Annotated in this window: 379 protein-coding genes, 5 tRNA genes, 3 rRNA genes, 1 other RNA gene, 54 pseudogenes and 1 riboswitch (1 of these 443 running past the window's edge); of the genes and pseudogenes, 252 read left to right on the top strand and 190 right to left on the bottom strand. The window is 56.9% G+C overall.

Features of this window, described 5'->3' with window-relative positions; translation table 11 throughout:
* Window positions 1-27 precede the first annotated feature (27 nt).
* The 5 genes and pseudogenes from coxB to CAter10_RS02450 all read left to right on the top strand — a co-directional run bounded on the left by coxB (window position 28) and on the right by CAter10_RS02450 (window position 4,744).
* On the top strand, window positions 28-1,200 hold the full coding sequence (gene coxB, locus CAter10_RS02430) for a cytochrome c oxidase subunit II (RefSeq protein WP_061532143.1): 1,173 nt from the start codon (window positions 28-30) through the stop codon (window positions 1,198-1,200).
* Between the two features lie 16 nt (window positions 1,201-1,216).
* Window positions 1,217-2,827, top strand: coding sequence for a cytochrome c oxidase subunit I (gene ctaD / locus CAter10_RS02435; RefSeq protein WP_061532144.1), 1,611 nt, complete (start codon window positions 1,217-1,219; stop codon window positions 2,825-2,827).
* 159 nt (window positions 2,828-2,986) lie between these two features.
* Complete coding sequence (locus tag CAter10_RS02440; protein WP_061532145.1) at window positions 2,987-3,571, top strand: cytochrome c oxidase assembly protein; 585 nt, start codon at window positions 2,987-2,989, stop codon at window positions 3,569-3,571.
* Window positions 3,572-3,604: 33 nt separating this feature from the next.
* Window positions 3,605-3,820 (top strand): DUF2970 domain-containing protein, encoded by a 216-nt coding sequence (locus CAter10_RS02445; RefSeq protein ID WP_061532146.1) that lies wholly within the window; start codon window positions 3,605-3,607, stop codon window positions 3,818-3,820.
* A gap of 64 nt (window positions 3,821-3,884) precedes the next feature.
* Window positions 3,885-4,744: pseudogene (locus tag CAter10_RS02450) on the top strand (cytochrome c oxidase subunit 3).
* 95 nt (window positions 4,745-4,839) lie between these two features.
* Here CAter10_RS02450 and CAter10_RS02455 read toward each other — a convergent pair.
* A complete protein-coding gene (locus tag CAter10_RS02455; RefSeq protein ID WP_061532147.1) occupies window positions 4,840-5,040 on the bottom strand; it encodes a twin transmembrane helix small protein in 201 nt (66 codons plus the stop codon).
* 43 nt (window positions 5,041-5,083) lie between these two features.
* On the opposite strand from CAter10_RS02455, the gene CAter10_RS02460 reads away from it, so the two are divergent.
* The 5 genes and pseudogenes from CAter10_RS02460 (at window position 5,084) to CAter10_RS02485 (ending at window position 9,251) form a co-directional block, all read left to right on the top strand.
* On the top strand, window positions 5,084-5,845 hold the full coding sequence (locus CAter10_RS02460) for an SURF1 family protein (protein ID WP_061532148.1): 762 nt from the start codon (window positions 5,084-5,086) through the stop codon (window positions 5,843-5,845).
* Entirely contained in the window at window positions 5,799-6,458 is a 660-nt protein-coding gene (locus CAter10_RS02465) for an SCO family protein (protein WP_417924702.1), read from the top strand. The genes CAter10_RS02460 and CAter10_RS02465 overlap by 47 nt, the downstream gene beginning before the upstream one ends.
* A 40-nt stretch (window positions 6,459-6,498) precedes the next feature.
* Window positions 6,499-7,730: pseudogene (locus CAter10_RS24450) on the top strand (COX15/CtaA family protein).
* Complete coding sequence (gene cyoE, locus CAter10_RS02480; protein WP_061532149.1) at window positions 7,727-8,611, top strand: heme o synthase; 885 nt, start codon at window positions 7,727-7,729, stop codon at window positions 8,609-8,611. The pseudogene CAter10_RS24450 and the gene cyoE overlap by 4 nt, the downstream one beginning before the upstream one ends.
* Before the next feature lie 8 nt (window positions 8,612-8,619).
* Window positions 8,620-9,251 (top strand): annotated as a pseudogene (locus tag CAter10_RS02485) (SCO family protein).
* 110 nt (window positions 9,252-9,361) lie between these two features.
* Here the strand turns inward: CAter10_RS02485 and rpoH are convergent.
* From rpoH to ftsY, 15 genes and pseudogenes are all read right to left on the bottom strand, one after another.
* Window positions 9,362-10,261, bottom strand: a complete 900-nt coding sequence (rpoH, locus tag CAter10_RS02490) for an RNA polymerase sigma factor RpoH (RefSeq protein WP_061532150.1) — start codon at window positions 10,259-10,261, stop codon at window positions 9,362-9,364.
* A gap of 267 nt (window positions 10,262-10,528) precedes the next feature.
* The gene (locus CAter10_RS02495; RefSeq protein ID WP_335340184.1) at window positions 10,529-10,879 is read right to left on the bottom strand and encodes a GTPase; all 351 of its coding nucleotides are present in this window, start codon (window positions 10,877-10,879) and stop codon (window positions 10,529-10,531) included.
* Window positions 10,876-11,598: a response regulator gene (locus CAter10_RS02500; protein WP_061532151.1), complete on the bottom strand. Its 723-nt coding sequence runs from the start codon at window positions 11,596-11,598 to the stop codon at window positions 10,876-10,878. The genes CAter10_RS02495 and CAter10_RS02500 overlap by 4 nt, the downstream gene beginning before the upstream one ends.
* A gap of 281 nt (window positions 11,599-11,879) precedes the next feature.
* A complete protein-coding gene (locus CAter10_RS02505; protein ID WP_061532152.1) occupies window positions 11,880-14,177 on the bottom strand; it encodes a sensor histidine kinase in 2,298 nt (765 codons plus the stop codon).
* A 2-nt stretch (window positions 14,178-14,179) separates the two neighbouring features.
* The gene (locus tag CAter10_RS02510) at window positions 14,180-14,758 is read right to left on the bottom strand and encodes a DUF4390 domain-containing protein (RefSeq protein WP_082797766.1); all 579 of its coding nucleotides are present in this window, start codon (window positions 14,756-14,758) and stop codon (window positions 14,180-14,182) included.
* Window positions 14,759-14,798: 40 nt separating this feature from the next.
* A pseudogene (gene rsmB, locus CAter10_RS02515) lies at window positions 14,799-16,111 on the bottom strand (16S rRNA (cytosine(967)-C(5))-methyltransferase RsmB).
* 48 nt (window positions 16,112-16,159) lie between these two features.
* Complete coding sequence (locus CAter10_RS02520) at window positions 16,160-16,798, bottom strand: LysE family translocator (protein WP_061532153.1); 639 nt, start codon at window positions 16,796-16,798, stop codon at window positions 16,160-16,162.
* A 185-nt stretch (window positions 16,799-16,983) separates the two neighbouring features.
* Complete coding sequence (locus CAter10_RS02525) at window positions 16,984-17,889, bottom strand: alpha/beta hydrolase (protein WP_061532154.1); 906 nt, start codon at window positions 17,887-17,889, stop codon at window positions 16,984-16,986.
* A 2-nt stretch (window positions 17,890-17,891) separates the two neighbouring features.
* Window positions 17,892-18,236: a DUF1840 domain-containing protein gene (locus CAter10_RS02530; protein WP_061532155.1), complete on the bottom strand. Its 345-nt coding sequence runs from the start codon at window positions 18,234-18,236 to the stop codon at window positions 17,892-17,894.
* A gap of 227 nt (window positions 18,237-18,463) precedes the next feature.
* On the bottom strand, window positions 18,464-18,928 hold the full coding sequence (locus tag CAter10_RS21745; protein WP_335340185.1) for a hypothetical protein: 465 nt from the start codon (window positions 18,926-18,928) through the stop codon (window positions 18,464-18,466).
* A 37-nt stretch (window positions 18,929-18,965) separates the two neighbouring features.
* Window positions 18,966-19,931: a DMT family transporter gene (locus CAter10_RS02540; RefSeq protein WP_061532157.1), complete on the bottom strand. Its 966-nt coding sequence runs from the start codon at window positions 19,929-19,931 to the stop codon at window positions 18,966-18,968.
* 171 nt (window positions 19,932-20,102) lie between these two features.
* Window positions 20,103-20,939 carry an AraC family transcriptional regulator gene (locus CAter10_RS02545; RefSeq protein WP_061532158.1) on the bottom strand — a complete coding sequence of 279 codons (837 nt, stop codon included), beginning with the start codon at window positions 20,937-20,939 and terminating at the stop codon, window positions 20,103-20,105.
* 28 nt (window positions 20,940-20,967) lie between these two features.
* Window positions 20,968-21,894 (bottom strand): permease-like cell division protein FtsX, encoded by a 927-nt coding sequence (gene ftsX / locus CAter10_RS02550; protein ID WP_061532159.1) that lies wholly within the window; start codon window positions 21,892-21,894, stop codon window positions 20,968-20,970.
* On the bottom strand, window positions 21,891-22,583 hold the full coding sequence (locus CAter10_RS02555) for a cell division ATP-binding protein FtsE (RefSeq protein WP_061532160.1): 693 nt from the start codon (window positions 22,581-22,583) through the stop codon (window positions 21,891-21,893). Before CAter10_RS02555 ends, ftsX begins: the two co-directional genes overlap by 4 nt.
* 67 nt (window positions 22,584-22,650) lie before the next feature.
* Window positions 22,651-23,772, bottom strand: a complete 1,122-nt coding sequence (gene ftsY / locus CAter10_RS02560) for a signal recognition particle-docking protein FtsY (protein WP_061532161.1) — start codon at window positions 23,770-23,772, stop codon at window positions 22,651-22,653.
* A 214-nt stretch (window positions 23,773-23,986) separates the two neighbouring features.
* On the opposite strand from ftsY, the gene rsmD reads away from it, so the two are divergent.
* From rsmD to CAter10_RS02575, 3 genes are all read left to right on the top strand, one after another.
* The gene (gene rsmD, locus CAter10_RS02565; protein ID WP_061532162.1) at window positions 23,987-24,613 is read left to right on the top strand and encodes a 16S rRNA (guanine(966)-N(2))-methyltransferase RsmD; all 627 of its coding nucleotides are present in this window, start codon (window positions 23,987-23,989) and stop codon (window positions 24,611-24,613) included.
* Between the two features lie 77 nt (window positions 24,614-24,690).
* Window positions 24,691-25,179, top strand: coding sequence for a pantetheine-phosphate adenylyltransferase (gene coaD, locus CAter10_RS02570; RefSeq protein ID WP_061535139.1), 489 nt, complete (start codon window positions 24,691-24,693; stop codon window positions 25,177-25,179).
* 85 nt (window positions 25,180-25,264) lie between these two features.
* Window positions 25,265-25,543, top strand: a complete 279-nt coding sequence (locus CAter10_RS02575) for a YfhL family 4Fe-4S dicluster ferredoxin (RefSeq protein ID WP_061532163.1) — start codon at window positions 25,265-25,267, stop codon at window positions 25,541-25,543.
* A 1-nt stretch (window position 25,544) separates the two neighbouring features.
* On the opposite strand, the gene CAter10_RS02580 is transcribed toward CAter10_RS02575, so the two are convergent.
* Together CAter10_RS02580 and gcvA are read right to left on the bottom strand one after the other, a co-directional pair.
* Complete coding sequence (locus CAter10_RS02580) at window positions 25,545-26,393, bottom strand: MOSC domain-containing protein (RefSeq protein WP_061535140.1); 849 nt, start codon at window positions 26,391-26,393, stop codon at window positions 25,545-25,547.
* Between the two features lie 5 nt (window positions 26,394-26,398).
* On the bottom strand, window positions 26,399-27,307 hold the full coding sequence (gene gcvA, locus CAter10_RS02585) for a transcriptional regulator GcvA (RefSeq protein WP_061532164.1): 909 nt from the start codon (window positions 27,305-27,307) through the stop codon (window positions 26,399-26,401).
* A gap of 123 nt (window positions 27,308-27,430) precedes the next feature.
* Here gcvA and CAter10_RS02590 point away from each other — a divergent pair, with 123 nt between their 5' ends.
* Window positions 27,431-28,666, top strand: a complete 1,236-nt coding sequence (locus tag CAter10_RS02590) for an MFS transporter (RefSeq protein WP_061532165.1) — start codon at window positions 27,431-27,433, stop codon at window positions 28,664-28,666.
* Here the strand turns inward: CAter10_RS02590 and CAter10_RS02595 are convergent.
* From CAter10_RS02595 to CAter10_RS02630, 9 genes are all read right to left on the bottom strand, one after another.
* Window positions 28,653-29,471: a M55 family metallopeptidase gene (locus tag CAter10_RS02595; protein ID WP_061532166.1), complete on the bottom strand. Its 819-nt coding sequence runs from the start codon at window positions 29,469-29,471 to the stop codon at window positions 28,653-28,655. The two genes, CAter10_RS02590 and CAter10_RS02595, sit on opposite strands and share 14 nt — an antisense overlap.
* A gap of 20 nt (window positions 29,472-29,491) precedes the next feature.
* Window positions 29,492-30,526, bottom strand: coding sequence for a DmpA family aminopeptidase (locus CAter10_RS02600; protein WP_061532167.1), 1,035 nt, complete (start codon window positions 30,524-30,526; stop codon window positions 29,492-29,494).
* On the bottom strand, window positions 30,526-31,443 hold the full coding sequence (gene gsiD, locus CAter10_RS02605; RefSeq protein ID WP_231879144.1) for a glutathione ABC transporter permease GsiD: 918 nt from the start codon (window positions 31,441-31,443) through the stop codon (window positions 30,526-30,528). Before gsiD ends, CAter10_RS02600 begins: the two co-directional genes overlap by 1 nt.
* Before the next feature lie 8 nt (window positions 31,444-31,451).
* Window positions 31,452-32,372: a glutathione ABC transporter permease GsiC gene (gene gsiC / locus CAter10_RS02610; protein ID WP_061532169.1), complete on the bottom strand. Its 921-nt coding sequence runs from the start codon at window positions 32,370-32,372 to the stop codon at window positions 31,452-31,454.
* A 204-nt stretch (window positions 32,373-32,576) separates the two neighbouring features.
* Window positions 32,577-34,130: a glutathione ABC transporter substrate-binding protein GsiB gene (gene gsiB / locus CAter10_RS02615; protein WP_061532170.1), complete on the bottom strand. Its 1,554-nt coding sequence runs from the start codon at window positions 34,128-34,130 to the stop codon at window positions 32,577-32,579.
* A gap of 64 nt (window positions 34,131-34,194) precedes the next feature.
* Window positions 34,195-34,368, bottom strand: a complete 174-nt coding sequence (locus CAter10_RS24455) for a hypothetical protein (RefSeq protein WP_417924703.1) — start codon at window positions 34,366-34,368, stop codon at window positions 34,195-34,197.
* Window positions 34,368-36,062: a dipeptide ABC transporter ATP-binding protein gene (locus CAter10_RS02620; protein WP_417924704.1), complete on the bottom strand. Its 1,695-nt coding sequence runs from the start codon at window positions 36,060-36,062 to the stop codon at window positions 34,368-34,370. The genes CAter10_RS24455 and CAter10_RS02620 overlap by 1 nt, the downstream gene beginning before the upstream one ends.
* Window positions 36,063-36,112: 50 nt before the next feature.
* Window positions 36,113-37,102, bottom strand: a complete 990-nt coding sequence (locus CAter10_RS02625) for an isoaspartyl peptidase/L-asparaginase family protein (RefSeq protein ID WP_061532171.1) — start codon at window positions 37,100-37,102, stop codon at window positions 36,113-36,115.
* A gap of 1 nt (window position 37,103) precedes the next feature.
* Complete coding sequence (locus CAter10_RS02630; RefSeq protein ID WP_061532172.1) at window positions 37,104-38,108, bottom strand: MurR/RpiR family transcriptional regulator; 1,005 nt, start codon at window positions 38,106-38,108, stop codon at window positions 37,104-37,106.
* Window positions 38,109-38,462: 354 nt separating this feature from the next.
* Between CAter10_RS02630 and CAter10_RS23035 the strand changes: the two genes are divergently transcribed.
* Together CAter10_RS23035 and CAter10_RS23040 are read left to right on the top strand one after the other, a co-directional pair.
* Window positions 38,463-38,732 carry a cupin domain-containing protein gene (locus CAter10_RS23035; RefSeq protein WP_197467176.1) on the top strand — a complete coding sequence of 90 codons (270 nt, stop codon included), beginning with the start codon at window positions 38,463-38,465 and terminating at the stop codon, window positions 38,730-38,732.
* On the top strand, window positions 38,720-38,965 hold the full coding sequence (locus CAter10_RS23040; RefSeq protein WP_205630282.1) for a cupin domain-containing protein: 246 nt from the start codon (window positions 38,720-38,722) through the stop codon (window positions 38,963-38,965). Before CAter10_RS23035 ends, CAter10_RS23040 begins: the two co-directional genes overlap by 13 nt.
* 49 nt (window positions 38,966-39,014) lie before the next feature.
* Here CAter10_RS23040 and CAter10_RS02640 read toward each other — a convergent pair whose 3' ends face one another.
* From CAter10_RS02640 to CAter10_RS02650, 3 genes are all read right to left on the bottom strand, one after another.
* Window positions 39,015-40,292: a dicarboxylate/amino acid:cation symporter gene (locus CAter10_RS02640; protein ID WP_061532173.1), complete on the bottom strand. Its 1,278-nt coding sequence runs from the start codon at window positions 40,290-40,292 to the stop codon at window positions 39,015-39,017.
* Window positions 40,293-40,573: 281 nt separating this feature from the next.
* Entirely contained in the window at window positions 40,574-41,662 is a 1,089-nt protein-coding gene (locus CAter10_RS02645) for a WD40/YVTN/BNR-like repeat-containing protein (protein WP_061532174.1), read from the bottom strand.
* A 2-nt stretch (window positions 41,663-41,664) separates the two neighbouring features.
* Window positions 41,665-41,934: a MoaD/ThiS family protein gene (locus CAter10_RS02650; RefSeq protein WP_061532175.1), complete on the bottom strand. Its 270-nt coding sequence runs from the start codon at window positions 41,932-41,934 to the stop codon at window positions 41,665-41,667.
* 188 nt (window positions 41,935-42,122) lie between these two features.
* Here CAter10_RS02650 and CAter10_RS02655 point away from each other — a divergent pair, with 188 nt between their 5' ends.
* Window positions 42,123-43,598, top strand: a complete 1,476-nt coding sequence (locus tag CAter10_RS02655; protein WP_061532176.1) for an aminotransferase-like domain-containing protein — start codon at window positions 42,123-42,125, stop codon at window positions 43,596-43,598.
* A 27-nt stretch (window positions 43,599-43,625) separates the two neighbouring features.
* Here the strand turns inward: CAter10_RS02655 and CAter10_RS02660 are convergent, their stop codons facing one another.
* From CAter10_RS02660 to pcaH, 7 genes are all read right to left on the bottom strand, one after another.
* Window positions 43,626-43,919 carry a helix-turn-helix domain-containing protein gene (locus tag CAter10_RS02660; protein ID WP_197467178.1) on the bottom strand — a complete coding sequence of 98 codons (294 nt, stop codon included), beginning with the start codon at window positions 43,917-43,919 and terminating at the stop codon, window positions 43,626-43,628.
* A 13-nt stretch (window positions 43,920-43,932) separates the two neighbouring features.
* Window positions 43,933-46,236, bottom strand: coding sequence for an FdhF/YdeP family oxidoreductase (locus tag CAter10_RS02665; protein WP_061532177.1), 2,304 nt, complete (start codon window positions 46,234-46,236; stop codon window positions 43,933-43,935).
* Between the two features lie 154 nt (window positions 46,237-46,390).
* Entirely contained in the window at window positions 46,391-46,831 is a 441-nt protein-coding gene (locus tag CAter10_RS02670) for a CzcE family metal-binding protein (RefSeq protein WP_082797768.1), read from the bottom strand.
* Between the two features lie 157 nt (window positions 46,832-46,988).
* Window positions 46,989-48,251, bottom strand: a complete 1,263-nt coding sequence (gene pcaCD, locus CAter10_RS02675; protein WP_061532178.1) for a bifunctional 4-carboxymuconolactone decarboxylase/3-oxoadipate enol-lactonase PcaCD — start codon at window positions 48,249-48,251, stop codon at window positions 46,989-46,991.
* 55 nt (window positions 48,252-48,306) lie between these two features.
* Window positions 48,307-49,698: a lyase family protein gene (locus CAter10_RS02680; protein ID WP_061532179.1), complete on the bottom strand. Its 1,392-nt coding sequence runs from the start codon at window positions 49,696-49,698 to the stop codon at window positions 48,307-48,309.
* A gap of 47 nt (window positions 49,699-49,745) precedes the next feature.
* Entirely contained in the window at window positions 49,746-50,264 is a 519-nt protein-coding gene (locus CAter10_RS02685; protein ID WP_061532180.1) for a peptidase associated/transthyretin-like domain-containing protein, read from the bottom strand.
* A 37-nt stretch (window positions 50,265-50,301) separates the two neighbouring features.
* Window positions 50,302-50,994: a protocatechuate 3,4-dioxygenase subunit beta gene (gene pcaH / locus CAter10_RS02690; protein WP_061532181.1), complete on the bottom strand. Its 693-nt coding sequence runs from the start codon at window positions 50,992-50,994 to the stop codon at window positions 50,302-50,304.
* Window positions 50,995-51,247: 253 nt separating this feature from the next.
* Here pcaH and CAter10_RS02695 point away from each other — a divergent pair, with 253 nt between their 5' ends.
* Entirely contained in the window at window positions 51,248-52,084 is an 837-nt protein-coding gene (locus tag CAter10_RS02695; protein WP_082797769.1) for an IclR family transcriptional regulator domain-containing protein, read from the top strand.
* 58 nt (window positions 52,085-52,142) lie between these two features.
* Here the strand turns inward: CAter10_RS02695 and CAter10_RS02700 are convergent, their stop codons facing one another.
* The gene (locus CAter10_RS02700) at window positions 52,143-52,925 is read right to left on the bottom strand and encodes an IclR family transcriptional regulator domain-containing protein (RefSeq protein WP_061532182.1); all 783 of its coding nucleotides are present in this window, start codon (window positions 52,923-52,925) and stop codon (window positions 52,143-52,145) included.
* Window positions 52,926-53,055: 130 nt separating this feature from the next.
* On the opposite strand from CAter10_RS02700, the gene CAter10_RS02705 reads away from it, so the two are divergent.
* The 7 genes and pseudogenes from CAter10_RS02705 to shiA all read left to right on the top strand — a co-directional run bounded on the left by CAter10_RS02705 (window position 53,056) and on the right by shiA (window position 60,352).
* On the top strand, window positions 53,056-53,940 hold the full coding sequence (locus CAter10_RS02705) for a 4-hydroxyphenylpyruvate dioxygenase (RefSeq protein WP_061532183.1): 885 nt from the start codon (window positions 53,056-53,058) through the stop codon (window positions 53,938-53,940).
* Window positions 53,933-54,781, top strand: a complete 849-nt coding sequence (locus tag CAter10_RS02710; protein WP_061532184.1) for a shikimate dehydrogenase family protein — start codon at window positions 53,933-53,935, stop codon at window positions 54,779-54,781. Before CAter10_RS02705 ends, CAter10_RS02710 begins: the two co-directional genes overlap by 8 nt.
* Complete coding sequence (locus CAter10_RS02715) at window positions 54,778-55,665, top strand: sugar phosphate isomerase/epimerase family protein (RefSeq protein ID WP_061532185.1); 888 nt, start codon at window positions 54,778-54,780, stop codon at window positions 55,663-55,665. The genes CAter10_RS02710 and CAter10_RS02715 overlap by 4 nt, the downstream gene beginning before the upstream one ends.
* Window positions 55,666-55,742: 77 nt before the next feature.
* Window positions 55,743-56,216 (top strand): type II 3-dehydroquinate dehydratase, encoded by a 474-nt coding sequence (gene aroQ / locus CAter10_RS02720; RefSeq protein ID WP_061532186.1) that lies wholly within the window; start codon window positions 55,743-55,745, stop codon window positions 56,214-56,216.
* A 103-nt stretch (window positions 56,217-56,319) separates the two neighbouring features.
* The gene (locus CAter10_RS02725; protein ID WP_061532187.1) at window positions 56,320-57,441 is read left to right on the top strand and encodes a porin; all 1,122 of its coding nucleotides are present in this window, start codon (window positions 56,320-56,322) and stop codon (window positions 57,439-57,441) included.
* A gap of 94 nt (window positions 57,442-57,535) precedes the next feature.
* Window positions 57,536-58,879, top strand: coding sequence for an MFS transporter (locus CAter10_RS02730; protein WP_082797770.1), 1,344 nt, complete (start codon window positions 57,536-57,538; stop codon window positions 58,877-58,879).
* Window positions 58,880-58,991: 112 nt separating this feature from the next.
* Window positions 58,992-60,352, top strand: a pseudogene (gene shiA / locus CAter10_RS02735) (shikimate transporter).
* Window positions 60,353-60,437: 85 nt separating this feature from the next.
* Here the strand turns inward: shiA and ychF are convergent.
* Both ychF and CAter10_RS02745 read right to left on the bottom strand, forming a co-directional pair.
* Window positions 60,438-61,529 carry a redox-regulated ATPase YchF gene (ychF, locus tag CAter10_RS02740; RefSeq protein ID WP_061532189.1) on the bottom strand — a complete coding sequence of 364 codons (1,092 nt, stop codon included), beginning with the start codon at window positions 61,527-61,529 and terminating at the stop codon, window positions 60,438-60,440.
* Window positions 61,530-61,792: 263 nt separating this feature from the next.
* The gene (locus CAter10_RS02745; protein ID WP_128082969.1) at window positions 61,793-63,397 is read right to left on the bottom strand and encodes a DUF6056 family protein; all 1,605 of its coding nucleotides are present in this window, start codon (window positions 63,395-63,397) and stop codon (window positions 61,793-61,795) included.
* Between the two features lie 74 nt (window positions 63,398-63,471).
* Here CAter10_RS02745 and CAter10_RS02750 point away from each other — a divergent pair, with 74 nt between their 5' ends.
* Both CAter10_RS02750 and CAter10_RS02755 read left to right on the top strand, forming a co-directional pair.
* Window positions 63,472-64,461, top strand: a complete 990-nt coding sequence (locus tag CAter10_RS02750) for a glycosyltransferase family 2 protein (RefSeq protein WP_061532191.1) — start codon at window positions 63,472-63,474, stop codon at window positions 64,459-64,461.
* Window positions 64,442-64,882: a GtrA family protein gene (locus CAter10_RS02755; RefSeq protein ID WP_164840406.1), complete on the top strand. Its 441-nt coding sequence runs from the start codon at window positions 64,442-64,444 to the stop codon at window positions 64,880-64,882. The genes CAter10_RS02750 and CAter10_RS02755 overlap by 20 nt, the downstream gene beginning before the upstream one ends.
* 73 nt (window positions 64,883-64,955) lie before the next feature.
* Here CAter10_RS02755 and pth read toward each other — a convergent pair.
* Window positions 64,956-65,542: pseudogene (gene pth / locus CAter10_RS02760) on the bottom strand (aminoacyl-tRNA hydrolase).
* On the opposite strand from pth, the gene CAter10_RS02765 reads away from it, so the two are divergent.
* Window positions 65,541-65,747: a hypothetical protein gene (locus CAter10_RS02765; protein WP_061532193.1), complete on the top strand. Its 207-nt coding sequence runs from the start codon at window positions 65,541-65,543 to the stop codon at window positions 65,745-65,747. The pseudogene pth and the gene CAter10_RS02765 sit on opposite strands and share 2 nt — an antisense overlap.
* 1 nt (window position 65,748) lies before the next feature.
* Here CAter10_RS02765 and CAter10_RS02770 read toward each other — a convergent pair whose 3' ends face one another.
* From CAter10_RS02770 to CAter10_RS02795, 6 genes are all read right to left on the bottom strand, one after another.
* Complete coding sequence (locus CAter10_RS02770) at window positions 65,749-66,369, bottom strand: 50S ribosomal protein L25/general stress protein Ctc (RefSeq protein WP_061532194.1); 621 nt, start codon at window positions 66,367-66,369, stop codon at window positions 65,749-65,751.
* A 126-nt stretch (window positions 66,370-66,495) separates the two neighbouring features.
* A complete protein-coding gene (locus tag CAter10_RS02775) occupies window positions 66,496-67,446 on the bottom strand; it encodes a ribose-phosphate pyrophosphokinase (protein ID WP_061532195.1) in 951 nt (316 codons plus the stop codon).
* A gap of 173 nt (window positions 67,447-67,619) precedes the next feature.
* Window positions 67,620-67,696, bottom strand: a tRNA-Gln gene (locus CAter10_RS02780).
* 81 nt (window positions 67,697-67,777) lie between these two features.
* On the bottom strand, window positions 67,778-68,656 hold the full coding sequence (gene ispE, locus CAter10_RS02785) for a 4-(cytidine 5'-diphospho)-2-C-methyl-D-erythritol kinase (protein WP_061532196.1): 879 nt from the start codon (window positions 68,654-68,656) through the stop codon (window positions 67,778-67,780).
* Window positions 68,657-68,662: 6 nt separating this feature from the next.
* Complete coding sequence (locus tag CAter10_RS02790) at window positions 68,663-69,316, bottom strand: outer membrane lipoprotein LolB (protein ID WP_236905480.1); 654 nt, start codon at window positions 69,314-69,316, stop codon at window positions 68,663-68,665.
* Window positions 69,316-71,166 carry a tetratricopeptide repeat protein gene (locus tag CAter10_RS02795; protein WP_061532198.1) on the bottom strand — a complete coding sequence of 617 codons (1,851 nt, stop codon included), beginning with the start codon at window positions 71,164-71,166 and terminating at the stop codon, window positions 69,316-69,318. Before CAter10_RS02795 ends, CAter10_RS02790 begins: the two co-directional genes overlap by 1 nt.
* 419 nt (window positions 71,167-71,585) lie before the next feature.
* Between CAter10_RS02795 and mutM the strand changes: the two genes are divergently transcribed.
* The 3 genes from mutM to mutY are packed head-to-tail and all read left to right on the top strand — an operon-like array spanning window position 71,586 to window position 75,541.
* Window positions 71,586-72,407, top strand: coding sequence for a bifunctional DNA-formamidopyrimidine glycosylase/DNA-(apurinic or apyrimidinic site) lyase (gene mutM / locus CAter10_RS02800; protein ID WP_061532199.1), 822 nt, complete (start codon window positions 71,586-71,588; stop codon window positions 72,405-72,407).
* A 28-nt stretch (window positions 72,408-72,435) separates the two neighbouring features.
* Entirely contained in the window at window positions 72,436-74,370 is a 1,935-nt protein-coding gene (locus CAter10_RS02805) for a dynamin family protein (RefSeq protein WP_061532200.1), read from the top strand.
* Between the two features lie 58 nt (window positions 74,371-74,428).
* Complete coding sequence (mutY, locus tag CAter10_RS02810) at window positions 74,429-75,541, top strand: A/G-specific adenine glycosylase (protein ID WP_061532201.1); 1,113 nt, start codon at window positions 74,429-74,431, stop codon at window positions 75,539-75,541.
* Between the two features lie 20 nt (window positions 75,542-75,561).
* On the opposite strand, the gene CAter10_RS02815 is transcribed toward mutY, so the two are convergent.
* The 7 genes and pseudogenes from CAter10_RS02815 to ilvA all read right to left on the bottom strand — a co-directional run bounded on the left by CAter10_RS02815 (window position 75,562) and on the right by ilvA (window position 82,578).
* The gene (locus CAter10_RS02815) at window positions 75,562-76,188 is read right to left on the bottom strand and encodes an LON peptidase substrate-binding domain-containing protein (protein WP_061532202.1); all 627 of its coding nucleotides are present in this window, start codon (window positions 76,186-76,188) and stop codon (window positions 75,562-75,564) included.
* 59 nt (window positions 76,189-76,247) lie between these two features.
* Complete coding sequence (gene rapZ, locus CAter10_RS02820; protein WP_061532203.1) at window positions 76,248-77,111, bottom strand: RNase adapter RapZ; 864 nt, start codon at window positions 77,109-77,111, stop codon at window positions 76,248-76,250.
* 338 nt (window positions 77,112-77,449) lie between these two features.
* Window positions 77,450-78,396 (bottom strand): annotated as a pseudogene (hprK, locus tag CAter10_RS02825) (HPr(Ser) kinase/phosphatase).
* A 90-nt stretch (window positions 78,397-78,486) separates the two neighbouring features.
* Entirely contained in the window at window positions 78,487-78,963 is a 477-nt protein-coding gene (locus tag CAter10_RS02830; RefSeq protein ID WP_061532204.1) for a PTS sugar transporter subunit IIA, read from the bottom strand.
* 354 nt (window positions 78,964-79,317) lie between these two features.
* A complete protein-coding gene (locus CAter10_RS02835) occupies window positions 79,318-79,929 on the bottom strand; it encodes a hypothetical protein (RefSeq protein ID WP_061532205.1) in 612 nt (203 codons plus the stop codon).
* A gap of 137 nt (window positions 79,930-80,066) precedes the next feature.
* Window positions 80,067-80,906, bottom strand: a complete 840-nt coding sequence (gene queF, locus CAter10_RS02840; protein ID WP_061532206.1) for an NADPH-dependent 7-cyano-7-deazaguanine reductase QueF — start codon at window positions 80,904-80,906, stop codon at window positions 80,067-80,069.
* 145 nt (window positions 80,907-81,051) lie between these two features.
* Window positions 81,052-82,578, bottom strand: a complete 1,527-nt coding sequence (gene ilvA / locus CAter10_RS02845) for a threonine ammonia-lyase, biosynthetic (protein ID WP_061532207.1) — start codon at window positions 82,576-82,578, stop codon at window positions 81,052-81,054.
* Window positions 82,579-82,777: 199 nt separating this feature from the next.
* On the opposite strand from ilvA, the gene CAter10_RS02850 reads away from it, so the two are divergent.
* Entirely contained in the window at window positions 82,778-83,269 is a 492-nt protein-coding gene (locus CAter10_RS02850; protein WP_061532208.1) for a YqaA family protein, read from the top strand.
* Window positions 83,270-83,420: 151 nt separating this feature from the next.
* Window positions 83,421-84,284, top strand: a complete 864-nt coding sequence (locus tag CAter10_RS02855) for a hypothetical protein (protein WP_061532209.1) — start codon at window positions 83,421-83,423, stop codon at window positions 84,282-84,284.
* Between the two features lie 4 nt (window positions 84,285-84,288).
* On the opposite strand, the gene CAter10_RS22705 is transcribed toward CAter10_RS02855, so the two are convergent.
* Entirely contained in the window at window positions 84,289-84,426 is a 138-nt protein-coding gene (locus CAter10_RS22705) for a hypothetical protein (protein ID WP_156477042.1), read from the bottom strand.
* 347 nt (window positions 84,427-84,773) lie between these two features.
* On the opposite strand from CAter10_RS22705, the pseudogene CAter10_RS02865 reads away from it, so the two are divergent.
* From CAter10_RS02865 to CAter10_RS02875, 3 genes and pseudogenes are all read left to right on the top strand, one after another.
* A pseudogene (locus CAter10_RS02865) lies at window positions 84,774-88,789 on the top strand (DUF3683 domain-containing protein).
* 2 nt (window positions 88,790-88,791) lie between these two features.
* The gene (locus CAter10_RS02870) at window positions 88,792-89,220 is read left to right on the top strand and encodes an HIT family protein (protein WP_061532211.1); all 429 of its coding nucleotides are present in this window, start codon (window positions 88,792-88,794) and stop codon (window positions 89,218-89,220) included.
* A 21-nt stretch (window positions 89,221-89,241) separates the two neighbouring features.
* Window positions 89,242-89,667 (top strand): gamma-butyrobetaine hydroxylase family protein, encoded by a 426-nt coding sequence (locus CAter10_RS02875; protein ID WP_061532212.1) that lies wholly within the window; start codon window positions 89,242-89,244, stop codon window positions 89,665-89,667.
* Here the strand turns inward: CAter10_RS02875 and CAter10_RS02880 are convergent.
* The 4 genes from CAter10_RS02880 to CAter10_RS02895 are packed head-to-tail and all read right to left on the bottom strand — an operon-like array spanning window position 89,657 to window position 94,834.
* The gene (locus CAter10_RS02880) at window positions 89,657-90,787 is read right to left on the bottom strand and encodes a 2-aminoethylphosphonate--pyruvate transaminase (RefSeq protein WP_061532213.1); all 1,131 of its coding nucleotides are present in this window, start codon (window positions 90,785-90,787) and stop codon (window positions 89,657-89,659) included. The two genes, CAter10_RS02875 and CAter10_RS02880, sit on opposite strands and share 11 nt — an antisense overlap.
* Window positions 90,788-90,846: 59 nt before the next feature.
* Window positions 90,847-92,598 carry a putative 2-aminoethylphosphonate ABC transporter permease subunit gene (locus CAter10_RS02885; protein ID WP_231879147.1) on the bottom strand — a complete coding sequence of 584 codons (1,752 nt, stop codon included), beginning with the start codon at window positions 92,596-92,598 and terminating at the stop codon, window positions 90,847-90,849.
* Entirely contained in the window at window positions 92,577-93,734 is a 1,158-nt protein-coding gene (locus CAter10_RS02890; protein ID WP_231879149.1) for a putative 2-aminoethylphosphonate ABC transporter ATP-binding protein, read from the bottom strand. Before CAter10_RS02890 ends, CAter10_RS02885 begins: the two co-directional genes overlap by 22 nt.
* Window positions 93,735-93,769: 35 nt before the next feature.
* Entirely contained in the window at window positions 93,770-94,834 is a 1,065-nt protein-coding gene (locus CAter10_RS02895; protein WP_417924705.1) for a putative 2-aminoethylphosphonate ABC transporter substrate-binding protein, read from the bottom strand.
* 290 nt (window positions 94,835-95,124) lie between these two features.
* On the opposite strand from CAter10_RS02895, the gene CAter10_RS02900 reads away from it, so the two are divergent.
* The 17 genes and pseudogenes from CAter10_RS02900 to aspS all read left to right on the top strand — a co-directional run bounded on the left by CAter10_RS02900 (window position 95,125) and on the right by aspS (window position 112,498).
* A complete protein-coding gene (locus CAter10_RS02900; protein ID WP_061532214.1) occupies window positions 95,125-95,832 on the top strand; it encodes a phosphonate utilization associated transcriptional regulator in 708 nt (235 codons plus the stop codon).
* Between the two features lie 60 nt (window positions 95,833-95,892).
* On the top strand, window positions 95,893-97,119 hold the full coding sequence (gene phnA / locus CAter10_RS02905) for a phosphonoacetate hydrolase (protein ID WP_061532215.1): 1,227 nt from the start codon (window positions 95,893-95,895) through the stop codon (window positions 97,117-97,119).
* 45 nt (window positions 97,120-97,164) lie between these two features.
* Window positions 97,165-98,622, top strand: coding sequence for a phosphonoacetaldehyde dehydrogenase (gene phnY, locus CAter10_RS02910; RefSeq protein WP_061535145.1), 1,458 nt, complete (start codon window positions 97,165-97,167; stop codon window positions 98,620-98,622).
* Between the two features lie 13 nt (window positions 98,623-98,635).
* A pseudogene (locus CAter10_RS02915) lies at window positions 98,636-99,186 on the top strand (phosphonate degradation HD-domain oxygenase).
* A 168-nt stretch (window positions 99,187-99,354) separates the two neighbouring features.
* Window positions 99,355-100,743 carry an FAD-dependent oxidoreductase gene (locus CAter10_RS02920; RefSeq protein WP_061532216.1) on the top strand — a complete coding sequence of 463 codons (1,389 nt, stop codon included), beginning with the start codon at window positions 99,355-99,357 and terminating at the stop codon, window positions 100,741-100,743.
* A 92-nt stretch (window positions 100,744-100,835) separates the two neighbouring features.
* Entirely contained in the window at window positions 100,836-101,570 is a 735-nt protein-coding gene (gene ubiE, locus CAter10_RS02925; protein ID WP_061532217.1) for a bifunctional demethylmenaquinone methyltransferase/2-methoxy-6-polyprenyl-1,4-benzoquinol methylase UbiE, read from the top strand.
* Between the two features lie 8 nt (window positions 101,571-101,578).
* Window positions 101,579-102,519: pseudogene (locus CAter10_RS02930) on the top strand (Tim44 domain-containing protein).
* A gap of 111 nt (window positions 102,520-102,630) precedes the next feature.
* Complete coding sequence (locus CAter10_RS02935; RefSeq protein ID WP_417924706.1) at window positions 102,631-103,221, top strand: ubiquinone biosynthesis accessory factor UbiJ; 591 nt, start codon at window positions 102,631-102,633, stop codon at window positions 103,219-103,221.
* Window positions 103,218-104,793, top strand: a pseudogene (gene ubiB, locus CAter10_RS02940) (ubiquinone biosynthesis regulatory protein kinase UbiB). Before CAter10_RS02935 ends, ubiB begins: the two are co-directional and overlap by 4 nt.
* 3 nt (window positions 104,794-104,796) lie before the next feature.
* Window positions 104,797-105,411, top strand: coding sequence for a methyltransferase domain-containing protein (locus tag CAter10_RS02945; RefSeq protein ID WP_061532218.1), 615 nt, complete (start codon window positions 104,797-104,799; stop codon window positions 105,409-105,411).
* 135 nt (window positions 105,412-105,546) lie between these two features.
* Complete coding sequence (locus tag CAter10_RS02950; RefSeq protein ID WP_061532219.1) at window positions 105,547-106,632, top strand: ABC transporter ATP-binding protein; 1,086 nt, start codon at window positions 105,547-105,549, stop codon at window positions 106,630-106,632.
* A complete protein-coding gene (locus tag CAter10_RS02955; RefSeq protein ID WP_061532220.1) occupies window positions 106,625-107,536 on the top strand; it encodes an ABC transporter permease in 912 nt (303 codons plus the stop codon). Before CAter10_RS02950 ends, CAter10_RS02955 begins: the two co-directional genes overlap by 8 nt.
* Window positions 107,529-108,311, top strand: coding sequence for an ABC transporter permease (locus tag CAter10_RS02960; protein ID WP_128082970.1), 783 nt, complete (start codon window positions 107,529-107,531; stop codon window positions 108,309-108,311). The genes CAter10_RS02955 and CAter10_RS02960 overlap by 8 nt, the downstream gene beginning before the upstream one ends.
* Before the next feature lie 16 nt (window positions 108,312-108,327).
* Window positions 108,328-109,389, top strand: coding sequence for an ABC transporter substrate-binding protein (locus CAter10_RS02965; protein WP_061532221.1), 1,062 nt, complete (start codon window positions 108,328-108,330; stop codon window positions 109,387-109,389).
* A 151-nt stretch (window positions 109,390-109,540) separates the two neighbouring features.
* Window positions 109,541-109,891, top strand: coding sequence for an FmdB family zinc ribbon protein (locus CAter10_RS02970; RefSeq protein WP_061532222.1), 351 nt, complete (start codon window positions 109,541-109,543; stop codon window positions 109,889-109,891).
* Window positions 109,892-109,960: 69 nt separating this feature from the next.
* Window positions 109,961-110,599 carry a DUF502 domain-containing protein gene (locus tag CAter10_RS02975; protein WP_061532223.1) on the top strand — a complete coding sequence of 213 codons (639 nt, stop codon included), beginning with the start codon at window positions 109,961-109,963 and terminating at the stop codon, window positions 110,597-110,599.
* Between the two features lie 96 nt (window positions 110,600-110,695).
* Window positions 110,696-112,498, top strand: a complete 1,803-nt coding sequence (gene aspS / locus CAter10_RS02980; protein ID WP_061532224.1) for an aspartate--tRNA ligase — start codon at window positions 110,696-110,698, stop codon at window positions 112,496-112,498.
* Window positions 112,499-112,519: 21 nt separating this feature from the next.
* On the opposite strand, the gene CAter10_RS22270 is transcribed toward aspS, so the two are convergent.
* Window positions 112,520-112,702: a hypothetical protein gene (locus tag CAter10_RS22270; protein WP_128082971.1), complete on the bottom strand. Its 183-nt coding sequence runs from the start codon at window positions 112,700-112,702 to the stop codon at window positions 112,520-112,522.
* Between CAter10_RS22270 and nudB the strand changes: the two genes are divergently transcribed.
* From nudB to CAter10_RS02995, 3 genes are all read left to right on the top strand, one after another.
* Complete coding sequence (gene nudB / locus CAter10_RS02985) at window positions 112,701-113,165, top strand: dihydroneopterin triphosphate diphosphatase (RefSeq protein ID WP_061532225.1); 465 nt, start codon at window positions 112,701-112,703, stop codon at window positions 113,163-113,165. The genes CAter10_RS22270 and nudB overlap by 2 nt on opposite strands.
* A 12-nt stretch (window positions 113,166-113,177) precedes the next feature.
* A complete protein-coding gene (locus CAter10_RS02990) occupies window positions 113,178-113,984 on the top strand; it encodes an endonuclease/exonuclease/phosphatase family protein (RefSeq protein WP_061532226.1) in 807 nt (268 codons plus the stop codon).
* Window positions 113,985-114,075: 91 nt separating this feature from the next.
* A complete protein-coding gene (locus tag CAter10_RS02995; protein ID WP_061532227.1) occupies window positions 114,076-115,239 on the top strand; it encodes a phospholipase D-like domain-containing protein in 1,164 nt (387 codons plus the stop codon).
* A 66-nt stretch (window positions 115,240-115,305) separates the two neighbouring features.
* Here CAter10_RS02995 and CAter10_RS03000 read toward each other — a convergent pair whose 3' ends face one another.
* The 3 genes from CAter10_RS03000 to mscL form a co-directional block, all read right to left on the bottom strand.
* On the bottom strand, window positions 115,306-116,022 hold the full coding sequence (locus tag CAter10_RS03000) for an anti-sigma factor (RefSeq protein ID WP_061532228.1): 717 nt from the start codon (window positions 116,020-116,022) through the stop codon (window positions 115,306-115,308).
* On the bottom strand, window positions 116,022-116,606 hold the full coding sequence (locus CAter10_RS03005) for an RNA polymerase sigma factor (RefSeq protein WP_061532229.1): 585 nt from the start codon (window positions 116,604-116,606) through the stop codon (window positions 116,022-116,024). Before CAter10_RS03005 ends, CAter10_RS03000 begins: the two co-directional genes overlap by 1 nt.
* A gap of 222 nt (window positions 116,607-116,828) precedes the next feature.
* The gene (mscL, locus tag CAter10_RS03010) at window positions 116,829-117,239 is read right to left on the bottom strand and encodes a large conductance mechanosensitive channel protein MscL (RefSeq protein ID WP_061532230.1); all 411 of its coding nucleotides are present in this window, start codon (window positions 117,237-117,239) and stop codon (window positions 116,829-116,831) included.
* 294 nt (window positions 117,240-117,533) lie between these two features.
* Between mscL and petA the strand changes: the two genes are divergently transcribed.
* The 6 genes and pseudogenes from petA to CAter10_RS03040 all read left to right on the top strand — a co-directional run bounded on the left by petA (window position 117,534) and on the right by CAter10_RS03040 (window position 121,733).
* Window positions 117,534-118,154, top strand: a complete 621-nt coding sequence (gene petA / locus CAter10_RS03015) for a ubiquinol-cytochrome c reductase iron-sulfur subunit (RefSeq protein ID WP_061532231.1) — start codon at window positions 117,534-117,536, stop codon at window positions 118,152-118,154.
* A complete protein-coding gene (locus CAter10_RS03020; RefSeq protein ID WP_061532232.1) occupies window positions 118,154-119,560 on the top strand; it encodes a cytochrome b in 1,407 nt (468 codons plus the stop codon). The genes petA and CAter10_RS03020 overlap by 1 nt, the downstream gene beginning before the upstream one ends.
* A 16-nt stretch (window positions 119,561-119,576) precedes the next feature.
* Window positions 119,577-120,341: a cytochrome c1 gene (locus CAter10_RS03025; protein WP_061532233.1), complete on the top strand. Its 765-nt coding sequence runs from the start codon at window positions 119,577-119,579 to the stop codon at window positions 120,339-120,341.
* Window positions 120,342-120,425: 84 nt separating this feature from the next.
* Window positions 120,426-121,036, top strand: a pseudogene (locus CAter10_RS03030) (glutathione S-transferase N-terminal domain-containing protein).
* Between the two features lie 86 nt (window positions 121,037-121,122).
* Window positions 121,123-121,632 (top strand): ClpXP protease specificity-enhancing factor, encoded by a 510-nt coding sequence (locus tag CAter10_RS03035; protein ID WP_061532234.1) that lies wholly within the window; start codon window positions 121,123-121,125, stop codon window positions 121,630-121,632.
* A gap of 25 nt (window positions 121,633-121,657) precedes the next feature.
* A tRNA-Thr gene (locus CAter10_RS03040) sits at window positions 121,658-121,733 on the top strand.
* Window positions 121,734-122,272: 539 nt separating this feature from the next.
* Here the strand turns inward: CAter10_RS03040 and CAter10_RS23910 are convergent.
* From CAter10_RS23910 to CAter10_RS23055, 3 genes are read right to left on the bottom strand one after another with little or no spacing between them, the layout of a single operon-like run.
* Window positions 122,273-122,875, bottom strand: a complete 603-nt coding sequence (locus CAter10_RS23910; RefSeq protein WP_205630283.1) for an ABC transporter substrate-binding protein — start codon at window positions 122,873-122,875, stop codon at window positions 122,273-122,275.
* Window positions 122,842-123,345 carry an ABC transporter substrate-binding protein gene (locus CAter10_RS23915; RefSeq protein ID WP_061532236.1) on the bottom strand — a complete coding sequence of 168 codons (504 nt, stop codon included), beginning with the start codon at window positions 123,343-123,345 and terminating at the stop codon, window positions 122,842-122,844. Before CAter10_RS23915 ends, CAter10_RS23910 begins: the two co-directional genes overlap by 34 nt.
* Complete coding sequence (locus tag CAter10_RS23055) at window positions 123,342-123,485, bottom strand: hypothetical protein (protein ID WP_205630284.1); 144 nt, start codon at window positions 123,483-123,485, stop codon at window positions 123,342-123,344. Before CAter10_RS23055 ends, CAter10_RS23915 begins: the two co-directional genes overlap by 4 nt.
* A 660-nt stretch (window positions 123,486-124,145) precedes the next feature.
* On the opposite strand from CAter10_RS23055, the pseudogene CAter10_RS03060 reads away from it, so the two are divergent.
* The 6 genes and pseudogenes from CAter10_RS03060 (at window position 124,146) to CAter10_RS03080 (ending at window position 129,340) form a co-directional block, all read left to right on the top strand.
* Window positions 124,146-125,410: pseudogene (locus CAter10_RS03060) on the top strand (dicarboxylate/amino acid:cation symporter).
* A gap of 356 nt (window positions 125,411-125,766) precedes the next feature.
* Window positions 125,767-126,198 carry a GNAT family N-acetyltransferase gene (locus tag CAter10_RS03065; RefSeq protein WP_061532238.1) on the top strand — a complete coding sequence of 144 codons (432 nt, stop codon included), beginning with the start codon at window positions 125,767-125,769 and terminating at the stop codon, window positions 126,196-126,198.
* 92 nt (window positions 126,199-126,290) lie between these two features.
* Window positions 126,291-126,932: an FMN-binding negative transcriptional regulator gene (locus CAter10_RS03070; protein ID WP_061532239.1), complete on the top strand. Its 642-nt coding sequence runs from the start codon at window positions 126,291-126,293 to the stop codon at window positions 126,930-126,932.
* A 450-nt stretch (window positions 126,933-127,382) separates the two neighbouring features.
* A pseudogene (locus CAter10_RS24460) lies at window positions 127,383-127,772 on the top strand (carbohydrate porin); the annotation flags it as partial.
* 134 nt (window positions 127,773-127,906) lie between these two features.
* Window positions 127,907-128,419 (top strand): carbohydrate porin, encoded by a 513-nt coding sequence (locus CAter10_RS23925; RefSeq protein ID WP_250637115.1) that lies wholly within the window; start codon window positions 127,907-127,909, stop codon window positions 128,417-128,419.
* Between the two features lie 117 nt (window positions 128,420-128,536).
* Window positions 128,537-129,340 (top strand): MetQ/NlpA family ABC transporter substrate-binding protein, encoded by an 804-nt coding sequence (locus CAter10_RS03080; RefSeq protein ID WP_061532240.1) that lies wholly within the window; start codon window positions 128,537-128,539, stop codon window positions 129,338-129,340.
* 87 nt (window positions 129,341-129,427) lie between these two features.
* Here CAter10_RS03080 and trpC read toward each other — a convergent pair whose 3' ends face one another.
* The 6 genes from trpC to rpe form a co-directional block, all read right to left on the bottom strand.
* A complete protein-coding gene (gene trpC, locus CAter10_RS03085) occupies window positions 129,428-130,231 on the bottom strand; it encodes an indole-3-glycerol phosphate synthase TrpC (protein WP_061532241.1) in 804 nt (267 codons plus the stop codon).
* Between the two features lie 30 nt (window positions 130,232-130,261).
* Window positions 130,262-131,296, bottom strand: coding sequence for an anthranilate phosphoribosyltransferase (trpD, locus tag CAter10_RS03090; RefSeq protein ID WP_061532242.1), 1,035 nt, complete (start codon window positions 131,294-131,296; stop codon window positions 130,262-130,264).
* A 68-nt stretch (window positions 131,297-131,364) separates the two neighbouring features.
* Complete coding sequence (locus tag CAter10_RS03095; RefSeq protein ID WP_061532243.1) at window positions 131,365-131,934, bottom strand: aminodeoxychorismate/anthranilate synthase component II; 570 nt, start codon at window positions 131,932-131,934, stop codon at window positions 131,365-131,367.
* Entirely contained in the window at window positions 131,934-133,451 is a 1,518-nt protein-coding gene (gene trpE / locus CAter10_RS03100; RefSeq protein ID WP_061532244.1) for an anthranilate synthase component I, read from the bottom strand. The genes CAter10_RS03095 and trpE overlap by 1 nt, the downstream gene beginning before the upstream one ends.
* A gap of 219 nt (window positions 133,452-133,670) precedes the next feature.
* The gene (locus tag CAter10_RS03105; RefSeq protein WP_061532245.1) at window positions 133,671-134,372 is read right to left on the bottom strand and encodes a phosphoglycolate phosphatase; all 702 of its coding nucleotides are present in this window, start codon (window positions 134,370-134,372) and stop codon (window positions 133,671-133,673) included.
* A complete protein-coding gene (gene rpe / locus CAter10_RS03110) occupies window positions 134,369-135,034 on the bottom strand; it encodes a ribulose-phosphate 3-epimerase (RefSeq protein WP_061532246.1) in 666 nt (221 codons plus the stop codon). The genes CAter10_RS03105 and rpe overlap by 4 nt, the downstream gene beginning before the upstream one ends.
* Before the next feature lie 157 nt (window positions 135,035-135,191).
* Here rpe and apaG point away from each other — a divergent pair, with 157 nt between their 5' ends.
* A complete protein-coding gene (apaG, locus tag CAter10_RS03115) occupies window positions 135,192-135,566 on the top strand; it encodes a Co2+/Mg2+ efflux protein ApaG (RefSeq protein WP_061532247.1) in 375 nt (124 codons plus the stop codon).
* A gap of 2 nt (window positions 135,567-135,568) precedes the next feature.
* On the opposite strand, the gene CAter10_RS22710 is transcribed toward apaG, so the two are convergent.
* A complete protein-coding gene (locus tag CAter10_RS22710; protein ID WP_164840407.1) occupies window positions 135,569-135,712 on the bottom strand; it encodes a hypothetical protein in 144 nt (47 codons plus the stop codon).
* 12 nt (window positions 135,713-135,724) lie between these two features.
* On the opposite strand from CAter10_RS22710, the gene mltA reads away from it, so the two are divergent.
* Window positions 135,725-136,924: a murein transglycosylase A gene (gene mltA, locus CAter10_RS03120; RefSeq protein WP_061532248.1), complete on the top strand. Its 1,200-nt coding sequence runs from the start codon at window positions 135,725-135,727 to the stop codon at window positions 136,922-136,924.
* A gap of 44 nt (window positions 136,925-136,968) precedes the next feature.
* Here the strand turns inward: mltA and CAter10_RS03125 are convergent, their stop codons facing one another.
* Window positions 136,969-137,406, bottom strand: a complete 438-nt coding sequence (locus CAter10_RS03125) for a universal stress protein (RefSeq protein WP_061532249.1) — start codon at window positions 137,404-137,406, stop codon at window positions 136,969-136,971.
* Window positions 137,407-137,611: 205 nt separating this feature from the next.
* Here CAter10_RS03125 and CAter10_RS03130 point away from each other — a divergent pair, with 205 nt between their 5' ends.
* The 9 genes and pseudogenes from CAter10_RS03130 to CAter10_RS03175 all read left to right on the top strand — a co-directional run bounded on the left by CAter10_RS03130 (window position 137,612) and on the right by CAter10_RS03175 (window position 147,568).
* Complete coding sequence (locus CAter10_RS03130; RefSeq protein ID WP_061532250.1) at window positions 137,612-138,388, top strand: enoyl-CoA hydratase; 777 nt, start codon at window positions 137,612-137,614, stop codon at window positions 138,386-138,388.
* A 490-nt stretch (window positions 138,389-138,878) separates the two neighbouring features.
* A 16S ribosomal RNA gene (locus tag CAter10_RS03135) occupies window positions 138,879-140,408 on the top strand.
* Window positions 140,409-140,531: 123 nt separating this feature from the next.
* Window positions 140,532-140,608, top strand: a tRNA-Ile gene (locus CAter10_RS03140).
* Between the two features lie 425 nt (window positions 140,609-141,033).
* Window positions 141,034-143,903, top strand: a 23S ribosomal RNA gene (locus CAter10_RS03150).
* A 166-nt stretch (window positions 143,904-144,069) separates the two neighbouring features.
* Window positions 144,070-144,182: ribosomal RNA gene (rrf, locus tag CAter10_RS03155) — 5S ribosomal RNA — on the top strand.
* The 16S, 23S and 5S rRNA genes sit together here with 1 tRNA gene alongside, the layout of an rRNA operon.
* A gap of 170 nt (window positions 144,183-144,352) precedes the next feature.
* Window positions 144,353-144,930: pseudogene (ruvA, locus tag CAter10_RS03160) on the top strand (Holliday junction branch migration protein RuvA).
* A gap of 91 nt (window positions 144,931-145,021) precedes the next feature.
* Complete coding sequence (ruvB, locus tag CAter10_RS03165; protein ID WP_061532251.1) at window positions 145,022-146,080, top strand: Holliday junction branch migration DNA helicase RuvB; 1,059 nt, start codon at window positions 145,022-145,024, stop codon at window positions 146,078-146,080.
* A gap of 151 nt (window positions 146,081-146,231) precedes the next feature.
* Window positions 146,232-146,575: pseudogene (locus CAter10_RS03170) on the top strand (YaiI/YqxD family protein).
* Window positions 146,576-146,725: 150 nt separating this feature from the next.
* A complete protein-coding gene (locus tag CAter10_RS03175; RefSeq protein ID WP_061532252.1) occupies window positions 146,726-147,568 on the top strand; it encodes a 2-keto-4-pentenoate hydratase in 843 nt (280 codons plus the stop codon).
* Between the two features lie 112 nt (window positions 147,569-147,680).
* Here the strand turns inward: CAter10_RS03175 and CAter10_RS03180 are convergent, their stop codons facing one another.
* Both CAter10_RS03180 and CAter10_RS03185 read right to left on the bottom strand, forming a co-directional pair.
* Entirely contained in the window at window positions 147,681-148,115 is a 435-nt protein-coding gene (locus tag CAter10_RS03180; protein WP_417924717.1) for a DUF2147 domain-containing protein, read from the bottom strand.
* A gap of 97 nt (window positions 148,116-148,212) precedes the next feature.
* Window positions 148,213-151,047, bottom strand: a complete 2,835-nt coding sequence (locus CAter10_RS03185) for a valine--tRNA ligase (RefSeq protein WP_061532254.1) — start codon at window positions 151,045-151,047, stop codon at window positions 148,213-148,215.
* Window positions 151,048-151,281: 234 nt separating this feature from the next.
* A riboswitch (TPP riboswitch) is annotated at window positions 151,282-151,388 on the top strand.
* A gap of 97 nt (window positions 151,389-151,485) precedes the next feature.
* Between CAter10_RS03185 and thiC the strand changes: the two genes are divergently transcribed.
* From thiC to thiE, 5 genes and pseudogenes are all read left to right on the top strand, one after another.
* Window positions 151,486-153,399 carry a phosphomethylpyrimidine synthase ThiC gene (gene thiC, locus CAter10_RS03190; RefSeq protein WP_061532255.1) on the top strand — a complete coding sequence of 638 codons (1,914 nt, stop codon included), beginning with the start codon at window positions 151,486-151,488 and terminating at the stop codon, window positions 153,397-153,399.
* An 8-nt stretch (window positions 153,400-153,407) separates the two neighbouring features.
* Window positions 153,408-153,608 carry a sulfur carrier protein ThiS gene (gene thiS, locus CAter10_RS03195; RefSeq protein ID WP_082798033.1) on the top strand — a complete coding sequence of 67 codons (201 nt, stop codon included), beginning with the start codon at window positions 153,408-153,410 and terminating at the stop codon, window positions 153,606-153,608.
* A gap of 175 nt (window positions 153,609-153,783) precedes the next feature.
* Window positions 153,784-154,577, top strand: a pseudogene (locus tag CAter10_RS03200) (thiazole synthase); the annotation flags it as partial.
* An 82-nt stretch (window positions 154,578-154,659) separates the two neighbouring features.
* On the top strand, window positions 154,660-155,424 hold the full coding sequence (gene thiD / locus CAter10_RS03205; RefSeq protein WP_231879278.1) for a bifunctional hydroxymethylpyrimidine kinase/phosphomethylpyrimidine kinase: 765 nt from the start codon (window positions 154,660-154,662) through the stop codon (window positions 155,422-155,424).
* Window positions 155,425-155,428: 4 nt separating this feature from the next.
* Window positions 155,429-156,043 (top strand): thiamine phosphate synthase, encoded by a 615-nt coding sequence (thiE, locus tag CAter10_RS03210; protein ID WP_061532258.1) that lies wholly within the window; start codon window positions 155,429-155,431, stop codon window positions 156,041-156,043.
* A gap of 8 nt (window positions 156,044-156,051) precedes the next feature.
* On the opposite strand, the gene CAter10_RS03215 is transcribed toward thiE, so the two are convergent.
* Together CAter10_RS03215 and CAter10_RS03220 are read right to left on the bottom strand one after the other, a co-directional pair.
* Window positions 156,052-156,540, bottom strand: coding sequence for a Dps family protein (locus CAter10_RS03215; protein ID WP_061532259.1), 489 nt, complete (start codon window positions 156,538-156,540; stop codon window positions 156,052-156,054).
* A 124-nt stretch (window positions 156,541-156,664) separates the two neighbouring features.
* Window positions 156,665-157,891 carry an MFS transporter gene (locus CAter10_RS03220; protein WP_061532260.1) on the bottom strand — a complete coding sequence of 409 codons (1,227 nt, stop codon included), beginning with the start codon at window positions 157,889-157,891 and terminating at the stop codon, window positions 156,665-156,667.
* 179 nt (window positions 157,892-158,070) lie between these two features.
* Between CAter10_RS03220 and CAter10_RS03225 the strand changes: the two are divergent.
* Window positions 158,071-160,349, top strand: a pseudogene (locus tag CAter10_RS03225) (UvrD-helicase domain-containing protein).
* An 88-nt stretch (window positions 160,350-160,437) separates the two neighbouring features.
* Here CAter10_RS03225 and CAter10_RS03230 read toward each other — a convergent pair.
* The 4 genes and pseudogenes from CAter10_RS03230 to CAter10_RS03245 all read right to left on the bottom strand — a co-directional run bounded on the left by CAter10_RS03230 (window position 160,438) and on the right by CAter10_RS03245 (window position 163,676).
* Window positions 160,438-161,234 (bottom strand): annotated as a pseudogene (locus tag CAter10_RS03230) (BPSS1780 family membrane protein).
* A gap of 15 nt (window positions 161,235-161,249) precedes the next feature.
* Window positions 161,250-162,206, bottom strand: coding sequence for a homoserine kinase (locus CAter10_RS03235; RefSeq protein ID WP_061532261.1), 957 nt, complete (start codon window positions 162,204-162,206; stop codon window positions 161,250-161,252).
* Window positions 162,207-162,324: 118 nt separating this feature from the next.
* Window positions 162,325-162,753: a DUF2782 domain-containing protein gene (locus CAter10_RS03240; protein ID WP_061532262.1), complete on the bottom strand. Its 429-nt coding sequence runs from the start codon at window positions 162,751-162,753 to the stop codon at window positions 162,325-162,327.
* A gap of 185 nt (window positions 162,754-162,938) precedes the next feature.
* On the bottom strand, window positions 162,939-163,676 hold the full coding sequence (locus CAter10_RS03245) for an LOG family protein (protein ID WP_061532263.1): 738 nt from the start codon (window positions 163,674-163,676) through the stop codon (window positions 162,939-162,941).
* Between CAter10_RS03245 and polA the strand changes: the two genes are divergently transcribed.
* The 3 genes from polA (at window position 163,677) to CAter10_RS03260 (ending at window position 168,344) form a co-directional block, all read left to right on the top strand.
* Window positions 163,677-166,457 carry a DNA polymerase I gene (gene polA / locus CAter10_RS03250; protein WP_061532264.1) on the top strand — a complete coding sequence of 927 codons (2,781 nt, stop codon included), beginning with the start codon at window positions 163,677-163,679 and terminating at the stop codon, window positions 166,455-166,457. It begins immediately after the preceding gene.
* Window positions 166,458-166,507: 50 nt separating this feature from the next.
* Window positions 166,508-167,392 (top strand): dienelactone hydrolase family protein, encoded by an 885-nt coding sequence (locus CAter10_RS03255; protein WP_061532265.1) that lies wholly within the window; start codon window positions 166,508-166,510, stop codon window positions 167,390-167,392.
* A gap of 157 nt (window positions 167,393-167,549) precedes the next feature.
* A complete protein-coding gene (locus CAter10_RS03260) occupies window positions 167,550-168,344 on the top strand; it encodes a ZIP family metal transporter (protein ID WP_061535148.1) in 795 nt (264 codons plus the stop codon).
* Between the two features lie 74 nt (window positions 168,345-168,418).
* Here CAter10_RS03260 and CAter10_RS03265 read toward each other — a convergent pair.
* The 3 genes and pseudogenes from CAter10_RS03265 to CAter10_RS03275 all read right to left on the bottom strand — a co-directional run bounded on the left by CAter10_RS03265 (window position 168,419) and on the right by CAter10_RS03275 (window position 171,512).
* Window positions 168,419-169,284, bottom strand: a pseudogene (locus CAter10_RS03265) (sulfurtransferase).
* Between the two features lie 55 nt (window positions 169,285-169,339).
* Entirely contained in the window at window positions 169,340-170,251 is a 912-nt protein-coding gene (locus CAter10_RS03270; protein ID WP_061532266.1) for a DMT family transporter, read from the bottom strand.
* Between the two features lie 157 nt (window positions 170,252-170,408).
* The gene (locus tag CAter10_RS03275; protein ID WP_061532267.1) at window positions 170,409-171,512 is read right to left on the bottom strand and encodes an aromatic ring-hydroxylating oxygenase subunit alpha; all 1,104 of its coding nucleotides are present in this window, start codon (window positions 171,510-171,512) and stop codon (window positions 170,409-170,411) included.
* A gap of 234 nt (window positions 171,513-171,746) precedes the next feature.
* Here CAter10_RS03275 and CAter10_RS03280 point away from each other — a divergent pair, with 234 nt between their 5' ends.
* The 4 genes from CAter10_RS03280 (at window position 171,747) to folE2 (ending at window position 175,746) form a co-directional block, all read left to right on the top strand.
* A complete protein-coding gene (locus CAter10_RS03280; RefSeq protein ID WP_061532268.1) occupies window positions 171,747-172,013 on the top strand; it encodes an exodeoxyribonuclease VII small subunit in 267 nt (88 codons plus the stop codon).
* Entirely contained in the window at window positions 172,010-172,942 is a 933-nt protein-coding gene (locus CAter10_RS03285) for a polyprenyl synthetase family protein (RefSeq protein ID WP_061532269.1), read from the top strand. Before CAter10_RS03280 ends, CAter10_RS03285 begins: the two co-directional genes overlap by 4 nt.
* An 8-nt stretch (window positions 172,943-172,950) precedes the next feature.
* Complete coding sequence (gene dxs, locus CAter10_RS03290) at window positions 172,951-174,822, top strand: 1-deoxy-D-xylulose-5-phosphate synthase (RefSeq protein WP_061532270.1); 1,872 nt, start codon at window positions 172,951-172,953, stop codon at window positions 174,820-174,822.
* A 120-nt stretch (window positions 174,823-174,942) separates the two neighbouring features.
* Entirely contained in the window at window positions 174,943-175,746 is an 804-nt protein-coding gene (gene folE2 / locus CAter10_RS03295) for a GTP cyclohydrolase FolE2 (RefSeq protein WP_061532271.1), read from the top strand.
* Between the two features lie 78 nt (window positions 175,747-175,824).
* On the opposite strand, the pseudogene CAter10_RS03300 reads toward folE2, so the two are convergent.
* Window positions 175,825-176,381, bottom strand: a pseudogene (locus CAter10_RS03300) (cob(I)yrinic acid a,c-diamide adenosyltransferase).
* A 94-nt stretch (window positions 176,382-176,475) separates the two neighbouring features.
* Between CAter10_RS03300 and CAter10_RS03305 the strand changes: the two are divergent.
* A pseudogene (locus CAter10_RS03305) lies at window positions 176,476-177,884 on the top strand (FAD-binding oxidoreductase).
* 51 nt (window positions 177,885-177,935) lie between these two features.
* Window positions 177,936-178,823: a LysR substrate-binding domain-containing protein gene (locus CAter10_RS03310; protein ID WP_128083179.1), complete on the top strand. Its 888-nt coding sequence runs from the start codon at window positions 177,936-177,938 to the stop codon at window positions 178,821-178,823.
* Here CAter10_RS03310 and CAter10_RS23060 read toward each other — a convergent pair.
* Window positions 178,810-178,992 carry a hypothetical protein gene (locus CAter10_RS23060; RefSeq protein ID WP_061532273.1) on the bottom strand — a complete coding sequence of 61 codons (183 nt, stop codon included), beginning with the start codon at window positions 178,990-178,992 and terminating at the stop codon, window positions 178,810-178,812. The genes CAter10_RS03310 and CAter10_RS23060 overlap by 14 nt on opposite strands.
* Here CAter10_RS23060 and CAter10_RS03320 point away from each other — a divergent pair.
* The 3 genes and pseudogenes from CAter10_RS03320 to glcF all read left to right on the top strand — a co-directional run bounded on the left by CAter10_RS03320 (window position 178,991) and on the right by glcF (window position 182,843).
* Window positions 178,991-180,487, top strand: coding sequence for an FAD-linked oxidase C-terminal domain-containing protein (locus CAter10_RS03320; RefSeq protein WP_061532274.1), 1,497 nt, complete (start codon window positions 178,991-178,993; stop codon window positions 180,485-180,487). The two genes, CAter10_RS23060 and CAter10_RS03320, sit on opposite strands and share 2 nt — an antisense overlap.
* A gap of 17 nt (window positions 180,488-180,504) precedes the next feature.
* Window positions 180,505-181,583, top strand: a pseudogene (glcE, locus tag CAter10_RS03325) (glycolate oxidase subunit GlcE).
* 22 nt (window positions 181,584-181,605) lie between these two features.
* A pseudogene (glcF, locus tag CAter10_RS03330) lies at window positions 181,606-182,843 on the top strand (glycolate oxidase subunit GlcF).
* A gap of 24 nt (window positions 182,844-182,867) precedes the next feature.
* Here glcF and CAter10_RS03335 read toward each other — a convergent pair.
* From CAter10_RS03335 to CAter10_RS03370, 8 genes and pseudogenes are all read right to left on the bottom strand, one after another.
* Window positions 182,868-184,048, bottom strand: a pseudogene (locus CAter10_RS03335) (porin).
* A 16-nt stretch (window positions 184,049-184,064) separates the two neighbouring features.
* Window positions 184,065-186,535 (bottom strand): annotated as a pseudogene (locus CAter10_RS03340) (glycoside hydrolase family 31 protein).
* A gap of 22 nt (window positions 186,536-186,557) precedes the next feature.
* Complete coding sequence (locus CAter10_RS03345; protein ID WP_061532275.1) at window positions 186,558-187,835, bottom strand: MFS transporter; 1,278 nt, start codon at window positions 187,833-187,835, stop codon at window positions 186,558-186,560.
* Window positions 187,836-187,884: 49 nt separating this feature from the next.
* A complete protein-coding gene (locus CAter10_RS03350; protein ID WP_082797774.1) occupies window positions 187,885-188,685 on the bottom strand; it encodes an aldose epimerase family protein in 801 nt (266 codons plus the stop codon).
* 145 nt (window positions 188,686-188,830) lie between these two features.
* Window positions 188,831-189,616 carry an NAD-dependent epimerase/dehydratase family protein gene (locus CAter10_RS03355; protein ID WP_061532277.1) on the bottom strand — a complete coding sequence of 262 codons (786 nt, stop codon included), beginning with the start codon at window positions 189,614-189,616 and terminating at the stop codon, window positions 188,831-188,833.
* Window positions 189,613-190,502: pseudogene (locus CAter10_RS03360) on the bottom strand (SMP-30/gluconolactonase/LRE family protein). The gene CAter10_RS03355 and the pseudogene CAter10_RS03360 overlap by 4 nt, the downstream one beginning before the upstream one ends.
* A gap of 91 nt (window positions 190,503-190,593) precedes the next feature.
* On the bottom strand, window positions 190,594-191,949 hold the full coding sequence (gene gudD, locus CAter10_RS03365) for a glucarate dehydratase (RefSeq protein ID WP_061532279.1): 1,356 nt from the start codon (window positions 191,947-191,949) through the stop codon (window positions 190,594-190,596).
* Window positions 191,950-192,147: 198 nt separating this feature from the next.
* Window positions 192,148-193,230 carry a LacI family DNA-binding transcriptional regulator gene (locus CAter10_RS03370; RefSeq protein ID WP_061532280.1) on the bottom strand — a complete coding sequence of 361 codons (1,083 nt, stop codon included), beginning with the start codon at window positions 193,228-193,230 and terminating at the stop codon, window positions 192,148-192,150.
* Window positions 193,231-193,399: 169 nt separating this feature from the next.
* Between CAter10_RS03370 and CAter10_RS03375 the strand changes: the two genes are divergently transcribed.
* The 4 genes and pseudogenes from CAter10_RS03375 to CAter10_RS03390 all read left to right on the top strand — a co-directional run bounded on the left by CAter10_RS03375 (window position 193,400) and on the right by CAter10_RS03390 (window position 198,588).
* The gene (locus CAter10_RS03375) at window positions 193,400-194,194 is read left to right on the top strand and encodes a DeoR/GlpR family DNA-binding transcription regulator (protein ID WP_061532281.1); all 795 of its coding nucleotides are present in this window, start codon (window positions 193,400-193,402) and stop codon (window positions 194,192-194,194) included.
* Window positions 194,195-194,610: 416 nt separating this feature from the next.
* Window positions 194,611-196,154 (top strand): annotated as a pseudogene (gene glpD / locus CAter10_RS03380) (glycerol-3-phosphate dehydrogenase).
* 120 nt (window positions 196,155-196,274) lie between these two features.
* Window positions 196,275-197,771 carry a glycerol kinase GlpK gene (glpK, locus tag CAter10_RS03385; protein WP_061532282.1) on the top strand — a complete coding sequence of 499 codons (1,497 nt, stop codon included), beginning with the start codon at window positions 196,275-196,277 and terminating at the stop codon, window positions 197,769-197,771.
* Window positions 197,772-197,874: 103 nt separating this feature from the next.
* The gene (locus tag CAter10_RS03390; RefSeq protein ID WP_061532283.1) at window positions 197,875-198,588 is read left to right on the top strand and encodes an MIP/aquaporin family protein; all 714 of its coding nucleotides are present in this window, start codon (window positions 197,875-197,877) and stop codon (window positions 198,586-198,588) included.
* A gap of 85 nt (window positions 198,589-198,673) precedes the next feature.
* Here the strand turns inward: CAter10_RS03390 and CAter10_RS03395 are convergent, their stop codons facing one another.
* The 3 genes from CAter10_RS03395 to CAter10_RS03405 all read right to left on the bottom strand — a co-directional run bounded on the left by CAter10_RS03395 (window position 198,674) and on the right by CAter10_RS03405 (window position 201,422).
* Complete coding sequence (locus CAter10_RS03395) at window positions 198,674-199,171, bottom strand: glutathione peroxidase (RefSeq protein WP_061532284.1); 498 nt, start codon at window positions 199,169-199,171, stop codon at window positions 198,674-198,676.
* Entirely contained in the window at window positions 199,168-200,304 is a 1,137-nt protein-coding gene (locus tag CAter10_RS03400) for a PilT/PilU family type 4a pilus ATPase (protein ID WP_061532285.1), read from the bottom strand. The genes CAter10_RS03395 and CAter10_RS03400 overlap by 4 nt, the downstream gene beginning before the upstream one ends.
* Before the next feature lie 74 nt (window positions 200,305-200,378).
* Complete coding sequence (locus CAter10_RS03405; protein WP_061532286.1) at window positions 200,379-201,422, bottom strand: type IV pilus twitching motility protein PilT; 1,044 nt, start codon at window positions 201,420-201,422, stop codon at window positions 200,379-200,381.
* Window positions 201,423-201,601: 179 nt separating this feature from the next.
* On the opposite strand from CAter10_RS03405, the gene CAter10_RS03410 reads away from it, so the two are divergent.
* Together CAter10_RS03410 and proC are read left to right on the top strand one after the other, a co-directional pair.
* Window positions 201,602-202,345 carry a YggS family pyridoxal phosphate-dependent enzyme gene (locus CAter10_RS03410; RefSeq protein WP_061532287.1) on the top strand — a complete coding sequence of 248 codons (744 nt, stop codon included), beginning with the start codon at window positions 201,602-201,604 and terminating at the stop codon, window positions 202,343-202,345.
* Window positions 202,346-202,358: 13 nt separating this feature from the next.
* Complete coding sequence (gene proC, locus CAter10_RS03415; protein WP_061532288.1) at window positions 202,359-203,183, top strand: pyrroline-5-carboxylate reductase; 825 nt, start codon at window positions 202,359-202,361, stop codon at window positions 203,181-203,183.
* Between the two features lie 138 nt (window positions 203,184-203,321).
* Here proC and CAter10_RS03420 read toward each other — a convergent pair whose 3' ends face one another.
* The 4 genes and pseudogenes from CAter10_RS03420 to recG form a co-directional block, all read right to left on the bottom strand.
* Window positions 203,322-203,642, bottom strand: coding sequence for an ElaB/YgaM/YqjD family protein (locus CAter10_RS03420; RefSeq protein WP_061532289.1), 321 nt, complete (start codon window positions 203,640-203,642; stop codon window positions 203,322-203,324).
* A 71-nt stretch (window positions 203,643-203,713) separates the two neighbouring features.
* Entirely contained in the window at window positions 203,714-204,568 is an 855-nt protein-coding gene (ubiA, locus tag CAter10_RS03425) for a 4-hydroxybenzoate octaprenyltransferase (protein ID WP_061532290.1), read from the bottom strand.
* 134 nt (window positions 204,569-204,702) lie between these two features.
* Window positions 204,703-205,649 (bottom strand): annotated as a pseudogene (locus tag CAter10_RS03430) (LysR substrate-binding domain-containing protein).
* A 131-nt stretch (window positions 205,650-205,780) separates the two neighbouring features.
* Window positions 205,781-207,910 (bottom strand): ATP-dependent DNA helicase RecG, encoded by a 2,130-nt coding sequence (recG, locus tag CAter10_RS03435; RefSeq protein WP_082797776.1) that lies wholly within the window; start codon window positions 207,908-207,910, stop codon window positions 205,781-205,783.
* A 184-nt stretch (window positions 207,911-208,094) separates the two neighbouring features.
* Here recG and queA point away from each other — a divergent pair, with 184 nt between their 5' ends.
* The 5 genes and pseudogenes from queA to secF all read left to right on the top strand — a co-directional run bounded on the left by queA (window position 208,095) and on the right by secF (window position 213,927).
* Complete coding sequence (gene queA / locus CAter10_RS03440; protein WP_061532291.1) at window positions 208,095-209,114, top strand: tRNA preQ1(34) S-adenosylmethionine ribosyltransferase-isomerase QueA; 1,020 nt, start codon at window positions 208,095-208,097, stop codon at window positions 209,112-209,114.
* Between the two features lie 28 nt (window positions 209,115-209,142).
* Window positions 209,143-210,269: pseudogene (tgt, locus tag CAter10_RS03445) on the top strand (tRNA guanosine(34) transglycosylase Tgt).
* A 222-nt stretch (window positions 210,270-210,491) separates the two neighbouring features.
* Entirely contained in the window at window positions 210,492-210,845 is a 354-nt protein-coding gene (gene yajC, locus CAter10_RS03450) for a preprotein translocase subunit YajC (protein ID WP_061535150.1), read from the top strand.
* Between the two features lie 169 nt (window positions 210,846-211,014).
* Window positions 211,015-212,880: a protein translocase subunit SecD gene (gene secD, locus CAter10_RS03455; protein ID WP_061532292.1), complete on the top strand. Its 1,866-nt coding sequence runs from the start codon at window positions 211,015-211,017 to the stop codon at window positions 212,878-212,880.
* 102 nt (window positions 212,881-212,982) lie between these two features.
* Window positions 212,983-213,927: a protein translocase subunit SecF gene (secF, locus tag CAter10_RS03460; RefSeq protein WP_061532293.1), complete on the top strand. Its 945-nt coding sequence runs from the start codon at window positions 212,983-212,985 to the stop codon at window positions 213,925-213,927.
* 221 nt (window positions 213,928-214,148) lie between these two features.
* Here secF and purB read toward each other — a convergent pair whose 3' ends face one another.
* Window positions 214,149-215,516 carry an adenylosuccinate lyase gene (purB, locus tag CAter10_RS03465; RefSeq protein ID WP_061532294.1) on the bottom strand — a complete coding sequence of 456 codons (1,368 nt, stop codon included), beginning with the start codon at window positions 215,514-215,516 and terminating at the stop codon, window positions 214,149-214,151.
* Window positions 215,517-215,754: 238 nt separating this feature from the next.
* On the opposite strand from purB, the gene CAter10_RS03470 reads away from it, so the two are divergent.
* A complete protein-coding gene (locus tag CAter10_RS03470) occupies window positions 215,755-216,363 on the top strand; it encodes a glutathione S-transferase C-terminal domain-containing protein (protein WP_061532295.1) in 609 nt (202 codons plus the stop codon).
* Window positions 216,364-216,591: 228 nt separating this feature from the next.
* On the opposite strand, the gene CAter10_RS03475 is transcribed toward CAter10_RS03470, so the two are convergent.
* Entirely contained in the window at window positions 216,592-217,383 is a 792-nt protein-coding gene (locus CAter10_RS03475) for an AraC family transcriptional regulator (RefSeq protein WP_061532296.1), read from the bottom strand.
* Window positions 217,384-217,625: 242 nt separating this feature from the next.
* Here CAter10_RS03475 and CAter10_RS03480 point away from each other — a divergent pair.
* A pseudogene (locus CAter10_RS03480) lies at window positions 217,626-218,866 on the top strand (MFS transporter).
* A gap of 79 nt (window positions 218,867-218,945) precedes the next feature.
* Here CAter10_RS03480 and CAter10_RS03485 read toward each other — a convergent pair.
* The 11 genes and pseudogenes from CAter10_RS03485 to CAter10_RS03540 form a co-directional block, all read right to left on the bottom strand.
* Window positions 218,946-219,485: a peroxiredoxin gene (locus CAter10_RS03485; protein WP_061532297.1), complete on the bottom strand. Its 540-nt coding sequence runs from the start codon at window positions 219,483-219,485 to the stop codon at window positions 218,946-218,948.
* 133 nt (window positions 219,486-219,618) lie between these two features.
* Window positions 219,619-219,861, bottom strand: a complete 243-nt coding sequence (locus tag CAter10_RS03490) for a hypothetical protein (protein ID WP_082797777.1) — start codon at window positions 219,859-219,861, stop codon at window positions 219,619-219,621.
* Between the two features lie 207 nt (window positions 219,862-220,068).
* A pseudogene (locus CAter10_RS03495) lies at window positions 220,069-220,999 on the bottom strand (carbohydrate kinase family protein).
* Between the two features lie 143 nt (window positions 221,000-221,142).
* A pseudogene (locus CAter10_RS24465) lies at window positions 221,143-221,600 on the bottom strand (DUF3426 domain-containing protein).
* Window positions 221,576-222,592 (bottom strand): MJ0042-type zinc finger domain-containing protein, encoded by a 1,017-nt coding sequence (locus tag CAter10_RS23370; RefSeq protein WP_061532301.1) that lies wholly within the window; start codon window positions 222,590-222,592, stop codon window positions 221,576-221,578. Before CAter10_RS23370 ends, CAter10_RS24465 begins: the two are co-directional and overlap by 25 nt.
* A gap of 10 nt (window positions 222,593-222,602) precedes the next feature.
* The gene (prmA, locus tag CAter10_RS03515) at window positions 222,603-223,514 is read right to left on the bottom strand and encodes a 50S ribosomal protein L11 methyltransferase (RefSeq protein ID WP_061532302.1); all 912 of its coding nucleotides are present in this window, start codon (window positions 223,512-223,514) and stop codon (window positions 222,603-222,605) included.
* Between the two features lie 68 nt (window positions 223,515-223,582).
* Window positions 223,583-224,964 (bottom strand): annotated as a pseudogene (accC, locus tag CAter10_RS03520) (acetyl-CoA carboxylase biotin carboxylase subunit).
* A gap of 165 nt (window positions 224,965-225,129) precedes the next feature.
* Window positions 225,130-225,600 carry an acetyl-CoA carboxylase biotin carboxyl carrier protein gene (accB, locus tag CAter10_RS03525; RefSeq protein ID WP_061532303.1) on the bottom strand — a complete coding sequence of 157 codons (471 nt, stop codon included), beginning with the start codon at window positions 225,598-225,600 and terminating at the stop codon, window positions 225,130-225,132.
* Window positions 225,601-225,750: 150 nt separating this feature from the next.
* Entirely contained in the window at window positions 225,751-226,188 is a 438-nt protein-coding gene (gene aroQ, locus CAter10_RS03530) for a type II 3-dehydroquinate dehydratase (RefSeq protein ID WP_061532304.1), read from the bottom strand.
* A gap of 138 nt (window positions 226,189-226,326) precedes the next feature.
* Window positions 226,327-226,848, bottom strand: a complete 522-nt coding sequence (locus CAter10_RS03535) for a TlpA disulfide reductase family protein (protein ID WP_061532305.1) — start codon at window positions 226,846-226,848, stop codon at window positions 226,327-226,329.
* Window positions 226,848-227,467 (bottom strand): annotated as a pseudogene (locus CAter10_RS03540) (hypothetical protein). The gene CAter10_RS03535 and the pseudogene CAter10_RS03540 overlap by 1 nt, the downstream one beginning before the upstream one ends.
* A 157-nt stretch (window positions 227,468-227,624) precedes the next feature.
* Here CAter10_RS03540 and mpl point away from each other — a divergent pair.
* From mpl to corA, 8 genes and pseudogenes are all read left to right on the top strand, one after another.
* Window positions 227,625-229,013 (top strand): UDP-N-acetylmuramate:L-alanyl-gamma-D-glutamyl-meso-diaminopimelate ligase, encoded by a 1,389-nt coding sequence (gene mpl, locus CAter10_RS03545; RefSeq protein WP_082797780.1) that lies wholly within the window; start codon window positions 227,625-227,627, stop codon window positions 229,011-229,013.
* The gene (locus CAter10_RS03550; protein WP_061532307.1) at window positions 229,010-229,609 is read left to right on the top strand and encodes a YqiA/YcfP family alpha/beta fold hydrolase; all 600 of its coding nucleotides are present in this window, start codon (window positions 229,010-229,012) and stop codon (window positions 229,607-229,609) included. The genes mpl and CAter10_RS03550 overlap by 4 nt, the downstream gene beginning before the upstream one ends.
* Complete coding sequence (locus CAter10_RS03555) at window positions 229,609-230,271, top strand: chorismate--pyruvate lyase family protein (RefSeq protein ID WP_082797781.1); 663 nt, start codon at window positions 229,609-229,611, stop codon at window positions 230,269-230,271. The genes CAter10_RS03550 and CAter10_RS03555 overlap by 1 nt, the downstream gene beginning before the upstream one ends.
* A gap of 90 nt (window positions 230,272-230,361) precedes the next feature.
* Window positions 230,362-232,461 (top strand): ribonuclease catalytic domain-containing protein, encoded by a 2,100-nt coding sequence (locus CAter10_RS03560; protein ID WP_061532308.1) that lies wholly within the window; start codon window positions 230,362-230,364, stop codon window positions 232,459-232,461.
* Window positions 232,462-232,557: 96 nt separating this feature from the next.
* The gene (locus CAter10_RS03565; protein WP_061532309.1) at window positions 232,558-233,457 is read left to right on the top strand and encodes a TonB C-terminal domain-containing protein; all 900 of its coding nucleotides are present in this window, start codon (window positions 232,558-232,560) and stop codon (window positions 233,455-233,457) included.
* Window positions 233,454-234,293, top strand: a complete 840-nt coding sequence (gene aroE, locus CAter10_RS03570) for a shikimate dehydrogenase (protein ID WP_061532310.1) — start codon at window positions 233,454-233,456, stop codon at window positions 234,291-234,293. Before CAter10_RS03565 ends, aroE begins: the two co-directional genes overlap by 4 nt.
* Before the next feature lie 86 nt (window positions 234,294-234,379).
* Window positions 234,380-235,075: a monofunctional biosynthetic peptidoglycan transglycosylase gene (mtgA, locus tag CAter10_RS03575; protein WP_061532311.1), complete on the top strand. Its 696-nt coding sequence runs from the start codon at window positions 234,380-234,382 to the stop codon at window positions 235,073-235,075.
* Window positions 235,076-235,178: 103 nt separating this feature from the next.
* Window positions 235,179-236,143, top strand: a pseudogene (corA, locus tag CAter10_RS03580) (magnesium/cobalt transporter CorA).
* A gap of 143 nt (window positions 236,144-236,286) precedes the next feature.
* Here the strand turns inward: corA and hemL are convergent.
* Window positions 236,287-237,570: a glutamate-1-semialdehyde 2,1-aminomutase gene (gene hemL, locus CAter10_RS03585; RefSeq protein ID WP_061532312.1), complete on the bottom strand. Its 1,284-nt coding sequence runs from the start codon at window positions 237,568-237,570 to the stop codon at window positions 236,287-236,289.
* Between the two features lie 81 nt (window positions 237,571-237,651).
* On the bottom strand, window positions 237,652-238,476 hold the full coding sequence (gene thiD / locus CAter10_RS03590) for a bifunctional hydroxymethylpyrimidine kinase/phosphomethylpyrimidine kinase (protein WP_236905487.1): 825 nt from the start codon (window positions 238,474-238,476) through the stop codon (window positions 237,652-237,654).
* Between the two features lie 124 nt (window positions 238,477-238,600).
* Between thiD (CAter10_RS03590) and CAter10_RS21760 the strand changes: the two are divergent.
* The 7 genes and pseudogenes from CAter10_RS21760 to CAter10_RS03615 all read left to right on the top strand — a co-directional run bounded on the left by CAter10_RS21760 (window position 238,601) and on the right by CAter10_RS03615 (window position 249,002).
* A pseudogene (locus CAter10_RS21760) lies at window positions 238,601-238,752 on the top strand (rubredoxin).
* A gap of 162 nt (window positions 238,753-238,914) precedes the next feature.
* Window positions 238,915-239,330 (top strand): annotated as a pseudogene (locus CAter10_RS03595) (response regulator).
* Window positions 239,331-239,388: 58 nt separating this feature from the next.
* Window positions 239,389-239,754, top strand: a complete 366-nt coding sequence (locus tag CAter10_RS03600) for a response regulator (protein WP_061532314.1) — start codon at window positions 239,389-239,391, stop codon at window positions 239,752-239,754.
* A 72-nt stretch (window positions 239,755-239,826) separates the two neighbouring features.
* Window positions 239,827-240,180: a chemotaxis protein CheW gene (locus tag CAter10_RS23375; RefSeq protein ID WP_236905489.1), complete on the top strand. Its 354-nt coding sequence runs from the start codon at window positions 239,827-239,829 to the stop codon at window positions 240,178-240,180.
* Window positions 240,177-240,410 (top strand): hypothetical protein, encoded by a 234-nt coding sequence (locus CAter10_RS23380; protein WP_236905490.1) that lies wholly within the window; start codon window positions 240,177-240,179, stop codon window positions 240,408-240,410. Before CAter10_RS23375 ends, CAter10_RS23380 begins: the two co-directional genes overlap by 4 nt.
* Window positions 240,411-240,641: 231 nt before the next feature.
* Window positions 240,642-242,890 (top strand): annotated as a pseudogene (locus CAter10_RS03610) (methyl-accepting chemotaxis protein).
* 181 nt (window positions 242,891-243,071) lie between these two features.
* On the top strand, window positions 243,072-249,002 hold the full coding sequence (locus CAter10_RS03615) for an Hpt domain-containing protein (protein WP_061532315.1): 5,931 nt from the start codon (window positions 243,072-243,074) through the stop codon (window positions 249,000-249,002).
* A gap of 60 nt (window positions 249,003-249,062) precedes the next feature.
* Here the strand turns inward: CAter10_RS03615 and CAter10_RS03620 are convergent, their stop codons facing one another.
* Complete coding sequence (locus tag CAter10_RS03620) at window positions 249,063-250,553, bottom strand: cryptochrome/photolyase family protein (RefSeq protein ID WP_061532316.1); 1,491 nt, start codon at window positions 250,551-250,553, stop codon at window positions 249,063-249,065.
* Window positions 250,554-250,804: 251 nt separating this feature from the next.
* Here CAter10_RS03620 and CAter10_RS24470 point away from each other — a divergent pair, with 251 nt between their 5' ends.
* From CAter10_RS24470 to CAter10_RS03650, 7 genes are all read left to right on the top strand, one after another.
* Window positions 250,805-251,071 (top strand): YqgE/AlgH family protein, encoded by a 267-nt coding sequence (locus CAter10_RS24470; protein ID WP_417924718.1) that lies wholly within the window; start codon window positions 250,805-250,807, stop codon window positions 251,069-251,071.
* The gene (locus CAter10_RS24475) at window positions 250,990-251,337 is read left to right on the top strand and encodes a YqgE/AlgH family protein (RefSeq protein WP_417924707.1); all 348 of its coding nucleotides are present in this window, start codon (window positions 250,990-250,992) and stop codon (window positions 251,335-251,337) included. Before CAter10_RS24470 ends, CAter10_RS24475 begins: the two co-directional genes overlap by 82 nt.
* 42 nt (window positions 251,338-251,379) lie before the next feature.
* Entirely contained in the window at window positions 251,380-251,766 is a 387-nt protein-coding gene (ruvX, locus tag CAter10_RS03630; RefSeq protein ID WP_061532317.1) for a Holliday junction resolvase RuvX, read from the top strand.
* A 33-nt stretch (window positions 251,767-251,799) separates the two neighbouring features.
* Window positions 251,800-252,321 carry a bifunctional pyr operon transcriptional regulator/uracil phosphoribosyltransferase PyrR gene (pyrR, locus tag CAter10_RS03635; RefSeq protein ID WP_061532318.1) on the top strand — a complete coding sequence of 174 codons (522 nt, stop codon included), beginning with the start codon at window positions 251,800-251,802 and terminating at the stop codon, window positions 252,319-252,321.
* Entirely contained in the window at window positions 252,314-253,273 is a 960-nt protein-coding gene (locus CAter10_RS03640) for an aspartate carbamoyltransferase catalytic subunit (protein ID WP_061532319.1), read from the top strand. The genes pyrR and CAter10_RS03640 overlap by 8 nt, the downstream gene beginning before the upstream one ends.
* A 182-nt stretch (window positions 253,274-253,455) precedes the next feature.
* A complete protein-coding gene (locus tag CAter10_RS03645; RefSeq protein WP_061532320.1) occupies window positions 253,456-254,745 on the top strand; it encodes a dihydroorotase in 1,290 nt (429 codons plus the stop codon).
* A complete protein-coding gene (locus tag CAter10_RS03650) occupies window positions 254,742-255,497 on the top strand; it encodes a lysophospholipid acyltransferase family protein (protein WP_335339725.1) in 756 nt (251 codons plus the stop codon). The genes CAter10_RS03645 and CAter10_RS03650 overlap by 4 nt, the downstream gene beginning before the upstream one ends.
* An 8-nt stretch (window positions 255,498-255,505) precedes the next feature.
* On the opposite strand, the gene CAter10_RS03655 is transcribed toward CAter10_RS03650, so the two are convergent.
* Window positions 255,506-256,339 (bottom strand): symmetrical bis(5'-nucleosyl)-tetraphosphatase, encoded by an 834-nt coding sequence (locus CAter10_RS03655; RefSeq protein ID WP_061532321.1) that lies wholly within the window; start codon window positions 256,337-256,339, stop codon window positions 255,506-255,508.
* 395 nt (window positions 256,340-256,734) lie between these two features.
* On the opposite strand from CAter10_RS03655, the gene rfbB reads away from it, so the two are divergent.
* The 27 genes and pseudogenes from rfbB to waaC all read left to right on the top strand — a co-directional run bounded on the left by rfbB (window position 256,735) and on the right by waaC (window position 284,413).
* The gene (rfbB, locus tag CAter10_RS03660) at window positions 256,735-257,814 is read left to right on the top strand and encodes a dTDP-glucose 4,6-dehydratase (RefSeq protein ID WP_061532322.1); all 1,080 of its coding nucleotides are present in this window, start codon (window positions 256,735-256,737) and stop codon (window positions 257,812-257,814) included.
* Complete coding sequence (gene rfbA / locus CAter10_RS03665) at window positions 257,814-258,713, top strand: glucose-1-phosphate thymidylyltransferase RfbA (protein ID WP_061532323.1); 900 nt, start codon at window positions 257,814-257,816, stop codon at window positions 258,711-258,713. Before rfbB ends, rfbA begins: the two co-directional genes overlap by 1 nt.
* 2 nt (window positions 258,714-258,715) lie before the next feature.
* A complete protein-coding gene (gene rfbC, locus CAter10_RS03670; protein WP_061532324.1) occupies window positions 258,716-259,261 on the top strand; it encodes a dTDP-4-dehydrorhamnose 3,5-epimerase in 546 nt (181 codons plus the stop codon).
* Window positions 259,258-260,150, top strand: a pseudogene (gene rfbD / locus CAter10_RS03675) (dTDP-4-dehydrorhamnose reductase). The gene rfbC and the pseudogene rfbD overlap by 4 nt, the downstream one beginning before the upstream one ends.
* Entirely contained in the window at window positions 260,147-260,974 is an 828-nt protein-coding gene (locus CAter10_RS03680) for an ABC transporter permease (protein ID WP_061532325.1), read from the top strand. The pseudogene rfbD and the gene CAter10_RS03680 overlap by 4 nt, the downstream one beginning before the upstream one ends.
* A gap of 10 nt (window positions 260,975-260,984) precedes the next feature.
* Window positions 260,985-262,388 (top strand): ABC transporter ATP-binding protein, encoded by a 1,404-nt coding sequence (locus CAter10_RS03685; RefSeq protein ID WP_061532326.1) that lies wholly within the window; start codon window positions 260,985-260,987, stop codon window positions 262,386-262,388.
* Window positions 262,385-265,690, top strand: coding sequence for a glycoside hydrolase family 99-like domain-containing protein (locus CAter10_RS03690; protein WP_061532327.1), 3,306 nt, complete (start codon window positions 262,385-262,387; stop codon window positions 265,688-265,690). The genes CAter10_RS03685 and CAter10_RS03690 overlap by 4 nt, the downstream gene beginning before the upstream one ends.
* Window positions 265,691-265,713: 23 nt before the next feature.
* The gene (locus tag CAter10_RS03695) at window positions 265,714-266,850 is read left to right on the top strand and encodes a glycosyltransferase family 4 protein (RefSeq protein WP_061532328.1); all 1,137 of its coding nucleotides are present in this window, start codon (window positions 265,714-265,716) and stop codon (window positions 266,848-266,850) included.
* A 470-nt stretch (window positions 266,851-267,320) separates the two neighbouring features.
* A complete protein-coding gene (locus CAter10_RS03700) occupies window positions 267,321-268,013 on the top strand; it encodes a hypothetical protein (RefSeq protein ID WP_061532329.1) in 693 nt (230 codons plus the stop codon).
* Window positions 268,014-268,047: 34 nt separating this feature from the next.
* Window positions 268,048-268,674: a hypothetical protein gene (locus tag CAter10_RS03705; RefSeq protein ID WP_061532330.1), complete on the top strand. Its 627-nt coding sequence runs from the start codon at window positions 268,048-268,050 to the stop codon at window positions 268,672-268,674.
* On the top strand, window positions 268,671-269,057 hold the full coding sequence (locus tag CAter10_RS03710; RefSeq protein WP_061532331.1) for a DUF7024 domain-containing protein: 387 nt from the start codon (window positions 268,671-268,673) through the stop codon (window positions 269,055-269,057). The genes CAter10_RS03705 and CAter10_RS03710 overlap by 4 nt, the downstream gene beginning before the upstream one ends.
* Window positions 269,058-269,105: 48 nt before the next feature.
* Window positions 269,106-270,107 (top strand): glycosyltransferase family 2 protein, encoded by a 1,002-nt coding sequence (locus CAter10_RS03715; RefSeq protein ID WP_061532332.1) that lies wholly within the window; start codon window positions 269,106-269,108, stop codon window positions 270,105-270,107.
* Window positions 270,100-270,465, top strand: coding sequence for a GtrA family protein (locus CAter10_RS03720; protein WP_061532333.1), 366 nt, complete (start codon window positions 270,100-270,102; stop codon window positions 270,463-270,465). The genes CAter10_RS03715 and CAter10_RS03720 overlap by 8 nt, the downstream gene beginning before the upstream one ends.
* Entirely contained in the window at window positions 270,462-271,319 is an 858-nt protein-coding gene (locus tag CAter10_RS21765) for a GNAT family N-acetyltransferase (RefSeq protein WP_061536981.1), read from the top strand. The genes CAter10_RS03720 and CAter10_RS21765 overlap by 4 nt, the downstream gene beginning before the upstream one ends.
* On the top strand, window positions 271,309-272,106 hold the full coding sequence (locus CAter10_RS03725) for a PIG-L deacetylase family protein (protein ID WP_061535152.1): 798 nt from the start codon (window positions 271,309-271,311) through the stop codon (window positions 272,104-272,106). The genes CAter10_RS21765 and CAter10_RS03725 overlap by 11 nt, the downstream gene beginning before the upstream one ends.
* A gap of 39 nt (window positions 272,107-272,145) precedes the next feature.
* Entirely contained in the window at window positions 272,146-273,183 is a 1,038-nt protein-coding gene (gmd, locus tag CAter10_RS03730; protein WP_061532334.1) for a GDP-mannose 4,6-dehydratase, read from the top strand.
* Window positions 273,180-274,031 carry a GDP-mannose 4,6-dehydratase gene (locus CAter10_RS03735; RefSeq protein ID WP_061532335.1) on the top strand — a complete coding sequence of 284 codons (852 nt, stop codon included), beginning with the start codon at window positions 273,180-273,182 and terminating at the stop codon, window positions 274,029-274,031. The genes gmd and CAter10_RS03735 overlap by 4 nt, the downstream gene beginning before the upstream one ends.
* A 7-nt stretch (window positions 274,032-274,038) precedes the next feature.
* Window positions 274,039-275,463 carry a mannose-1-phosphate guanylyltransferase/mannose-6-phosphate isomerase gene (locus CAter10_RS03740; protein WP_061532336.1) on the top strand — a complete coding sequence of 475 codons (1,425 nt, stop codon included), beginning with the start codon at window positions 274,039-274,041 and terminating at the stop codon, window positions 275,461-275,463.
* Between the two features lie 164 nt (window positions 275,464-275,627).
* Window positions 275,628-276,572: a glycosyltransferase family 2 protein gene (locus CAter10_RS03745; protein ID WP_061532337.1), complete on the top strand. Its 945-nt coding sequence runs from the start codon at window positions 275,628-275,630 to the stop codon at window positions 276,570-276,572.
* The gene (locus CAter10_RS03750; protein ID WP_061532338.1) at window positions 276,569-277,552 is read left to right on the top strand and encodes a glycosyltransferase family 2 protein; all 984 of its coding nucleotides are present in this window, start codon (window positions 276,569-276,571) and stop codon (window positions 277,550-277,552) included. The genes CAter10_RS03745 and CAter10_RS03750 overlap by 4 nt, the downstream gene beginning before the upstream one ends.
* Window positions 277,553-277,643: 91 nt before the next feature.
* Window positions 277,644-278,435: a glycosyltransferase gene (locus tag CAter10_RS03755; protein WP_061532339.1), complete on the top strand. Its 792-nt coding sequence runs from the start codon at window positions 277,644-277,646 to the stop codon at window positions 278,433-278,435.
* Between the two features lie 298 nt (window positions 278,436-278,733).
* Window positions 278,734-279,702, top strand: coding sequence for an MraY family glycosyltransferase (locus CAter10_RS03760; protein WP_335340186.1), 969 nt, complete (start codon window positions 278,734-278,736; stop codon window positions 279,700-279,702).
* Window positions 279,703-279,862: 160 nt separating this feature from the next.
* Entirely contained in the window at window positions 279,863-280,774 is a 912-nt protein-coding gene (locus CAter10_RS03765; RefSeq protein ID WP_061532341.1) for an oligosaccharide flippase family protein, read from the top strand.
* Between the two features lie 11 nt (window positions 280,775-280,785).
* Window positions 280,786-281,280, top strand: coding sequence for a hypothetical protein (locus tag CAter10_RS03770; RefSeq protein ID WP_061532342.1), 495 nt, complete (start codon window positions 280,786-280,788; stop codon window positions 281,278-281,280).
* A gap of 182 nt (window positions 281,281-281,462) precedes the next feature.
* Window positions 281,463-281,783, top strand: a complete 321-nt coding sequence (locus tag CAter10_RS03775) for an H-NS histone family protein (RefSeq protein WP_061532343.1) — start codon at window positions 281,463-281,465, stop codon at window positions 281,781-281,783.
* Between the two features lie 231 nt (window positions 281,784-282,014).
* A complete protein-coding gene (locus CAter10_RS03780) occupies window positions 282,015-283,403 on the top strand; it encodes a phosphomannomutase/phosphoglucomutase (protein ID WP_061532344.1) in 1,389 nt (462 codons plus the stop codon).
* A 23-nt stretch (window positions 283,404-283,426) separates the two neighbouring features.
* The gene (waaC, locus tag CAter10_RS03785) at window positions 283,427-284,413 is read left to right on the top strand and encodes a lipopolysaccharide heptosyltransferase I (protein WP_061532345.1); all 987 of its coding nucleotides are present in this window, start codon (window positions 283,427-283,429) and stop codon (window positions 284,411-284,413) included.
* A 6-nt stretch (window positions 284,414-284,419) separates the two neighbouring features.
* On the opposite strand, the gene CAter10_RS03790 is transcribed toward waaC, so the two are convergent.
* The 7 genes and pseudogenes from CAter10_RS03790 to fdnG all read right to left on the bottom strand — a co-directional run bounded on the left by CAter10_RS03790 (window position 284,420) and on the right by fdnG (window position 293,835).
* Window positions 284,420-284,515, bottom strand: a tRNA-Sec gene (locus tag CAter10_RS03790).
* A 167-nt stretch (window positions 284,516-284,682) separates the two neighbouring features.
* A complete protein-coding gene (selB, locus tag CAter10_RS03795) occupies window positions 284,683-286,623 on the bottom strand; it encodes a selenocysteine-specific translation elongation factor (protein WP_061532346.1) in 1,941 nt (646 codons plus the stop codon).
* The gene (gene selA / locus CAter10_RS03800; protein ID WP_061532347.1) at window positions 286,620-288,077 is read right to left on the bottom strand and encodes an L-seryl-tRNA(Sec) selenium transferase; all 1,458 of its coding nucleotides are present in this window, start codon (window positions 288,075-288,077) and stop codon (window positions 286,620-286,622) included. The genes selB and selA overlap by 4 nt, the downstream gene beginning before the upstream one ends.
* Entirely contained in the window at window positions 288,078-289,022 is a 945-nt protein-coding gene (gene fdhE, locus CAter10_RS03805) for a formate dehydrogenase accessory protein FdhE (protein WP_061532348.1), read from the bottom strand.
* Window positions 289,023-289,158: 136 nt separating this feature from the next.
* Window positions 289,159-289,800, bottom strand: coding sequence for a formate dehydrogenase subunit gamma (locus tag CAter10_RS03810; protein WP_061532349.1), 642 nt, complete (start codon window positions 289,798-289,800; stop codon window positions 289,159-289,161).
* Window positions 289,797-290,758, bottom strand: a pseudogene (gene fdxH / locus CAter10_RS03815) (formate dehydrogenase subunit beta). Before fdxH ends, CAter10_RS03810 begins: the two are co-directional and overlap by 4 nt.
* Before the next feature lie 8 nt (window positions 290,759-290,766).
* A complete protein-coding gene (gene fdnG / locus CAter10_RS03820; protein WP_156477046.1) occupies window positions 290,767-293,835 on the bottom strand; it encodes a formate dehydrogenase-N subunit alpha in 3,069 nt (1,022 codons plus the stop codon).
* A gap of 230 nt (window positions 293,836-294,065) precedes the next feature.
* On the opposite strand from fdnG, the gene CAter10_RS03830 reads away from it, so the two are divergent.
* The 5 genes from CAter10_RS03830 (at window position 294,066) to CAter10_RS03850 (ending at window position 299,698) form a co-directional block, all read left to right on the top strand.
* On the top strand, window positions 294,066-294,947 hold the full coding sequence (locus CAter10_RS03830) for a Kdo hydroxylase family protein (protein WP_061532352.1): 882 nt from the start codon (window positions 294,066-294,068) through the stop codon (window positions 294,945-294,947).
* Between the two features lie 37 nt (window positions 294,948-294,984).
* Window positions 294,985-296,274 carry a lipid IV(A) 3-deoxy-D-manno-octulosonic acid transferase gene (gene waaA / locus CAter10_RS03835; protein WP_061532353.1) on the top strand — a complete coding sequence of 430 codons (1,290 nt, stop codon included), beginning with the start codon at window positions 294,985-294,987 and terminating at the stop codon, window positions 296,272-296,274.
* Between the two features lie 2 nt (window positions 296,275-296,276).
* Entirely contained in the window at window positions 296,277-297,047 is a 771-nt protein-coding gene (locus CAter10_RS03840) for a YdcF family protein (protein WP_061532354.1), read from the top strand.
* 267 nt (window positions 297,048-297,314) lie between these two features.
* Window positions 297,315-298,316: a glycosyltransferase family 8 protein gene (locus tag CAter10_RS03845; RefSeq protein WP_061532355.1), complete on the top strand. Its 1,002-nt coding sequence runs from the start codon at window positions 297,315-297,317 to the stop codon at window positions 298,314-298,316.
* Window positions 298,317-298,462: 146 nt separating this feature from the next.
* Window positions 298,463-299,698, top strand: a complete 1,236-nt coding sequence (locus CAter10_RS03850) for an O-antigen ligase family protein (RefSeq protein WP_231879281.1) — start codon at window positions 298,463-298,465, stop codon at window positions 299,696-299,698.
* A gap of 66 nt (window positions 299,699-299,764) precedes the next feature.
* Here the strand turns inward: CAter10_RS03850 and galE are convergent.
* The 4 genes and pseudogenes from galE to CAter10_RS03870 all read right to left on the bottom strand — a co-directional run bounded on the left by galE (window position 299,765) and on the right by CAter10_RS03870 (window position 306,742).
* Window positions 299,765-300,798: pseudogene (gene galE, locus CAter10_RS03855) on the bottom strand (UDP-glucose 4-epimerase GalE).
* A 136-nt stretch (window positions 300,799-300,934) separates the two neighbouring features.
* Window positions 300,935-302,377, bottom strand: a complete 1,443-nt coding sequence (locus tag CAter10_RS03860) for an efflux transporter outer membrane subunit (protein ID WP_417924708.1) — start codon at window positions 302,375-302,377, stop codon at window positions 300,935-300,937.
* Entirely contained in the window at window positions 302,370-305,522 is a 3,153-nt protein-coding gene (locus CAter10_RS03865; RefSeq protein WP_061532357.1) for an efflux RND transporter permease subunit, read from the bottom strand. The genes CAter10_RS03860 and CAter10_RS03865 overlap by 8 nt, the downstream gene beginning before the upstream one ends.
* Before the next feature lie 11 nt (window positions 305,523-305,533).
* The gene (locus CAter10_RS03870) at window positions 305,534-306,742 is read right to left on the bottom strand and encodes an efflux RND transporter periplasmic adaptor subunit (RefSeq protein WP_061532358.1); all 1,209 of its coding nucleotides are present in this window, start codon (window positions 306,740-306,742) and stop codon (window positions 305,534-305,536) included.
* 241 nt (window positions 306,743-306,983) lie between these two features.
* On the opposite strand from CAter10_RS03870, the gene CAter10_RS03875 reads away from it, so the two are divergent.
* Window positions 306,984-307,628: a TetR family transcriptional regulator gene (locus tag CAter10_RS03875; protein WP_061532359.1), complete on the top strand. Its 645-nt coding sequence runs from the start codon at window positions 306,984-306,986 to the stop codon at window positions 307,626-307,628.
* A 229-nt stretch (window positions 307,629-307,857) separates the two neighbouring features.
* Here CAter10_RS03875 and CAter10_RS03880 read toward each other — a convergent pair.
* The 7 genes and pseudogenes from CAter10_RS03880 to CAter10_RS03905 all read right to left on the bottom strand — a co-directional run bounded on the left by CAter10_RS03880 (window position 307,858) and on the right by CAter10_RS03905 (window position 315,537).
* Window positions 307,858-309,158: pseudogene (locus CAter10_RS03880) on the bottom strand (TolC family outer membrane protein).
* A 214-nt stretch (window positions 309,159-309,372) separates the two neighbouring features.
* Entirely contained in the window at window positions 309,373-309,696 is a 324-nt protein-coding gene (locus CAter10_RS03885) for a rhodanese-like domain-containing protein (protein ID WP_061532360.1), read from the bottom strand.
* Between the two features lie 8 nt (window positions 309,697-309,704).
* The gene (locus CAter10_RS03890) at window positions 309,705-310,364 is read right to left on the bottom strand and encodes a protein-L-isoaspartate O-methyltransferase family protein (RefSeq protein ID WP_061532361.1); all 660 of its coding nucleotides are present in this window, start codon (window positions 310,362-310,364) and stop codon (window positions 309,705-309,707) included.
* A 106-nt stretch (window positions 310,365-310,470) separates the two neighbouring features.
* The gene (locus CAter10_RS03895; RefSeq protein ID WP_061532362.1) at window positions 310,471-313,704 is read right to left on the bottom strand and encodes an efflux RND transporter permease subunit; all 3,234 of its coding nucleotides are present in this window, start codon (window positions 313,702-313,704) and stop codon (window positions 310,471-310,473) included.
* A gap of 4 nt (window positions 313,705-313,708) precedes the next feature.
* Window positions 313,709-314,875 (bottom strand): efflux RND transporter periplasmic adaptor subunit, encoded by a 1,167-nt coding sequence (locus tag CAter10_RS03900; protein ID WP_061532363.1) that lies wholly within the window; start codon window positions 314,873-314,875, stop codon window positions 313,709-313,711.
* A gap of 9 nt (window positions 314,876-314,884) precedes the next feature.
* Entirely contained in the window at window positions 314,885-315,127 is a 243-nt protein-coding gene (locus CAter10_RS24130) for a hypothetical protein (protein ID WP_335340187.1), read from the bottom strand.
* Window positions 315,109-315,537 (bottom strand): TetR/AcrR family transcriptional regulator, encoded by a 429-nt coding sequence (locus CAter10_RS03905; RefSeq protein ID WP_335340188.1) that lies wholly within the window; start codon window positions 315,535-315,537, stop codon window positions 315,109-315,111. Before CAter10_RS03905 ends, CAter10_RS24130 begins: the two co-directional genes overlap by 19 nt.
* Before the next feature lie 179 nt (window positions 315,538-315,716).
* Here CAter10_RS03905 and CAter10_RS03910 point away from each other — a divergent pair.
* From CAter10_RS03910 to recQ, 5 genes and pseudogenes are all read left to right on the top strand, one after another.
* Window positions 315,717-316,054 (top strand): annotated as a pseudogene (locus CAter10_RS03910) (YkgJ family cysteine cluster protein).
* A 41-nt stretch (window positions 316,055-316,095) separates the two neighbouring features.
* Complete coding sequence (locus CAter10_RS03915; protein WP_061536988.1) at window positions 316,096-316,668, top strand: DUF1439 domain-containing protein; 573 nt, start codon at window positions 316,096-316,098, stop codon at window positions 316,666-316,668.
* A 109-nt stretch (window positions 316,669-316,777) separates the two neighbouring features.
* The gene (locus CAter10_RS03920; protein ID WP_061532365.1) at window positions 316,778-317,623 is read left to right on the top strand and encodes an undecaprenyl-diphosphate phosphatase; all 846 of its coding nucleotides are present in this window, start codon (window positions 316,778-316,780) and stop codon (window positions 317,621-317,623) included.
* A 70-nt stretch (window positions 317,624-317,693) separates the two neighbouring features.
* Window positions 317,694-318,566: an undecaprenyl-diphosphate phosphatase gene (locus tag CAter10_RS03925; RefSeq protein ID WP_061532366.1), complete on the top strand. Its 873-nt coding sequence runs from the start codon at window positions 317,694-317,696 to the stop codon at window positions 318,564-318,566.
* 51 nt (window positions 318,567-318,617) lie between these two features.
* Window positions 318,618-320,462 (top strand): DNA helicase RecQ, encoded by a 1,845-nt coding sequence (gene recQ, locus CAter10_RS03930; protein WP_061532367.1) that lies wholly within the window; start codon window positions 318,618-318,620, stop codon window positions 320,460-320,462.
* A 142-nt stretch (window positions 320,463-320,604) separates the two neighbouring features.
* Here recQ and CAter10_RS03935 read toward each other — a convergent pair whose 3' ends face one another.
* The 3 genes from CAter10_RS03935 to CAter10_RS03945 form a co-directional block, all read right to left on the bottom strand.
* Window positions 320,605-321,783 (bottom strand): FAD-dependent oxidoreductase, encoded by a 1,179-nt coding sequence (locus CAter10_RS03935; RefSeq protein ID WP_061532368.1) that lies wholly within the window; start codon window positions 321,781-321,783, stop codon window positions 320,605-320,607.
* A 149-nt stretch (window positions 321,784-321,932) separates the two neighbouring features.
* Window positions 321,933-322,097 carry a rubredoxin gene (locus CAter10_RS03940; protein ID WP_061532369.1) on the bottom strand — a complete coding sequence of 55 codons (165 nt, stop codon included), beginning with the start codon at window positions 322,095-322,097 and terminating at the stop codon, window positions 321,933-321,935.
* Between the two features lie 97 nt (window positions 322,098-322,194).
* The gene (locus CAter10_RS03945; protein WP_061532370.1) at window positions 322,195-322,683 is read right to left on the bottom strand and encodes a rubrerythrin family protein; all 489 of its coding nucleotides are present in this window, start codon (window positions 322,681-322,683) and stop codon (window positions 322,195-322,197) included.
* Window positions 322,684-322,947: 264 nt separating this feature from the next.
* On the opposite strand from CAter10_RS03945, the gene CAter10_RS03950 reads away from it, so the two are divergent.
* Together CAter10_RS03950 and CAter10_RS03955 are read left to right on the top strand one after the other, a co-directional pair.
* The gene (locus CAter10_RS03950; protein WP_061532371.1) at window positions 322,948-325,260 is read left to right on the top strand and encodes an NADP-dependent malic enzyme; all 2,313 of its coding nucleotides are present in this window, start codon (window positions 322,948-322,950) and stop codon (window positions 325,258-325,260) included.
* A 203-nt stretch (window positions 325,261-325,463) separates the two neighbouring features.
* Complete coding sequence (locus CAter10_RS03955; protein ID WP_061532372.1) at window positions 325,464-327,116, top strand: 3-(methylthio)propionyl-CoA ligase; 1,653 nt, start codon at window positions 325,464-325,466, stop codon at window positions 327,114-327,116.
* Between the two features lie 18 nt (window positions 327,117-327,134).
* Here the strand turns inward: CAter10_RS03955 and CAter10_RS03960 are convergent, their stop codons facing one another.
* Window positions 327,135-328,052: a 5'-nucleotidase gene (locus CAter10_RS03960; RefSeq protein WP_061532373.1), complete on the bottom strand. Its 918-nt coding sequence runs from the start codon at window positions 328,050-328,052 to the stop codon at window positions 327,135-327,137.
* A gap of 430 nt (window positions 328,053-328,482) precedes the next feature.
* On the opposite strand from CAter10_RS03960, the gene CAter10_RS03965 reads away from it, so the two are divergent.
* From CAter10_RS03965 to CAter10_RS04045, 17 genes are all read left to right on the top strand, one after another.
* Window positions 328,483-329,862, top strand: coding sequence for a collagen-like triple helix repeat-containing protein (locus CAter10_RS03965; protein ID WP_082797784.1), 1,380 nt, complete (start codon window positions 328,483-328,485; stop codon window positions 329,860-329,862).
* Window positions 329,863-330,176: 314 nt separating this feature from the next.
* Complete coding sequence (locus CAter10_RS03970; protein WP_236905534.1) at window positions 330,177-331,820, top strand: ShlB/FhaC/HecB family hemolysin secretion/activation protein; 1,644 nt, start codon at window positions 330,177-330,179, stop codon at window positions 331,818-331,820.
* Window positions 331,821-332,342: 522 nt separating this feature from the next.
* On the top strand, window positions 332,343-332,546 hold the full coding sequence (locus tag CAter10_RS03975) for a Flp family type IVb pilin (protein ID WP_061535154.1): 204 nt from the start codon (window positions 332,343-332,345) through the stop codon (window positions 332,544-332,546).
* Entirely contained in the window at window positions 332,524-333,162 is a 639-nt protein-coding gene (locus CAter10_RS03980) for an A24 family peptidase (RefSeq protein WP_205630286.1), read from the top strand. The genes CAter10_RS03975 and CAter10_RS03980 overlap by 23 nt, the downstream gene beginning before the upstream one ends.
* 80 nt (window positions 333,163-333,242) lie before the next feature.
* Window positions 333,243-333,761, top strand: coding sequence for a TadE/TadG family type IV pilus assembly protein (locus tag CAter10_RS03985; RefSeq protein ID WP_061532377.1), 519 nt, complete (start codon window positions 333,243-333,245; stop codon window positions 333,759-333,761).
* Window positions 333,762-333,935: 174 nt separating this feature from the next.
* Window positions 333,936-334,937: a Flp pilus assembly protein CpaB gene (gene cpaB, locus CAter10_RS03990; RefSeq protein WP_061532378.1), complete on the top strand. Its 1,002-nt coding sequence runs from the start codon at window positions 333,936-333,938 to the stop codon at window positions 334,935-334,937.
* An 81-nt stretch (window positions 334,938-335,018) separates the two neighbouring features.
* Window positions 335,019-336,326 (top strand): type II and III secretion system protein family protein, encoded by a 1,308-nt coding sequence (locus CAter10_RS03995; RefSeq protein WP_061532379.1) that lies wholly within the window; start codon window positions 335,019-335,021, stop codon window positions 336,324-336,326.
* A 24-nt stretch (window positions 336,327-336,350) separates the two neighbouring features.
* Window positions 336,351-337,655, top strand: a complete 1,305-nt coding sequence (locus tag CAter10_RS04000) for a CpaE/TadZ family protein (RefSeq protein ID WP_128082973.1) — start codon at window positions 336,351-336,353, stop codon at window positions 337,653-337,655.
* A 66-nt stretch (window positions 337,656-337,721) separates the two neighbouring features.
* Window positions 337,722-339,077: a TadA family conjugal transfer-associated ATPase gene (locus CAter10_RS04005; protein WP_061532381.1), complete on the top strand. Its 1,356-nt coding sequence runs from the start codon at window positions 337,722-337,724 to the stop codon at window positions 339,075-339,077.
* Window positions 339,078-339,079: 2 nt separating this feature from the next.
* Window positions 339,080-340,009 carry a type II secretion system F family protein gene (locus tag CAter10_RS04010; protein WP_061532382.1) on the top strand — a complete coding sequence of 310 codons (930 nt, stop codon included), beginning with the start codon at window positions 339,080-339,082 and terminating at the stop codon, window positions 340,007-340,009.
* Between the two features lie 31 nt (window positions 340,010-340,040).
* Entirely contained in the window at window positions 340,041-340,994 is a 954-nt protein-coding gene (locus tag CAter10_RS04015) for a type II secretion system F family protein (RefSeq protein ID WP_061532383.1), read from the top strand.
* Between the two features lie 23 nt (window positions 340,995-341,017).
* Complete coding sequence (locus tag CAter10_RS04020; protein ID WP_231879157.1) at window positions 341,018-341,851, top strand: tetratricopeptide repeat protein; 834 nt, start codon at window positions 341,018-341,020, stop codon at window positions 341,849-341,851.
* A gap of 54 nt (window positions 341,852-341,905) precedes the next feature.
* Window positions 341,906-342,334: a DUF3613 domain-containing protein gene (locus CAter10_RS04025; RefSeq protein ID WP_231879158.1), complete on the top strand. Its 429-nt coding sequence runs from the start codon at window positions 341,906-341,908 to the stop codon at window positions 342,332-342,334.
* A gap of 48 nt (window positions 342,335-342,382) precedes the next feature.
* Window positions 342,383-344,491, top strand: coding sequence for a pilus assembly protein TadG-related protein (locus CAter10_RS04030; RefSeq protein WP_061532385.1), 2,109 nt, complete (start codon window positions 342,383-342,385; stop codon window positions 344,489-344,491).
* Between the two features lie 28 nt (window positions 344,492-344,519).
* On the top strand, window positions 344,520-344,855 hold the full coding sequence (locus CAter10_RS04035) for a DUF4282 domain-containing protein (protein WP_164840410.1): 336 nt from the start codon (window positions 344,520-344,522) through the stop codon (window positions 344,853-344,855).
* Window positions 344,856-344,867: 12 nt separating this feature from the next.
* Window positions 344,868-346,235: a sigma 54-interacting transcriptional regulator gene (locus tag CAter10_RS04040; protein ID WP_061532387.1), complete on the top strand. Its 1,368-nt coding sequence runs from the start codon at window positions 344,868-344,870 to the stop codon at window positions 346,233-346,235.
* A 165-nt stretch (window positions 346,236-346,400) separates the two neighbouring features.
* Window positions 346,401-347,114, top strand: coding sequence for a DUF2968 domain-containing protein (locus tag CAter10_RS04045; protein WP_061532388.1), 714 nt, complete (start codon window positions 346,401-346,403; stop codon window positions 347,112-347,114).
* Window positions 347,115-347,341: 227 nt separating this feature from the next.
* On the opposite strand, the gene CAter10_RS04050 is transcribed toward CAter10_RS04045, so the two are convergent.
* The 6 genes from CAter10_RS04050 to trxA form a co-directional block, all read right to left on the bottom strand.
* Window positions 347,342-347,425 (bottom strand) — tRNA-Leu (locus tag CAter10_RS04050).
* 183 nt (window positions 347,426-347,608) lie between these two features.
* Window positions 347,609-349,339 carry an ArnT family glycosyltransferase gene (locus tag CAter10_RS04055; RefSeq protein WP_061532389.1) on the bottom strand — a complete coding sequence of 577 codons (1,731 nt, stop codon included), beginning with the start codon at window positions 349,337-349,339 and terminating at the stop codon, window positions 347,609-347,611.
* A gap of 377 nt (window positions 349,340-349,716) precedes the next feature.
* Window positions 349,717-349,986, bottom strand: a complete 270-nt coding sequence (locus CAter10_RS04060; protein ID WP_061532390.1) for a type B 50S ribosomal protein L31 — start codon at window positions 349,984-349,986, stop codon at window positions 349,717-349,719.
* A gap of 230 nt (window positions 349,987-350,216) precedes the next feature.
* The gene (gene tcuC / locus CAter10_RS04065) at window positions 350,217-351,509 is read right to left on the bottom strand and encodes an MFS transporter (protein WP_061535156.1); all 1,293 of its coding nucleotides are present in this window, start codon (window positions 351,507-351,509) and stop codon (window positions 350,217-350,219) included.
* Window positions 351,510-351,756: 247 nt separating this feature from the next.
* Window positions 351,757-353,019, bottom strand: a complete 1,263-nt coding sequence (gene rho, locus CAter10_RS04070) for a transcription termination factor Rho (RefSeq protein WP_061532391.1) — start codon at window positions 353,017-353,019, stop codon at window positions 351,757-351,759.
* 104 nt (window positions 353,020-353,123) lie between these two features.
* Complete coding sequence (gene trxA / locus CAter10_RS04075; protein ID WP_061532392.1) at window positions 353,124-353,450, bottom strand: thioredoxin TrxA; 327 nt, start codon at window positions 353,448-353,450, stop codon at window positions 353,124-353,126.
* A gap of 332 nt (window positions 353,451-353,782) precedes the next feature.
* Here trxA and CAter10_RS04080 point away from each other — a divergent pair, with 332 nt between their 5' ends.
* Both CAter10_RS04080 and CAter10_RS04085 read left to right on the top strand, forming a co-directional pair.
* Window positions 353,783-356,548 (top strand): PD-(D/E)XK nuclease family protein, encoded by a 2,766-nt coding sequence (locus CAter10_RS04080; RefSeq protein WP_061532393.1) that lies wholly within the window; start codon window positions 353,783-353,785, stop codon window positions 356,546-356,548.
* Window positions 356,548-359,901, top strand: a complete 3,354-nt coding sequence (locus tag CAter10_RS04085; RefSeq protein WP_205630287.1) for a UvrD-helicase domain-containing protein — start codon at window positions 356,548-356,550, stop codon at window positions 359,899-359,901. The genes CAter10_RS04080 and CAter10_RS04085 overlap by 1 nt, the downstream gene beginning before the upstream one ends.
* A gap of 61 nt (window positions 359,902-359,962) precedes the next feature.
* On the opposite strand, the gene CAter10_RS04090 is transcribed toward CAter10_RS04085, so the two are convergent.
* The 5 genes from CAter10_RS04090 to CAter10_RS04110 form a co-directional block, all read right to left on the bottom strand.
* Entirely contained in the window at window positions 359,963-360,706 is a 744-nt protein-coding gene (locus CAter10_RS04090; RefSeq protein ID WP_061532395.1) for an amino acid ABC transporter permease, read from the bottom strand.
* A gap of 160 nt (window positions 360,707-360,866) precedes the next feature.
* Window positions 360,867-361,661, bottom strand: coding sequence for a basic amino acid ABC transporter substrate-binding protein (locus CAter10_RS04095; protein WP_061532396.1), 795 nt, complete (start codon window positions 361,659-361,661; stop codon window positions 360,867-360,869).
* A 91-nt stretch (window positions 361,662-361,752) separates the two neighbouring features.
* A complete protein-coding gene (locus tag CAter10_RS04100) occupies window positions 361,753-362,541 on the bottom strand; it encodes a basic amino acid ABC transporter substrate-binding protein (RefSeq protein WP_061532397.1) in 789 nt (262 codons plus the stop codon).
* Between the two features lie 13 nt (window positions 362,542-362,554).
* Complete coding sequence (locus tag CAter10_RS04105) at window positions 362,555-363,340, bottom strand: basic amino acid ABC transporter substrate-binding protein (protein WP_061532398.1); 786 nt, start codon at window positions 363,338-363,340, stop codon at window positions 362,555-362,557.
* Between the two features lie 203 nt (window positions 363,341-363,543).
* Window positions 363,544-364,620, bottom strand: a complete 1,077-nt coding sequence (locus CAter10_RS04110; protein WP_061532399.1) for a substrate-binding domain-containing protein — start codon at window positions 364,618-364,620, stop codon at window positions 363,544-363,546.
* Window positions 364,621-364,776: 156 nt separating this feature from the next.
* Here CAter10_RS04110 and CAter10_RS04115 point away from each other — a divergent pair, with 156 nt between their 5' ends.
* The 6 genes from CAter10_RS04115 to CAter10_RS04140 all read left to right on the top strand — a co-directional run bounded on the left by CAter10_RS04115 (window position 364,777) and on the right by CAter10_RS04140 (window position 372,669).
* On the top strand, window positions 364,777-366,414 hold the full coding sequence (locus CAter10_RS04115) for an OFA family MFS transporter (RefSeq protein WP_061532400.1): 1,638 nt from the start codon (window positions 364,777-364,779) through the stop codon (window positions 366,412-366,414).
* A gap of 163 nt (window positions 366,415-366,577) precedes the next feature.
* Complete coding sequence (locus CAter10_RS04120; protein WP_061532401.1) at window positions 366,578-367,090, top strand: formate dehydrogenase subunit gamma; 513 nt, start codon at window positions 366,578-366,580, stop codon at window positions 367,088-367,090.
* Window positions 367,087-368,667, top strand: coding sequence for a formate dehydrogenase beta subunit (locus CAter10_RS04125; RefSeq protein WP_061532402.1), 1,581 nt, complete (start codon window positions 367,087-367,089; stop codon window positions 368,665-368,667). The genes CAter10_RS04120 and CAter10_RS04125 overlap by 4 nt, the downstream gene beginning before the upstream one ends.
* A 63-nt stretch (window positions 368,668-368,730) precedes the next feature.
* Entirely contained in the window at window positions 368,731-371,586 is a 2,856-nt protein-coding gene (gene fdhF / locus CAter10_RS04130; protein ID WP_061532403.1) for a formate dehydrogenase subunit alpha, read from the top strand.
* A 28-nt stretch (window positions 371,587-371,614) separates the two neighbouring features.
* Window positions 371,615-372,445: a formate dehydrogenase accessory sulfurtransferase FdhD gene (gene fdhD, locus CAter10_RS04135; protein ID WP_061532404.1), complete on the top strand. Its 831-nt coding sequence runs from the start codon at window positions 371,615-371,617 to the stop codon at window positions 372,443-372,445.
* Window positions 372,445-372,669: a formate dehydrogenase subunit delta gene (locus CAter10_RS04140; RefSeq protein ID WP_061532405.1), complete on the top strand. Its 225-nt coding sequence runs from the start codon at window positions 372,445-372,447 to the stop codon at window positions 372,667-372,669. The genes fdhD and CAter10_RS04140 overlap by 1 nt, the downstream gene beginning before the upstream one ends.
* Window positions 372,670-372,703: 34 nt before the next feature.
* On the opposite strand, the pseudogene CAter10_RS24480 reads toward CAter10_RS04140, so the two are convergent.
* Window positions 372,704-373,995, bottom strand: a pseudogene (locus tag CAter10_RS24480) (lactonase family protein).
* 200 nt (window positions 373,996-374,195) lie between these two features.
* Between CAter10_RS24480 and CAter10_RS04150 the strand changes: the two are divergent.
* From CAter10_RS04150 to CAter10_RS21770, 5 genes and pseudogenes are all read left to right on the top strand, one after another.
* A pseudogene (locus CAter10_RS04150) lies at window positions 374,196-374,700 on the top strand (FUSC family protein).
* 72 nt (window positions 374,701-374,772) lie between these two features.
* A complete protein-coding gene (locus CAter10_RS04155; protein WP_061532406.1) occupies window positions 374,773-374,988 on the top strand; it encodes a calponin homology domain-containing protein in 216 nt (71 codons plus the stop codon).
* A complete protein-coding gene (locus CAter10_RS04160; protein ID WP_061532407.1) occupies window positions 374,985-375,296 on the top strand; it encodes a cell division protein ZapA in 312 nt (103 codons plus the stop codon). Before CAter10_RS04155 ends, CAter10_RS04160 begins: the two co-directional genes overlap by 4 nt.
* Before the next feature lie 110 nt (window positions 375,297-375,406).
* Window positions 375,407-375,586, top strand: a non-coding RNA gene (ssrS, locus tag CAter10_RS04165) — 6S RNA.
* An 89-nt stretch (window positions 375,587-375,675) separates the two neighbouring features.
* Window positions 375,676-376,140, top strand: a complete 465-nt coding sequence (locus CAter10_RS21770) for an EVE domain-containing protein (RefSeq protein WP_061536995.1) — start codon at window positions 375,676-375,678, stop codon at window positions 376,138-376,140.
* A gap of 30 nt (window positions 376,141-376,170) precedes the next feature.
* Here CAter10_RS21770 and CAter10_RS04170 read toward each other — a convergent pair.
* From CAter10_RS04170 to CAter10_RS21775, 4 genes and pseudogenes are all read right to left on the bottom strand, one after another.
* A pseudogene (locus CAter10_RS04170) lies at window positions 376,171-377,703 on the bottom strand (malonate--CoA ligase); the annotation flags it as partial.
* A gap of 78 nt (window positions 377,704-377,781) precedes the next feature.
* Complete coding sequence (gene lgt / locus CAter10_RS04175) at window positions 377,782-378,621, bottom strand: prolipoprotein diacylglyceryl transferase (protein ID WP_061532408.1); 840 nt, start codon at window positions 378,619-378,621, stop codon at window positions 377,782-377,784.
* 3 nt (window positions 378,622-378,624) lie between these two features.
* Window positions 378,625-379,517 (bottom strand): annotated as a pseudogene (locus tag CAter10_RS04180) (LysR family transcriptional regulator).
* A 75-nt stretch (window positions 379,518-379,592) separates the two neighbouring features.
* Window positions 379,593-379,829, bottom strand: a complete 237-nt coding sequence (locus tag CAter10_RS21775) for a TIGR04438 family Trp-rich protein (RefSeq protein WP_061536998.1) — start codon at window positions 379,827-379,829, stop codon at window positions 379,593-379,595.
* A gap of 199 nt (window positions 379,830-380,028) precedes the next feature.
* Between CAter10_RS21775 and CAter10_RS04185 the strand changes: the two genes are divergently transcribed.
* Window positions 380,029-380,343, top strand: coding sequence for a c-type cytochrome (locus CAter10_RS04185; protein ID WP_061532409.1), 315 nt, complete (start codon window positions 380,029-380,031; stop codon window positions 380,341-380,343).
* 198 nt (window positions 380,344-380,541) lie between these two features.
* Here CAter10_RS04185 and CAter10_RS04190 read toward each other — a convergent pair whose 3' ends face one another.
* The 3 genes from CAter10_RS04190 to CAter10_RS04200 all read right to left on the bottom strand — a co-directional run bounded on the left by CAter10_RS04190 (window position 380,542) and on the right by CAter10_RS04200 (window position 384,675).
* Window positions 380,542-381,684, bottom strand: coding sequence for a branched-chain amino acid ABC transporter substrate-binding protein (locus CAter10_RS04190; protein WP_061532410.1), 1,143 nt, complete (start codon window positions 381,682-381,684; stop codon window positions 380,542-380,544).
* 307 nt (window positions 381,685-381,991) lie between these two features.
* Window positions 381,992-383,125 (bottom strand): branched-chain amino acid ABC transporter substrate-binding protein, encoded by a 1,134-nt coding sequence (locus CAter10_RS04195; RefSeq protein WP_417924709.1) that lies wholly within the window; start codon window positions 383,123-383,125, stop codon window positions 381,992-381,994.
* Window positions 383,126-383,526: 401 nt separating this feature from the next.
* On the bottom strand, window positions 383,527-384,675 hold the full coding sequence (locus CAter10_RS04200) for a branched-chain amino acid ABC transporter substrate-binding protein (protein ID WP_061532412.1): 1,149 nt from the start codon (window positions 384,673-384,675) through the stop codon (window positions 383,527-383,529).
* 175 nt (window positions 384,676-384,850) lie between these two features.
* On the opposite strand from CAter10_RS04200, the gene CAter10_RS04205 reads away from it, so the two are divergent.
* Entirely contained in the window at window positions 384,851-385,360 is a 510-nt protein-coding gene (locus CAter10_RS04205) for an Lrp/AsnC family transcriptional regulator (protein WP_061532413.1), read from the top strand.
* Window positions 385,361-385,542: 182 nt separating this feature from the next.
* Here CAter10_RS04205 and CAter10_RS04210 read toward each other — a convergent pair whose 3' ends face one another.
* From CAter10_RS04210 to folD, 6 genes are all read right to left on the bottom strand, one after another.
* Window positions 385,543-386,859, bottom strand: coding sequence for a D-amino acid dehydrogenase (locus CAter10_RS04210; RefSeq protein WP_061532414.1), 1,317 nt, complete (start codon window positions 386,857-386,859; stop codon window positions 385,543-385,545).
* 137 nt (window positions 386,860-386,996) lie between these two features.
* Window positions 386,997-387,401 carry a hypothetical protein gene (locus tag CAter10_RS04215; RefSeq protein ID WP_061532415.1) on the bottom strand — a complete coding sequence of 135 codons (405 nt, stop codon included), beginning with the start codon at window positions 387,399-387,401 and terminating at the stop codon, window positions 386,997-386,999.
* 10 nt (window positions 387,402-387,411) lie between these two features.
* Window positions 387,412-387,837 carry a DNA polymerase III subunit chi gene (locus CAter10_RS04220; RefSeq protein WP_061532416.1) on the bottom strand — a complete coding sequence of 142 codons (426 nt, stop codon included), beginning with the start codon at window positions 387,835-387,837 and terminating at the stop codon, window positions 387,412-387,414.
* Window positions 387,838-387,922: 85 nt separating this feature from the next.
* Window positions 387,923-388,528 carry a glutaredoxin family protein gene (locus tag CAter10_RS04225; RefSeq protein WP_061532417.1) on the bottom strand — a complete coding sequence of 202 codons (606 nt, stop codon included), beginning with the start codon at window positions 388,526-388,528 and terminating at the stop codon, window positions 387,923-387,925.
* Between the two features lie 75 nt (window positions 388,529-388,603).
* Window positions 388,604-390,688, bottom strand: a complete 2,085-nt coding sequence (locus tag CAter10_RS04230; protein WP_061532418.1) for a M3 family metallopeptidase — start codon at window positions 390,686-390,688, stop codon at window positions 388,604-388,606.
* Between the two features lie 5 nt (window positions 390,689-390,693).
* The gene (gene folD / locus CAter10_RS04235) at window positions 390,694-391,539 is read right to left on the bottom strand and encodes a bifunctional methylenetetrahydrofolate dehydrogenase/methenyltetrahydrofolate cyclohydrolase FolD (protein WP_061532419.1); all 846 of its coding nucleotides are present in this window, start codon (window positions 391,537-391,539) and stop codon (window positions 390,694-390,696) included.
* Between the two features lie 286 nt (window positions 391,540-391,825).
* Here folD and gshA point away from each other — a divergent pair, with 286 nt between their 5' ends.
* From gshA to CAter10_RS04250, 3 genes are all read left to right on the top strand, one after another.
* A complete protein-coding gene (gene gshA, locus CAter10_RS04240) occupies window positions 391,826-393,412 on the top strand; it encodes a glutamate--cysteine ligase (protein ID WP_061532420.1) in 1,587 nt (528 codons plus the stop codon).
* Window positions 393,413-393,670: 258 nt separating this feature from the next.
* Complete coding sequence (locus tag CAter10_RS04245) at window positions 393,671-394,045, top strand: MarR family winged helix-turn-helix transcriptional regulator (RefSeq protein WP_269465491.1); 375 nt, start codon at window positions 393,671-393,673, stop codon at window positions 394,043-394,045.
* A gap of 240 nt (window positions 394,046-394,285) precedes the next feature.
* On the top strand, window positions 394,286-394,711 hold the full coding sequence (locus CAter10_RS04250) for an organic hydroperoxide resistance protein (protein ID WP_061532422.1): 426 nt from the start codon (window positions 394,286-394,288) through the stop codon (window positions 394,709-394,711).
* A 68-nt stretch (window positions 394,712-394,779) separates the two neighbouring features.
* On the opposite strand, the gene CAter10_RS04255 is transcribed toward CAter10_RS04250, so the two are convergent.
* Both CAter10_RS04255 and CAter10_RS04260 read right to left on the bottom strand, forming a co-directional pair.
* On the bottom strand, window positions 394,780-396,750 hold the full coding sequence (locus tag CAter10_RS04255) for a methyl-accepting chemotaxis protein (protein ID WP_061532423.1): 1,971 nt from the start codon (window positions 396,748-396,750) through the stop codon (window positions 394,780-394,782).
* Between the two features lie 41 nt (window positions 396,751-396,791).
* Entirely contained in the window at window positions 396,792-397,061 is a 270-nt protein-coding gene (locus tag CAter10_RS04260) for a hypothetical protein (protein ID WP_061532424.1), read from the bottom strand.
* Window positions 397,062-397,088: 27 nt separating this feature from the next.
* Between CAter10_RS04260 and CAter10_RS04265 the strand changes: the two genes are divergently transcribed.
* The 7 genes and pseudogenes from CAter10_RS04265 (at window position 397,089) to cheZ (ending at window position 404,576) form a co-directional block, all read left to right on the top strand.
* Window positions 397,089-398,711: a methyl-accepting chemotaxis protein gene (locus CAter10_RS04265; RefSeq protein ID WP_061532425.1), complete on the top strand. Its 1,623-nt coding sequence runs from the start codon at window positions 397,089-397,091 to the stop codon at window positions 398,709-398,711.
* 216 nt (window positions 398,712-398,927) lie between these two features.
* On the top strand, window positions 398,928-400,751 hold the full coding sequence (locus CAter10_RS04270) for a methyl-accepting chemotaxis protein (RefSeq protein ID WP_061532426.1): 1,824 nt from the start codon (window positions 398,928-398,930) through the stop codon (window positions 400,749-400,751).
* Between the two features lie 37 nt (window positions 400,752-400,788).
* Window positions 400,789-401,658 carry a CheR family methyltransferase gene (locus tag CAter10_RS04275; protein ID WP_061532427.1) on the top strand — a complete coding sequence of 290 codons (870 nt, stop codon included), beginning with the start codon at window positions 400,789-400,791 and terminating at the stop codon, window positions 401,656-401,658.
* Window positions 401,655-402,325 (top strand): annotated as a pseudogene (cheD, locus tag CAter10_RS04280) (chemoreceptor glutamine deamidase CheD). Before CAter10_RS04275 ends, cheD begins: the two are co-directional and overlap by 4 nt.
* A pseudogene (locus CAter10_RS04285) lies at window positions 402,322-403,409 on the top strand (protein-glutamate methylesterase/protein-glutamine glutaminase). The pseudogenes cheD and CAter10_RS04285 overlap by 4 nt, the downstream one beginning before the upstream one ends.
* 128 nt (window positions 403,410-403,537) lie before the next feature.
* Window positions 403,538-403,936 (top strand): chemotaxis response regulator CheY, encoded by a 399-nt coding sequence (cheY, locus tag CAter10_RS04290; RefSeq protein WP_061532428.1) that lies wholly within the window; start codon window positions 403,538-403,540, stop codon window positions 403,934-403,936.
* 1 nt (window position 403,937) lies between these two features.
* Complete coding sequence (gene cheZ, locus CAter10_RS04295) at window positions 403,938-404,576, top strand: protein phosphatase CheZ (protein WP_061532429.1); 639 nt, start codon at window positions 403,938-403,940, stop codon at window positions 404,574-404,576.
* Window positions 404,577-404,588: 12 nt separating this feature from the next.
* On the opposite strand, the gene CAter10_RS23070 is transcribed toward cheZ, so the two are convergent.
* Entirely contained in the window at window positions 404,589-404,843 is a 255-nt protein-coding gene (locus tag CAter10_RS23070) for a hypothetical protein (RefSeq protein ID WP_061532430.1), read from the bottom strand.
* Between the two features lie 958 nt (window positions 404,844-405,801).
* Here CAter10_RS23070 and flhB point away from each other — a divergent pair.
* The 6 genes from flhB to CAter10_RS04330 all read left to right on the top strand — a co-directional run bounded on the left by flhB (window position 405,802) and on the right by CAter10_RS04330 (window position 413,800).
* Window positions 405,802-406,944: a flagellar biosynthesis protein FlhB gene (gene flhB / locus CAter10_RS04305; protein ID WP_061532431.1), complete on the top strand. Its 1,143-nt coding sequence runs from the start codon at window positions 405,802-405,804 to the stop codon at window positions 406,942-406,944.
* A gap of 50 nt (window positions 406,945-406,994) precedes the next feature.
* Window positions 406,995-409,049, top strand: coding sequence for a flagellar biosynthesis protein FlhA (gene flhA, locus CAter10_RS04310; RefSeq protein WP_061535157.1), 2,055 nt, complete (start codon window positions 406,995-406,997; stop codon window positions 409,047-409,049).
* A 2-nt stretch (window positions 409,050-409,051) separates the two neighbouring features.
* Window positions 409,052-411,607, top strand: coding sequence for a flagellar biosynthesis protein FlhF (gene flhF, locus CAter10_RS04315; protein WP_061532432.1), 2,556 nt, complete (start codon window positions 409,052-409,054; stop codon window positions 411,605-411,607).
* Window positions 411,608-411,617: 10 nt separating this feature from the next.
* A complete protein-coding gene (locus CAter10_RS04320) occupies window positions 411,618-412,460 on the top strand; it encodes a MinD/ParA family ATP-binding protein (RefSeq protein ID WP_061532433.1) in 843 nt (280 codons plus the stop codon).
* Between the two features lie 67 nt (window positions 412,461-412,527).
* Window positions 412,528-413,271: an RNA polymerase sigma factor FliA gene (locus tag CAter10_RS04325; RefSeq protein ID WP_061532434.1), complete on the top strand. Its 744-nt coding sequence runs from the start codon at window positions 412,528-412,530 to the stop codon at window positions 413,269-413,271.
* Window positions 413,272-413,278: 7 nt separating this feature from the next.
* Window positions 413,279-413,800, top strand: a complete 522-nt coding sequence (locus CAter10_RS04330; RefSeq protein WP_128082974.1) for a flagellar protein FlhE — start codon at window positions 413,279-413,281, stop codon at window positions 413,798-413,800.
* Between the two features lie 63 nt (window positions 413,801-413,863).
* On the opposite strand, the gene CAter10_RS04335 is transcribed toward CAter10_RS04330, so the two are convergent.
* From CAter10_RS04335 to flgA, 8 genes are all read right to left on the bottom strand, one after another.
* Window positions 413,864-414,676, bottom strand: coding sequence for a hypothetical protein (locus CAter10_RS04335; protein ID WP_061532436.1), 813 nt, complete (start codon window positions 414,674-414,676; stop codon window positions 413,864-413,866).
* A 22-nt stretch (window positions 414,677-414,698) separates the two neighbouring features.
* Entirely contained in the window at window positions 414,699-415,043 is a 345-nt protein-coding gene (locus CAter10_RS22285; protein ID WP_128082975.1) for a hypothetical protein, read from the bottom strand.
* Window positions 415,040-415,855: a hypothetical protein gene (locus tag CAter10_RS04345; protein WP_128082976.1), complete on the bottom strand. Its 816-nt coding sequence runs from the start codon at window positions 415,853-415,855 to the stop codon at window positions 415,040-415,042. Before CAter10_RS04345 ends, CAter10_RS22285 begins: the two co-directional genes overlap by 4 nt.
* Window positions 415,856-415,877: 22 nt before the next feature.
* Complete coding sequence (locus tag CAter10_RS04350) at window positions 415,878-416,909, bottom strand: hypothetical protein (RefSeq protein ID WP_061532439.1); 1,032 nt, start codon at window positions 416,907-416,909, stop codon at window positions 415,878-415,880.
* A 2-nt stretch (window positions 416,910-416,911) separates the two neighbouring features.
* Complete coding sequence (locus CAter10_RS04355; RefSeq protein ID WP_061532440.1) at window positions 416,912-419,650, bottom strand: type VI secretion system Vgr family protein; 2,739 nt, start codon at window positions 419,648-419,650, stop codon at window positions 416,912-416,914.
* A 261-nt stretch (window positions 419,651-419,911) separates the two neighbouring features.
* Window positions 419,912-420,367, bottom strand: coding sequence for a flagella synthesis protein FlgN (locus CAter10_RS04360; RefSeq protein ID WP_061532441.1), 456 nt, complete (start codon window positions 420,365-420,367; stop codon window positions 419,912-419,914).
* Window positions 420,364-420,708, bottom strand: coding sequence for a flagellar biosynthesis anti-sigma factor FlgM (flgM, locus tag CAter10_RS22290; RefSeq protein ID WP_164840411.1), 345 nt, complete (start codon window positions 420,706-420,708; stop codon window positions 420,364-420,366). Before flgM ends, CAter10_RS04360 begins: the two co-directional genes overlap by 4 nt.
* A 127-nt stretch (window positions 420,709-420,835) precedes the next feature.
* Window positions 420,836-421,576 (bottom strand): flagellar basal body P-ring formation chaperone FlgA, encoded by a 741-nt coding sequence (gene flgA / locus CAter10_RS04370; protein ID WP_061532442.1) that lies wholly within the window; start codon window positions 421,574-421,576, stop codon window positions 420,836-420,838.
* 257 nt (window positions 421,577-421,833) lie between these two features.
* Here flgA and CAter10_RS04375 point away from each other — a divergent pair, with 257 nt between their 5' ends.
* From CAter10_RS04375 to flgL, 12 genes and pseudogenes are all read left to right on the top strand, one after another.
* Window positions 421,834-422,115 carry a helix-turn-helix domain-containing protein gene (locus tag CAter10_RS04375; protein WP_061532443.1) on the top strand — a complete coding sequence of 94 codons (282 nt, stop codon included), beginning with the start codon at window positions 421,834-421,836 and terminating at the stop codon, window positions 422,113-422,115.
* Between the two features lie 148 nt (window positions 422,116-422,263).
* Entirely contained in the window at window positions 422,264-422,671 is a 408-nt protein-coding gene (gene flgB / locus CAter10_RS04380; RefSeq protein WP_061532444.1) for a flagellar basal body rod protein FlgB, read from the top strand.
* Window positions 422,672-422,720: 49 nt separating this feature from the next.
* Window positions 422,721-423,131: a flagellar basal body rod protein FlgC gene (gene flgC / locus CAter10_RS04385; protein ID WP_061535159.1), complete on the top strand. Its 411-nt coding sequence runs from the start codon at window positions 422,721-422,723 to the stop codon at window positions 423,129-423,131.
* Window positions 423,132-423,217: 86 nt separating this feature from the next.
* On the top strand, window positions 423,218-423,880 hold the full coding sequence (flgD, locus tag CAter10_RS04390) for a flagellar hook assembly protein FlgD (protein WP_061532445.1): 663 nt from the start codon (window positions 423,218-423,220) through the stop codon (window positions 423,878-423,880).
* 96 nt (window positions 423,881-423,976) lie between these two features.
* A complete protein-coding gene (flgE, locus tag CAter10_RS04395; protein ID WP_061532446.1) occupies window positions 423,977-425,179 on the top strand; it encodes a flagellar hook protein FlgE in 1,203 nt (400 codons plus the stop codon).
* A gap of 58 nt (window positions 425,180-425,237) precedes the next feature.
* Window positions 425,238-425,984: a flagellar basal body rod protein FlgF gene (locus tag CAter10_RS04400; protein ID WP_061532447.1), complete on the top strand. Its 747-nt coding sequence runs from the start codon at window positions 425,238-425,240 to the stop codon at window positions 425,982-425,984.
* A 91-nt stretch (window positions 425,985-426,075) separates the two neighbouring features.
* A complete protein-coding gene (gene flgG, locus CAter10_RS04405) occupies window positions 426,076-426,858 on the top strand; it encodes a flagellar basal-body rod protein FlgG (protein WP_061532448.1) in 783 nt (260 codons plus the stop codon).
* Between the two features lie 11 nt (window positions 426,859-426,869).
* Window positions 426,870-427,541, top strand: a complete 672-nt coding sequence (locus CAter10_RS04410) for a flagellar basal body L-ring protein FlgH (RefSeq protein ID WP_128082978.1) — start codon at window positions 426,870-426,872, stop codon at window positions 427,539-427,541.
* 2 nt (window positions 427,542-427,543) lie between these two features.
* Window positions 427,544-428,694, top strand: a pseudogene (locus tag CAter10_RS04415) (flagellar basal body P-ring protein FlgI).
* A gap of 7 nt (window positions 428,695-428,701) precedes the next feature.
* Window positions 428,702-429,640, top strand: coding sequence for a flagellar assembly peptidoglycan hydrolase FlgJ (flgJ, locus tag CAter10_RS04420; RefSeq protein ID WP_061532450.1), 939 nt, complete (start codon window positions 428,702-428,704; stop codon window positions 429,638-429,640).
* Between the two features lie 182 nt (window positions 429,641-429,822).
* Complete coding sequence (gene flgK / locus CAter10_RS04425; RefSeq protein ID WP_061535160.1) at window positions 429,823-431,796, top strand: flagellar hook-associated protein FlgK; 1,974 nt, start codon at window positions 429,823-429,825, stop codon at window positions 431,794-431,796.
* Between the two features lie 71 nt (window positions 431,797-431,867).
* On the top strand, window positions 431,868-433,079 hold the full coding sequence (gene flgL, locus CAter10_RS04430; protein ID WP_061532451.1) for a flagellar hook-associated protein FlgL: 1,212 nt from the start codon (window positions 431,868-431,870) through the stop codon (window positions 433,077-433,079).
* A 58-nt stretch (window positions 433,080-433,137) separates the two neighbouring features.
* Here flgL and fliR read toward each other — a convergent pair whose 3' ends face one another.
* The 13 genes from fliR to fliF all read right to left on the bottom strand — a co-directional run bounded on the left by fliR (window position 433,138) and on the right by fliF (window position 444,410).
* Entirely contained in the window at window positions 433,138-433,932 is a 795-nt protein-coding gene (gene fliR, locus CAter10_RS04435; RefSeq protein ID WP_061532452.1) for a flagellar biosynthetic protein FliR, read from the bottom strand.
* Complete coding sequence (gene fliQ / locus CAter10_RS04440) at window positions 433,932-434,201, bottom strand: flagellar biosynthesis protein FliQ (protein WP_061532453.1); 270 nt, start codon at window positions 434,199-434,201, stop codon at window positions 433,932-433,934. The genes fliR and fliQ overlap by 1 nt, the downstream gene beginning before the upstream one ends.
* Before the next feature lie 18 nt (window positions 434,202-434,219).
* Window positions 434,220-434,996 carry a flagellar type III secretion system pore protein FliP gene (fliP, locus tag CAter10_RS04445; protein ID WP_082797788.1) on the bottom strand — a complete coding sequence of 259 codons (777 nt, stop codon included), beginning with the start codon at window positions 434,994-434,996 and terminating at the stop codon, window positions 434,220-434,222.
* A 74-nt stretch (window positions 434,997-435,070) separates the two neighbouring features.
* On the bottom strand, window positions 435,071-435,553 hold the full coding sequence (gene fliO, locus CAter10_RS04450; protein WP_061532455.1) for a flagellar biosynthetic protein FliO: 483 nt from the start codon (window positions 435,551-435,553) through the stop codon (window positions 435,071-435,073).
* Complete coding sequence (fliN, locus tag CAter10_RS04455; RefSeq protein ID WP_061532456.1) at window positions 435,550-435,972, bottom strand: flagellar motor switch protein FliN; 423 nt, start codon at window positions 435,970-435,972, stop codon at window positions 435,550-435,552. The genes fliO and fliN overlap by 4 nt, the downstream gene beginning before the upstream one ends.
* Window positions 435,965-436,966 carry a flagellar motor switch protein FliM gene (gene fliM / locus CAter10_RS04460; RefSeq protein ID WP_061532457.1) on the bottom strand — a complete coding sequence of 334 codons (1,002 nt, stop codon included), beginning with the start codon at window positions 436,964-436,966 and terminating at the stop codon, window positions 435,965-435,967. Before fliM ends, fliN begins: the two co-directional genes overlap by 8 nt.
* 19 nt (window positions 436,967-436,985) lie before the next feature.
* The gene (gene fliL / locus CAter10_RS04465) at window positions 436,986-437,462 is read right to left on the bottom strand and encodes a flagellar basal body-associated protein FliL (protein ID WP_061532458.1); all 477 of its coding nucleotides are present in this window, start codon (window positions 437,460-437,462) and stop codon (window positions 436,986-436,988) included.
* Between the two features lie 127 nt (window positions 437,463-437,589).
* A complete protein-coding gene (locus CAter10_RS04470; RefSeq protein WP_061532459.1) occupies window positions 437,590-438,969 on the bottom strand; it encodes a flagellar hook-length control protein FliK in 1,380 nt (459 codons plus the stop codon).
* A 17-nt stretch (window positions 438,970-438,986) separates the two neighbouring features.
* Window positions 438,987-439,439, bottom strand: coding sequence for a flagellar export protein FliJ (gene fliJ / locus CAter10_RS04475; protein ID WP_061532460.1), 453 nt, complete (start codon window positions 439,437-439,439; stop codon window positions 438,987-438,989).
* A gap of 99 nt (window positions 439,440-439,538) precedes the next feature.
* Complete coding sequence (gene fliI, locus CAter10_RS04480) at window positions 439,539-440,981, bottom strand: flagellar protein export ATPase FliI (RefSeq protein WP_061532461.1); 1,443 nt, start codon at window positions 440,979-440,981, stop codon at window positions 439,539-439,541.
* The gene (gene fliH, locus CAter10_RS04485; protein ID WP_061532462.1) at window positions 440,974-441,720 is read right to left on the bottom strand and encodes a flagellar assembly protein FliH; all 747 of its coding nucleotides are present in this window, start codon (window positions 441,718-441,720) and stop codon (window positions 440,974-440,976) included. Before fliH ends, fliI begins: the two co-directional genes overlap by 8 nt.
* Complete coding sequence (gene fliG, locus CAter10_RS04490) at window positions 441,713-442,711, bottom strand: flagellar motor switch protein FliG (RefSeq protein WP_061532463.1); 999 nt, start codon at window positions 442,709-442,711, stop codon at window positions 441,713-441,715. The genes fliH and fliG overlap by 8 nt, the downstream gene beginning before the upstream one ends.
* Window positions 442,704-444,410: a flagellar basal-body MS-ring/collar protein FliF gene (fliF, locus tag CAter10_RS04495; RefSeq protein WP_061532464.1), complete on the bottom strand. Its 1,707-nt coding sequence runs from the start codon at window positions 444,408-444,410 to the stop codon at window positions 442,704-442,706. The genes fliG and fliF overlap by 8 nt, the downstream gene beginning before the upstream one ends.
* Before the next feature lie 348 nt (window positions 444,411-444,758).
* On the opposite strand from fliF, the gene fliE reads away from it, so the two are divergent.
* The 20 genes and pseudogenes from fliE to CAter10_RS04595 form a co-directional block, all read left to right on the top strand.
* Window positions 444,759-445,076 (top strand): flagellar hook-basal body complex protein FliE, encoded by a 318-nt coding sequence (gene fliE, locus CAter10_RS04500; RefSeq protein WP_061532465.1) that lies wholly within the window; start codon window positions 444,759-444,761, stop codon window positions 445,074-445,076.
* Window positions 445,077-445,201: 125 nt separating this feature from the next.
* The gene (locus tag CAter10_RS04505; RefSeq protein WP_082797789.1) at window positions 445,202-445,927 is read left to right on the top strand and encodes a flagellar regulator YcgR PilZN domain-containing protein; all 726 of its coding nucleotides are present in this window, start codon (window positions 445,202-445,204) and stop codon (window positions 445,925-445,927) included.
* A 164-nt stretch (window positions 445,928-446,091) separates the two neighbouring features.
* Window positions 446,092-447,179, top strand: a pseudogene (locus CAter10_RS04510) (FliC/FljB family flagellin).
* A 150-nt stretch (window positions 447,180-447,329) separates the two neighbouring features.
* Window positions 447,330-447,707 carry a flagellar protein FlaG gene (locus tag CAter10_RS04515; protein ID WP_061532467.1) on the top strand — a complete coding sequence of 126 codons (378 nt, stop codon included), beginning with the start codon at window positions 447,330-447,332 and terminating at the stop codon, window positions 447,705-447,707.
* Between the two features lie 54 nt (window positions 447,708-447,761).
* On the top strand, window positions 447,762-449,219 hold the full coding sequence (fliD, locus tag CAter10_RS04520) for a flagellar filament capping protein FliD (RefSeq protein ID WP_061532468.1): 1,458 nt from the start codon (window positions 447,762-447,764) through the stop codon (window positions 449,217-449,219).
* 11 nt (window positions 449,220-449,230) lie between these two features.
* Window positions 449,231-449,706, top strand: a pseudogene (fliS, locus tag CAter10_RS04525) (flagellar export chaperone FliS).
* Between the two features lie 2 nt (window positions 449,707-449,708).
* The gene (locus CAter10_RS04530) at window positions 449,709-450,035 is read left to right on the top strand and encodes a flagellar protein FliT (protein ID WP_164840412.1); all 327 of its coding nucleotides are present in this window, start codon (window positions 449,709-449,711) and stop codon (window positions 450,033-450,035) included.
* Between the two features lie 11 nt (window positions 450,036-450,046).
* Window positions 450,047-450,298: a hypothetical protein gene (locus CAter10_RS04535; RefSeq protein ID WP_061532470.1), complete on the top strand. Its 252-nt coding sequence runs from the start codon at window positions 450,047-450,049 to the stop codon at window positions 450,296-450,298.
* Between the two features lie 101 nt (window positions 450,299-450,399).
* Window positions 450,400-451,407, top strand: coding sequence for a flagellar hook-length control protein FliK (fliK, locus tag CAter10_RS04540; protein ID WP_128082979.1), 1,008 nt, complete (start codon window positions 450,400-450,402; stop codon window positions 451,405-451,407).
* A gap of 126 nt (window positions 451,408-451,533) precedes the next feature.
* Window positions 451,534-451,791, top strand: a complete 258-nt coding sequence (locus CAter10_RS04545) for an EscU/YscU/HrcU family type III secretion system export apparatus switch protein (RefSeq protein ID WP_236905492.1) — start codon at window positions 451,534-451,536, stop codon at window positions 451,789-451,791.
* Window positions 451,792-451,962: 171 nt separating this feature from the next.
* Window positions 451,963-452,610: a response regulator gene (locus tag CAter10_RS04550; protein ID WP_061535161.1), complete on the top strand. Its 648-nt coding sequence runs from the start codon at window positions 451,963-451,965 to the stop codon at window positions 452,608-452,610.
* 400 nt (window positions 452,611-453,010) lie between these two features.
* A complete protein-coding gene (locus CAter10_RS04555; protein WP_061535162.1) occupies window positions 453,011-453,523 on the top strand; it encodes a chemotaxis protein CheW in 513 nt (170 codons plus the stop codon).
* An 83-nt stretch (window positions 453,524-453,606) separates the two neighbouring features.
* Window positions 453,607-455,277: a methyl-accepting chemotaxis protein gene (locus CAter10_RS04560; protein ID WP_082797792.1), complete on the top strand. Its 1,671-nt coding sequence runs from the start codon at window positions 453,607-453,609 to the stop codon at window positions 455,275-455,277.
* A gap of 1,053 nt (window positions 455,278-456,330) precedes the next feature.
* Window positions 456,331-457,136, top strand: a pseudogene (locus CAter10_RS24485) (sensor histidine kinase).
* A 229-nt stretch (window positions 457,137-457,365) separates the two neighbouring features.
* Window positions 457,366-458,067, top strand: coding sequence for an Hpt domain-containing response regulator (locus CAter10_RS04570; protein ID WP_061537008.1), 702 nt, complete (start codon window positions 457,366-457,368; stop codon window positions 458,065-458,067).
* 335 nt (window positions 458,068-458,402) lie between these two features.
* On the top strand, window positions 458,403-458,720 hold the full coding sequence (gene flhD, locus CAter10_RS04575; protein WP_061532475.1) for a flagellar transcriptional regulator FlhD: 318 nt from the start codon (window positions 458,403-458,405) through the stop codon (window positions 458,718-458,720).
* A 57-nt stretch (window positions 458,721-458,777) separates the two neighbouring features.
* Window positions 458,778-459,401 (top strand): flagellar transcriptional regulator FlhC, encoded by a 624-nt coding sequence (gene flhC, locus CAter10_RS04580; RefSeq protein WP_061535163.1) that lies wholly within the window; start codon window positions 458,778-458,780, stop codon window positions 459,399-459,401.
* Window positions 459,402-459,489: 88 nt separating this feature from the next.
* Complete coding sequence (gene motA, locus CAter10_RS04585; RefSeq protein WP_061532476.1) at window positions 459,490-460,350, top strand: flagellar motor stator protein MotA; 861 nt, start codon at window positions 459,490-459,492, stop codon at window positions 460,348-460,350.
* A gap of 27 nt (window positions 460,351-460,377) precedes the next feature.
* Window positions 460,378-461,307: a flagellar motor protein MotB gene (gene motB, locus CAter10_RS04590; protein ID WP_061532477.1), complete on the top strand. Its 930-nt coding sequence runs from the start codon at window positions 460,378-460,380 to the stop codon at window positions 461,305-461,307.
* A gap of 13 nt (window positions 461,308-461,320) precedes the next feature.
* Window positions 461,321-461,373, top strand: the 5' end (the start) of a protein-coding gene (locus tag CAter10_RS04595) for a response regulator (protein WP_061532478.1). 322 nt of this gene lie beyond the right edge of the window; 53 of the gene's 375 nt are visible here — the first part of the coding sequence; it begins with the start codon at window positions 461,321-461,323; the stop codon falls past the right edge of the window.

A 461,373-nucleotide genomic window follows, 5' to 3' on the forward strand; every position in this document is an offset into this window, starting at 1 on the left:
TTATAATTTTGGGCTTTTGAGGAAAACATGGAATATGCGAAGCGCCTTATATCGTTGACGCTCGGTGCGTCGCTCCTGTCGGCAGCCATGCCTTCATGGGCGGTAGTCGATAGTCCGGGTGGCCCTAAAGTACTAGGGATGAACTTTCAACCGCCAGTGACGCAGATTGCGCAGCAAATTTATGATCTGCATAACCTGATGCTGATTATTTGCCTGGTGATCTTCCTCGCTGTTTTTGGCGTGATGTTTTATTCGATCCTCAAGCATCGCAAGTCGCTGGGCCACAAATCGGCCAGCTTCCACGAAAGCACCGGCGTTGAAATCGCCTGGACCGTGATTCCATTCCTCATCGTTATCGGCATGGCGCTGCCGGCCACCAAGACCGTGGTGGCGATGAAGGACACCTCCAATGCCGATATCACGATCAAGGTCACCGGCATGCAATGGAAGTGGGGTTACGATTACCTCAACGGCGCCGGCGCCGGCATTTCCTTCCTCTCCAACCTTGCAACACCGCACGAGCAAGTCGTTGACTCGACCAAGGTCAAGAACGACAACTACCTGATCGAAGTCGATAATCCGATGGTGGTGCCGGTCAACAAGAAGATCCGCATCATCACCACCGCCAACGACGTCATTCACTCCTGGACTATCCAGGCGTTCGGCGTCAAGCAGGATGCGATTCCCGGTTTCGTGCGCGATACCTGGTTCAAGGCTGAAAAAGTCGGCACCTACCGCGGCCAATGCGTTGAGCTGTGTGGCAAGGACCATGCGTTCATGCCGATCGTGGTCAACGTCCTGAGCGAAGCCGACTACAAGACCTGGGTCGACGGCAAGAAAAAGGAAATGGCTGCGCAAGCGGATGATCCGAACAAGACCTGGACCATCGATGAGTTGAAGCAACGCGGCGAAAAAGTCTACACGGCAAATTGCGCCGCCTGCCATCAGGCGACCGGCAAGGGCGTGCCTGGCGCGTTCCCCGCGCTTGACGGCGATCCGGTCGTGAACGGCCCGCGTGCGGCCCAGATCAATGTTGTGTTGAACGGTAAAACCGACGGCGCCATGCAGATGCCGGCCTGGAAAGCCGTATTGTCGGATACCGAAATTGCTGCGGTGATTACCTACACCCGCAACAACTGGTCCAACAAGGCACAAGAAAATATTGTTCAACCAGCTGAAGTGCTGGCTGCGCGTAAGTAATTCCTAGGAGATTGAGATGAGCACTACCGCAGTCGATCACCCACACGATCATTCTCACGACGACCACGCGCACGGTCACGAACACGACCATCCACACGGTTGGCGGCGCTGGTTGTTCGCAACCAATCACAAGGACATCGGTACCCTGTACCTGTGGTTCTCCTTCACCATGCTGCTGTCAGGCGGCGTGCTGGCATTGCTGATCCGCGCCGAGTTGTTCCAGCCGGGCCTGCAATTCTTCAAGCCGGAATTCTTCAACCAGCTGACCACGATGCACGGCCTGATCATGGTCTTCGGCGCGATCATGCCGGCCTTCGTCGGCTTCGCCAACTGGATGATCCCGCTGCAGATCGGCGCATCCGACATGGCCTTTGCGCGGATGAACAATTTTTCGTTCTGGCTGATGCCGCCTGCGGCCTTGTTGCTGGCGACATCGTTCCTGGTGCCAGGTGGCGCTACTGCTGCCGGCTGGACCCTGTACGCGCCGCTGTCGACGCAAATGGGGCCAGGCATGGACATGGCGATTTTCGCGATCCACATCATGGGTGCGTCGTCGATCATGGGTTCGATCAACATCATCACCACCATCCTCAACATGCGCGCGCCTGGCATGACGCTGATGAAAATGCCGATGTTCTGCTGGACCTGGCTGATCACCGCCTACCTGCTGATTGCCGTGATGCCAGTGTTGGCCGGTGCAATCACCATGACCCTGACCGACCGTCATTTCGGCACATCGTTCTTTAACGCTGCCGGCGGCGGCGATCCGGTCATGTATCAGCACATCTTCTGGTTCTTCGGCCATCCTGAGGTGTACATCATGATTTTGCCGGCGTTCGGTATCGTCTCGCAGATCATCCCGGCATTCGCCCGCAAGCAATTGTTCGGCTATGCATCGATGGTGTACGCAACTGCATCGATTGCGATCCTGTCGTTCATCGTCTGGGCCCACCACATGTTCACCACCGGCATGCCGGTGACAGCGCAGCTGTTCTTCATGTACGCAACCATGCTGATCGCGGTGCCGACCGGCGTCAAGATCTTCAACTGGATCGCGACCATGTGGCGCGGTTCGATGACTTTCGAAACCCCGATGCTGTTCGCCATCGGCTTCATCTTCGTGTTCACCATGGGCGGCTTTACTGGCCTGATCCTGGCAGTGACGCCAATCGACATCCAGATGCAGGACACCTACTACGTGGTGGCGCACTTTCACTACGTGCTGGTGGCCGGTTCCTTGTTCGCCCTGTTCGCCGGTTACTACTACTGGGGTCCGAAGTGGACCGGCTTCATGTACAACGAAACCCGCGGCAAGATCCACTTCTGGAATTCGCTGGTCTGGTTCAACGTGACATTCTTCCCGATGCACTTCCTGGGCCTGGCCGGCATGCCGCGCCGCTACGCCGACTATCCGGCGCAGTTCACCGATTTCAACATGGTGGCATCGATCGGTGCGCTGGGCTTTGGCCTGACCCAGGTCTACTTCCTGTTCTTCGTCATCATTCCATCGATCAAGGGTGGCAAGAAGGCAGCCGACAAGCCATGGGAAGGCGCCGAGGGTCTGGAATGGACTGTTCCTAGTCCAGCACCTTTCCATACGTTCGAAACACCGCCGGTCTTTAAATAATGGAAGCGGCGGGGGGGAGTACCGCCCGCCAATTCCGCATAGGTGTCCAACATGAATCAGCAGAAAAAACCGAATAACTTGCGCACCGGCTTGCTGGTGGGCTTGCTGGCCTTGAGTTTCTTCATTGCGATCTTCGTCAAGATGTTGTGGTTCAAATAGATGACTACTCCTGCGGGCAGCGATAACGATGGCGTCAAGGCTCAATCAAGAAAACTGAATTGGCAGATGCTGGGCAAATTGATGGTGATTGCCGTCATGATGTTCGGTTTCGGTTACGGTCTGGTACCGGTGTATAAAAAGATTTGCGAAATAACCGGCGTCAATTATCTGACGCCCAAGGACGGTACGGTGGCAGCGCCGGCCAATACGCAGGTCGACAAGAGCCGCACCATTACGGTTGAGTTTGATGCCAATTCGCAAGGCCCGTGGCGCTTCAGGCCAACCGTCAGCAGCGTGCAGGTGCATCCGGGCGAGATGACCACGGTGGTGTATGAAGTGGTGAACAAGCAGGCGCGCAAGATGGATGCCCAGGCGATTCCGAGCTATGCGCCGATGCAGGCGGCAGAATTTTTCAAGAAGGTCGAATGTTTCTGTTTCACCCAGCAGACCTTAGGCCCGAACCAGGCCAAGGAAATGCCGGTGGTGTTTTACATAGATCCTGCTATACCTAAGGATGTGAAGCTGATTACGCTGTCGTACACTTTTTTTGAAATTGCAGGCCAGCCGGACAAGCCGACAAGTTAATCTGGTTGGGTATCCGTAGAGCAGGGGAGTCGCATGTCGGATCTGAGAGAAGCAAGTCGCCGCAAAGCTTCATTTGGCGCGACCATGAAAGCGGTATTCTGGTCGTTCTTCGGCGTGCGGAAAAGGAAGGATTATGAAAGCGACGCAGCGGGTTTGAACCCGGTGCATGTCATCATCGCCGGGATACTGGGCGCCCTGATTTTTATTGCGATCCTGATCACGATAGTGAAACTGGTGGTCGCCAAGTAACTTGCAACACAGAATGCAGTGATGAATTAAAAATTGTATCTAAAAATTGTATCGGGAGATGGAAATGAGTTCTCAACAAGGCAATGCACCTTACTATTTCGTCCCTGGCCCGTCCAGATGGCCAGTGCTCGGGGGCGTTGCGCTATTGGCGACGATGGCCGGCGCCGCGGCGTGGGTCAACAGCGTGGTGTGGGGCCGGAACTGTGCGTGATCGGCATCCTGTCGTTCCTGACCGTGCTCTACAAATGGTTCGGCGACGCCATCCGCGAATCGGAAGGCGGCCTGTACAGCGCCCGCATCGACACCTCGTTCCGCTGGAGCATGAGCTGGTTCATCTTCTCCGAAGTCATGTTTTTCGCTGCATTTTTCGGCGCCTTGTTCTATGCGCGCAGCATCTCCATGCCTTGGTTGGGCGATCTCGATAACAAGATCCTGTGGCCTGATTTCTCTGCCCATTGGGGCAATGCCGGTCCGGCAGGCACGGTTGAGTCATTCAGCACCATGGGTCCGTTCCCGATTCCAACAATCAACACGGCCTTGCTGCTGACTTCCGGCGTGACCCTGACGATTTCCCACCACGCGCTGCGTGCAGGCCATCGCGCCAAGACAGCGTTCTGGCTGTTTGCAACGATACTGCTCGGCGCCACTTTCATGGGTTTCCAGGCGGCCGAATATATCGAAGCGTATACCGATTTCAACCTGAAACTGACTTCCGGCGTCTACGGCTCAACCTTCTTCCTGCTGACCGGCTTCCACGGTTTCCACGTGACGATCGGCGCCATCATGCTGTCCGTGGTGTTGTACCGCGTGCTGAAGGGACATTTCACGCCAGACCATCATTTCGCCTTTGAAGGCGCCGCTTGGTACTGGCACTTTGTCGACGTCGTCTGGCTCGCTCTGTACGTCGTCGTATACTGGCTATAGTCAAGAAAGAGGATTTTGGCGCGTAAAAAAGGCCACACTTCGGTGCGGCCTTTTTTACTGCTACAAGTGAATGGTGTGCAGCACCAAGTCGGCGCTCAGTGCAGTCCGGTTGGCTGGATATATCCTAGTTTGTACAGGACCAGCAACAGGATGAACAGGGCAACCGAAAAGCCGACGCGTAGGGTCAGTGCTTGCACGGTGCGGTCACTCTTGCCCTTGTCGCGCATCAGGAACAGCAGCGCTGAAAACAGGCTGCCAATGATCAGGATGAAAGCAACGGCGACGACGATTTTCATTTTATGGCCGGCATGAGCGCTAACTAAGTAAGGTTGTATTGTAATGCCAATCAGATTCCGTTTTCGCCTGATTCCGTTCGTCGTGACCGTGTTGCTGGTCGCGCTCGGCATTGCGCTTGCGCAATGGCAAACCAGGCGCGGCGATCAGAAGCAACTGATCGAAACCACGTTGCTGCAACGGCAAGTCGAACCAACACTCGATTTCAACGCGGCCATACGCGCAGCGCCGGCACCAGACGTCGATCAGCTGGAATATCGGCGTCTTGCCGTTCGCGGTGAATTTATTCCTGCATGGCCGGTCTATCTCGACAATCGTCCGTTGAATGGTGTCGCCGGGTTCTATGTGCTGATGCCATTTAAAATAGCGGCGTCGGACGATTACGTGCTGGTCGCGCGCGGCTGGTTGCCGCGCGATCCGGCCGACCGCACCAGGTTGCCGTCATATCCGACGCCGGCCGGGACGGTCGAGATGGAAGGGCTGGCCAGGCGCGATTTCGGGCATGTCCTGCAGTTGGGAGATGCCGGCCCGTTGCGGCCAGGTGCGATTCTGCAGAATCTGAGCGTTAACGACTTCGCCGCTGCCAGCAAGCTCAAGCTGCAGCCGTTCGTCATTGAGCAGACCAGCAACGCGGAAGACCATCTGCTGCGCGATTGGCCCAGGCCTTCGCTTGGCATCGAAAGACATCGCGGCTACGCATTCCAGTGGTATGCGCTGGCCGTCATGGCCCTTATTTTTTTTGTTGTGACAGGATTCAGACGTGGAACAAAAAACAGCAACAAGCCGGCCGGCCAGCAATCTGGTTGACAGCACGAACAGCAACACTGCCCAGGTGGACACCCAGCAGCGCCGCTCAGGCCGCTGGAAGCTGTTTGCCGTCATCGCGGTATGCGCGGCGCCGATGATCGCCTCCTATTTCACCTATTACGTGATCAAGCCGCAAAGCCGAACCAACTACGGCACGTTGATCGATCCGCGCAATTATCCGATTCCCGATCTCGGCAGCACCGCGCTGGACGGCAAGCCGCTTGCGCTCGATGCCTATAAGGGCAAATGGCTGATGGTGCAGGTCGACGGTGGCGATTGTCAGAAGGCTTGCCAGGAAAAACTGCTCGACATGCGCCAGCTGCGCTTGATGCAGGGCAAGGAGATGGAGCGCATCGAACGCGTCTGGCTGATCACCGATGACCAGCCTTTGCAGACCATGGTGATGCGCGAATACGACGGCACGCGCTTGCTGCGGGTCAAGCCGGAACTGCTGAAAGCCTGGCTACCAACCGAGGCCGGCACCACCGCGGCCGATCATATCTACCTGATCGACCCGCGCGGCAATCTGATGATGCGCTTCCCCAAGGACGCCGACCCCAACCTGGTCAAGAAAGACCTGTCCAAGCTGCTGCGCGCTTCGGCTATTGGATGAGACAGTCATGACGACACCGATGTTGATTCAACTGGGTAGCATGGGCGTGCTGGTCGCCGTGCTGGCGTTCTGCGTGGTCTGGGTTTCCAGCGATACCAACAAGTATCGCAAACTGGTCTGGGTGACGTTGTTCCTGACCTTCGACCTGATCATGTTTGGCGCGTTCACCCGGCTGACCGATTCCGGCCTCGGTTGCCCCGACTGGCCGGGATGCTATGGTCATTCCAATCCTTTGCAGGCGCATGAACACATCAGCGCTGCGCAAGACGCAATGCCGACCGGCCCGGTCACTGTGATGAAAGCCTGGATCGAGATGACCCATCGTTATTTTGCGATGGGGGTAGGGGTGCTGATCATTGCCCTGATGGTGATTGCGTGGATTAGCTGGTTCAAGCGAACCTCGGGTAAGCCTGCTGGGTCATTGGCGACCCCGTCTTCGGCGACCCGTCATTCCCGCGCACGCGGGAATCCCATTTACGCAGCAATCTGGATTCCCGCGTACGCGGGAATGACGATGGGTTGAAGGGAAGGTATTCGCCGTGGCCGCCGACGTTTCTGTTTTTGTTGGTCTGCGTGCAAGGCGCTTTCGGGGCTTGGACAGTGACTCAGAAATTACAGCCGGTAATCGTCACCACCCATCTCTTGCTTGGCCTGACCTTGCTGGCGACGATGGCCTGGCTTGGTGCACGCCAGAATGATCATGCGCCGGTAGCTCCGGCCGGAGCCAGCCTGGTGAAGCCGGCCATGATCGGATTGGCGCTGCTAATCGTTCAGATCGCGCTCGGCGGTTGGGTGAGCACTAACTACGCCGCTCTGGCTTGCACCGATTTTCCTCTGTGCCATGGCGCCTTGGTGCCGCAGATGGACTTCGCCAACGGTTTTACGCTGTGGCGGCACTTGGGCATGACTGCCGACGGCGATTTCCTGACTTTCCAGGCGCTGACAGCTATCCATTGGACGCATCGCAGCTTTGCCTTCGTGGTGATCGCCGTCATTGCGTGGCTTGCATGGAAAGCGCTGCATATAGCAGGCCTGAAAAATACCGGGCGCTGGCTGCTGATTATTGTTGGATTGCAATTGCTGACTGGCTTGTCTACCATCTACTTTAACTGGCCGTTGGCGATAGCGGTCGTCCACAATGGTGGGGCGGCGCTGCTGCTGGTTTTGCTGGTCATGTTAAACTATAAGGCTAGACTTGCCCCGAGACCGCATGCGGTTCCGGCAGTGGCAAGCCAACCAGTAACTGCTGATCGCCTCAACCCGCGCCCATGACCGCTTTGACCGCACCACCCAATAGAATTGCCCAGTACTGGGCCCTGACCAAGCCGCGCGTCACGCAGCTTGCGGTGTTTTGCGCGGTGATCGGCATGTTCCTGTCAACTTCAGGATTGCCGGATTGGCAACGTGTAGTGTCCGCCACGATCGGTATCTGGTTGCTGGCCGGCGCTGCTTTTGCCGTCAATTGCCTGGTCGAGCGGGAAATCGATTCGCGCATGGCGCGTACCGCGCGGCGGCCGATGGCGCGCGGCGAAATCACCGTCAGCCAGACCCTGGTTTTTTCCGGCGTCATTGGCGGCCTCGGCATGTGGGTGCTGTATAACTTCGTCAATCCGCTGACCATGTGGCTGACTTTCGCCACCTTTGTCGGCTATGCCATCATCTACACCATCATCCTGAAGCCGGCGACGCCGCAGAATATCGTTATCGGTGGCCTGGCCGGCGCCATGCCGCCGGCGTTGGGCTGGGCCGCGATCGCCAATGATGTGCCGATGCAGGCCTGGATCCTGGTGCTGATCATCTTTGTCTGGACGCCGCCGCATTTCTGGGCGCTGGCCATGTACCGTCGCGACGATTACGCAAAATCGGGCCTGCCGATGCTGCCGATCACGCACGGCATGGCATTCACACAGTTCCAGGTCTGGCTGTATACGATTGCGCTGGTCGCCACCACCATGCTGCCGTTTGCAGTCGGCATGAGCGGATTGATCTACCTGGCCAGTGCGGTGGTTCTCGGCGTGATCTTCCTGTGGTACGCCTGGCAGATCTATCGTCACTATACCGATCTGATTGCGCGCAAAACGTTTGCTTACTCGATCATCTACCTGTCACTGTTATTTGCCGCACTGCTGGTCGATCACTATCTCAAATTCTGAAAGCAAAAATGAAGCGAGTCAAACCAGTCATCTCCGTTCTCGCCGGCTTGCTGCTGACCGTGTCCCTGACTGCTTGCGGCGACAAATCTGGCGGCGGCAGCCAGGAAATCATCCTGTCGCCGGCCAAGAGCGCGTTCATCAATACCGATGTCACCGGCCTTGGCTACGCCCGCGATTTTGCACTGACCGACCATACTGGCAAGCCGCGTACGCTGGCCGATTACAAGGGCAAGGCAGTCGTGGTGTTTTTCGGCTATACCCAATGCCCGACGTTTGCCCGACCACCATGGTGGAGATGGCGAATGTCATGAAGGAGCTGGGGCCGTTGGCAAGCAAGGTCCAGGTGTTGTTTATTACTGTCGATCCGGAACGCGATACGCAGGAGTTGTTGTCCAAGTATGTGCCAGCCTTCGATCCGAGCTTCGTCGGCCTGTATGGCGACCAGGCGGCGACCGAAAAGGTGGCCAAGGAATTCCGCGTGTTCTACCAGAAAGTACCCGGCAAGACACCCGGCAGTTATAGCATGGACCATACTGCAGGCAGCTATGTGTTCGATCCGGAAGGCCACATCCGCTTGTTCGTGCGACATGGTCAGGGGCCAGATCCGATTGCCCACGACTTGAAATTGCTGCTGTCGTGATCACCGGCGATCAGTTGGAGAAAAGTTGAGGGAGAGGTCCGATATGTATATCGGACCATAATGAAAAAAGGCAGCCGAGGCTGCCTTTTTTGTTACCGTAACGCGGGCGGTCAGGTGAATGCGACCAGCGACCCCTTCATTTTCTTCAGGGCAACTGCTTCGATTTGCCGGATGCGTTCGGCGGAGACGCCGAATTCATCTGCCAGCTCGTGCAAGGTGGCGCCGGAGCCGTCATCGTTAGCCAGCCAACGAGCCTCGACGATACGGCGTGAGCGATCATCCAGCTTGCTCAGTGCCGATTCCAGGCCTTCCGACTGCATGCGGTCGTATTGCTGGGCTTCCAGCACCTTGGTTGGCTCTTGCGACTCCGATGACAGGTAGGCGATCGGCGCAAACTTATCATCATCATCGTCGGTCGGCGCGTCCAGCGCAATGTCGCGGCCGGTCAGGCGGGTTTCCATCTCGATGACTTCTTCACGCTTGACGTTGAGGGTCTTGGCCAATGCCTCGACTTGGGTCGGCGTCATCGCGTCCAGGCCTTCCTTGTGGCTGCGCAGGTTGAAGAACAGTTTGCGTTGCGCCTTGGTGGTGGCTACTTTCACCAGGCGCCAGTTCTTCAGGATGTATTCGTGCATTTCTGCCTTGATCCAGTGCATCGCGTACGACACCAGTCGGACACCCTGGTCCGGATCGAAGCGTTTGACTGCTTTCATCAGGCCGATATTGCCTTCCTGGATCAGGTCGGCATGCGGCAAGCCGTAACCCAGATAGCCGCGGGCAATCGATACCACCAGGCGCAGATGCGACAGCACCAGCTTTTGGGCGGCGCCGAGGTCGTTCTTGTCGCGCAGTTGTTTTGCGAGGGAAATTTCTTCATCGTGCGTCAACATAGGCAACCGGTTAACGGCCGAGATATAGGCGTCAATATTCCCCAGTGTGCCGGAAAAGCCGAGCGCCAAAGCATTTGATTCTGTTGGCATTAAAGCGGTGCTGACTGACGGATTTTTCATTCTTTCTCCTTGCTGTCCGGCTGCTTGTTGCAGCCAGTGGATCAACGATCAGACGTTTGACCTACAATATATTAGCACTCTCTATTATAGAGTGCTAATAGGATTTATTAAACGCCGGATATAGTTTGTTACTATTGTTATTCTTTTTTTGATTGTTTGTAACAGACTTATTAGACGGGGAAAACCTGCGAAAGTTGCGTCCTAACGAAACGAAATGCTGCACAGCCGCAGGGAACAACAACTACGCGGCGCAGCCCAAGTCGGGAGTCAGTTCGAGCAGGGTGTCGTAGGGGCGCTGCTGAGGAAAGCGCTGATTTGCGGCAAATGTGTGCTGTCGGCAATGCTGATGTAGAGCCGGGCCGGCGGTTTGCGCAGAATGCGATTCAGTGTCACGCGCAGCGTCAGGTTGCCAATGCAGCAAAAACAGCCGGGGGCGATGCGTTTGATGTCGAGGCCGGGTGGCATGGTCGATTCAAACTTGCCGTCCGACAAGCCTTCCAGGATCAGTGCGGTGCTTTGCAGGCTACCTTGGGCGGCAAGATCGGCCTCGATTGCAGCGTGGATTGCGGCTTCGCGAGTGCTGGCCCGCGCGCCGCTAACCAGGGTGGTCAGTGTCATCCGCCCTTTTTGGACAACTTTCCAGGATCGACGCCGAGCTGTTTGAGCTTACGGTACAGATGGGTTCGTTCCAATCCGGTTTTTTCCGCCACTCGTGTCATGCTGCCGCTTTCACGGATCAGGTGATATTCGAAGTACGCGCGCTCGAACGCGTCGCGCGCTTCGCGCAGCGGCAGGCCGAAGGACGATGAGAACAGGTTCTCGGAACTCGCGGCGACCGACGGCATGGCCGCCAGATGGGTTGGTTCCGACATCGAGGGATTGCTGAACACGCCAGCTGTCACTACGGCTTCATTCAAGTCGTTCGATGTCGTGGCAGGTTGCGGGTACAGCGTTGGTGCGCGGCCGCCTTTTGGTCCCTGTGACAGGCCTTGCTGGACTGCTTTCAACAATTTTTGCAGGGCAATTGGTTTTTCCAGGAAATTCAAGGCGCCGATGCGCGTGGCTTCCACTGCAGTGTCAATGGTGGCGTGACCGGACATCATAATGACGGGCATGGTCAGCAAGCCGTCGCGTTGCCATTCCTTCAGCAGCGTTACGCCATCAGTGTCGGGCATCCAGATATCGAGCAGCACCAGGTCGGGTACGCCGCCCTGGCGAAATTCGCGAGCTTGTTGTGCATTCTCGGCGGCGGTCACGACGTGTCCTTCGTCACCTAAAATTTCCGAGAGCAATTCCCGAATTCCCATTTCGTCATCAACGACTAGGATGTTAGCCATGCGGTAGCCTTCCCATTTCCTGTTGCCTTAAATCCCACTGTGTGGACTGTTCGGATAGTCCAGTTAACTTATAGGAATCTCGACAAACCTATGCATGCTGCAATCTCGGCACTGCCATGCTCGTCGTACTCTCGTACGGCTGCGCTTCTCCTGCCGACCTTGCAACGTTCGCTACGGTTTTCGAGGTCCCTTTATCAATGCCTGTTGGTTTTTTGTCGGAACCCAGATATATGCTATATCAGCCGACTGTCAATTTGCATCTGTTCCAAGTCAAAATCATGTCAAATAATTGACGAATCATGATTCGAGGCTAACTTTAACAGCAAAATCAGGATTTTTGCGCCCTTTGTATCGCTTCGATTCTGCAGATCGATGCGGCCGCCGTGCTCATCGATAATTTTTTTTACCATCGGCAGCCCCAGTCCGGTGCCGCGGGGTTTCGATGTGATGTACGGCTCGAAGGCCCGCGCCAGGATTTTCGGTGCGAATCCTGAGCCGTTATCGGTAATGGAAAGGCGCACTGCGGTGCGTGACAGGCCGTCCGAGCTCTGGAAGCTGACGCGCTCGGTGACCACGTCAATGCGTGGCGGCGTCGGATCGTCGCTGCGGTCCAACACGGCGTCTTGCGCGTTTTGCAGAAGGTTGTGGATGACCTGGCGTAGCTGGGTGGCGTCGCCCATGATCTTTGGCAAATCTGGCGCAAGCGATGCATGGATCATGTCGCGCTCGTCGCCGGCCAGGTAGAGATGCAGGATTTCCGCCACGAGTACGTTCAAGTCCAGCTCAGCCAGTACTGCCGGCGGCGTCTTGGCGTAGTCGCGAAAATCGTCAACCATGCGCTTCATCGCCGCCACCTGATTGACGATGGTGTCCGTGCTCTTCTTCAGGATGGCGGCGTCCTGAGTCATCAGCTTGTCTTCCAGTTTCATCTGCAGGCGCTCGGCCGACAGCTGGATCGGGGTCAATGGATTCTTGATCTCGTGGGCCAGGCGGCGCGCCACCTCGCCCCAAGCGATCGAACGCTGGCCAGAGATGACATCGGAAATGTCATCGAACACCACGACGTAGCCAGCGCGGTTTTCCACTGGGAGTCGCGAGCCGCGGGCCAACAGAGTGATGTCATCGGCGTCGCCGCTCGCACCACTGTCGACCCGCCGTGGAATCTCGATCTGTTGCTGCCAGTGCAGCAGCTCGGGGCCGATCTTGCCGGTGGCGAACTGTGCATTCTGTTCCGAGAATGCGTTGGTGATGACTTCGGCAAAGTGGGCCAGGCCGTCAATGATGTTGAGAGGCTGGCCGATATGCGGGGAAAAATCATACTGCAGGATGCGCGCCACCGATTGGTTGCTGGTGACTAGCCGGAAATCGCCGTCAAGCACCATCACGCCGGCCGACATGTTGGCCAGCACCGATTCCAGGTAGGCCTTGGCATTTTCCAGTTCGTTGCGGTTTTTTTCGACCGAGGCGCGTGCTTCGTACAACTGGCGCGTCATGAGATTGAAGGATTGTGTCAGCGTGCCCAGTTCGTCCGAGGTGGCGACGATCGGACGCGGCGAAAGATTGCCTTCGGCCACTGCCTTGGTTCCTTCAGCCAGCAGCAGCAGGGGCTTGGCGAGGTCAGTGGCGATCAGGAAGGCGCTGGCGATTGCGCCGAACACCGCCAGCAGCAAGGTCAGTGTCAGCGTCACCAGATAAATCTTGCGCAACCCTGAGCGTCCCAGCGAGCGCTCCTGGTATTCGCTATAGGCCGATCCGAGTGCATCGGCGTTGGTAGCGAGGTAGGTCGGTACCGGCTGGATCATTTGCAGGAAATGCGTTTCATTTTGCAGCGAGGCGCTTTTCAGCGGCGGTGGGATCTCGACCACCACGTGCAGCCGCAAGTCGGTGCCGTCGCTGGCGGAAGCTTGCGACGCTCGGCTTGAGTCGGGATTGTCGAGATCGCTCTCGATGGCGGAAAAACCGCGCGGCAGCCGTGCCTGTTGCAGCATGCTGGCGGTGGGCAAATTGGGGATCAGCGTGCCCAAGTGGCCACCTACCGAGGCGATCACCTGGCCGTTAGCGGTGACGATCGATGCTTCCAGGTTCTGCTCGCTGAGCCGGCCAAGCTGGGTTGCCTGTGCTGAATTTGACAGTTCGGACCATTCGGCCGCCAGCGTGCGGGCCCTCGAGGTCAGGTCGTTGAGCGAGGAGTCGAGTGCCGCATGGCTAAGGTTGAGGCCGGACTGCAGCGCCGCTTCAACGTGGACGTCGAACCAGGATTCGATGGAGCGTGAGACGAACTGCACCGACACCAGATAGATCACCACTCCCGGCAGGATGCCGATCAGCGCAAACATCAGCACCAGCTTGGCCATCAGACGCGATCCGAATTTGCCGCGCTTGTAGCGACTGTAGAGCCGTCCCAGCAACAGGCAGACCAGGCCCAGCAGAGCGACGGCCATCAGCGCGTTCAGTCCGAGTAGCCATGAATAGTGCTTATCGAAAAAATCCGAGTTGGCCGAGGCCGATGCAAGTACGAACAGCAGGATGCTGACGATGGCGCCGCCAACCACCAGCAGATACCGGAGTGCGCGCGACACGGTTATTCAGCCTTGTAATTGAAGCGCTTCCAGTCGGAAGAAAAACGCCAGTCGCTGTTATTCAGCGCGTTGACCTGGAACGGTTTCGACAGCAAGCCCAGGTCCAGCCCCATGCGTACCGCGACTTGATATACCTCGCCGCTCTTCAGCGCACCCTTTTCGGCAATCAGCCAGCGATTGGGGCGGCGGATCAGCGCTAGCGCGTCGTCGAGCGTATTGAAGCTCTGCTGCAGGCTGCCGTTGATGGCGACGTTATAGCGCCGTGTCACCACGTTGTATTGCAGGCGGATGGTTTGGGTGGCGGTGATGGCTTTCTCGTCAAACCAGTACCAGCGCGGACGGGTCAACTCGACATCGGTCGTGAAATACAGGGACACGCCGCGGTTGATGACTTCTTCCAGGCCGCGGTTGAGATCGAAAGAGAAGGTTGCCGACAGACGGTAGCCGTCATCGTCGGCTTCGATATGTGCCTGACTCAATTCAACGCCATCCGATGCAAAGCTCGAAGCATGGCTAAAAGACAGCGCCAGCATCAGGGCCAGCAGCCAGTATTTGATGAATTGAGGCAATGGTTGTGTCACTGGTTTCGGGTACGGTAAAAGTTAGTTGTGAAACAAGGGCTTAGCACTTCTGGAACAGCGCGTAGAACAAGCCATCGTGGTCGTGTTCGGTGTCGGCGGTCGGCAGCAGTTGTCCGGGGGCCGGTAGCCTGCGCGCATTAGCATTCCGTGCTGCAAAGGCCACTGCCTGGGCTTCCGATTCCTGTGGCCAAACGGAACATGTTACAAGTAACAATTTACCATCCGGGCGCAGCATCTGCCAAAGATTGTCCAGAATCTTTGCCGAAAGTGTTGCAAGTTGCTCGGTGTCGGTCTTGCGGCGCAACCAGCGAATATCGGGGTGGCGGCGCACGATGCCGGAGGCAGTACAGGGGACGTCGGCCAGGATCCGGTCGAACGGCAGACCGTCCACCAGCCGCCGCCGGCGCTGCCCGTGCTAGCGTCGCCTTGCAGTAGCGTGGCCTGCAATTGCAAGCGCTCCAGGTTTTGGGTAATGCGTTGCAAACGTTTGGCATTGTTGTCCAATGCGGTCAGATCGACATCGGCGATCTCCAGTATATGGCCGGTCTTGCCGCCCGGCGCGGCGCAGGCGTCGAGCACCCGCATGCCGTCCTGTACGTCGAGCAGTGGCGCAGCCAGTTGCGCGCCCGCATCCTGCACCGATGCCAGGCCGTCTTCGAAACCGGGAATCTGGGCTACCGGCAGCGCGTTGTCGAGGCGAATTGCATCGGCGCCGATCTGCCTGGCGCCAATGCCGTGCGTCGACAGGCTTTGCAGGTAATCGGCAACGCCGGTTTTGCGGCGGTTGACGCGCAAGGTCAGCGGCGGCGGCGCATTGCCGGCCGTCAGGATAGCTTGCCATTGTTGCGGGTAGGCCGCCTTCATGCGATCGATCCACCAGACCGGATAATTCCACATGCCGAGCGGCGTCTTGACAGCGCTGGCCATCAGCGCTTCGCGCTCACGCAGGAAACGGCGCAGCACGGCATTGACCATGCCCTTGGCGTGCGCCATCTGCGGATCAGAATCGACCGCCGTCACCGCCTGGTTGACCACCGTGAAATTTTCGTAGGCGGGGTCGTCAACATCGGCCAGCAAGCACAGCGCCACGCATAGCAGACAATGCAGCAGTGTCGGTTCCGGCGGTCGGCTGGCCAGATTGTTCAATAAGGTTTCGGCGCGACCGACGCCACGCATGGTGCGATAGGCAATGTCCTGTATCGCGCCGCGAGTTGGCGCTGGCGCGGCCGATTGGGCAAACACCTGGGTCAATGCTTGCGGTAGCGCCGCACCGTCGCGCACCAAGGCAACGGCTTGGGCGGCGCCCAGCAGGCTAAAGGCGAGAGAATCTTTTTTGAGAGTTGAATAGGTCACAAGTTGTTCAGGTCGGTGATGCGTAAGCAGCTTTGGTAAATTGTCCGGTCAGTTCCTGGTCGTCGCCAGTTTGATGCCCAGTGCGATAAAGGCGGCGCCGACGGTGCGCTCCAGCCATTGTTTGACGTGGGGATTGTTGCTTGCGTGCCGGGTCAGGGTTCCTGCCAGCATTGCCGTGCCACTGTTCCAACATAGCGACATGGTAGCAAACACAGCACCCAGAAACAAAAAAGCGACGATCTTGTGCGGCGAATCGTGGTTGACGAATTGCGGGAAAAATGACAGGAAGAACAGGATCACTTTTGGATTCAGTACGTTGGTGATCAAGGCCTGCACGAAAATTGTCTTATGCGAGCGCAGGTCAAGCGCCTCGCGGTTTTCGGTAGATGGCGCTTGCTTGCTGAATAACATTTTGATGCCGAGATAGACCAGATAGGCGCCACCGGCCAGCTTGACCGCCATGAAGGCGGTGGCTGAGGCGGCCAGCAGGGCAGTCAGGCCGAACGCCGACAATGTCGCGTGGATGCAGCAGCCAACGGTAATGCCAAGTGCGGACATGAGGCCGGCGCGGCGCCCTTGCGCCACGCTGCGGCCGACGATATAGGCGGTATCTGGGCCAGGAGTGGCGTTCAGTAGCAGTACGGCCATCAGGAACAGGCCAAAATTGGTGATGCCGAACGATGTCATGGCGGCTTAGCTCGACAGGTTGGTCAGGATGGTGAGATTGTAACGGGGATAGGGGGCAAGTGTGACCGGAAAAACGTCGGGTTTGTTCAATATCACCGGCAGCAACCCGGATTCTTGTCAAAATGACTCATCAGGCGCCGATTTCCTTTGCGCAACTTCTGTAGTCCGCGTTGATGCAGCGTGTTTTATGCAGTCGAAACCAGGGTCGGGACAGGCGCTTGCAATGCTTTCAGCATTTGCTGCGCCTCCAGCCAGCGCCGCAGATCGGCAAATACCCGTTCCGAGCCAATTTCATTAAATAGCTCGTGATACATGCCTTCGTAGTGTTGAAAGGTGCCGATAGCTGGTTGCAGCGCGTCGAAGAAGCGTTGACTGCCTTGCGGATCGACCAGGCGGTCATCGCCGGCTACCAGCAGCAGCGTTGGGATAGCCAGCGTCGGCGCATGGGCCAGCGAAAACTCGCCGGCTTTCAGCATGCTGGTCAGCAGGCGTGCACTGATTTTGTCGTGCACCAGTGGATCGTTACTGTAGGCGGGAGCGACCGCAGGATCGTGCGACAGGTGATTGGTCGAGAGACCGTTCGGTACTGCGACACCGGGAGCCAGCGTCGACATCACCTTGAGCAGGCCCAGCTGGATCGCGCTCAATGGCAGGGCCAGGCCCGGGGAAGACAGGATCAAGCCACGCAGCGGCGACATCTGCGCTGTGGCGAAGCGGGCCGCGAACAGGCCGCCCATGCTGTGGCCGAACAGCAGAGGCGCGGTCGACGGCAAATCGGGATAGTCCAGGGTTTGCTGCTGCGCGAGGTCATCCAGTACGACCTTGGCGTCGCGCAATATGGCGGTGCTGTCAGGCACATCGCCGCGCTTGCCGCCGGAGCGGCCGTGGCCGCGGTGATCGTAACTGCGAACCGCGAGGCCGCAGCGATTGAAGAAGCGCACCACATGGGCATAACGCCCTGAGTGTTCGCCCAGTCCGTGCAACAGCAGGATACTGCCGGCAACCGGCACGCCGGGAGCCAGCGGCCAATCGGTGACGAAGAGAGAAACGCCGTCGTCGGTCGTAAGCTGCTGCTCACGAACTGAGGCCATTATCAGACGCCCCAGAGTACGTCGTTATTGTGCTTGTGCGCTTCGCGCAGCATTTCCAGGAGCGGGTGAATGCGGCTGGCGAAATTGACAGTCTGCACCGGCTCGTGGCCGCTGTCATCGCCGGCTTCATTGTGATGGGCGGCGATGTCGTGCTGGACGCTGTCGGATGCCGGGTGGGCGCGGCTTTCCGATGTCTCGGCTTCCAGTTTGGCGATAGCGGCTGCGCCTTCGGCTGCCGTGATAACGCCGATCTTGACGTCTTTATTCAGCAGGTCGAGGATGCGCTTGGCGTCTTGTTCAAACATGATCACTTCGGCCGACGCTTTGGATTTGAAAGTAACTAACATAAAACCTCAAGATATTGTTTTTGATAAAAAGGACATTGTACAGAATACTTCTTTGTCGGGCGGTTTGCCACCGCTGTCACTGCTGGTTACAGTGCTTGCTGTAAGGATCCTGCATTGACCGGAATGTGGCTGTAATGATAACGCTTGCGGACACTAATTGTGCTTGAAAGACGCGATGAAGGTTTCGGCATTTTCGCGCGAAACTGCCTTTTCCGGGCCCATCACGATTACCTGGTAGATTTCTCTGTCCTGGCTGACAAAGTGTCCGAACAGAACTTCCGCCTTGCCGTCGCGGGTGCTGCCGACCGCCTCGACGTCGACACTGGCCGAGGAGCCTTGTGCGTTTGCGACTGCGCTGGTTTTCTCCGCCTTGACGGTACCGTTGATGTTTTTACAAGTGCGGTTTTCATCGCGCCCAGCGCCGCCTGCGCCTTGGCGGCGTCCGGCAGGGTGGCGCTGCCGACGGCAAAGACCATGTCGTCGACCTTGGCGGCAGTCATTGTCATCGTGACTTGGGTGCCGTCGAGATCGATCTGGCGCGCAAATGTCGCCGGCTTGGCCGGCAGCAGGACGCTGTAGGAAGCGTCCTTGCCGCGCACTTCGCGCCAGTTGAATTTGGGAGAGCAGGCACCGAGCAGCAGCACGGCGCACAGCAACAGGGAGCGGACAGGAAAGGTCGGTGCTGATTTCACGAGATTGAGCAGCGGGCTGCAAAAATGGAAGCAGCCGCTATGGTATCTGATGCTGGAAGGTGCGCACACCAAAAACGATGCCGATGCACAGCAGCACGATCCCCGCCACTACCTGCAGGCTGGGCGCGGCGCCGCGGAAAATAAATGCATACAGCAGCGCGGACAAGGTTTCGAACACGATCAACTGCGCCAGCAGCGCGGTCGGCAGATGCTGGCTGGCCTTGTTCCACAGCAGGATGCCGATCCATGAGGCGCACAGACCGATGACCAGCATCAGGCCGACGAATTGCAGCGGCCGCGGGCCGAACGGGAATGCGTAGACGCCGCCCGCCAGTTTCAGATAGGCGCCGTAGCCGAACAGGCCAACCAGGGCCAAGGGCAAGGTTGCCAAGCCTTGCGCGGTGGCCCAGGTCGATGAACTGATATGCGGATTGGCGCGCAGGTAACGGGCATTGACGATCGGGTACCAGGTCCATGCCGCGACGCCGCCCAGCGCCAGCAGGCAGCCTAGTACATAATCGAACATGGTGCGGGTGTTGCCTGGCTCGCTGGCCGCGGCGCGCATGTGCGCCAGCTCGGCGGCGTTGACGCACAGGATGCCGACCAGGATGATGATCAGCGACGGCGCCAACCGGCGCCAGGCTACGCTCTCTGCGGCATGCCCTGGCGACCAATTGGAAAATACCGAAATCACCACCGGCAAGGTGCCGATCAACATGGTCGGCAGCGGCGCGTCGGCCAGCTGGATCGCCGTCGCCAGCGCGGCGTAGTACAGCAGATTGCCGATCAGCGACAGTTTAAGTGCGGCGCGCCAGTCGGCCTTGGTCAGCACGGCGACGCGCTTGCGGTCAAGCAGGGCCGGCACCAGCGCGATCAGGCCGAAGGCGACATAGCGCCCGAACGACAGCATGATGCCGGGATAGTCGGGCAGCATCAGCGGCGCAATGAACACCAGTCCCCACATCAGGCCGGCGCCGAGCGCGCACAACAGGCCGGTCAGCATGGCGAGATGCTCTTAGTGGACAGATGACGTTGCGCATGATCCGGTGTACGGCAGGCGGGTAATGCGGTAATGATTAGGAATGGCATGGACATTTTGCAGGGCAATCGATCTCGTCGTCCGGCAAACAGTCACAACGACCGCCGACTACGACAAACGCTATCATGCCCGGCCTCAGCTCAGCGGTCTTGTACCAATTTGCTGTTGATACTGCGCCGGCGTGACGCCATAGGCGCGCTTGAACCAGCGCGTCAGGTGGCTTTGATCGGTCAGGCCAACCGCCGCGGCGGCATCAGTCGGGGTGCTGCGCTGGGACAGCAAGGTCTTGGCGCGGGTGGCGCGGCGCGCTTGCAGGTACTGATGCGGTGTCGCGTGGAACTGTGCCGAGAATGCCCTGACGAAGTGAAATACCGACATGCCGGCTTCCGACGCCAGCGTGTCGATATGCAGGGTCTGGTCGAGATTGGCTTCGATGCAATCGAGCACGCGGCGCATCGCCAGCATGCGTTGCGGACGACTGCCTGTTGCGCTGGCGAGCGGGCGCAGGTTCTTGCCGTAGCGTTGCGTAACGGCGTCGATCAGCTGCGTGAAGTGCGAGATGAAGGCGAGGTCGTCCGGCGCTTGCCACATGCGCCGGAACAGCAACTGGAAACTGTCGGCCAGTTGTGGATCATGGGCGGTGGCGTCGGTGAAATAGGCTTCGCTGCCGGTCAGTTCGCGCAGGACCTGCGGCTCGATGAACAGCATCTGGTAAGTCCAGCCGGCGGCGACTTCAGCATGGCCGTCGTGCAATTCGTCGGGATTCAGCAGCACCAGCGTACCGGCCGGCGCTACGTGTTCGGAACCTTTGTGACGAAAGCGCTCGACCCCGGTTTCAATCGCGCCCAGCGAATAGGCGTCGTGCACATGCGGCGCAAACGCGTGGTCGACCAGGCGCGCCGAATACAATTCCACGCCCGGCAGGTGCGGGCTGGTTTTGAAGGTGACGAATTCGGACGGATGATGGAACACGCTGGCGCACCTGGTTAGTCAGGATGGCTCAGGCCAGGCGCGCCAGATGGCGACGCACCGACAGCACGGCGCCGACCAGGCCGAGGCCGGCGCTGATCGCCAGCAACGCCAGAGTTGCCGTCCAGTTCAGCGGCAGCAGACGGAATTCCGACGCATACAGGCGGGCGAATTCGGCAATCGCCTGGTTCAGCGGCTGCATGCCGAGCGCCACCGCGCCCAGCGCCAGGCCGCCGGCACACAGGCCGAGCAATGCGCCAGTGTAATAGAACGGGCGATGGATGAAGGCGTCGGTCGCGCCGACCAGCTTGGCAACGGCAATTTCTTCGCGCTGCGTCAGCACCTGCAGTCGCACGGTATTGAATACCACCGCCACCACCACAACCGCCAGCGTCGCCGCCAGGAACAGCAATACCAGCCGCAGGATCGCCAGCAGGGCGGCCAGGCGCTTGACCCATTCCGAGTCGACCTGCACGGTATCGACACCCGGCAGGGCTTTGAGATCGGCGGCAATCACGTCGATGCGCCCGGCGTCAGGGGCATCGTGGAAACCGGCCAGCTTCAGCACGTAGGCGTCCGGCAGAGGATTCTGGCCCAGCGTGGTCAGCGCATCGTCCATGCCGGTCTTGTTTTTCAGGCTGATTAGCGCGTCTTCACGCGGCATGAACAGGACCTTGGCGGTGCTATGGTGTTTCTGCAACACGGCATCGATCGGTTTGGCCAGCGCCGTGGCTTTGTCGCGCGCGGTGTCGAGCGCCATGAAGATGCTGATCTCCGGCTCCACCGCGAGCTGTTCCGATATCGGGCGCACGTTTTCCATTAGCGTCAAGCCGCCGAACGGCAACGCCAGCGCAATCGCCACCACCAGCACATTCAGTGCAAAGCCGCCGGGCGACTTGAGCAGGTGGGTGAAGGCGTCAGTGAGGGCAAACCAATGTTGTCGCAACCAGATATTCATGCTGCACCTCCGTTCGAGCGCAGCGCTGAATTCTGCCAGTGGTCGACGATCTGTCCCTGGTCGAGAAACACGACGCGATTGGCGCTGTTGAGGAATTGCTCGTCATGGGTTGAGATCAGGCAGGTCACACCGACCGCGTGAAACGACCTGAGCGCATCGAGTACCTTGTTGGCGTTGTCGCGATCGAGGTTGGCGGTGGGTTCGTCGGCCAGGATGATTTGCGGGCGATTGACGATGGCGCGCGCAATCGAAACGCGCTGCTGCTCGCCGCCCGACAGCGCTTGCGGATCGCTGGCGGCCTTGTCCAGCAGGCCGACCTTGTCAAGCGCGGCCTGCGCGCGCTTTTCAGCTTCGCTGCGCGTGGCACCGGTGACCAGCAGCGGCAGCATCACATTGGCCAGCACGGTGCGGTCCTGCAGCAGTTTCTGCTGTTGCAGGATCAGACCCAGGTTGCGCCGCAGGTAAGGCAGGCCGGAAGATTTCAGCTTGCCGACATTGGCGCCGCTGACAGTCAGGGTGCCGCTGCTGGGGCGCTCGATGGCGGCAATCAGATTGAGCAAGGTCGACTTGCCGGCGCCGGATGGGCCGGCCAGAAAAATCAGGTCGCCCTTGTTGACCGTCAGCGTGATATCGCGCAGCGCGACCACGTCACGCGCGTATTTCTTGGATACCTGGTTGAATTCAATCATTGCACGAAGTGGTTAGGGTGAGATGGCACGCTTCATCGGCGGCAGAGGAGCCGCCGGCCGGACTGGATCAGGTCAAAAGTGCGTCTACAAATTCGGTCGCATCGAACGGCTGCAAATCTTCAATCTGTTCGCCGACGCCGATGAAATATACCGGGATTGCGCGGTTGGTGGCAATTGCCGCCAGCACGCCGCCCTTGGCGGTGCCGTCCAGCTTGGTGATGACCAGGCCGGTCAGGCCGAGCGCATCGTCGAAAACCTTGACCTGGGTCAGCGCGTTCTGGCCGGTGTTGCCGTCGATGACCAGCAGCACTTCGTGCGGCGCAGTCGCCATGCCTTTGCCGATCACGCGCTTGATTTTCTTGAGTTCGTCCATCAGATGCAATTGCGTCGGCAGGCGGCCCGCGGTATCGACCATGACCACGTTGATGCCGCGCGCCTGTGCCGAATGCACGGCATCGAAGGCCACTGCGGCTGGATCGCCGGATTCCTGGGCGATGACGGTGACGTTGTTGCGCTCACCCCAGATCGTCAATTGTTCGCGTGCAGCAGCGCGGAAAGTATCGCCCGCCGCCAGCAGCACCGATTGGTTGTGCGCCTGCAGGTGCTTGGCCAGTTTGCCGATGGTGGTGGTCTTGCCGGCGCCGTTGACGCCGGCGATCATCATCACCAGCGGTTGATGCTGATCCAGCACCAGCGGCTTTTGCAAGGGCGTCAACAAATCGATCAGCAAGGTGCGCAGCGCCGCCTTGACCTGCGGTGCCTCAGTGAGTTTGTCTTCCTTGACCTTCTTTTTCAGGGCATTGAGCAGGAAATGCGTGGCTTCGACACCGGCGTCGGATACCAGCAGCGCCGATTCCAGCTCTTCATACAAGTCTTCGTCGATCTTGGCGCCGACGAACAAGGTGGTCAGGTTGGATGAGGTCTTCGACAGTCCGGTTCTCAGGCGCGACAGCCAAGAGCGCTTTTGCTCGGCGGCGACCGGCGCGGCGACGATCTCGGCTTCGGTTTCGGCGGTAGCTGTGGGCGCAACCTCCACGGCCGCAGTCGGTGTGACCGTCGGCGGGGCAACCACGGCGGTCACCGGTGCTGCTGCTGGCGGCAATGCGGCAGGGGTAGCAGGTGCGGCCACTGGTGTTTCTGGCAACGGCGCGGGTTCGACTTTTGGTTTTTTCTTGAAGAAACTAAACATCTGAGGCCTGGTCTGGAAGGCAATGAAATAGGGGGTTACAGCGACCCGCTTTGGGCTGCCGGACAAGAGGTACAATCACCGGCATTCTATCAGAGCGACGCGCTTCGAATTCGGGAACGTCTTGCCGTTTGTGCCAGTATCCGGGTATCTTCGGCGGTCAAATGCGATCGGATGCTCGAAATCCGAGCAAAGCTCCCCATTTTTATTAAGATTAATGAAAAAGCAAAGTTCCAACAAAACGCCGGTACATGCCGGCAAAGCGCCATTGGCGCGGCAGGTCAGGATTATCGGCGGCGCCTGGAAGCGCACACCGCTGGCAGTATTGGATAGCGAAGGTTTGCGGCCGACGCCGGACCGGGTGCGCGAGACGGTATTTAATTGGCTTACGCACTTGCTTGATGGCAACTGGAGTGAAGTGCGTTGCCTGGATTTGTTTGCGGGCACCGGCGCGCTCGGTTTCGAATCTGCTAGTCGAGGCGCTGCGTCAGTGACGATGATCGAACATAACACCCCTGCGGTGCGTCAGCTGGAAGCCACCAAGGCCAAGCTGGACGCGGCCCAGGTGCAAGTGCTGCGCAGCGACGCGGCGACCTGGCTGAGCAAGGCGGCCGGCGATGCGGCGCGCTATGACCTGATTTTCCTGGACCCGCCTTACAACCTGGGCTGGCTGGAAAAGACCGTGCCGTTATGCCGTGGTCTGCTGAGTGATTATGGGTTGTTGTATCTTGAATCCGAATTTGCGCTGTTGCCGGAAGATTTGCCGGCATGGCTGGCAGGGTGGGAGTTGCTGCGAGCCGACAAAGCTGGCATGGTGTTTTATCACTTGCTTAGAAAGCAATAAAATTCTGTCCGATGCGAATTGTGCCTGATGTAAATTCAGGCATAATGCGCGATCTGATTGGGTGCAAGGGGAAGAAGATGGTCACTGCAGTTTATCCGGGAACGTTCGATCCGCTCACGCGTGGTCATGAAGATCTGGTGCGTCGCGCATCCGGCCTGTTCGACAAGCTGGTGGTGGGGGTTGCTGACAGCAAGAACAAGAAACCGTTTTTCTCCCTTGAAGAGCGCCTGTCGATTGCCAACGAAGTGTTGGGACATTATCCGAATGTGCAGGTCGAGAGTTTTTCCGGTTTGCTCAAGGATTTCGTGCGACAGCATGATGCCAACGTGATTGTGCGCGGCTTGCGCGCGGTATCCGACTTCGAATTCGAGTTCCAGATGGCCGGCATGAACCGTTATCTGCTGCCGGATGTGGAAACCCTGTTCCTGACGCCGTCGGATCAGTATCAGTTCATCTCCGGCACCATCGTCCGTGAAATCGCGACGCTCGGCGGCGATGTCTCCAAATTCGTTTTCCCTTCGGTCGAAAAATGGCTGAAAGAAAAACTCGACGCCCAGCAGTCCTGAGCGGCAAGTCGCCAATCGGCATAGAATGATGCAGTAAAGCGGGATCGCCTGATCCCGCGGCAACCTGATTTAAAAGAGTAGTGCAATGGCTTTATTGATCACCGACGACTGTATTAATTGCGACGTATGCGAGCCTGAGTGCCCGAACGGTGCGATCTACATGGGGCCGCTGATTTACGAAATCGATCCGCATAAATGCACCGAATGCGTAGGCCATTTCAATGAACCGCAGTGTCAGCAGGTGTGTCCGGTCAGTTGCATTCCGCTGGACCCGGCCTGGCACGAATCCAAGGAACAGCTGCAGGCCAAGTATGAGCGCCTGCAAGCCGAACTGGCTGCGGCAGCTGCCGCCAAGGCGCAGTAAGCTAGAACGCCAATTCCAGTTCGACTTCCTGGCCTACGCGCAGGATTTTTCCCTCTCCCTCCAGCAAAATCACGTTGACGCCGAAGGTGATGCCGTCATTGACGCGCGGATTGATGCGATAGGTCATCAAGATGTCCAGCGGGTCGGGACCGTATTCGCCGGTGGCCTGGTCGATCGACGGCATCGGGCAGCGCGCACATGGCTTGACCGGTTGCAGGCTGATGTTGCCCGCCTGGATAGTCGCCACGAAATCCTCTTCAAATGCGTCCACGCCATCGATCGCGATATTCGGCCTGAAACGATTCATTGGCAAGGCGGCGCGGCCCTGCGTCTGTAGCTTGTGGTTCAGGTCGTCCAGCGATCCTTGCGAGATCAGCAGCATTGGATAGCCGTCGGGAAAGTGCGTCGGCACATCGATATCGTTGGTCCATTTCTTACTCGCCAAGCGTTGTGCGCCGGGATTGAAACGCACCAGCCGGCACGCCATACCGAGTACTTGTGAAAACCAGGTTGCGGCTTGGTCACCGCAATCGTGCGCCGCGACCGTATCGTCCCAGATGGTGACGGCAAGCGTTGGCGTGTCCGGCGCCAGTTGGGCGGTCGAGACGGTCAGCGGCGCCATGCCCGGCGCTTGCACCTGCATCGCGTCCGCATGCAAGGCCGGCACGATCAACGCCATCGCGGGATGCGTGCGCTGCGACAGGAATTGCCCGGCGCTGTCGACGACCATCCATTCACGATCATGGATTTGCCGATGGCTGAGGCCGAAGGCCGTGACGGTTGCTTCCTGCAGGTCAATGCCGCGGCAGGATTTGATCGGATAGAGTGTCAGGGTGGTGATGGTCGACATCGTATTCATTCTTCCTTTTGCAATAACGGTTGAGCCAGGATATGGCCCAGCCAGTCCTGAAATTCGGTGATCGCAGCTTCCTTCCGGGTATCAAATGGCGATACCGAAAAATAGCTGCCACGCGCCGGCGCCGTGATGTCGAACAGGCGCACCAGGCGGCCGCTGGCCAAATGGTTGTGCACCAGGCAGCCGCGCGCTAGCGCGATGCCCTGGTCGGCTGCTGCAGCATCAAGCAGATGCATCGGATCGTCATACAGCCCGCCGGTTTGCGGTTCACCGTGTTTGATCCCGGCGGCAGAAAACCATTGCTCCCAACCGCGATGATGGGCGAAGCGCAGCAAGGGATGGCGTGGCAGATCTTGCGGCGTGACGTCCGGATGAGCGGCCAAAAAGGCCGGGCTGCATACCGGGAAAATCACTTCTTTGAGCAGGCGCTGGTAGCGGAAATTTTTGTGGCCGACGCGGCCGTACCAGATGGCGACATCGACGTCGTTGAAAGCGAGTTCGCTCAATTCATGTGCGCTGCGCAGGCTGATGTTGATGTGCGGATGCAAGCTCTGAAACGCCGCCAACCGCGGCACCAGCCAAGCGCTGGCGAACGATGGCGAGACGCCGACGCGCAGCGTCTGTCCGCTACGCTTGCGCTCGGTCTGCCCGAGTTGCAGCGCCAGATCCAGTGCCGTCAGGGCTTGTCGTACTTCTTCCGCCAGCAGCCGGCCGCTGTCGGTTAGCACCATTTGCCGGCCTTCACGCTGGAACAGCTTGCGCCCGATGCGCTGTTCCAGCGCACGGATCTGGTGGCTGACGGCGCTGTGTGTCAGGTGCAGTTCTTCTCCGGCCCGGGTGTAATTACCCAGTCGCGCGGCGGCTTCAAAGGCGCGCAGGGTCTGGGTTGGCGGCAAGCGTTCGAACATGTTGGCGTGGATTAAGTATTAATCGGTTAATTTCATTCACATATAAGGATAAAACACTTCGTTGGCTTTCGTGCGCATTGCTTCTTAATATCAACATATTCCGTTCTAATTGTGCGACCGATCATGAAGCTTGCCACCCGTGTGTTCCTGATATTTTCTTCAAGCTATTTCATTTCCTACCTGGCGCGCGGCATCAACTTGCCGCTGGCGCCTCTGCTGAGCAGCGAACTCGGCTTGTCGCCGGCCCAGCTGGGTTTGCTCACCAGCCTGTATTTCTTCGCCTTCGCGGCTTGCCAGCTGCCGCTGGGCATCCTGCTCGATCGCTTCGGCCCACGCCGGGTGCTGGCCTGTTTACTGTTGCTGGCCGCAGCCGGGGCGGCGGTCTCAGCCAATGCGCACGGATTCGGCATGCTGATGCTTGGTCGTCTGTTGCTGGGAGTTGGCACTTCGGCATGCCTGATGGCGGGTCTCAAGGCCATCGTCGCCTGGTTTCCGCAAGATCACTTGCCGTTGATGAATGGCGCCATCTACGCGATTGGCGGGCTGGGCGCCGTAGCGACCGGTACACCGATTGCATGGGCGCTAGGCTGGACCAGTTGGCGCGTGTTGTTTGTGGTGGTGGCGGTGCTGATTCTGCTGATAGTGCTGGCGCTATTTACGCTGGTCCCGGAAAAGGACGAACAGCATCCGAAGAGCAACCTGGTGGCGCAACTGCGCGATATCGGTGGGATATTCAGGAGTCGCTTGTTCTGGCGAACAGCGCCATTGGTGATGGCCAGCCAGGGCGTATTTCTCGGCGTTCAAGGTTTGTGGGCCGGGCCATATCTGCGCGATGTCAGCCAGCTGTCCGCTTCAGCCGCAGCGAATATCGTGGCGCTGGTCGGTTTGGCGATGGTGTTGGGGGCGGTCGGTTCCGGTTGGCTGGCGCGTCGTTTGCAACAACGTGGGATTTCATTGCATATCACGGCGGGCAGCGGGATGTTTCTGTTCATGCTGGTGCAGTTGCTGATCATGCTCGGCGCGCCGCTGCCGAATTGGCTGCTGTGGGGATTGTATGGTTTGTGCGGTACTGCCGGCGTATTGTCGTATGCGGCGCTGGTACGCGAATTTCCGTCGCATCTGGCGGGGCGCGTCAGCACCGGCCTGACGCTAGTGATTTTTGCCGGCGCATTTATCGTGCAGTATGGATTTGGCGTGCTGCTCAATCTCTGGCCGCAGGATGGCGGGCGTTATGCAGTTGCCGCGCATCGGACTGCGTGGCTGATTGCCTTACTGGTGCAGTTGGTTGCGGGTATCTGGTTTTGCCGGCCGCTGCGGAAAACCACAACGCCGGTAACAGATCCGCTTAGCGCAACATGAACGACATGGCTGACAGGCTGTTCAAGATGCGCACCGCATATTGCACCGATGGCGCGGCAAATTCGACATTAACGCCGTCGATCCGCTGCAACAGCGGCAGTTGGCAGAACAGGTCGGCCAAAGCCGGGCTCTGGATTTGCAGGCGGCAGGTAAGCGGCGTTTGCAGGACGAACGGCTTGGCTTGACCGATGGCGGCGATTGCCGCTGTGGCATTTTCGCCCAGTAATGCGTTTGCTCGTTGCGGCGACAGTGACACGCCGCTGGTATTGCCATCGGCAGTTTTGATCGCTACCAATTTGGCGTGCGGGAACAGCGCCTGATTTTCGGCAACGAACACATCGTCGCCGCTGCCGAAAATTACCGGCACACCGAATTCTCCGGCGAGCGCACCGTAGATGCCGGCTTCGCCGAGCTCCATGTCGTTCAGCCAGACGCGTGAAAATGCGAAGCTGTTGATGGTGTGAGCGAGGATGCCGCGGCTTTGCGAGCGGCCGTGGTAGCCGACCATCATGACAGCATCCACACCGCTTTCCACGCCGCTCATCATGCCCAGCAGGCGTGGCTTGCCGAGGATGGCGCTGGCGGCTGGATGTAGCAGGTCCGGCAGCAGGTTGCGGAAGCCGCCGTGCGAATCGTTGACCAGGATTTCACTGGCGCCGCTGGCCAGCGCACCTTCGATGACGGCGTTGGCTTCTGCCGTCATCAGGCGCCGTGCACGCTCGTACTCGGGATTGCCGGCGCGGGTTTGCTCTGGATGGAAGACACCGGCGATGCCTTCGATATCAACGGAAATCAATATTTTCATGAGGTGCTTTTGAGAGGGAACTAAGCCGGAAGATTGGCCGAGGCGTCGCGCAGCGACTGGCGTTGATGACCGTCGCGACCGGTTACGGTTTCGGCCGCAAACAAGGCGTTGACGATTGCCTGCTCGGTGCTGTCAACCACTGCTTCGAACAAGGGATCGAGAAAACTGTCGTGCAAGGATGCGCTTTGATGCATCGCCTGATCCGGGCGATACGGCAGGGTTTGTGCAGTGGAAAAGGCCAGCGCCAGGTCGCCGCTGCCGTGGCCGTAAATCGAACCGGTGCGGCCAAGGCCGACGCCGCAGCGGGTTGCCAATCGGCCCAGCTGGCGCGCATCGAGCGGCGCATCGGTAGCGATGATCATGATGATCGAACCCATTTCAGGGACATCTTCCAGCGGCTGCCGCAAGCGCAGCAATTCTTCGCCGACGCGACGTCCCGCCAGCGTCAGCGCCGCCAGCTTGCCGAAATTCGATAGCACCAGTGCACCAACGCAATACTGCTTGCCGCCGACTTGCGCCAAGCGTGAGGCCGAACCGATGCCGCCCTTGAGTTCGAAGCTCGACATGCCGCGTCCGGCGCCGACTGCACCCTGTGCAAAATCGGCGGCGGCAGCGGACAAGGCTTGCCGGTAATGATCGGCAGTGATCGCCAGCGCCTGGATATCGTTCAGGTAGCCGTCATTGCATTCGAATACCAGCGGATTGACGGTTGGATCGCTGCGGCCGATTTCCGGGTTGTCGCCGATGGCAGAAACGATCTGGGCGGTGGCGACGCTGCCGACCGACAGGGTATTGGTCAGCGCAATCGGCGTCTCCAGTACGCCCAGTTCCTGCACCTGCACCAGGCCGATGCTTTTGCCGAAACCGTTGAATACGGTAGCGGCTGCCGGCACCTTGTCGCGGAACGGATCGCCGCCATGCGGACGGATCACGGTGACTCCGGTCTGGATCGATCCTTGCGCCAGTGTCGCGTGGCCTACCGTTACGCCGGCCACATCGCTGATGGCGTTGAGCGGGCCGGCAGGCAACGCGCCGATATGAGGGATGTTCAGCATCAGCGACGGTCGATCTTCGGGTCCAGTGCGTCGCGCAAGCCATCACCCAACAGATTGAAGGCCAGCACCGTCAGGAAAATCGCCAGGCTAGGGAACACGGCGATATGCGGCGCCGTCATCATGTCGGCGCGCGCTTCGTTGAGCATCGCGCCCCATTCCGGCATTGGCGGCTGCGCGCCCATGCCGAGGAACGACAGGCTGGCGGCGGTGATGATCGAAGTGCCGATACGCATCGTGAAGTACACCACCACGGCCGACACTGTGCCAGGGAAAATATGGCGCAGGATGATGGTGCGGTCATTGGCGCCGATACTGCGCACCGCTTCGATAAAGGTCAGATGCTTCAGCGCCAGCGTGTTGCCGCGCACCAGGCGGGCGAAGGTCGGGATGCTGAAGATGGCGACCGCGACGATCACGTTAGACATGCCGTTACCGAGGATCGCGACGATGCCGATCGCCAGCAGGATGCCTGGGAAGGCGAACAGCACGTCGCAGATGCGCATGATGATGCGATCGGCCCAGCCTTCGTAATAACCGGCGATCAGGCCCATCAAGGTCCCGATCACGGCACCGACGGCGACCGAGGAGAAGCCGGCGGTCAGCGAAATGCGGGTGCCCATCAGGATGCGGCTGAAGATGTCGCGTCCGAGCGAGTCGACGCCGAACCAATGCGCCAGCGACGGCCCAGCATTCAAGGCGTCATAATCGAAATAATTTTCGGGATCGTAAGGCACTAACCAGGGCGCGGCAATCGCGACCACGATTAGCAACAGTACGAAACAGCCGGCGGCCACCGCTAGATGCTGTTTCTTGAATTTGCGCCAGAATTCGCTCCAAGGCGTGCGGATGGAATTTGGCAGCGGCGCAGCAGCGACAGCGCTGGTGACTGGAGAGAGAGGGCTTGATGGAGTAGTCACGGGCGGCCTCATTTGTAACGGATGCTCGGATTGATGACGGCGTACAGCACGTCGACAATCAGATTGATAAAGATGAATTCCAGCGAGAACAGCAGGATCTCGGCCTGGATGATTGGATAGTCGCGCATCTCGACGGCGTCGATCAGCAAACGCCCCATGCCGGGCCAGTTGAACACTTTCTCGACCACGATCGAACCGCCCAGCAGGAAGCCGAATTGCAGCCCCATCATCGTGACGACTGGAATCAGCGAGTTGCGCAGGCAGTGCTTGAGCACCACGACCATTTCCGACAAGCCCTTGGCGCGGGCGGTGCGGACAAAATCTTCCTGCAGGATTTCAACGAACGAGGAACGGGTAAAACGCGCCATCACTGCTGCTACCGCGGCGCCGAGTGTCAGCGACGGCAGGATGTAATGGCGCCAGCTGTCGGCGCCGATAGTCGGCAGCCAGCCCAGCTTCACGGAAAACAGTTCCATCAGCAGCATGCCGAGCGCAAACGATGGAAACGAAATACCTGATACGGCGAGTGTCATGCCAAGCCGGTCCGGCCATTCATTGCGCCACACCGCCGAGACGATGCCGATGAACAGACCGAACAATACCGCCCACACCATACTGGTCACGGTCAGCCAGAAGGTTGGCCAGAAGCGTTCGGCAATCTCGGCGCTGACCGGGCGCTTGGTGCGCAGCGAGGTGCCGAAGTCGCCACGCACGGCGTTGCTAAAGTAGCTGATGAATTGTTCATGCATCGGTTTGTCCAGACCGAGGTCGTGCCGGATCAGCTCCACGGTCTGGGAGTCTGCTTCAGGTCCGGCGACCAGCCGCGCCGGATCGCCCGGCAGCAGGTGGACAAACAGGAATACCATGACTGCCACAATCAGCAAGGTCGGTATCAGGCCCATCAGGCGTTTTAGTACGTAAGGAAACATGGGGCGCTCGGGTAATTGGCCAAACTGCGGCGATAGAATCTATTTGCTGGAAATTTCTACTGCATCTCAACGACACCGTCATTCCCGCGAACGCGGGAATCCATTTTTTGCAATCGCCAGGGCAATCTCAATGCGAGTCCTGGTGTTAAACCAATGCAGTAACCTGGATCCCCGCGTTCGCGGGGATGACGGGTTTGACTAAAATTACTTCAGTTCAATTTCATCGAAATTAAACGATCCGTCAGGCATGACATAAATGCCCTTCAGGCTCTTGCTGCGTGCATATAACAACTTCTCGGTAACCAGGAAAGCCCACGGTGCATCTTTCCAGATTTCCGTTTGCGCATCCTTGTAGAGCGCGGTCTTTTCGGTGCGATCGGTGGTGGTCAGCGCCTTGGCGATATCTGCATCAACCTTGTCGTTCTTGTAGTAAGCAGTATTGAAAAGCTTAGGCGGGAACGATTCGGATGCCAGCAAAGGACGCAGGCCCCAATCGGCTTCACCGGTCGAGGACGACCAGCCGGTGTAGTACATGCGTACCGGGGCAGTTGCCGGATTCGGTGCGCTTTCCACTTTCTCCACGCGTTGGCCAGCTTCCAGCGCCATTACCTTGGCCTTGATGCCGACCTGCGCCAGTTGCTGCTGCACGAACTGGATGACTTTCTGTGCAGTGGTGTGGTTGTAGGCCGACCACAACTCAGTTTCGAAACCGTTCGGATAACCGGCTTCAGCCAGCAATTGCTTTGCCTTCTTCGGGTCGTAAGGCCATGGCCCGGTCTTCAGTGCATAGTCGACGCCTTGTGGCAGCACGCCATCCTGCGGCATCGCGTAACCGGAGAACGCAACCTTGACCAGCGCATCCTTGTTGATCGCGTAGTTGATCGCTTGTCGTACCTTCGGATTGTCGAAAGGCTTTTGCAGCACATTCATCGAGAGGTAACGCTGGATGATGGATGGCGAAGTGATCAGGTCCAGGTTCGGCTTGCCCTTCAGCAGTTCGGCTTGCTCGTACGGCAGCGGGAAGGCGAATTGCGCTTCGCCGGTCTGCATGATGGCGCTGCGGGTATTGTTGTCGACCACCGGTTTCCAGGTAATGCTGTCGATCTTCGGATAACCCTTCTTCCAGTAGCCGTCGAACTTGCTGACCTTCAGATAGTCGGTCTGCTTCCATTCTTCAAATTTGAACGGGCCGGTGCCGACCGGATGGAAAGCGATATCCTTGTTGCCGTATTTCTTGAGCGCAGTTGGCGAAATCATCGCAGCCGAGGAGTGCGCCAGCGTGTTGATGAACGGCGAGAACGGTTCTTTCAGCGTGATCTTGACTTCGTAATCGTTGACGATGTCGACCTTGGAAATGCGGTTGAACAGATTGAAACGCTTGAGCTTGTTGTCCGGATTGATGACCCGTTCCAGCGACATCTTCACTGCATCAGCCTTGAAATCGGTGCCGTCCTGGAACTTCACGCCCTTGCGCAGGCGGATGGTGTAGACCAGGCCGTCCTTGCTGACTTCATAGCTTTCGGCCAGCACATTGACCAGTTTCAAATCCTTGTCGAAGCCGAACAGGCCCTGGTAGAAAGACTTGATCGCCGCTTGCGACAGTGTGTCGTTGCTGTCGTAGGGATCCAGTGTGGTGAAGGTCGAGGCGACCGCCAGCGTGACGTCCTTGGCAGCAAAGACCTGGCCGGCCGTGAATTGGGCGGTCAGTGCAACGGCAGTGGTAGCGAGGACCTTGCCGACATATCGAGTAGTGCGCATGTGTTACTCCCCTGGTTCAAAGATCAATGAAGGTAGACAAACAAAGCAAAAAAACACTTACAAATTAAAAAGCGCCGGAAATCCGGTGGGTTGCTACAAAGTGTCCGGGGCCGACCTGTTTCAACGGTTCGACTACGGGCAGGTCATCTATATTGCGGATCGGGCTGGGTATCTCTTCCGGCAGCATCTCGCGCTTGCGATGACGCTGGTTCGGATCGGCAACCGGCACCGCCGCCATCAGCTTCTTGGTATATGGGTGTTGCGGGTTTTCAAAGATCGCACGGCGCGGCCGATCTCGACAATCTGGCCGAGATACATCACCGCCACCCGGTGGCTGATGCGTTCCACCACGGCCATGTCGTGCGAAATGAAGATGAATGAAATGCCCAGTTCCTGCTGCAGGTCCAGCATCAGGTTGACGATCTGCGCCTGGATCGAAACGTCGAGTGCCGATACCGATTCATCGGCGATGACGATCTTCGGATTCAACGCCAAGGCGCGAGCGATACAGATGCGCTGCCGCTGGCCGCCCGAGAATTCGTGCGGATAACGTTGCGCGTGTTCCGGCAGCAGGCCGACGCGCTGCAGCAGCGCCGCCACTTTTTCTTGCGCGCCTTCGGCCATGCCGTGCACCAGCAGCGGTTCCATGATGGAGTAGCCGACGGTCAGGCGCGGATCGAGCGAGGCAAACGGGTCCTGGAAAATGAACTGGATTTCGCGGCGCAGCGAGCGCAATTCCGAACGCGGCAACTTGGCCAGATCACGGCCGCCGAATTCGACGCTGCCGCTGGTGATGTCGACCAGTCGCAATAGTGAACGGCCGGTGGTCGATTTACCGCAACCGGATTCGCCAACCAGCGCCAGCGTCTCGCCCGGATACAGATCGAAATTGATTTGTTCAACCGCATGCACGCGTTGTTTGACACGGCTGAAGATGCCGCTCTTGACGTCGAAACGCGTGGTCAGGTTGCGCACTTTCAGCAATGGCTGCTGTTGCGGATCTGCGCCTGGAATAGTGCGGATGATCTTGGCTTCTTCGGCAAGGTCGGGATTGATGGTTGCAGTGTCACCGACAATCGCGATGCGCTCCGGCAGATCGGTGCCGTGCATTGCTCCCAGGCGCGGCACCGCTGCCAGCAAGGCGCGTGTGTAAGGATGCTGTGGCGCTTCGAAAATCGCATGGACATTGTTTTCCTCGACCTTCTCACCGCGGCACATGACCACCACGCGATCGGCAATCTCGGCCACCACGCCCATATCGTGCGTGATGAAGATCACCGCCATCTGCATCTCATCCTGCAACGCCCGGATCAGTTGCAGGATCTGCGCCTGGATCGTGACGTCGAGTGCGGTAGTCGGTTCGTCGGCGATCAGCAGCGACGGTTTGCACGACAGCGCCATCGCAATCATCACCCGTTGCCGCATGCCGCCGGAGAGTTGGTGCGGATGACGATCCAGGATGCGCCTTGCTTCCGGGATGCGCACAATTTCCAGCATGCGCAAGGCTTCGGCGCGCGCCTCGGCCATGCTCTTGCCCTGATGCAGGCGGATCGATTCGGCAATTTGCTCGCCGACCGTGAACACTGGGTTGAGCGAGGTCATCGGCTCCTGGAAAATCATGGCGATTTCCGAGCCGCGGATGTGGCGCATGGTGCTCTGGTCGGCGTTGGCCAGATCGATAGTGCTGCCATCTCGGCGTTGGAAATTCATGGTGGAGCCGCTGATCTTGCCGCCGCCGTAGTCGATCAGGCGCATGATCGATTGCGAAGACACCGATTTGCCCGAGCCGGATTCGCCGACGATCGCCAGCGTTTCACCGGCATCGATATGGAAGGACAGGTTGCGTACCGCATCCACCCGGCGTTCGGAGGTGGTGAAACTGACGTTCATCTGATCTACTGTCAGTATCCGGCGTGCTGTTTGATTGTTCATGTAATCACTTCCTTCTGCGGCTGTGTCGTTTCGCGCATCATCTGTGCTTGTTACTTGTAAATTGCCGTCACCGGAGCTGCGCCAACCTTGGCGTAACCGCGATACATGCCTTCGGTATTGAACGGCAGCGTGACGTTGCCCTGGGCATCGATGGCGATCAGGCCGCCGCGTCCGTTGTAACGCGGCAGCAGTTCCATGACCACTTGATCGGCTGCGTCCTGCAACGATGCACCGGCATATTCCATGCGTGCCGAAATATCGTAGGCGGCAACAGTGCGCATGAATGCTTCGCCGGTGCCGGTGGTGGAAATGGCAGCAGTGCGGTTGTTGGCATAGCAGCCGGCGCCGATCAGCGGCGAATCGCCGACGCGGCCGACACGCTTGTTGGTGATGCCGCCGGTCGAGGTGGCGGCCGCCAGGTTGCCGTGCATATCGAGCGCAACGGCGCCAACGGTGCCGAATTTGTTATCGGGATCGATTGGTGCAATTTCTGCCGCTGTCTTTGCTGCGGCCTGGCTGGCAGCGTCATGATCGAGCAGTAGCATGCCGCCTTTTTCCTGAGCGCGCAGCCATTGCGCGTGGCGCGCTTCGGTATGAAAGTATTCCGGCTCTACCAATGCCACGCCATGTTCGGCGACGAAGCTTTCAGCGCCGGCGCCGACCAGCAGGATGTGTTCGCTATGTTCCATGACAGCACGCGCCGCCCGTATCGGGTTGCGCACGTGCGCCACGTTGGCAACGGCGCCAGCAGCCAGTGTTGCGCCATCCATGATCGCCGCATCCAGTTCGTGCGTGCCGGCGTGTGTGTAGACCGCGCCTTTGCCGGCGTTGAACAGCGGGCAGTCTTCCAGCATGCTGACTGCGCTGGAGACGGCGTCGAGCGCGCTGCCGCCGCCAGCCAGGATCGCCTGGGCGGTGCTGAGAATGTCTGTCAGTGCCGCGTGATAGGCCTTTTCCTGTTCGCTATTCATGGCGCTACGCAGGATGGTGCCGGCGCCGCCGTGGATGGCGATGGTGGCGATGCTGTTTGGTGTACTCACTTTATTTCGCTTTCGATACGGATTTGGTGATTGTCGCTGTGGTTGCCACGCCGGTTGCCTTCTTGACGCCGACAGCCTTGGCTGCCGCTCTGGCAGGACGCGCATTGGATTTGTTTTTGCCGTCCGGATAATGCAGCCAGGGCAAAACGAATTCAGTCATTTGCGATGCTGCATGCACTGAGCGATTGGCGCGATGCGCCACGGCGTCGCATACCGCCTGGATCAGCGCCAGCGCGGCGGCATCCGAGGTGGGCGACAACTGTCGTTCGGTCTGTGCGTATAACGTGATGTCGGCCAGCGGCACCAATGGCGATGTCGGCGCATCGGTGATTGCCAGCACTTGCGCCTGGCGTTCCTTGGCGCGTGTGGTCAACGTCAGCGTATCGGTGACATAGCGCGGAAACGCCAGCGCAATGACCAGGTCGCGCTGGTCGATCTTGAAGAATTGACGTCCGGCCTGCGATGGACCGCCAGGGCCTGCCACAGACATCACGGTGCGGCAATACGGTTCTAGCGCGTGCGCCATGATGCCAGCCAGATGGCCGCTGGCGCCGAAGCCGAGGATGTAGATGCGCTCGGCGTTGAGGATCATGTTGACCGCCTGGTCGCATTGGGCTGGCGACAGTGCGCGACAGGTAGCTTCCAGGTTCTGGATATCGGCAGTCAGGGCGGCGGCGATGATTTCGGCGCTGGTGGCGGGACGCTGCACTTGGTCGCGCAATTTTTCGACCGGCGCCAGCGAAGACGCGAAACCTTGCACCAGCGCCGCCCGGAACGCCGGATAGCCATCGAAGCCGAGGGCGTGGGCAAAGCGATTGGCCGTCGCTAGCGATACGCCGACGGCGTCTGCCAGTTCATCGATGGTCATGGTGGCGGCACGGAATACATTGGCCAGCACATAATCGGCAGCCTTGCGATGCGCTTTGGATAACTCGGGATACACCTTGCCGATGCCGGCAGCGACGGCGCTTTCACGTTGCCATGTTGTTATTGCGGAGTGTTGCACCGTCTGTCCCTCAGTTTGATTTTTATAATTTGTGTAAATATATTTTCATTTTTGTCGCAAGTAAAGGAAATTAATTTTCTTTTTTTGGCGTGTACTTTGCTGGTGCGAAGATGTTGCGGAAATGCGGCTGCGCACCATTCTTGTAGATGGTTTGTCCGCAAATGGTGCGTGTAAGAAGGCGGGAATAACAGGGGTTACGGCAATCGTGATGTCGAGCTGCTACGCTTTATTGTGCGTTGCGACCCCTCGCGATTGGGGAGCAGCACCACGGCAGGAAGAAGAAAATCGGGGTGTGGTTGTTGGCATAGCCATGTATGCTAGTGCGTTCCTGTAGGGCAATTTACGGAGAGAAGAATGAGCGGAAAAGCTGAAGAGTTAAGGCAACGCCTGATTCGGAATTTCAACACTGTACCCACCAAGCACGACCTGCGCGAGCCTCTGTACGACGCGCTCAGCGCTCGTCTAGCGCCCGGCACGGCAGCCAGCAAGCTGGGCGCCAGCATCGATATTGTCGCGCCCGGAAAAATAACCTGTCCCTATCATTTCCATTACGCGCAGGAGGAAATGTTTGTCATCCTGGAAGGCGATGGGACGTTGCGAGTCGCGGGGAAATGTTGCCGCTGACGGCGGGGGACGTGATCTTCATTCCACCGGGACCGGAGTATCCGCATCAGATATTGAATACGTCGGAGAAGCCGTTGAAGTACCTGTCGATCAGCACCCGGGAGCAACCGGAGGTGTGCGAATATCCAGATTCCGGAAAATTCCTGGCGACCGCCTCTGCTGGCGGCGAACGGGTTTTCGATGTGGTGCAGCGCAGATCGAATGATCTGGATTATTGGGATGGTGAACCTTAACGAAGCGTAGGGTGGCACATCGTGCTCACCCTACCTCATCGGCTGCGGGTCAGACAGCCGCGCTACCGTTCTGATCCAGGCCGACATCGCTATTGGCCGCATTGTAGATGTCCAGGTCGAGTAAGCCTTCCTCTTTGGCCACCAGCACCGGCACCAGCATCTGGCCGGTGACGTTGGTCATGGTGCGCATCATGTCGAGGATGCGGTCGATCGCGACCAGATAGCCGATGCCTTCCAGCGGCAGGCCGGCCGAACTCAGCACCAGCGTCACCATCACGATCGCCGTGCCGGGCACGCCGGCGGTGCCGAATGAGCCGAGCACCGAGGCCAGCATGATGATGAAGTATTGCGACATGTCCAGGTGCAGGCCAAAATACTGCGCCACGAAAATCGAAGCGATTGCCGGGTAGATCGCGCCGCAGCCGTCCATCTTGATGCTGGCGCCTAGCGGCACTGCGAACGCCGCGTATTCCTGTTTGACGCCGAGGTTATGCACCACGCTGCGCAATGCGATCGGCATCGATGCAAAGCTCGATGAGCTGGTAAACGCCACCTGCATCGCCGGGAAAGCGCCGCGGAAAAAGCGGATCGGATTCAGGCGATGCGTCAGCAGCAAGCCGCCGTACACCACCACGATATGCAGCGCGCAAGCCAAGTACAAGGTAAACACGAAATTCCCCAGCGGCAGCAGGCGTTCAAAACCGTAAGAACCGACCAGAGCGGCGATCAGGCCGAAGGTGCCGAGCGGTGTCATTTCCAGCACGAAGCGGGTAATCTGGATCATCGCGCTGCTGGCTTCGCCCATCAGTTCACGCACTTGCTTGACCTTGTCGCCCAGTTTTACCAGCGCCATGCCAAGCAGACCAGCGAAGAAAATTACCTGCAGGATCTTGCCTTCGGATAATGCCTTGAACGGATTCGACGGCACCACGTCCAGCAGCACCTGGATCGGCGTCGGCACTTCGCGTACGGTGTAATCGGCGGCGATAGCCAGTTGGCCGAGATTCTGGCCGGGATTGGTGAAACTGGCGACTGCCAGGCCGACGCCAACCGCCAGCACGGCGGTGATGGCAAACCAGAGGAAGGTTTTGCCGCCCAGCGCCGCAACACTCTTCATGCCATGCAGGCTGGAAATGCTGTTGGTGACCGCAAAGAACACCAGCGGTACGGCGATCATCTTGATCAGCGTAACGTACAGCTTGCCGAGCGGGCCAAACCAGGTTTCGGCCGGTGCGCCGACCAGCCAGCCCGCCAGGGCGCCGAGTACGAAACCGCCCAACACGCGTTGCCAAAAGGGGATACGGAACCACAAGGAAAAAATGTTCATAGGGTAATCAATGGAATATCGGGATGCGCGTATGTTACCGCAGCGAAAGAAAAGCCGGCTGCGGACAAGGCCGCAAATAGGCCTTTTGGAAACGACCCGCGAGTATCGTGGAAATCGCCTGGCCGCGTCCAATACATTTTGGCTCTATCTATATGCTTCGATGCTCTATTGATAATTTTGTGTGTTAAGGCAAGCTCTAAAACGCTGTCATCTCGGCGTTCGCGAGAATGACGGGGCGCAGAGACGAGGACAATGATCTAACAGAAATATGCGCGCTGCTCTTAACCGAAGCAGACTGCGTAAGCCGGCGGCAGGTTGCCGCTTAGTGTCTGCCAGGTATCGCCACCATTGTCGGACAGCCAGGCGCCACCGGTGGTCGACGCCATCAGCAGCGTGCGGCCATCATCTGCAACCGCCAGGCCGTGCCGATATATCAGGTCATAGCAATGCTGCTGGGGCAGGCCGTTGCGCAGCACGCTGAACGATCTGCCGCCGTCAACGGTGCGAGTGACCGCAAGGGCGGCGTCCACCGGAATGCGGCGCTGATCTGCCACGGCGGGCACGAACCACGCGGTGTCGCCATCGTTCGGATGAACCGCCACTGCGAAACCGAAATTCGACAACGGCACCTCGTTGATTTCCTGCCAGTCGACGCCGTCATTGGCCGAGCGCCAGATGCCATTGTGATGCTGGCACCACAATTTATCCGGCGAACCGTTGGCCCGCACGATCCGATGCGGATCCTGGATCCGCTGGTCGTCGGCCCGCTCCGGCGGCATGTAGGTGGCGCGCATGCCCTTGGCGCTGGGTGACCAGCTGGCGCCGCCATCATGCGTGACCCAAGCGCCGCCGCAAGAGACGCCGACCAGAACATGACGGCTGTCGCGCGGATCGACGCAAATACTGTGCAACCCCGGCACGTCGTAGCCGCCGCCGAACCATTCGCTGCGCTCGGGCGCATCCCACAAGGACTCTACCAAGGCCCATGAAGCGCCGCGGTCAGGCGAGCGGAACAAGCCGCCCGGCAGGGTTCCCGCCCAGAGTACCCCAGGCTCGTCGGCGCCGCCGCACGCCAGCGACCAGATGAACCTGAGCGTCCAGTCAACCGGGTCCGCACTGTCTGCCTGCTTGATTGGATAGCTGGGAGCGGTAATTTCCGTCCATTGCTCGGAGCCGGCATCGCGGCGATGCAGTTTTGCGCCGAAGTGTCCGAGACTGAGCGCTGCGTAGATCGCGCCGTCGCGGGGATCCGGCAGCACCATCGTGACCGGCTCGCCGAGAAATGCGGTGGCCGCGAAGTCCCATTTTCCTGCGCGGCGAACCAGTTCGAATAATCCCTTGCGAGTGGCAATCCAGGCGCGGTCGCTCATGATCAACCTCCAGAAAGTGCTTGTAGAACGTGAACTGTACTGCCGACCCCAAGCGGGACGTCGAGATGGACACGGTCACGTACCGTATGACCATCAATGAAAATCGCGACATTCGGGCGCAGGCTACCCTGGTCATCGAGTAAATAACTGCGCAGGCGCGGATTGACTGAGAACGCAGTCTCCAGCCCGGCACGCAGCGTGGTCGCATCGGTCTGAATCTCCGGCACATCGGTAAAACGCGCCAGTTGCCGGGTAAAAATGAGAGTCGCCATGGCGTCTCCGGAATTGTTGGCCGGGCCGCGTCAATACCGCGGTCACAAGGCTTCAGTATAGATTGAAACGACATTTTTGCCGTGCTGTCAGGATGGCAAGAAATGCAGGTTTTCCAGTCCCGTTTGTTTTTTTTGAGAGGAGGATTGTCATTATAATTGGGCGTCATCGATCCCTGCGAGCGCCCCGCTTGAAAACCTCCCGCCGCCAACCGCTATACCAACGCCTGGCCGAGCAGGTGACTGCTTCCGTGCGCAGCGGCGTATTGCGACCTGGCGACCGTGTCAGTTCGGTACGGCAGGCCAGCCAGCAACATGGAATGAGCATCACGACTGTGGTGCGTGCCTATGAGTTGTTGGAGAGTAGCGGGGTCATCGAAAGCCATCCGCAGTCGGGTTATTTTGTGCGGCCGCAGTTTGGGCGGGCCGGCGTCGCTGTGGCGCGGACGTTGTTATCCGAGCAGGATTCTCCGGCGGAACCAGGGCGGTCGGAGCCGCTACCGGTGTCGGCGGAAGTGGATGTCAGCCGACACGTCTTGGCGACGCTTAAATCGATACATCAGAACGACGCGATTCCGCTCGGCTCACCGTACCCTGATCCGGCCTTGTTTCCGGCGCGTCGCATCAGTCAATATAACGGCGCCATCCTGCGCAGCGGCGGCCCGCTTGGGGTGCTGGACGATTTGCCGCCGGGCCATCCGGATCTGATCCGGCAGATCGTCAGACGCCATCTGGAAACAGGGTTGAGCATCGATCCCGGCGATGTGGTGATCACCGTTGGCGCTACCGAAGCCATCAATCTGTGCCTGCAGGCGGTGGCCAAGGCTGGCGATACGATTGCGGTGGAATCGCCGACCTTCTATGCGATGCTGCATGCGATCGAACGGCTCGGTATGCGCGCCATCGAAATACCGACCGATCCGCGCCTGGGAATGGATATTGGGGCCTTGAAAGCCATCATGCAGACGCAGCCGATTGCTGCCTGCATGGTGATGCCGAATTTCCAGAATCCGCTGGGCTTCGAAATGCCTGAGGAAAACAAGCGGCAACTGGTTGAGCTGGGTGCGCGCTACGACATGCCGATCATCGAAAACGGCGTCTACAATGAGCTGTATTTCGGCACCGCCCATCCGAGCGTGCTGAAGGCCTATGACAAGCGCGGCATGGTGCTGTACTGCTCGTCATTTTCCAAGAGCCTGACCTCAGCCTATCGTATCGGCTGGACCTTGCCGGGACGTTATCGGGAGCAGGTCGAAAAACTGAAATTTCTCAACACGCTCAGCACCTCCACGCTGCCGCAACGTGCGATTGCCGCCTATCTGACTGCCGGCGGCTATGATCGCCACCTGCGCCGGGTGCGTAGCACATTGTTGCAGCGTTGTGACATCATGAGCGCTTTTGTCGGCCGTTTCTTCCCGGCCGGCACACGCATCACGCGGCCGGCCGGAGGTTACGTGCTGTGGATAGAATTGCCGGCGAAGATCGATTCGATGGCCTTGTACCGGCAGGCGCTGGCGGAAGGCATCACGATTGCGCCGGGGCGGCTGTTCTCGACTTCAGATGCATATCGCAGTTTCATCCGCATGAATTACAGCTATAGCTGGACGCCGGAAATTGAGCGAGCGATACGCCGCCTGGCTGAGATGCTGGCGACAATGCTGGAGTAGTGGGCCGGAGAGCCTCACGGCGATCGATCAGGTGCTTTCTGTCGCAGTTGTCCGGCTCTCGTCCAATGCATCGAAAATCGCCATTCCTAGCGGCGTCAGGGTGACTCGGCCGGTGCCATCGTCGTTGACGATCACGCTCACAATTTCTGCATCCTCCAGCGCACTGAGCTGTCGCCGCAAGGTGCTCATGCGCAGTTCAACCCGTTTGCTGAGTTTTGCCAGCGACAAGCCGGGCTCGTTGCGGCCGGTCCGATCGCCGGTGGCTTCGGCATGCAGTGCGGCCAGAATCGTCAACACTGCATCATCGATTTCCCGTTCCATGTTCAATGCGGGTTCAGGCTTCGAGCGCCGCCGAGCGACGCAGCAGCACGGGAATCGACTTTGAAGTCGGTGTGCGAGCCTTGTCGGCAAAGCTGTTGAGCGGCACCAGTGGGTTGGTTTCCGGATAGTAGCTGCTGATGCAACCACGCGGGATGTCGAATTCAACCAGCAGGAAACGGTCGGCGCGGCGTTCGATGCCGTCGTCCCAAACGCCGATCAGGTCAACCCAGTCGCCCGGCGCAAAGCCCAGCATCTGGATATCCAGCAGATTGGCAAATACCACGCGGCGCTGGCCGAACACGCCGCGATAGCGGTCGTCCATCCCATAGATGGTGGTGTTGTACTGATCGTGCGAGCGCGTCGTCATCAGCGTCATCAACTCAGGGCCGTATTTGCGACGCGCCTGGTGGATCGGTGTGTCCTTGGGAATCTGCAACACTTTGAATTGGGCGCGGCCGCTGGCGGTTTTCCAGATCCGGTTGCGTGAGGCGACGCCGAGGTGGAAGCCGCCGGGTTGCTGGATGCGTGCGTTGTAACCTTTGAAGGCGTCGTACACTTTTTCGATATCGTCTCGGATCAGCGCGTAATTCTTCACATATTCCAGCCAGTCGATACGGCTGTGCGGCAGCGTTGCATGCGCCAGACGCGCAACGATATCGATTTCCGAGAGACAGGTTTTGGCGACAGGCTTGTTGATGCCGTACGACACGTGCACCATGCTCATCGAATCCTCGACCGTCACGCCTTGCGGGCCGCTTTCCTGCATGTCGATTTCAGTACGGCCGATGGTCGGCAGGATCAACGCATCCTTGCCGTGGATCAGGTGACTGCGGTTGAGCTTGGTGGTGATGTGCACGGTCAGCGCACAGGATTGCAGCGCCTGCCAGGTGCGCGGCGTATCGGGTGTGGCCATCGCAAAATTGCCGCCGAGTCCGATGAATACCTTGACCTGTCCCTGCAACATCGCTTCGATGGTGCCTATCACATCGAGCCCATGCTCGCGCGGCGGCTTGAAGCCGTAGACTTGTTCGATGCGGTCGAGGAAGGCGGCTGTCGGTTTTTCGTCAATGCCGACGGTGCGGTCGCCCTGCACGTTGGAGTGGCCGCGCACCGGACACAGGCCGGCGCCAGGGCGGCCGATGTTGCCGCGCAAGAGCATCAGGTTGGATACCATCTGAATCGTGTCGACGCCGTGCTTGTGTTGGGTCAGGCCCATGCCCCAAGTGGCGATGACGTTCTTGCCGCGCACGTACACTTGCGTCAGGCGCTCGATATCGTCGCGGCTGACGCCGGATTCGGTAACGATGTCGTCCCAGTTTTCGGCGCGGATGTCGGCGGCGAATTCGTCGAAATAGGCGGTGTGCTTGGCAATGAACTGGACATCGATGACGCGATCAGTGCCGTCCCGTAGCGCCAGATCGTCCAGCTCCAGCACACGCTTGATGACGCCCTTCACCAGCGCCAGGTCGCCGCACAGAGTAGGGCGGATGAACATGCTGCTGATCGTGGTGCCGGCGCGCGACAACATGTCCGACGGATGCTGCGGGCTGGAGAAGCGCTCCAGGCCGCGCTCGCGCAACGGGTTGATGGAGACGATGGTGGCGCCGCGTTTGGCGCATTCGCGCAGCTCACCCATCATGCGCGGATGATTGGTAGCCGGATTCTGGCCGAAGATCAGCAAGGTGTCGGCCAGGTCGAAATCGTCCAGTGTCACCGTGCCTTTGCCGACACCCACCGTTTCCGGCAAGCCGACGCTGGTCGGCTCATGGCACATGTTGGAGCAATCGGGGAAATTGTTGGTGCCGTATTCGCGCACGAACAACTGGTAGAGAAATGCCGCTTCGTTGCTGGTGCGGCCTGAGGTATAGAACGAGGCCTGGTTCGGATCGTCGAGCGTGTTCAGATGCGTAGCCATCAGGGAAAACGCATCCTGCCAGGAAATCGGTTGGTATTTGTCGCTCTCGGCGTTATATACCATCGGCTCGGTCAGGCGGCCGTGTTCTTCCAATTCGTAATCCGATTGCTGTAGCAGTGTGCTGACGCTGTGTTGTGCAAAGAATGCCGCAGTGACGCGCTTGGAGGTGGCTTCCGCAGCGACTGCCTTGACGCCGTTTTCGCAGAACTCGAAAGTCGAGGCGTGATCGCGATCCGGCCAGGCGCAGCCTGGACAGTCGAAGCCATCTGGCTGGTTTTGCGCCAGCAGCGTACGCAGGCCGCCACCCGGCACTTTTTCCTTCAGCAGGTGCAAAGCCACATACTTCAGCGCGCCCCAGCCGCCGGCCGGGTGGTTGTATTGCTCAATTTTCTGGTCGCTCAATTTTCATTCCCGGGCAGTGACGCATCTCGCGCAAACTGCGCGGAGTCCGTGGAAGTCTAATTGGCCGCCAGTTGCAGCAGCATGTACAGTCGTTATGGTAGTTTTAGAGCACAGTTACAATTTATGTATGTTCTGTGCTTGTTGTCGTTCTTACTTATGTGTTTCCGGCATGTTGCCGAACCGTGATGCCGGATTTGTCATTTGCGGCCGCCGCCGTGGCCCCGCTCGTAAAGTCACCCCCATGGCCTCCGCCGTGCCGACCGCCGTCGCCTCCCCCCGAGTACAGCGGATTGGCGCTGACATAGGCGGTCACTGCGTGGTCAAGCACGCCGGGCGGTGCTGTTTGGCTCAGGTCGAAGTGCTCGATGTATTCCTCACCGTCGAAATTCCAGGCGAATGATTTGTCGCCCACCACGAATTTCACGATTTCCCCACCGGTAACGTTGACATACGTGGTGTCGGGGGCAATCACGATGGTACGAGTGGCTGCCATCACCGGTGCCGGATCGCCCCACAGATCCGGCCGGGGAGGCAGCGAGCAGGCGCTGCAAAGCATGACGGCGAGGACGTTCGGGACAAGCAATTTGATGTTCATGGTTCCCTCCTGCACTGATATATGGCGAGAGGGCAATATGCGCACATCGGCCACACCTCATTAGAGTGCGGCGCATGATGTTTTGTTCAGCGAGCCTCCTGGCGGAACAGGCTCGCCGCCATCGCTACGGCAGGCCGGATGGGCCGACTGCGGGGCGTTACAAGGCCTGCAAGAATTCCTGAACGGCATCGGCAAACGCTTGCGGTTGTTCCGTGGCGCTCAGGTGCGAAGCGTCTTTCAGCACGACCAGGTGTGCCTGTGGAATCTGCTCGGCCAGCGTTTGCGACATGGCCAACGGCGTGCCCTGATCCAGTTCGCCGGCAATCACCAGTGTCGGCGCGGCAATTTGCGGCAGGCGCGCGATGGTATCCACCGTGCCGACCGCATGGCAGCAGCCGATATAGCCATCCGCAACGGTGCTGGTCAGGCGCTGCCGGAAGCGCGCCACTGTGGCGCTGTGTTCAGTACGGAAACGATCATGGAAGTAGCGCCCCATGACGGCATCGGCAATCGTCTCGATACCATGCGCGCGCACGGTTTCGATGCGCTGTTGCCAGGCATCGCGCGCGGCTGCCGGATATCCGGACGTGGTGTTGGCGATCGCCAGTGCCGCTACCAGGGATGGATGGCGCAACGCCAGTTCCTGGCCCACCATGCCGCCCATCGACAAGCCGATCCACACCACCGGGCCGGAATCTAGTTCGCGCAACAGCGCGGCAGCATCATCAGCCATCTCGGCAATACTGTACAAGCCTGGCGGCGCATCGGAGGCGCCATGGCCTCGATGATCATAGGCGATCACGCGGCAGTCGGCGGCGAGCCGGTTGGCCAGTTCGTCCCACATCGTCAGATCGCAACCCAATGCGTGGCTGAGCACAATGGTATGGCGCGGCGTCTTGCCGTTGCGGGGCGCGCGCACGCTGTAATGGAGCGCCGGCTTGCTGCGGCTGGCGGCTTCCTTGCCGATGCCGGGATGGGGGCAAGCCGCAGGCGTTGACGGCGCCAGCGTGTAGCCGATCTGCTCGCCGATTTCGCGCAGGATTTTCTGTGCGTGCGTGAAAGCAGTGTTGGCCGCCGGTACGCCCGCATAGATGGCCGACTGCATCAGCACCTCTTTCATTTCGTCCGGCGTGAGGCGGGTCTCTGTATCGCCCAGCAATGCGGCGCGCACATGCAATTCGAATTCTTCCCAGCGGCCGAGCGCGATGGTCGTCGCGAGCACAATCACGCGGCGGGTTTTGGCATCGAGTCCTGGACGCCCCCAGATTTCATTCCATGCGAATCGAGAAATCAGATTCTGGAACTCCGCGTTGAAGCTGGTGGCGTTGGCAACCGAGCGGTTAACCCAGTCGTCGCCAAGTATGCGGCGACGGTTCTGCATGCCGCGTTCGAAGTCATGGTCAATTGGATCGTAGCTCATTATTTGTTCACCTATTCATGTCTATGGTTGTGGCGGCGAATACCTTGCCGCGGCTTCACGCCAGTGCTGTCGGTGGTTGCATTGTCTTCATCATGGCGCGCAAGGTCTGTAACTGGCGGCGCGCAAGCGTCTCTGCCGGCGTCGTCGCAGCGACCGCATCAAACAGCACCAGCAATTGCGCGGTGTCGATTTTTTCGCGCAGGCAGGTATCAGCTTTTACCGCATCGGTAACGATTTCTGCCAGTTGCTTGCCGCTGGCGACGGCCTGTTGGGTCAATTGCTCTATCAAGGCGTGCGCCTGCGGCCGGCCAATTGCGCCGGCCAGGTGGATCGATACGGCTTCTGCAAACACCAATCCTTGCAGAGCATCGATATTGCGGCGCATCCGCGCAGTATCGACATGTAGTCCCGCCACGGCTTCAGCCAATGCAGTCAGTGCACCATGCGCGCTAAGAAACAGCCCCGGCCATTCTGCCAATTCGGCTTGCCAGTTACCTAGGCCGCGCTCATGTTGCTGGCCCATCACGGCCAGCAGCGCTGCTGCGTGTTGCGGCGTGCGCGCGGCGGCGGCCAGCGCGATCATGGCCGACACGGGATTGCGTTTGTGCGGCATGGCCGACGAGCCGCCGCGGCCGTTGCCGGACGGCTCTGCCAGCTCGGCGATTTCGCCTTGCGCCATTAGGCTGAGATCGGTCGCGATCTTGCCAAGGCTACCGACCAGAACCGCCACTTCCAGGCCGAGCCGTACCCATTCGTCGCGCTGGGTGTGCCAGGCGGCGTCGGCGACTGCCAGTCCCAGCGCGTCTGCCATACGATGTGCGACAGCGCCACCTTTGTCTCCCATCACTGCCAGCGTACCGACTGCGCCACCGAGCTGCAATTGCAGTGCGCGTTGTGCAGTTTCGCGCAACTGCAGGCGGGCGCGTACAAGCGGCGCCGCCCAGCCAGCCAGCTTGAAACCGAAGCTGGTCACCTGCGCCGGTTGCATCAGCGTGCGCGCCAGTATCGGCGTTGCCAGATGCTGTTCTGCCAGATCCAGCAAACTCTCAATCAGCGTCTGCAGGCCGGTATCGATCAGGCCAAGTGCATGGCGGGTGACCAGCACCATCGCGGTGTCGAGAACATCCTGACTGGTGCTGCCCCAGTGCACATGGGTTGCCGATTCCTGGTTGTACAGCGCCACAGTCTTGGTCAACTCTTTCACCAGCGGAATCGCCAGGCTGCCGGCCCGGCGGCCGGCATGGACGAGCGCCGGAATGTCGTATAGCTGGGCGTTGCAGACGCCGGCGATGGCTTTGGCTGCAGTTTCGGGGATGATGCCTTCGGCCGCTTGGGCACCTGCTAGCGTTTCCTCGAAACGGAACATTGCTTGCACCACGGCGCTGTCGTCGAATACCGCGATCATGTCCGGGGTGGTGAGAAAACTGTCAAATAGGGAAACGCTCACTGGTGCTCCGTTCGGTTAATGACGATAGATGCGGTTTGTGGATGCGTTTAAACGTAATCGAAAAATACGGTTTCCTTGTCGCTCTGCATCCAGATATCCCAATGGTATTGCGCATCGCCCAGCTTCCGTGCAATCAGCGTGGCACGCCGATCAGCAAGGACTTGGGCGAGAATCTCGGATTGTGCCAAGCCGCTGTCATCTTCCAGGAAGACGGCAGTGAACTGGTGTTTGACCAGGCCACGTGCAAAGATGGTTGCAAACAGCACCGGCTTGCCGGCGGTGGCTGGCGTCGGCAACGATACTTCGATGCAGAAGGCGCCGTCGTCGTTGCTGGGGATGCGCCGAAAACCGGGTATCGCCTGTGCGGATTCAGCGGCGACTGCATCAGGCAACCAGGCCTCAATCCAGCCATCGCTGATCGGCGCACCGTTGCCGTCGCGGATCACGCCGCTGATGGTGACGGTCGGCGCGCCGCTGATCAGCGCGTTGCTGGCGTCGACGCCCCAGCGCCAGGCTTCATGCGGGAATGGGCCGATGGTCTGTGAAGTGGTGATGTTGGAAGCCATTTTTTCTCCGTTTTAAAGGTCCGTTCTTGAGGTCTGTTTAAAGACCCATTGGTGTGGCATCGCGGCCGCGCAACACAATATCGAACTCGTATCCCAGCATTTTGTCGTCGACTGTTTGTTCCAGGCTGAAGCGGGCGATCAGCCGTTGCCGCGCAGCCAGATCAGGGATGCTTTGAAAGATCGGGTCGTAATCGAACAGTGGATCGCTTGGGAAATACATTTGCGTAACCAGGCGTTGTGCGTAGACGTTGCCGAACAGCGAAAAATGGATATGTGCCGGACGCCATGCCTTGTGGTGGTTGCCCCAGGGATAAGGGCCAGGTTTGATCGTGACAAAACGGTAGCGGCCCTCGTCGTCGGTCAGCATCTTGCCGAAGCCGTAGAAGTTCGGATCGAGCGGTGCATCATGCTGGTCGCGCTTGTGCCAATAGCGGCCGGCGGAATTGCACTGCCAGACTTCGAGCAGCGAGTTGCGCACTGGCTTGCCGTCTTCATCGAGGACGCGCCCGGTGATGACGATCTTTTCGCCGAGCGGCTCACCCTGGCCGTGGCTGGTCAGGTCGGTATCGTGCGGCAGGATCAGGTTGCGTGATACCGCAATGTTGGTCTGCACCGGCTCGGCGGCGCGTATTCGCAGCGGTGCCTGAGTCGGACCGCGTTTGGCGGTGGAAGCATACGGTGGATAAACCAGGGTGGGGTAGACGCCGGTTTCTACGGAATCGAATCTCACGTCAGTGTTCCTTATCGGTTGGGTGGTGCGTTGCATTACCTAACTTGTTGTTTCGTCTTTTATCGTCTGGCATTAACGAGGAAAAATCTGTTTTCCGCCGTTCAATGAGAGTTGTGCGAATGTCGCGCAAGCGAGCTGGTTTTGATGAAGCGATTGCATGATAGGTCTCGCCAATTTGGCTAACAAGACGATTTTGTGCTGTAGTATTCGCATATCGCCCATATTGTGCGATATGCGCCCAAAGAGGGATGTAATGTCTGAAAACTCAAAAAATCAACATGTAAAGCCAGGCGTGGAACCGGCTGCGCCCGCTGTTTCCGGGACCGCGGGAGAGGAGCCGTTGAAGCGCGATCTGGTCGCGGGCCTGGAAAAGGGCTTGCAGGTTATTGAAGCCTTCGACCAGGAGCGCTCGCGGCTGACGATCAGCGAGGTCGCGCAGCGCGCCAATCTCACGCGTGCGGCGGCCAGGCGTTATCTGATTACATTGACCCATCTGGGATATGTCCGGCATGAACAGAAAGTGTTTTCGCTGACGCCAAAAGTATTGCGACTGGGACAGTCTTATCTCCATTCGGCGCGTTTGCCGCGCATTGTTCAACCCATGCTTTATCGCCTGGCGTACTCGCTGGAAGAGGCCGCATCGGCTGGCGTACTGGATCACGATGACCTGGTTTGCGTGGCCGCCGTCAGTGCTGGCCGCCTGGTGTCGACGACGCTGCAGCCGGGAACCCGGGTGCCGGCGTTTTGCACCGCCAACGGTCGCGTGTTGCTGGCCAGCTTGCCACCGCAGCAGGTTGAGGAGATCCTGGCGCGATTGTCGCTGGAGCCGATCACCGAGCACACCATCGTTAGCAAAGAACGGCTACTGCTGGAAATTGCGCGGACCCGAGCTCAAGGCTATGCGGTGGTGGATCAGGAGCTTGAACTGGGCCTGCGGACGATTGCCGTGCCGCTCAAGAACTTTCGAGGACTCACGGTCGCCGCGATGAACGTCAGCGTGCATGCCGCGCGGATACCAGTCGAAGATATCGTCGAGCGCTGCCTGCCGGCGCTGCTGAAAGCGCAGGTTGAACTGACTGCGTTGCTGTAGTTTTCTGTGGTTTGTTGTTCAGATGCCGCGACAGATGTTGCGTCAGATGTTGCGCCGATTACACCCACAGCATCAGGGTATTGGCGGTGGCCTGCAACGCGGGTACGCAGCGCGCAGCCGCTTCGGCTTTGGAGCAGCTCGATGTCATCATCGATACGCTCAAGGCGCCGATCAGTGCGCCGCGCCGGCTCTTGATCGGCACTGAAATGCCGCGGAAGCCGATTTCATACTGGTTTTCGGTGATGCTAAAACCATCCTCGCGGATCGCCACCAGTTCGCGAAATAGTTGCTCCTTGTCGACCACGGTCAGGTGCGTGTAGGCGATCAGCTCGACTCCATCCAGATAGGCCCGCAACTCATCGTCCGGCAACGCCGACAGCAACACTCGGCCGGCGGTCGAAGTGTAGGCCGGCAAGCGTGTGCCGGGCTCGAAGCCGGTGGTCAACTGCTGCGGCGCATTGACGCGGCTGACATAGACCACGTCATGGCCTTCCAGTACCGAGTAATTGGTGGATTCGTGCAGTTGCAGGGTCAGCCGTTGCAGGAATGGCACGATCGCACGCGGCAGCCGCGCCGAATCCAGATACGAACGCCCCAGATTGAGCACCTTGGGCGTCAGCCAGAAGCTGCGGCCGTCAGTCGCCGCCAGGCCGATATGCACCAGCGTCAATAAGTAACGGCGTGCCGCGCTGCGGCTGAGCGCGACCTTTTCCGCCAGTTCGCTGGCGGTAAGGCGCACGGTATCGTCATTGAACGCGGTGATGACATCGATGCCTTTGATCAAGCCATCGATCAGATCGCGTTTGGCCACTTCCACTTCGTGCAATTCAGGCTTTTTCATCGCAAATAATCTCAAAAATGCGCGTTAATCGCGCCATTTGCGCGATTAACGCAGTATGACAGGTTTTTCACCCTATTTTTCTCCGTATCGCGTTCCTATACTTGCCCTGACTCATTAGCCAAGGACCAGCATGACTGTGCAAGAACACAACCCGGAACCGAACAATCCGCTCGGCATCGACGGCATCGAATTTGTCGAATATGCAACCGCGCAGCCGCTGGCGCTTGGCGCCTTGCTTGAACAGATGGGATTTGTCGCCACCGCCCGCCATCGCTCACGCGAAGTGACCTTGTACCGCCAGGGCACGATGAATGTGATCGTCAATGCCGATCCATCGTCCTTGCCGCAATCCGACATCGACCCGCAAGCAACCGTCATCAGCGCCATCGCGTTGCGGGTGCGCGATGCTGACGCAGCGTATCGCCATGCAATCGAGATGGGCGCCTGGGGCATTCAGACTCGCGCCGGCGTGATGGAACTGAATATTCCCGGCGTACACGGAGTCGGCGATTCGATCCTGTACTTTGTCGATCGCTTCCGCGATTTCTCGATCTACGACGTCGACTTCAAGCCGATCTTGAACGCTCCGGTGAATCCACCTGCATTAGCCGGCCTGCACTTTTTCGGTGTGGTGCAAACCATAGGCCGTGACCGCTCGCCGGAGTGGATCGATTTTTATCAGCAACTGATGGATTTTCGGCCGTTGCCGCAAGGCCGTTATTTTGGCGTGTTGCCAAAAGGGGTACTGCTGGAAAGCCCTTGTCATCGTTTTTACCTGCAACTGGTAGAGCCGCCGGAGGGCGCCGCAGGTCTGCAATGGGACGAACAATTGATCCGGGTCGGCCTGGGGGCGCCCGATGTGTTGGAAGCGGTACGGCAACTGAAGCAGCGCGGCATCGTCTTCATCGACCGTGAACCGGCGCAAGCCAGTGAAAAGGGTGCATTGACGCAGTTGTACAAGAGCGGCATCAGTTTCGAGTTGGTGGTCAGCCGTCAGGGGAGCCAACATGCTTGAGATTTCCGGCACTACGCGCATTTTTCCTGTCATCGGTTGGCCGGTCGAGCAAGTCAAGGCGCCGGCATTGTTCAACGCCTACTTCAAACGTCACGATATCGACGCCCGCGTCGTGCCGTTGAAGATCGCCCCGGCTTCCTACATTGCGGCGGTGCGCCTCTTGATGGCGGCAGAAAACGTGGGCGGCATCCTAGTGTCGATTCCGCACAAGCCGATGAGCGTTGAAGCTGTCGACCAGCCGACTTCCCGCGCAGTGCTGGCCGGCGCCTGCAACGCGATTTACAAAGGCGCGGATGGACATACCTTGATCGGCGATCTGATCGACGGCGAAGGATTCATCCGTGCATTCGATCGCACCTGCGCCGGCACGCGCTTCGATTGGCCGCACGCCAGAGCTTTGGTGGTCGGCAGCGGCGGCGTCGGTTGCGCAGTGGCGGCAGCGTTGGCGGCGCGCGGCATCGGCCATGTGGCGATTTACGACACGCGCATCGAGCAGGCTGAAGCATTGCGTCAGCGCCTGCAAAAAACTTTTTCGACAACGGAAGTGAGCATCGGCACGCCAAGCGCCGAAGGCTACGATCTGGTGGTCAACTCGACCCCGCTCGGTATGGCAGAGGACGATCCGCTGCCGTTTGACTTGAACGGTATCAAGTCGTCCTGCATCGTTGCCGACTGCGGCATGAAAATCGAAATGACCCGCTTGCTGGTGGAAGCGCAGCGGCAAGGCTGCCGTATCCAGAAGGGCCGTGAAATGATGATCGAGCAGGCGCCCTTATATCTCGAACTGTTCGGTTGGCCCGGTGTGTCGTCGGATGCATTCCGTGCGCTGGAGGCGATATGAACCTGAGCAACTTTGGCATGGACAGCATTACCCTGGCCGGGCCACTGGAGTCGAAGCTGAGTGCTTCCAAGGCTGCCGGATTTTCGCAGATCATGTTGTGGGCCAAGGATTTGGCAGGTCATCCCGGCGGTCTGGAGCAGGCTGTGCGCCTGGTCAAAGCGAGTGGGATACGCGTAACCGGCATTCAGGTCATGCGCGACTTCGAAGGTTTGTCCGGCGCCTTGCACGAATACAAGCTCGACATTGCCAAGAACATGCTGCAGGTGTGCAAGGCCGTCGGCGCGCCGTTGCTGATGGTCTGTTCAAGCACATCCAGCCACGCCAGCGGCGACATGCCGGTGATCGCGCAGCACCTCGCCAAACTGGCGACCCTGGCGGTGCCGCTTGGCGTGCGCGTCGGTTACGAAGCGTTGTCCTGGGGCCGTCACGTCAATCAATATACGCAGTCGTGGGAGGCGGTGGAAATGGCCGACCACGCCAACCTGGGGGTGGTGATCGACTCCTTCCACATGCTCGCTAACCAAGCTGATCTGGATGGTTTGGAAGACATCCCAAGCCACAAGATCGCAATGGTGCAGCTGTCCGATTTCATGTGGCGCGATATCCGCAGTGCCGAAGAACGGCTGGAAACGGCGCGCCATCTGCGTGTGTTTCCAGGTGAAGGCGCGCACTCGAAGGAATTGTCCGAATTGCTGCGGCGCCTGGATCGAGGCGGCTATCGCGGCGATTACAGTTTCGAAGTATTCAATGACGATTACCTGCAACTGTCGCCGGACATCGTCGCGCGCCGCGCGCACCGCGCCGCCAAATGGGTCACCGATCAGGTCCTGAGGCGCAGCTTGCAGGTGCGTCAACCGACGGCGGGGCATCCGACAATGGCATAGACGCCAGACATTCATGAAAGCAGCTGCCAATAACAAAAAAAATGCAGCGCCATAGAGCTAAAAAATCAGGAGACAGCATGACCCCGCACCCAAAATCCGTTCTGGTTCTGAACGGACCTAATCTCAACCTGCTCGGCCGCCGCGAACCGGCCGTATACGGTGCGCAGACACTGGCCGACGTCGAAACCATATGTCGCGAGGCATGCCGGACGCATGGCTTCACGCTTGATTTCCGCCAGTCCAACCATGAAGGCGTGTTGATCGACTGGATCCACGAAGCTGGCGCCGCTCAGGCTGCCGGTACGTTGGCAGGCGTAGTGTGCAATGCCGGCGCGTACACCCACACGTCGGTAGCACTGCATGACGCGATCAAGGGCGCCGCGGTACACCTCATCGAATTACATATATCGAATGTCCATGCGCGCGAAGCGTTCCGCCAGCACTCATGGCTGTCGCCGGTAGCGCAGGGAGTGCTAGCCGGTTTCGGCGCCAACGGTTATGCGTTGGCGATTGCTGCACTGGCCATGCTGCCGACCGGATCAAAGCAGTAGGTAATACGGAGGCCCTCGCTTCGTGGTCCCGGGGGGAAACCGCTGCACGCGTCTTGCAGTGCATCGGAAGATCAAACATAAAAATAAATCATACGGAGATGTCATGAAGAGAAAGTTAGTCGTTGCCGGCTGCCTCGCCGGTTGTTCCGCGGTTGCGCAGGCCGATTCCAACGTTACGTTGTATGGCGATATCGACCAATACATAGGCTACATCCACAGTAGCAGCGGCAACAGTGTCACCGGGCTGAACGATGGAGGCATCCTGCGCAGCCGCCTTGGCTTGCGTGGTGTGGAAGATCTGGGCAGCGGTTACCAGACCAAGTTCACGCTGGAACAGGGATTGAGCGCCAACACTGGTGCGGCGGCCGATTCCAGCCGTCTGTTTGACCGCCAGGCATGGATCGGCATGAATACGCCAGTCGGTGAATTTCGTATCGGGCGGCAGAACACCATCATTTTCTTCATCGGCGGCGCCATCGATTACACCGAACGCACCACCTACGGTTCAGTCATTAATACTTTCGGCGTGCCATCGCGCTATGACAATGACATCTCTTACAAGTCGCCGCGCATTACCGGTTTTCAGGCTGATGCACACTACGCGCTCACCGAAACTGCGGGCGAAAGTGTCGGCACGCGCGGCGTGTACCAACTGGGGCTTGACTATACCAACGGCCCGTATCGCGCCGGTTACGCCGGATTGTGGGCCAAGCCGGCAGCGAATGCTACGTACTCGCAGATGGTGGTCTATCACAATGTCTACGCCGACTACGATTACGGCCACGGCAAACTGTACTTCGCCTATGTCCGCAGCAACAACGTGACAGCCAGCGCTAGCGGCAATACCGCGGCAGCCATCCTCAACAATGTCAGCATCCCGAATAATGCATTTCCTGGCACCAACGCCAGTGTGCAACGGATGTTTAACATCTATCAGGTATCGGCCGACTACCGCATCAATCCGCAACTGCGTATCGGCGCCTTGTACGGCGTGATTAAGGATTCATCCGGAGGCAATGCCGGTGCGCAGGGAGGCAACGTCGGCGCGTATTACGACTTGTCGAAGCGGACCACCTTGTATGGTTTCGGCAATTACATGAAGAACGATGCCAATGCCGGTTTCCGTTTCAGCGGCTCCGCCGGCCCTACGGCCAACCTGACCGGCGCCGATATCAACGGCAAGAGCCTGGTCGGTTTGCAAGCTGGCATTCTGCATCGCTTCTAGGCGGATTGCTCAGTGGATTAGTTTCATGCAGGCATGACGAAAATCACTATTCGGCATGCCAAGAAAATATACTTACAGTTTACAGAAGGTCGTTATGCCTACCTCTACACTATCGCAAGAAATGCCCGCCAAGGCTGCTGCCGACGCAACGCAGCCGACAACGGCACACTCTCCGCGCAAGGCGGCGCTGGCCAGCTGGATCGGCAGCGCCGTCGAATATTACGATTTTTTTATCTACGGCACCGCTGCAGCGCTGGTGTTCGGCAAGATCTTTTTCCCATCGTTCGATCCGGTGGCTGCCACCGTCGCTGCGTTTGCCACGTTCGGCGTCGGTTATGTGACGCGTCCGATCGGTGCCGTGTTGCTGGGCCATATCGGCGACCGCTATGGCCGCAAGAAAGTACTGACCTTTACCTTGCTGCTGATGGGGGTTTCCACTTTCACGGTCGGCTTGTTGCCAACCTATGGCCAGGTCGGCATTGCCGCGCCGATCATGCTGGTCATCCTGCGTATGCTGCAAGGTGTGTCGGCTGCGGGTGAGCAGGCCGGCGCCAATTCGATGACGCTCGAACATGCGCCTGCGCATCGGCGCGCTTTTTTCACAAGTTTCACCTTGAGCGGCACCCAGGCCGGGCTGATTCTGGCAACCCTGGTGTTCCTGCCGATTTCAGCGCTGCCCGAAGAGCAGTTGCTGTCTTGGGGCTGGCGCATTCCATTTTTCCTGAGTGCGATCGTGGTGTTGGTCGGTATCTGGGTGCGCCGCACCTTGCCGGAGACACCTGCCTTCGAACAGGAAAAATCGCATAAGAAGGCCAAACTACCGCTTGCGGTGCTGTTGCGCGATCATAAGAAGAATCTGGCGCGGGTCATCTTCGCCGCCCAGATATCAGTGGTAAGCACCATCTTCAGCGTGTTCACGCTGTCATATGCGGTCAATACCATGCATATTGCTCGCGCAACGATGCTGACGGTATTGATCCTGGCAAACGTTGTGGCGCTGGCCGCAATCCCGGCCTTTGCTGCCCTGTCGGACCGCATCGGCCGCAAGCCGGTATTCATTTTTGGCGCGCTCGGCTCGGCCTGCTTGATCTGGCCGTATCTGTGGTGCATCAGCCAGGCGAATATTCCGCTCATCTTTGTGTTCGGCCTGCTGCTGTCGGGTGTGGTCTACAGTGCGGCGAACGGCATCTGGCCATCCTTGTATGGCGAAATGTTCAACACTCAAGTACGGTTGTCAGGTATGGCGATCGGCACCCAGATCGGCTTTGCGCTGGGCGGCTTTGCACCGACGATCAGCGCGGCGATCCTGGGGCAGGGCGTGAACGGCTGGATGCCGGTGGCGATATTCGTGAGCGCCACTTCGATCATCTCCGCCATCTCGGTGGCCACGGCGCGCGAAACCTATCGCACACCGATGAGCGAACTGGGGAAAAGCTAAGCATCCGGGAAATCATCGGTGTTCCGTTGTTGGGATTGCGTACGTGATGCGTCGCTATTCCAGCGATAATGATGTTAATGGTGCATGATTCCGCATGCATGGAGACGCAGCAATGAAAACAAAAAATATGACCGCCGAACAAATCAGCGCGAATCGAAAATCCCGCAAGGCGGCGTTCGGCAGCTTCGTCGGTGCAGTAGTCGACTGGTACGATTTCCTGCTTTACGGCATTACCGCAGCACTCGTATTCAACACGCAGTTCTTTCCCAATACCAGCCCGACGATAGGCACGCTCGCCGCGTTTGCCACGTTCGGCGTCGGCTTTCTGTTCCGGCCGCTGGGCGGCATTGTTTTCGGACATTTCGGCGACAAGCTGGGTAGAAAACGGATGCTGGTGATCACGGTGATGATGATGGGTGTCTCCACGGCGCTGATCGGATTGCTGCCGACCTACGCTAGCATCGGCTGGTATGCGCCGCTGGCGCTGGTCGTGTTGCGGGCGTTGCAAGGTTTCGCGGTGGGCGGAGAATGGGGTGGGGCGGCGCTGATGGCGGTTGAAAGTGCGCCGGAGGGGAAGAAGGCGTTTTACAGCAGCGGCGTGCAGGTTGGCTATGGCGTTGGCCTGGTTCTAGCAACAGGCATTGTGTCGATTCTCACCCATACGCTTGGCAACGATGCATTCATGTCGTGGGGCTGGCGCATTCCTTTCCTGATCAGTATTGTCCTGGTGCTGGTTGCGGCATGGATTCGTTCGACGATGGAAGAGTCCGAGGAGTTTGTCAAAAAGGTTGGGATTCATGGCGAGCGTACCGAGAAAATACCGGTGTTGACTGCTCTGCGTAATCACCCTGAGAGCTTCTTGCTGATCATCGCGCTGCGTATGGCGGAAATGTTCACGATGTATATCGTGACTGCCTTCGCATTGGCTTATTCGACCAAGAATCTGGGCATGTCGCGCGATCTGTTCCTCAACATCAGCCTGCTGGTTGGCGCAGTGAGTTGCGTGACTATCCCTGTCTTTGCGATGCTGGCCGACCGTATCGGCTTGAAACGCGTGTATGTCACCGGCGCCATCATCGGGCTGCTTTCTTCGGTGCCATTTTTCATCGCGATGGAAGCTCGCTCGATAGTCTGGATCGTGATTTTTCCGTGTTGCTCGCCAATATTGCGCACGACATGGTGGTGAGCGTGCAGCAACCCCTGTTCACCGAGTTGTTTGGCGCCGAATATCGTTACAGTGGCGCCGGCGTCGGTTATCAATTCGCTAGCGTGGTCTGCGGTGGTTTCACACCGTTCATTGCCACCGCACTGCTTGGTGTCGACGGCACATGGCATGCGGTAGCTGCGTATCTTGCTGGCGGGTGCCTGCTATCGGTGATCGTCTCCTGGCGCATGAAGGTGGGCGGTTCCAAGCCGCAAGCCAATGCGGCCCGACCTTACCCACATCCGGCCGGATCGAAATCGGTGATCTGATCCACGCGGCTCAAATAAAAAAAGCCCGCTGCGCGCCCCCTGTTTCCAGGGGGGGGGCGCAGCGGGCTTTTGTGAATGTGCTTGCTTAAACGTTGAACAGGAAGTTCAGCACGTCGCCATCCTTGACCACGTATTCCTTGCCTTCGGCGCGCATCTTTCCCGCTTCCTTGGCGCCTTGTTCGCCCTTGTGGCTGATGAAGTCTTCATAGGCGATGGTTTGCGCGCGGATGAAACCGCGTTCGAAGTCAGTATGGATTACGCCAGCTGCTTGCGGAGCAGTGTCGCCGACATGGATGGTCCATGCGCGCACTTCCTTGACGCCCGCGGTGAAATAGGTTTGCAGGCCTAGCAGCTTGAAGGCGGCGCGAATCAGGCGATCCAGGCCCGGCTCTTCCATGCCCATGTCAGCCAGGAACTCCTGCTTGTCGGCGTCGTCCAGATCGGCGATTTCCGATTCGATCGCAGCGCAGATGGCGACGATAGGCGCATTCTGCGAAGCCGCGTAAACGGTCAACTGGTCCAGCAGCGGGTTGTTGGTGAAACCGTGATCGGAAACGTTGGCGACATACATGGCCGGCTTGGCGGTGATCAGGCACAGCGGCTTGATCAGAGCCATTTCTTCAGCGTCGAGGCCGCAAGCGCGGACCGGCTTGGCCTGGTCCAGTTCCGGCATCAGGCGTTCCAGCAGGGCTACCAGCTTGGCGGCGTCCTTGTCGCCGGAGCGGGCTTTCTTGTTTTCGCGATGAATGGCTTTTTCCACCGTGCCCATGTCGGCCAGTGCCAGTTCGGTCTGGATGACGTCGATGTCGTCGAGCGGATTGATCTTGCCGGCGACGTGGATCACGTTGTCGTCTTCAAAGCAGCGCACGACGTTGACGATGGCGTCGGTTTCCCGGATGTGCGCCAGGAACTGGTTGCCCAGGCCTTCGCCCTTGGAGGCGCCGGCCACCAAGCCGGCGATGTCGACAAATTCCACGGTTGCCGGCAGGATGCGCTCAGGCTTGACGATCTCGGCCAACGCTTTGAGGCGCGGATCCGGCACTTCGACCATGCCGACATTCGGCTCGATGGTACAGAACGGATAGTTTTCTGCCGGAATGCCTGCTTTGGTCAGGGCATTGAAGAGGGTCGATTTACCGACGTTGGGGAGGCCGACGATGCCGCATTTGAGACTCATGGAAAAACTTTCTAAATCAATAGGTTAGCTGTGTTTTATATTCGTTTTGCGAGCCAACTGCGGTTGAGTTCGGCTGAATTCTGAAATTGCACAGTGGAAATTAATGTGGAGGCAGTATCCGATAATGATATCGGATGGCGATACAGCTACTTTCGCCGCTTTCGCGCCCATCCGCTCCCAAAACCTCAATTGTAACTCTCCCGGACCCGCTTATCCAAAGGCAGGCGGCAAACCGCTGTTGTATATTGGGCCATGTAGCCGGTTTATTCAGGTTTTGCCTTGAGGCGTACCTCGGTCAATCCGAAATATTGTGAAAAACAAACGTTTTCCCATTCTGCCGGATTTGCTTTGATCTCATTGAAAAAAGTGATCGGCTTAGGTTCGTGAACGTAGCCTGCAACTTCCAGCGCGCCGCCCTTTGCCCGTTTGGCAGCATCAAAACGCGCCAACATCAGCGACTGCAAATCGGCGGATGCGGTCAAGCCCTCGACAACCGGCCTCCAGGTGTGATTTGGATAGAGTGCGAAACTCGCCACAACAGCGATGATGCCGACCACCAGACCGCCGGCCATCAGGGATTTACGTTTGGTTGTCTTGGCAGGACGCGGCCTGGCGTGAAGGTATGCCGCAACCAGGAAGCCCAGCACGTTCACCAGCATGAAGTCGATGGTTCGCGCACGTTCAGGGCCCAGGTCGTTCATTACAAATGTTCTGGCAAAAATGCTGGCCCACAGAGCAAAAAACAGGAATACCGAGAAGCCGACTACGAAGCGCCGCGAGAATGCGATTTCTTTGCGCGGGCGGGTGATTGCGAAGACGCAGTAAAACAGCAGCAAGCTCACTAAAAACGAAGCAACGTATTTCAGCAGGATCAGCTTGAGCGCAACGGCGGCCGCCAACAGCACATTGATATGTTGCGGCATTGTCGCCGCGCGCAAAAAATTGCCGGGAGCTGCCCCGGAAATGATCGCACCAGCGATAGCGGCTGCGAGCACGAACGCGACAGCACGGTGTGTTTTTCGGACGAAGCAGCAGATCATCAGAGGAAACAGCAGTGCGATATGTGCAAGCATGACTGTTTCGTTGAAGCTAGCCAGCAGCACGCTCGCCAATGACAATATTGCGACGCGCTTTGTTGAAAGCACGGAATTGCCTCTGAATATCTGCAACTCTTCGGCAATGAGCGTCAGGAATAGTGCGCATGCAATGCCGTAAGTGGCGCCGCCTGCCAGCCAGAACAGGGATTCTCGCATGCGAAACGTTACCATCAGCAGAACGAAGAACAGTAGGGTGAACGCCGCATTTTTAATACCGACCACAGACAAAAAATGCCGCGCCGCCAGGAAGTTGAGCGTCAGGATAAGCAACGGAACGATGTAGTAGTAGTGCAGCAGCACCTTGTCCGAAACGGCAAATGCGCCGATCAGGAAAGCCGGTGTATAACGGCCTCCCCAAGTCAGATATTCCGTCACCACGTTTTGAAAGACACCTCGGGTACGCGCGCCAAAGCCGTAGCAGAAATCGTCAGCGGCCGGAATTGCGTGAAACGCATTCCAGAGAATCCATAGCAGGAATATGACTCCGATTACCAGCACACCGTTGCGGATGAAAATGGTCAGCCGATCACCGGGAGTATCAAATGCATCGTTCGCCTGAACGCCAAAAAATCGTACCTCGTCGGTCTTTGATTTCATCTTTTTTCTTGGTTGTATTGCATCATATTGAATTTGCGTTTGCCGAATTGTATTCGGCAAACAGTCGGCAGGGCAATTCGGCATTGGTTTGCCGGGGTTTGGCGACAGCCTGAATCGGGAAATCGGCGAATATCCATGGATTTGCAGGAAATAAGGTTCGGAAATGTTAGTCAACCCTCTTTTTTCAGTAGAATGCGCTGGATTAACCGATGGATTGCGGCCGCGTGCGGTATTGGAAAAGTAAATTAATGACAACGAAAAAACGAATCGTATCGATAGTGGCGCCTTTCTATAATGAAAGCGACGGCATCGATCATTTTCATCAGGCGATTCGTGAAATCATTAATGCGATTCCTGAATTCGACTTTGAAATCATTTGCGTGGACGATGGCAGCAGCGACGATACATTGAAGAAACTGGTGGCGCTCGTTGCCAGGGACAGTTGTTTCCGCGCGGTCGAGTTGTCACGAAATTTTGGCAAGGAAGCGGCCCTGACCGCCGGGATAGACTCTGCCATCGGCCATGCGGTGATTCCCATCGATGCCGATCTTCAAGATCCACCGGAACTCATACACCTGCTTATCGCGGAGTGGGAAAAGGGCGCAGAGATCGTACTGGCAAGACGCGTTGATCGTAGCTCCGACACATTCCTGAAGCGCAAGACGGCCGAGTTGTTCTATCGCATCCACAATCGCCTGACGCATATCAAGATCCCGGAAAACGTCGGCGACTTCCGCCTGATGGATCGCGTTGCGGTTGATGTTCTTAAAGCCCTGCCGGAACGCCAGCGCTTCATGAAAGGCCTGTTTGCCTGGGTGGGATTCAAGACTGCAGTGGTCGACTATACGCGGAACCCGCGCACCGTCGGCAACACCAAGTTCTCGGGATGGAAACTCTGGAATTTTGCACTTGAAGGAATAACCAGTTTCAGTACTGCGCCGCTCAAGTTGATGACCTACGTCGGCGCCGGCGGCACGGCGATCACGCTTTGCTACGCCTTATATATCGTTTTCCGGACGCTCATCCACGGCATTGATGTTCCGGGCTATGCTTCCCTGCTCGTCGCGATTTTATTTTTCGGCAGCCTGCAATTGCTCGGCATCGGCATCCTGGGAGAGTATATCGGCCGCATCTACATGGAAAGCAAGCAAAGGCCGATCTATGTGATTCGCAAACATCATGGCCACGCCGAAGATGTGGCAGGCGAAACCAGCCTGGATGCGCAAGCTTATGGGTGATATGCGCGACGCCGAGTCCGTGGCTGCCGCCAGCCGTCTGTCCCTATTGCAATTCGTCGTATTCGCCGTCGTCGGTGCGACGGGGACGCTGATTCATTATGCGATTCTGTTGTCGTTGGTCGAACTGCTTGGCCGGAGCGCCATGGTCGGCACCATCGCCGGATCGATCGCTGGCGCGGTATGGAATTTTTTCCTCAATCACCGGTTGACCTTCAAAAGCCAGCAGCAATTTCATCAGACCGCGCCGCGTTTCTTTCTGATCGCCGCAGTCAGCCTCGCACTCAATGCAGGACTGATGTATCTACTGGTAGAGCGCTTTCGCGTGAACTACCTGATCGCCCAGCTGGCGGTGACGGTTTTCATCCTGTGCGTCAACTACATTTCCAACGCACTCTGGACGTTCAACCGGTCGGCCAAGTAGGCTACGCCAGATGGGATAACCGGCCGAACGGCGCCGTGACGAACTCCCGGGGCAACCGATTTCTACAGCGATACTATTTGGCAGCCGTGTGCAACTGCATTGTCGCCGCTTCGAATTTACCTTCGCACAGCATGGGAATGATTTTCAGGCTGGCGACTATCGCATCCTCGATCAGCGGCTGCTCATCCTTGCGCGGGCGATGCAACACGAAATCCGCGACGACCTGTTGCAAGTTCAATGTGCGCGGATGGCCGATGCCCAGTCGCAGGCGCCAGTAATCCTGGGTGCCGAGTGCGGCCGTGATGTCCTTCAAGCCGTTGTGGCCGCCGGATGAACCGCCCTTTTTGAGCTTGGCGCTGCCGGGCGGAAGGTCGAGCTCGTCGTGCACCACCAGGATTTCGTCGGCGGCGATCTTGTAAAAGCGAGCGATGGCGCCTACTGATTGGCCGGAGCGGTTCATGAAGGTTGCGGTTCCAGCAGCCACACTTCCTGTCCGGCGATACTGGCTTTGGCGGCGAACGCGTTGAAGCGGGATTCGCGCGCCAGGTTGCGGCCGAGATCGTTGGCCAGGTTGTCGACCAGCCAGAAGCCGGCATTGTGGCGGGTTTGCTCGTATTCCGGGCCGGGGTTGCCGAGGCCGACGATGAGACGAATAGGCATGGTGTTTTCTCTTTTTTTTCTGGAGCGACAGGACAGGGCGCAGGGCTTGCTTCAAACTGCGGCAGCAACAGCGCCGATTATCGCGGATATTGGATGGTCCCGTCCAATCGGCTGCATTCCTGTCAGGCGCGCTGCCGGCAATAAAAAACCCGCCACGAAGGGCGGGTTTTTCGGCCAGGATAAGCTCTGGCAAATACGACGATGAATTACTTCTTGTCAGCGGCGTCAGCAGCTGGTGCAGCTTCAGCGGCTGGCGCGTCAGCTTCAACTTTACCAGCTGGGATCGATGCAGTAGCGATCGTCAGGTTTTCTTGCGATACAGCGGAAACGCCCTTCGGCAGCTTCAGGTCAGCCAAGTGGATCGAGTGACCGACTTCGATGTTGGTCAGGTCGACTTCAACGAACTCTGGCAGGTCGCCTGGCAGGCAGGAGATGTCCAGTTCGGTCAAGACGTGGCTGATGATCGCGCCGGACAGTTTCACTGCAGGAGCGATTTCTGCATTGATGAAGTGCAGAGGCACTTTAACGTGGATAGCTTGTTTAGCGTCGACGCGCTGGAAGTCAGCGTGCAGGACCAGTTGCTTGTATGCGTGGACTTGGAAGTCGCGCAGCAGAACTTTCTGTACCTTGCCGTCGATTTCGAGATCGAGGATCGAGGAGTGGAAAGTTTCTTTTTTCAGCGCGTGGTACAGCGCATTGTGGTCCAGCGAGATATTGACCGGCGCGTCGGAACCACCATAAACGATACCTGGTGTTTGGCCAGCATTGCGCAGGCGGCGGCTCGCTCCGGTCCCCTGCTCTTTGCGTACAAATGCGATTACTTTCATTTTGAAGCTCCATTGTGTGCCGGACTATTTACGATGGTCCGGCGGTAAAAATCCCCCGCGACCAGGGGATTTAAGGTCATCTCTGCACCTGTTGCCAGATACAAAGACAATAAAACCTATAAAAACTTATTCTGCAAACAGCGACATCACCGAGTCGCCCTTGGTAATACGCTTGAACGTTTCAGCCAGCAACTCTGCACACGACAACTGGCGAATCTTGCCGCAGGCCTTGGCTTCTGCCGACAGCGGAATCGTATCGACCACCACCAGTTCGTCCAGCGGCGAATTAACGATGCGCTCAAGGGCAGGGCCGGACAAGACCGGGTGCGTACAGTAAGCAACCACTTTCTTGGCGCCGCGCTCTTTCAATACTTCGGCTGCCTTGGTCAGGGTGCCGGCGGTATCGACCATGTCATCCATGATCACGCAGTTACGGCCATCGACTTCACCGATGATGTTCATGACTTCCGACACATTCGCCTTCGGACGGCGCTTGTCGATGATCGCCAGGTCGCAGTTCAGGCGTTTGGCCAGCGCGCGGGCGCGAACCACGCCGCCTACGTCCGGCGATACGACCAGCAGGTCGTCGTAGTTCTTGCTTACCAGGTCGCCCAGCAAAATCGGCGACGCGTAGATGTTGTCGACTGGAATATCAAAGAAACCTTGAATCTGGTCAGCGTGCAAATCCATGATGATGACGCGTTCGACGCCTGCTTCCTGCAGCATGTTGGCGACGACTTTGGCTGAAATCGCAACCCGTGCTGAGCGTGGGCGGCGGTCTTGCCGCGCGTAGCCATAATAAGGAATCGCAGCGGTAATCCGGCCTGCCGAAGCACGCTTCAGGGCATCGACCATCAACATGATTTCCATCAAGTTGTCATTGGTCGGCGCGCAAGTCGATTGCAGCACGAATACGTCTTTGCCACGTACGTTCTCGTTGATCTCGACCATTACTTCACCGTCGGAGAATTTGGTAACGTTGGCCTTGCCTAGCGGGATACCGAGTTGCTTGGCAACTCCAATAGCTAGTTCCGGGTTTGCGTTGCCGGTAAAAACCATCAGGTTTTCGTTTGCCATGGAGATCCCTGGATACAGTCGTTAAAAAGTTGAAAAGCCGACAATGCCAGACTATTCTAGTCTTGCGTTGGCGGCTTATGTGTTCGCTATGAGCTGTTTTTGTATTTTGATGCGGCCTAACCAATCTGCCGCTGTGATGCTACTTGCTGCTGGGCATTATTGCCCTTGTTTAATGGCAGGGGAACAAGGATTCGAACCTTGGAATGCTGGAATCAAAATCCAGTGCCTTAACCAGCTTGGCGATTCCCCTACGCAACTTGTTGTCTACCATAAATCCGCGCTGATACTGCCTGATGCGCTTGAATCTGATGCTAAACCGAATTCTGTACAACTAATTTTTTAACAATCCAGCGAGCGGATGTTCCTGCATCGCCTTGGCTTTCCATGCTTTCCACTGGGTCGGCACTAATTTCAGTACCTTGTCAGCTTCGTGTTCTTCGGTAAACGCACAAAAAACACATGCACCTGAGCCGGTCATCCTGGCTTCTCCAAAATTGCCTAGCCAGTTGATGGCCTCTGCAACTTCTGGAAATTTACTGACAGCCACGACTTCCAGATCGTTTTTTCCGAAAAGTTTTTTAGTACCTATCGAAAAGTCCGTCATTTTGACGGGTTTCGTATTCCTTGTCAATTCCGAAGATGAAAAAATTATTGCTGTCGGAATTGTTACGCCGGGCTGAATTATAACGAACCATAGGGCAGGGGTGTCAAGCTTTTGCAGCGATTCACCGATTCCTTCTGCAAATGCATTCCTTCCGAACAGGAAAAACGGGACATCGGCGCCTAGTTGCAGGCCCAAAGCCATCAGTTCCTCACGCGACAATCCGCCTTGCCAGAGGTGATTCAGCGCCATCAGTGTGGTTGCCGCATCGGACGATCCTCCACCCAATCCGCCGCCCATCGGCAATTTCTTTTCGATGCCGATATTCGCGCCCAATGCGGTTGGGGCGGACGTACCCTTGGCCCGGATCGCGGATTGCAGCAGTTTGGCGGCGCGCACGATCAGGTCGCTCTCCTCCGGCACTCCCGGAATGTCGGTATGACGCCGGATCTGGTCGTCGTCGCGCATTTCGAAATGCAGGAGGTCGTTGAAATCGACCAGCTGAAATACGGTTTGCAGCAGATGATAGCCATCCGGACGGCGCCCGGTGACGTGCAGGAATAGATTCAGTTTGGCCGGGGCCGGGCAATTGTTCAGCGTGCGAGTCATTGCAAATTAACGTGGTTGGCGGCTGTCGATGACGATGCGAATCGCAACGTCGCCGGCTTGCGTGGCGTTGCGCGCCAGGTCTATCCGTTTCGGATAGCTTTCGGCGGCGTTGTCCTGATCTTGCCAGTTGGTATATTGGAGGCGCCAGTTGTCGGCGGTGGTGACGTTATACGTGTCGCTCGCAGGCGTGGCGATAAAGCGCTGGCCTGCGGCGTTCTGGCCGAAGCCTTGTAGCCAGTCGCGCAAACCGGCGATTGGCAGCGGCCAGCCCAGTGCCTGTACCGTCAATGCGTCAACATCACTGGCGCTGCGCAGCGGCTGGCCGGCTTGCGTCAGGGTTGCCTGGTCGGCGCCGATATTGATCGTGGCCAGAGTTTGCCCGAGCGGCGACAGCAGGGTTACAACGGTGTCCGCACCGTTTTGCGACCAGGTGAAGCTGCCGTGTAGCGCCTGCTCCTTGCCATCCTGTTCATAGCGCACCGACAAGCGGCCGCTGACATCAATCAGCTGGTGATACTGGCGCGCGACACCGCTCACGGCATTCGCTGCCGTGGTGCCGGTATTCGGCTGCTGAAAAGTGCTGCAGCCGCTGATCATGACGGCCAACGCCATCATGGACGCCAGCCCGAGCCGGCTTGCCGTATTGCTTAAGCGGCGCATCATAGGTTGGCGCGCAGCCGTGTCAGTGTGCTTTTCAAGGTGTCGTTCTGCGGATCCTTGCGCTGTACCTCTCGCCAGAATTTCTGCGCGTCGGTCTTTTGTCCCTTGACCCACAGGACTTCGCCCAGATGCACGCCGATTTCAGGATCCGGCAGCAAGGTATAGGCATTGCGCAATTGCGATTCCGCTTCGCCCAGGTTGCCCAACCGATACTGGACCCAACCCATGCTGTCGACGATGAACGGATCATGCGGTGCCAGCGCCAGCGCTTTCTGGATCAGCGTCAGAGCCTCGGGCAGGCGGATATTGCGGTCGGCCAGCGAGTAGCCAAGTGCATTGTAGGCTTGCTGGTTTTCCGGCGCCAGGGCGATCAGCTTGCGCAGTGCGCTTTCCATGGTGCTCAGATTGTCGAGCTTTTCCGCTGTCATGGCGTAGTCGTACAGCAGGTCGGGATTGTTAGGGTCGGTCTTGAGCGCGGTTTCCAGGACCTTGAAGGCTTCCTGCGGATGATTGGCGTCGCGTAGCAATTGGGCTTCCACTTGGGTTACCTGGGTTTTTTCGCGATCGCCATTGGTTTCGATTTCAGCCAGCACCTTACGCGCCGCAGCCAGGTCGCCACGTTTGGAGAGCAGCTGCGCACGGCGCAACTGAGCATCCAGGTAGGCGTCGCCCGGTTCTACTTGCGACAGCCATTTCAGTGCGGCGTCGGTATCGTTGCGGTCGGCGGCGATCTGCGACAGGATCAGCAGCGCCTGAGTGGTATCGCGCGACTCATCCGGACGTCGGCTCAACTGATCAAGGTAGGTTGTCAGGTAATGTTCGGCAGCCTTGGTGTCGCCAATCTGCGCATTCAGCAGGCCGAGCGCGAGCAGCGTGGTGGCATCCTGCTTGTCGCTTTTCAGCAGGATTTCAAATTGGCTGCGGGCTCTTTCGTACTGCTTCTGATCGATCAGCGTGCGTGCATAAGCCACGCGCACCTCGCGCGAGCCGGGATATTTTTTCAGGAAGTCGGTCAGGATGCGTTCGACTTCGCCATTGTCGGCGGCGACCTGCGCAGTGGTCAGGATTGCCAGTTCGGAATCGGGCTTCAAATTCAGTGCGATTTGCGCTTCCTCGCGCGCCCGGATGCTGTTGCCGGTGCTGAACGCTTCCTGCGCCAGCGCCAGATGGGCTTCCGACATCGACATGTACGGCCCCACCAGTTGCTCCAGCAAGGTGAGGGCGCCGGCTTTGTCCTGCGCCCGCGCCAGCAGGCGCTGGATTTGCAGCATCATGACGCCGCGCGCCTGCGGTAGCGCATCCTTCAGACGTTGTTCAAGGATCGGCCGGGCCTCTGCCAGATTGTTGCTGAGCATGATGAAGCCGAGATAGTACTGGGTGGCTTCTTCCGATTCCGGCGCCAGTTCGCGCCAGAGCCGGATCGCGACCAGCGCTTCATTGGCCTGCTTGGCGCTCAACGCCATTTCGGCGGCACGCCGCGCCAGGCGTGGGTCGCGGGTCTGTTGCGCCGCGCCCAGCAGCGTCACATAGGCCGATTGCCAGTTGCCGCGCTGGAAAGCGATTTCCGAACTGAGTACCTTGAACAGCAATTCCTTGGTCAGTGGGACTGCCGGCAACTGTTCTTCCGGCGGCTTGACCGGCATCGCTCGCGGTGCAAGTTTACGCGCTGCCAGTTGATCGGAACTGGCCGTCGGTGCAGGCGTCGCCTCGGGTGTTGCGGTTGCCGTCTTGGCGGAAGCGGTATCTTCGGTGTCGCTGCCTGGCGTTACGCCGGCGCATGCCGACAACAAGGAAGAGAGCGTTACAATGGCAAGGGCTTTTTTCAAGAGATATCCTGGCTTGGCAAGCATTTGTATGGATCTGGAAACAGATCCCTGGTCATTTCCCCCAACTCGCTCCCACTTTTTGATAGTGTGAAAGCCGGTTGCGAATTTTTTGGGCTAACCCTGATTTTACGCCCAACCAGAGTGCAATGCGCAGCGGAGGACTCGGGATTTGTTTCAAGAAGTATATGGAATATATAGACAGAAGGCCGAATGCGCTCGGCGTAAAGCGATTTGACGGCATTGCTGCTATGTTTAAAATTTTCTGCATTTTATTTTTCCTGGCAATTTGACCGTTTTAAGTAGGGCCACCTGTGAGGGCACTTGTGTCCACGCGCAATCCCAATGGCGTAGCTGCCTCACGCATCGGCACCGCGTGAGCAAAAAGACTTGTCCACCCTAAGGTGGCTTTTAAACTCTGACCCGTAGTTATTTATTTTTGAACCATGCCAGAACTACCCGAAGTAGAAGTCACCCGGCGCGGCGTTGCGCCGCATCTTGAAGGACGCGCCGTAACGGCGGTCACTTTTCGTCATGCCGGATTGCGCTGGCCTTTTCCGCTGGACCTGCCGACCCTGCTCGCCGGCCGCACGATTCGCGGTATCGGCCGACGCGGCAAGTATCTGCTGTTGCGTTTCGACCATGGCACCGTGATCATCCATCTCGGCATGTCCGGCCATTTGCGGATTCTCGACGCCGGCACCGCGCCCAAAAAGCATGACCATTTTGACCTGGCTGTCGGCAGCCAGTTGCTGCGCCTGTCCGACCCGCGCCGGTTTGGCGCAGTGCTCTGGCATGCGGCCGAAGATGGACCGGTAGAGCAGCATGTCTTGCTGGCGGGCTTGGGACTGGAGCCGCTGGAAGACGTGTTTTCCGCGCAAATCCTGTACCAAAAGACCCGCAATCGAGCGGCGCCGATCAAGCAAGTGCTGCTGGCCGGGGATATCGTGGTCGGGGTCGGCAACATTTATGCATCGGAAAGCCTGTTCCGGGCCGGCATCAATCCGAAAACGGCTGCCCATCGCATCAGTCTGGCGCGTTATGAACTGCTGGCTGATGCCATTCGGATAATTCTTGCAGCTGCAATTGACAAGGGCGGCAGCACTTTGCGCGATTTTATTGGTGTAGATGGTCAATCTGGCTATTTCCAACAGAGTTATTTCGTCTATGATCGTGCTGGGTTGCCGTGTAGAAATTGCGGCACATTGATTACGCAGATAAAGCAGGGGCAGCGCTCCACGTTTTATTGTAAAAAATGTCAGAAGTAAGTATTGAAAAGAATAGGCGAGTGAGATAGTGAGCAATCTAGTTCAAAAATTCCAGGAATACAGTGAATGGCGTACTGCCGTGGCCAGCGCGTTGCGGCGTTACCAGACGTGGGCCAGCGCCTCGAAGCTGTCCGATGTCGCCAGCGACCAACGCATCAGCCGGGCGCTGGCGCGACTGACTGACGATAAATTGTCGATTGCTTTCGTCGCCGAATTCTCTCGCGGAAAATCGGAACTGATCAACGCCATCTTCTTCGCCGATTACGGCCAGCGCATCCTGCCGTCGGCGGCCGGCCGCACCACCATGTGTCCGACCGAGCTGCTGTATGACGAAACCTTCCCGCCCTGCATCCGCCTGCTGCCGATAGAAACCCGGGCCGAATCGCAATCGACCAGCGATTACAAGGGCGCGCATCACGTTTGGACTGTGCTGCCGCTGGATACCTCGTCGACCGACGGCATGCTGGAAGCCTTCAAGCAGGTCAGCCTGACCAAGTGGGTGCCGCTGGAAGATGCCAAGCGCTACGGCCTGTATGATGAAGACGATCCCGACGCCGCAGTCGCGATTGACGTGTTGGGCAGAGTCGAGATTTCACAATGGCGTCATGCCATCGTCAACTTCCCGCATCCGCTGCTGAAGGAAGGGCTGGTGATTATCGACACCCCCGGCCTGAACGCGATCGGTACAGAGCCGGAACTGACGCTCAACCTGATCCCGAACGCGCACGCGGTGTTGTTCATCCTGGCTGCCGATACCGGCGTCACCAAGAGCGATATCGATGTCTGGCGTCATCACATCGGCAACGGCGCCGGCCGCATGGTGGTGCTTAACAAGATCGATAGCATGTGGGACGAGCTGCGCTCGCCGTTCGAAGTCGAACAGCAGATCAGCAAGCAGGTGTCCAGTGTGGCGAATACGCTGGGATTGTCTGAAGGTCAGGTGTATCCGGTCTCGGCCCAGAAGGGGCTGGTCGGCAAGATCAACGGCGAGCCGGCCCTGCTGCAGCGGAGCCGCCTGCCGGCGCTGGAAAACGCGCTGTCACACGAACTGATCCCTGGCAAGCGCGAAATCATCCGCGCACAGCTGATCGGCGATATCCACGACCTGACAGTGTCCAAGCAGGCATTGATGTCGGCGCACATCCGTAGCGTGGTCGAGCAGTTGCTGGAACTGAAGAGCCTGCGCGGCAAGAACACCTCGATTATCAGCCACATGATGAAGCGCATCGATATCGAGAAAAAGGAATTCGATGAAAGCCTGCTGAAGTTGCAGGGAACGCGCATGGTGTTTGCGCGTTTGTCGGCTGGCGTATTCACTACGCTCGGCATGGGGCTGCTGAAGGAGGAAATCCGCAAGACGCGGGAAGCGATGGAAGGCAGCATGTTCACCGCCGGCTTCCGTCACGCGGTGAAGGATTTCTTCGACAAGGCCCAGGAAAATCTGGCCCTGTCGGGACAGAAGACCGACGAAATTTCGGAAATGATGACCATCATGTACCGCAAGTTCTCGACCGAACACGGCCTTGCGCTGTCGACGCCGATGCCATTTTCGCTCGACAAGTATCGCAACGAGATCAAGGTCATCGAAACCGCTTATCATCGCCAGTTCGGCACCGTGACGCTGGTCAAGACCAGCCAGGTGGTGCTGATGCAGAAATTCTTTGACTCGATCGCCTCGCGCGTCAAACAAAGTTTCCTGCAAGCCAATCGCGATGTCGACGCCTGGCTCAAGGTGGTAATGGCGCCGCTGGAAGAACAAATTCGCGCGCACAAGTCGCAGCTCAAGCAACGCACCGATTCGATCGAGCGCGTGCATGTGGCGATCGACAGCCTGGAAGAAAAGATTCATGCGGTAGAGATGCTGCAAAGCGAACTGATCGCGCAAAGAAATACGCTGACGACGCTGGAGACCGATTTGAAGAACGTACTTGATTCCGAGCTGGCGACGATGAAAGTGGCTTGAACCATCGCGGGACGGCCGCTGGCGAGCCGTATCGCCTGACATATTTTGTGAGAAAGCATTGAAGATTCTTAGTAGTACGGCGAGTGAACTTGCAGCAAATGAATTTGCCGATCCGTCCTTTTCCGCGACGGTGATCGCATGGCAGAAGAAGCACGGCCGCCATGCGCTGCCTTGGCAGCAGACGCGTGACGCCTATCGCGTCTGGCTGTCGGAAATCATGTTGCAGCAGACTCAGGTTGCAGCCGTCATTCCCTATTACCAGCGCTTTTTATCGCGCTTCCCTGATGTGCAATCGTTGGCCGCGGCGCCGAGCGAAGAGGTGATGGCGCATTGGAGCGGTCTCGGGTATTACACCCGTGCCCGCAATCTGCATCGCTGCGCGCAACGGGTGGTAGCGGAACACGGCGGCGTGTTTCCACGCGATCCGGCCCTGCTGCAAGACTTGCCCGGTATCGGCCGTTCCACCGCAGCGGCCATCGCAGCATTTTCATATGGCGTGCGGGCAGCGATCCTCGACGGTAACGTCAAGCGTGTGTTCGCACGGGTGTTCGGCATCGATGGCTTCCCCGGTTCCAAGCCGATCGAAGACGCGATGTGGCGGCGTGCGGTAGCGTTGCTGCCGGAGCAAGGCGTGGAATCGTATACGCAGGGATTGATGGATCTTGGTGCGACGCTGTGTGTGCGTGGCAAGCCATCCTGCAATACTTGCCCGCTGGCGCAGCGCTGCGTCGCGCTCGCCACCGACCGGGTCGGCCAACTGCCGGAGCGCAAACCGAAGAAGGCAATTCCTGAAAGACAGACCGGCATGCTGGTGATTGTCGATCAACGCCATGTCTTGCTGGAACAGCGTCCCGACAGCGGCATCTGGGGTGGCTTGCTGTCGCTGCCGGAAATTTCAACCAGCGACAATGTAGGCGCAGCGGTCGCGCGGGCGACAGCAACTATCGGCGAAGTCGCTTCATGCGAAGCGCTACAGCCGTTCACCCATGTTTTCACGCATTTCAAATTGCAGATATCGCCATTCCAGGTCGCGTTGGCACGACGTGCCGACGGCGTCGCTGAAGCCGGCCAGGTCTGGTATCCGGCCGAGCGCTTGGCCGACGCGCCGTTACCGGCGCCGGTCAAGAAATTGTTGCTGGAAGTATTTCGCGAGGCCGATCTGTTTGCCTGAAACAGGCTTGCCGGCAAGGCTTAGATGATGTTGTGCTGCAGAAGATATTGATGCACGATGTCCAGCCGCTCACTACCGTCGTTCAGTTCAAGCAGAGCCTGGCGGGCTTTCAACGGGATTGGCAGGATTTCGCACCAGCGGTTGGCTACCCAACCCGCGTTGTCGAATTGCAGCGGTAGCGCAAATGGACTGGCGTAGTTGGGGCCATGCGCGGCGCGGCCCTTGTTGTTGATGTCATCGATTACCAGCTTCAGGGTGCTGGCGCATTGCAGATGCGCCTGATCCGGTGTGCCAGGCTGGTCGGCCGGGATCAATTCTATCTGTGCTTCCAGCCGCTGGTCGGGTAATACTCGCTGTTGCATGATGCGGAAGCGCTGGCCGCCCACCGTGCGCAGCATCATCACGCCCAGGTCTTGCATGTCCCATTCGGTGATCTGCGTCAGGCAGCCGATGCTTTCAGGTTCGGCCGCGATGCCCACTTCCTGCCCCGATTTGATCAATACGACGCCGAACTGCTGTTGCTTCTTCATGCACTCGCGCAGCATGTCGAGGTAGCGCGTTTCGAATACTTTGAGTGGCAGCACGCCGCCGGGGAACAGGACCGTATTAAGCGGGAACAGCGGAATCCAGGAATGATTGTCGGGCATGGCAAAGAAATCGTATCGACGACGCGGCGTAATTGAGGGCGGGGGAGTTATCGCTGGTGCTAGCCGAGTTCGCGATGGCGGCGGACTACGCGTTCGGAAACCTGGAAATATTCCGCCAGTTGTTCCACCATGTAGACAGAGCGATGCTGGCCGCCGGTGCAGCCAATTGCCACCGTCAGGTAACTGCGGTTATCGTCCTTGAACGACGGCAGCCATTTCTCGACAAAATTGCGGATGTCATCGAGCAGATCGGTCACCTTGGGCAAAGCCGCCAGGAAGGCGATCACTTCCGGATCGCGCCCGGTCAGCGGGCGCAGTTTGGCGTCGTAATGGGGATTTGGCAGCATGCGGACATCGAATACCAGATCGGCATCCAGAGGTACGCCGCGCTTGAAGGCAAACGATTCGAACAGCAGTGTCAGCGGCGCCGGTTCAGTATCGACCAGCTCCTTGATCCAGCTGCGCAACCGATTGGCACTGACGTCGGAAGTGTCGATCGCATGGCCGAGGCCTTCGATCTCGACCAGCATCTCGCGTTCATTCAGTATGCATTCGGTGAGCGTCAGGCGGTCGCCCGGATTCTGTCCAGGGAGCAGGCGATGCGACAGCGGATGGCTGCGCCGGGTTTCGGAAAACCGGGCGATCAGGGATTCGGTCTGGGCGGTCAGGAAGAATACCTTGACGTCGTGTCCTTCTGCTTTCAATTGCTGGATGTCTGATGGCAGGCCTGCCAGCGAGTCGGCGCTGCGGGCGTCGGTAGCGACTGCCAGCATTTGCGCGCCTTCATGCTGACGTGCCGCGACCAGTGCCCGCAACAGCGTCGGCGGCAGGTTGTCGACGCAGAAATAGCCCGCGTCTTCAAGTACGCGGAGAGCGACCGATTTGCCGGAGCCGGAGATCCCGGTGATAAGAATTATGCGCATCGCTCAATGATACCGTAACTACGGTGCACAGTAGTGCGGGATACAGGGGCGAATGTCGGGCCGGCAGATTTTCCTACTCACGCGTGACCTCTATCCGGCTACTTTTCTTTGCAATTTAACCGTTTTACCTAGGGCCTGTTAATCGTTAATTTGTGAGTGCGAGCGCGCGGCATGCGACGCCTGCAGCCGTTCCCGTCGCAAGCTTTGAATTGAACGCATTTCCCAAATTAACGATTAACAGGCCTTGGTCAGTTGGAGATAGAGTCGCACCGATAGCGTAATTCGTCATGCTGCGGCAGCTTTTAAACCCTTCCCGGACGGCTTTGTCCCGCAATGGGTTACAAATCGCTATCGCTGTCCATTGCCAGGCGCTGGCGCGCAATGAAATCCTTGAGCGTATCGATGCCGCGCAATTGCAGGATGGTGTTGCGCACTGCGGCTTCCAGCAGCACCGCGATGTTGCGGCCGGCGGCGACCGGGATGATGACTTTGCGGATCGGCAGCCCAGCACTTCCTGGGTGTGGGCGTCGAGCGGGAGGCGTTCGTAATTTTCTTCCAGCGTCGCGCGCCGTACCAGATGCACGATCAGCTTCAGGCGCATCTTGCGGCGCACTGCGGTTTCACCGAAGATGGTCTTGATATCGAGCAGGCCCAGGCCGCGGACTTCCAGCAGGTTTTGCAGCAGATGCGGGCAGCGGCCCTCGATCATGTTCGGCGCAATCCGCGCGAATTCGACGGCATCGTCGGCCACCAGTCCGTGGCTGCGCGAAATCAGTTCCAGCCCTAGTTCGCTTTTGCCCAGTCCGGATTCACCGGTAATCAGCACGCCGACACCTAGCACGTCCATGAATACGCCATGCATGGTGATCCGTTGCGCCAGCTTTTTCGACAGGTAGACGCGCAGGTAGTCAATCACCTGCGCCGCCGGCAGCGGCGTGGAAAACAACGGGATATTCTTTTCGTCGCAGACTTCCAGGATGTTCGGCGGTGTGGCCAGGCCCTGCGCAATGATGAACGCCGGCGGCGCGCCGGCCACCAGTTCGGCGGTCTGGTAAGTACGTGAAGTGGCAGACAGGCGTTTGTAGTATTCCGTCTCTTGGTGGCCGAACACCTGGATTCGCCCCGGATGGATCAGATTCAAGTGGCCGACCTGGTCGGCTGCTGATGCGGCGTCACCCGAAATCAGGCGCTCGCCGCCGGGAAATCCCGCAAACCAGCCTAGCTGCAGCGATTCGCGGTTTTCGTCGTACAGTTGCTGAATCGATAGAGGCGTGGATGAGGGCATGGTGTGCGTCTGACGTGGTTAAGTGTGACGAGGCAAGGTCGCCGGCCGGCGCTTGGCGGTTGCGGGCACTATCCGGTGTCTTACATCAAATTATGTCGCATTTTCCGTGCCCATGGGCTGCCAGGCGACGATGTGGGAGTGTACTGACGCCGGATCGGGATCGGTTGCGAGGATGGCGCGGAAGGTGTCGCTGGAAAACATCTCGGCGATTTCCGACAGGATTTCCAGGTGCTGCTGGGTGACGTTGTCCGGGATCAGCAGGAATACCAGCAGATTGACCGGCTGGCCATCCGGCGATTCGAATGGAATCGGTTCGGCCAGGCGCACAAAGGCTGCCAGCGGCGCTTTCAATCCCTTGACACGGCCATGCGGCACGGCAACACCATGGCCGAGACCGGTCGAACCCAGCCGCTCGCGCGCAAACAGATTGTCGGAGACGGTGGAGCGGGCAATGCCGCAGTTGTTTTCGAAGAGTAGGCCAGCTTGTTCGAATGCGCGTTTTTTACTGGAGACTTCCAGATCCAGCGCCACATTTTGTGCGGGCAGGATTTTTGCAAGATTAGTCATAATACAAATTGGTATGCGGCACAATATGGGTGGTTGTGTCTAACGGATTGCTCCAAAACGAGCTTGGCGGCAGTGTACCTCCCAGCCATCGTGTTTTTGGAGCAATCTCCGGGTTATTGTAAGCCACCACTAAAAACTGCCACGGCGTTTCAAAAAAAACACCAATTTCAAGGCTACGCTGCCTGTCGTCATGAACATGATCGCAGTTGCTGCTACAACGTCTCCCTCGATTTTGGCCCAAGTCAGCATCGCTGAGGCTACGGTGTTGATTGCACCTATCCCCGAATTATAGACTTGATTCCGGCCAACAACACCAACTTGCAGCCATGGTCATGTGTACCGGCAACCCAGTAATTATTTGACTTCGACGCGGAAAAACATCAGCAGCACATCGCCGTTGCCCTTGTTGGAGGACAAGCGCGGTACATAAGAAGCCATGAGTTTGGCGCCTTTGACGCCAATCGACGCTACCGGCAGCGCGATCGGGAAAGGGACGCCGCCGAAGTAATCCTGACGGCTCATCAGCATGGCGGTATAGCCCGCACTGACTTCGACCGGTGTTTTGGGAACGTTCCACACCCATTCATAGGCATAACCGGCCATGATTTGCGGTTTGAAATGGGAGTCGCGGATGGCGAACAAGTAGAGCGATTCGTCGTTACCGCTTTCGTTACGGATGGTGCGGCCGCCGCCGAGACCCCAGGCTTTTTCGTTTAATTCCCGGATGCGTTCCTCTGTATAAGTATGGCGGCCGTGATAGGCGTAACCGGACAGGTAGACTTCCTGATCGCCGTTTTCAACAATGTTGTCGAGACGGTCCTTGGTCTGGGAGATGGTTTTGCTGAACCAGCCGGTGGTGTCCGGGGTTTCCTGAGCTTGCGCAGTTGCGCTCAGTGCGACAGCTGCGCTCAGGCCGGAAAAAAACAGGGCCCGTTTGACGGAGTTGAAACGAAAAAAATTGATCATGGAAATTTAAATCCTTTGCGGCGAGGTCATACGACAGTGGTTGAACCGCGACGCATCAGTGTAGAGCGATAGAAAAAATTGATATTTTGCCACCTTTGTGGCGCCTAATTTGCAAAGATTTGTTTCAAGTTGTGAATTTACTGCCTGGCTTGGCGGCAGTTCGATGGGGGCTGTGCAGTCGAGAAGTTGCTGCGCCACGGATTGATATCGAGACCACCGCGCCGGGTGTAGCGCGCATACACAGACAACTTTTGTGGCGCACAGTTGCGCATGATGTCCATAAAAATGCGTTCGACGCATTGTTCGTGGAATTCATTGTGGTCGCGGAAGCTGATCAGGTACTTGAGCAGGCTCTCCTGGTCGATGGCTGCGCCGACATAATGGATCTGTACGCTGCCCCAGTCCGGCTGCCCAGTCACCAGGCAATTCGACTTCAGCAGATGAGACACCAGGGTTTCTTCAATGACAACCTGATTGGGATCGGCTTTCAATAGCGCCGGGTTTGGCTGGTACTGATCGACTTCGATGTCGAGCCGGTCCAGCAGCAAGCCTTGCGGCTCTTGCAACTTCAGACCGGAAAATCCCTCGGCGGTGGTCAGCGTCACATGTACCGGCGCGCCGAAACCGGCTGACAGATCCTGGCGCAACAGCTGCAGCAAGGCATCGGCATCGGCAAGCTTGGTCTGATTGAACGAGTTCAGGTACAGCTTGAACGATTTCGACTCAACGATATTCGGCGAATCGGCTGGCACCGTGAATGTGGCGATGGCGACCTGCGGTTTGCCGCGCAGGTTCAGCCATGAGACCTCATACGCATTCCAGATGTCGACGCCGAAAAACGGCAGCGTGCCGCTGATGCCGATTTCTTCGCGCTTGCCGAGGCGGGCAATCGGAAACAGCAGCGACGGCTGGTATTGGGTCTGGTAAGTGGATGGTTTGCCGAGCGGCGAAGCCTCAGGCGTAGTAGGTGTGGACATAGCTATTGATTCTGCTTAAAACCGACATTTTGCCAGATAAGCATCGCCAGCCTGATATTTGCCGCCTGATGCGGGTCATATCGAAGCGCTGTCGGGGTACTGAAAAACGGGGAGGGATGGCGCCGCGACGCCATCCGCAAGACGGTCAGCCGAGGAACAGCTTGTAGACCGGGTTGTCGCTTTCGTCCCAATAACGATAGCCGAGGCTGTTCAAAAAGCTGCGGAACGCCTTCATTTCCTTTTTCGGCACTTGGAGGCCGACCAGGATGCGGCCGACATCGCCGCCTTGGCTACGGTAATGGAACAGGCTGATGTTCCAGTTCGGCGCCATTGAATTGAGGAAGCGCATCAGGGCGCCCGGGCGTTCCGGGAACTCGAAGCGATACAGCAGTTCGTCCTGCGCCAACGGACTCTTGCCGCCGACCAGGTGTCGTACGTGGACCTTGGCCAGTTCATCATGCGTCAGGTCGAGCGTACTGAAACCGTGTTTTTCGAAATTTTTGGCGATCTGGGTCGCCTCATCGCGGCTCGATGTCTGCACGCCGACGAATACGTGGGCGGTTTTCTCATCGCTGATGCGGTAATTGAATTCGGTAACATTGCGCGGCCCGACCAGCTCGCAGAAGCGGCGGAAGCTGCCGCGTTGTTCCGGGATGGTGACGGCGAACACGGCTTCGCGCAGTTGGCCGATATCGGCCATCTCAGCGACGAAGCGCAGGCGGTCAAAATTCATGTTGGCGCCGGAGGCAATGGTGATCAGGGTCTGGTTCTTGATCGCCTTGCGCGTGCCCTTGACGCGTTCCACATACGCCTTGGCACCCGCCACGGCGAGCGCGCCGGAGGGTTCCAGGATGCTGCGCGTGTCCTGGAATACGTCCTTGATGGCGGTGCAAACTGCATCGGTGTCGACCAGGATCACTTCATCGACATACAGACGCGCCAGGCGGAAGGTTTCCTCGCCGACCAGCTTGACCGCGGTGCCGTCGGCGAACAGGCCGACGTCCGGCAGCGTCACGCGGCGGCCGGTTGCCAGGCTGCGCGCCATGGCGTCGGAATCGGTGGTCTGGACACCGATGATCTTGATCTCCGGGCGTACCGCCTTGACATAGGCGGCGATGCCGGCGATCAGTCCGCCGCCGCCGATGGGCACGAAAATGGCATGGATCGGTCCGGCGTGCTGACGCAGGATTTCCATGCCGATGGTGCCTTGGCCGGCGATCACATGCGGATCATCGAACGGATGCACGAATGTCAGTTTCAGTTTCTTTTCCAGCGTCAGCGCATGGTTATACGCATCAGTGTAGGAGTCGCCGAACAGCACCACTTCGCCGCCGCGGCCGCGCACGGCGTCGACTTTCACTTGCGGCGTGGTGGTCGGCATTACGATCACCGCGCGGCAGCCGAGCTTGGCCGCCGACAGCGCCAGGCCTTGCGCATGGTTGCCGGCCGAGGCGCAGATCACGCCGCGCTTGAGCTGCGCCGGTGTCAGGCTGGCCATCTTGTTGTAGGCGCCACGCAATTTGAAGCTGAACACACTTTGCACATCTTCACGCTTGAAATAAATCTGGTTCTCAATTCGCTGCGACAGCGTCGGCGCCAGTTCAAGCGGGGATTCGACCGCGACATCGTAGACGCGGGCGGTGAGGATTTTTTGCAAATAGTCTGTGGTCATGTTGGTGTCAAATTAGCGTGTCGAACGCCGCGCCAGGGAAGCCGGCGAAGCGTCCGGCAACAGGATCAGGCCGGAACAAGCAGCCGGTCATTATAATGGACAGCTTTTTAACCGCCACCTGCTTTTCTCGGCCACGGCCAATAATGCTTATCAGCATTAACCACCCATACCGAATCTGCCGTCCTGCTAAGTTGCCCCTATGATCGAATCTGCTGTTTTATGGTTGCTCAAGACGCTTGCCGTGCCCGCGGTCGGCCTGACTTCGGTCTTTTTCATCAGTTTTGTCGCCGCCACCCTGTTGCCGATGGGTTCCGAGCCGGCCGTGTTTGCCGTCATCAAGGCCAACGGCGCACTGTTCTGGCCGGTGATATTCGTGGCGACAGCGGGCAATACGCTGGGAGGCGTGGTCGATTACTGGATGGGTTATGGCGCCAAGCAGGCGTTTGCACGCGAGCGTGACAGCCGCTGGTTCGGCTGGTTGCGGCGCTACGGTGCGAAAACCATGTTGCTGGCCTGGCTGCCGGGTATCGGCGATCCGATCTGCACTTTGGCCGGCTGGCTCAAGCTGCCGTTCTGGCCATCTGTCATGTATATGGCGATTGGTAAGTTCCTGCGCTACATCTTCGTGGTCTGGTTGCTGTTGAATGTGCCGGACGGATTTTGGCGGAAGGTTGCCAGCTGGCTGGCGTGAAATCGGAAGAGTCGGAATGCCGCAGAAATTGCTGGTTTGACTGGATTTTTGCACTGCAATGCAATATTATTGCACTGCGGCAATATTGAATTGTAGTTTGTACGTTTCCTTGAAATCTGAAGTATTTCCAACTTTGGGAGGATAGAACGCTATGAACAAGCTGGATATCAGTGAGATTTGCGAGCGCATTGCAGTGCAAGCGCCGTATTTTGCATTTACTGAACTATGCGGGTTGCCTGATCGCATGGTACAAGGCACCTTTTCTTCGGAACAGCCCCTCGGTTTTGAAAACGGCCCGGTGGCTTCGGCGGAAATCGGGCGCCACCTGGCAATTCTTGGCTCCTGCGCTGCCGTTGCTTGGCAGCCGGCGCCACAAATTTACTATTTGGCAACCAAGGCGCGCTACAGCAAACTGCACGACGTTGCGCCACGCGAGCCAGGTGCCGTGTTTCAGGCCAGTGCGGAAGTCTTGCAGCAAGACCGACGTTCACTGACCGCGCAAGCCATCGTCTCGGCGGAAAAGCCGTTTGCCCATCTTTACTGCGAATACCAGGCTTTGTCGGAATCGGTATTCCTGCGCCTGTTCAAGGATTACCATGTGCCGTCGACGCCGTCGCCGGCACCTTTTCCCGAGGACTCGCCGTACCGCCAATCGATACAGCTGGATTTCGATGCGCCCGTAGGCCACTCCCTCGTCGCACACAGTCAGCCATTAGCGCCCACGCGCTGTGCCGGCCATTTCCTCGACTATCCGGCCTGGCCGGTGGCGATCATGGTGCATACGGTGGCGCAGACCACCAGTCGATTACTGCATCATATTGTCGAGCGCGAAGCCAGTTATACCGTGGTCAAATGCGACCTGTCCGCCTACCAATTGGTGCCGGCGTCTGAGCCACTGTCGTTCCATACCCGATGTGTTTCAGCGTCAGCCTATCTTTCGCACTACGTGTTTGAAACCGACGTGATGCGCAATGGCGAGATCGTTTCCAGCGTCGCTACTGAATTGCAGATCTGAACCATTAGACCGCGCGCAGCATGGCCGGCGTGATCAGCAGCAGGATCGCGTACGGCAACATGCGCAGCGGCCAGGACTGGTTGCGCAGCAGATGGGACAGGCCGAAATACGGATTTCTGGTGGATAACGAAACTGGCGTCATGATGATCTCCCGGATAACGTGGATGTCGATCGATTGAGGGATCAGCCTTTGCACTGACCGTAGTCGGCCAGCGTAACGGCGAGGTTTTCCATGATTTCTGTGATGATTTGGCTGAACATGTCGGCTCCTTGGTTGATGAAAGGCATGGGGTGATTGTAGTTATAATCTATTGATTAATAAAAATTGATTGTTTTTATTAATTTAATTGTGTTTGACTATCACCCGTCTCATGTCTTGCACTGCACAAATTTGGCATCTCGCCATCGTGAAATGGCTTGATAAGCTAAAATGCTGATTCAGCGGCAATAGCCACGCAGCAGCCTAGCAGTCATCACTCCAATAGACCAATGAACGCCCCCGTAAAAATCCAGGCATTATTGTCAGACGCGCCGCACGGCGCCACCCCTACGCGTTTGCGCGAAATTCCCTACAACTACACTTCGTTTTCCGATCGCGAAATCGTGATCCGCCTGCTTGGTGAAGAGTCGTGGCGCTTACTGGACGAGCTGCGCGGCAAGCGCCAGACCGGCCGTTCTGCCGCATGCTGTATGAGGTGCTGGGCGATATCTGGGTAGTGCGTCGCAATCCGTATTTGCAAGACGACATGCTGGACAATCCGAAGCGTCGCCAGGCGTTGATTGATGCGTTGCATCATCGCCTCAGCGAAGTCGACAAGCGCCGTATCGTCACCGATCAGGCCGACAGCAGCGACGCCGTCAGCGATGAAGAAGCCAAAAAGCGCAGCGAGAATGTCGAAAAATTGCTGGCAGCGGCGCGCAAGGCGATTGCCTCCTTCGCCGATGAATTCCGCAAGACCTACGACCTGCGCAAGCGCGCCAACAAGATTCTCGGTCGCTACACCGCCAAGGACAACATCAAGTTCGACGGCCTGTCGCGCGTCTCGCATGTGACCGACGCCACCGACTGGCGCGTCGAGTATCCGTTCGTGGTGCTGACCCCGGACGGCGAAGACGAGATGGCCGGGCTGGTCAAGGGCTGTATCGAACTCGGCCTGACCATCATCCCGCGCGGCGGCGGCACCGGATATACCGGCGGCGCGATTCCGCTGACGCCGTTGTCGGCTGTCATCAACACTGAAAAACTGGAGCAGCTGGGTGCAGTCGAGATGGCTGTACTGCCAGGCCTGGATAAAGAATATGCGACGATTTACTCTGGCGCCGGGGTAGTCACCAAGCGCGTTTCCGATGCCGCTGAAAAAGCCGGTTTCGTGTTCGCGGTCGACCCGACTTCGGCTGAAGCGTCCTGCGTCGGCGGCAATATCGCCATGAACGCCGGCGGCAAGAAAGCCGTGCTGTGGGGCACCGCGTTGGATAACCTGGCCAGCTGGCGCATGGTTGATCCGAACGGCGACTGGCTCGACGTTACCCGTCTGGATCACAACCTCGGCAAGATTCATGACACGCCGCTGGCGCGCTTCCAGCTGGAATGGCGTCACCCGGCTGAAAAGGGACGGCCAAGCGAAAAGCCGTTCAAGACCGAAATCCTGGAAATCGCCGGCCGCGTATTCCGCAAGGAGGGCCTGGGCAAGGACGTCACCGACAAATTCCTGGCGGGTTTGCCGGGGATTCAAAAAGAAGGTTGCGACGGCCTGATTACTTCCGGACGCTGGATTCTGCACAAGATGCCGAAGCACACGCGTACCGTCTGCCTGGAATTCTTCGGCCAGGCGCGCGATGCGATTCCATCGATCGTCGAGATCAAGGATTTCCTCGACGCTGAAACCAAAAAGGGCGGCGCGATCCTGGCCGGCCTGGAACATCTGGATGAGCGCTATCTGCGTGCGGTCGGCTACACCACCAAATCCAAGCGCGGCGTGCTGCCGAAGATGGCACTGTTCGGCGATATCGTCGGCGACGATGAGAACGCGGTAGCGCAAGCGGCGTCGGAAGTGGTGCGCATGGCCAACAACCGTGTCGGCGAAGGTTTCGTCGCGGTCAGTCCGGAAGCGCGCAAGAAATTCTGGCTGGATCGCGCTCGCACTGCTGCCATCGCCAAGCACACCAACGCCTTCAAGATCAACGAAGACGTGGTGATTCCGCTCAACCGCATGGGCGAATACACCGACGGCATCGAGCGCATCAATATCGAACTGTCGGCCAAGAACAAGTTGCAACTGCTGGATGAATTGCGCGAATTCCTGCTCAAGGGCAATCTGCCGCTGGGTAAAGGTGACGACGCCGACGGCGACGATATTCCCGCTACCGAAATCCTGGAAGACCGCGTGCACCAGGCCGAACAGCTGCTTGATAACGTGCAGGCGCGCTGGACTTATCTGCTGGCGCATCTGGACATGCCGTTGAAGGATGCCAAACCTCAGCTGTCGGCGCTTGGCCTGGAAAAACTCGACCTGGTGTTCGACCAGCGCCTGTTGCAGCAACCAGATGCAACTGTGTTCGACGTAGTGCAGGACCGCACCATCCGCGTCTCCTGGAAACAGGAAGTACGGGCGCTGCTGCGCCAGATTTTCAACGGCGCCTCGTTCAAGCTGATCCTCGACGAATGCAGCGCGATCCACAAGCGTGTGCTGCGCGGCCGCGTGTTCGTCGCCTTGCATATGCACGCCGGCGACGGTAACGTCCACACCAATTTGCCGGTCAATTCCGATCACTACGAAATGCTGCAGGATGCACACGCCGCCGTGGCGCGCATCATGACTTTGGCGCGTTCGCTCGACGGCGTGATTTCGGGCGAACACGGCATCGGCATCACCAAGCTGGAATTCCTGACCGAAGACGAGATCAAGGATTTCCGCAGCTACAAGCTGCGCGTCGATCCGGAAGGCCGCTTCAACAAGGGCAAGCTGCTGAACCTGCCGGGCTTCGAAGCCGACTTGAGCAATGCCTATACGCCGTCGTTCGGTCTGATGGGACACGAATCGCTGATCATGCAGCAAAGCGATATCGGTGCCATCGCCAACAGCGTCAAGGACTGTCTGCGTTGCGGCAAGTGCAAACCGGTGTGCGCTACTCACGTGCCGCGCGCCAACCTGCTGTACTCGCCGCGCAACAAGATTCTTGCTACCTCGCTGCTGGTGGAAGCCTTCCTGTATGAAGAGCAGACCCGGCGCGGTATCTCGATCAAGCACTGGGAAGAATTCGAGGATGTGGCCGACCACTGTACCGTCTGCCACAAGTGCGTGACGCCATGCCCGGTCGATATCGATTTTGGCGACGTCTCGATGAACATGCGCAATCTGCTGCGCAAGATGAACAAGAAATCGTTCAATCCCGGCACTACCGCAGCCATGTTCTTCCTGAATGCGACCGACCCGGCCACCATCAACATGACCCGCAAGGTTATGACCGATTGGGGTTTCAAGGCGCAGCGCCTGGGTAACGACATACTGAAGAAATTCGCCAAGAAGCAGACCAAGAAACCGCCAGCAACAGTCGGCAAGGCGCCGATCAAAGAGCAGGTGATCCACTTCATCAACAAGAAGATGCCGGGCAACCTGCCGAAGAAGACTGCGCGCGCGCTGCTGGATATCGAAGACGACAAGATCGTGCCGATCATCCGCAATCCGAAGAACACCACTGCCGATACCGAAGCCGTGTTTTACTTCCCGGGCTGCGGTTCGGAGCGCTTGTTCTCGCAGGTCGGTTTGGCGACGCAAGCCATGCTGTGGGAAGTCGGCGTGCAAACGGTGCTGCCGCCGGGTTACCTGTGCTGCGGCTATCCGCAACGCGGCTCCGGCGATTTCGACAAGGCCGAGAAGATCATCACCGACAACCGCGTGCTGTTCCATCGCATGGCGAATACCCTGAACTATCTCGATATCAAGACCGTCATCGTTTCCTGCGGCACTTGCTACGATCAGTTGCAGGGCTACCAGTTCGACAAGATATTCCCGGGTTGCCGCATCATGGACATCCACGAATACCTGTTGGAAAAGAACTTGAAACTGGAAGGCGTCAGCGGCACCCGTTACATGTACCACGACCCTTGCCACAGCCCGATGAAGCTGCAGGATCCGATGAAGACGGTGAACGCGCTGATCACGACCGACAATGGCGCCAAGATCGAGAAGAATGAGCGCTGCTGCGGCGAGTCCGGGACTTTCGGCGTGAGCCGTCCGGATGTGTCGACTCAGGTGCGTTTCCGCAAGGAAGAAGAGATGAACAAGGGCGCCGACAAGTTGCGTGCCGATGGCTTTGCTGGTGACGTCAAGATCCTCACTTCCTGCCCATCCTGCCTGCAGGGTTTGTCGCGCTATAACGACGATTCCGGCACCACTGCCGATTACATCGTGGTCGAGATGGCGCGTCATATCCTCGGTGAGAACTGGTTGCCGGATTATGTGGCGCGCGCCAACAGCGGTGGCATCGAACGGATCCTGGTGTAACCATGGCTGATCACTCCGTAGATTGCGAACTATGCAGCGGCGACGGTGGAGAAGTTCTCCATCGCGCCGAAAAATTCCGTGTGGTGCTGGTTGACGATCCCTCGTATCCAGGTTTTTGCCGTGTCATCTGGAACGATCACATCAAGGAAATGACCGATCTGCCGGTGGCCGATCGCAGCACCTTGATGGCCGCCGTGTGCAAGGTCGAATCGGTCGTGCGCGCCGTCATGCAGCCGGAAAAAATCAATCTGGCCAGCCTCGGCAACATGACGCCGCACCTGCACTGGCATGTGATTCCGCGTTATGCAGACGACGCCCATTTCCCCAGCCCGGTATGGGCTGAGGCGCAACGGCAGCCATCGCCATCCACGCTTGAGCAACGGCAGGCCTTGCTGGGCGCATTGCGCTCCGCCATTTCCGAGCAGTTTTAATCATCTAATCAGGCAATCTCAATGACCGGTTCCAAACAATCCGCGCCGGCGCCCGTCCCGGTGTCGCTCGTAGTGCATAAACAATCGTGCAAGCTGGAAGTCGCCTTCGATGACGGCGCGGTGTTCCTGCTGCCGTTTGAACTGATGCGCGTGTATTCGCCGTCGGCAGAGGTGAGCGGCCATGGTCCGGGGCAGGAAGTGCTGCAAACCGGCAAGCGCAAGGTTGAGATGAGCGGACTAGAGCCGGTTGGCAATTACGCGGTCAAGCCGATTTTTTCCGATGGCCACGTCAGCGGCATTTATACCTGGGCATATCTGTACAAGCTGGGCCGCGACGAAGCCGCGATGTGGGAAGATTACCTGCAACGCCTGGACGCCGCCGGCCACGGCCGTGAAGCTGGCCGTGATTTGTCGATGACCGCCAAGACGGAGCCCATCAAGAATTGACCGCATTCCTGGTCTTGATCCCCATCTCCCGCAATGCATCCCCAATCGCATGCACGGCCTGCCGCATTTCGTCTGGACCGATGGCGCCGATGCAGCCGACGCGGAATGTCTCGGCCTGGGTCAACTTGCCGGGATAAAGGATGAATCCTTTGTCGCGAACCAGGTTGTAAAAGGCCTTGAACTCGTAGCTGCTGCTGTTCGGCGCATGCATGGTGACAATGATCGGCGCCTGGATCTTGGCCGGTAAAAATTGAATCAGTCCCAGCTCACGCATGCCGGCCATCAGTGTTTCATAATTGGCAGCGTAGCGCGCCAGTCTCGCCGGTTGGCCGCCTTCCGCAAAAAATTGATTCAACGCCTGATGGAATGCAACCACGATATGGGTCGGCGGCGTGAAACGCCATTGCGTGGTTTTTTCCATGTAGGCCCACTGGTCGTGCAGGTCCAGCGAGAGCGAGCGCGAGTTGCCGGCGGATTTTTCCAGTACAGACTTGCGCACGATGACAAAGCCCATCCCCGGTGGGCCTTCGATACATTTGCCGCTAGCGGCGATCAGCGCGTCGAATGCAATCTTGTCGGCATCGATTTCCAGCGCGCCGAATGAACTCATGGCGTCGATGATCAGACTCTTCTTGTGCTGCGCCACCACTTCGGCGATTTCCTGCAACGGATTGAGGATGCCGGTGCTGGTTTCGCAATGGATTACGCCGACGTGGGTGATGCTGCGGTCATTACTCAGGATGCGTTCCACATCGGCGGCGGTGGTCGGCACATCTTCGGCGGTTTCGAACACCGATACCTGGCGACCCATCATTTCAACAATCTTCGCCATGCGTTTGCCATAGGCGCCATTGATCAGCACCAGCATGTGGCCGTTGCGCGGCAGCAGCGTGTTGATGGCAGCTTCAATCGAGAATGTGCCGCTGCCTTGCATCGGTACGCACACGTGGCTTTCGTGGGCATTTGCGATGTCCAGCAATTGCCCGCGCACCTTGGCGGTGATGGCGTTGAAAGCGGCGTCCCAGGAACCCCAATCCTGCAGCATGGCGCTTTTGGTGGCGAGGGAAGTGGTCAGGGGACCGGGTGTCAGAAGAATCGGATCGCGGCTATGCAGGCTCATGATATTTCCTTTGGTCTGGGCGGGTGTAAGTTGAATGGTGAAATTGATCTGCGGTTTGGTCAGGCTTGCCGCCAGCTTTGCGCTTTTTTCAGCAGCACGCGGGTGGTCACGGCATACAACAGGCAGACGATGGTCGAGGTCAGGACGATCAACGTTCCCATTGCCGCCGCCGGGCCGATTTTGCCCTCGGCTTCCAGATTCAGCAGCGCTACCGAAGCCAGCGTAGTGTCAGGCGAATACAGGAATACTACGGCGGAGATGGTGGTCATGGCGTTGATGAACAGATAGCGGCCGATATCCAGGATCGCCGGCAGGCACACCGGCACCGTGACCCGGAAGAAGGTTTTGTAGAAGGGCACCTTGAGCGAAGCCGATACTGCTTCGAACTCATTGTCGATGGCCTTCAGCGCGGTGACGGCGGTCAGGAAACTGGAGGTGAAGTAATGCACTACGGTCGACAGCACCAGGATCGCCATGGTGCGATACAGGAAGTTCAGCGGGTTATCCGGATGATTGAAGAACATGATGTAGCCCAACCCAAGCACCAGCCCCGGCACACCCATCGGCAGCATCGCCAGCAAGCGGATGATCGGACGTGCCGCGGCCATGCCCCGGGTTTTTTCGACCAGGTAGGCGCTGCCGAAAATCAGCACGATGCCGCTGCAGACCACGTAGGCCGCCAGTTTCAGGCTGTTGAAATACGATTCCAGGATGCCGTCCTGAATCAGTCCGAAATAATAATGATCCAGGACGAGCGTCAGGTTATACGGCCAGAGCTTGATGAATGAGGTGTACACCGCCATGCCCAGCACCGCCAGCAATAATAGAGCGACCACGCTGCAATAACAGAACATCAGGCTGTCGAAAATGCGATGCCGCTTCGGCACAAACGGCACCGCGCGCGCCGATAGTTGTGACTGAAGTTTGCGCCGGATCGTGAAGTCGATGGCAAATGCCATCAGCGCCGGCAACAGCAGCAGCAAGCTTACGACTGCACCCTTGTTGAAATTCTGCTGGCCGATCACTTGTTGGTAAACATCCATGGCCAGCACGTTGTAATCACCGCCGATGACTTTCGGTACGCCGAAATCGTTGACCGTGAACGTGAACACCACCAGTGCCGCGCTGATCAGGCCGTACTTGGCGCCGGGCAGGGTGATGGTCCAGAATTTCCGCAGGCGGCTGGTGCCGAGCGATTCCGCCACTTCGTACAAGCGGCCGTCGGCCAGTGTCAACGCAGTAATCAGGATCATCAAGGCATGCGGGAATACGGCATAGCATTCACTGATGATGATGCCGATCGGACCGTAGATGGAGGCGCCACCCAGCAGGCCTTTGAGCGCCCCCTGGGTGCCGAACCACTGCACGAATGAAATTGCCGCGAGCAATGACGGCGCCAGGATCGGGATCAGCGACAATGTCCTGAACACGCGCTTGAGCGGCATCATGCTGCGCGTCAGCGCATAGGCGAAGGTGAAGGCGGCGGGTATCACCAGTACGGTGACAGAGATCGCGATGGTCAGTGTGTTGAACACGGACTGCCGCAACGCCGGCGTCGACATGTACTCGGTGAACTGGCGCAGTCCGACGAATGTGCCGTCACGGTCTTGTACGCTGTGTATCAGGATCATCATCACCGGCATCAGCAGGAATATCGCTAACCCGGCGCATACGACCAGCAGCAGGCCGTGTGCAATGCGATCGTGCCAATGGCTCTGCTGATGGCCGCTGCCTGCAGAAACCGTCGCGGACGACGACGGCATCATGGGTAGGGCGCTGGCTGGCCTGCTCATGCCGCCACCGTCTGGCATTGTTCCCGATCCCGATATACACGGATACGCTCCGGCAGCAATCCGTAGCGCAGCTTGCTGCCGACGACAAGTCCCAATTCCTTCAGCAGATTGAGCGACATTGACGCCACCACCGGCTGTTGTTCCATGCCTTCCAAAACCACGGTCAGATAACTGAATGCGCCCAGGAATTCTATTTTTTTGACCTCCGCCATGGCGTGGTTGTGAGTCCGCTGTTCAACTGCGCGGGCGACAAAATCCTCGGGCCGCAGGTAGACCTTGACCGGTTGCCCGGCCGGGATATGGTCGACCTTGGTTTCGCAGCGGAACTCCATCAGGCCAACCCGGAAGCGGCCATCGCCAAGAGAAACGCCGCGCAGGATATTTACCTTGCCGACGAACGAGGCAACGAAGGGCGATCCGGGTTGCAGGTAGATATCCTGCGGGCTGCCGCATTGTTCGATGACGCCGTGGTTCATGACGATGATGCGATCGGCCATGGTCAGCGCTTCTTCCTGGTCGTGGGTGACCATGATGGTGGTCACCCCCAGGCGTTGCTGCAGCTGCCGGATTTCGCTGCGCAATCGCACCCGCTCTAGCGCGTCCAGCGCCGACAGCGGTTCATCCAGCAACAGCAAGCCAGGCGAGGTTGCCAGCGCGCGAACCAGTGCGATCCGTTGCTGCTGGCCACCCGATAGCTGTCCCGGGAATTTCTTGCCGCTGTCGGGCAAGCCGGCCAGCGCCAGCAGTTCCTGCACCCGTGCCGCCGTGGCGCTGCGGCTCTGGCCGCGGTTGACCAGACCGTAGGCGACATTGTCGGCGATGGTCAGATTGGGAAACAGCGCATACGACTGGAACACGATGCCGTAGTCGCGCCTGATCGGCGGCAGCCAGGAGATATCCTTGCCGGCCTGCGTGATGCGGCCCTGATTCTGGCTTTCAAGGCCGGCAATGATACGCAGCAGGGTCGTTTTGCCGCAGCCGGACGGGCCCAGGAAACAGACGAACTCGCCTTCTCCGACGCTCAGGTTGATGTCACGCAGCGCGTGGAAATTGCCGAACGACTTCGAGATGTTTTCAAGCGTCAGATAGGGCTTGAAATAGGGCGCATTCGGCGGCGTATCCGACGGCGCAAGACAAGGATTCTGCTGTGACATGATTGCGATTCTCCAGGCTGATCTATGGCTACGGCTTACTTCTTTTCCGCCTTGGCGTTGTAGCGTGTGCTCCACTCGGCGAGGATCCGTTCGCGATTCTTGGCCGACCAGTTGAAATCGTTTTGCGTGATCAACAGCTTTTCGTAATTGTCGGGAATCCCTTCGACTTTCTTGGCGATGCCGGGATAGGCGACGATTGCCCACCAGTTGGAACTGATCTGGTTGGCATCCTTGCTGGCCATCCAGTCAACCAGTTTCTTTGCCGCTTCCAGATTCTTCGTGCCTTTCATGATGCCGCTGGCCTCGATATCCCAGCCCAGGCCTTCTTTCGGGAAAATCAATTCAATCGGCGCGCCGCTGCGTTTGACCTGGTGGCCACGAAATTCGAATGAAATGCCGATCGGGAATTCGCCGGTGCCGGCCATGGTGCAAGGTTTGGAGCCGGAATGCGTGTATTGGGCGATGTTCTGGTGCAAGGCATCCATGTATTTCCAGCCGTTGGTTTCGCCGAACATTTGCAGCCAGGCGGTCACGTCCAGATAGCCGGTGCCGCTGGAGGCAGGGTGCGGCATGACGATCTGTCCTTTATAGATCGGTTTGGCGAGATCTTGCCAACTGGTCGGCGTGGGCAAGTTCAGTTTCTTGGCTTCTATCGTGTTGAAACAGACCGTAGCGCCCCAGACGTCCATGCCAACCCAGTTCGGCGGCCTTGCGCTGTCGACATAAGCCGGGTTCAACTCTTTCATCCCTTTTGGCTCATACGGCAGCAACATGCCTTCCTGGCCCAATAGCGCCAGGCTGGTGGCGGCCAGGCCGACCACTACATCGGCTTGCGGATTGTTCTTTTCGGCCAGCAATTTGGCGGTCACGACACCGGTCGAATCGCGCACCCAACGGATCTCGATGTTGGGATTGGCTTTTTCGAAACCGTCCTTGTACAGCTTCATTGCATCGGTTTCCAGCGCCGTGTAGACCAGTAACTGGGTCTTCGATTGTGCGTGGCTGCTGGATGTTGCCAGGGTAAAGCTCGTGCCAAGTACTGCTGCGACTACGCTTGCCATTGCCCCGGCGCGCAGGAATCGTGCAAATTGCTGTTGCATTGTCATCTCCTCAGATGTTGAACAACCAAGCGGCAGGTCTTCCCGTGCAAGCTGCCACGGGGAGTCAAGCCGTCCAACCGTCAGTCGGCAATACCGGATTGGCTGACGTGCAGCCGGCGGCATGTTGCCAAACCGAAACCCACATTTCAAACCTGTCGCTTCTTATGAGCAGCATTTGTGCGTGTTGTTGTGCTGTTGCTTTTTTATTGCATCATGTCTTATGTATTTTGTTGACAATCTACACGCTGTTAAATTAAAGTGCAATCACCAACTCGAAAAAAAGATTAGCCATGACTAATAACCGCAACATGAACAACATCGCCCTGGTCCAGAAAAACTCGCTGCCCTCATTGGTGCAGAAAGAATTGGAGCGCATGATCCTGGCCGGCGACCTGCAGGCCGGCGATAAGCTTAATGAGGTTTCGCTGGCGGAAATGCTGGGCGTGTCGCGCGGCCCGGTACGTGAGGCGTTTCGCGCGCTGGAAGAGGCGGGGCTGGTGCAGCAGGAAAAAAACTGCGGCGTCTTTGTCCGGCAGATCTCGGTCGAGGAAGCGGATGAAATTTATGAGGTGCGGGCCGCATTGGACGAGCTGATCGGCCGCAAACTGGCCGCCACCATCAAGCCGGCCCAGGTGCAGCAACTGCGCAACCTGTTGGAACGGATGGATGAGATGGTCGCGCTGGGCGATGTCGATGGTTACTTGAAACTGAACCTGAGTTTCCATGACTTGCTGGTCGAGCTGACAGCCAACAAGAAACTGCTGCACACCTATCGCCGCCTGGTCAACGAGCTCAGTCTGTTCCGCCGCTCGGCGCTGGCGCAAAAAGGCAGCATGCCGACCTCGACAGGCGAGCATCACAAGATTGTCGACGCCATCGCCGCCGGCGATGCGCAGGCAGCTGGCGACATCATGCGCGAACACGCGGTCGCCGGGCGCAATCGCATGCACAAGGCGCAGGCGCAGCGCGCGCTTTTGGAAGAACAGAACACGCAATAACTGTAGTCAGCCGTCCGCGTTAAAGAGAAATTCCAGCAAAATCACAGCGAAAGTTACCTCATGTCCAATACCAAAACCCTCAGTGTCAATGGCCGTAGCTATCAATGGACCAAGCAACCGGTGGTCGTGGTCTGCGTCGACGGCTGCGAACAGGAATACATCAACCAGGCGATCCAGGCTGGCGTTGCGCCGTTCCTGAAAAAGATGGTGGAGCAGGGAACGGTACTCAGCGCAGACTGCGTGGTGCCGAGCTTCACCAATCCCAACAATCTGTCGATCGTGACTGGTGTGCCGCCGTCGGTGCATGGCATTTGTGGCAACTATTTCTACGACCTCGAAACCAAACAAGAAGTCATGATGAACGACGCCAAGTATCTGCGCGCCGGCACCATCCTGGCTGCTTTCGCCGATGCCGGCGCCAAGGTCGCGGTGGTCACCGCCAAGGACAAATTGCGCGGCTTGCTGGGTCATAAAATGCGTGGCATCTGCTTTTCGGCCGAGAAAGCAGATCAGGCCACTGTCGAGCAGAACGGCATCGACAACCTGTTGGAATTGGTCGGCATGCCCCTGCCGTCAGTGTATAGCGCGGATCTGTCCGAGTTCGTGTTTGCCGCCGGCGTCAAATTGCTGGCCAGCCAGCGGCCGGACATCATGTACCTGTCCACCACCGACTATATCCAGCATAAATATGCGCCGGGCACACCAGGAGCGAATGCCTTCTACGCCATGATGGATCACTACCTGACCCAACTCGATACGCTCGGTGCGGTGATCGGCCTGACCGCCGACCACGGCATGAACGCCAAGACCGACAGCGCGGGCAAGCCCAATGTGATTTATCTGCAGGACGTGCTGGATGCCAAGATCGGCGTCGAGAAAACCCGCGTCATCTTGCCGATTACCGATCCATACGTGGTGCACCACGGCGCCCTCGGCTCCTACGCGACCGTGTATCTGGGCGCGTCGCAAAACGCCGCAGAAGTTGCCGAACAAATTCGCACAATCCCGGGTATTGAATTGGTGCTGACACGCGAGCAGGCTGCGCAACGCTTCGAGCTGCCGCCGGATCGCATTGGCGATCTAGTGGTGGTCAGCGAACGTTTGACCGTAATCGGTACTGCCGCCAGTCGGCACGACCTGACCGAACTGAAACTGCCGCTGCGTTCGCATGGCGGCATATCCGAACAACGCGTGCCGCTGATGTTCAACCGCAAGCTGGGCGCAATTCCGACCGATCACCGGCTGCGCAATTTCGATGTGTTCTTCCTGGCTTTGAATAACGCGTAGCAGCTTTCTGATCCTGACACATACCGAACTGGAGACATGATGTCGATGCTGACTGAACTGGGCAAGCTGAAGCAGGGCGAGCCGTTACATCAAAACATGCGTATCGCCGGCAAGCTGGTCGGCAATGAGCGTCGCATAGAAATCCGCCATCCGTTCAATAATGCGCTGATCGGCTCCGTGCCGAAAGCCACGGTCGACGATATCCGTCATGCGTTCCAGATAGCGCGTGCATTCCGCTCGCCACTGACGCGCTACGAACGTTCGCGCATCATGTTGCGCACCGCCGAACTGTTGCGCGCCAACGCCGATGCGATTTCCGATTTGATCACGGCCGAAGCCGGATTGTGCAAGAAAGACACGCTGTATGAAGTCGGCCGCGCCTGCGATGTGTTCGTGTTCGCCGCCAACCAGGCGCTGGTCGACGACGGCCAGGTGTTTTCTTGCGACCTGACGCCGCATGGCAAGCAGCGCAAGGTCTATACGCTGAAGGAGCCGCTGCTCGGTGCCATTTCGGCCATCACGCCATTCAATCATCCGCTCAACCAGGTTGCCCACAAGGTCGCGCCATCAATTGCGACGAATAACCGGATGGTGCTCAAGCCGACGGAAAAGACACCGCTGTCGGCGCTGCTACTGGCCGATATCCTGTACGAAGCCGGCTTGCCGCCGGAAATGTTTTCAGTGGTTACCGGCGATCCTGCCGAAATCGCCGATGAGATGCTGACCAATCCCGATGTCGACCTGGTGACTTTCACCGGCGGCGTGCCGATCGGAAAATACATCGCCGCCAAGGCCGTGTACAAGCGGCAGATCCTGGAGCTGGGCGGTAACGATCCGATCATCGTGATGGAAGATGCAGACCTGGAAGAAGCGGCGACGCTAGCGGTGTCCGGTTCTTACAAGAATTCCGGGCAGCGCTGCACCGCGATCAAACGCATGATCGTGCATCAGACAGTGGCGGACGAGTTCGTCGAACTGCTGCTCAATAAGACCAAGGCGATCAAGTATGGCGATCCGATGGACCCGCACAACGACATGGGCACCGTGATCGACGCCCGTTCCGCCTGCGCGTTCGAGGCTAAGGTGATAGATGCCCAGCAGCGCGGCGCCAAGCTCCTGTATGGCAATCTGCGCGACGGCGCGCTGTATTCGCCAACCGTGCTGGACCACGTGCCGGCCGATTGCCAACTGGTGGCCGAGGAGACTTTCGGCCCGGTGTCGCCGGTGATTCGTTGCAACGACATCGCCGATGCGATCCGCATCTCGAACTCGACTCCCTACGGCTTGTCGTCATCGGTCTGCACCAACCGCCTCGATTACATCACGCGCTTTATCCGCGAGTTGCAGGTCGGTAGCGTCAACGTACGCGAAGTCCCGGGTTATCGTCTGGAACTGACACCGTTCGGCGGCATCAAGGATTCCGGCCTGGGCTACAAGGAAGGTGTGCAGGAAGCGATGAAGAGCTTCTGCAACACCAAAACCTATTCGCTGCCTTGGAACTGATCGGGGATTCAATATGCTGACCATTGCGCAAATTTGCGATTTGTTCGATCAAGGCGGCCATCAGATGTATAGCGGCGAGCCGGTCAATCAGCTGGAGCATGCGCTGCAATCGGCGGCCCTGGCCGAGCAGGCCGGCGCCGCGCCGGAACTGGTGTGCGCGGCGTTGCTGCACGATCTTGGTCACTTGCTCAATCCGCAAGGCGAGACGCCGTCGGCGCGCGGCGTCGACGATACCCATCAGTATTTTGCGATACCGTATCTGCGTGGGCTGTTCAGCGCCGCAGTGCTGGAGCCGATCCGTCTGCACGTCGACGCCAAGCGCTATCTGTGCGCCACCGATACCGCTTATTGGGGGCGCTTGTCCGAGGACTCCAAACGCAGCCTGGAATTGCAGGGTGGCGTGTTTTCCGCTGCCGATGCCGCGGAGTTCATTGCTCGCCCTTACGCCCCGATGCTGTCAGGTTGCGTCTGTGGGACGACCAGGCCAAGGTCGAGGGGATGGCGACACCCGGGTTGCCGCACTTCGCCAAATTGATGTCTGTCTGTTCGTTGGCACTTGTCTAGGTTCTTCTACAATCTCAGTCATTCCCGCGAACGCGGGAATCCATTCTTATCTGTGTCTGCAACTTGGGTTCACGCGTTCGCGGGAACGACGCAGCTGAAAATGAGATAAGGTCTGAGCGCGTTCCAGGCATAGTTTTCCATTTTTTTATTATTTAGGATCGATACCCCATGCGCCCATTCTGGCTGGAAGACGCCCTGTTCGCCGACGGTGAGTTGGCTCCTGCATTGCAAGGCCAGCAGAAGGCCGATGTCGGTATCGTCGGTGGCGGCTTCACCGGCCTGTGGACCGCAATCCAGCTAAAGCAGCAGAACCCGACGCTCGATATCGCCATCATCGAAAGTGATTTGTGCGGCGCCGGCGCCAGCGGGCGTAATGGCGGCTGCCTGCTGACCTGGTCGACCAAATTCTTCACCTTGCGCAGATTATTTGGCGAGGACGAAGCGGTACGCTTGGTGAAAGCCTCGGAAGAGGTAGTCAACCATATTGGCGATTTCTGCCGCGAGCACCGGATCAACGCCGAGTTCCGCCAGGACGGCACCTTGTACACCGCGACTACCAAGGCGCAACTAGGCGTGCTGGATCCGGTGCTGGACGAGTTGAAGCGGCGCGGCATCAGTTCCTATCATGCATTGCCGGACGTTGAAGTACGGCGCCGCTCCGGTTCAATGCGCAATTTGTCTGGCGTGTTTTCGCCGATGGCGGCCACCGTGCATCCCGGCAAGCTGGTGCGCGGATTGCGCCGCGTGGCAATTGAAATGGGTATCCGGATTTACGAACGCACGCCGATGCTGTCGTTTACTCCGGGAACGACGGTCACCCTGCACACGCCGGCCGGCAGTCTGCAAGTTGGCAAGATGGTACTGGCGATCAATGCCTGGATGGCGAGCCGCTTTCCGCAGTTTGAACGCACGCTGGCGGTGGTGTCGAGCGACATGGTGATTACCGAGAAATGCCCGGAATTGTTGCAACAGATTGGCCTTACCGACGGCGTCTCGGTGCTTGATTCACGTACTTTCGTATTTTATTACCGCACCACGGAAGACGGCCGCCTGATGTTGGGCAAGGGCGGCAATACCTTCGCCTGGCGCGGTCGCATCTTGCCCGTATTCGATCAGCGTTCACCCTACGAGCAGCAACTCAAGCAAAGCCTGCACGAATTTTTCCCGGCGCTGGCCGACGTGCCAATCACCGCCAGCTGGAACGGCCCGTCCGACCGCTCGGTGACGGGCTTCCCGTTCTTTGGGCGGCTCAACGACATGCCGAACGTGTTCTATGGCTTCGGCTACTCTGGCAACGGCGTCGGCCCAAGCTACATGGGAGGGCAACTGCTGTCGTCGCTGGTGCTCGGCCTCGACAACGCCTGGAGCCGCAGCCCGCTGGCTGCCGGCCCGCGCGGCCATTTCCCGCCGGAGCCGTTGCGTTACATCGGTTCCCTGGTTGTACGCAATGCGATCCGTCGCAAAGAGTTGGCAGAAGATCAGGATCGCAAACCGTGGATGCTGGACCAGATGCTGAGCAAACTGGCCAATGCCGCCGGCAAGGCCGATAAAGCCTAGTTACCGCTCGTCACGAAAAACACCGTGTAGCTTGTTAAGCAACCCTGTCCCGGACTTGTATAATGCAGGTCTGCCCAACAAGGTTGCCAACAATGACCAACACCACGCATTTCGGTTATAAAACCGTCTCCGAGGACGATAAAGTCCACAAAGTCGCCGAAGTTTTCCACTCGGTTGCCGGCAAATACGATGTCATGAACGATCTGATGTCGGCCGGCCTGCACCGCATCTGGAAGACCTTCACTATTGCCCAAGCGGCAATTCGCCCGGGTTTCAAGGTGCTCGATATTGCAGGCGGCACTGGTGATCTGGCCAAGGCATTCGCCAAGCGCGCCGGCCCCAGCGGCGAAGTCTGGTTGACCGATATCAATGAGTCGATGCTGCGCGTCGGCCGCGACCGTCTCTTGAATAATGGCTTGTCCACCCCCACTTTGTTATGCGATGCGGAGAAACTGCCGTTTCCGGATAACTACTTCGACCGGGTATCGGTCGCGTTCGGCTTGCGCAACATGACTCACAAGGACTTGGCGCTGGCAGAAATGCGCCGCGTGTTGAAGCCGGGCGGCAAGCTGCTGGTGCTGGAATTCTCAAAAGTCTGGGAGCCGCTGAAGAAACCTTACGACGTCTATTCGTTTTCCGTATTGCCATGGCTCGGCAAGAAAATTGCCAATGATTCTGAAAGCTACCGCTACCTGGCGGAGTCGATCCGCATGCATCCAGATCAGGACACCCTGAAGCAGATGATGACCGATGCCGGCCTGGAACGCGTCGAGTATTTCAATTTAACTGCCGGTGTGGCGGCCTTGCATACCGGTATCAAACTGTAGGAGGTTGCATGAAGAGATTTCTGGTGATGCTGCTGATGGTGGCAGCTACCTTGTCGATGGCGATATCCAACGCAGATGCGCGTCGCCTGGGCGGCGGCGGGTCGTTCGGCAAGCAATCGTCCGGCATTTCACGGCAGGCGCCAAGCCAGCCGACGCAAAATTTCGGCAATGCGAATCAAGCCCGTCCGGCAACGCCTGCCGCCACTCCACAGTCGATTCCGCCTAAGCCAGCCAGCCCATGGAAGGGTATTCTGGGTGGCGCCTTGCTGGGTCTTGGCCTGGGCGCATTGATGTCGCACTTCGGCATGGGCGGCGCGTTTGGCTCGTTGCTGATGATGGCTTTGCTGGCCGTTGCGGTCATTTTCGTTGTGCGAATGGTAATGCGCAAGGGCGCGGGTAATACGCCAGCGCCAGCCACATACTCCGGAGCGAGCCCGGCGACTTCAAATTTTGACAGCAACTCCTCGGGCTTCACGCCGGAAATCGGCTCCCGCATCAACGGCGCGTCATCGTTCCAGCCGTCAGCCTTGCAAGGTGAGCAAGCCGCGGCAAGCGGCGGCGCACCGTGGGGTATCCCGGCCGATTTCGACGTGCCTGGCTTCGTACGCAGCGCCAAGACGTACTTCATTCGCCTGCAAGCTGCGTGGGACAAGGCCGACATCAACGATATTCGTGAATTCACGACGCCGGAAATGTTCGGTGAATTGCGTCTGCAATTGCAGGAGCGCGGCGCCTCCCCAAACAATACCGACGTGGTGCAACTGGACGGCGAGTTGATGGGCATCGAAACCATCGCAGCGATTATCTGGCCAGTGTCAAATTCACCGGGCTGATCAAGGAAGTGCCAGAAGCCTCGGCTGAACCATTCACCGAAGTCTGGAACTTGTCCAAACCCATGTCGGGACAAGGCGGCTGGGTGTTGGCTGGTATTCAGCAAGTCGCAGCGTAATAGGGTTCAGCGGGCCGAGAGTAGCAGGGAGTATAAATAGGCTCTCAGCCTGACAAACTGATAAACTTGGACCGCCCGTGAATAATCACGGGCGGTTTTGTTTTGTAAATCTTGGATGATGACTCCTCCCTGAATTTCACGCCGATCACGGCATCCATCAATCACTTATTGGCGCAAGAGCCATGGGCGCAGCGCATGCTGGCCGCGCACGCCGGCAAGGTCGCCTGTATCGATGGCGCGGCCGTCAAGCTGACCTGGCAAGTCAGCCAGGATGGTTTCCTGCAAGCGCCGCCGTCAGACACGGCGGTGAACGTGACGATCCGCTTCAAGCTTTCCGACCTGCCGCTGATTGCGCAGAATCGCGAGCGTGCCTTTTCCTATGTGAAGATTGACGGCGACGCTGATTTCGCCAACACGATTTCGCAAGTCAGCCAGGATTTGCGCTGGGACGCCGAACACGATCTAAGCAAGCTGGTCGGCGATATCGCCGCGGTACGCATCGTCGCCGGCGGCAACGCACTGGTGGCCGGCGTCCAGGCCACGCATAAAAAATTGACGGAAAACCTGGCCGAATATTTCCTGGAGGAGCAACCGATGCTGGTGCGTCCGCAGGCGGTAAGCGATTTTACGAACGATGTCACCAAGCTGCGCGACGATCTGGAACGGCTCGCCAAGCGCATCAATAAACTAAAGAATCCATGATCCTGAAATTCCTGCGTCTGTTTAAAATCGTTCGGGTGGCTGTGCGTTACGGCCTGGACGACATCGCCATGTCGGGCTTCGATACGCCGCGTATTTCCAAATTGATCGACACCCTGATTTTCTGGCGCGACATTTCGGCGCCGCGTGGCGAACGTCTGCGCATGGCGTTGGAAGAGTTGGGGCCAATCTTCGTCAAGTTCGGCCAGGTACTGTCGACCCGCCGCGACCTGCTGCCGGAAGACATGGTGGACGAACTGGCGCGCCTGCAGGACCGGGTGCCGCCATTCAGTACTGAACTGGCGATTGCGCAGATCGAAAAATCGCTGAAAGGCCACCCGATGAATTGTTCGCCAGTTTCGACCGAGTGCCGGTAGCGTCGGCCTCGATCGCCCAGGTGCACTTTGCGACGCTCAAGGATGGCAAGGAAGTGGCGGTCAAGGTGCTGCGTCCCGGCATGAAAAAATCGATCGATGAAGACGTCGCTTTGATGCACATCGCCGCCGGCCTGGTCGAGAAACTGTGGGCCGACGGCCGCCGCCTGAAGGCGCGCGAAGTGGTCGGCGAGTTCGATAAATACCTGCACGACGAGCTGGATCTGATGCGCGAGGCCGCCAACGGCAGCCAGCTGCGCCGCAATTTCGCCGACTCCCATTTGCTGGTCGTACCCGAGATGTATTGGGATTACTGTTCACCCTCGGTGATCGTGATGGAGCGCATGCACGGCATCCCGATTTCGCAACTGGATCGTTTGCGCGAGGCCGGCGTCGATCTGAGCAAGCTATCGCGCGATGGCGTCGAGATTTTTTCACACAGGTTTTCCGCGACGGATTTTTCCATGCCGACATGCATCCGGGGAACATCCTGGTGTCGGTGGCACCGGCCACTTTCGGCCGCTATATCGCACTCGATTTTGGTATCGTCGGCACGCTCAACGATTTCGATAAAGACTACTTGTCGCAGAATTTCCTGGCGTTCTTCCAGCGTGATTACAAGCGTGTAGCCGAGGCGCATATTGAGTCCGGCTGGGCGCCCAAGGAAACCCGGGTGGACGAACTGGAATCCGCCGTGCGCGCCTGCTGCGAACCGATCTTCGACCGGCCGTTGAAAGATATCTCCTTCGGTCAGGTGTTGCTGCGCCTGTTCCAGACCTCGCGTCGTTTCAATGTCGAAGTGCAGCCGCAACTGGTGCTGCTGCAAAAGACCTTGCTCAACGTCGAAGGCTTGGGGCGTCAGCTGGACCCTGAGCTCGATCTGTGGAAAACCGCCAAACCATATCTGGAGCGCTGGATGAGCGAGCAGTTAGGCTGGCGCGGGCTGATCCAGCAACTGAAAATCGAGATGCCGCGCTACAGCAAGCTGTTGCCGCAGTTGCCGCGCCTGGCGCATCAGGCATTGACCCAAGCGGTGGAGCCGAAGACCGAGGAAAGCAATGCATTGATGTGGCAGTTGATTGCAGAGCAGCGCCAGACCAATCGTTTCCTCGGCATGCTGGTGTATGTCGGCGGCGGCCTGGCAGCAGGCGTGTTGTTGACGCTGTTGTATTTGCGCTTCGCCCACATGATCTGGTGGTGAGCGATGGCGAAGCCTGACCGCATTCCCAAGTTTGCCAGCCGCGATCCGTCACAGCCGGATTTCTGGAGCGAGCGCTTCGAGCAGGATTTCATGCCCTGGGACAGCGGCGGCGTGCCGCAGGCGTTGCAGCAATACCTGGCGCGCAGTGCACCGGTACCGACCCTGATCCCTGGCTGCGGCAGCGGCTACGAAGTCGCCTGCCTGTCGGCGGCTGGCTGGGATGTCGCCGCGATCGATTTTTCTGAGGCAGCGGTCAGCGCCGCGCGCAAGGTGCTGGGGCCATGGTCCGGGCGCGTGTTACAAGCCGATTTCTTTACTTATCAACCACCGCAGCCGCTCGGCCTGATCTACGAGCGCGCCTTCCTGTGCGCCTTGCCGCCGGCCAGGCGTGCCGAGATCGCCAGCCGTTGGGCTGAACTGCTGCCGCCCGGCGCCGCCCTGGCCGGCTTCTTCTTTTTCGACGATGCGCCCAAGGGTCCGCCGTTCGGCATCAGCCGGCCGGAACTGGAACGTTTATTGCATGCCGATTTCGAGCTGGTCGACGAGCGGGAGGTCAGCGATTCGATCCCCGTGTTCGCCGGAAAAGAGCGTTGGCTAGAATGGCGCCGACGCCCTTAGGGCGCGGCTGACGGGCTCTTTTGGCTGAAAGCTGGCCGGTGTATGTTCAACGGCACATACACCGGCTTTTTTCACATATTTTGCAGGCACCTTGCTACAATTGGCGGTTTTTCGCCCCACTGGACCTGAAGGCTTATGGCGCTGCTAGAAATCCGTAATGTCAGTCGTCGCTTTGGCGACTTTGCCGCTGTCGACAACATCAGCTTGTCGATTGAAGCCGGCGAATTCTTTACTTTGCTGGGCCCGTCCGGCTGCGGCAAGACTACCTTGTTGCGCATGATTGCCGGCTTTGACCTGCCGGATTCCGGCCAGATCCTGCTGGACGGCGTCGACCTGGTCGGCAGCCCGCCGGAGAAACGCCCGGTCTGTACCGTCTTCCAGAACTACGCGCTGTTTCCGCACATGACGGTCGGCGCCAATATCGCTTTCCCGCTGAAAATGGCCAAGGTGTCGCCGGAGCAGATCCGTGCCCGGGTTGATGAAGCATTGGAAGACGTGCGCCTGACCGGCTTTGCGACGCGCTTCCCGCACGAGTTGTCAGGCGGGCAACGCCAACGTGTGGCGGTGGCGCGGGCGCTGGTGTCGCGTCCCAAGCTGTTGCTGCTGGACGAGCCGCTGTCGGCGCTGGACGCCAAGCTGCGCGAGCAGATGCAGATCGAACTGATTAATCTGCAAAAGGAAGTCGATATCACCTTCGTCTACGTCACCCACGATCAGGGTGAAGCGCTGGCGCTGTCGCACCGGATCGCCGTCATGAATCGTGGCAATGTCGAACAGTTGGACGAGCCATCGCGTATCTACAGTTATCCGCGCACCCGTTTCGTCGCCGATTTCATCGGTACCTGCAACCTGTTCGATGGCGCGATTGCCAGCATCGATGGTGCTTCGATGCAGCTCGACGTGCCGGGCCTGGGTTTGGTCAAGAGCGCATTGCCGACCGATGCCGCGGCAGGCCGCAAGGGCACGCTGGCGCTGCGTCCCGAGAAAATCCATATCAGCGCCGAGATCGGCGCCGATACCGCCGAGAATCACTTCAAGGGTTTCGTCAAGGAGCTGCTGTACCTGGGCGACGTCACCGTCTATATCGTGCAGACTGAAGGCGGCGCCAAAATTGAAGCATTGCTGGCCAATTCGGCGGCAGGTCGCGCCAAGTTCTTTGAAGTAGGCGATACGGTCGATGTCGCCTGGCAATTCGACGCGGGGCATTTCCTGTATGAGTAAGCCGGGCAAATCCACTGCCGCCTCGCGCGGCCGCCTGGCGCGCTGGCTGATCAGCGGCCCGCCGCTGGTTTACCTGTTGTTGTTCTTCGCCATCCCGAGCCTGATCATGGTGTTCGCCTCGGTGCGCTACGCCGGCGATTACGGCGGCCTGGCGCCGATCTTCGACGAAGCCGGCAAGCTGGACCTGACGCTGGAAAGCTACCAGCGCTTCGCCTCCGATTTCATCTACACCGCGATCTTCCTGAAATCGCTGATGTATGCGCTGATCACCACTGTGTGCTGCCTGCTGATGGCGTATCCGTTGGCCTTGCTGATTGCACGCAGCCCGAAGAAATACCGCGATTTGCTGATCTTGCTGGTGATTCTGCCGTTCTGGAGCAACTTCCTGATCCGCGTGTACGCCTGGATGATCATCCTTGGTCCGCAGTCAGGCCTCACGCAAGCCGTCAATTACATACTTGGCCTGGCCGGAATCGAGCCGGTGCGCCTGCTGTTCACGGCGTTTTCGGTGATCGTCGGCCTGGTCTACGTGCATCTCCCATTCATGGTGCTGCCGCTCTACGCCAACCTGGAAAAGCATGATCCGGCACTGGTCGATGCGGCGCAGGATCTTGGCGCTTCGGCATGGCAGCGTTTCTGGCGCATCACGTTTCCGTTGTCGTTGCCCGGCGTCTATGCCGGCGCAGCGCTGGTGTTCATCCCCGCATTGGGCATCTTTGCGGTGTCCGATATCCTGGGTGGTACCGGTAGCGACATGATCGGTAACGTCATCAAGCAACAATTTCTGGAAACCCGCGATTGGCCTTTCGGTAGTGTGCTGTCGATCGTGCTGACGGTAGCGGCGCTGCTTGCTGCCGGACTTGCTGTGCTGGTGGCAAAGCCAAGGAGGGGAGCGCATGGCTAAGGTAATCAGACGTCCTCTCGGACTATGGCTCGTGGCGCTGGCCGTATATGCATTCCTGTATGTGCCGCTGATCATCGTGGTGGTGTATTCATTCAACGACTCGCAGCTCAATGCCGAGTGGGTTGGCTTTACGCTCGACTGGTATCGCAAGCTGTTCCACAACGACGAGATGTTGCGCGCCGCCGGCAATTCGCTGATCATCGCACTGGTCGCCAGCGCGGCTGCCACCACGCTGGGCACCATGGCTGGCTTTGCGATGCATCGCTACAAGCTCAAGCTGCTGCCGCTGCTGGTGCTGACGCCGATTGCGATTCCGGAAATCCTGGTTGGCGTGTCGCTGCTGATCTTCTTCGTGATGCTTAACATCACCTTGGGCCTGGTCTCGATCGCCTTGGCGCACATCGCGTTTTGCATCGGTTTTGTAGCGATCGTGGTGCGCTCGCGCCTCTCCGGCATGGACGAAAGCTTGACCGAAGCGGCGCGCGATTGCGGCGCCACGCCATGGCAGGCATTCCGCCTGGTGACGCTGCCGCTGATCATGCCGGGCGTGGTGGCAGGCGCATTGATGGCGTTCACCTTGTCGATCGATGACTTTGTGATCACCTTCTTTACCGCCGGCGCCAATGCATCCACCTTGCCGCTGCAGATTTATTCGATGATCAAGATTGCCGTCACACCGGAAGTGAATGCCGTGTCGACCTTGTTGATGGGGCTGACCCTGGTGCTTATAATCATTGCGTCCAAGCTGGCGCCTAATGCCATTCGTTCCTCCTAATTCAAATAGGATTTTCATGAAAAAACTGCTTGCCATCGCGACACTGCTATTCGCCAGCTTCACTGCACACGCCGCCGACGAACTGCACTTGTACAATTGGAACAACTACATAGCGCCGGAAACCGTGCAGCGCTTTGAGACGTTCTGCAAATGCAAGGTAGTGCAGACTTATTATGGCGACAACGAGGAAATGCTGGCCAAGCTGGCGGCGGGCGCCAAAGGCTACGACATCATCATCCCGACCGGTAACGCCCTCGATGCATTGATCAAGCAGCAAGCCTTGCTGCCGCTCGACAAGGCGCAGCTGCCGAATCTGAAGAACATCAATCCGGCCTACCTGAATACCGACTTCGACAAGGGCAACAAGTATTCCGTGCCTTACGCCTACACCGTGACGCTGCTCGGCTATAACGACCAGAAGATGAAGGAGCTGGGCATTCCGGTGGATAGTTGGGCGGCGATCTTCGATCCGAAGATCCTGGCCAAGATCAAGGGTAAGGTCACCGTGCTGGATTCGGCCAACGAACTGATGGCCGCCGCGCTCAAGTATCTTGGCTATTCCGCCAACGATACCGACGAACAGCACTGGCAGCAGGCCAAGGACGTGATCCTCAAGGCCAAGCCGTACTGGGCAGCGTTCAATGGCAGCAGCTACATCAAGGAATTGACGGTCGGTAATATCTGGCTGGTGCATGGTTATTCGAATGATATTTTCCAGGCCGATGTCGATGCGCAAAAGGCTGGCCGTAAATTCCGCATTCGCCACGCATTGCCGAAAGAGGGCGCAGTGCTGGCGCTCGACAGCATGGTGATCCATAAGGCGGCGCCGCGTCCCGACCTGGCGCTGAAGTTCATCAATTTCATGCTGGATGGCAAGAATGCTGCGGAACTGAGCAACCTGATCGGCTCCGGTAATCCGAATGCCGATGCCGCCAAATACATCAAGCCGGAAATCGCCAACAACCCCGCGATTTTCCCGGACAAGGCGGGCTTCGCCAAACTGGAGATGCTGAAGGACCTGAACGGCAAGCAACGCCGCGCCATTAACCGCATCTGGACCGAAATCCGCGCACGTTGATCGCATGAGGTGGCTGTTTTTTTTTGATGCCATACTGATAATGTCGGCGCCGATTCATGGCGCCGTCGCCACAAGCTGCCGCCGAAGCCCGTATATACTGTAAAAAACCTTTATAATTCAGGGTTTTGTAAGATATTTGCGGAGTTTCACCATGCCGATTTATGCGTATCGCTGCGAAGCCTGTGGTTTTGCCAAAGATGTGCTGCAAAAGATGTCCGACGAGCCGCTGACGGTTTGCCCGTCCTGCAGCAAAGCCGCGTTCAAGAAGCAAGTGACTGCAGCTGGTTTCCAGCTGAAGGGCACGGGCTGGTATGTCACCGATTTTCGTGGCGGCGCAGGAGCGACAGTGCCGCCGGCAACGGCCGCCGAACCGACCCCGAGCAGCAGCGCAACGTCAGCAGCACCGTCTGCACCCGTTGCATCGACGCCAGCCGCAGCGCCAGCGGCCAGTACAGCGGCGCCGGCAGCGACCAGCGGCACACCAGCTGCATCGGCAACGTAATGTCATTCATGTAGTTCCTGCAAGTTGAACCAGGCGGCATGCCAGACGTGTCGCCCGACAAAGAAAGCCATGCGTAAATACTTCATCACCGGTCTGCTGGTCCTTGTGCCCCTCGCAATTACGCTATGGGTGCTGAACCTGATCATTGGCACGATGGACCAGTCGCTGCTCCTGTTGCCGGAACAATGGCGGCCGAAGGCTTTGCTTGGGCATGACATTCCCGGCCTGGGCACGATCCTGACCCTGCTGGTGATTTTCCTGACTGGCCTGGCGACACGTAATTTCATCGGCCGCCAGATCGTCGCGCTGTGGGAAGCGGTACTGACCCGGATTCCGGTCGTCAGTTCAATTTATTCCAGCGTCAAGCAAGTGTCGGATACCTTGTTTTCGTCGTCCGGTAACGCCTTCCGCAAGGCTTTGCTGGTGCAGTATCCGCGCGAAGGTTCGTGGACCATCGCCTTCCTCACCGGCGTGCCCGGTGGCGACGTCAAGAATCACCTGGACGGCGATTACGTCAGCGTCTACGTGCCGACCACGCCGAATCCGACCTCCGGGTTCTTCCTGATGCTGCCGCGCGCCGATACCATTGAACTCGACATGAGCGTTGATGAAGCATTGAAGTACATTGTGTCGATGGGTGTCGTGGCGCCAGAGCAGCAGTCTGGCAGAAAACTGGTCATCGACACCCCGCTGGGAAGCGGCGAATAAGAAACAGGCGGCAATAGCGCGCAAGCCCACGCCGGTAAAGCGACAACAAGCATCAACATTTAACATCTACAACATCTGAACTGCGAAAAACTGAATATGTCCATGCGAACCCAATACTGCGGCCTCACCACTGAGGCACTTCTCGGCCAAACCGTTAGCCTGTGCGGCTGGGTGCATCGTCGTCGCGATCATGGCGGCGTCATTTTCATCGACTTGCGCGACCGCGAAGGCCTGGTGCAGGTGGTGTGCGATCCGGATCGCGCCGAAGTATTCAAGAATGCCGAAGCGGTGCGCAACGAATTCTGCCTGCGCATCACCGGCGTAGTGCGCCTGCGTCCTGATGGTACCGGCAACGCCAATCTGAAATCCGGCAAGATCGAAGTATTGGCGCATGACCTGGAAGTGTTGAACCCATCGGTCACCCCACCGTTCCAACTGGATGACGACAACCTGTCGGAAACGACCCGCCTGACACATCGCGTACTGGACCTGCGTCGTCCACAGATGCAAAGCAACCTGCGCCTGCGTTACAAGGTGACGATGGAAGTGCGTAAATTCCTGGACGCCAACGGCTTCATCGATATCGAAACACCGATGCTGACCAAGTCGACGCCGGAAGGCGCACGCGACTATCTGGTGCCGTCGCGCGTCAACGCCGGTCAGTTCTTCGCATTGCCGCAATCGCCACAGCTGTTCAAACAGTTGCTGATGGTGGCCAACTTCGATCGCTATTACCAGATCGTCAAATGCTTCCGCGACGAAGATTTGCGTGCTGACCGCCAGCCGGAATTCACCCAGATCGATTGCGAAACCTCGTTCATGTCGGAACAGGAAATCCGCGACATGTTTGAAGGGATGATCCGCCTGGTATTCAAGAATGCGCTGGATATCGATCTGCCTAACCCGTTCCCGGTCATGGACTTCGCCACTGCGATGGCCAAGTACGGTTCGGACAAACCAGACATGCGCGTCAAGCTCGAATTCACCGATCTGACTGCGGTCATGAAAGACGTCGACTTCAAGGTCTTCGCCGGTGCCGCCAACATGGACAACGGCCGCGTGGTCGGTCTACGCGTACCTGGCGGCGCCGCCATGCCGCGTTCCGAAATCGACGCCTACACCCAATTCGTCGCCATCTACGGTGCCAAGGGCCTGGCGTACATCAAGATCAATGAAAAGGCCAAGGGTCGCGACGGCCTGCAATCGCCGATCGTCAAGAACCTGCACGACGCAGCGCTGGCGCAGATCATTGAACAGACCGGTGCAGAAGACGGCGACCTGATTTTCTTTGGTGCTGACAAGGCCAAGGTCGTCAACGACGCGATCGGCGCGTTGCGCGTGAAGATCGGTCACAGCGAATTCGGCAAGAAGGTTGGCCTGTTCGACGACACATGGCGTCCGCTGTGGGTGGTCGATTTCCCGATGTTCGAATATGACGAAGACAGCGACCGCTGGAACGCCTTGCATCATCCGTTCACTTCGCCGAAAGACGGCCACGAAGACTTCATCGAAACCGATCCGGGCAAGGCAATCGCCAAGGCCTATGACATGGTGCTGAACGGCTGGGAACTGGGCGGCGGTTCGATCCGTATTCACCGTGCTGATGTGCAGAGCAAGGTGTTCCGTGCATTGAAGATCGATGCCGAAGAAGCACAGCTGAAGTTCGGCTTCCTGCTCGATGCCCTGCAATACGGCGCACCTCCGCATGGCGGCCTGGCATTCGGCCTGGATCGTATCGTCACGATGATGTGCGGCGCAGAATCGATTCGCGACGTGATCGCCTTCCCGAAGACCCAGCGCGCGCAATGTCTGCTGACGCAAGCGCCTTCGGCTGTCGACGAAAAGCAATTGAAGGAACTGCATATCCGCTTGCGTCTGCCGGAAGCGAAAGTGGTCTGATTTCGCATAAAAAAGAAGCAATTAAAAAGCGCGGTTTTCCGCGCTTTTTTTATGGATATTCAAAACAGGTTTATAGTGATGTTTTCTGAAATGGGGCAGGGTGGGCAGGTTTTTTTCCGCGCGGAAGCTGACGATTAATGCTGTTTTCCGGCAACCTGCAGGCACGATATGCCCTCCCCACGCGCAATGATAAAAGATACGCATGTATAAAATTCCTGAATCGGTTTTGGTTGTCATTTATACGGAAGATATGCAGGTCCTGATGATGGAGCGGGCCGATAAGGCGGACTACTGGCAATCGGTGACCGGCTCCAAGGATTTCCCTGACGAAGCGCTGCAAGTCACGGCGATGCGTGAAGTTCAGGAAGAAACCGGGATCGTGGTCGCCGACCAGCCCGGCGCTGTGCCACTGTCGCACCTGAGCGACTGGCGTGTCGCCAACGTGTACGAGATTTACCCGGTTTGGCGTCATCGCTATGCGCCGGGCGTGACAAAAAATACCGAGCATGTGTTCGGCCTGCTGGTGCCGAATGCAATTTCGGTCACGCTGGCGCCACGCGAGCATGTGCAATATCGCTGGCTGCCGTATCGCGAGGCGGCTGATTTATGTTTTTCGCCGTCGAATGCGGAAGCCATCCTGCAGTTGCCACACCATCTTGCCGGGTAGCCGGATCAATCTATGAAACTGCGCATCGCCACCTACAACATTCACAAGGGCGTTTCATCGCTGGGCAATCGGCCTCGCGTGCATGCGTTGAAACAGGCATTGACACAAATGGAAGCGGACGTCTTCTTCCTGCAGGAAGTGCAAGGCCGGCACGACCTGCTGGCCGCGCGCCATGCAGCGCACTGGCCGGATCAGCCGCAGCACGATTTCCTCGCGGGCGATTCGCATCATGCGGCCTATGGCATGAATGCGGTGTATGACCACGGCCATCACGGCAACGCGTTGCTGAGCCGCTTCGAAATCGCCTCGCAAAGCAACCAGGATGTTTCGGACCATGCCTATGAGGCACGCGGTATTCTGCATTGCGTGCTGAAAACCGGCAGCGCCGATATTCATTGCTATGTGGTGCACCTGGGCCTGTTTGGTGGTGGCCGGCGGCGTCAGACAGCAGCCTTGATCGAGGCAGTGCGCAGCTCTTCGCCACCGGATGCGCCGCTGATCATCGCCGGTGATTTCAACGATTGGGGCAATCGCCTGAGCGACCTGTTACGCATGCGTCTCAACGTCGCTGAAATATTCGACGAGCGCATAGCCGCAACCGGTGTCATGCGTGGCGTCGGTTCCTACTTGCAGCAACTGATGGGGCGCACGCCCAAGCTGAAGCCCGCTCGCACTTTTCCTGCCGCGTTTCCGTGGCTGCGTCTCGACCGCATTTATTTGCGCGGCTTTACGGTAGAATCCGCTGAAGTCCTGCACGGTGCGGAGTGGGCGAAATTGTCGGATCACGCACCGATCGTGGCAACGCTGAAATTATTGTAGCGATCCGTTTTCGTTTGATGGATCGCCGCATGGATCACTTGACGAAAACTGACCAGATGCCGCTTAGTCTCAATCCCCTCAGTCTCTTTCCATGCGCCCGGTAAGTTTCAGCGCAAGCAATCACATCACGCTGTTGCATAGCGGCGCAGCGTTCTTTCCGGCGCTGATTGCTGCCATTGATGCCGCTCGCTTTGAGATCTACCTGGAAACGTATATCTTCGCCGCCGATGAGACGGCAGCGCAGGTGCAACTGGCGCTTGAGCGCGCCGCGCAGCGCGGCGTCAAGGTCCGGGTCATTACGGACTGGTTAGGCACCGGACGTCAGCGTTCGCTCACCTTAAGTCAGGAATTCCAGGCCGCTGCGGTCATGCATCGCGCCTTCAATCCATGGTTCCGCCGCGGCGTGGCGCGCATGCATCGCAAGATGTGCGTGGTGGATCGCCAGACCGGCTTCGTCGGCGGCTTGAATATCATCGACGACATGGTGTCCGACGATGACCGGCGATTGCCGTTGCCGGCGCCGCGTTGGGATTTTGCGATAAGCATCGGCGGTCCGCTGGTGACGGTCATTCATGTCGAGCTGGAGGCGCAATGGCTGCGTATCGGTGAGATGAAACTGCTGGAACGCTTTCAGCAATTCAAGCGCAGCCGTATCAGCACGGCCGGTGCGACGCAGGGCGCTGCGCTGGCCGGGCTGGTGCTGCGCGATAACCTGCGCAATCGCCGCACCATCCAGCGCGCGTACTTGCAGGCGCTTGGCCGCGCCAGGCAGAGCGCACTGCTGACCAGTCCTTATTTCGCGCCTGGTCGCAAGTTGCGGCGCGCTTTGGAAATGGCTGCCAAGCGTGGCGTCGAAGTGACCTTGTTGCTTGGTGTTGGGCATTATCGCCTGCAGGATGCAGTAAGCCATTCTTATTATCCCAAGCTGTTGAAGGCCGGAGTCAGGATTGTTGAATACCGGAAGACAGCGTTGCACGCGAAGGTAGCGGTCGTAGACGACAACTGGGCAACAGTAGGGTCCAGCAATTTCGACGGCCTGAGCCTGCTGGTGAATCAAGAGGCGAACGTGGTGATCAACGACGCCGAATTTTCACGCACCTTGCGGCGGCAGATAGAGGAAGGTATCGCCGACGGGGTGGAAGTGGAGGCCAAGGCCTTTGCCAATCTTTCCTGGTTTTCACGCGCGCGTTACGGCACGGCTTTCTTTTTGTACCGGATGTTGATGCGGATCATCGCCATCGATTATCGCGAATAAATACGGATTGACGCAGGCACATGTCGTTACCGGATACTGCACCAACGGCGCAACATCCGGTAACGGCTAGATTTGTACCCAGGCACCCTTGAAGACGACCGGTCCGGTCGGGCCGTCAGCCTTCGGCGATCCACCCTTCGGCTCCAACGTGACTGCCAACAACGGGACAGTCTGCGGCGTGGTACCGGCAGGCAGCGCCAGCGTCGCGCTGCCGTTTGCCGCCAGCAGGCCAAGCGAACGCGGATGGCCTTCTTTTGGTACCGCCCACAATTCCAAACTCTTGTCGGCGGCAATTGCCTGCGGCGCGACGACCTTGACTACCAGATGGCCGCCTTGGACGTCGCCGGTGACGACGGCAATCGGCTGTGCCTGTTCGTTGCTCAGCATGGCGACATAGGAAGTGACCGGCGCGACCGGCTCCAGCTGCTTGGTCAGCAATAACGAGGTCAGGATCAGGGCGGCAGTGGTTGACACCAGCCCCAGCCCGCGCCAGAAACTCAGGTCTTCGCGCAGCTCCAGCCAGAATGACTGCTTGCGTTGCGGCTTGGTTTTCAGGCCAAGCCGGGTTTCAATTGCCGGCCATACCGAGGCCGACGGTTCTGCGGCAGGCGCCAGTTCAGCCATTGGCTGTAGACGATCCTGCCACTCGGCGACAGCTTTGCGCAACACTGCCTGCTGCCGCAGTAGGCTTTCAAAGCGCCGGCGCGCTCCGCCACGCAACGTGCCCAGCACGTATTCGGCTGCCAGTTTATCGACCAGGGCCGTATTCAGATGAATATCCATCAAATACTCCCGAGCTTGCCGAGGCAGGTTTTCAGACGCTCCAGCCCGCGTCGAATCCAGGTCTTGACCGTGCCGATCGGCAATTTCATTTGTTCCGCTACCTCGCTGTGCGACAGGTCATGATAGAAGGACAGCGCAATGGCTTGACGATGCAATCCCTCCAGGCGCCCCAGGCAATTCGCCAGTGCCTTTGCATCATCGGTAAGTTGCAGCGCATCCAACGGTGTCGGATCGGCGCTTTCCATTGCATTCATGACGTCCTTGTCAAATGTGTCTGCATCGATTTCAACGTCGTGATCGACACGCCGCAAATAATCGAATGCCTTGTTGCGCACGATGGTTGTCATCCAGGTCATCGGCGCCGCCAGGCTGCTTTGGTAGCTACTGGCGTTGTTCCAGATGCTGACGAAACTTTCCTGCAAGACTTCTTCGGCCCACTCGCGCTTAACTAGTATACGCAGGGCAAAGCCAAACAGTTTCGGCGACGTTGCGTCGTAGAGCGAGCGAAAAGCAGGGGCGTCCTTGCGCACGACTGCGGCAAGCCAGATTTTCAGCTGCTCCGGTTGCAGGTCTTTAGATGGCAATTCCGTTTCCTTTACGCACACTGACCGAGTTGCTGGCGGTTAGTCGCTCAATATTTTTGTTGTTGGGGAGCCAAGTTGACTACTTCGCAGATTACCGCATGGGAACTTGCCGCGCAACTTACGAAAGCTGCCAGAAACGGATCTGCCCGCGCTGCCTTGCGTCAAACAAAAAAAGCCCGCTGCGGCGCAACGGGCTCTTTGGCTGCCGGAGGGCAGTAAATGCTATTTTTTCAGCGAATCACGGATTTCGCGCAATAGTACGGTGTTTTCCGGATCGGCTGGCGGCGCTGGCGGAACCGCACCGCGCAATTTGTTGATGACGCGTACCATCTGGAAAATCACGAATGCCAGAATGACAAAATTCAATGCGATGGTAATGAAGTTGCCGTATGCCAGTACGGCGCCGGCTTTCTTCGCTTCAGCCAGGGTCAGTTGGGTGCCTTGGCCGTTTAGCGGGAAGTAATGATTGGCAAAATCCAGCCCACCGAAAATCTTGCCGATGACCGGCATGATAATGTCCTGCACCAGGGAATCAACGATTTTGCCGAACGCGCCGCCGATAATGACGCCAACCGCCAGATCCATCACGTTGCCTTTGAGTGCAAAGGTCTTGAATTCTTCCATCATGCTCATGTTGCGAGTTCTCCATATCAATGTTGATCAGTGTGACGATACTTGGATCGCGGCAAGATTGAAAGGGTAAATTTGTCAAATTTAGTCATAAAAAAGCCTGTTGCAGGCATGTGACAGCGATGAGATAGATGTTTCTATGAGGAATTATGCGTAATTTGCAGTAAAGTTCCCCGAAGTTGGCTTATTTTATATATCGGTATATGTATTTCCTTTAAAACAGTCTTCAGCTTCGATATAATCTAGGGTTGCTAGAAGTTCCGTCCAGGTTTCGTTTTTTGACTGATTGGGGTTGGTATGAGTAACGAAAAGCAGGTCGATTCCGGTCGACGTGGTTTGCTCGTCGCAACATGTGCGGCGGGAGGCGTGGCTGGATTGGCCACGGCGGGGGCTTTTGTCTCCACCTTCCAGCCGTCGGAACGTGCAAAAGCCGCGGGGGCCCCAGTAGAAGTAGACATTTCCGGCATCAAACCCGGAGAGATGCAAGTTTTCGAATGGCGTGGCAAGCCTGTATGGATCATGAAACGTACCCCGGAGCAACTGAAAGGCCTGGAGCATACGGCTTCTGAAGTTGCCGATCCGGAATCGCTCAAACCTTACACCATGGACTTGCCGGATTACTGCAAGAACAAGTCAAACAACCGTGGCCACGCCGGCCATGAAGAAACCTTGGTGGTCGTCGGGATCTGCCCGCATCTAGGCTGCTCCCCGTCGCAAAAGTTCACTCCTGGCGCCCAACCCTCGTTGCCGGACGACTGGCAAGGTGGCTTTTTGTGCCCATGCCACGGTTCCACTTTCGACCTGGCCGGCCGCGTCTTCAAGAACAAGCCAGCGCCAAACAATCTTGACGTGCCGCGCTACATGTATCTGTCGGACAGCAAGATCCTGATCGGTAAAGACGAGAAAGGCGAGGCTTAATCATGGCATTCCACGAAAAGCAACTGCCGGCCGATGCGCCCATCGCCGACAAGGCGTTGAACTGGGTCGATGCGCGCTTCCCGCTGACTTCCACCTGGAAGGCGCATCTGTCTGAATACTACGCGCCAAAGAATTTCAATTTCTGGTATGCCTTCGGCTCTCTGGCGCTGCTGGTCCTGGTGATCCAGATCGTCACCGGTATCTTCCTGGTCATGCATTACAAACCGGACGCCGCCCTGGCATTCGCTTCGGTCGAGTACATCATGCGTGATGTGCCGTGGGGCTGGCTGGTGCGCTACATGCACTCGACCGGTGCTTCGGCTTTCTTCATCGTGGTTTACCTGCACATGGTGCGCGGCCTGCTGTACGGCTCGTACCGCAAACCACGCGAGCTGGTGTGGCTGTTCGGCGTCGGCATTTTCCTGTGCCTGATGGGCGAAGCGTTCATGGGCTATCTGCTGCCTTGGGGCCAGATGTCGTATTGGGGCGCCCAGGTGATCGTCAACCTGTTTGGTGCGATTCCTTTCATCGGCCCTGACCTGTCGTTGTGGATCCGTGGCGACTACGTGGTGTCGGACGCCACCTTGAACCGCTTCTTCTCGTTCCACGTGATCGCGATTCCGCTGGTCCTGATCGGCCTGGTTGTGGCGCACATCGTCGCCCTGCACGAAGTCGGCTCGAACAACCCGGACGGCATCGAAATCAAGGACAAGCTGGACGAAAAGGGCGTACCGCTGGACGGCGTGCCTTTCCATCCTTTCTACTCAGTGCATGACGTGATGGCAGTTGCCGTGTTCCTGATCGTGTTCAGTGCCGTGGTGTTCTTTGGCCCTGAAATGGGCGGTTACTTCCTCGAGTACAACAACTTCATCCCGGCCGATTCGCTGAAGACGCCGCCGCATATCGCCCCAGTCTGGTATTTCACGCCTTACTATTCGATCCTGCGCGCGATTACTTCGGACTTCATCATTTATCTGCAAGCTGGTGTGGCAGCGTTCGTGGCATTGCTGTGGTTCAAATCGAAACTCAGCAGCGTCATCAAGATCGCCGCCACCGTCATCGGCGCAGCGATTATCGCGGCGATGTTCATATTCGACGCCAAATTCTTCGGCGTGGTGTTGATGGGCGTTTCGGTCATGATCCTGGCAGGCTTGCCTTGGCTGGATCATTCCAAGGTCAAATCGATCCGCTATCGTCCGAGCTGGCACAAGTACATCTACATCCTGTTCGGCATCACGTTTGTGACCCTCGGCTACCTCGGTGTTCAACCACCGTCGGTAATCGGCAGCTATGTCTCGCAAGTCTGCACGTTCATTTACTTCGGCTTCTTCCTGTTGATGCCGTGGTGGAGTGCCGCTGGCACATTCAAGCCAGTGCCGGACCGTGTTGTTTATCACCCGCACTAAGCCAGAGGATAAGAACATGACATTGCTGAAAAGATTGATTGCGACTCTTGTGCTGCTGCCGGCCCTGGCTTTTGCCGAAGAGGGCGGCTACCCGCTGGATCGTGCTCCGGAGCAGGGGAATAACCTGTCCGCGCTGCAGAATGGCGCCAAGTTGTTCGTCAACTATTGCCTGAACTGCCACTCTGCATCGTCGATGCGTTACAACCGTCTGCGCGATATCGGCCTGACCGAAGAACAGATCAAGAACAATCTGTTGTTCACCACTGACAAAGTCGGTGGCTTGATGACGATCGCAATGGCGCCAAAAGACGGAAAAGAATGGTTCGGCGCGACACCGCCGGATCTGTCGGTGATCGCCCGCGCCAAGGCTTCCGGCGCCGGTAGCGGTCCGGACTGGCTGTACACCTATCTGCGTACTTTCTACAAAGATGACAGCCGTCCAACCGGCTGGAACAACATGGTCTTCCCTAACGTCGGCATGCCGCACGTTTTGTGGGAACTTGAAGGTATTCGTACTGCCAAATACGAAGACGTGAAAGATCCGCACGAAGAGGGCAAGACCGAACACAAGTTTGTGGGTTTCGAGCAAGTTAAGCCCGGCAAGATGAACAAGGTCGAATACGACGTTGCTGTCGCCGACCTGGTTTCCTATCTTGAATGGATGGGCGAACCTGCTCAGAATACCCGCAAGCGCCTTGGCGTCTGGGTGTTGCTGTACCTCGGCATGTTCTTCGTTCTGGCATGGCGTTTGAACGCGTCATACTGGAAAGACGTCAAGTAGCATTTCATACCCGCGATTTTGCGGGTATGCGTTTTGGGGTGAGCCGTATGGGTCTCACCCTTTTGTTTCTAAGGAACTATAAAAATGATGGTTCTCTATTCGGGTACAACCTGCCCATTTTCACAACGCTGCCGTCTCGTTCTGTTCGAGAAAGGCATGGACTTCGAAATTCGCGATGTCGACCTGTTCAACAAGCCGGAAGATATTTCGACGATGAATCCGTACGGCCAAGTGCCGATCCTGGTCGAGCGCGACCTGATTCTGTACGAGTCCAACATCATCAATGAATACATCGATGAGCGCTTCCCGCATCCGCAACTGATGCCGGCTGATCCGCTGATGCGCGCACGTGCACGCCTGATGCTGTTCAACTTTGAGAAAGAGCTGTTCATCCACGTGCACACGCTGGAGAACGAAAAGCCAAAGGCGCGGAAAAGAGCCACGAGAAGGCGCGTTCGGAAATTCGCGATCGCCTGACCACGCTGGCGCCATTGTTCTTGAAGAACAAGTACATGCTGGGTGATGAGTTCTCGATGCTGGATGTCGCCATCGCACCTTTGCTGTGGCGTCTGGATCACTACGGTATCGAGCTGTCGAAGACAGCTGCGCCGCTGATGAAGTATGCTGAACGCATTTTCTCGCGTCCGGCTTATATCGAAGCGCTGACACCATCCGAAAAGGTCATGCGTCGTTAATTACCGATGCAGACAACTGGCGCGTATCGCTTTCCGGGTGCGCGCCAGTCCTTGCTTAATCATTTGTAAAAGTACAGTTTCCGCTCATGTCCGAGATTTCTACCAAACCCTATTTGTTGCGCGCCATCTATGAATGGTGCACCGACAATGGTTACACACCGTACCTTGCGGCCAGGGTAGATGCACACACGCGGGTGCCGATGCAGTTCGTCAAGAACGGCGAAATCGTATTGAACATCAGTTTCGAGGCCACCAGCGGTTTGAAAATGGACAACGAGTTTGTCAATTTCAGCGCACGCTTCGGTGGTGTATCGCGTGATATTTCGGTGCCTGTGAATAATGTCATCGCCATTTATGCACGTGAAAATGGTCAGGGAATGGCGTTCGAAGCAACAGCGCCATCCGAATCGGATACCGACGCTGTCGTCGAACAAGAGGTCAATATTGAGCCGCCAGCACCAGCAACACCGATTTTGACCTCGGTTCCATCACCGGCCGGCGACGTAAAACCGGGCTCATCCGCCACGGATCCAGAAAAAGATCCGGAACCACCGAAAAAAGGTGGTGGAAGACCTACCCTAACTCGAATTAAATAGGTATAATTCTCGACTTCGCAGTTTAGCTGGCTTAGCTCATCTGGTAGAGCACCTGACTTGTAATCAGGGGGTGGCGGGTTCAAGTCCTGCAGCCAGCACCAATATCTAAAAGGCCCACCGTCCGGTGGGCCTTTTTCTTTTGCGCGCGACTTTCCCATTTGGCAATCTGTGTCGTCACAGTGGATTAGCCTCTTGCAGGCTGCTTGACCAGTCGTGCTTTATAGCATCTCCCATATCAATTTCGGACCCCTTTGGTCGACCATACTGAACAGGCAGGCACATTGGCATGTGCGCCGGAAAATCTGTCGCGCGACTATCTTAGAATCAGAAATAAAATAAGGATGATAACAACTGTACCCAGGCCGATATACATGTGAATCTCCTGTTGTTGATGGCTTAGAGTGCATATCTGACCATGGAAACAGGAACGGGTCGGTACGTTAGAGAACATAGCGAGCGAGTTGACCGTTGGCGAAAATCGTCTGTCGCGTACTTTGAATGGTCTGGAGGCGTGCCATTACGTCATGAACAGAAATGCCACAGTAGCGTGGGCATTTTTCATTATCACTCCTGATTTTGGTAGAACGCTGCGACTATCCTCAGCCTGCCATCCTGAGTGCTGGCAGGCAGTCCCAGCCCGCTAGTTTTTCTTGGTGCGCGCAATCGATCCGCTGCTCGCATCTTCCCTATATGCATACGCCACCTTGCCGTTGCGGATTTCGCCCATGACGATCATGTTGAGGGCAATCGCTTCATGGTCGGTCGGCGAGAACGGTTTGAAGTAACGCGAGACAATGGTCGACGTGGTGTGTACCTGCAGGTTTTCCAGGGCATCCTTGATCTTCGGCCCCTCCACCGAATTGGCTTGGAAGATCGCCAGCGTAATCAGGCGCAACGCATCATAGGTTTGGGCCGCGGCCACGGCGGATGGAATGTGATTGGTCTTGTTGACGTTGCGATAGGTCAGAGAGAATTGATTGCTAACCGAACTCAATTCATTTTCGATGAACGTCACCGAACTGCGCACACCTTCCGCGCCCTGGCCGGCCTTGTCGATGAAGGTTTGTTGCGACATGCCCCATGGGCCGACTATCGGCAGTTTCAGTTTCAGTTTTTCTGCACTTTTGACCACCATCGCGCCTTCAGGAGCAAGGCAATACATCACGATCGCCTGGGCGCCGTTGTCTTTGGCGTGTTGCAACTGCGCCGTCATGTCCTGGTCGCCGACCTTGAAGCTTTCCACCAGCACCGGCTTGATTTGCGGCGCTCCAGCTCGGTCAGCATGCTTTGCTTGCCGAACATGCCGTAGGGGCTGTCGTCATGCAGTACGGCGATTTTGTCGATTTTACGGCGGTCGATTACGTCGTTGAGAATCACGATCGGTTGCAACGCGTCGCTGGCGGACGTGCGGAATACGTAGCTGACCGGATAGGCAGGCGGCAAGAATGACTTGGTGATGGTGGCGCCGGTGGCGCCTGTCACGATCAATGGGATTTTGGCGTCCTGAAAGATTTTCGCCGCCGGCAGTGCCACGCCGGTATTGCCAAAGCCGACCACCGCAACCACGTGTTCTTTTTCGATCATCTCTTTTGCCATGGCAACCCCGACCTCGGGTTTGGCGAGGTCGTCGCGTTCGACCAATTCGATCTTGCGCCCAAGGACACCGCCTACCTGGTTGATGTCGGCCAGGAATACCCGGGCCCCGCCGATCATGCTTTGCCCATATCGGACGACGGCCCAGTGATGGGGCCGATCACGCCGATCTTGATGGGGGGCAGTTCGGCCAATGCGCTTGCGCTAAACCCTAGTGCTGAAAGACAAAAAATGAAGCCCAACATACTGCGTTTTTGCATCGTTATCTCCTTGGGGGTAATTTTTATAATTTCTTTCGGGAAATATACAGCAGGCCGATGCGAATGCGTGATTTTCAGGTGCGGAAATTGGAAATTGAGCAAATGACCGCAACAGCTGGATGGATTGCCGTCCGACGGTTGTTGGAGACTGGGGCCCAGATTGACTGGGTATTCCGACGCTCGCTGTCCATGAATTAACGGCAGTAGAGAGGACTGTCGCGTGGTTGCCAATCCGCAGCCTTTTTTGTTGATCGCGGCAGGTCTTCTCATGTACCATGCTGATCCGCTTGAGATTTGGCGCGGGTTTGCAGCCGACCGCTGTTTTCCAAGCCCGCGGGAATGAGATTTTATTATTTTGTCCGGCCCGCCATTTGTCGACTTTGCAAGTTTTCTTGACGCAGCCGGATAGTGACGCATTAACAATGAGTCCGTTGTTTATTCTCAAGATGGGCCGGCAACGGCACACTTCCATTTGCAAAAGCCACTACATGTTTCCACTCAGGGCATGTCGGCACAATGAAACAGCACAGAACAGCAAAATAAATAACCAGCACGCCAGAACAGAGCGGCAAGGATAAAACAACCTCGTGCGGTTCCCTTCGGGAAATCGCACCTGAGAATATTTTTGAATCGATTTTTTGTATATCGGTAGGGACACAAATGAAGAAGATTAAAGGTACGACTTGGATTCTGGTCGGCATGCTGTTGGGAATAGTGGTCGGCTATGTGTGCCACAACATGGCGCCGGACGAAGCCGCAGCAAAGGAAATCGCCGGTTACTTCTCGATCATCACCGACGTGTTCCTGCGGCTCATCAAGATGATCATCGCACCGCTGGTGTTCGGCACGCTGGTATCGGGTATCGCCGGTATGAAGGACAGCAATTCGGTCGGCCGCATCGGCTTCCGGGCGCTGGCCTGGTTTATCATCGCTTCGCTGCTGTCGCTGGCGCTGGGCATGTTGTTCGTCAACGTGCTTCAGGTTGGCCATTCGCTCAATCTGCCTTTGCCGGCTGTTGGCGCCGATACCAAACTGAACACTAGCGGCTTCAACCTGAAAGACTTCGTCTCGCACGTGTTCCCGAGCAGCTTCGTCGATGCGCTGGCAAAAAATGAAATCCTGCAGATCCTGGTGTTTTCGCTGTTCTTCGGCTTCGGCCTGGCGTCGATCAAAGGCGAAGCCGCGAAGACGCTGACTACCGCAATCGACGGCCTGGTGCACGTCATGTTGAAGGTCACCGATTACGTAATGCGCTTCGCGCCGATCGGCGTATTTGCCGCAATCGCAGCGGTCATTACCGTGCAAGGCTTCGGCGTGCTGACCACCTATGCAAATTCCTCGGCGGTTTCTACGCAGGCCTGGCCGCGCTCTGGTTGCTGTTGATCGGCATCGGCTATCTGTTCCTGCAAGGCTCGATCTTCACCATGCTGCGCTTGCTCAAGGAGCCGATCATGCTGGCATTCTCGACCGCCAGCAGCGAAGCCGCCTATCCGAAGACCATGGAGCAGTTGGAAAAATTCGGCGTCAACAACAAGATCACCGGCTTCGTGCTGCCGCTCGGCTACTCATTCAATCTCGACGGCTCGATGATGTATCAAGCCTTCGCCGCGTTGTTCGTGGCGCAGGCTTACAACATTGAAATGTCGTTCGCCCAGCAGCTCACCATGTTGCTAGTCCTGATGATCAGTAGCAAAGGCATGGCCGGCGTGCCGCGCGGTTCACTGGTGGTGGTCGCCGCCATCCTGCCGATGTTCCACTTGCCAGAAGCCGGCATCCTGCTCATCATCGGTATCGATCAGTTCCTCGACATGGGCCGCACCGCCACCAATGTGATCGGTAACGGCATCGCGACATCCGTGATCGCGAAATGGGAAGGAGAGCTGGATCCAGAAGCTGGCGCGCTGGCTCTCAAAAACGAGGCGTAATACCGGCACAATCGGTCTCTGGCGCCCGACGCCGGAGACCGACCATCGTTCAACATATTGAGCAGCATTCTCGCTGCTCATTCATCACTGTTTGGCCCGGTTGTCGTAACGGCGACACACTTAGTCCAGCGATCTGCAATTCGCAATTCTTTCGTGTTTTTTTCAACGCGTATCTAAAGCAATCTCCCAAACCTTCCGGAAATCAATGGAGCCAAGCGTTGGGATGCTGATTTTCCTGATGTTCCATTGCGCAGAGAACAGGAGCATGACCTCGTGATGTGAGGCAATATTTTTCATTCGCGGGTATGCTAATCGACTGGCATCAATTCTTCAGTTGTTAACGATAAGGACCACGAATGGAGACGTTGCGTATCACCACAGAGTCGGCCGACCTGGACATTCCCCTGATTCACCGGTTTTTGTCGCAGGAGTCGGCATGGGCGCGCGGTATTCCGCTGTCGACAGTCGAGGAGGCGATCCGCAATTCATTGAATTTCGGATTGCTGCTGGATGGCGCGCAAGTTGGTTATGCGCGCGTCATTACCGATTATGCGACGTTCGCCTATCTGGTTGATGTGTTTGTGCTTGAGGAACATCGGGGCAACGGCTACAGCGCGACTCTGATGGCTGCCGTGATGGAGCATCCCCGTTTGCAAGGTTTGCGGCGCTTCATGCTGGCGACAAGTACGGCGCATGGTTTGTACGCCAAGTTCGGTTTTACTGCGCCGCTCAAGCCGCAATCGCTGATGGAGCGTTTTGCGCCAAATGTATACGCCGCCACTTTTTAGCTTGGGCGGTATATTCTATGAGCGGTTCCAGTTTGTACTGTGTACGCAGCTGATTTATTCCGATCCACTCCTTCAAAGCAGCATTGACCGTCATGTATATTCCCAAGCAATTCGATGAACCGCGCCTGGAAGTTTTGCACGACTTGATTCGCGCGCGCCCCTTGTCCACACTTGTCACACTTGCATCAAGCGGACTCAACGCCAATCACATCCCGTTGTTGCTGTCTCCGGAACTTGGGTCATTTGGCACGCTGCACGGGCACGTGGCGCGTGCCAATCCACTGTGGAGCGACTATCAGAAAGATGTCGAAGTGCTGGCGATATTCCAGGGACCGGATGCCTACATCACACCATCCTGGTATGCGACCAAGGCGGAAACCGGCAAGGTTGTGCCGACCTGGAATTATGCAGTCGCGCATGCCTACGGGACGTTGCGCATCATCGACGATACAACATGGTTGCGGGCGCACCTGACGGCGCTGACTGCGCACAACGAAGCGGCGTTTCCGGCGCCATGGCAAGTATCCGATGCGCCGCATGACTACACCGAGAAATTGATGGGCGCCATCGTCGGTATCGAGATTGTCATCACCCGGTTGTCCGGCAAGTGGAAAGTCAGCCAGAACCAGCCGCCCCAGAATCAGGCGGGAGTCATCGACGGCTTGCGCGCGCGTGGCGGCGATGAGTTTCGGGCAATGGCGGCGTTGGTCGAGGCGGGCAAGACATCGGGTTGATGCGTTGTTGCAACAGCCGGGGTAAGTTACGCCCGGCCTGTTGTACTATCGAAGCTTTGCCGTCATGTCCCGTTACGCGGCTCCTTCCCGTATTCAAATTCCATGCCGCACATACATTTAGTTACGTCGTGCCGAGTCTTAGATCACGGCGCCGGTTTTAGATCGACTTCCGCCGGTCGTCTCATTTTTGGCGCCCTGCTGACGGCTGCTATGACGTTTCCGTTGTTCTCGCATGCAGATGAAGTCGAGGAAGAGAGCTGGGGTATCAAGGGCCAGGCAACCTATATCTGGCAAAAGAAGCCTTCTTTCGACGCTGCATACTCTGGGCCGAACAGTCTGGGTATCCAAGCCGAAAAGGGCTATTCGTTTTCCGGTACGCTGTTTTTCGGTGCGCGCTTGTGGCACGGCGCCGAGTTTTACTTCGATCCTGAAGTCGTGCAAGCCGTGCCGATGTCCAATCTCACCGGGCTGGGCGGCATGGTCAATTCAGAGCAGCAAAAATCCAGCGGGCCCAATCCGACGTTTTATCGCGCCAGGCTTTTTCTGCGCCAAACCTGGGGGCTTGGAGGGGAGCGGGAAGCGGTTGAGTCGGCACAAAATCAGTTGGCAGGAATGGTCGACAAGCGACGCCTGGTTCTAACCGTGGGCAACGTGAGCATTCTCGATATCTTCGACAACAACGCCTACGCCCACGACGGCCGCACACAGTTCATGAACTGGGCGCTGTCGACCTATGGCGCCTACGATTATGCCGGCGATACGCGCGGTTATACCTGGGGTGCGGCGGCTGAATATTATTACGATGACTGGGTCTTGCGCGCCGGCCGTTTCATGGTGCCGCTTGAGTCGAACGGCCAGCGTCTGGACACCCGCATTACCAAGTTCCACGCCGACCAGATCGAACTTGAACATGATCACACGATCAGCGGCCAGCCGGGAAAATCCGAGTGCTGGCATTCCGCAACAAGGAATTCATGGGGAGTTTCTCGGATGCCCTTGCGTATGCTGCCGCCCAAGGCGGTACGCCCGATGTGGCGCAGGTGCGCAAGGCCAGCGTCAAGCAAGGCTACGGCATCAATCTCGAGCAAAGCTTGAGCAGCGATCTCGGCTTCTTTACCCGCGCCAGCTGGAACGACGGCAAAACCGAAACGTTCTCCTTTACTGAAATCGAACGTTCGGTGAGTACCGGCCTGGCGCTCAAGGGCAGCAGCTGGCATCGCGACAACGATACGGTCGGCGTCTCCTTCATCCAGAATGGCTTGAGCAAGGCGCATCAGGATTACCTGGCGGCCGGCGGACTTGGCGTGTTCATCGGCGATGGCCGCTTGAACTACCAGCCGGAACGGATACTGGAGGCGTATTACAACTTCAGTTTGCGCAAGGGCATATCGCTGACAGCAGACCTGCAGCGTATTTGCAATCCCGCCTACAACGCCGATCGCGGGCCGGTGCTGATCGGTTCGCTGCGGCTGCATGCAGAATTCTAGCTTGCCGATCGGCAGGGCCGCACCGCATATCGACATGCAAATTTCTTCGTTAGCGCTTGCCGAGGGATGTGTGAATATCGCGATTTATCGCTTTCAGCACATCATCACGGAGAAAAAATGCGTCGCCTCATCCTCAAGACATTACCCATTCTGTTATTGGCGACCGCTGTTGCCGGCGCTCATGGGCAGGATAAAACCAAGATCAAGGTCGGCGTCTCGGTAGGTAACGCCGAGCAGACCTTCGCGGTAGTCAAGAAAGTGGCGGCGCGCGACGGCCTCGACATCCAGATCATCACCTTCAGCGATTACCTGCAGCCGAATGAAGCTTTGGCCGCCGGCGACCTGGACGCCAACGCGTTCCAGCACAAACCTTTCCTCGACAGCCAGATCAAGGCGCGCGGCTACAAGATCGTGCCGGTCGGGTTGACGCTGACGGCGCCGCTGGGTATCTATTCGAAGAAATATAAAAACGTCGATCAGTTACCGATAGGCGCCAGCATCGGCATCCAGAACGATCCGTCGAACGGCAATCGGGCCTTGCTGTTGTTGCAGAAAGCCGGCTTGATCAAGCTGAAACCTGGTGTCGGTGAAAACGGTGTCAATGCAACGCCGCTGGATGTGATCGAGAATCCGAAGAAACTCAAGCTGATCGAACTGGACGCCGCACAACTGCCGCGTTCGCTGGACGATCTGGCGGCGGCATCGATCAACAACGATTACGCATTCAAGGCGGGTTTGTCATTGCAACGCGATACGATTGCGGTGGAAGATGCCCGAGGGCCTTATGCCAATCTGATTGCCACGCGGGCGGAAGACAAGGATAAGCCGTGGGTGAAGAAACTGGTCAAGGCGTATCAGTCGGAAGAGGTGCGGAAATTCATCGAGACCGAATTCAAAGGCTCGCTGATTCCAGCCTTTTAATTGATTCTAGCTCAATTGATTCTAGCTCTTTAGTCATTCGCTGGCCCATCAGGGTTGATGGGCCAGCAGCTGAGAAACTTGTCGTTTTCAGTTATCGAACAGGCGACCAAGTTCGACACCCGGCTGCGCAGCGCGCATGAATGCTTCGCCAACCAGGAAGGCATTGACGTTGGCATCGCGCATGCGTTTGACGTCGTCCCGCGTATGAATGCCCGATTCGGTCACCACCAACTTGTCTGGCGAAATATTCGGCAACAGATCCAACGTGGTTTGCAGCGACGTTTCAAAAGTGCGCAGATTGCGGTTGTTGATGCCGAGCAGCTTGGTCTTCAGCTTCAACGCAGCGTTCAGTTCTTCGGCATTATGCACTTCCACCAACACGCTCATGCCGAGCTCATGGGCGACAGCTTCCATTTCCGCCATCAAACCGTGATCCAGCGCGGCGACGATCAGCAGGATCGCATCGGCGCCCCATGAACGTGCCTGGTACACCTGATACGGATCGATCATGAAATCCTTACGCAGCGCCGGCAGCGTGCAGGCGGCACGCGCCTGCTGCAGATATTCTGGCGCGCCCTGGAAAAATTGAACGTCGGTAAGCACTGACAAGCAGGCAGCGCCATGTGCAGCGTAATCGATGGCAATCTCGGCAGGACGGAAGTCGGCGCGGATCACGCCTTTGGAAGGTGACGCCTTTTTGACTTCGGCGATAACGCCAGCGTGGCCCGCCGCGACCTTGGCGCGCAGCGCGGCTTCGTAACCGCGCAAACCGGCGCGTGCTTCGGCATCGGATTCCACTTCGCGACGCAGGCTGGCAAAGTCCTGGTGTTTCTTCGCCGCAGCCACTTCGTCGGCTTTGACGTCGAGGATTTTATTCAAGATATCGGACATGGGTATTTCCTTTGCGACAGATGAAGACGATCAGCCAGCGCCGATGGTTTGCGTGACCTGCACGAACTGATCGAGCTTGGCTCGTGCCGCGCCCGAGGCGATGGCTGCCCGCGCTTTGTCCAGTCCATCGGCGATCGAGCTGGCAACGCCAGCGGCATACAAGGCAGTACCGGCATTGATGGCGACGATGTCGCGCGCCGGTCCCGGCCGATCTTCCAAGGCTTCCAGCACTTTTTGCTTGGATTCGGTTGAGTTGGATACTTTCAGGTTACGGCTGGCGATCATCTGCAAGCCGAAATCTTCCGGATGAATTTCATACTCACGGATTTCGCCGTTGACCAACTCGCCCACCATGGTGCCGGCGCCGAGCGAAACTTCATCCATATTGTCGCGCCCCCACACCACAATAGCGTGTTGCGCACCGAGCCGCTGCAATACCCGCACCTGGATACCGACCAGGTCGGCGTGGAATACGCCCATCAGGATATTCGGCGCACCGGCCGGATTGGTCAACGGTCCCAGGATGTTGAAAATCGTGCGCACGCCCAGTTCCTTGCGCACCGGCGCCGCATGTTTCATCGCCGCGTGATGATTCGGCGCAAACATGAAGCCGATGCCGGTTTGCTCGATCGATTGCGCGACTTGCGCTGGCGTCAGGTTGATATTGGCGCCAAACGATTCCAATACATCTGCGCTGCCGGACGAGGAAGACACGCTGCGGCCGCCATGCTTGGCGACACGGGCGCCTGCTGCGGCGGCGACGAACATCGAGGCCGTCGAAATATTGAAGGTCTGTGCACCATCGCCGCCGGTGCCGACGATATCCACCAGATTGGCGGTGTCGCGGCACGGAACCGGGGTGGCAAATTCGCGCATGACTTGCGCGGCTGCGGCGATTTCGCCGATGGTTTCTTTCTTTACGCGCAGGCCCATGGTCAGCGCGGCGATCATCAGCGGCGACATTTCGCCACGCATGATGCGACGGAACAGCGACAACATTTCGTCGTGGAAGATTTCGCGGTGCTCAATGCAACGCAACAGGGCTTCTTGTTCGGAGATTGGCATGATTTCCTTGCTACGAATGAGGAGGGCGGCGCGCCGTGTCGGGCAGCGGGCGCGCCGGTGCTACGAATTCAAGCGGTTCTTTGCACGAAGTTACGCAGCAGCGCATGGCCGTGTTCCGACAGGATCGATTCAGGGTGGAACTGCACGCCCTCGATATCATAATCCTTGTGCCGCACGCCCATGATTTCACCGTCATCGGTCCATGCCGTGATTTCCAGGCAGTCTGGAATCGAGGAACGCTCGATTGCCAGCGAGTGATAGCGAATTACTGTGAACGGGCTAGGTAAATCCTTGAATACGCCGACGCCGGTGTGGGTAATCGGCGAGGTCTTGCCATGCATGACCTGTTGCGCACGAACCACCTTGCCGCCGAATGCTTCGCCGATGGCCTGGTGGCCCAGGCAAACGCCGAGTATCGGCAGCTTGCCGGCAAACTGCTGCAGCAATGCAACGCAAATCCCGGCTTCCTTCGGGCTACACGGTCCTGGCGACAGGCAGATGCGGTCCGGCTTCAGGGCCTGGATTTCTTCAAGCGTGATTTCGTCGTTGCGGAATGTACGCACATCTTCACCCAGTTCGCCGAAGTATTGCACCAGGTTGTAGGTGAAGGAATCGTAGTTGTCGATCATTAGCAGCATCAGATTTCTCCATCCAGTCCGTCTTGCACCTGTTCAGCCGCGCGCAGTACCGCGCGTGCCTTGTTTTCGGTTTCCTGCCATTCCATCTCGGGCACCGAATCGGCGACGATGCCGGCTGCGGCCTGCACATACAGCATGCCATCCTTGATGACGCCGGTGCGGATCGCGATGGCGACATCCATTTCGCCGCCGAACGACAGGTAGCCGCACGCGCCGCCGTAGATGCCGCGCTTGGTCAGTTCCAGTTCATCAATGATTTCCATGGCGCGCACTTTCGGCGCACCGGACAAGGTGCCGGCCGGGAACGTAGCTTTCAGGACATCCAGGTTGGACAGGCCGGATTTGAGTTCGCCTTCGACATTCGAGACGATGTGCTGCACATGCGAATATTTTTCGATCACCATCTGATCGGTGACCTTGACGCTGCCGGTTTCGGCGATGCGGCCGATGTCGTTACGGGCCAGGTCGATCAGCATCACGTGTTCGGCGATTTCCTTCGGATCGGCAAGCAACTCGGTTGCCAGTTGCTCATCTTGCTCGGGAGTCGAACCGCGCGGCCGGGTGCCAGCCAATGGACGAATCGTGACCTTGCGCTTGCTTTCGCCGCTGCCAGCTTTAGGCGCAGAGGTTTGTTCGTTGCGCACCAGGATTTCCGGCGAGGCGCCGACGATTTGCATGTCGCCGAAATTGTAGAAGTACATGTACGGCGACGGATTCAGCGAGCGCAGCGCGCGATACAGCATCAGCGGCGAATCGACATACGGTTTCTTGATGCGCTGGCCGATCTGGACCTGCATCAGGTCGCCCGCCATCACATATTCCTTGGCCTTGGCGACTGCCTTCAGGTAATCGTCCTTCTTGAATTCGCGAATGGTTTCGGTACGCACCGAAGCCGAAGTCACCGGCGCATCGGCCGGGCGGCGCAGCATGTTGCGCAAGTCTTTCAGGCGTTGGCGGCCTTTGGAGAAGGCTTCCGGCTGGGTCGGATCGGCATAGACGATCAAGTACAACTTGCCGGACAGATTATCGATGACGGCCAGTTCTTCGGTCAGCAGCAATTGGATATCGGGCAGGCCGAGATCGTCTTTTGGCGTCGAGTCAGCCAGGCGTTTTTCGATATGGCGCACCGTGTCGTAACCGAAATAACCGGCCAGGCCACCGCAAAAGCGCGGCAGGCCAGGGCGCAGCGCGACTTTGTAGCGCGACTGGAATTCGGCGATGAAATCGAGCGGATTGCCTTCGCGGGTTTCGATGACCTTGTCGTCCTTGACCACTTCGATCCGTGTGCCATAGCTGCGCAACAGCGTCGAGGCCGGCAAGCCGATGAACGAGTAGCGTCCGAAACGCTCGCCGCCGACTACCGATTCCAGCAGGAAGGTGTTTTTCCCGGTGTGCTGGGTTTGCGCCAGTTTCAGGTACAGCGTCAACGGGGTTTCGAGATCGGCAAAGGCTTCTGCGATCAGCGGAATGCGGTTGTAGCCTTGCGTGGCCAGCGATTTGAATTCGAGTTCGGTCATGTTTCTCTCCAGACCGCTATTGTAAAACAGCGGTGGTTCATTACAAAAAACGTTGCCAGGATTTCTATTGTTTAAGAAATGGACAGGCAGCGGCGATCAGTGGGTTCAGTTAGCCCAGGATTGCCAGCGTCGCCATAGCCAGGCCCCGGGGGCGGCTAGGAGGACATGAAGTTTTTTGTTGACGAACATGAGAGATCGGGAGGTGTTAAATAAAGCGAATCAGGTTGAAATATGATGTGCTGCAACGAGCAGTGAAGCGACTATACCATCGGAATCGACATCTTGTATAGATTCGCCGTGATTGTAGCCATACGGCACGTTGAACACCCGGCAACCGGCTGCGCGCGCCGCCTGGGCGTCGTTGCTGGAATCGCCGATGGCGACTACCTGCGCCGGTTCCAGCTCAAAATCGGCGCAAACCGCCAGCAGCGGCATCGGGTCCGGCTTCTTGCGCGGGAACGAATCGCCGCCGTAAACCAGTTCGAAATAATCGCGCAGCCCGGCTTTCTCCAGCAGTGCCAAAGCGAACACCAACGGCTTGTTGGTGACGCACGCCAGCCGCAAGCCCTTGTCGCGCATCGCCTGCAAGCCTTCGACCACGCCGGGATACAGGCTGGCATGGGTGCCGTTGACGACTTCGTAATGGCGTTGGTAGGAGTTGAGCGCCGCGTCGAAATGCTGCTCGACTTGCTGCGCTGGAAAATCGACCGCAAGCACACGGCGAATCAGGTTTTCGCTGCCTTTGCCGACGAAGTCAACAATGGTTTTTTGTTCCAGCGGCGCCAGATCCATCTCGTCGCGCATGCGATTCACTGCAACCTGGAAATCCGGCGCGGTGTCGAGCATGGTGCCATCGAGGTCAATGATGGCGGCCGCGATGCCGCTCAGGGCAATCACTTCTGACGCTGCTGCTGTACTCATACTTTGGCCAGTTCCGCGCGCATGTTGTCGATCACGGACTTGTAATCGGGTTTGCCGAAGATGGCCGAACCGGCGACAAAGGTGTCCGCACCGGCCTTGGCGGCTGCCGCGATGTTGTCGATCTTGATGCCGCCGTCGACTTCCAGCATGATGTCGCGCCCCGAGGCGTCGATCCGTCGGCGCGCTTCGGCAATCTTCTTGAGCGCTTCCGGGATGAACGACTGGCCGCCGAAGCCTGGGTTGACCGACATGATCAGGATGATGTCGATCTTGTCCATCACGTAATCAAGGTAATCCAATGATGTTGCTGGATTGAAAACCAGGCCAGCCTTGCAGCCATGATCGCGGATCAGCTGCAGCGAACGATCAATGTGTTCCGATGCTTCCGGGTGGAAAGTAATGATGTTGGCGCCGGCCTTGGCGAAGTCCGGAATGATGCGGTCGACCGGTTTGACCATCAAGTGGACATCGATCGGCACCTGCACGTGCGGGCGGATCGCTTCACACACCAGCGGGCCGATGGTCAGGTTGGGAACGTAATGGTTGTCCATCACGTCGAAGTGGATCATGTCGGCGCCGTCGCGGACAACGTTGCGTACTTCTTCACCCAGGCGGGCGAAGTCGGCGGAAAGAATGCTGGGGGCGATACGATAGGTTGGCATGAAGGCTATCCAGGGAAGGCGCAAAAAAGAGAGCTATTTTACCCTTTAGGGCGGCATCTGGCTTCCTTGCTGCTTGCGCCCTGGGGTAAATTCGTGTGCAATGGCTCGCTAGTCGCAATCATTTTGAAAGTAATCAGTGCCAATCGAGGAACCCAGCATGGCCGCCTATGAATTTACCGTTTCTGTCAGGACACAGTATCTGGAAGAGCAATCCGATCCCGACAGTTCGCACTTTGTATTCGCCTACGCGATTACGATCCGCAATACCGGACAGGTCGCTGCGCAATTGATCTCGCGTCACTGGGTGATTACCGATGCCAACAATCATGTCGAGGAAGTGCGCGGCTTGGGTGTGGTCGGTCATCAGCCGCTGCTGCAGCCGGGCGAGCAATTCGAATACACCAGCGGCACCTCGATGGCGACGCCGCAGGGTTCGATGTCCGGCGAATATTTCTGTGTTGCCGAAGATGGCGAGCAATTCGAGGCGCGGATTCCCGAGTTCGTCCTGTCGCTGCCGCGCACCCTGCACTGAATTTATTTGGCGTTGCTGTCGTCTTTAGGCGGCAACGGCTTGGCCGGCGGCTTTTGGTCCGGCTTGCGACCGGAAAACATCGTCCACCAGACAATGAATGCGAACACAAAGAAGGCGAAGCACGCTTCAAGAGCCACTAACCACATAAAGAATCCTAAATGCTATTTAAACGTATCAGTCTACCCGTTTCTGCCCTGATTATTGGTTTCAGTTTAGCTGCCTGCACCACCACTCCCCTGACCACGCCACCGTCCAAGGAAACGCCGCGGCCGACTGAAGCGGCGCCGCTGCCGTCAACGCCGCCCGGCGCCACCCTGCGCGCAACCACGTTTTCGGCGTTGCCCGGCTGGGCCAGTGACGATTTGCGCCAGGCGCTGCCGGCTTTCCTGACTTCCTGCACGACTCAGGCGCGCAAGGTTGACTGGAAAGAGCCGTGCGCGATTGCGGCCGACCTGGATGGTAATAACGAAAAAGCAATTCGCACGTTTTTCCAGTCTTTTTTCACGCCTTATCAAGTTGTCAATGCCGATGGCACGGATAACGGACTGGTCACCGGCTACTACGAACCGTTGTTGAAAGGCGCGCGCAAACGCGGTGGCCCTTACCAGACGCCGATCTACCGGGCGCCGGACGATCTGATCACGGTCGACCTGGCCAGTATTTATCCGGAATTGAAGGGGCTGCGACTGCGTGGCCGCCTGGTTGGCAACAAGGTGGTGCCTTACGCAAACCGTGCCGAGCTGGACAAGTCCGGCGCCCTGGTCGGCAAGGAGCTGCTGTGGGTGGATGACCCGATCGATGCATTTTTCCTGCAGGTGCAAGGTTCCGGTCGGGTTCAGTTGAATGACACCGGCGGCGTCGTGCGTGTAGCTTATGCCGACCAGAATGGTTATCCGTACAAATCGATCGGCCGCTATCTGGTCGATAAAGGCGAATTGACGTTGGCCCAGGCGTCCGCACAAGGCATCAAGGCCTGGCTGGCGGCGAATCCGGGGCGGCAGCAGGAATTATTGAATGCCAATCCAAGCTACGTCTTTTTCAAGGAAGAGATCGTCACCGATCCGAGCAAAGGGCCGAAAGGCGCGCAGGGTGTGCCGCTGACGCCGCAACGCTCGATTGCGGTCGATCCGCAGTTCGTGCCGCTCGGTACCCCGGTGTTTCTGTCGACGACCCAGCCCAACAGCGGTGCTCTGCTGCAGCAGCTGGTGGTGGCGCAAGACACCGGCGGCGCCATCAAGGGCGCGGTCCGGGCCGATTTCTTCTGGGGGTTTGGCAATGAAGCCGGCGATAAGGCCGGCAAGATGAAGCAGCGCGGCATGATGTGGCTGCTACTGCCGAAGTTGGCCGCTGTCCGATAACAGGGGCCAAGTTCGATGTAGGGCGCGCGAAATTTGATGAAACCTCAACGCAGCACCAGTACCGGAATCGTCGAGTGGGCCAATACCCTCTGTGTTTTGCTGCCCAGGAACAGACGGCTGAGTCCGCTGCGGCCGTGCGACGCCATGAAAATCGCGTCGCAGTGATATTTCTCGGCGGCGTTGATGATCTCTTCGTCGGGATTGAATGCCTGGGCGGTCAGCCTTTCACAAGGTACGCCCGCATCTCTGGCGGCATCGGCGACTTTTTTTACGTTCAACTGCGCCAGCGCCAGCATGTTCTCTTCATAGGTGCCGGGGTCGGTGGCCATGGTGCTTTCTGCCATCGGTGAGAACGGGTAGGGCTCGGCAACGGAAAGGGCAATGATCTTGCCGCTGCTGAACTTGGCAAACTCGATGGCGGTGGCGATTGCTTTATCGGATAGATGCGATCCGTCGGTAGGGACTAGAATGGTCTTGAACATGGTTAGCCTCCTTCTAGTTGGGGAAAAGCGGGTATCGGTCGAAATCTCGGAATCTTCTCGGTAATATAGATACCTTCAATAGAGACAATCTGAAACCTGATAAATTCCTCGTGAGGTGGTGCGCTGCTATATATAGAGTCATCCTATCCCTTATCCAGCGGCGCTACAATTAACATCAAACGATTTACATGAAATGGAAGATCCAATGACATACGAAAATATCCTGGTCGAGACACAAGGCAAAGTCGGGCTGATCCATCTGAATCGCCCGAAGGCCTTGAATGCCCTGAATGATCAATTGATGAGCGAGCTGGGTAAGGCGCTTCTCCAGTTTGACGCCGATCCGGAAATCGGATGCATAGTCTTGACCGGCAGCGACAAGGCCTTTGCCGCCGGCGCCGATATCGGCGGCATGGCGGCCCTCTCTTATATGGATGTATTCAAGGGTGACTACATCACTCGCAACTGGGAAGCGATCCGCAGCGTACGCAAACCTGTGATCGCCGCCGTGGCGGGTTTTGCCTTGGGGGGCGGTTGCGAGTTGGCAATGATGTGCGATTTCATCATTGCAGCCGACAACGCCAAGTTCGGCCAGCCGGAAATCAAACTGGGCATCATTCCGGGTGCCGGCGGCACGCAGCGCTTGCCCCGCGCGGTATCGAAGTCAAAAGCCATGGACATGTGCCTGACCGCACGCATGATGGATGCCGCCGAAGCGGAGCGCGCGGGCTTGGTGTCGCGCGTGGTGCCGCTGGAGCGTCTGCTGCAGGAGGCCATGGAAGCGGCCATCGTGATTTCCTCAATGTCGCTGCCGGCGGTCATGATGATCAAGGAATCGGTCAATCGCGCCTATGAAACGACTTTGGCCGAAGGCATTCAATATGAGCGCCGCATGTTCCACAGCACCTTCGCCACCGAGGATCAGAAAGAAGGCATGCATGCCTTCCTGGAAAAACGTTTACCTGTTTTCAAAAATATTTAACAAACCACTTGCCATAGGGGGAAATGGTTTGTTATAGTTCGGCTCCCGTTGAGAACGACGCGAAATAAAACGAATGAGCAGCGAGTAATTGGTGCTGATTTGAGTGCGAAGTGGGAACGGGAAGATGGGCAAGAAGTTGGTGTGGTTAGTAAAAAGTTTTTCGGTGGTTAGTAAAAAAGTAGTTGACGAAAAACTGGAAACGCTACATAATCTCATCTCTCTGCTGCTGACAAACAAAACGATTTGTTGGTAACGCGAACCGGGTGGTTGGGTGACGCGCAGTAGAAGGTTCTTTAACAATTAACAGTCGATAAGTGTGGGCGTTTGATGGAAGTGCAGCGTTGCTGATGTAAATCGGTGGCGTATAACTTAAAACATTAAATGTTCACAAAAGAAGAAAATAGGCGTTTAAATTTATTTAAACGGCCTGTCAGTATTTTGAGTGAGCGATAGCAGAGATGCTAGGCAGCAATGCCACAAAACAGAGATTGAACTGAAGAGTTTGATCCTGGCTCAGATTGAACGCTGGCGGCATGCCTTACACATGCAAGTCGAACGGTAACAGGGAGCTTGCTCCGCTGACGAGTGGCGAACGGGTGAGTAATATATCGGAACGTACCTTTGAGTGGGGGATAACTAGTCGAAAGATTAGCTAATACCGCATACGATCTACGGATGAAAGTGGGGGCTCGCAAGACCTCATGCTCATAGAGCGGCCGATATCTGATTAGCTAGTTGGTGAGGTAAAGGCTCACCAAGGCATCGATCAGTAGCTGGTCTGAGAGGACGACCAGCCACACTGGGACTGAGACACGGCCCAGACTCCTACGGGAGGCAGCAGTGGGGAATTTTGGACAATGGGGGCAACCCTGATCCAGCAATGCCGCGTGAGTGAAGAAGGCCTTCGGGTTGTAAAGCTCTTTTGTCAGGGAAGAAACGGTGAGAGCTAATATCTCTTGCTAATGACGGTACCTGAAGAATAAGCACCGGCTAACTACGTGCCAGCAGCCGCGGTAATACGTAGGGTGCAAGCGTTAATCGGAATTACTGGGCGTAAAGCGTGCGCAGGCGGTTATGTAAGACAGGTGTGAAATCCCCGGGCTTAACCTGGGAATGGCATTTGTGACTGCATAGCTAGAGTGTGTCAGAGGGGGTAGAATTCCACGTGTAGCAGTGAAATGCGTAGAGATGTGGAGGAATACCGATGGCGAAGGCAGCCCCCTGGGATAACACTGACGCTCATGCACGAAAGCGTGGGGAGCAAACAGGATTAGATACCCTGGTAGTCCACGCCCTAAACGATGTCTACTAGTTGTCGGGTCTTAATTGACTTGGTAACGCAGCTAACGCGTGAAGTAGACCGCCTGGGGAGTACGGTCGCAAGATTAAAACTCAAAGGAATTGACGGGGACCCGCACAAGCGGTGGATGATGTGGATTAATTCGATGCAACGCGAAAAACCTTACCTACCCTTGACATGTACAGAATCCCGAAGAGATTTGGGAGTGTTCGAAAGAAAACTGTAACACAGGTGCTGCATGGCTGTCGTCAGCTCGTGTCGTGAGATGTTGGGTTAAGTCCCGCAACGAGCGCAACCCTTGTCATTAGTTGCTACGAAAGGGCACTCTAATGAGACTGCCGGTGACAAACCGGAGGAAGGTGGGGATGACGTCAAGTCCTCATGGCCCTTATGGGTAGGGCTTCACACGTCATACAATGGTACATACAGAGGGCCGCCAACCCGCGAGGGGGAGCTAATCCCAGAAAGTGTATCGTAGTCCGGATTGTAGTCTGCAACTCGACTACATGAAGTTGGAATCGCTAGTAATCGCGGATCAGCATGTCGCGGTGAATACGTTCCCGGGTCTTGTACACACCGCCCGTCACACCATGGGAGCGGGTTTTACCAGAAGTAGGTAGCCTAACCGCAAGGGGGGCGCTTACCACGGTAGGATTCGTGACTGGGGTGAAGTCGTAACAAGGTAGCCGTATCGGAAGGTGCGGCTGGATCACCTCCTTTCTAGAGTTTGCATGAAAGTTAAGCGTCCACACTTATCGTCTGTTAATCAAGAAGAACAGGTATCGGTCAAAGGCTGCGGCATGAGAGTGCTGAAGTTGATGGTAGGCTCGTACTGATCCAAGCGGGTCTGTAGCTCAGTTGGTTAGAGCACCGTGTTGATAACGCGGGGGTCGTTGGTTCGAGCCCAACCAGACCCACCAAAGAATTTCGGGGTTTAGCTCAGCTGGGAGAGCACCTGCTTTGCAAGCAGGGGGTCGTCGGTTCGATCCCGTCAACCTCCACCAGTTACTGGTGGTACTGAAATGTCAAACCTAAGTCGGTGCGGGAAGTCGGCACTGAGATTTAGGTTTGGTCTTTTTAAGATCAAAAGCAATAACTGTTCTTTAACAATCTAGAAGAAGTAAAGATTCGTCAATTGTCGTGAAGATGCGAAAGCGTGGACATGGTGATTGATGGGTATGATTGTATCAAATCAAAAAGTATGTAAAGAGTTCTCAAAAGACTCTATGGGCGCAAGCTGCATAGAGAATGCGATAACACTTTGGATACGGCAAACGCTAAACTCATAGAAATACCTCTATAACCGCTCTTTGTCTGTGAACGCAGGCAGAGGCTAAAGTTATAGGGACAAGTGAATAAGTGCATATGGTGGATGCCTTGGCGATATCAGGCGATGAAGGACGTAGTAGCTTGCGATAAGCTGCGGGGAGCTAGCAAACAAGCTTTGATCCGCAGATTTCCGAATGGGGAAACCCGGCCGTAAGGTCATTGCACACTGAATACATAGGTGTGCAAAGCGAACGTGGCGAACTGAAACATCTAAGTAGCTGCAGGAAAGAATCAACCGAGATTCCCAAAGTAGTGGCGAGCGAAATGGGAACAGCCGCAAGTTTTAGCAGTGGACATAGTAGAACGACTTGGAAACGTCGGCCATAGAGGGTGATAGCCCCTTATACGAAATGATCATTGTGGAACTAAGCTTGCAACAAGTAGGGCGGGACACGTGTAATCCTGTCTGAACATGGGGGGACCATCCTCCAAGGCTAAATACTCGATATCGACCGATAGTGAACCAGTACCGTGAGGGAAAGGCGAAAAGAACCCCGGAAGGGGAGTGAAATAGATCCTGAAACCGTATGCATACAAACAGTAGGAGCGGACTTGTTCCGTGACTGCGTACCTTTTGTATAATGGGTCAGCGACTTACATTCAGTGGCAAGCTTAACCGTATAGGGAAGGCGTAGAGAAATCGAGTCCGAATAGGGCGTTCAGTCGCTGGGTGTAGACCCGAAACCAAGTGATCTACTCATGGCCAGGATGAAGGTGCGGTAACACGCACTGGAGGTCCGAACCCACTAATGTTGAAAAATTAGGGGATGAGCTGTGGGTAGGGGTGAAAGGCTAAACAAACTTGGAAATAGCTGGTTCTCTCCGAAAACTATTTAGGTAGTGCCTCAAGTATCACCATCGGGGGTAGAGCACTGTTATGGCTAGGGGGTCATCGCGACTTACCAAACCATTGCAAACTCCGAATACCGATGAGTGCGAGCTTGGGAGACAGACGCCGGGTGCTAACGTCCGACGTCAAGAGGGAAACAACCCAGACCGCCAGCTAAGGTCCCAAAGATTGGCTAAGTGGCAAACGAAGTGGGAAGGCTAAAACAGTCAGGAGGTTGGCTTAGAAGCAGCCATCCTTTAAAGAAAGCGTAATAGCTCACTGATCGAGTCGTCCTGCGCGGAAGATGTAACGGGGCTAAGCCAGTCACCGAAGCTGCGGATATCCGTAAGGATATGGTAGGAGAGCGTTCTGTAAGCCTGCGAAGGTGTCTTGTAAAGGATGCTGGAGGTATCAGAAGTGCGAATGCTGACATGAGTAGCGATAATGGGGGTGAAAAGCCCCCACGCCGTAAGCCCAAGGTTTCCTGTTCAACGTTCATCGGAGCAGGGTGAGTCGGCCCCTAAGGCGAGGCAGAGATGCGTAGCTGATGGGAAGCAGGTTAATATTCCTGCACCGTCGTTAGATGCGATGGGGGGACGGATCGCGGAAGGTTGTCCGGGTGTTGGAAGTCCCGGTTCCTATATCAGAGAAGGCTGTTAGGCAAATCCGGCAGCGTAATTCAAGGGTATGGGACGAGCAAACTTGTTTGCGAAGCAATCGGAAGTGGTTCCAAGAAAAGCCTCTAAGCTTCAGTCTAACGAGACCGTACCGCAAACCGACACAGGTGGGCGAGATGAGTATTCTAAGGCGCTTGAGAGAACTCGGGAGAAGGAACTCGGCAAATTTGTACCGTAACTTCGGGATAAGGTACGCCCCGGTAGTTTGACTGGCCTGCGCCAGAAGGACGAAAGGGCTGCAATAAAAAGGTGGCTGCGACTGTTTAATAAAAACACAGCACTCTGCAAACACGAAAGTGGACGTATAGGGTGTGACGCCTGCCCGGTGCTGGAAGATTAAATGATGGGGTGCAAGCTCTTGATTGAAGTCCCAGTAAACGGCGGCCGTAACTATAACGGTCCTAAGGTAGCGAAATTCCTTGTCGGGTAAGTTCCGACCTGCACGAATGGCGTAACGATGGCCACACTGTCTCCTCCCGAGACTCAGCGAAGTTGAAATGTTTGTGATGATGCAATCTACCCGCGGCTAGACGGAAAGACCCCATGAACCTTTACTGTAGCTTTGCATTGGACTTTGAACCAATCTGTGTAGGATAGGTGGGAGGCTTTGAAGCGGGGACGCTAGTTCTCGTGGAGCCAACCTTGAAATACCACCCTGGTTTGTTTGAGGTTCTAACCTTGGTCCGTTATCCGGATCGGGGACAGTGCATGGTAGGCAGTTTGACTGGGGCGGTCTCCTCCCAAAGTGTAACGGAGGAGTTCGAAGGTACGCTAGGTACGGTCGGACATCGTGCTAATAGTGCAATGGCATAAGCGTGCTTAACTGCGAGACTGACAAGTCGAGCAGGTACGAAAGTAGGACATAGTGATCCGGTGGTTCTGTATGGAAGGGCCATCGCTCAACGGATAAAAGGTACTCTGGGGATAACAGGCTGATTCCTCCCAAGAGTTCATATCGACGGGGGAGTTTGGCACCTCGATGTCGGCTCATCACATCCTGGGGCTGTAGCCGGTCCCAAGGGTATGGCTGTTCGCCATTTAAAGTGGTACGTGAGCTGGGTTTAAAACGTCGTGAGACAGTTTGGTCCCTATCTGCCGTGGGCGTTGGAAATTTGAAGGGGGCTGCTCCTAGTACGAGAGGACCGGAGTGGACGAACCTCTGGTGTACCGGTTGTCACGCCAGTGGCATTGCCGGGTAGCTAAGTTCGGAAGAGATAACCGCTGAAAGCATCTAAGCGGGAAACTTGCCTTAAGATGATATTTCCCGGGAACTAGATTCCCCTAAAGGGTCGTTCGAGACCAGGACGTTGATAGGTCAGGTGTGGAAGCGTAGTAATACGTTAAGCTAACTGATACTAATTGCCCGTGAGGCTTGTCCCTATAACCTTAGCAGGTTATATGATGAGCTTTTATTGTTTGCCAGATAATGTGCATTCATACCCAACCGGGTTCACTTACCCTCGTGAACCCGGTATAAAAAACTACTTCTTCTAGATTGCGTTAGTTGTTGCTCCAACTGGAGAACAACTAACGGTTACAAGTTATGCCTGATGACCATAGCGAGTTGGTACCACCCCTTCCCATCCCGAACAGGACCGTGAAACGACTTTGCGCCGATGATAGTGCTGCAACCAGTGTGAAAGTAGGTCATCGTCAGGCTTTTATTAAAAAACCCTCTGCATCTTAGCGTGCAGAGGGTTTTTGCTTTGCGCAGAAAATTTAATCTTTCTGTTCACTTCGCTCAATTTCAGCATTCTCGCAAGAAAACTACTGTGTTTTTAACCAGTTGTCCTGTATGATTCATTGATTCACATTAAGGCCATACCGCGATGATAGGTCGTCTTTCAGGCATTCTGCTCGAGAAAAATCCTCCTCAACTACTGATCGATTGCAATGGCGTCGGTTACGAAGTCGGGGTGCCGATGAGTACTTTCTATAATCTGCCGGGACTCGGTGAAAAAGTCGCCTTGCTGACACATCTGGCGATACGCGAAGATGCGCACGTGTTGTATGGTTTTGGCAGCGCAGAAGAGCGAAATGTCTTCAAGCAGCTGATCAAGATCAGCGGCGTGGGCGCCCGCACTGCACTTTCTATCCTGTCCGGCATGTCGGTGCAGGATCTGGCCCAGGCTGTTACTTTGCAGGAAGCTGGGCGGTTGACCAAAGTGCCTGGCATTGGCAAAAAACAGCGGAGCGCCTGCTCCTGGAGCTGAAAGGCAAGCTGGGCGCAGATTTGGGGCCGGTCGGTAGCCCGCACGGCAGCGATGCCAGCGGCGATATTTTGAATGCGCTGATTGCGCTTGGTTATTCCGACAAAGAGGCGATACTTGCGTTGAAGCAATTGCCGGCGGATACGACCGTGTCAGAAGGTATCAAGCTCGCATTGAAAGTGCTGTCGAAGCTTTAAGTCAGCGGTACAAAGCAGGAAGATTTGTCTTTTATTGGCGTCGCGAATTTTTTTCTATATTTAATCGCCGCACACTGGCTACAATCCGATCATGAGTATCCAAACCGACGATTTCACCGAACAACGCATCATTGCCGCTACACCGGCTTCGCCGAACGAAGAGGCGATCGAGCGGGCGTTGCGGCCCAAGCAGCTGGACGAGTACGTCGGTCAGGAAAAGATACGTGATCAGTTGCAAATATTTATCACCGCTGCGCGGCAACGGCGCGAAGCGCTGGATCACACCTTGCTGTTCGGTCCGCCTGGCTTGGGAAAAACCACCTTGGCGCATATTATTGCGCGTGAAATGGGTGTCAATTTGCGCCAGACTTCGGGACCGGTACTTGAACGTGCTGGCGACTTGGCAGCGCTGCTGACCAATCTTGAGGCAAACGACGTTCTGTTTATTGATGAAATTCACCGTTTGTCGCCGGTTGTAGAGGAAATCCTGTACCCGGCATTGGAAGACTATCAAATTGACATTATGATCGGTGAAGGGCCTGCAGCCAGATCCGTGCGACTCGATTTGCAGCCATTTACCCTGGTTGGCGCCACTACGCGTGCCGGCATGCTGACCAATCCGCTACGCGATCGTTTCGGTATTGTCGCCAGGCTTGAGTTCTATACACCATTGCAGCTTAGCAAGATTGTCACTCGTAGCGCGTCATTGCTGGGCGCGCCGATTGTAGATGATGGCGCATTCGAAATTGCCAAGCGTAGTCGCGGTACGCCGCGTATCGCCAATCGCCTGTTGCGGCGCGTGCGCGATTATGCAGAAGTCAAAGGTAATGGTGAAATCACCAAGGCGATGGCTGATGCTGCGCTGGTGATGCTGGATGTCGACCCGGTTGGTTTCGACATCATGGACAGGAAGTTGCTGGAAGCGGTGCTGTTCAAATTTGGTGGTGGGCCGGTGGGGCTGGATAATCTTGCGGCAGCCATTGGGGAAGAGCGCGACACCATCGAGGATGTCCTTGAGCCGTATCTGATTCAGCAGGGATATTTGCAACGGACTCCGCGTGGTCGTATTGCTACCCCGGCCGCATACAGTCATTTTGGTGTTGCGGCGCCGCGAACCGGACCTAACGGTGAGTTGTGGGGGCAAAATTAATTCGCAGCCGTCATCGGTTGAAGCACCGGCTCAACCTACAGGCATGCAAATCTGGGTGGATGCAGATGCCTGCCCCAACGTAATCAAAGAGATTCTGTACCGGGTTGCCGATCGATTGCAGATACAGCTGATCCTGGTTGCCAACAAATTGTTGAGGGTGCCGCCGTCCCGTTTCGTCAGGGCGGTGCAAGTGCCGTCAGGTTTTGATGTTGCAGACCGTGAGATCGTGCGCTTGTTGCAAGTTGGCGACCTGGTGATCACTGGCGATATTCCGCTGGCGGCGGATGTACTGGAAAAGGGTGGCCACGCATTGAATCCACGCGGGAGTTTTATACCAAGGACAATATCCAGCAGCAATTGACGATGCGCAATTTCATGGATGAGTTACGTTCCAGTGGAGTCGAAACAGGCGGTCCTGCCGCATTCAGTCAGGGCGATCGCCATTTGTTTGCATCACAGCTTGACCGGTTTTTACAAAAACATCGCAGTCGATGAATTTTTTCAATACCCCCACTATCTATATGTGATGGCAGGTATGACGTTTCTTTTTGTGTGAGTATCGAAAAGGCAATCATTCGATGCTTGTATAAAAATTAAACGTCACAGACAATACGATAGTGTTCACTAATAGTGTACAAATCAACCATGCTCATGTCCACCAAAGCTAACCGTTATGCCCATCAGCTTCTCGATGCGCGGGCGTGCGCCAAACTGATGCCCCTGCTGTCGAATGCGGATGTCCTTTCACCGATGGATGGCTACGATATCGGCAAGCGTATACTTGATGCGAGCATCGGCCAGGGGGCAACTCCGGTCGGTCGCAAGCTTGGGTTCAGTAACCGCACCATATGGAAAAAATATGGCGTTACCAAAGCCATCGATGAACCTTTTTGGGCCCACGTATTTGATACGACGGTGCGCTATGCGGAAGATAACCGTGGGATTCAAAGTCTGGACGGCGCGTTGCAGCCGCGCATTGAACCGGAAGTGGTATTCAGTCTTGGCACGACACCATCGCCGGATGCCGGTATCGAAGAGTTGGCCGATTGCATCGAATGGATGGCGCACGCATTTGAAATCGCGGTTTGCCCATTTCCGGATTGGAAATTCGATGCGGTTGATGCGATTGCCGCATTCGGCTTGCACGGCACGCTGATTATTGGCGAGCCACATGTGTTGTCGTCTGCGACCCGGCGCAATCTGGCCAGCATGTTGGCCAATGCCAGCGTTTCGCTGTCATGCTGCACAGAAGATTCGGTGACATTGTGTGGTGCCGGTTTTGGTAGCGATGTGCTGGATAGTCCGGTGCACGCGTTGTGGCATTTGCATCAGCAGCTCAATGCACAATCGCAGTTCGCGCCGTTGCAAGCGGGTGAGATCATCACTACCGGCACTTGGACCGATGCGTATCCGGTGCAAGCTGGGCAAACCTGGGTGACCGCTTTTTCAGGGATTGCGCTGCCGGGCTTGACCGTCTCTTTTGTCTGAGCCAGGCCGGCAACGCTGTTATTCCTGCCGTATATGAAAAATGCCGTTCGAGCTTTCAGCTGAACGGCATTTTTTTTGCCTGAATACATTAAAGTGACGGCGCTGCGCTACTTTATTCTTCGCGTAGCCAGGTTTGTGTTCGGCCGAGCAGTGGTACGCCGATGTAGCCACGCACATTCAATTTCTTGCCGCCATCGGTCAGCGACATCTTGCTCTTGTAGACCTTGCCGTTGTCCGGATCGAGAATCTGGCCACCGTTGTATTCGTCGCCGTCATGCTTCATTCCGGTGATGATGGTCATGCCGAGGATGGGCTGGTCTTTCAGCGCACCTTCGCATTTGACGCATTTCGGATTCTGGTCTTCGCTCGGATCGCGCAGCAGTTTTTCGATCTTGCCGCGCAGTTCGCCGTTGGATTCGGTAATACGGATCAGCGCTTTTGGTTTGCCGCTGTGATCATCGATATTTTTCCAGAGTCCCACCGGTGAGTTGATGTCCTGAGCGAAAGCGCCAAAAGCCAGCAGGGCGCTGCTGGCGATTGTGGCCATCAAAAGTCGCGTTGAAAGTTTGTGCATGCTTTGTCTCCTGTATTTGTGGCTCCGACTACGTAGCTGTAGCCGGAGCGCACACATTATTGGTAAGGAATCAAGATACTTTTAACTTTGCAAACTGTTCGCGTAACTTCTCCAGCGTACCCGAAAAATTGGCAAGACGCTCTTGCTCTTGCGCCACAACCTGGGCTGGCGCACGAGCGACAAAGCTTTCGTTGCCCAACTTGGCCTGAGCTTTGACGATTTCACCCTCGATGCGGGTGATTTCCTTGCCAAGCCGTTCGCGTTCAGCTGCAACATCAATTTCTACTTTGAGCAGCAGCTTAGCATCACCGACTATCGAGACCGGCGCCGGGGATTCGGGTAGAGTCTCTACTACTTGCACTTCTGCCAACTTGGCCAGGGCCTGCAGATAGGGGGCGAAGGATTGCAACACTGTCTGCTGTTCCGCTGAGCCGGCAATAATCAGCGGCACCCGCTGCGCCGGCGACAATTGCATTTCGCCACGCAGATTGCGGCATGCATCGGTCAGCGATTTCAACTGCGTCATCCAGGCTTCTGCGCTTTCGTCGATCTTTTCCAGATTTGCTTCCGGATACGACTGGCGCATGATGGAGTCGCCGGCCGGATCCAGTGTCTTGCCGGTCAGCGGCGCGACGCTTTGCCACAAGGCTTCGGTGACGAATGGAATGATCGGATGCGCCAGGCGCAGCACCACTTCCAACACGCGCAACAAGGTGCGGCGGGTAGCGCGCTGCTGCGCTTCATTGCCTTGCTGGATCTGCACCTTGGCGACTTCCAGATACCAGTCGCAATATTCATCCCAGACAAATTTGTAGATGGCCGAGGCGATATTGTCGAAACGGTAGTCGGCGAAACCCTTGGCGACTTCTGCTTCGGTACGCTGCAGCAGCGACACGATCCAGCGGTCGGCCTGCGAGAACTGCAGCTTCTCCTTGTCGCAGACGCCCGGCGTATGACCATCGAAACCGCAGTCCTTGCCTTCGGTATTCATCAGCACGAAACGGGTGGCGTTCCACAGCTTGTTGCAGAAATTGCGATAGCCGTCGCAGCGGCCGAGGTCGAAGTTGATGTTGCGGCCGAGCGTCGCCAGCGAGGCGAAGGTAAAGCGCAGCGCATCGGTGCCGAAGGCCGGGATGCCGTCTGCGAATTCCTTGCGGGTTGCCTTGGCAATGCTGTCAGCCTGCTTCGGATTCATCAGGCCAACGGTACGCTTGGCCACCAGATCATCAAGGCTGATGCCGTCGATCAGATCGATCGGATCGAGCGTATTGCCCTTCGACTTCGACATTTTCTGGCCATTACCGTCACGCACCAGGCCGTGTACATACACGGTCTTGAATGGCACCTTGCCGGTGAAGTGGGTGGTCATGATGACCATCCGCGCGACCCAGAAGAAGATGATGTCGAAACCGGTGACAAGCACCGATGACGGCAAGAACATCTTGTAGTCAGGCGTTTCTTCCGGCCAGCCGAGGGTCGAGAACGGTACCAGCGCGGACGAGAACCAGGTGTCGAGCACATCGTCGTCGCGGCGTAGCGGACCGGTATAGCCGGCTGCCGCAGCTTGTGCCTTGGCGTCCGCTTCATTGCGGGCGACATAGATCTTGCCGTCGTCGGCATACCAGGCCGGGATCTGGTGGCCCCACCACAGTTGGCGGGAGATGCACCAGTCCTGGATGTTGTTGAGCCACTGGTTGTAGGTGTTATTCCAGTTTTCCGGAATCATCTGGATTTCGCCGTTGGCGACTTTTTCCAGCGCGACCTCGGTAATCGATTTGCCCGGGAAATGCGTGCCTTCCGGCGCCGGCTTGCTCATCGCCACGAACCATTGGTCGGTCAGCATCGGTTCGATGACGACGCCGGTGCGGTCGCCGCGCGGCACCATCAGCTTGTGCGGCTTGACGGATTCGAGCAGGCCTGCGGCGTCCAGATCGGCAACGATCTGTTTGCGGGCGACGAAACGATCGAGGCCTTGATATTTGGCCGGGCCGTTTTCGTTGATCTTGGCGTCCAGCGTCAGTATGGTGATTTGCGCCAGCTTGTGCCGTTGTCCCACCGCATAGTCGTTGAAGTCGTGCGCGGGGGTGATCTTCACACAGCCGGTGCCGAATTCCTTGTCGACATAGCTGTCGGCGATGATCGGGATTTCGCGATCGGTCAGCGGCAGCTTCAGCATCTTGCCGACCAGGTGGATATAACGCTCGTCAGTCGGATCGACTGCCACCGCGACGTCGCCCAGCAGGGTTTCCGGACGGGTAGTCGCTACCGTCAAATGGCCGCTGCCGTCGGCGAACGGATAGCGGATGTGCCACATCGAGCCATCTTCTTCTTCCGACACCACTTCAAGGTCCGACACCGCGGTGCCCAGCACCGGATCCCAGTTGACCAGCCGTTTGCCGCGGTAGATCAGGCCTTGCTCGAACAGGCGCACGAACACTTCAGTGACGGTGCCGGACAGCTTGTCGTCCATCGTGAAATATTCACGGCTCCAGTCAGCGGAGGCGCCCAGACGGCGCATCTGGCCAGTGATGGTCGAACCGGATTTTTCTTTCCACTCCCAGACTTTTTCGATGAATTTCTCGCGTCCCAAGTCATGGCGCGAGACTTTCTGTGCATCGAGTTGTCGTTCGACCACGATCTGCGTCGCGATACCGGCGTGATCGGTGCCGGGAATCCATGCCGTGTTGAAACCGCGCATGCGATGGTAACGCGTCAGGCCATCCATGATGGTCTGATTGAAGGCGTGCCCCATGTGTAGCGTGCCAGTCACGTTGGGCGGCGGCAACTGAATGCTGAAGGATGGTTTGTCGGCGTCGGCGGTGGCGGTGTAATACCCGCGCTTTTCCCACTCGCTACGCCAGAATTGTTCAATCTCGGCAGGGTCGAAAGACTTGGCTAATTCCATGATTATTGGTGTTTTTCCTAAAACGATGATTATAAAGTACGCAGCCGACTGGCTCCTAGCATTGCAGGCCGGGAGGCGGTTTTTTTGACGTAATGACAAGCGCGCCGCCGAATTTGTTGCCTATGCACGCCTTCTATACTTGACCTGAGATAAGGAAGCCCGCATTTTTGATATACCGCGGGCGGATTGCGGGTGTAGAATTCTCTCCGCTGTCTTGGTATTGAACCCAAGGCGGCAAAACGCTAGGGGTCCTGATTGCTGAAATGTAATGCAATCGGGTGAGAAATACCCTCGAACCTGATCTGGGTAATGCCAGCGAAGGGAAGCTGTCGAGATTGTTGTCGGCCGATTCACCACGCATCACAGTGATCCCGCGCCGCTAGACTCGAAAACTCCTTTGCTGGCTCCAAGCCATGAATGACAAGCAAAGGAGCCAAAATGAATGCCAACCCAAAATTCTTATCCGCCACTGCCACGGTGGATGAAGCTGCAATCCATCCGTTACCGAATTCCCGCAAGATCTATGTGACCGGTTCGCGCCCCGACATCCGTGTGCCGATGCGCCAGATCAGCCAGTCGGATACGCCGGCTTCGTTCGGCGCCGAAAAAAATCCGCCTATTTATGTCTATGACACCTCGGGCCCGTACACCGATCCAGAAGTCAAGATTGATATCCGTTCCGGCCTGGCGACTCCACGTCTGCCGTGGATCATGGAGCGCGACGATACCGAAGAACTACCTGGTCCAAGCTCGGAGTACGGCATCGAACGCCTGAACGATCCGAAACTGGCGGAACTGCGCTTCAACCTGCACCGCAAGCCGCGCCGCGCCAAGGCCGGCAAGAATGTCTCGCAAATGCATTATGCGCGCCAGGGCATCATCACGCCGGAAATGGAATTCGTGGCGATCCGCGAAAACATGCGCCGCAAGGAATACCTGGAAGAGCTGAAAGCCTCCGGCCCGATGGGCAACAAACTGGCCGACCTGATGGGCCGCCAGCATCCGGGTCAATCGTTCGGTGCATCGCTGCCGGCTGAAATCACGCCGGAATTCGTGCGCGATGAAATCGCCCGCGGTCGCGCCATCATTCCGGCCAACATCAACCACCCGGAAATCGAACCGATGATCATTGGCCGTAATTTCCTGGTCAAGATCAACGCCAATATCGGTAATTCTGCAGTGACTTCGTCGATCGGCGAAGAAGTCGAAAAAATGACCTGGGCGATCCGCTGGGGCGGCGACAACGTGATGGATTTGTCGACCGGCAAGCACATTCACGAAACACGCGAATGGATCATCCGCAATTCGCCGGTGCCTATCGGTACTGTGCCGATTTATCAGGCACTGGAAAAGGTCAATGGCAAAGCCGAAGACCTGACCTGGGAAATTTTCCGCGACACGCTGATCGAGCAAGCCGAGCAGGGCGTCGACTATTTCACCATCCACGCCGGCGTGCGTTTGCAATACGTGCCGATGACCGCCAAGCGCCTGACCGGCATCGTCAGCCGCGGCGGTTCCATCATGGCCAAGTGGTGCCTGGCACATCATCGCGAATCCTTCCTGTATGACCACTTCGAAGAGATTTGCGAAATCATGAAAGCCTATGACGTCAGTTTCAGTCTCGGCGATGGCCTGCGCCCTGGCTCGATCTACGACGCCAACGACGAAGCGCAACTCGGTGAACTGAAGACCCTGGGTGAACTGACCCAGATCGCCTGGAAGCACGACGTGCAGGTGATGATCGAAGGTCCGGGCCACGTGCCGATGCACCTGATCAAGGAAAACATGGACCTGCAGCTGGAGCAGTGCCACGAAGCGCCGTTCTATACACTGGGACCGTTGACTACCGACATCGCACCGGGCTACGACCACATTACCTCCGGCATCGGTGCCGCCACCATCGGCTGGTACGGCACGGCGATGCTGTGCTACGTCACGCCGAAGGAACATCTGGGCTTGCCGAACAAGGTCGACGTCAAGGACGGCATCATCACCTACAAGATCGCGGCGCACGCAGCCGACTTGGCCAAGGGCCATCCGGGCGCGCAGATTCGTGACAATGCATTGTCGAAAGCGCGCTTCGAATTCCGCTGGGAAGATCAGTTCAACATCGGTCTCGATCCGGACAAGGCGCGCGAATTCCATGACGAAACCTTGCCCAAGGACTCCGCCAAGGTGGCGCATTTCTGCTCGATGTGCGGCCCGCATTTCTGCTCGATGAAGATCACGCAAGAAGTTCGTGAATATGCTGCCGCACAGGGCATTTCCGAGATCGCTGCGCTGAAGCAGGGAATGGAAGTCAAGGCCATTGAGTTCGTCAAGAATGGCGCGGAAATCTACAGCAAGCAGTGAGGTCGATGATGGAAATCGTACTCAACGGCACGCCGCATCCGTTGCCTGACGGCGAGAACCTGGAGCAGTTGATCGTTGCACTGGAATTGGCCGGCAAAGCGGTGGCAGTGGCCGTCAACCGGCAAGTCGTGCCGGCCAAGCTGTGGCCGCAGCGCGTCTTGCAGCCGCAAGACAAAGTCGATGTGGTCCGAGCAATCGGCGGTGGGTAACCCGCCTCCATAAACCTACTGCGCGACTCAATCTCTGGGCCGCGATGCTCACCGTACTTTCGTACGGCTGCGCTTCTTACCCAGACCTTGAGACGTTCGCTACGGTTTCTAGAGGCGGCACAAAGCCATTTGGATGCGCACTGGTAATCGTAGGAAATCTTTTAAAGGATTTGTCATGGATCTGAACTCAATCCCCGAGACGGGGCAAACGGATACCGGCCTTACCATTGCCGGCAAGACCTATAGCTCACGGCTACTGGTCGGCAGCGGCAAGTATCGCGACCTGGAACAAACGCGCGCCGCTACTGAAGCCAGTGGCGCAGAAATCATTACGGTGGCAATCCGACGCGTCAATATCGGACAGGACCCGAAAGCGCCGAATCTGCTGGATGTGGTGCCGCCGACGCGCTACACGATACTGCCGAATACCGCCGGCTGTTATACCGCGGCCGACGCGGTGTACACGCTGCAACTCGGGCGTGAACTGCTGAATGGCCATAAGCTGGCCAAGCTGGAAGTGCTGGGCGACGAACGCACATTGTTCCGAACATGCCGGAAACCCTGAAGGCGGCGGAAGCGCTGGTCAAGGATGGTTTCGATGTGATGGTGTATTGCAGCGACGATCCGATCCAGGCACGCATCCTGGAAGAGATCGGTTGCGTCGCGGTGATGCCGCTGGCGTCGTTGATCGGCTCTGGCATGGGCATCTTGAACCCGTGGAACCTGTCGCTGATTATCGAACAGGCCCAGGTGCCGGTGCTGGTTGATGCCGGTGTCGGCACGGCGTCCGATGCGGCGATCGCGATGGAGCTGGGATGCGATGGCGTACTGATGAATACGGCGATTGCCGGCGCCCAGGATCCGATCCGCATGGCGCGGGCGATGCGGCTGGCGATTGAAGCCGGACGCGAAGCATTTCTCGCCGGCCGAATTCCGAAGCGCTTTGCGGCGTCGCCATCGTCACCGATGCAGGACGAGTCAAGTGAGTGCGGTAGCAACACCGCCGAGCGTATTGGTATTTTCCGGCTCGGACCCGAGCGGCGGCGCCGGCATGCAAGCCGATATCACCGCGATCGCTGCGCTTGGTGCGCACCCATTGTCAGTGGTGACGGTGCTGACGGTACAGGACAACGAACGGGTGTTCGGCGTTTATCCGGTGGCGGCAGAATTGGTGCGGCAGCAGGCGCAAGTGCTGGTTGGTCGTATCGATATCGCCGCAGTCAAGCTAGGTATTGTCGGCAATCACGCCAATGCCGAAGTGATTGCCGCGATTATCCGTGACTTGCGCACGCGGCGGCCGGATTTGCCGGTGGTGTTCGATCCGGTGCTGGCGAACGGCCATGGCGATAATCTGGCAAGCGAAGATCCGATTGCTGCGATTGCGCCGCTGTTTGAACTGGCAACAGTCATCACGCCGAACCGGATCGAGGCGAATCGCCTGTGCGGCGCAGAGGCGAGTCTAGAGCAGCAGGCGGCCCTGCTGCTGGAGCGTGGTTGCCAGCATGTGCTGCTGAAGGGCGGACACGGACCGGAACAGCATGAAGTGTTGAATCGCTGGTTCAGCGCCAATGGGCAACGCAACTGGAGCTGGCCGCGCTTGCCGGGAGAGTTTCACGGTAGCGGTTGTACGCTTGCTGCAGCCCTGTCGGCGCTGCTGGCGCGCGGATTCAATATGGAGCAGACGATCGATGCGGCGCAAACCTATTGCCAGCAAACATTGGCGGCATCCTATGCGATAGCTCCGGGCCAGCGGATTCCCAGCCGGACGCTGCCGTTTCTTGCATCCCATATTTCACATCTCACATTGCAAGGATAGAGCCATGAAGGGTCTATACATCGTCACGCCCGATTGGGATGACACCGACAAACTGCTGCATGTCACCGAGCAGGCATTGCAAGGCGGCGCGGCATTGCTGCAATATCGGCACAAGACCGCCGATGCGGCGCAGCGGCGCCAGCAAGCTGCTGCTTTGCTGGCATTGTGCCGTCGTTATCAGCGGCCATTCATCATCAATGACTTTGTTGAATTGTGCATGGAACTGGATGCGGACGGGATTCACGTTGGCGGCACCGATGCCAGCGTGGCCGAGGTGCGCGCTTTGGTCGGCCCGGACAAGATTGTCGGCGCTTCCTGCTATGGAGATCTGGAACTGGCACATGCCGCGCATCGGGCCGGCGCCAGTTATGTCGCGTTCGGGGGATTCTATCCGTCACGCGTCAAGAAATATCCGGTCACCACTTCACCAGATATCGTCACGCGCGCCAAGACTGAAATCGCCTTGCCGAATGTGGTCATTGGCGGCATGACGCATGAGAATGCGCTGCCGCTGATCGCGGCCGGCGCCGATATGGTGGCAGCGATCAGCAGTGTTTATCTTGCAGACGACCCAACTGCTGCGGCACGCGAGTTCACTGCCTTGTTTGAAAAACGCTAGTCGGCCGTTCAGCTTTCCAGCAAGCTGCGCAACATCCACGCATTCTTTTCATGCAGCTGCATGCGTTGCGTCAGCAGATCGGCGGTTGGTTCATCAGCGGCAGCGTCGACCACCGGGAAGATCGAACGCGCGGTGCGCGTCACCGCTTCCTGGCCGGTCACCAACTGCTGGATCATCTCGGTCGCGTTAGGCACGCCTTCTTCTTCCGAAATGGAAGTCAGTTTGGAAAACGCTTTGTAGGTGGCCGGCGCTGGATAGCCGAGTGCGCGAATGCGTTCGGCGATCAGGTCAACCGCCAGCCACAGCTCGTTGTACTGGGTTTCGAACATCAGGTGCAGCGTGTTGAACATCGGCCCTGTGACGTTCCAGTGGAAATTGTGGGTCTTCAGGTAGAGAGTGTAGGTATCGGCCAGCAGTTTGCTGAGGCCGTCGGCGATTTTCTTGCGATCCTTGTCGCTGATGCCGATATCGATTGCCGCGACGATTTTCTTTGCCATTGTGCTGCTCCTTCTAACAGTGATGTATGAATGAGAGACTTGCACCCTGATTTTATGTCAATTCAAGGTCGGCAAGGCAAACCGCCAAAAAATGCGGCGCGTTTTGCGCCACGCCGCAGACCGGTTAGCCGCTAGTTACGGGATTCGCCTTTGCCTGGGAGCGGCGATACATGTTGACTGTCAACGCTACTGCCGCCAGCGATGCGATCGCGGCAAACAGGAATACTTCTGGATAGCCGAATTCGCTGACGATCAAGCCCGCCAGCGGACCGGTAACGCCCAGCGCCAGGTCCAGGAATACCGAATACGCGCCCAGCGCGCTGCCGCGATTATTGGCCGGCACCAGGTTTACTGCCTCCACGCCAAGCGCCGGGAAGATCAAGGCAAAGCCGAAGCCGGTGAGCGCTGCACCGACCAGCGCCATCGGCGGCGAGCTGGCTTGCCACAGCAGCAGCAGGCCGATCGCTTCCACCGAGAAACAGACGATCGATACGCGGAATCCACCGAATTGCGAGATGGTGCGGGCAAACAGCAGTCGCGCGCCGACGAAGAAAGTACCGAACAGCGTTAGAGAAAAAGCCGCATTCGGCCAGTGACGGCTGGCGTAGAACAGGGTGATGAAGGTGGCAATCGAACCGAAGCCGATTGAGCCCAACGCCAGGCCCATGCCGTGCGGGAATACCCGGCGCAATACATTACCGAATGGCAGATGCTCGCCGCGCACCACCGCAGTCGGCGCTTTCATGCGCGCCAGAAAGAAGCCGCCGGCCGACAGCACGGCGACCGTTGCACCAACCGCCGCCAGGCCCCATGTATGCGCGATCACCACGCCGAGCGGGGCGCCGATGGCCAGTGCGCCGTAAGTGGCGATGCCGTTCCAGGAAATCATGCGCGCCGTATGTTGGGCGCCGACCTGGCCGATACCCCAGGTGATGGCGCCGGTGCCGACCATGCTTTCGCCGCAGCCGAGCACCAATCGCCCGATCAGCAGGATGGCCAGGCTCAATGCCGGAATATGGGTGAAGAACGCCGCCACCAGCAGGAATACGCCGCTGATGCTGCAACCAACCAGGCCGCGCAGAACCGCAGTCTTGGGCCCGACCGAGTCCGCCATGCGGCCGGCCAGCGGACGGCTCAGCAGGGTAGCCAGGTATTGCATGCTGATCGCCAGCCCGGCCAATACCGAGCTGTAGCCCAGGTCAACGTGGACATAGCCGGGCAGGACAGCCAGCGGGATGCCAATTGCCAAATAGCAAATGAACGTAAAAAATGCGGTGGAGACGATTTGAAACGTAACGGCGGCCTCTGACCGCGGCTGGCTGGCGCGGTCGAGGCGAACTTCTTCGGGCATGATATTAGACGGCTTGGTTGATTTTTTGGAAGGCGCCCAGAGTGGACAATGATGCAACGCAGTATTTTACTCTTCCAGTCAGGATGCTGCTGGCGAGCACAATTGCTGTTCCGTAGGTGCTTCGTATAAGCACGGAGAACTAGACTTCAGGCATCACCCGCGCAGCTTATAATGGCGGGATGCAAAATCTTCTTCATAACCTCAATCAAGAGCAGCTGGCGGCAGTAACCTTGCCGGCGCAATCCGCACTGATCCTGGCGGGCGCAGGCTCCGGCAAAACCCGGGTCCTGACCACGCGCATTGCCTGGCTGATCCAGACCGGCCAGGTGTCGCCGGCTGGTGTGCTGGCCGTGACGTTTACCAACAAGGCTTCCAAGGAAATGATGACGCGTTTGTCGGCGATGCTGCCGATCAACACGCGCGGCATGTGGATCGGCACTTTCCACGGCTTGTGCAATCGCTTGCTGCGCGCGCATTATCGCGATGCCGGATTGCCGCAGACTTTCCAGATTCTTGATTCGCAGGACCAGCTGTCAGCGATCAAGCGTCTGCTGAAATCGATGAATGTCGACGATGAAAAATATCCACCGCGGAATCTGATGTACTTCATCAACGGCGCCAAGGATCAGGGGCTGCGTGCCAACGATGTCGAGGCCAATGACGATTACAACCGCAAGTTCGTCGAGCTGTACGATCTGTACGACCAGCAATGCCAGCGCGAAGGCGTGGTCGACTTCGCCGAATTGCTGTTGCGTACCTATGAACTGCTGAGCCGTAACCAGCCGTTGCGCGAGCATTACCAGGCGCGCTTCCAGCACATCCTGGTCGACGAGTTCCAGGACACCAACGATCTGCAATACAAATGGCTGAAGCTGATGGCCGGGCAGCGCGGCGCGGTGTTCGCGGTCGGCGACGACGATCAGAGCATCTATGCCTTCCGCGGCGCCAACGTCGGCAACATGAGCGCTTTCGAACGCGAGTTCCGGGTCGAGAATTTGATCAAGCTGGAACAGAACTATCGTTCGCATGGCCACATCCTCGACAGCGCGAATACCCTGATCGCCAACAACAGCAAGCGCCTTGGCAAGAATCTGCGCACTGATGCCGGACATGGCGAGCCGGTACGCATCTATGAAGCCACCAGCGATTTGCAGGAGGCACAGTGGATCGTCGAAGAAACCAAGAGCCTGATCAACGACGGCGCCAGCCGCAGCGAAATCGCCGTGCTGTACCGCTCGAATGCGCAATCGCGCGTGATCGAACATGCTTTGGTGGCGTCCGGCATTCCATACCGGGTGTACGGCGGCCAGCGCTATTTTGAACGTGCTGAAGTCAAGCACGCGATTGCTTATCTGCAGTTGATGGACAATCCGCACAATGATTCGGCTTTCCTGCGCGTGGTGAATTTTCCGGCGCGCGGCATTGGCGCGCGTTCGCTGGAGCAATTGCAGGATGCGGCAAAACAATATGGCATTTCCCTGTACGCGGCGGTGCCATATGTGGCCGGAAAAGCTGGCGCGACGCTTGGCTCTTTCCTCAAGTTGATTGAAGGCGGGCGCTTTGAAACCCAGCATTTGCCGCTGCCGGAAATGGTACAGGTGGTGCTCGATCTGAGCGGACTGTTGAAGCATTACCAGACTGAAAAAGAAGGCGCCGACCGCATCGAGAATCTGGAGCAGCTGGTGAATGCTGCGACCCTGTTTGTTTCAGAAGAAGGATTCGGTATCGATGCGCCGGCCTTGTTGGGCCGAAGGCGCAAGCGGTGTCGGGAGCGGCGATTACTACCGCCGACGGCATTGAGATTTTTGATGCCGATGCGCCATTGGCGACGGTCATGTCGCCGTTGTCGGCTTTCCTCTCGCATGCGTCGCTGGAGGCTGGCAACAACCAGGCCCAGGCCGGTGAGGAAGCCTTGCAATTGATGACGGTGCACTCCGCCAAGGGATTGGAATTCGACGCGGTGTTCATTACCGGGCTGGAAGAGGGTTTGTTCCCGCACGAGAATTCGCAGAAGGAAGATGCCGGCGTGGAAGAGGAGCGGCGCCTGATGTATGTCGCCATCACCCGCGCCAAGAAGCGCTTGTACATGAGCTTTTCACAGACTCGCATGCTGCACGGCCAGACTCGCTACAACATGCGCTCGCGTTTCTTCGACGAGTTGCCGGAAGAGGCGTTGAAATGGCTATCGCCGAAGGTGCAGCAGCATAGCTGGTTCGCCAATCCGAAGTCGGCATGGGACGAGGCGCCGGAGAAGGCGGCGAATTCAATCTCCAAGAATTTCGGCAAGCGCGATATCGGCTGGCGTATCGGAGAAAATGTCGCGCACCAGAAATTCGGCGAAGGAGTGATCGTCAATATTGAAGGCAGCGGCGGTAACGCGCGTGCACATATCAACTTCGGCAGGCATGGGATGAAGCTGCTCGATTTGAGCGTGGCGAAGCTGGAGAAGGTGGCGTAGGGTTGGCGCCTGTGCCCGCGCCTGAGTGGCGTGGGGCCTTGCAGCAACGCGTGGGCAGAAAAATCCTGCCCACCCTACGTCCGGTTATTTATTCTTGGGGTTCGGTTGCCGGCGGCAACGGCAAATCTTCTTCGGGCCTGCCGAAAATGTGAGTGTAGGTCGGATAGAAAGAGCAGTACATCACCACCGTCAAGGCAATCGACAGCGGCAGTAGGACCATCATGGTGACTGCCGCATTGCCGATCAGCAGTGCAATCAGCACGCTGATGATTGCCGGCAGCATGACGCCGATGGCCGCCCATGCCAGACCGTACACGGTAAATGCTTTCATTTCGCGCCATACGGCAAAGAAGCTGTAGAACACTGCCTTCGAGACGCTCATTTTTTTCCACATGATGAGCGGCGCGGCATACCAGAATGCCATGGCTGCCGGCGTGTACACCACGGCGGAAAACAGCATCCCCAGCGACATGCTGGAATCCTGTATTTCTTTTGCATCGAGCGAGGTCTGGCCGGTCAATGTCATCCAGAACATGCCACCATCAACCAGCGCAGATGCACCAATCGCGACGACGCCGGCGATCAGGTACAGCACGCCAAGGATCAGCAGATTCTTGATTGCAGGAGAGCGGAAGCCGACCAGCAGCAGATTCGGGAAGACGCGTTTGCCCTGCTCGATATGGACACACGCTTCCATGAAGGACATCGCAAATACCGGGATCAGGACCAGCGGCAAAATCTGCCCAGCACTGGCACGAAATTGAGCAGCAGCATCAGGAACATGTATCCGAGGAATAGCGTGGATATTTCAGCCGGTTGCTTGCGAAATAGCGCAAACCCCTCTTTGATCCAGGTCCATCCGGTTTTTGCAGGCAGTTTTTCCATCGTTTCCATCAACAATCAATACAGGGCAGGAGCAGGGTGCGCCACGCGCTGCCGCAAAATTCGTTCAAAGTGGCTTGGGTCGTGCGGCGTTAGCATTTCCGCAGCACGAGGCAAGTAAAAGTCGTACAGTCGCGACAGCCAGAAGCGCAACGCCCCGGCTCGCAGCATCGGCTGCCACGCCGTCTGTTCGGCGGCGCTGAACGGCCGCACCGCATGATAGGCGTCGAGCATGGCGCGCACTCTGGCGTTGTCCAGCACGCCGCTGTCGAGGTCGATGCACCAGTCGTTGACCGTCACCGCCAGGTCAAACAGCCAGGTATCGCAACCGGCAAAATAGAAATCGAAAAATCCGGTCAGCTGGTCGCCGTCGAACATGACATTGTTGCGGAACAGATCGGCGTGGACCGGCCCGTTCGGCAGTTGACGATAGATATCCGAGGCGGCGAAGGCTTCCTGGAACACCATTTCGTCATGCAGCAATTGCTGTCCTTCTGCCGGCAGATACGGCAATACCACCGGCGCCGTTTCGCGCCACCATGGCAAACCGCGCAAATTAGGCTGGCGGATGGGGAAATCCTGTGCCGCCAGATGCATTTTTGCCAGCATTGCGCCCACCTCAGCGCAATGTACCGCCGCCGGCGCCAGTTGGCAATCGCCGGCCAGTTTGGTAACGATTGCAGCTGGTTTGCCGTGCAGAGGGTTGATGATCTGCCCTTGGCTGTTGGCGATCGGCTCCGGCACCAGCACGCCTCGTTGCGCCAGGTGGCGCATCAATTCCAGGTAGAACGGCAGTTGTTCGAAAGTGAGCTTTTCAAACACTGTCAGCACATACTCGCCGCGCTCGGTATTGATGAAAAAATTGCTGTTTTCGATGCCGGAGGAAATCCCTCTGATTGCCAGCGCCTTGCCTAACGAGAAGGGGGGAATCCACTGCGAGAGATCGTCTAGTGTGACGGGAGTAAATACTGCCATGGGAAAAATCGGGGAAAGAACAACGTTAAGACTATGTTGGAATAAATAGGCGGCAAATGCGCGGCTAATGTGTATTGATTCCGCGCATTAACCGCATGGTTGCTTGTTGTTGCCGTTGCTAGTTCTGGGGCGCCGGCATGGCTGGTGGCGGCAGTCCAGGATCGCCATTGGTTTGAGCTGCTTCGCCTTCCTTGCGCGGTTTCTGGCCCAGATCGAATTCCTTGATCTGCCATTGCGCGCCGCGCACCGGTCCGTCATTTGGCCCCAGGGTGCCGGCTTGCGATTGCGGTTTCACATAATAAGTGCTGCCGCCGCTGTTGACCTTGACTTCGGTAACACGGCCCTGTTCGCGTTTTTCGGTGATGTCGGCAGGGCCTTCGCCCGGTTTGCGGACTGTCACGGCCGGTGCTTCACCTTCGTCGAGCTTTTGGAGTTCGGGCGGCGGCGGGGCGACGGTCTGGGCTGGTTGCTGAGCACTCACCAGCACCGGTGTTGCAATCGAGGCAATGCAAATTGCCAATAGTTGCCAGACTTTGGATTTATTCATGTGAATTTGGGCTACCTTGGTTAAAACAAGATGTGGAAGCGAGTCTCCATTGTAACAAACCGCCGGCCTCGATAGGCAATAAGGCGGCCTTGTTCCACCGATTCCGGTAAATTCAGGCGCCCGTTCCTATCGCTGCATCAAGCCGGCAGTTATTGGCGAAATATTAATTAATTCATGCCGAAATGTTACAACAGCACCCCTGTATGGCGATCGGACTCGGCCATGACGGTTTCGCCGGCTTCATAGAATTTCACCACCGCATCGAGGATCTCGGCTGGATCGTCAAGTACCTGGATCAAGTCCATATCCTTGGCGGCAATCATGCCATCGCCAACCAGTTGGGTACGGAACCAGTCCATCAGGCCGCTCCAGAAGCTGCTGCCGACCAGAATGATCGGGATGTGGCGGCATTTGCCGGTCTGGATCAGGGTCAGCACCTCGGTCAATTCATCCATCGTGCCGAAACCGCCAGGCAAGACAATATAGGCATCGGCATAGCGCACGAATGCAACCTTGCGGGCAAAGAAATGGCGGAAGCTGAGCGAGATGTCCTGCCATTTGTTTCCGCTTTGCTCATGCGGCAATTCGATGTTCAGACCGACCGACGGCGATTTGCCTTCGAAGGCGCCTTTGTTGGCAGCTTCCATCAGGCCCGGGCCACCGCCAGAAATCACGGCAAATCCCTCATCCGAAAAACGCCGCGCGATATCCATGCACAGTGGATAATATGGATTGTCAGACTTGATGCGCGCCGAGCCGAAGATCGATACTGCGGGATGCAACTCGGAAAGGCGTTCGGTCGACTCGATAAATTCTGCCATAATCGTGAACATATGCCACGATTCGCGCGCCTTCTTTGAGGTGGCGCGTTCGATGTCCGTCACTTGCCGCAAACGCGGCACATTTTTTCCGTTCAATTCCATATGCAAAAAACCCTGCTGTTAGTTGATGGTTCCAGTTATCTTTACCGGGCCTTTCATGCGCTACCCGATATGCGCAATGCCGCCAATGAACCGACCGGCGCACTATACGGCATCATCAATATGCTGCGCCGTTTGCGCATTGACTACCCCGCAGCTTACCTTGCCTGTGTGTTCGATGCAAAAGGTAAAACTTTTCGCGACGACATGTACGCCGACTACAAGGCCACCAGGGCATCCATGCCGGAGGATCTGGTTAAACAGATTACGCCAATTCACGCCGCCGTGCGTGCGATGGGCTGGCCGATCCTGATGGTCGAAGGCGTGGAAGCCGATGACGTGATCGGCACGCTGACGGTGCAGGCGGTTGCGCACGGCATGGACGCAGTGGTCTCGACCGGTGACAAGGATCTGGCGCAATTGGTCAACGATCATGTGACGCTGATCAATACGATGAACAATGAGAAGCTCGACCGCGCCGGTGTGATCGCCAAGTTTGGCGTGCCGCCGGAACGCATCGTCGATTACCTGACATTGATCGGCGATACCGTCGACAATATTCCGGGTGTCGCCAAGGTCGGTCCGAAGACCGCGGTCAAATGGCTGGCGCAATATGATACCGTTGATGCAGTCATCGCAAATGCGGCCAACATCGGCGGCGCGGTGGGCGAGAACCTGCGCCAAGTGCTGGACTGGCTGCCGAAGGCGAAGGAACTGGTGACAGTAAAAACCGATTGCGACCTGAGCGCGCACATGGTGTCGATCCCCGAATCGCTGAAGGCGCCGGAACAGGATAAAGACACCCTGATCGAATTGTTTACCCGTTATAACTTCAAGACCTGGCTGCGCGAACTGAGCGGGCCGGGAGATACTGCCGTTGTTGCGGAAGGCGCCGGCAAAACTGCTGACAACGATAGTGTGGCGAAGAGTGCGCAGGGCGGCGCCGAGCCGGCGCAAAGCAGCCTCTTTTCCAAAGTGGAGCGGCACTACGAAACCGTGCTGACGGAAGCCCAGCTGGATCAATGGCTAAAGCGTATCGACGGCGCTACCTTGACTGCGGTCGATACGGAAACTACGTCGCTTGAACCGATGACGGCGCAATTGGTTGGCATCTCGCTGTGCTGCGAAGTCGGTACCGCTGCCTACATTCCGGTGGCGCATCGTTACCAGGATGCGCCGGCGCAATTGTCGCGCGAATTCGTGCTGGAAAAAATGCGTGCGTGGCTGGAAGACGACAGCAAACCGAAGGTCGGCCAAAACCTCAAATACGACAGCCATATTTTCGCCAACCAGGGCGTGAACCTGCGCGGCATCGTGCACGACACGTTGCTTGAGTCCTATGTGTTCGAATCGCATCGCAGCCATGACATGGATAGCCTGGCGTTACGCCATCTGAATCACCAGACCATCACGTTCCAGGAAGTGTGCGGCAAGGGCGCTTCGCAGATCGGTTTTGACGAAGTCGAGATCGGCCGCGCCACCGAATATGCGGCCGAGGACGCCGACATCACGCTGCAGCTGCATCTGGCGATGTGGCCGCATATCGTCGACGACGCCAAGCTGCGCTTCATCTACGAAGAAATCGAAGTACCGACTTCGGTAGTGCTGCAGAAGATCGAGCGCAACGGCGTGCTGATCGATGCCAGCCGACTGGCGACGCAATCGAATGAACTGGGCAAGCGCATGCTGGAAATCGAACAGCAGGCTTATGACCTGGCAGGGCAACCATTCAACCTGAGTTCGCCGAAGCAGTTGGGTGAAATCCTGTTTGAAAAACTCAAGCTGCCGGTGGTCAAGAAGACGCCGTCCGGATCGCCGTCGACTGATGAAGAAGTGCTGCAGAAACTGGCCGAGGATTACCCGCTGCCGAAGGTGTTGCTCGACTATCGCAGCCTGTCGAAACTGAAATCGACTTACACCGACAAATTGCCGAAGATGGTCAATCAGAATACCGGCCGCGTGCACACAAATTATGCGCAGGCGGTGGCGGTAACGGGGCGGTTGGCATCGAACGATCCGAACCTGCAGAACATTCCGATCCGCACTGCTGAAGGGCGACGTATTCGTGAAGCGTTCGTAGCGCCAGAAGGTAGCGTGATCGTGTCGGCCGACTATTCGCAGATCGAGTTGCGCATCATGGCGCACATTTCCGGCGATGAAAACATGCTGCGCGCGTTTGCCGAAGGCGTCGACATTCACCGTGCCACTGCCGCCGAAATCTTCGGTACGCCAGCGGCGGAAGTCACTAGCGAGCAGCGGCGTTATGCCAAGGTCATCAACTTCGGTTTGATCTATGGCATGAGCGCCTTCGGCCTGGCTGGCAACCTTGGCATCGAACGCGCCGCGGCGCAGATGTACATCGAAAAATATTTCATGCGCTTTGCCGGCGTCAAGCAATTCATGGATGAGACGCGGGTGCAGGCCAAGGCGCAAGGCTATGTCGAAACCGTGTTCGGACGCCGCTTGTGGCTGCCGGAAATCAATTCCCCGAACGGCCAGCGCCGCCAGGGCGCCGAGCGTGCGGCAATCAACGCGCCAATGCAAGGCACTGCTGCTGACCTCATCAAATTGTCGATGATCGCGGTGCAAAACTGGATTGAAACAGACCGGTTAAAATCCAAGATGATCATGCAGGTGCACGATGAGCTTGTGCTGGAGGTGCCGCAGGACGAGTTGGAGCTGGTGCGCGTAAAGCTGCCGCAACTGATGGCCGGCGTGGCTGAGCTGCGGGTGCCGCTGATTGCGGAAGTGGGAGTCGGGAAGAATTGGGATGAAGCGCATTGATGGTGATGTGCAAATCGATCGTTGATAGTCAATTTTGAAGGAGAGCTTAGATGCCGAATTTAGAAGAGGATTTCGATAGTCTGGTAGCGAAAACCAGCTTGTCAGGCGAGGTGGATCGCCGCACCTTCCTGAAGACGACACTGGGCACCGGGTTTGCCGCTGCGGTGATGCCGGTTACCGCGCAGACCGTAATCAAGACCGATGCGGTCGGTCTCACCGCCGGGGCGCTCGAAATCCAGCAGAATGGCCTCAGTGTGCCGATCTATCGTGCGCAGCCAGAGGGAAAAACCAATCTGCCCGTGGTGCTGGTGATTTCCGAAATTTTCGGTGTGCACGAACACATTGCCGATATTGCGCGACGTTTTGCCAAACTGGGTTACCTGGCGATTGCTCCGGATTTGTTCATTCGCCAGGGCAATCCGGCGGCTTTTGCATCGATTCCCGAGTTGTATAAAAACGTGATTTCGAAAGTGCCGGACGATCAGGTGATGGGGGATATCGATGCCTGCGTCGCCTGGGCCAAGGAAAATGGCGGCAACGTCGACAAGCTGGCGATCACCGGCTTCTGCTGGGGCGGCCGTATTACGTGGCTGTATGCCAGCCATAATCCGAAGGTGAAGGTGGCCGCAGCATGGTATGGCGGCCTGGTCGGCGAGCGCAACGAGCTGACGCCCAAACAACCGGTCGACATCGCACCGACCCTGAAAGTGCCGGTGCTTGGCCTGTATGGTGGCAAGGATCAGGGGATTACCCAGGAACATGTGGCGCAAATGAAAGAGGCGCTGGCCAAGGGCAGCAGTAAGTCAGAATTTGTCGTGTATCCGAATTCCGGCCACGCATTTAATGCCGATTACCGGCCCAGCTACGTTGAAGCGGACGCCAAGGACGGGTGGAAGCGGGTTTTGGCCTGGTTCAGGGCGCATGGCGTGAGCTGATGTGACGCGATGGGCGGGGGCTTCGTAGCGCATGGTGCCGCGAGGCTTTTCAGCCCCTGAAGGCGGCGCGTGAGTTCGCTGCTGCCAAAAGTAAAATTTGCCCAATTGCAGCAGGTGTGCTTTAATTTGCAACATTGTTGCATCTAACATCTGTTTGCTGGGGCCAAAAATTAATTCCACACTTGTTTCAATTCTCCTGGCGACTACAATCGCCGGCCTCTTCAGTATTACCGCCGCTGCTATTTTCTCGTTCGCTTTGCTGTCCAAGATGGTTGAGCGCATGGTCAGTTTGTCGGTCGGCATCATGCTGGCGACGTCACTATTACACGCGCTGCCGGAGGCGTTCGAATCGAATGCGGACAGCCATACGCTGTTCGCAGTGCTGCTGGGCGGTTTGCTGGCTTTCTTCGTGCTGGAAAAATTTGCCATCCTGCGCCACTCCCATCATCACGAAGAAGATGGGCATGGGCATCATCACGGACATGACAAGAAAGAAGCGGGCAAGGCCGGCTGGATGATCCTGGTCGGCGATGGCCTGCATAATTTCACCGACGGGATCCTGATCGCCGCAGCCTTCCTGGCCGATCCTCATCTGGGTTTGATTACCGGCCTGGCGATCATCGTGCATGAAATCCCGCAGGAAATCGGCGACTTCATCGTGCTGCTGAATGCCGGCTTTTCGCGTACGCGTGCCTATGTGTATAACCTGATCTGCAGCCTGATGGCGGTGGCCGGCGGCTTGCTGGGTTACTTTACGCTGGAGCGCGGCATGGAATGGATTCCCTACGTGCTGGTGTTTGCTTCATCGGGATTCATCTATATCGCAGTCAGCGACCTGATGCCGCAGATGCAGCGCCGCGCCACGTTGCGCGAAACCATTCCGCAGATACTGCTGATTGGAGCCGGGGTGGCGATTGTGCTGTTCCTGACCCGCCACGCACATCATCATTAAATCCCGGCGTTAGCCACGGCATAACGCATAGTGCAAGCAGGAAGTTCTGCTCGCGCTATACGCCACAACGCCGTTCAGGCACCTTTGGCCATCGGCCGCGTTGGGTCCGAACACCATTCGCTCCATGAGCCCGGATAGAGCGCTGCACCGTGCAGGCCGGCGATTTCCAGCGCCAGCAGGTTGTGGCAAGCTGTCACGCCTGAACCGCATTGCATGACTGCCGCTTGCGGCTCGCTGATCAGGGCGCCGAATTCCTCATGCAATTGATGCCCCGACTTGAAACGGCCGTCAGCTTGCAGGTTGTCCTTGAAGAAGCGGTTCTTGGCGCCGGGAATATGGCCGCCGACCGGATCGATGGTTTCATTTTCGCCGCGAAAGCGATCCGGTGCGCGGGCGTCGATCACGGTCCGTCTTGGGCTGGTCAGGTTGATCAGCACGTCATGGGCATCGACGCTGCTGGTCAGCGGCGCCTTGGCGCTGATGTTGCCGGGTGTTGGTGTCGGCTCGGCCGTGGTCAGAGTTTGTCCCTCAGCCTGCCAGGCGGCGAGGCCGCCGTCCAGTACGGCTACCGAATCGTGGCCGATCCAGCGCAACAGCCACCAAAGGCGCGCGGCATACATGCCGCCGTGGCGTCGTAGGCCACGACTTGCGTGTCGTCGCTGATGCCCCAACTGCGTAGCGTTGCCACCAGCGCGTCCTTTTCGGGCAGCGGATGGCGGCCTTTGAAGCTGCCGTCGGCTGCTTGTTTGGCGCCGGACAGGTCGCGGTCCAGGTTGGCAAAACGGGCTCCGGCAATGTGGCCGGCGGCATACGCCGCCCGGCCCGCGCCCGGATCCATCAAATCATGGCGGCAATCGACGATGACCCAATTCGGGTTGTGCGCGTTCGGCAACAGATTGGCTGCCGAAATCAGCGTCTTGAAGGGATGTGCTTGGGTCATGGCTTTCCTCTTGTTTGTAGGTTGATCAGATGCTGCGATAGCGTGGAAAACCGCACTAGACGAGTGGTTTCTCCGCCCGCAGCGGCGTCTGTGGACGCGCCTGCCTTTGATTATAAAACGTTGCCAGCAAACCGCCGACAAGGATTACCGCCGTGCCCGTCCAGCCGCGCCAGCCGAGCTGATCTTGCCAAATGAGAATCCCCCAGACGCTGGAAAAGACGATGCCGGTGTATTGCAGGTTGGCTGTCAGTAGCGGATTGCCGAGCCGATACGCGCGCGTCATGGCCATCTGCGCCAGGGTGGCCGACAGGCTCAGGGTGACCAGCAACGCTACGCCTTGCACGTTGTGTGCATGCCAGAACGGTATGCCGCCGCCGGGCAGCAGTAAGCAGCAGACCAGGCCGGCAATCGCGCTGGTTGTCGAAAAATAAAAGACGACCCGATATTCCGGCTCGCCCAGCTTTCCCAGGTGACGCACCTGCAGGTAGGCAACTGCCGAGATCAGGCCGGACGCCAGTGCAATCAAACCGCCCAGGGTTTGGTTCTGATCGAATGAAGGTTGCAGCAGCAACATCACGCCGATGAAACTGATCAGGATGGTGGCGGCCATGCCCCAATCGAAGCGGGTATTGCCGCGCCACCAGGCGGCGCCGAACAATATTGCCGCCAGCCAGATCGAGGAAGTGTAGTTGAGGGTAGTGGCGGTAGCGACCGGCAGCAGGCTGAACGAATAGAACCAAAGCGACAGTGCAATCACGCCGATCACTCCGCGCCACACGTGCTGGCGCGGCATCGGCGTCTTCAGTGTGCCGCCCTTGACAAGGATCAGGGCGATGATGAACAGCATGCCGATCAGGCCGCGGCTGAGGACAATTTCCCAGATGGAATAATGATCGGAGGCGAGTTTGACGCAGACACCCATGATAGAAAACATGAGGCTGGCGAGGAGCATCCAGAGGGATTGCATGAAATGAGGGGCGAGGGCCTGTTAGCAGCGAATCCGTTATTCTGACCGATTCCACGGGCGTTGCCTGTTTTGTGTCGCAAATAATGAAAAAGGCCGGGGTTGATTCGCTTGATCAAGCGAATCAACCCCGGCCCAAGTACGGCGATTGCATGCAGTGTTACAGTAGGCCGGCCTGATTGCGATACCACTCGTGGAAGTGCTGCATGCCGTCTTCCATTGGCGATTGGTAAGGACCTACTTCGCTGACGCCGCGCTCCATCAGGATGCGTCGTCCGGCATCCATGCGCAGTGCAATTTCGTCATCTTCGACGCAGGTTTCCATGTAGGCGGCGCGTTCCGCTTCCACCATTTCGCGCTCAAATAATGCAATCTCTTCCGGATAATAGAATTCGACCACGTTGGTGGTCTTCTGCGGGCCGCGCGGCCACAGCGTCGATACCACCAAGACGTGCGGATACCACTCGACCATGATGTTCGGGTACAGCGTCAGCCAGATCGCGCCGAATTTCGGTGCCTGGCCATTGTTGAATTTGAGAACCTGTTCCTGCCACTTGCGGTAGGTTGGCGAACCGGATTTTGCCAATCCGTGGTTGACGCCAACTGTCTGCACGCTATAGTCCTTGCCAAATTGCCATTGCAGGTCGTCGCAGCTGACGAAGCTGCCCAAGCCTGGGTGGAACGGCTCGACGTGATAGTCCTCCAGGTAGACCTCAATGAAGGTCTTCCAGTTGTAGTCGCACTCATGCACTTCGACGTGGTCGAACAGATAGCCGCTGAAATCCAGGTCCTTGGCAACGCCGAGCTGCGCCAGTTTTTCGCCGACATGGAAAGCGTTCTGCTCGAACAGCAGGCCATTCCAGCTTTGCAGCGGTGTCTTGGCCAGGTTCATGCACGGCGTCTCACCGAAATGCGGTGCGCCGATCAATTCGCCTTTCAAGTCATACGTCCAGCGGTGCAGCGGGCAGACGATGTTGCGGGCATTGCCGCGGCCATCGAACATCTTGGCCTGGCGATGGCGGCAGACGTTGGAAATCAACTCAATCCCCTGGGGATTGCGTACCAGCATGCGCCCTTCCGCTTCGGATGCGAGCGTGGCGTAATCGCCGACGTTGGGCACCATCAGTTCATGGCCGACATAGCGTGGACCATCCTGGAAGAGTTGCTGGATTTCGCGCTTTAAAAGCGCTTCGTCAAAATAGACGTTGACTGGAAGTTGCGCATCGGAGCGCGCGAGCTTGGTAATAGAAGCCAGATCGGACATCCCTCCACCCCCAAATGTGTTGTATCAACCTAAGAGAGAAAGAATCCGCAAAAACCTGTGTTCAAATAATATGAAACGGAAATTTTGGACAGAACCGGGGATTATCCCATAAAAATTCGGAAAAGGGCGCTGTTTTGGGCTGCTGATAGCCTATTTATCCAGATTTACTGCTCGAAATTCAACGAGTTACACATGTTTGCTCTAAAATAGCGGACTAAACTATTTACATCCACTATGCCAAAAAATCCGATTTCCACCAGCACTCCGGCTTCGTTCGAGCAGGCAATGGCCGAACTGGAGCAACTGGTTGCCCAGATGGAAGCTGGCGAGTTGCCGCTGGAAGCCTCTGTCGCTGCCTATAAACGAGGATCGGAGCTGGTCAAGTTTTGCTCTTTGCAACTCGACAAGGTCGACAGCCAGGTCAAGGTACTGGAAGGCGACATGCTCAAGCCGTTCGCCGGCGAAGCTCTTAAAGACCACAGCAGCGGAGCCGACGAATGACGGCGGCTGTTCAGCTAACCAAGCAGGGGCAAGACCAAGTGCAGCCTTTCGCTGAATGGATGCGGCAGGTGCAGGCCGACATGGAGTCTGCCCTGGGTCGTTTCCTGCCAACGGAAACAACGACACCAGCGAAGCTCCACCAGGCCATGCGCTATGCGGCACTGGATGGCGGCAAACGAGTGCGGCCATTGCTGGCATTTGCCGCGGGGGAACTATTTTCGGCGCCAGCTGCTGTCGTGCAACGCGCTGCCGCGGCGGTTGAAATGATTCACGCCTATTCGCTGGTCCACGACGATATGCCCTGCATGGATGACGACGCCTTGCGCCGCGGCAAGCCGACAGTGCACGTGCAATACGACGAAGCGACTGCCTTGCTGGTCGGCGATGCCCTGCAGGCTCAGGCATTCGTGGTGCTGGCTGCTGCTGATGAGGGCATCGACGCGGCGCGCCAGATCGTCATGCTGCGCTTGCTGGCGCTGGCGTCCGGTTCGCTCGGCATGTGCGGCGGGCAAGCCATCGACCTGGCCAGCGTCGGCCTGAATCTGTCGCTGGCAGAGCTGGAACAGATGCACAAATTGAAAACCGGCGCCTTGCTGCGCGCGTCGGTCTTGCTTGGCGCCTGGAGCGGCAAGGTGTTGTCGCAAGAAGAAGTCGCCGCGTTGGAAGCCTATGGCGCGGCCATCGGCCTGGCGTTCCAGGTAGTCGACGATATCCTTGATGCGACCGCGGATTCTGCTACGCTGGGTAAAACCGCGGGCAAGGACGCCGCCGACAACAAGCCGACTTACGTTTCGATCCTGGGTTTGCCGGAATCGCAGGCGCTGGCGGAAAAATTGCGCAACGACGCCCACGAGGCGCTTGCGATCTTTGGTGACAAGGCACGACGCTTGCGCGAGCTGGCGGATCTGATCGTGCAGCGGAAAGCTTAGTAGGGCATATGGAAATTCTCAATACAATAGACAGCCCGGCAGATTTGCGAAAACTGACACGGGCGCAACTCATACCGTTAGCCGACGAGCTGCGCGAATTCGTCATCGAATCCGTATCGCAGACCGGCGGCCATCTGTCGTCCAACCTGGGCACGGTGGAACTGACGATTGCGCTGCATTACGTGTTCAACACGCCGGAAGACCGGATCGTCTGGGACGTCGGCCATCAAACCTATCCGCACAAGATACTGACCGGTCGCCGCGATCGCATGAATACACTGCGTCAGCTCGACGGCATTTCCGGTTTTCCGCGCCGTAGCGAAAGTGAATACGACACCTTCGGCACCGCCCACTCGTCGACGTCGATCTCGGCCGTGCTGGGCATGGCCCTGGCCGCCAAGACCAAGGGCGAGACCGACCGCCACGCGATTGCCGTGATCGGCGATGGCGCGATGACCGCAGGCATGGTGTTCGAAGCCATGAACAACGCCGGCGTCTATGACGACATCAACATGCTGGTGATCCTGAACGACAACGATATGTCGATCTCGCCGCCGGTGGGCGCTTTGAACCGCTACCTGGCGCGCCTGATGTCGGGGCAGTTCTACGCGCAGGCCAAGAATGTCGGCAAGTCGATCCTGCCGGCGCCGATGCGACAGCTGGCCAAGCGTTTTGAAGAACACGCCAAAGGCATGGTAGTGCCTGCCACCATGTTTGAAGAATTCGGTTTCAATTACATCGGTCCGATAGACGGTCATGATCTGGAATCGCTGATCCCGACGCTGCAAAACCTGAAGAACCTGAAAGGCCCACAATTTCTGCACGTGGTGACCAAGAAGGGCCAGGGTTACAAGCTGGCGGAAGCCGATCCAGTGCTGTATCACGGCCCGGGCAAGTTCAATCCGGCGGAAGGCATCAAACCGGCCGCCGTCAGCAAGATGACTTACACCCAGGTGTTTGGTGACTGGCTGTGCGACACGGCGGCGCAGGACGATAAATTGATCGGCATCACGCCGGCGATGTCCGGCGGCTCCGGCCTGGATACGTTCGCCAAGCGTTTTCCGCAACGCTTCTACGACGTCGGCATCGCCGAGCAGCATGCAGTCACCTTCGCCGCCGGCCTGGCTTGCGAAGGCCTGAAACCGGTGGTGGCAATTTACTCGACCTTTCTGCAGCGTGCCTACGATCAGTTGATCCATGACGTAGCGCTGCAAAACCTGGACGTGACGTTTGCGCTTGATCGTTCCGGCCTGGTTGGTGCGGATGGCGCAACCCATGCCGGCAATTACGACATGGCCTACCTGCGTTGCATTCCGAACATGGTGGTGATGGCCGCCTCCGACGAGAACGAATGCCGGCAGATGCTGACTACCGCTTATCAGTATAACGGCCCGGCCGCAGTGCGTTATCCGCGCGGCAGCGGCACCGGCGCGGCTGTTGATCCGGCGCTGACGGTTCTGCCGCTGGGTAAGGGGGAGATCAAGCGCAAAGGTCACAATGTTGCGATCCTGGCCTTCGGCTCGCTGCTGGCGCCTAGCATTGCCGCCGGCGAATTGCTGGACGCCACGGTGGTCAACATGCGTTTCATCAAGCCGCTGGACGTCGAGCTGGTGCTGGAACTGGCCGCCAGCCACGATGCGCTGGTTACGGTGGAAGAAGGTTGCATCATGGGCGGCGCCGGCGCCGCCGTGGCGGAAGCATTGGCTGCCGCAGGATGTGTCAAGCCGCTCTTGAATCTCGGCCTGCCGGACCGATTTATCGATCATGGCGACGCCAACCTGCTGTTGGCGCAGTGCGGCCTGAATGCCGAAGGCATCGCAGCTTCGATACGTCAGCGCTTTGGCAAAGATCAGCCGCGCCTAGTCGTTAACCAAAATTAATAGAAGCAAAATCAATACAGTAGGGTGGGCATGCAATGCCCACGCGGTAGCAGCCAATTGGCGTCCGCGTGGGCACGATGTGCCCACCCTACGTTCTTTCACTCTAAGGCTCAGCATTTCATGAATACTCGTGACAACAACCTGACGATTCCAGACGTGCAAAGCAGCGTCGATACCCGCCACATTGCGATACAGCGTGTCGGCGTCAAGGGCGTGCGCTATCCGGTGACGGTTCGTACGGCTGGCAAGGCGCAGCCGACCATCGGCAGCTGGAACATGTATGTGCATCTGCCGGAACAGCAGAAAGGCACGCACATGTCGCGTTTTATCGCACTGCTGGAGGGGTTGGACGGGCCGCTCGACGTGACTTCGTTCGGCGATCTGATGCGTAAGATGGTGACATTGCTGGACGCCGAGCGCGGCCGCATCGAACTGACCTTCCCGTATTTCGTCAACAAGACCGCTCCTGTGTCCGGCGTGCAGAGCTTGATGGATTACGAAGTCGGCCTCACCGGTGAAATCAACAATGGCGTGCTGGAAGTGACGTTGAAAGTGTTGGTGCCGGTGACTAGCCTGTGCCCATGCTCGAAGCAGATTTCCGCTTACGGCGCACACAACCAGCGGTCGCACATTACCGTCAATGCCGTGCTGGATGGTGAGATACTGGTCGACGAACTGATTGCCAGCATCGAAGCGCAGGCATCGTGCGAACTGTTTGGTTTGCTGAAGCGTCCGGATGAAAAATATGTGACCGAGCGCGCTTACGAGAATCCGAAATTTGTCGAAGACCTGGTGCGCGACGTGGCTGTAGCCTTGAACAACGAGCCGCGCGTGCTGGCGTATGTGCTGGAAGCCGAGAACTTTGAGTCGATCCATAATCACTCGGCGTATGCGCTGATCGAACACGACAAACGTAGCAAATAAGCGTTACAAACAACGGCATTTGCCGCATTGCGGGCCGGCTGATGTTGCACTTCAAGTGCTGCACAGTCGGCCCGTTTTTTATTGTTCGGGTGCGCCGTCTTTTTGCCACAGCACATCGCTACCACCGTCCGCGCGGTTCAGCACGCGCGACAGCACGAACAGCAGATCGGACAAGCGGTTCACATACTGCCGCACCGCCTCATGCACCGTTTCTTCCCGGCCCAGGCTGACAATGCTGCGCTCTGCGCGCCGACAGACAGTACGGCAGACATGCGCCAGCGCCGCTGAATGGCTGCCGCCGGGCAGGATGAATTCCTTCAGCGGCGGCAGGTCGGCATTGTATTTCTCCAGCAGTTGATCCAGTTGCATCACTTGCGCTTCGGTAATCAGGGCATAGCCTGGAATGCAAAGTTCGCCGCCGAGATCGAACAACGCATGTTGTATCGCCAGCAATTCAGCACGCATCACCGGATCCAGCTTGTTGCACAACAGAAGCCCAAGTTGTGAATTCAGCTCGTCGACATCGCCGATGGCCTGGATACGCAAGCTGTCCTTGCGGTCCTGCTGCCATCGCCGAGGCCAGTACTGCCGTTGTCGCCGGTGCGTGTCGCAATTTTTGAAAGTCGGTTACCCATGTTGTTGCCCGCTTCATGTGAATTCAGAATGCTGGTACTTTACACCAGCACCAGTCGCCGCTGCGGAGTAAAATCATGACAAAGGAGCATGTCAATGAATCATATAGCTGATTTCGCCACAACCAGGAAGCCATTGCCTGACGACCTGATTGCAACCCTCAAAACCTTGTTTGGTGAACGTTTCTCGACCACCATGGCGATGCGCGAGCACCATGGTCGCGATGCTTCTTCCTACGATCCGATGCCACCCGATGCGGTGGTGTTTGCCGAGTCGACCGAAGATGTCGCGGCGCTGGTCAAGCTGTGCAGCGAGTATCAGGTGCCGGTGATTCCGTTCGGCAGCGGCACTTCGCTGGAAGGTCATGTGCTGGCACTGCAAGGCGGCATTTCGATCGACTTGTCGCGCATGAACCGGATGCTGGCGATCCATGCTGAAGACCTGACGGCAACTGTGCAAACCGGTGTCACTCGCAAGCAGTTGAATCACGAAATCAAGGACAGCGGCCTGTTCTTTCCCATCGATCCCGGCGCCGATGCCTCGATCGGCGGCATGGCCGCCACCCGTGCCTCAGGAACCAATGCCGTGCGTTATGGCAGCATGCGCGAGAACACACTGGCGCTGACGGTGGTGACTGCCGATGGCCGCGTCATCAAGACCGGCACACGCGCCAAAAAATCTTCGGCAGGCTACGATCTGACCCGTATCTTTGTCGGCAGCGAAGGCACGCTCGGCATCATTACTGAAGTCACCGTTAAGCTGTATCCCCAACCAGAAGCGATTTCTGCTGCAGTCTGTTCGTTTGAAACGATAGCCGATGCTGTCAACGCCGTGATCCAGGCGATCCAGCTTGGCGTGCCGCTGGCCCGGGTTGAACTGTTGGATGAAAACGGCGTGCGTGCGATCAACGCGCACTCCAAACTGGCACTGCCCGAGCAACCGCTGTTGCTGTTTGAATTCCATGGCAGCGAGAATGGCGTCAAGGAGCAGGCCGAGCTGGTGCAGGAAGTGGTGGCAGAGCATCGTGCTATCGGCTTCGAATGGGCAACCCGGCCGGAAGATCGTTCGCGCTTGTGGGCAGCGCGTCACGATGCATATTTCGCTTTGCTGCAGTTGCGTCCAGGCAGCCGCGCCATTTCTACCGATTGCTGCGTGCCGATTTCGCGGCTGGCGGAATGCATTCTCGACACCAAGGCAGATTGTGAAGCGAACGGCCTCGTGTATTCGATCATTGGCCATGTCGGCGACGGAAATTTCCATACGCAGATGCTGGTCGATCCCGATAGTCCAGCCGACATTGCCCGCGCCGAAGGCGTCAATGCGCGCATGGTCAGCCGCGCCATCGCCATGGACGGCACCTGCACCGGCGAACATGGGGTCGGGTTGCACAAGATCGATTTCCTGGTGGAGGAGCACGGGAGGAAGCGATTGCCACCATGCGCGTGCTCAAGCATGCATTCGATCCGAAGAACATCATGAATCCTGGAAAAATAATCCGCTGGTAAACTGCCCGAGCCTGATCAACCCGCCAAGAAAAAATGTCGAATAAAACTCCCTTGGTCAATCGCCTGCCGCCAGTGCATGCCTTGTCGGCATTCGAAGCCGCTGCGCGCCATCACTCGTTTGCGCTGGCGGCGGACGAACTTTGCATCACACCGTCGGCGCTGTCGCACCGCATCCGCCTGCTGGAGGATTTTGTTGGCGAGCGTTTGTTTTCACGCGAGGGGCGCACGGTGGCCCTGTCGGAATTCGGCCATCGCTATCTGGATGTGGTGCGCAGTGCCTTGCGCACCCTGACTGAATTCCCACTGCCGCAACGCAACGCCCAGGTGCAGCCGCGCGTCAAGCTGACCGCGCCGCCGACATTCGCACGCAATTTACTGATTCCACGTCTGGACGATTTCGTCCATCGCTATCCTGACATCGTGGTCGAGATTTTCCTGTCGGTGCCGCTGTACGACCTGAGCCTGACCGAGAGCGATCTGGAAGTACGTTTCGGCGCTGGCAACTATCCCAACACCACTACCGAAAAATTATTCGAAGAACCGACCTTTGCTGTCACCAGTCCGCAATACCTGAAGAAAATCGGCCCCCTCGACAAGCCTGCCGACCTGCGCAAGGCGACCTTGCTGCGCTCGGCGCTGGAGCCTTGGCAGCCGTGGTTCCAGGCCGCCGGACTGGATTGGCCGGAACCGTCCTCCGGCCTGCGCGCGGACGACCTTGGTTTGTTGCTGGAACTGGTGCGACACGGTCACGGCGTCGGCCTGACTCGCAAGCATTTCGCCCAGCAGATGATTGAGCAGGGAGAATTGGTGCAGTTGTTCGATATCAGCCTGACGTCGCCGCCGCACGCCTATTACCTGGTGTACCAGCAAAAGCCGCAGGAACGGCCGGAAGTGACGACGTTCATCGATTGGATGAAGCAGACCTTCAGCCGTATCTGACTTTCTTGGGCGGGCGCTGCCAACTGCCTGAAAACATTTCACCTGCAGGGTGCAAGTTTTTCAGCAGCTGAGGTGGCGGAAAACATCCTGTAAAAAACGCAAAATCGTTATACTCATTGGCGGAGATATAGATCGCTCTGAAGAGCGTCAACAAATAGGAAAACAGCATGAACTCGCTCGCTTCAGCAGCTGAAACCACTTTCAGTCCTGCTCGTCAACAACAGGTAGTCGCCGCGTTGCGGGCGCTGTTGCCGGAACATGCCTTGTTGTCAAATAGCGAAGACACCCGGCCCTACGAATGCGACGGCCTGGCCGCCTACCGGCAAATGCCTATGGTCGTGGCGCTGCCGGAAAACGAAGCGCAAGTGATTGCTATCCTCAAAACCTGCCGCGACCTGAAGGTGCCGCTGGTGCCGCGCGGCGCCGGCACCGGCCTGTCGGGCGGCGCCTTGCCGATCGCCGATGGCGTGGTGCTGTCGACCGCCAAATTTACTCGCATCGTCAAGCTCGATCCGTATGCACGGACTGCCGTGGTGCAGCCTGGTGTGCGCAATCTTGCCATTTCCGAAGCGGCTGCAGCGCATGGCTTGTATTACGCGCCGGACCCGTCGTCGCAGATCGCCTGCACCATCGGCGGCAACGTCGCCGAGAATTCCGGCGGCGTGCATTGCCTGAAGTACGGATTGACTGTGCATAACGTGCTGCGCGTAAGGATGGTGACCATCGATGGCGAGGTCGTCGAACTCGGCAGTGAAGCGCTGGATGCACCCGGCCTGGATCTGCTGGCCGTGTTCATCGGATCGGAAGGGATGCTGGGTGTGGTCACCGAAGTGACGGTCAAATTGATTCCGAAACCGCAGGCGGCAAGAGTCATCATGGCGTCGTTCGATGATGTCGTGAAGAGTGGCAATGCGGTCGCCAACGTTATCGCCGCCGGCATTATTCCGGCTGGACTGGAGATGATGGACCGCACCAGTTCTCGCATGGTCGAACCTTTCGTCAAGGCCGGCTACGACATCGATGCCGCCGCCATCCTGTTGTGTGAATCGGATGGCACCACGGAAGAGGTCGAAGAAGAAATCGGCCGCATGAGCGCGGTGTTGAACGCCAGCGGTGCCACCCGTATCGAAGTCTCCACGTCGGAAGCGGAGCGGCTACGGTTCTGGTCCGGTCGCAAGAATGCGTTTCCAGCTGCCGGCCGTATCTCTCCCGACTATTACTGCATGGATGGCACCATTCCGCGCAAGAACCTGGCGCAAGTGCTGCTCGGTATCGAGCAGATGGAAGCCAAGTACGGCTTGCGTTGCGCTAATGTATTTCACGCTGGTGACGGTAACCTGCATCCGTTGATCCTGTTCGATGCCAACCTGCCGGGGGAATTTCATCGTGCCGAGGAATTCGGCGCCGAAATTCTGGAATTATGCGTCGCTGTTGGCGGCACCATTACCGGCGAACACGGCGTCGGCATCGAAAAAATCAATTCGATGTGCGTGCAGTTCTCGCCGCTCGAGCGCGAGGCGTTCTTCAACGTCAAGCGCGCTTTCGATACGGCGTTCCTGCTCAATCCCGACAAGGCGATTCCGACTTTGCAGCGCTGCGCAGAGTACGGCAAGATGCACGTACAGCGTGGGCAGTTGAAGTTTGCAGAGCTGCCTCGCTTCTAACCGACAGACACAGAATAATGACTATGGACGCACAGCTTTTCAGGGAACAGGCTAAGGCGCAAATTCTTGCGGCCGGCGCTGCGCATCGTCCGCTGGAAATTCGCGGCAGCGGTAGCAAGGCTTGGTATGGCCAGCAGGTACAAGGCGAACTGCTCGATACGCGCGATTATAACGGCATCATCGATTACGAGCCGACCGAGTTGGTGATTACTGCGCGTTGCGGCACACCGCTGGCCGAGATCGAGGCCCTGCTGGCGCAGCGCAACCAGATGCTGCCGTTCGAGCCGCCGCATTTCGGTAGCGGCGCCACGCTCGGCGGCATGCTGGCCAGCGGGTTATCCGGCCCTTCGCGGCAAGCGGTCGGCGCGCTGCGCGACTTCGTGCTCGGCGCCGTGCTGATGGATGGCAAGGGCGACGTCCTGCACTTCGGCGGCCAGGTCATGAAGAATGTCGCCGGCTACGATGTGTCGCGCTTGTTGGCGGGTTCGCTTGGCACATTGGGTTTGATCCTTGAGATGTCGGTGAAAGTATTGCCGCGGCCGATCGCCAGCAGCAGCCGGCGCTTTGAGCTTTCCCAAGCCGATGCGATCCGTTGCCTGAATCAATGGGGTGGCTTGCCGTTGCCGATTGCTGCCAGCTGCTGGCAGGATGCATGCTGACAGTGCGTTTGTCGGGTGCGCAAGCCGCGGTCAGCGCAGCGGGGAAAAATCTGGGCGGTGAGGCGGTTGTCGACGCCGATGAATTTTGGCATGCCGTGCGCGAACAAACGCACTGCTTCTTTGCGACATCCAGCGCAAACAAGGCACTGTGGCGCCTGGCGTTGCCATCGACCGCCGAGCCGCTGGCCCTGTCGGGTGACACCTTACTTGAATGGGGTGGGGCACAGCGCTGGCTGTTTGCCGATGACGATGCAGAGTTGATTCGGACGACGGCTGCCGCCGCAGGCGGTCATGCAACCCTGTACCGCGGCGGCGATAAAAATGTCGGCGTGTTTCACCCGCTTGCTCCTGCGGTAGAACAGATTCATCGACGCCTGAAAGCCAGTTTCGATCCGGCGGCAATCTTTAATATCGGTCGCATGTATCCGGACTTCTAGCCATTTCATCACGCAGCCATCCATGCAAACCAATCTAGCCGATTTCATCAAGAACACCCGTCAGGGCAAGGAAGCCGACGCGATTCTGCGCGCCTGCGTGCATTGCGGATTCTGCACTGCCACCTGCCCGACCTACCAGTTGCTGGGCGATGAGCTGGACGGTCCACGCGGGCGCATTTACCTGATCAAGCAAGTGTTGGAGGGGACTGCGGCGACCGCCAAGACTCAGTTGCATCTCGATCGCTGCCTCACTTGCCGCAATTGTGAATCGACTTGCCCATCCGGTGTTGAATATGGCCGGTTGCTCGATATCGGCCGTCAAGTTGTGGACGATCAAGTGCCGCGTCCGGTCATGCAACAAGTGGCTCGCAAGGTGCTGAAAGAATTCCTGCCGCGTCCATGGCTGTTCAAGCCCGCGATGGCGGCCGGCCAATTGTTGCGTCCGCTGTTACCGCAGAAGCTAAAGAACAAGATTCCCGAAAAACAGGATACCGGCGTACTGCCGCAGAACCAGCATGCGCGCAAGATGTTGGTGCTTGACGGCTGCGTGCAACCGGCGATGTCGCCCAACATCAATCGCGCTGCGGCGCGGGTGTTTGATGCACTCGGCGTGCAATTGCTGGTGGCGCCCAAGGCCGGCTGCTGCGGTGCGATTCGCTATCACCTGAACGATCAGGACGGCGGCTTGGACGACATGCGGCGCAATATCGACGCTTGGTGGCCGTATGTCATCGGCAGCAACGGCCAGGGTGTGGAAGCAATCGTCATGACAGCCTCCGGTTGCGGCGCCACGGTCAAGGAGTACGGCCATCTGTTGGCACGCGATCCGGTTTATGCGGTGAAGGCCAAGGCCATTTCTGCCTTGACCAAGGATCTGTGTGAAATCCTGCCGGCATTCGAGAGCGAGTTGCAGCAAAATTGAAGGGGAAATTTCCTGAACGGGTGGCTTATCATCCTCCTTGCACCCTGCAGCACGGCCAGCAGATTCGCGGCAAGGTAGAAGGTCTGCTGCGCAGCGTCGGCATTGATGTGCAGACTTGTGCGGATAGTCATTTGTGCTGCGGTTCGGCTGGCACCTATTCGGTATTGCAGCCGGAATTATCGTATCGTCTGCGCGATAATAAGCTCGACAAACTACAGGCGACCAAGCCGGACATGATCGTCTCGGCGAATATCGGTTGCCTGACGCATTTGCAGTCAGGCACCCAGACGCCGGTCTGGCATTGGATAGAGTTGCTGGATCAGGGGCTTTCATCCTGACAAGCGGCCTGATCCCGTATTCGACTAGAACTGATGACGGATACCAACGGCGGCAACAAATTGTTTGCCGTTGGACGACGGCGAACCGTTTTGCGAATCGCCCACCACAGCGACCGCATTGACCGGCGTCACGCCGTTGGCGCCCAGGGTCTGGCCGCGCGCCTTTTGATAGGCCTCCAGGAAATACAGTGCGGTCCGCTTGGAGAAGTCGTAAGTCTGCTCCAGGGAAATCTGCTGGTAACGTGCCGGATCGCTGATGCCGTTTGCCGCCGATTCGCGCGTGTAGCTATAGCCGGCCGCAAGAGTTACCGCCGACGTCAGCTTGTAGGTCGAAATCACGCCTGCGGTGTTGAAGGTGGCCTGATGCGTGAACAGCGACAGGGCTCCCGGTGCCATCTGCACATTGGAAAAATTCAAGCCCAACATCAGATTCGCCGTGGCGTTGTAGCGTGCCGCGGCGGCGATCATCTGCACTGATTTTGCCGAAGCATAGCCGGCATTCACTGGCGATTGCGCATAGCTGCCCGAGGTGACGTTCGGATCCCATTGGGCAAAGCCTTGAGATTGTTGTTGTTCAGTTTTACATAGCCGATGGCCATGCTCATGGCATTGTAGTCATAGCGCAGCGCTGCGCTGGTGGAATTACCGGCGCTGACGGCGCCGGCATTTTCGCCGAAACCGTACAGGGCGCTAGCCTGGAAGCCGCCGATTACCGGCGTCGCATACACCAGCGAATTGTTGATGCGAATGGTGGTGTCGAGTCCATCGAGATCGCCAGGATGTGCGCCGGTGGCGCCAGTCAGCACGCCGGTTGGGCCGAGGCCGCCGACATAGCGCCAGTACGGCGTGTACTGGCGACCGAGTGTAAATGTGCCGTAGCGAGCATCGCTCAAGCCGACAAAGGCTTGGCGATTAAAGGCTTTGGTGGCGTCGCTCTGGGCGCCATTGTTGAGGCTGAAACCTTGCTCCAACGTGAAAATCGCCTTGCTGCCGCCACCCAGATCTTCGCCGCCGGTGAAGCCAAGCTTGCTGGCATTCAGATTGCCGCTGTTCATATAGGTGTTTGAATTGCCGCGTTGATTGCTTGAGTAAACAATCGCTGCATCGGCGGTACCGTAAATCGTGACGCTGGTTTGCGCCTGGCTATATGCGGCGCCAGTCAGCGAGGTGGTTGCCAGTAATAATTTGAGTGTTGTGTTTTTCATGTCTCCCCCTTGGGTTTTATTGATTAAAACGCTTAAGAATGCTGACGATCTTTTGCTTGATGGATGGCTTCGGATCGGCTTGCAGCTTGATTTTCAACTGGATTTCACGGCGTTGATTGACGATGGCGTCGCCCAGGATGGCGGCAACGCTGAGTACGACCTGGCGTGTTTCATGTTGCGGCAGCAGCAACGTCACCAGGTCGGATGCCGGCTGGATGCCGGTGCATTCCAGATCGATGTCCAACGTTTCAGCATTGCTCTGGACCTGGATTTTCCACATGCTGCTCTTGCCGTCCAGGTAGGCATTGCTGTCGCCGTCATCGTCGAAGAATTCTGTTTCAAAAGCGCCATCCTGCTGATGCGGGAACACCATGAAGCCTTGTTGATGCGCCGCCTGGTTGAAGTGCTGTTCAGCGACGTTGATGGCGATGGCGCTGCCTGCGCGTGCCAGCAACGGCGGTTGCTCGCCCACTGCAGGCAATACGATCTCCTGCCCGCCCCGGTGATGGGCACCGCTCCAGAAGTCGTACCAGTCGGCGCCGGCGGGAAGATAGACGTTGCGACTGGTCTGGTTTGGTTCAACCACCGCTGCCAACAGAAGACTTGTGCCGACCAGCATGTCGTCGTTTTCGACAAAGCATTTCGGATCGTTTGGAAAGGCCAGGAAAGTTGGCCTGATCATCGGCTCGTAATGCTGGTGATAGCGCCACAACAGATCGTAGAAGTAGGGCGTCAGGCAAGCGCGCAACTTGAGCAGGTTGCGGATTGCGCCGGTAATTTCGGGATACATCCAAGCTTCGTTGACGGTCTTGTCGTCGTTCCAGGAATGGATCGAAAAGCGCGGCATGAAGATGCCGAACTGCACCCAGCGCAACAGCAACTCCGGGCTCGGCGCCGGACCGCTGAAGCCGCCGACATCGTGCCCGGTGTTGGAGATGCCGGACATGGCCAGGCCCAATCCCATCTTGATGTTGTATTTGAGCGTCTGCCACGAGGTGTAGTTGTCGCCTGACCAGGTTTGCACATAGCGTTGCATGCCTGCGGCGCCCGAGCGCGATACCAGATAAGGCCGTTTTTCAGGGGTAAACTCGGTCTGCGCTTCCTGCGAGGCCGCCATCATCAGCAGGGTTTGCAAGCCCTTGGCTTCGACCGCCTTGAAGCGCTGGCCGAAGCCGTTGGCGGTGGCTTGCGGATTCAATACCTGGAATTCATTGTTGTCGTTCCAGGTGCTGGTGATGCCGTATTCCAGCAGCGAAGTAGTGACGGCGCGCTTCCACCAGACGATGGTGTCGGGGTTGGTGAAATCCAGATACGCGCCAACCTCATCCCAGAACTGCACCATTTCCGGTTTGCCATCCTGGTTCTTGATGAACAGGTTCAGGCTTTCGGCTTCGCTGAAGCGTGGGTGATCCTGCAACAGGCAGGGTTTGATGTTGGCACACAGGCGTATGCCGTGATCCAGGTAGTGTTGGGCAAAGGCCTTGGGGTCGGGAAACTTATCGCGGTTCCAGTTGAAGACGTAGCGCTTGCTGCCAATCGAGGTGTAGCCGGACGACAGGTGAAATGATTCACAAAGCATGTCGTGCTGCTCGCAGTTGGCCAGGAATTCATTCATCTTTTCCTGTGCGTTCGGCTCGTCGGTATACGTCATGGTCGAACCGGAATAGCCGAGGCCCCATCTCGGCGTGAATGCTGGCTTGCCAGTCATCCAGGTATAGCGTCGCACCACCTGTTCCATGCTGTCGCCGGCGATGAAGTAGTAGTCCAGGTCGCCATGTTCGGCGACGAAGTAACGGTAATGGCCGTGATAGTTGTCCAGTTCGCAGCCCATGTCGAGCTTGCCTTCAGACAGGGTGTCGTAAAACAGGCCGAAGGCGGCTTGCTGGCGCTTGCTCCAGGTGACATAGAACGGAATGTGCTTGTACAGGGCATCGGTGCTGCTGGCGTTGTACCCCATCGCGTCGATGGTTTTCAGCGAGTAGCTGCGACCATGGCGGTTGGTGTCGCCACTGCGTTCGCCGAGGCCGAAATACATCTCATCCTGAGCGTCGCGTTTCAGATAGTGATAGACCTTGTCATCCCAGTAGCCGAAGTTGACGGCTTGTGTGCTGCGGTCTCGCGCCAGCTCCTTCCATTCGTCGACGGGGCGAGTTTCCCAGGCGCAGAACAAGCCTTTCAACTGCACCGTCAGGCGGATTTTCTCGGTTTGTATCTGCAGGCGCCGGACAGGTTCCTGAGGGTGTAGTCGGGCAGAGAAAAGCCCGCAAGCGACAGGCGCTCACGGCCTTCCAGCGGTAGCTGCTGGGTGCCGGGAGCGATTGCCCAGGTGCGCGGAAAATGCAGCTGCGCGTCTGGCAGCACCATGACGCGGATGATGTCCTGTTCAAGCACGAAGATATGGGCGACATGGCCCTCTTCGCTCTTCAACGTCAGCGTTGCACCGTTCTTTTCTGCCAGGTGGAATGCGGGAATATGGTTAACTGACATGCAAATCTCCAAGATGCTTGGTTCAGGTTCTGGCCACTGTGGCGCTGTTGTCCTTGTAGCCGCGATACAGCAGAAACAGGATGGTGGCTCCCACCACGTCAAACATGCCCAGAGCCGCAAACAGCGGGGTGTAGCCGATCGATTCGGCCAATTGTCCGATCAACAGTGAAAACGAGAGGCCGCCAATCCAGCTGATCATGCCCGTCAGACCGTTGGCCGTGCCGACTTCACGGGTGTTGAAGACATCGGTAGTCATGGTGTTGACCAGGCCGGAAATCATTTGATGGGCGAAGCCGCCAATGCAGAACAGGGCGATTGCCGTGTACGGACTCTGCACGTAGCCGACGAAGCCGACGCTGGTCATCAGCAACGCACCGGTAGCGATGCCGGCGATGCGCGAGTTGACCAGTTTGAGCTTGAAATGCTTCATCATGAATGGCGACAGGTAGCCACCCAGGATACCGCCCATGTCAGCGGCAAAGAATGGCATCCAGCCGAATATCGCGAACTCTTTCAGATTCATGCCGCGCACCGAAATGAAGTACAGAGGAATCCAGAAATTGAAGGTTTGCCAGGCTGGTTCCGCCAGGAAGCGGGTGATTGCAATGCCCCAGAAGCGGCGCGTGCTGACGATGGTCTTGATGGATGGCTTGGCGTGCGCCTGGCTCTCGGCGATGCTTTCCTGGCCGGAGAGAATGTAGTCGCGTTCTGTCTCAGACAGGTTGGGGTGGTCTTTCGGTGCTCGGTAGAAGAAGAACCACAGGCCGGCGAAGATGAAGCCCATTGCCCCGGTGACGATAAACGCTGCCTGCCAACTGTGCTTGTACAGCAACCAGGCCACAAGTACCGGTGCAATCACTGCGCCCATCGAGGTGCCAGCGTTGAAATAGCCTACCGCAACAGAACGTTCCTGTTTTGGAAACCACTCCGACACGGCCTTGATCCCTGCCGGAATCGCGGCGGCCTCGGTCAGGCCGAGCAAGCCGCGGAAGAACGCCAGCGACATCCAGCCGGTGGCAAAGCCATGCAACATGCCGACCACCGACCAGGCGGCGGCAAACAGGGCAAAACCAACTTTCAAACCGAGAAAGTCGATGATATAGCCGCACACCGGTTGCATGATGGTGTAGGCGACCTGGAAGGCCGCCACCACATACGAGTATTCCTTGGTGGTGAAATCCAGATCGTGCTTCAGCGTGTCGGCCAGCACGCCCAGTGAATTGCGCGATATGTAGTTCAGAATGGTGCCAAAACAGACGAGGGCAATAATCCACCAGCGCAAACCTTTGATACGTTTCATATTTTTGTCTCGGTTAGTTTTTATAAGCAACGCCAATCTGGCGCCACGGTTATTCCGGAATTGCAGTTACATCGAAAAAATCCAGCCTGACGTCGCAGCTGAATGTGTGGCCGTGGGCAAGGCATTGAAGGCCGGTGTTTGACAATCCGGCTTGCGCCAGGTTGAAGGCGTCGGCGACATGCGTTACCGGTTCAATACAAAAATAATCGCGCATTGCCGGAGCATGCAGTACCAAATGCGATACGGACGGCGATGCCGAGATATCAATGCGATTACCCTGTTTGTCTGCGACGCTGGCTTGTCGCTGCCAGCCGCCGTAGTAGTGAGTCAACTCGTCGTCGGCTGCGATCGCGCGCGCGGAACGATAGTCGTGTTGCGCCGTTATCTCATCAACTCCGGTTGCCACATGTTCGGCGTCGGCATGCCACAGCTGCAGGGCGTCAAAGGCAACATGCTGCGCGAAGCGGCGTGGAAAGTAAGGATGGAAACCGGCGCCGAGCGGCATTGGCGGCAATGCGTCGTCGCTGAGATTGCGGAATTCGAGTTTCATGCTGAGCGCGCCAGCATCCAGTACGATTTTTTGTCTCGCCTCGAATGCCCATGGCCAGCCGTGTTCGCCAGCATGGTGGCTGTACAGCATCTCCGCGCTGCTGTCGTCGCAATCCAATAGTTTCCATTCTGCGGTGTGGCCAAAGCCGTGCATAGCGTGGTGTTCACCGGGGTGCAGCGGCAACGCAAGTTGCAGGCCTTCCCAGGAAAATTTTCCGGCGCGGATGCGGTTGGAAAACGGCAGCAAGGGATAGATGCCGGCTTTGGCCATACGGTAGCTGGGAAGCCATCCTGGCGACATTGCTCCGCCATCGGCACGATCCAGTCCATCGCCTTGCCGTCGTGCGACGAGCTCAATGAGGTGACTCGTCCGCCGGCAGACGGCGAGAGCGTTAGCCGCCAGCCGTCTTTGCTCAGCACGATTTCCGGCGCGAGATGAAGTGTCTTCATTTATTGTTGGAGTAATCCACGGCAGCGAAGCCGCCGCCCTGAAACCGTTCCGCTAACGGTCCTCCCCTGCTTGGAATATCTGCGATTCGCGCGGCAAAGTCTTCTGCGTTGCTTTGCGGTTGATAGCCGATGGGATTGTCAGTCTGCTGCCACCAGCGGCGCGTATTGGCCGACACGCCGTACATGATCTGGAATCCGACTTGCGGCGCTTCTATGCAGCATTCGACCAGGTGCTGCATGTCGGGATGCGATAGCCAGGTATGCAGATGGCGCCGTTCGAATGGTTCGGTCTCGAACGAACCGATACGCAGGCAAACCGATTCGACGCCGTGCTTGTCGTAATACAGCCGAGCGATGCCTTCGCCCCAGACCTTGCTGATGCCGTACAGGCTGTCCGGTCTTACTGCAGCGTATTCGTCGATTTCGGTTTCCACCGGATACATGCCGATGGCGTGATTGGAGCTTGGATAGACGACGCGCACTGTATGGGAACGGGCAGCCTGATACACGCTGAGCAGGGCTTTCAGGTTGTGCTCGATCAGCAGATCAAGTTCAAGATCGGTGCCGATGCCTGCCATGTGCACCACCGCGTCTGCCCCTGCCAGCAGCTCTGAACAAAAGGCCGCATCTCGCAGATCACCGGCATGCAGGGTTTCGTGTGCGGCCATCGGGCCGAGCGGTTTTATGTCATTGAGCCGCAACTGATAACGGCCATCCGACCATTGCTGTCTGAGGACTTTGCCGATATTGCCGGCGGCGCCGGTAAGCACGATGGTTTTCATATGCCGAACTCCGCGACAGGTGTACCCGCCACCGGCATGCTCACTGCAAACAGTGCGCCGGCCAATGGTTCCTGCGCCAGTTCATCGGCGCTCATGTTTTCGGTAAGTGATGTGACGTACAGCGTTTTCAGGTCGCTGCCGCCGAAGGCGCACATGGTTGGGCGCGTTACCGGCAGTGGCAGATAACCCAGCAATTCGCCTTGCGGTGAAAATTTGTTGATGCGTCCGGCGGTAATGCCGCAACCCCAATAGCAGCCGTCGACGTCGACTGCGCCGCCGTCGGGGCGGCCCCATTCCGCTTGCATCTGCACGAATATTTCGCGCGGCCGAGCGTGCCGCTGGCGACATCGAAGTCATAGCGATAGATCACTGCCCGGCGCGAATCGGAGTGATACATGGTGCGGCCGTCAGGGCTCCATGCCAGACCATTGGACACCACCAGTCCGTTGCCGTGGGCGCTGACGCTGCCGTCCGGCGCCAACCGATAGAGCGAGGCGCAGGCTTGCTTGTCGGCGCGGTCGTCCATGGTGCCGGCCCAGAACGCACCGTCCGGCCCGGTCTTGCCGTCGTTGAGACGATTGTGCGAAATATGCGGTTCCGGATGGGCAATCAGGGTCCAGCTGGCGTCAGCCGGATCAAACCAATGAAAGCCGCTGCGCAATGCGGCGACAATCTTGCCGTTCTTTGCCAGGCTGATCGAGCCGATTGCGGCAGGCGCCGGCCAGCTGCGTTGCTGTCCGGAGAGCGGATCAAAGCGATACAGCGCCGGTTTCAGAATGTCCACCCAATACAAGACTTGTTCACGTTGCGACCACACCGGCGACTCGCCGACGATTGCACCCTCGTCGCAGATCACGCGGACTGGATAATCAAATTGCTGAATCATGGTGCTACCTCATTGCGGGTCATGCGATGGTTGGGTATACAGGTCTATATGATGCTGGCTTCTTGAAAACTTGGTCGCCGCGCGCGCTGTTCTAGCGCAGCAGGCAAGGCTTCTTGTTGTCGAATTTCCAGCCTGGGATCAGGTATTGCATAGCAATGGCATCGTCACGCGCACCCAGTCCCATATTGCGATACAGCTGATGCGCGGCCTCCAGTTCTGCCAGGTCGAGTTCGATGCCGAGACCGGGTGCTTTGGGCACCTCAACCATGCCGCCGACGATCTGCAGCGGTTCCTTGGTCAGGCGCTGGCCGTCCTGCCAGATCCAATGGGTATCGATGGCGGTGATGCTGCCGGGCGCAGCCGCAGCCACGTGCGTAAACATCGCCAGCGAGATATCGAAATGATTGTTGGAATGTGAGCCCCAGGTCAGGCCCCATTCATGGCACATCTGCGCCACTCGGACCGAACCTTGCATGGTCCAGAAATGCGGGTCGGCCAGCGGGATGTCGACCGATTGCAGCTGGATTGCGTGGCCCATTTCGCGCCAATCGGTGGCGATCATGTTGGTCGCGGTTTGCAGGCCGGTCGCGCGACGGAACTCGGCCATGACTTCGCGTCCGGAAAAACCGTTCTCGGCGCCGCAGGGGTCTTCTGCATAGGCCAGCACGTAATGCTGGTCGCGGCACAGGCGGATCGCGTCCTTGAGCAGCCAGCCGCCATTTGGATCGAGTGTGATGCGCGCTTGCGGAAAGCGTTCCGCCAATGCGGTCACAGCTTCCATTTCATCTTCGCCGCGCAGCACGCCGCCCTTGAGCTTGAAATCGTTGAAGCCGTAACGTTGATAGGCTGCTTCCGCCAGCGCGACTACCGCTTGCGCGTCGAGCGCCGGTTGGTGGCGCAGGCGCAGCCAGTCGTCTTCGGCATCAAGTTCGTTGGCGTAAGGCAGGTCGGTGGCGCTGCGGTCGCCGATGTAGAACAGGTAGCCGAGCATTTTCACCGCCTCGCGCTGCTGGCCTTCGCCTAGCAAGGCGGCCACTGGCACGCCGAGGAATTTTCCCAGCAGGTCGAGCAGGGCGGCTTCCAGCGCCGTCACAGCGTGGATGGCGATGCGCAGGTCAAAGGTTTGCAGCCCGCGGCCGCCGGCATCGCGGTCGCTGAAAGCGGTGCGGGCGCTGTTCAGGATGGCCTGGTAGTTGCCGATGGCTTTGCCCAGCAGCAGCGGGCGCGCATCTTCCAGCGTTTGCCGGATGCGTTCGCCGCCCGGCACTTCGCCGACGCCAGTATTGCCGGCGCTGTCGGTAAGGATCACGATGTTGCGGGTGAAGTAGGGGCCGTGTGCACCGCTCAGGTTGAGCAACATGCTGTCGCGTCCGGCGACCGGCACCACGCGCATGTCGACGATGAGGGGAGTGCTCGATAGCGGAAATTGCGTGCTCGATGATGTCATGTAAGGTTGCCTGTGGCTAAGTGGATATCGAATCGGGTGCTGCTGCCGGTACTCGCCTCGGGTTGCCGTAGAGCGGTTGCGCCTGGCGTGCCTGGCATGGTTCTAGTTGCTTTATTTTCACAAAATGGGACCGCTACCAAAACAAATGGTAGCGGTCCCATTTTTAGGTGTCAATGCTTATTTTTGTAAAAGGAATGTTTAAACGCTAGCGCGCTCTATGATGGTGAAGCCGATATCGCAGACTGGTTCGGCGATGCTTTTTCCTTCGGACCGTGCGATGATGAAGCGGGCTGCAGTGCTGCCGATAATGGTGCCGTCGATGCGCACGGTTGTGAGCGGTGGATGCAGGTCGCGCGAAAAAGCCAGGTCGCCCAAGCCGATCACCGCCAGCTGTTTTGGAATGGAAATGCCGCTGGCTTGGGCTTCAATCATGACGCCAAGCGCCAGCATGTCGGAGCTGCAAAACACGGCGTCGATATCCGGTGCACGCGCCAGCAATCCTTGCAATGCGCTACGGCCATGGCCAAGCGTGGTTGGTGCGGCCACTTCGCAGGATGGGATATCGTTGGCTTGTGCCGGCGCCATGCCGAGCCGCACCGCTTCCTTTGAAAAGGCACTGACGCGGCGGCGGCTACGATCGTCGCTAGCGCCGATGGCAGCGACCCGGCGGCGACCTGCGGCGTGCAGATACTGGGCCACTGCAATGCCGATCTTTTCATGGGAGAAACCGACCAGCATGTCGACCGGCGTCGGCGTCAGATCCCAGGTTTCGACCACGGGAATGCCGCTCGCCAGCAAGCGCCGTCGGGCTTGCGCGGATCGGTTGATCCCGGTCAGCACGATGCCGTCGGGCCGACGGCCGATGATGGCGTCGAGCAAGGCGTCCTCGCGTGAATTTTCGTAGCCGCTCTGACCCAGCATGACCTGGTAGCCGGCGGCAGCCAAGGTATCTGTCAGCGATTCCACGGTCTCCAGAAACATCGGCCCAGACAGGGTAGGTACAACCGCTGCCACGAGGCGGCTTTTCTGCGACGCCAGCGCGCCGGCCAGCAGGTTTGGCACGTAGCCTGTTTGCTGCACGGCAGCCTGGACTTTCTGCAGCACCTTGGCGGAAACTGCATCGGGCGTGTTCAATGCGCGCGAAGCGGTGATCGGCGCCACACCAGCCAGCTTGGCGACGTCGCGCAAGGTAAAACCGCCGGTTTTGCGGCCGCCCTTGCGGCGCGCGGTGACATCGGCGACGACTGCATCCAGTAATGTTTCTTTTGTTTCTTTTTCCATGGTGAAATTCTAACATCAATAAAAATGATACCGTTACCATCCTGTGGTTCGTGATGCAAATTTGTCGCATTGCGCGAGGCCAGTCCGCTACAATCCAGCCTGAATTCCCCCATGCTGAGGAATTCGAATCATAATAAAAAACTTTAAAAATACCCACGGGACAGGTTTCATGCCAGAGATATCAACGCAACAGCTTAATGCGCGCCAACAGGAATTATTGAGTTATGTGCAGCGCGACGGCTTCGTCACGGTTGAGCATCTGGCTACGCGTTTCCAGATGACGCAGCAGACGATTCGGCGCGATATCAACTTGCTGGCAGAAATGAACCTGCTACAACGTTATCACGGCGGCGTTGGCTTGCCATCCAGCGCCGAGAATATCGCGTACGGTGCGCGCCAAGGCTTGTATTCGGAAGAGAAGCGTCGCATCGCTGCGCTGGTGGTCGAGCATATTCCAGACCAGGCAACGCTTTTCATCAATCTCGGCACTACCAACGAAGAAGTTGCCAAGGCCCTGAGTCGTCGCCGCAACTTGCGCGTCATCACCAACAACCTCAACGTGGCCGCCATCATGAGCGGCTATCCGGGCTGTGAAGTGATCATCACCGGTGGCGTAGTGCGCGCGCGCGACCTCGGCATCACCGGCGAGGAAACCATCGATTTCATCCGTCGTTTCAAGGTCGATTTCGGCATCATCGGCATTTCCAGCATCGAGGCAGATGGCACTTTGCGTGATTTTGATTATCGTGAAGTGCGCGTGTCGGAGGCAATCATCGAACATTCGCGCACGGTATTCCTGGTCGCCGATCATTCGAAATTCTGGCGGCCGGCGCTGGTGCGGCTGGGCGACATTTCGAAGATCAATGCGCTGTTTACCGACCGGCCCGTGCCGGAAGAAATGAGTGGAATTTTCGAAGAGGCGAAGATCGATGTGTTTGTTGCGGATGGCAATAAACCAGTTTGATGTCCGGAATTTCCTTCCTTCATTGAAGTAAATAAGCGGCAACAGGCGCTATCGCGCTGCGTCTATCAGACACTGAGCCAAGTCGGCAGTGTTGTTTTTACCCATATGGCCCATCGCGGCCAACGACTCCTTCCCCGCACTGACTACATGATCTCGGCACGCATTGGCCTGATTCCGGCCGCTGCTTTCCACGGCCGATTGCGCACGAGGGCAGTATAGAAATCGTCTATACATATTTAAGATTATTCCTATCAGTCAGTTGCTTCTAATAAATATAAATGATTATCAATGTTCGAATTCGAACAATATACTTTCGAATATAAATATTTTATGATGTCTGGTGACATTGCGAACATGCTTTTTTGCCAATTGGCAGCGGCGCGTTTGCCCGATGAGCGAGTTACCGACACAAGGAGATGGCTGTGGCATCAGGTGAAATTGTTGATTTATTGGTGGTAGGCGGCGGCATCAATGGCGCCGGAATTGCGCGCGATGCAGCTGGGCGCGGCCTGAGCGTGTTGCTTTGCGAACAGGATGACCTGGCTTCGCACACGTCGTCGGCCAGCACCAAACTGATCCACGGCGGCTTGCGCTACCTGGAACACTACGAATTCAGCCTGGTCCGCAAGGCGCTGCAGGAACGTGAACGCTTGCTGCGCCTGGCGCCGCATATCATCGTGCCGCTGCGTTTCGTGATGCCGCACGTATCGAGCCTGCGGCCGGCCTGGATGATCCGCGCCGGCATGTTCTTGTACGACAATCTGGCCAAGCGTGAGTTGTTGCCAGGTTCACGCTCCATCGATTTCCGCAAGCATGTGGCCGGCAAACCATTGAAGAAAACTTTGATCAAGGGCTTTGTCTATTCCGACGCGGCGGTGCAGGATGCACGCCTGGTGGTGCTCAATGCGATGGATGCCAAGGAGCGCGGCGCCACGATTCTTACCAAGACACGCTTGATCGAAGCCAAGCAAGGCGAGCAATATTGGGACGCCACCTTGCAATCGACCCAGAGCGGCGAGATCACCGAAGTCAAGGCGCGTTGCGTAGTCAACGCCGCCGGTCCCTGGGTCGCCAGCTTGCTGAGCGGCGCTTTGCATACGTCGGCTCAGCATCACATTCGCTTGGTCAAGGGCAGTCACATCGTCACCAAGCGCTTGTTCGACCACGACCATGCCTACATTTTCCAGAATCCCGACAAGCGCATCGTCTTCGCAATTCCATATGAAACCGATTTCACCCTGATCGGCACCACCGATGTCGAATACAGCGGTGATCCGAGCAAGGTCACGATTTCGGAAGAGGAAACCGCTTACCTGTGCGAATCGGTCAGCCGCTATTTCGAAGTCCCGGTAACGCCGGCGCAGGTGGTCTGGTCGTATGCCGGCGTGCGCCCGCTGCTGGAAGAAGAAATCGCCAACCCGTCCGCCGTCACACGCGATTACCGCCTGGAGTTGAAAGCCGAGCAGGCTTGGCGCCGGTGCTGTCGGTCTTCGGCGGCAAGATCACCACTTACCGCCGTCTGGCGGAAGAGGCGATGGAACATCTGCAGCCGTTGTTCGGCTACATGAAAGCGCACTGGACCGCAGACGAGGCGCTGCCTGGTGGCGATATGCCGAACGCCGATCTCGCAGAGTTCCATCGCATTTTCCAGCAACGACACGCTTGGTTGCCGGTCGCACTGGCTGCGCGCTATGCACGCACTTACGGCACTCGCAGCGCGCGCCTGCTGGACGGCATTCACGATGTTGCCGGCCTGGGCCAATTGTTTGGCGCCGATTTGTACGAAGCCGAAGTGCGCTACCTGATGCGCAACGAATGGGCGCTGACTGCAGACGATATCCTGTGGCGCCGTTCCAAGTTGGGGCTGCGTCTTGACGCGTCGGAAGTGGCGCGCCTGACAGCGTGGCTGGAGTCGCAGCAAGCGCAAGCGGCGCCGCAGCCGGCCACCATGCTCGCCTGAAATTCTGCTCCGGTGCAAATGCTTGCACCGGAAGAAAAAAGAGACTGATCCGGAATTGCTACGGATCAAAGTCGACAACCGGTCCGCGCAAGCGGATTCACAAACCTTGGAGTAGACAAGTTGAAAGATAAATACATTTTAGCCCTGGATCAAGGGACTACCAGCTCGCGCGCCATTCTGTTCGATCGCCAGGGCAATATCGTGTCTTCAGCGCAAAAGGAATTCCGCCAGATCTATCCACAGCCGGGCTGGGTCGAGCATGATCCGCAGGAAATCTGGTCGACTCAGGCAGGCGTTGCCGCCGAAGCGATGACCAAGGTTGGTTTGAACGGCACGGCGGTTGCGGCTATCGGCATCACCAACCAACGTGAAACCACCATCGTCTGGGACCGCGAAACCGGCAAGGCAATCTACAACGCCATCGTTTGGCAAGACCGCCGCACTGCTGCATTCTGCGACGAACTGAAGAAGCGTGGCCTGGCCGAAACCATCCGTCAAAAGACCGGCTTGCTGGTGGACTCCTATTTTTCCGCCACCAAGATCCGCTGGATACTGGAAAACGTCGAAGGCGCGCGCCAGCTGGCTAACCAAGGACGCCTGGCGTTCGGTACTGTCGACACCTGGCTGGTGTGGAACATGACACGCGGCCAACGTTATGTGACCGATGTCTCGAATGCATCGCGCACCATGCTGTTCAATATCCACACGATGCAATGGGATGACGAACTGCTCGATATCATGGGCGTCCCGCGCAGCATGTTACCGGAGGTGCACTCGTCGAGCGAGGTTTACGGCCATACCGAAATTTCCGGCTTTGGTTCGGAAATTCCAATTGCCGGCATCGCCGGCGACCAGCAGGCGGCATTGTTCGGTCAGATGTGCACGCAGCCGGGCATGGTCAAGAATACCTACGGCACAGGTTGCTTCATGATGATGAACACCGGCGCCAAGCCGATCATCTCGAAGAACAATCTGCTGACGACTGTCGCCTGGAAGATTGGCGACCAGGTCAGTTATGCGCTGGAAGGCAGTATTTTCATCGGCGGCGCGGTGGTGCAATGGCTGCGCGACGGCCTCGGCATCATCAAATCTTCTACCGAAGTCGAGGCGTTGGCGCGCAGTGTCAATAGCACCGACGGCGTGTATCTGGTGCCAGCGTTTGCCGGCCTTGGCGCACCGCACTGGAATCCGCATGCGCGCGGCACCGTCTTTGGCGTCACCCGCGGCACGACAGCGGCGCATTACGCGCGCGCCGCGCTCGACAGCATCGCCTACCAGACCATGGATGTATTGAAGGCGATGGAAGCCGATGCCGGCATCGTGATTCCGGAACTGCGCGTCGATGGCGGCGCCACCGCGAACAATCTGCTGATGCAATTCCAGTCGGACATTCTCGGGGTCGACGTGGTGCGTCCAAAAATCACGGAAACCACAGCCCTCGGCGCAGCCTACCTGGCCGGCCTGGCCGTCGGATACTGGAGCAGCACCGACGATGTGCAAGGACAGTGGCAACTCGACCAGCGCTTCAAGCCAGCACTGCCGGCTGAAGAAGTGCAGGCCAACATCAAGGGCTGGCAGCGGGCGATCGCCGCCGCCACGGTGTGGGCAAACGCCTGATTCGACTTGAACTGACCTGAATTGGCATGGAGCCAATACATGGGAAGCGGATCGACATCTGCTTCCCGGGTCTTCCTATATCCTATTTCCGAAAGAGTTTGTCATGACTCCCTATTTGGCTGAATTCGTGGGCACCGCCCTGATTGTTCTGCTTGGCAACGGCGTGGTTGCCAATGTTCTCTTGAGTAAAACCCACGGCAATGGCAGTGGCTTGATCGTGATCACCGTAGGTTGGGCGATGGCGGTATTTGTCGGCGTGTTCGTCGCGGCGTCGTCCAGCGGCGCGCACCTCAACCCGGCGGTCACCTTGGCGCTGGCAGTAGCTGGCAAGTTTGCCTGGGGCAGCGTACCGGCCTACATCGTGTCGCAGATGCTGGGCGGCATGGCGGGCGCATTCCTGGTGTGGTTGGTGTATCGCAATCACTTTGCAGAAACCAGCGATGGCAATCTGAAACTGGCCGCGTTCTGTACTGCGCCGGCGATCCGCAACAAATTCGGCAACATCGTGTCAGAAGTGGTGGGTACCTTCGTGTTGGTTTATTGTGTGCTGAACATCGCATCGCCGAAGATGGGACTGGGAGCGCTGGATGCATTGCCGGTGGCATTGCTGGTGATGAGCATCGGTGTTTCGCTGGGCGGGACAACAGGCTATGCGATCAATCCGGCGCGTGATCTTGGCCCTCGCCTGATGCATGCGTTGCTGCCGATTCCTGGCAAGCGCGACAGCGACTGGGGTTACGCATTGGTGCCGGTAGTGGGTTCGATTTGCGGCGGCGTGCTGGCAGCGCTGGTGTACGGCCTGCAGATGGCGCATTGATTACGCTCTTAGCCAGCAATAACTGAAGTAGCGGACCGTCTAGTGTGCTATCGCAGCCGCCAGTCGGTCCGTTTTGTTTTTTACTTTATTTCGCCAGCAATTTCTCAATATCCGCAGTCAGCGATTCTGGCTTGGTTTGCGGTGCAAAACGGTCCACCACGCTGCCATCCTTGGCCACCAGGAATTTGGTGAAATTCCATTTGATGCCTTCGCTGCCGAGCAAGCCCGGTGCTGCATTCTTCAGAAACTGGTAGAGCGGGGCGGCGTGATCGCCATTGACATCGATTTTCTCGAACAGCGGAAAAGTGACGCCGTAGTTCTTTTCGCAAAAAGCCCCGATTTCATCGGCAGTCCCCGGCTCCTGAGCACCAAATTGGTTGCACGGGAAACCAAGCACTTCTAGACCTTGTGCGTGATACTTCTGATAAATCTCTTCCAGCCCTTTGTACTGCGGCGTGAAGCCACAATTGCTGGCGGTGTTGACGATCAGCAGCACCTTGCCGCGAAACGCTGCCAGCGGTCCCGGCGTGCCATCCAGTTGATTGACGGTGAAGTCATAAATGCTGCCAGTATTGGTACTCATACAATCCCCAGATGTTCAGTGCCGGCGGCAAGGTCGCGATCCTTGGCTTCTTTGCCGCGCAGCTTGATGGACAGGCGCAAATCGTTGATCGAATCGGCGTTGCGCAACGCGTCTTCGTAAGTGATTTTATCGTCTTCGTACAAATCGAACAGCGCCTGGTCGAAAGTCTGCATGCCGAGTTCGCGCGACTTCTTCATGATTTCCTTGATTTCATGGACGTCGCCCTTGAAGATCAGGTCGGAAATCAGCGGCGAATTGAGCAAGATCTCGACCGCGGCGCAGCGGCCCTTGACGGTTTTCAACGGAATCAGCCGCTGCGAGACGATCCCTTTCAGGTTCAGCGACAAGTCCATCAGCAATTGCGGCCGACGCTCTTCCGGGAAGAAGTTGATGATACGGTCAAGCGCCTGGTTGGCGCTGTTGGCATGCAGAGTAGCCAGGCACAGGTGACCTGTTTCGGCGAAGGCGATGGCGTAGTCCATGGTTTCGCGATCGCGGATTTCGCCGATCAGGATCACGTCCGGCGCCTGGCGCAGGGTATTTTTCAAGGCCACGCTCCAGCTTTCCGTATCGACGCCGACTTCGCGCTGGGTAACGATGCAGTTCTTGTGCGGGTGGATATATTCGACCGGGTCCTCGATAGTGATGATGTGGCCGTAACTGTTTTCGTTACGGTAGCCAACCATAGCCGCCAGCGTAGTCGATTTGCCAGAGCCTGTGGCGCCGACCATGATCACCAGGCCGCGCTTGGTCATGGCGACATCTTTCAACGTCGGCGGCAAGCCCAGGTCTTCAAATTTCGGGATGTCGGTGGTGATGACCCGCAGCACCATGCCGACCCGGCCCTGCTGGATGAATGCCGAAGCGCGGAAACGGCCCAGTCCGTTGGGGCTGATCGCAAAATTGCACTCTTTGGTTTCTTCAAAGTCGGCAGCTTGCTTGTCACTCATGATGGCGCGCGCCAGCTCCAGCGTATGCACTGCGGTCAGTGCCTGGTTGGACACCGGCGTGATCTTGCCGTCGATCTTGAAGGCCGGCGGGAAGTCGGCGGTGATGAACAGATCGGAGCCGCGCTTGCTGACCATCAGGCGCAGCAAGTCGTGCATGAATTTGGTCGCTTGATCTCTTTCCATGACTATCCTATTTCGATGTATGTAAACGCAATTGCGGACAGGAGCAACGATTGCCTCTTCCGCAGTTGATTATGTTATCCAGGGAAGTTATCCGGCGATTTGGCCGCAGCGCGCGCGGCGGCCATTGAAATGACATTGCGTTTGACCAGTTCGGTCAGGTTGCTGTCGAGCGTCTGCATTCCCATGTTGCTGCCGGTCTGAATCGCCGAATACATCTGGGCGATCTTGCTTTCGCGGATCAGGTTACGGATCGCCGGCGTGCCCAGCATGATTTCATGGGCAGCGACACGGCCCGAACCATCCTTGGTCTTGAGCAGACTTTGTGAAATCACTGCCTGGAGTGATTCGGACAACATCGCCCGCACCATTTCCTTTTCTTCTGCCGGGAACACGTCGACGATACGATCGATGGTCTTGGCGGCCGAGGAAGTGTGCAGCGTGCCGAACACCAGATGGCCGGTTTCGGCGGCGGTCAGCGCCAGACGAATGGTTTCCAGATCGCGCAATTCGCCGACCAGAATCACGTCCGGATCTTCGCGCAATGCGGAGCGCAGCGCATTATTGAATGAGTGCGTGTGCGGCCCGACTTCACGCTGGTTGATCAGGCATTTGTTGGATTGGTGGACGAATTCGATCGGATCTTCGATGGTCAGGATGTGCGCGTATTCGTTTTCGTTGACGTGATTGACCATCGCCGCCAGCGTGGTCGATTTGCCGGAGCCAGTTGGACCGGTAACCAACACCAGGCCGCGCGGCTTCAGTGACAGTTCGGCAAAAATGCGCGGCGCGTTGAGTTGTTCCAGCGTCAGCACGGTCGACGGAATGGTCCGCAGCACGGCAGCGGCGCCGCGGTCCTGGTTGAATGCGTTGACACGGAAGCGCGCCAGTCCGGGGATCTCGAACGAAAAATCGACTTCCAGGTGTTCTTCGTAGGCCTTGCGCTGGCCGTCGTTCATGATGTCATAGATCATCGCATGCACTTCTTGATGCTCAAGCGCCGGCAGGTTGATGCGGCGTACATCTCCATGAACCCGGATCATCGGCGGCAAGCCTGCGGATAAATGCAAATCGGATGCCTTATTCTTTACCGAAAAAGCCAGAAGTTCGGAAATGTCCATTTATAATCCTCGTGCTGTGTTTTGTTTGTTGAGCGATATTCCTGGATGCCCGTTGCTGGATGGAGCGCGCGCTCATGAAGATGTCGCCGGCGGCAAAATCTGGATAAGGCAGCGATAAATCAAGCTCGGTAGCATGTTCCAGAAATTTCCTTGCGGTAATCTTTCCGAAGTCCCCGATTATGTCCTTAATTTCGCAGAAGTTGCAAGCCGTCCACACGAGTATTCAGGCTGCAGCCGGTGCGGTGTCGCGCCGACCTGACAGTGTTGCATTGCTGGCGGTATCCAAGACTTTTGGCGCCGATGCAGTCATGCAGGCGATTGCCGCCGGCCAGCGCGCCTTCGGCGAAAACTATTTGCAGGAAGCCATCGACAAAATGGCCGCGGTGAAGGTCGCGCTGACTGGTACTCAGTATTCAGGCGTATTGCTGGAATGGCATTTTATCGGCCCGATCCAAAGCAACAAGACCAAGCCGATCGCCGAACATTTCGACTGGGTGCATACGGTCGACCGTGAAAAGATCGCGCAACGGCTGTCCGCACAACGCCCTCCACACCTGCCGCCGCTCAACGTCTGCCTGCAAGTCAATATCAGCGGCGAGGCCAGTAAAAGCGGCCTAGCGCCGTCGGCGGTGCTGGACGCGGCACGCGCGATCATCGGTTTGCCGCAGCTGACCTTGCGCGGCCTGATGACCATTCCGGAGCCAACCGAGGATGAGCAGAAACAGCGTGCAGCGTTTCGTCAGACCAGGGAACTGCTGCAGCAATTGCAGTCCGAGCTGCCGCTGCATGCGGCGCAACTGGATACGCTGTCGATGGGGATGTCCGCCGATATGGCGGCGGCGATCGCAGAGGGAGCCACCATTGTCCGGGTCGGCAGCGCCATTTTCGGCCATCGGGCCAAGCCGGAATCACAGATAGAATAATCAGGGGAAAATTATGAACATTCAGCTCAATATCAGTTTCATCGGTGGTGGCAACATGGCTGCGGCCTTGATCGGCGGCCTGGCCGGAAAAGTCACCGATGGCGCCAATCTGCACGTGGTCGATCTGAATCCGGACGCGCTGCACAACCTGGCGCAGCGCTTTGGCGTCAGCACTTCAACCGAGATCGATGCTGCAATCGGACGCAGTGAAGTGATCGTGCTGGCGGTCAAGCCCCAGCAGATGAAGGAAGTGGTGGCCAAATTACGGCCGCATGTAACGACCCAACTGGTGCTGTCGATCGCCGCCGGTATACGTGCGGTCGACCTGGCGCGTTGGCTGGGCGGCCACGACGCCATCGTGCGTTGTATGCCGAATACGCCGGCGCTGATCGGCCAGGGCATTACAGGCATGGTGGCCACCGCAGGCGTATCGGCGCAGCAACGCGAAACTGCCGATGTCATCCTGCGTGCGGTAGGCAGTACCGTGTGGCTCGACGATGAGAGCAAGATCGATGCAGTGACGGCGGTATCCGGCAGCGGCCCTGCCTACGTGTTCTATTTCATTGAAGCCATGCAGCAGGCGGCGCAAGAACTGGGTTTGACGGCGCAGCAGGGCATCGAGCTGGCCAAGGCCACCTTCGTTGGCGCAGCGCAGCTGGCAGCGCAGTCGTCGGAGCCGGTTTCCCTGTTGCGCGAGCGCGTGACCTCGAAAGGCGGCACTACCTATGCGGCACTGAGCAGCATGGAAACCAGCGGCGTGAAGGCATCCATCGTCAGCGCCATCAAGGCCGCAGCGGACCGTGGGCGGGAGCTGGGCGACGAGTTCGGGCGCGATTAGCCGCAAGCCCTTGCAAAAATCCAGATAGTGTCTGGCTGAAAATAAAAACAGCGGCAATCGCATCGCGACAGCCGCTGTTTTTTTGAAGAGCATCAGGGCTCGGCGATCAAGCCTGAGCCGATATTTCTGTTGCGGGCTTTATTTGCTACGGCCGATCACCAAGCCTGCCAGCAAGCCGATGGCGGCCGCCACGCCGACTGCTTTCCATGGATTGTCGCCGACATAGTCATCGGTCACATGCGCAGCGTGCTTGGTATGTGCGACAGCTTTCTTGGTGGCTTTCGGCAGTTCAGTCTTGGCGGTATCCAGCGCAGCTCTCAGCTTGGCGCGCGCCGAATTGTATTTTTTTTCCGCATGGTCATGTGTATCGTCGAGCAAGGTTTCCGCTTCCTTGATGACCGATTTCAGTTCGCCAGCCAAATTGTCGCGCATCTCTTTTACGTTGTCGGTAGTGGTCATGTTTGCCTCTTCAAAGTAGTTTGCCGGGGTTAAGATGTTGCCTAATGTACCATGAAAATCGTATTAATTTGTTATCGTAGCGCGTAGTCCAGAGCAATCCCGCCGAAGATTGCGGCGCCAAGCCAGTTATTGTGGCGAAAGGCGGCAAAGCAACCGACCCGGTCGCGGGCGCGGATCAATGTGTAGTGATACAGGGCACAGCCAAGCGCTAGAAGCATGCCGGCGCCGAACCAGCCGCGCAGGCCGAACTGCCAGCCTACAGCAAATACTAATCCCAAACTGAATAGATAACAAAGCATGACCGCCAGCACATCATAGCGGCCGAAGGTAATTGCCGAGGTCTGGATACCGATCTTCAGGTCGTCGTCGCGATCAACCATTGCATACTCGGTATCGTAGGCGATGGCCCAGAACACATTGGCAATCAACAGCAGCCACGCTGCCGGTGGCACCGTTCCCTGTACCGCAGCAAAGCCCATCGGAATACCAAAGCCGAAGGCGATCCCCAGGTAAGCTTGCGGAATGGCGAAGAAGCGTTTGAAGTAAGGATAGCTGCCGGCGACGATCACCGCAACCACCGACAACTGTTTGGTCAACGCATTCAGCGGCAGGATCAGCAGGAATGACAACAGTGTCAGCACCAGCGCCACAACCACGGCTTCCCAGGCGGCGATCTTGCCGCTGGTCAGCGGCCGTTCGGCGGTGCGTTTGACATGTTTGTCGAAATCGCGGTCGGCAAAGTCGTTGATTGCACAGCCGGCTGAACGCATCAGCGCCGTGCCGATGCAGAAAATTGCGACCAATGTCCAGGCCGGTTTGCCGTTTGAAGCCAGCCATAGCGCGGCCAGCGTCGGCCATAGCAGCAGCAGGATGCCAATCGGCTTGTCCATGCGGATCAGACGGAAATAGAGTTTAAGGCGGTTCATGCTGTTTGGAAGATGAGAAAAAGGGCGACGGTAAATGCTTCAGGACCGGGCCTGGGCATGGATGCGTTCTGGCTTTGATGGAAAGACGGCAGGCGTTGCCGCCTGCCGTCAGCTTGACGTTGCGTTACTGGATTCTAGCCTTCGACAGCTTTCGCGTCATGCAGCAAGGTGACGCCTTTCAGGCCACATGCCAGCACCGCCTTTTGCACCGCTTCGATGGCGGCGTGGCGGGTAAAACTCTTGCGCCAGACGATGACGACGCGGCGCGACGGACCAGGTGCAGTGAACGGCACATAACGCAGCATGCCGTCCTTGGCATCCAGGTCGGGCACAGAAGCTTGCGGCAGTACGGTAATGCCGATACCCGATGCCACCATATGCCGGATGGTCTCCAGCGACGACCCTCGAAAGTGCGGGCGATACCGTCGCCGGCGGTCGAGTAGCGCGACATTTCGGGGCAAACTTCCAGCACCTGATCGCGGAAGCAATGGCCATTACCGAGCAACAGCATGGTTTCCGATTTGAGATCCTCGGCGCTGATGCTTTCACGATTGGCCCAGGCATGGTGCTTGGGCAGCGCCACCACGAACGGTTCGTCGTACAACGGCTGCACCATCAGTCCATGCTCGGGAAACGGCAGGGCGATGATGGCGGCATCCAGTTCGCCTTGACGCAACAACTCCAGCAGGCGCACGGTGAAATTTTCCTGCAGCACCAGCGGCATTTGCGGGACCTGCTCGATCATGGTTTTCACCAGCGGCGGCAGCAGGTAAGGGCCGACCGTGTAGATGATGCCCAGCCGCAGCGGTCCGGCCAGCGGATCCTTGTTCTGATTGGCGATTTCGCGGATGGTAGCGGTCTGCTCCAGCACGCGTTCGGCTTGCGCCACGATCTGCGCGCCGAGCGGCGTCACAGAGATTTCCGTGCCGCCTCTTTCGAAGATCACGACGCCCAGTTCATCTTCCAGCTTCTTGATCGCTACCGACAGCGTCGGCTGCGCCACGAAACAGGCTTCGGCCGCGTGGCCGAAATGCTTGACGCGGGCTACCGCGACGATATATTTGAGTTCGGTTAGAGTCATGTCGTTATCTTCTCATAATTTTTACTGGACATTGTATCCCCATGTTTCAGTGCAGCTTTTGCAATATCCGACGCCTCTGCTATAGCACAAGCTGCCGCTTCAGCGTAGGGTGGGCGCAATGTGCCCACGCGTCACACCTTCAAAAAATCTTCCTTGCCTCCCAGCCAACGCGCCAGATGGACGTTAACCGTGGCGACGTTTTCCGGCGTCGGTTCCTGCAACAGCGTTTGCGCAAGGTCCCGCGCGCGGTCAACCAGCCACTGGTCGGTCGTCAAATCGGCAAAGCGCAGCATGGCTTGGCCCGACTGGCGCGCACCCAGGAATTCACCTGGCCCTCGGATTTCCAGGTCGCGCCGGGCTATCTCGAAACCGTCAGTGGTCTCGCGCATCGTCATCAGGCGCTGTTTTGCGATCTGGCCCAGCGGGCTTTGATATAGCAGCAAGCATACGCTGGCCGCCGAACCGCGTCCAACTCGCCCGCGCAGCTGGTGCAATTGCGACAGGCCGAACCGTTCTGCGTGCTCGATCACCATCAGCGAGGCGTTCGGCACATCGACGCCGACTTCAATCACCGTGGTGGCGACCAGCACGTGGCACTCGCCAGCGCTGAAGGCGTCCATCACCTCCTGTTTCTCGGCTGGCTTGAGGCGGCCATGGACCAGGCCGATGCGCAGGTCAGGCAGGGCTTCCGCCAGCGTCGCATAGGTTTCGGTCGCAGTCTGCAGCTGCAATGCCTCCGATTCCTCGATCAGCGGGCAGACCCAATAGGCCTGGCGGCCATCCTGTACGGCAGCGTGTACCCGGCCGATCACCTCGTCACGCCGGTTCTGGTCGACCGCGCGCGTGACGATCGGCGTGCGGCCCGGCGGTAATTCGTCAATCACCGAAATTTCCAGGTCGGCGTAGTAGGTCATCGCCAGCGTGCGCGGGATCGGCGTGGCGCTCATCATGAGTTGATGTGGCACTACTGCCACCGTATTGGTATCGTCCGGCGCGGCGTCGCTGCCGCCGCTCTCGGAAATGGTCTTGTTGCGCAGCGCCAGCCGCTGGCCGACACCGAAGCGATGCTGCTCGTCGACGATCACCAGCCCCAGTTTGGCAAACTGCACCGTGTCCTGGATCAGGGCATGGGTGCCGATCACCAGTTGCGCCTCGCCGGATTCGATCTTGGCCAGGGCCGCCAGCTTTTCTTTCTTTTTCAGGCTGCCGGTGAGCCAGGCGACGCCGACGCCGAGCGGTTCCATCCAGGCGGCGATCTTGCGGAAATGCTGGTCGGCCAGGATTTCAGTCGGCGCCATCAGCACCGCCTGGTAGCCGCTGTCGATCGCCTGCGCAGCGGCCAGTGCGGCGACCACGGTCTTGCCGCTGCCGACATCGCCCTGCAGCAGGCGTTGCATCGGGAACGAGGCGCGCAAGTCGGTGCTGATTTCGGCCACGACCCGCTGTTGTGCGCCGGTCAGCGTGAACGGCAGGGCGGCCAGGAAGGCGGCTGACAACTCGCCGACCGTCGGTAGCGCTCGGGCATTCTTGGCGCGGCGCGCGACCTGAGCGCGCTTCAATGACAATTGCTGGGCCAGCAGCTCGTCGAATTTCATGCGTACCCAGGCCGGATGCGAGCGATCTTCCAGCGCATGTTCGTCGACTTCCGGCGGCGGATTGTGCAGCAGGCGCACCGCCGTTTCAAACGGCATCAGCTGCTGGGCTGCAAGTTGTGTCGGTGACAAGGTGTCGCGCCATTCGATGTGCTGCATGGCGTCGGCAATCGACTTGCGCAGGAATACCTGCGACAGGCCTTCGCCGGACGGATAGACCGGCGTCAGGACCTCCGGCAGTGGAGCGCCTTCCAGCACCACCTTATAATTGGGATGGACCACTTCGGCGCCGAAAAAGCCGTGGCGGATTTCGCCGCGTGCGCGCACCCGGGTGCCAACCGCCAGTTGTTTGGTCTGGCTACCGTAGAAATTCAGGAAGCGCATCACCAGTTGACCTGTATCGTCGGCAATGGTGACCACCAGTTGCCGGCGCGGCCGATACTGGATGTCACAGCTTGTGACGACGCCTTCGACTTGCGCTACGCTGGTGCCCATCATGCCGGCGCGCTGGATGCTGACGATTTCGGTCTCGTCTTCGTAGCGCATTGGCAGGTGTAGGACCAGATCCATGTCCGAGCGCAGTCCGAGTTTTTCCAGCTTGCTGGCGCGGGTATTCGCGACTGGTGTGGAAGGGGGCTTGGTGGCGGTTTTTCGCTTCGGAGCAGACATATCGGGCCGTTATTGGTCGGCAGGGCGTAAAATAGAGGGTTTGCTCATCAAAAAGCATCGAGTGCCGCATCCTCCACTAGGTGGATTTCAGCGCTTGCCATTGTAAAGCCTATAGCCGTATTGGCAACCCGGCTTGGTGTTTTCTGTGGAGCACCCTGACTGTTATTTCATTATTTATTCGAGCATGCATTCTCTTTCCGATTACGATTTCGACTTGCCGCCAGAACTGATCGCGCAAACGCCGCTGTCCGAGCGCAGCGCTTCGCGCCTGCTGCACGTTGATGGCGAACAATTAATTGATCGGCAATTTACCGATATTGTCGACTTGCTCAATGCCGGCGATTTGCTGGTGTTTAACGATACCCGCGTGCTCAAGGCGCGCTTCTTTGGCATCAAGGAGACCGGAGGCAAGGTCGAGGTGCTGGTCGAGCGGGTGGTCGACGACCGTACCGTGCATGCACAGGTGCGGGCTTCGAAGTCGCCGCCGCCAGGCACCCGTATCCGGCTTGCTGAGGCGTTTGATGTGGTGGTCGGTGAGCGCGTCGGCGAATTCTATACGCTGGTATTCCCGGGCGATGTGTTCGAGTTGATCGAAGCCCACGGCCGCCTGCCGTTGCCGCCGTATATCGAGCACGATGCCGATGCGTTCGACGAAACCCGTTATCAAACGGTCTACGCCAAACATGCCGGTGCGGTCGCCGCTCCAACCGCGGGCCTGCACTTTGACCAAGCCCTGCTGGAGCGCCTGCGCCAGAAAGGTATCGGTTTCGCCTATGTCACGCTGCATGTCGGCGCCGGTACTTTCCAGCCGGTGCGCAGCGAAAACCTGGCGGAACACAAGATGCACAGCGAGTGGTACACCATCAGCGAAGCGACGGTCGACGCCGTGCAGGCGGCCAAGGCGGCCGGCGGCAAGGTGGTGGCAGTCGGCACCACCAGTTTGCGGGCGCTGGAATCGGCTTCGCAATCGGGCGTGTTGCAGTCCGGTAGCGCCGATACCGCCTTGTTCATCACGCCCGGCTATGCATTCAAGACCGTGGACCGGCTGGTGACCAATTTCCATTTGCCGAAATCGACCTTGCTGATGCTGGTCTCGGCGTTCGTCGGTTATGAGCGCATTCGCTCGGCCTACGCCCATGCCATCGCGCAGCGTTATCGCTTCTTCAGCTACGGCGATGCGATGCTGCTTACCTATAACGTTTGATCCTGATTATCGAAGATTGCCACTACCCATGCTTGAATTCACGCTGCTGAAAACCGAAGGAAAGGCCCGCCGCGGCCGTCTGAAACTGAACCACGGCTACGTCGAAACGCCGATCTTCATGCCGGTTGGCACATACGGCTCGGTGAAGGCGATGTCGCCGCTGGAGCTGGTCGAGATCGAAGCCCAGATCATCCTCGGCAATACCTTCCACCTGTGGCTGCGGCCCGGCATGGAAGTGATCGAGAAGTTCGGCGGTCTGCATAAATTCATGGGCTGGGACAAGCCGATCCTGACAGATTCCGGTGGCTTCCAGGTGTTTTCGCTGGGCGCGATGCGCAAAATCACCGAGGAGGGCGTCAAGTTCGCCTCGCCGATCAATGGCGACAAGCTGTTCCTCTCGCCCGAGGTCTCGATGCAGATCCAGAAGGCGCTCAATTCCGATATCGTGATGCAGTTCGATGAGTGCACGCCGTATGAAATCGATGGCCGTCCGGCCACCAGCGAAGAAGCCGCGCAGTCGATGCGCATGTCGCTGCGCTGGGCCAAGCGCTCGAAGAATGAATTCGACCAGCTGGAAAACCCGAATGCGCTGTTCGGCATCGTCCAGGGCGGCATGTATGAGAATTTGCGCGATGAATCGCTGGCTGGCCTGCAGGAGATCGATTTCCACGGCATTGCCATCGGCGGCCTGTCGGTCGGTGAGCCGAAGGAAGAAATGATGCGGGTGCTGGAGCACATCGGGCCGCGCCTGCCGGCTGACAAACCGCATTATCTGATGGGGGTCGGCACCCCGGAAGACCTGGTGGCCGGCGTTGAGAACGGCGTCGACATGTTCGATTGCGTGATGCCGACCCGGAACGCCCGCAATGGCTGGTTGTTCACCCGCTTCGGCGACCTGAAGATCAAGAATGCCCGTTACAAGGAAGATACCCAGCCACTCGATGAAACCTGTGGTTGCTACGCCTGCCGTAATTTTTCCCGTGCATACCTGCATCATTTGCACCGGACCGGCGAGATTCTTGGCGCGCGGCTGAATACGATTCACAATCTGCATTATTACCTGGACCTGATGAAGAATATCCGGGCCGCGCTGGATGCGGGCAGTTCGCGGCATTTGTCCTGAAATTCCACGCGGATCGGGCGCGCGGCGTCTGATTGCGTCGAGGAAAATAAGTAATAAAATGTAATTTTGCAACTATTCACTGGCAATTTGATCTATGCCAGCGGGTTTCTCGCGCCGCAGCAAAGCATCCGCTGCAGCGTGCCGTCCCGGTTTTCCCGGCAATAAATGGCGACGGGCGACATGGCGGGCGGTTGTATGCCGCTACCCAATGCTAGAATGCTGGGCTATTTTCAAACTACTACTTGGAGCAACTCGTGTTCATTATTTCCAATGCATATGCGCAAGCTGCGCCTGCGGCCACTGCTGCAACCGGTCCACTGGGGCTGGGCGGCAACTTGACCAGCTTCCTGCCGATCATCTTGATGTTCGTGGTTCTGTATTTCCTGATGATTCGTCCGCAAATGAAGCGTCAGAAAGAACAAAAGGCCATGATGGATGCGCTCGGCAAGGGCGACGAAGTGGTGACAGCCGGCGGCATGCTGGGCAGGATCACCAAGGTTGCCGACGGTTACATCACACTGGAAATCGCCAGTGGCACTGAAGTCCTGGTGCAAAAGGGTTCGGTCACCACGCTGTTGCCAAAGGGTACGATCAAGACGGTGCTGTAAGAGCCCGCTTGATGAAAAGAGAGCATCCACTTCGGATGCTCTCTTCCAATGTACCTGCCCGGTACGGACAAGAGCCCCGTAGCGCCCCGCGCCCAGGGTTTCGGCAGCATCAACACTGCAAGCAAGAGACTCACTTGATATCGAGACTCACACAGAACGCTGAATCAATATGAATCGCTATCCTCTCTGGAAATATATTCTGATCGTCATCGCGCTGCTGTTTGGCGTGCTGTACACCATACCGAACTTCTTTGGCGAATCGCCTGCGGTACAGGTGAGCAGCGGCAAATCGACGCTGAAGATCGACAGCTCACTGGCTGACCGGGTCTCGCAAGTGCTGCAGCAAGGTAATTTGCAGGCTGACGGCGTCGCGTTTGAAAACACCGGCGCCCAAGGCACGGTACGCGCCCGTTTTCACGATACCGACACACAATTCAAGGCCAAGGCGCTGCTTGAGCAAAGTCTGAATACCGATCCGACCGATCCGACTTACGTAGTCGCCTTCAACCTGATGCCGAATACGCCGCATTGGCTGCAAGCCTTGCACGCGTTCCCGATGTACCTGGGTCTCGATTTGCGCGGCGGTGTGCACTTCTTGATGCAGGTCGATACCAAGGCGGTCATCAACAAGCGCTTGCAAGGCTTGCAAGCCAGCGCCCGCGGCGCCTTGCGCGACAAGGATATCCGCTACAGCGGCATCAACCGCAACGGCGACGCGATCGAAATCAGTTTCCGCGACCAGGACACCCTCAACAAGGCGCGCGACCTGCTGGCACCGCAATTGACGGAAATGCAGATACAGGTTGCGCCGCCAGTGGCCGGCACCGATCCGACGCTGGTTGCGACGCTGAAACCGGAAGCGCTGAAGCAGATCGTCGATAACGGTGTTACGCAAAATATCACCACGTTGTCGAAACGTGTCAATGAACTGGGCGTTGCCGAGCCGATCATCCAGCGCCAGGGCGCGGACCGCATTGTGGTGCAGTTGCCTGGTGTGCAGGATGTCTCGCGCGCCAAGGACATCATCGGCCGTACCGCTACGCTGGAAGTGCGGATGGTAGATGAGTCGGTGACTCGCGGTACTGAAGCAACAGCTGCTGTACCGTTCGGCTCCGAACTGTTCAAGGTTGGCAAGAATGCGCCGGTAGTGCTGTACAAAGACCCGGTCCTGACTGGTGACTACATCTCCAACGCCGCCGTCAGCTTCGACCAGAATCAGCAGCCTGCGGTCAGTATCGATCTTAACGGCGATGGCGGCCGCAAGATGCGCGACGCCACCCGTGGCAAGGTTGGCAAGGCCATGGCAATCGTGCTGTTCGAAAAAGGCAAGGGCGAAGTCCTGACGGTAGCGACCATCCAGAGCGAGTTGGGCTCACGCTTCCAGATCACCGGCATGGGTTCGCCGGAAGCGGCAGCCGATCTGGCGCTGCTGTTGCGTGCCGGTTCGCTGGCGGCGCCGATGGAAATCATCGAAGAACGCACCATCGGCCCGCAACTGGGTGCTGAGAACATCAAGAAGGGCTTCGATTCGACCATGTACGGCTTTGCCGTGATCGCCGTCTTCATGATCATCTATTACATGCTGTTCGGCGTGTTCAGCGTTCTGGCCCTGTCGGTCAACCTGCTGCTGCTGATCGCGGTGCTGTCGACATTGCAGGCGACCTTGACCTTGCCTGGTATCGCCGCGATTGCGCTGACGCTGGGTATTGCGATCGATTCCAACGTTCTGGTCAACGAACGTATCCGCGAAGAGCTGCGTAACGGTAATTCGCCGCAAGCTGCGATTGCCATCGGTTTTGATCGCGCCTGGGCCACCATCCTGGACTCCAACGTGACGACGCTGATTGCCGGCTTGGCGCTGCTGATTTTCGGTTCCGGCGCGATTCGCGGTTTCGCGGTGGTGCACTGCCTCGGCATCCTGACCTCGATTTTCTCGGCGGTCTTCGTGTCGCGCGGTTTCGCTAATCTGTGGTACGGCCGCAAGAAGAAATTGACCAGCTTGTCGATTGGTCAAATCTGGAAGCCGAACGCTTGAATCGAACAGAAAAATCGTCGTCTCCGCGAATGTGGGGATGACGCGACAGAAGTTATTTGAGGTCGTTTTACATAGCGGCCACAGTGAACAAAAAGGAATGTGATGGAACTTTTCCGCATCAAAAAAGATATTCCGTTCATGCGCCATGCATTGATTTTCAATGTAATTTCGGCGCTGACGTTCGTAGCTGCAGTGTTCTTTCTGTTTTCGAAAGGCCTGCATCTGTCGATCGAATTTACCGGCGGCACGGTCATCGAAGTAGCGTATACCAAGCCAGCGAATATCGACGGCATCCGCAAGACTGTCGAGGGTCTCGGTTATAGCGATAACCAGGTAACCAATTTCGGCACAGCGCAGGACGTGATGATTCGTCTGCCGGCGCAGAAGGGTGTGAACTCCGGTCAGCAAAGCGCGACCGTGCTGGCTGCACTGAAGCAACAGGATGCCGATGTCGAGCTGAAACGCACCGAATTCGTCGGACCACAAGTTGGCGACGAACTGGCGCATGACGGTTTGATGGCGCTGTTGTTCGTGGTGATCGGTATCGTGATCTACCTGGCGATTCGTTTCGAATGGAAATACGCGGTGGCGGCGATCATCGCCAACTTGCATGACGTGGTCATCATCCTTGGCTTCTTCGCATTCTTCCAATGGGAATTCTCGCTGACGGTGCTGGCGGCGATCCTGGCGGTGCTGGGTTATTCCGTGAATGAATCGGTAGTGGTGTTCGACCGCGTCCGCGAAACATTCCGCGATCGCCGCTTCGGCAAGCTGGCAGTGCCTGACGTCATGAATCATGCGATCACCAGCACGATCTCGCGTACCATCATCACTCATGGCAGCACGGAAATCATGGTGTTGTCGATGTTCGTCTTCGGCGGCCCGGCATTGCACTACTTTGCTCTGGCGCTGACTATCGGTATTCTGTTCGGTATCTATTCTTCAGTGTTTGTTGCTGCCGCCGTGGCGATGTGGCTGGGCGTCAAACGTGAAGACATGATCAAGCCGATCAAGGAAAAGGACGAGACAGATGGCGCCGTAGTCTGACGGGGCATCGATAAACCTACTGCGCGCTACAATCTCGACACTGCGATGCTCGCCGTACCTGCGTACGGCTGCGCTTCTCCTGCCGACCTTGCAGCGCAGGTTACGGTTTCCCGAGGCCCCTACGACATCTCAATAAAAAACCAGCCTTCGGGCTGGTTTTTTATTGCCTGAAAAACGTAGCGTGGGCGCTGGTGCCCACGTACGTTCTCTCAAAGTGTGGCTTAGATTTTCTTCGCCAGCGCCGCTGCCCGTCCGATGTAGTTGGACGGCGTCATCGCCAGCAAGTGATCCTTGGCTTCCTGAGGAATTTCCAGCTTGAGGATGAATTCGCGTAGTGCATCCTTGGAAATGCCCTTGCCGCGGGTCAGTTCTTTCAACTGTTCGTACGGATTTTCAATACCGTAGCGGCGCATCACGGTCTGTACCGGCTCGGCCAGCACTTCCCAGGTTGCGTCCAGGTCTTCACCCAGGCGCGCCGGATTGACTTCCAGTTTGTTGAGGCCACGCAGGCAGCTGTCGTAAGCCAGGATCGCATAACCGAGGCCGACGCCGATATTGCGCAGTACAGTCGAATCGGTCAGGTCGCGCTGCCAGCGTGACAGCGGCAGTTTTTCCGACATGTGCTTGAGTACGGCATTGGCCATGCCCAGATTGCCTTCGGAATTTTCGAAGTCGATTGGGTTGACCTTATGCGGCATGGTCGACGAACCGATTTCGCCGGCCTTGGTGCGTTGCTTAAAGTAGCCGAGCGAGATGTAACCCCAGATATCGCGGTTCAAATCCAGCAGGATGGTGTTGCTGCGGCTGATCGCATCGAACAGTTCGGCCATGTAGTCGTGCGGCTCGATCTGGATCGTGTATGGATTGAAGACCAGGCCGAGGCGTTGTTCGATGACGTTCTTGGAGAAGTTTTCCCAATCGAAGTCTGGATAAGCCGACAGGTGAGCATTGTAGTTGCCGACGGCACCGTTCATCTTGCCGAGAATTTCCACTGCGGCGATGCGTTTGGTCGCACGTTGCAGGCGCGCCACGACGTTGGCAATTTCCTTGCCGAGCGTGGTCGGGCTGGCCGGTTGACCATGGGTGCGCGACATCATCGGCAGGTCGGCGTTGGCGTGCGCCAGTTCGGTCAGCTTGGCGATCACTTGTTGCAGAGCCGGCAGCAACACGGTGTCGCGCGCCGCTTTCAGCATCATGCCGTGCGAGGTATTGTTGATGTCTTCCGAAGTGCAGGCGAAATGGATGAACTCCGACGCCGCAACCAGTTCCGGCACGTCCTTGACTTGCTCTTTCAGCCAGTATTCGACTGCTTTCACGTCATGGTTGGTGACTGCTTCGATGGCCTTGATGCGTTCTGCATCGGTTTCGCTGAAATCGCTGGCCAGTTTGTCGAGCAACGCGGTAGCGCTGGCCGAGAACGGTTTGATTTCAGTGAAGCCGGCTTGCGACAGAGCCTGCAGCCAAGCGATTTCAACCTTGACCCGGTGGTGCATGAAGCCTGCTTCGGACAGGATCGGGCGCAGTTTGTCGGTTTTGGCGGCGTAGCGGCCATCCAGCGGGGACAGGGCGGAAAGCGTGGAAAGAGACATGATAGTGATGACTATAGAGGTGAATGAAGATAAGGTCGAAGCGTCAACAATTCCTGAGCTGCAATTGTGCACCGCTGTTGCTTATCCGTAAGAAAACAGGGCAATAACAACTGAAGCCGAATTTTACCATTGTGATCGTGGTAAATATGTCGCTTTCCGTACCGAGAGGGCTGCGGATCAACAAAGTGGCTTATGTCGAATGTTATAATCGGTCATAATTTTTTGCTATAAGTGACATATGAAGCTGATCGGTTCCCTGGGTAGTCCTTTTGTTCGCAAGGTCCGTGTTGTGATGGCGGAGAAGAAGCTCGATTACGACTTCGTACTGGAAGATGTCTGGTCTGCGGAAACCAAGATCCAGGCGTCCAATCCATTGGGCAAGGTGCCTTGCCTGGTGATGGAAGACGGCGGCGCGATGTTCGATTCGCATGTGATCGTCGAATATCTCGATACCCTGACCCCGGTTGGCAAACTGATTCCGATCAACAGTCGCGAGCGTTCCGAAGTCAAATGCTGGGAAGCGCTGGCTGACGGTGTCCTCGAAGCCGGGGTTCTGATTCGCCTGGAAGGTTTGCAGCGTCCTGCGGAACTGCGCAGCCAGGCCTGGATCGATCGTCAGCAGCGCAAGATCGATGCCGGTCTGAAGGCGATGGCGACCGGTTTAGCGGAAAAACCATTCTGTTCCGGTACACACTATTCGCTGGCCGACGTTGCAGTCGGTTGCGCACTCGGCTGGCTCAGTTTCCGTTTCCCGGAAATCACTTGGCGCGAAGATTATCCGACATTGGCAAAATTGTTCGAGAAATTGTCCGAGCGCCAGTCGTTCAAGGACACCGTCCCGCAGTAAGCCTAATGCGCCAACTGTCGCGGACAATCGATTCGAAGTAACAACAGACGCGCATCTCACCGACGCTGGCTGTTTCGTCAACGAAAAGGCGGAGCAGCGAGTGTCCAGATATCTATTCCCTCTGCATAAGCTCTCACGCATTTCCAGGCCGTTCGCCCAACGGCAATCCACCCAGAATTTGTCATCCCGCGTTTTCGACGACGTTGCTGTCCTTCAACTGATGGCGCGCTAGTTTTTCTTGGGCGCGAAGAATGTCGATGGCGATTGGCCAAAGGTTTTTCGGAACATCGCGGAAAACGCCGACTGGCTAGCATAGCCCAATTCTGTCGCGACCAGCGACAGCGGCATGCCGCGCGCGATCATCGGCGCGGCATGCGCCAGCCTGATCTGCTGCCGCCATTGGCCGAAAGTCATGCCCAGATCGCGTTCGAACAGGCGCGCCAGGGTGCGTTCCGAGGCGCCGACTTGCTGCGCCCAATCGGCCAGCGTGGTATTCGAATCGGGCGTCTCGATCAAGGCCTGGCAGATTGCGTGCAGGCGTTTCTCTGTCGGCAGCGCAATGCGTATCGCCTGGGTTTTGGCTTCGGCCAGTTCGTTCAGGATCAACTGGCTGATCAGTGTCTCGCGCTGACTATCTTCATTGACCTGCGACAGTGCGGCGATCAATTCGCGCAGCAAAGTGGAGACTTCCAGCACGATGCATTGACGGCCGTCAAACGGCGCCAAGTCGCTATGCACATACAGCGCGCGCAACTGTGATTTTTCCATGGTGGCGATTTCATGTTCCACCAGCGGCGGAATCCAGATCGCCCTGAGCGGAGGCACGATCCAGGTGCTGTTGCCGACGCTGACGCGCAACACGCCTTCTGCCGCATAGGTAACCTGTCCCCATGGATGTGAGTGAGCGTGCAGCAGTTCGGCCGCCTCCAGATTTCGAGCCCGCACCCGCACCGGATGCGCAGCATCCGGTACAACGTCGAGCAGGTCGATGCGGGTATGGGTGAGTATTTGCGCGGGCATAGGTTTTCTCTGAAATACAGCGATGCTTTTCAGCCATCCAGGCCTTGTCGTTGCAAGCCAGGATGGCCAGCAGTGGGTGAAAGGTCAAATTGGCAGAAAATCGACAAATTATGTCGTTCTATCTTAAAACAGTCTCTAAGTTTTTGCTTACACTTCTAACTCGCCCATGACCATAGTCCGCTGCAACGTGATACAAAAGGCGGCGGCGTCATCTGGGCCACCTGATTACCCACTTTTATTCGATGACCATGCAAACCGCCACCAAGCAGCTTTCCCCCGCGCTGGATTCGCACGATGCCGAAAAGACCGGCTTCCGTGTATTGGGCGCCATCAGTTTTGCGCACTTTCTCAATGACATGATCCAGTCCCTGATCCTGTCGATCTATCCGTTGCTAAAAGGAAATTTCAACCTCAGTTTCGCGCAGATCGGCCTGATCACGCTGACTTACCAGATCACCGCGTCAATCCTGCAGCCGCTGGTCGGGCTGTACACCGACAAGCATCCGAAGCCGTATTCGCTGGCGCTGGGGATGGGCTTTACGTTGATCGGCCTGTTGCTGCTGTCGGTTGCGCCCAACTACGGCATCCTGCTGTTGGCGGCGGCGTTGGTCGGTACCGGTTCGTCGATCTTCCATCCAGAGTCGTCCCGGGTTGCCCGCATGGCTTCCGGCGGCCGCCACGGCTTGGCGCAGTCGATCTTCCAGGTCGGCGGCAATGCCGGCAGCTCGATGGGGCCGTTGCTGGCGGCATGGATCGTGATTCCGCACGGACAAAGCAGCATCGCCTGGTTCTCGGCAGCGGCGCTGCTGGCGATCGTGGTGCTGTGGCAGATCGGCAATTGGTACAAGCGCAAGCGCCAGGAGGCCAAGAGCCGTCCAGCCAAGGCTCACCAACATCATTTCGTGTTGCCGCGCAAGAAGGTCATGTTTTCGATCGGCATCCTGCTGATGCTGATTTTTTCCAAGTATTTTTACATGGCTAGCTTGAGCAGCTATTTCACGTTCTACCTGATTGATAAATTCCATCTGTCGGTGCAGTCGGCACAGTTGCACCTGTTCGTGTTCCTGTTTTCAGTCGCCGCCGGCACAGTGCTGGGCGGACCGATCGGCGACAAGGTCGGCGCAAGCTGGTGATCTGGGTATCGATCCTGGGCGTGGCCCCGTTCACACTGATGCTGCCGTATGCCAACCTGTTCTGGACCGGCATCCTGACCGTGGTGATCGGCGTGATCCTGGCTTCGGCATTCTCGGCGATCCTGGTATTTGCCCAAGAACTGGTGCCAGGCAAGGTGGGCACCGTATCCGGCCTGTTCTTCGGTTTTGCCTTCGGCATGGGTGGCATCGGCGCCGCGGCTCTGGGCAAATTGGCTGACATGACCAGCATCAGTTTCGTCTATCAGGTTTGCTCGTTCTTGCCGCTGATCGGCTTGCTGGCGATGTTCCTGCCGAATCTTGATGCATATCGACGCAAGGCAGCGGGCTGACGTCGCAGGCAAGATACCCATAAAAAAAGCGCGCTTGCCACATGCAAGCGCGCTTTTTTATGTTGGAAAGAGGTACCGATTATTTCTTTTGCTTGGCGACCCATTGTTCCAGCGCCTGTAGCGTATTGCTGACATGCTTGTCCGGATCCATGCTGCTGTATTCGTAGATGATGCTGCCGTTCGGCGCGATGACATAGGACACGCGGTCGGCATAGCCCGTTTTGTAGAGCAGCACTGAATCATATGATTTCATGATGCTCTGGTCCTGGTCGGCGGCAACCGGAAACTTGCTGCGGCATTCGCTCACCGAAAATTTGTTGAGGGTGTCGATGTTGTCTGCAGACACTCCGATTACGGTGGCCCCAAGCGCTTTGTATTTGTCGACTGCATCGGCAAATAGGTGCGCTTCGATGGTACAGCCCTTGGTGAAGGCCGCCGGATAGAAGTACAGCACGACCGGGCCTTTTTTCAGTTCGTCGGCCAGCGAATAGGTAAACACCTGGCCGCCCATCGACGCTTGCGTCGTGAAGGATGGTGCTTTGTCGCCTGCTTTAAGGGCGGCAAAAGCCGGCGCGGTAATGGCGCCACAAATCAGCAATGCTGCAATCAGTCGTTTCATGGGGACTCCTGGTCAAAGATATCCGCCATCATGCTTCGAGACATGGGAGTTGTCCAATGACTTGTTCGGTCATTCGGCAAATATGTGATCAATGAGACGCATCGACGTCATCCGGTGCTTGCGGCACCTTGCATCAACGACCGTGCCAGCCGCCACCCCAACCGCGTCCACCCCAGCCACGTCCGCCGTAGTAGCCAAAGCCGATACCGATGGCAGGCGCCGCATACACCGGCGCTGGCGCATAGTAGCCGCCATCGTAATAGCCGCCGTAGCCGCCGCCATAATACTGGTTGCCGTTGTAAGGCACGGCAACGCAGCCCCCTAGCAGTATGGTTGCACCTAGCAAGCCCGCTGTCATGAGAAGTCGTTTTTTCATTTGGCCCTCCATCCATTGATCTAATGGAAATTGGATATAAGCCTAGCAGATAAGTTCAGGTTGGGAAGGGCGGGATGTATCACGCTTGAATCAGTGATAGAGGGGAGTATATCTAATGAGGTGGCTAAAATAACTCTGCGGAGAGGCTAATCTTTTCCCATACTCCGTACAGTATCAATACGGAGCATGGAAATGGATGTGCTACTTTTACAATCGGTAACCAAATTCACGCTGGAATTGGTCGTCGATTTCCGCGCGACTGGGCGCGTGGTTCTGTGGCCCCTGATGCGCAATCTTGATGCTGCCCAACAAACTGGACAGACGGCCGGTAGTGGCCCAGTCCATGCCATTGGTCAGGCCGTACAGCATGCCGGCACGGAAAGCATCACCGCAACCGGTCGGATCGAGTACGCGTTCGGCCTTGACGCAAGGAATATCGATCTTGCTGTTGGAGGTAAAGATTTCTGCGCCAGCTCGCCACGCGTTACGACCAGCGCCGATACGCGTTCGGCAATCTGCGACAGCGATAAGCGGTACGCGCCGCCAGCATTTCCGCTTCATAGTCGTTGACCGCGATGTAGGTAGCCAGTTCGATGAAATGCTTCAGCTCCTCACCATTGAACATCGGCATGCCTTGGCCCGGATCGAAGATCAGCGGGATGCCCTGGGCGACGCAATCTTCAGCATGTTGCAGCATGCCGTCACGGCCGTCCGGCGCGACGATCGCCAATTTGACCGGGCCGGCTTCGGCCACTTTGTTTTCATGCGAATAAGTCATCGCGCCCGGATGGAAGGCGGTGATCTGGTTGTTGTCGGCATCGGTGGTGATGAAGCATTGCGCAGTGTAGATCGACTCGATGGTGCGCACCGAGCGGCGCGAAATGCCTTGCTGTTCCAGGCGCTCAAGGTAGTCACCGGCATCGTGGCCGACAGTCGCCATGATCTGCGGGTCGCCGCCCAGCAGTTTCAGGTTGTACCCGATATTGCCGGCGCAGCCGCCAAATTCGCGACGCATGGTCGGCACCAGGAATGAAACGCTGATTTTGTGTAGCTGGTCGGCCAGCAGCGATTCCGAGAAACGCCCTGGAAATTGCATGATGACGTCGTACGCCAATGAACCGCAGATGAGTGATGTCATGTTGTCTGGTTTGCGGGGAAGGGCTCGTGCGCCGCAATGTTTCGGCGTGTTAGCTGGTCCCGCCTCAATGAGATAAAACGGTTAAATTGCAAAGAGAAATAACTGTGCGGAGTTTATCATCCGCGCAACAAACCTTGCAGCGGTCACGGATAAAACAGATAGACCCGATAGCCGGAGGCTTTCAGCTGCTGTAGTTCGAACGTCAACTTGATGGGCTGCTCCTGGTCGCTGCCAAAGCCGAGGCTGGCATTGGTTGCCGCGCTAAGGTAATCGCGCGGCGTAAAGACGCGACGCACGATAGCCTTTTCGTTGGCGTCGTTCAAGGTCAGTTCAATGTTCGGCCATGCTTGCACGGTGTCGCTGCGATTGCGCAGCAGCAGGTTCAGCGAAAGATATTGCGGGCTGGGTCGAGCGCCTGCAATTCATTGGCATCGATCGAAATCGTATCGATTTTCATCGGCAGGTCAACGCGACAGCCGATTTTGGCGCAGGCGCCGGTCAGCAGTGGTTTGAGCTGCGGCACGCGCACCGCCAGCTGGTCGCGGAACAGGTACGCCGATTGGCCGATGGCGCCGACTAGCAACAACGCGCCGACACCCACATGATGCCGCGCAATGCGCCGCCGATGCGTTGCTTGCGCCGGGCGCTGAGGACGAAATCGGGTTCGTCGGAAATTTCCTGTTCCGGCTCGGCAGATCTGTCGCGCCCCTTCCTGCGGTTATTGCTTTCGCTGCCTTCGGCCGTGTTCTGCGCCATAGAGGCATTTTTTTCGCCGCGCCAGGGTTTGCGCTGTAATTCGTCGATGATGCGGTCCAGCTCGTCATCATCGGATGATGCTGCATTGTCTCTTGCTGCGGCTTTGCCTTCGGCATCGACCGTATAGTCGTTTTCGCCGGCGACATGCATCAAGGTCATGCGCGCCATCTGTTTGTCGCTGTCGTTTTCGTCGTCGACATGGGGATCGACATCAATATGGCGGTGCCAGACATTAGGCTGGGGGGCTTCACCAGATTCTTCGTCATGTTCTGCCGGCGCCGAAGGTTTGACCAGGCCAAACGGCGTGTGGTGGACATCGGCCGGAGCGGACTGGCTGGTTTCTTCAGCGATGCGCAAATCTTCTTCCAGGCCGTCGATAGCTGCTTCTACGCGGTCCGACACCGAGGTCGACATCTTTTCGGCCGGCGCCGGGCTATGCGCAGCTGCCTCGCTGTGGGCAACTGTCGGCAGCGGATGATCTGTAGCGACCACCACCGCGGCATCGGTTGCCAATACTCGCTCGGGTTCCGGCGCGGCAGCGGGTTCATCCTGGTGAGGATGCGACGAGGGTGGAGTCTGCTGCTCTGTTGTTGCTGCGATTTCGGTGGCAGCCGGGCTGGCTGTTTGCGTTGCGGCAGGAGCCGGTTCAGGAGCGGCGACCCGCGCGGCCACGGGTGTTGAGACAGGAGTTGCAACTTCTGGCCGCACCAGATGCTCGATGCCGTTGAATACTTCACGGCAGCTACCGCAGCGGACCAGGCCGCCGCGCAGCTTCAACTGGTCATTGGCGACCCGGAAGGTGGTTTGACAATGCGGACATTGGGTCGCTAGCGCCATGGTGTGTCGCTTATGCCTTCAGTTTTCCGGAGAGGGCAACCCAGCCGTCGTGCTCGGCCCATACTGTCAGTGGAATCCACTGTGCATAGGCGGCAATGACGTCGTCAGCCTGCGTCGCGAGTACGCCGGACAGGGTGAGGCTGCCGCCAGCAGCGATGCGACTGCACAGCATTGGCGCCATCAGCTTGAGCGGGCCGGACAGAATGTTGGCTACCACGGCATCGAATACCTGCACACTGGTACTTGTGCTGAAATCTTCCGGCAGATAATAGTCGACACTGCAGTGATTGCGTTCGCTGTTGTAGCGAGCGGCATCGATCGCATGCGGATCAATGTCGACGCCAATCACGGTTGGGCAGTCGAGTTTCTTGGCAACCATGGCAAGGATGCCGGAACCGCAGCCGTAATCGAGCAGCGATTGCGGCTGTTGCGCCGGTACGTTGATTTCCAGCCATTCCATGCACAGGCGGGTGGTTGGATGGCTGCCGGTGCCAAACGCCAGGCCCGGATCGAGTTCCAGGATCAGGCCGTTGGCATCCGGTGCGTCGTGCCAGCTCGGCACGACCCAGATATTCTTGCCGATGTGAATCGGATCAAATTGGGATTGGGTCAATCGCACCCAGTCCTGTGCTGCGACCGGACGCAAGGAATAAGGTGGAACAGGCACGCCGCAGGCTTCGGCCGCAGCGCTGACGATGGCCGCATGATCGGCATCGACTTCGGCCAGGACCACCACACGGCTGCGTTGCCATGCTGCTTCCTTTGGCTCCATGCCGGGTTCGCCAAACAGCGGTTGTTCGGACGGCGTGCCTTCGTCGGCGTCTTCCACCGATACCGACAGTGCGCCAGCCTCCATCAACGCATCGGACAGATTCTCGGCGTCGGTTAGTGGCACTTCAATAACAATTTCGGTCCAGCTCATCTGATGCCTTAATTACTGTTCGTGTGCTTGTTGGAGCGTCGGCGCGGCATGAAAGCCCGCCGCCGCTTTTATTTCTTGACTGCTTTATCCGTTTCCTTGGCCACAACCGGACGTTCCGCCAGTTTATGCTCAAGATAATGGATGTTGGTGCCGCTTCAATGAAACGGGCGTCGATCATCAGTTCGCGGTGCAGCTGGATGTTGGTCTGGATACCCTCGACCACCATTTCCGACAGCGCGATCTGCATGCGCTTGATTGCTTGTTCGCGATTGGCACCGTAGGAAATCACCTTGCCGACCATCGAATCGTAATGCGGCGGCACGAAGTACCCGGCGTAGGCATGCGAATCAACCCGGATGCCAGGGCCGCCAGGGGCATGCCACGACAGGATTTTGCCGGGAGATGGCGTAAATTTGAATGGATCTTCGGCGTTGATACGGCATTCGATGGCGTGGCCGGAGAGCTGGATATCGCGTTGACGGAAGCGCAGTTTTTCGCCAGCCGCGATGCGGATCTGCTCCTGCACGATGTCGATGCCGGTGATCATCTCGGTGATCGGGTGCTCAACCTGAACCCGGGTGTTCATTTCGATGAAGTAAAACTCGCCGTTTTCATACAGGAATTCAAACGTGCCGGCGCCGCGATAATCCATCTTGCGGCAGGCTTCGGCGCAACGATCGCCGATCTTCTCGATGATCTTGCGCGGAATGCCCGGCGCTGGCGCTTCTTCAATCACTTTCTGGTGGCGGCGTTGCATCGAGCAATCACGTTCGCCCAGCCAGACAGCGTTCTTGAATTGGTCGGCGAGGATCTGGATTTCCACGTGACGCGGATTTTCCAGGTACTTCTCCATATAGACTTCCGGATTGCCGAATGCAGCGCCGGCTTCCGTTTTTGTCATGGTCACGGCATTGGCCAGCGCAGCTTCAGTGTGCACCACACGCATACCACGCCCGCCGCCACCGCCGGCAGCCTTGATGATGACCGGATAGCCGATCTTGCGGGCGATCTTGACGATTTCCTTCGGATCATCCGGCAATGCGCCTTCCGAACCGGGGACGCATGGCACGCCGGCGCGAATCATGGCTTGCTTAGCCGAAACCTTATCGCCCATCAGACGGATGTTGGCCGGACGCGGGCCGATGAAGACGAAGCCGGATTGCTCGACGCGCTCGGCGAAGTCGGCATTCTCGGACAGGAATCCATAACCGGGATGGATCGCCTCGGCGTCAGTCACTTCTGCCGCGCTGATGATGGCCGGCATGTTGAGGTAGCTCAGGCTGGATGGCGCCGGTCCGATACAAACCGATTCGTCAGCCAGTTTCACGTATTTGGCGTCGCGATCGGCTTCGGAATGGACCATCACGGTTTTGATGCCCATTTCACGGCAGGCGCGTTGAATGCGCAAGGCAATTTCGCCGCGATTGGCAATAAGGATTTTTTCAAACATAGTAAATGGTATGTGCGTCGCTAAGAGTCAAGCGTTATCAAGCATTGGGCTGGCAATACGGGCGAGCTGCGGTGCGCTGCGTGAGACGTTGCAAGCGAACCGGATGGCCCTGCATTGGCAACCAGAATGGCGCCACCGGGGAAGCCCGATGACGCCGGATAAATATTAGCCAATGATAAACAGTGGTTGGCCGAATTCGACCGGCTGGCCATTTTCCACCAGGATCTTCTTCACAACGCCCGAAGCGTCGGCTTCGATTTCATTGAGCAGTTTCATTGCTTCGATGATGCACAATGTGCCGCCTTCCTTGATTTCCGAACCGACTTCGACAAACGGTGGCGTGCCGGGAGCCGACGAACGGTAGAAGGTGCCGACCATCGGCGATTTGACGATGTGGCCTTCCGGTACCGCTGCCGCTTCAACCGGTGCTGCGACTGGAGCTGCCGCGGCAGCTGGTGCTACCTGGAACTGTGCTGGCTGCTGTTGCGCCTGCGGTTGCATCATGACAACCTGGTTCTGCGGGGATGCAGATGATTTGACGATACGGACCTTGCTTTCGCCTTCGGTCACTTCCAGCTCTTCGATGTCCGATTCAGCGACCAGGTCGATCAGCGTCTTGAGTTTTCTCAAATCCATATGCAATCCTTCAGAGAATATGTGTGTTCTATAAATAGTGAAAATTTAAAGCAATTTTCGTTTTTTAGCAGTCGGATCTGCGAAGTTGCAAGCTGCTTGCAAGCACGCAAGATCCGCCGCGGCAAAGCATCAATAACAACGAGAGTTCAACTAGAGTTTCTTAATCGCAAAATCAACGGCGGCGCGATAACCGTCCACGCCCAAACCGCAAATGACTCCAACAGCCACATCCGACAGATAGGAGTGATGCCGGAAAGCTTCTCGCTGGTGGATATTCGAGATATGGATTTCCACAAAACGGATAGCGACTCCCGCCAGTGCGTCGCGCAAGGCTACACTGGTATGCGTGAGACCGCCAGGGTTGATCACAATCGCGTCGACGCCTTCTGCCTTGGCCGCGTGGATGCGGTCTATCAGCGCGCCTTCGTGATTGCTTTGGAAGCACTCCAGCCGGGCGCCGGTTGCTGCCGCCTGGGCTTGTGCTGCCTGCTCGACATCGGCCAGCGAAGTCGAACCGTAGACTTCTGGCTCACGTGTACCCAGCAGATTCAGGTTGGGTCCATTGAGTAGAAGTATATTTTTTGCCATGGAGATAGTGCTCCGTTTGACGACGATGGGCGCATTTTGCCGTCAAATGACGTTGACTGGCAAGGGAAAAATTGTTTCTGTGAAATTTCGGTGTGGATTTGTTAAATTTCTTTTTGCGAAATTAATGCTTAATAATACTTAAAGCAATGCCAAGTCCTTGCGTATTTCATCGAATTTAATACTGCCCAAATATACCTTTTTCACCGCCCCATCACGGCCAATCAAGACCGTGAACGGCAGCCCGCCCGCCTGGTTGCCGAACTGGCGCAATAACGCCGTGGCACCGCTGCCGGCCACATATAGAGGATAGGAAATCTTGTATTTCTCGGCAAATTGGGCGATGTTGTCTTGGGAATCGATGCCAATCCCGATAATTTGAATGTTCTTGGAAGCTATTTCCGCTTGCAAGGCATTCAATTCCGGCATCTCTTCAACACAAGGTGCACACCAGGTTGCCCAAAAATTAACAATCAGCGGTTTGCCTTGCCATTGTGCGAGCGAGCTCGCTTTGCCGCTCGCATCGGGCATCGATTGCGTAAACAAACTGGCGACGGCGGCGTTTTCCGGCGCCGCGGGCGTATGGCGTTGTGCGCCAAAATAAATGCCGATAGCGCAAAATAGAATCGCAATCGGCACAAATATCAAAATATTTCGTTTCATTAATCTTCTTCTTGATTGATTAACAGGCGTACGGCATTCAGGTCGGCACGTTCTGCCCGCTTGCCTGACGCGGCCCTGATACTACCTCGCAAATCATCAGTTTCATATAGGGTTAAATGTATACCTTCCTTTTTATACATAAAACTCACCGTTTCTACCGGGTCGTTATTACCGCCGCTTTTAAGGGGGGGCTGGTTGACAGTTCAAACTGTACATTCTTGTTAAAAAGGAAAATTTCGACATCTTTCGGGCTATCGACAAACAAATGCAGATGAATGTCCGAATGCTGGCTAGCTGTGCCGTTGAGGACGGCGCCAGTAAGGTAGGGATTAAATTGTGCCAGTTCGCCCATCATTTCGACAGCGAGTTGCCGCAAATGCAATAGTCGTCCAGGTTGGGTGTCGCCGAAGAATAAATCATTATAGATGCGCACTTCTTCTTCGATCTGGGCGTTATCGGGCAGGAATTCACCGCGAACCCGTTTGTTGCCCAGGCACATTTTGACGGCTTTGCGTTTTGCGGTGCCGTAATCGGCGCCGTCTTCCGCGATCATGCGTGCCGCCGTTGCGGCAATTTCCGCGCGCAGTTGTTCTAGTTCAGGAGAGAGATTGGATGCCATGAGCGGGATCATAAAGCGATTTTGAGTTAACGTGCCATTCCGTCGTAATCGAGGGGCCGAAGTCGCCCGGAAAAAATCTAGGCGTCAGTTTATCGGTCAAACCGGCCGCTCAGGTAAAATCACGGTATTCCTCTTAGTAGAATAGTGAAACTCAAGAATGCATATTCATATCCTTGGTATTTGCGGCACCTTTATGGGCGGTTTGGCGGTGTTGGCTAAACGGGCCGGACATAAAGTGACCGGCTGCGATGCCAATGTGTACCCGCCGATGAGCACCCAGCTTGAGGCCCAAGGCATCGAACTGATCCAGGGTTTCGGCCCGGAACAGATAAACCTGCAGCCGGACTTGTTCGTGATCGGCAATGTCGTCTCGCGCGGTAATCCCTTGATGGAAGAGATACTGAACCGCGGTTTGCCGTATGTCTCGGGGCCGCAATGGATCGGCGAGCATATCCTGCGCGATAAATGGGTCCTGGCGGTGGCTGGCACACATGGCAAGACCACGACTTCTGCGATGCTGGCCTGGATTCTGGAAGACGCCGGTTACGATCCGGGTTTCCTGATCGGCGGCGTACCGATGAATTTCGGCATATCGGCCAGACTGTCGGGCAAGGCTGATGCTGCGGCATCGTCGTTCTTCGTGATCGAAGCCGATGAATACGACACCGCATTCTTCGACAAGCGCAGCAAGTTTGTCCACTATCACGCCAAGACAGCGATTCTGAATAACCTGGAATACGATCACGCCGATATCTTTCCTGAGCTGGCGGCGATCGAAACGCAGTTCCATCATCTGGTCCGCACCGTCCCCGGTGTCGGCCGCCTGGTTGTGAATGCCCGCGAGCCGGCGTTGCAACGGGTGTTGCAACGCGGTTGCTGGAGCGAAAAGGAAATGTTTGGCGGCGATCAGCAAGGCTGGTCGCTCCATACCCTGGATAATGACGACTTTGAAGTGAGCTTCAATGGCGAGTTGCAGGGCGTCGTGCAATGGCAGTTGAGTGGAGAGCACAATCGCATGAATGCGCTGGCGGCCATTGCCGCTGCCCGTCATGTTGGTGTGCCCACGGCGCAGGCGATTGCTGCACTGGGCAAGTTTGAAAACGTCAAGCGCCGCATGGAGTTGCGCGGCACGGTGCGCGATATCGCGGTGTATGACGATTTTGCCCACCATCCGACCGCCATTGCCACGACGGTGGCGGGCTTGCGCAAGAAGGTGGGCAAGGCGCGCATCCTGGCGGTGCTGGAGCCGCGTTCAAATACGATGAAGCTGGGCGCCATGAAAGATGCGCTGCCTGGTAGTTTGGGCGAAGCCGACCTGGTGTTCGGCTACGGCGCCAAAGGCACAGGCAAGGAAGCGCTCGATTGGAACCTGGGTGAGGCGTTGCAGCCGCTTGGCGACAAAGCGAGTGCTTACGATGATCTCGAACAATTGGTGGTGGCGATTGCCAAGGCCGCCAAGCCGGGTGACCAGGTGCTGGTAATGAGCAATGGCGGTTTCGGTGGCGTCCATCAGAAAATCCTGGCGGCCTTGTCTGGATTGCAATGATTCTATATCTGCACGGCTTCCGCTCATCGCCGCAATCTTTCAAGGCGCGCCTGCTGGCCGAACGCATGCAACAGCTGGGACGTGCGGATAACTATCTGTGTCCACAGTTACCGGCGTCGCCGGCCGCTGCGATCGGCCTGGCGCAAGACTGCATCAAGGATTGCAAGCCGGCCGACCTGACCCTGATCGGTTCGTCGCTGGGCGGTTACTATGCCACCTGGCTGGCCGAGCAGATCGGTTGTCGCGCGGTCCTGCTGAATCCGGCGGTTAAGCCGCCGCGCGATCTGGAAAAATATGTCGGCGTCAGCACCCAATATCACTCCGACGAGCCGTTTGAATTCAAACGCGAGTACATCGCAGAATTGCAGGCCTTGCAAATTGACCACATTACACGGCCTGAGCGCTATTTCCTGATCGCCGCAACCGGCGACGAAGTGCTCGATTGGCGAGAGATGGTCGGCCATTATCCGCAGGCCAGGCAAGTGGTGATCGAGGGGAGTGACCACGGCATTAGCGAATTCGCCGATTATGCTGATGCGGTGCTGGCATTTTGTGGCATCCCGCTGACTGCCGGCGCGGCCGGATCGGGCCTCTGATGCCGCGTTCCCATACCTTTGCCAAATGGCATGAGCACGCGAATGGCGTTCATCCATCGGACAATATGCGCGACTGGCTGACCGATCGGGCTTCGCTGACCTACAAGCTGATGGCGCATTGCCAGCAATTCCGGGTACAGCGCCTGCGTCAGCAGCGCGCCATGTGCCTGGCTGATGAATGGCGGGAAATTGCGCTGCCGCGCCGTCTGCAGGTACAGGAACGGGATGTCCTGCTGCGTTGCGACGGCCGCCCGATGGTACTGGGACATACCGTGGTGGCGCTCGATGCGACGACGACAGAATGGCCGTTTTTCAGCACCTTGGGTGAGCGCTCACTCGGTACGACGCTATTCGGCGATCCGCTGGTGGCGCGCGGCCAGTTGCAATTTGCCCGTTTGTACAGCAGCCATCCTTTGGTGCGGCGCATGTGTACTGCGGTCGGGGTAGACCGTTTCGCCTTTCCCTTATGGGCCAGGCGTTCGGCCTTTCGCCGTAAAACCGGCGTGATGTTGGTGACGGAGGTGTTTTTTCCAGAAATCGACGAACTGCGACGGGTGCGGCCCGACCTGAAAATGGTGTTTTCCGCAGCAGCCGTTGCCGGTGATTCATCCCGGCACGTTCCTCCGGCCTTCCATCCACTATCATTTGGCGCTGTTAAGTAATCAGTAAGTAATTCTGCAAGCAGTGAGATAAACAAGTAAGCACACTGCGCTGACAGCGGTATCATCAGAAATCCACACGTAAAGCATGCAATGAATCTATTTTTCGAAGAGTCCGGCGACTTTAAAGCAGGTGTCGTACTGTCGCAGCAAGGCGAGGCCTATCAGGTAGAACTGCCAACGGGCAAGCGCAGCAAGGTCAAATCCAAGGACGTGCTGCTGCAATACAGTGCACCGTCACCGCAGGAATTGCTGGAAGAGGCGCAACGCATCGCGCAGGAGATTGAGCTGGATTTCCTGTGGGAAGTCGCTGGCCAGGAAGAGTTCGGATTTACCGAACTGGGCGCAGAATATTTCGGCCATGCGCCGCTGCCTGCGGAAGCCGCCGGTTTGTTGCTGAGCTTGCACACGGCGCCGATTTATTTCTATAAAAAGGGCCGGGGGCGCTACAAGGCAGCGCCGGAAGCGTCGCTCAGGGCAGCGCAGGCCGGGATTGAGAAAAAGAAACAGCAGGGCTTGATCCAGGCGCAATACGTGGAGCAGCTCAAGGCTGGCGAGTTGCCGGACGTGATGAAGCCGCTGGTGCTGCAATTGCTATTCAAGCCGGATAAGAACAGCATTGAATATAAGGCGCTGGACGCCGCTTGCAATGAATTGCAGACGTCGCCGCAACGCCTGATGCTGAAGGTTGGCGGGATTGCGTCGGCGAAGCAATTGCATCTGTCGAAATTCCTGCTGGAGTTTTTCCCCAAGGGCGCCGGTTTCCCCAAGATCACTATCCCGACAGTAGCAGAGTTGCCGCTGGCGGCGGTGCAGGCCTTCTCCATCGACGATGTGACCACTACCGAAATCGACGATGCGTTGTCGGTACAGACGCTGGCCGATGGCAATATCCGGGTCGGCATTCACATCGCGGCGCCGGGCCTGGGCATCAAGCGCGGCGATGCGCTGGATGCTATTGCGCGCCAGCGCATGTCGACCGTGTATATGCCGGGAGACAAGATCACCATGTTACCGGATGAACTGGTCGAGGCCTTCACGCTGGCGGAAGGCAAGAACTGTCCGGCGCTGTCGCTGTACGCCACTCTCAATCCGCAGGACTGGAGCGTGATCAGCACGGAAAGCCGCGCCGAACTGGTGCCGATTTCGGCCAACCTGCGCCACAACACGCTCGACGAACTGGTGACCGAAGAGAACCTCGCCAACGATGCCGGTGACTATCCGCACAAGGCCGATATCGCAGTGTTGTGGAAATGGATACAAGTGCTGGAGCAAGGCCGTATGGCCAAGCGCGAAAGTTTCGGTCTGCGGCCAGAGCAAAACAACCGGGTCGATTTCAATTTCTATGTGGAAGACGATGTCGTCACCATCGCTCGCCGCAAGCGCGGCGCGCCACTCGACAAGATCGTCGCCGAGCTGATGATTTTTGCCAACAGCAGCTGGGGCAAGTTGATGTCGGATCATGGCGTACCGGGCATTTATCGGGCGCAGGGCGGTGGTAGCGGTGGCTGGGCTGCCAAGATGCAGGTGCGCATGGTCACGCATGCAGCGCCGCACCAAGGCCTGGGTGTGGATCAATATGCGTGGAGCACTTCGCCATTGCGCCGCTATACCGACCTGGTCAACCAATGGCAGATCCTGGCATGCATCGAAGGTGGTGTTGCGGCGCCGCTGGTAGCACCGTTCAAGCCGCGCGATGCCGATCTGTTTGCGATCGTCTCCGGCTTTGACGCGGCTTATTCGGGCTACGGCGATTTCCAGTCGAACATGGAGCGCTACTGGTGTTTGCGCTGGTTGGAACAGGAGCAGGCACGTCAGGTCGAGGCAGCGGTGCTGAAAGACGAGATACTGCGATTGGCGGCGATCCCGCTGATTATCAAATTGCCAGGCATGCAACAGCTGGCACGCGGCACCCAGGTCAAGCTGGATATCCTGCGGTGGGACGAAGTTGACCTGACGGTTGAGGCGCGTCTGCTGGAAGTGTGCGCGGCGCCGAGCGCCGATGCGCAGCAGCTGGATGAGGCAGAGGATGAAGAGATTGCTGAGGAGTTGGATGCGGCAATGGACATGCCGCACGAAACAGTGGAAGTGCCGACGCCAGATCAGGCGGGCGAGGTGGGCGCATCTGCAGAAGCCCGGCAGTCAGTTGATGACGAGAGCATTGTTCAAGAAGCCAAGCCACAGGCTGATTGAATCCGCGACAAGCGATGAAGCGACTGTAAATTTCCCGTTGGAATGTCGCTTTGTCGTAGAATCCCTTTCTTCCTTATAGCGACTTGTGGCTCACGCGTGAAATCCATTTTTCAAAATCGAATCCTGGTCGGCGCCATTGTGGCGTCAGTCGTCGCGCACGCCGCGTTGCTGGCGGTGCGCTTTACCGGCGCCGACGCGTTCAAACTGAAGCCGACCGATCCCCTGCTGGAAGTGATTCTGGTCAACGCCAAACACAGCACCAGGCCGGTCAAGCCGGAGGCGCTGGCGCAAGCCAACCTGGACGGCGGTGGCAATGCCGATGCCGGGCGCGCCAAGTCGCCGCTACCGGATCTGCGCAAATCGGAGGATGGCGACAACGTGATGGCCGCCAAGCGCCGCATTGAACAGCTGGAGCAGCAGCAGCAACAGATGTTGGCGCAGATGCGCAAGGAAACGCCGCTGAAGTTGCCGGCCATGAGCGTGCAAGACAAGGCCAGCGACAATACGCCGCAGCCGAACGGCAGCGACCTGGTTGAAAGCGCCAAGGCGATCGCCCGCAAGGAAGCGGAGATCGCCAAGAACATCGACGATTACAACAAGCGGCCGAAGAAGACACAGATCACGCCGAGCACGCGTGCAGTTGGTTATGCGGCTTACTACAAGGCGTTCCAGGACCGCGTCGAAAAACTGGGCACGCTGAATTTTCCGAAAAAGAATGGCCGCAACCTGTACGGGAAGCTGGTGGTGTACATCCCGATCTACCAGGACGGTTCGATTTACACCAAGGAAGGCGGAGCCCGTATCGAACGTGGTTCGGGCAATCCCGATCTGGATAGCGCAACCTTGAAGATCATCGAACGCTCGGCGCCGTTTGGTCGCTTTCCTGAGAACATGCGCAGCAGCGGCAAGGACGACGTATGGGAAGTGATCTCGACTTTTGAATTTACCCGCGACGGCTTGCTCGAGGCGCAGCTGATGGGAGGAAGCAACCAATGACCGATGCAACGTCATTCGCTGAGTATGTGGTGATCGGTAATCCGATTGCACACAGCAAATCTCCCGATATCCACACCCGTTTTGCCGCCGACACCGCGCAAGACCTGCGCTACGGACGTTTGCTGGCGCCGCTGGATGGCTTCGTCGCGGCGGTGCAGGAATTCGTCGCACAGGGAGGAAAGGGGGCCAACGTTACCGTGCCATTCAAACTGGAAGCCTATGCGCTGGCGACCACCTTGACTACCAGGGCCAAGGCTGCGGGCGCTGTCAATACGCTGAAGTTCGATGGCGGCGGCATGCTTGGAGATAACACTGACGGCATCGGCCTGGTCACTGATATTGCGCGTAACGCGGGCTTCGATCTGGAGGGGAAGAAAATTCTTTTGCTGGGCGCCGGCGGCGCTGCGCGCGGCGTCATTTTGCCGTTGCTGGAATCGCACCCGGCACAACTGGTGATTGCCAACCGCACGCCGGCCAAAGCACTCGAACTGGTGCAACAATTCCAGCCTTTCGCCGAACAGTGTGCGCTGAGCGCCTGCGGTTTTGCCGATGTGCAGCAACAGTTCGACCTGGTAATCAATGCGACATCGGCCAGCCTGCAGGCTGACGTGCCGCCGATTGCGCCGCAGGTGTTCGGTGTGGCAACGCTGGCCTACGACATGATGTACGGCAAGCAGCCGACGGTGTTCATGCAATTTGCCGCGGCGCATGGTGCGCAGGTGCGTGACGGCCTCGGCATGCTGGTGGAGCAGGCGGCAGAATCCTTCTTCGTCTGGCGTGGCGTGCGTCCGCGAACGGATGCCGTATTTGTGTCATTGCGCACGCAGTTGTCGTAGCGGCGACGCATCAGAGAGCAGCCGTAGAACGGCCAGTTAGGCAATCCGAGTGACCTTGTCCTCAATCGATCAAGCAGGAAACAAGAATGAAATCAGTGGGCAAAATAATATTGCGTTTGTGCATGCTGCTGGTCGCCGCAATCTTGCTGTTGCAAGTCTATTTTTTCGTACAGATCTGGTGGTGGGTGGACCACAATCCGAGTTCCACCAGCTTCATGCGAGCGCGCCTTTCTGAGTTGCGCGAGACGGTGCCGGATGCGCAGCTGCAATTCAAATGGGTGCCTTATGCGCGCATCTCTACCAACCTGAAACGCGCGATCATTGCCTCTGAAGACGCCAATTTCTCCGAACATGACGGAGTCGATTGGGACGCCTTGCAGAAGGCCTACGAAAAAAATGAAAAGAAAGGCAAGGTGGTACGCGGCGGTTCCACCATCACGCAGCAATTGGCGAAAAATCTGTTCCTGTCCGGCGAGCGCAGTTATTTGCGCAAGGGGCAAGAATTGATCATTACCTACATGCTTGAATTCTGGATGGATAAAGAGCGCATCTTCGAGATCTATCTGAACGTGGTGGAGTGGGGCAATGGGGTTTTCGGCGCCGAAGCCGCAGCTCAGCACTACTATAAAACTTCCGCCGCCAACCTCGGCGCCAGCCAGGCTGCGCGGCTCGCGGTGATGTTGCCGAAGCCGCGCTTCTACGACAAGAATCGCGGCTCTGCGTACCTGTCGCAACGCACTGGGCTGATTTTGCGGCGTATGGGATCAGCTGAATTGCCTTAGAATGCGGACTTGCCAGAAGTTGTTTAAATTGCAGTGAATGTGAATTTCCCCGACGCAAAAACTGAAGAGCAACTTCTCTGAAAAATCTGTCTGCGAGATAAGCATGATCAATGTATTCGTATTGCAAAACGGTCGCCTGAACCAGGTCAACATCGAGAGTCACAGTGATCTTGAAAAAGTGCAGCCGGTATGGGTCGACCTGACCGAGCCGAACGATCAGGAACGAGCCTGGGTCAAGAGCATCTATGGCGTGACCTTGCCGGGTGAAGACGAGGTCAAGGACATCGAAGCGTCGGCCCGCTATTACGAGGCAGAAAACGGTGATCTGCATCTGCGTACCGACTTCCTGTTTGAAGAAGACGATGGTCCTTCGTCAACCGTTACCGTGGCCTTTATCCTGGCGCGCAATATCCTGTTTTCAGTGCATGGCGAGGATTTGCCGGTGTTTCGTCTAGTGCGGATGCGGGCGCGTTCGAGGCCAGGGTCGATCGGCGATTACAAGGATGTGCTGCTCGATCTGTACCAGACCGACGCCGAGTATTCGGCCGACGCGCTGGAAGGCGTGTACAAGACACTGGATGAGGTGAGCCAGCGCGTACTGCAAAAGAAGTTGACCGATCAGGCCGCCGCTGAAGCGTTGAATGCCATGGCGCACGAGGAAGATTTGAACGGCCGGATTCGCCGCAACATGATGGATACGCGCGCGCTGTCAGTTTCCTGATGCGCGGCCGCCTGCTGAGCGTGGACCAGTTCGAAGATGCGCGGCAGATTCTGCGCGACATCGAATCGCTAGACGGTCACACTGCTTTTCTGTTCGATAAAATCAACTTCCTGATGGATGCCACGGTCGGTTTCATCAACATCAACCAGAACAAGATCATCAAGATTTTCTCGGTGGCCTCGGTGGCGTTCTTGCCGCCGACACTGATCGCCAGCATCTACGGCATGAACTTCCGCTTCATGCCAGAGTTTGAATGGCATCTGGGCTATCCGCTGGCATTGGTGCTGATGGTGTGCTCGGCGATCACGCCGTTCTGGTATTTCCGTCGACGTGGCTGGTTGAACTGAAAACCGAATAGACGAGCCCGTCCTTCCGATTACGTCATTCCCGCATACGCGGGAATCCAAGTTGCAGAAGATGGCCGTGAAAATGGATTCCGGCGTTCGCGGGAATGACAGCTTCGCCTAGACCGGCATGTAGCGAGCGGATTTTAAGCCAGTTGCCCAAACGCGCTGCGCGCTGCGGCGATGGTAGCCTCAATCACGGCGTCGTCATGCTGCGCCGAGACAAAGCCCGCTTCGAATGCCGATGGCGCCAGGTAGACGCCGGCATCCAGCATCGCATGGAAGAATTTGTTGAACAAATCCTTGTTGGATTTCATCACGGCTGCGTAAGTGCCTGGCACTGCGTCCGCGAAATACAAACCAAACATGCCGCCGATTGCATCGCCGATGAACGTGACGCCGGCATCTTTTGCTGCCTGGTTCAAGCCGCCGACCAGCTTCTCGGTTTGCGCTCCCAATCTGTCGTAGAAACCCGGCTCCTGAATCAGTTTGAGCGTGCTCATGCCCGCCGCTACCGCCACCGGATTGCCGGACAGGGTGCCGGCCTGGTACACCGAACCGAGTGGCGCCATGTGCGCCATCAAGTCGGCACGCCCGCCGAAGGCCGCTACCGGCAAGCCGCCGCCGATGACCTTGCCCAGCGCCGTGATGTCGGGAGCAATGCCGTACAGTGATTGCGCGCCGCCAAGGGCGACACGGAAGCCGCACATGACTTCATCGAAAATCAGCACGGCGCCGTACTGCGTGCACAGGCGGCGCATGGTTTGCAGGAATTCCGGCGTTGCGCGTACCAGGTTCATGTTGCCGGCCACCGGCTCGACGATCACGCAGGCGATCTGGTCGCCCATGTTCTTGAACGCATCCTCAAGCTGCTCGGTGTTGTTGTAGTCCAGCACCAGCGTGTGCTTGACGAAATCTTCCGGTACGCCGGCCGAAGTCGGGTTGCCGAACGTAAGCAGGCCGCTGCCAGCCTTAACCAGCAGCGAATCGGCGTGGCCGTGATAGCAGCCTTCAAACTTGACGATCTTGTCGCGGCCGGTGGCACCGCGCGCCAGGCGCAGTGCGCTCATGGTCGCTTCAGTGCCGCTGGATACCAGGCGCACTTGCTCGATTGATGGCACCAGCTTGCAGATTTCTTCGGCGATCTCAATTTCGCCTTGGGTCGGTGCGCCGAAGCTGAGGCCGCGTGCCGCCGCGTCCTGTACTGCCTTGATCACGGTCGGATGCGCATGGCCGACAATTGCCGGTCCCCAGGAGCCGATGTAATCGATGTAGCGGCGATCGTCGGCATCCCAGAAATACGGGCCTTCGGCGCGCGTGATGAAGCGTGGCGTGCCGCCGACTGAGCGGAAAGCGCGCACCGGGGAATTGACGCCGCCAGGGGTAGTCAGTTGTGCGCGGGCGAAGAGGGTATCGTTGTTGGATTTCATAAGATTCTAATTTCTTGTTTCATGTTCATTACAGTATTTAACAGGCGCTAGGCCAAGCTGGTGCAGAAGAGCCTCGACACATCAAGGCGAATTTTCCGCATCCGCATCATCCGCACGCAGTCCTTCTTCACGCGCCCAGAAATAGCGATCCGGAATCAGTTTTCCCATCCCCAGCCGTTGCGCAGCCGTGACTGCCGCCAGCGTGAATTCCTGCGCTTCAGAGACTGCTTCCGGCACGTCCAGTCCATTCGCCAGCATCGCCGCGATGGCTGCTGACAAGGTGCTGCCGGCGCCGATGAACGAGCCGGAAACGCGCGGCCACTGGTCTTCGCGCACTACGCCGGTGTCGTTGAACAAGGTGTTGCCGATTTCAGCAGCAGAAGTTGGGGTGCCGGTGACGAACAGGTATTCGCAGCCGAGTTCGATGATGCGCATCGCATCCACGCTCAGCATGTCCTCGGTCGACGGTTCGCGCCAGGTTTCCGCCAGGCGCGCCAATTCCACTGCAGACAGCAGCATGACGGTGGTTTGCGGGATCAGCAATTCGCGGATGGCGGTCATCAGGTCTTCGCTATCCTGGCCCTGATCAGGCATGGCCGACAGAAAAGGGTCTAGAATCAGCGGAATTTCCGGATAGTCAGAGACGATTTCGGCGATCACCGACACGCTCTCGATACTACCGACGGCACCAACCTTGAACGCGGCGACAGGCATGTCTTCCAACAGCACGCGGGCCTGGTCGGCGACCCAATCAGCGTCAATCTGCTGGGTGTCTTCGATGCGGGCGGTGTCGCCGATCAGAATCGACGTGATGACTGACAGGCCGTGGCAGCCCATCGACGAAAAAGTGGCCAGATCGGCCTGAATTCCGGCGGCGCCGACGGGGTCGGCAACGCCGAATGTCAATATGAGTGGAGAAGTTTGGTTTGCACGGCGGGTAGATTAAGATATCTGACTTTGCATTTTACTTGATTGAAGGGTCACCGCTGTGAGCAATAACGAAACTACCAAGACAGAGTTCAAAACCTGGATGTGTCTGATTTGCGGCTGGGTCTATGACGAAGAAGCGGGCTGCCGGAAGAGGGCATTGCGCCGGGCACGCGATGGGACGATGTGCCGATGAACTGGACCTGCCCTGAATGCGGCGCCCGCAAGGAAGATTTTGAAATGGTTGCCATTTAATCCAAAATACCAATTTATTTCTTATGGGAATGTTAACTTAACGTTCAAAGTTACAAAAAAAATTGAACTTTAAGCTCCCCCTGCAAGAAACATTGTTCTAAGGAATGTCTTTCTTTGTTACAGTGACGCCGTAGATTTATTTGGATTGAATGAGACGATTTCATGACAACATCACTTGGCGGCGTCAACCTGAAGGTAATGGTGATCGACGATAGCAGCACAATTCGGCGTTCCGCGGAGATTTTCCTGAGTCAGGCCGGCTATCAGGTTGTACTTGCCGAGGATGGTTTCGACGCCTTGGCGAAAGTTAACGATCATAAGCCGGCGCTGATTTTTGCGACATCCTGATGCCTCGTCTCGACGGTTATCAAACCTGTGCGCTGATCAAGAAAAGCGCCAAATTCCATGCTACACCGGTAATCATGCTGTCGTCCAAGGACGGCTTGTTCGACCGCGCACGTGGCGCCATGGTCGGTTCCGACGAATATCTTACCAAGCCGTTTACCAAGGACAGTCTGCTCAAGGCGGTGCGTCAGCACACCCAGGCAGCCGACGGCGCGATTGCAGTCAATGCCTGATGGTGTTGACTGATTTGAAATAATTTGACGTAACTGTGAAGTAACTAGAGGTTGAAAAATGGCCATACAAAAGATTCTTATTGTTGACGACTCTCCAACTGAGCGTTATTTCCTGACCGATATCCTGGCGAAGGCCGGCTATTCCGTGTCGACTTCAGAAAACGGCGAGGGTCTGCTTGACAAGATTAAGGCGGACAAGCCGCAGCTGATCCTGATGGATGTGGTCATGCCAGGCCAGAACGGATTCCAGGTGACGCGTTCGATTACCCGCGATGACGACACCAAGGACATTCCTATCATCATCTGCAGCAGCAAGGGCCTGGAAACCGACCGCATCTGGGGTTTGCGCCAAGGTGCGCGCGACTACCTGGTCAAGCCGATCGATCCCAAGGAATTGCTGGCAAAAATCGCCGCGCTTGGTTAATTGCGCGCTGGATTCGAGGCCTCTCAAGACCCGAATCCAGCCAGATTCACGTCACATGAGCGCTCAATCAATATGACTCAATCAACCTCGCACCTGACCGCCGAATTGTCGCCGTCGTCGCTGCTGCCAGTCAATAAGGCTGCTGCCGATGCCGACTCGCGTCGCACCCGCCTGCGCGAATTCCAGTCACACTTGCTGGAGCGGATGCAAGCCGCCCGCAGTGGCGCTGAGGCGCAGGAAAGCCAGCTAGGTTTGTTGATCGGACAGACCCGCTGGTTGTTGAATTTGCAAGAGGCTGGCGAAATTGTCGCGGTCGACAAGATTTCCCGTGTGCCGCTGACCCACGATTGGTTTCTGGGATTGAGCAATGTGCGGGGTAGCCTGATCAGCGTGATCGATTTGCCCGGTACCAGGGGCAAGGTTTGACGCAAATTGACAAGGAATGTCGGATTGTGGCGTTTGCCCCGACGTTTTCGTTTAGCAGCGGTTTGCTGGTGTCGCGCGTGCTGGGTTTGCGGAACGTGGCCCAGATGACCTTGCAGCCCGCTGAATCCATAGACAGCAGCGGTGCCAAGCGCTATGTCGATAGCGAGTCACAGGTCTGGACCGAACTGAGTATGGCCCGGATCTTGCAAGACCCTCGTTTTTACAAGTAGGTTTATGAGTCCCAGGTACTGCTGCAATTGCGGCAGTATCCGGTGGCAGCGAATTTGCAATTAGGAGATTCTGTAATGGCATTCAAACTACCGTCTTTATCGAAGGCGGCCAAGGAAGAGCAGGGAGAAGCTGGTGATCGCTTCGCGCTGGAAGCATTGATGCACGATCCTGAACAGACTGTCATGGAGGAGCGCTTCATTCCAGAACTGCCTACGCCGACAATCGTGCCGATGGCTGCTCCGGCGCCGGCTCCAGCTCCAGCTCCAGCCTCAGCTCCTCGGGAAGCTGTCAGAGAATCTGTCGCCGATGTTGCCAGTGCGGGCGTTGCCGCCGCTGCTGCAGCTGCAACTGGCGCCGGTGCCGGCGCTGCAATCGCCAGCCCGGACGCGGTGCCGCTGCCGCTGATTGGCAAGTTGCCGCAACAAAAGCAGATTCGCCTGTTGCTGATCGTACTTGGCACTGGCCTGCTGCTGACCATCCTGTTCTTGTGGCTGAGCGCCAAGAGCTCGGCGATGAGCTCGACCCAGACTCAGATCGCCGGTGACGCGCTGATGCACTCGCAGCGTATCGGTAAGGCGACGCCGAATGCGATTCAGGGTAATCCTGAAGCGTTTAAGCAGCTGGCTGATAGCCGCAAGGAATTCAACCAGGATCTGAGCATCCTGATGAAAGGCGGCGACTACAAGGGCCATAACGTCGGCGCGCCTAGTGCGCAAATGGATTCCAAGCTGGCCGAGGTCAGCAAGGTCTGGTCGAATACCGACAAGGCCGCGGAGACTATCCTGAAGCTGCAAAAGGAATTGACCAGCTTCGGTGTGACACTGCAAAAACTGAACGGCATTTCGCCGAATTTGCTGGACCTGTCGGAACAGATCTCGACACTGAAAACCCAGACCGGCGCGACACCGCGTGAAATCGCAGCATCCTCGCAGCTGGTCATGCTGACCCAGCGTCTTGGCCGTAGCGCGAATGAATTCCTGACATCCGAAGGTGTGAACCCGGAAACCGCGTTCCTGCTCGGTAAGGATACCAATACGTTCCGTGACATTGTTAGCGGCTTCCTGAACGGCAGCGATGTACTGCGGCTGTCGGCCAGCAAGAGCGAAGAAGAGCGCAGCAAACTGACTGAACTGGAAAGAGCTTTGCCGATTACCAGGAATCGGTCGCGTCGATTCTGGGCAACATGCAGAACTTCGTCTCTGCCAAGCAATCGGAACAGCTGATCTTTACCGAGAACGAAACCCTGAAGCAGCGCCTGAGTGCTCTGCAGGACACCTATCGCGACGCGCAGGATACGCAAAGCATCTGGTTCTGGCTGATGTTGTTGGCCGCGCTGGTTACCCTGCTGGCAGCAGCCGGCATCGCCTGGGTACAGGTGCAGGACGGCCGTCGTCGTACCCACGAAGCTGATGTACGTCGTATGGAAGCGGAAGAACAGCGCTTGCAGGCGATCAAGCAGGAAGAGGACGCCAGTAACGCCAATGACCAGAACCAGGCTGCGATTTTGCGTCTGATGAACGAATTGCAGGAAGTGGCGGATGGTGACTTGACGGTGCAGGCAACGGTGTCGGAAGACATTACCGGCGCGATTGCCGACTCGGTTAACTATACGGTGGAAGAGTTGCGTGGACTGGTCGGACGGGTTACCGCAACGGCGCAGCAGGTTACTGTGGCGTCGGACCAAGCGCAAAGCATTTCGATCGAACTGCTGGCGGCGTCGCAACGGCAATCGCGCGATATTCAGGAAACCACGCAAGCGGTTCTCGACATGGCGACCCAGATTACCGACGTATCCAAGTCAGCCAGTGAATCGGCTGAGGTGGCACGGCAGTCGGTTAGTGCGGCGGAAGAGGGTTCCAAGGCGGTGGAAAACGCGATTTCAGGCATGAACGAAATCCGCGAACACATCCAGGAAACCTCCAAGCGCATCAAGCGGCTGGGTGAGTCGTCGCAGGAAATTGGCGAAATTACCGAACTGATTTCCGACATTACCGAACAGACCAACGTGCTGGCGCTGAATGCGGCGATCCAGGCGGCATCGGCAGGTGAAGCTGGCCGCGGATTCTCGGTGGTTGCGGAAGAAGTTCAGCGCCTGGCGGAACGTTCAGGTGCGGCGACCAAGCAGATTGGTGCGCTGGTGCGTACCATTCAGACTGACACCCACGATGCGGTGGTGGCGATGGAGCGTTCGACCCAGGGTGTGGTCGAAGGTGCCAAGCTGTCAGATGCCGCCGGTGCGGCGTTGTCGGATATCCGACGCGTTTCGAACCGATTGGCGGAACTGATTCAAAGCATTTCCTCCACTACCGAGCAGCAGGCCAACTCGGCAAACGGCGTGGCTACCAACATTCAAAACATTCTTTCGGTGACGGAAAAGACGCGGGAAGGTACACGCCAGACGGCGCTGTCGATTCGCGAACTGTCCAAGCTGGCAGAAGATTTGAAGAGTTCGGTATCGCGTTTCCGCGTGACCAACTAATGTGTACCACCGTCCCGGCTGGCCTTCGTTTTCCGAAGCCCGGCTGGGACGGCATTGGCCGGAGCTTGCCGCAGTCGTTGCGGCATCTGTGATGCTGCGCTGCTGCAATGTTGTGCGGCGCTTTGGCCGATATGCATGTGGTCAATCCAGATTGGCCACTCCCTGAATCCATGAGGCAGTCATGACCACCGATTTTTCCAGTACCGCTGCGCATTTGCAAGATTCGACGCGGACGCACCTTGATACCGGACCATTGTCATGGGTGATGAGCGAAATTCGCGAGGCACTGAGCCAATCCGGCAATGCCTTGTCGAAAGCCGCTGACTCTGCAGCCGGCGACGATCAGTCGACCGCCATTCGTCATGCCAAGACCTATCTGCACCAGGCGCACGGCGCATTGCAGATGGTTGACATCGACGGCGTCACCATCATTACCGAAACCGTTGAAGATATTTTAGAGCGTGCCGAGTCGGGACAAGCCGAACTGACGGCTCAGCACGTGGAAATCGTCCGCAACGCGTATCAGGCGTTGATTGAATACCTGGACGAATTGCTGGCAGGCGGTGCTCATCAGCCGGTGCGGCTGTTCCCGTACTACCAGTCGCTGCTGGAAATCCGCGGCGCCGAGAGAATCCATCCGGCCGATCTGTTTTTCCCGGACCTGACCATTCGTCCTCATTTCCCGGAGGCCGAGCAGGTTCTGCCGGTTGAAGCCGCAGCCTATCTGCCGTTGCGCAAGCGGTTTGAGCGCGCCTTGTTGCCATTCCTGAAAAGCGCCGACAAAGCTGTAGAGCTGGAGAATGCCGGCGCCATGCAGGGCGTGGTCGGCGAAGTCGAACAGATGCAGCGCAACCAGCAGTCCCGGTCGTTCTGGTGGGTGATGCATGGTTTTTCCGAAGCAGTTGCGGCGGCGCAGATTTCAAACGAACTGTATGTCAAGCAGCTGTTCGCTCGCATCAACCTGCAGTTGCGGCGCTTGAGCCAAGGTTCGTCGAGCATTTCCGAACGCCTGTTGCGCGATGCGCTGTTTTTCATCGCCGGCGTTGAACAGAGCTCCAAGTTGGGTGCGCAGATTCGCGCTGCCTATCGCTTGAACGGCCTGGTGCCATCCGATTACGGCACGCGTCATTATGGGCAAATCAGCCCTGAAGCGTTGAGCGCGGCGAAGGAGCGCCTGACGCAGGCGAAGAATATGTGGGATCGCCTCGCCAGCGGCGACGCCGGCCCTGCTGCGGCATTTGAACAGGAAATGCTCGGTTTGAGCGAAGCCGGCAGCAGTCTGAATGCCCCATCGCTGTCGAAACTGTTGCGCGAATTGAATGGCATTGCGCGCCACGCCGCGCATTCGCGGCCGGGCGATGCGATTTGCATGGAAATCGCTACCAGCCTGTTGTTCATTGAAAATACGCTGAACCACATCAGCCGTTTGCCGGAGAATTTCTCGGAACGTGCGGATGCGATGACAGCACGCCTGTTGTCGGTCGTGTCAGGTGAAACATTGGGCAAGCCGGCGCAATGGATCGACGATATCTATCGTGAAGCGCAGCAGCGCCAGACCGTCAAGATGCTGGCCTCGGAAATGCTGTCGAGCTTGCGTCAGGTCGAGAAGATGCTGGACGAATTTTTCAATGATCCGGAACGGCGCGATGTGCTGACACAGATCGGCCAGGTGCTGTATCAGATTCAGGGCGCGCTGGCGATTCAGGACCAGACCGATGCGTTGCGCGTGGTTGAGCATACGCGCAATACCCTGCAGCGCTTTGCTGCAGAAGGCAGCGAGGTGGTGCCGGACCAGAAGGAATTTGAAAGGATCGCGCAAAACATCGGCGCGCTGAGCTTCTTTATCGAAACCCTGCAGCATCAGTCGGATACGCAAAACAATCACTTCACATTCGATGAAGAGGCAGGTGTGTTCCGCGTCAATTTGCTGGAGCGCCGTACGGTGGTTGCCGCGCCGCAGCCGGACCCTGTGGTACAGCCGCTTGACACGGATGTACACGCTGCGACGGAAAGTTTGCCGTCGTTGCCGCAATTGGCAACTGTAGAGGACGAGCTGTTGCAGCATCAGAACAAGTCTGCGGAATTGGCGCTGTCGTTGACAGCACAACCGCACGACGCGGCGCTGCAGGAACAGCTGAAGGAATCGCTGGTGCAGATGCGTGTTGACGCCACATTGAGCGACAACCCCGAGGCTAATGAGCGCGCCCAGGCGGCGATCGATATCCTCGATCATCCGGATTTCTCGGCATCGCAGCAATCGCTGGCTGAGATTGTCACCACCATCGTACCGCTTCATGCCGTGGAAGCAGTTACACCTGCAGCCGTCTCGGTAACCGACGAGGAGGCCGATGCCGAACTGCGTGAGATTTTTTTATCGGAAGCGGACGAGGTCCTGACGAATGCCAGGCAAACCTTGCCGCAACTCCGCGATAGTGCGCATTCGCAGGAACCCCTGACGGTATTGCGCCGCGCCTTTCATACATTGAAGGGCAGCAGCCGCATGATCGGCCTGAATGCTTTCGGTGAAGCTGCGTGGAGCATTGAGCAGGTGTTGAACGTGTGGTTGTCGGAATCGCGTCCTGTGACCGCCGATCTGCAGGCCTTGCTGGATCATGCCGTGAAGCTGCTGGACGGCTGGGTCAAGGAAATCCTTGAGCATGGACAGTCGCAGCAAACGCCGCAGGCATTGACTGAAATTGCCGAGCGGGTCCGTCATGGCGGTGCATTTGTCGAACCTTTAACAGCCGCCCCGGTCGCGCACGCCGATGTCGATGCTGTAGCTGATGTGGTCGCCGATGCAGTACTTGAATCGACGGAGACGCTGGAACTGACCGATCTGCCGGAGCTTCCGGCTCAGGCAGAAGAAATTCAACTGACCGACGAAGATCTCGCCTTGTTCGGTGAAGGCCACGGTTTGCCATCCTTTGCCGAGGAAGAGAAAACTCCGGTTGCGGCCGAATTCGAAGCCAAGCCCAGCGATGTACCTGATGTTGAAACATTCGTCGCCGACGTGCCGGCCGAAGAGCCGGCGAGCGCTGAGGTAATTGCCTTTCCTGGCATGCAGGAAATTCGTCACGACGACAGCACCAAGCAAATCGGCGACCTGATGATCAGCTTGCCGTTGTATAACATCTATCTGGCCGAAACCGATCAGCTGGTGCGGCATTTGGCGCAGGATTTTGCCGAATGGCGGCATGAGCCGGAGCGTCCGGTAATGACCCAATCGGTACATGCCGCCCATTCGCTCGCGGGTAGCTCGGCCACAGTAGGTTTCAAGCCGCTGCAGGAAGTTGCACATGCCTTGGAAATGGCGTTGCAGCGGATGGCGTTGCAACCGGGCGGCTTGCACGGGCACGATTACGATACGTTGCAACTGAGTGTTGAACGTATCAAATGGATGTTGCAGCAATTCACGCAGGGTGACATGCCATACTATGAGCCGGCGCTGGTGAGCAGCCTGGACAGCCTGTGGCAGCGGCAAGAGCCGCGTGCGCCGGAGGCGGTGCCGGAACCGGTTCATGTTGAAGCGGCCGCCGGATCGCTTGATGCGCCGCAAGCAGTGGCTGAGCCTGAGCCGGCTGGTGAGAACGTCGTCGAACATACCAACTCCCACGTGGAGTCTGCACATGCGCAACCGCTGTCGATAGTGCCGACAACACCGGCGGAAGCTCCGGTTCCCGATGCATTGCATCTGTTCGCGTCTGGCAAGGAAGACATCGATCCATCTCTGGTGGTCCGGGATGAGCTGGATGCCGACCTGTTGCCGGTGTTCCTGGAAGAAGGCAGCGACATGCTGCCGCAAATCGGCAGCGCGCTGCGGACCTGGCAGCAGAACCCTGCTGACAACGGCGCATCGCAATCCATTCTGCGTCATCTGCATACGATCAAGGGCAGCGCCCGCATGGCCGGAGCGATGGTTCTCGGCCAGCATATGCACGAGATGGAAAGCCATATCGAAGTCGTGCTGCATTCGGGTACGCCCTCGCGCCACACGATTGACGAGCTGCTGGCGCATTACGACCGTGGCGTGCAGATGTTCGACAATCTGCGTAATCCGCAGGCGGTGATCGCTGTGGCGCCTTCCCCTGCTGTTGCAGTTGCGACAGAGGTTGCAGCGACAGAACCGGGCGCTGAGCAAGCGCTGGTTAACGTGCCGAGCGTGATGCCATCACTGACACCAGGCTTGACGCCGGCAGCGGCAGTTGCGGCCACCGCCAGCGGACTGGTCTCGCAGGTGCGTGTCAATGCCGAGATTCTGGATCGTCTGGTCAACCAGGCCGGTGAAGTGTCGATCACTCGTTCGCGTCTGGAGTCTGGCATCGGGACCTTGCAATTGTCGCTTTCCGAATTGACGGAAAACGTCGATCGTCTGCGCAGCCAGTTGCGGGAAATTGAAATTCAGGCTGAAGCGCAGATCAGTTCACGCATGACACAAGCCGGCGAACGTGAGTTCGATCCACTCGAATTCGACCGTTTCACCCGCTTGCAGGAATTGACGCGGATGATGGCGGAGAGCGTCAACGACGTCGCCTCGCTGCAAAAAAACCTGACCAATACGGTTGAAGGTGCCAACGCCGACTTGTTGACGCAAGGGCGGTTGACGCGTGAGCTGCAGCAAGACCTGATGCATGTGCGCATGGTGCAGTTTGCCAGTATCGCGGAGCGTTTGTATCGGCTGACACGCCAGGTTTCCAAGGAACTCGACAAACGCGTCAATCTGGACATTCGCGGCAGCCATGTCGAAATCGATCGCAGCGTGCTGGAAAAGATGGTCGGTCCGTTCGAGCATCTGTTGCGTAACGCCATCGTGCACGGCATCGAATCGCGTGAGGCGCGGCGTGCTGCCGGCAAGAACGAAACTGGCGAGCTGAAGATCGAAATCCGGCAGGACGGCAATGAAATTCTGATCAAGATGTCGGATGACGGCCAGGGTTTGAACCTGGGACGGATTCGCGACAAGGCCCGCACGATCGGCCTGCTGGAAAATGATCAGGAACTATCTGATCTGGAAACCACCGACCTGATTTTCCGGCCCGGTTTTTCCACGGCATCGGATGTCACCGAGCTGGCCGGCCGCGGTGTCGGCATGGACGTGGTGCGCTCTGAAGCGGCTTCGTTGGGCGGCCGGGTTGAGGTGAGCAGTGATGCTGGCGCCGGCACACAGTTCACCATCCACTTGCCGTTGACGCTGGCAGTGACGCAGGTGGTGATTCTGACCACCGGCGGCAATACCTATGCGGTGCCGTCTGCGCTGGTTGAACAGGTGCAGCAGTTGAAGGCGGTGGCGCTGGCTGCTGCTTACAATGACGGCATGCTGATGTGGCAAGGGCATCGCGTGCCGCTGCAATATCTGTCGGCGTTGCTGGGCGATGCGGATACGATTCCTGTCGCACAGCAGTATTCGCCGGTAATCATTTTGCGTACCGGTAATGACCGGGTCGCGATCCACGTCGATGAAATCATCGGCAACCGAGAAGTGGTGGTCAAGAATATCGGACCACAATTGTCGCGGATGATCGGGATTGCCGGCGCGACCGTGCTGGGTTCTGGGGATATCGTGCTGATCCTGAATCCGGTGCCGCTGGCCCAGCGTTTTGCGCATGAACAGCGTGCTCCACGTATTTCGCATCTGGCGACACATGATGCATTGGGGGCCGTCGCTGAGATGGCTGCTGGTGCCGATGTCAAATCGCCGCAGGCAGCCCAGGCTGTGCAAGGCTTGCGTAGCCAGAACGTGGTGATGGTGGTCGACGATTCACTGACCGTGCGCCGCGTCACCCAGCGTTTGTTGTCGCGTGAAGGCTACCAGGTGGTGCTGGCGAAAGATGGCGTCGATGCGCTGGAGCAGTTGCAGGCGATTACACCGGACGTGATGCTGGTTGATATCGAAATGCCGCGTATGGATGGTTTCGACCTTACCAGGAATATTCGCAACGATGACCGGACCCGCCATATTCCGATCATCATGATCACCTCGCGCACTGCGTCGAAGCATCGTAGCTATGCGATGGAGTTGGGTGTGAATGAATATCTGGGCAAGCCGTATCAGGAAGATGAACTGATGAGCACCATCAAGTCGTTCATCAAGACTGAAGACAAAACGCTGCACTAACAGTTTGTGCGCCGATTGCGGAGGATTGTCTCCCGCGTAATCGGCGCACAAATTCTCTCCTTATTCGTCCGTCACTCTTTTCACCACCGAGTAGCGCTGCAAGGTCAGCTTTCGGGCTTCATCGTGCTGCACCAGTGGCAACGGATAGTTTTCCCCCAGTTTTATTCCCGCTTTTCCTAATTCATTCGTTGGCGCCAGCCATGGTGCATGAATATGCTTGTTGCTGAGGCCTGCCAATTGCGGCAGGTAACGGCGTATGAACTTGCCGTCAGCATCGAATTTCTCGGATTGTGTGATCGGGTTGAAAATCCGGAAATAGGGTTGCGCATCGCATCCTGATGATGCCGCCCATTGCCAGCCGCCGTTGTTTGCCGCCAGGTCGAAGTCGTTCAATTTGAGCGAAAAATAATGCTCGCCCCAACGCCAGTCGATGCCCAGGTCCTTCATCAGAAACGAAGCAACCACCATGCGCAGGCGATTATGCATGTACCCGCTTTGATTGAGCTGCAGCATGGCCGCATCAACCAACGGATAACCGGTGCGACCATTGCACCATGCCCGGAACAGGGAATCGGCATGTGCGCCGGACTCCCATTGGATCGCATCATAGTCTGGCTTGAAGGCGCGTTGCGCGACGTGCGGATGATGGTGCAGGATCATGAAATAGAAATCGCGCCAGGTGAGTTCCGACAGCCACACGGCTGCACCGGTGGCAGCGGCGTCCTGATGCAGCGTCTGATATGCCATGCGCGCCAGCGTGCGGATGGATATCGTACCGAAGCGCAGGTGCACCGATAGGTAAGAGGGGCCTTTGATCGCCGGAAAGTCGCGGGTCTGGCCATACTGGCCGATGCGAGGCATGAAATCTTCCAGCAGGGCAGCGGCGCCCGACATACCCGGCGCGATCTTCAGGTCGAGTAGATTGGTCTTTTCAAAGCCGAGCGCAGCAAGACTCGGGATCCCTGCTGCGGACAAAGTCGGAGGCGGAGCCAAGTGTGACGCATGGGTTTCAATCGGATAGGGCTTCAGGAAGAAGGCGCCGTCTGCGGCGGCCAGTCTTTTCATCCAGGCGTTCTTGTAAGGCGTAAATACCGAGAACGGCTGATTCGCCAACGTAAGGATTTCATCGCGTTCAAAGATGACATGGTCCTTGAAGCTGCGCCACTGGCGTCCGTCCACTGCAAGTGCGCTGGCGACTTCGGCATCGCGCTGTTTCGCCTGCGGTTCGTAATCGTGGTTGCTGAACACCGCGTCGACGCCGAGTTGTGCGGCAAGCCGAGGAATTTCATGGCGCGCCGCACTGTGGCGCACGATCAATCCACCGCCGAGTCGGCGCAGCTCCCGCTCCAGTTCGATTATGCTGGCGTGGATGAATTCAACCCGGCGATCGGCGTTCAATCCTGCATCGAGTAAAGGCTGCAGGATGTCGGTGTCGAACACGAACACGCAAAACACCTGCTGGCTAGCCTTTAAAGCATAGTGCAAGGCGGCATGATCAAACACACGTAGATCGCGGCGAAACCAGAGCAGTGATTTTTCAAATTGCGGCATGAAGGCGACGATCGATGGAATGGATGGACGGAAGAGGCAGCGCCGGGGCAGGCTTGCGAGCGACTTTACCGGAGAAGCAAGAGGATGCAAAGCGGCTTTAGCCCATTTAAAACTGATAAAATGCGGCCATGGCCAAGCTCGATACATCTCCGGACGATTCATCTACGCGCAAGAGTGCAGCGAAGGCGTCTGGCAGCCCGGATTCTCCCTCATTGAATCTGACAAATCATTTCCTTATTGCAATGCCGTCCATGCTGGATCCTGTTTTCGGCGGGACCGTGGTCTATTTGTGTGAGCATAATGCTAACGGTGCGCTCGGCGTGGTGATCAACAAACCGACCGACATGACGATGCAAGTGTTGTTTGACCGTATCGATCTGAAACTGGAAATCAGCCCGGCCTGGAGTTCGATGATTCGATTGCCGAGCGGCCGGTCATGTTTGGCGGGCCCGTCCAGGTTGAGCGCGGTTTCGTGCTGCATGCGCCAATCAAGAATTACTCTTCGACGCTCAAAGTGACCGAGCAGATTGCGATGACGACCTCCAAGGATGTACTTGAAGAGGTCGCTCACGGCACCGGACCGCAGCGGCTGCTGGTCAGCCTGGGCTGCTCCGGTTGGAGCGCCGGTCAGCTGGAATCGGAAATCGTGCGTAACGGCTGGCTGACTGTCGCCGCCGATCCGGCCATCATTTTTGAGCTGCCGATTGCCGAGCGCTTCGCCGCTGCGGTTAATCTGCTGGGGATCTCCCCGTTCATGTTGACCGGAGAATCCGGGCGTGCGTGATCTGTTTTCCAATGTCGTATTTTGTCGGGCGTTAGCAGGCTGATGGGTACCGTACTCGGTTTCGATTTCGGCCTCAAACGCATCGGCGTTGCCGTCGGTAATACCTTGCTGAAGCAGGCACAGCCGCTGCAGGTGATCAGCGCGGCCACCAACGATGAAAAATTTGCCGAAATATCGACACTGGTGAGAGAGTGGCAGCCGGATCTATGTGTGGTTGGCCTGCCTTTGCATCCGGATGGCGCGGAACATGAAATGACGATCCGTTGCCAGCGTTTTGCGAACCAGCTGCATGGCCGTTATGGCGTCGCCACGGTGCTGGTGGATGAGCGCTATTCGTCGGCCGTGATCAAGCAGCAGCGCGGTGAGGTAATCGACGATCGCGCTGCTGCCATTATTTTGCAACAGTACTTTGACGATCTATCTGAATGAATGATGTTGTCCTGAACCAGCGATGAAGATGCAATGACTACAATCACCCCCCAATTCGATGCCGAAGCGCTGTATCAAGTGCTTGAGGCAAAAGTAAAGGCAGGCCTGGCGCAGGCCAACAATGTCGCCGTGATCGGCATCTACTCGGGCGGCGCATGGCTGGCTGAGCGTCTGGTCGCCGCCTTGCAATTGAACCCGGGCGAGCGGCTTGGATTTATTGATGTCTCGTTCTATCGCGACGATTTTTCAGAAAAGGGCTTGCGCCCGGATATCAAGCCGACGCAGATTCCCTTCGACGTCAGCGGTGCAACGATTCTGCTGGTCGACGATGTGCTGTACACCGGGCGCACCACGCGCGCGGCAATCAATGAACTGTTCGATTACGGCCGCCCCGCCAAGATCATGCTGGCGGCGCTGATCGATCGTGGCGAGCGGGATCTGCCGGTAGCTGCAGATTTTGTCGCCCAGGCAGTGACCTTGCAGCCGGGCGAGTCCCTACAACTTCAACGTGCCGATGACGGCGGATTTACCCTGATGGTGCAATCTAATGCTTAACCCCCAACTCAATAAAAACGGCGAACTGCAACACCTGCTGACCATCGAAGGATTACCGACTTCGGTGGTGACGCACATCCTCGATACCGCGTCCTCGTTTGTCGGCGTCAGCGATCGCGATGTCAAGAAAGTGCCGCTGATGCGCGGCAAAAGCGTGTTCAACCTGTTCTTTGAAAATTCGACGCGTACGCGCACCACTTTTGAAATTGCTTCAAAGCGTTTGTCGGCAGACGTCATCAACCTGAATATTTCTGCTTCGAGCGCCAGCAAAGGCGAGTCGCTGCTAGACACGATCGACAACCTGTCGGCGATGCATGCCGACATGTTTGTGGTGCGTCACGCGCAATCCGGTGCGCCTTACCTGATCGCCAAGCATCTGACCGACACCCGTCAGGATCATGTGCACGTGGTCAACGCCGGCGACGGCCGCCATGCACACCCGACCCAGGGTTTGCTCGACATGTACACGATCCGTCATTACAAGAAGGATTTCAGTAACCTGACGGTGGCAATTGTCGGCGACATCCTGCACAGCCGCGTGGCGCGCTCGGACATTCACGGATTGACTACGCTTGGCGTGCCTGAAGTGCGCGCCATCGGCCCACGCACTTTGTTGCCTGGCGGCCTGGAGCAAATGGGCGTGCGGGTCTTCACTGACATGAACGAAGGCCTGAAAGGCGTGGACGTGATCATCATGTTGCGCTTGCAGAATGAACGCATGAGCGGCGCATTGCTGCCGTCGGCGCAGGAATTCTTCAAGAGCTACGGACTGACGCCGGAACGCCTGGCGCTGGCCAAGCCTGACGCCATCGTGATGCACCCAGGGCCGATGAACCGCGGTGTGGAAATCGATTCGGCAGTAGCCGACGGCTCGCAGGCGGTGATTTTGCCGCAGGTGACGTTTGGCATCGCGGTGCGGATGGCGGTGATGAGTATCTTGGCTGGGAATTAAAATAAATTCGTATATGCCATGTCGCGTCATTCCCGCGAACGCGGGAATCCATTTTACTCAGCAATTTGGATCCCCGCGTTCGCGAGGATGACAGCGATTCCTAGGAGGCGCGTGCTTTAGGTGTTGCCGATTGACCGGCTTGTACTCAAAAAATCATTTATAGAATTGCAATTTATTTTACGATGAAACTTCACATCAAAAACGGCCGTCTGATCGACCCCGCAAACAACATCGATGCGCAGCAGGATCTGTTCATTGCAGCCGGCAAGATAGTCGGCGTCGGCACGCCGCCAGCCGACTTCTCGGCCAATAAGACGATCGACGCCAAGGGCCTGGTGGTGACGCCGGGGCTGGTCGACTTGAGTGCACGTCTGCGTGAGCCAGGCTATGAATACAAGGCGACGCTGGAATCGGAAATGCAGGCCGCAATGCAGGGCGGCGTGACCAGCCTGGTTTGTCCGCCGGATACCGATCCGGTGCTGGACGAGCCGGGCCTGGTGGAAATGTTGAAGCATCGCGCCAAGGGCTTGAACCAGGCCCATGTCTATCCGTTGGGGGCGTTGACGGTGGGCCTCAAAGGCAAGGAGCTGACGGAGATGGCGGAGCTGACCGATGCCGGTTGCATCGGTTTTGCCCAGGCCGAAGAACCGATCCTCGACACCACCGTATTGCTGCGCGCGCTGCAATATGCGCGTACCTTCGACTACACCGTCTGGTTGCGTCCACAAGATCCTTACCTCGGTAACGGCGGTATCGCGCATAGCGGCCCGGTCGCCTCCCGGCTTGGCCTGTCCGGCGTGCCTACGATGGCCGAAACGATACGCCTGCACACCATTTTTGAATTGATCCGCGCCACTGGCGCCCGCGTCCACCTGTGTCGGATTTCTTCTGCGCCGGGCCTGGAACTGATCCGTGAAGCGAAGAAGGAAGGTTTGCCGATCACTTGCGACGTCGGCGCCCATCACATCCACATGACCGATGTCGATATCGGCTTCTTCGATTCGAATGCGCGCATGACGCCGCCGTTCCGCTCGCAGCGCGATCGCGATGCCATTCGGCAGGCGCTGCTGGACGGCACCATCGATGCGATCTGTTCCGATCATACCCCGGTGGACGACGACGAAAAACTGTTGCCGTTTGGCGAAGCGACTCCGGGCGCCACTGGCCTGGAACTGCTGTTGTCGCTGGCATTGAAATGGGGCGACGAATGCGTCGATCCGGCACAGCATGGCCTCAGCCGCGCTCTGGCAAAAATCACTACCGATGCGGCACGCGTAGCCGGTTTGCCGGCCGGCCAACTAGCGATCGGTAGTCCGGCCGATATCTGCATTTTCGATCCGGCCGTACGCTGGAAAGTTGAAGCCAAGGAGTTGGCGAGCCAAGGCAAGCACACGCCATTTCTCGGCTATGAGCTGAGCGGGCGGGTCAAAGCCACCATTGTTGCCGGCCATATCGCCTTTGAACGCGCATGAACGGGTTGCAGGTGTTGCGTTTGCTGCGGGTGTTGTTGCACCTGATGGTTGGTTTGTGGACTTGCGCTGTCGTGTTCCCGTTTACCGATGCTGCAGGGCGGCAGTGGCGCATCAAGCATTGGTCGATCAAGCTCCTGGCGATCTGCAGGGTGCGGGTTGCATTAAGCAATCCGCAAAACAGCGTGGCGCCGTCGCGCGCCTTGATTGTCGCCAATCACGTCTCGTGGCTGGACATCTTCGTCATCAATTCGATTCAAACCTGCCAGTTTGTCGGCAAGTCGGATATCCGCGATTGGCCGTTGATCGGTTGGTTGTGCGAAAAGGGCGGAACGATTTTTATCGCACGCGGCAAGCAGCGCGACGTGCGGCGGATATTTCAGGGTCTGGTCACCAGCATTCAAGCCGGCGACCGCGTTGCTTTTTTCCCCGAAGGAACCACGGCGGCCCAGGGGGCGGTGCTGCCCTTCCACGCCAATTTGTTTGAGGCGGCATTGGACGCAAAGGTGCCGGTGCAGCCGTATGCGCTGCGTTACCTGGATGAACAGGGGAATCTGCATCCCGCCGCGGACTTTATCGGCGACATGACTTTCGCGCAAAGCATGCTGGCAATTTTGAAAGCGCCGCCGATGAAAGCTGAGTTGATCCAATTGGCGCCGGTCGATACCACCGGATCGCATCGCCGTGAATTGGCCGCTGCCACGCGCGTCCTGATCGCGGAAGCATTGGGACAAACCGAAAGCGTCGCGGCCTAGTTTTTATCTCAGCCCGGCCGTTGCGCCTGTGGGCAGCTCACCTGCAGCAGCAGGCGATCCGCCAATCGGACGGCGGTCAGTTTGCCGCCCCAGACGCAGCCGGTGTCCAGTCCGATCAGATTCGGCCTGAGTACCAATCCCATGGTTGACCAATGCCCACACACTACGGTGACATCCTGCGTTTGTCGTTGTGGGACGTCGAACCAGGGCAGATAGCCGGGCAGGGCGGTCCCGGTACTTTCCTTGGCATTGAATTCCATCGTTCCGTCGGCAGTGCAGAAACGTAGGCGAGTCAAGGCGTTGACGATACAGCGCAAGCGATCATTGCCTTGCAATGCATCGTCCCAACGTGCCGGTTGATTGCCATACATTTCACGCAAGAAATCGACCCAATTGGGGCCGCGTAACACGTTTTCCACTTCCTGCGCTAATGCCAGCGTTTGGGATGCGGACCATTGCGGCAGTACGCCCGCATGCAAAAACAGATGATCCTGCTGCAACAGCGCCAGCGGACGATGACGCAGCCAGTCGAGCAACTCGTCCCGATCGGGAGCGTTGAGAATCTCATCCAGAGTGTCGCTTTTGTGCAATTTGCGAATCCCGTGCGCGGCGGCCAGTAAATGCAAATCGTGATTGCCCAGCAGTGCCTGTGCGCGATCGCCGAGTGAACGTATCAATCGCAATGTCGCCAGCGATTGCGGGCCACGGTTGACCAGGTCGCCGACGAAAATGAAATGCGCATCCGGCGTTGTCGCATTGATGCGTTTTAGCAGATCCAGCAGGCTTTGATGACAGCCTTGCAAGTCGCCAATGGCAAACAGGTTGGAACTGATGAGGGTCATGTATTTTTGCGATTGACGTAGTTGCGGTTCGCTATTGTAGATCGGCAGTCGGGTTTTCGAGTTGCTCGTGGTTTTACCAGGTATTCGACAGATAGATAATTGGCAAGGAAATTGAAGAGATGTGCTCGTATGTGGCACTTCCTGCATTTCTGATGGTCGGATATCAACCGGCATTGAACTGATTTGTTGTTCAGTTGTTATTTAGCAACAAAATGTTACATTGCTTACCCGATTACATAGGGTTAAAGATAGTTAAATGTTATTTAGGTAATTTATATTGGCCGCCAATAGTGGATAATTCGGGGTTACGCTCGGATTTCGTGAATTCGAAGGGCGCGGAGCTTGTATAGCTCGTCAAGCACGGTTCTTCGAAATTCTATTTTTAGGACATATATATGATTTTTGTTACTGGCGGAGCCGGCTTTATTGGTTCCAATTTTGTACTCGACTGGTTGGCGCAAAACGACGAGCCGGTAGTTAATTTCGATAAGCTGACTTACGCTGGCAACATGAATAACCTGGCGAGCGTACGCCAGGATCCGCGTCATATTTTCGTGCAGGGTGATATCGGCAATACCGCGCAGGTTGCCGCCTTGCTGGCGCAGCATAAGCCGCGCGCCATCGTCCACTTTGCAGCGGAGAGTCACGTGGATCGCTCGATTCACGGTCCGGCGGCGTTTGTGGAAACCAACGTCAACGGCACTTTCGGCTTGCTTGAAGCCTCGCGTGCTTATTGGAACGCGCTGCCTGACGATGAGAAGGCGGCATTCCGCTTCCTGCACGTCTCCACCGATGAAGTATATGGCACGCTGGGTCCGAATGATGCGCCGTTTACCGAAACCACGCAGTACGCTCCCAACAGCCCTTACTCGGCATCGAAAGCAGCCTCGGACCATCTGGTCAGGTCCTATCACCATACCTATGGCTTACCGACCCTAACCACCAACTGCTCGAATAACTACGGCTCCTATCATTTCCCGGAAAAACTGATTCCGCTGATCATCACGAATGCCCGCGCCGGCAAACCACTGCCGATATACGGCGACGGCCAGCAAGTGCGCGATTGGCTCTATGTAAGTGATCACTGCGCAGCAATCCGTCGGGTGCTGGAAGCGGGGAAACCCGGTGAGGTCTATAACGTCGGCGGCTGGAATGAGAAAGCCAACCTGGACGTAGTCCATACACTGTGCGACATCCTGGACGAACTCGATCCGAAAGCCGGTGGCAGCTACCGTGACCAGATCACCTACGTCACCGACCGTCCCGGCCATGATCGCCGCTACGCCATTGATGCGCGGAAGATTGAGCGTGAGCTGGGCTGGAAGCCGGTTGAAACATTCGATACCGGTATCCGTAAGACTATCCAGTGGTATCTGGCGAATCAGGAATGGGTCAAAGATGTGCAGTCCGGCGATTACCTGAAATGGGTCGAAAAAAACTACGAGCAGCGTCAGAATCCGGTGGAGACCAAGTAATGACAACGTCAACATCCCCAAGCCGCAAGGGCATTATTCTTGCTGGCGGTTCGGGTACACGCTTGTACCCTGTCACCATGGCAGTTTCAAAACAGCTGCTGCCGGTATACGACAAGCCAATGATCTACTACCCGCTGACCACGCTGATGCTGGCCGGGATACGGGAAATCCTGATCATTTCAACACCGCAGGATACGCCGCGTTTCAAGGAACTGTTGGGCGACGGGCGGCAGTGGGGCATTGAATTGAGCTACGCGGTGCAGCCAACTCCCGACGGCCTGGCGCAGGCATTCATTATCGGCCGCGATTTTGTTGGCGACTCGCCTTCAGCGCTGATCCTCGGCGACAACATCTATTACGGACATGATTTCGAAAACCAGCTGCGTGCAGCCTCTGCGCGTACCGAGGGCTCCACGGTCTTTGCCTATCATGTGCACGATCCGGAGCGGTATGGTGTGGTCGAATTTGATGACCAGCGCTGCGCAGTGAGTCTTGAAGAGAAGCCGGCATTACCCAAGTCGAACTACGCGGTCACCGGCTTGTATTTCTATGATCGTCAGGTATGCGACATCGCAGCTGGCATCAAGCCATCGCAGCGGGGCGAGCTCGAAATTACTGACGTCAATCGCGTCTATCTGGAAAACAATCAGTTGAATGTCGAACTGATGGGACGCGGTATGGCATGGCTGGACACCGGCACCCATGAATCATTGTTGGAGGCGGGGCAGTTCATTGCGACCATTGAGAACAGGCAGGGGCTGAAAGTCGCTTGTCCGGAAGAGATTGCATATCGCAAAGGTTATATCAACGCAGCGCAACTCGATGCGCTAGCGCAGCCACTGAAAAAGAACGGCTATGGCCAGTATTTGATGCGGTTATTAAAAGACAAGGTGTATTAAAGATGCAAGTACAAACAACGCATATTCCTGACGTATTGATTTTTGAACCCAAAGTATTTGGCGACGACCGCGGCTTTTTCTACGAAAGCTTCAACGAGCGTCGTTTCACCGAGTTGACCGGGGTAAGTACCAATTTTGTTCAGGATAATCACTCGAAATCGGCTCGCAACGTGCTGCGTGGCCTGCATTATCAGATCCAGCAACCTCAGGGAAAATTGGTTCGTGTTGTTGCCGGCGAGGTGTTCGATGTTGCTGTCGATATCAGGAAAAGCTCCGCTACCTTCGGACAATGGGTCGGTGTGGTCTTGTCCGCAGAAAACAAGCGGCAGCTCTGGGTGCCGCCTGGATTTGCCCATGGCTTCGTGGTGACCAGCGAGTCAGCCGAGTTCCTGTACAAAACCACCGATTACTGGGCGCCAGAACATGAGCGCAGCATTCTCTGGAACGATCCAGCAATTGGGATCAAATGGCCAATCCAAGGAGAGCCGTTATTGTCGGGCAAGGATCAGATTGGCAAACTGCTTGCTAACGCCGAGGTATTTGCATGAGGATTCTGCTCACAGGGAGGACCGGCCAGGTTGGCCATGAATTAGAGTGCAGCCTGCGCGGCTCGGGCGATATTATTGCGATGGATCGTAGCCAGATGGATCTGTCCGATCTTGCTCAAGTGCGCGATGTCGTCCGCAGTGTCAAGCCGGACCTGATCATTAATCCTGCCGCGTATACCGCGGTCGACAAGGCGGAGAGTGAGCCGGAGCTTGCGATGCGCATTAATGGAGAGGCCCTGGAGTGATGGCAGAAGAGGCCAAAAAAATCGGTGCGGCGATGATCCATTACTCCACCGATTATGTGTTTGACGGCAGCAAAGATACGCCTTACCTGGAAACCGATCGGACTTGTCCGATCAATGTTTACGGCAAAACCAAACTGGCTGGCGAGCAAGCTGTTCAAGCTGCGGGTATTCCGCATTTGATTCTGCGCACCAGTTGGGTATATGGCATGCATGGAAAGAATTTTCTTTTAACCATGTTGCGTCTGGCGCAAGAGCGCGACGAGTTGCGCATTGTGGCAGATCAGCATGGCTCACCGACTTGGTGTCGCACGATTGCCGAAGGTACCGCCGCCATTGTGGCCCAAATCAATGATGCGCAAGACGGCCGCGATTGGCTGCGGCAGCATTCAGGCATTTATAACCTGACTAGTCAGGGACAAACCACGTGGTACGGATTTACCAAGGCGATTCTTGAGCATGCCAACATCGACAAGAAACCACGTCTAACGCCTATTTCAACGCAAGAGTATCCTTTGCCAGCCACGCGGCCAGCCTATTCGGTCATGTCCGGGGAAAAATTCATTAACAACTTTTTGAATTTACCTACTTGGGAAGACGCTTTAGTTTCCTGTCTTCAAAACAAGACATTTTCGGATAACGTATGAACCCTCATGCAACACAATCGGCCTCTCTACGGGCCCTTGCCAAGAGCGTTTGGCAAAATCGGCTGCTTATTTTTCAAATGAGTCGCCGCGAGGTTGTCGGTCGCTATAAAGGGTCTGTATTGGGGTTGGCATGGTCCTTCTTCAATCCGGTATTCATGCTGACCGTGTATACCTTTGTTTTCTCGGAAATTTTTAAATCGCGTTGGGCCGGCGGCGACGAAAGCAAAACCCAGTTCGCAGTGCTGTTATTTGTCGGCATGATTGTGCAGGGTTTATTTGCTGAGGTGCTCAATCGCGCTCCTAGCTTGATAGTTTACAACGTAAATTATGTCAAGAAAGTGGTCTTTCCGATCGAGATATTGCCGATCGTTGCGATGGGGGCTGCACTGTTTCACAGCCTGATCAGCATGAGCGTTCTGCTGATTGCCTTTGTGCTTTTTAACGGCTATCTGCACTGGACGGCTGTGTTTATCCCGCTGGTTCTGCTACCGCTGATTGTCCTCATTATCGGTTTCGCCTGGATGCTGGCATCTCTGGGAGTGTTCCTGCGCGATGTTGGCCAAACTATCACCATCATCACGACCGTACTGATGTTTTTGTCCCCAGTCTTTTATCCGGTCAGTGCGGTACCGGAGAAGTTTCGCGTATGGATTATGGCAAATCCACTGACCTTTATCATTGAGCAATCCCGTGAAGTGCTTATCTGGGGACGATTGCCAGACTGGACTGGTTTGAGCATTTATATGGTTGCAGCCGTACTGGTTGCTTGGGCGGGCTTTGCCTGGTTCCAGAAGACCAAGAAGGGATTTGCAGATGTCCTCTAATGAACTTGGCATGCCTGTTGTGCAGACGACGGGGGATAGTGAGAGCAAGCAAGCTGAACTCGTCGCGATCCGCGTTAATAGCCTCAGTAAGTGCTATCAGATCTATGACAACCCGCGTGATCGACTCAAGCAATTTGTCGTCCCTCGCCTGCAACGTCTAGCGAGAAAATCATCAAAGCATTACTTTCGCGAATTTTGGGCGTTAAAGGACGTTTCGTTCGAAATAAAAAAAGGCGAAAGCGTTGGCATTATCGGACGCAACGGGTCGGGTAAATCGACAATGCTGCAAATTATCTGCGGGACGCTTCATCCCAGTGCTGGTGATATCGAGGTCAACGGCCGGGTTGCCGCCTTACTGGAGCTCGGTTCTGGTTTTAACCCTGAGTTCACCGGGCGTGAAAATGTTTACATGAACGCAGGTGTTCTAGGTTTGACACTGCAGCAGACTAAGGACAGATTTGCTGAAATCGAGGCCTTTGCCGACATCGGTGACTTTATTGATCAGCCAGTAAAGACCTATTCAAGCGGGATGATGGTGCGCTTGGCATTCGCAGTTATCGCTCACGTGGACGCGGATATTCTGGTTATTGATGAAGCCTTGGCTGTTGGCGATGCTTTTTTCACGCAAAAATGCATGCGATTTTTGCGTCACTTTATGAAAACCGGCACAGTCCTTTTTGTCAGTCACGATACTGGCGCCATCAAGAATTTGTGCAATCGCGCAATCTGGATAGAAAAAGGGAAAGTCTTGCAGGAAGGTAGTCCCAAGGACGTCTGTGAGTCGTATCTGGAAGCATTTTATGAAGCACAGCAGGGTAAAAGCAGTACCACCAAGCTCAAGATACTTAAAAAGCACGATGGTGTCCGTGTTCAAAAGGATCAACGCATGGCATTCATCAATGCCAGCAATTTGCGTAATGATTTGCAAATTTTCAAATTTGACCCGGAGTCTGCTTCATTTGGCGACGGCGGGGCGCAAATTACGGCGGTTGAATTTTTGGATAGTGATGGCTCGTCACTGTCATGGGTTGTCGGGGGGGAACTGGTAACTCTTGTGGTTCAGGCAACCGTGAATCAACCCTTGGAAGGTCCAATTATCGGCTTTACAGTCAAAGATCGTTTAGGTCAGGCGTTATTTGGAGAGAATACTTACCTGACGAATATGGATAACCCATTGTCCGGTTCTATAGGTGATGAAGTACAGGCTGAATTTACATTTTTGATGCCGATACTCCCTCCAGGCGACTATAGCGTAAACGTGGCAATTGCTAGCGGAACTCAGGTACAACATATTCAACATCATTGGATTTCTGATGCAGTGATGTTCAAATCTCAATCAAGTAGCTCGTCTACCGGACTGATTGGCATACCGATGCACCAGATAAAACTTGATGTAGCAAGGAATTTAACGTGAAGAAAGAATTGGACTCTTTGGAATTTACCGGTGAGCGCTTTGTGCCGGGGGCTGTACACGGAAGTATTGAACTTGAGCATTTGCATCGATATTTGCAAGCTAGCGAAATTGCGGCTGGAAAAGTGGTTCTGGATCTTGCCAGTGGGGAAGGTTATGGCTCTGAACTGATAGCGCATAAGGCGCTTAAAGTTATAGGTGTTGATATTTCGGCTGAAGCGGTTGCGCATGCGCGCAAGCGTTATGCGGCGGAGAATCTCGAATATATGGTGGGGAGTTGTGCTGAAATTCCTTTGCCTGATGCCAGCATTGATATGGTCGTAAGTTTTGAGACAATCGAGCACCATGATCAACACGAAAAAATGATGCAGGAAATTAAGCGCGTCTTGCGTAAAGACGGCGTGTTGCTGATTTCAAGTCCAGATAAATACTACTATTCCATTGAGCCTGCCAACATAAACCCTCATCATGTAAAAGAGTTGTATGAGCACGAGTTCAAGCAGCTTCTTGAGGGCTACTATAAAAACATCACGTATTTCGGTCAACGTGTCGTTTACGGATCTGGCATATTTTCCGAGTCGACCCCGACAGCAGCAACTGGATATTTACTCGAGAATGAAAAGCTCGAAAAAGCATCGGGCATTTTAAAGCCGGTTTATTGGATCGCACTTGCCTCGGATGTTCAGCTTCCCGAACTTCCTTCTGGAGTACTTGAACAACCGATAGCGGACTCTGAAATTACCCAATTTTGGCGTGGATTGATGGCCGAGCGTGACGAAAAAATTGCTCATCTTCACAATACAATTGCGTCTCTTCGCGACACAATTACTGGTCATGACGGGAAAATTGCGGAGCAACAAGCGAATTTGAAGCAGATGCTGGATGACCAAAACAAGGTGCACCAAAATCACGCCATCGAACTCGAGAAAGCAGTTGGAGACGAGCAGAAACGTAATCTGGCATTAGCGTCGGAAGTTTCAAACCTTCGCATTCAACTACAAGGCATCAAGGACTCACGCTCATGGAGGATGACTGCTCCTCTCCGTCGTATTATGTCGATGACTCGCGTTGTGTTGCTGTCTGTGTCGAGAAGAATACTCAGTGTGTACCGCCGACTACCAATTGGACACGCCGCAAAACAAGGGATAAAGAACGCTATTTTCCCAGTGTTTGGTTTTGGACTCCAGCGCTGGGAGCCATATAGACAATGGAAAGTGCGCCAAGAAGGTCAGCATAATTGGCCCAATAACAACAATTCGAGACAGTCAGTATCGACTTCCTATGTCCCCTCGCAACTCCTTGCCGCCGCTGATGGCGTGTGGGAATGGGCAGACTATGGAGTTGTCAAATCACGTATTGCTCAGGCCAAAGCGTCGCGGCTTGCACAGGTATCGCCCAAACCATTGGATTTGATCGACATTGCTCAGGAGTCTTTATCATCCGCTGCTTCAAGAGTGCAATTGCCACCCCTCGTCTCTACCCCGGACGTGTCGATCATTCTTCCGGTGTTCAATAATCTCAAGCTGACGCTCGAGTGCTTACTGTCGATTGCAAAATATTCTTGCTCTGATGTTTCATACGAGATTATCGTCGCAGACGATGCTTCCACGGATGAAACAGCACAAATCATCAACTCCATTCCGAATGTGCGGCTTGTTCGAAATGAGCAGAATTTAGGATTCTTGCTAAATTGCAATCGTGCTCTCGAACACGTAAAGGGTAATTACGTTTTATACCTGAATAATGATGTTCAGGTCACGGCTGGCTGGCTGAGTGCTCTATTGAATACTTTTGTGACGCATCCTAATGTTGGCGCAGTGGGGCCACGCTTCGTTTACCCGAGTGGTCATTTGCAAGAAGCCGGTGTGGCATTCCGACCAGATGGAACCGCAGACATGATTGGCCTTAATGACGATCCTGCGAAGGAGCGCTTTTCGTACGTTCGACGTGTGGACTATGTCTCAGGTGCGTGTTTATTGTTGCCGACAAAATTGGCCAAGCAGATTGGTGGATTCTCTGAAGAATATCTCCCCTGTTATTGTGAAGACAGCGATTTATGTTTAAGTGTGCAACAGGCCGGATACTACGTTTATTACAATCCCGCTGCCACGATTGTGCATCATCTGTCCAAGACAACTGGCGCAGTTGACGACAGTTTCAAGATGCGTTGTATTTATAAGAATCTAAACACCCTGCAAAATAAATGGCATGACCGACTGGAAAAATCGATTGATCCTAAACTGATCGCGTTCTATTTGCCGCAATTTCATCCAATGCCGGAAAATGACAAATGGTGGGGCACAGGTTTCACTGAGTGGACAAATGTCAGCAAGGCGCACCCGAATTTTGTGGGTCATTATCAACCACGCTTGCCCGCGGATTTGGGCTATTACGATTTAAGACTTTCCGAGGTCATGGAGCAGCAGGCTGAGTTGGCGCGTCGTTATGGTGTGGAAGGATTCTGTTTTTATTATTATTGGTTTGACGGAAAGCGACTACTTGACCGCCCAATCGAGCAGATGCTGGAGTCTGGTAAGCCTGATTTCCCATTTTGCCTGTGCTGGGCAAACGAAAATTGGACTCGGAGATGGGATGGTCAAGATCACGAAGTTCTGATGGCGCAATCCCATTCAGTTGAAGATGATACAGCGGTAATTTTGGACTTAATCCGCTTCTTCCGGGACCAACGTTATATCAAGATTGACGGACGTCCTTTGCTATTGGCCTATCGCGTTACCTTGTTCCCAGATTTTGCACAAACAGCTGCGAGATGGAGGACTATTTGCAGAGAACAGGGCATTGGCGAAATTTATATTGCTATGGTTGAGTCATTCGAGTTGGTACACGCAAATACACATCCTAGTGAATTTGGGTGCGATGCCGCGGTAGAGTTTCCACCACAAGGCCTTGCTGAGCAGAAGAAGCCATCGGGTGCTGTTATCAATCCGAATTTTGCGGGAGGTGTTGCAGACTATCGTGATTTGGCCGTGCGTTATTCGGCACGAGAAGCACCAGCTTATACAAGATTCAAGGGTGTGATTCCTGGTTGGGACAACTCAGCGCGTCGACAAAACAATAGTTTTTGTTTTGAACACGCTACGCCTGGCGCATTTCAGGCATGGTTAGAGGATGCGATAGAGGAAACCCGACTCCAACAATATGGCGATGAGAGATTAATATTTGTTAACGCTTGGAATGAGTGGGCCGAAGGGGCTTATCTAGAGCCCGATCGCCGTTTCGGACACACTTATCTGGAAGCGGTAAAAAACGCATTTGATGCAGCAAGAGTGCTGAAGAAAAACTAGACGGAACCGAAGGTTAAGGACGCATGAGTACTTTGATAAAAAAAGCAGCTTTGGTAGGACACCCCTACGCTCCGATTGGCATGGGAGAGCATATTCGCACCACTTATCGCGCTCTTCGCAGTATCGGTGAGTCACCAGCCATCACAGACGTTTACAAACTGCAGCATCCGGATGCATCGGAAACACTGGAATTTTCTGGGGCGTGCACGGACGAGCCCGCTGGCATCAATGTTTTCCATATCAATGGGGATGAGGTTGAGCAAGCGCTAAAGCATTTATCGGCCGTAAGGGAGATGAGCGGCTATAACATTATTTACCCACTCTGGGAGCTGGCGAAATATCCGGAAGGATGGGCGAAGCAATTGGATCGCTTCGACGAAATCTGGGCGCCATCGAAATTTATCCAGAGCAGCTTGGAAGCAGCCTGCGATAAACCCGTTGTTCACATGCCATTGGCATGCGAAGTAGGGCTGAGTTCTTTTTTGGGCAGACGTTATTTTTCGATCCCAGAAACAGATTACACATTCCTGTTTTTTTATGATCTGCGTTCATATTCGACCCGAAAAAATCCCGAGGCAGTAGTAAATGCCTTCCGGAATCTGTTGTCAAAACGCCCTTATTCCAAGATACATCTGGTTATCAAGGTTAATGGTGTGGAGACGAATCCGGAGGCGTTTAATGATCTATGCAAGACATTGGGCGATCTGAAACAGCATGTCACCCTCTTTCAGAAGATGATGACCAGCAATGAAGTGAAGAATCTTGTGCGTTGCTGCGATTGCTTTGTCTCGCTTCATAGGTCCGAAGGATTCGGATTCGGTATCGCAGAGGCAATGGCGCTCGGCAAGCCGGTTATTGCAACTGCTTACTCCGGCAACATGGATTTCATGGCGCCGCAAACGGCATACGATATCGACTATAAGTTGATTCCGCTAAACGAAGGCGATTATCCACACCATGACGGCCAAGTATGGGCTGATCCGGATTGGGAGCAAGCCAGCTTTCAGATGATTAATTTAGTTGACGATCCAAATCAAGGTCGTTTGCTAGGGAGGCGTGCTCAAAATCATATGAAATTGAATTTTAATTATCGTTCTACCGGCTTGCGATATACAAATCGCTTTGAAGGTATTTTACTGAATAAAGTAAGGCACAATTAATCTCATAATTATTGCTTTAGTAGAAAATTAGATGGACAACGTTTCAGATTGCCAAAAACTAAATGAAGTATATTTCTCAAAATAAGGCAACGCCTTCTATTTTTTATTGTTACTAATTGCATTTGCTATTTATATTTTTATTTCCAATTCAATTGGAAGTCCCATTTTTGGTTCGGATGAATATGCTTTTTAATCAGCGGGAAATATATTGATGATTTGAGGAGACTTTATGAATTAGATCCAGAATTGCAGCAAATTTCTAATTTGTTGTTTTTTCAAATTATTCACCATATAAGTAATTTTTCTGGAGATAATTTTGTTCATATTTTTCGAATTATGCACGCCGCAGAATATGTTTTTGCAGCATGGATACTATATAAAACTTTCATAGGAATAGTTGGACGAAATAACGCTTTACTGGCGCAAGCATTTTTTTGCTACTGCCAACTTCTATATATATTCAGGCAGTAATGCCTGAGATTGACTTGATTGTGGTTGCAGCGCTTCTCGGATATACAATGATCGTTGTTTATCCGATCCGTCCGTCCTTTGGCGCCATACTGGCAGGTTTTTTCATCGGTATTGCAATACTTATTAAACCGCACGGTATTGCTTTATTAGTTGCAACGATTGTTGCAATAATTTTCATATCGTATTTCAAACTAGTTGATGGGAAGTGGAGAACGTTAAAGTCTGTAGTCTTTCTACTGCTCAGTTGTTATTTCACTTTAATATGCATTTGGCGATTATGCAGCCATGAGTGGTCAATCGACCCATCCGTTGCACTAGGTTTGAAATTTTATGGAAATTATTTAAAGTCACCAGTTCCTACAATTACCTTATCAACAAAAATTTTAATCGCAATTCGTTATGCAGTTGCGCATATCTTAGTAATTGGCCTTGTTTTTTGTCCGGTATTTGTTTGGATGTATTCCATTTTAGAAATTAAATTCAAAAATGTAAATCGTAGCTATAGCGTAATATTTAATGCGGAATGTGTTGCGGCGATTTTCTTATTGGCCATGACGTTGTCGCATATAGCAATGGTGGCTTGGTTTACGGCAGGAGCCGTTACCGTTAACGCCGGAGAGATTGGTCGTTTGCATGGGAGGTATTTAGGGGCCGCTATATCTTTTTTCCATTTTTGTATTTTTTCGGAATAAGATCCCTTGGAGAAAAAGAAGTTAAAAAAATAGATTGTTTGGCGGATTAATAATAATTTCTTGTATATTTTTTGTCTTTGATAAATTTAAGATTTTTCCTTGGGACTATCCATTATTATTTACTTTTTTTAAGCCGGGAAATAATTATTCATGGGATTATCCAGGCAGCTTTAAGTATCTTGATGTATTTGTCTTGTCGGTAATAATGATGGGGTTGATTTTATCTTTATTTAATTTAAAGATTTTCAAAAAAGTTCTATTTTTACAGATTTTTGTTATTTGTATTATTGGCTGTGCTCAGACATATAATTGGGTGTCATTTCATACAAAAGATAAAAAAAATATCATGGATTATGCTGGAGCCATAAAGACAATGGTTTCAGGAAATGATGCTGGGAAAGGTATCTTTATTTCGAATGATCGTTTCGGCCTTGCTTCATACGCCCTATTCGGCTTGGCCAATTCCCCTAAAGTGCTTGAAAGGGCATTGGGTAGTACGATTACACAGACCGATATTGCCGGTGCAGAATGGGTGCTGTTATTTGGAAATTATTCTACTGATTTTAACTATCGAAATGCAATTGCATTAGGGTCATATAAATTTTTCCGCTTAAGAAACAAATTTCTGTTGAAAAAAAAGAGAAGCCAGAGCTTACGTTGAATCAGCCAATTCTGGTTTCGCTATCATCGATTAGCAACGACGTGGATTTGATCGGATTTAATGTCCCCGAGGAATGGGGAGCTTGGTCCGCCAGGTCAGATACGGTAATTGACCTTCCCGTTCAAGTACATGGTCGGCTCAAGTTAAGATTGTTTGCTTGGACTCTTCCTGAAAACCTGAATCAAGCACTTGGCATTACAATTGGTGGCGAGACCGAAAATATAAAACTAGCGGATGCCGGAAAAGAATATGAGGTTGTATTGAATGTGCAGCATGTAACAGATCGTATTTTATTAAAATCCGCTATCTTCCATCCATCCAATTCCAGTCGCGATATGGGAGTGGCCATTAGCCACATTTCAATTGAATGGATAGGAGGATAATTTTTTCTCGAAGATATATTAAACATTTGAGAAACTATTAAATTGAACATGATAAATTCATATAATACCCAATTCATAGCGGTGGTGATCCCGAGTTACAAGGTGACAAAGCATATTTTGGGAGTTATTTCTGCAATAGGACCCGAAGTATCTCGTATCTATATTGTGGACGATAAATGTCCAGATGAATCTGGTAATTATGTCGAAGCTCATTGTACAGATTCCCGGGTAATAGTAATACGGCACGAACAAAACCTGGGTGTTGGTGGAGCTGTGATGAGCGGTTATCGGCAGGCAATAAAGGATGGTGCCGAAGTTATAGTAAAGGTTGATGGCGATGGCCAAATGGATCCAGCTTTAATACCAAATTTTGTTGGTCCCATTCTTGCTGGTGAGGCAGATTACACGAAAGGAAATCGTTTTTTTGATCTAGAGGAAATTCGATCGATGCCTCCCGTTAGAATATTTGGAAATGCAGCTCTTTCTCTACTAACCAAGTTGTCTTCAGGATATTGGGATTTGTTTGATCCCACTAACGGGTACACAGCAATTCATGCCGACGTTGCGAGCCATTTGCCATTTGATAAAATCAGCAAGCGCTATTTTTTCGAAACTGATATGTTATTTCGTTTAAATATATTACGTGCTGTTGCGGTTGATGTTCCAATGGATGCGTCCTATGGCGAAGAAGTAAGTAATTTAAAAATATCAAAGATAGTTGGTGAATTTTTAATAAAACATTTACGAAATTTTTCTAAGCGAATTTTCTACAATTATTATTTACGCGATATATCGCTTGCCTCTATTGAATTGCCTATTGGTATTTTTATGTTTTTGGCAGGTGGTATTTTCGGCGGTTGGCATTGGGCGATCTCCGCGAAAGAGGGACTGGCAACGTCGGCTGGTACGGTCATGCTTTCTGCGTTGCCAATTCTGATGGGACTTCAATTAATACTCGCTTTTTTGGCTTATGATATTGCAACGGTCCCGACAAGGCCGAAGCATAAAAAATTTTTAAATAGAAAAATATTGAAAAAAAATAATGATTAATCGGCAATTTGCTATATTTGTTATGGGAGGTGTGATTTCTGCATTGATAGATATTGGCTCAATGCAGATTTTGATTGTGTTGGGAGCTGATAAAATATTGGCGACATCAATAGGCTTTTTTTCGGGACTATTATTTAATTATATTTTTCATGCTCGGATGACGTTCAAATCAAAATCATCTATTTTGGTTTTATGTCGATTTTTAATTGTTGTTAGTGCGAATTATTTGATTACAATCATATTGGTTTATTGTTCTTATTCCATTTTTCATCAAAATGCCTTACTTGGGAAGATTGTGTCTTTGCCGATTGTGGCTATTAATGGGTTTTTACTTAGCAAATATTGGGTTTTTAAATGATAACTTTTGCAATGATTGATTTCGATAAGGAATCGCTGAATAAATATTCGAATCTTTTTTCGGAATGTTTTCCCGATGCCTCCAAATTCAGTTTTGAGTATTTAAAATGGCTGTATTGCGATAATCCAAATGGTAGGGCGATAGGTTTTGATGCCTGGGATGATGATCAATTGGCAGCTCACTATGTGTGCGTGCCGACCAGAGTGAAAATTAGAGGGAGAGAATGTAATGTTTTACTTTCTCTTAATACCGCGACACATCCCAAATACCAGGGTAAAGGGTTGTTTACGAAATTGGCCGAGATGACCTACGATGCAGGAGCGAGTAAGGGGTTTGATGGTATATATGGTGTTGCAAATGCCAATAGCACCCCGGGTTTTGTAAGAAAACTTGGATTTCAATTAATAGAACCTTTAGAGGCCAGGGTGGGTTTTGGTGCGCTCAATATCAACATGAGCAATGCTTCTGATATTCAGTTTGAGCGTATATGGTCTGAGTCAAGCATTTCGTGGCGGTGTAATAACCCCAATAATTCCGTATATAGCCACGAAGATGAAAAATCGATAAAATTTTCTGCCTCTGCAATGGGTAATGGATTGCCCGTCTATGCGGAATTACCCAAAGATTGTGCTCAATATAAACGAAATATAAAAAAAAATAACATTTTGTCGCCGATAAGATTGTTTATTGGATTGACTCCAACTGGAACATGCAGTTTCGGAAGTTATTTCAATATTCCTCAGCGTTTTCGTCCTTCGCCGTTAAATTTTATCTATCGATCGCTGTTGCAAGATGTTGCTCCGTTGGAGCAAGGGACAATTAGTTTTTCATTTTTGGATTTTGATGCTTACTGATATAGAAGATCCTGCCGCTCTATTTTTCTTTGCTCACCAAGATGACGAGTTTGGAATTTTTCAAAAAATCATTGATGAGTCAGTAAAGGGGAACCGCATCTTCTGTGTATATCTTACCGATGGCGTGGTCACTGGTATGGACACAACTTCAGAGCGCCGAAACCGAGAAACATCGAGGGTATTGAGTAGCTTCGACGTGCAGCAAAGCGATATTTATTTTGCTGGGGACACATTATCAATTTCTGATGGCACTTTAATTGATAATCTGGAGAAGGCTGCTGATTGGATACGACGCTGGTTACCAAGATTTTCGCAGGCTAATGTGGTTTACGTACCGGCTTGGGAAGGCGGACATCACGATCACGACGCGTTGCACGCATTGGTCATAAGTATCATAAGAGATGCAAAATTGCAGTGTGAGGTCAAACAATTTCCACTTTACAATCGGTATGGGTGTAGAGGCCCTTTTTTTAGAGTGTTCTTTCCACTTCTACGTAATGGAAAAGTTGAGGCTGCTAAAATTTCTTGGCTAAATCGCCTTCGTTTTTTGAAACATTGCCTGAGTTACCCATCTCAAATGAAAACATGGGTGGGGCTATTTCCATTTGTTTTCCTGCACTATTTGATCAGCGGTAGACAGATTCTTCAATCTACCTCGTATCAACGGATATTTCAGAAGCCGCACGATGGGGTGCTTTATTATGAGAAGCGTGGTTTTTCCTCATGGGAAAAAATGTCTCAACGCATCGAGAAGTGGCGGCACGATTTTGGTTGCGATGTTTTGTGACCAACTTTTGAATTTTTAAATAACTGAATAAATTAACTAATGACTCGCACAGCAATCATTACCGGTATCACCGGCCAAGACGGTGCTTATTTGGCACAGCTTCTGCTCGAAAAAAAATACACCGTCTATGGCACCTATCGCCGCACAAGTTCGGTCAATTTCTGGCGCATGGATGAGTTGGGTGTGTCAACGCATCCCAATTTGCACTTGGTCGAATACGATCTGACAGATCTGGGTTCTACGCTGGCGCTGGTGCAGAAAGTGCAACCTGACGAAATCTATAATCTTGCCGCGCAGAGTTTTGTTGGCGTCAGTTTTGATCAGCCGACTACTACCGCACAAATTACCGGATTGGGAGCGTTGAATCTGCTGGAAGCCATTCGTCTGGTCAATCGGAAGATCAAGTTCTATCAGGCTTCAACCTCGGAAATGTTTGGTAAGGTCCAGGCTATCCCGCAAGTTGAGGACACTCCTTTTTATCCGCGCAGCCCATATGGTGTGGCCAAGCTTTATGCGCACTGGATGACGGTCAATTATCGTGAGAGTTACGATATCTTCGGTTCCAGCGGTATCCTGTTCAATCATGAGAGTCCGTTGCGCGGACGTGAGTTCGTTACGCGCAAAATCACCGATTCGGTAGCCAAGATCAAGTTGGGCCAGCTGGATTGCGTAGAGCTGGGTAATCTTGATGCGAAGCGCGATTGGGGTTTTGCAAAAGAATATGTCGAAGGCATGTGGCGCATGCTGCAAGCCGATCAGCCGGATACTTTCGTGCTGGCGACCAATCGCACCGAGACTGTGCGAGACTTTGTGAGCATGGCTTTCAAGGGCGCTGGAATCGCAGTCGAATTCAAAGGTTCTGCCGAGAATGAAACGGCTGTTGATGTGGCTACGGGAAAAACGGTCATGCGCATCAATCCCAAGTTTTACCGACCTGCCGAAGTGGAGCTGCTGATCGGTGATCCGGCGAAGGCCAAGACCAAGCTTGGTTGGGCGCCAAGCACCACATTGGAAGAATTGTGCGCGATGATGGTCGAGGCTGACTTGCGCCGCAATCAGAAGGGGTTCTCGTTTTGAGAATATTGCTTACCGGGGCGGACGGTTTTACCGGCCGCCACTTTGTTAATGGCGCCACAGCCGCTGGACATACCGTAATTGCCATCAAATCGGATTTGAAAGATCGCGACGGCTTAAAGCAAGAGATCTTGGAAGCGGCGCCGGATGCCGTGGTGCATTTGGCCGCGATCAGCTTTGTCGGTCACGCCGATACGAGTGCGTTCTATGATGTCAATGTCATTGGCACCTTGAATCTCCTTGATGGATTAGCTGCTCTGCCGCGGATTCCCCAGAAGATTTTGCTGGCGAGCAGCGCCAACGTGTATGGTAATTGCGAGCAATCTCCTATTGCCGAGGAACAGGCGCCAGCGCCGGTTAATCATTACGCGATGAGCAAATTGGCCATGGAGTACATGGCGAGAAACTACCTGGATCGATTACCGTTGTTTTTTGTGCGGCCTTTTAACTATACGGGGCTTGGGCAGGCAGAATCGTTTTTGATCCCCAAGCTGGTGGCGCATTTTGCGCGCCGCGCTGCAGTTGTCGAGCTGGGCAATCTGGATGTCGAGCGCGAGTTCAATGACGTGCGATTTGTTTGCGACGCCTATTTGAAATTGTTGGACAAGGGCGTGTCTGGAGAGGTTTACAATGTTTGTTCTGGTAAGCCCGTGACGCTCAAGTCTGTGATTGAGTTGTTACGAAAAATTTCCGGGCATGAATTGGAAGTTAGAGTCAATCCAGCTTTCGTCCGTGCGAATGAAGTGCATCGCTTGTGCGGCGTGTCGACGAAACTGGAAAAATGCATCGGTGCATTGTCACACCCGTCGCTGGAAGAAACTTTGCGATGGATGTTGAAAAACCCAATTTGAAATAGAAATCATGCTTATTCCTGTCATCTTATGCGGCGGTGCCGGTTCCCGCCTTTGGCCAGTCTCCCGAGAAATGCATCCAAAGCCATTTATCCGTCTGGAAAATGGCCAAAGTCTGTTGCAAAGTGCTTGGCTGCGCGGTGCAAATCTGCCGGGCGTGAAGGAAGTTCTCACCGTAACGAACCATGAACTTTTCTTCAAGACGGAAAGTGAATATCGTGAAGTGGCGGGCAAGGCGCCGAAAAACCTGGCGAACAGTTTCATTCTGGAGCCGTTCGGACGTAATACTGCGCCTGCAGTTGCTGCGGCTGCGTTGCAGATCGCTGCGATGCATGGCGAAGATACGCTTATGCTGGTATTGGCCGCAGATCATCTGATCGCCGATCGCGAGGCATTCTCGTTGGCGGTATCCAAGGCAATGGAGCTGGCTCAAGGCGGTAAGCTGGTGACTTTCGGCATCACGCCGGAAGCACCGGAGACTGGTTTTGGTTATATCGAGGCGGCCGGCAACTCCGTATTGCGCTTCGTCGAAAAGCCGACGCTTGAAAAGGCGCAGGAGTATGTGGCTTCCGGTTCCTATTTGTGGAATTCCGGCATCTTCTGTTTCTCTGCCGGGACGTTGTTGCGGGAAATGGCGTTGCACTGTCCGGCCATTCTTGAAGCGACGCGTACATGCATTGCGCAAGCCGACAAATCCGAAGGCAATGGCTACATCAAAACTGAATTGGCGGCGGATGACTTCAGTCAGGTGCCCGACGATTCGATTGACTATGCTGTCATGGAGAGATCCAAAAATGTCGCGGTGGTACCGTGCAGCATCGGCTGGAGCGATATCGGTTCATGGTGCGCGCTTGGCGATCTGATCAGCCCTGACGATGGCGGCAACCGGATTGAAGGCGATGTCATGATTCACGATGTGACCAATAGCCACATCAAGAGCCATGAGCGCATGATCGGTGTTGTCGGCGTCGATAACCTGATCATCGTCGATACGCCGGATGCCCTGCTGGTAGCTGATCGCAGCCGCGCGCAGGATGTCAAACACCTCTATTCGCAACTCAAGTCGCAGGGTCATGACACGCACAAGATCCACCGCACCGTGCATCGTCCGTGGGGCACTTACACGATCCTGGAAGAAGGGCCGCGTTTCAAGATCAAACGCATTGTGGTGAAACCGGGAGGGCATCTTAGTTTGCAGATGCACCATCATCGCAGCGAACACTGGATCGTCGTAAGCGGCATGGCGCGGGTGATCAATGGCGACAGGGAGTTGTTCGTCAATTCAAACGAGTCAACTTATATTCCTGCTGGGAACAAGCATCGCCTGGAAAATCCCGGCGTGGTTGATCTCGTGATGATCGAGGTGCAAAGCGGCGATTATCTGGGCGAAGATGATATCGTGCGCTTCGACGATATTTACGGCCGGAAGTAAGTCTCGTTGTGTTTCTGATGCCTCAATGCGTTTTGAGGCATCTTTTCCTTAAACTGGGCCTTCAGCCCGGTGTCACCACATTTTAGTATATTTATTTCTGTCGTCGCCGTCCTGACGATGTATTGTGTCGCCTCTTGCAGGAATTAACGATTCGTTGATCAATTATGGCAAAAGTTGTCTCAGTCACCGTGGCGTATCAGCCGGATCCAGATCTGCTGGCGCTACAGTTGCGAGCATTGGCATCGCAGGTGAGCGTTAGTGTGGTGGTGGATAACGGTAGCGACAACGCCGCCGACTGGCATTTACGCCTGGCTGAAGAAACCGGTGCGCGCGTCCTGCCGCTGCCAGGTAATCTTGGCATCGCTGCGGCACAGAATGTTGGCATTCGCTTGGCACGCGAGGTTGGCGCTAGCCACGTGTTATTGATGGATCATGACAGTATTCCAGAGCCGGGCATGGTTGATGCTTTGCTGACTGCCGAAATCCAGCTTGTGTCAAAGGGTGTCAGTGTTGCCGCGCTTGGCCCCGTGTGCATTGATCGCCGGACCGGATCGTTGTCCGGATTCGTCAGGTTGCAGGGCGCAAAGGTGGGTAAGGTGGGTTGTTCCGACGCCATTGAAGGTTTGGTCGAAGCCGATTTTTTGATTGCTTCGGGGAGCTTGATACCTGTCGCGGCACTTGACGTGGTTGGGTTGATGAATGAGGGGTATTTCATCGACCACGTCGACACCGAGTGGTGTCTCCGAGCGCGCGACAAGGCGCTCAGGATTGTCGGTGTGTGTGCGGCGAGATTAAATCATCGCCTCGGGGACAGTGTGGTGCGTGTTTGGGTGGGGTATTGGCGCGAAGTACCTCTAAACTCGCCAATACGCAATTATTATATGTTTCGTAATACCGTGCTGATGATGCGGTTTACGCCCATGTCATGGGTTTGGCGGCGAAGTCATTTGTTTCGTTTGCTGCAGTATGTTGTCTTTTCTTCTATTGCTGTTGCCCCGCGATGGAAAAGGATCGGCCTGATGGCCAAGGGCGTTTGGCACGGGCTGCAGGGGCGTAGCGGTCCGTTGAGTACAGTGATTGATCGAACAAGCGATGGTGGCGCAGGATGACGACGAGTAACAAACAGACGCTGACATGCGGAGTGGCGCTCTGTACTTTTAATGGCCGCGCTTATCTGGGCGAGCAGTTGGCGAGTCTCCTAGCTCAGGAGCGCCGCCCGGATCAAATTGCAATCTATGACGATGGCTCGGTGGATGGCAGCTGGGAGTTTGTGCAGGAGTGGGCGCAGAACGCGCCATTGCCCGTTTCGGTGCATCGACATGCGGAGCGTATGGGGTATGTCAAAAATTTTGAAGCGGCGGTGCAGGCGCTTGATACTGACCTGATTTTTTTATGTGATCAAGATGATATCTGGCTGCCGAACAAGATCTCGTTAATGGCGCAGGAATTCGAGGAGCATCAGGATCTGCTTTTGTTGCATACCGACGCCAGGCTGGTTGACGCAGCTGCCCAAGACTTGGGTGTTTCATTATTTGAGGCGCTACGGTTGTCGGACAATGAGCGCCAGGCCGTACTGGCGGGGAATGCACTTGAAATATTATGCCGGCGTAATCTGGTCACTGGCGCTACTGCGGCTTTTCGTCGATGTTTGCTGGAGATTGCGTTGCCATTTCCTACCGCATTGGTGCATGACGAATGGCTCGCTATTGCTTCAGCCACATGTGGAAGGATGAGTTTGCTGGATACACCCACGATTCTTTATCGGCAGCATGCGAATAATGCACTCGGAATGCCTTTGTCGAAATGGCGGATCCGGCAATTGCTGGGCGCACCGTCTGGCCAGTTCCATAAACGATATGCAGCCCGGCAAGGTGAGTTGATGAAACAGATATCAAAATTATCATCAATGCACGCAGTCGAGCCGCCCCCGTTCTTGCCTGAAATGAAAAAGCATGTCGCGTTTCGTTCAAATCTCCCCACCGGTAATTTGAAACGAATTGCAAGCATCTTCTCTGAATGGAAAAGCGGCCGCTATCATGTGTTCTCGAACGGGATTCGCAGCGTGGCAAGAGATATTCTTAATCGTTGAAATGTGTTTTAGGCAATTTCAACTGTGGGAACTATAATTCAAGGATTGAGGATGGCGATGCCTCTTTCTATTCGCACATACAACTATATTAATGATGACTCCCAGATTTTCAATTTCGATCGTCAGCCATGGTCATGGAAAATACATCGAAAGATTGATTGAGGATCTGATTCGTTTGAACCGGTCTGATATTGAGGTAATTCTTACACTGAACTTGCCGGAATCTTTTTCGTTTGATTTTCCTGCGTTGCCATTTGATCTGAGAGTCATTAAAAATAATCGTATTAAAGGCTTTGCTCGTAACCATAATTCGGCTTTCGCCCTTAGCCGCGGAGAAAATTTCGTTATTCTGAATCCTGACATCAAATTGTGCAGTGATCCATTTGATGTCATGTTGACTACGCTTAACGAAAACCCGGGCAGCATTTGTGCACCTCTAATCGTAAATAAACAAAATAAAGTTGAAGATAGTGCGCGTAATTTCCCCAGCCCAATTTTGCTGGTAAAAAGATTATTGAGCCGGATATTCCATTTTTCTTTGCCATTGGAGGAACTTGCGGTCAGGGGGGATGTTATCGTGCCAGACTGGGTGGCAGGCATGTTCATGGTTGTTCCGCGCGAGATTTATAGTCGCCTGCAAGGCCTCAGCGAACGCTACCACATGTATTTCGAGGATGTGGACTTGTGTGCGAGAGCACGTCTGGCGGGTTATCAGGTATTGGTCAATCAGCGCGTTAGCGTGGTTCATGAGGCGCAGCGAGATAGCCATCGCAAGCTGCGCTACTTGTCCTGGCATATTCAAAGTGCGGTGAAATTCTTTACATCCAGTGCCTATCTGAAGATTAGCGCAAATCGCTTGCGAGCTAATATGCTAAAAAAATAAAAGCTATTTACCGGCTGTTTCATCGGGTATTCATATTGCCTGAATAAAATGCTTGCGTTTCATATGAGGCCCACGTGTTAGCGTCGTTGGCATCATGAAAGGTTTCTGAATTATATAGTTGGTAGGGTGCCATCACGGCTCTCGCTGTACTTTATTGGCACTCACTGAAATGACTTCTTTTCTCATCAGTTTCGTTATCTCGTTCCTGGCCACAATGATCGTATTGCGGCTGGCTCACCATGGACACGTCCCGCTTGACCACGACGTTACCGGAGTCCAGAAATTTCACGCTCGCATCGTGCCGCGCATCGGCGGCTTGCCGCTTTTCATTGCTTCGATTTCGGCTGGCGTCATTACCTATTATCGCGATGCCTCGGTCGGGACACTGCTGTTGCTTTTGATGGCTTCTTCCGCGGTAGCCTTCCTGGCCGGGCTGACTGAGGATTTGACCGGCAAAGTGCGGGCGTTGCACCGCTTGCTGCTGACGATGGTGTCGGCGGCTGTCGGTATCTACCTGTTGAACGCGGTCGTTGTGAGAGTCGACATGGGGGGGCTCGATGTGCTCATGCAGTATCGCTGGATTGCCATCCCGCTCACCGTTGTGCTGGTGGCAGGCATCGCCAACGCGGTCAACCTGATCGATGGCTTCAATGGGCTGGCAAGCGTTGTCACGATGTTCATGCTGTTTTCGCTTGGCTATGTCGCCTGGCAGGTCAACGACATTTTTGTAATGACCGCCGCGCTGGTGATTGGCGGGGCGATTGCTGGCTTTTTGTTATGGAATTATCCTTTTGGGCTCATCTTCCTCGGTGACGGTGGCGCTTATTTTGTTGGATTCATGCTTGCGGAATTGGCGATCCTGCTCGTAGCACGCAATCCCCAGGTGTCTGCGTGGTATCCAGCCTTGCTTCTGGTGTATCCCGCATTCGAAACGATGTTTTCCATTTATCGCCGCTTGCTCGTCAGGCGGACCTCACCTGGCATGCCGGATGGCATTCACCTGCACAGCCTCATATTTCGCCGCATCGTGCGCTGGGCTGTGGGGTATCGTGACGCTCGCATGATTACTCGCAGCAACTCATTGACTTCTCCCTATTTGTGGGCGCTGTCGCTGTTGGCGGTTGTACCGGCGACGTTGTTCTGGCGCCATCCCTGGATGCTGCTGGGATTTTTCCTGATATTCGTATTTTCATATGTCTGGCTGTACCTCCGCATTGTGCGTTTTAAGGTGCCTGGTTGGATGGCAATCAAGCGGCGCAACAAATAGTAAATGCTCTTTGCCATTGGCTCTGCAAACATTGATTTTTGTTTGACGATGCGCGGCAAGAACTGTGTAGCAACAATCCTGTTTTCAATGCAGTGGCGCTCAAGGCCGCTGCACGGCTGAAGATATCCGCTCTCGAACATGTGCTTTTAAAGAGATTGCCATGCTGCGATTTTTCTTTTTCAACCTGCTGGGAAATATCATTCCGATGCCGATTGCACTGATCTGCGTCCCGGTGATTTCCCGCCTTGCTGGCGTGGATCGCTTGGGTGCGTTGGGTATTGTGTGGGCACTGGTTGGTTATTTCAGCTTCCTCGATTTCGGCTTGAGTCGGGTGGTGACGCGCCGAGTCGCCCACGCGATTGAAAAAGACAGGTTGCAGGATGAGCTGTCCGAACTGCGTGGCTTCTTCCTTTGGTGGGCAATACCGCTCATGCTGGTGATTGCTCTTGTACTACTGATAGCTGGTTCATGGCTTAGCCATATTTGGTCCGAAGGCCCAATTGCGATGGAAATCGAGAGCGCGTGGGTCTGGATTGCGTGGTGCGTACCGGTCACTCTGGCGACAAACTGGTTTCGTGGCATGCTTGAAGGCATGCAGCAATTTGGCCGTTTGAATGTATTGCGAGTCATCTTCGGCAGCTGGAATTACGCAGCACCCGCGATTATCGTGTTCTGGCAACCAAATCTGGAAGCAATGATCATCGCCATTGTGCTGGGACGCTTCCTTGCCCTGATCGCCCACGTGTTTGCCTGTTTGCAGGTCGATCGCCAAATTGTTTTCGGCGCCGCTCCCAGGAAGATCGACTCATTAGGCCATTTTTTCCGTGAAGGCGGCTGGATGACGGTGTCGAACGTCATCAGCCCGTTGATGGTGTATTTCGATCGATTTTTGCTGGCAACCATGCTGCCGGCCAGGGCCATCGCATGGTATGTGGTTTCGCTTGAGCTAATGATGCGCACTACCGTGATTCCCGCAGCACTTGCGAGCGTACTGTTCCCTAAGTTTTCGGGGCGAATCAAGCTTCGGAGGGCGGCGTCGAGGCGCATTTATATGAGCGCGGCATTCGCATAATCGCCTCCATCATGCTGCCGGTATGCGCCATCGCTGTGGTGTTGTCGTATGAAGGCATGAAGATTTGGATGGGCGAATCGTTCGCAATAAACAGCTACCGGATAGTCGAGATTATTGCTGTTGGCATATTTGTCAACTCGGTGGCACAGCTACCATTTGCCTGGGTGCAGGGAACCGGACGCTCGCATTTGACTGCGCGCCTGCATTTCGCAGAACTACCTATGTACATGGTTGGTCTATATTTTGCTGCGATTAATTGGGCATTCTTGGTGCCGCATGGATGTGGACTATACGCGTATCTCTGGATTGTATTGTTCTTTTATGGATGGGGCCATCGGCGGTACGGCGCAAAATTTTCCCCTTTGTTTGTCTGGGCGGGGTATTTCTGCTTGCCATTAGTTCTTGATGGATGCGGATCTGTCTATATCCGGGAAGGAAACATTAGGAATCCTGTCGATACTGATTTCTTGCTGTATTTCTTGGTTTATATTTCTTCCTCAAAATGATCGTAAGGAATTGGTAAAATTAAGTTGGTCGATTACAAAAATATTCGGTTAGTCCTAAATTTATCTTTACTGGCTTATCAAGACTCTCTATTGAATGAACGTTGTTGCAGGTTTTGATTGTGTATTTTTCTATGTATGCCGTACAATTTTCAGAAATATAAATTAATACTGAAGGAGTTTTCATGAATTTATCCAATTTGTCGGTAACCGAATTACGCGCCTTGCAGGAACAAATAGCGCAGGAAATAAAAGCCAAGACACAGGCGGAATTGGTAAAGGCCCGTGAAGAAATTCTGGCTATTGCCCAAAATGCCGGTATTTCTCTAAAGGATTTATTGGATTCCCAATCGAGCGCTAAAAATCGTGCTCCGAAAGCGAAAGTGGCAGTGCGCTATCGCCATCCTGCCGACAGTTCGCTGCAATGGACAGGCCGCGGTCGCCAGCCAAAATGGGTGCAGGAATGGGTTGCCAGCGGCAAATCATTGGATGATTTGAGGGTTTAAATCCTGTATGGATTATCCGGTTATTTTTCGATATACACCGAAAAATGCCATCGGAAAATATGACGGGATATATTCATTTCCGAGTTGGTGCTCATTACTCAAGCGTGATGAATTACAGGCACTGGTTGCCGATAATTACGAATCTGCCGCCGACTATTAAATTCAATTGGTTGTCCAACAGAATTGCTTAACCGTGCCGTGTTGGGCAACCTCCCCCTTTATTTAGAAATCATGCTTCCAATCTCAAAATCGATATTCAAGGCCTATGACATCCGCGGGATCGTTGGCAAAACCCTAGATGCCGGCATTGCGCGCCAGATCGGTCAGGCTTTTGGCGCCGCCGCGCTCGCTAAAGGCGAGAAGGTGGTCGTTATCGGCCGGGACGGTCGTTTGTCCGGACCGGAACTCGCTGCGGCCTTGGCTGCCGGATTGCAGAGCGCTGGCGTTGATGTGGTGGATCTGGGCCTGGTGGCGACGCCGATGGTGTATTTTGCGACGCATGTTCTCGGCGCGCAGTCTGGCATCATGGTCACCGGCAGTCATAATCCGCCGGATTACAACGGTTTCAAGATGGTGCTCGCGGGCGAGGCAATTTACGGCGACACGATTCAGCAGTTGTATCAGGCGATCGCCAGCGACAGTATTAGCGCCGCAGCGTCGCCAATCTCCGGCAGCTATCGCCAGCATGACATCAAGGATGCCTATTTGCAGCGCATTATCGGTGATACCAAGCTGGCGCGGCCGATGAAAATCGTGGTCGATTGCGGAAACGGCGTTGCTGGCGCTTTTGCTGGCGAATTGTATCGTGCGCTCGGTTGCGAAGTGCAGGAGCTGTTCTGCGAAGTGGACGGTACTTTTCCTAATCATCATCCAGATCCCGCTCATCCAGAAAATCTGCAGGATGTCATTCGCGCCTTGCAAAATTCGGATGCCGAATTGGGCTTGGCGTTTGACGGTGACGGTGATCGCCTGGGCGTGGTCACCAAGGATGGACAGATCATTTATCCCGATCGTCAACTGATGTTGTTTGCTGCCGATGTCCTGACGCGTAATCCTGGCCGCGAGATTTTGTATGACGTCAAATGCACCCGGCATCTGGCGCCCTGGATAGCCGAGCGCGGCGGCAAGCCATTGATGTGGAAGACTGGCCACTCGCTGGTCAAAGCCAAGATGCGCGAAACCGGCGCACCGCTTGGTGGTGAAATGAGCGGGCACGTTTTCTTCAAGGATCGTTGGTACGGTTTCGACGACGGCATGTACGCGGGTGCACGATTGCTCGAATTGTTGAGCCGCGAAAGCGATCCTTCAGCTGTCCTGAATGCCTTGCCGCAATCAACCAGCACGCCTGAGTTGCATCTGACCCTGAACGAAGGGGAGAATTTCGTCTTGATCGAGAAACTCCAGAGCGATGCGGATTTTGTCGGCGCCGAGAACATCATCAAGATCGATGGCCTGCGGGTTGAATATGCTGATGGTTTCGGTCTGGTCCGTTCGTCCAACACCACACCGGTGGTGGTCATGCGTTTCGAGGCTGAGTCTGAGCTGGCCCTGGCGCGCATCCAGGCGGAATTCAAGCGCGTGATCTTGGCTGCCAAGCCGGACGCCGTCTTGCCCTTCTAATCCTCTGTCGAAGCGAAGCTGGTTTGAACATTCTCATTGTCCGCGTCTCCTCACTGGGAGATGTGGTCCACAACATGCCGATGGTGTCCGACATTTGGCGCCATTATCCCGAAGCGAATATAGACTGGGTCGTCGAGGAGGGCTACACCAGCCTGGTGCGCATGAATCCGGACGTACGCCGGATTATCCCGATTGCTTTGCGGCGCTGGCGCAAAAGCCTGTTTTCCGCGGCAACGCGCGCGGAGATCGCCAATTTCCGCAGACAGCTCAAACAGGATGCCTATGACGTCATCTTCGATACCCAGGGCTTGTTGAAAACCAGCGTGGTGATGCGCATGGCACGCCTTGCCCCCGGTGGACAGCGCGTCGGTTTGGGGAATGCAACCGAGGGGTCAGGTTATGAACCGCTGTCGCGCTTGTTTCATACAAAGAGCGTGACGGTCGGCCTGCACACGCACGCTGTGCTGCGGGCGCGCCAAGTTGCGGCGCAAGCACTTGGGTACTCTGTTGATGGTGTCGCTGACTTCAATATGCACATGCCGTCGATAAGCGTGCCAGATCTGCCAGTCTGGGTACCGGATCGGCCGTATGCCGTTTTTTTCCACGGCACCGCGCGCGCAGAAAAGCAATGGGCGGCATCGAATTGGGTACAGATCGCGGGTTTGCTGGCCGAACGCGGCCTGCTGGTGCTGCTGCCGTGGGGCAGCGATGAGGAAAAGCACGTTGCAGAGCAATTGGCGAGCCAGATGAGTAATGCGCGTGTATTGCCTCGGCTACCCTTGATGGAGGCCGTATTGCTGGCTCAGCGCGCTGCATTGGTAATTGGGGTCGACACAGGCTTGACGCATATTGCTGCAGCCTTCAACCGCCCAACCATTGAGTTGTATTGCGATTCTCCTCGTTGGAAAACTGAGGGCAATTGGTCGTCGCAAATCATTAACCTGGGTGATATCGGCAAGCCGCCGACTGTGGCGGACGTTGTACTGGCACTGGATAGTCTGAACGGCTAAATTCAATGGCGGAAGGCAGCAGGAGTCGAACCTACCCGGGAGTGACTGGCACCCCCCTCCGGGTTTGAAGCCCGGCCGTATCACCGGATACGTATGCCTTCCTTGTTCTGATTTCCATCTGACGGCCGCGTTCAATATCTGTCGCGCAGCCACCATCTGCTCCAGGCCGCTTCCCCAGCTTGGGTGCCACGGGCTGGGAAAGCGGTATTGTACATTCCGTTGCGATTTTCTGAGTTGCTTTGATCCCGATTGATTGCATATCGACACGGTCAGAACGAAACTGCATCGCCTCCGCGCAACATGTGTGTATCGCGAACGCGACGGGTATAGCCGACGCGGTCGAAAAATTCCAGTATCTGTATTGCGCGCTTGCGGCCCAGCCCTGTTTCGTCGCGCCAGTCGGCCGCATTTACTCCCGCATGAATGGTCGCGCCATGTTCCAGCTCTTTCGCGGCGACCAGTTTGCTGAGCAGCTGCGCCAATTCGCGCACACAGTCGCGGTGGTAAAACAGATCGCGTTCAATCTGGTACACCATTCCTTGTCTTACCATCTTGCGCAATATCTGTCGTATCTGCTCTTCGGGAACGGCCAGGGTTTGCGCCAATTCACGCACCCACGGAGGATCGAAGCGCGCGGCCGCCAGCTTTGGCAACAATCGCTGCGCCAGTATCTGTTCACTCTCCGATAGTGTCACCACATGTTCCGCAAGATGCAGCCACGGCCCACTACGCAAGATTGCGCCTTCGTTCAGCAGCGATGTGATGACTGCTTGCCACAGCGTCATGTCAAGTGCAGGCAGCGTCATGCGGCGCAACCTAGCGGCATCCACTCCCTGTTCGTCCGGGAAGCGCGTATGAAATTCGGCCAGTGCAGCTATGGCGCGGATTCGCAGCGACTGCCATTGGCTCGACAGCATGACGAAATGATCTTGCTCTTGCGAGCTGGCTGCAACGAGTTGCACATTGTCTGGCAATGCGAGTGCAGCCGGAGGTAAGCCGCTCAATTGCACCAACGTCGACAAACGCAACCCGTCGGGCGCCGCAGTTTCCAGCAATGCCGTCGTGCCTGCGCCGTCGATCATCTGTGCCAGCGCATCGAGCCATGCGCGACGTTCCAAAGTTCGGCGCTTGCGCGCGGGGGCGAACGGATCGAGTACGCGGCCGCCGCCGACCGTCATGTTGGCCTGCGCGTTGCGGACGATGAAGTGATCGCCAGGCGTCGCGCAAAGCGGATGCTCAAATTGCAGCTGCACCCTGGCGCGATTACCGGGGACTAGCGAATTTCCTTCCAGCAGCGTCACATGCGCGACTTGATGCGAGGTGCCTAGATGTACATGGAGTGGAGAGCGGTTGCGTATTGTCACGCCGGCGTTGGCCGATAGCTGTAACTCGACATCAACGCGGGTCACTGCCGTCATTGCACGCGAATCTGCTGCCCAGTCGCCGCGCTTGATCGCCTCTTTATCGATGCCGGTGAGGTTGAGTGCACAACGCTGTCCGGCATGGCCGCTAGTTGCTGCGCGGTTCTGCACATGCAGACTGCGCACGCGTGCGGTTTCTCCGGACGGCATCAACGCGATGTGAGCACCGGCTTCGATGCTGCCTGAAAATATGGTGCCAGTGACCACGGTGCCGTGCCCGGCGAGCGTAAATACGCGGTCAATCGCGAGGCGGAATAAACCGTCGTCGCGCCGCGGTTGCAAACGCTGTGCGACATCATTCAGATGGCGCCGCAGTGCTGCGGTTCCGGCATCTTGTTGAAGATGTGCGGCAACCGGAAAGATCGGGATTCCTGCGAGCGTCGAAGAGGCCAGGAACTGCCGGATTTCTTCGCTGACTTCGGCAACGCGTGCCTGGTCGACACGGTCAGTCTTGGTTAACGCAACCGCGCCGACGCTAATGCCTAGCCATTGCAGGATTTCGACATGCTCGCGCGTTTGCGGCATGACGCCGTCGTCTGCCGCGATCACCAACAATGCGAAATCGATACCGGATGCGCCAGCCACCATCGTATGCACCAGGCGTTCGTGGCCTGGGACATCGATGAATCCCAGCACGTCGCCATTCTCCAGAGGGGTATAGGCGTATCCAAGTTCAATCGAAATGCCGCGCGCCTGTTCTTCCTTGAGACGATCGGTATTGACGCCGGTCAGTGCCTTGATCAGCGTGGTCTTGCCGTGATCGATATGTCCGGCGGTGCCGACGATCATAAGGCGATGGCGCGCAGTTGCGTGCTGAACAGGCTTTCGTCGCGTTCTTCCAGGCAGCGGCAATCCAGCCACAGCGTGTCGTTGCCGATGCGCCCTATGACCGGGCGCGGTAACTGGCGCAAGGATTTTTCCAGCTTGTCGAGCGCACGACCATGGCGCTTGCCGCCGTTGGCGGCATTGCCGGCGCGTACCGCCAGGCCGAAGCTGGGTAACTGATCAACCGGTAGGGCACCGCTGCCAATCTGGCTGAACATGGCTTCTGCCGTGACGGTGTAATGCGTTCCCAGCATCTCTTGCAATACGGGCAACAGGCGCTCCGCCTGGGCTCGTATCGCCAGTTGGTGGCGGGTGAGCAAGCGTAATGTCGTCAGGCGCTCGGTCAGGAATTCCGGCGCCAAGTAAAGTCGCAACACAGGCTCCAGTGCTGCTAATGTGAGTTTACCGACGCGCAGCGCGCGTTTCAGCGGATTCTTCTTGATGCGGCGGATCAGGTCGGCGCTGCCGACGATCAGGCCGGCTTGCGGTCCGCCCAGCAGCTTGTCGCCGCTGAAGGTGACCAGGTCGGCGCCTTGCCGGATGGTCTGGCGTACCGTGGTTTCGCTGGGCAAACCCCACTGCGCCAGATCAACCAGCGTGCCGCTGCCAAGATCGACGGTGACGGGAATGCCGTGCGGCCGCGCCAGTTGTGCCAATGCGTCGACTTCGACGCTGTGCGTGAAGCCGCTGATGGCGTAATTGCTGCAGTGGACTTTCATCAGCATCGCACTGCGCGCGGTGATGGCATTGGCATAGTCCGCGGGATGAGTGCGGTTGGTGGTGCCGACTTCGATCAGCTTGGCGCCGGCTCGCTGCATGATGTCGGGAATGCGGAAGGCGCCGCCGATTTCGACCAGTTCGCCGCGCGAGACAATCACTTCCTTTTTCTGCGCTAGCGCATTCAGCATCAGCAGCACGGCGGCAGCGTTGTTGTTGACCACTGTCGCCGCTTCGGCGCCGGTCAGTTCGCACAGCACATCTTCGACCAGGCTGTCGCGATCGCCGCGACCGCCGCTGTCAAGGTTGAATTCGAGATTGCCTGGCGTAGTCAATGCGCTGATCACGGCCTGCACGGCTTCATCCGGCAGCAAGGCGCGGCCGAGATTGGTGTGCAATACGGTGCCGGTGAGATTGAACAGGGCGCGCAGGCGCGGCTGGTTGACTGTCGCCAATTGCTTTTCAAGTGCAGAAACCAGTTGGGTAGTATCGACATCGGCAGGTGTTAGCCTGTCGGACAGAGCAGCGGCTCTGAGTTGGTCGAGATGCTTGCGCAGCACACTGGTCAGCTGGGTGCGACCGTATTGGGCTAGCAACGGCTGGACTTCAGCCAGGTTCAGGATGCGATCGACAGAGGGCAGGTCGCTGGCGGCGGCTTTGAGGACGATCGGAGTGACGGCCTGCGTGCTTGCTGCTGTCATTCAATTCTCCATGGATTGCCAGAGCAAGGGATTGCCGTGGCGACGTTCATAGTTGGTTTCACCCATCAGCAGATCCAGAGTCACGCTGGCCAGGTCGTCCGCCAGCGGCTCGAGGTACGGATCCTTTTCCTGGTAGAAGATTTTCAGCCAACTATGGCACTCGTCGCAGGTTTCGGCTTTGACGGCCGGTGAACCATCTTCTATGGCCTGGTAAGCAATGCCTTTGGTCGAATCGCAATACGTGCATTTGATACGGACCATATGCCATTCGGCGGCGCACATGCCGCATTGCAGGTAACGATGCCCCTGCGATTCGCCATCCATCCGCACCACGCTGGCCACAGGCAGCGAACCACAGCATGGGCAAACGCCGGGCGTATCGAGCAATGGCACATCACGTACTTTGAAGCGGCTTACCAGGTCGACGCAGATGACCTGCAAGGCGGCAGCAATGAAGGGAGCAGCGATCGGGTCGACGGCGGCGTTGCTGCGCTGGAGAATCGCCTCGGCTTGATTGTCCCGTTCATTTTGGTCGCCGTGACGGATACGCGCCAGCAATTCTTGCAGTGGTGCCGGCATGCCCTCCGATGTGGCGACCTGCATGACATGGTCCAGCAATTGTTCCAGCACACCTTGCCAGTGCGGACTGCGCACCTGGTCGCTGGCCAGGATTAGCGGCATCAGATGGGCATGCGCAAGATTGACGCGCGCCTGGTCGATGGCATTGCTGTCAGGCTCGGCTGACAAGCGATCCAGCGCCTGTTGTTGTGCTTCCACCAATATCGCCATCAGACGCAGATAATCGCCGATGGGATTATCGGATGCGAGCTGTTTCAGGCGCTGGGAACGGGTTTTGAATACAGTGGCACGCTCCGGCATGCGTATGCGCGGGATGCTGTTATGGTCGAGCGCTTCAATTTCGCCCGGTTCGAGGATGCGTTGCAAGGCAGTTCCTTCATCTTGTTACGGCAATACCTAGCCGTTCTTTATTTTCGTGAATTACCTTGGGAAATTCAAGACGATTGTACGGCGAGTGGACAGGATAGCCCGAAAAACCAATATCGGTTTCCCGGGCCAGCCTTCATTCGCCCGTCATTTTGCGATACCAGGCCGGATGGTGCTTGCGGGCCCAGGCGCGCGGCACGGTGCCGCGCGTCATGGCGCGCACGGTCCCTTTGATCCAGATCGCGGCATAAATATGCACGACGATGCCGGCGATGAGCAGGAATGCACAAACTGCATGCAGAACAGCCGCAGCACGAATCACGAAGATCGGGAACATCCACGAAAACCAGGCGCGCCAGATGACGACACCGGACAGCAGAAGACCGATCATGCAGCCAATCATCATCCAGAACAGCAGCTTCTGGCCGCCGTTGTAGCGGCCAACAGGCGGCAGGTTTTCCTCGCGATTGTTGACCACGTCGCGAATCCCCTTCAGCCATTCGACATCATTCTTTTCGATCAGGTTATGGCGCCAGAATCCAATCGCCAGCACGGCAAAGCAGATGAACATCACCAGGCCGATGAATGGGTGCAGGATGCGAGTCCAGGGACCGCCGCCCAGCACGAAGCTGAGCCAGAACATCGATGGATGAAACAGCGCCAGTCCGGACAGCGCCAGCAGCACGAAGGTGATGGCGACGATCCAGTGATTGATGCGTTCCTTGGCGTTGTAACGTTCGATCGTGTCGTTTTTTACATCTTGTTCGGAATGGTTCATGGCGGCAGATCCTGCGAATTAACGTTGCTGTCGGATGGCGCGGTCGGTAGCTTGGCGCGCCGCTTGGCATCGGCTTCCTCTCTTTCTGCTGCCTCGTCTTCCGGCGTGACTTCGTTCGGACCGACCTTGATGTAATGGAAGAATCCCGCCAGTGCAGTCAGTGCAATGCCAGCCAGCGCCAGCGGCTTGGCGGCGCCTTTCCACAAGCCGACCATCGGGCTGATGCGCGGGTTGTCAGGCAATCCGTGATACAGCGACGGCTTGTCGGCATGATGCAGTACATACATGACGTGGGTGCCGCCGACGCCCTGTGGATCGTACAGCCCGGCCTTGTCGAAGCCGCGTTCCTTGAGATCGACGATGCGTTCTTCCGCATGCGCCTTCATGTCTTCCTTGGTGCCGAAGACGATGGCGCCGGTAGGGCAGGTCTTGACGCAGGCGGTTCCTGACCGACTGCCACGCGATCCGAGCACAGCGTGCATTTGTAGGCCTTGTTGTCCTTCTTCGAAATGCGCGGCACGTCGAATGGACAACCGGTCACACAATAGCCGCAACCGATGCAGTTTTCTTCATGGAAGTCGACGATGCCGTTGTTGTACTGGACAATTGCGCCCGGCGACGGGCAGGCCTTGAGACAGCCTGGATCTTCGCAGTGCATGCAGCCGTCCTTGCGGATCAGCCATTCAAGATTGCCGTCCGGATTTTCATATTCCGAGAAGCGCATGACGGTCCACGAGTGTTCTGTCATGTTCGGCGGATTATCCAGTACGCCGACATTGACACCAACTTCATCGCGCAGATCGTTCCACTCCATGCAGGCGGTCTGGCAAGCCTTGCAGCCGATGCATTTGGTGACGTCGATCAGCTTGGCGACGGTGCCGGTCACCGGCTCACGCACACCGGGTGGCGGCGTGGTGGTGGCGGACACCCGCTTGATATCTAATGATTGCATTGACATGGTTTCTCCTATGCTTTCTCGACCTTGACCAGGAACGACTTGAATTCCGGCGTTTGCGAATTCCCGTCGCCCACACCAGGCGTCAGTGTGTTGGCAAGGTAGCCCGGTTTTGCCACGCCCTTGAATCCCCAGTGGATCGGGATGCCGACGTGGTGCACAGGTTTACCCTCAATCATCATTTTCTTGATGCGTTTGGTCACCACCGCGACGGCCACGATATGGCCTCGCTTGGAACTGACCTTGACGCGCTCGCCGGCAACCACGCCGACTTCCTTCGCCAGATCCTCGCCGATTTCAACAAACTGCTGCGGCTGCAGAATGGCATTCAGGCGCGCATGCTTGGTCCAGTAGTGGAAGTGCTCGGTGAGCCGGTAGGTGGTGCCGACATGCGGGAACGCATCGACCTTGCCGAACATGGCGCGGTCATCGGGGAACACCCGCGCTCCGGGATTGCTGGTCGCCGCTGCATTTTTCGGATACAGCGGGTTGTAGCCGACCGGCGTTTCGAACGGTTCGTAATGCACCGGGAACGGCCCTTCGGCCATGCCGGCGCGGGCAAAGAAGCGGGCAACGCCTTCCGGATTCATGATGAACGGCCCCATGCCGCCGGCCGGCGCTTCGTCCACCTTGAAGTCTGGGACGTCGACGCCGCCCCATTTCTGCCCGTTCCATCCGATCAGTTTGCGCTTTGCATCGAACGGCTTGCCGCTGACGTCGCAAGATGCGCGGTTGTACAGGATACGGCGATTGGCCGGCCAGGCCCATGACCAATTCAAGGTCTGGCCGATGCCGGTTGGGTCAGAGTTATCGCGACGCGCCATCTGATTGCCGGCTTCGGTCCAGCAGCCGGCGAAAATCCAGCAGCCGCACGCAGTGGCGCCGTCGTCACGCAACTCGGCAAAACCCGCCACCTGTTCGTTTTTCTTGCGGACGATCTTGGTCGCATCCTTCGGATCGGCCAGGTCGACCAGGGCGCGGCCGTTATATTCCTTGGCCAACTCCTCTGGAGTCGGGCTTTCCGGATCGGCGTAAGGCCAGGCCAGGTTGACGATCGGATCAGGGAACTTGCCGCCGTCCTTGATGTACATCTTGCGCATCTTCTGGAACAGCGTCGACATAATTTCCAGATCGCTACGCGCTTCGCCTGGCGCGTCCGCGCCTTTCCAGTGCCATTGCAGCCAGCGGCCGGAATTGACTAGCGAGCCATTTTCTTCCGCAAAGCAGGTGGTCGGCAGACGGAAAACTTCGGTCTGTATCTGGCTCGAATCGACGTCGTTGAACTCGCCGAAGTTTTTCCAGAACTCGGATGTTTCGGTGGCCAATGGATCCATGACGACCAGGAATTTCAGCTTGGCCAGGCTGGCGCCGATCTTGCCCTTGTCCGGCGCTGCCGCCAGCGGGTTGAAGCCCTGCGCGATGTAGCCGTTGACCTTGCCTTGCTTCATCAGCTCGAACACCTGCAGCATGTCGTACGGCTTGTCCAGCTTGGGCAGGTAATCGTAGGCCCAGTTGTTCTCCGCCTTGGCGGCATCGCCCCACCATGATTTCATCAGGCTGACATGGAATTTGCCGTAGTTCTGCCAGTAACTCAGCTGGTTCGGCCGTAACGGCTTGCTGGCGCGTGTGGCAATGTACTTGCTGAAATCCTGTTCGGATTCGGACGGCAACGTCATGTAGCCGGGCAGCAGGTTGGTCATCAAGCCGAGGTCGGTCAGGCCCTGGATGTTGGAGTGACCGCGCAGCGCATTCATGCCGCCACCGGCGATGCCGATATTGCCAAGCAGCAGCTGCACCATGGCGCCGGTACGGATGATTTGCGAGCCGATCGAGTGCTGGGTCCAGCCGAGTGCATACAGGATGGTGCCGGCACGCGTCGGCGATGCCGTCGAAGCCAGCATCTCGCACACTTTCAGGAATTTTTCCTTGGGCGTGCCGCACACGCTTTCCACCATTTCTGGCGTATAGCGCTCATAGTGCTTCTTCATCAGGTTGAACACGCAACGCGGATGGGCCAGGGTCGGATCGGTTTTTACAAAGCCGTCGTCGCCCAGTTCATAGTCCCAGGTGGTCTTGGTGTAGTTGTGCTTGTCCGCGTTGTAGCCCGAAAAAATCCCGTCGTCAAAGGTGAAATCCTCTCGCACGATGAACGTGAAATCGGTGTAATTCTTGACGTATTCATGCTGGATCTGATCTTTTTCCAGCAGGTAGCGAATCACGCCGCCGAGGAAAATGATGTCGGTGCCGGTACGGATAGGCGCGTAGAAATCCGCCACCGAGGCCGAACGCGTAAAGCGCGGATCGACCACGATCAGCTTTGCCTTGTTATGCGCTTTGGCTTCCGTTACCCATTTGAAGCCGCACGGGTGCGCTTCAGCGGCGTTGCCGCCCATGATCAGTACTACGTCCGCGTTCTTGATGTCGACCCAATGGTTCGTCATCGCTCCACGGCCAAACGTCGGGGCAAGACCTGCCACCGTCGGGCCATGTCAGACACGGGCTTGATTGTCGAACGCCAGCAGTCCGAGACTGCGCATGGTTTTGTGGGTCAGGTAGCCGACCTCATTGCTGCTTGCCGAGGCTGCCAGCATACCGGTCGTCAGCCAGCGGTTGACGGTCAGGCCTTCCGGTGTCTTCTCGACAAAATTGGCATCGCGATCCTGTTTCATCAGGGTTGCAATGCGGGTCAGCGCATCATCCCACGACATCCGTTTCCATTCCTTGGAACCGGGCGCGCGGTATTCCGGGTATTGCAGGCGATTGGGGCTGTGGATGAAATCCAGAAGACTGGCGCCTTTCGGGCACAGTGTGCCGCGATTGACCGGGTGATCCGGATCGCCTTCGATGTGAAAGACGCTGGCTTTGGCGTTTTTTGCGCCGTCGCCGAGGCTATACATCAGGATACCGCAACTGACTGAGCAGTAGGGGCATGTGTTACGGGTTTCGGTGCTGCGCGTCAGTTTATAGGTGCGCACCTCAGCCAATGCAGGCGCCGGTGAAAACCCCATCAGCGCCAGACTCGAACCTGCCAGGGTAGCGCCAGTCGTTTTAAGAAACTGGCGTCTTGACATGTGAACCATGGGTAGACCTCTCTTTGTGCAGTAGTGCCAAATCGCGTCGGAACGTGCTGTTTTATTATAGGATGGATTACTGTTTGCCAATAGAGGGAAATGCTGCTGTTCCGCTGTCATGGCGATCATCCAGGCCCGTGTTGACAGGATGTTCCGATAGTTAATAAATTGATAATTATAGCGCAAACTGTTGGCGACTGCGGGTTCACGCCGTCATTGCAACGCGGCATAATACGGGCATGGAACAACAAATTCTCGACATTGATACTGCCGATTGGCAGATCAGCACACCGAACTCCGCCTGGATTTCCGCGCTTGAAGCAGGAAAAGTCTTATATTTTCCTCGCCTGAGCTTTACTTTCCTTGACGACGAACGACGTTTCCTGACGCCCGCGATTCGAGATCCGAAGAGCCGCAATATCAGCCTCGATGCCAATGGCCAGTTGAAAGGCGCGCTGGGCGATGCGGCGGACCAGGCCGCGTTGGCGAGCATGATCGGGCGCTTCCGGACACAGGCGCAGCAACTGATTTACTCCCTGCTTCCAGCATATGCCGATACACGTAGCGGATTGCGGCTGGCGCCGACCAGCTATCGGCCAATGCAGGTGGAAACACGCGCGCAATCCTGGCGCGCCGATGATCGGCGCATGCATGTCGACGCATTCCCGTCACGACCGAATTATGGCGAGCGCATCCTGCGCGTCTTCGCCAATGTCAATCCGGATGGCGTGCCGCGCGTATGGCGCGTCGGTGAGCCGTTTGAAGATGTGGCGCGGCGCTTCCTGCCTAGAGTAAAGAAGTATTCGCGTTGGCAGGCGCAGGCATTGAATGCCTTGCACGTAACCAAGTCATTTCGCAGCGAATACGATCACCTGATGCTGCAATTGCATGATGCGATGAAATCGGATCTGCAATATCAGAAAGAGGGGCCGCAAGTGACGCAACCATTTGCTGCCGGATCGGTGTGGGTATGTTTTTCCGACCAGACGCCGCACGCGGTGATGTCGGGCCAGTACATGATGGAGCAGACCTTGCATCTTCCCGCCGCCAGGCAATATGACCCGGATGCGAGTCCGCTGGCGATCCTGCGCCGTATCACCGGCCGTGCGCTGACCGAATGAAATCGGCAGTGGGGTTTGATGCAGGGCGGCTTGGCGTATTCGCTTGTTGTATTCAGCAGTGTGGTGGCTGGCAATGCCCATGGTATTGCTGCGCCTGTGGCGGCGCGGTAGCAAGGAGCCCGGCTACCGGCAGCATGTGTTGGAGCGTATCGGCTTTTACCCGCGTCTGGTGCCGGAACTGGCGTCGCGCAAATTCTTGTGGGTTCATGCCGTGTCGGTTGGCGAAACGCGTGCTGCGGAGCCGCTGATTGCCGCGCTGCTCGACGCCTATCCGCAACATGCAATCCTGCTGACGCATATGACGGCGACGGGACGCGCCACCGGGCAAGCCTTGTTTGGTGCATCGTCACGCGTGCAGCAGTGCTTTCTGCCATACGATACCGGCTGGATGGTCGGGCGCTTTCTGCGTCATTTCAAGCCTTCTCTGTGCGTCCTGATGGAAACCGAGGTATGGCCTAATCTGATTGTCCAATGCGGACGTTATCGGGTACCGGTGGCGCTGGTCAACGCGCGCTTGTCGGAGCGTTCGTTGCGGCGCGGCAAGCGTTTTTCCACATTGATGACCGAAGCCGCCAGCGGCATGTCGTGTGTCGGCGCACAAACCGAGGCCGACGCAGGGCGCTTGCGTCAGCTTGGCGGCCGCAATGTGCATGTGACCGGCAGTGTCAAGTTCGATGTCACTCCAACGCCGGCATTGCTGGCTGTCGGCGCTGCGTTGCGAGCACAGATCGGCGATCGCCGGGTTCTATTGTGCGCCAGCACGCGTGAAGGCGAGGAAGAATTGATTCTCGATGCTTTGTCGCGTCGTCGCCAGAATCCGGCATATGCCGATTTGCTCACCGTGATCGTGCCGCGCCACCCGCAACGCTTTGATGAAGTGGTCGATATGGCGGCGGGAAAAGGTTTGCCGCCGCTGCGCCGGACACGAATGGGGGGCTCTGCAGTGTCGCCGGAAGTGAGAGTGCTGGTGGGCGATTCGATGGGCGAAATGTTCGCCTATTACGCGTTGTGCGACGTTGCCTTCATCGGTGGCAGTTTGTTGCCCATGGGCGGACAAAACCTGATCGAGGCTTTTGCTGTGAGCAAACCGGTATTGATCGGGCCGCATACATTCAATTTTTCTGCGATTACCGAACAGGCCATCGTTGCAGGCGCTGCGCAACGAGTGTCGGATGTCGACAATATGCTGGATGCAGCCGAGCGTTTGCTGCAAAACGATCGGGAGCGCCAGGACATGGGAGAAAAGGCCAGCAATTTCGCCTGTCAGCATCGAGGGGCCACTGCTCGCACGATGGCGTTGCTGCAGCCCTTAATTACCACCGTCTGAACATGCATGCGACGGTGATAGCAACCAAGGTGCTCAGCGCGTTCTTGCTGTTGCCGACCAATCTCATACTGGCATGTCTTGCAGGCCTGTTCTTGCGGCGCATTTATCCGCGCCTTGGCGTCGCAGTCAGTATTGCGTCGTTGCTGCTGTTGGCCGTATTGAGCAGCAAAGCGGGCGCGTTGATGCTGGCGGCGCCGTTGGAGGAACGCGTCTTATCGTTGACTGCGGCGAATACTGGCGGCGCGCAAGCGATCGTAATTCTCGGCGGAGGGCGCCTAGCGAATGCTCCGGAATATGCGAACAGCGATGTGCCAAATTACTGGACGCTGGCTCGCTTGCGATACGGCGCCAGGCTGCAGCGGCAGACTGGTTTGCCGATCCTGGTGTCGGGCGGGATGCCCGAAGGCAGCAAAGACTCCGAAGCGGCGCTGATGGCCAAATGCTTGCGAGATGATTTTGCAGTCCCGGTAAAGTGGCTGGAAGGTGCATCTGATAACACCGAACAGAATGCTGTATTTTCGGCGGAGATACTCAAGCGTGCGGGGGTAAACAAAATCCTGCTGGTAACCGACGCCGTGCATATGCCGCGAGCCCAAGCCATGTTCGTCAACGCTGGCTTCGACGTGGTGGCGGCGCCGACCATATATCTCAGTCGGGATCGGCTGACGTTGTTGAGTTTCTTGCCTTCGGGGGAGGGGATGCAGCGTAGCGCCTATGCCTTGCATGAGTGGCTCGGATTGTTGTGGTATCGCTTGCGCAGTGGCCGTTCATAACGCTCAGGAACTGTAAGACAGACGCTTGAATCAAATATAGTTCACGAGCTGACCAATTCATTTTTTACCTGGAGCCCGTGGGTGATTTAGCAACACGAGACGCTTTATAGTGACGTGCGGAATTTAAATTTGCTATCCTTCGTTTCTTAAAAAGTACAAACTGGTATTAATGTATTGCTTGTCAAGCGGCATTTTTACAAATTATTTCAATTAAGTTTATCCGTGAATTTCAGGGATATTTATAATACGAGCCGGTAAGGACTGCAATTGGGCACCAATTTATCCAGTAATTCAACTTCCAGTATCTCTTCGAGTTCAGACGTTGTGCATATCGCTTTCGGTGTCGATACCAATTATTTTCGGGGTATGGCGGTAAATATTACTTCCATATTGAGAAATAATCCCGGCATGGTTTTTATTTTCCATGTATTCGCCTTTTCCATTACTGATGATAGCCGCCGCAGGTTGGAAGAATTGGAGCGAAAATATGATATTTCCATCAATATTCATATCCTTCATAAAGACATACTTTCCGATTTTAATCAATTTCCATGTTTTTCCCAGCATCCACTAGGGACTTTTATTCGTATATTAATTCCCAATTTGTTGCAGGGAATAACGAATAAAGTTCTCTATCTTGATGCTGATATCTTGTGCATGGGGGAATTAAGGGGGGTGCAGTCTATTAATATTGATGACTGTATTGCCGCCGTCGTGCATGATGAAGTTGAAACGACCGCAAAAACGCAGATTGCGGCACTGAATCTTTCACATGCTGAGTATTTCAATGCCGGTGTCATGTACATCAACGTTGGGAATTGGGTAGCGAATGATTCTCAGAGCAAGGCTCTTACTGTTCTATCAACGCAGCAATTGCTTTTTGCCGACCAGGATGCATTAAATGCCGTACTGAACGGGCATGTAAAGTACATCGATGAGAAATGGAATTTTCGCTACCATTTGGTGGATTTTCTCAGTAAAGGCGGCAATTCTTTGGATGTTGTTGCACCGGTAGTCTTCATGCATTTTACCGGGCCGGTAAAGCCTTGGCATGACTGGTGTTTGCATGAAGCGAAAGATATCTTTATTCGCTATCAATCAGAATCCTCTTGGGCCGATGTGCCATTGGATCAGCCTAAAAGCGTGAGAGAGTTGAAGTTATTCTCGAAATTTCTTGTCAAGCAGGGGCGAGTGGCCGAAGGTATCTGTTGGCATGCTAAATATTTATGGCTGAGGTCATCAAAGAATGTGAAGCCTCATTCGAAGTAATTTTGAGTGCAATATATTCAAGAGCGATATTTATCTCGACGATAAAAATACTAATTAAATAAAAATATCTACTTCTGAAAAAATATCAGAAGAAATTTTATTTCTGACGCGAAAATATTTTCAGATTGGAGAAGTACTTGCGTTACATGAAATTATTGATTACTGCCGCAATTGTCATATTCTACATGTTGGCATTAATCGTGGATCGCTCGGCTGGAGCGATTTTTGGCGTGCTGGTATTGTTGAGCCTGATTTTTCTTGCCTCTAAAAACAGGTCGGATAATAAATCTTTCGGCGAGTTTTTTAGAGAATATTGGCCACTTAATCTGGCCATGTGCGGACCGATAATCGCAGTCTTTGCCAATCAAATCGGAACTGCTCATTTCGTCGGAAGAACCTACGATTCGCCATTTCGGCTTGCGTTGTTTTGCCTGATTTTCTGGGCATTTTCGTTCCTGCCTACCCGATGGATGAAGCATATCCAGTGGGGCTTGGTGATCGGAGCGCTGCTGGCCGCGGTCAAGATTCATGTCCTCACACATGGTGGCGAGATGCGTTACGGAACCGATTTCATTCCCATTATCATTTTTGCGGAATTGACCTTATTACTCGGCATGTTCGCTGCGTTGTCGATCGCGTGGAATGAACATGGCAACAAGATTGCTATTTTTTTTAAGATTGCCGCATTATGCGCAGGCCTGTATGCCGCCTATTTATCGCAATCACGGGGTGTCTGGCTGACTATCCCTGTTTTTCTTGTTATCGCAGGTATGGTGGCAAAGAATATTCGATTACGGTACAAACTGACTGCAGTCGTGGCTTTTGTTATCTTGCTGGGTTCGGTTTCTTATTTTGGCAACATTGTAAAAGAACGGATGTCGATTGCGGAAAGCGATATCAGTCAATATTCCGAAGGCGCAAATGTGGATACCTCCCTTGGTATTCGTCTGCAATTGTGGCGTGGATCGCTGGTATTGTTCAAGGAGCATCCAGTCTTTGGCGTTGGTGTTGAGAATTTCCCAAAAGCGTTGGAGGAGCTGGCCGAAAGGAAGATCATCACTCCTGTTTCGGCAACTTTCCCTCATTCGCATAATGAAATACTATTCATGATGGCTAGGCTGGGTACGTTCGGTTTATTCGCGATATTGGCGCTGTACTTTATCCCTGCGTATTATTTCTTTCGTGAGATTCGTGATGGCGATTCAGAGACCCGTTATACGGCAGCAATGGGCCTCGCATTGTGTCTTGGGTTCTTTACCTTGGGATTGGTCGATGTGGTGTTCTTGTGGTGGGAAATCTTCCCTTATTACGTGATAAGCATTGCTTTCTTTCTTGCCTACATAATAAGGCGCAAGAAAGAAATGGCATTATCCGTAAAATAAAAATGCCGCTTGAAGCGGCATTTTTATTTAAATGGTGATCATCTATCCATATTACCGATCAATGAACTAAGTATCAATAATGCCATCGGGGTTCATGCTTTGCCAGCGCCAGGAATCGGCACAAATAGCGTCAATCCCCCGCGTCGCATGCCAAGCCAATATTGTTGCAGCCAAGGATGGGTCCGCAAAATATGCCGGAACGTCGCCCGGACGTCTGGCAACAATTTCATATGGGATCGGGCGTCCGCTTGCTTTTTCGTAGGCATGGATCACCTCCAGAACACTAATCCCTTGGCCAGATCCGAGATTGATCGTGAACGAAGAGCTATTGGATGCGTTGCGATTGAGCAAATGCGACAGTGCGGACACGTGGCCCTCCGCCAGATCCATGACATGGATATAGTCGCGCACCCCTGTGCCGTCTCGGGTGGGGTAGTCACCGCCGTATACACGGAGTTTTTCAAGTTTTCCGACGGCCACTTGCGCCACGTAAGGCATCAGATGTTGGGAATACCTAATGGGCTTTCTCCGATCAATCCGCTTTCATGAGCGCCGACCGGATTGAAATAGCGCAGGTAAGCAACGCGCCATTCGTTATCCGCGTGTTCCAGATCACGCAGCATTTGCTCGCTCATCAGTTTTGTCTGGCCGTACGGATTCGTTGCCTTTAACGGAGCATTCTCTTTAATCGGGATAGATTCAGGCTCACCATAGACAGTTGCCGAGGAGCTGAAGACAAGCGTTTTTACTGCGTGGCTGGCCATAGTGCTGCAGATGTTCAATAGGCCGTTCAGATTGGTGTCGTAGTAAGCCAGTGGTGTTGCAACCGAGTCGCCAACGGCTTTCAATGCGGCGAAATGGATGACGGCATCAATCTTGTTCCGCGAGAAAATGGCGTCGACAAGGATTTTATCCCGTACATCGCCTTCAATGAAGTTCAGGCTGCTCCCGGTGATTTGAGAAATCCTGTCGACAACGCCAACGGCGCTGTTGCACAAGTTATCCAGGCCGATAACATTGTATCCAGCTTCAATCAGGGTACACCAAGTGTGGGAACCAATATACCCGGTCGCACCGGTCAGGAGGATGGTTTTCTTCATACAGAAATGTTCAATTTATATTGGCAATCGAGGAAATTTCTCGCTGCCGTATCGACGATAGAAGCAGACTGTAACAAAAAAAACGCCGCACATGTGCGGCGTTTTTGTTGGCATGACGACCTGAGGTCGGTGGAAATTACGATTTTGGCGTTACCGTATTTTCATTCAGACCGCCGCCCAATGAGCGGTACAGATCGATCGCATTGTTCAAGCGTAGCTGGCGCGTCTGGATCAGCGATTGCTGTGCCGAGAACAGATCACGCTGCGCGTTCAGACGGTCAGTTGAACTGGCGATGCCGTTCTTGTAGCGCAGATCCGTCAGTTTCACGCGCTCTTCCTGCGCCTTGAGAAAGGCATCCTGCGCTGCAAGTTGCTCATCTAGCGTGCCGCGGGCGACCAGAGCGTCAGATACTTCCCTGAATGCGCTCTGGATGGTCTTTTCGTAATTGGCGATCGCCAGGTTTTTACGAATCTCGCTCAACGACAGATTGGCGCGATTGCGTCCACCCTCGAAGATCGGCAGCGTCAATTGCGGCACGAACGACCAGGTGCGGCTGCCAGCCGAGAAAAGGCTGCCCAGTGACGTGCTGGAATTGCCGATTCCGGCGGTCAGCGAAATGGTCGGGAAGAACGCCGCGCGCGCAGCACCGATGTTCGCGTTGGCGGAGCGCAGTTGCTGCTCTGCCTGACGGATGTCGGGACGGCGGTTCAGCAGGTCGGACGGCAGGCCGGCCGGGATCTCGCTGACGATTTTTTCATCCGACAATGCTTGCGGCGCCGGCAGATCACCTAAGGGCTTGCCAACCAGAAGCACCAGCGCATTGGTAGCCTGGCCGCGCTGGCGCGCGAGCGTCGCCAGCGATACGCGTGCCGATTGCACCAGCGTTTCCGAGTTGCGCAGGTCGAGCGCCGAGGAGGCGCCGACTTCGAAGCGCATCTTGTCCAGCTTGTAATCGTCCAGGCGGCTATCCAATGTCTGTTGCGCCAGTCGCTGCTGCTCCGCATACGACTGCTCCGTCAGATAGGCTTGGGCGACTTGCGAAATCAAGCTGATTTGCGCCGATTGCCTTGCTTCTTCGGTGGCCAGATAGCTCGCCAGGGCAGCATCTTTCAGACTGCGTACACGGCCGAAGAAATCCAGCTCGAAAGCCGTCATGTTCAAGCCGACCTGATAGGCGGTACCGACCGCCGGCTGTCCAGGAAAAAGCTGGTCCGATGCTGTACGGCCGCGGGTACGGCTGAAGTTGCCGTTGAAGTTAGGCAGCGCATCGGCGGCGGTGATGTCGTACTGCGCCCGTGCTTCCTCGATGTTCAAGGCGGCTGTACGCAGGTCACGGTTGTTTTCCAGCGCGGACGAGATCAGCGCTTGCAGGCGCTGATCAGGGAAAAAGTCGCGCCAGCCAAGTTCCGCCGCATCGTATTGTGCCTTGCCGTCGGCCGCAGCCGGATAGCTGCCGGCCACCGGCGCTTCCGGCCGCACATAGGTCGGCGCCATGGTGCAACCCGAGAGGACGCCTACCAGCAACAGCGCGCCAGTCAGGTTCTTGGGTAAGAACGCCGTAGTTGCCATATTAAACATGCTGATTCTCCACATCTATTTTTTTGTTGGCCGCATACATCTTCCGTTGGCGTTCGCTGCCTTTGAAGATCTTGCGCACCACCACGAAGAACACAGGCACCAGGAAGACTGCCAGCACTGTCGCTGTAATCATGCCGCCCATGACGCCGGTACCGATCGCACGTTGGCTACCTGAGCCGGCGCCGGTCTTGATCACCAGCGGCAAGACGCCGAGGATAAATGCGAACGAAGTCATCAGGATCGGACGGAAACGCAGATGCACTGCTTCCAGCGTCGCTTCGATCAAGCCCTTGCCTTGTGCTTGCAAATCTTTGGCGAACTCGATAATCAGAATCGCATTTTTCGCCGACAAGCCAACCACGGTAATCATCCCGACCTTGAAGTAGACGTCGTTAGGCATGCCGCGCAAGGTAACACCAAGCAGCGCACCGAGAATCCCTAGCGGCACCACCAGCATCACTGCCACCGGAATCGACGTGCTTTCATACAAGGCTGCCAGCACCAGGAATACAGCGATCAGCGACAGCAGGTACAGCATCGGCGCCTGTGAACCGGAAGTCTTTTCTTCCAGCGACTGGCCGGTCCATTCAAAGCCGAAGCCAGGAGGAAGCTTGGCGGTCAATGCTTCCATTTCATCCATCGCTTCGCCAGTGCTATGGCCAGGGGAGGCGCCGCCGGAAATCTTCATCGCCGGATAGCCGTTGTAGCGGCTCAGCTGCACAGGGCCTTTGGTCCATTCGGAAGTCGTGAAGGACGAGAACGGCACCATGGTGCCCGCTGTGTTTTTGACATACAGCTTGGCCAGATCTTCCGGTTGCAGACGTTGCGGTGCGTCGGCTTGCACGATCACGCGTTGTTGACGACCCTGGTTCGGGAAGTCATTGACGTAGGAAGAACCGAGTGCGGTCGACAACGTGCTGTTGATGGCGCTGAACGATACGCCCTGGGCATTCGCCTTGTCGCGGTCAATATTGAGCTGCAGTTGCGGCGAGTCTTCCAGGCCTTCAGGCCGTACCCCAGCCAGGATCTTGCTTTGTGAAGCCATGCCGAGCAACTGGTTACGGGCAGCAGTCAATGCTGCGTGTCCTTGTCCCGAACGGTCTTGCAAACGGAAGGTAAAGCCGGTGGCATTACCCAGTTCCGGGATCGGCGGCGGGTTCAGCGGATACACGATGGCGTCCTTGATTTGCGAGAACACCCCGAATGCCTTGCCTGCGATCGCGTCGGCGGACTGATCCGGACCACGTTCGCTCCAGTCCTTCAGTGGCGTGAACACCAGGCCGGCATTCTGGCCGTTACCGGAGAAGCTGAAGCCTGTAATGGCTACGACATTGGCGACGCCAGGCAGTTTGCCGTAATACGCTTCGATCTGCTTGATGACTTCCAATGTGCGGTTGCTGCTGGCGCCTGCCGGCAATTGCACGTTGGTAACGATGTAGCCTTGGTCTTCCGACGGCAGGAACGATGCAGGCAAGCGGGTGTACAGCAGGCCTACGCCTACCAGGATCGCGCCATAGATGAACAGATAGCGGCCGGTCTTGGTCAGCATCTTGGCAACAACGCCTTGATAGCTGTTGGTGGTGGCGTTGAACTTGCGGTTGAACCAGCCGAAGAATCCCGACTTCTCATGGTGATGTCCTGCTTCCACCGGCTTCAGGATGGTGGCGCACAGCGCTGGCGTCAGTGTGAAGGCCATCAATACCGAGAACACCATCGAAGCAACCATCGACAGCGAGAACTGGCGATAAATCGCACCCACTGCGCCACTGAAGAACGCCATCGGGATGAACACGGCGATCAGCACCAGCGTAATACCGATCAGTGCGCCGGTAATCTGGCCCATCGCCTTGCGGGTTGCATCGCGTGGCGACAAACCTTCTTCGCTCATGATGCGCTCGACGTTTTCCACCACCACGATCGCATCGTCAATCAGGATACCGATCGCCAGCACCATGCCGAACATGGTCAGCACGTTGATCGAGAAGCCAAACAGCAGCAGTGTGGCAAAAGTACCCATCAGCGCCACCGGTACGACGATGGTTGGAATAAGCGTGTAGCGGATGTTTTGCAGGAACAGATACATCACCAGGAACACCAGGACGATTGCTTCGACCAGGGTCTTGACCACTTCTTCAATCGAGATCTTGACGAATTTCGAGGTGTCGTAAGGAATTTCGTACTTGACGCCAGCCGGGAAGTACTGGGACAGCTCTTTCATTTTGGCCTTGACTGCTGTCGCCGTACCTAAGGCGTTTGCAGTTGGCGACAATTGCACGCCGACGAAAGAGGTTGGCTTGCCGTCGAGTCGACCTGCAGTCGCGTAAGACTGACCGCCGATTTCGATGCGAGCAACATCGCGCAGGCGCACGATCGAACCATCCGAATTGGCACGCAACTGGATATTGCCGAACTGTTCAACGGTAGTCAGCTGGCCCGTTGCCACCACGGTAGCGGAAATTTGCTGCGTGCCGGGGCTCGGCAAATCGCCAAGCGTACCGCCGGCGACCAGCGCATTTTGTGCGGTGATTGCGGCAGTGACATCAGCAGGCGTCAGGTTGTATCCGACCAGCTTGGCCGGATCAATCCAGATCCGCATCGCACGCTCGGTACCGAACAGCTGTGCCTGGCCGACGCCTGGCACCCGTTTGATTTCATTGACCACGTTGCGCGACAAATAATCGCCCAGCGCGATCGGATCGAGCTTGCCGTCGGTCGATGAGAGACCGATGAACATCAGGAAGTTGCTGCGCGACTTGGTAACCTGCACGCCGTTCTGCGTGACCACAGCCGGCAGACGCGCTTCCACACGCTTGAGGCGGTTTTGCACGTCAACCGCTGCCAGGTCGGCATTGGTTTCAGGAGTAAACGTCACGGTGATGGATACGGAACCGTCAGCCTGGCTTTGCGATTCGATGTATTGCAAGCCATCAGCGCCGTTCATTTCCTGTTCGATCAGGCTGGTAACGCTATCGTCGATGGTTTGTGCGGTAGCGCCTGGGTAGGCTGCGCTAACGACAATCGTTGGTGGTGCAATCGAAGGATACTGGGCCACCGGTAATTGCGTGATCGCCAAGGCACCCCCGAGCAGGATGAATATGGCGAGCACCCACGCAAATACGGGGCGGTCGATGAAAAACTTGCCCATTAATAGGCTCCTTATTTAGCAGTTGAGGCAGCTGCGGCGGCGCTGGCGCCGGTCCCTGCAGCGGGTGCGGCTGCAGCGGCCGGATTCCATGGCGATGGATTGACCACCGCGCCTGGCTTGACCTTTTGCAAACCATCGACGATCACTTTGTCGCCGCTCTTCAAACCTTCACTGACGATCCATTTGTCGCCCTGCGCTTTGTCGGCGACCACCGGCCGTACCGAGACCTTATTGTCGGCGCCGACTACAAACACGGATGCGCCGTTCAGGTCACGCTGGACCGCTTGTTGCGGAACAGTGAGGGCCGAGTCATTAACCGCCTGTTCCAGCTTGGCGCGAACGTACATGCCGGGCAGCAGGTTGTGGTCAGGATTAGGAAATTCGGCGCGCAAGGTCACCGAGCCGGTGTTGGGGTCAACAGTCAAGTCGGAGAACAGCAACTTGCCGGATTGTGGGTAAACGCGGCCATCTTCGGTCTTCAGCGTAACCTTGGCTTGTCCCTGGCCAGCGCTTTGCAACTGACCGTTCCGCATTGCATCCTGCAGCTTCAGGATGTCGGTGCTGGATTGGGTCAGGTTGACGTAGATCGGATCGATCTGCTGCACGGTTGCCAGTTGGGTCACTTCACCTTGGCCGACCAGCGCGCCTTCAGTTACCAGGGCTTTGCCGATGCGGCCGGAGATTGGCGAAGTCACAGTGGCGTAGCCGAGATTGAGGCTGGCGGTCTGGCGTGCGGCCTTGGCTGATGCTACGTCTGCCGCGGCCTGCTTTTGTGCGGCGACGGTGTCGTCGTAATCCTGTTTGCTAACTGCGTTCACGTCCACCAGCGGTTTATAGCGCTGTGCTTTCAAGGTCGCAGTTGTCAGGTTGGCTTCGGCTTTGGCCAAGGTTGCTTGCGCATTGTCGTAGGCCGCTTGCAGCGGCGCCGGATCGATCAGGTACAACACCTGGCCTGCCTTGACGTCGCTGCCTTCGCGGAAGCTGCGCTTGAGCACGATACCGGCCGCGCGGGCGCCGATCTGGGCGACGCGAGTCGCTTCCAGGCGGCCTGGCAACTCGGTTGTCAGCGACAGGCGTTCCGGCGCGATGGTGATAACGGAAACACCCGGTGGCGGTGGTACTTGAGCTTCAGGTTTTTTACCGCAGGCGGCAACAGCGGTGAGGACCGCAACGGCCAGGGTGATACGCGTGAGACGACTGATAGAGCTAACTGAATTCATAAAATTCTCGCACGGTAATTGAGGAAGGACTGCAAATCTGACGGGGGACTCTGTTTCTTGAAAGGACATAGGATATCTAAGTAATTGCCGGACTGCATGAACAGGCCAACGGGAAACGGGTAAAGCGGCCAGAATCCTGCTATTATACATACATGCATGAATGTATGTGCTGTTGCTAATATTCTTATTCATTATTGCTGCGAATGCACAAAGCGTCGGAACAGCTGGAGGTTGACTCAAAATGGCTAGAAGTACAAAAGAAGAAGCACTGGAAACCCGTGGCCGCATCCTTGATGCGGCAGCGGAGGTGTTTCATCAGCGCGGCGTATCCCGTACCACATTGGCGGATGTCGCCACTGCGGCCGACGTGACGCGCGGCGCTATCTATTGGCACTTCAAAAACAAAGGCGATTTATTCGACGCCATGTGCGAACGAGTACGTTTGCCGCTGGAAGCGATGTTCGAAAAAACCGCCGACGAAAATGCCCAGGATCCGCTGACCCAGTTTCGCAACAAATGCCTGTTTGCGCTGCAAGAGGCAACGCTGAATCCAGAGTCGCGCAAAATCTTTGAAATCGTCATGCACAAGTGCGAACTGGTGGACCCCGAGGATCCAATCCTGGTACGTCAGCACGAATGTTTTTTGCAAGGACGTACCGACATAGAACGCCTGTTACGGTTCGCAATCGCGAAAGGTCAATTGCCGCGTGATCTTGATCCAACCCTGGCTGCGGTCATGGCGCAAGGACTGTTGTTTGGTATTCTGAGCAACTGGACGTTCAGTCCCAACAGTTTCGATCTGGCAGAGAATGTGTCGAAAGTGGTCGACAATTGCATTCATATGTTCAAGACTTCGCCGTTCATGCTGAAAAATAATGGCAACTGACTGGAAATCGATTCTAAGAGTGAACCGAGGGCTTTGGCAAGCAGCCAATCCCGTGTTGATCCGATCTGTTGACGCCTGACGACACCGGGGCTGGAAAAACCTGCGGCAAGCTATACTCGATGCTGACGCGCGCGCCCGTATCCTCGTACAGTTGGGTTTCTCCGGCTCGCATTGCAACGTTCTCTACGGCTTTCCGAGACCCCTGATAATCGTCTTTTTCCTTCAACCCTTAATAGGGTGCCGGCACCAGCAACGCATTGATCTGCTGCAGATCTTCTTCTTTCAGCGCGCCCGCCGCCGACTTCAATTTCAAGCCGTTCATCAAAGTGTCGTAGCGTGCCTTGGCCAGATCCCTGCGAGTTGAATACAGCTGCTGCTGGGCGTTCAGCACATCGATGTTGATGCGCACGCCGACCTGGTAACCGAGGCGGTTAGAGTCCAGCGACGACTGGCTGGAGATTTCCGCCGCTTCATAGGCCTTGACCTGAGCCAGGCCGTTGCTCACGCCGAGATAGGCTTGCTTGGCGTTGAGGATGGCGGTCCTACGCGCATTTTCCAGATCCGAACGGGCCTTGTCTTCCAAGGCCACCGCCTGACGTACGCTGCTGTTGACGGCGCCGCCGGAATACAGCGGGATATTCCACTGCACGCCAATCGAGTTGGTCATCTGCGATATGTTATAGAAAGGGATGTCGCTGCCGCTGACATCCGAGTGTGCGCGACTGACCACCAAGTCAAGCGTCGGCAGGTGACCTGCGCGGCTCTTCTTGATGTCGCGCTTGGCGATGTCTAATGTAATTTCCTGGCCCAGCACGCCGAAATTCTGCTGTTCCGCGCTGGTCACCCAGGCTTCAATGGCCGCCGGTTCGGGGCGCTCAGCTTGACGCCCGGGCGCAAGGTGGCCAATGGCGCCGGCGCCTTGCCGATGATCTGCTGCAGCGCATTGCGCGCGACTTCCAGGTTGTTGCTGGCGGCGATTTCCTGTGCGATCACCAGATCGTGGCTGGCCTGCGCTTCATTAGTGTCGGTGATGGTGGCCGTACCCACTTCGAAATTGCGCTTGGCTGACGCCAGTTGCTCGGCAATCGCGCTTTTCTGGGCTTGCAGCGATGCCAGCACGTCCTGCGCGGTCAGGATGTCGAAATAGGCCTGACTGACGCGTAAGATCAAATCCTGCTGGGCCTGCGCAAACTGGACTTCACCAGCGGCTACCGACAGCTTGCTTTCCTGGTACTGCTGCCAATACGCCGGACGGAACAGCGGCTGGGTCAACTGCAGGCTGTAGTTGTTGGTAATGGTTTTCCAGGACTGGCCGGACTTACTGTAATTGCCGCCGAAACCGACGCTTGGCAGTAGTGCGGCACGGCCCTGTACGCTGGCTTCGTTATTGGCGTTGAGTGCGTAGCGTGCGCTGGTGTAGACCGGATCGTTGGCGAGTGCCAACTGATAGGTTTGCATCAGGTCAATGGCCTGAGCATTCGCTGCCGTCAGGGCGGTTGCGATCAACGAAGCAATAAGGGTAATGCGCATTACGTTCTCCGGGACATCATGTGTCGGGGCAGGCGTTGCGGGCCGGATTGGCCGCGACGTCAAACAAATACAGCAACGCTTTTCAATAATTTCTTTTACTTCTTGCAACGCACTCCAGGCGCGCGGCGCAACCGGCCCCGGTCTGCGGAGGATGTCGCCGCAGACGCAAGGAAACGACAACTGGCTGGCCAGCGCCCGCTAAAACGGACGCTAATTAATACGTCGGCATCGCCGGATCGACCTGTTGGGCCCATGCGTGGATGCCGCCGGTCAGGTTGCTCACCGCGGAAAAACCGTGGCGTTCGAGAAAGGCCGCAACCTGCATGCTGCGTGCGCCGTGATGGCAGATGCAGACGATAGCCTGGTCTTCTTCAAGGTCATTCAGATGCGCCGGCACTGTCTGCATCGGCATCAGCCGCGCTGCGTCGATGTGACAGGTTTCGTATTCCCAAGGTTCGCGCACATCCAGCAACAGCGGCGCGGGGCGTTGCGGGTCGGCGATCCAGGCTGCAAGTTCAGAGGCGGTCAGATGTTGCATACGCTGTCTCAGAACTTGAAGTGGGAATGCACCGCAGCTTCGCGCAACGGTTTGACATTGGTTTCAAACAAATGCACCGTGCTGTAGCTGTCATCCGCGTTGCGGGTGATGATTTGCGCCGACATTACCGGTGCATCGCCAATGATTGCGACGATGCGGCCGCCGACATTGAGCTGTTTCAGGAAGGCGTCCGGCAGGGTTGGCAGTGAACCCGAGATGAAGATTACGTCGTAGGTCTTCGACGCGCCTTGATCCCAGCCTTGGGCGCCATTGCCGAGTGCGACGTCGACATTGGTGATGCCGTAGGCAGCCAGGTTCTGTTCGGCAAGGGCCTTCAGTTCCGGATCGATTTCGACTGTGGTGACGTGGCGCGCCTTGTAGCACAGCAGGGCAGCCATGTAACCGGAGCCGGCGCCGATTTCCAATACCTGCTCATGCTTCTTGACCTGCGCTTGCTGCAGCAGGCGCGCTTCGATCTTCGGCGCCAGCATGTTTTCGCCGCCAGGCAGCGGGATTTCAGTGTCGGAGAATGCCAGGCTCTTATAGGCCGCCGGTACGAATTCTTCGCGGCGCACCACCGACAGCAATTCCAGGATGTCCAGTTCCAGCACGTTCCAAGGGCGAATTTGCTGTTCGATCATATTGAAGCGGGCTTGTTCGATATTCATGTCAAAGGCTCATGGTGAAGAAATTAAAGGGCTCATTCTATCAAGGGCATCCCCAAAAACCTACAGTACGGCGCAATCTGCGGTCGGTAATGCCTTTGCATAAATGTTACGTTACGGCATTGTTTTCGGTATCTGTTTCATTTTCCGCCTCAGGATCGGTCGCTGCGGCATTGCCTCGCCACTTGCGCTTGACCCAGCTGCTGAAGTCATCCAGGTAGGTATAGACCACGGGCACCACTACCAGCGTCAATAGTGACGAAGTGATAATTCCGCCGATAACCGCTTGGCCCATCGGCGCGCGCTGCTCGGAACCTTCTGATACGCCGAAGGCCAGCGGCACCATGCCGAATACCATCGCCAGCGTGGTCATCAGGATCGGCCGCAGCCGCACGTGCGCCGCTTCCAGCAGGGCGGCGCTGCGCTCCGCGCCGGCCTTGCGGGCCTGGTTGGCGAAATCGACTAGCAGGATCGCATTCTTGGTGACTAGCCCCATCAGCATGATGAAGCCGATGATGGAAAACATGTTCAGCGTCGAACGCGACAGCATCAAGGCCAGGAATACCCCGATCAAGGTCAGCGGCAGCGCTGACATGATCGCCAGCGGCTGCAGGAAACTGGCGAACTGGGAAGCCAGGATCATGTAGATGAAGATGATCGCCAGGCCGAGTGCGCCAACTGCGTAGCCGAACGATTCCTGCATGCTCTTGGTCGAGCCGCCGACCTGATAACGGTAGCCGGCTGGCCAGCGCATGTTGTCCAGTGCGGTCTTGACGTCGGCATTGACCTGGCCGGCGGAGCGGCCGAGGGTGTCTGCCGAGAGTTCGATTTCGCGGTTCAGGTCACGCCGGTTGATCTGGTTGGCGCCGGTTGATGCTTCGATGGTGGCGACCTGGCGCAACGGCACCATCTTGGCCGAACCGTCGTTGTTGAGCTGTGTGCTGGCCAGCATCAGGCGCGACAAGTCTTCGCTGGCGTTGCGGTCAGAGGGCGCCAAACGCACATTGACGTCATAGTTTTCATCGTCGGGGCCGCGCCAGGTGCTAACTGCTTCGCCGGCCAGCAACGGCCGCAGGGCGTTACCGATTTGCGCCACGCCGATGCCGAGGTCGGCGCCAATGTCGCGTTTCGGCGTTACCGCGATGTTGGGCTTGTTGTCCTTCAGGCTGGAATCGAGATCGACCAGGCCCGGCACCGCGCGCATCCGGCGCTGCGCTTCAGCCGACAGCCGCTCCAGTTCTTTCAGGTCATGTCCGAGCAAACTCAGGCGTACCTGCTTGCTGTCGCCGCCAGCCGCCGCCAGCGCGCCGACCTGGGTCACCGTAATGCCGGCCACCTGCGACAGGCGCTGGCGCAGCAGCGGCGTCAGCTCGGAATTGTTGCGCTTGCGCTGGTCGCGCGGCGTCAGGCGGATGAATACCGAGGCGTAGTTCTTGCCCTGCGAGTTGCCGGTGTTGACGGTGGAGTAGATGTCCTGCACCTCCGGGAATTCACGCAGGATGCTTTCGACCTGGTGCACCTTGGCCTCAGTCAGTTCCAGCGAGGAGCCGACCGGCGTGAAGAAAGTGACGCCGCTTTCCGAATAATCGGCGTTCGGGATGAATTCGCTACCGACCAGTCCCGAAGCCGGCAGCGCCAGGCCGGCGACGAAGGCCAGAATGGCGATCCCGACCGTCATCAGGCGGTGCTTGAGCGACCATTTCAGCAAGACCTGGTAACTGTCGGAAATCCATTGCACCAGACGCTCGAATTGCTCCAGCACGCGGCCGATGGTGTTGGCATAAATACCGCGCCGCTGCTTTTTGCCATCGGGATTGGTATCGTTATGCAGCGCCGGATCTGGCCAGATCGACGATAGCATCGGATCTAGCGTGAACGAGACGAACATCGAGATCAGCACCGCGGCTGTCACGGTGATGCCGAACTGGTGAAAGAAACGTCCAATGATGCCGCCCATGAAGCCGACCGGCAGAAACACGGCGACGATGGAAAAGGTGGTGGCCAGCACTGCCAGGCCGATTTCGGCGGTACCGTCGAGGGCAGCCAGGCGATGGCTCTTGAAGCGGCCATTTATCTTCATGCCGCTGTGGCGCACGATGTTTTCGCGCACCACGATGGCATCGTCGATCAACAGGCCGACGCACAGCGACAGCGCCATCAAGGTGATCATGTTAATGGTGAAGCCGAACATGTTCATGAACAGGAAAGTGCCGATCAGCGCCACCGGCAAGGTCAGGCCGGTGATGATGGTCGAGCGCCACGAGTTGAGGAACAGGAATACGATCAGGATCGTCAGCGCCGCGCCTTCCAGCAAGGTCTGGCGGACATTGTGGACGCCGACCCGGATCTGGGTCGAGCTGTCCTTGATGGCTTCGATCCGGACGCCGGGATGCAAGGTTTCCATGTTGGTTTGCAGTTCTTGAATCGCCTTGGTCAGGCCATCGGCCACTTCGATAGTGTTCTGTCCCTGCGCTTTCAGCACATCGAGCGCCAGTGTGCGACGGCCGTTGTAGAGCGCCAGGTTTTCCTGTTCTTCCTGGCCGTCGACCACGGTTGCGACTTGCGACAGCTTGACCGGCTGGCCGCCGCGGATCGTCACCACGATATCGTTGAAGTGATTCGGGTCCTTGAACTTGCCCAGCACTTGCACCACTTTTTCACTATCGGCAGTACGAATGGCGCCGGTCGGCAATTCCTGGTTTTCATTGCGGATGGCATCTTCGACCTGATTGATGCCGATCCCGAGCGATTCCATTTCGACTGGCTTGACGTAGATATTGATCTGCCGCTTAACGCCGCCGACCAGCGTTACCGAGCCAACCCCGCGCACGTTTTCCAGGCGCTTCTTGACAACCTGATCAGCGATGGTGGTCAGCTCGCGCAGATCGCGCGGCTTGCCTTTTGGATCATTGGTGACCGAGATCGAGAAGATCGGTGCGTCGGCCGGATCGTAACGAGTGATCAGCGGTTCTTTGATTTCCTTGCGAAAGCCGGCTTTGACCGCGGCCACTTTTTCACGCACGTCCTGTGCGCCTTGGGTCGGATCGACATTCAGGTCGAACTGGACTATGACTACCGATTGTCCCTCGTAGGAGCGCGAGGTCAGGCTGTCGATGCCGTTGATGGTATTGACCGCTTCCTCGATCGGGCGGCTGATATCCGACTCGACCGTCTCCGGTGAAGCGCCCGGATACAGGGTCTGCACCACTACTACCGGGAAGGTGATATCAGGGAATTGATCGACCCGCAAACGCTCGTACGAAAATAACCCAAGCACCACGAACGCCATCATCATCATGGTCGCCAGTACCGGGTTGCCGATGCTTATGCGCGTAAACCACATGGTCTTAGCCCTTGACCGCGGTTGGTTGGGCGGCAAGCACCCGGACGCTGGCGCCATTCGGCAGGCTGCCGAGGTTGACCTTGACGATGCTGGCGCCGCTGCCGATGCCGCTCAGGATTTCGACAGCGTCGCCATTGCCACTGCCGTCGTTACCGCGCATGCCCAGAGTCACTGCGTGGCGTACGATCTTGCCGTTTTCAATGGCGTAGACATAACTGTCGCCGGCGTCATTTTGGATCGCCGATTGCGGCACGGTCAGCACCGCGCTTTTCTTCGCCAGCGTCAACTGCGCCTCGCCGAACATGCCGGCGCGCAGCAGACCCTGCGGATTGTCGATCTGGATGTAGACCAGGATCGAACGCGAGCCGGCTTCGATCGACGGGTTGATGCGCACGACCTTGCCAATCACTGGCTTGGGCATGCCATCCAGCGCCAGCGTGACCTCCTGGTTTAGCGCCACGTCGAGGATGTTCGAAGTGGGTACCGCAGCCGCCATTTCCATCTGCCGCAGATCAACGATTTCCAGCAGGTTGTTGTCCGGAGAGACCTTTTCGCCAGGTTCTACCGAACGGCGGCTGATCAGGCCGCTGATCGGCGCACGAATCACGGTATCGGACAGCGCCTTGCGCGCAACGTCGACGGCGCCGCGGGCGGAATCGACATTGGCCTTGGCGATGTCGTACTGGCTGGCGGCATTGTCGAAGGCGTTCTTGGAGATGAAGCCCTTTTCAACCAGCACCTTGTTGTTGTCGCGTGTCTTGGTGGCGATGTCGAGCTGGCCCTGCGCGGCCAGCAGCGAGCCCTGCGCCTGGTCAAGGCGGGCCTGGTAGTCGCTGCTGTCCATCCTGACGATGACCTGGCCGGCGCTGACGGCGGCGCCTTCGCGCAACAGCACTTCACGCACTTCACCGCTGACTCGCGCCTTGACTTGCGCCTGGTTGACCGCGCGCAATGCGCCCGACAGCGGCATCACCTGGCGCAAGTCGCGTGGCGTCACTTGCATCACATCGGTACTGAGGAACTCCAGGCGCGGCGTAGCGGCCGCCGTTGGCGGGATTGCGGTCTGGTTAGGGCCCGGACTGGATTTGCGGGTCGCCAGGAAAGTGATGATCAGCAGTGCCGCAACGCAGATGAAAACGATGGCTTTCCAGGGTTTTAGGCGTTTCAGCATATTCCGTGATCAGGTTGGGGTAGGGCTCGGCTGGCTCAGCAAGCCATTCAGGCACAGGTCGATGAAGCTGTTCAGATAGTCTTCCGCCGAAATGGTTTCAACATGGCAAGTATTAAAAGGCTGCTGCCACATCATCAGCATGATCACCGGCGCGATCACGACGTTGGCCACCTGGCGCACATTGATGGCTCGGAAGTCGCCGCGATCGACGCCACGTTGCAGCATCCGCACGATCATGGCGTCGCCGCGCATGCTGACTTCCTCACGGTAAAAGTCACCAGATCAGGAAAATTGCCCGATTCGGCCATCATCAACTTGGTGATGCCGGCCAGTTTTGTTGCGCCGATGCGTTCCCACCAGCCGAAGATGATTTCACGGAACAGGTCTGCGCTATGTCCGTTGTGGCCGTCGATGATATCTTCGGCTTCATCCAGCACCGGCAGCAGGTTTTCACGCACTACGGCCTTGAACAACTCTTCCTTGTTTTCGAAATACAGGTAAAGCGTGCCCTTGGAAACACCTGCCAGGGCTGCAACGTCGCCTAACCGGGTAGCCGCAAATCCGCGTTCGACGAACACATCCAGCGCGGCGGCCAGCAACTCCTGCGGACGCGCTTCCTTGCGTCGCTCCCAACGGGGTTTGGATCTGAAAGGGCAATTCATGAATGCTAGTTTGTCTTTGTTACTGACTTGGGAGTCAGTAATGTAAGCGGCAACTGTGGGGGTGTCAAGGAAGCCGATGGTGAGCTGTCAGTTTGCACAGTTTCGCGGTGCGCTGGGTAGCAGGTAAGAACAAACTTTGGCGCCGGACACAGTGAATGCAAGTAGAATCTGGCCTTCGCATGAATCACGGCCCGTTGTTTGAAGAATTACATGTTTGTCGAAATGATATTAATCTACGAGGCCGGCGCGTGAGTTTGCCGGTTCCTTCCTGTCGTCCGGATTGCGGCGCGTGCTGCACGGCGCCTTCGATTTCGTCGCCAATTCCCGGTATGCCGAACGGCAAGCCGGCCGGCATCCGCTGTATTCAACTCGATCAGGCCAACCTGTGCAGGATCTTCGGCAGCCCGAGCGGCCTGCGGTATGCGCCAGCCTGCAACCGGCGCTGGACATGTGCGGCAGCTCACAGGCCCATGCAATGCATTATCTGACCAGGCTTGAGCAATTGACCGCCGTGTAGAATCGGTCTTTTGCAAGCTGGCAAAACAAGGAAGAATCCGAATGGAATCAAAACGATTGAGTCAAGGCACGACGCTGTCTGTGTTCTTTATGTTGTTGGCGGCGCTGTTGTTATCGTCTTGCGCAGCGCTGATCGGTCCGCGTGACGTTGAGTTTCCGCTCGCCAAACTGCAGCAATCGATGGACAAGCGGTTGCCGTTTTCTCAGCGCTACATGGGTTTGTTCGAGGTGACGGCCGACAAGGCGCAACTGGCGTTGCCTGCCGGTCAGGGTCGTTTGTCGATCGATACCGACGTGACTGTGGCGTTGCCGATGCTGGGCAAGTCGTGGAGTGGCAAGATGGCAATCTCGGGCGTGCTGTCGCTGGATAATCCGCATAATGCCGTAACGCTGACTGAACCCCGGCTGGACCAGTTGACATTGAACGGCGTCGATAAAACCTACGCGGCGCAAGTGACGCAGATCGGCAATCTGCTGGCCAGCCAGTTGCTCAACCAGGTTCCGCTGTATACCTTCAAGCCGGAAGACCTGCACTATGCGGGCGTCGCTTTCATGCCGACAAGAATCGGCACGAAGCCGGAACGCCTTGTGGTAACGTTCGAGCCGGTAAAATAACGGGTCTATTTCAAGGAAACATCGGATGCGGTTGCTGATCATGTAGCCGTATCATGCGTTCCAGTCCTGATTTTCTTTGTTTCTCTCTCTTCCTTATTGCCCAGACGACATGGATATAGTTCTCGCGTTAAAAGTTCTCATCATGGGCCTGGTCGAGGGCTTTACCGAGTTCCTGCCGATTTCTTCGACCGGTCATTTGATCCTTGCCGGTAGCCTGCTCGATTTTACCGCCGACATCACCCGCGAGAAAGCCGAAGTCTTCGAAATTGCGATTCAGGCCGGCGCCATCCTCGCCGTCTGCTGGGAATATCGCGCCCGCATCGCTGCGGTGTTACGCGGCCTGCCGAGCGATCCGAAAGCGCGCAAGCTGGTCATCAACCTGGCGATTGCCTTCATGCCGGCGGCAATATTGGGGCTGGCATTCAACCGGATGATCAAGGACAAGCTGTTCGCGCCGTTGCCGGTAGCGATTGCGCTGATCGTCGGCGGTTTCATCATCCTCTGGGTCGAGCGCCGCAACAAGAATCGCGCTAGCGTGGCCCGGATTGAAACGGTCGACGACATGAACGCGCTTGATGCATTGAAGATCGGTTTTGCCCAGGCCTTTGCGCTGATTCCGGGCACCAGCCGCTCCGGTGCGACGATCATTGGCGGCATGCTGTTCGGCTTGTCGCGCAAGGCAGCGACCGAGTTTTCCTTTTTCCTGGCGATTCCGACGCTGTTTGCCGCCACCATCTATTCGCTGTACAAGGATCGCGCGCTGCTGTCGGCTGCCGATATTCCACTGTTCTCGATCGGTATCGTGGCGGCGTTTGTTTCGGCATTCCTGTGTGTGCGCTGGTTGCTGCGCTACATCAGCAGCCATGATTTCACCGCGTTCGCCTGGTATCGGATCGTGTTCGGCCTGGTGGTGGTGGTCACCGGCTATATGGGCTGGGTGAACTGGGCACATTGAGCGCCGTGTACGAACAGTAAGCTGGATTGGTTTTTATTTTTGATTATCTATTCCTGAACAGGAGAACGTTGTGGCAAGTGTATGTTCCGCTGGTACCGATATCGGGTTTGCATCGCTCGATTATCTGCAGGTCGCGATTCTCGGCGTGATTCAGGGGATTTCTGAGCTATTGCCGATTTCCTCCACCGCGCATATGCGCATCGTGCCGGCGGTGCTCGGCTGGCATGATCCAGGCTCGGCGTTTTCGGCGGCGATGCAGCTGGCGGCGCTGGCTGCCGTGGTCAGTTATTTCTGGCGCGATGTGCGTGAAGTGACGGTTGGCAGCATTGCCGCAGTACGCCAGCGCGATTTCAGTAGCCCGCAGTTTCGTCTCGGCGTAGCGATCATCCTGGCGACGATTCCCATCGGGATTGCCGGCCTGGCGCTGTCGCACGTGTTGAACGCCTGCGGCTCGCCGCTACGCAGCCTGAGCGTGATCGGCTATGCATGTATCGCGATGGGCGTGCTGCTGGCGCTGGCCGAAGTCAGTTGCAAGCATCGCCGCACGGTCGGCGAAATGCGTTTGCGCGATGCGCTGATTGTCGGTCTTGCGCAGGTCGGGGCATTGATCCCGGGCGTATCGCGTTCCGGCTCCACGCTGACTGCAGCCTTGTTCCTCAATTTCAAGCGTGAAGAAGCGGCGCGCTTTTCTTTCCTGCTGGGTTTGCCGGCGATTGCGCTGGCTGGCTTGAAAGAGTTGCTGGTGCTGTTCCATCTGCACATGCCGCTGGAAACCTGGATGCTGCTGATTTTCGGTTTGGTGGTCGCCAGTATTTCGGCGTTCGCGGCGATCTGGGGCTTGATGAAATTCCTTGAGAAATTTTCAACCTGGCCGTTCATCGTGTACCGCATCGCACTGGGTATTTTCCTGCTGGTCGCAGTCAACAATGGTTTCTTAAGTTAATTAATTAAGCTCATTCAAGCCAAGCAAAGCAAAGTAAAGTAAGCGTATTTAATGCCAAATTCAGCACAAGCAACATCGGCAATATCGGCCGATCAGCAAGCCTTGCATATCTTGCAGACGGTCTTCGGTTATCCGTCTTTTCGTGGCCAGCAGGCTGAGATTGTCAGCCATGTCGCCAACGGCGGAGATGCGCTGGTGCTGATGCCGACCGGTGGCGGCAAATCGCTGTGCTACCAGATCCCGGCTTTGCTACGCGACGGTGTCGGCGTGGTGGTGTCGCCGCTGATCGCGCTGATGCAGGATCAGGTCGATGCGCTCGCCGAGGTCGGCGTGCGCGCCGCATTCCTGAACTCGACCCAGACTTATGAAGAAGCATCGCGGATCGAACGTCAGGTGCGCAATGGCGATCTCGATCTGGTCTATGTGGCGCCGGAGCGCTTGCTGACGCCGCGTTGCCTGGAGTTGCTGGAGTCGTCGAAGATCGCGTTGTTTGCGATTGACGAGGCGCACTGTGTTTCGCAGTGGGGCCATGATTTCCGACCTGAATACATCAAGCTTTCGATCTTGCATGAACGCTTCCCGCAGGTTCCGCGCATTGCGTTGACGGCTACCGCCGACCAGCAGACCCGCGAAGAAATCGCCGAGCGCCTGCAATTGGAGCAGGGCGCACGTTTCGTATCGTCATTTGATCGCCCCAACATCCGCTATCAGATTGTCGAAAAGGCCAATGGTCGCAAGCAGCTGCTGGATTTTATTCAGAGCGAGCATGTCGGCGATGCCGGCATCGTCTACTGCCTGTCGCGCAAGAAAGTCGAGGAAACTGCGGAATTCCTGGCGCAGCAAGGCATCGTTGCCTTGCCTTACCACGCCGGCATGGATTACGCGCTGCGCACCAAGAACCAGGGGCGCTTCCTGCGCGAAGACGGCATCGTGATGGTAGCGACCATTGCCTTCGGCATGGGCATCGATAAGCCGGATGTGCGCTTCGTTGCCCATCTGGACTTGCCGAAAAGCATAGAGGGCTATTACCAGGAAACCGGCCGCGCCGGCCGCGACGGCGGTCCCGCCAATGCGTGGATGGCCTACGGTTTGCAGGACGTGGTGCAGCAGCGCCGCATGATCGACGAATCGGAGGCAGGAGAAGTATTCAAGCGGGTGCAGGGCGTCAAGCTGGACGCGATGCTGGGCCTGTGCGAAACGCTGCATTGTCGGCGCGTGCGCCTGCTGGATTATTTCGGTCAGGCTTCCGAGCGTTGCGATAATTGCGACACTTGCATGAGCCCGCCGGTTTCGTTTGACGCCACGGTGGTGGTGCAAAAACTGCTCTCAACAATCTATCGTGTTGACCAGCGCTTCGGTGCGATGCATGTGATGGATGTCCTGCGTGGCATCGATTCTGACAAGATCAAGCAATGGCGGCATGATCAGCTCTCGACCTTCGGTATCGGGAGCGACCGCAGCGAGGCCGAGTGGCGCGCGATCCTGCGGCAGTCGATTGCACTCGGCCTGATCACGGTCGATCACGAAGCCTACAGCGCGCTCAAGCTGACCGATGCGGCGCGGCCGGTGCTGAAGGGCGAACAGCCGGTGCAGTTGCGGCAATACCAGAAGCCGGTCAAGCAGAAGCGCAGCAGCGGCAAATCCAAGGGTTACGTGGAAACCGATCTGTCGACGCTGGAACAGGCCATCTTCGAGAAGTTGCGCTGGTGGCGGGTCGAGACCGCGCGCAAGCACAATGTGCCGGCGTATGTCATTTTCCACGACGCCACCATGCGCGAAATCGCTAAGGCGCAGCCGGCTTCGCTGGATGATTTGCGTGGCGTCAGCGGTGTCGGGGAAAAGAAGCTGGAGACTTATGGGGCTGAGATCGTTGAGTTGATCGCCGAGTTTGCATAGGGTGGGCGCGCCTTTGTGCGCACCCTGCAACTAGGCGCTCCGTCATTCCCGCGAACGCGGGAATCCATTTTCTTCATCATGCTCAGTAAATTGGATCCCCGCGTTCGCGGGGATGACGGAGATGGTGCATCGGAGCTTGGACTTAGACCGTCGTCCCCAACGCCGCCATCAATGCCTGCCTGATTTTCGCTTCTTGCGGCGCCACGCCAAATCCAACCATCACGCCTTGTGCATCGAAGAAACGGCAGACAGTTCTGTCGCCGTCGACTTCAGTTTCCCAGCGGCCCGTGGCGATGGCATGTTGTGGTGGTGGAACCAGCGCCAGCGGATAGCTTGGTGTCTTGACGATGACTGGCGAGTGCTTCAGATCGATTTCGGTATCTTCGCCGGTCAAGGTTTTGGCAATCGCGCGGGCGGCGGTGAGGATCGGTGCGATGTACGGCAGCGGGCTGGTGCGGCCTTCATTATCTATCCGGTATTCGGCGCAATCGCCAAGCGCATACACGTCGGCGGCGCTGGTGCGACCGTGGCTGTCGACGATGATGCCGCGCCCGGTGGCCAACTGCGCAGATTGCGCCAATGCCAGATCGGGGCGTAAGCCGACTGCAGACAAGACCACATCCGCCGCCAGCACATCGCCGTTGGCGAGCGTAACCTTGAAGGCGCCATCGGCGTGGTCAACGCTTGTTGCGGTCGTGCCGAGTCGCAGATCGATGCCGCGGGCGCTGAGCGCCGCTTGCAAGCCCTGCGACAGCGCCGGCGCCGCCAGTGCCGCCAGCGGCAACACGTTGGGATCGATCAGCGTGACATGGTGCCCGTGCGCCGCCAGGTCGTCGGCGAATTCGCAGCCGATCAGGCCGGCGCCGAGGATCGTCACGCGCGCCGATGCTTTTTGATCCGGCAGCAACTTGTCGCGGAAGGTGGCGTAGTCGTCGATGTGATTGACTGACAGTACATGATCGCTGGCGTCGCCCGCCAGGCCCAGTCGTATCGCCTGTGCGCCGACGGCAATCACCAGTTGCGCGTAGTCGAAAGCACCGCTGCTGGTGTCGACCACTTTGTTGTTGGTGTCGATATGCTTGACGCGGGTCTTGGTCATGATATGGGCGCCGATCTGTTCGGCCATTTGCACCGCGCTTTGCGAGATCAACTGGGCCGCCAGTTTCTTTTGCGCGAACGCATTGGACAGCATCGGCTTCGAGTAAAAACCACCATCGTCGGCGGTGATGATGAGCAGCGCGGCGGCCTTGTCCAGCTTGCGCACTTCACGTGCCAGCGAATAGGCAGCCATGCCGGCGCCGATGATGATAATGGGTTTCATGGGATGTCCTGAGGGATGATTGGCAGTGATGATAAGGCGCTATGGCTGTTTGGCCGGTTTCTGATGCTCTGTTGCACCGCACCGCCGGAAGGGCCGGTGGCGCGATAGCTGCCGCATGCTTGAAGCGGCGTCAGATTTTACAACAGGCCCTAGATTTCAACCATTTCAAAATCTGCCTTGGCCACGCCGCAGTCCGGGCATTCCCAATCGGCAGGAACGTCTTCCCACTTGGTGCCGGCAGCGATGCCGTCTGCCGGCCAGCCTGTCGCTTCGTCATAAATCAGTCCGCATACGATGCATTGATAAGTCTTCATTGTGTTTCCTTTGTGTGTCGATGGTAAAAGTGTATCGCCTGCCGTTGCTTTGCCCAGCCGGCAGGTTTGATCGTTTGTCGCGCGAATCCCGATAGCCTTACGCAACCTTCAAGGAATTCAATGCATTTTGGTAGTGATTGGCGTGGCGTTCCTCCACTTTGGCCAGCGCCGCGAAGCGCTTGGCGGCCTTTTCCAGGGTACGTTTGAAATTCTCGGCATGCTCCCTGGATTCGGCAATTTGCTCGTCGTACTCGGCGACTGCGGCATGGTTGCCTTCTTCGATCGCCAGGTGGCGGAATTTCGGGTACATCTCGGTGTATTCGTAAGTTTCGCCTTCGATCGCGATTTCCAGCGACTTGGCCGGGGTCAGTTGTGTCTTCGGATACAACAGGTCGAGATGGCCGAACGCATGCATGACTTCCTGGTCGGCGGTATCTTCAAATATCTTGGCGACGTCGTCGGCACCGGCTTCACGCGCCAGCTTGGCGAAATAGCGGTATTTGATGTGCGCCATCGATTCGCCGGCAAATGCGGCTTCCAGATTTTCGATGGTGATCGATTTGCGGCTGTTATCTTGGTTGGCCATGGTGTTCTCTCTCTTGATGATTGTCGGGAATGGAATGTTTTTGCGATTGAATTTTCGCTAATGATAGTTTTTATTAATTGAAATGGGAAATTGAATATCTTCATCATGTCGATAGTTTTTTAATTGTTATTCTTTAATTTGAATAGTTTTTTCAAATGAGAAAATACGTGAAATCGCTCTTCACCATGCGAAATTCACATAATCGGGCGCAACCAGTCTGATAAAATCAAGGACTTTCACTTGTTACACTGGGGACAGACGCATATGGATTCGATGATCGATAAAAAAGAAGAGCTCCGCCAACAATTGCGTCAAGCTGCGCTTGAATATCACGAGTTTCCGACCCCCGGAAAAATCAGCGTAACGCCAACCAAATTATTGACAAACCAGCGCGATCTGGCGCTGGCTTACTCTCCGGGCGTAGCCGCCGCCTGCGAAGAAATCGTGGCCGATCCGGCCAACGCATTCCGTTACACCGCACGCGGCAACCTGGTCGCGGTCATCACCAACGGTACAGCCGTGCTGGGCCTGGGCAACATCGGGCCGCTGGCATCGAAGCCGGTGATGGAAGGCAAGGGCGTGCTGTTCAAGAAATTCGCCGGTATCGACGTCTTCGATATCGAAATCAACGAACGCGATCCGGAAAAGCTGTGCGATATCATCGCCTCGCTGGAACCGACCTTCGGCGGCATCAACCTGGAAGACATCAAGGCGCCGGAGTGCTTCGAGATTGAACGCAAGCTGCGCGATCGCATGAAGATCCCAGTCTTTCACGATGATCAGCACGGCACCGCGATCATTGTCGGCGCAGCGATCCTGAACGGCCTCAAAGTGGTCGGCAAAGACATCAAGAATTGCAAGCTGGTGGTATCCGGCGCCGGCGCTGCTGCGCTGGCGTGTCTGGATCTGATCGTCGATCTCGGCTTCCCGATTGAAAACATTTTCGTCACCGACCTGGCCGGCGTGGTCTACAAGGGCCGCGTCGAACTGATGGATCCGGACAAGGAGCGCTTCGCTCGTGAAACGGATGCACGCACCTTGGCCGAACTGATCCCTGGCGCCGATATTTTCCTCGGCCTGTCGGCCGGCGGCGTGCTCATGCAAGACATGGTCAAGGCGATGGCGGCGCGGCCGCTGGTGCTGGCGCTGGCCAACCCGACGCCGGAAATCCTGCCGGAAGAAGTCAAGGCAGTGCGCGACGACGCCGTCATGGCGACCGGTCGTTCGGATTATCCGAACCAGGTTAACAACGTGCTGTGCTTCCCTTACATTTTCCGCGGCGCCCTCGATTGCGGCGCCACCACGATTACCCGTGAAATGGAAATCGCTGTGGTGCACGCGATTGCCGAACTGGCGCAAGCCGAGCAGTCGGATATCGTGGCCACCACCTACGGCATCACCAACCTGTCGTTTGGCCCTGAATACATTATTCCAAAGCCGTTCGATCCGCGCCTGATGATCAAGATTGCACCGGCAGTCGCCAAGGCCGCGGTTGCCTCCGGCGTCGCCAGCCGTCCGATCCAGGATATGGAAGCTTACATCGACAAGCTGCAGCAATTCGTTTATCGCAGCGGCACTTTCATGCGTCCCTTGTTCCAGATCGCCAAGAAGACGCCGGCCGAGAAGAAGCGCATCGTCTACGCCGAAGGCGAAGAAGAGCGCGTCCTGCGCGCGGTGCAGGTGGTGGTTGATGAAAACCTGGCGCGTCCGATCCTGGTCGGCCGTCCGGCGGTGCTGCAGCAGCGCATCGAACGTTTCGGCCTGCGCCTGAAGGCGGACGTCGATTTCGAAGTCATCAATCCGGATTTCGACGAACGCTATCGCGATTACTGGCAGACATTCCTGGCGATGACCAAGCGCCAGGGCGTAACCGAGCAATACGCCAAGCTGGAAATGCGTCGCCGTCACACGTTGATCGGTTCGATGGCGATTCACAAGGGCCATGCCGACGGCATGATCTGCGGCACCTACGGCACCACCAGCCTGCATTTGAACTACATCGACAAGGTGCTCGGCCGTCGCGAAGGCGTCAATGTCTATGCCGCGATGAATGCGCTGATCCTGGCGGATCGCCAGCTGGTCCTGGTTGACACCCACGTCAACGAAGAGCCGACTGCTGAGCAACTGGCTGAGATCACGATCCTGGCTGCGGAAGAAATGCTGCGCTTCGGCATCAAACCGCGTGCAGCGTTGCTGTCGCATTCCAATTACGGTTCCAGCAACAGCGCGTCGGCGCTGAAAATGCGTAACGCGCTGGCGATCATCAAGGAGACGGCGCCGGACCTGGAAGTCGACGGCGAAATGCACGGCGACACCGCGCTCAACATTGAGCTGCGTCGTCAATTGATGCCGGATTCGCCGCTGAAGGGCGATGCCAACCTGTTGGTAATGCCGAACATCGATGCTGCCAATATCGCCTACAACCTGCTCAAGAACACCTGCGGCAACGGTGTGGCGGTTGGCCCGATCCTGCTGGGTTGCGCCAAGCCGGTGCATATCCTGACACCGTCAGCCACTGTGCGCCGGATTGTCAACATGACCGCCTTGTGCGTGGTGGATGCCATTTCCGCCCGCTAAATATCAACGCGAAGTACCCGTAGCAAGAAGCAAATAAGGAGGGCCCGGTTTCAGCGACAGATGATCGTCGTTGGAACCGGGCCTTTTTTGTTTTTGAGGGAGGGCTGGTCATAGCAACGATAAAGCGTGTAAATTGCAATGAAAAATAATACGTTGACTGAAAGCGGTTGAAAAAATCCGCATCCATTACAACAGGAGACACGATGTCACAGTATCCGAAGAGTCCGTTGATGGGCCAGATGATGGATCAGCCGTTGCTGATTTCAAGCATTATCCAGCACGCAGATCGTCATTTCGGCAGTAATGAAATCGTCTCGCGCCGGGTTGAAGGCGATATCCACCGATACACTTACCGTGATTGCCACCGGCGCGCGCGGCAACTGGCTAATGCACTGGTCGGGTTGGGCGTCGGCATGGGCGAACGGGTGGCGACACTGGCCTGGAACGGTTACCGGCACATGGAAGCCTACTATGCCGTATCGGGCTCGGGGGCCGTGCTGCACACCATCAATCCGCGCTTGCATCCAGAGTTGATCGGCTACATCGCCAACCACGCTGAAGATCAATATCTGCTGTTCGATGTCTGCTTCCTGCCGCTGGTCGAGGCAGTGGCGCCACTGGCCAAGAGCATCAAGGGTTACATCGCCATGTGTGGGCGCGAACACATGCCGCCGGATAGCAAACTGCCCAATCTGCTGTGCTATGAAGAGTTGCTGGCCGCCAGTTCCGACGACTATGCGTGGCCCTTGTTCGACGAGAATTCTGCTTCCAGCCTGTGCTACACCTCGGGCACCACCGGCAACCCCAAAGGCGCGCTGTATTCGCATCGTTCGACGCTGCTGCATTCCTATGCGTCGACCATGCCGGACAGCATGAATGTCTCGGGCCGCGACGCCGTGCTGCCGGTGGTGCCGATGTTCCATGTCAATGCCTGGGGTTTGCCGTATGCTGTGCCGCTGACCGGCGCCAAGATGGTGTTTCCGGGACCGGGCCTAGATGGCAAATCGCTGTACGAATTGTTCGAGCAGGAACAGGTCACGGTGTCGGCCGGCGTGCCGACTGTCTGGCTCGGCCTGCTGACCTACATGGCGCAAAACAATCTCAGCTTTTCTAGTTTCAAGCGCACCATCATCGGAGGTTCCGCTTGTCCGCCGGCGATGATGAACACTTTGCGGCATCGCTATGGTGTCGAGGTGGTACATGCATGGGGCATGACCGAGATGTCACCGCTTGGCACCACCGGCACCCTGCAAACCAAACATTTGAGCTTGTCGATGGAGCAGCAGGAATTGCTGCTACAAAAACAGGGGCACGTGATCTTTGGTGTCGACATGAAGATTGTCGACGATGCCGGCGTCGAACTGCCGTGGGATGGTGAGACCTATGGCAATTTGCTGGTCAAGGGGCCGTGGATAATTGATGCCTACTTCAAGAACGAAGGCGGCCAGGTGCTGCGCGATGGCTGGTTTCCGACTGGTGATGTAGCCACCATCGATGCCGACGGCTACATGCAGATCACCGATCGCAGCAAGGACGTGATCAAGTCCGGTGGCGAATGGATCAGCAGCATCGATCTGGAAAATATCGTGATGGGGCACCCGGCGGTGCAGATGGCGGCCTGCATCGGTATTTTCCATCCCAAGTGGGATGAGCGGCCGCTGCTGGTGGTGGTCAGGAAGCCGGGGATGGAAGTAGAGGGGGCCGAGCTGTTGAAATTTTTCGAAGGAAAGATCGCAAAATGGTGGACCCCCGACGACGTAGCGTTTGTCGATGCCCTGCCGATCGGCGCCACTGGCAAGCTGTTGAAGAACAAGTTGCGCGAGCAGTTCAAAGGCTACACTTTGCCGACTGCCTGAGGCTGCAACTCGGCCGTTCTATGCCGGTTCGTCCAGTTGCCTGATCGGCACGCGGCCGGTTTGTACGCGGCTGGCGGCACGGTCGCAATGGCCATGCTGGTCGTCGAAAAACATGTGTGGCTTGAAAGCCGCAAGCACATCCGATTTGGTGACGCCGCCCATGAAGAAGGTTTCGTCGATGGTGACGTTCCATGCGCGCAGGGTACGGATCACCCGTTCATGGGCCGGCGACGAACGCGCCGTGACTAGGGCGGTGCGGATTGGCGCAGCGCGGCCGTCGGGATTCTTGAAATTGTTCTGGATGTATGACAGGGCAATCAGCAGGTGCGCGAACGGACCTTGAGGCAATGGCAGCATGGCGTTTTCGCGCTCGTGTTTTTCAAAGGCCTCGATGCCTTCGGTCTGATAGATCCGTTCCGATTCATCCGAAAAAATCACTGCATCGCCATCGAAGGCGATGCGGATCTGATCCAACTCTTCCATCACATTATCCGGTTTCTGGTACAGCAATGCCGCCGCCGCGCCGGCATTCACGGCCGCTTGTACGTCGTCTTCATGGAGTGACAGGAACAGGCTGACGTTGAATGCCTGCAGATATGGTGCCAACGGGGCGCCGCCAGACAGCACCGCACGCGTGATGTCGAGATCATAGTGTTTGATCGAATTGAAGATACGCATCGAGGTTTCGCTCGAATTGCGCGACATGATCACGACTTCGACGAAACGCTGGCCCGGTGTCAGGCGGTTCAATTTCAGCAATGCCCTTACCAGGGCGAAGCCTGCGCCGGGCTTGAGAATCTGGTTTTCATTGATCAACTGGTGACGTCGATATTCTTCCAACCCCTGTCCACGAAAGATCGCCTCTTCGGCTTCCAGGTCGAACAGCGCGCGCGACGATATGCCGACGACCAGCAGATTATCTAGAGACTGGGGCATGGTTGTTGCTCTTCGGGTAATTACGGGAGCGCTCATTATAGGCGTTTGCCTGGTTCGCGCAGAGCAGCCGGGTGGGTTTCAAATTGATATCTTTTTGGTAATTTTCATCAAATTTCGAGGACGGTTTGTTCCTTGCGTTACGTTACATGTTACGTGTCACGGGTGGACATGGCATCCGCCGATTTTCTTTGATGGATTTTTGGTTGTTTCTGTTACCTGTTGATTTATAAGACTTTTTTAAAATTTTCATGAGCCTGGACGACGCTCCGCCCAAGCGGTTCCCGAGGCATTTTCGGCTGGCACACTCTTTGCGGAATGACAGTAGGCATAGCAGTTATCCGATTCATCAAAAAGGGAGATAGATCATGAAAGCATCGAAAAAAAGCGGAATCATTGCAGTATCCATGTTACTGACCACATTGCTGACAGGATGCGGCAGCAGCGACGGGCTGCTCAGCCATGTCGGCACCGGCGGTTCATCAACCGGCACGACCCCTGGCACCACGCAACGCCGCCCACCACTCCAGTTACGCCGACTCCGCCAACTGCTTCATCGAGCAACCTGATTTCCAATGTCGGCACCACCGTTTCCAGCGTCGGCACCGCAGTGAGCGGCGTCGGCAGTACGGTCATCAGCCAGCTGCCGCTATTGAATCCTGAAACCAAAGCCGGCCTGACGGGAGTCGTGAATAATGCGAGCGGCATCGTCACGACGCTGGGTGGTGGTTTAACCAACGGCCTGGGTCAAATTGGTACTGCGCAGAATCCGGTTGGTATCACGGTTGGCAGCGCCGGCGGCGTAGTGGCGCAAGTTGGCGCGACCGTACAAAGTGCCGGCCAGACGGTAACCGGCCTGGGTGCCAGCGGCCCGCTCAGCGCCCTGGCTCCTGTGACAACACCTGTCGGCGGTGTGGTCAGCACGCTAGGCGGCGCAATCTCCGGCACAGTCGCACCGATCGTGACATCCGCACTAACCACGGGCCCGGTGCAGCAACTCACGCAAACCGCGAGTACCGCGATCGTGCCGTTGACCAATACCGCCGGTACCCTGCTGCAAACCGTTGGCAATGCTACCGCGCTTAATCAGCCGGCCAATCTTCTGTTGGGCGTGGTCGGCGGCACGGTTGCCAATGTCGGCAATGGCCTGACTAACTCCGGCGTGCCCGTCATCAGCAATGTCGGTCCGGTAGTGACCAATGGCGGCAACCTGGTCGGCGGTCTGGCAGTCAACGGCGTGACCGGCACAGGGCAGCCGCTTCTCGGCAATCAGACCGGCGGCGTGTTGCAGCCTCTCGACAATGCCCTGGTTGGGGCACTTGCCGGCCCATTGGCGCCTGTGGTTGGCGTTGTCAACGGCTTGACGGGTAGTTTGAGCGGTGCAGCCGGTAGCGGTGCGCTGGCTCCGGTGACTGGCTTGCTGGGCGGTTTGACCGGCGCTGTCGGCGGCACTGGCGGTAGCAGCCCACTGGCTCCTATAACCGGCTTGCTGAGTAGCGTCACAGGTGCGGTCGGCGGTGCATCCGGAGGCAGCAGCAATCCGCTGGCCCCTGTGACGGGCCTGCTGAGCGGCCTGACAGGAAGTGTGGGCGGTACGGCCGGCAGTGGCCCATTGGCTCCGGTAACCGGTTTGCTGGGTAGCGTAACAGGTACGGTTGGCGGTGCATCCGGTGGCAGCAGCAATCCACTTGCACCGGTGACCAACCTGGTAGCCGGCTTGACCAGCACTGTGACTTCCGGCACTGGTTCCGCAGGAACCGGTCAAGTGGGCGGATTGCTTACCGGGCTGCTTGGCAGCGTTACCAAAAAATAATCGCTGGCGAGGTGTACAAAAAAGCCTTGGCACTTCTTGCCAAGGCTTTTTTCTTTGATGGCAGGAATCCGCCAGGTTGAACAGAGGCGGAATGGCAACGTAATGCACAATAATATAGTTGCATTAAGTTAATTATTGCCGTAATTTAATAGCGACTTATGGTCCCTGGCAACAGACCTGTTCCGTTGTCGATAACAAACGAGAGCCGTAGCCGCATGCAATTATTCAAATCGAATTGGTGTATCCAGAGGCCGTCCAGAATAAACCGTCGCATCGCTTTGGGCCTGGCAAGCGGCGCATATCTGATTGTTGCGATGCATCCGGCGCCGGCCAATGCCGATTCGCGCAGCCCGTTACAAGGCAATCCGGCCGATACCTTGCCTAAGGCGGAGGCGCCGGCCAGTCCGCCGGTGACGATCAATATCCAGACCCAGGCCGTCGATCCGGCTCTGCAAAAATTGCTGACCAGTCATTTGACGCCATCCAGTTTCAAGATTGCCGGCGTACAGGCCTTGCCGTTCGACGAGGTCGCCGCATTGTTTGCACCGATGGCTAACCGCGACACTACCGTGGCCGAGTTGCTGCAGGCGGCCAACAAGGTCACGGCGATGTATCAGGAACGTGGCTATCCATTGTCCTTTGCCTTCATTCCGGCGCAGACGTTTGAAAACAATGTCGTGGTTGTGTCTGTAGTGGAAGGTTACGTCAAGACGGTCAAGGTAGAAGGCAATCCCGGTGGGAGTGAAGAACGCCTGAAGCAGATTGCCGAACAGCTGCAGCAGGAGCGCCCGCTGCGCCGCGCAACATTCGAGAGGGTTGCCGGAATTCTCAGCTTGCAGCCCGGGGTCAAGATTGTCGCCAATGTGGCGCCGCCAACCACCACCGATGGCGCTACCGAAATGGTGCTGACGGTGAAGCGCAAGCCGATTACGGTAGGTGTCGGCGCCGATTATCGGCAGCCGGGAATACGCGGTTTGCTGACCGCCAGCAGCAATGGCCTGACGCCGCTGGGTGAACAGCTCACCGTCAGCACGTTGCAGCCAAGCGGCCCGCAGGATGAAAAATATTATGCGGTCAATTACGTCCAGCCGGTCGGCAATGACGGCATGCTGGCCAGATTGAACTGGTCGGATTATCGTGCCGAGCCACAGAACGATGCGCTGGAAAACGTGCAATACCAGGCGCGCTACCAGACCAAGACAGTGCGTGCCGGTGGCTCCCTCAGCTACCCGGTGATCCTCGACAATACGCACAGCCTGACCGTGACCGGCGGCGCCTATGCCGCTGAAAACACGCAGGAATACACACGTTCGGTGCCAACCACGCCGATGTCGATCAAGCTCAGTTCGCAAGTGCGCGTATTGAGCGCTGAAGCGGCCTGGACCGACGTCACTCAAGGCACGGATAAATTGCAGCAGACGCGCCAGTTGAGTGTCGGCGTATATAAAGCCATCGACGCGCTTGGCGCCAAGCGTGAGAACAGCAATGTCGATCTGGGTTTCACTCGGGTCACGTTGCAGATGGCGCAGTCGAACCAGCTGCCGGGCGGTTTTGGCGTTGCGGTTGCGGCCAGTACACAGTACAGCAGCAATATCCTGCCGACCTCGGAGCAGATTGGTTTTGGCGGCAAACTGTTCGGCCTTGCCTATCCGGCGGGCGAGCTGGCTGGCGACAAAGGCTGGGGCGTTTCGGCTGAAATCAATCGCCTGTTCCCAATGAGTTATACCTACCTCAAGAGCGTCCAGCCATACTTCCTGGTTGATCACTCGCGCGTGTATTCGAACGCCGGCCCGTTGACCCACGATACCTTGGGATCGATTGCTTTTGGCGTGCGGTTTTCGGATGGACGCTACTACACCCTGGACCTGTCGCTGGCAAAACCGGTGGCGGATGTTCCTGCCAACTCAACATCGCGCTCACCGCGTGTAAATGCGATGTATTCGTATCAGATGGATTGATTAACGCTGTCGCGCCATTGTATTTTTTTATCGATGGCGTGACAGCCGATTGTCCATTGCCTGGCGAATTCAGAATATTTGGTTGATGCTGCATTTCCGACGAAGAAATTCGGCGTCATATCAGTGTTGGGGTTTGTTAAAACACGTGTAGGGAAGTGTAAAAATGGCTCCCGATATTTGCGATGCGCGAAGTACAAAAAAAACATTCAAACGGCTGCTGCAAGGCGCTGGCAGCCTGTCTAGGTACATGTTGATGCAGACAAATATTTTCACAATGCAAAACGTGATTGCATATCTAAAGTAGGTTTTCCCTATGAAGAAACGACTAGAGCGGATACTCTAACAACGTGTTGCTTTTATGGAAAATTTATCTTGAGGTAATTTTTAATCGGGGCTATGCTGATACCGCGTAGTCCAAATTAACTGATCGTTATTTGCGAAAAAAAGCGCGCGATTTGCCAGTTGATTGTTACGTAATGTTGGATTTTTGTGCACTGGTTTCTTCTTCTTCGGGAGCTCGCTATGAACGCCAAACTACTCAAATTTCTTCGGGATGAAGACGGTATTACTGCTATCGAATATGGATTGATTGCGGGGCTTGTGGCTGTGGCGTTAATTGCAGCAGTTGGGTACGTGACCGGCGCCAATGGTACGGGAGGTCTAAGTGGGATATTTAAAGCGATCGGCGATAAGTTGACCAGTCTTGGCACTACGATCGGCACGTAATCATTTACGTCCGCTTTCATTGAATGCGACGCCGCCCAGATGTCATCAACGGCTAGCTGGGCGAACAGAAAAAATGCCGGATACCAGTATTTTCTTGCTGTTGTTGTTCCTGATACTTTGCATCTCGATATTTTTGTCGGATTGTCTGTTCCGTCGAGTGCCGAATATGTGGCTAATGATTGCGCTTCTCATGCAAAGCGGATGCTTGCTGCTGTTGGGTAAAGGCTTTAACGGAATTGGCTGGGTCAGCGCCGTGTCTGGATTGACTGTGGGACTGGTTTTTTTTCTGCCGTTGTACGCACTCCGTGCAATGGCTGGTGGCGACGTCAAGTTTTTTGCCGTACTGGGTTTTTTGCTTGGCTTATCGGCGCTGCTGCCAGTCTTTTTGATTGCTTCACTGATTGCCGGTATTCACGCTGCGGCGATTTACTTATCGCGATATGGATTGGCGCCGAGTTTGCAACTGCTCGTGATGCGCATGACGCGCTGGCCGCCATACCAGTGGATGTTGGAAAAGCGTGGCAACCGAGTCGGCATTCCTTATGCAGCCTACTTGGCGTTGGCTGCCGGTTGGATCGGTGTAAGCGGTGCGGGAGCGTGGAAGTACTTTACTTGACGGTTGACTGAATCTGCGTGGTTGTGCATCGCTCGTCGGCGATGCACTGATCGTATCCACTGTCGAGATTGGGAGCAGGGATGTATAAAAAATATAAATGCATGGCTCATCCCGACGTTGCTGCGGCATCCGGCTGCAGAAAGCAACGCGGTGTTGCGGCCATAGAATTCGCGTTGATCTTCCCGGTATTTTTCATGCTGTTGTATGGAATCATTACCTATGTACTGATTTTCCTGGCGCAGCAATCTCTTGCGCTGGCAGCTGAAGAAGGGGCGCGCGCTGCGCTGCGCTATACCTCCGCTACCGATCCTAATCAGCGCGGTGTGGTCGGCTGCAATGTGGCAAAAGGTCTCGTGAGCTGGCTGGGCAAGGATTCCAAGAATAATTCAATCGCCACCTGCAGCTTCCCTACGCCAGCGCCATGCACGCTTCCGGGAGGAGCGAGTGCGTTTCCTGCGGGCGTCACATCGCAATGCATCACGATCAAGGTTTTCTACCCATATAGCAGCAATCCATTGGTGCCGCGGTTGCTTGGGCCAGTAATGAATGTGGCGTTGCCGACGACGTTAGCGAGTGCCGCCACGGTACAAATTGATTGAGCCGACTCAAGCGGTACTCGTTTTCGATTGCGACTAAATACCTGCCAGCTGTAGCTCTGTAATGGCCGATCACGAACCGGTGATCGAATGAACTGTAGCCCTGTGATGATTTGCGTTTGACATGGAAGCAACCTTGAACAATTTCCGCGTTCGGATAGACATCGAGTACATGCTATGAACAACCTGACAAAAATTGTTGCTGCGCTACTGGTCATGGCGGCCCTGTGCCTGGCGTTTGTTGCCTGGTGGCTGGGCAGCAGGCCGCCACCGACCATCTCCTCGGCACCTGCGGCAACCGCAGACACTTCCAGGCAATATGATGTCGTCGTGGCGGCGCGCATACTGGAAGCCGGAAAGGCCATCACTACCGACGATATCCGTCTGGTGAGCCTGCCGATCAATCCGGCTGGCGCCTACGATCAAACCAGCTCTGTAGTCGGCAAGGTGCCGCTGATTGAAATCGGTACCGGCACGCCAATCACCGAAAGTGGCCTGGCCAGTGGCCTTGCAATCAAGCTTGCCGACGGCGAACGGGCCATTGCGATACCTGTCGATGAAATCGTCGGGGCCGGCAATCGTATCCAGCCGGGCGATTTCGTCGATGTGTTTTTCACCCTCAAGCAAGGCCAGGATGTCGACCGTACGCAGTCGCGTCTGCTGATGTCGCGCTTGCGCGTGCTGTCTTATGGCGCCGCCGTGATCGGTTCTGCAACCGCAGGCGGCAGCGCAGGTGCGATTCCCGCAAAACAGACGCAGCAGTCTTCGGTGCCGCAAATGCAGTCGTCGCAGCAAACGCAACAAGGCCAACAGGTTCCTCGCACCGCGGTGCTGGCGACACCAGTGGCCGATGTCAATCGCCTGCTGCTGGCGACGCAGAATGGCAAGTTGACGTTGGCGCTACGTAATCCAACCGATGAAACCGTGCCGGACGTGGCATTGTTCCCGCCGCCTGCGTCAGCGCTGAGCGGGAAAAAGGACCTGACCCGCAATGAGATCGAGGCGCTCAAGATCCCCGATAACCAGGCCTTCGCCGGCATCGAACTGACCGGCTTGGCAGGCGATGCAAAGCCGCCTGTGCGCAAGCCAGGCAGTCCGACGCCGCAAACAAAGGCGCCGCATACCGGTGGAACGGTTGAAGTGATTCGCGGAACGCAACGGGAGTCGGTACCGTTCTGACGAAAATGGCTTTGCAATGATTTGTTTCTGTCGCCTATATCGCTTGATTGCTTGTATTCATAACAGGATTGACCGCAACTCATGAAAATACACGACTTATTCTTGCCGCTGATAGTGAGTGTAGCCGCCGTTCCCGCCATGTCGATGGCTGCCGGAAAAGATGTCACGATCGGCGTGCGCGAGCAGCAAAGCCTGGCTGTTGCGGGAACGCTGGAACGGATCGCGGTTGCCGATCCGGAGGTAGCCGATGTTTTGATGGTGCGTGGGGCCGATGGCAAGAGCGGTAGCGTGATCCTGGTCGGTAAAAAAGCCGGATCGACTACCGTGACCGCCTGGTCGAAAGGCCTGCCGGCTACCACCTGGCGGGTGACGGTACAGGGCGATTTGCAAGCGACGCTGGCCGGCAAGGGGGGAGCCGAGGTGCATGTGCATGGTGCGCTGGGCGTCGTCAGCGGCCAATCGCCTTCATTAATGGCTCACGCGAACAGCGTTGCCGCTGCCGTCGATGCGGTGGGCAAAGACAAGGTTGCCGACATGTCGACCATCGACAGTAGCGGCGTGGTGCAGATTGACGTCAAGATCGTCGAGTTCAGCAAATCGGTCTTGAAGGAGATTGGCTTTGATTTTGGCTTTGGCCTGAATCGGGGAAATTTCAGTTTCAACTTGGCCAGCAATCTGGCGTCCAACGGCGGTTTGTCAACCACCTCATCGGCATTTAACCTACTGACCAAATTCAGCCGCGGCAGCTACAACCTGAGCAACAACCTGCGCCTGATCGAGGGCAATGGCATGGCACGCGTGCTGGCCGAACCGTCTCTGACTGCATTGTCAGGGCAGAGCGCCAGTTTCCTGGCCGGCGGCGAATTGCCGATCCCGCAATCGGGTGGTCTGGGCACTACCACCATTACCTATAAACCATTCGGCATCGGCCTGACGGTTTCACCGACCATCTTGTCGAAGGGACGGATCGCCTTGAAGGTGGCGCCGGAAGCCAGCGATGTCGATTACAGCAAGGCGATCGTTACCGACGGTGTGTCGGTGCCGGCGATCACTACGCGGCGCGCCGACACCACGGTTGAGCTGGGTGATGGCGAAAGCTTCATCATCGGTGGCCTGGTCTCGCGCACCACCCAATCCAACGTCAATAAAATCCCGCTGCTGGGCGACTTGCCGATCATCGGCACCTTCTTCCGCAACCTGAGTTACAGCCAGGATGACAAGGAACTGGTGATTGTGGTCACGCCACATGTGGTGCAGGCGATCGCCAAGAATGTGCCGCTGCCGTTGCCCGGTGAGAGCCAGGAGCGCAGCAATACTGCATCGACTGCGTGGGGCAGCTATCTGTTGGGCAAGGCTGGCCGAGACGAATTGCCGGGATTTTCAAAATAAGCGAAACCATTTTTGGACCACATGATGAATGCTCGCAACAAGGCTCTGAATGAATTGACGGCGCTCAGCCGCTTCGTATTCTGTTCTCGCAACAGTACGCAGGCAGAATGGCTGGGCGCTGCGCTCGGCAAGTGGGGAACGCTATTGCAGGAAAAGGCCGAGGTGGCCGAACTGCTGCCGCGCATAGTTGAGCTCAATCCGTTGCTGGTGCTGCTGGATTTTTCCGGCGTCGAGCATGCACACGATAGTGCTAGCGTCATCACGGCCGATTTTCTCGGCACCACGGCGCATGCGATTGAACTGGCGCAGGCGCTGGCCAAGAAGGCCCCGGGTTTGCCGTTGGTGGCGGTCGGATCGATGACGTTTCCGGAAGGAGCGATTGCGGCTTTGCGTGCCGGTGTCAGTGATTTTATCGATGTCAGCGCTTCTGAAGAGGAGGCGCGCGATGTCGTCCAGCGAGTATTGGCCAAGGCAGCGGCGCGTGCGCCGGCGCAGGTCAAGCGTGGCCAACTGGTGACCTTGCTGGGTGTACGTCCCGGCATTGGAACCAGCACGCTGGCAGTCCACCTGGCCGACATGATCCAGCAACGCGGCGCAACCGCAGCAGGCAGCAAGCGGCTGCCAACAGATAGTCGCGTGGCCCTGCTGGATCTCGGCCTGCCTGCCGGCGATGGCAAGCTTTATCTGAGTGCGGCCGGCAATTTCGATTTTGCCGAGGCGGTGCGCAACCTGCGCCGTTTCGATGAAACGCTGGTGCACACCGCATTGCCACGCAGCCCCGGCGGCGTTACCGTCATTTCATTGCCGCATAGCCTGAGCGAAATGCGCACCGTATCGCATCATGACGCGCTGGCTCTGCTGGATCGGCTGCGTCTGTATTTCGATGTGCTGATCGCCGATCTCGGCGGCTTCTCCAACCATGAATTCATCGCCAACCTGGCCGGCGCTGCCGACCAGGTCTGGCTGGTGACAGACCAAAGTGTCGGCGCTCTGGTATCGCTGGCGGGCACCTTGCAGGAATTGAACGGCCGTCATCCGGACGACGGCAAGAGGCGCCTGGTGGTGAATCGCTACGATGACCGTTTTGGCATGGCGGCTGCGCAGATTGCTGAACGCTTCAAATTGCCATTGCTGGCGACCTTGCCGGAGCGCACGCTGAAGCTGACCTCCAGCGCCAATCGCGGCAAGTTGCTGCATGAAGTCGCCCCGCACGATCACTACGTGCGGGCGATCGATGGCCTTATCGATGGCTTGCTTGAGCACGATGAGGTGGTGCCCCATAAGACGAAGATGGGGCATTGGCTGCCGAAGATTATGTTGCGAAAGTAAGATCGACTTGCGCCGCTGCCATGGGATCGACATGCAACGGCCTCTGATGAAAGACGGGAGAGCCACGTGAGTAACCAGATTGAATTTGCCGACGACGATCAAACGTTCTCGAATACGCAGGAATTCCAGGACATCAAGACCGCGGCCTATGATCACCTCTTGACCCGGATCGAAGAACTGGGTGCGGAGTTCGGGCGTTGGTCACGCAGCGCGATCCAGCAATTCGTCAATCTGGATGTCGACGGCTTCGTGCGGCTGCAGCGGATCCCGTTGAATGAAGCTGAGGTGCGTCAGATTGCAGATGCCCTGACCAAGGAGCTGGCCGGTCTCGGGCCGCTGGAAGACCTGCTGGCTGATGTGACAGTCGAAGATATTCTGATCAACGGCTATAACGATGTATTCGTGTCGCGCCACGGCGTGCTGCAGCGCGAGACATTACGGTTTACCGACAACGCCCATTTGCTGCGCATCGTGCGCCGTATCCTGGCACCTCTGGGGCGTCGCCTCGACGAATCGAATCCGATGGTCGATGCGCGCCTGCCGGACGGCGGCCGTCTCAACGTGGTGATCGAACCGTTGTCGGTGGATGGACCGATGGTATCGATCCGGAAGTTCCGCAAGGAACCGCTGAAGCCAACTGACCTGCTCAATCTCGGCACCATGAATCAGGAGATTTATTCTTTGCTGGATAATGCGGTCAAGGCGCGCTGCAATATCCTGGTCTCAGGCGGCACCAGCTCCGGCAAGACGTCGCTGCTGAATGCGCTGGCTTTCTTTATCCCGGAAAACGAACGCGTGGTGACGGTCGAGGATACTGCCGAACTGTCACTCAACCACCCGCACGTGGTTCGGCTGGAATCGCGTCTGGGTGGTTTCGAGGGCAGTGGCGCGGTCAGTATCCGCGACTTGATCCGCAACAGCCTGCGCATGCGGCCGGACCGCATTATCGTCGGCGAAGTGCGCGGCGCCGAAGTGTTGGAAATGCTGCAAGCGATGAATACCGGTCATGATGGATCGATGGGCACGATCCACGCCAATACGCCGCGCGAATGCCTGTACCGGATCGAAATGCTGGCGGGCTTCGCCGGTTTCCAGGGTAGCGAAAGCAGCCTGCGTCGGCAAATCGCCGGCGCACTCGATTTCATCGTACAAATTGGGCGGCTGTCCAACGGTCGCCGGCGGATCGTCTCGATTACCGAGGTAACCGGCATGGGCGACAACATCATCACCTTGCAGGAACTGTACAAGCACGAAAGTTATATCGCGCCGGATGGCGAGGAAGCCGACCGCTGGGTGTCGCTCGGGATATTTCCTCATGCGCCGAAACTGCAACGCCAGCGCCAGCTCGGGCAACAGAGTACCGGAAGTCCGCATACCGGCAGCTTTGGCGCCAGCACCGGCGGCCAGACCGGGAGACGCTAGCCATGCGGATTGCATTATGGCTACTGGCGGCAGCCTTGTTATTGGGCGGCATCGCGCTATGGCTCTGGCAGCGAGCGCAGAGACGCTCGCGGCAGGACGTCAGCGCGGCGTTCGTCGACCGCCAGTTGCAGGGCATGCAGCCGATGCAGCCGCAAACTCAGGAAGCAATCGGCCAGCAACCCCAGCTGCATGTGCAGATCGAAGCGGTGCGTCATTTTTTCCTGCGCGCCGGCATCCAGCAACCGGATGGCCGTCTATATGCCAATTTGCTGGTGCCTGGAATGGTGCTGGTCCTGCTGGCGCTCGTGTTCGGCGGGTGGCTATCTGCACTAGGGACGCTGATTCTTTACGTGATGTTGGTGGCCTTCTACTTCTGGCTGAAAACATCCCGCCTGCAGCGAACCATGGTGCGGCAACTGCCTGGCTTTCTGGATACGCTGGTGCGCCTGGTCACCATCGGCAACAGTATCGGCTCTGCGTTCCAGACCGGTATTGTCGGCACCGAAGGACCATTGCGGGTGGTGCTGGATCGTGCCAATCGCCAGGTCCAGGCCGGCGTCGAACTGGAGCAGGCGCTGCGCCAGCAGGCGGCGATCTTTCATTTCAAGGAGTTGGACCTGGTCGCGGCGGTGATCGGTGTTTCATCCCGCTTCGGCGGGCGCTCGGATCTGGTGCTGGAGCGCATGGCGGCTTTCATGCGCGACCTGGAGCATGCGCAGAACGAATTGGTATCGTTGTCGGCGGAAATCCGGCTGTCGGCCTGGGTCATGGGCGTATTGCCGATTGCCATCGTCATGTTTCTGATCATTTTCAACAACAGCATGTTTGTCAATATGTGGCTTGACCCGATCGGCCGCAAGATGATGATAGGCGCGGCGCTGCTGGAAGTGATCGGCAGCTACAGCCTGTACCGGCTGGCGAAGACGGTATAGCCGGCGCGGACATAGATGAGGTGGAGTTAAGGTGAGCACAACACAACATACGCTGATCGTACTGGCGATCCTGCTGCTGGCTTCGGCTCTGTTGCTGGTTGGCGGTGCGCTGCTGGGGCGGGCATGGCGCCTCAAGCGCAACCTCGACACCGTCGAACAGAAGATTGCCGCGCACGATCATCCGACCGGCGCCGCTGCGATGCCGGCGCAGTTGCCCTGGAAAGAGCGTCTGGTGGCGCTCAGTGCTGATTGGCTGGATACGCCGTTGGGGCGGCAATTGGTGGCCGAAGAGGATCGCCATCTGCTGGACCAGTGCGGCGTCAATGACAGGCACGGCAAGGCCTGGTTCTTTTTTGCGCGGGTGGTGCTGGCAATCTGTTTGCCGTTGATCGGCCTGTTCCTGTTCGGGTCAGGAGTCGGACTCAAGTTGTTGCTGATTCTGTTTTTTGGCATGGCACTTGGCTACATGCTGCCGAAATGGGTCATGCAACGCGTTGCCAAGAAGCGTCAGAAATTGGCTGCGGAGGAACTGCCGTTGCTGATCGATTTGCTGCGCTTGCTGCAAGGCGTGGGATTGTCGGTCGACCAGAGCCTGCACGTGATTGAAAACGAGTTCAGCAACGTGCTCAAGGTACTGGGCCAGGAGCTGGCCATTGCCGGACGCCAGTACAGCACCGGACGCAGCCGGGAGCAATCGATGCGGCGGTTCTCAACCATATTCGATAACGAAGATCTGCATGCCGTATCGCGTTTGCTGGTGCAGGTCGAGCATCACGGTGGCGCCGTGCAGGAGCCGCTGAAGCAATTCAGCGAGCGCATTCGCGAGCAACGCAAACTGGACATGAAAGAAAAGATAGGGAAGCTGACTGTGAAGATGACGGGAGTCATGGTGGTGACCCTGCTTCCTGGTCTGTTGGTGATTACCGGAGGCGTTGGTTTTCTGGCTGTGATCCGGGCCTTGTCGAAAATGGGAGCAAATATATGAGTGATAGGAAATCGTTACGCTCCGTGCGAGCCCAAAGGCGCTCCGGACCGTTCCTGGCGGTCATCTTTGGAATCGCATTGCTCGCGCTCGGCGGTTGCGCCAGCAATTCGGCCCGCGTGTATGCACAACAAAATGAAGCGGCGCAATTGCGCCAGCAGGCGGAAGAGAAGGCGCCGACACCGGACAACAAAGGCATGTATCTGGGGCTGATACGGCAGATGCAGGAGCGGGGCATGTATTTTGCCTCGCTGGCACATATCGATGCCTATGAGCAGCAGAACGGCAGCACCCCGGAGGTACAGCGCTTGCGTGCCGATGCATTGCGTGAAACCAGGCAGGGCGCGGCGGCGGAGGCAGCCTATCGCAAGTTGCTGAGTACCACCGAAGCAGGTGCGGCCTGGCATGGTCTCGGTTTGCTGGCGGCGCAGAACAGCGATTATAAAGGGGCCGCGATAGCGTTGCGGGAGGCGGTCAAGCGTGAGCCGACCAATCCCGTCATGTTGAGTGACCTGGGCTTTGCATTGTTGCGAAGCGGCGATGTCGCCAGCGCCCGGGTGCCATTGGCGCAGGCTGCTGAACTGGCGCCGGACAATCGCAAGATGATCGGCAATCTGGCGCTCTTGTTGCTGGTTTCGGGTGATGGCGAGAAAGCACGCGCAGTCATGGATAAGGCAGCGTTATCCGCTGACAGCCGCGCCACGGTATACCGACTGGCGGCCGAAATCGGCCAGGCGCCGCAGCCGGTAGTGATGGCGATACCAAGCGCGGCTGCCGCCAAAGCCACCAGTTCCGTACCGGTGCTGCCGACGGCGACGCCGTTCCAGTCGATGCTGGACCGTTTTGGCAATGGCGGCTAATGGCGACAGGTTGCGATACTGCTTCTTTTCTTTTTCACGAGGTAGCAAATGAAAATGCAAATACCGTTACATCGTTATTTCCAGTTGACCGGCTGTGCGTTGTTGGCGACAGCCTTGATCCCGACTGTGTTTGCACAGGACATGACGTCGCGCAACGGCAGGTTGACGCAACCGGTTGTGAACGCTACTGCAAATGCGCCGGTGCAGGAAGCTGCGCAGGTGGCGGGAGCCGTGCCAGAAGGGCCGGCTGCGGCGGCCAGCCAGGCGGAAACGCCAACGCCAACGCCACGCGAAAGGGAAAGCACGGTACGCGTCGGTGACGTGACCCGCTTGCTGCTGCAGGCGCAGGTCGATGGCCGTGTCGCGGGACCGCGTCAGCCGATGCTGGGAGTGACAGCCACCGCCAGCTGGCAGCGTTACCTGGACAGCTTCAAGCACCCGTTGCCGGAAAATTTTGAAAAGAAAGTGACGAGCAACAATTAACAATCCGGAATTTCTCCAAGCAACCTTGAACCGAATCGAATGCCCTCCATGACCTCATCGCGCATCCAGTCGCCATGCCATCTTCCTGTCCGCCGCATACGGCGCGACAGGCTGCGGCAGCATGGTTCGGTTGCGGTGATGGCAGCCATTTTCCTCTCGGTGATCGTGATCTTGCTGTCGTCGATTGATATCGGCTACATGTTTTATATGCGGCGGGATTTGCAGAAGACGGCTGATCTGGCGGCGCTGGCTGGTGCGCAGATGTTGGCCAGTTCGCAAACCTTTACCAGCACTGCCACCACATGCGGATCAGGTGACCCGCCGGTGCTAGCGGCCAGGGCCAATGCCCAGACCAATGGCTTTGCCACGGGTACACCCAGCACTGCTGCCAATACACTGACCGTAACGTGCGGCCGCTGGGACCCGGTCGCCAACGCGGCGATGGCGCCAAACTATTTTTCCACTCCGACTGCACCCAACACCAGGTTGAACGCGGTCAAGGTGATCTTGTCCCAGTCCGTTCCGACTTTTTTCGGCTGGGGGACACATACCATCAATGGCCAGGCGATAGCATCGATCAGCGATCCTTATGCTGCGTTTTCGGTTGGATCCAAATTATTGGCGCTCAACGGAGGCGTGGTACCGGGCTTGCTATCAGCGATCGGGCTCAACCTGAACGGCACATCGCTGGTGTCCTATAACGGCTTGGCGAATGTTTCGGTAACGCCAAATGGACTGCTGCAGGCATTGGGTTTTCAAATTCCGCTGCATGCCGATGTCGGCACGGTAACGCAAATACTGCAGGCAAGTACCGCCGGTTGCAGTAACGGCATGTGTACGTTGCAGGCGTTGCTGGGAGCAATCACCACAGTCGGTGGCCAGCAGGATCTGATCAGCGCGCTGGGCGGGCTGACGGTGGGCCAACTCAATCTAATGATTCCGTTATTGTCCGACGCTAGCGGGCAGGGTGGGCTGTTTGTCTTGGCCAACATAGCCGATGCGCAATCTGCGTTGAACGCGAACGTGAACGCTCTGAATGTATTGAATACTGCTATCGGCATCGCGAACAGTCACCGCTTCGGTAGTGTGAATCTTGGCGCGTCTTTGCCTGGCGTTGCCACGGTGACGACCCAGGTTGGAATTGTGGAACCGCCGTCGATCGGGATTGGGGGTATTGGCACCACCGCTTTTACCGCGCAAGTTAGGTTGTACACACGCATTCAAAGCAACCTGTTGAATCTGGGATTATTGAATATTGATTTGCCGTTGATTATCGATGTCGTCAATGGACTAGGTACCCTGACCGACATGTGCACAGCAAAAGATGCCAGCGGCAACGATCTTGCCACGATCCAGGTTCAGGCTCCGGTGCTGAGTCTCTGTGCTGGCAGCGTCAATAATGTGGTGGATGGCAGCACGGTTTTTTCTACCAAAGGTGCTTGCAAGCAGAATTTGACAAATTGGCCGATGGTTAATGTGCTTGGCGGCGTACTCACAGTCAATAAGGCCATTGCGATAGATGCGTTGGCGAATAACAGCAGCGTGACCTTGAGTAAGGGACAAACCGTTACAACCGGCAATAACAGTCTGCAGATTGGGACAACATTATCAAATTTGTTCAGCGCTTTAACAGGTGCCCTGGCAGGTAGTCTGTTCGGAGGTGGCGGCGTGAATAACAATAATTTGGCTGCTGGCTTGTTGAATGGACAGGGGTTGGGTGCGGCGCAGACGATGGTCACCAATGCACTTAGTAGCTTGAACAGTTTTGTGAGCGGGTTGAGTACCAGTGTCACTGGAATTTTGGGAAGCCTTTTGACAGTCAACGTGCTGGGTATCCTGACGAATGTGGGGGGGCTAGTAAACAATTTGCTCAATACAATTGGGCAGGTAGTTAGTGGTTTGCTCTGTTTGGGAAATAGTCAATGCATCCTGTCGAATCAATTGGCCGGTAGCCAGACTAGCGGCGGTGCTACGATTTCGAATGCGCTGATCACGACAGTGGGCCTTCTCATCAATCTGTTGCAGCCGATCTTGAATGTACTGGGCGGTGCCCTATCGACGATATTGAATGGCCTGCTCGGTATCCAGTTGGGACTAGTCGACGTCAACCTGATGGATTTGAATTGCGGTGGCACCAGCGTCAAACTGGTTTATTAATCAAATGGACATGCACAATAATTTCAACATGACGAACAATCAAACCAGACTCGGTAAGCTGTTTTATTTTTTTGGATTTGAAAAATTGATCGCACCAGTGCTGATCAAGCTGATCTACTGGATCGGCATGGTGGTGATCCTGGTAGCCGGTGTCGCCAGTTTTTTTAACACTGGCGGCGGAGTGGGGCGCATGTTGTTGACGCTGGTCGCATTGTTGTTGTCCTTGTTGATCTGGCGCCTGGTAAGCGAGCTGTGGATCCTGGCATTCAATATTTACCAACGGTTGGTTGAAATTCGTGATTTGCTGTCGCGCCAGGGCCAGGCCGCGGCTGTGATCCAGCCGGTTTTGCGCGACGGCGACTGAGAAGAGATAACCATGCAGAACAAGCCTTTGCAAGAAAGTCTCGACATATACGTATGGGAAGGCAAATCGGATATCGCAGACCGGATTTCTCAGTGTCTGGCGAGTTTCGATATCGAGGTGATCCGTGCCGACGAAATGCCGGTGACGCGCGATCAGGTATCGGCGCGGCCGTCGATTGCAGTGATTTCCGTCACCGTGATTGAACAGGCCCAGTTCTCTGCCGACGCCTGGCAAAAATCGCATGGCATGCCGGTGATCTGGGTGGCGGAAGTGGGGCGTGCAGCCAATCCACGTGTGTATCCGGTCGAGTATTCACACATCCTGATGCTCGATTTCACCTGCGCCGAATTGCGCAAACTGGTATTCCGGCTGGCTTCCGAGCTGCATGCCAGCGCCAGCGCTGATCGCATGCCGCAGCCATTGATTGCGCAATCCGAATGCATGCAGATGCTGGTCTCCGAGGCGGAAGCCTTCGCCGATTGTGAGTCCAGCGTGCTGATCGTCGGTGAGACCGGTGTCGGCAAGGAGCGCATCGCGCAACTGCTGCACCAGCGCCATGGTCGTTATCGGCATGGACCGTTTGTCGCCGTCAACTGCGGCGCGATTCCGGACGGCTTGTTCGAGTCGCTGTTCTTCGGTCATGCCAAGGGCGCGTTTACCGGCGCCTTGCTGGCACATAAAGGCTATTTCGAACAGGCCGATGGCGGTACTCTTTTCCTCGACGAGATCGGCGATCTGCCGCTGTACCAGCAGGTCAAGCTGCTGCGCGTGCTGGAGCAAAGCAGCGTGACCCGTCTCGGCTCGCAAACTGAGGTCAAGCTGGATTTCAGGCTGGTGGCAGCGACCAACCGCAACCTGCGCGAGCAGGTGCAGCAGGACATGTTCCGCGCTGACCTGTATTACCGCCTGGCGGTGATCGAGTTACGGGTGCCGAACCTTGAAGAGCGCGGCAGCGTCGACAAGATCGCGATTTTCAATACCTTGCTGACCCAGACCTACAGCGACCTTCCGACGCCTCCGGAGTGGTTATTGGAACAAGTTGCAACGGCAAAGTTCGCGGGGAATGTGCGCGAGTTGCGCAATGTAGCGGAGCGGGTCGGCATCATCTACCGGCAGTTAGGAAGTTGGGATCGCGCACGCATCAACCGCGTATTTGAAACGTTGGGAACGATGGAGAGGGCGGCGGAAGGCAATGACTTGAATGCGGTCCGTAAAAAATGGGATATGACCGAACGCAATCGCATCCTGTCAGTGCTGGATGCCAATGGTTGGCGGCGTCAGGATACTGCCCATGCGTTAGGAATCAGCCGCAAGGTGCTGTGGGAAAAAATGCGTAAATTCCAGATCGCCGATACCGAGGCGGTTGGCGAGCCGGAATAGAATTGTGCACGGGGTTGGCCCAGCGGCATCGATAGCGTTGAAAAATATTGAGAAAATATCATTTTTATAAAAACAGTGCTCAACAACAACAAGTTTACCGCTAGAATTGACTACAATAACGCGGCTTGTATCGACAAAAATCATTGTTAGCGAAGGAATCAGGGGATGAATGTAAATGTACGCAATGTGGTCAATGGATTCGGCCTGGGATTGTTACTTGCCGGTTTGTCGATCAACGCAATGGCACAATCCACCTCGACCGGGGCTGCGGCTACCGCAACTTCGCCTAGCGCTACCGTTTCTCCCGCTGCAGCGTCTGCCGCCAAGCCAGTTGTCAGCAATGCCAATAGCACCATCAGTGAATTGCAGCAATTAATGCAAGGTCAAGGCATCAGTGAGCTGCGCACTACCTACAATGGCAACTACGGTTCCAGCCTGCTGTTCAAGCCGGATAGCCGGACTTATTACGTGGCACTGTTCCAGCAAAAGAATTTCTGGCGCGTCGTCAAAACCACATCGGATGCGCAAGCTGAACAGACTTACAAGAGTTTCGTCGGTCAGACCGAAAAGCTGGCCGAGGTGGATATCCGACGTATCAAGCTGGAAGCGGAAAAGCAATACACAGAACAGTTGATATCGACCCAGGAAGCGCGTCTGAGCGCTTTGCAAAACGATCTGGCGGTACAGCAGCAACAGGAGCAGAGCGTCGCCGTCCAGCAGGACCAGGCGCGTCAGCAAACACAGTTGTTGAGCAACAAGCAGCAAGCTGCGCGTAGTCAGCTGACGGCGTTACAAAGTCGTATTCGGACGCTGGAGGCGCAGCAGACGACTTTGGAAAATATCAACCTGACCGGCGGCAAGTCTTCCGTGACGAAATAATTCGGTAACTGTATAAACAGTTTGCCAGTTCCTAGAGACCAGTATATTTACGAAAATATACTGGTCTTTTTTATCGACAGTTCTCGCAGGAGCGACGGCGAACGGGGTTGATAACAAGGCCGTCCTTGTAGAGGCTGTCGTTGCAATACGCGAAGCGGGCTTTGAAAAGAAACGGTATGGCGGAAACGAAAAAAGCACTGAGCAAGTCAGTGCTTTTTTGTAAAATCTGGTGCCCGGGGCCGGACTCGAACCGGCACGCCTTGCGGCGGGGATTTTGAGTCCCCTACGTCTACCAATTTCATCACCCGGGCAGAGTGAACTACATTAACAACTACATCAGTGCGATCAGATCGCCGTGAATTTGTCTCGCATGCCTTGCTATACAGCCTTGCTCGGCAACGCGTCCGCTATTATGACTGATTTCCACAGCCCGATCAATAGGTACCTCGAAAAACCTGCTGCGCGCTGCAATCTCGGTACCTCGTCAAATACGTCTAGTTGCCGACACGCTGGTACAGGCGGAAACGTTCATCGCGGTCGGATGGTCGGCGGCCGGTCCACAGCAGCTTCCAGTTGCCTTTGAACTGGCGCCATAGCGCATCATCCGATTTGACTGAGACATTGTCCTGGTACAGCAAGTAATCGCAATGCTGCTGGCCGAATTCGCCAAACGGGATGTCGCCAAAATAGGCGAACGAGGCGCGCTGGGCCGGGCCGACGTTGGTGTCGACGCATTGTTTGACGGCCGGCAGGTGTTCATCGATTTGGGCGGCAACGCCGGCGTAGCTCTTGCTGTAGTTGATCCAGGGCATCCACAGCGTGGTCAGCAGTAGCCAGCACAGGATCACGCCGCCAGAGGACAGCACCACGGCGCGCCACAGGACCGACGGCCGGCGCGACAACCGCCAGTTGACCAGCAGGATCCAGAACACTGAACCGAGCAAGGCGATGATCAGCGCCACAAGGTTGAATTCAGGCTTGAAGCCTGGCGCCAGCTTGTAGACATTCTTGGCAATCTGCGCCGGCCAGCCGCTTTCCTTGGCTATCCAAGCCAGCCAGATAAATGCGGCGCAAGCAGTCAGCGTCATGACCGAGAACCAGTCGACCGCGTTAATCGCGCCGCGCTTCATGGTCGGCAGGCCGAATGCAGCAAGGATCACCAATGCCGGCAGCAACGGCAGCAGGATACCTTCTTCCGGGTGTGGATTCAGCAGTATCACAGCCGTCAGGCTGATGAAGAATGCCAGCGGCAATGCAATGTGCAATGTCGATCGTTGCTGGCGCCATGCATAGACGGCCCAGCCGGCGAAAGGCCAGGCCGGCCACGCAAACCAGATGCCGTATTTGAAGTAGTACGAGAGCGCTGTCCAGCTTGGCCAGCTCAATTGCTGCAGGTTGACGTTCTCCCAGATGGCGAAGTAGCCGATGCCGCGCGGCAGCAGCGTGCAGCCCGCAACGAACCAGATCCCGGCGACAATCGCAGCCACAGGCAGGCTGATCAGCAACAGGTCGCGTGCGATCTTTTTTTCGCGCATGAATGCCAACACCACCAAACCGAGCAGCAAGCCCAGCGGGATCGTCCAGCCGCGCGTCAGGATCATCAGGCCAAGGGTAAGCCCGAGCAAGGCGGCACTGCGAATATTACGCTCCGCGTTGGGGGTGTCGAACATGCGTACTGCAACATAAATCGAGAAAGCCACCAGAGAAATTTGCAGGCTCTTCGCCGTCGGTTCATGGCTGTGAGAAATCAGTCCGAGGCAACCAAGGTAGATCAGGAAAGCGCCGTCGGCCAGCGTGCGGCCAAAATCCCTTGGCTCGGGCTGGCCGCCGAATGCCAGCCGCAGCGGCTGGGCTTCGTTGCGTCGCCCCAGTAGGTAAGTGGCATACCAGACCGAGAGCGAGCCGATCAGGAAAAAGACGACAGTCGACAGGCGCGCGGCGAACGGGTCGCCCACTAGCCATCCGAACAGCTTGATGAAGAGGGCGCCGACCCAGTAGGTCAGAGGGCTTTCACCTGGCATTGGCAAGCCGGCGATGTTGGGCATCAGCCAGTCGTTAATGCCGCCGTGGGCCATGGTCCAGGCGATACCGAAACTTGATGCGTCCTCATTTTTCCACGGATCGCGTCCGATCAGCCCGGGCAGGATATAGAGTAATCCAAGTGCCCATAGGCCCCAGCGTGGCAGTGCGCTGGTGGCGGAAGCAGGGAGGCGGACGGGCTTCATCACAATGTTGTTTGACCGATTATTTGAATTGCTGGATATTGTGCCGGATAGCAGTGTACTGCGCTATCGTCAGCTACGTTTTTCGTGACCTGGACAAACCTGCTGCGCGCTGCAATCTCGACACTGCGATGCTCGCCGTACTCTCATACGGCTGTGCTTCTTCTGCCGACCTTGCAACGTTCGCTACGGTTTTTCGAGTTCTCTTTTGTTCTGGATATCTTTTCCCGGCATCATTTTCCGCAATCCATCAAGGATTGGCTCTCCAGCTGAATCAATCTGCGCGGACGGTTGGAGCGGCGAGCCGGGCCGGCAGTTCTCGATCATGCCGATAAAACAAAAAAGGCAGCCGCAGCTGCCTTTTTGAAACGACGATCGAATTAAGTATTGGCGATCGAAGTCTTGGAACCGACAGTGCCGAATTTCTTGCGGAACTTGTCAACGCGACCGGCGGTGTCGACGATCTTGTGCTGGCCGGTGTAGAACGGATGCGATTCCGACGAAACTTCAATTTTCACCAGAGGGTATTCTTTACCTTCGTGGGTGATGTTTTCGCGAGTCTGGATAGTCGAACGTGTGACGAACTTGAAATCGTTCGATACGTCGTGGAACAGGACTTCGCGGTAATTTGGGTGAATGCCGTCTTTCATAATTGCCTCAATTGAGTGGTAGCCAATCAATCACTTCGTCGGTCGTCCTGCTTCTTGACCCGATTGTCGATCACTTGCCGGGGTGGAAAACCGCAAATTATACAATAAATCCCGCAATGTATCGGAAAAAATGAATGAAATCAGTGCCTTGGCGGCCATCGGGCACTGATTTTCATTTTCTTGCTACGGCTGCAATCCCGCTTGAATCCGTCCCTCAGTCAAGCCGGATATCAGCTTTTTGCCTGGACAGGGCTTTGATTGCCGCTCTTGCGGTACAAATACAATGTTGCAAACAAGCCACAGATAGCTGCCGCGGTCATCCACATGCCTGGTGCGCCTTTGTCGCCGGTGTATTCGATCAGACCGGTGGCAATCGCCGGCGTGAAGCCGCCGAAAATGGCTGTCGCCAGGCTGTAGGCCAATGAAAAACCGGCTGTTCGCACTTCAACTGGCATGACTTCGGTCAGCGCGACCACCATCGCACCGTTATAACTTGCATACAGGAAAGAAAGCCACAGTTCGACAACCAGCATCTTCTGGAAGCTCGGATCGACCACCAGCCACGACAGCGCGGGATACGCGGTCAGGATAGTCAGGATCGTGAATGCCAGCAGCAGCGGCTTGCGACCGACGCGGTCGGAAAGGGCGCCCATCACCGGCAGCCAGATGAAGTTCGAGATGCCGACGCAGAAGGTGACAACCAGCGCATCGATAGTGCTCAGCTTCAAGACGCTCTTGCCGAATGTCGGCGTGTAGACGGTGATCAGGTAGAACGAGACTGTCGTCATCGACACCAGCATCATGCCGGCAATCACCAAGCCCCAGTTATCAACCATCGAGCGCAGGATTTCGCGTACTGGCGGCTTGTGTTTGCGCGCCATGAATTCTTCGGTTTCCTGCAGCGAACGGCGGATCACGAACAGCACCGGCACGATCATGCAGCCGATGAAGAATGGAATGCGCCAGCCCCAGTCGGCGATTTGCGCCGGCTGCAGCCATACCTGCAAACCGAATCCCAAAGCAGCGGCGACGATGATGGCCACTTGCTGGCTGGCGGATTGCCAGCTGACATAGAAGCCCTTGTGCCCTGGTGTCGCCATTTCGGACAAGTACACCGAAACGCCGCCCAGTTCCACGCCGGCCGAGAATCCCTGCAGCAGCCGACCAATCAGCACCAGCAGCGGCGCCGCATAGCCGATGGTGGCGTAACCCGGTACGAATGCGATCAGCATGGTGCCGGCGGCCATCAGCGCCAGTGTCGTGATCAGGCCCTTGCGGCGGCCGACCCGGTCGACGTAGGCACCGAGAATGATAGCGCCAAGCGGCCGCATCAGAAAGCCGGCGCCGAATGTCATGAAGGTCAGCATCAGCGAGGCGAATTCGTCGCCCGCCGGGAAGAATGTCTTGGAAATGTAGGTCGCGTAAAAGCCGAACAGGAAGAAATCGAACATCTCCATAAAGTTACCGCTGGTAACTCGCAGAACTGTGCCGAATTTCGATTGCCTGGATGGGGTAGTTGCCATGATGTGTTGTTGCCAGAATGAAGGTTCGCAAGGATAGCATTTAACCGACCCGCTTGTAGCAGCGAGGCCGGAAGTTGCAAGGCGCAGCAAAGGCGTAGGAATAATGCCCTTGCCGCCGCCGAAAATTACCCCGCCATTTTGCGCCTGTTTTTTTATGGTGTGCAAAAAAAAGTCCGACATACTCATGCATGACGGACTTTTCCGCGTTACGGTTGACATATTTTTCAACCGTAACAATCAACCTTGATTAACCGCCGCGACGCATCATGTCGAAGAACTCGGCGTTATTCTTGGTCGACTTCATCTTGTCGAGAATGAACTCCATCGCTTCAATTTCATCCATGCTGTACAGCAGTTTGCGCAGTACCCAGATCTTTTGCAGCTGGTCTGGCTTGATCAGCAATTCTTCGCGGCGGGTGCCGGACTTGTTGAGGTTGATCGCTGGATAAACGCGCTTCTCGGCGAGGCGGCGTTCCAGGTGGACTTCCATGTTGCCGGTACCCTTGAATTCTTCGTAGATCACGTCATCCATGCGGCTGCCGGTTTCGATCAGTGCGGTAGCGATGATGGTCAGCGAACCGCCTTCTTCGATGTTACGGGCAGCGCCGAAGAAACGCTTCGGACGTTGCAGCGCGTTGGCGTCGACACCACCGGTCAGCACCTTGCCGGAGGCAGGGATCACGGTGTTGTAGGCGCGCGCCAGACGGGTGATCGAATCCAGCAGGATCACTACGTCTTTTTTCATTTCGACCAGGCGCTTGGCTTTTTCCAGCACCATTTCAGCAACCTGCACGTGGCGTGTGGCTGGTTCATCGAAAGTCGACGCCACCACTTCGCCGCGCACCGAGCGCTGCATTTCGGTCACTTCTTCCGGGCGTTCGTCGATCAGCAGGACGATCATCACGGTGTCTGGGTGGTTGGTGGTGATCGCATGCGCAATGTGTTGCAGCATGACCGATTTACCGGACTTCGGCGACGCCACCAGCAGGCCGCGCTGGCCCTTGCCGATCGGCGCGATCATGTCGATGATGCGGCCGGTGATGTTTTCTTCGCCGCGCATGTCGCGTTCCAGCGGCAGCGGTTTGTTCGGATGCAGTGGCGTCAGGTTTTCAAACAGGATGCGGTGCTTCGACGCTTCCGGCGATTCGCCGTTGACCTTGTCGACCTTGACCAGTGCGAAATAGCGCTCGCCGTCTTTCGGCGTACGCACTTCACCTTCGATCGAATCGCCGGTGTGCAGGTTGAAGCGGCGGATTTGCGAAGGCGAAATATAAATGTCGTCGGTGGACGCCATGTAGCTGGCGTCGGGCGAGCGCAGGAAGCCAAAGCCGTCAGGCAGGACTTCGAGGGCGCCATCGCCAAAAATTTGTTCTCCTGATTTCGCGCGCTTTTTCAGGATCGCGAACATCAGTTCTTGTTTGCGCAAACGCGCTGCGTTATCGATGTCCAGGCCGATTGCCATTTCTAGCAGGGCGGAGACGTGTAACGCCTTCAATTCAGATAAATGCATAGGTATGAGTGTCCCGGGATGGGAAATATTGGGTGGGGGAGGGAACTGCGTGGTGTAGTCAGTAAATCACAAGCGGCGATGCGGGCGCACCGCCGCGGTTCTTATTATATATTCGAATCAATGAATGCCGTCAGCTGGCCCTTGGCCAATGCGCCGACTTTTTGCGCAGCAGGAACACCGTTCTTGAACAGGATCAGTGTCGGGATGCCGCGGATGCCGTGCTTGGCAGGCACTGCCTGGTTGGAGTCCACGTCCAGCTTGACGATCTGCAGCTTGTCGCCGTATTCCTTGGCCACTTCTTCCAGGATCGGGGCGATCATTTTGCAAGGGCCGCACCACTCAGCCCAGAAATCAACCAGGACCGGTTTGTCGGATTTGAGTACGTCTGCTTCAAAAGCTGCGTCGGATGTGTGTTTAATATGTTCGCTCATGGTTTCCTCAGTGTGAGGGAAAAAGAATCAATGTATGCCAAGGACGACTTACCATTCCTGCTTGGTGGTTGCCATCGGCGGCCCTTATTCTATTGAAAATGTGGGGATGCCGTGCGCGAATTCAAGTATCTGTGGGTGCGGTAAGAGGTGTTGCGGCGGGATATTCGCTAAATCATAACCGATTTTAATAAAAAGTGTGAGGCGCGCGCTTATTTTCGCTTGTTTTTTAAGGGCTCGCATAAAATGACAGGTAATTGTTGCAAAAAAGAGCCTCCGGCCCGGGCGTCGATTTCTGAAGCAGTTTCCCCCGCGTCGGCGTTACAGTGAGCTACATGTCCTTAAAATCCATATTAATTGCCCCTTCCGCCGGTTTCTGGCCTGGCGCGGCGCGCGCGCTGCTGGCGGCTTGCCGCGAGCGTAGTGGCAATGCCAATCAGCGCGACTTCGCCGACTGGCGCGTAGTGCTGCCAACCTTTGCCCACGCTCAGCAATTGAAAGCGGCACTCAACGCCGAATTGGGCGGGACTTTCGTGCCGCCGCAGTTCTTCACGCTGTCCGGCTGGCTGATGACGCTGCCGCCGCAGCAGAACGTGATGCCTGCCAGCGAGCGCCTGATGCGTCTCTACGCAGAGTTGCGTCAGCACGGCTGGCTCAAAAAATTATTCACGGCACGCCGCAACACCGATTTGCTGCCGCTGGCGCAGACACTGTTAGCGCTATCGGACGAATTGACGCAGGCTATGTTGCCTTCGTTGCACGCCGCCGACGGTGACACCGCAGATCTGGAGCAGCGCTGGCAGCATGCGCTGGAACAACTATCGCCGGATGCGCGCAAAATATTGTCGGATGAAACCCAGCTGGTTTGGTCGATCTGGAAAAGCCAGCTCGATGCCGACGATGCGATTGCTTCGCGTTTCGCGCAAACCTTGCAGATGGCGGAACAGGCGAGCCAACCGATGGCCTGGATCAGTTCTGTGGCGCCGGAGCCGCTGGAGCAGGCTTTTCTTGATGCCTATGCCGCACGCCAGCCGGTGCTGACGATTACGCTTGATTGGCGTGCGCCGGCGCTGCTACCGACCTACGCTGTGGCTTGGCCGGAAATGGTGGAAACTGCTGTCGACGACGGTAGTTACGCTGGCGCACCCAGCGACAGGCAGATCGATGATTGGACGCTGTCGACTGAACTAACCTTGTGCGCTGCACAGAGCGTTGAGGACGAAGCAGTGCAGGGCGCGCAAATGGTGATCGACTGGCTGCAGGCAGGCAAGAGCAGCCTGGCGATCGTGGCGCAGGATCGCGTGGTGGCGCGCCGCATTCGTGCTTTGCTGGAACGGGCGCAAATCCATGTTGCGGATGAAACCGGCTGGAAACTCTCGACCACGCGCGCGGCGTCGGCAATCTCTGCCTGGTTCGACGTGGTCACCGCGCGCGGCGAAACCACCGCCTTGCTTGATTTGCTGAAGTCGCCGTTCGTCTTGAACGAAGCGCCCAGCGATCTGTTGCATGATGCGCAGGACAGCGTCGCCAACAAATCGGCGCTGGTGATGAAGATCGAATTGTTGCTGCGGCGTGCCAACGTGCTGGGCGAGTGGCGTAACGTGATCAACGCATTGAGTGCGGCGCCGGCGGAACAAAACACAGTCAGCCTGCTCGCGCAGCAGGCGGCGCAATTTGGCGGCCGCAAGACTTTGCGCGACTGGATTGCCACCACCAGCGGCACCTTGGATGCGCTCGGTATCAGCTCGGCACTGGGCGCAGATTCGGCCGGCCAGCAGATCCTGCAACTGTTGCAGAATATTGCCCCGTCCGGGAATCACTCGGGCCAGGATTATGCAGCGTTGTTTTCATTTCCGGAATGGCGCGCGCTGGTCAACCTGCAGCTTGACGACACCAGTTTCATCAGCGCCATCAATGACCGGCGCGTGGTGATGTTGCCGCTGAACGGCGCGCGCCTGCGTACCTTCGATGCCGTGCTTGTGGTGGGCGCCGATGCCGATCACTTGCCGTCGCAGCCGCAGGAAACCCTGTTCTTTGCCAATACCGTGCGACGCGAACTGGGGCTGGCAACCCGTGAAAGCCGGCAACGCCAGCAATTGCGCGACGTGGTGGAACTGCTGGCAATGAATCCGCAGGTAGTGTTGTCCTGGCAGGCGCATAAGGACGGCGAACCGAACCCGGTCAGCCCTTGGATCCAGCGGCTGCAACTGACCCTGGCGCGCCATGGTGCGGCGGCGCTGCCGGAAATGCGGGCGACGATTGCAGCGCAAAGCCTGCAGCCGACACCGTCGGTCATGCCAGTGCCGGCCGCCGCGCAACTGACGCCGACGCGCCTGACGGCCAGCGCCTACAACAGCTTTATCGCTTGCCCATATCAATTCTTTGCGCGGCGCATGCTGGGCTTGGCATCGCTGGATGAATTGTCCGACTTGCCCGAAAAGCGCGACTACGGCGGCTGGCTGCATGAAATTCTTGAGACATATCATGAGACCTTGCGCGATCAGCCCTGTCCGCCTGAACGGCGTGAAGCATTGTTGGTGGATATTTCAAAAAAACTGTTCGACAGCGTCATCGCCAGGAATCCTGCTGCATTGGGTTATTACGCGCGCTGGCAGAAGGTGATCGCCGCCTATGTGGTGTGGGCCAATGAACATGAGGCGCTGGGTTGGCGCTTTGTATTTGGCGAACAAGCGTATGAAAAGCCACTGCCTTTGCCGGATCGGGAATTGACGCTGCATGGCCGTATCGACCGCATCGATGAGAACGATGCCGGCGAACGTGCTGTTCTGGACTACAAGACCAACAACCTGGTTGCGCTCAACAAAAAACTGAAGGACCACGAAGATCATCAACTGGCGTTCTACGGTTTGCTGTCGGATCGCCCGGTTGCCGCTGCCCATTACGTCGCACTGGAAACCACCAAGGACAAGGTGGGCGATGTGAGTGCGCCCGACTATGACGAAGCGCAGCGCGCATTGGCTACGCAAATCACAATTAATGTGCAAGCGATTGCCAGCGGCGTCGGGTTGCCTGCCAACGGCACCGAATCGGTTTGCCAGTATTGCGATGTACGCGGCTTGTGCCGCAAGGGAGCGTGGTAATGAGCGAATTGATGCAAACGCCTTTGCCGAGCGCTTACCGGATGAACGGCAATGTGGTCGAAGCGCAGGATTTCACCAACGCCGCCTGTGATCCGCAACACTCTGTGGTGGTGGAAGCGTGCGCCGGGAGCGGCAAGACCTGGCTGCTGGTGGCGCGCATGTTACGGCTGCTGCTGGCGGGCGCCGCGCCGTCCGAACTATTGGCGATTACCTTTACGCGCAAGGCGGCGCAGGAAATGCGCGAACGCCTGCTGGAACTGCTGCACGACCTGGCGCTGCAGCCTGACGAAAAGGTCCGCACCTTGCTACTGGAGCGCGGCATTCCGCGGCAGCAGCTGGCGCAAGTGCTGCCGGCGGCACGCAACCTGTATGAGCGCGTGCTGGCCAGTCCGCAGAGCTTGTCGATCGATACCTTCCATAGCTGGTTTGCCAGGTTGCTGCAAATTGCGCCACTGGCCTCTGGCGTGCCGCATGGCTATGCGCTCACGGAGAAAACCGGGGAGCTGCTGGCCGACGCCTATCTGCGTTTCATGCAATCACTGAACGATGAAGACAACGGCCAGGTCAAGCAGGATCTGCTGGCCTTGTATCAGCTGGTGGGTGATTTCAGCACACGTAAATTGCTGACAGCCTTTATCGATAAACGCGCCGAATGGTGGGCCGTGATCCAGCAGGGCGTCGACGTGCCGCTGGAGTGGCTGCGCGAGCTGTGTGGAGAGGATGCCGAGGCCGATGCTCGCCTGTCGCTGTGGGACGACGAGAAATTGCTGTCGCAGATTAAGCAGATCGCCTGGCTGCTGGGGCAGGGCTCGGCCACCAACCAGAAGCGCGCGACCGCCATCGAAATGGCGCTGACCGCAGGCCCGGCCACGGAAAACTTCGACGCCCTGTGCCATCAGTTCTTCGATGATGCCGGCAAGCCGCGCAGCAACGCCAAGACCAAGGATTTGGTAAAGGCGCTGGAAAACAGCCTGGGTGGCAACGCGCTGGATGCCTTCGATGCGCAATTCATCGTCACCGGCGACGCTCTCAAGCTGCTGCGCAAACGTAGCCATGAGCGTACCGTGTTGAGCCTGAATCAGCACCTGTTCAGTGTCGGCAATGCCTATCTCGAATGCTATCAAGGCCTGAAAGCGGAACAGCGCGTGTTCGATTTCGCTGATCTGGAATGGCAAGCCTATCGGCTGTTGACCAATCCCGAAAGCGCCGCTTATTTGCAAAGCCGGCTGGATACGCGCTACAAACATATTTTGTTGGACGAGTTCCAGGACACCAACCCGCTGCAATGGAGCATCGTGCGCGCCTGGCTCAGCGCTTATGGCGAAGATGCCGGGCAGCCCAGCGTATTCGTGGTCGGCGATCCCAAGCAATCGATCTACCGTTTCCGGCGCGCCGAACCGCGCGTGTTTGAAGCCGCGCGCACTTTATTGCAGGAGCAGGGCGCGACGGTGCTGCAGGCAAACCAGACGCGCCGCAATGCTAGTGCCATCGTCGCCGTATTGAACGAGAGTTTCGTCGCCAACCCGCTGTTTTCCGCGCAAACCACGTTGGGTGAAGTCGGCGGCGCGGTCTGGCGCTTGCCGTTGATCCGCCAGCCGGATGACGATGGTGATGCCGAAGCTGCGCCACAGGGTTTGCGCAATCCGCTGACCACGCCGCGCGAAGAGTCGGAAGACGCCCGCCGGCGCGATGAGGGAAAGCAGATTGCGCAGGCGCTATGGCGCGCCAGGGCGGAACTGAAGATTCGCCGGGAAAGCGGTAGTCGCACGCTGGCGTGGTCGGACGTGATGCTGTTGGTGAAAAAGCGCAGCCATCTGGGCGCTTACGAAAGTGCGTTGCGCGCAACCGGCATTCCATTCATGTCGGACAAGCGCGGCGGCCTGCTGGAGTCGCTGGAAATTTCCGACCTGATCGCCTTGCTGACTTTCCTGATCACGCCGGACGACGCGCGTGCGCTCGGCCACGTATTGAAATCGCCGATCTTCGGCGCCAGCGATGATGACCTGATTACCCTGGCGCAGCGCGGCGAACGCGGCTGGTGGGCGCGCTTGCGCGCTGCCAGCGCTATGGCTGAAGCATCGGCGCCGTTGCAGCGCGCCTCGGCATTGCTCGCGGAATGGCTGCAAGCCGCGCCGCGATTGCCGGTGCACGATCTGCTCGACCTGATTCTGCATCAGGGACAATTGTTGGCGCGCTATGCACAAGCCGCAGCGCCACTGGTGCGCAGCCAGGCCATCGGCAATATCGAGGCTTTCGTCGAACTTGCCTTGAACATGGATGCCGGCCGTTATCCCAGCCTGCCGAAATTCATCGATGCCTTGCGCGGCCTGCAAAACGCCGCCGGTGGCGATGCGCCTGACGAAGCCAGCATTGATGCCGCCACCGACGCGGTGCGCATCCTGACCGTGCACAGCGCCAAGGGCCTGGAAGCGCCGGTGGTGGTGCTGCTGGACGCCAATCACAGCAAGCCGGCGCGCGACGATTACGGCATCCTCTGCGATTGGCCGCAGGACGCCGAGGCGCCATTGCACTTTTCTGCTTTTGGCAGCAGCGCCGAACGCGGCGCCGCCCGTGATCGCCTGTTCGACGCGGAAGAAGGATTCAAGACGCAGGAAGACTGGAATTTGCTGTACGTGGCGACCACCCGCGCCAAGCAGTTGCTGATCGTCAGCGGCGTCGCCGGCAGAAGCGGCGGCGTGACCGAGGATAGCTGGTACGCGCGCCTGCAGCATGTGGATGAACTCGAACTGGAAGCAACGGCCGGGCACGCCGCTGATGCCGATGCCAGCATTGCGCAGCGGTTCGAGCAGGAGATTTTTGATCCGCCACACATGCCGCCGGCCGTTACCGCCAGTGCGCCGACTTTCAGCAATCAGGCAATTGATGAAGGCGTCGCCCTGCACGGCCTGCTGGAGAGGGTCACGCAGCACGGCAACTGGCCGGTGGCGTTGCCGCAAGCAGAGACAATTGCACGCTGGTTGCCGTGCCCGTTGCCGATGGCGAAACTGGTCAGCCGCCAGGCGCAGACCATTCTCGATCAGGCCGAGTTGGCGCATTTCTTCAATCCGGCGCTACATGTACATGCTCGCAACGAAATGGAAATCATCGCCGATGGCGTCGTGCTGCGCTTCGACCGTGTGGTGATCTTTGAGGAAGAGGTGTGGATACTGGATTACAAACGTAATCTGCTTGATAGCGAGCGCGCGGCCTACACGGCGCAATTGCGTGGCTATCGTTCTGCGGCGCAGGCGGTGTTTGCCGACAAGCGGCTGCGCACGGCGCTGCTGACGGTGGACGGCGTTTGTGGGAAATTGACTGAGGGAAGTTGTCAGGCCCTGATTTATTTTGCGTGAAATAAATCAGCGAATAAGTCAGGGCGGGCGCAAATGCGCTGTGGATTAACGCGTGACTTGATCAGCGATGATGCGGCGCTGCGTACTTCTTTTCCAGACGGCCAACCAGCATCGCCAGCACCATGGTCATGGAGAAGTAGACGACGGAGATCGTGATGTACGGTTCCCAATAGCGGGAATAGGCGCCGGCCACAGTCCTGGCAGCATAGGCCAGCTCAGCCAGGCCGATGGCCGATACTAGCGACGAGTCCTTGAGCAGGGTGATCGCTTCGTTACCCAGCGGCGGCAGCATGCGGCGGAATGCTTGCGGCAGCACCACATAGCGCATCGTCAATTTGTAGCCCATGCCAAGGCTGGAGGCGGCGTAAGTCTGGCCGCGATCGATGGATTGGATGCCGGCGCGGAAAATTTCGGAGATATAAGCGCCGGCGTTCAACGACAATGCGACGATGCCGGAGATGAAGGCGCCGTAGTCCTGCTTGATGGTGCGTGCCAGCTCGCCGGAGATCAGCAGGCCGTTATCTTGGTGGATCAGCACCGGCATCACCGCAAAGTGAATCAACAGGATTTGCACGAACAACGGTGTGCCGCGGAAGAACGCCACGTAGAAACTGGCCAGGCCTTTGACCAGACGGAACGGCCATTTCCATGGGCCGTGCTTGACGTCCGCCAGGCGCAGCATGCCAAGCAGCAAGCCAATGATGGTGCCGATGATGATACTGATCACGGCCACCTGGAGCGTCATGAAGAAGCCCTTGACGAATAGCGGCGCGTAGCCTTGTATGATGCTCCAGCGAAAATCCATAAATATTATTGAGAAGAAACTGTGTGACTGGCTGAAGGGATGCGCGACCCGCAATGTTGACTTTGTTGCAGGTCCGGGTCGCGCCTGAAGATAATAAAAATTAGCGCAAAATTATACCGTAGTCGCCGCAGACCGCCAAAAACAGCGGGTCTGCGCGGGATCATTTGCCGTTGCCGAAGTACTTTTCATTGATCTTGGCGAAGCTGCCGTCTGCCTTGATATCAGCCAGGCCCTGGTTGATCTTCGCCAGCAGTTCGGTGTTGCCCTTGCGAACGGCGATGCCGTAATACTCTTTCGGGAAGCCGGCGTCGGAGACGACGCGGAAACTGGCGGAGGGGTTATTGGTGATGTAGTTCTTGACTACCGCATCGTCGGCCACCACGGCATCGACGCCGCCGCTTTCCAGTTCCTTCAGCGCCAGCGGCGTCGAATCGAAGCGCTTGATGCTCGGATTGTTCTTGCCGACCAGGTTCTGTACTACTTCATCACCGGTAGTCGCGCTTTGCACGCCGATCTTCAGGTTTTTCAGGTCGTTGAATTGCTTCACCGTGGTGTTGCTCTGCGGGACGGCAATCAGCTGGCTGGCTTCGAAATAAGGCTCAGAGAAGTCGACTGTCTGCTTGCGTTCGTCGGTGATGGTGATGGCGGAAATCAGCAAGTCGCGGTCGCCTTGCGCCAGGAAGTTGAAGAAGCCTTCGAACGGTGTCGGGATGAATTTGACTTCGATGCCGGTCTTGGCGGCAATGGCCTTCATGACGTCGATATCGAAACCGACCACTTCCTTCTTTTCGTTTTCGGCGGAAAACGGTGCATAGGCCGATTCGACGCCAACCACATACAGGCTCTGTTTGGCGGCCGCTGCCGGTGCTTCTTCTTTCTTGCTGCAGGCGCCGACAGCGATCAGGCTCACGGTCAGCACGCACAGCGGCAGGTAGCGGGTTAAGATTTTCTTCATGGTGCTCTCACAAAAAAGGGGCGTTCAACATGTCGGCAGCGCTTGCTGCCGACATACGGTCCCGGTCGGATTGATGGTGTTCTACTGCGGACTACTGTTTATTGTCCGCGAAGTATTTCTTATAGATCCGGTCCTGGGTACCGTCGGCCTTGATCTGTTCCAGGGCGTGGTTGAGTTTCGCCAGCAACTCCGTATTGCCCTTCTTGACTGCGATGCCGTAATACTCTTTAGGGAAGCTGGGATCGTCGACGATGCGGAAGTTCTTGCCGGGATTGTTCTTGACGAAATTGGTGACGACGCCATTGTCGCCGACCACGGCATCGACGCCGCCGCCTTCCAGTTCCTGGAATGCCAACGGCATCGATTCGAAACGCTTGACGCTGGCGCTGTTCTTGCCGTTCAGGACCTGTGCCGCGTCATCGCCGGTCGTGCCACTCTGGACACCGATCTTCTGCGATTTCAAGTCTTCGAACTTGGTGACCTTCGAGTTGGCAGGCAGCACGATCAATTGCTTGGCCACGAAGTAAGGCTCGGAGAAATCCATGCTTTGCTTACGCTGGTCGTTGATCGTGATGGTGGAAATCAGGATGTCGCGGTCGCCCTGGGCCAGCGCATTGAACAGGCCATCGAACGGCGTATTGACGATCTTGATCTTGATGCCGGCCTTGTCGGCCACGGCTTTCATGGTGTCGATATCAAAGCCGACCAGTTCCTTCTGCTCGTTCTCGGAGGCGAACGGGGCATAGGCGCCGTCGGCGCCGACCACATATTCAGTGCGGCTGGCATCGGCCGCTGTCGTGCCGCCTTCTTTTTTGCTGCATGCGGCCAGTACGGCCAGCGAACAGACCAGCATCAGGGCCGGCAGGTATCGTGATCTCATGTTTGCTCCCGGCTTATTTGGACGTGTCGGCAAAATACTTGGCGTAGATCTTGTCATAGCTGCCGTCAGCCTTGATTGCCGCCAGTCCCTTGTTCACCTTGGCCAGCAATTCGGCGTTGCCCTTCTTCACGGCAATACCGTAGTACTCTTTCGGGAAGGCCGGATCGGAGATGAAGCGGAACCCTTCGGAGGGATTGTTCTTGATGTAGTTCTTGATGACGCCGTTGTCGGACACCACTGCCTCGACGCCGCCGCCTTCCAGTTCCTTCATCACCAGCGTCGCCGATTCCAGGCGTTTGATGTTAGGGTTGCTCTTGCCTAACTCCTTCTGCACGATATCGTCGCCGGTAGTGGCGCTTTGCACGCCGACCTTCATATTCTTCAGGTCTGCGAACTTGGTGACCTTGGAATCCTTCGGCACCACGATCAACTGGTTGGCTTCGAAATAGGGCTCGGAGAAATCGACGGTCTGTTTGCGCTCGTCGGTGATGGTGATGGCAGACGCCAGCAGGTCGCGGTCGCCCTGGGCCAGGAAGTTGAAGATGCCCTCGAACGGTGTGTTGACGAACTTGATCTTGAAACCGCCCTTGTCGGCGATCGCGTTCATGACGTCAACGTCGAAGCCGACGATTTCCTTCTGTTCATTCTGATACTCGAACGGTGCAAACGTGGCTTCGGCACCGACCAGGTAAACGGTCTGTTCCGGGGCTGCTGCCGTTTTCGGTTCTTGCTTGCCGCAAGCTGTCAGCAACAGCGCAGCGGAGAGTGCGCACAGGCCAAGATTGAAAAATCGCTTCATTGAGTATCTCCAAAAAATTCTGCATCGGATCGGTCGGATGCTCCATTCCTCTATCTTGTCGGCAAAGACGTCGGCTTTGAATGAGGTTATCTTTTTGATAATAGCGTTTGGAGCAAGCCGCTATTTTAGATTCATCCAAGCAAATGACAATGATTTATATAAATTGATTGATGCTAAAACGACATCTGGGAGCGGCGCCGACCCTAGTACAGACCCTTGAATGCCTTTGACAGCGATAGGATATCGCCAGTGGCGCTGCCGTCGTAGCCGGCCAGCTGGTTGACGATGTCGCGGAATGTCTCGGACTGCAGGATGCCGATTACTTGCTGCATCAGCGGATCTTTCATGGCATCGGCCGACACGGCGAAGAAATAGCGCTCGCGGATCAGTGGGATGAAGTCTAGGCCAAAGCGTTCGGCTGCGGTTTGTACGCCGAAGCCGACATCGGCCATGCCGCTGGCAATGAAGGCGGCGATCGCGGAATGGGTGAATTCGGCGCTCTCGAAGCCGTCGATCGCGCTCGGTGACAACTCTTCCTTGGCCAGCATCAGTTCCAGCAACATGCGGGTGCCAGAGCCGGTCTGGCGATTGACGAATTGCACGCCGGGGCGGACCAGGTCGTGCAGGCTGCGGATCTGTTTCGGATTGCTTGGCGCGACCATCAAGCCCTGGTTACGCACCGCCAGGTGGATCAGGCAATGTTTGTGCTTATCCAGCCAATGGCTGTAGCTGGCAGCCGCGGCGGCTTCGAACTCGCCCAGCGGCACATGAAACCCGGCCAGGTCGCATTCGTGGTGCGACAGCGCAGCAACTGCATCGGCGCTGTTGCGATAGCGCAGCTCGACCGGCAAATGCCTTTCGTTCAGCTGGTTCAGCAACGCCGCCACCGCAAAGCCGTGGCTGGCATTCAGGCGGATTACCTGTGGTTGCCCGGACACCGCTTTGCTCAACTCGCCTTCCAGTTCCGACGCCAGGCTTTCCAGGGTGGGGGACAAGCGCGCTGCAACGCGCAGATCGGCCCAGATCAGCTTCTCCGCCAGCGGCATCAAATGGCTGCCGCGCCCACGCCCGGTCTGGATCAACGCATGGCCGAACATCTTCTCGGCATCGCGCAGGATGCCCCAGGCGTGCCGGTATGAACTGCCGATCTGCCTCGCGGCGTTGGCGATCGAGCCGGTTTCCTGGATCGCGGTCAGCAAGGCCAGCAGCACAGCAGTATCCAGCGGCGCATTGCCGTCGCGCGAGATTTCCCAATGCGGCTTGATCTTTACTTTATACATATATGCAAAATATAGCCTATTGAGTCAGGTGGAGGGTAGTGATATTTTTCTAATTATTAGAGGAAAATTAGGGATATAAGGAATATTTCGCACATAAAACTATATGTAATCTATTACATATGGTACATATAAGACTTTTTATTTCCGGGGGGGAAGATGGGGTTTTTAGACAAAGAGCGCACCATTGCGGGGCCAGGATTTAATCGCTGGCTGGTGCCGCCGGCGGCGTTGGCAATTCACTTGTGTATCGGCATGGCTTACGGCTTTTCGGTGTTCTGGTTGCCGTTATCGAAAGCGATCGGGATCAAGGAGTCGCTGGCTTGCTCCAAGGATATGAGTTTCTTTGCCGAAATTTTCGCAAGCACTTGCGACTGGAAGATTTCGATGCTTGGCTGGATCTACACGATGTTCTTCGTGCTTCTGGGTACCTCCGCCGCGATCTGGGGCGGTTGGCTGGAACACGTTGGCCCGCGCAAAGCCGGCTTTGTGGCTGCGCTGTGCTGGTGCGGCGGCTTGCTGATTTCAGCATTGGGCGTATATCACCACCAGATCTGGCTGATGTGGATAGGTTCCGGCCTGATTGGCGGCATTGGTCTTGGCCTAGGCTACATCTCGCCGGTCTCGACCCTGATCAAATGGTTTCCTGATCGGCGCGGCATGGCGACCGGCATGGCGATCATGGGCTTCGGTGGCGGTGCGCTGATCGGCAGCCCGCTGGCGGACAAGTTGATGAAGCATTTCGCATCCGATGTCTCGGTTGGCGTCTGGCAGACCTTTGTCGTCATGGCCCTGATTTATTTCGTGTTCATGATGGCCGGTGCTTTCGGTTACCGGATTCCGCCAAGCGGCTGGAAGCCAGCAGGCTGGACACCGCCGGCAACTAACGGCAACGCGATGATCACTCAGCACCACGTGCACGTCAGCAAGGTCTGGGGCATTCCGCAGTTCTGGCTGGTGTGGCTGGTACTGTGCCTGAACGTTTCGGCCGGCATCGGCGTGATCGGCATGGCTTCGCCGATGCTGCAGGAAGTATTCGGCGGCCATCTACTCGGCGTCAGCACAAAATTCACCGAACTGTCGCTGGAACAAAAGGGCGCCATTGCAGCGATTGCCGCCGGCTTTACCGGCCTGATCAGCCTGTTCAATATCGGCGGCCGCTTTGTCTGGGCTTCCTGTTCCGACTACATCGGCCGTAAGATGACTTACGTGGTGTTTTTCGTGCTTGGCTTCGTGTTGTATGTCAGCCTCCCTTGGTCCGGCGCTTCCGGCAGCGTGGCCCTGTTCGTGGCGGCGGTCTGCCTGATCCTGTCGATGTATGGTGGCGGCTTTGCAACTGTTCCAGCGTATCTGGCAGACCTGTTCGGCACTCAGATGGTTGGTGCGATCCACGGCCGTCTGCTGACCGCGTGGGCCACGGCGGGCATCCTCGGACCGGTGGTGGTGAACTACATGCGGGAATATCAGATTTCGCTCGGCATGCCGCGTGAATCGGTCTATAACACCACGATGTACATCCTGGCCGGCATGCTGGTGGTTGGCCTGCTGTGCAACCTGATGATCAAGCCGATCGCCGAAAAGCATTTCATGACGCCGGAAGAACTGGCGCGTGAAAAGAAATTGGCACATGAGCAAGCTTCCGCCAATCCGGATGTCACCGTGTCGGCAGAAGACATGGCGCGCATCGGCAGCGGCGGCAATCCACTGGTATTGTGGGTATCGTGGGCAGCAGTCATTATTCCGCTGGTTTGGGGGATTGCGATCACGTTGCAGAAATCGGCAGTGCTGTTCAAATAATCGCGGACAGTGTTTGACACGTAGGGTGGGCCGGAAGATTTGTTCACCCTACGGTTATCAAGATGGCCAAGTAGAAGACAAAGAACAAAAAAATAACGAGAAAAAGCAGACGCTAGACATTTTTTGCAACACCGAAGAATACTGGTAGGAGACTGTCGTGAAGATGCAAGCCGTGCAACATTCGCAAGTTCCAAAAGTAATACCGGAGCAAGCTGTCGACCTCGATCTGGTCAGATCGATCATCCAACAATACAAAACGCTGCCTGGCGCCATGCTGCCGGTCCTGCATGCTATCCAGGACGCGATCGGATATGTCCCAGCCTCTGCGGTGCCTCTGATCGCCGACGAACTGAATTTGTCGCGTGCCGAAGTCCATGGCGTGATCAGCTTCTATCATCATTTTCGCCAGCAACCCGCAGGACGGCACATCGTCCAGATTTGTCGCGCCGAAGCCTGCCAGGCGGTTGGCTCGGAAGTATTGGCGGCGCATGCCAAAGCGGCGCTGGGTTGCGATTTTCACGGTACCAGCAGCGACGGCCAGTTCACATTGGAACCGGTGTATTGCCTGGGGCTGTGCGCCAGCGGTCCCAACATGCAGATCGACGATGATTTGCACGCGCGCGTCAGCAGTGAAAAATTCAATCGGCTGGTGCAAGCCAAGCGAGGTGCGCGATGAACGCCGCCAGCTCAGTGGACGCCGCCGTTGGCGCCATCACGATTTATGTCCCGCGCGACTCGACTGCACTGGCGCTGGGCGCCAATGAGGTGGTGGCCGCAATCGTCGCCGAAGCGGAAAAGCGCAGCCAGCCGATCAAGCTGGTACGCAACGGTTCGCGCGGCATGTTCTGGCTGGAGCCGCTGGTCGAAGTTGCGACGGCCGCTGGACGCATCGGATACGGCCCGGTTGAGCCGGAAGATGTCGCCGGATTGTTCGATGCGGGTTTTCTGGGCGGTGGCGCACATCGGCTGGCGTTGGGCCTGGTCGCAGAAATTCCATATCTTAAAAAGCAGGAGCGCCTGACCTTCGCGCGTGTCGGCGTCACGGACCCTCTGTCGCTCGATGATTATCTCGCGCACGAAGGCTACGCCGGCTTGCAGCGCGCGTTGGCCATGGCTGGCGCTGAGATCGTGCAGGAAGTGCTTGACTCCGGCCTGCGTGGGCGCGGCGGTGCGGCTTTCCCGACCGGCATCAAATGGAAGACAGTAGCTGCCACCAGTGCCGCGCAAAAGTACATCGTCTGCAATGCCGATGAAGGCGATTCCGGCACCTTCTCTGATCGCATGGTGATGGAAGACGATCCGTTCATGCTGATCGAAGGCATGACGATTGCGGCGCTGGCGGTTGGTGCTACCCAAGGTTATATCTACGTTCGCTCGGAATATCCGCATGCAATTGCGGCGCTGGATCAGGCGGTCAGCACGGCAAACCGCCGCCAGTATCTGGGTGAGAACATCCTCGGCTCCGGTCACAGCTTCCATCTGGAAGTGCGCAAAGGTGCGGGCGCATACATCTGCGGTGAGGAAACTGCGCTGCTCGAAAGTCTGGAAGGAAAACGCGGTGTGGTGCGCGCCAAGCCGCCGTTGCCGGCGATCGAAGGATTGTTCGGAAAACCGACAGTGATCAACAATGTGATCTCGCTGGCCTCGGTGCCGATCATCCTGGCGCGCGGCGCTGCGTTCTACAAGAATTACGGCATGGGCCGTTCGCTGGGCACCTTGCCGATGCAACTGGCCGGCAATATCAAATATGGCGGTTTGGTCGAGAAAGCGTTTGGCGTGACCTTGCGCGAGCTGTTGTTGGATTTTGGTGGCGGCACTGTCAGCGGCAGGCCGATACGCGCGGTACAGGTGGGCGGGCCGTTGGGGCCGTACCTGCCGGAATCGTTGTTGGACACCAAACTCGATTATGAAGCCATGGCCGCTGTCGGCGGCATGCTTGGCCACGGTGGTATTGTGGTGTTCGACGACAGCGTCGATATGGCTAGCCAGGCCCGCTACGCGATGCACTTTTGCGCGATCGAATCGTGCGGCAAGTGCACGCCTTGCCGGATCGGCTCGACGCGCGGCGTCGAAGTGATCGACAAGATCGTTGCCGGGCAGGTACAGCAAATCCATTTGTTACGCGACCTGTGCGACACCATGATCAACGGTTCCCTGTGTGCGATGGGCAGCATGACGCCATTGCCGGTGTTGTCGGCACTCGATCATTTTCCGGAAGATTTTGGTGATGGCGCGGCCGATCGGGCCGCCTGATATCGGACCAGACGAAACAATCAACGCAGCTAACCCACGTTCCCTCGGAACCAGGAGTATGTGATGAACCAGCTTAATGAACTCGACTACGGCACTCCCGCCAAGCAGTCCGAAAAAATGATTTCGCTCGACATTGATGGCGTCCAGGTCGAAGTCGCCGTCGGAACATCTGTCATGCGTGCCGCAGTGGAAGCAGGGATCAATGTTCCCAAGCTTTGCGCGACGGACAGCCTCGAACCGTTCGGTTCCTGCCGCTTGTGCCTGGTGGAGATCGACGGCAGAAAGGGGTATCCAGCCTCTTGCACCACGCCATGCGAACCCGGCATGAAGGTGCGCACGCAGACGCCAAAACTGGCCGATATTCGCCGTGGGGTGATGGAGCTGTATATCTCCGATCACCCGCTCGATTGCCTGACTTGTCCGACCAACGGCAACTGCGAGTTGCAGGATATGGCCGGCGTCACCGGCTTGCGCGAGGTGCGCTACGGTTACGAAGGAGAGAATCACCTGAAGATGACGAAGGATGAATCGAATCCTTACTTCACTTACGATCCGTCCAAATGCATCGTTTGCAACCGTTGTGTGCGCGCCTGCGAAGAAACCCAGGGCACCTTCGCGCTGACAATCGATGGCCGCGGCTTCGCGTCGCGCGTATCGGCAGGGCAGATGGATAGCTTCATGGAATCGGAATGCGTTTCCTGCGGCGCTTGCGTGCAGGCTTGCCCGACCGCGACGCTGACAGAAAAGACCGTCATCATGCTGGGCCAGGCCGAGCACAGCAAGATCACCACCTGCGCCTATTGCGGCGTCGGCTGTTCGTTCAAGGTCGAGATGAAGGGCAACGAAGTGGTGCGCATGGTGCCGCACAAGGATGGCCAGGCAAACCACGGACATTCTTGCGTCAAGGGGCGCTTTGCCTGGGGCTATGCGACGCACAAGGATCGCATCACCAAGCCAATGATCCGCAGCAAAATCACCGATCCGTGGCGCGAAGTGTCATGGGACGAAGCGCTGACGTATGCTGCCAGTGAATTCCGCCGCATCCAGGCCAAGCACGGCAAGGATTCCATCGGTGGGATTACTTCTTCACGTTGCACCAATGAAGAAACCTACCTGGTGCAGAAACTGGTGCGGGCGGCATTTGGTAACAACAACGTCGATACCTGCGCCCGTGTCTGCCATTCGCCGACCGGCTACGGACTCAAGCAAACCTTGGGTGAGTCGGCCGGCACGCAGACTTTCGATTCGGTGATGAAATCGGATGTCATCATGGTCATCGGCGCCAATCCGGCGGCTGCACATCCAGTGTTCGCCTCGCAAATGAAGCGCCGCCTGCGGCAGGGCGCCAGGCTGATCGTGGTCGATCCGCGCACTACCGAGATGGTAAAGTCGCCGCATGTGCAGGCTGATTATCACTTGAAGCTGCGGCCTGGCACCAACGTCGCGTTGATCACTGCACTGGCGCATGTCATCCTGTCCGAAGGCTTGCAGAAGGAAGATTTCGTTGCAGAGCGTTGCGATCAGAAATCGTACGCCGACTGGAAAGAATTCGTGCTGCGTCCCGAAAACTCACCTGAAATGATGGCCGAGATTACTGGCGTATCCGCGGCAGAATTGCGCGGTGCGGCGCGCCTGTATGCCAGCGCCGGCAATGGCGCCATCTATTACGGCCTCGGCGTAACTGAACATGCGCAAGGTTCAACCATGGTGATCGGCATCGCCAACCTGGCGATGGCCACTGGTAATGTTGGCCGCGAAGGCGTCGGCGTCAATCCTTTGCGTGGACAGAACAATGTGCAGGGCTCCTGCGACATGGGTTCGTTCCCGCATGAACTACCGGGTTACCGGCATGTCTCGGACAGCACGGTGCGCGGCGATTTTGAGCAAGCGTGGGGTGTCACCTTGAGCCCTGAACCTGGTTTAAGGATCCCGAACATGTTCGATGCCGCGATGGACGGCAGCTTCATGGGTTTGTATTGCGAAGGCGAGGATATTGTTCAATCCGATCCAAACACGCAGCATGTGACTGCCGCATTGGCGGCGATGGAATGTATCGTGGTGCAGGATCTGTTTCTTAACGAGACGGCCAAGTACGCGCATGTTTTCCTGCCGGGCTCCTCATTTCTGGAAAAGGATGGCACCTTCACCAACGCCGAGCGACGCATCTCACGCGTGCGCAAGGTAATGCCGGCCAAGGCTGGCAAGGCGGATTGGGAAGTCACGGTGGCGTTATCCAACGCGCTCGGCTATCCGATGCACTACACGCATCCATCGCAGATCATGGATGAGATCGCAGCGTTGACGCCGACTTTCCACGGCGTCAGTTACGCCAAGCTGGAACAGGCGGGCAGCTTGCAGTGGCCATGCAATGACGCCGCGCCGGAGGGCACGCCGATCATGCACATCAACCAGTTCGTGCGCGGCAAAGGCAAATTCATCAACACGCAATATTTCGCTACCGATGAAAAGGTCACGCAAAGATATCCGCTGATCCTGACTACCGGCCGCATCCTGTCGCAATACAATGTCGGCGCCCAGACCCGCCGTACCGACAACGTGCAGTGGCACAGCGAAGACCGATTGGAGATTCATCCACACGATGCCGAAGACCGCGGCATCAAGCACGATGACTGGGTCGGCATCGAATCGCGGGCAGGGCAGACGGTATTGCGCGCAACTGTGACCGAGCGGGTGCAGCCGGGAGTGGTTTACACTACCTTCCATTTCCCGGAATCGGGCGCCAATGTGATTACCACCGATAATTCGGACTGGGCTACCAACTGTCCGGAATACAAGGTCACTGCAGTGCAAGTGATGCCGGTCAGCCAGCCGTCGGCGTGGCAGACACAATACAGCCGTTTCACCGAGCAGCAGTTGAAATTATTGCAGGGGCAGTCGGAGGCGGCGGTGACCAAGTGACGACGCAGAGCAGAAGCAGAAAGTAGAGATGAGCGATATGGTCATACCAGAATTCACCACCAGCGTTGATGTCGACGTCGAGCGTTGGAACGATGCAGGCGTCAGCAGCAGGCGCGATGTGGTCGCAGAAGAAGTGCCTGTGGCGCTGGAGTACAACGGCATCTCGCATGCGGTGATGATGGCCACGCCGGCCAACCTGGAAGATTTTGCGCTGGGGTTTTCGCTGACGGAAGGCATTCTGCAGGACCGCAGCGAGTTGTTCGATTGCGAGATTGTCGAAGCCATCGATGGTATCCAGGTACAGATGCGGATCGCTACGGAACGCTTCGTTTCCCTCAAGGAGAAGCGACGCAACCTGACGGGCCGTACCGGTTGCGGCTTATGCGGCGCGGAAACCCTGCAGCAGGCGGTGCGCAAACCGGCGGCGGTGGTGTGTAATGTGCGGTTTTCGGCGTCGACCATTTATGCGGGGATGGCCGCCATGCACAAGCAGCAGCAATTGCAACAGGTCACCGGCGCCACGCATGCCGCTGCCTGGTTGCATGCGGACGGCAGTATTTCGGTGGTGCGCGAAGATGTCGGCCGGCACAATGCTCTCGACAAGCTGATCGGCGCCCTGGCGCAAAAAAATCCGCAGCATGATTTTGCCAACGGGGCAGTGCTGATCACCAGCCGTGCCAGTTATGAAATGGTGCAGAAATCGGCGACGATGGGTATCGGCTTTATCGTCGCCGTATCGGCGCCGACGGCGCTGGCGATCCGCCTGGCTGAGCAGGCCAACGTGACTTTGCTGGGTTTTGTGCGACAGACGGGCCATGTGGCGTATGCCCATTCCCAGCGTTTGGAAAGGGCAATCTGATGAATGTGCAGCACCTGGTGACAATGGCGAACCAGATCGGCTCTTTTTTTGAAACCATGCCAGACCGGCCGCAAGCGATGTCGGATTTCGCCAATCACCTTAAACGTAATTGGGAGCCGCGCATGCGACGCGAATTGCTGCAGCATATCGAGCAGCAGGGCGGTAGCGATCTGAACGGCCTGGTGCTTGAGGCGCTGCGGCTGCACGGCAGCATGCTCAAATAATCACGTAGTTGATTGATCAGCCGGTGCCGGCCAATCAGCGCGCAAACACCATCTGCGACGGACTGCCTACGGCGGTATAGCGATCGATGAATTCCAGCTTGCCGCTGGCCTTGTCGATCGCGAACTGGGTGATATTGTCGCTACGCTGGTTCAACGCATACATGAAACGTCCTTGCGGCTCAATCGCTATGGTGCGCGGATAATCGCCGCGGGTCCAGGTTTCCCCCACCCATTCAAGCTTGCCTTCGGCACCCACCGCGAACTGCGCAATGCTGTTGTGCAGGCGGTTGGCGACATACACGAAGCGGCCATCATCGCTGATGACTAGCCCCGATGCAAAACTGGTTCCCTTGAAATTTTTCGGCAGCGTCGAGACGTTTTGTTTTTCCTGCAAGGTGCCGTCCGCCTGGTCGAAGTGATACAGCGTCAGGGTCGAAGCCTCTTCGTTGATCAGGTAGACGTATCGTCCGTTCGGATGAAATGCGAAATGGCGCGGTCCGGCGCCGGCCGACGAGGCATTGATGAAGGCCGGTGTATTCGGTTGCAAACTGCCGTTGGCCGGATCGAAGCGCCATTGATAGATGCGATCAAGCCCAGGTCTGTGGAAAAGGCAAAGCGGCCGCTTGGGTCGCTGGCGATCATGTGTGCATGCGGACCATCATGGCCGCTGACGGCAAAACTTCCTTCAACCGCAGCTCCGGTCTGGCGCGCGCCGGCTGGACCTGTGCTTTGCTGCGTTGTTACGGCAGCTTGCAAGCTGCCGTCGGCGCCGAGCGGGAATACTGCGACCGAGCCGCTGCCGTAGTTGGCCGTGAACAGATATTTCCCCTGTGTCGCCGGTGAGACATAAACCGGCGTCGCGCCTTGCGAATCCTGCTGGCTCAGCAAGGTCAGCGAACCATCCGTACGATCGACTGCATAAGCTGCCACGGCGCCGTGCTTGCTATCTTTGTAATTGGCGATTTCGCTGGCTACATACAAGGTCTTGCCTGTTGCATCCACGGTCAGTTGCGCCGCATTCGGCAGTTGACTGACCAGCTTGACACGCTGCAATGCACCTGATTGAGGATCAACATGAAACAGATACACCCCTTCACCGTTAGGGTTGTACGTGCCGACGTAGGCGAACGGCGCTGGGGAGGGAGGTGTGGCATTCTCGGCGTGTAGCGGCATGCTGGTCATGGTTGTCAGTGCGATGGAAAGTGGGGCCATCCTTGCGGACAGGCGGATGACGAATAACGTGTTTTGCATGTGGTCTCCGATGGCGGGCGGCGTGTTGCGGGACCGCGCCGGATTCTTGTTAGCCACGAATATAGGGCGATCCATGCAGAATAGCAACGCGCATCATTTGCACGAATCAGCAGTCTAGCGGCGACGAGCGTTGTTATATCGTCGGCAACTGAAATCTCGGGCAAACCGCGTTCTCGGCTAAAATGGCTGCCGCGGCGTGTTGCATGTTGCATTATGCTGCGGTGCAATTCATTGTTACTTGCGGTATGCAAGCTCCGTCACAGGCTCCCGATTTCATGGAATTTCAATTCATCAGTCCCAGGAAAAATGCGCTGGTTTATCTGATCAAGATTCTTACCGGATCGTTGATCGCCTGGTACGGACTGCGTGCGCTGGGTTTGCATGAGCCGTACTGGGCCATGATCTCGTTGATTATTGTGACCGAGCCGGATGTCACCCAGGCCAAGGCGAACTTTCGGGCACGGCTCATCAATACGTTGAACGGCTGTGTCGTCGCCTGCCTGGCGCTGGTGCTGCTGGGGCCGGGATTTTATCGATGCTGGTTGCTTTGGCAATATCGGTGCTGGTGGCGATGTTGTTGCACAACTATCCAAGCAACTGGCGCTTGGGGCCGGCGACTGTTGTCATTTTGATGTCGGCAGCGATCGGCGGCAAAGGCTTGCATCAGGAATTGCAGTATGCACTGCTGCGGTCGGCGAAGTGATTGCCGGCAGCACCATCGCGTTATTGCAGTCGCTGGCATACTCGTATGCGCTCAAGCGGCTGGGAATGCCGCATTAGCCGATGGCCGGACGAGATATTCATTGACCGAATCTATTGACGTAAATTCCTTAGCAACACTATAGTGACAAAATGATTTCAGACTTCCACCAATTATCAGAAAAAATCCGCCAACTGGCCGAATTGACGCACGCATTGCGGCGTGAAAACGCCGATTTGCGTCATCGTACGGTCGCATTGCAGGATGAAAATGCAGAACTGGCGCGTCGTATCGACGAAGCGCACTTGCGCGTCGCTGCTTTACTCGAAAAAATGCCGGCATTGCCGCAAGATCAGGAGGTTGCATGAGCCAGTTAAGCGTCAATATCATGGGCCAACCCTACACGCTGTCGTGCAAGGAAGGCGAAGAGGCTGCGCTGCAGGAGGCTGTAAAATACCTTGACGGAAAAATGAGCAGCATTCGCGACGCCGGAAAAATCCGCGGCAACGATCGCATCGCAGTCATTGCTGCACTGGGCATTGCTGCGGAGCTATTGGCGACAAAGTCGCCGGTCGGTCCGTTGGCGGACCTGACCGTTTCCGAGGTGAATCAACAAATCGCAGCCATGCATGACGTTCTTGACGAAGCGCTGGCGGCCCAGGAGGCGCTGTTCTGAAATAACTCGGCATCCTCCCAGGGCGCGGCTTGTTGCGGGTGGTTGCGAACGACGCACAATAAAACTTTTGCCAAAAGCATTTGACTTGGGAATCGTTTGGGGTACACTAATCACTCCTGCCGTGTTCGCGATTGCCATAAATCCTTGAACCATTTATACGCAACGGCTGCGGAATTTTGTTCGATAGGTGTGAGCGTCGCTAGTCCGATGAGCCCGAAGTTGAACTAACTGCGGCCAACTTGAATCGCTTTGGTTCAGGATGCCGGCAAAGCGGCACAGGCGGGACTGTATTCAGAGGCGGTTGCACAAAAGTGCAACCGCCTTTTTTATTTTCTGGAATTTCTAGTATTTCTTTTCTACCTCGTAGCGGATCGACGAAATGAATTATTGGCTAATGAAATCCGAGCCGGACGACGCCAGCATTGATGACGTGCTGGCCTTGCCCAAGCAAACGATTGCCTGGTATGGCGTACGCAATTATCAAGCGCGCAATTTCATGCGCGATGCGATGCAGGTTGGCGATGGCGTACTGTTCTATCATTCCGGCTGTGCGGTGCCCGGTATCGCCGGACTGGCGGAAGTGGCCAGTACGCCTTATCCGGACGATACCCAATTTGATCACAAGAGTAAGTACTTCGATCCCAAGGCGAATCGCGAAGAGCCGCGCTGGATGCTGGTCGATGTGCGCGCGCTGAAGAAAACCAGGTTGATTAGCCTGGCTGAATTGCGCGAGCAAGAGCCACTTGCCGACATGCGTATCCTGCAACGCGGCAACCGGCTCTCGATCACGCCGGTCAGCGCCGCCGAATGGCGGCACATCACCAACAAGCTTATGAAGGCGTGACGCCGGCGCCTCAGCTGGCGCTGCAGGCATCGCATAAAGCTCGCGCAGCACATTTTTCTGTACTTTGCCCATCGTATTGCGCGGCAGTTCTTCGGCGAAGAAGACTTGCTTGGGCACCTTGAAATTGGCAATCGTCGATTTCAGCAATTCGATTACGCCGCCGGTGGTCAGCTTGGCATTCGGGCGTTTCACGATCACGGCGGTCACCGCTTCGCCGAAATCGGCGTGCGGCACGCCGATCACCGCCGATTCCAGCACGCCGTCAATATCGTCCAGCACCGTTTCGATTTCTTTCGGATAGACGTTGTAACCGCCGGAAATGATCAGATCCTTGCTGCGGCCGACGATCGCCAGATAACCGTCGCGGTCGAACTTGCCGACGTCGCCGGTCTTGAAATAGCCGTCGGCGGTAAATTCTTCCGCCGTCTTTTCCGGCATGCGCCAATAGCCCTGGAACACATTCGGTCCCTTGACCTGGATATCGCCGATTTCATCGGGACCGCAAAGCGAGCTGTGGCCTGCTTCGTCGCTGCGCATCAGGCGCAGTGATACGCCGGGCAGCGGCATGCCGACAGTGCAGCCGCGCCGTTCCCCGTCATATGGATTGGAGGTCAGCATCGCAGTTTCGCTCATGCCGTAACGTTCCAGTATGGTGTGGCCGGTGCGTGCCGAGAATTCTGTGAAGGTATCGGCCAGTAACGGCGCCGAACCAGAGATGAACAGGCGCACATTGCGACAGGTGTCGCGACCGAAAGCGCTATCTGCCAGCAGGCGCACGTAGTACGTCGGTACGCCCATGAAGACACTGCTGCGCGGTAGATGACGGCATACTTCGGCGGCGTCGAACTTCGGCAGGAAAATCATCTTGCTGCCGTTCAGTAGCGCGCCGTTGGCGGCCACCAGCAAGCCGTGGATGTGGAACAGCGGCAGCGCATGCAGCAGCACGTCGTCGGCTTGCCAATGCCAGTATTGCTGTAGCACCTTGGCGTTCGAGCCGATATTGCCGTGCGAGAGCATGGCGCCTTTGCTGCGCCCGGTCGTGCCTGAGGTGTACAGGATGACGGCCAGGTCGTCGGCCTGTTTTTCAACGGTCTCAAACTGATCGGAATAGTGCATCGCGCGGGCCAGCAGCGATCCGGAATTCCTGCCATAACCTGCGCTGCCGATCTCGTCCAGCGTGAACAGGTGTTGGGTGCCAGCCTTGAACGCGATTTGCGCCACCCAGCCGAAATTTTTCGGCGAGCAGACGAACACCGCCGGCTCGGCATCGCCGATGAAGTACTCGATTTCGGCGGAGCGATAAGCGGTATTCAGCGGCAGGTAGACGAACCCGGCGCGCAATGTCGCGAGGTACAGGATCAATGCCTCTGGCGACTTTTCTACCTGCACCGCAATCCGTGCGCCGCTCGGCAGATTCAGGCTGCTGAGCAGGTTGGCGATCCTGGCCGAGGCGCGCTCGACATCGCCCCAGGTATAGTACTGGCCATCGTGGGTTTCGATGCAACAGGCGGATTGATCGGCGGGAAAGCGCGATGCGAACAGGGCGTAGAGGTTGGCGTTCATGAGTGGGAGTGGTAAAGCGTCAAGAGGATGCAGCTTGCCGATCCGCAAAGCAGGCCGGCAAGCGCAATTGATGCAATGTCAGCTTGCGGAATGTTTCGGGACTTCGGCCGGCCCGCTGTAGACAAGGGGTTTTCTGTAGGCGATAACCAGCAATATGATGCCCAGTATGATCATCGGCACCGATAACATCTGGCCGGCGGAAATCGTGATACCGCCGAAGGTGACGTTGTAGTCCGGCACACGGAAATATTCGGTGAAGAAGCGGGCACAGCCATACAGCAGAGAGAACATGCCGGCCACCGCCATGCGCGGCCGTGGCTTGCGCGAGAAGAACCAGAGGATGATGAACAGCAGTATGCCATCGACCAGCATCTGGTAGATCGGCGAAGGATGGCGCGGCAGGTTGTCGACGTTTGGCCAGATCATGGCCCATGGCAGCGACGGATCGGATACGACACGGCCCGGCAATTCGCCATTGATGAAATTGCCGAGGCGGCCAGCAGCATAGCCGAGCGGCACCATTGGCGCGATGAAATCCATGATGTCCATCAGCTTGCGGCCGGATTTGCGACCCCACCAGGCCATCGCAATCAGGACCCCAATAAAGCCGCCGTGGAACGACATGCCGCCTTTCCACACCGCGATGATTTCCGCCGGGTTGGAAAAATAATAGACCGGATCATAGAAGAAAACCTGTCCCAGGCGGCCGCCGATGACTACCCCCAGCACGCCATAGAACAACATGTCGTCGATGTCCTCTTTTTTCCAGCCAGCGGCTGCGATATGCGGTTGCTTGATCCGGATGCGGCCAACCCAGATGAACTGGATGAAGGCCAGCAGGTACATCAGGCCGTACCAGCGCACATGGAGCGGGCCGAGGGAGAAGGCAATCGGATCGGGCAAGGGATGAATCAACATGTTTTATTTCTTCCTTAATAATTCCAAAAAAGCTTGCAATACCGGTGAAACATTATCGCGACGCCAGGCCAGGCCGGTCTCGACCAGCGGAGTGGTGTCCTGCAATTCGCGATAGTCGACCCCCGGACGTTGCAGGTTCGACACCGATTGTGGCACAAGCGCGATCCCCATGCCAGCCGACACCAGGCCGACGATGGTTTGCATCTGGATTGCTTCCTGACCGATATCGGGGTCAGGCCCGCGGCGCGGAAGCAGCCGAGGATGGTGTCGTGGAAGCCCGGCGAGATGCGGCGCGGGAAAATGATCAAAGGCATGTCGGCCACCGAACTCAGCGCGATCGGGCCCTTGTTGCGCAACGCCTTGAGTCCGGTCGGGGCGGCCAGCACCAGCGGCTCGGATAATACCGGCAGATAATCGAGCGCCAGCTTTTCCTTGTCCGGCAGCGGTGGGATCAGCAGGCCAGCGTCGATGCGTCCGGCCATCAACTGCGCCAGCTGGAGGTCGCTGGTGGCTTCCTGCAGGTCGATCTGGACGCTTGGGTAGGTTTCCCTGAACGCGCGCAGCAACGGCGGCAGGATGCTGTAATCGGCGGTGGAGACAAAGGACAGCGTGAGCAGGCCGGATTCGCCGGAAGCGGCGCGCCGCACCAGATCAGGCAGGGCGCCGGCTTGTTGCAGCAGGCGCTGCGCTTCCGGCAGCAGCGCCAGGCCGGCCGGCGTCAGGGCGACGCTGCGTTTGGTGCGAGCAAACAGCGGCGTGCCAAGATTGGCCTCGAGCGCCTGGATTGCCTGCGACAACGGCGGCTGGGTCATGTGCAAGCGCAAGGCGGCACGGCCGAAATGTCGCTCTTCGGCAACGGCGACGAAATAGCGCAATTGCCGCAGTTCTATGTTCATATCAATACCGCAAAACAAAAAGCCGGAAGAGAACCGGCTTTTGTGTTTGGCGCGATAGTGGAAATTCCGATCAACTCAGCGGCCAGGGCGTTTATGGTTTTCAAAGGTTTTCTTGACCCGTTCCTGCCGGGTTTTCTCGATGGCTTCATGTGCCTTGCGTTTATCCCGGCCAAGTATGCGTTCCAGAAATTCGAACCAGATAAAGGCGACCGCCATCAGGGCTGCAATCCACCACCACGATATGCCAGCAAATGGCCCAACCTCAAAGTATTTGAGTGCAGATAGCAAAACGATAATAATTATCAGTGGCATGGTATTCCCTTTTCTTTGCCGAAAGGATAGAAGGAAAGGCAGCAGCGGTCAACGTATGTCGATCTGGAACGCATCTCGTGGATATGGATGAAATGACTTTTAATATGTCGAAATCAAGATGTAGGTGAGTGATTACCGAATATGAGACAATGCTCCCCGGCAGGTAAGATGGGAACACATTTTTTTGACGGAGATAAGCATGAAACGTTTTTTGTTGATCTGTGCGTTGCTCGGTGCAACGGTGTCGGGTTCTGCGCTGGCTGATGCCGGCCTCGATCTGGCAAAGGCGAAGAACTGCCTGGCCTGTCACTCGGTGCAAAACAAGGTGGTCGGTCCGGCATACAAGGATGTCGCTGCGAAATTTGCCGGTCAAAAAGGCGCTGAAGACATGCTGGTGCAAAAAGTCTTGAAGGGCAGCACAGGCACCTGGGGCGCAATCCCGATGCCGGCCAATCCGCAAGTGAGCGAAGCTGAAGCCCATACCTTGGTCAAATGGATTTTGTCGCTGAAGTAATAGGTAAGACGGCAGTCCAAGTTGTGAATAAAAAAGCGCTCGAACGAGCGCTTTTTTATTGCCGGCGGATTTCCGATTTGTGGCGCAGCATCGATTCGCCGTTTGGTCGATAGGTCGATCGGCAGCGTCATTGACCCAAATAAAAAGAGCGTCCCGGCAAGGCCGGAACGCTTTCGCAGGGGAAATGCAGCGGGACGCTTACTTGGTCACGGCGAGCTGGGTGCGCTGACCATCGCGGTACGTGTACAAGGTGATTGTGCCGTCCTTGATATCGCCCTTGGGATCAAACGAAATCATGCCTGTCACGCCTTTGTGGTGGATCTTGGCCAGTTCGGGCAGGTATTTCTTCGGATCGGCCGACTTGGCTTTTTGCATCGCATCGGCCATGGTCATCAGTGCATCGTAGGTGTACGGTGCATAGATCACGACATCCTGGCCGTATTTTTTCTTGTAGGCCACCTTGAAATCGTCGAGTCCCTTGCGTGCTGATTCTTCGACGCCGCCGGCTTCCGCGCAGATTACCTGGTCGTTGCTCATGCCGTCACCCGCCAGCTTGGGCAGGTCGGAAGTGCAGATGGCGTCGCCGCCCATGTACTTGGCCTTGATGCCGAGTTGTTTCATCTGGCGCAGCATCGGGCCGCCGCCGGCATCTAGCCCGCCAAAGAACACGACATCAGGCTTCTTGGTCTTGAACGAAGTCAGGATCGCGTTGAAGTCGGTCGCTTTGTCGTTGGTGTATTGCGTGGCGATAATCGTCATGCCGGAGGCCTTGGCCGCCTTGGTAAATTCCTCCGCCAGACCTTGGCCGTAGGCCGTGCGGTCGTCAATCACTGCTGCGGTCTTGGCATGCAGTGTCTTGGCGGCGTAGCGACCCAATGCGCCACCCAGTTGGCTGTCGTTGGCGACGACACGGAAAGTCGTGTTGTAGCCTTGCTGCGTGTATTTGGCGCTGGTGGTCGACGGCGAAATTTGCGGGATGCCGGCGTCGTAGTAAATCTTTGATGCAGGAATCGAAGTGCCGGAATTGACGTGGCCGATAACGCCTGCAACCTTGGCATCAACCAGTTTCTGCGCGACTGCGGTGGCCTGTTTCGGATCGGATGCGTCATCTTCCGACATCAGCACGAACTTGGTTTTTTTTCCGTCCAGTGTAATGCCCTGGGAGTTCAATTCATCGATCGCCATCTTGGCGCCGTTTTCATTGTCCTTGCCGATATGGCCGATCGGACCGGTGATCGGGCCGACATGGGCGATCTTGACCACTTGTTCCTGAGCGAAAGCGGAACCCGCGAAAGAGAGGGCGATGGCTGCGGCCAATGGAATCAATTTACTGTTGCGCACTAGATTTCCTCCTAAGGATTTTGACTTTATGAATAATGGTAAGCGGCCTTTGGACAGCCGACTTCTATACTGGTTCGGTAAGAAACCGAGGACTTAAACGTTACAACATAAGAATCGCTTCGCAAAGCGCTTTTATATGTTTTTTTATTAATTTTGCCGATTGATATGCGTAATTCATCCACGCCGGTAGTTGTGGCGTCGACCTGATGCAGTATGTGCCTGCCATGGCACGTCTTACCAAAATAAAAAAGCGTCCCGACCCACGGGCCGGAACGCTTTTTGCAGAACGGTGCGACGCTTTCCGATCTTACTTGGTAACGGTCAGCAACGTGCGCTTGCCATCCTTGTAGGTGTACAAGGTCAGCGTACCGTCCTTGATGTCGCCCTTGGCATCGAAGGCGATCATTCCGGTCACGCCCTTGTGATGGATCTTAGCCAGTTCCGGCAGGTACTTTTTCGGATCGGCCGAATTGGCCTTTTGCATCGCCTCGACCATGGCCATCACCGAGTCGTACGAATACGGGGCATACAGTTTGACTTCAGCATTGAATTTCTTCTGATAGGCTGCCTTGAAATCGTCCAGGCCTTTCTTTCCGGACTCCTCCACACCGCCGGCTTCAGCGCAAACCACCTGATCGTTGATCAGGCCGTCGCCGGCCAGCTTGCCCAGTTCCGCAGTGCACATGCCGTCGCCGCCCATGAATTTGGCCTTGATGCCGAGTGCTTTCATCTGGCGCAACATCGGGCCAGCAACCGCATCCATGCCGCCGAAGAAAATCACGTCCGGGTTCTTGGCTTTGATCGATGTCAGGATGGCGTTGAAATCGGTTGCCTTGTCGTTGGTGAACTGGGTGGCGACGATGTTGACGCCGGCGGCTTTCGCCCCTTTGGCAAATTCTTGCGCCACGCCTTGGCCGTAGGCGGTGCGGTCGTCGATAACCGCGATATTTTTTGCATGCAGGGAGTTTGCCGCATAGCGTCCCAGCGTACCGCCCAACTGGCCGTCATTGGCAACCACGCGGAACACGCTGTTGAAGCCTTGCTGCGTGTATTTCGGGCTAGTGGCAGCAGGCGAGATTTGCGGGATGCCGGCGTCGTAATAGATCTTGGAGGCGGGGATCGTGGTGCCGGAATTCAGGTGGCCAATCACGCCGTCGATTTTTGCGTCGACCAGTTTTTGTGCTGCCGCAGTGCCTTGCTTTGGATCGGAAGCGTCATCTTCCGCCAGCAGGACGAATTTGACTTTCTTGCCGCCGAGCGTGACGCCCTTGGCGTTCAATTCCTCGATCGCCATCTTGGCGCCGTTTTCCATATCCTTGCCAAGATGTGCGGAAGGGCCGGTGACCGGGCCGACGTGGCCGATCTTGATGATTTGTTCTTGCGCGTACGCCGAGGCGGATGCGGCCAGGGCCAATGCGATTGCTGCAGTTAGCGGTAACATTTTGTTCTTGATCTGCACTGATTGATTCTCCTAAGGATAAATTTCTGAAGCTGTTGGCATTGCTGTTCCACCTGTTCGATGGGCGGAACATGCAGACGTTACAACAAAAAAAAATGTTCGGAAAGAATTTTCCTGTGTATTTGGCAATACCCGTGCATATCGTATGGATAATCGACGGCTGAGGGAGGTTGGGGGGACGGAGGACGAAGGACGAAGGAACTGATACGTACGCACCATTGCGGCGCTCCGTCATTGCGAGGCCACGACTTCATTTGATTGCATGGCGCGTGGGAAAAAACTTGCGGACCCCATCAGTTGACGGAAATAAAAAAGCGTTCCGGCAATCAAGCCGGAACGCTTCTGGTGTGCTGCTACGTATTGCTACGTATTGCGCGAGACGATTATTTTGTCACGGTCAGCAGTGTGCGTTTGCCATCCTTGTAGGTGTACAAGGTCAGCGAACCGTCCTTGATGTCGCCCTTTGGGTCAAACGAAATCATGCCGGTCACGCCCTTGTGGTGAATCTTGGCGAGTTCTGGCAGATATTTCTTCGGATCGGACGAGCCGGCTTTTTGCATGGCGTCAACCATGGTCATCAGCGCATCGTATTCATACGGTGCGTAGATCACGACTTCCTGGTTGAATCTCTTTTGGTAAGCCGCCTTGAAGGCTTCCAGTTCGGCCTTGCCTGCATCAGGTACGCCGCCAGCTTCGGCGCAGACTACCTGATCGTCTTTCAAGCCGGCGCCAGCCAGCTTGGCCAGCTCGGTGGTGCACAGGCCGTCGCCGCCCATGAACTTGGCTTTGATGCCCAACTGATCCATCTGACGCAGCATCGGACCGCCGACAGCATCCATGCCGCCGAAGAAGATCACGTCAGGATTCTTTGCCTTGATTGAGGTCAGGATGGCGTTGAAGTCGGTCGCCTTGTCGTTGGTGAACTGAGTCGCCACGATGTTGGCGCCGGCTTTCTTGGCGCTCTTGGTGAACTCTTCAGCAACCCCTTGGCCATAAGCGGTACGGTCATCGATCACGGCAATATTCTTGCCCTTCAGCGTATTGACTGCATAGCGACCCAGTGTGCCGCCGAGCTGGCCGTCGTTGGCAACCACGCGGAAGGCTGTGTTGAAGCCTTGCTGGGTGTATTTTGGATTGGTGGCGGAAGGCGAAATTTGTGGAATGCCGGCATCAAAATAAATCTTGGATGCAGGAATCGTGGTGCCGGAGTTCATGTGGCCGATAATGCCCTTGATCTTGGCGTCTACCAGTTTCTGCGCGGCTGCAGTGCCTTGTTTCGGATCGGAAGCGTCGTCCTCTGAAGCCAGTACGAATTTCACCAGCTTGCCACCGATCTTGGTGCCCTTGGCATTCAATTCCTCGATCGCCATCGTCGCGCCGTTCTCATTGTCCTTGCCGATATGGGCGTTAGGGCCTGTGAGCGGGCTGACTTGGCCGATGGTGACAACTTCTTGTGCCGAAGCCGAGCCTGCAAAGGCGAAAGCCATGGCAATTGCACCAGCCAACGGAATCATTTTGATCTTGTTCTGCATGAATGTCCTCCTGAGGATTTAAAATAAAACAAAGCTATAACAGTTTTACTATCCGCTGCTTATTAACTACGCATTCAGTGCCCTGAATAAAGCAACGTTACAACATAAAAAACGCTTCGCATAGCGGTTTTTTGCGAATTATTGAAACAGTCGGATCACACCTCAAAAAGATGGTATGAGCAAACATCACACGCTAGACAAAGTCGACCGGAAACTCCTCAACTTGCTGCAGCGCGACAATCAAATGCCGACCCGGACGCTGGCCGATAAAGCACACATTTCCCAACCAACCTGCCTGCGTCGCCTGCGCGATTTGCGTGAGGCCGGCATCATCAGCGCAGACGTCTCGCTGGTTGATCCCTTTGCCCTCGGCTACGGCATGCTGGCTTTCCTGGAAATCTCGCTGAATAACCAGTCCGACGAGCATATGCAGGAATTTGAGCTACGCATGAACAAGGAAGCCGAGGTCATGCAGTGCTATTTCGTTTCCGGCGATTACGATTATTTCCTGGTCGTGCATGTGATCGATATGGATGCCTATTATCAATTCGTGCGGCGAGTCATTTCCGGTTCAGGCAATGTGCGTCATTTCCAGTCCCGTTTTCCGATGAAGCGCGCCAAATTCGTTACCCGGGTTGCATTTGATGAAAAGCCGGCGACGGTTCAAGTGCGTGTCGCCAAATGATGCACTCGAACAGTGCGCCTATTTGCCAAAAAATGCGCTCCGACTGATTCCCTGTCACCTATACGCAAAAAGCGCGCCATGCCGTTGGCGCTGGAAATTTTGCCAGTGCAGGTGCGAAAAAAAAGACCGATGCTGGCAACAGCATCGGTCTTTTTTCATTCACGCAGCAACGGTTGCGCTGCTCATGCTTCTACAGGACGCGGCAGAATCAATGGACCCGGCGTTTGTCGCGGCATGCCGGTAAAGGCGAAATCGACTTCCGGCCGGCGGCCGGAAACAATCTCGGCGATTGCGCGGCCCGAGCCGCAGCCCATGGTCCAGCCGAGGGTGCCGTGGCCGGTGTTGAGGAACAGGTTGCTGATCCTGGTCTTGCCGATGTATGGCACGTTGGATGGCGTCAATGGACGCAAACCGGTCCAGTAAACCGGATTATCGTAATCGCAGCCGTCGGGGAACAGTTCGCGGGTGCGGCGCGTAATCGCTTCGCAGCGGGTGGTATTGAGTTCGCGTGTGTAGCCGTTCAGTTCGCAGGTGCCAGCAACGCGCAGGCGGTCGCCCAGGCGCGATACCACCAGCTTGTAGCCATCGTCGGTCAGCGATACGGTTGGTGCGGCATCCGGATTGGTGATCTTGTAGGTGGCCGAATAACCCTTGCCCGGATAGATCATCAGCTCGATGCCGAGCGGTTGCAGAAGTTGCGTCGAGAAGCTGCCCATGGCGACCACGAAAGCGTCGGCGTGCAAGACTTCATGGCGGCCGTCCGGATTAATGATTTCGACGCCGGTGATTTTGGCGGCGGCGCCGCTACCTTCGGTGATCAGGCGCGTGATGCTGGTGTTGTAGCGGAAGTTGACACCGGCTTCGGCAGCCTTGCCGGCCAAGCCGGAGGTGAACTTGTAGACATCGCCGGATTCATCGGTGGCAGTGAAATCGCCGCCGACGATCTTGTCGCGGATGCGCGCCAGCGCCGGCTCGATCTTGACCACTTCATCGGCGCTGATGGAATCGCGCTGGCAGCCCAGGTCGCGCATCAGTTGTGCGGCCGGTAGCGAGATGTCGAATTCTTTTTGGTCGGTGTAGAAATGCAGGATACCGCTGGTCAGGCAATCGTAGTCGATATTGGTTTCAGCGCGCACCGCTTGCAGCGTTTGGCGACTGTATTCGCAGATGGCGACGATTTGGCGGATGTTGTCGTTGGTGCGTTTTGGCGTACATTCGCGCAGGAAATTCACGGCCCATTTCCATTGCAGCCACTCCGGACGGAAGCGATACAGCAGTGGCGCATCTTCCTGCCCCAGCCACTTCAAGACCTTCATCGGCGCTTGCGGATTAGCCCAAGGTTCGGCATGCGATACCGAAATCTGGCAACCGTTGGCAAAACTGGTTTCCTGTGCTGCGCCGGGCTGGCGTTCGATCACGGTGACATCATGACCTTCCTTGTTCAGGAACCATGCGGATGTGGTCCCGATAATGCCAGCGCCCAATACAATTACTTTCATCTCATCTCCAAGTACCACCATTTACGATAGCGCTATTGTAAGAAAATCGAGATTTTTTAGGCGATCAAAATCTGGCTCAAAAATTTTACTTTGAACTATAGATCTGTAATTTATGACTGAAAATCAAAAAAATAGTCTTACAAATTTTGTTTTTGCAATTTCACCAATTCCAGCGATACCGCTCGGCAAATAACTTCGTCCAAGGTCTGGTGCAAGCCTTCCCGGATTTGCGCCGCCATGCCTTCGACTGCGGTCTGCAACACGTCGGCCAGGCCGTCGCGTACTCGTTGTTCAATCACGAAATCGATGCGGTCCTGCAACTGCTTCAACACCTTTTCCTGGACTTCGGTCGCCAGGCGCTCCCAGTCCTGCCGGCTCAGCGTCGGCTCCTGCCGGGTTTGCGGCAGTTCAAAATGATCGGACTCGATGACCGGCAATACCGGCGCCGTCGGCGGGGTATCGATAATGTCGGTCAAAGTCGGTAACGGCTCAATGACCTCGGTCAACAAAGGGATATTGGCGTCAAGTTTGCCGTTGTTCATGGGGCGTTCCTCATACATTGTCGGCAACAAAATGCGTCAGCGGATAACCTCGCTGCTGATAAAAACGGTAACGCTCGCGACCGTCGGCCACGTCGGCGGCATCGAGCGAGATGATTTCAAACATTCTTTCGAAGCGGGCAAAATGCTGCGGCGTCTTGCCGGACAGGTTGACCAGAATCTGGTGATGCGGCAGCTCGGTTGCCTCGTCGACGGCGAGGATGATCGGGGTTTGCGCCGCCAGCGGATCGCCGGCCGCGACGTGCGGCAGGAAATCGTGTTCGGAAAAGGTCCACAAGGCGCGGTCCAGTGCGGCCTGGTCTTCGGCGCTATTGCACAATATGACGATCTGACGCTGGGCCGAACGGGCTTTACGCACCAGTCGGCATGTGTACAGGAATTTGTCCGAAATATTGGTGTGGAAGTCGATTTGCGTCATGAATAGAGGTGTCTGGCTGTGGCGTAACAGCCGGCGCGGCGCCCGGCAAGGATCGTTTCATCCTACGCCAGGCGCCGCGCCAAGCTTAAAATCGGAAGCCGGGCGGCGCATTGCCGGCGGCTGGTGGCGCATCGGTGCTGACAGTTTCGGCGGCAGTGCCGGCAGCTTTCTCTGCCGGCTTGGCGCTTGGCGCTGCAGCGACCGGCGCTGCATTGCGATAGCCTTTCGGCAAGCGATTGCTTTGCGGATAGCCGGCTGAAGTCAGCGTTGTGTTCCAGGAGCTGCTATCGAAACCGTTTTGCTTGTCGCGGCCGACAATCAGCACGGGCAGCTGGTCTTCACTGGTGATTCTGCGTAGAGCTGCGATGTCCTCATTGCTTTTTATGGTCTTTTCGGTGAACGGAATGCCGCGCCCGGTCAACAGTTTGCGGCCATCGTCGCACGGAATGCATTTATCTGAACTATATAAGGTAACCGGGCTGTTTTTCACCGCCTGCGCCAGTTCATACGGCAGAGGGTCGGTGTCGCCGCCGATGCTGCCGGTCTTTTTCTGCACCACGTTGCCGGTTGCCGGCGGCGTGTCGCTATAGGTCACTTTGCCGTCGGGACCGGTGGATTTGTACAGTTGCGCCTGCGCGCTGGTCGCCAGCAGCAGAAACGCTAGTGAAAAAAACGGTGCAGCAAATTTCATCCTCTTCCCCTCATAGATAGATTCATGGAATCGCCGCCATCTGGCGGATCAGCTGTCAGATAAATAACTGGTGCTTCAGGTGGCCGTGGCCATGCCGCTATGCCGCAGCAAGGCATCGATGCTCGGTTCGCGTCCGCGGAATGCCCTGAACGATTCCAGCGCCGGCCGCGAACCGCCGACCGCCAGGATTTCGTCGCGGAACTTGCTGCCGGTGGCGGCCGAAACGACATTGCCGCTGCTGGTTGCGGCTTCTTCAAACGCACCATAGGCATCTGCCGACAGCACTTCAGCCCACTTGTAGCTATAGTAGCCGGCCGCATAGCCGCCGGCGAAGATATGGCCGAACGAATGCTGGAAGCGGTTGAATGCCGGCGGCGTGACGACCGCGATCCGGGCGCGCACCTGGTCGATCACTTCCTGCACGCTTTGCTTGCCGTACGGATCATAGTCGTCATGCAGGCGCATGTCGAACAGTGAAAATTCGACCTGGCGCAAGGTTTGCAGGCCGGACTGGAAATTCTTGGCGGCGATCATCTTGTCATACAGCGCACGCGGCAGCGGCTGGCCGCTTTCCGCTTCGGACGTCATGTGTTGCAGCACATCCCACTCCCAGCAGAAATTTTCCATGAATTGCGATGGCAATTCGACCGCATCCCATTCGACGCCGGAAATCCCGGATACGCCGATCTCGTCGACCTGGGTCAGCATGTGATGCAGGCCGTGACCGAATTCGTGGAACAGCGTGATCACTTCGTCGTGCGTGAACAGGGCCGGCTTGGTCTTGCCGTCAATGACGGCGGGCGCGGTGAAGTTGCAGGTCAGGTAGGCGATCGGGGTCTGGATATCGTTGCCTATCCGGCGCCGGGCACGAGCGTCGTCCATCCAGGCGCCGCCACGTTTGCCGTTACGAGCGTACAGGTCAAGGTAGAACTGGCCGATCAGTTTGCCGTCTTTTTCAATCCGGAAAAATTTGACGTCGGGGTGCCACACTGAAGCCTGGTCGGCGCTGATGTCGACCGAAAACAGTTTTTGCACCAGGTGGAACAAGCCTTCGATCACGGTCGGTTCCGGGAAGTATTGCTTGACCTCCTGTTCGGAGAACGCATAGCGCTGCTCACGCAGTTTTTCGGCGGCGTAGGTCAGGTCCCAGGCTTCCAGCGTTTCCAGCCCGAGTTGCTGCTGGGCGAAGGCGCGCAGCTCGACCAGATCCTGCTCGGCGAATGGGCGGGCGCGGCTGCCCAGGTCTTCGAGGAAGTGGATCACTTCTTCGGAAGTCTTGGCCATCTTGCGCACCAGCGACAGTTCGGCGTAATTCTTGTAGCCCAGCAGCTTCGCTTCTTCGTTGCGCAGGCGCAGGATCTCGACGATATTGGCGCTGTTGTCCCACTCCGGCTTTTCGCCCAGCTCGGAAGCCTTGGTGGCGTTGGCGCGGTAGACGGTTTCGCGCAGCGCGCGGCTATCGGCGTATTGCAGGATCGGGAAGAAGGAGGGGAAGTGCAGCGTGAATTTGTAGCCGTCCTTGCCGTCCTGTTCGGCGGCGCTGCGCGCGGCTTGCCGCACATCGTCGGGCAGGCCGGCCAGTTCGGCTTCGTCGGTGACGAACAAGCCGTAGGCGTTGGTGGCGTCGAGGATGTTTTCCGAGAAGCGGGTGGTCAGCGCCGCGTGTTTTTCCTGGATGGCGGCGAAACGGGCTTTCTTGTCGGCCGGCAGTTCGGCGCCGCCCAGGCGGAAATCGCGCAAGGCGTTGTTGACGATCTTGCGCCGTGCCGTCGACAACGAGGCGAAATCGAGATGGTTCTTGATTGCCTTGTATTTATCGAACAAGGCCAGGTTCTGCGCCAGCGCGGTCCAGAATTCGATCAGTTTCGGCTGGTTTTCGTTGTACGCAGCGCGCAGTTCCGGTGTGTCGGCTACCGCATTCAAGTGACTGACAATGCCCCAGGCACGGCTCAATTTCTCGGTCACGTGTTCCAGTGGCGCAACGAAGTTGTCCCAGGTGGCGGCGTCGGTCGAGGCTTCCAGCAGGGTAACGACGGTATGCGCTTGCTGCAGCAGGGCGCTAATTGCCGGCGTGATGTCGGCCGGCGTGATGCGGTCGAATTGCGCCAGGCCGGTGAAGTCGAGCAGGGGATTGCTGGCGTTGATTGCGGTAGAGGTCATTACAGTTAGATTCTTTCTGCAGCTTCGATGGTGTTGACGAGCAGCATGGTGATGGTCATCGGCCCGACGCCGCCCGGCACCGGGGTGATATAGCCCGCGACCTCCTTGGCGTTAGCGAAATCGACATCGCCGCACAGCTTGCCGTTGTCGTCGCGGTTCATGCCGACGTCGATGACGACGGCGCCCGGTTTGACCATGTCGGCGGTGACAATGTTGCGCTTGCCGGTGGCGACCACCAGGATGTCTGCCATGCGCGTATGCAGGCCGAGGTCGCGAGTCTTCGAATTACAAATGGTGACGGTGGCGCCTGCTTGCAAGAGCAGCATCGCCTGCGGCTTGCCGACGATATTCGAGGCGCCGACGACGACAGCGTGCGCGCCGCGTACCGGATAGTCGATCGATTCCAGCATTTTCATCACGCCATATGGCGTACATGGGCGGAATAGCGGCTGGCCGGTCATCAACAGCCCGGCGTTGCTGATATGAAAACCGTCAACATCCTTTTCCGGCGCGATCGCTTCGATCACCTTGTGCGAATCGATATGCGCCGGCAGCGGCAACTGCACCAGGATGCCGTTGATCTTCGGATCGGCATTCAGGGCGTCGATACGCGCCAGCAGTGCTGCTTCGGTCAGGTCGGCTTCGTATTTTTCCAGCACCGAATACAGGCCGTTGTCTTCGCAGGCCTTGACCTTGTTGCGCACATACACTTGCGAGGCCGGGCTGTCGCCGACCAGGATCACCGCCAGGCCAGGTTGCTTGCCTTGGGCGGTCAGTGCGGCGGCGCGCTTGGCGACGTCAGCGCGCAGTTGTTGGGAGAGGAGGTTTCCGTCGATCAGTTGGGCTGGCATAGTAGGAGCAATCGAAAAATATGAGCAAAGCAGGATTATAAGGGGTGAGCGCCCTATAAATTTGCGCCGTTGGGGCTTCGTTGCGGATTTATTGAATATTGTTTATTTGGCATGCATGAGGTGCTGGCTGGCGTGGCGCCTGATTGTCAATTGCGCGTCGGGCGGCATCCAACGCGTTCTTTCATTTTCGGCTATTCTCGCCTTCTACGACCCGGTTACGGGCAGCAATAAAGTCAGAAAGAGGCCCTAAGGGCGACACGACAAATTTGAAAAAAAGGATGCTGAATTGACTGATCATTACACACGCCGGCTGGCGCTGCTCGGGCAGGAGCAGCACCGCGGCTTGCTGGAACAGGGCTTGCGCGGCATCGAACGGGAAACCTTGCGCGTTGACGCCAACGGCCGTCTGGCGCTGACGCCGCACCCGCGCGCGCTCGGTTCGGCGCTGACGCAGCCGCAGATCACCACCGACTATTCGGAATCGCTGCTGGAGTTCATCACGCCGGCCGAGCATGACATCAGCACTGCATTGAATGAACTGGATGCGATCCATCGCTTCGTCTATTCCAAGCTAGGCGACGAATTGCTGTGGAGCCAATCGATGCCGGCGTCGCTGCCGGCTGAGGAACAGATCCCGATCGCCTGGTACGGCACATCGCACATCGGCATGCTGAAGCATGTGTACCGGCGCGGCCTGGCGCTGCGCTACGGTAAGCGCATGCAGTGTATCGCCGGCATCCATTACAACTACTCGCTGGCCGAAGGCGTGTGGCAGGCTTTGCAACAGGCTGAAGGCGCTGTCGGCACGGCGATGCATTTTCAGTCTGAAAGTTATATCGCGCTGGTGCGCAACTTCCGCCGCTACAGCTGGTTGCTGATGTATCTGTTCGGCGCGTCGCCGGCCTTGTCCAAATGTTTCCTGGACGGTCGCAACCACCGCCTGGAAGAACTGGATAAAGATACGCTCTATCTGCCGTATGCCACCAGCTTGCGCATGAGTGATCTCGGCTACACCAGCGAAGCCCAGGCGCGCCTGACACCGCAATTCAACAGCCTCGACAGCTATATCAAGAGCCTGGCACGGGCGGTCAGCCAGCCTTATCCGCCGTATGCGGAGATCGGCACCCACCGCAACGGCGAATGGGTGCAGATCAACACCAATATCCTGCAGATTGAAAATGAGTATTACTCGACCATCCGTCCGAAACGCGTGATCAACACCGGCGAGCGACCAATTCAGGCGCTCTCGGCACGCGGCGTGCAATACATTGAAGTGCGCTGCATGGATATCGATCCGTTCGAGCCGATGGGCATCAATCTGGAGACTTCACGCTTTCTGGACGCCTTCCTGCTGTTCTGCGCGCTGGACGACAGCCCGCTTACCAGCGACGAGGAAAGCCTGGAGAATGTCGAGAATTTCTCGCGTGCGGTCAAGGAAGGGCGTCGTCCCGGCTTGCAATTGCGGCGTGACGGCAATCCGGTTTCCCTGCAAGCCTGGGGCCAGGAACTGCTGCAGCGGATCGCTCCGGCGGCGGCCTTGCTGGATGCCCAGCGTAGCGATGGCGTACATGCGGCGTCGCTGGCGCAGCAGGCCGTCAAGCTGGAATCGCCGGAACTGACGCCGTCGGCACGCGTGCTGGCAATCCTGCACGAGAACCAGGAGTCGTTCGCCAGCTTCGCGCTGCGCCAGAGCAAGGCGCACGCTGCCTATTTCCTGGCGCATCCGCCCAGCCCGGAAGAGCGCAATTATTTCGACACCATGGCAGCCACATCGTTGTCCGAACAGGAGAGCCTGGAGCGTACCCAGACCGGCGATTTCGATACCTTCGTGGCGGCGTATCGGGCCAGCACGCTGGGAAACATGAGCGTCTGATTCAAGACAAGGCTGCGGTGGAATTGCCGATCCGCATTGGGGCTGTTGACAGGCCCAATAGGGATTGGCAATTCCATCGATAGTTTTAAATGTGGATTAGATTGCTTGCAATCTAATTTTGAGCTATGTATTATTCAGGACATGGAAACGAACAAACTTCAGCAGCCGGGCGAGAAACTTCCTTCCGATACGTTCGGAGCGGAAAGTCTGTTGCTGGATAATCAGCTGTGTTTTGCACTGTATTCGGCGTCGCTGACCATGACCAAGATATACAAGCCGCTACTGCAGGAGCTGGGGCTGACCTATCCGCAGTATCTGGTGCTGTTGACCTTGTGGGAGCGAGACGATGTGACCGTATCTACCTTGGGGGAACGTCTGTTTCTCGATTCGGGTACGTTGACGCCGTTGCTCAAACGGCTGGAAGCCGGCGGATTGCTGCGACGCCAGCGGGCTGTGAAGGATGAGCGGCAGGTGATTGTCAGCCTGACCGACGCCGGCAGGAAGTTGCGTCAGCAGGCGCAGGCGATACCGCAGGAAATCAGTTGCAGTGTCGGCTGTTCGCTTGATGAGGTAAGGGCGCTGACCAAGGAGTTGCACCGGCTGCGTGCCGCGATGGCGAGCAATATTGGGTAGGGCTGTCATGCCCTTGTTTTGCGATGTTACATATATTGTGAGCAATGTAATTGTGCAATCTATTTTTTGCATTGCCTTGTTTTACCAATTTATCGATTTACTGATGTTTAAAGCTGTATTGCTGTATTGCTGTATTCATTGTTGCGTCATTTAAGTGTTGTACCTTTTTATCCGGATCATCAGTACGGCCGACTGAATTGATCCAAAGGATTTCTCAAGCGGCCATTAAAGGAAATAATCATGTCGATCGAAAAAGTTCTGTATCAAGCCCAAGCTACCGCAACCGGCGGGCGCGATGGCCGTGCCATCTCCTCCGACAAGGTGCTGGACGTTCAGTTGGCGACACCGAAGGAACTGGGCGGCGCCGGCGGCGTGGGCACCAATCCTGAGCAATTGTTTGCAGCCGGTTACTCCGCATGCTTTATCGGCGCAATGAAATTCGTAGCATCGCAAGAAAAAATCACGTTGCCTGCAGATTTGTCGATCACTGGCCTGGTTGGCATCGGCGTGATCCCTGGCGGTTTCGGCATCGAAGTCGAACTGCAGATCTCGTTGCCAGGCATGGATGCCGGCGCTGCAGAAGCGTTGGTCAACAAGGCGCACAAGGTTTGCCCTTACTCCAACGCCACGCGCGGCAATATCGACGTTACGCTGACCTTGGTGTAACTGGGTCAGTGAATTGCGACGGCACTGCTGCCGTCGCAGTTTATCGTGGCGGATGATGACGGCAGCAATTACGCCAGCTTGAATACGCTGGCCGTTTGCGCCAGTTGTGCCGCCTGATCCTGCAGGCTTGCCGCTGCCGCTGCAGCTTGCTCGACCAGCGCAGCATTCTGTTGGGTGATGTCGTCGATGTGACCCATCGCCAGGTTGATCTCTTCAATGCCGCTGCTTTGCTCGTTGGTGGCGACCGTGATTTCGTGCATGATGTCGGCAACCCGTTTGACTGCGGCTACGATCTCTTGCATGGTTTGTCCGGCTTCATCCACCAGTTGGCCGCCCGAGTCGACTTTCTCTACCGAATCGTCTATCAATCCTTTGATTTCCTTTGCTGCGGCTGCCGAGCGTTGCGCCAGGTTGCGCACCTCCGTCGCCACGACCGCAAAGCCACGACCTTGTTCTCCAGCGCGCGCCGCTTCGACCGCCGCATTGAGGGCCAGGATATTGGTCTGGAAGGCGATGCCGTCGATGACGCCGATGATGTCGACAATCTTGCGTGAGCTGTCCTTGATCGCACCCATGGTGCCGACCACCTGATTGACCACCCGGCCGCCGGCAAGCGCCTGATCCGATGCGCTCACCACCAGTTTATTGGCGTGTTGGGCGCTGTCGGCGCTTTGCTTGACCGCAGAGGTGAGTTGTTCCAGGGAGCTGCTGGTTTGTTCCAGCGAACTGGCTTGCGATTCGGTGCGCGCCGAAAGATTGGCGTTGCCTTCAGCGATTTCCTGCGAGGCGCGCGCCATCTCGTCTGTGCCGTGGCGAACATTGCCAATCACGCCAGCCAAGCCCTTGCCAATACCGTTGATGGCTTGCTCCAGTCGGCCGATTTCATCGCTGCGATCTGTCTCCAGAATTGCTGTCAGATCGCCGCTCGCCAGCCGCTGGGCGGCTTGCTCGACGCGTTCAAGCGGACGGCTGACATTATTGCGTATTAGCCAGTACAGCGCTGTCACCATGATGAAAACTGCTGCTAGCCCGAAGAGGGCGTTGCGATTCCGCAGCGTGGTGATGTCCTGGGTCAGTTCTGTCACATCCTCGCTGCCAGCAATCACCCAGTTCCAGTTCTTGTAGAAGGCAAATGCGGTGATTTTCTCAGCACCGGCAGATTTGCCGTTGGCATCGGCCAGGGTATAACGCATATTGCCTTGCTTGCGTTCCAGGATATCCTTGATGAATTCACGGCCATCGCTATCCTTGAGCGCCAGCACATTCTGTCCTTCGCGTTCTGGATCGACGACCAGCTTGCCGAAGTCCTTGCCTGGATTCGCATTGAGGACGTGGAAATAACCTGTCTTTCCCAGCTTGACCGAGCGGATGCGCGCCTTCAGCGCGTCGATGTCCTGGCTGATGTCGACGCCGACGAACAGCGCACCGACTACCTTGCCGGCTTCATCCCTGATCGGATCATAAGCAGTCATGTATTCCTTGCCGAACAGCGCGGCGCGTCCGATATACGATTGTCCTCCCTGCAGGCTGGCATAGCCCGGATGCGCGTGATCAAGCACGGTGCCGATCGCGCGTTCGCCGTTCTCCTTCTTGAGAGATGTTGATATGCGAATGAAATCCTCGCCGGTCTTCAGGAAAATCGTGGCGACCGCGCCGCTGGCTGCGGTAAAGCGATCGGCAATGGAGAAATTCATGTTGATCATCTCATTGCCGCTCTTTAATGCGGGCGTGGCTTTGCCTGCTACCTCCACGCTGCTACCTGGATCGACAGAGAATTTGCCAGGGAAATAACTGGCCAGCAGCGATCCGAAGCGATTGGCTTCGCTCTTGTGGCTGCTGTCAAAGGTATCCAGCATTTCGACCATCGTTTCGGTGCGGCCGGCAATATCGAGTGCTCCTCTCTGTTCCATCAGCTTTGCGGTGGAGCTGGCGCTGGCCCAGCCATAGGCAACAAAAATTGCAGCAACCAGCAAAAAGGTCAGCAGGCAAAGCTTCACGCCTACGCTGAGATGACGGATGTTGAAGACATTGTTATTCATTTACCACCCTTTATTTTTGTTTGATAGATAAACCTCGCTTATCACGAGCGTTCCACGCCGTCGCTACAGAACAAGTCGTTCCCATTCATGACGACACGCGAACGGCGTCCTGCCGAAATGCCGGCAATCAGACTTATTAACGACAAATTTTTCCAGTATTGAAGGTCTGGCAAGACCGGGATCGATGCGAATTGCACCTTTTTCACCCTCAAGAAACGGTTGTAGATGCCGTTAACACGTGCAGGATCGGGAACATGAAGAGAGACTTCGGCCCAGATCTTGCCGTTGGGCGAAGCGTCTTTGCGCGTCACTAAAACTTCTAATCTGAAAAGAAAATCATGACCTGGTTCTACAACTTGAAAATCGCGACCAAGCTGCTACTGTCGTTTTCCCTGATATTGATCCTGACCATCGTGCTCGGCGTGACCTCGATTGGGCAGCTTGGGCAAGTCAACGCCACCACTAAAGATATCAGCAGCAACTGGCTGCCCAGCGTGCGGGTACTGCTGACCCTGAAGAGCAACCTGGCGTTGTTGCGCAATATCGAAATGCAGCATGTCATGTCGAATGACGTGGCGGACATGGACGGCAGCGCGAAATTCATCAGTGACATCAAGGTGAATCTGCAAAAGAACATGACCGACTATGCGCCAATGGTTACTGAACAGGAACGGCCAGGATATGAAAAGTTAAAGGAACATTTTCCGGCATATCTGGAATTGGACAAGAAGGTGATTGAAGAGTCGCGCATGTTCAAGAAGGACGATGCGTTGAAAGACATTCGTGGCGACTCCCTGGCGGCCATCGTCGAGCTGGACAAGGAAGTCGAGGCATTGGTAAAGATCAATTCCGACGGTAGCGATCAGGCAGCCAGGCAGGGCGAAACCATCTATACATCAGGGCGTAACTGGATCATCGGCTTGATGATGGTCATGGTAGTGATCGGCTTTGGCCTGGCGCTTTGGATTGCGCGGGTCGTTTCACGACCGCTGGGGTTTGCGGTGGAAGTTGCGCGTCGCGTCGCCGACGGCGACCTGACTGCCGACATCGAAGTCAGATCCAGCGATGAGACCGGCCAGTTGATGCAAGCCTTGAAGGACATGAACGAGAGCCTGCAAAAAATCGTCGGCGAGGTGCGTGGCGGTACCGACAGGATCGCCACCGCCTCCGGCCAGATTGCCGCCGGCAACCAGAACCTGTCGCAACGGACTGAGGAACAGGCCAGTTCGCTGGAAGAAACTGCAGCTTCGATGGAGCAGCTCACATCAACTGTCAAACAGAATGCCGACAATGCCAGCCAGGCCAACCAGCTTGCGGTGTCGGCCTCAGAAGTGGCGATCCATGGCGGCAGCGTGGTGACCCAGGTGGTCAGCACGATGGGTTCGATCAACGCCTCTTCGAAGAAGATCGTCGACATCATCGGTGTGATTGACGGTATTGCCTTCCAGACCAATATTCTGGCCCTGAACGCGGCAGTCGAGGCGGCGCGTGCCGGAGAACAGGGCCGCGGGTTTGCGGTGGTAGCGGCGGAAGTGCGCAACCTGGCACAACGTTCGGCCGCCGCCGCCAAGGAAATAAAGGCGTTGATTGACGATTCTGTGGAAAAAGTCGGGGTCGGCACCAAGCTGGTTGACCAAGCCGGCACTACGATGGATGAAATTGTCGCCAGCGTACGGCGCGTGACAGACATCATGGGTGAGATCACGGCTGCCAGCCAGGAGCAAACCGCAGGCATTGAGCAGATCAACCAGGCCATCAGCCAGATGGATCAGGTAACCCAGCAGAATGCAGCGCTGGTGGAAGAGGCTGCAGCGGCCGCCGGCAGCTTGCAGGAACAGGCCAGCACGCTGGCCAGCGTGGTGAGCGCTTTCAAGCTGGAACGGACACAGATGACGGCGCAGGCTAAACGCGTGATAGATATCACGCCGCATGCGCAGATGCTGCAGAGCAGGGCGGCGTAAGCGTTGCGATTGATCGCAGTGACTTTGCAGTTGAACGCCTGAGGTTCCGTCAACACCGGCTGATGGCGTAAAGAAGCGGCTCTTTGGTCCGCTTTTCAAGGCATCGGAATGCTGTCTGAGTACATATATTGCACTGTGGACAGCTGCCGCCAAACCAAGTTAATCGAGGACTGTCGTCATGAGTTGCAGTTTAGCCATTGTTGAAGGCAGGTGGAAATGAACAAGTTGAGCTTGAGAAAAAAATTGCTGGCGGTGCTGGCAATCATGTGGGTCGGCCTACTTGTGCTGAGCGGCTGGTCGGCTCTGAATATGCGCGACACCATGCTTGCGGAACGCAAGGACGGTTTGAAGAACCTGGTGGAAACGGCAAGCGGAATCGTCAAGAGCTACGCTGCCGATGTTGCCGCCGGCAAGATGGATAAAGAGCAGGCGCAGGAAGAAGCGTTGAAGCGCATCCTGGCGATGCGTTACGGCAAATCCAATTATGTCTTCGTGGTGGATTCGCGGCCGGTGGTGCTGGCACATCCCACCTTGCCGGAATTGGTTGGCAAGAGTGTCGGGGAGCGCAAGGATACTCGCGGAAAATTGTTTTTCCGTGAGATGACCAGTTCCAGTAAGGAAAAGGGTGAAGCATTTGTCGACTACGTGGCGCAGGTGTCGCCCGACAAATACGGCTCAAAAATCAGCTATGCCAAATATTTTCAGCCATGGGATTGGCATCTGGCTTCAGGTGTCATGCTGGACGACGTCGACGTTGCATTTTATGCCAATGTCAGGATGCAGTTGGCGATCCTGTTCGTCATAGGACTGGGTGTTTCTGCACTGATGCTGCTCGTCATCCGCAGTGTCACCAACAGCTTGGGCGGCGAACCGGTTTATGCCGCGGATATTGCCAGCCGTATTGCCGATGGCGAACTGGACGTGCATGTCGAAGTGGATGACAAGCACGGGCATAGCTTGTTGAACGCGATGCGCAAGATGCAGCAGCAACTGGCGACAACGGTGCGGGAAATCAGGGACGGTAGCTTCGCAATTAGCGGTGCCTCCCGTGAAATTGCGGCGGGTAATGCGGATTTATCGGCGCGTACGGAGCAGCAGGCCGCATCGCTGGAGGAAACCGCCGCCAGCATGGAGCAATTGACCGCGACGGTAAAACAGAACGCCGACAATGCCCGCCAGGCCGGTCAGTTGGCTCAAACTGCCTCCGATATAGCGGCCAAGGGCGGTGCGGTGGTCAGCCAAGTGGTTGACACCATGTACGGGATTACCAGCAGTTCGCGCAAGATTGCCGACATCATCGGCGTGATCGACGGCATTGCCTTCCAGACGAATATTCTGGCCTTGAATGCCGCGGTGGAGGCAGCCAGGGCAGGAGAGCAGGGACGCGGCTTTGCCGTCGTTGCCGGCGAGGTGCGAACGCTGGCGCAACGCAGCGCCCAAGCAGCCAAAGAAATCAAGGAGCTGATCGATGACTCGGTGAGTCGGGTCGATTCCGGTTCGCAACTGGTCGACCGCGCCGGCGAGACCATGGACGAAGTGGTGCAGGCGGTCAAGCGGGTCACCGACATCATGGGCGAAATCTCCGAGGCATCAGCTGAACAAAGCAGCGGTATCGATCAGATCAACCAGGCGGTGATCCAGATGGATCACGTCACGCAACAGAATGCTGCGCTGGTCGAGCAGGCCTCTGCCGCCGCCACCTCTCTCGAAGAGCAGGCGTTGCGCTTGCAGCAGGCCGTGTCGGTATTCCGCCTGCGGGATAACGCGGCAGGGGGCGAAGCGCGGCCCGCGTCGCGTCATGCGGCTGTGCTGCACGTGGTGCGGTCTGGCAGTGTGAACCATGCGGCTGCGCAGGAAAAATCCGAAGGCCACAAGATAGTCCTCGCCAAGCATTCCAAACCAAAGCACAAGACAGGTGTAAAGCCTGTTTCCAAACTGGCGCCGATCAAGCATGCGGCAGCAGCCAAATTGCCCGTTCAGTCGACATCTTCGCCGGCATCGCGCAAGGCCGCCGCTGATGACGACTGGCAGACATTTTGAGGTCGGCAATATTGCGAATCATGTAAAGGCGCATTGAATGACAATCAAATCGAATACCCGTCCCGTCGCATCAGCGGCACGCGATTTCCTGCTGACGGATAGCGATTTTTCCAGGGTGCGCGCGCTGATATATCAACGCGCCGGCATTGCCTTGGGTGAACAGAAGCGGGAGATGGTCTACAGCCGTTTGTCTCGTCGCTTGCGCGAACTTGGCATGAGCGATTTCACGTCTTACCTGGCGCAGCTGGAAGCGCAACACGATAGTGCGGAGTGGCAATCGTTCACCAATGCGTTGACGACCAACCTGACCGCTTTCTTTCGTGAAGCGCACCATTTTCCATTATTGGCGGAGCACGTCAAAACCTGCGCGCAACCTGTCACGATCTGGTGTTCTGCGGCCTCCACCGGCGAGGAGCCTTACTCAATTGCGATGACGCTGATCGAGGCGCTTGGCAATCGTGCCGGCAATGCCAGCGTGATCGCTACCGATATCGATACCCAGGTGTTGGAAAAGGCTGCGACCGGGATCTACACCATGGAGCAGGTCAGCAAACTGCCGCAGGAAAGGCTCAAGCGATTTTTTCTGAAAGGCAGTGGCGCCCGCGCCGGGCAGGTCAGAATCAGGCCGGAAGTCGCGGCCATGGTGAAGTTCGGGCAATTGAACCTGCTGGCGCCGCAATGGGGATTGAAGGAGCCGTTCGACGCCATCTTTTGCCGCAACGTCATGATCTATTTCGACAAGCCGACACAGAACAGGATACTGCAGCGTTTCGAGCCATTGATGAAGCCACATGGCTTGCTGTTTGCCGGACATTCCGAGAATTTCTCCTATGCCAGCCAGCCATTCCGGTTGCGCGGCCAGACCGTCTATGAACTTGACGCCAAGCGCGGGAAGGGCGTCGCATGATGTCGATGGCAGAAGAGTCGGTGGCAACACATCACTATTACGACCGTGAATTCGACAGTGTCGCGGTGAAGCTGCTGCCCAACGAATATTTCGTTACCTCCGACGACATGGTGCTGAGCACCGTGCTCGGATCTTGTGTCGCGGCTTGCGTACGCGACAGCACGGCCGGCGTAGGCGGCATGAATCATTTCATGCTGCCCGACGATGGCAGCAGCGGTGGCAAGGAAGCTTCCGCTTCGATGCGTTATGGCGCCTACGCAATGGAAATGCTGCTCAATGAATTGCTGAAGGCAGGCGCCCGACGCGATCGACTGGAAGCCAAGGTGTTTGGCGGCGGGCAGTGTTGGCGAACATGACAATGCTCAATATCGGCGATCGCAATGCCGAGTTCGTGTTGCGCTATCTACAGATGGAACAGGTACGGGTCGCTGCCCAGGATTTGCGCGGCAGCCTGCCGCGTCGCGTCAGCTACTTTCCGCGCAGCGGCAAGGTGATGGTGCGCAAGCTGCATCGCATGAATGAAGCGGTGCAGGTACAGCAAGATGAACAGAAACTGGTGACGGCGCTGACGCAGCAGCCGGTGCGCAATAAAGTGGAATTGTTCGATACGGCATTCGACAAGGCGGCACGCAGGAAAATTGCCAATCAAAGCAGGGGAAGTGTATGAGCCAGAACAAAATTAAGGTGCTGTGCGTGGACGATTCGGCGCTGATACGGAGCCTGATGACGGAAATCATCAATAGCCAGCCGGACATGACCGTGATTGCAACTGCGCCCGACCCATTGGTAGCGCGCGATCTGATCAAACAGACCAATCCGGATGTGTTGACGCTGGATGTCGAAATGCCGCGCATGGACGGTCTCGATTTCCTGGAGAAATTGATGCGGCTGCGGCCGATGCCGGTGCTGATGGTGTCGTCGCTGACTGAGCGCGGATCGGAAATTACCCTGCGCGCGTTGGAGTTGGGGGCCGTCGATTTGTTACCAAGCCGCGCCTTGGGATACGCGAAGGCCTGCTCGAATATACCGATCTGATTGCTGACAAGATCCGCGCCGCCGCGCGTGCACGTCTGCAGCCCGCGCGCCGCCCAGCAGGCGGCGTAACTGCCGCCGGTGCGGTGGATTCGGCACCGATGCTGCGCAGCCCTTTGCTGAGTACCGAGAAACTGATCATCATCGGCGCCTCCACCGGTGGCACCGAAGCGATCCGCGAGGTGCTGCAGCCGCTGCCGCCCGACAGCCCAGGAATCATGATCGCGCAGCATATGCCACCTGGTTTTACCCGTTCCTTTGCGCAGCGCCTTGACGGTTTGTGCCGCATCACGGTCAAGGAAGCGCAGCATGGCGAGCGGGTGTTGCCTGGTCATGCCTACATTGCGCCGGGCGGTTTTCACCTGTCGCTGGCGCGCAGCGGCGCCAACTACGTTGCCCACCTGGATGAGGAGCCGCCGGTCAACCGGCATCGGCCGTCGATCGACGTATTGTTTGATTCGGTCGCCAAGCACGCGGGCAAGAATGCGATTGGTGTGATATTGACCGGCATGGGGCGCGATGGCGCCGCCGGCTTGTTGCGCATGCGCCAGGCCGGCGCTTACACGCTGGCGCAGGACGAAGCCAGTTGTGTCGTGTTCGGCATGCCGCGCGAGGCGATTGCGATGGGGGCGGCTAGCGAAGTGGCAGCCATCGGCGAGATGAGCCAACGGGTGATGACTCGCCTGATGTCCTTCGGCGAGCGTTCGAATCGCGTGTAATTCGTTTCTTACCCTGCGTTTTTCATTTGTTCTGCCGTTATATACGACAGAGATGCAGGTTTTTGAAACTTCAAGTTGGCCAATTAGCAACGATAGCGAATGGCCGCTAATCATAGTGTGGAGTAATCATGGTTGATAAAAGCATCAAAATTCTGGTCGTGGACGACTTTCCTACCATGCGGCGAATCGTCCGGAATCTGCTGAAGGAACTGGATTTCGTCAACGTCGATGAAGCCGAGGATGGCGCTGCGGGTTTGAGCAAGCTCAAGGATGGGAATTTCGGGTTTGTCGTCTCCGACTGGAACATGCCGAATATGGATGGCTTGACGATGTTGCAATCGATCCGCGCCGATCCGGCTCTGGCCAAACTGCCAGTGTTGATGGTGACCGCTGAAGCCAAGAAGGAAAATATTATCGCCGCTGCCCAGGCTGGCGCCAATGGCTATGTCGTCAAGCCGTTCACTGCCGCTACGCTGGAGGAAAAGATCGCCAAGATCTTCGAAAAAATCGCGAAAGAGAGTGCCTGATATGAGTGCGCACGCTGTACAGATGCCAGCCGCGGGCGATTCTGCCGAGCAGCTGGTCAACCGGATTGGACATTTGACGCGCCTGCTGCGCGAAAGCATGCGTGAGCTGGGCCTGGATCAGGAGATCGCCAAGGCGGCGCAAGCAATTCCCGATGCCCGGGATCGATTGAATTACGTCGCGACCATGACAGAACGCGCTGCGGAACGCGCTTTGAATGCGATTGATGTGGCGCAGCCGATCCAGGAAAAACTGAGCAAGCAAGCCAAGACCCTCAATCAGCGCTGGGACGAATGGTTTGTCAGTCCGGTCGAACTGGACGACGCGCGGGTACTGGTGCTGGAGACCCGCAACTATCTGAAGGATGTCCCGAAACAGGCGTCGGCGATCAACGAACAACTGATCGAAATCATGATGGCGCAAGACTTCCAGGACCTGACCGGGCAGGTCATCAAGAAGATGATGGAAGTCGTGCATGAAATGGAAAAGCAGTTGCTGCAAGTATTGATAGACAACACCCCAATCGAAAAACGTCACGATAATGGCCTGTTGAACGGGCCGCAGATGAAAGCGGAAGAGAATCCCGACGCAGTGTCCGATCAGGAGCAGGTGGATGATTTGTTGTCTAGCCTTGGATTCTAGATATTCGACAGATCAAATAGAAAATTGGTGTGACTGACGAGAGAAAATAGAAAGCATTGAATGCATTGGGTAGGTTAAAGCAACTAGGCTTTTGTAGCTGTAGCTGTAGCTGTAGCTGTAGCTGTAGCTGTAGCTGTAGCTGTAGCTGTAGTTGTAGTTGTAGTTGTAGTTGTAGTTGTAGTTGTAGTTGTAGTTGTAGTTGTAGTTGTAGTTGTAGTTGTAGTTGTAGTTGCGGTTGACGTTGCAGCTGTTTTTGACTTTTCGCATGCTGACGTTGCCAAATGGGACGGGTGACAGTCGGGAATGATGGGACACATGTTTGAGCGAAGCGAGTTTGTGTCCCATCCGACTGGCGCACGGCTCATTTGGGGACCCGCCGTAGGCGGGCAACGGCTGTGCGATCGCATTTCTTTGCTTACTTTCGGGCGCCCGGCTAGGGGCGAAGCAAAGAAAGTGAGTAGCTGCCGGGCTACCCCGGCTAGCTTCCACGGAGTAGCAACCGTTTTAACTAGCGCCGGACGAACACTACTAATGCACCACCGCGCGTACTCCGTAGCCCGTTAAATGGGGTCAGAGTAATTTTCGCAAAGAGCTGCGAAAAAAAACTCCGACCCCATTTAACTCGCGAAGTGGTAACCGTTTTGGGTAGCGCCGGAGAAATACGACTGATGCACCATCGCACTTACTCCGTAGCCCGTTAAATGGGGTCAGAGTAATTTTCGCAAAGAGCTGCGAAAAAAAACTCCGACCCCATTTAACTCGCCAAGTGGTAACCGTTTTGGGTAGCGCCGGAGAAATACGACTGATGCACCATCGCACTTACTCCGTGGCCCGTTAAATGGGGTCAGAGTAATTTTCGCAAAAGGCCGCGAAAAAAAACTCCGACCCCATTTAACTCGCGAAGTGGTAACCGTTTTAAGTAGCGCCGGAGAAATACGACTGATGCACCACCGCACTTACTCCGTAGCCCGTTAAATGGGGTCAGAGTAATTTTCGCAAAGAGCTGCGAAAAAAAACTCCGACCCCATTTAACTCCGCTGTATGTGATTTGCAGCTGTTTTAACAGTTTTACTTGTTGCATTGCCATATTGATAAATGGGCGATTTGCACTGATTGCCCAAGCAACACTCCGATCCCGGCCTTGTTTGGCCGATTGCATCTCCGCACTTGCCTCAATAATCCGTATTGATAGGACGATGTTCGTCCCTGCCGGTTCGGAGCATGCATGTCGGAAGAAAGCGATCTTGAAAAAACGGAACCCGGGTCCCCCCGGCGCCTGGAAAAGGCGCGCGAAGAGGGGCAGGTTGCGCGATCTCGCGAGCTAAGCACTTTCGTCATGCTGACCACTGGCATTGGCGGTCTATGGCTGACCGCCATGCCACTGGCCGACCATATCGGCCATGCGCTGCGCAACGGCTTGCGCTTCGATCGCGCAGCAGGCTTCGACACGTCGTACATGCTGACCCAGGCCGGAATGGCAGGCAAGGAAGCGCTTATTGCCATGCTGCCGCTGTTCGCCATGCTTTCGCTGGCGGCGCTGGCGGCGCCATTACTGCTCGGCGGCTGGCTGTTTTCAACGCAATCGCTGGCGCCAAAATTCTCCAAACTCAATCCGATCAGCGGTATCGCCCGTCTGTTCTCCAGTCAATCGCTGGCAGAGTTGTTCAAGGCCGTCGCCAAATCGTTGCTGGTCGGCGGCATCGCCTACTGGGTCATCTCGGGCAACATCGATACCATCATGGGATTGATGATCGAGCCGGTACATGGCGCCATGGCGCATACGGTGCGGTTGGTTGCCAACTGTTGCGCGTTGATTATCTGCTCGCTGCTGCTGATTGCCGCCATCGACGTGCCTTACCAGCTGTGGAGCTACTACCGCAAGCTGCGCATGACGCGCGAAGAACTCAAACAGGAACACAAGGAAAGCGAAGGCGATCCGCACATCAAAGGAATGATCCGGCGCCAGCAGCAACAGATGGCGCGGCGTCGCATGATGTCAGAGGTTGCCGGCGCCGATGTGGTGGTCACCAATCCGACCCATTTTGCGGTTGCGCTCAAATACCGCGACAAAGAAATGCGTGCGCCGCGGGTCGTTGCCAAAGGCACCGACCTGATCGCCATGCGTATCCGTGCCATCGGCGCCGAACACAATATTCCGATCCTGGAAGCACCGCCTTTGACGCGGGCGTTGTACCGCCATACGAATCTAGGCGATGAAATTCCGGCTGCACTGTATACCGCAGTGGCTGAAGTGCTGGCCTGGGTTTACCAGTTGCAGCGCTGGCGCAGCGAAGGCGGCATTGCACCACGCGCGCCGGAAGAATTGCCGGTTCCAGATTCACTCGACCCGTTAGGGAGCCCGGCATGAAGCCGTCAAGTTCAAATACCGCGTTTTCCTTCAGTTCCCTGCTACGCCTGATGGAGACGATCCTGGCCGGGAATAGCGTCAAGGGCATGGCCGGCCCGGTGCTGATCATCATGATCCTCGGCATGATGATTCTGCCGCTGCCACCGTTTTTGCTGGACTTGCTGTTTACGTTCAATATCGCGCTGTCGGTGATGGTGCTGCTGGTCAGCATGTACACGATGAAAGCGCTGGATTTTGCTGCCTTCCCGGCGGTGCTACTGTTCTCGACGTTGTTGCGGCTGTCGCTCAACGTCGCTTCGACCCGAGTGGTGCTGCTGGAGGGCCATACCGGCCCGGATGCCGCCGGCAAGGTGATCGAGGCTTTCGGTCACTTCCTGGTCGGCGGTAATTTCGCAGTCGGTATCGTGGTGTTCGTGATCCTGGTCGTCATCAATTTCATGGTGATCACCAAAGGTGCGGGCCGGATTGCCGAAGTCGGCGCGCGCTTTACACTGGATGCGATGCCGGGCAAGCAGATGGCAATCGACGCCGATCTCAACGCCGGCTTGATCGGCGAGGATGTGGCGCGCAAGCGGCGCGCCGAAGTGGCGCAGGAAGCCGATTTCTACGGTTCCATGGATGGCGCCAGCAAGTTCGTGCGCGGTGATGCGGTGGCCGGCCTGCTGATCATGGCGATCAACGTGGTCGGCGGCCTGATCGTCGGCGTCGCCCAGCATGGGCTGGATATTTCGGTGGCTGCCAAAAACTACACACTGTTGACCATCGGCGATGGCTTGGTAGCCCAGATTCCGGCGCTGGTGATTTCCACCGCCGCCGGTGTGATCGTTTCGCGCGTGACCACCGACGAAGATGTCGGCCAGCAGTTGATGGGCCAGCTGTTTTCCAATCCACAGGTGCTGTTCCTGACGGCTGGCATCATCGGCTTGATGGGACTGGTGCCGGGCATGCCGCATATTGCTTTCCTGATCATCGCTGGCGGACTCACGTATCTGGGGCGCCGTTTGCTGCAGCGTACGGCAGCTGCAGCTTACGCGGCGAAGGAGCAGCCGGTGGCCGTCTCGCAGGAGCCGGCGGAGGCGAGCTGGGACGATGTGGCGCTGGTGGATCCGCTCGGACTGGAGGTTGGCTATCGCCTGATCTCGCTGGTCGACCGTAGCCAGAATGGCGAACTGCTGGGCCGTATCAAGAGTATCCGCAAGAAGTTTGCGCAGGATATCGGTTTCCTGGTGCCGGTGGTGCACATCCGCGACAATCTCGAACTGAAGCCGAACACGTATGTCATTACGCTAAAAGGTGTGGAAATTGCCCAAGGTGAAGCCTGGCCAGGCCAATGGATGGCGATCAATCCTGGACAGGTCAGCGCCACGTTGCCTGGCACACAAACCGTCGATCCTGCCTTTGGATTGCCGGCGGTCTGGATTGAAGGCCATATGCGCGAACAGGCGCAAATCTACGGTTATACCGTGGTCGACGCCAGCACCGTAATTGCCACTCACCTGAATCATTTGATCCATGCGCACTCGGCGGAATTGCTGGGTCGAACAGAAGTGCAGCAATTGCTGGATCGCGTCGGCAAGGAATCGCCGAAACTGATTGAAGACGTAGTGCCGAAACTGTTGTCGCTGACAAATCTGCAGAAAGTATTGCAAAACCTGCTCGACGAAGGCGTATCGATTCGCGACATGCGCACCATTCTGGATGTGCTGGTCGAACACGGCGCAACGGTCAGCGATGCCAACGAACTGACTTCGCTGGTGCGACTGGCGCTGGGACGCGCCATCACCCAGCAATTGTTCCCCGGTACCGGGGAGCTGCAGGTGATCGGCCTCGACAGCTCGCTTGATCGCGTATTGCTGCAGGCGTTGACCAACGGCAGCGGCCTGGAACCGGGCCTTGCAGATAGCCTGCTGACACAGACTCAGGTGGCCATCAGCCGCCAGGAGCAGTTCGGCTTGTCGCCAGTGCTGGTTGTGCAGCATCCGCTACGTGTCCTGCTGGCGCGATTCCTGCGGCGCAGTTTGCCGCAGCTGAGAGTGCTGTCGCACGCCGAGATCCCTGATACCCGCACCATTAAAGTAACCGCCACCATTGGAGGCAAGGCTTGAGCATGCACACTAACACCGTCACCATCGTTGCTCCCTCCAGCCGCGAGGCGTTGCGCCTGGTGCGCGAACAGTTGGGGCCGGACGCGATTATTCTTTCGAATCGGGCCACCGCAACCGGCACCGAAATCGTGGCGATGGTCGATGCCGCGGACGGAAATGCCGAGCAGCCTGCACCGTCAGCGCAAGCATCCGCTGCAGCGGAATCGCCCGCGATAACGGCTGCCGATATGTCGTCATCGGCGCCGGTACCGCAGTTTGCCACCGCAACGGCGCCTGTAACTGAGCCTGTAACTGAGCCGGTACCGGTGGCGTCGATGCCGGATCATTCTACCCAAGCACCGGTTGCGGCGCGCATGTCTGCCGTCAAGGACAGCCATGAGAGCGTCATCAGCGAAATTCATTCGATGCGCGGCATGATCGAGGAACAATTGGCGGGCCTGGTGTGGAACGACAAGCAACGGCGCGATCCGGTGCGCGGTCATTTGCTGCGCACTTTGCTTGGCGCGGGCTTCAGCGCCAGTTTGGCAAAAGCCATGCTGGATCATCTGCCGACCGGAATGAATTTCGCTTCGGGCCTGGCTTGGGTCAAGGCCGAACTGGCGCGCAACCTGCCGTTGCTGGAGAACGAAGATGCCATGATGGATAGCGGCGGTGTCTATGCTTTGATGGGACCAACAGGAGTCGGCAAGACGACTACTACGGCCAAATTGGCGGCACGCTGCGTCATGCGTTTCGGTGCAGACAAGCTGGCGCTGCTGACCACCGATAGTTACCGTATCGGCGCCTTTGAGCAGTTACGCATCTACGGCCGCATCCTGGGAGTATCGGTACATGCGGTAAAAGACGCAGCAGACTTGCGGCTGGCGCTGGATGATTTGCGCGACAAGCACATGGTGCTGATCGACACCGTCGGCAAGAGCCAGCGCGATCGCAGCGTTTCTGAACAGGTGGCGATGCTGTGCGGCGCAGGACGTCCGGTCAAACGTCTGTTGCTGCTGAACGCGGCCAGCCATGGCGATACGCTCAATGAAGTGGTGCATGCATACAAGGACAGCGCCGCTGGCAACGAATTGGCGGGCTGCATTTTTACCAAAACAGACGAGGCGACCCATCCTGGTGCATTGCTGGATACGGTGATCCGTCACCGGTTGCCTGTGCATTATGTGTCGACAGGGCAGAAAGTGCCAGAAAACCTGTTGCTCGCCGATCGCTTGCAACTGGTCGATAGCGTGTTCCAGTCGGCCAGCCGCAGCGCGCTGTTTGTACCGGGTGAAGCCGATCTGGGAGAGTTGCCGGCGGCGCTTAACAACGACGCTGAACTGGCGGCTGCGGCTGCACAAGTTGCCAGTCAGGCAGAAGTCGCAGAGCGCTTGCGCGCCCAATGCAAGAAGTTGATACGGGTGTTGGCGCACGATGCAGAAGAATTGGCGATCAATGCCGCCGCGCTGGCCGGCGGTGACATCGGCTTTGACGCGGCGCGCGAGCTATGGCGCGATTTGGGCGACGAACGGATCGATAGCAAGGCGGTCGGGCAGAAATTATTGATGCAGGCACGTGCGGCCACCGCTGGATCCTGCGTCAGCCACATATTGGCGGTCAGTGGTAAAGCCGATCTTCTCGCCAGTCGCAGCGGCGACGCCTATTCGTTGCAAACCAGCCTGCTGCTGTCGGACGTTGACGGGGAGCCGCTGGCGGCACCGCATCAATTGCTGAGCACCGCCGGCGCAGTTGAGCATGCCGGTAACCACATCGCCACGCCGGCACTACGTCAGATTGAATGGCTGCAGCAGCAGAATTTCGACAGGCCGTTGGTACATTTGCTGGAGCGTCCGCCACAAATGCCGCAGATGCTGATGTGGCAAGGCCATCATTTATCGTGGCTGGCGCGCGGCCGTGGCTCCCTGCGTGTCATGGACGGCGCGGATGGGAGTACGACGCTGGCCAGGCTGGCTGCGCAGCTGGAATTCGGCGCACCGAAAACAATTATCTACAAGGGAAAGACAGCGCACCAATCGGCGACGGAAACGATTGTCCGCCTGCGTATCAAAGGTAATGACGGCGCCGTCGGTACTACTCCGGCCTTGCGCTGCGTGGTCACCAGGATTGTCGATCCGCACAACGGAAAACAGTTGGCACAGTGGTATTTGCTGAGCAATGTCACAGGCGCTGTCAGCGCCGACCAGCTGGCCGCGTGGGCATGCTGGAAGCAGGCGGTGGATCCTTTCTACAGATTTTTGCGGCAAGCCGTCCAGCAATTGGGTGGCTGCACCGAACCTGGCGACGCCGACATGCTGAAACGCCTGTCGGTTGCCGGCCAGGCCAGCACCACCATCTGGCGCCTGGCGCACAAGCGGGCCGAGTGGGCCGGCGCCGCGCGCACGCTGCTGGCGCAACTGGCCGGCCATCGGATTCGTTCCGCCGCGGTGACGGCCGCTTCGGCTGCGGCATTGTTTGAAGGCTTCGGAAAACTGATTGCGCTGCTGCAGGCACTGGAGCTTGATGCCGATGCCGTGCACTGTGCAGCTGAAGTGCCTGGATTGGCAGTGCTGCCGGGATGAGGAGGCGCATTTGAGCAAGGTGGTGAACGATCAAGCCGACGGCTTGCGCAACCTGATGGCGCAGCATGCGGGCAATCGTGCGGCGCAGATGATTGCCGTAGTTGGCAGCGGACGTCAGGTTGGCGCCAGCAGTGTGACGCTCAATTTGGCGGCGGCGCTGGCGCAGCTTGGACAGGAAGTGTTGTTGCTAGATGAGAGCGGCGGCTTGCCGCCACCGGCTGCAGGCGGCGGGACAGGCCGCTGGTCTGATGTCGTTGGCGGCGGCTTTCCGCTGGAAGACGCCGCGGTAAAGCTTGCTTGCGGCGCGTGGTGGTTGTCGCTGTCGAAGGCGGATGCTGCGGCGGAAAGCGACGTGCGCAGCATGTTTCGCGGCCAGGTAATTCTGATCGATGCCAGCCTGGATGGCAATGGCGCCTTGTCGCCGCTGGCATTGCAAGCGGACGATGTGGTTGTGGTGTTGCGACCGCAGGCTGCCTCGATTACTGCGGCCTACGCTTGCATCAAGCAGTTGCATTACGCCCATGCGTTGCAACAGTTGAGGATAGTGATCAATGGCGCCGCTGACTGCAGTGAGGCGCAGCGCGTGGCGGGCAACCTGGCTGCTACCGGCAGCCGCTATCTGGGCCTGGCGCTGCAAGCGACTGGTTGCGTCAGTCTGGATCCCCGACTGGTGCAGGCGCAGCGGTTGAAGTTGAGTGTGGTCGAGGCGTTCCAGACGAGTGCCGCAGCTGTCGATTTTCGTCGTATCGCGGTGCAGTTGCAACAGTGGCCGCGCCGCGTAGCGGCCTTGCCGGCGGCCCCGGCATCGATACCGGCAAGCTCGTGGGCTGCGCAGCTGCAGCCCGCGCACTGACAGCAGCGCCATGTCATTTATTGAAATCCGATCGCTTATTTGAAGAAGGCAGGAAGAGGGACCCGTCATGTATACAGCGCAGGGAAGAATCGATAAGTCCGATACGCTGGCAAAGTATGCGCCACTGGTGCGGCGGCTGGCCTTGCAGTTGATTGCCAAGCTTCCGGCCAGTGTCGAACTGGACGACATGATCCAGGCCGGCATGCTGGGCTTGCTGGATGCTGCCAACCGCTATCAAGAGAACCAGGGCGCGCAGTTTGAAACCTATGCCAGCCAGCGAATTCGTGGCGCGATGCTGGACGAACTGCGTGCCAACGACTGGTTGTCGCGTGGTTTGCGCCAGTCTTCGCGCAATGTCGACGCCGCGGTGCAGGCGTTGGAGCAAAAGCTGGCACGGGCGCCGAGCGAGCGCGAGATTGCGCAGGCGATGAAATTGTCGCTGGAGGAATACCAGCATCTATTGCAGGAAATTCACGGGTCGCAGTTGGTGTATTACGAAGACCAGGAGGGCGGCAGTAATGAAAATTCATTCCTTGACCGACAAAGTTCTTCCGCCGAACGCGCCAACCATAACGACCCTCTGGAGCGCATGCTGGAAAGCGGCATGCGCCACATGCTGGTCGAGGCGATTGCGCAGATGCCGGAACGCGAGCGTCTGTTGCTGAGCCTGTATTACGAGCAAGAGATGAATTTGCGAGAAATCGGCGCTGTGCTGGAAGTTAGCCAATCGCGAGTGTGTCAATTGCACAGCCAGGCCATCAGCCGCCTGCGGGTGCGATTGAGTGAAAGTCGTTGCATCGAGGTGGCCTGAGGTGGGCTTGCGATCTCGTACGACGCTGGCTGTGCTGGTCATGCAAATCATGTTGCCATGTGCGGTACGTGCCGGTTCGCAGGCGCCGGCAGCGCTTGAACTTGATACCTATCTGGGACGCAGCAACAATCCGCCGTCTGGCCAGGGAGCGTTGCAGTTGAATAGTGCTGCCGCGAAGGTCAGCGGAACGTGGAGCGGCAGTGGCTCGACGCCGGCGATTATTCATCGTGGAGCCGTCTATCAAGCGGCGTCGATCGCGCCGGTCGGCAGCGGCGTCACGCCCAGTTCGAAGACGCGTCGGGTCAGCTGGCAATACAGTTTCCTGAGCGCGCCGCCGGCTGGTGTCCATGCTTACCTATGCAATTACGCCAGGTGTGTTGGTCTAAGTGGAAGTAGCGGCAGTACCACGGCATTTGCCGGCGACAGCGGATTTTCGTACTTTTCGTTCGCATTTTTTATCGATGGAAAAGGTGCGATGACTCCGACCTTGCAAGGTTCTTCCAGTCGGGTGATGGTGGACTATGAGTAGTATGCAACTCGCTGATGCTTCGATCGCGTCATTGCATAACCCCGATATAGTCTAGTCCGCGCGTCAAACAGCCGATTTCCTGACGAACTGCCAGTACACCGGCTCGTATTCGGTATGACCGGTTTTGGGGTTGTGCCAAGGAAAAGACTGAAACGGATAACCGGCAGCCATGCCGTATTCTTGATTTTTCCATGTAGCCTGTTTTACCCATGCGAATTTTTCTTCATTGGGAAAAACCGGCACGTATATGCCACTCATCTGGCATGTGTCGCCTGTCTTTGGCAGATCGCCAAAAAACAGCTTGTCGCGTGTCTTGCGCTCTTCGTCTGTGAGACGACTCCGGCTTATTTGGATGGTTTTTAATCTGGTAGAACTACTTACTTCCTCTATGCTATAGGCGGCGTAGTCGATGGTCACGGTGAGATTAAAGTCGCCACATCGCAAATATTTCACATAGCTGCTGTAAGAGTCTGTTAACTTCCCAGTCTCAGGATTTCCTGGTATCTGGATTTTCGCTTCACTTTCTGGCTCACGATTAAGGCCTAATGTGGATTCAAGTTGAGTAAGCGAGACGCCGTTAAGGTATGGCCCGAATTGAAAATAAAAGCTTTTGGGCTCCACACCATTCGGATAGGCCGCATTGGGTTTATAACGCAAAGTGAACTCGCCCCACTTACTTAAAAAATCGCCGGTATAGTAAGTTCGTCCGTTTCCCTTAACGGCAATCGTTAATTTCTTTTCCAGAGCTGCGACTGGTTGCTTCCCCGACATCACCTCTTCGACGAGTCGAAGCATATCCAATATTTGGACGCGCATTTCATCGGTATATTGAAACGCGGCGTACTCTCGGCGAAATTGTGCTTCATGTTCTGTCATGGGTTTCATCGTGGAGCTATTCTCATTTTTTGGCGCGGATAACTTGTTGAGAGTAGGCGTTTGTGCATGCGGTTGGAGCGGGAATGCCACTGTCGCGGCCATACCAATAGTGCTCAACAATTTTTTCCAATGCAAAGCTGTCTTCTTCAGTGGAGCGGATACGATAGCCACCATCTCTTTCGTGGCCGATTTTTTGGATAGGGACGTTTTGATACAGGCGTTCCAGCTCGGCGCGTACTTTGTAGACTTCAGAGTTCGGGTCATCTTCTTTTCCAATAAATGGATTTTCGGCGCGCGGGTAATTAACAAAAAGACCACCCGCAGGCGGTCCATCGTATAACGCTGGCAGTGGCGGCTTGTGTATCAAACAGCGGATTTCCTGACGAATTGCCAGTACACCGGCTCGTATTCGGTATGACCGGTTTTGGGGTTGTGCCAAGGAAAAGACTGGAACGGATAACCGGCAGCCATGCCGTATTCTTGATTTTTCCATGTAGCCTGTTTTACCCATGCGAATTTTTCTTCATTGGGAAAAACCGGCACGTATATGCCACTCATCTGGCATGTGTCGCCTGTCTTTGGCAGATCGCCAAAAAACAGCTTGTCGCGTGTCTTGCGTCTTTCGCTGGATAGTGGGATACGATCGATAATGATAGTTTTGAGCAAAGTTGGATGGGCGACCTCCTCCATACTGTCAGCGTTGTAAGAAATAGTAATGCCAAGATAGAAATCACCGCATCGCAAAAATTTCTGATACGTGCTGGTCGAGTCAGTTGTTTTCCCAGTATGCATATTGAAATTTGGCCAATTGATTACCGCTTCGCTTTCAGGTTCGCGATTGAGGCCTAGAGCAGATTCAAGCTGCGTAAGTGACACACCGTTAAGGTATGGGCCGAACTGAAAATAAAAGCTTTTTGGTTCTATCCCGTGCGGATAAGCGGTATTCGGTTTGTAACGCAAAGTGAACTCGCCCCATTTGCTCAAGAAATCAGCACCGTAGGAAATCTCATCCTCTCCCTTGATGCGAGCATTTAACTCATTTTCCAGCGCTGCGACTGGTCGAGTTCCCGCCATCACATTTTCAACGAGCCGGAGCATATCCAGTATTTTGGCGCGCATTTCGTCGGTATACTGAAACGCGGCGTACTCTCGGCGAAATTGTGCTTCATGTTCTGTCATGGGTTTCATCGTGGAGCTATTCTCATTTTTTGGCGCGGATAATTTGTTGAGAGTAGGCGTTTGTGCATGCGGTTGGAGCGGGAATGCCACTATCGCGGCCATACCAATAGTGTTCAACAATTTTTTCCAATGCAAAGCTATCTTCTTCAGTGGGGCGGATGCGATAGCCACCATCTCTGTCGTGGCCGATTTTTTGGATAGGGACGTTTTGATAGAGGCGTTCCAGCTCTGTGCGTACTTTGTAGACTTCAGAGTTCGGGTCATCTTCTTTTCCAATTAAATGCGTTTGGTAATTGTTATCAATGAAAAAGCATAGATTGCGGTAGTACTGCGACAACGTCATGCGCTTGATGGATACTTTGGCAAAAGGCTCGTCTGGTATTTTTTGAGACTGAACTACTTCTAAAACCTGTTTTCTCTTAGACGTTGTAAATAGCGTATTGATGTGAACATAGTCAGCATAATCTTCTGGATACGCAAACACCGAGGCAAACATCCAATAATATTGCTGTGTATGGCGCCCTTCATGGAAAAGAGTAGATGCAAGTATTAACGCATTTACGTGATTTCTTTTATCTAGTAGGAGATCAAAATCGAATTTTCCCAGGCAAATATCCCAGTCCCCGGGAGAAAAAGCGCCATGCTGATTGGGGTCGGTCACCGCATCTTTTTTTTCATCAGGAAAAGTAATTGCTGCAAAAGCCGCTTCCGGAATTCCAAATGCTGTATCTGCCCAAGCTTTGTGCAAATGGATTTTTAGAATCGCAGCGATTTTCTTTTTCTGCTCCAGATCAAACGGCCACGTCATCTCCGCCCAAGGAAATTTCTCCAACGCAGGCTTGATCCCTTTCACATATTCTTTAACAACTGGATACTCCCAATTATCCTGGCCGTTCTTCGGCACCATATTGGATTTACGCATCCCCCAATTGTTGGCGTCGCAGGTAATGACAGCGTGCGTCTTGGCAGTTTCTTCGGTAATCTCACGATGAACGACGCCGCCAATCTTGATACCTTTCTTCTCATTAGCCGTTGCAGGCATTGTCTGTTTCATGCTTATCCTTTGCTTTGCGGCTTGATGACGGTCCAGAGGAACGATGACCATACCTCGTTGCTTTCGGCGCGCAGCAGCTCAACGCGCGTGTCTTGTACGATTTCCGAAGCGGCAACGTTGGTCTTTCCCTGTGCATCGGTGATGCCTGCGACCGTGCGCCCACCGGCGAACAGAATGCGGTATTTTTGATTCGCCAACGGCAAGTGGCTGGTGGGCTCAACGATGGTGAATTTCTCCGCATATTTGGCTTCTGCGATGTCCATTACTGGATAGGCTTGATCGATACTTTTCGGTCCGCCCACATTTTTGCCCGCCGAATGCACCAGCCAATTACCACTGGTGCCGGTCTCGACACCACCGGCCTGCCACTTGGTATAACTACCGCCACCATTGATCGCCACCTCTTCCTTGGCGGTGATCGTGATGCGGTTGGCGATGTAGGTGATGTTCAACTTGGCCAGCATGTTGATGCTGTCCTTGAGCGCTTTGATATCGATGTCACCCTGTGCCGCCATGGCTTTGATACCTCCAAAATTGGTAAACAGGCGCATGCCTCTCCTTATACTGGCAAGTAAACGCTGCCCCACCGATAAACTCAGATGGCCACCACTGGTCAGTGCGGTATGTTTACCGCTGGCGATGTGCGTCGATTGCGGCGTGGTCGTTTCAATACCGGCCGGACTGGCGAGCACGAGATGCGGCTCGGCCAGTTCCGGGAAGCTGCCTTGCTCGCCGCCGCTGCCTTTGATTGCATCGTTCTGTGCCTTGATGGCATCAGCGACATCACTCTGGTCGCCGCCGGCATCCTGCGCCTGGTTCTGCTGCGCCACGCCGGCCAGGTTGTCGTGCTGATCGTACGCCTGGTTCAAACGCTGCACTGTCTCGCCCATGTCCTTGATGTGGCCTTGGGCGTTGCCGCGTGCTTCGGTCGTGATCAGCAAGCCATCCTTGGCCCGTATTGCACCGTGGCCGTCGGTGCGCAGCTCGAAGCCTTCGCCGCGCGCATCCTTGCGGCCGGCGTTGTCGTCGATGCGGGTGATATTGCCCAGGCTCAGTTGACTGTGCTGGTGATCGCTCTTGAGTTGGGCCTGGATCTTCTGTTCGGTATCGTCCAGGATCAGGTGGTTGCTGCGCCCGCCAACACTGTTGCCGCCGCCTGCAGTCAGCTCGCGCGAACGGATGCCGGACAGTGCGCTTTGATCGGGCAGCGACCAGGGCGGCAAGTTCGACTGATTGTGCACCCGGCCCGTGCACAGCGGCAGATCGGGATCGCCGTCGATGAAGCTGACTGTTACCTCTTGCCCGATGCGCGGCAGATACATGCTACCCAGCTGATTGCCGGCCCAGGGGCTGGAGACGCGGATCCAGCAACTGCTGTTTTGGTCGGTGGCGCCGAGACGATCCCAAGGAAACTGCACCTTGATGCGGCCGAGTTTATCGGTCCAGAGATTCCGGTCCGGCGGCCCCACCACCAGCGCGGTGGCGACGCCGGGAATCACCGGCTTCGGCGTGACACGCTCCGGGCGGTACTCCTGGCCACGAGCGGGATGCACTGTAAAGTCGACATCGATCCAATACTGCTGATTGGCCACGCCGCCGACGCGCTGGCTTTCCTGCGCCACTTCTTCAATGGTCAAATTGGCCGACAACACGATGTAGTCAATATTGGCGGCTTGTTGCGGATGCCGCGACAGCTTGAAGCGGCAACCCGGCACCAGCCCACGCACGTGCCCCGCGCCTTGTGCACGGTGGCCTTGGCTACGCAGCATTTCCATACGCCGCCGCGCCACGGCGTCGCCCTCGGCCAGCGGATCGTTGCCGGCCTGTTGCGGGCCGGCCTGCGGCTGCACGTAATTGTCTGCGTGCCACTCGTAGATTTCCCGGTCGTTATGCGCGGTCGGGCGCGGTTCGCTGCGCTGCGAGGTTAGGTCGGCGCGCGGTCGTGTGTAGTCGTAATCGCGTGCTGTATAAGTACCAGACACCAGCTTGCGCGCAGGCGTGAAGGCGTAGATGGTTTCTTCATCGATACGCGTGCCTTCAGGGTAATACTTCAGCTCGCGATAGGCGCTGCTGCTGAAAGGTTGATAGGCGCCGTTGGCGTCGGCCAGCACCAGCCGGTGCGCACCGTCGCTATGCGAGAAGTGAAATGAAATCCCCCATTCCTGGGTCAGCCGGCACAGGAATGCATAGTCGGTTTCGTTGTACTGGTTTTGGTAATCGCGTTTGGGATAGGTATCGTAGAGACGCTTCTCTACCGGAAAGGTGTAGTCAGCCAGCAGACTGTCCAGCACCTCGATGACGGTTTTATCTTGAAAGGTTTTTGAATTCTTGCGCAGTGTCGCCAGGTGCAACCAGGGCTGCAGCGTCAGTTCATAAAACACATGTCGCCCCTGCTCGCGCAGCAGTTTGGCATCAGTCACCAGGCCGGAGATTTCGCGCGTACCGGCACCAACGTTTGCCAGGCCGCTGTCGCCGGCCATGCCAGCAACAAAACTACCCATGCCTTCCAGCTCAATTTGCACCGTCAATTCATGGCCGATGAAATCGTCGAGATTGAAATTGGCAGCTTGCTCGACCAGATGATTCAAGTCATCCGGTGTTTTTAAGATCAGACGGTAGGTAAATAAATCATTGACGGTCTCAACGCCCTTGAGGCTCACCGGAATCAGCGCTGGCTGGCCGAGTATGTCGGGAATCGCTGCGGTGGATTTCAGGCTGAGAGTACGGGGCGCATTGAACATAAGACTTTCCCAAAAAACAAGCTGGAGAAAGATGATAATACGTTAACAATTGCCTTAAAGTCATCATTTAATTTATGAGTTAAATGACAAACTACAGATGAGAGAATAGTTAGAGAGAAAAAATGACGCCGACTTTGCAGCAGATTTGCCAGTCGGGTAGTGGTGGATTCCGAATAGAACTTAGCTTCTGCGTAGTGCGGCCATGCGTTCCCTACGACAGCCGCCCAGATTGGACGACAAGATGAATCGCCTAAGTAGTGTTTAGCCCGATGCCAGAGTATGGCCGTTCCCGAGTCCAACTCTGTGTTTGCCATCCGGTCCGTATAGCGACTGGCCGTGGGCGCGCAAGAAATTGATGGATTGCCGTACGAAATCCAGGTGGGTATGAATCATGATGCCGTTGCGGTGATTGCTATCACGGGCTTGGGCGGCGCGCGCCAGCAAATCTTGCCATACCTGTTGCAACTCGCTGTCGCCGGCGGCCGCTGCAGCGTCGCCGCCTTCGCGCGCCGTCGGAAATCCCGCGGCTAGCTGGCGCTGTTCGCGTTCGTGTTCAAGAACGTTGATACGGTCCGCGAGTTGCGCCTTTTGTTCGGTAATCATCGGCAATTCGTCGAAGCGACTCTGAATCAGCGCTTCGGCCTCACGATCGAGGAGTTCGAGAAAGGCATCCATCACTGCACGCTCCTGCTGCAGATGGTCGAGCATGTGGCTCATGACGGCCTCTTCCCGAGCAAGTCGCGTACCGTATCGAGCAGGCCATCGGCGATTTTTTCCGGGTTGACCTGGTAACGACCCTCGCTGATAGCCTGGCGGATGTCCGCCACGCGCGCTGCATCAAAATCTCCCTCGCCGGGCTGCAGCAATTGGCTTTGCAGTTGGCGCACCTGCGCCGCCAGCGAACTCTGGGCGGCCGGTTGAGGGAGGCTGGCATTGCTGACGGCGCCGGTGGCTGCGGCGTCGGTGGATGCGGCGCGAGGCACGCTATCCTTGTTGGGCGCCACATTAGCTTGGTTCGACACACTATTCAGCGACTTTGCGGGTTGATCGATTTTCAAGATATTTCCTCTGAAGGAGCTATTCGGTATAACGGCCGTCGATCCTGAAACTTTAGGGTTCGGGCTGAAAAATGTCGAAATTGTTAATGAGTTTCCGTGTGGAATTAAATTGGTTTTGTACTATCTGCTAGTTCGGCAAGTCGACTGAGCCGTCGGCACGGGCTATGCCGCTTACCATCTGGCCGGCTTGCGTCTTGACCTGGATTGTCGCACCTGCGGCGGCATTCGTCATCGCCCGTCCTTCAGTGCTGACGACAAAACCCGCTCCTTGGGCCAGTACCCTGACGTTCTGCCCTTGCAGTATCACGGTCGCATTGCGTAGCAATTCCTGCCGCAGCGGTGCGCCTGGCGCGATGCGATTGGCGATGATCATTCCGCTGGCCTGCTGCGGATTGGTAATTACGCCACGCGGCAATGCACAGAGGTCGCCTTGCCGCACTTCAAAGTCGGCCGCGCTTAACGTTTCGCCTGCATTGAGAGGGCGGCTGGCGACATAGTAATTGGCCACTACCGCAACATAGGCCGGCACATAACGGGTCCACGAAGACGCGCCGGATCCGTCGCCGCTGCAACGCACACCGACCGAAACCCGTCCCCACAGCCGCGCGCCGTTGGGCAGGAACGGCTCAGGATTGTCGCAAGCTGGCAGGGCGCCCGACATCGGGGTATCGATACGGATGCTGACCTTGCCCGGCAAGCCGTTGGCCTGGTTCATCAGGAATTGCTCGATTACCGATTTGGCGCTACCGCTCAATTCAGCCGGCCGCGCCATCGCGGCCGGTCCGCCGGCGATCAGCGCCAAGCTTGACAAGAAGCGTAGCAGGACGCTGGAAAACCGGCGGAACTGATGGCTGATGTTTGCATGCATATGAAGTCTTCCGTACGAGAACGCATCTCATGGGTATGGATGACATGCGTTCTGGATGAATCGGTGTCGCGGACTATCCGCACATAACAGATTCTAGACAATCGATCGACTTTCGCATGCCTGGAACTGGGTTGTGATTGGCTTGCTGTTTGGGTGATTGGTGTTGGCGGCGCTATCTATAATGATTTTCGGCAACTTGTCGCGTAGATGCAGGACGTCAGTCGACAATCCGGAAAACAAGCAAGCAAGGACTTTCAATGATGAATGTAAGCGAATTCAAAGAAGAACTGCCGGCCACGCTGGCTGTCTTTTTGAGGCAGAGGCGTTTGACGCAAAGAACTGAAAGCGGAAAAAGAATATCGCTGACGGCGATGCATCGTCGTTGCGGTTTATCTGTGCCGGTATTGAGCAAATTGGAGACCGGCCGGGTCGTCGATCCATGCGGATCGACCATCAAGCGCGTGCTGGCCGGTTACGAACTGACCTTTGATGATTTTGCAAAATATCTGCCCGATGTCAATTCCGGAATGGGCAAGTGAAGAACATCGCCGTCGAGTTGCGTATCTTGAACTGAGGCTGAAAATCCCGCCTGTTCCGGCGATTGCCACTTGTCTCGGCTACCTATAATCGCTTCCATCAGAAGGTCTGTTGCAAGACGGCCGGATTACTTTACATGGTGGGTACAGCATGGTTGATAAACTGGATGCAGCATTGCGCTTTCAGCAGGAAGCGCTGAATTTGCGGGCGCGGCGGCAGGAAGTCTTGTCGGCGAATATCGCCCATTCCGACACGCCGAATTACAAGGCGCGCGATTTCGATTTCAGCAGTAGCCTGACCCAGGCGATGGCGCAGGGCCGGCAGTCGCAATCGGTATCGATGGCGACCACCTCCGCGCGCCACATTCAGGCTGAGTCGACAATCGCCAACGATCCGGATCTTCTGTATCGCGTGCCGACCCAATCCAGCATCGATGGCAATACGGTTGAAATGGATGTCGAGCGCGTCAACTTCACCGATAACGCGATCCACTACGAATCAGGGCTGACCATCATCGGCGCTCAGATAAAAACAATGCTGTCGGCGGTGCAGCAATGAATTTTTCATCATAGCCCGCGAGGATTAACGCATGCCATCCAATGTATCCATGAATATTTTCGACGTTGCCGGTTCCGCCATGAGCGCGCAATCGCAACGCATGAATGTCACCGCCAGCAACCTGGCGAATGCTGACAGCGTGGCCGGGCCGGACGGTCAGGCATATCGCGCCAAGCAGGTGGTGTTCGCGGTAGCGTCATCAGGCGACCCGCAGGATCCGTCGGCGACCATCGGCGGCGTCCAGGTGGCAGGCGTGGTCGAGGATCAGTCTCCATTGCGGATGGTCTACGACCCCAAGCATCCGATGGCCAACGCTGACGGTTACGTCACCATGCCCAACGTCAATGCAGTCGAGGAGATGGTCAACATGATTTCCGCTTCGCGCTCGTACCAGGCGAACGTCGAAGTACTGAATACCGCCAAGACCATGATGCTGAAGACGCTTAGCATCGGTCAGTAAGTTTTGCCATAGCAGGCAAGATAATTTGAGATTTCGAATCGCATCATCAATCCGCGGTCGCCGTACCGTATCAGGAGAAAACCAACATGGCAGTATCTGGCGTTTCATCAACCGACAATAGTGCAGCGAACGCGCTGGCGGGCGCAGCGTCGAGCAGCTCCGATCAGGAACAGCGCTTTCTCAAATTGCTGGTTACCCAATTGAACAACCAGGATCCGCTGAATCCGATGGATAACGCGCAACTGACTTCGCAGCTGGCGCAGATGAGCACCGTCAGCGGTATTGAAAACCTGAACAGCACGCTGACCTCTCTGGTAGCGCAAACCGGCGCCAGCCAGACTCTGCAAGCCGCCTCGCTGATCGGCCATACAGTACTGACGCCTGGCAGCAGCGTAACGGCCAAGAGCGGTACGAACACTTCCTTTGGGCTTGACATGCAAGGCGCCGCGGACACAGTCAAGGTAACCATTACCGATTCCGCCGGAAATACCGTGCGCACCATTGATGTCGGCGCACTGCCGCAGGGCACCAAGACTTTGACGTGGGACGGCAAGAACGATACCGGTTCCGCAATGCCGGATGGCGCCTACAAGATCAGCGTGGCGGCATCCGTCAATGGCGGCGCAGTAGCGGCCAACACGCTGACGTATTCGCAGGTGGCGAGTGTGGCGCAGACAGCGAACGGCGTCACCTTGAATCTGGGTGCAGCTGGTACGGCGGCGTTGAGCGACGTTAAACAGTTTTTATAAATTCGCAGTTTCTACAAATTCGGCTGATTTCCCTCTTGTTTGCCGTCATGCAGGCAAGAGCAGATCGCCACTGCTAGATTTCCAAAGGAGAGCATCATGGGTTTTCAACAAGGCGTAAGCGGATTGAACGCAAGTTCCAGCAATCTCGATGTGATCGGCAATAACGTTGCCAACTCGGGCACGGTCGGTTTCAAGGCCGGCAGCGTATTGTTTGCAGACGTGTATGCCGGATCGCGAGTCGGCCTCGGTACCCAGGTGGCAGGCGTGTCGCAAAACTTTACCCAAGGCGCAGTGCAAACCAGCTCTCGCGCGTTGGATGTGGCAATCACCAACGGCGATGGCTTTTTCCGCTTGGCTAGCCCATCGGGCGAGGTATCGTATTCGCGCAATGGGCAGTTCACCGTCGACAAGGACAATTTCATCATCAATTCCGGCGGCCTGCGCCTGACCGGTTATCAGGTTGGCGCCAATGGCAGCATCGCTGGCGGGACTCCGGCTCCACTGCAACTGCCGGCCACTGCGATGGCGCCGAACGCGACCACAAAGATCAACGCTCAATACAATATCGATTCGCGCAGCACAGTGCCGACGACGACGCCATTTAACTCCACCGATTCAACCAGCTTCAACTACCAGAATGCGGTGACCGGCTACGACTCGCTCGGCAATCCGCATGAGATCACCAATTTCTTCGTCAAGACCGGAGCCAATGCCTGGGATGTCTATCAAACCGTCGACGGCGGCGCCAGCAGCAATATCGGTTCGCTGGCCTTCGATGCGTCCGGCAAGATGACTGCACCTGCTAGCGGCAGCTTGGCGCCAACGACTGTTCCGATGACGAACGGTGCGAACCCGATGGTTTTCAGCGTCAACCTGACCGGCACTACACAGTTCGGCAACGACAATGCGGTTGCCAAACAAACTCAAGACGGTTACACCTCGGGCAGCCTGACCGCGTTTGCCATCAACCCGGACGGCACTGTCACCGGCAAGTACTCGAACGAGCAGACCAAGACACTCGGCCAGATCGTGCTGACATCGTTTGCCAATCCCGACGGACTGCAATCGAAGGGGGGCAATGTCTGGGCCGAAACCGCGGCATCCGGGCAGCCGCTGGTCGGCACGCCAGGTGCGGGTACCAAGGTCGGGGCATTGACTTCCGGTGCGCTGGAATCTTCCAACGTCGACCTCACAGCCGAACTGGTGAACATGATCATTGCGCAACGCACGTACCAGGCCAACGCCCAAACCGTCAAGACGCAAGATCAGGTCATGCAGACTCTGGTGAGCATGCGTTGATGAAATCCGTTCTCGCAAGCGTCGCGATGGCCGTGGCAGAAAAAATCGGGGAGCCGGCATGGACCGCATGATCTATGTCGCCATGAGCGGCGCCAAGCAAGCGATGGAGCAGCAGGCTTCGGTGGCGAACAACATGGCCAACGTGTCGACGCCGGGCTTTCGCGCGCAGCTGAACAATTTCCGCGCAGTGCCGGTGGTTGGGGCCGAGGCGCCAACCCGGGCCTTTGTGGTGGCAACCACACCCGGAGCTGACATGCGCAACGGCCCATTGACCGAAACTGGACGCCCGATGGATGTCGCCGTGCGCGGCGACGGTTGGCTGACAGTACAGACCGCAAACGGTAATGAAGCCTATACCCGTGTCGGTAACCTGCAGGTAGGCGCCGACGGCCAGTTGATGACCATGGATAAATTGCCGGTGATCGGTGATGCCGGACCGATGGCGGTACCGCCCGGCGCTGCCGTGATGATTTCGACCGACGGTCTGGTCAGCGCGATTGGAGCGGGAGATCCGGCCACCAACGTCGCGCAGATCGGCCGTTTGAAACTGGTCAATCCGGCGAGCTCGGATCTGGTGCGTGGCGACGACGGCTTGTTCCGCATGCGTCCAGGAGCGGCATCGCCTGACGCCGATCCAGCGGTCACGCTGCAGACCGGCGCGATAGAGGGCAGCAATGTCAATCCGGTATCGGCCATGGTTGACATGATTGCCAATGCGCGCAGTTTCGAAATGCAGATGAAGACGCTCAAGAGCGCCGACGAGAACGATCAGCGCGCCAACCAGCTGCTGAGCATGACCAGCTGATCGCACTGCTGGCACTTTGTACTTGTGACACTTATCGGCTGACTTTTTCCACCACATTGCCAAGCAATACTAACTTGCGGGAGTTCCCACCATGATGCGTTCCCTTTCCATCGCCAAGAGCGGCCTCGATGCGCAACAGCAGCAGCTCGACGTAATCTCGAATAACCTGGCCAACGTCAGCACCACCGGCTTCAAGCGCAGCCGCGCGGTATTCGAAGATCTGATGTACCAGAACCTGCGCCAGGTAGGCGGCCAGACCTCGGACCAGACCAACTTGCCATCCGGCCTGCAGATCGGCACCGGAACGCGCATGGTGGCGACCGAGCGTATTCATACGCAGGGTAATCCGACCAAAACCGACAATACTAAAGACATCGCGATCAACGGCGACGGTTTTTTCCAGGTGCAGATGCCGGATGGCACTACCGCCTACACCCGCGATGGTTCGTTCCAGTCCGACTCGACCGGTCAGTTGGTGACGGCCAGCGGTTATCCGGTGCAACCAGCGATCACGATTCCGCAAAACGCCACCAGCATGACCGTTGCCAAGGATGGCACGGTGTCGGTAACGCAGGCCGGCAGCACCGCCAGTGTCCAGGTCGGTCAGATCCAGCTGGCGACTTTCCTGAATTCGACCGGCTTGCAAAGCAACGGCGAAAACCTGTACACCGAAACCAATGCCTCCGGCACCGCCAATCAGACCACGCCGGGACAGAATGGCGCCGGCACGTTGAGCCAGGGCTATGTCGAATCGTCGAACGTGAACGTGGTAGAAGAACTGGTCAACATGATCCAGACCCAGCGCTCGTATGAAATCAACAGCAAGGCGGTCACGACTTCAGACCAGATGCTGCAACGCCTGACGCAGATGTAATGATGGAGCCGATGTTGAAACAGTGGATCAACTATGTGTTGCTCGCGGTTGTGCTGCTCAGCGGGTGCGCACAATTGCCGCGCGAGCCGCTGGTGCAGCAGCCGATGACCGCGCGCGCCGAAGTACGGCCGACGGCACCGGTGAATGGCGCCATCTATCAATCCGGTTTCAGCAGCCAGGCTTTGTTTGAAGACCGGCGGCCACGTAGCGTGGGCGATATCCTGACCATCATCGTCAGCGAAAACGTCAACGCCAGCAAGAACTCCGCCGCCAACGCCAGCCGCAGCAGCAGTGCGACCAGCGGGCTGGCGGCAATTCCGAAAATTTTCGGTGGACTGTTCGGCAATCTCGATACTGATGCCAAAGCAGCCAATGCGCTGACCGCCAAGGGCGGCGCCAATGCCGCCAATACCTTTAACGGTGTCATTACGGTGACTGTGACCGAGGTGCTGGGTAACGGTAATCTGATCGTCAGCGGCGAAAAGCAGATGATGATCAATCAGGGTACCGAATTTATCCGTTTCTCCGGCGTGGTCAATCCGCGTACGGTGAGCGGCAACAACAGCGTGGCGTCGACGCAGGTGGCCGACGCCCGCATTGAATATAGCGCCAAAGGCTATATCGACGAGGCGCAGACCATGGGCTGGCTGCAGCGCTTCTTCCTCAACGTCTTACCGTTCTGACCATGCGATCAATATTCCACAAGTTTTTGCAGCACGCCGATCGCAGCCGCGGCGGCATCGCCATGTTGTGCGGCCTGCTGCTTTGCGCAGTGCAGCTGGCGCCGGCAGCGCACGCAGAGCGACTCAAGGAGCTCGCCAGCATCCAGGGCGTACGCGACAATCCATTGATAGGTTATGGCCTGATGGTCGGTCTGGACGGCAGCGGCGACCAGACCATGCAGACGCCATTCACGACCCAGACCTTGAACAACATGTTGTCGCAACTGGGCATCTCAATGGCGCCTGGCACCAACATGCAATTGAAGAATGTGGCGGCAGTCATGGTGACGGCGACCTTGCCGTCCTTTGCGCGGCCCGGACAAAATATCGACGTTACCGTGTCGTCAATGGGTAATGCCAAGAGCCTGCGCGGCGGGACCTTGCTGATGACGCCGCTGAAGGGGCTGACGGCATGGTGTATGCGATTGCCCAGGGCAATATGGTGGTCGGCGGCGCTGGCGCTTCGGCCAACGGCAGCAAGGTGCAGATCAACCAGCTCAGTTCCGGCCGTATTCCTGCTGGCGCCATTGTCGAGCGCGCCGTGAGTTCACCGCTTGGCGATGCGAATACACTAACCCTGGAATTGAATACATCGGATTTCGGCACAGCGCAAAAGGCGGTCGATGCCATCAATCGCAGCTTCGGGCCTGGCACCGCCAACGCACTTGATGCGCGCGTGATCCAGGTCAACGCGCCAAGCCAGCCGGAGGCGCGGGTCGGTTTCCTGGCGCGCATGGAAAATCTCGATATTACGCCGGCGCAGGCGGTGGCGCGCGTGGTCATTAACGCCCGTACCGGCTCGGTGGTGATGAATCAGACCGTGCGCATTCTCGATTGCGCGGTAGCGCATGGCAACCTGTCGGTGGTGATCAATACCCAGCCGGTGATCAGCCAGCCGGGACCGCTGTCTGGCGGCAGCACCGTGGTCGCGCAGACTTCACAGATCCAGCTGAACCAGGCCGGCGGCGCGCTGCAGGTGGTCAAGAACGGCGCATCGCTGGCGGATGTGGTCAAGGGCCTGAACACGCTGGGCGCCAATCCGCAGGATCTGGTATCGATCCTGCAGGCGATGAAGGCGGCCGGCGCCTTGCGCGCCGAGCTGGAAATTATCTGAGGCCGGTATGAGCGTATCCGGACCGGTCACCAGCAACCGCACAGGCGATCTTGACCAGCGATTTGCACTTGACGTGCAAGGCGTCGATGCCTTGCGCCGCACCACCAGGGCGGCACCGCAGGAAGGATTGAAACAGGTTTCACGTCAGTTTGAAGCAATGTTCATGCAGATGGTGCTGAAAAGCATGCGCGAAGCGACGCCATCGGACGGCATGTTCGACAGCCAGCAGGAAAAGATGTACACCTCGATGCTGGATCAGCAGCTGGCGCAAAGCCTGTCCGGGCGCGGCCTTGGACTGGCCGAGGCCATGCAGGCGCAACTCAGCCGTGCGGTTGATCCGGCGCAGGCTCAGCCTTCGCCGCTGCAAAAGATGCCGGCTTCCGGCCTGCAGCCGCTGCAGGCTGCTCCACCTCCGCCACAGAATGCCGGCAATGTGCAAAACCTGACGCTATATGACGCCGCCGACTACCGTTCCGGCCGCGCCGATGGACCTCAACCGCATGTCGACCAGTTCCTGGCGCGCATGGGCGCTTCTGCGCAGGTTGCCAGTCAGGCCAGTGGCGTGCCGTCGCAACTGATCCTGGCGCAAGCGGCGCTGGAGTCCGGCTGGGGCAAACGCGAAATCAAAGGTGAGGATGGCAGCCGTAGTCATAATCTGTTCGGCATCAAGGCGGGCAAAGGGTGGAAGGGACCGGTGGTGGAAGCGGTTACCACCGAGTACGTCGACGGCGTGGCACGCCAGACTCGCGCCACATTCCGCGCCTACGCATCGTATGACGAAGCGTTTTGCGACTACGCCCATTTCTTGTCCAGTAACCCGCGCTACGCCCAGGTGCTGGCCACGCGCGATCCATCCGAAGCGGCCTACGGCCTGCAACGTGCGGGATATGCGACCGATCCGCAATATGGCAACAAGCTGGTGCGCATTCTCAGGCAGATCATCTGAATTTGGATCTGCCGCCAGATACGGCGCGTTATTTCCGACGCAGGAAAAAACATGCACAGCGCACCGAAAATTAATCGCAACACCAGATCGAATTTCCCTCAAATTTCCGGCGCGCCTGCCGTTATATCCTAGGAGAGCGCGGCAGTGAAGCCGGGCGTTGCCCTTCTAAAGGACGAATGTATATGTCGAACAGCATGTTTTTCACTGGCCTGAGTGGCCTCAACGCAGCGCAGGCAGCGTTGGTGACAACCGGTCACAATACCGCCAACGTGAATACACCGGGATATAGCCGACAAATGGCACAGATTGTTTCCGCCGGCGGCACCAATGTGCCGAGCGTGGGGTTTTTCGGTAACGGCGCACAGGTAACCAACGTCACCCGCAGCTATGATCAATTCCTCACTTCGCAGCTGAACCAGGCGCAAGCGACCAACAACGCGCTGACCACCTATTCGACACAGATTAACCAGATCAACAACTTGCTGGCGAACCAGACCACCGGGTTGGCGCCGATGCTGCAGACGTTGTTCAAGGGCGTGCAGGCGGTTGCCAATACACCAGCCGATCCGGCTGCGCGGCAGCAGATGATCAGTTCCGCGCAGGCGCTGTCGAATCAGTTCCGCACCATGGACCAGGTCTTGACTGGCCTGAATGCAAATGCCAATGCGCAGATTTCCGGCTCGGTCGATCAGATCAATACTTATGCGACGCAGATCGCCAGCATTAATAAGCAGATCGCCTTGCTGAGCAACGCTTCTGGCGGCCAGGCGCCGAATGATTTGCTGGACCAGCGCGACACGCTGGTCAACAATCTCAGTCAACTGGTGGCGACCAAGGTGGTAGTGCAGGATGGCGGCCAGTACAACGTGTTTATCGGCACCGGCCAGACCCTGGTCCTGGGCGACAAGGCGTCGACCCTGAAGGCGGTGACTTCGGCGGCCGATCCGAGCAAGACTTCGGTGGCGCTGGTCAATGCCGCCGGGGTGCCGGTCGAGCTGCAGGATAGCGTGCTTAGCGGCGGTTCGCTGGGCGGCCTGATGCAGTTCCGCAACGAGACGCTGGGCGACGCCCAGAACGCGTTGGGGCGCATGGCGATTGTTTTGTCAGACACATTCAACGCCCAGCACAAGCTGGGGATCGATCTGAATGGCGCTGCAGGCCAGGATTTCTTTTCGCAAGCCAGTCCGGGCGTCATTCCCAATTCACGCAACACCGGCACGCTGGCCCTGACGCCTTCGTTTAGCGATACCAGTCAATTGACCACCAGCGACTATCGGATCGACGTCGTGAATGTCGCCGGCAGCCCGCAATACTCGGTGACGCGCCTGGCGGACAACAAGGTGCTGGGCAGCTATCCAAGCCTGCCGGTCACCTTCGACGGCGTTTCCGTACAAGCTGCCAGCGGTACGCCGCAGGTCGGCGATTCGTTCCTGGTGCAGCCGACCCGTACCGGCGCCCGCGATTTGACGGTACAGGTGATCGATCCTGCCAAGGTGGCGGCGGCATCGCCGATCATCACCAACAAGACTGTCGGCAACCAGGGCACGGCGACGATCAGCGCCGGCAAGGTTGATTCGACCTACCTGGCGGCACCGCTGACAACGCCGGTCAGCCTCAAGTACGACAGCACCACGACGCCACCCAGCCTGTCTGGCTTTCCGGCAGCGGCTGCGGTCAAGGTCACCAATCCTGATGGCACGGTAGTCAACTACGCAGCCGGTGCTGCCGTGACATACACGGCCGGCGCCACCTATTCGTTCAGCGGCATCAGCACCACGATTAGCGGCACCCCCGTCAATGGCGACACGTTCACCATCGCCAAAAACACGGGCGGCGTATCCGATGGCAGCAATGCCTTGCTGTTGGGCAGCTTGCAGAATCAGAAAACCATGGCCGGCGGCACCGCCAGCTATACCGATGCCTACGGCCAGCTGGTCAGCACCATCGGCAACAAGGCTAGTCAGTTGACCATTGCCAATACCGCTCAGACCAGCCTGGCCGCACAAATCAAATCGGCTCAGCAATCGGTTTCCGGCGTCAACCAGGATGAGGAAACCTCGAATCTGCTGATGTATCAGCAAATGTATCAGGCCAATGCCAAAGTGATCCAGACCGCATCGACCATGTTCGACGCGATCCTGGGCATTGCTTCCTGATCCTGCGACATCGTCGCGGAGGCAGTCGGACTGCCTCCGCTACAAACCTAACAATAGTTGAGGAGTATGAGATGCGTATCAGCACCCAATCTTTTTATGATCAAAGCCTGGCATCGATGGGATCGCAGCAAACCAGCCTGCTGCGCATACAGCAGCAAATAGGTTCGATGACAAAAATCCTGACGCCATCCGACGATCCGCTTGGCGCTACACGGGCGTTGGCTGCATCGCAGTCGATCTCGCTGAATGATCAGTATTCGACCAGCCGCGCGCAGGCAACACGTTCACTCGGCCTGGAAGACAACGCCTTGCAAAGCGTGACCACGCTGTTGCAAAACATCAAGGGATTGATTGTGCAGGCAGGTAACGGCACTTCGACCGACGTCGATCGCGGTTCGATTGCCACCTCCCTGCAAAGCAACTACGATCAATTGCTGAGTCTGGCGAATTCCGATGATGGCAACGGCCAGTTCCTGTTCGCCGGTTTCAAGAGCGGCAGTGCGCCGTTCGTGCAGCAGGCCGGCGGCGGTGTCCAGTATGTCGGCGATCAGGGACAGCAGTTGCTGCAGGTTGATGTCTCGCGGCAGATGGCCGGCAGCGACGACGGCCGCAGCATTTTCCAAAGTGCGCAGGGTGGAGCCGGTTATGTGACCACATCAGCAGCGACCAACACCGGTACCGGCGTGTACGGTGCAACCTCGGTGATCGATGCTACCAATCCGGATTTCGGCAAGAGCTTCGCGATCAATTTCACATCGGCGACGACCTATACCATCACTAACTCCGATACGCCACCGGTGGTCACGCCAGGAACATACACCGCGGGCACGCCGATCCAGTTCGGCGGCCTGCAAATCACGCTGACCGGCGCGCCGGCCGCAGGCGACAGTTTCAACTCCAGCACTGCGCAAAATGCCAATCCCGACATGTTCGGCGCGCTCAAGGATCTGATCGGCGCACTCAAGACGCCGGTCGACAACGGTACGCCGGCCGCCAAAGCGCAATTGCTGAACTCCTTGAGCACCGCTAACGTCAAGTTGTCGAACTCGCTCGACAATGTGCTGACTGTGCGTTCCTCCGTCGGCTCGCGCATGCAGGAACTGGATACGCTCAACACCAACGGCGACACGCGCAACCTGTCCGATAAAAGTTATCTGTCCGATATTCAGGATCTCGACTACACCAGCGCCATCACCCAGTTATACCAGCGCCAGATGGCGCTGCAGGCGACGCAGCAGACTTTTGTTCAGATCCGCAAAATATCTCTGTTGAACTACCTGTGACTTCTGTGCTGCACTGCGCTTTTGGAAAAACGCAGCGCAGCATTTTTACGCATCCGGTTTATGGCCGCAATGCTTGTACCAGATGCAACATGTTGGCCAGACCTAGTGCGAATTCCTGCTCCAGAAACGGCGCCAGGTGCGGCATCAGCTGTTGCAGGATAAGAATGCCGCCGAGCAGGGTCAGCGGAAATCCGACCGCGAAGATACTGAGTTGCGGCGAGGCGCGGTTGAGAATCCCCATCGCCAGGTTCAATGTCAGTACGGCAGCGATCAGCGGCAGCGCCAGCATCAGACCAGCGGAAAATACGTTGCCGCCGGCCAGTACCAGGAAATGCCAGCCGCTGGCGGCCAGCGGCGCCTCTGAGACCGGCAGTGCGTGGAAACTTTCAGCAAGCGTGCTGATGACCATCAAGTGGCCGTCGACAGCGAGGAAGATCAGCATCGCCAGCATATTCAGCAAGCTCGATAACACCATCGTGTTGCCGCCGCTGTTGGCGTCGAAGAATGAGGCGAACGACAAGCCCATCTGCAGGCCGGCATAATCGCCCGCCGCTTGTACTGCGGCAAAAACCAGGCGCATGGAAAACCCCATGGCGGCGCCGATCAGGATTTGCTGGATCAGGATCCAGACGCCGGCAGCGGATACCAGCGGTACGTTTGGCATGGTTCCCAGAGTGGGGCCAATGGCGATCGCCAGCAATGCCGCCAGGCCGACCTTGACCTGCCGCATGACCAGTTTTTCACCGAATACCGGGCTGGTGCTGATCAGCGCCAGCATGCGCACGAACGGCCACATGAATGCCACGATCCAGGCACTCAGTTGCGTCGACGTGACGGACAGTACCGGCGACATCAGCCGACCAGCTGCGGGATACTGGAAAACAGCTGGCGCATGTAGTCGAGGATGGAGTTGAGCATCCATGGCCCGGCAATCACCATGGTTGCGCATACAGCCAGCAGCTTGGGAATGAATGACAAGGTCATTTCATTGATCTGGGTAGCGGCCTGGAACAGGCTGATGATCAAGCCGGTGACTAGCGCCACCAGCAGCAACGGCGCGCCCAGCAGGAGCGTCACCTTCATGGCCTGGTAGCCGAGTTGCATTACCGATTCAGGAGTCATGGCGTTCTCTGGTATACGTCAGGTGTAGAAACTTTGAGCAAGCGCACCGATCAGCAGTTGCCAGCCGTCCACCAGCACGAACAGCATCAGCTTGAACGGCAACGAAATGGTAGCCGGCGGTACCATCATCATCCCCATCGACATCAAGACGCTGGCAACCACCAGGTCGATGATCAGGAAGGGGATGAAGATGGTGAAGCCGATCTGGAACGCCGTCTTGAGTTCGCTGATGACGAATGCCGGCACCAGGATACGCAGCGGTACTTCCTCCGGACCTTGCATCTGCGGGGTCTGCGCCAATTTGGCGAATAGCGCCAGGTCGCGCTCACGGGTCTGCTTCAGCATGAATTGTTTAAATGGCTGGATGCCGCGTTCGAGCGCTTGTTCCGCGCTGATCTTGTTGTCGGAAAATGGCTTGTAAGCGTCGCTATAGGCTTTATCGAGCACCGGCGACATGACGAAGAAGGAAAGGAATAGCGCAAGTCCCACCAGGATCTGGTTGGGCGGCGAACTCTGGGCGCCGATGGCGGTGCGCAGCAGGCCCAGCACGATGATGATGCGGGTGAAGCTGGTCATCGTCAGCAGCAGCGCCGGCAGGAACGACAGCGAAGTCAGCAGCAGCATGGTCTGCACGCTGAGCGACCAGGTTTGGGCGCCTCCCGGGCCAGGTGTGCTGGTAATCCCCGGTATGGCCTGTGCGGCAGCTATCGCCGGCAATATGCTCAAGGCCAGGAAAGCGGCCGATAACAGGCTGTGACCTTGTTTGCGCTGCGTAAGGATGGATGGAAGACGCATTCTGCCAATCAATATCGGTGAGTATCGTAAAACGACGGTGAGGAATTGCGGAATTGCGCTTTAACCAAATATGCTTACTTGCGGCCGAGCGACTCGCGCAATTTTTGCGCAAAGGCGCCGGCGGCATTGCCTACTGCAACCGCGGTCTGCTTGAACTGCGGTTCTGCGGTTGCCGGCAGTTCCTGAGCCGGCATTGCATGCAGCGACTGTATCTGTCCCGGCGTGACGCCCAGCGCCAGCCAGGTACCGCCGATATCCACGACGACGACGCGCTCGCGTTGGCCGATGGCGGTACTCGCAACGATTTTGATCAGTTGGCCGCTGCTCGCTTTCTGCAAGCCGAGGCGGCGAGCAGCCCAGGCGCACAGGAAAATCAATCCGATCACAAGCGCCAGACCAAGCACCGCCTGCAACAGGCCGGCGGCGCCCCAACCAGGGGCGGGGGAAACCGCCGCGGTTGCGGCCACGGTTTGTGGTCCAGCATCGATGGCAAGCGCCGGTAGCGCCGGATACGTCAACGCAAACCATGCCAGGCATAGCGAGCGAATGGTTTTCATCGATTCAGCTTGTGGATGCGTTCGGACGGCGTGATGATGTCGGTCAGTCGAATACCGAATTTGTCATTGACCACCACCACTTCGCCTTGGGCGATCAGGTAGCCGTTGATCAACACATCCATCGGTTCGCCAGCCAGCCCATCCAGTTCAACCACGGAGCCTTGTGCCAATTGCAGCAGGTTCTTGATCGTAATTCTGGTGCGTCCCAGTTCGGCCGTCATCTGCACCGGGATATCGAGGATCATGTCGATATCGGTCTTGGCTACTTCAGCATTCTCGCCGCTGAGTGGCTGGAAAACCTTGGCGGCATTTTCGACTGCTGCCGGGGCAGGCTGTGATGCCGCGGTCTGCGCCGCGAGCGCACTGGCCCAATCGTCGGCAGCATCAGTTGATTGATCTGGCGTGTTGTCGTCACTCATGTTCGCTTCCCTTTAACTCACCATCACGGTGATTGATCATTTTTTCTACACGCAAGGCGTAACGGCCGTTCGACGTGCCATATCCGCATTCCATCACCGGCACGCCATCTACCTTGGCGGTTATCGATTCCGGCATGTCGATCGGCAGCACGTCGCCAATCTTCAGTTTCAGCAGCTGGCCGATAGTCGACGGCAACGTCAGGAAATCGACCTTCAGTTCGACATCGGCGCTTTGCACCTGTTGCGACAACTGTTTGACCCATCGCTTGTCGACTTCCACCTCGTCCTGAACCGGATTCGACAGCAGGTCGCGAATCGGTTCGATCATCGAGTACGGGATGCAGATGTGCAGGGCGCCGCCGATCGGGCCGAATTCGATATGAAAGGTAGTGTTGACCACGACTTCGTTGGGCGTGGCGATGTTGGCGAATTTGGTATGCATTTCTGCCCGCACGTATTCGAATTCGAGCGGATAGATTGGATTCCAGGCGCTGCCATAACTGTCCAGCGCCAGGTTCAGTAGACGCTTGATGATGCGCTGTTCGGTCAGGGTGAAGTCACGGCCCTCAACCCGCATGTGAAATCGGCCGTCGCCGCCGAACAGGTTGTCGACCACCAGGAACACCAGATTCGGATCGAACACGAACAGGGCCGTGCCGCGCAGCGGCTTCATGTGGAGCAGATTGATATTGGCTGGCACCGGCAGGTGGCGGATGAATTCGCTGTACTTCTGGATATGTACCGAACCTACCGATATGTCGGGGCTGCGGCGCATGAAGTTGAACAGCGAGCTGCGCAGCAGGCGGGCAAAGCGCTCGTTGATGATTTCGAGCGTATGCATGCGCCCGCGCACAATGCGTTCCTGAGTGCCAAGATTGTAGGCTTGCACACCTTCGGGATTCGGCAGCGGCGCGGCGGCGGCATCGGTTTCGCCGGTGACGCCTTGCAGCAGTGCATCTACTTCGTCCTGAGACAGTAGCTGTTCATAAGCCATTGATGGATCTCATTGATTTTTACTGCACCACGAAGGCGGTAAACAGCACATTGGTGACGTGCTGCGGTGGCTGGCTGATCGCCAGAGGCTTATTGACGACCTTGAGAATTTCGGCAGCCAGCTTGTTCTTGTCGTCCGCAGTAACCAGCGAGTTCGGATCGCGGTTCGACAGCAGGCCAAGGATGCGGCTGCGCGTCTCTGGCAGGTACTGCACTATCTGCGCCTGGGTCTTGGCGTCCGCCACTTTTAGCGTGACGCCAATATGCAGGAAACGATCGCGGTCTTCCGCCTGCAGGTTGACCGTGAACGGGTCCAATGCAACGAAGATCGGCGTTTCCGGCACCGATACCGGCGCCGCGGCGGCTTTCGCTGTTCGCATGCTGGTGAAGTAATAGGCGGCACCGGCTGCGGCGAGGGCAGCTGTCAGTACGATCAATATCAGTCCAAGCTTGTTTTTCTTGGGAGGTGCCGCTGCGTCATTGGTGATGGTAGCCATGGTTTTCCTGCATCAAAATCCAGTGCTCATTCTTGGCCAAAAGGGCGTCGAACTATCTGGTGATATAAAGGGATAAAGCGCTTCAGATCCGTCATTTGTTGCGCCGGGAAGTCCTGATTTTTTTCTCTTAGGCAAAAGTGTCGACGTTGCCATTGCTGCTGCGCCGGCTGACCGGGGCATGGCTGCGTTCGGCGACGGTTTGCGAGCCGGCCGGTCCGCCGCCGCTGCCGTTGCGCTGGAGATGACTACGCGAGCCGTCCTGCGCCCCCTGCTGCTGGGCAAACGCGCTTTGCTGTTGTTGGGTGTCGGCACTGACCGACGTGTTGCCGAGGCTGATGCCGTTATCGGCCAGGCTGTTCCTGAGTTGCGGCAGTGCAGCTTCCACTGCTGAACGCACCGCTTGATGGGCCGATACAAACATGGCCTGGGCCTGATTGTCATTGATGGTCAATGTGACCTTCAGTGGACCGAGGTCAGGCGGGTTGAGATGCAATTCCGCCGTCTGGTTGCCGCTGTTGCTCAACCATACCACCTGCTTGCCGAGTGCAGCGCCCCAACCGTCGCTGCCTACCGGCGGCGCCAGCGGCAGCTTGAGCGCGGCGGCTGTCGGTGCAGTCGTATTGGTTACGGGCGGGGTGATCTGATTGGCTGCAACCGAGGTATGTGCCGGGACGCTTGTGTCCAAAGTGAATTGTGCGGAACCGGTGGCGCCGGATTTGGTTGCGGCGACGTCGTGACCGGTCGTCGCAACGGTGGCGGCGGTATCGGCGTGGCGGACATCCGCATCGGCATTGGCCTGGCTTGCCTGACGATCTTGCTTGCCCAGCTTTTCGAGTTTGCCATTGCGTTCGCTACGGCCGTCGTCGCGGGTTGCCTGCTGACCGGCAGTATCACCTGTCGCGGCCTTGGCGATCAGTTGCTCGGGGCCTTGCATCAGGGAGCTGTGCTCGCCGGTAGCGCCCTGTTTGGCGATCTCGACGTGCTGGCCATGAGGTGTTCCGGCGGCGTTGATTGCCGTGATATCGAATTGCACTTGCAGAGGAGAGGCGGCATCCTCTTTTGCCGCAGGCGCATCTGCAGTGGGCGGAGTGGCGATAGTGGTGAGTGGGGCGGTCTTGCCGCCGGCTGCGGCGAGTGCGGCGTTGAGCTGGTTCTCGGCGGTCGATTGCGGCTGGCCCTGGCCGCCGAAGTGGTTAGTCGCATCAGCCGTTTTGACGGCAACCTGCGGCAATGTCATGAACGCCCATTCAGGGGTGGGCGTCGCGTCTTGCTTGTTATCGTCATCGGCCGGTCTTTTGATGCCGGTGCGACCGGTTGTTTTTAGCGTTTGTTCCGGCGGTGCTGCCGCGCTCTTGTCTTGGCTAACCAGGGAGCGATTCAGGACCTGGCCGAAATTGCCGGCCTCGCCTGGCTGCGGATTGACATTGTTGCCCGCCAGGCTGATGGCGGGCGACGATGATGATGTAGCTTGCAGGCTGGCAGTATTGGATGACACAAGTAAAGACATGGCGTTTCCTTGATAAATTATTCTGCGGCCGCAATCATGCGAAGCCGGAATTGCCGGGCGGCGTGTTCGTCGCTGGCGCGTTGTTCTCGTTTGTTGACAATCTGCGCCTGTTGCAGCTTGACCCGTTCGGCCAGCGTGTCGAAGGAATTCAGGCGACGCTTGTGGTCCTGCCAATCGCTGCGTCCACGCGCCAGGCGGGTGTCCGCCTGTGCTGCAATCGCGCGCTGCTGTTCGATGGCGCCGTCGAGTGTGCCGATGAAATGCTGGAAGTTGCGCCAACGCGAGGAAGAAAGCCCATTCTGCATCTGGCTTTGCAACTGATCGTAGTATTCCTGTCGGTACTGCACCAGCATGTCGAGCTTTTCCGCTGCACTGAGCTTGGCCCGTTGCAACTGTCCCAGGCGGCGCGTCGCTTCGTCGGTCTTGTTCTGGGCCAGTTCAATCAGCATGGCGAGTGGTAATTTAGACATGACTTCCTCAAATCTTGAAGGTTGCAATGAATGAGTCCAGGCTTATCTTCGGGTTAACGGTTGCCAATAGAAAAACTGTAGGAGCCACTGCCAGAGGCTTTACTCCACCTGAAACAATTGCCCCAGTTCGGTCACAGCCTCTGCATAACCGGCGCGCTCTTCCATGCCTTGTTGCAAAAATGCCTCTATCTTTGGATACAGCGCGATAGCCTGGTCCAGCTGCAGGTCGTGACCGGCGGCATAAGCGCCGACGCTGATCAGGTCCCGGTTGCGTTGGTAGCGCGACAGCATCTGCTTGAAGCGTCGTACCGAATCGAACTGTTCAGGATCGATCAGTGCGGTCATGGCGCGGCTGATTGAGGCTTCAATATCGATCGCCGGGTAATGTCCGGATTCCGCCAGGCTGCGCGACAGCACCACGTGACCGTCCAGGATCGCGCGCGCGGCGTCGGCAATCGGATCCTGCTGGTCGTCGCCTTCGGTCAGCACGGTATAGAAGGCGGTGATGGCGCCGCCCTTGCCATTGGCGTCGCGGGCGCCGTTGCCGGCGCGTTCCACCAGCGCCGGCAATTTGGCGAATACCGATGGCGGATAGCCTTTGGTCGCCGGAGGTTCGCCGACCGCCAGGGCTATTTCACGCTGCGCCATCGCATAGCGTGTCAGCGAATCCATGATCAGCAGTACATCCTTGCCCTGGTCGCGGAAATATTCGGCTAGTGAGGTTGCATAGGCAGCGCCTTGCAGGCGCAATAGCGGCGAAGTGTCGGCCGGCGCAGCAACCACCACGGCGCGTGCCAGGCCTTCCTCGCCCAGCGTGTTCTCGATGAAATCCTTGACTTCGCGGCCGCGTTCGCCGATCAGGCCGACGACGATCACTTCGGCGCTGGTATAGCGCGCCATCATTCCCAGCAGCACGCTCTTGCCGACGCCGGAACCGGCGAACAGCCCCATGCGCTGGCCGCGGCCGACTGTGAGCAGAGCATTGATCGCGCGCACGCCGACATCCAGCACACTGTCGATCGGCGCACGCGCCAGCGGATTGATCGGTGGCGCCGAGAGCGGCACTTCGCGGCTGAAATCTAGCGGCCCCAAACTGTCCAGTGGCCGACCGGCGGCGTCGACCACTCGCCCCAGCATGCCGAACCCGGCCGGCAGTCTTTTGTTGCCCGGCTCGGCAGGTGGCGCACCATTGCTGGCAGCAGGTGTCTCTAGCGGATACACGCGGGCGCCCGGCAGTAATCCGGCGACTTCGTTTTGCGGCATCAGGAACAACCGATCGCCGGCGAAGCCGACTACTTCCGCTTCGGTCGTGCGTTGCGCATAGCCGGGCGGTAGTTCGATCAGACAATCGCTGCCAACTGGCAGCCGCAGGCCGACTGCTTCCAGCACAAGGCCGACCACGCGCGTCAGGCGGCCGTAGGTGCGAATCGGAATGCTGCGGCCGACGCCGATGCGGGCATTGGCAAGCGTGCTGCGCCAAGCCAGCAGATGCGGGTTGGCTTGCGGCTGGCCAGCGGCGACGGGTGGGATGACGTCAGGCATGTGGTGTCGCCGCTATCTCGGTTGATTGGCGGCCAAGCGCTGCGGTGACTCGCTGCCAGCGGGTTTCCAGTGTGGCGTCGAGTTCGCCGCTGCTGGCCTGGACCCGGCAACCGCCGCGACTGATGGCCGGATCGCTGCGCAGCAGCCAGCCAGCAGCTTGCAAATCTTCAGACAGGTATTGCTGCACTAACGGCATGTCGTCCGCGTGCAGCAGCAGGCGCGGCGTGCCGCTCAGGGCCGGTTCGGTTTGCAGCAGTTCGCGCACGGCGGCCAGGATCAGTTGAGGTTCAACCAGCAGTTCCTGACGCACTACTTGCCGCGCAATATCCAGGGCCAAGGCAAGCAAGTCATCTGCCAGTTCCCGCTCGGCGCTGCGCAAGGCGACGGGCAACGACTGCGCCAGCGCTTGCAGGACCGCGACTTCCTGGCGAGCGATTTCCTGCCCAGCCGCATAGCCTTCCTGCCATCCGGCAGCGTAGCCTTTCTGCTGGCCTTCCATGGCGCCGGTCTGCTGCGCCTGCTGGCGCAGTCGTTCGAGTTCGGCTTCGTCTATCAGCAGCTTCGGTTCGAGATGGGTCAGACTGCTATCCACGGCAGGCGCCGGCGGCTGTTCATCCAGCGCCGAAGGCTGCTCGACCGCTGCCATTTCCCAGCGTTGCCATGCCGTCATCGGCGGCTTGGGCGCACCATCGCGTCGGGTGATCCGGCCTCCATGGCCGTAGCTGTCCGGTTTAGACATAAGCGTCGTTGCCTTGTCCGCCGATCACGATTTCGCCAGAATCTGCCAGTCGCCGTACGATCTGCAGGATGCTCTTCTGCTCGGCCTCGACTTGCGAGACGCGCACCGGACCACGCACTTCCAGATCTTCGCGCAGCATTTCGGCAGCACGTTGCGACATGTTGCGCAGGAACTTCTCGCGCAGCTCCGGTGCGGCACCCTTGAGCGCGATAATGAGCGATTCCGATTCGACTTCCTTGAGCAGCAACTGGATGCCGCGATCTTCGATTTCCAGCAGGTTCTCGAACAGGAACATTTCGTCGATGATGCGTTGCGCCAGGTCGCCGTCGTGCTCGCGTACGTGCTGGATCACGCTTTCTTCCTGCGTACTGCTCATCAGGTTCAAGATTTCCGCGGCCGCGCGCACGCCGCCCAGGCGGCTGCGTTTGACGCCTTGTCCAGACAACAATCCGGACAGCACGTCGGTGAGTTCGGTCAGTGCTGCCGGCTGTACGCCGCCAAAGGTGGCGACGCGCAGGATGACGTCATGCCGCAAACGTTCGGTAAACAACTCCAGCACCTCGGATGCCTTGCTGCGGTCCAGATGTACCAGCAAGGTGGCAATGATCTGTGGATGTTCATCGCGGATGAGTTCGGCCACTTCGTTGGCTTCCAGCCAGTTCAGCGTATCGATACCGCTGGCGGAATTGTTGCCGGATTCGAGTATGTCTTCAATCAGGCTGGCGGCACGGTCGTTGCCAAGCGCCTTGTTGAGCACTGCTCGTATGTAGCCGCTGGAATCCAGGTTAAGTGCGGAAAATTGCTCGGTTTCCAGGCGGAACTCCTCCATCACTTCACCGATCTGGTCGCGTGTGACCTGGCGCAGTTTGGACATGGCCATGCCAAGTTTCTGCACTTCCTTTGGCTGCAGGTGCTGGAATACGGCGGCGGCGCCGTCTTCACCGAGCGACATCAGCAGGATGGCGCTCTTTCTGATTCCATCGTCATTCATCGTTGCCCATCCAGTTCTTGATTACCATGGCGACCAGGCGCGGATCATTCTCGGCCAGGGTTTGTGCATGCAGCAGGTTTTCCTGATGGCGGTCGGCCAGGCGTTGCCGTGTTTCTTCGCTGAGTTTGGTTTGCTCCGGCGTCGGCGCGGCGATGTTGCCGCTACCTTCGCTGGCTGCTATGGCGGCTTCTTGCGGCGCTTGCAGATGCTTGCGCAGCAACGGCCGCACAATGCCGAACCAGACCCAGAACCCTAGCAAGGCGAACAACAAGTACTTGCCGACGGTCTTGGCCAGGTCGATATTGTCTGGCTGGCGCCACACCGGCAGTTCCGGCTCCGGCGCTTCGCCAGCAAACTGACTGTTGACGACATTCACGGAATCGCCGCGCTCGGCGCTAAATCCCATTGCCTGCTTGACCAGATTCTTGACCTGCTCCAGTTCGGCCGCCGGCAATGCCTGGGCGACAGTCTTGCCCTGAGCGTTGGGCGCACCGCGATAATTCACCACCACCGCCACTGACAAGCGTTTGACACCGCCGGCCGCCTGCTGCACATGGCTGATCGAACGATCCACTTCGTAGTTGGTGGTGACGTCGCGTCGCACGTTGCTGGCGCCACCGCTGCGCGGCGCAGTGCTGGCGACATTGCTCGCGTTGGCAGCGCCGGGCTGGCCGTTCGCCGCGGCGCCTTGATTCGGCTGGGCTGTGGTGATCGGCGCGCTTGGCGTGAGTGGCGGCTGGTTCGACAAGGCGCCAGGTACGCCGCCCGGCGGGGTGGCGCCTTGCTGGTTAGCGTCGCTCGATTGCTGGCTGCGGATCGCGGCCTTGCTTGGGTCCTGATTCGGCGCGTATTTTTCGTCAGTGTGTTCAACTGTCGAGAAATCGATGTCCGCGGCTACTTGCGCCTTGACGTTGCTGGCGCCGACGATCGGTTGCAGGATCGCTTCGATGCGGCGGATATAGCTTTGCTCGATTTCCTGGGTATATTTCAGTTGCGTCGCATCGAGGCCGCGATTGCCGGTACTTGGCGTAGACAATAGATTGCCGCTCTGGTCGACGATGGTGACGTTCTTGGCGGTCAGTTCCGGCACACTGCTTGAAATCAGGTGGGCGATGGCGCTGACCTGGCCTTCGTCGATCGAGCGGCCACGATGCAGCGTCAGGATGACCGATGCGCTCGGCTTTTGCTGATCACGCACGAACAACGAAGGTTTCGGCAGCGCCAGGTGGACGCGCGCCGCTTCAACCGCCGAGATCGATTCGATCGAGCGCGTTAGTTCGCCTTCCAACGCACGCTGGTAATTGACCTGTTCGGTAAACTGGCTGACGCCGAATTTCTGGTTGTCCATCAGCTCAAAGCCGACCGAACCTCCCTTGGGCAATCCCTGTGAAGCCAGTTTCAGCCGCGCCTCGTGCACCTGGTCGGCAGCAACCAGCACCGCGCCGCCGCCTTCGGCGAACTTGTAGGGGATATTCATCTGTTGCAACGAACTGATGATGGCGCCACCATCGCGATCCGAAAGATTGCTATACAAGACTCGGTAATCGGGCGCTCGGCTCCAGAGCCAGAAGGCAGCGATCGCGGCTACCGCCAGCGAAGCGCCGACCATCATTGGCAACTTGGGATTGGCGCGTAGTTGTTCCAGGATCGGCAGTTTCTTGCCGTCTGTGGCATTGGCGCCTGCTACGGCAGCATTCATGCAGCCACCCCCGTGGAGAACAGGCGGACAAGGCTATTGACATTCACTTCGCGCTTCTGTGCATATGACATACAGCAAGCTTTCCTTAGAATTGGGTGACAGATGCCGACCAGGCAAGCCTCCCGGGGAGACAGCCTGTGCCGACCGTAATGATTGTCAACGGAGCGCCACCGTTTTGATCGCTTGAACAGCCCATGTTTTTGCCATCATTTGCCGCTATGCAAAAAAAACATTGCTGTTACGCTTTGAAGCCTGAATAAAAGTAATCCGTCAGGCGTTGACAAACCAGTGAACCGGTGACAGTCCGCGGGCGGGATTGATAGGGAAATCAAGCAGAGAGGATGCAACATGGCGATATCGGCTATTGAATCGGTTTTACAGCAATTGACCGCTACGGCGCAGGTCGCCGGGAATGGTGCAAGTGCGGCCAATGGCATCGCCGGCGGCGGCTTTGCCGACGAGATGAAAAAAACGCTGCAACGTATCAGTGATGGGCAGCAGCATGCAGCAGGCCAGGCGGAGGCATTTGAACTTGGCAAGCCCGGCGTGTCGCTGAACGACGTGATGATTGATTTGCAAAAGGCAAACGTCGGCTTCCAGATGGGATTGCAAGTGCGTAATCGAGTGGTTGCCGCCTACCAGGAAATCATGAACATGTCCGCTTGATGCGACGCATTGACATCCGGAATTGGCATGGAACGGAGGCGGTTGATGCGCAGTAGCGGGGTAGTAGAGATAGTGCGGTATGGTCGTGTAACCAGTGCTTTCGGTGGCAAAGGCGGCGACCCGACATGAGCGTTTCAGATAGAGCGGAAGTCGACTCGAACGCAGCCATGATGGAAGACGTCGCTACCTCGTTGCTGCAGGATCCGGCAGATGTCGAAAGCATATTGCGCGAACTGGAACGCCAGAACAGCGCCATGACCATACGCTTGCTCGGTGGCGGCGAGATGGTGGCAACGCGGCTGGTGGCGGTGGCGCTGGCGCACGGACTTTTCATTCATGCCGGCGATGCCGACCGCAATGCTGCGCAATACCGGCCCGGTGACCTCGTTTGTTTTGATGGCGCGATTGACGGGGCGGGAGTCAATTTCGTTAGCACCGTCGCCAGCAACCGAGTCAGTCCGTGGCCGATGGCGCTGGCGGCCGAATTACCGGCATGCGTTGACTATCGGCTACATCGAAAGTTCGTCCGGATCGGCATGCAGCCGGTTGAAGCGTGTTTGGTGCGCGCCAAACGACGCGACGGCAATGATTTTGTGCTGACTGTGCATGATTTGACTGCGCGCGGCATCGGTTTGCGTTCGGTGCATGTGCCGCTACACGCGTTGCCGGTTGGCACTGTATTACCTGCCGCAGTTCTGGATTTTCGCTCGTCGGGGCGTTTGCTGGTGGATTTGCGAGTGGTGTTTTGCCGCAGCGTGCAGGGGGCGCACGGTATTGTCAATCATTTTGGCTGTTATTACGTGGATCTGGACCAGGCTCGGCAGAGCCTCGGCGGGCTGTTGACAGCCTGAATGCGGCGCACAGTTTTTTTATGACAGACCCTAAATGTTTTCCAGGCAACTGCCGATAACCTGAATAACGGTGGCTTGCTCAACCAGGTTTTCTGCCAGGAAGCGAGTCCAGCGTTACGGCGGCTTAGCCGGAACCCATAAACTTTAGCAACAGGAGTTATGCCATGTCTGTCATCAATACAAACATTCTTTCACTGGTAGCACAAAACAATCTCACCAAGTCGGCATCCTCGCTGAGCTCGGCAATCCAGCGTTTGTCTTCCGGCCTGCGCATCAACAGCGCCAAGGACGACGCCGCCGGTCAAGCTATCGCCAACCGTTTCACAGCCAACATCACCGGCCTGACACAAGCATCGCGCAACGCCAACGACGGCATCTCGCTGGCGCAAACTACTGAAGGCGCGTTGACTGAAGTCAACAACAACCTGCAACGTATCCGTGAACTGTCGGTTCAAGCCGGCAACGGTACCAACTCCGCCAGCGATCTGCAATCGATCCAGGATGAAATCACACAACGCCTGAACGAAATCGACCGTACATCGGCACAAACCGACTTCAACGGCGTCAAGGTACTGGCATCGACACAAACCCTGAACATCCAGGTTGGCGCCAACGACGGCCAAACCATTGGCATCGGCTTGCAAAAGATCGATTCGACTGCACTGAAGCTGAACACATTAAACCTGGCCGGTCCATCGGCACCACCACCACCCTGACTCCAACAGGCAAGGACAATACTGGCACGGCCACTGCAGTTTCCGCAGGCGGCTTTACTGCTGTCAACCGCGATCCAGCTGCTGCTTTCACTGCAACTACCGCTAGCCTGGTAACCGATTCGCGCGGTAATACATACGTCAAGAACGGCGCCAATTACTATGCGGCTACCGTGACCGTTGCTGACGCTACCCAAGGCGCGACAGCCGGCTCGCCGACTGCCACCGTGACCTATGACTCGTCCAAGTCGTTGACAGCCGCCAGCGCCAGCCCGCTGACAGCAATCGACAGCGCCCTGTCGCAAGTCGACAGCCTGCGCAGCTCGCTGGGTGCGGTACAAAACCGTTTTGCATCGACTATCGCCAACCTCGGCACAACAGTCACCAACCTGTCGGCTTCCCGTTCCGGTATTCAGGACGCGGATTACTCGACAGAAGTGTCGAACATGACCCGCGCGCAGATCCTGCAACAAGCTGGTACTTCGGTGTTGGCGAAAGCGAACCAATCGACACAAAGCGTCCTGACACTGCTGCAATAAGCGTCTTGACGACGTTGCCGGCATCCTTTGGATGTTGGCGACGCGGGCGGGCAGCCTGCAAGAGGGGCGCCCGCTGTTTCAACATGCGTTGTCCAGTCAGGTTTGATCGGCCAGACCTGAGCGGACAGGGACATGACGGGAGAGGGAACGATGGCAATGCCAATCGATGCAGGTTCTGCAAGCAAATTGCCGCTGGTGGACGGCGCTTCTGCGTCGGCCGAAAAGCAGATTTCGACGCCAGGTTCCGCCTCGACCGCAATGGCTGTCGACGCCGTCGGGAAACGTGAACCGACGGATGCTGTGGAACGCGCTCAGATCAAGCAAAAGGTCGACGACATCAACCGGCAGCTGCAGCTCAAATCGGTGAGCGTGCAATTCCAGATCGAACCCGGCTACAAGGATGTGGTGTTGAAAGTGGTCGATCAGCAGGATGGCAAGGTGGTCTTGCAAATTCCAAGCGAGGAAGTGGTGCGCATCGCCAAGGTCATGGACCAGTTGAAAGGCGTACTGCTCGAGAAAACTGCATGACCGGCCTCGGTCGGCGGTGTGATTGAACATCCGATTGAACAGAAAGGAAAAGACATGGCATTAGTGACATCCCTGGGTTCCGCGTCCGGGCTTCCGTTGGCGACTCTGCTGAGCAGCATTACGGCATCTGAAAATGCGCCGCTGACCGCGATGACGCAACAGCAGACAGCCTACAACACCAAGCTATCGGCGTATGGCACCGTGCAAAGCGCATTGAGCACCTTGCAGACGGCAGCGGCGCAGCTGGGCAATCCGACCTTGTTCCAGAACATCACCAGCACATCGAGCGCCACCAACGTGCTGAGCGCGACCGCTTCAACCAGCGCCTCCGCTGGCAGCTTCGCGGTGAACGTTGGCCAACTGGCACAGGCGCAATCGTTGGCCAGCGCCGGCGTCGCCAGCACCACCGCCGGTATCGGCAGCGGTACCGTAACGATCAATTTCGGAAGTATTACTGGCGGTACGCTGGATCCTGTCACCGGTAAATACACCGGCGCGACCTTCACCGCCGACAGCAGCCGTCAGCCGACTACGATCACCATTGATTCCAGCAACAACACGCTGTCCGGAATCCGCGATGCGATCAACAAGAATAGCGCACTGGGCGTGACCGCGACGATTGTCAACGATGGCAGCAGCACCCCCAATCGACTGGTGCTGACCTCCAATCAGACTGGCGCCAGCTCGACCATGCGGATTTCGGTCAGCGGCGACGCCGCCTTGTCGAACCTGCTGTCAAACGATCCGGCCGGCACACAAAACCTGCAACAGACCGTAGTGGGCCAGGATGCCAAGCTGACAGTGAACGGCATCGCCGTTACCAGCAGCAGCAACACCGTCAAGGAAGCGGTACAAGGCGTCACCATGACCCTGACCGGCACCGGAGCCAGCACCTTGTCTCTGCAAAGCAATACCGCGACGGTGCAAGCTGCCATCACCAATTTTGTCACTGCCTATAACAGCCTGCAGAGCCTGTCGAAGCAGCTGACCGCATTCGACACTACCGCGCAGACCCAGGCACCGCTGACCGGTGATTCGACCTTGCGCAACATCCAGACTCGTATTCGCGACGCTCTGAACACGCCGCAGCCGGCCAGTGGCACCGGTGCACCGCTGACAATGCTGGCGCAGATCGGCGTCGCATTTCAGGCCGACGGCACTATGGCTGTCGATGCAACCAAGCTGAGCGCGGCCTTGAGCAGCAACCTGAGCGGTGTGCAAAATCTGTTCTCCAGCGCGAGCGGCACGACCGGTTTCGGTTCGCAGATGTCGACCCTGATTACCAGCTTCACGGCAACCAACGGTCCGCTGAAAGCAGCCACCGATGGTTTGAACACCACGTTGAAGACCTTGGCGACACAGATGACAAGTACGCAAGCCTTGATCAGTACCACGATTGCCCGTTACACGACGCAGTTCACCCAGCTCGATACGCTGATCGCCGGCATGAATCAAACCAGCAGTTATCTGACTCAGCAATTTGCTGCAATCAACGGCACGTCTTCCAAGTAAGGTAGGGATCCATGTATACCTCCTCCGCACCTGCTCCAATGTTGAATCCAGGCGCTCGCGCTTATGCGCGGGTCGGCGTGGAAAGCGCGGTCATGAGCGCCTCGCCGCAGCAACTGGTGACAATGTTGTTCGATGGCGCCAAGGCGGCCATCGGTATGGCGCGTCATCACATGGCCAATGGCGATATTTCCGCAAAGGGAAACGCCATTTCCAAGGCAGTCAGCATCATCGACAGCGGCCTCAAGGCCAGCCTCGATCCCGATAGCGGTGGGCGGCTGGCGCCGAACTGGCAGCAAATCTGTCGGCGCTATACGACTACATCAGCCAGCGCTTGATGTATGCCCATCTGCGCAATGACCCGTCCTTGCTGGAAGAAGCCGATCGGCTCCTGGAAAATATCGCTTCAGCCTGGCGCGAACTTGAAGGCCGGACAAAGCAGTCTGCTGCGGCCGTAAATTCGCCCGGCAACCTTTCGTTAAGGGGATGATATTGACTCCTCAAAATGAAATGATCCATTGCTACGAGCAGATCGCGCCACTGAGCGGCCGCATGCTGGAACTGGCGCGCAGCGGCGACTGGAGCGGGCTGCTGCAACTGGGGCAGCAAATTCGTAGCCAAGTCGATCGTCTTCGTGAAATCCAGCTGGAAGCTCCGCTGGAGCCATCGCAACTGGCGCGCAAGCATGATTTGCTGAGCCGAATCCTGGCTGACGATGCTGCTATTCGCGACATTGTCACGCCGGAGTTGGCGCAACTGAGCAGCCTGCTGGGAAATATGCATCGGCAACAGCATCTTAATCACGCCTACGGCCAGTAGCCGCACTTCCGATGAATGGCGGCACCCCCCTGATCGACAAATTGCTGGCGACGCCGTCAATGCAGCGTTCCGACCTGGTGCCGTTGAAGGGACAGTTGGCGTTGCTCCAGCCGGATGCAGTCACCGATATGGAAGCTGTCGCCAACGATACGCGTTTGCCTTCGCGGTCAGCGGTCGACCGCCAGCTGGGTATCGACGCCGCGAATCCCGCACAGCCTGGCAGCGTGCGGTCAGTCACCTTCGCCGAACGGGGGCAACGCTAAGCCCTGCTGCGCGCGTCATCAGTGAAATTCTTGGCGCCGCTCCGGCGCGCATCGACGCTGTTCGCGGCAGCACGCCATTGTGGACAGCCGCTACGCCACCATTGCCACTTCAATTGGCCGCGGCCCTGTCGCGCGCAGTGAGCGACAGTGGCCTGTTTTATGAAGCGCATTTATTGCAATTCGCCACCGGCATGCGTTCGCTGGCGCAATTGGCGCAGGAGCCCCAAGCCAGCCTCGGGAAGCTCTTGCAGCAATACGGCATCGATGGCACTGAAATCTCCCAGCAGCGGGGCGGTGCGAAGCAGCCGGCCGAGATGCACGCGACGGCGGCCGATGCACCTGTCGCCGCGCAGGGGAAAATAGCGTCACTGCAGGCTGGGTTGCCGTCGACAGCAGAGATAGTGCCGACTTCGGGCACAACGCAAGGAACCAGAGCGCCTGCTCCCGAAGCATCGCCATCACACTCGCCAGCCAATTCAGAGCCAACGGATAACGGCGGCCAGGCAGCACCCGCCAATCCGCGTATGCAGGCAGTCACCGTCGATATCGCTGCGGCATATCGGGCAGGCGCTGCCGCTGCGATAGAAGTCGTACACAGTCGACAGGAGAGGGGAGCTTCGCCGTCGTTGCCTGCCGATGCAGATCCCGTGCCAACAGGCCCGACGGGGCCGACGGTCACCGGCATGGTGCATCCCGACGCCGTCCCGCTGGTGCGTCAGCAACTGGAAATGCTGGCGTTGTCGCAATTCCGATGGGCTGGCGAGGCGTGGCCCGGAGCCAAGGCCGAATGGGAGATCCAGGAGCATGATCGGCGGCAGGATGGTTCTGATAACGCCGATACCGCATCACGTCGCTGGAGCACCCGCCTTGCCATGACTCTGCCCCGGTTAGGGCAAATCGAATTGCGCCTCACGATGCTGGGCGCCAGCTGGCATGCTCAGCTCGCGGCCGTGGACGAAGCCAGTCTTGTATCCATGCGTGCTGATAGCGACCAATTGCGGCGTCGCTTCCAGGCCGCTGGCATGCATTTAACTGAATTGCAACTGCAACAATTGTCAGTGTCTACAGTCGACAACACGGCATCTGGAAAAAATGATGACATTAATTAATAATTATATTAGGGTAATATTTATTGTCGTGACGATAAAGTCGTCTAGTGGCCTGTCGCCTTTTCGAGGCGCATAGAGATGCCGCAAGATGAGTAGCGACAAGAACGAGCGTCCATTCGCAATGGCGTGGTAGCGTTATCCCACGCCGATAAGGAAAAGGCGCCATTGGTTGTGGCAAAAGGCTATGGAGTGGTTGCCGATGCCATTATCCAGCGGGCGCGTGAAAACGGCTTGTATGTGCATGCATCTCCAGATCTGGTGAACCTGCTGATGCACGTTGACCTGGATCAGCAGATTCCGCCGCAGCTATATGTGGCTGTCGCAGAATTGCTGGCCTGGATATATCGCCTGGAACAGGGACTGGAGCAATCTGCGCCAGCCTGAAGCCGGGATGTAGTAGTTTGATATTATTAATTTACTGTCATCTACCGACATCGTAGCAAAATGTGTGCATTTTATAGATATAGTTTGTTTTTCATATTGTGCTGACTTGGTCGCGGATCGATAATGCACAACCCTGAGTTGTGAATTGAGATTGTTCAAAGAGTCATGGATATGAAAGCTGCATCACCGATTCGGGTATTGATCGCTGATGATCATCGTATTGTCAGGCGAGGGCTTCAGCATATTCTGAATGCTAGCCCGGGCATTACCGTCATTGGCGAGGCCAGTGATTACGGCGGCATTACCGAAATATTGAGAGAGCAGCCGTGCGACGTACTGCTGTTGGATATTTCGATGCCGGGCAAGGATGGCATTGAAATTCTGCACCTGCTCAAGAAACGCGAACCGATGTTGAGGATCATGGTGCTCAGCAGCCACGGTCCCGAACAATTTGCGGTGCGCGCTTTGAAGGCCGGCGCGGCCTCTTACCTGACCAAGGACGGCGCCCCGGATGAGCTTGTCGAAGCAGTGCGGGTAGTCGCTCGCGGTCGCAAATACATCAGCAAAGGCTTGGCGGAGTCGCTGGCCAACCATGTCATCGAAGAAGATGATCAGATGCCGCATGAGCAACTCTCCAACCGTGAATTTCAGACAGTCCGGATGATTGCTTCTGGCCAGACTCGTACCGAGATCGCCAAGAGCCTGTCCATCAGCCCGAAAACCGTCAGCGTCTACCGCTCGCGGGTGTTCGAAAAAATGGGTGTGCGCACCAACGCCGAACTAACCCACTACGCCATCAAACACGGCCTACTCGAATGAAGGATTCTCCAAACCTACTGCGCGACTCACTGTCAGGCCTGCGATGCTCGCTGTACTTCAGTACAGCTGCGCTTCTCGACCAGACAGTAAACCGCTCGCTACGGTTTTGAGAACCCCTCGGGACTTTTGTGGGACACCTCCTTTCTGTTTATTTGTATCATGATGCTCGCTGCGCTTTCGCGCAGCTTAGCCTGTCAGTCACTCTTTGCGTGACGATTTGCACTGCGCTGTTTTCATGCGCTGAATAGAAGGGTGTTTCATGCCCTTTTTGCGTCATCGCTTGAACCTGCTTCTGTTTATATTGATTTCCTTCACATGCTTCTTCTGAGGCCAGAATATGGGGTGATCCCGATGTTTGGCGCGCGAGCAGGTGCACTTCAATTTTTCAAGGAACAAGTTCATGACGCTTGCCGCTCAAACAGCCACCCAAATGCATCGCCCACCTGCCCATAACGACGTTGCGGGGCACGAATTTCTGACTTTTACGCTTGGCAACGAAGAATACGGGATCGATATTCTCAAGGTGCAGGAATTGCGCGGCTACGACAGTGTGACGCAGATCGCCAACGCGCCCGATTTCCTGAAAGGCGTGGTCAACCTGCGCGGTGTGATTACACCCATCATCGACATGCGCATCAAGTTCAAGCTGGAAGCCGCCAGCTACGATCAGTTTACCGTTGTCATCATCCTTCATCTCGGCCAGCGCACCGTCGGCATGGTTGTCGATGGCGTCTCCGATGTGATCACACTGTCGACAGAGCAAATCAAACCGGCGCCGGAAATGGGTACGGTCCTCAATACCGACTATCTGATCGGTCTGGGAACGCTTGACGACCGCATGCTGATCCTGCTCGATATCGACAAGCTGATGTCAAGCGATGAAATCGGGCTGATCGACAAGCTGGCGGCCTGACGACGCGATGCGTGGCCACGCCGCGCATGCTAACGAATGACCGGGACGGAGTGCTCGGCGGAATCATTGGGATGGGGAACAGGATGGCGTTGGCAAACACAAGAATAGGTGTACGGCTTGCAATCGGCTTTACGTTGATTTTGCTGTTGGTGGTGGTGATTACCGGTGTCGGTATCTGGCGTTTGCAGCAAACCGGCGCTGCGGTCAACGCCATGGTGTCGCAATTTCTGGTGCGTGAAAGACTGGCTGCAGAATGGCAGGACGCGGTGACCATCAATGCGGTACGGACGATGGCGGTGGTGCGCAGCAACGACAGCAAGACGCAACAGGCATTCCAGTCGGAAATGAGCGCCACCTCCGAGCGTGCATCGGAATTGCAGACCAAACTGCACGGATTGTCCAGCGAAGAAGGACGCCAGGCGCTGGGTGAAATCGCGGCAGCTCGCGCTGCCTATACCGAATTGCGGGAAAGCGTGCTGACTACGCGCCAGCATGGCAGTGCCGAAACTGTCAACGCGATGATCGAGAAGGAACTGGATCCGGCGCGCAAGGAATACATGGCAAAGCTACAGAAATTTGTCGATGTTCAGCGCAAGGCGATCGACGATGAAGCGCTGAAAATTGATGCCAACTATCGGTCCGGCAGAATTCTGCTGATCGCATTTGGCAGCCTGGCGATCATTCTTGGGGCCCTGCTGTCCTGGCGCCTTACTGCCGGTATCGTCAACCCCTTGCAAGCAGCGGTCGCCGTGGCGCGTCGAGTGGCCGCAGGCGATTTGACCTCCACCATTGAAGTTAAATCGCGCGATGAAACCGGACAGCTGTTGCAGGGCATCAAAGAGATGAACAGGGCATTGCAAGACACTGTCAGCCGGGTGCGCAATGGTACCGATAACATCGTGACAGCCTCTCGCCAGATTGCAGCCGGAAATCTCGAATTATCCAGCCGCACAGAACAGCAGGCCGCCAGTCTTGAGCAAACCGCAGCCTCGATGGAGCAATTGACCTCCACAGTTAAGCAAAATGCCGATAATGCGCGGCAGGCCAATCAACTGGCTGAAAATGCATCGTCAGTGGCACTCGGCGGTGGGCGCATGGTGTCGGAGGTGGTAGCGACCATGAGCCAGATTAAGGAGAGTTCACACAAGATCAACGATATCATCGGCGTCATCGATGGGATTGCTTTTCAGACAAATATCCTGGCGCTGAACGCTGCAGTGGAAGCTGCTCGCGCGGGCGAACAAGGGCGCGGTTTTGCGGTGGTGGCGGCCGAGGTGCGCAATCTTGCGCAGCGTTCCGCCGTCGCCGCGAAGGATATCAAGCTGTTGATTGGTGATTCGGTTGACAAGGTTGATGCCGGCAACAGGCAAGTCGATGCCGCCGGCAAGACCATGAGCGAGATTGTCGATTCGATCCGGCGTGTGGTTGACATCATGGCGGAAATCGCGGCAGCCAGTACCGAGCAGAGCAGTGGGATCGAGCAAGTCAACCAGGCCGTGGTGCAAATGGACCAGGCCACGCAACAAAACGCTGCCTTGGTCGAAGAGGCCGCTGCAGCTGCGCACAGCTTGCAGGAGCAAGCCGACGAATTGCTTCAGGCAGTGCACATTTTCAATCTGGCGGACGAGGAGGAAATGCATCCTCCAGGCGGCTCGGGAAAGGAAACGGTTGTATCGTTGCCAACCCGTCAAGAGTCGTCGGAAGTGCAATTTAATGATGTTAATAAGGTACCGTTTCTGGCCGCTGCAAATTGACATCCCTTCCAGAGGAGCGATGCGGGATAATAGCAAACACGCTTATGCTTTGTTGGCGACAAGACACATGTCGCTGACCGGCACAAAGTATTGTGGCGGTAACATCCGCCACGGTTTTCAATAGACTGTATACCCATCGTAATGCAAAGATTTACTTCTGCCTGGCGTTTCCTGATAGCCGCTTCAAAGACGGAAAATATCTTCTGTGGCTCGCGCTTCATGCGTCTTGTATATGCCATGGTTCTGACCGCAATCCTTGTCATTGCCTATATCTGGCTCTACGCAGGTTATCAAATCGGTTCCGACTACGATCGCGATGTCAGGGCTATCCAGCTCAGCCATACGGTTGCCGTGCGCGATTTCGCACAGCGCCTGGTGCGTTCGGTTGACGAGCGAGATCGGCTGCTGAAATTGATGCGCGACGATTACCAGGATAATGGCGGCAAGATTGACCTGCAACGCTACACGAAAATATTCGGAGGCTTGTATAGCCAGTTGAGTGTTGTCGACAGCTTCGGGCGGGTGGTTGCCTCTACCAGCCAGGCCGCACCGGCGGGTTCGGACTGGCATGCGAACGATCTGTATATCTCTCACCGCGACCATCTTGACGATGGCCTGCGGATTGCGCAGCCGCACAAATTGCCGGGCACCGACCAGTGGGTGATACGCATGGCGCGCCGCATTTTTTCTGCATCGGGCGACTTTGCCGGGATAGTGGAGCTAGTGTTTGCGGTTGACCAAATGCCGGCGATGTATGCATCGGTCGGCCTGATCCAGGCTGGAGAGAAATTGTCGGCCGGTGGCGATGGCATCGCCAGCGGCGCACCATCGGCAAACGGGCGCATGATCCTGCGCCGCATCGACGAGACGATCATGGAGCTCGACGATAACGAACTCAGCACAAGCCATCTGTTCGCCGACTCGCAAGTGATTGACGAACGCCACTTGTGGGTGTCGCGCAAGCTGGAACCTTATCCGCTCCTGCTGTCCGTGAAACTGCCTGATCCGGAACCGTTGCCGGTCCAGGAGAGACCTAATCTGCTGGGTTACATCATGTATGCCGGTGTGCCGTCGCTGCTGATCCTGCTGTTGATTACGCTGACTTATCGCACCATTCGCCGCCAATATGAGGTGGTCCGTAAATATGACTCACTGCGGCGTCGCGCCAGTGATTCAAACAAGCGCAAATCGCGTTTCCTTGCCACGGTCGTGCATGAGTTGCGCACCCCCCTGAGCGGTGTCCACGGCTATTCCGAGCTGGTGCGCGATACCAGCAACGATCCGCAAAGTCGCGAATTCGGCGACTTGATCCATCAAAGCGCGATCTATCTGCACGGCCTGTTGAATACCTTGTTCGACCTGGCGCGCATAGAAGCCGGGCGCGTGGTGATATTCCATGAAAATATTGATACGCTGCACTATTTCGAATATATCGGGTCAATGCACAGGATCAACGCTGACAGGAAGGGATTAACCTTCCAGATGCGATTGGCTCCCGACCTGCCGAGCAATTTCCTGTGTGACCGCGTCAGGTTGTCGCAGATTCTCAATAATATGCTCGATAACGCCATCAAGTTCACGGTGACCGGCGGCGTCATCATGGAGGTTACGACTGCACGCGAAAGACTCAAGATCAGGGTGCTGGATACCGGCCCAGGGATCTCCAAGAATGAATTGCAGCACTTGTTCGAATATTCTACCAGACTGAATCGGTACGGGCCGGACGTGGACGCGGCTTGGGCTTGGGGTTATCGCTAGCCAAGGAGTTTACCGACCTGATTCGCGGCAGTATCCGTATCGATTCCGAGGTTGGGGTCGGTACGGTGGTCAATTTGAGCATACCTTTGAACGCCCGCTAAATGCGTCAAATCCAGATTTCAAGACAGCTGACGCCAGATCCGGCTACACTGGATCTGCGTCATGTTACTGTGACGCTTGAACAGGTGACTAGACCTGACGGACCGAACAGCGATCGACGTTGAAGCCGACACATTTTGTCCTGCGGGTTCTTGTCTCTTCCCCGTGTTTTACCATTCTGCAACGACTGATGCCAGGGCAGCCTATCTTCTCCTCGCTTGGGAGGTGGTAATGCGTTCCGCGTTAATTCTTGTGGTCGAGGACCATCCGATCAATCGACGCCTGTTACAGGCGCAACTGGCGGCCGAAGGCTGGCAGAGCGAGCTGGTCGCCACCGGCGCCGAGGCTTTGCTGTGGCTGGAGCATACGAGGCCGATCGCAGTGATTACCGACTATGTGTTGGAGGACATGACGGGTGTCGAACTGCTGCACCGCGTCAGGCGTTGGGAAACCGGCTCGCCGGGATTGCCAGCGATCCCGATGATCCTGTACAGCGGCATGCCGCTCGACTATCTGCAAAACGAATCGCGCGGCTTGGATTGTCGCGCCATCATCACCAAGCCGGTTGGGCGCGCGCAGTTGCGGCAGGCGCTGGCTCCTCTGCTCAGTGTTCCAGAAACCCCACCATCCACCTCATCGGTACCCGATGATTTATTGATCGAGTTGCTGCAATTCGGCAATCAGCAGCTTCCAGGTCTCCGGCTGAGCCTTGAAAGCCGGCAATTTCAGGAAGCGGCCGGCATTGCGCACAGCCTGCATGGTGCGGCCGCAGTGTTGAAGCAGACGGAAATTGCGCAATATGCCGCCGATATTGAAAACCAGGCGCGACAAAATCCGATCACGTCACTGGATGCCGCCTTCGGTAACCTGCAAACCGCTTTGGATCAGTTGGACCGGCAAATCAAGGCGCGCCAAGGAATATTGTCGACCTGATCTTCCTTCCTTCCTTCCTTCCTTCCTTCCTTCCTTCCTTCCTTCCTTCCTTCCTTCCTTCCTTCCTTCCTTCCTTCCTTCCTTCCTTCCTTCCTTCCTTCCTTCTCCCCCTTTATCTGCATGATTTCTGCCAAGTTTGCAGCGTGGGTTGCGCGTAGGAATAGTTCCTACACTCGAAGCACCAAATATTTCATTCATATCGAGAAGATTACCGACTTATTTCTTTTTGGAAATATTTGATAATTGTTTTGCAGTAACACAAAAGACAAATATTAAAAGATTACTCGCCAGTTGCCGTAAACACTCATAAGTAGTTTCAGTTCAGGGAGAAATGCATGAACAGTAATGGATTTGTTAACGAGATAAGCGAAGTAAACCTGTCTTATCTTCTGCTTGCGCAACGCTTGCTGCGTGAGGATCGGGCAACCGCGATGTTCCGCATGGGGCTCAGCAAGGAACTCGCCGAATTGCTGGGAAACCTGTCGTTGTCGCAAGTGGTGAAACTCGCTGCGTCAAGCCTTCTCCTGTGTCGTTTCAGGTTCGACGACCATGCCATTCTGTCCTCACTGACCCATAGCGACAAAGACCATGCATTGCAACAGGCGCATGCGTCGATATTGCTGGCCGGCCAGCCGCTTGAGGAGCTCAGCTAATGCATCCCGTCCTGGCTCTTGCCAACATCAGCGTCTTGTTTGCTGGCGCTGCACATCATGGCCGCTAGCAAAAGCGTGATCCTGGAAGCCCAGGAAATCCAGCTGGCGATCGAACTCATCAATCTCGGCGCGCGTTTGCAATTTCTGGAGGCCGAAACTTCATTGAGTCGTGATCGCCTGATCAGGTTGTACAAGGAAATCAAAGGAATTTCTCCGCCCAAGGGTTTGCTGCCATTTTCGACAGATTGGTTCATGACCTGGTTGTCGAATATCCATTCGTCGATGTTCTACAACATTTATCGCTTCATGTTGACGCATGGCGACGGCGAAAAAATCGCCGCGGTGGTCAAGAGCTATCGCTTGTACCTGGAGCAGGTCGAACGCCAAGATGGCAAGCCGGTGCTCGATTTCACGCGGGCCTGGACCCTGACCCGCTTCTTCGACAGCGGCATGCTGCAGCTCAGCACCTGCGGCCGTTGCAGCGGCCAATTCGTCGCGCATGCGCATGATCCGCAAGGAGGCTTCGTTTGTGTGCTGTGCCGGCCGCCGTCGCGCGCCGGTAAAACCCGCAAGCTGGTGAATGTGGAAGATGCGGATCAGTTGCCACGGGTCGGTTCGCACAACACCTATCTGAGGCTGCCGAAGCGGAGCGCAGGAATCGCCAAGGACAGCGTAGCCTGAGGGCAGCTAAATTTGTGGCGCACATCGTGTGCCGCCGTTGTGAGCATTTCGTGCACTTGCACAGGATTTATTTCAAGGGGAATTACAAGTGCTAGTTTTTGTTGGCTATATCGTCGTGGTTGCTTCCGTTTTCGGTGGCTATGCCCTGATGGGTGGGCATCTCGGTGTGCTGTTTCAACCGATCGAACTGCTGATGATCGGCGGCGCCGGCGTTGGTGCTTTCGTGGTCGGCAACGATGGCAAGGCCATTATGGCCACGCTCAAGGAATTGCCGAAACTGCTGCGTAGTTCCAAGCACAACAAGGCGCTCTACATGGAACTGATGGCGTTGCTCTATGTGTTGCTGGCAAAAGCACGCAAGGACGGCATGCTGGCGCTGGAAGCTGATATCGACGATCCGACCAACAGTCCAATTTTCGCGCAGTACCCACTGATTCAGCACGATCCGCGCGTGATTGAATTCCTGACCGATTATCTGCGTCTGATCGTCAGCGGCAACATGGATGCCTTCGAAATCGAGGCATTGATGGATCACGAAATCGAGACCTACAAGCACGAGGCCGAAGTGCCGGCGCATAGCTTGGCCAAGGTTGGCGACGCGCTGCCTGCGTTCGGCATCGTGGCAGCGGTGATGGGAGTGGTGCATGCGCTGGCCAACGCCAATCTGCCGCCAGCGGAAATGGGTGAGTTGATCGCACATGCGATGGTTGGCACCTTTCTCGGCATCTTGCTGGCATACGGATTCGTATCGCCGCTGGCGACGTTGATTGAACACCAGGTGGCGGAATCGGCCAAGGTATATCAATGCATCAAGGTGACCTTGTTGGCCAATCTCAATGGCTATGCACCGCAACTGGCGGTGGAGTTCGGTCGCAAGGTGTTGTTTTCGACGGAGCGACCTTCGTTTACTGAATTGGATGAACATGTACGTCAAGTCAAGGCTCGTTGATGTCCGGGGTTGCGAGACGGAGGCGGCATGAGCAAGGAAAAATCTCGCATCATCGTCAAGCGCGTCGTCGGCGGCAAGCATCAGGCGCACGGCGGCAGCTGGAAGATCGCCTATGCCGATTTCATGACCGCGATGATGGCGTTCTTCCTGGTGATGTGGTTGCTGTCGATTGCTTCACCGAAGCAGCGGGAAGGCATCGCCGAGTATTTCAACATGCCGCTCAAGGTAGCGCTCACCGGCGGCCAGAAAACCAGCACCAGCAGTAGCGTGATTCCAGGCGGCGGAATCGATCACATGGAAGTCGATGGTGAAGTCAAGCGCGCCAACGCCGATGCGGCCGACACCGAACGCTTGCGTGAGTTGAAGCGGCGGCTGGAGCAGGTGATCGACGCCAATCCGGTACTCAAGCAGTTCCGGCCACAGCTGTTGATAGACATCACCAGCGAGGGATTGCGGATCCAGATCGTCGACAGCCGCAACCGGCCGATGTTCGACCTGGCCAGCGCCAAGGTGGAACCCTACATGAGCGTAATCCTGCGTGAGATCGGTCCGGTGCTGAATGAGCTGCCGAACAAGATCACGCTGGCAGGGCATACCGACGCCACGCCCTATGTGCTCGGCGCCAAGTCCTACAGCAATTGGGAATTGTCAGCCGACCGCGCCAATGCCTCACGGCGCGAACTGATCTCCGGCGGCATGAATGAGGACAAGACGTTGCGTGTGATGGGAGTGGCCTCAACCATGAACCTGAACAAGGCTGATCCACTGGATCCGGTCAATCGCCGTATCAGCATCATTGTGCTGAATCGGCGTGCGCAGGCGCAGATCGAGCAGGAAAACGCCACCGGCGGCAACGCTGGACTAAAGATCGACAATCAGAAGGATGCTGCCAGCCAGATACGCGAGGGTGCGCCAGGTACTGTCGACGGCAGCAAAGTGGGAACCGAGAAACCGTAGGCGGGAAACTGATATGACGACAAAGACGATTCTGGTGGTGGACGACTCGGCCGTGATGCGCAAACT

The organism is Collimonas arenae (assembly GCF_001584165.1).
Taxonomy (GTDB): domain Bacteria; phylum Pseudomonadota; class Gammaproteobacteria; order Burkholderiales; family Burkholderiaceae_D; genus Collimonas; species Collimonas arenae.

Bases quoted from the DNA above. Each gene is read 5' to 3' on its own strand.
- trxA (WP_061532392.1), bottom strand. From the start codon at position 353,450: ATGAGCGAACATATTAAACACACATCCGACGCAGCTTTTGAAGCAGAC.
- CAter10_RS03320 (WP_061532274.1), top strand. From the start codon at position 178,991: ATGAACTCGCTCGCTTCAGCAGCTGAAACCACTTTCAGTCCTGCTCGT.
- selB (WP_061532346.1), bottom strand. From the start codon at position 286,623: ATGATCGTCGGCACCGCCGGACATATCGATCACGGCAAGACCACGCTG.
- CAter10_RS02520 (WP_061532153.1), bottom strand. From the start codon at position 16,798: ATGACATCGTTCGGCATCACCAATTTTGGCCTGTTCCTGATGGCCGTA.
- CAter10_RS03955 (WP_061532372.1), top strand. From the start codon at position 325,464: ATGTCACAGTATCCGAAGAGTCCGTTGATGGGCCAGATGATGGATCAG.
- CAter10_RS03245 (WP_061532263.1), bottom strand. From the start codon at position 163,676: ATGGAATTGAACGGAAAAAATGTGCCGCGTTTGCGGCAAGTGACGGAC.
- flhA (WP_061535157.1), top strand. From the start codon at position 406,995: ATGGAGACGATCCTGGCCGGGAATAGCGTCAAGGGCATGGCCGGCCCG.
- CAter10_RS23040 (WP_205630282.1), top strand. From the start codon at position 38,720: ATGTTGCCGCTGACGGCGGGGGACGTGATCTTCATTCCACCGGGACCG.
- ychF (WP_061532189.1), bottom strand. From the start codon at position 61,529: ATGAGTCTCAAATGCGGCATCGTCGGCCTCCCCAACGTCGGTAAATCG.
- CAter10_RS02580 (WP_061535140.1), bottom strand. From the start codon at position 26,393: ATGTCGACCATCACCACCCTGACACTCTATCCGATCAAATCCTGCCGC.
- CAter10_RS24475 (WP_417924707.1), top strand. From the start codon at position 250,990: ATGTTTGGCGGGCCCGTCCAGGTTGAGCGCGGTTTCGTGCTGCATGCG.
- CAter10_RS04215 (WP_061532415.1), bottom strand. From the start codon at position 387,401: ATGAACAACGGCAAACTTGACGCCAATATCCCTTTGTTGACCGAGGTC.
- CAter10_RS04160 (WP_061532407.1), top strand. From the start codon at position 374,985: ATGAGCCAGTTAAGCGTCAATATCATGGGCCAACCCTACACGCTGTCG.
- phnA (WP_061532215.1), top strand. From the start codon at position 95,893: ATGTCCAATACCAAAACCCTCAGTGTCAATGGCCGTAGCTATCAATGG.
- rfbC (WP_061532324.1), top strand. From the start codon at position 258,716: ATGCAAGTACAAACAACGCATATTCCTGACGTATTGATTTTTGAACCC.
- flhF (WP_061532432.1), top strand. From the start codon at position 409,052: ATGCACACTAACACCGTCACCATCGTTGCTCCCTCCAGCCGCGAGGCG.
- CAter10_RS23035 (WP_197467176.1), top strand. From the start codon at position 38,463: ATGAGCGGAAAAGCTGAAGAGTTAAGGCAACGCCTGATTCGGAATTTC.
- trpC (WP_061532241.1), bottom strand. From the start codon at position 130,231: ATGTCCGATATCTTGAATAAAATCCTCGACGTCAAAGCCGACGAAGTG.
- secD (WP_061532292.1), top strand. From the start codon at position 211,015: ATGAATCGCTATCCTCTCTGGAAATATATTCTGATCGTCATCGCGCTG.
- trpD (WP_061532242.1), bottom strand. From the start codon at position 131,296: ATGCCAATCTCCGAACAAGAAGCCCTGTTGCGTTGCATTGAGCACCGC.
- CAter10_RS02790 (WP_236905480.1), bottom strand. From the start codon at position 69,316: ATGCGCCGCTTAAGCAATACGGCAAGCCGGCTCGGGCTGGCGTCCATG.
- ruvB (WP_061532251.1), top strand. From the start codon at position 145,022: ATGAGTATCCAAACCGACGATTTCACCGAACAACGCATCATTGCCGCT.
- CAter10_RS04195 (WP_417924709.1), bottom strand. From the start codon at position 383,125: ATGTTACCGCTAACTGCAGCAATCGCATTGGCCCTGGCCGCATCCGCC.
- CAter10_RS02660 (WP_197467178.1), bottom strand. From the start codon at position 43,919: ATGGAACGGGAAATCGATGATGCAGTGTTGACGATTCTGGCCGCACTG.
- CAter10_RS02955 (WP_061532220.1), top strand. From the start codon at position 106,625: ATGAGTAAGCCGGGCAAATCCACTGCCGCCTCGCGCGGCCGCCTGGCG.
- ftsY (WP_061532161.1), bottom strand. From the start codon at position 23,772: ATGTTTAGTTTCTTCAAGAAAAAACCAAAAGTCGAACCCGCGCCGTTG.
- cyoE (WP_061532149.1), top strand. From the start codon at position 7,727: ATGACCGCTTTGACCGCACCACCCAATAGAATTGCCCAGTACTGGGCC.
- CAter10_RS04140 (WP_061532405.1), top strand. From the start codon at position 372,445: ATGAATGTGCAGCACCTGGTGACAATGGCGAACCAGATCGGCTCTTTT.
- fdhD (WP_061532404.1), top strand. From the start codon at position 371,615: ATGAGCGATATGGTCATACCAGAATTCACCACCAGCGTTGATGTCGAC.
- aroQ (WP_061532186.1), top strand. From the start codon at position 55,743: ATGACCCCGCACCCAAAATCCGTTCTGGTTCTGAACGGACCTAATCTC.
- CAter10_RS03400 (WP_061532285.1), bottom strand. From the start codon at position 200,304: ATGGAAAGAGATCAAGCGACCAAATTCATGCACGACTTGCTGCGCCTG.
- CAter10_RS03870 (WP_061532358.1), bottom strand. From the start codon at position 306,742: ATGAATTCAGTTAGCTCTATCAGTCGTCTCACGCGTATCACCCTGGCC.
- aroE (WP_061532310.1), top strand. From the start codon at position 233,454: ATGACCGATGCAACGTCATTCGCTGAGTATGTGGTGATCGGTAATCCG.
- CAter10_RS03475 (WP_061532296.1), bottom strand. From the start codon at position 217,383: ATGCCCGCGCAAATACTCACCCATACCCGCATCGACCTGCTCGACGTT.
- CAter10_RS02685 (WP_061532180.1), bottom strand. From the start codon at position 50,264: ATGGCTTCCAACATCACCACTTCACAGACCATCGGCCCATTCCCGCAT.
- CAter10_RS02590 (WP_061532165.1), top strand. From the start codon at position 27,431: ATGAAGCTTGCCACCCGTGTGTTCCTGATATTTTCTTCAAGCTATTTC.
- CAter10_RS03865 (WP_061532357.1), bottom strand. From the start codon at position 305,522: ATGGGCAAGTTTTTCATCGACCGCCCCGTATTTGCGTGGGTGCTCGCC.
- mltA (WP_061532248.1), top strand. From the start codon at position 135,725: ATGCTATTTAAACGTATCAGTCTACCCGTTTCTGCCCTGATTATTGGT.
- secF (WP_061532293.1), top strand. From the start codon at position 212,983: ATGGAACTTTTCCGCATCAAAAAAGATATTCCGTTCATGCGCCATGCA.
- CAter10_RS04505 (WP_082797789.1), top strand. From the start codon at position 445,202: ATGAGCGTTTCAGATAGAGCGGAAGTCGACTCGAACGCAGCCATGATG.
- CAter10_RS04570 (WP_061537008.1), top strand. From the start codon at position 457,366: ATGCGTTCCGCGTTAATTCTTGTGGTCGAGGACCATCCGATCAATCGA.
- trpE (WP_061532244.1), bottom strand. From the start codon at position 133,451: ATGACCGAACTCGAATTCAAATCGCTGGCCACGCAAGGCTACAACCGC.
- CAter10_RS04055 (WP_061532389.1), bottom strand. From the start codon at position 349,339: ATGAAGCCCGTCCGCCTCCCTGCTTCCGCCACCAGCGCACTGCCACGC.
- CAter10_RS03685 (WP_061532326.1), top strand. From the start codon at position 260,985: ATGCCTGTTGTGCAGACGACGGGGGATAGTGAGAGCAAGCAAGCTGAA.
- thiS (WP_082798033.1), top strand. From the start codon at position 153,408: ATGGAAATCGTACTCAACGGCACGCCGCATCCGTTGCCTGACGGCGAG.
- CAter10_RS03945 (WP_061532370.1), bottom strand. From the start codon at position 322,683: ATGGCCAACCAAGATAACAGCCGCAAATCGATCACCATCGAAAATCTG.
- CAter10_RS02795 (WP_061532198.1), bottom strand. From the start codon at position 71,166: ATGCTTGCCAAGCCAGGATATCTCTTGAAAAAAGCCCTTGCCATTGTA.
- CAter10_RS02870 (WP_061532211.1), top strand. From the start codon at position 88,792: ATGGCTGATCACTCCGTAGATTGCGAACTATGCAGCGGCGACGGTGGA.
- mutM (WP_061532199.1), top strand. From the start codon at position 71,586: ATGCCAGAACTACCCGAAGTAGAAGTCACCCGGCGCGGCGTTGCGCCG.
- folD (WP_061532419.1), bottom strand. From the start codon at position 391,539: ATGCCAGCCCAACTGATCGACGGAAACCTCCTCTCCCAACAACTGCGC.
- CAter10_RS23915 (WP_061532236.1), bottom strand. From the start codon at position 123,345: ATGATCGGCGGGGCCCGGGTATTCCTGGCCGACATCAACCAGGTAGGC.
- CAter10_RS03645 (WP_061532320.1), top strand. From the start codon at position 253,456: ATGAAACTTCACATCAAAAACGGCCGTCTGATCGACCCCGCAAACAAC.
- CAter10_RS04115 (WP_061532400.1), top strand. From the start codon at position 364,777: ATGGGGTTTTTAGACAAAGAGCGCACCATTGCGGGGCCAGGATTTAAT.
- flgB (WP_061532444.1), top strand. From the start codon at position 422,264: ATGGTTGATAAACTGGATGCAGCATTGCGCTTTCAGCAGGAAGCGCTG.
- CAter10_RS02555 (WP_061532160.1), bottom strand. From the start codon at position 22,583: ATGATTGAATTCAACCAGGTATCCAAGAAATACGCGCGTGACGTGGTC.
- CAter10_RS03725 (WP_061535152.1), top strand. From the start codon at position 271,309: ATGCTTACTGATATAGAAGATCCTGCCGCTCTATTTTTCTTTGCTCAC.
- CAter10_RS02920 (WP_061532216.1), top strand. From the start codon at position 99,355: ATGCGCCCATTCTGGCTGGAAGACGCCCTGTTCGCCGACGGTGAGTTG.
- CAter10_RS04335 (WP_061532436.1), bottom strand. From the start codon at position 414,676: ATGACAGAACATGAAGCACAATTTCGCCGAGAGTACGCCGCGTTTCAA.
- CAter10_RS03215 (WP_061532259.1), bottom strand. From the start codon at position 156,540: ATGGCAAAGAAAATCGTCGCGGCAATCGATATCGGCATCAGCGACAAG.
- CAter10_RS04210 (WP_061532414.1), bottom strand. From the start codon at position 386,859: ATGAAAGTAATTGTATTGGGCGCTGGCATTATCGGGACCACATCCGCA.
- CAter10_RS03490 (WP_082797777.1), bottom strand. From the start codon at position 219,861: ATGAAAAAACGACTTCTCATGACAGCGGGCTTGCTAGGTGCAACCATA.
- fliJ (WP_061532460.1), bottom strand. From the start codon at position 439,439: ATGTCTAAATTACCACTCGCCATGCTGATTGAACTGGCCCAGAACAAG.
- CAter10_RS04375 (WP_061532443.1), top strand. From the start codon at position 421,834: ATGATGAATGTAAGCGAATTCAAAGAAGAACTGCCGGCCACGCTGGCT.
- CAter10_RS23070 (WP_061532430.1), bottom strand. From the start codon at position 404,843: ATGCGAAAAGTCAAAAACAGCTGCAACGTCAACCGCAACTACAACTAC.
- CAter10_RS04110 (WP_061532399.1), bottom strand. From the start codon at position 364,620: ATGTATAAAGTAAAGATCAAGCCGCATTGGGAAATCTCGCGCGACGGC.
- CAter10_RS04040 (WP_061532387.1), top strand. From the start codon at position 344,868: ATGCAGAACAAGCCTTTGCAAGAAAGTCTCGACATATACGTATGGGAA.
- flgA (WP_061532442.1), bottom strand. From the start codon at position 421,576: ATGCATGCAAACATCAGCCATCAGTTCCGCCGGTTTTCCAGCGTCCTG.
- CAter10_RS04355 (WP_061532440.1), bottom strand. From the start codon at position 419,650: ATGTTCAATGCGCCCCGTACTCTCAGCCTGAAATCCACCGCAGCGATT.
- CAter10_RS03745 (WP_061532337.1), top strand. From the start codon at position 275,628: ATGGCAAAAGTTGTCTCAGTCACCGTGGCGTATCAGCCGGATCCAGAT.
- CAter10_RS02895 (WP_417924705.1), bottom strand. From the start codon at position 94,834: ATGCAACAGCAATTTGCACGATTCCTGCGCGCCGGGGCAATGGCAAGC.
- CAter10_RS04105 (WP_061532398.1), bottom strand. From the start codon at position 363,340: ATGAAGCGATTTTTCAATCTTGGCCTGTGCGCACTCTCCGCTGCGCTG.
- accB (WP_061532303.1), bottom strand. From the start codon at position 225,600: ATGGATTTGAGAAAACTCAAGACGCTGATCGACCTGGTCGCTGAATCG.
- CAter10_RS04185 (WP_061532409.1), top strand. From the start codon at position 380,029: ATGAAACGTTTTTTGTTGATCTGTGCGTTGCTCGGTGCAACGGTGTCG.
- gmd (WP_061532334.1), top strand. From the start codon at position 272,146: ATGACTCGCACAGCAATCATTACCGGTATCACCGGCCAAGACGGTGCT.
- CAter10_RS03715 (WP_061532332.1), top strand. From the start codon at position 269,106: ATGATAAATTCATATAATACCCAATTCATAGCGGTGGTGATCCCGAGT.
- polA (WP_061532264.1), top strand. From the start codon at position 163,677: ATGCAAAAAACCCTGCTGTTAGTTGATGGTTCCAGTTATCTTTACCGG.
- CAter10_RS03780 (WP_061532344.1), top strand. From the start codon at position 282,015: ATGCTTCCAATCTCAAAATCGATATTCAAGGCCTATGACATCCGCGGG.
- flgK (WP_061535160.1), top strand. From the start codon at position 429,823: ATGTCGAACAGCATGTTTTTCACTGGCCTGAGTGGCCTCAACGCAGCG.
- CAter10_RS03485 (WP_061532297.1), bottom strand. From the start codon at position 219,485: ATGAAACGACTGATTGCAGCATTGCTGATTTGTGGCGCCATTACCGCG.
- CAter10_RS02835 (WP_061532205.1), bottom strand. From the start codon at position 79,929: ATGATCAATTTTTTTCGTTTCAACTCCGTCAAACGGGCCCTGTTTTTT.
- CAter10_RS02700 (WP_061532182.1), bottom strand. From the start codon at position 52,925: ATGAAAAAGCCTGAATTGCACGAAGTGGAAGTGGCCAAACGCGATCTG.
- CAter10_RS23060 (WP_061532273.1), bottom strand. From the start codon at position 178,992: ATGCTGTTTTCCTATTTGTTGACGCTCTTCAGAGCGATCTATATCTCC.
- aspS (WP_061532224.1), top strand. From the start codon at position 110,696: ATGTCCATGCGAACCCAATACTGCGGCCTCACCACTGAGGCACTTCTC.
- CAter10_RS03555 (WP_082797781.1), top strand. From the start codon at position 229,609: ATGCCGCGTTCCCATACCTTTGCCAAATGGCATGAGCACGCGAATGGC.
- aroQ (WP_061532304.1), bottom strand. From the start codon at position 226,188: ATGGCAAAAAATATACTTCTACTCAATGGACCCAACCTGAATCTGCTG.
- recG (WP_082797776.1), bottom strand. From the start codon at position 207,910: ATGTCTGCTCCGAAGCGAAAAACCGCCACCAAGCCCCCTTCCACACCA.
- CAter10_RS03420 (WP_061532289.1), bottom strand. From the start codon at position 203,642: ATGACCACTACCGACAACGTAAAAGAGATGCGCGACAATTTGGCTGGC.
- CAter10_RS02500 (WP_061532151.1), bottom strand. From the start codon at position 11,598: ATGGCTAACATCCTAGTCGTTGATGACGAAATGGGAATTCGGGAATTG.
- CAter10_RS04080 (WP_061532393.1), top strand. From the start codon at position 353,783: ATGTCCTTAAAATCCATATTAATTGCCCCTTCCGCCGGTTTCTGGCCT.
- CAter10_RS02890 (WP_231879149.1), bottom strand. From the start codon at position 93,734: ATGTCACAGCAGAATCCTTGTCTTGCGCCGTCGGATACGCCGCCGAAT.
- fdhF (WP_061532403.1), top strand. From the start codon at position 368,731: ATGAACCAGCTTAATGAACTCGACTACGGCACTCCCGCCAAGCAGTCC.
- folE2 (WP_061532271.1), top strand. From the start codon at position 174,943: ATGAATACTCGTGACAACAACCTGACGATTCCAGACGTGCAAAGCAGC.
- CAter10_RS03960 (WP_061532373.1), bottom strand. From the start codon at position 328,052: ATGCCCCAGTCTCTAGATAATCTGCTGGTCGTCGGCATATCGTCGCGC.
- fliD (WP_061532468.1), top strand. From the start codon at position 447,762: ATGGCATTAGTGACATCCCTGGGTTCCGCGTCCGGGCTTCCGTTGGCG.
- CAter10_RS03395 (WP_061532284.1), bottom strand. From the start codon at position 199,171: ATGAGTACCAATACTGGCAGCATTTATGACTTCACCGTCAATCAACTG.
- CAter10_RS02755 (WP_164840406.1), top strand. From the start codon at position 64,442: ATGCGCAAGCTTATGGGTGATATGCGCGACGCCGAGTCCGTGGCTGCC.
- CAter10_RS03550 (WP_061532307.1), top strand. From the start codon at position 229,010: ATGATTCTATATCTGCACGGCTTCCGCTCATCGCCGCAATCTTTCAAG.
- flgE (WP_061532446.1), top strand. From the start codon at position 423,977: ATGGGTTTTCAACAAGGCGTAAGCGGATTGAACGCAAGTTCCAGCAAT.
- CAter10_RS03175 (WP_061532252.1), top strand. From the start codon at position 146,726: ATGCTCATGTCCACCAAAGCTAACCGTTATGCCCATCAGCTTCTCGAT.
- rpoH (WP_061532150.1), bottom strand. From the start codon at position 10,261: ATGAAAAATCCGTCAGTCAGCACCGCTTTAATGCCAACAGAATCAAAT.
- CAter10_RS03695 (WP_061532328.1), top strand. From the start codon at position 265,714: ATGAGTACTTTGATAAAAAAAGCAGCTTTGGTAGGACACCCCTACGCT.
- coaD (WP_061535139.1), top strand. From the start codon at position 24,691: ATGGTCACTGCAGTTTATCCGGGAACGTTCGATCCGCTCACGCGTGGT.
- CAter10_RS02460 (WP_061532148.1), top strand. From the start codon at position 5,084: ATGCCAATCAGATTCCGTTTTCGCCTGATTCCGTTCGTCGTGACCGTG.
- CAter10_RS03535 (WP_061532305.1), bottom strand. From the start codon at position 226,848: ATGAAACGAAATATTTTGATATTTGTGCCGATTGCGATTCTATTTTGC.
- CAter10_RS02620 (WP_417924704.1), bottom strand. From the start codon at position 36,062: ATGAACAATCAAACAGCACGCCGGATACTGACAGTAGATCAGATGAAC.
- CAter10_RS24455 (WP_417924703.1), bottom strand. From the start codon at position 34,368: ATGGCGGCGGTGCCGGTTGCCGATCCGAACCAGCGTCATCGCAAGCGC.
- CAter10_RS03180 (WP_417924717.1), bottom strand. From the start codon at position 148,115: ATGGCCACAATCGCCAGCAGCGCCCTGCTGGCTTTTGGCGCTTTCGCT.
- CAter10_RS03895 (WP_061532362.1), bottom strand. From the start codon at position 313,704: ATGTGGTTTACGCGCATAAGCATCGGCAACCCGGTACTGGCGACCATG.
- CAter10_RS02600 (WP_061532167.1), bottom strand. From the start codon at position 30,526: ATGCTGAACATCCCTCATATCGGCGCGTTGCCTGCCGGCCCGCTCAAC.
- CAter10_RS04200 (WP_061532412.1), bottom strand. From the start codon at position 384,675: ATGCAGAACAAGATCAAAATGATTCCGTTGGCTGGTGCAATTGCCATG.
- CAter10_RS03920 (WP_061532365.1), top strand. From the start codon at position 316,778: ATGGATATAGTTCTCGCGTTAAAAGTTCTCATCATGGGCCTGGTCGAG.
- gsiB (WP_061532170.1), bottom strand. From the start codon at position 34,130: ATGCGCACTACTCGATATGTCGGCAAGGTCCTCGCTACCACTGCCGTT.
- CAter10_RS04155 (WP_061532406.1), top strand. From the start codon at position 374,773: ATGATTTCAGACTTCCACCAATTATCAGAAAAAATCCGCCAACTGGCC.
- CAter10_RS03345 (WP_061532275.1), bottom strand. From the start codon at position 187,835: ATGAAACGTATCAAAGGTTTGCGCTGGTGGATTATTGCCCTCGTCTGT.
- CAter10_RS04325 (WP_061532434.1), top strand. From the start codon at position 412,528: ATGTATACAGCGCAGGGAAGAATCGATAAGTCCGATACGCTGGCAAAG.
- CAter10_RS03965 (WP_082797784.1), top strand. From the start codon at position 328,483: ATGCGGCAGCAGCGACGGGCTGCTCAGCCATGTCGGCACCGGCGGTTC.
- CAter10_RS03615 (WP_061532315.1), top strand. From the start codon at position 243,072: ATGACCACCGATTTTTCCAGTACCGCTGCGCATTTGCAAGATTCGACG.
- CAter10_RS03275 (WP_061532267.1), bottom strand. From the start codon at position 171,512: ATGTCCGATCTGGCTTCTATTACCAAGCTCGCGCGCTCCGATGCGCAA.
- fliE (WP_061532465.1), top strand. From the start codon at position 444,759: ATGGCGATATCGGCTATTGAATCGGTTTTACAGCAATTGACCGCTACG.
- CAter10_RS03370 (WP_061532280.1), bottom strand. From the start codon at position 193,230: ATGGAAAAAGAAACAAAAGAAACATTACTGGATGCAGTCGTCGCCGAT.
- ftsX (WP_061532159.1), bottom strand. From the start codon at position 21,894: ATGAATATCTGGTTGCGACAACATTGGTTTGCCCTCACTGACGCCTTC.
- fliN (WP_061532456.1), bottom strand. From the start codon at position 435,972: ATGAGTGACGACAACACGCCAGATCAATCAACTGATGCTGCCGACGAT.
- CAter10_RS02725 (WP_061532187.1), top strand. From the start codon at position 56,320: ATGAAGAGAAAGTTAGTCGTTGCCGGCTGCCTCGCCGGTTGTTCCGCG.
- CAter10_RS03390 (WP_061532283.1), top strand. From the start codon at position 197,875: ATGACTCCCTATTTGGCTGAATTCGTGGGCACCGCCCTGATTGTTCTG.
- CAter10_RS02440 (WP_061532145.1), top strand. From the start codon at position 2,987: ATGACTACTCCTGCGGGCAGCGATAACGATGGCGTCAAGGCTCAATCA.
- CAter10_RS23925 (WP_250637115.1), top strand. From the start codon at position 127,907: ATGGGGAGTTTCTCGGATGCCCTTGCGTATGCTGCCGCCCAAGGCGGT.
- pcaCD (WP_061532178.1), bottom strand. From the start codon at position 48,251: ATGAGCTACGATCCAATTGACCATGACTTCGAACGCGGCATGCAGAAC.
- CAter10_RS03285 (WP_061532269.1), top strand. From the start codon at position 172,010: ATGACGGCGGCTGTTCAGCTAACCAAGCAGGGGCAAGACCAAGTGCAG.
- ctaD (WP_061532144.1), top strand. From the start codon at position 1,217: ATGAGCACTACCGCAGTCGATCACCCACACGATCATTCTCACGACGAC.
- flgG (WP_061532448.1), top strand. From the start codon at position 426,076: ATGATGCGTTCCCTTTCCATCGCCAAGAGCGGCCTCGATGCGCAACAG.
- CAter10_RS03025 (WP_061532233.1), top strand. From the start codon at position 119,577: ATGACATTGCTGAAAAGATTGATTGCGACTCTTGTGCTGCTGCCGGCC.
- pyrR (WP_061532318.1), top strand. From the start codon at position 251,800: ATGACTACAATCACCCCCCAATTCGATGCCGAAGCGCTGTATCAAGTG.
- gudD (WP_061532279.1), bottom strand. From the start codon at position 191,949: ATGACATCATCGAGCACGCAATTTCCGCTATCGAGCACTCCCCTCATC.
- flhC (WP_061535163.1), top strand. From the start codon at position 458,778: ATGGCCGCTAGCAAAAGCGTGATCCTGGAAGCCCAGGAAATCCAGCTG.
- CAter10_RS03810 (WP_061532349.1), bottom strand. From the start codon at position 289,800: ATGAACCATTCCGAACAAGATGTAAAAAACGACACGATCGAACGTTAC.
- queF (WP_061532206.1), bottom strand. From the start codon at position 80,906: ATGTCCACACCTACTACGCCTGAGGCTTCGCCGCTCGGCAAACCATCC.
- CAter10_RS03840 (WP_061532354.1), top strand. From the start codon at position 296,277: ATGCATGCGACGGTGATAGCAACCAAGGTGCTCAGCGCGTTCTTGCTG.
- CAter10_RS03900 (WP_061532363.1), bottom strand. From the start codon at position 314,875: ATGCTGAAACGCCTAAAACCCTGGAAAGCCATCGTTTTCATCTGCGTT.
- CAter10_RS03280 (WP_061532268.1), top strand. From the start codon at position 171,747: ATGCCAAAAAATCCGATTTCCACCAGCACTCCGGCTTCGTTCGAGCAG.
- CAter10_RS03080 (WP_061532240.1), top strand. From the start codon at position 128,537: ATGCGTCGCCTCATCCTCAAGACATTACCCATTCTGTTATTGGCGACC.
- CAter10_RS03185 (WP_061532254.1), bottom strand. From the start codon at position 151,047: ATGGAATTAGCCAAGTCTTTCGACCCTGCCGAGATTGAACAATTCTGG.
- CAter10_RS21775 (WP_061536998.1), bottom strand. From the start codon at position 379,829: ATGCCACTGATAATTATTATCGTTTTGCTATCTGCACTCAAATACTTT.
- CAter10_RS03940 (WP_061532369.1), bottom strand. From the start codon at position 322,097: ATGAAGACTTATCAATGCATCGTATGCGGACTGATTTATGACGAAGCG.
- selA (WP_061532347.1), bottom strand. From the start codon at position 288,077: ATGACAGCAGCAAGCACGCAGGCCGTCACTCCGATCGTCCTCAAAGCC.
- CAter10_RS02750 (WP_061532191.1), top strand. From the start codon at position 63,472: ATGACAACGAAAAAACGAATCGTATCGATAGTGGCGCCTTTCTATAAT.
- CAter10_RS03775 (WP_061532343.1), top strand. From the start codon at position 281,463: ATGAATTTATCCAATTTGTCGGTAACCGAATTACGCGCCTTGCAGGAA.
- CAter10_RS03915 (WP_061536988.1), top strand. From the start codon at position 316,096: ATGGAATCAAAACGATTGAGTCAAGGCACGACGCTGTCTGTGTTCTTT.
- CAter10_RS04100 (WP_061532397.1), bottom strand. From the start codon at position 362,541: ATGAGATCACGATACCTGCCGGCCCTGATGCTGGTCTGTTCGCTGGCC.
- CAter10_RS02900 (WP_061532214.1), top strand. From the start codon at position 95,125: ATGACTAATAACCGCAACATGAACAACATCGCCCTGGTCCAGAAAAAC.
- CAter10_RS02970 (WP_061532222.1), top strand. From the start codon at position 109,541: ATGCCGATTTATGCGTATCGCTGCGAAGCCTGTGGTTTTGCCAAAGAT.
- CAter10_RS04125 (WP_061532402.1), top strand. From the start codon at position 367,087: ATGAACGCCGCCAGCTCAGTGGACGCCGCCGTTGGCGCCATCACGATT.
- CAter10_RS03850 (WP_231879281.1), top strand. From the start codon at position 298,463: ATGAAATTATTGATTACTGCCGCAATTGTCATATTCTACATGTTGGCA.
- cheY (WP_061532428.1), top strand. From the start codon at position 403,538: ATGGTTGATAAAAGCATCAAAATTCTGGTCGTGGACGACTTTCCTACC.
- CAter10_RS02875 (WP_061532212.1), top strand. From the start codon at position 89,242: ATGACCGGTTCCAAACAATCCGCGCCGGCGCCCGTCCCGGTGTCGCTC.
- CAter10_RS02715 (WP_061532185.1), top strand. From the start codon at position 54,778: ATGAACCTGAGCAACTTTGGCATGGACAGCATTACCCTGGCCGGGCCA.
- prmA (WP_061532302.1), bottom strand. From the start codon at position 223,514: ATGAGCTGGACCGAAATTGTTATTGAAGTGCCACTAACCGACGCCGAG.
- CAter10_RS02945 (WP_061532218.1), top strand. From the start codon at position 104,797: ATGGCGAAGCCTGACCGCATTCCCAAGTTTGCCAGCCGCGATCCGTCA.
- CAter10_RS04535 (WP_061532470.1), top strand. From the start codon at position 450,047: ATGAATGGCGGCACCCCCCTGATCGACAAATTGCTGGCGACGCCGTCA.
- CAter10_RS04010 (WP_061532382.1), top strand. From the start codon at position 339,080: ATGCGGATTGCATTATGGCTACTGGCGGCAGCCTTGTTATTGGGCGGC.
- ilvA (WP_061532207.1), bottom strand. From the start codon at position 82,578: ATGACCACAGACTATTTGCAAAAAATCCTCACCGCCCGCGTCTACGAT.
- CAter10_RS04470 (WP_061532459.1), bottom strand. From the start codon at position 438,969: ATGTCTTTACTTGTGTCATCCAATACTGCCAGCCTGCAAGCTACATCA.
- CAter10_RS04120 (WP_061532401.1), top strand. From the start codon at position 366,578: ATGCAAGCCGTGCAACATTCGCAAGTTCCAAAAGTAATACCGGAGCAA.
- rfbA (WP_061532323.1), top strand. From the start codon at position 257,814: ATGACAACGTCAACATCCCCAAGCCGCAAGGGCATTATTCTTGCTGGC.
- CAter10_RS03130 (WP_061532250.1), top strand. From the start codon at position 137,612: ATGACATACGAAAATATCCTGGTCGAGACACAAGGCAAAGTCGGGCTG.
- CAter10_RS02455 (WP_061532147.1), bottom strand. From the start codon at position 5,040: ATGAAAATCGTCGTCGCCGTTGCTTTCATCCTGATCATTGGCAGCCTG.
- rapZ (WP_061532203.1), bottom strand. From the start codon at position 77,111: ATGCGCATAATTCTTATCACCGGGATCTCCGGCTCCGGCAAATCGGTC.
- CAter10_RS04250 (WP_061532422.1), top strand. From the start codon at position 394,286: ATGTCGATCGAAAAAGTTCTGTATCAAGCCCAAGCTACCGCAACCGGC.
- CAter10_RS04345 (WP_128082976.1), bottom strand. From the start codon at position 415,855: ATGACAGAACATGAAGCACAATTTCGCCGAGAGTACGCCGCGTTTCAG.
- CAter10_RS03220 (WP_061532260.1), bottom strand. From the start codon at position 157,891: ATGCCCGAAGAAGTTCGCCTCGACCGCGCCAGCCAGCCGCGGTCAGAG.
- CAter10_RS03935 (WP_061532368.1), bottom strand. From the start codon at position 321,783: ATGAAACCCATTATCATCATCGGCGCCGGCATGGCTGCCTATTCGCTG.
- fliG (WP_061532463.1), bottom strand. From the start codon at position 442,711: ATGAATGACGATGGAATCAGAAAGAGCGCCATCCTGCTGATGTCGCTC.
- CAter10_RS03470 (WP_061532295.1), top strand. From the start codon at position 215,755: ATGAAGCTGATCGGTTCCCTGGGTAGTCCTTTTGTTCGCAAGGTCCGT.
- CAter10_RS04245 (WP_269465491.1), top strand. From the start codon at position 393,671: ATGACCAAGATATACAAGCCGCTACTGCAGGAGCTGGGGCTGACCTAT.
- fliF (WP_061532464.1), bottom strand. From the start codon at position 444,410: ATGAATGCTGCCGTAGCAGGCGCCAATGCCACAGACGGCAAGAAACTG.
- fliP (WP_082797788.1), bottom strand. From the start codon at position 434,996: ATGCGTCTTCCATCCATCCTTACGCAGCGCAAACAAGGTCACAGCCTG.
- CAter10_RS04085 (WP_205630287.1), top strand. From the start codon at position 356,548: ATGAGCGAATTGATGCAAACGCCTTTGCCGAGCGCTTACCGGATGAAC.
- CAter10_RS24130 (WP_335340187.1), bottom strand. From the start codon at position 315,127: ATGCGCGGCGACGCCATGATCGTGCGGATGCTGCAACGTGGCGTCGAT.
- CAter10_RS02595 (WP_061532166.1), bottom strand. From the start codon at position 29,471: ATGAAAATATTGATTTCCGTTGATATCGAAGGCATCGCCGGTGTCTTC.
- CAter10_RS03375 (WP_061532281.1), top strand. From the start codon at position 193,400: ATGCCAGAGATATCAACGCAACAGCTTAATGCGCGCCAACAGGAATTA.
- rfbB (WP_061532322.1), top strand. From the start codon at position 256,735: ATGATTTTTGTTACTGGCGGAGCCGGCTTTATTGGTTCCAATTTTGTA.
- CAter10_RS03755 (WP_061532339.1), top strand. From the start codon at position 277,644: ATGATGACTCCCAGATTTTCAATTTCGATCGTCAGCCATGGTCATGGA.
- ispE (WP_061532196.1), bottom strand. From the start codon at position 68,656: ATGACTCGCACGCTGAACAATTGCCCGGCCCCGGCCAAACTGAATCTA.
- CAter10_RS04090 (WP_061532395.1), bottom strand. From the start codon at position 360,706: ATGGATTTTCGCTGGAGCATCATACAAGGCTACGCGCCGCTATTCGTC.
- CAter10_RS04030 (WP_061532385.1), top strand. From the start codon at position 342,383: ATGACCTCATCGCGCATCCAGTCGCCATGCCATCTTCCTGTCCGCCGC.
- CAter10_RS02885 (WP_231879147.1), bottom strand. From the start codon at position 92,598: ATGCCAGACGGTGGCGGCATGAGCAGGCCAGCCAGCGCCCTACCCATG.
- CAter10_RS21770 (WP_061536995.1), top strand. From the start codon at position 375,676: ATGAATTATTGGCTAATGAAATCCGAGCCGGACGACGCCAGCATTGAT.
- CAter10_RS02850 (WP_061532208.1), top strand. From the start codon at position 82,778: ATGATCGAATCTGCTGTTTTATGGTTGCTCAAGACGCTTGCCGTGCCC.
- CAter10_RS04025 (WP_231879158.1), top strand. From the start codon at position 341,906: ATGCAAATACCGTTACATCGTTATTTCCAGTTGACCGGCTGTGCGTTG.
- CAter10_RS03640 (WP_061532319.1), top strand. From the start codon at position 252,314: ATGCTTAACCCCCAACTCAATAAAAACGGCGAACTGCAACACCTGCTG.
- CAter10_RS04060 (WP_061532390.1), bottom strand. From the start codon at position 349,986: ATGAAAGACGGCATTCACCCAAATTACCGCGAAGTCCTGTTCCACGAC.
- CAter10_RS02705 (WP_061532183.1), top strand. From the start codon at position 53,056: ATGACTGTGCAAGAACACAACCCGGAACCGAACAATCCGCTCGGCATC.
- CAter10_RS03680 (WP_061532325.1), top strand. From the start codon at position 260,147: ATGAACCCTCATGCAACACAATCGGCCTCTCTACGGGCCCTTGCCAAG.
- CAter10_RS23375 (WP_236905489.1), top strand. From the start codon at position 239,827: ATGACTCAATCAACCTCGCACCTGACCGCCGAATTGTCGCCGTCGTCG.
- flgD (WP_061532445.1), top strand. From the start codon at position 423,218: ATGGCAGTATCTGGCGTTTCATCAACCGACAATAGTGCAGCGAACGCG.
- CAter10_RS04045 (WP_061532388.1), top strand. From the start codon at position 346,401: ATGAATGTAAATGTACGCAATGTGGTCAATGGATTCGGCCTGGGATTG.
- CAter10_RS04255 (WP_061532423.1), bottom strand. From the start codon at position 396,750: ATGAATAACAATGTCTTCAACATCCGTCATCTCAGCGTAGGCGTGAAG.
- thiD (WP_231879278.1), top strand. From the start codon at position 154,660: ATGCAAGCCGATATCACCGCGATCGCTGCGCTTGGTGCGCACCCATTG.
- CAter10_RS04000 (WP_128082973.1), top strand. From the start codon at position 336,351: ATGAATGCTCGCAACAAGGCTCTGAATGAATTGACGGCGCTCAGCCGC.
- CAter10_RS02540 (WP_061532157.1), bottom strand. From the start codon at position 19,931: ATGCTGACCGGCCTGTTGTGCGCGCTCGGCGCCGGCCTGATGTGGGGA.
- CAter10_RS02960 (WP_128082970.1), top strand. From the start codon at position 107,529: ATGGCTAAGGTAATCAGACGTCCTCTCGGACTATGGCTCGTGGCGCTG.
- CAter10_RS02880 (WP_061532213.1), bottom strand. From the start codon at position 90,787: ATGAGCCTGCATAGCCGCGATCCGATTCTTCTGACACCCGGTCCCCTG.
- CAter10_RS04225 (WP_061532417.1), bottom strand. From the start codon at position 388,528: ATGAAATTTGCTGCACCGTTTTTTTCACTAGCGTTTCTGCTGCTGGCG.
- CAter10_RS03950 (WP_061532371.1), top strand. From the start codon at position 322,948: ATGGATTCGATGATCGATAAAAAAGAAGAGCTCCGCCAACAATTGCGT.
- CAter10_RS03700 (WP_061532329.1), top strand. From the start codon at position 267,321: ATGCCTGAGATTGACTTGATTGTGGTTGCAGCGCTTCTCGGATATACA.
- CAter10_RS03975 (WP_061535154.1), top strand. From the start codon at position 332,343: ATGAACGCCAAACTACTCAAATTTCTTCGGGATGAAGACGGTATTACT.
- thiC (WP_061532255.1), top strand. From the start codon at position 151,486: ATGAATGCCAACCCAAAATTCTTATCCGCCACTGCCACGGTGGATGAA.
- fliH (WP_061532462.1), bottom strand. From the start codon at position 441,720: ATGTCTAAACCGGACAGCTACGGCCATGGAGGCCGGATCACCCGACGC.
- rsmD (WP_061532162.1), top strand. From the start codon at position 23,987: ATGAAAAAGCAAAGTTCCAACAAAACGCCGGTACATGCCGGCAAAGCG.
- CAter10_RS03000 (WP_061532228.1), bottom strand. From the start codon at position 116,022: ATGGATATTCATCTGAATACGGCCCTGGTCGATAAACTGGCAGCCGAA.
- CAter10_RS03970 (WP_236905534.1), top strand. From the start codon at position 330,177: ATGCATCCGGCGCCGGCCAATGCCGATTCGCGCAGCCCGTTACAAGGC.
- CAter10_RS04035 (WP_164840410.1), top strand. From the start codon at position 344,520: ATGACGAACAATCAAACCAGACTCGGTAAGCTGTTTTATTTTTTTGGA.
- CAter10_RS02950 (WP_061532219.1), top strand. From the start codon at position 105,547: ATGGCGCTGCTAGAAATCCGTAATGTCAGTCGTCGCTTTGGCGACTTT.
- CAter10_RS03770 (WP_061532342.1), top strand. From the start codon at position 280,786: ATGCTGCCGGTATGCGCCATCGCTGTGGTGTTGTCGTATGAAGGCATG.
- CAter10_RS02525 (WP_061532154.1), bottom strand. From the start codon at position 17,889: ATGGCCTCAGTTCGTGAGCAGCAGCTTACGACCGACGACGGCGTTTCT.
- CAter10_RS03995 (WP_061532379.1), top strand. From the start codon at position 335,019: ATGAAAATACACGACTTATTCTTGCCGCTGATAGTGAGTGTAGCCGCC.
- CAter10_RS03095 (WP_061532243.1), bottom strand. From the start codon at position 131,934: ATGCTGCTAATGATCGACAACTACGATTCCTTCACCTACAACCTGGTG.
- CAter10_RS04275 (WP_061532427.1), top strand. From the start codon at position 400,789: ATGACAATCAAATCGAATACCCGTCCCGTCGCATCAGCGGCACGCGAT.
- CAter10_RS03240 (WP_061532262.1), bottom strand. From the start codon at position 162,753: ATGAATAAATCCAAAGTCTGGCAACTATTGGCAATTTGCATTGCCTCG.
- CAter10_RS04095 (WP_061532396.1), bottom strand. From the start codon at position 361,661: ATGAAGAAAATCTTAACCCGCTACCTGCCGCTGTGCGTGCTGACCGTG.
- cheZ (WP_061532429.1), top strand. From the start codon at position 403,938: ATGAGTGCGCACGCTGTACAGATGCCAGCCGCGGGCGATTCTGCCGAG.
- tcuC (WP_061535156.1), bottom strand. From the start codon at position 351,509: ATGGCAACTACCCCATCCAGGCAATCGAAATTCGGCACAGTTCTGCGA.
- ubiE (WP_061532217.1), top strand. From the start codon at position 100,836: ATGACCAACACCACGCATTTCGGTTATAAAACCGTCTCCGAGGACGAT.
- CAter10_RS02830 (WP_061532204.1), bottom strand. From the start codon at position 78,963: ATGACTAATCTTGCAAAAATCCTGCCCGCACAAAATGTGGCGCTGGAT.
- thiE (WP_061532258.1), top strand. From the start codon at position 155,429: ATGAAGGGTCTATACATCGTCACGCCCGATTGGGATGACACCGACAAA.
- cpaB (WP_061532378.1), top strand. From the start codon at position 333,936: ATGAACAACCTGACAAAAATTGTTGCTGCGCTACTGGTCATGGCGGCC.
- CAter10_RS02695 (WP_082797769.1), top strand. From the start codon at position 51,248: ATGTCTGAAAACTCAAAAAATCAACATGTAAAGCCAGGCGTGGAACCG.
- CAter10_RS04265 (WP_061532425.1), top strand. From the start codon at position 397,089: ATGACCTGGTTCTACAACTTGAAAATCGCGACCAAGCTGCTACTGTCG.
- CAter10_RS21765 (WP_061536981.1), top strand. From the start codon at position 270,462: ATGATAACTTTTGCAATGATTGATTTCGATAAGGAATCGCTGAATAAA.
- CAter10_RS04270 (WP_061532426.1), top strand. From the start codon at position 398,928: ATGAACAAGTTGAGCTTGAGAAAAAAATTGCTGGCGGTGCTGGCAATC.
- flhB (WP_061532431.1), top strand. From the start codon at position 405,802: ATGTCGGAAGAAAGCGATCTTGAAAAAACGGAACCCGGGTCCCCCCGG.
- CAter10_RS03105 (WP_061532245.1), bottom strand. From the start codon at position 134,372: ATGAGTACAGCAGCAGCGTCAGAAGTGATTGCCCTGAGCGGCATCGCG.
- CAter10_RS02995 (WP_061532227.1), top strand. From the start codon at position 114,076: ATGCGCCCGGTAAGTTTCAGCGCAAGCAATCACATCACGCTGTTGCAT.
- CAter10_RS02495 (WP_335340184.1), bottom strand. From the start codon at position 10,879: ATGACACTGACCACCCTGGTTAGCGGCGCGCGGGCCAGCACTCGCGAA.
- phnY (WP_061535145.1), top strand. From the start codon at position 97,165: ATGCTGACTGAACTGGGCAAGCTGAAGCAGGGCGAGCCGTTACATCAA.
- CAter10_RS22270 (WP_128082971.1), bottom strand. From the start codon at position 112,702: ATGCGTATCTTTTATCATTGCGCGTGGGGAGGGCATATCGTGCCTGCA.
- CAter10_RS22705 (WP_156477042.1), bottom strand. From the start codon at position 84,426: ATGACGCCAGTTTCGTTATCCACCAGAAATCCGTATTTCGGCCTGTCC.
- petA (WP_061532231.1), top strand. From the start codon at position 117,534: ATGAGTAACGAAAAGCAGGTCGATTCCGGTCGACGTGGTTTGCTCGTC.
- CAter10_RS02575 (WP_061532163.1), top strand. From the start codon at position 25,265: ATGGCTTTATTGATCACCGACGACTGTATTAATTGCGACGTATGCGAG.
- CAter10_RS03655 (WP_061532321.1), bottom strand. From the start codon at position 256,339: ATGACCCTCATCAGTTCCAACCTGTTTGCCATTGGCGACTTGCAAGGC.
- CAter10_RS04555 (WP_061535162.1), top strand. From the start codon at position 453,011: ATGACGCTTGCCGCTCAAACAGCCACCCAAATGCATCGCCCACCTGCC.
- nudB (WP_061532225.1), top strand. From the start codon at position 112,701: ATGTATAAAATTCCTGAATCGGTTTTGGTTGTCATTTATACGGAAGAT.
- flgC (WP_061535159.1), top strand. From the start codon at position 422,721: ATGAATATTTTCGACGTTGCCGGTTCCGCCATGAGCGCGCAATCGCAA.
- CAter10_RS03750 (WP_061532338.1), top strand. From the start codon at position 276,569: ATGACGACGAGTAACAAACAGACGCTGACATGCGGAGTGGCGCTCTGT.
- rho (WP_061532391.1), bottom strand. From the start codon at position 353,019: ATGCATTTATCTGAATTGAAGGCGTTACACGTCTCCGCCCTGCTAGAA.
- CAter10_RS02640 (WP_061532173.1), bottom strand. From the start codon at position 40,292: ATGAACATTTTTTCCTTGTGGTTCCGTATCCCCTTTTGGCAACGCGTG.
- hemL (WP_061532312.1), bottom strand. From the start codon at position 237,570: ATGAAATCCAACAACGATACCCTCTTCGCCCGCGCACAACTGACTACC.
- apaG (WP_061532247.1), top strand. From the start codon at position 135,192: ATGGCCGCCTATGAATTTACCGTTTCTGTCAGGACACAGTATCTGGAA.
- flgL (WP_061532451.1), top strand. From the start codon at position 431,868: ATGCGTATCAGCACCCAATCTTTTTATGATCAAAGCCTGGCATCGATG.
- CAter10_RS02770 (WP_061532194.1), bottom strand. From the start codon at position 66,369: ATGAAAGTAATCGCATTTGTACGCAAAGAGCAGGGGACCGGAGCGAGC.
- gcvA (WP_061532164.1), bottom strand. From the start codon at position 27,307: ATGTTCGAACGCTTGCCGCCAACCCAGACCCTGCGCGCCTTTGAAGCC.
- purB (WP_061532294.1), bottom strand. From the start codon at position 215,516: ATGTCTCTTTCCACGCTTTCCGCCCTGTCCCCGCTGGATGGCCGCTAC.
- CAter10_RS04230 (WP_061532418.1), bottom strand. From the start codon at position 390,688: ATGACCTCTACCGCAATCAACGCCAGCAATCCCCTGCTCGACTTCACC.
- gsiC (WP_061532169.1), bottom strand. From the start codon at position 32,372: ATGTTTCCTTACGTACTAAAACGCCTGATGGGCCTGATACCGACCTTG.
- CAter10_RS04220 (WP_061532416.1), bottom strand. From the start codon at position 387,837: ATGACGCAAATCGACTTCCACACCAATATTTCGGACAAATTCCTGTAC.
- CAter10_RS02650 (WP_061532175.1), bottom strand. From the start codon at position 41,934: ATGGCGACTCTCATTTTTACCCGGCAACTGGCGCGTTTTACCGATGTG.
- CAter10_RS04350 (WP_061532439.1), bottom strand. From the start codon at position 416,909: ATGAAACAGACAATGCCTGCAACGGCTAATGAGAAGAAAGGTATCAAG.
- queA (WP_061532291.1), top strand. From the start codon at position 208,095: ATGCATTCTCTTTCCGATTACGATTTCGACTTGCCGCCAGAACTGATC.
- fliI (WP_061532461.1), bottom strand. From the start codon at position 440,981: ATGCCTGACGTCATCCCACCCGTCGCCGCTGGCCAGCCGCAAGCCAAC.
- CAter10_RS03350 (WP_082797774.1), bottom strand. From the start codon at position 188,685: ATGTCGCCAGGATGGCTTCCCAGCTACCGTATGGCCAAAGCCGGCATC.
- CAter10_RS04400 (WP_061532447.1), top strand. From the start codon at position 425,238: ATGGACCGCATGATCTATGTCGCCATGAGCGGCGCCAAGCAAGCGATG.
- dxs (WP_061532270.1), top strand. From the start codon at position 172,951: ATGGAAATTCTCAATACAATAGACAGCCCGGCAGATTTGCGAAAACTG.
- CAter10_RS03830 (WP_061532352.1), top strand. From the start codon at position 294,066: ATGGAACAACAAATTCTCGACATTGATACTGCCGATTGGCAGATCAGC.
- fliR (WP_061532452.1), bottom strand. From the start codon at position 433,932: ATGTCGCCGGTACTGTCCGTCACGTCGACGCAACTGAGTGCCTGGATC.
- CAter10_RS02965 (WP_061532221.1), top strand. From the start codon at position 108,328: ATGAAAAAACTGCTTGCCATCGCGACACTGCTATTCGCCAGCTTCACT.
- fliL (WP_061532458.1), bottom strand. From the start codon at position 437,462: ATGGCTACCATCACCAATGACGCAGCGGCACCTCCCAAGAAAAACAAG.
- rpe (WP_061532246.1), bottom strand. From the start codon at position 135,034: ATGCCAACCTATCGTATCGCCCCCAGCATTCTTTCCGCCGACTTCGCC.
- flhD (WP_061532475.1), top strand. From the start codon at position 458,403: ATGAACAGTAATGGATTTGTTAACGAGATAAGCGAAGTAAACCTGTCT.
- CAter10_RS03560 (WP_061532308.1), top strand. From the start codon at position 230,362: ATGAATCTATTTTTCGAAGAGTCCGGCGACTTTAAAGCAGGTGTCGTA.
- CAter10_RS02975 (WP_061532223.1), top strand. From the start codon at position 109,961: ATGCGTAAATACTTCATCACCGGTCTGCTGGTCCTTGTGCCCCTCGCA.
- mpl (WP_082797780.1), top strand. From the start codon at position 227,625: ATGCATATTCATATCCTTGGTATTTGCGGCACCTTTATGGGCGGTTTG.
- CAter10_RS02730 (WP_082797770.1), top strand. From the start codon at position 57,536: ATGCCTACCTCTACACTATCGCAAGAAATGCCCGCCAAGGCTGCTGCC.
- CAter10_RS03765 (WP_061532341.1), top strand. From the start codon at position 279,863: ATGCTGCGATTTTTCTTTTTCAACCTGCTGGGAAATATCATTCCGATG.
- CAter10_RS03905 (WP_335340188.1), bottom strand. From the start codon at position 315,537: ATGAATTGCCCTTTCAGATCCAAACCCCGTTGGGAGCGACGCAAGGAA.
- CAter10_RS03065 (WP_061532238.1), top strand. From the start codon at position 125,767: ATGGAGACGTTGCGTATCACCACAGAGTCGGCCGACCTGGACATTCCC.
- CAter10_RS02775 (WP_061532195.1), bottom strand. From the start codon at position 67,446: ATGGCAAACGAAAACCTGATGGTTTTTACCGGCAACGCAAACCCGGAA.
- CAter10_RS03035 (WP_061532234.1), top strand. From the start codon at position 121,123: ATGTCCGAGATTTCTACCAAACCCTATTTGTTGCGCGCCATCTATGAA.
- fliM (WP_061532457.1), bottom strand. From the start codon at position 436,966: ATGGCTTATGAACAGCTACTGTCTCAGGACGAAGTAGATGCACTGCTG.
- motB (WP_061532477.1), top strand. From the start codon at position 460,378: ATGAGCAAGGAAAAATCTCGCATCATCGTCAAGCGCGTCGTCGGCGGC.
- ruvX (WP_061532317.1), top strand. From the start codon at position 251,380: ATGGGTACCGTACTCGGTTTCGATTTCGGCCTCAAACGCATCGGCGTT.
- mscL (WP_061532230.1), bottom strand. From the start codon at position 117,239: ATGAGCATGATGGAAGAATTCAAGACCTTTGCACTCAAAGGCAACGTG.
- CAter10_RS02815 (WP_061532202.1), bottom strand. From the start codon at position 76,188: ATGCCCGACAATCATTCCTGGATTCCGCTGTTCCCGCTTAATACGGTC.
- CAter10_RS04550 (WP_061535161.1), top strand. From the start codon at position 451,963: ATGAAAGCTGCATCACCGATTCGGGTATTGATCGCTGATGATCATCGT.
- mtgA (WP_061532311.1), top strand. From the start codon at position 234,380: ATGAAATCAGTGGGCAAAATAATATTGCGTTTGTGCATGCTGCTGGTC.
- CAter10_RS03890 (WP_061532361.1), bottom strand. From the start codon at position 310,364: ATGAATATCGAACAAGCCCGCTTCAATATGATCGAACAGCAAATTCGC.
- recQ (WP_061532367.1), top strand. From the start codon at position 318,618: ATGCCAAATTCAGCACAAGCAACATCGGCAATATCGGCCGATCAGCAA.
- coxB (WP_061532143.1), top strand. From the start codon at position 28: ATGGAATATGCGAAGCGCCTTATATCGTTGACGCTCGGTGCGTCGCTC.
- CAter10_RS03885 (WP_061532360.1), bottom strand. From the start codon at position 309,696: ATGCAACATCTGACCGCCTCTGAACTTGCAGCCTGGATCGCCGACCCG.
- CAter10_RS04410 (WP_128082978.1), top strand. From the start codon at position 426,870: ATGTTGAAACAGTGGATCAACTATGTGTTGCTCGCGGTTGTGCTGCTC.
- CAter10_RS03125 (WP_061532249.1), bottom strand. From the start codon at position 137,406: ATGTTCAAGACCATTCTAGTCCCTACCGACGGATCGCATCTATCCGAT.
- CAter10_RS22710 (WP_164840407.1), bottom strand. From the start codon at position 135,712: ATGTGGTTAGTGGCTCTTGAAGCGTGCTTCGCCTTCTTTGTGTTCGCA.
- CAter10_RS02645 (WP_061532174.1), bottom strand. From the start codon at position 41,662: ATGAGCGACCGCGCCTGGATTGCCACTCGCAAGGGATTATTCGAACTG.
- fliO (WP_061532455.1), bottom strand. From the start codon at position 435,553: ATGAAAACCATTCGCTCGCTATGCCTGGCATGGTTTGCGTTGACGTAT.
- CAter10_RS03650 (WP_335339725.1), top strand. From the start codon at position 254,742: ATGAACGGGTTGCAGGTGTTGCGTTTGCTGCGGGTGTTGTTGCACCTG.
- CAter10_RS03985 (WP_061532377.1), top strand. From the start codon at position 333,243: ATGTATAAAAAATATAAATGCATGGCTCATCCCGACGTTGCTGCGGCA.
- fliQ (WP_061532453.1), bottom strand. From the start codon at position 434,201: ATGACTCCTGAATCGGTAATGCAACTCGGCTACCAGGCCATGAAGGTG.
- proC (WP_061532288.1), top strand. From the start codon at position 202,359: ATGAACATTCAGCTCAATATCAGTTTCATCGGTGGTGGCAACATGGCT.
- CAter10_RS02530 (WP_061532155.1), bottom strand. From the start codon at position 18,236: ATGTTAGTTACTTTCAAATCCAAAGCGTCGGCCGAAGTGATCATGTTT.
- CAter10_RS04560 (WP_082797792.1), top strand. From the start codon at position 453,607: ATGGCGTTGGCAAACACAAGAATAGGTGTACGGCTTGCAATCGGCTTT.
- ubiA (WP_061532290.1), bottom strand. From the start codon at position 204,568: ATGAACCGCCTTAAACTCTATTTCCGTCTGATCCGCATGGACAAGCCG.
- CAter10_RS03720 (WP_061532333.1), top strand. From the start codon at position 270,100: ATGATTAATCGGCAATTTGCTATATTTGTTATGGGAGGTGTGATTTCT.
- CAter10_RS03270 (WP_061532266.1), bottom strand. From the start codon at position 170,251: ATGCAATCCCTCTGGATGCTCCTCGCCAGCCTCATGTTTTCTATCATG.
- CAter10_RS02765 (WP_061532193.1), top strand. From the start codon at position 65,541: ATGGTGTTTTCTCTTTTTTTTCTGGAGCGACAGGACAGGGCGCAGGGC.
- CAter10_RS04360 (WP_061532441.1), bottom strand. From the start codon at position 420,367: ATGAGCCACATGCTCGACCATCTGCAGCAGGAGCGTGCAGTGATGGAT.
- CAter10_RS02710 (WP_061532184.1), top strand. From the start codon at position 53,933: ATGCTTGAGATTTCCGGCACTACGCGCATTTTTCCTGTCATCGGTTGG.
- CAter10_RS24470 (WP_417924718.1), top strand. From the start codon at position 250,805: ATGCTGGATCCTGTTTTCGGCGGGACCGTGGTCTATTTGTGTGAGCAT.
- CAter10_RS03355 (WP_061532277.1), bottom strand. From the start codon at position 189,616: ATGAAAACCATCGTGCTTACCGGCGCCGCCGGCAATATCGGCAAAGTC.
- CAter10_RS04515 (WP_061532467.1), top strand. From the start codon at position 447,330: ATGGCAATGCCAATCGATGCAGGTTCTGCAAGCAAATTGCCGCTGGTG.
- CAter10_RS02990 (WP_061532226.1), top strand. From the start codon at position 113,178: ATGAAACTGCGCATCGCCACCTACAACATTCACAAGGGCGTTTCATCG.
- CAter10_RS03620 (WP_061532316.1), bottom strand. From the start codon at position 250,553: ATGCCGCAATTTGAAAAATCACTGCTCTGGTTTCGCCGCGATCTACGT.
- CAter10_RS03405 (WP_061532286.1), bottom strand. From the start codon at position 201,422: ATGGACATTTCCGAACTTCTGGCTTTTTCGGTAAAGAATAAGGCATCC.
- CAter10_RS23370 (WP_061532301.1), bottom strand. From the start codon at position 222,592: ATGGCGCTAGCGACCCAATGTCCGCATTGTCAAACCACCTTCCGGGTC.
- CAter10_RS04205 (WP_061532413.1), top strand. From the start codon at position 384,851: ATGAGCAAACATCACACGCTAGACAAAGTCGACCGGAAACTCCTCAAC.
- CAter10_RS03410 (WP_061532287.1), top strand. From the start codon at position 201,602: ATGTCCTTAATTTCGCAGAAGTTGCAAGCCGTCCACACGAGTATTCAG.
- CAter10_RS23055 (WP_205630284.1), bottom strand. From the start codon at position 123,485: ATGCAAAAACGCAGTATGTTGGGCTTCATTTTTTGTCTTTCAGCACTA.
- flgJ (WP_061532450.1), top strand. From the start codon at position 428,702: ATGAGCGTATCCGGACCGGTCACCAGCAACCGCACAGGCGATCTTGAC.
- CAter10_RS03860 (WP_417924708.1), bottom strand. From the start codon at position 302,377: ATGTTTAATATGGCAACTACGGCGTTCTTACCCAAGAACCTGACTGGC.
- CAter10_RS03875 (WP_061532359.1), top strand. From the start codon at position 306,984: ATGGCTAGAAGTACAAAAGAAGAAGCACTGGAAACCCGTGGCCGCATC.
- CAter10_RS02855 (WP_061532209.1), top strand. From the start codon at position 83,421: ATGAACAAGCTGGATATCAGTGAGATTTGCGAGCGCATTGCAGTGCAA.
- CAter10_RS03235 (WP_061532261.1), bottom strand. From the start codon at position 162,206: ATGGCAGTATTTACTCCCGTCACACTAGACGATCTCTCGCAGTGGATT.
- CAter10_RS03070 (WP_061532239.1), top strand. From the start codon at position 126,291: ATGTATATTCCCAAGCAATTCGATGAACCGCGCCTGGAAGTTTTGCAC.
- CAter10_RS03600 (WP_061532314.1), top strand. From the start codon at position 239,389: ATGGCCATACAAAAGATTCTTATTGTTGACGACTCTCCAACTGAGCGT.
- CAter10_RS02670 (WP_082797768.1), bottom strand. From the start codon at position 46,831: ATGAACATCAAATTGCTTGTCCCGAACGTCCTCGCCGTCATGCTTTGC.
- lgt (WP_061532408.1), bottom strand. From the start codon at position 378,621: ATGTTGATTCATCCCTTGCCCGATCCGATTGCCTTCTCCCTCGGCCCG.
- CAter10_RS02445 (WP_061532146.1), top strand. From the start codon at position 3,605: ATGTCGGATCTGAGAGAAGCAAGTCGCCGCAAAGCTTCATTTGGCGCG.
- CAter10_RS03255 (WP_061532265.1), top strand. From the start codon at position 166,508: ATGCCGAATTTAGAAGAGGATTTCGATAGTCTGGTAGCGAAAACCAGC.